This window comes from Flectobacillus rivi (assembly GCF_030056655.1).
Lineage (GTDB): Bacteria > Bacteroidota > Bacteroidia > Cytophagales > Spirosomataceae > Flectobacillus > Flectobacillus rivi.
Genome location: NZ_JASHIE010000005.1, coordinates 1 through 413,513, shown reverse-complemented (window position 1 = coordinate 413,513; position 413,513 = coordinate 1). Strand labels below are relative to the sequence as shown.

335 protein-coding genes, 10 tRNA genes and 1 riboswitch are annotated in these 413,513 nt (G+C 37.5%); of the genes, 125 read left to right on the top strand and 220 right to left on the bottom strand.

Annotated features, from left to right (window positions below; all coding sequences use genetic code 11):
- Positions 1-432 precede the first annotated feature (432 nt).
- Entirely contained in the window at positions 433-1,317 is an 885-nt protein-coding gene (locus QM481_RS09605) for a fructosamine kinase family protein (RefSeq protein WP_283381572.1), read from the bottom strand.
- Positions 1,318-1,464: 147 nt separating this feature from the next.
- On the opposite strand from QM481_RS09605, the gene QM481_RS09600 reads away from it, so the two are divergent.
- Together QM481_RS09600 and QM481_RS09595 are read left to right on the top strand one after the other, a co-directional pair.
- Positions 1,465-1,767 (top strand): (2Fe-2S) ferredoxin domain-containing protein, encoded by a 303-nt coding sequence (locus QM481_RS09600; RefSeq protein ID WP_095161160.1) that lies wholly within the window; start codon positions 1,465-1,467, stop codon positions 1,765-1,767.
- A 164-nt stretch (positions 1,768-1,931) separates the two neighbouring features.
- Positions 1,932-2,510: a hypothetical protein gene (locus QM481_RS09595; RefSeq protein ID WP_166551544.1), complete on the top strand. Its 579-nt coding sequence runs from the start codon at positions 1,932-1,934 to the stop codon at positions 2,508-2,510.
- Positions 2,511-2,596: 86 nt separating this feature from the next.
- Here QM481_RS09595 and QM481_RS09590 read toward each other — a convergent pair whose 3' ends face one another.
- The 7 genes from QM481_RS09590 to QM481_RS09560 all read right to left on the bottom strand — a co-directional run bounded on the left by QM481_RS09590 (position 2,597) and on the right by QM481_RS09560 (position 9,168).
- A complete protein-coding gene (locus QM481_RS09590; protein WP_283381571.1) occupies positions 2,597-3,286 on the bottom strand; it encodes a YjjG family noncanonical pyrimidine nucleotidase in 690 nt (229 codons plus the stop codon).
- 229 nt (positions 3,287-3,515) lie between these two features.
- Complete coding sequence (locus QM481_RS09585) at positions 3,516-4,682, bottom strand: AIR synthase related protein (RefSeq protein ID WP_166551546.1); 1,167 nt, start codon at positions 4,680-4,682, stop codon at positions 3,516-3,518.
- Between the two features lie 161 nt (positions 4,683-4,843).
- A complete protein-coding gene (locus tag QM481_RS09580; protein WP_283381570.1) occupies positions 4,844-5,038 on the bottom strand; it encodes a hypothetical protein in 195 nt (64 codons plus the stop codon).
- 6 nt (positions 5,039-5,044) lie between these two features.
- The gene (locus QM481_RS09575) at positions 5,045-5,557 is read right to left on the bottom strand and encodes a helix-hairpin-helix domain-containing protein (protein WP_283381569.1); all 513 of its coding nucleotides are present in this window, start codon (positions 5,555-5,557) and stop codon (positions 5,045-5,047) included.
- A gap of 18 nt (positions 5,558-5,575) precedes the next feature.
- Positions 5,576-6,448, bottom strand: a complete 873-nt coding sequence (locus QM481_RS09570) for an OmpA family protein (protein WP_283381568.1) — start codon at positions 6,446-6,448, stop codon at positions 5,576-5,578.
- Between the two features lie 171 nt (positions 6,449-6,619).
- The gene (locus QM481_RS09565; protein WP_283381567.1) at positions 6,620-7,891 is read right to left on the bottom strand and encodes a metallophosphoesterase; all 1,272 of its coding nucleotides are present in this window, start codon (positions 7,889-7,891) and stop codon (positions 6,620-6,622) included.
- Positions 7,892-8,025: 134 nt separating this feature from the next.
- Positions 8,026-9,168 carry an FAD-dependent monooxygenase gene (locus tag QM481_RS09560; protein ID WP_283381566.1) on the bottom strand — a complete coding sequence of 381 codons (1,143 nt, stop codon included), beginning with the start codon at positions 9,166-9,168 and terminating at the stop codon, positions 8,026-8,028.
- Between the two features lie 120 nt (positions 9,169-9,288).
- Here QM481_RS09560 and QM481_RS09555 point away from each other — a divergent pair, with 120 nt between their 5' ends.
- Both QM481_RS09555 and QM481_RS09550 read left to right on the top strand, forming a co-directional pair.
- Positions 9,289-9,885 carry a TetR/AcrR family transcriptional regulator gene (locus QM481_RS09555; RefSeq protein ID WP_283381565.1) on the top strand — a complete coding sequence of 199 codons (597 nt, stop codon included), beginning with the start codon at positions 9,289-9,291 and terminating at the stop codon, positions 9,883-9,885.
- A gap of 282 nt (positions 9,886-10,167) precedes the next feature.
- Positions 10,168-15,693: an alpha-2-macroglobulin family protein gene (locus QM481_RS09550; protein ID WP_283381564.1), complete on the top strand. Its 5,526-nt coding sequence runs from the start codon at positions 10,168-10,170 to the stop codon at positions 15,691-15,693.
- 166 nt (positions 15,694-15,859) lie between these two features.
- Here QM481_RS09550 and QM481_RS09545 read toward each other — a convergent pair whose 3' ends face one another.
- From QM481_RS09545 to QM481_RS09455, 19 genes are all read right to left on the bottom strand, one after another.
- A complete protein-coding gene (locus QM481_RS09545) occupies positions 15,860-17,899 on the bottom strand; it encodes a protein-disulfide reductase DsbD family protein (protein ID WP_283381563.1) in 2,040 nt (679 codons plus the stop codon).
- A gap of 21 nt (positions 17,900-17,920) precedes the next feature.
- Positions 17,921-18,997 (bottom strand): alpha/beta hydrolase family protein, encoded by a 1,077-nt coding sequence (locus QM481_RS09540; protein WP_283381562.1) that lies wholly within the window; start codon positions 18,995-18,997, stop codon positions 17,921-17,923.
- 2 nt (positions 18,998-18,999) lie between these two features.
- Positions 19,000-20,976 carry a TlpA family protein disulfide reductase gene (locus QM481_RS09535; RefSeq protein ID WP_283381561.1) on the bottom strand — a complete coding sequence of 659 codons (1,977 nt, stop codon included), beginning with the start codon at positions 20,974-20,976 and terminating at the stop codon, positions 19,000-19,002.
- Positions 20,977-20,991: 15 nt separating this feature from the next.
- Positions 20,992-22,191 carry an aspartyl protease family protein gene (locus QM481_RS09530; protein WP_283381560.1) on the bottom strand — a complete coding sequence of 400 codons (1,200 nt, stop codon included), beginning with the start codon at positions 22,189-22,191 and terminating at the stop codon, positions 20,992-20,994.
- A 48-nt stretch (positions 22,192-22,239) separates the two neighbouring features.
- On the bottom strand, positions 22,240-23,628 hold the full coding sequence (locus QM481_RS09525) for a RagB/SusD family nutrient uptake outer membrane protein (protein WP_283381559.1): 1,389 nt from the start codon (positions 23,626-23,628) through the stop codon (positions 22,240-22,242).
- An 11-nt stretch (positions 23,629-23,639) separates the two neighbouring features.
- Complete coding sequence (locus QM481_RS09520; RefSeq protein ID WP_283381558.1) at positions 23,640-27,242, bottom strand: SusC/RagA family TonB-linked outer membrane protein; 3,603 nt, start codon at positions 27,240-27,242, stop codon at positions 23,640-23,642.
- Between the two features lie 6 nt (positions 27,243-27,248).
- Positions 27,249-28,259, bottom strand: a complete 1,011-nt coding sequence (locus QM481_RS09515; protein ID WP_283381557.1) for a FecR family protein — start codon at positions 28,257-28,259, stop codon at positions 27,249-27,251.
- A 359-nt stretch (positions 28,260-28,618) separates the two neighbouring features.
- Positions 28,619-29,218, bottom strand: coding sequence for an RNA polymerase sigma factor (locus QM481_RS09510; protein WP_283371401.1), 600 nt, complete (start codon positions 29,216-29,218; stop codon positions 28,619-28,621).
- Positions 29,219-29,393: 175 nt separating this feature from the next.
- On the bottom strand, positions 29,394-30,227 hold the full coding sequence (locus QM481_RS09505; RefSeq protein ID WP_283381556.1) for a mechanosensitive ion channel family protein: 834 nt from the start codon (positions 30,225-30,227) through the stop codon (positions 29,394-29,396).
- A 62-nt stretch (positions 30,228-30,289) separates the two neighbouring features.
- Complete coding sequence (nusG, locus tag QM481_RS09500) at positions 30,290-30,841, bottom strand: transcription termination/antitermination protein NusG (RefSeq protein ID WP_095161148.1); 552 nt, start codon at positions 30,839-30,841, stop codon at positions 30,290-30,292.
- Between the two features lie 67 nt (positions 30,842-30,908).
- Positions 30,909-31,100 carry a preprotein translocase subunit SecE gene (gene secE / locus QM481_RS09495; protein WP_283381555.1) on the bottom strand — a complete coding sequence of 64 codons (192 nt, stop codon included), beginning with the start codon at positions 31,098-31,100 and terminating at the stop codon, positions 30,909-30,911.
- 166 nt (positions 31,101-31,266) lie between these two features.
- Positions 31,267-31,337: transfer RNA gene (locus QM481_RS09490), tRNA-Trp, on the bottom strand.
- A 284-nt stretch (positions 31,338-31,621) separates the two neighbouring features.
- Positions 31,622-32,809, bottom strand: coding sequence for an elongation factor Tu (gene tuf, locus QM481_RS09485; RefSeq protein WP_166551561.1), 1,188 nt, complete (start codon positions 32,807-32,809; stop codon positions 31,622-31,624).
- Between the two features lie 119 nt (positions 32,810-32,928).
- Positions 32,929-33,003, bottom strand: a tRNA-Thr gene (locus QM481_RS09480).
- A 127-nt stretch (positions 33,004-33,130) separates the two neighbouring features.
- Positions 33,131-33,203: transfer RNA gene (locus QM481_RS09475), tRNA-Gly, on the bottom strand.
- A 55-nt stretch (positions 33,204-33,258) separates the two neighbouring features.
- Positions 33,259-33,341 (bottom strand) — tRNA-Tyr (locus tag QM481_RS09470).
- A gap of 244 nt (positions 33,342-33,585) precedes the next feature.
- Positions 33,586-34,767 (bottom strand): outer membrane beta-barrel protein, encoded by a 1,182-nt coding sequence (locus QM481_RS09465; RefSeq protein ID WP_283381554.1) that lies wholly within the window; start codon positions 34,765-34,767, stop codon positions 33,586-33,588.
- 91 nt (positions 34,768-34,858) lie between these two features.
- Positions 34,859-35,686 carry a hypothetical protein gene (locus QM481_RS09460; protein ID WP_283381553.1) on the bottom strand — a complete coding sequence of 276 codons (828 nt, stop codon included), beginning with the start codon at positions 35,684-35,686 and terminating at the stop codon, positions 34,859-34,861.
- 8 nt (positions 35,687-35,694) lie between these two features.
- Positions 35,695-36,270, bottom strand: coding sequence for an RNA polymerase sigma factor (locus tag QM481_RS09455; RefSeq protein WP_166551620.1), 576 nt, complete (start codon positions 36,268-36,270; stop codon positions 35,695-35,697).
- Positions 36,271-36,414: 144 nt separating this feature from the next.
- Between QM481_RS09455 and murI the strand changes: the two genes are divergently transcribed.
- Positions 36,415-37,221 (top strand): glutamate racemase, encoded by an 807-nt coding sequence (gene murI, locus QM481_RS09450; protein ID WP_166551564.1) that lies wholly within the window; start codon positions 36,415-36,417, stop codon positions 37,219-37,221.
- 59 nt (positions 37,222-37,280) lie between these two features.
- Here murI and QM481_RS09445 read toward each other — a convergent pair whose 3' ends face one another.
- From QM481_RS09445 to QM481_RS09340, 22 genes are all read right to left on the bottom strand, one after another.
- On the bottom strand, positions 37,281-37,550 hold the full coding sequence (locus tag QM481_RS09445; protein WP_283371397.1) for a CAMCR motif-containing small membrane protein: 270 nt from the start codon (positions 37,548-37,550) through the stop codon (positions 37,281-37,283).
- A gap of 10 nt (positions 37,551-37,560) precedes the next feature.
- Entirely contained in the window at positions 37,561-38,100 is a 540-nt protein-coding gene (locus tag QM481_RS09440; RefSeq protein WP_166551566.1) for a DUF420 domain-containing protein, read from the bottom strand.
- 50 nt (positions 38,101-38,150) lie between these two features.
- Positions 38,151-38,876 carry an SCO family protein gene (locus QM481_RS09435; protein WP_283381552.1) on the bottom strand — a complete coding sequence of 242 codons (726 nt, stop codon included), beginning with the start codon at positions 38,874-38,876 and terminating at the stop codon, positions 38,151-38,153.
- A 69-nt stretch (positions 38,877-38,945) separates the two neighbouring features.
- A complete protein-coding gene (locus QM481_RS09430; RefSeq protein WP_283381581.1) occupies positions 38,946-39,263 on the bottom strand; it encodes a cytochrome C oxidase subunit IV family protein in 318 nt (105 codons plus the stop codon).
- Between the two features lie 71 nt (positions 39,264-39,334).
- Positions 39,335-40,090 carry a cytochrome c oxidase subunit 3 gene (locus tag QM481_RS09425; RefSeq protein WP_166551568.1) on the bottom strand — a complete coding sequence of 252 codons (756 nt, stop codon included), beginning with the start codon at positions 40,088-40,090 and terminating at the stop codon, positions 39,335-39,337.
- Between the two features lie 56 nt (positions 40,091-40,146).
- Entirely contained in the window at positions 40,147-40,743 is a 597-nt protein-coding gene (locus tag QM481_RS09420) for a cytochrome c oxidase subunit 3 (RefSeq protein ID WP_283381551.1), read from the bottom strand.
- 45 nt (positions 40,744-40,788) lie between these two features.
- A complete protein-coding gene (gene cyoE / locus QM481_RS09415) occupies positions 40,789-41,676 on the bottom strand; it encodes a heme o synthase (protein WP_166551569.1) in 888 nt (295 codons plus the stop codon).
- A gap of 18 nt (positions 41,677-41,694) precedes the next feature.
- Positions 41,695-42,657 carry a COX15/CtaA family protein gene (locus QM481_RS09410; protein ID WP_283381550.1) on the bottom strand — a complete coding sequence of 321 codons (963 nt, stop codon included), beginning with the start codon at positions 42,655-42,657 and terminating at the stop codon, positions 41,695-41,697.
- 140 nt (positions 42,658-42,797) lie between these two features.
- Positions 42,798-44,687 (bottom strand): cytochrome c oxidase subunit I, encoded by a 1,890-nt coding sequence (locus tag QM481_RS09405; RefSeq protein WP_283381549.1) that lies wholly within the window; start codon positions 44,685-44,687, stop codon positions 42,798-42,800.
- 55 nt (positions 44,688-44,742) lie between these two features.
- The gene (locus QM481_RS09400) at positions 44,743-45,858 is read right to left on the bottom strand and encodes a cytochrome c oxidase subunit II (protein ID WP_283381548.1); all 1,116 of its coding nucleotides are present in this window, start codon (positions 45,856-45,858) and stop codon (positions 44,743-44,745) included.
- A 120-nt stretch (positions 45,859-45,978) separates the two neighbouring features.
- A complete protein-coding gene (locus QM481_RS09395; RefSeq protein WP_283381547.1) occupies positions 45,979-47,313 on the bottom strand; it encodes a quinol:cytochrome C oxidoreductase in 1,335 nt (444 codons plus the stop codon).
- 92 nt (positions 47,314-47,405) lie between these two features.
- A complete protein-coding gene (locus QM481_RS09390; protein ID WP_095161135.1) occupies positions 47,406-48,023 on the bottom strand; it encodes a c-type cytochrome in 618 nt (205 codons plus the stop codon).
- A 59-nt stretch (positions 48,024-48,082) separates the two neighbouring features.
- Positions 48,083-48,607, bottom strand: coding sequence for a DUF3341 domain-containing protein (locus QM481_RS09385; RefSeq protein ID WP_166551574.1), 525 nt, complete (start codon positions 48,605-48,607; stop codon positions 48,083-48,085).
- 84 nt (positions 48,608-48,691) lie between these two features.
- On the bottom strand, positions 48,692-50,098 hold the full coding sequence (nrfD, locus tag QM481_RS09380; protein WP_166551575.1) for an NrfD/PsrC family molybdoenzyme membrane anchor subunit: 1,407 nt from the start codon (positions 50,096-50,098) through the stop codon (positions 48,692-48,694).
- A gap of 73 nt (positions 50,099-50,171) precedes the next feature.
- Positions 50,172-53,225: a TAT-variant-translocated molybdopterin oxidoreductase gene (locus QM481_RS09375; RefSeq protein ID WP_283381546.1), complete on the bottom strand. Its 3,054-nt coding sequence runs from the start codon at positions 53,223-53,225 to the stop codon at positions 50,172-50,174.
- Between the two features lie 103 nt (positions 53,226-53,328).
- On the bottom strand, positions 53,329-54,531 hold the full coding sequence (locus QM481_RS09370; RefSeq protein ID WP_283381545.1) for a c-type cytochrome: 1,203 nt from the start codon (positions 54,529-54,531) through the stop codon (positions 53,329-53,331).
- Positions 54,532-55,396: 865 nt separating this feature from the next.
- Positions 55,397-55,467, bottom strand: a tRNA-Cys gene (locus QM481_RS09365).
- A gap of 223 nt (positions 55,468-55,690) precedes the next feature.
- Positions 55,691-56,158, bottom strand: coding sequence for a 30S ribosomal protein S7 (rpsG, locus tag QM481_RS09360; protein WP_095161130.1), 468 nt, complete (start codon positions 56,156-56,158; stop codon positions 55,691-55,693).
- Positions 56,159-56,307: 149 nt separating this feature from the next.
- Complete coding sequence (gene rpsL, locus QM481_RS09355; RefSeq protein WP_095161129.1) at positions 56,308-56,730, bottom strand: 30S ribosomal protein S12; 423 nt, start codon at positions 56,728-56,730, stop codon at positions 56,308-56,310.
- Positions 56,731-57,012: 282 nt separating this feature from the next.
- Positions 57,013-57,951: a purple acid phosphatase family protein gene (locus QM481_RS09350; RefSeq protein ID WP_283381544.1), complete on the bottom strand. Its 939-nt coding sequence runs from the start codon at positions 57,949-57,951 to the stop codon at positions 57,013-57,015.
- Between the two features lie 265 nt (positions 57,952-58,216).
- Positions 58,217-59,404 (bottom strand): mannonate dehydratase, encoded by a 1,188-nt coding sequence (gene uxuA, locus QM481_RS09345; protein ID WP_283381543.1) that lies wholly within the window; start codon positions 59,402-59,404, stop codon positions 58,217-58,219.
- A gap of 140 nt (positions 59,405-59,544) precedes the next feature.
- A complete protein-coding gene (locus tag QM481_RS09340; protein ID WP_283381542.1) occupies positions 59,545-60,189 on the bottom strand; it encodes a pyridoxamine 5'-phosphate oxidase family protein in 645 nt (214 codons plus the stop codon).
- A 111-nt stretch (positions 60,190-60,300) separates the two neighbouring features.
- On the opposite strand from QM481_RS09340, the gene QM481_RS09335 reads away from it, so the two are divergent.
- A complete protein-coding gene (locus tag QM481_RS09335; protein ID WP_283381541.1) occupies positions 60,301-61,752 on the top strand; it encodes an aminotransferase-like domain-containing protein in 1,452 nt (483 codons plus the stop codon).
- On the opposite strand, the gene QM481_RS09330 is transcribed toward QM481_RS09335, so the two are convergent.
- From QM481_RS09330 to rpoB, 6 genes are all read right to left on the bottom strand, one after another.
- On the bottom strand, positions 61,749-62,756 hold the full coding sequence (locus QM481_RS09330; protein ID WP_310589662.1) for a PfkB family carbohydrate kinase: 1,008 nt from the start codon (positions 62,754-62,756) through the stop codon (positions 61,749-61,751). The two genes, QM481_RS09335 and QM481_RS09330, sit on opposite strands and share 4 nt — an antisense overlap.
- Before the next feature lie 153 nt (positions 62,757-62,909).
- Positions 62,910-64,361, bottom strand: coding sequence for a tagaturonate reductase (locus QM481_RS09325; protein ID WP_283381540.1), 1,452 nt, complete (start codon positions 64,359-64,361; stop codon positions 62,910-62,912).
- 284 nt (positions 64,362-64,645) lie between these two features.
- Positions 64,646-64,966: a DUF3467 domain-containing protein gene (locus QM481_RS09320; RefSeq protein WP_283381539.1), complete on the bottom strand. Its 321-nt coding sequence runs from the start codon at positions 64,964-64,966 to the stop codon at positions 64,646-64,648.
- A 344-nt stretch (positions 64,967-65,310) separates the two neighbouring features.
- On the bottom strand, positions 65,311-69,639 hold the full coding sequence (gene rpoC / locus QM481_RS09315) for a DNA-directed RNA polymerase subunit beta' (RefSeq protein ID WP_166551583.1): 4,329 nt from the start codon (positions 69,637-69,639) through the stop codon (positions 65,311-65,313).
- A gap of 144 nt (positions 69,640-69,783) precedes the next feature.
- Positions 69,784-71,430, bottom strand: coding sequence for a hypothetical protein (locus tag QM481_RS09310; RefSeq protein ID WP_283381538.1), 1,647 nt, complete (start codon positions 71,428-71,430; stop codon positions 69,784-69,786).
- A gap of 3 nt (positions 71,431-71,433) precedes the next feature.
- Entirely contained in the window at positions 71,434-75,294 is a 3,861-nt protein-coding gene (rpoB, locus tag QM481_RS09305) for a DNA-directed RNA polymerase subunit beta (RefSeq protein WP_166551624.1), read from the bottom strand.
- A 456-nt stretch (positions 75,295-75,750) separates the two neighbouring features.
- On the opposite strand from rpoB, the gene QM481_RS09300 reads away from it, so the two are divergent.
- Positions 75,751-76,194, top strand: a complete 444-nt coding sequence (locus tag QM481_RS09300; protein WP_283381537.1) for a DoxX family protein — start codon at positions 75,751-75,753, stop codon at positions 76,192-76,194.
- Between the two features lie 222 nt (positions 76,195-76,416).
- On the opposite strand, the gene rplL is transcribed toward QM481_RS09300, so the two are convergent.
- The 5 genes from rplL to pbpC form a co-directional block, all read right to left on the bottom strand.
- Positions 76,417-76,797, bottom strand: a complete 381-nt coding sequence (rplL, locus tag QM481_RS09295; protein ID WP_026997920.1) for a 50S ribosomal protein L7/L12 — start codon at positions 76,795-76,797, stop codon at positions 76,417-76,419.
- A gap of 114 nt (positions 76,798-76,911) precedes the next feature.
- A complete protein-coding gene (rplJ, locus tag QM481_RS09290; protein ID WP_095161118.1) occupies positions 76,912-77,445 on the bottom strand; it encodes a 50S ribosomal protein L10 in 534 nt (177 codons plus the stop codon).
- A gap of 2 nt (positions 77,446-77,447) precedes the next feature.
- Positions 77,448-78,146, bottom strand: a complete 699-nt coding sequence (gene rplA / locus QM481_RS09285; protein ID WP_095161117.1) for a 50S ribosomal protein L1 — start codon at positions 78,144-78,146, stop codon at positions 77,448-77,450.
- A gap of 108 nt (positions 78,147-78,254) precedes the next feature.
- On the bottom strand, positions 78,255-78,692 hold the full coding sequence (gene rplK / locus QM481_RS09280; RefSeq protein ID WP_166551587.1) for a 50S ribosomal protein L11: 438 nt from the start codon (positions 78,690-78,692) through the stop codon (positions 78,255-78,257).
- A 538-nt stretch (positions 78,693-79,230) separates the two neighbouring features.
- Positions 79,231-81,555 carry a penicillin-binding protein 1C gene (gene pbpC, locus QM481_RS09275; RefSeq protein WP_283381536.1) on the bottom strand — a complete coding sequence of 775 codons (2,325 nt, stop codon included), beginning with the start codon at positions 81,553-81,555 and terminating at the stop codon, positions 79,231-79,233.
- 83 nt (positions 81,556-81,638) lie between these two features.
- Here pbpC and QM481_RS09270 point away from each other — a divergent pair, with 83 nt between their 5' ends.
- Positions 81,639-83,039, top strand: a complete 1,401-nt coding sequence (locus tag QM481_RS09270; protein ID WP_283381535.1) for an MBL fold metallo-hydrolase RNA specificity domain-containing protein — start codon at positions 81,639-81,641, stop codon at positions 83,037-83,039.
- A 112-nt stretch (positions 83,040-83,151) separates the two neighbouring features.
- Here QM481_RS09270 and QM481_RS09265 read toward each other — a convergent pair whose 3' ends face one another.
- Positions 83,152-84,270: a trans-sulfuration enzyme family protein gene (locus QM481_RS09265; RefSeq protein WP_283381534.1), complete on the bottom strand. Its 1,119-nt coding sequence runs from the start codon at positions 84,268-84,270 to the stop codon at positions 83,152-83,154.
- Positions 84,271-84,505: 235 nt separating this feature from the next.
- Between QM481_RS09265 and QM481_RS09260 the strand changes: the two genes are divergently transcribed.
- Positions 84,506-85,981 (top strand): Gfo/Idh/MocA family protein, encoded by a 1,476-nt coding sequence (locus QM481_RS09260; protein WP_283381533.1) that lies wholly within the window; start codon positions 84,506-84,508, stop codon positions 85,979-85,981.
- Between the two features lie 150 nt (positions 85,982-86,131).
- Here the strand turns inward: QM481_RS09260 and QM481_RS09255 are convergent, their stop codons facing one another.
- Positions 86,132-86,431, bottom strand: a complete 300-nt coding sequence (locus tag QM481_RS09255; protein WP_166551592.1) for a LytTR family DNA-binding domain-containing protein — start codon at positions 86,429-86,431, stop codon at positions 86,132-86,134.
- A gap of 307 nt (positions 86,432-86,738) precedes the next feature.
- Here QM481_RS09255 and QM481_RS09250 point away from each other — a divergent pair, with 307 nt between their 5' ends.
- From QM481_RS09250 to QM481_RS09230, 5 genes are all read left to right on the top strand, one after another.
- Positions 86,739-87,260, top strand: coding sequence for a cupin domain-containing protein (locus tag QM481_RS09250; protein WP_166551593.1), 522 nt, complete (start codon positions 86,739-86,741; stop codon positions 87,258-87,260).
- 609 nt (positions 87,261-87,869) lie between these two features.
- Positions 87,870-88,472: a TetR/AcrR family transcriptional regulator gene (locus QM481_RS09245; RefSeq protein WP_166551594.1), complete on the top strand. Its 603-nt coding sequence runs from the start codon at positions 87,870-87,872 to the stop codon at positions 88,470-88,472.
- Between the two features lie 104 nt (positions 88,473-88,576).
- A complete protein-coding gene (locus QM481_RS09240) occupies positions 88,577-89,926 on the top strand; it encodes a TolC family protein (RefSeq protein WP_205690895.1) in 1,350 nt (449 codons plus the stop codon).
- 32 nt (positions 89,927-89,958) lie between these two features.
- On the top strand, positions 89,959-91,074 hold the full coding sequence (locus QM481_RS09235; RefSeq protein WP_283381532.1) for an efflux RND transporter periplasmic adaptor subunit: 1,116 nt from the start codon (positions 89,959-89,961) through the stop codon (positions 91,072-91,074).
- A gap of 207 nt (positions 91,075-91,281) precedes the next feature.
- Positions 91,282-94,638, top strand: a complete 3,357-nt coding sequence (locus tag QM481_RS09230) for an efflux RND transporter permease subunit (protein ID WP_283381579.1) — start codon at positions 91,282-91,284, stop codon at positions 94,636-94,638.
- Between the two features lie 54 nt (positions 94,639-94,692).
- Here the strand turns inward: QM481_RS09230 and QM481_RS09225 are convergent, their stop codons facing one another.
- The 3 genes from QM481_RS09225 to QM481_RS09215 all read right to left on the bottom strand — a co-directional run bounded on the left by QM481_RS09225 (position 94,693) and on the right by QM481_RS09215 (position 99,240).
- Positions 94,693-95,796, bottom strand: coding sequence for a Fic family protein (locus tag QM481_RS09225; protein ID WP_283381531.1), 1,104 nt, complete (start codon positions 95,794-95,796; stop codon positions 94,693-94,695).
- Positions 95,797-96,012: 216 nt separating this feature from the next.
- Positions 96,013-97,815 carry a MutS-related protein gene (locus QM481_RS09220; protein WP_283381530.1) on the bottom strand — a complete coding sequence of 601 codons (1,803 nt, stop codon included), beginning with the start codon at positions 97,813-97,815 and terminating at the stop codon, positions 96,013-96,015.
- Between the two features lie 282 nt (positions 97,816-98,097).
- The gene (locus QM481_RS09215; RefSeq protein ID WP_283381529.1) at positions 98,098-99,240 is read right to left on the bottom strand and encodes an acyl-CoA dehydrogenase family protein; all 1,143 of its coding nucleotides are present in this window, start codon (positions 99,238-99,240) and stop codon (positions 98,098-98,100) included.
- 172 nt (positions 99,241-99,412) lie between these two features.
- Between QM481_RS09215 and QM481_RS09210 the strand changes: the two genes are divergently transcribed.
- The 3 genes from QM481_RS09210 to QM481_RS09200 all read left to right on the top strand — a co-directional run bounded on the left by QM481_RS09210 (position 99,413) and on the right by QM481_RS09200 (position 103,352).
- Positions 99,413-100,174, top strand: coding sequence for an enoyl-CoA hydratase/isomerase family protein (locus QM481_RS09210; protein WP_283381528.1), 762 nt, complete (start codon positions 99,413-99,415; stop codon positions 100,172-100,174).
- 152 nt (positions 100,175-100,326) lie between these two features.
- A complete protein-coding gene (locus QM481_RS09205; protein WP_166551599.1) occupies positions 100,327-100,758 on the top strand; it encodes a hypothetical protein in 432 nt (143 codons plus the stop codon).
- Between the two features lie 476 nt (positions 100,759-101,234).
- The gene (locus tag QM481_RS09200) at positions 101,235-103,352 is read left to right on the top strand and encodes a tetratricopeptide repeat protein (protein WP_283381527.1); all 2,118 of its coding nucleotides are present in this window, start codon (positions 101,235-101,237) and stop codon (positions 103,350-103,352) included.
- A gap of 83 nt (positions 103,353-103,435) precedes the next feature.
- Here the strand turns inward: QM481_RS09200 and QM481_RS09195 are convergent, their stop codons facing one another.
- The 3 genes from QM481_RS09195 to QM481_RS09185 form a co-directional block, all read right to left on the bottom strand.
- Positions 103,436-103,645, bottom strand: a complete 210-nt coding sequence (locus QM481_RS09195; protein WP_095161076.1) for a hypothetical protein — start codon at positions 103,643-103,645, stop codon at positions 103,436-103,438.
- Between the two features lie 193 nt (positions 103,646-103,838).
- Entirely contained in the window at positions 103,839-104,942 is a 1,104-nt protein-coding gene (gene wecB / locus QM481_RS09190; protein ID WP_310589661.1) for a non-hydrolyzing UDP-N-acetylglucosamine 2-epimerase, read from the bottom strand.
- 106 nt (positions 104,943-105,048) lie between these two features.
- Complete coding sequence (locus tag QM481_RS09185; protein WP_283381526.1) at positions 105,049-106,185, bottom strand: glycosyltransferase family 4 protein; 1,137 nt, start codon at positions 106,183-106,185, stop codon at positions 105,049-105,051.
- A 161-nt stretch (positions 106,186-106,346) separates the two neighbouring features.
- Here QM481_RS09185 and QM481_RS09180 point away from each other — a divergent pair, with 161 nt between their 5' ends.
- Entirely contained in the window at positions 106,347-109,349 is a 3,003-nt protein-coding gene (locus QM481_RS09180) for a sensor histidine kinase (protein WP_283381525.1), read from the top strand.
- A gap of 41 nt (positions 109,350-109,390) precedes the next feature.
- On the opposite strand, the gene asnB (QM481_RS09175) is transcribed toward QM481_RS09180, so the two are convergent.
- From asnB (QM481_RS09175) to QM481_RS09105, 15 genes are all read right to left on the bottom strand, one after another.
- The gene (gene asnB, locus QM481_RS09175; RefSeq protein WP_283381524.1) at positions 109,391-111,256 is read right to left on the bottom strand and encodes an asparagine synthase (glutamine-hydrolyzing); all 1,866 of its coding nucleotides are present in this window, start codon (positions 111,254-111,256) and stop codon (positions 109,391-109,393) included.
- 6 nt (positions 111,257-111,262) lie between these two features.
- Positions 111,263-112,360 (bottom strand): glycosyltransferase, encoded by a 1,098-nt coding sequence (locus QM481_RS09170; protein WP_283381523.1) that lies wholly within the window; start codon positions 112,358-112,360, stop codon positions 111,263-111,265.
- Between the two features lie 63 nt (positions 112,361-112,423).
- Complete coding sequence (locus tag QM481_RS09165) at positions 112,424-113,476, bottom strand: glycosyltransferase (RefSeq protein ID WP_283381522.1); 1,053 nt, start codon at positions 113,474-113,476, stop codon at positions 112,424-112,426.
- Positions 113,467-115,314 (bottom strand): asparagine synthase (glutamine-hydrolyzing), encoded by a 1,848-nt coding sequence (gene asnB / locus QM481_RS09160; RefSeq protein WP_283381521.1) that lies wholly within the window; start codon positions 115,312-115,314, stop codon positions 113,467-113,469. The genes QM481_RS09165 and asnB (QM481_RS09160) overlap by 10 nt, the downstream gene beginning before the upstream one ends.
- Before the next feature lie 3 nt (positions 115,315-115,317).
- Positions 115,318-116,589, bottom strand: coding sequence for a hypothetical protein (locus tag QM481_RS09155; protein WP_283381520.1), 1,272 nt, complete (start codon positions 116,587-116,589; stop codon positions 115,318-115,320).
- Positions 116,562-117,848: an MATE family efflux transporter gene (locus tag QM481_RS09150; RefSeq protein WP_283381519.1), complete on the bottom strand. Its 1,287-nt coding sequence runs from the start codon at positions 117,846-117,848 to the stop codon at positions 116,562-116,564. Before QM481_RS09150 ends, QM481_RS09155 begins: the two co-directional genes overlap by 28 nt.
- On the bottom strand, positions 117,841-118,830 hold the full coding sequence (locus QM481_RS09145; RefSeq protein WP_283381518.1) for an NAD-dependent epimerase/dehydratase family protein: 990 nt from the start codon (positions 118,828-118,830) through the stop codon (positions 117,841-117,843). Before QM481_RS09145 ends, QM481_RS09150 begins: the two co-directional genes overlap by 8 nt.
- Before the next feature lie 24 nt (positions 118,831-118,854).
- Complete coding sequence (locus QM481_RS09140) at positions 118,855-119,799, bottom strand: glycosyltransferase (RefSeq protein ID WP_283381517.1); 945 nt, start codon at positions 119,797-119,799, stop codon at positions 118,855-118,857.
- A gap of 272 nt (positions 119,800-120,071) precedes the next feature.
- Complete coding sequence (locus tag QM481_RS09135; RefSeq protein WP_283381516.1) at positions 120,072-121,124, bottom strand: Wzz/FepE/Etk N-terminal domain-containing protein; 1,053 nt, start codon at positions 121,122-121,124, stop codon at positions 120,072-120,074.
- A 130-nt stretch (positions 121,125-121,254) separates the two neighbouring features.
- Positions 121,255-123,540, bottom strand: coding sequence for an SLBB domain-containing protein (locus QM481_RS09130; protein ID WP_283381515.1), 2,286 nt, complete (start codon positions 123,538-123,540; stop codon positions 121,255-121,257).
- 400 nt (positions 123,541-123,940) lie between these two features.
- Positions 123,941-125,227 carry a sensor histidine kinase gene (locus tag QM481_RS09125; RefSeq protein WP_283381514.1) on the bottom strand — a complete coding sequence of 429 codons (1,287 nt, stop codon included), beginning with the start codon at positions 125,225-125,227 and terminating at the stop codon, positions 123,941-123,943.
- Between the two features lie 96 nt (positions 125,228-125,323).
- Positions 125,324-126,427, bottom strand: a complete 1,104-nt coding sequence (locus tag QM481_RS09120) for an AAA family ATPase (RefSeq protein WP_283381513.1) — start codon at positions 126,425-126,427, stop codon at positions 125,324-125,326.
- Positions 126,411-127,100: an RNA ligase family protein gene (locus QM481_RS09115; RefSeq protein WP_283381512.1), complete on the bottom strand. Its 690-nt coding sequence runs from the start codon at positions 127,098-127,100 to the stop codon at positions 126,411-126,413. The genes QM481_RS09120 and QM481_RS09115 overlap by 17 nt, the downstream gene beginning before the upstream one ends.
- Positions 127,101-127,431: 331 nt before the next feature.
- Positions 127,432-129,243 carry an alkaline phosphatase gene (locus QM481_RS09110; protein ID WP_283381511.1) on the bottom strand — a complete coding sequence of 604 codons (1,812 nt, stop codon included), beginning with the start codon at positions 129,241-129,243 and terminating at the stop codon, positions 127,432-127,434.
- 22 nt (positions 129,244-129,265) lie between these two features.
- Positions 129,266-130,162 carry a glycerophosphodiester phosphodiesterase family protein gene (locus QM481_RS09105; protein WP_283381510.1) on the bottom strand — a complete coding sequence of 299 codons (897 nt, stop codon included), beginning with the start codon at positions 130,160-130,162 and terminating at the stop codon, positions 129,266-129,268.
- Positions 130,163-130,740: 578 nt separating this feature from the next.
- Between QM481_RS09105 and QM481_RS09100 the strand changes: the two genes are divergently transcribed.
- Positions 130,741-131,250, top strand: a complete 510-nt coding sequence (locus tag QM481_RS09100) for an HPP family protein (RefSeq protein WP_166551618.1) — start codon at positions 130,741-130,743, stop codon at positions 131,248-131,250.
- A 192-nt stretch (positions 131,251-131,442) separates the two neighbouring features.
- On the opposite strand, the gene QM481_RS09095 is transcribed toward QM481_RS09100, so the two are convergent.
- The 8 genes from QM481_RS09095 to QM481_RS09060 all read right to left on the bottom strand — a co-directional run bounded on the left by QM481_RS09095 (position 131,443) and on the right by QM481_RS09060 (position 138,635).
- The gene (locus QM481_RS09095; protein WP_283381509.1) at positions 131,443-132,522 is read right to left on the bottom strand and encodes a CobW family GTP-binding protein; all 1,080 of its coding nucleotides are present in this window, start codon (positions 132,520-132,522) and stop codon (positions 131,443-131,445) included.
- A gap of 175 nt (positions 132,523-132,697) precedes the next feature.
- The gene (gene yidD / locus QM481_RS09090) at positions 132,698-132,937 is read right to left on the bottom strand and encodes a membrane protein insertion efficiency factor YidD (RefSeq protein WP_283381508.1); all 240 of its coding nucleotides are present in this window, start codon (positions 132,935-132,937) and stop codon (positions 132,698-132,700) included.
- A 64-nt stretch (positions 132,938-133,001) separates the two neighbouring features.
- Positions 133,002-134,573 (bottom strand): Na+/H+ antiporter, encoded by a 1,572-nt coding sequence (locus QM481_RS09085; protein WP_283381507.1) that lies wholly within the window; start codon positions 134,571-134,573, stop codon positions 133,002-133,004.
- A 148-nt stretch (positions 134,574-134,721) separates the two neighbouring features.
- Positions 134,722-135,504 (bottom strand): LytR/AlgR family response regulator transcription factor, encoded by a 783-nt coding sequence (locus QM481_RS09080; protein WP_283381506.1) that lies wholly within the window; start codon positions 135,502-135,504, stop codon positions 134,722-134,724.
- A gap of 2 nt (positions 135,505-135,506) precedes the next feature.
- The gene (locus QM481_RS09075; RefSeq protein ID WP_283381505.1) at positions 135,507-136,496 is read right to left on the bottom strand and encodes a sensor histidine kinase; all 990 of its coding nucleotides are present in this window, start codon (positions 136,494-136,496) and stop codon (positions 135,507-135,509) included.
- Between the two features lie 101 nt (positions 136,497-136,597).
- Positions 136,598-137,530 (bottom strand): SGNH/GDSL hydrolase family protein, encoded by a 933-nt coding sequence (locus QM481_RS09070; RefSeq protein ID WP_283381504.1) that lies wholly within the window; start codon positions 137,528-137,530, stop codon positions 136,598-136,600.
- A 119-nt stretch (positions 137,531-137,649) separates the two neighbouring features.
- Complete coding sequence (locus tag QM481_RS09065; RefSeq protein ID WP_283381503.1) at positions 137,650-138,180, bottom strand: NUDIX hydrolase; 531 nt, start codon at positions 138,178-138,180, stop codon at positions 137,650-137,652.
- Between the two features lie 8 nt (positions 138,181-138,188).
- Positions 138,189-138,635, bottom strand: coding sequence for a DMT family transporter (locus tag QM481_RS09060; protein ID WP_283381502.1), 447 nt, complete (start codon positions 138,633-138,635; stop codon positions 138,189-138,191).
- Between the two features lie 97 nt (positions 138,636-138,732).
- On the opposite strand from QM481_RS09060, the gene QM481_RS09055 reads away from it, so the two are divergent.
- Positions 138,733-139,659: a serine hydrolase gene (locus QM481_RS09055; protein WP_283381501.1), complete on the top strand. Its 927-nt coding sequence runs from the start codon at positions 138,733-138,735 to the stop codon at positions 139,657-139,659.
- 43 nt (positions 139,660-139,702) lie between these two features.
- Here QM481_RS09055 and QM481_RS09050 read toward each other — a convergent pair.
- From QM481_RS09050 to QM481_RS09030, 5 genes are all read right to left on the bottom strand, one after another.
- A tRNA-His gene (locus QM481_RS09050) sits at positions 139,703-139,776 on the bottom strand.
- Positions 139,777-139,881: 105 nt separating this feature from the next.
- Positions 139,882-140,493 carry a superoxide dismutase gene (locus QM481_RS09045; protein WP_166552624.1) on the bottom strand — a complete coding sequence of 204 codons (612 nt, stop codon included), beginning with the start codon at positions 140,491-140,493 and terminating at the stop codon, positions 139,882-139,884.
- 231 nt (positions 140,494-140,724) lie between these two features.
- Complete coding sequence (locus QM481_RS09040; protein WP_283381500.1) at positions 140,725-141,177, bottom strand: nucleoside deaminase; 453 nt, start codon at positions 141,175-141,177, stop codon at positions 140,725-140,727.
- The gene (gene aroC / locus QM481_RS09035; RefSeq protein WP_166552622.1) at positions 141,177-142,286 is read right to left on the bottom strand and encodes a chorismate synthase; all 1,110 of its coding nucleotides are present in this window, start codon (positions 142,284-142,286) and stop codon (positions 141,177-141,179) included. Before aroC ends, QM481_RS09040 begins: the two co-directional genes overlap by 1 nt.
- A 56-nt stretch (positions 142,287-142,342) precedes the next feature.
- Positions 142,343-143,791 carry a BatD family protein gene (locus QM481_RS09030; RefSeq protein ID WP_283381499.1) on the bottom strand — a complete coding sequence of 483 codons (1,449 nt, stop codon included), beginning with the start codon at positions 143,789-143,791 and terminating at the stop codon, positions 142,343-142,345.
- Between the two features lie 250 nt (positions 143,792-144,041).
- Here QM481_RS09030 and QM481_RS09025 point away from each other — a divergent pair, with 250 nt between their 5' ends.
- Complete coding sequence (locus QM481_RS09025) at positions 144,042-144,260, top strand: hypothetical protein (protein ID WP_166552620.1); 219 nt, start codon at positions 144,042-144,044, stop codon at positions 144,258-144,260.
- Between the two features lie 434 nt (positions 144,261-144,694).
- On the top strand, positions 144,695-145,210 hold the full coding sequence (locus tag QM481_RS09020; protein ID WP_095161099.1) for an HNH endonuclease: 516 nt from the start codon (positions 144,695-144,697) through the stop codon (positions 145,208-145,210).
- A 191-nt stretch (positions 145,211-145,401) separates the two neighbouring features.
- Here QM481_RS09020 and QM481_RS09015 read toward each other — a convergent pair whose 3' ends face one another.
- The 5 genes from QM481_RS09015 to rpmH all read right to left on the bottom strand — a co-directional run bounded on the left by QM481_RS09015 (position 145,402) and on the right by rpmH (position 149,237).
- On the bottom strand, positions 145,402-145,914 hold the full coding sequence (locus tag QM481_RS09015; protein WP_283381498.1) for a DUF2480 family protein: 513 nt from the start codon (positions 145,912-145,914) through the stop codon (positions 145,402-145,404).
- A 34-nt stretch (positions 145,915-145,948) separates the two neighbouring features.
- Entirely contained in the window at positions 145,949-146,644 is a 696-nt protein-coding gene (gene tsaB, locus QM481_RS09010; RefSeq protein WP_283381497.1) for a tRNA (adenosine(37)-N6)-threonylcarbamoyltransferase complex dimerization subunit type 1 TsaB, read from the bottom strand.
- Between the two features lie 138 nt (positions 146,645-146,782).
- Positions 146,783-148,447 carry a S41 family peptidase gene (locus QM481_RS09005; RefSeq protein ID WP_283381496.1) on the bottom strand — a complete coding sequence of 555 codons (1,665 nt, stop codon included), beginning with the start codon at positions 148,445-148,447 and terminating at the stop codon, positions 146,783-146,785.
- 163 nt (positions 148,448-148,610) lie between these two features.
- Positions 148,611-148,997 carry a ribonuclease P protein component gene (gene rnpA, locus QM481_RS09000; protein WP_166552615.1) on the bottom strand — a complete coding sequence of 129 codons (387 nt, stop codon included), beginning with the start codon at positions 148,995-148,997 and terminating at the stop codon, positions 148,611-148,613.
- A gap of 84 nt (positions 148,998-149,081) precedes the next feature.
- Positions 149,082-149,237 (bottom strand): 50S ribosomal protein L34, encoded by a 156-nt coding sequence (gene rpmH / locus QM481_RS08995; protein ID WP_095161102.1) that lies wholly within the window; start codon positions 149,235-149,237, stop codon positions 149,082-149,084.
- 272 nt (positions 149,238-149,509) lie between these two features.
- Between rpmH and QM481_RS08990 the strand changes: the two genes are divergently transcribed.
- The 6 genes from QM481_RS08990 (at position 149,510) to QM481_RS08965 (ending at position 161,231) form a co-directional block, all read left to right on the top strand.
- Complete coding sequence (locus QM481_RS08990; RefSeq protein ID WP_283381495.1) at positions 149,510-150,961, top strand: M61 family metallopeptidase; 1,452 nt, start codon at positions 149,510-149,512, stop codon at positions 150,959-150,961.
- A 75-nt stretch (positions 150,962-151,036) separates the two neighbouring features.
- A complete protein-coding gene (locus tag QM481_RS08985) occupies positions 151,037-152,221 on the top strand; it encodes a M20 metallopeptidase family protein (RefSeq protein ID WP_283381494.1) in 1,185 nt (394 codons plus the stop codon).
- Between the two features lie 271 nt (positions 152,222-152,492).
- Entirely contained in the window at positions 152,493-152,894 is a 402-nt protein-coding gene (locus tag QM481_RS08980) for a hypothetical protein (RefSeq protein WP_283381493.1), read from the top strand.
- A 43-nt stretch (positions 152,895-152,937) separates the two neighbouring features.
- Positions 152,938-153,690 (top strand): class I SAM-dependent methyltransferase, encoded by a 753-nt coding sequence (locus QM481_RS08975; RefSeq protein ID WP_283381492.1) that lies wholly within the window; start codon positions 152,938-152,940, stop codon positions 153,688-153,690.
- Between the two features lie 485 nt (positions 153,691-154,175).
- Positions 154,176-157,784, top strand: coding sequence for a M4 family metallopeptidase (locus QM481_RS08970; protein ID WP_283381491.1), 3,609 nt, complete (start codon positions 154,176-154,178; stop codon positions 157,782-157,784).
- A 243-nt stretch (positions 157,785-158,027) separates the two neighbouring features.
- The gene (locus QM481_RS08965; RefSeq protein WP_283381490.1) at positions 158,028-161,231 is read left to right on the top strand and encodes a S41 family peptidase; all 3,204 of its coding nucleotides are present in this window, start codon (positions 158,028-158,030) and stop codon (positions 161,229-161,231) included.
- 308 nt (positions 161,232-161,539) lie between these two features.
- Here the strand turns inward: QM481_RS08965 and tgt are convergent, their stop codons facing one another.
- Positions 161,540-162,673: a tRNA guanosine(34) transglycosylase Tgt gene (tgt, locus tag QM481_RS08960; protein WP_283381489.1), complete on the bottom strand. Its 1,134-nt coding sequence runs from the start codon at positions 162,671-162,673 to the stop codon at positions 161,540-161,542.
- Between the two features lie 115 nt (positions 162,674-162,788).
- Between tgt and QM481_RS08955 the strand changes: the two genes are divergently transcribed.
- From QM481_RS08955 to QM481_RS08935, 5 genes are all read left to right on the top strand, one after another.
- The gene (locus tag QM481_RS08955) at positions 162,789-163,961 is read left to right on the top strand and encodes a glycosyltransferase (protein WP_510186019.1); all 1,173 of its coding nucleotides are present in this window, start codon (positions 162,789-162,791) and stop codon (positions 163,959-163,961) included.
- Between the two features lie 37 nt (positions 163,962-163,998).
- Positions 163,999-164,631, top strand: coding sequence for a 16S rRNA (guanine(527)-N(7))-methyltransferase RsmG (rsmG, locus tag QM481_RS08950; protein WP_166552606.1), 633 nt, complete (start codon positions 163,999-164,001; stop codon positions 164,629-164,631).
- Positions 164,632-164,797: 166 nt separating this feature from the next.
- Positions 164,798-164,871: transfer RNA gene (locus tag QM481_RS08945), tRNA-Asn, on the top strand.
- Between the two features lie 172 nt (positions 164,872-165,043).
- Positions 165,044-166,195, top strand: coding sequence for a tyrosine-type recombinase/integrase (locus QM481_RS08940; RefSeq protein ID WP_283381487.1), 1,152 nt, complete (start codon positions 165,044-165,046; stop codon positions 166,193-166,195).
- Positions 166,195-166,656 carry a hypothetical protein gene (locus QM481_RS08935; RefSeq protein WP_283381486.1) on the top strand — a complete coding sequence of 154 codons (462 nt, stop codon included), beginning with the start codon at positions 166,195-166,197 and terminating at the stop codon, positions 166,654-166,656. Before QM481_RS08940 ends, QM481_RS08935 begins: the two co-directional genes overlap by 1 nt.
- A 72-nt stretch (positions 166,657-166,728) precedes the next feature.
- Here QM481_RS08935 and QM481_RS08930 read toward each other — a convergent pair whose 3' ends face one another.
- From QM481_RS08930 to QM481_RS08855, 16 genes are all read right to left on the bottom strand, one after another.
- The gene (locus QM481_RS08930; protein WP_283381485.1) at positions 166,729-167,034 is read right to left on the bottom strand and encodes a hypothetical protein; all 306 of its coding nucleotides are present in this window, start codon (positions 167,032-167,034) and stop codon (positions 166,729-166,731) included.
- Positions 167,035-167,046: 12 nt separating this feature from the next.
- On the bottom strand, positions 167,047-167,304 hold the full coding sequence (locus tag QM481_RS08925; RefSeq protein WP_283381484.1) for a hypothetical protein: 258 nt from the start codon (positions 167,302-167,304) through the stop codon (positions 167,047-167,049).
- Between the two features lie 283 nt (positions 167,305-167,587).
- Positions 167,588-168,079, bottom strand: coding sequence for a hypothetical protein (locus QM481_RS08920; RefSeq protein ID WP_283381483.1), 492 nt, complete (start codon positions 168,077-168,079; stop codon positions 167,588-167,590).
- Between the two features lie 7 nt (positions 168,080-168,086).
- A complete protein-coding gene (locus QM481_RS08915) occupies positions 168,087-168,467 on the bottom strand; it encodes a DUF1353 domain-containing protein (protein WP_283381482.1) in 381 nt (126 codons plus the stop codon).
- Between the two features lie 2 nt (positions 168,468-168,469).
- On the bottom strand, positions 168,470-168,856 hold the full coding sequence (locus QM481_RS08910; protein WP_283381481.1) for a hypothetical protein: 387 nt from the start codon (positions 168,854-168,856) through the stop codon (positions 168,470-168,472).
- A 20-nt stretch (positions 168,857-168,876) separates the two neighbouring features.
- A complete protein-coding gene (locus QM481_RS08905; protein ID WP_283381480.1) occupies positions 168,877-170,526 on the bottom strand; it encodes a phage head spike fiber domain-containing protein in 1,650 nt (549 codons plus the stop codon).
- Positions 170,523-170,849: a hypothetical protein gene (locus QM481_RS08900; RefSeq protein WP_283381479.1), complete on the bottom strand. Its 327-nt coding sequence runs from the start codon at positions 170,847-170,849 to the stop codon at positions 170,523-170,525. Before QM481_RS08900 ends, QM481_RS08905 begins: the two co-directional genes overlap by 4 nt.
- Before the next feature lie 2 nt (positions 170,850-170,851).
- Positions 170,852-171,502 carry a hypothetical protein gene (locus tag QM481_RS08895; protein WP_283381478.1) on the bottom strand — a complete coding sequence of 217 codons (651 nt, stop codon included), beginning with the start codon at positions 171,500-171,502 and terminating at the stop codon, positions 170,852-170,854.
- Positions 171,495-171,785 (bottom strand): hypothetical protein, encoded by a 291-nt coding sequence (locus QM481_RS08890; protein WP_283381477.1) that lies wholly within the window; start codon positions 171,783-171,785, stop codon positions 171,495-171,497. Before QM481_RS08890 ends, QM481_RS08895 begins: the two co-directional genes overlap by 8 nt.
- 35 nt (positions 171,786-171,820) lie before the next feature.
- Complete coding sequence (locus QM481_RS08885; RefSeq protein ID WP_283381476.1) at positions 171,821-172,336, bottom strand: hypothetical protein; 516 nt, start codon at positions 172,334-172,336, stop codon at positions 171,821-171,823.
- A gap of 53 nt (positions 172,337-172,389) precedes the next feature.
- The gene (locus tag QM481_RS08880) at positions 172,390-172,533 is read right to left on the bottom strand and encodes a hypothetical protein (RefSeq protein WP_283381475.1); all 144 of its coding nucleotides are present in this window, start codon (positions 172,531-172,533) and stop codon (positions 172,390-172,392) included.
- A 65-nt stretch (positions 172,534-172,598) separates the two neighbouring features.
- Entirely contained in the window at positions 172,599-173,195 is a 597-nt protein-coding gene (locus tag QM481_RS08875; RefSeq protein WP_283381474.1) for a hypothetical protein, read from the bottom strand.
- 45 nt (positions 173,196-173,240) lie between these two features.
- Positions 173,241-173,873 (bottom strand): hypothetical protein, encoded by a 633-nt coding sequence (locus tag QM481_RS08870; RefSeq protein ID WP_283381473.1) that lies wholly within the window; start codon positions 173,871-173,873, stop codon positions 173,241-173,243.
- A gap of 1 nt (position 173,874) precedes the next feature.
- Complete coding sequence (locus QM481_RS08865) at positions 173,875-174,252, bottom strand: LEA/WHy family protein (RefSeq protein WP_283381472.1); 378 nt, start codon at positions 174,250-174,252, stop codon at positions 173,875-173,877.
- Positions 174,253-174,349: 97 nt separating this feature from the next.
- On the bottom strand, positions 174,350-175,117 hold the full coding sequence (locus tag QM481_RS08860; RefSeq protein WP_283381471.1) for a hypothetical protein: 768 nt from the start codon (positions 175,115-175,117) through the stop codon (positions 174,350-174,352).
- The gene (locus QM481_RS08855) at positions 175,117-175,890 is read right to left on the bottom strand and encodes a hypothetical protein (RefSeq protein ID WP_283381470.1); all 774 of its coding nucleotides are present in this window, start codon (positions 175,888-175,890) and stop codon (positions 175,117-175,119) included. Before QM481_RS08855 ends, QM481_RS08860 begins: the two co-directional genes overlap by 1 nt.
- A gap of 113 nt (positions 175,891-176,003) precedes the next feature.
- On the opposite strand from QM481_RS08855, the gene QM481_RS08850 reads away from it, so the two are divergent.
- The gene (locus QM481_RS08850) at positions 176,004-176,246 is read left to right on the top strand and encodes a hypothetical protein (RefSeq protein WP_283381469.1); all 243 of its coding nucleotides are present in this window, start codon (positions 176,004-176,006) and stop codon (positions 176,244-176,246) included.
- A 361-nt stretch (positions 176,247-176,607) separates the two neighbouring features.
- On the opposite strand, the gene QM481_RS08845 is transcribed toward QM481_RS08850, so the two are convergent.
- From QM481_RS08845 to QM481_RS08830, 4 genes are read right to left on the bottom strand one after another with little or no spacing between them, the layout of a single operon-like run.
- On the bottom strand, positions 176,608-177,402 hold the full coding sequence (locus QM481_RS08845; protein ID WP_283381468.1) for a DNA cytosine methyltransferase: 795 nt from the start codon (positions 177,400-177,402) through the stop codon (positions 176,608-176,610).
- A 22-nt stretch (positions 177,403-177,424) separates the two neighbouring features.
- Positions 177,425-178,597, bottom strand: coding sequence for a P-loop NTPase family protein (locus QM481_RS08840; protein ID WP_283381467.1), 1,173 nt, complete (start codon positions 178,595-178,597; stop codon positions 177,425-177,427).
- Positions 178,557-178,898, bottom strand: coding sequence for a hypothetical protein (locus QM481_RS08835; RefSeq protein WP_283381466.1), 342 nt, complete (start codon positions 178,896-178,898; stop codon positions 178,557-178,559). Before QM481_RS08835 ends, QM481_RS08840 begins: the two co-directional genes overlap by 41 nt.
- A 43-nt stretch (positions 178,899-178,941) precedes the next feature.
- On the bottom strand, positions 178,942-179,292 hold the full coding sequence (locus QM481_RS08830) for a hypothetical protein (protein ID WP_283381465.1): 351 nt from the start codon (positions 179,290-179,292) through the stop codon (positions 178,942-178,944).
- 139 nt (positions 179,293-179,431) lie between these two features.
- Here QM481_RS08830 and QM481_RS08825 point away from each other — a divergent pair, with 139 nt between their 5' ends.
- Positions 179,432-179,770 (top strand): hypothetical protein, encoded by a 339-nt coding sequence (locus QM481_RS08825; protein WP_283381464.1) that lies wholly within the window; start codon positions 179,432-179,434, stop codon positions 179,768-179,770.
- Between the two features lie 258 nt (positions 179,771-180,028).
- Positions 180,029-180,223 (top strand): helix-turn-helix domain-containing protein, encoded by a 195-nt coding sequence (locus QM481_RS24890; RefSeq protein WP_374760891.1) that lies wholly within the window; start codon positions 180,029-180,031, stop codon positions 180,221-180,223.
- 363 nt (positions 180,224-180,586) lie between these two features.
- Here the strand turns inward: QM481_RS24890 and pnuC are convergent, their stop codons facing one another.
- The 5 genes from pnuC to QM481_RS08800 all read right to left on the bottom strand — a co-directional run bounded on the left by pnuC (position 180,587) and on the right by QM481_RS08800 (position 184,094).
- Complete coding sequence (gene pnuC, locus QM481_RS08820) at positions 180,587-181,165, bottom strand: nicotinamide riboside transporter PnuC (protein ID WP_283381463.1); 579 nt, start codon at positions 181,163-181,165, stop codon at positions 180,587-180,589.
- A 172-nt stretch (positions 181,166-181,337) separates the two neighbouring features.
- The gene (gene nth / locus QM481_RS08815; RefSeq protein ID WP_166552603.1) at positions 181,338-182,006 is read right to left on the bottom strand and encodes an endonuclease III; all 669 of its coding nucleotides are present in this window, start codon (positions 182,004-182,006) and stop codon (positions 181,338-181,340) included.
- Positions 182,007-182,221: 215 nt separating this feature from the next.
- Positions 182,222-182,464 carry a hypothetical protein gene (locus QM481_RS08810; RefSeq protein WP_283381462.1) on the bottom strand — a complete coding sequence of 81 codons (243 nt, stop codon included), beginning with the start codon at positions 182,462-182,464 and terminating at the stop codon, positions 182,222-182,224.
- Complete coding sequence (locus QM481_RS08805) at positions 182,439-183,041, bottom strand: RNA polymerase sigma factor (RefSeq protein ID WP_283371075.1); 603 nt, start codon at positions 183,039-183,041, stop codon at positions 182,439-182,441. Before QM481_RS08805 ends, QM481_RS08810 begins: the two co-directional genes overlap by 26 nt.
- Positions 183,042-183,680: 639 nt before the next feature.
- Positions 183,681-184,094: a hypothetical protein gene (locus tag QM481_RS08800; protein ID WP_166552601.1), complete on the bottom strand. Its 414-nt coding sequence runs from the start codon at positions 184,092-184,094 to the stop codon at positions 183,681-183,683.
- Between the two features lie 335 nt (positions 184,095-184,429).
- Between QM481_RS08800 and QM481_RS08795 the strand changes: the two genes are divergently transcribed.
- Positions 184,430-186,532, top strand: a complete 2,103-nt coding sequence (locus tag QM481_RS08795; protein WP_283381461.1) for a ferredoxin-like domain-containing protein — start codon at positions 184,430-184,432, stop codon at positions 186,530-186,532.
- A 205-nt stretch (positions 186,533-186,737) separates the two neighbouring features.
- Positions 186,738-187,526 carry a uroporphyrinogen-III C-methyltransferase gene (gene cobA, locus QM481_RS08790; RefSeq protein ID WP_166552599.1) on the top strand — a complete coding sequence of 263 codons (789 nt, stop codon included), beginning with the start codon at positions 186,738-186,740 and terminating at the stop codon, positions 187,524-187,526.
- Between the two features lie 103 nt (positions 187,527-187,629).
- On the opposite strand, the gene QM481_RS08785 is transcribed toward cobA, so the two are convergent.
- Both QM481_RS08785 and QM481_RS08780 read right to left on the bottom strand, forming a co-directional pair.
- Positions 187,630-188,481 carry a 5'-methylthioadenosine/adenosylhomocysteine nucleosidase gene (locus tag QM481_RS08785; protein ID WP_283381460.1) on the bottom strand — a complete coding sequence of 284 codons (852 nt, stop codon included), beginning with the start codon at positions 188,479-188,481 and terminating at the stop codon, positions 187,630-187,632.
- Between the two features lie 143 nt (positions 188,482-188,624).
- A complete protein-coding gene (locus QM481_RS08780) occupies positions 188,625-189,935 on the bottom strand; it encodes an NCS2 family permease (protein WP_283381459.1) in 1,311 nt (436 codons plus the stop codon).
- 533 nt (positions 189,936-190,468) lie between these two features.
- Here QM481_RS08780 and lon point away from each other — a divergent pair.
- Positions 190,469-192,955, top strand: coding sequence for an endopeptidase La (gene lon, locus QM481_RS08775; protein ID WP_166552596.1), 2,487 nt, complete (start codon positions 190,469-190,471; stop codon positions 192,953-192,955).
- Between the two features lie 107 nt (positions 192,956-193,062).
- Positions 193,063-193,944, top strand: coding sequence for a phosphatase domain-containing protein (locus tag QM481_RS08770; protein ID WP_283381458.1), 882 nt, complete (start codon positions 193,063-193,065; stop codon positions 193,942-193,944).
- An 89-nt stretch (positions 193,945-194,033) separates the two neighbouring features.
- Here the strand turns inward: QM481_RS08770 and QM481_RS08765 are convergent, their stop codons facing one another.
- The 3 genes from QM481_RS08765 to QM481_RS08755 form a co-directional block, all read right to left on the bottom strand.
- Positions 194,034-195,506, bottom strand: coding sequence for a DUF4301 family protein (locus QM481_RS08765; RefSeq protein ID WP_283381457.1), 1,473 nt, complete (start codon positions 195,504-195,506; stop codon positions 194,034-194,036).
- Between the two features lie 479 nt (positions 195,507-195,985).
- Positions 195,986-197,239, bottom strand: coding sequence for a metal-dependent hydrolase family protein (locus QM481_RS08760; protein ID WP_374760888.1), 1,254 nt, complete (start codon positions 197,237-197,239; stop codon positions 195,986-195,988).
- 198 nt (positions 197,240-197,437) lie between these two features.
- A complete protein-coding gene (locus QM481_RS08755) occupies positions 197,438-202,150 on the bottom strand; it encodes a hypothetical protein (RefSeq protein WP_283381456.1) in 4,713 nt (1,570 codons plus the stop codon).
- Between the two features lie 348 nt (positions 202,151-202,498).
- On the opposite strand from QM481_RS08755, the gene QM481_RS08750 reads away from it, so the two are divergent.
- Both QM481_RS08750 and QM481_RS08745 read left to right on the top strand, forming a co-directional pair.
- Positions 202,499-203,734: an alkaline phosphatase family protein gene (locus QM481_RS08750; protein ID WP_283381455.1), complete on the top strand. Its 1,236-nt coding sequence runs from the start codon at positions 202,499-202,501 to the stop codon at positions 203,732-203,734.
- A 187-nt stretch (positions 203,735-203,921) separates the two neighbouring features.
- Entirely contained in the window at positions 203,922-204,764 is an 843-nt protein-coding gene (locus QM481_RS08745) for a patatin-like phospholipase family protein (protein WP_283381454.1), read from the top strand.
- Between the two features lie 497 nt (positions 204,765-205,261).
- On the opposite strand, the gene prmA is transcribed toward QM481_RS08745, so the two are convergent.
- Positions 205,262-206,098: a 50S ribosomal protein L11 methyltransferase gene (prmA, locus tag QM481_RS08740; protein ID WP_166552589.1), complete on the bottom strand. Its 837-nt coding sequence runs from the start codon at positions 206,096-206,098 to the stop codon at positions 205,262-205,264.
- A 142-nt stretch (positions 206,099-206,240) separates the two neighbouring features.
- The gene (locus tag QM481_RS08735) at positions 206,241-206,804 is read right to left on the bottom strand and encodes an RNA polymerase sigma factor (RefSeq protein WP_166552588.1); all 564 of its coding nucleotides are present in this window, start codon (positions 206,802-206,804) and stop codon (positions 206,241-206,243) included.
- A 286-nt stretch (positions 206,805-207,090) separates the two neighbouring features.
- Here QM481_RS08735 and QM481_RS08730 point away from each other — a divergent pair, with 286 nt between their 5' ends.
- A complete protein-coding gene (locus QM481_RS08730) occupies positions 207,091-207,957 on the top strand; it encodes an AraC family transcriptional regulator (protein WP_166552587.1) in 867 nt (288 codons plus the stop codon).
- 175 nt (positions 207,958-208,132) lie between these two features.
- Here the strand turns inward: QM481_RS08730 and QM481_RS08725 are convergent, their stop codons facing one another.
- The 3 genes from QM481_RS08725 to QM481_RS08715 form a co-directional block, all read right to left on the bottom strand.
- Entirely contained in the window at positions 208,133-209,671 is a 1,539-nt protein-coding gene (locus QM481_RS08725) for a YifB family Mg chelatase-like AAA ATPase (RefSeq protein WP_166552586.1), read from the bottom strand.
- Between the two features lie 362 nt (positions 209,672-210,033).
- Positions 210,034-210,945 carry a S66 peptidase family protein gene (locus tag QM481_RS08720; protein ID WP_283381453.1) on the bottom strand — a complete coding sequence of 304 codons (912 nt, stop codon included), beginning with the start codon at positions 210,943-210,945 and terminating at the stop codon, positions 210,034-210,036.
- Between the two features lie 72 nt (positions 210,946-211,017).
- Positions 211,018-212,010, bottom strand: a complete 993-nt coding sequence (locus QM481_RS08715; RefSeq protein WP_283344983.1) for an ion channel — start codon at positions 212,008-212,010, stop codon at positions 211,018-211,020.
- A gap of 203 nt (positions 212,011-212,213) precedes the next feature.
- On the opposite strand from QM481_RS08715, the gene QM481_RS08710 reads away from it, so the two are divergent.
- The 4 genes from QM481_RS08710 (at position 212,214) to ftsZ (ending at position 217,544) form a co-directional block, all read left to right on the top strand.
- On the top strand, positions 212,214-213,170 hold the full coding sequence (locus QM481_RS08710; RefSeq protein WP_283381452.1) for a TIM barrel protein: 957 nt from the start codon (positions 212,214-212,216) through the stop codon (positions 213,168-213,170).
- Positions 213,171-213,242: 72 nt separating this feature from the next.
- On the top strand, positions 213,243-213,779 hold the full coding sequence (locus QM481_RS08705) for a thioredoxin family protein (RefSeq protein ID WP_166552582.1): 537 nt from the start codon (positions 213,243-213,245) through the stop codon (positions 213,777-213,779).
- Between the two features lie 473 nt (positions 213,780-214,252).
- A complete protein-coding gene (locus tag QM481_RS08700; RefSeq protein ID WP_166550996.1) occupies positions 214,253-215,746 on the top strand; it encodes a M20/M25/M40 family metallo-hydrolase in 1,494 nt (497 codons plus the stop codon).
- A 385-nt stretch (positions 215,747-216,131) separates the two neighbouring features.
- Positions 216,132-217,544, top strand: coding sequence for a cell division protein FtsZ (gene ftsZ, locus QM481_RS08695; protein WP_283381451.1), 1,413 nt, complete (start codon positions 216,132-216,134; stop codon positions 217,542-217,544).
- Positions 217,545-217,712: 168 nt separating this feature from the next.
- Here the strand turns inward: ftsZ and QM481_RS08690 are convergent, their stop codons facing one another.
- Positions 217,713-218,426 (bottom strand): SIMPL domain-containing protein, encoded by a 714-nt coding sequence (locus QM481_RS08690; protein WP_283381450.1) that lies wholly within the window; start codon positions 218,424-218,426, stop codon positions 217,713-217,715.
- Between the two features lie 121 nt (positions 218,427-218,547).
- The gene (locus tag QM481_RS08685) at positions 218,548-219,897 is read right to left on the bottom strand and encodes a flavin monoamine oxidase family protein (protein ID WP_283381449.1); all 1,350 of its coding nucleotides are present in this window, start codon (positions 219,895-219,897) and stop codon (positions 218,548-218,550) included.
- Positions 219,898-220,270: 373 nt separating this feature from the next.
- On the opposite strand from QM481_RS08685, the gene QM481_RS08680 reads away from it, so the two are divergent.
- Positions 220,271-220,681 carry an RrF2 family transcriptional regulator gene (locus QM481_RS08680; RefSeq protein WP_095161028.1) on the top strand — a complete coding sequence of 137 codons (411 nt, stop codon included), beginning with the start codon at positions 220,271-220,273 and terminating at the stop codon, positions 220,679-220,681.
- Between the two features lie 196 nt (positions 220,682-220,877).
- Here the strand turns inward: QM481_RS08680 and msrC are convergent, their stop codons facing one another.
- The 5 genes from msrC to QM481_RS08655 form a co-directional block, all read right to left on the bottom strand.
- Complete coding sequence (msrC, locus tag QM481_RS08675; RefSeq protein ID WP_283381448.1) at positions 220,878-221,363, bottom strand: free L-methionine (R)-S-oxide reductase MsrC; 486 nt, start codon at positions 221,361-221,363, stop codon at positions 220,878-220,880.
- A 108-nt stretch (positions 221,364-221,471) separates the two neighbouring features.
- Positions 221,472-221,963: a hypothetical protein gene (locus tag QM481_RS08670; RefSeq protein ID WP_283381447.1), complete on the bottom strand. Its 492-nt coding sequence runs from the start codon at positions 221,961-221,963 to the stop codon at positions 221,472-221,474.
- Between the two features lie 74 nt (positions 221,964-222,037).
- Positions 222,038-222,832, bottom strand: a complete 795-nt coding sequence (locus QM481_RS08665; RefSeq protein ID WP_283326255.1) for a (Fe-S)-binding protein — start codon at positions 222,830-222,832, stop codon at positions 222,038-222,040.
- A gap of 12 nt (positions 222,833-222,844) precedes the next feature.
- Entirely contained in the window at positions 222,845-223,843 is a 999-nt protein-coding gene (locus QM481_RS08660; protein WP_283381446.1) for an alpha/beta hydrolase, read from the bottom strand.
- A 133-nt stretch (positions 223,844-223,976) separates the two neighbouring features.
- Positions 223,977-225,305 carry a 4Fe-4S dicluster domain-containing protein gene (locus QM481_RS08655; RefSeq protein ID WP_283381445.1) on the bottom strand — a complete coding sequence of 443 codons (1,329 nt, stop codon included), beginning with the start codon at positions 225,303-225,305 and terminating at the stop codon, positions 223,977-223,979.
- 367 nt (positions 225,306-225,672) lie between these two features.
- Here QM481_RS08655 and QM481_RS08650 point away from each other — a divergent pair.
- Positions 225,673-225,745: transfer RNA gene (locus tag QM481_RS08650), tRNA-Phe, on the top strand.
- 138 nt (positions 225,746-225,883) lie between these two features.
- Complete coding sequence (locus QM481_RS08645; RefSeq protein ID WP_283381444.1) at positions 225,884-226,846, top strand: HNH endonuclease; 963 nt, start codon at positions 225,884-225,886, stop codon at positions 226,844-226,846.
- On the opposite strand, the gene QM481_RS08640 is transcribed toward QM481_RS08645, so the two are convergent.
- Positions 226,836-227,360, bottom strand: coding sequence for a helix-turn-helix domain-containing protein (locus QM481_RS08640; protein ID WP_283381443.1), 525 nt, complete (start codon positions 227,358-227,360; stop codon positions 226,836-226,838). The two genes, QM481_RS08645 and QM481_RS08640, sit on opposite strands and share 11 nt — an antisense overlap.
- 374 nt (positions 227,361-227,734) lie before the next feature.
- Between QM481_RS08640 and QM481_RS08635 the strand changes: the two genes are divergently transcribed.
- The 3 genes from QM481_RS08635 (at position 227,735) to QM481_RS08625 (ending at position 233,218) form a co-directional block, all read left to right on the top strand.
- Positions 227,735-229,456, top strand: coding sequence for a DUF885 family protein (locus QM481_RS08635; RefSeq protein WP_283381442.1), 1,722 nt, complete (start codon positions 227,735-227,737; stop codon positions 229,454-229,456).
- An 86-nt stretch (positions 229,457-229,542) separates the two neighbouring features.
- Positions 229,543-230,793, top strand: a complete 1,251-nt coding sequence (locus QM481_RS08630; RefSeq protein ID WP_283381441.1) for an NAD(P)/FAD-dependent oxidoreductase — start codon at positions 229,543-229,545, stop codon at positions 230,791-230,793.
- Between the two features lie 64 nt (positions 230,794-230,857).
- On the top strand, positions 230,858-233,218 hold the full coding sequence (locus QM481_RS08625; protein WP_283381440.1) for a glycoside hydrolase family 127 protein: 2,361 nt from the start codon (positions 230,858-230,860) through the stop codon (positions 233,216-233,218).
- A gap of 87 nt (positions 233,219-233,305) precedes the next feature.
- Here the strand turns inward: QM481_RS08625 and QM481_RS08620 are convergent, their stop codons facing one another.
- The 6 genes from QM481_RS08620 to QM481_RS08595 form a co-directional block, all read right to left on the bottom strand.
- Positions 233,306-234,484, bottom strand: coding sequence for a HupE/UreJ family protein (locus QM481_RS08620; protein ID WP_283381439.1), 1,179 nt, complete (start codon positions 234,482-234,484; stop codon positions 233,306-233,308).
- A 193-nt stretch (positions 234,485-234,677) separates the two neighbouring features.
- Positions 234,678-236,084, bottom strand: a complete 1,407-nt coding sequence (locus QM481_RS08615; protein ID WP_283381438.1) for a DUF3500 domain-containing protein — start codon at positions 236,082-236,084, stop codon at positions 234,678-234,680.
- A 237-nt stretch (positions 236,085-236,321) separates the two neighbouring features.
- A complete protein-coding gene (locus QM481_RS08610; protein ID WP_283381437.1) occupies positions 236,322-237,389 on the bottom strand; it encodes a fatty acid desaturase family protein in 1,068 nt (355 codons plus the stop codon).
- A 144-nt stretch (positions 237,390-237,533) separates the two neighbouring features.
- Positions 237,534-238,595, bottom strand: coding sequence for a dual-specificity RNA methyltransferase RlmN (gene rlmN, locus QM481_RS08605; protein ID WP_283381576.1), 1,062 nt, complete (start codon positions 238,593-238,595; stop codon positions 237,534-237,536).
- 331 nt (positions 238,596-238,926) lie between these two features.
- On the bottom strand, positions 238,927-239,451 hold the full coding sequence (locus QM481_RS08600; RefSeq protein WP_166550875.1) for a CvpA family protein: 525 nt from the start codon (positions 239,449-239,451) through the stop codon (positions 238,927-238,929).
- A gap of 72 nt (positions 239,452-239,523) precedes the next feature.
- Positions 239,524-239,973 (bottom strand): GatB/YqeY domain-containing protein, encoded by a 450-nt coding sequence (locus QM481_RS08595; RefSeq protein ID WP_166550876.1) that lies wholly within the window; start codon positions 239,971-239,973, stop codon positions 239,524-239,526.
- Between the two features lie 296 nt (positions 239,974-240,269).
- On the opposite strand from QM481_RS08595, the gene QM481_RS08590 reads away from it, so the two are divergent.
- Complete coding sequence (locus tag QM481_RS08590) at positions 240,270-240,995, top strand: pyridoxine 5'-phosphate synthase (RefSeq protein WP_166550877.1); 726 nt, start codon at positions 240,270-240,272, stop codon at positions 240,993-240,995.
- A gap of 284 nt (positions 240,996-241,279) precedes the next feature.
- Here the strand turns inward: QM481_RS08590 and QM481_RS08585 are convergent, their stop codons facing one another.
- Positions 241,280-241,642 carry a hypothetical protein gene (locus QM481_RS08585; RefSeq protein WP_166550878.1) on the bottom strand — a complete coding sequence of 121 codons (363 nt, stop codon included), beginning with the start codon at positions 241,640-241,642 and terminating at the stop codon, positions 241,280-241,282.
- A 344-nt stretch (positions 241,643-241,986) separates the two neighbouring features.
- Here QM481_RS08585 and QM481_RS08580 point away from each other — a divergent pair, with 344 nt between their 5' ends.
- The 4 genes from QM481_RS08580 (at position 241,987) to QM481_RS08565 (ending at position 247,392) form a co-directional block, all read left to right on the top strand.
- Entirely contained in the window at positions 241,987-243,192 is a 1,206-nt protein-coding gene (locus QM481_RS08580) for an acetyl-CoA C-acetyltransferase (RefSeq protein WP_283381436.1), read from the top strand.
- A 43-nt stretch (positions 243,193-243,235) separates the two neighbouring features.
- Positions 243,236-245,407: a 3-hydroxyacyl-CoA dehydrogenase NAD-binding domain-containing protein gene (locus QM481_RS08575; RefSeq protein WP_374760886.1), complete on the top strand. Its 2,172-nt coding sequence runs from the start codon at positions 243,236-243,238 to the stop codon at positions 245,405-245,407.
- 338 nt (positions 245,408-245,745) lie between these two features.
- Positions 245,746-246,363 (top strand): carotenoid biosynthesis protein, encoded by a 618-nt coding sequence (locus tag QM481_RS08570; RefSeq protein WP_283381574.1) that lies wholly within the window; start codon positions 245,746-245,748, stop codon positions 246,361-246,363.
- 150 nt (positions 246,364-246,513) lie between these two features.
- The gene (locus QM481_RS08565) at positions 246,514-247,392 is read left to right on the top strand and encodes a MerR family transcriptional regulator (protein WP_283381435.1); all 879 of its coding nucleotides are present in this window, start codon (positions 246,514-246,516) and stop codon (positions 247,390-247,392) included.
- A gap of 399 nt (positions 247,393-247,791) precedes the next feature.
- Here the strand turns inward: QM481_RS08565 and QM481_RS08560 are convergent, their stop codons facing one another.
- Entirely contained in the window at positions 247,792-248,817 is a 1,026-nt protein-coding gene (locus tag QM481_RS08560; protein WP_283381434.1) for a DUF3089 domain-containing protein, read from the bottom strand.
- 223 nt (positions 248,818-249,040) lie between these two features.
- Between QM481_RS08560 and QM481_RS08555 the strand changes: the two genes are divergently transcribed.
- Together QM481_RS08555 and QM481_RS08550 are read left to right on the top strand one after the other, a co-directional pair.
- On the top strand, positions 249,041-252,136 hold the full coding sequence (locus tag QM481_RS08555) for a TonB-dependent receptor domain-containing protein (protein WP_283381433.1): 3,096 nt from the start codon (positions 249,041-249,043) through the stop codon (positions 252,134-252,136).
- A gap of 431 nt (positions 252,137-252,567) precedes the next feature.
- Positions 252,568-252,762 (top strand): hypothetical protein, encoded by a 195-nt coding sequence (locus QM481_RS08550; protein WP_283381432.1) that lies wholly within the window; start codon positions 252,568-252,570, stop codon positions 252,760-252,762.
- Positions 252,763-253,143: 381 nt separating this feature from the next.
- On the opposite strand, the gene QM481_RS08545 is transcribed toward QM481_RS08550, so the two are convergent.
- Positions 253,144-253,929: a phytanoyl-CoA dioxygenase family protein gene (locus tag QM481_RS08545; protein WP_283381431.1), complete on the bottom strand. Its 786-nt coding sequence runs from the start codon at positions 253,927-253,929 to the stop codon at positions 253,144-253,146.
- Between the two features lie 207 nt (positions 253,930-254,136).
- Here QM481_RS08545 and QM481_RS08540 point away from each other — a divergent pair, with 207 nt between their 5' ends.
- A complete protein-coding gene (locus tag QM481_RS08540; RefSeq protein WP_283381430.1) occupies positions 254,137-254,997 on the top strand; it encodes an AraC family transcriptional regulator in 861 nt (286 codons plus the stop codon).
- On the opposite strand, the gene QM481_RS08535 is transcribed toward QM481_RS08540, so the two are convergent.
- Entirely contained in the window at positions 254,998-255,732 is a 735-nt protein-coding gene (locus QM481_RS08535) for an RDD family protein (RefSeq protein WP_283381429.1), read from the bottom strand. It abuts the gene before it with no gap.
- A 70-nt stretch (positions 255,733-255,802) separates the two neighbouring features.
- Between QM481_RS08535 and QM481_RS08530 the strand changes: the two genes are divergently transcribed.
- From QM481_RS08530 to QM481_RS08500, 7 genes are all read left to right on the top strand, one after another.
- Positions 255,803-256,753: a stage II sporulation protein M gene (locus QM481_RS08530; protein WP_166550887.1), complete on the top strand. Its 951-nt coding sequence runs from the start codon at positions 255,803-255,805 to the stop codon at positions 256,751-256,753.
- Positions 256,754-256,914: 161 nt separating this feature from the next.
- Entirely contained in the window at positions 256,915-257,880 is a 966-nt protein-coding gene (locus QM481_RS08525; RefSeq protein ID WP_283381428.1) for a DUF7847 domain-containing protein, read from the top strand.
- A 182-nt stretch (positions 257,881-258,062) separates the two neighbouring features.
- Complete coding sequence (locus tag QM481_RS08520; protein ID WP_283381427.1) at positions 258,063-258,809, top strand: DUF4129 domain-containing protein; 747 nt, start codon at positions 258,063-258,065, stop codon at positions 258,807-258,809.
- 22 nt (positions 258,810-258,831) lie between these two features.
- Entirely contained in the window at positions 258,832-259,392 is a 561-nt protein-coding gene (locus tag QM481_RS08515; RefSeq protein WP_166550890.1) for a hypothetical protein, read from the top strand.
- A 126-nt stretch (positions 259,393-259,518) separates the two neighbouring features.
- On the top strand, positions 259,519-260,763 hold the full coding sequence (locus tag QM481_RS08510) for a DUF4350 family protein (protein WP_283381426.1): 1,245 nt from the start codon (positions 259,519-259,521) through the stop codon (positions 260,761-260,763).
- Between the two features lie 319 nt (positions 260,764-261,082).
- Positions 261,083-262,060 (top strand): AAA family ATPase, encoded by a 978-nt coding sequence (locus QM481_RS08505; RefSeq protein ID WP_283381425.1) that lies wholly within the window; start codon positions 261,083-261,085, stop codon positions 262,058-262,060.
- Between the two features lie 61 nt (positions 262,061-262,121).
- Positions 262,122-262,218: riboswitch (TPP riboswitch) on the top strand.
- Between the two features lie 175 nt (positions 262,219-262,393).
- Complete coding sequence (locus tag QM481_RS08500) at positions 262,394-264,748, top strand: TonB-dependent receptor (RefSeq protein WP_283381573.1); 2,355 nt, start codon at positions 262,394-262,396, stop codon at positions 264,746-264,748.
- A 238-nt stretch (positions 264,749-264,986) separates the two neighbouring features.
- Here the strand turns inward: QM481_RS08500 and QM481_RS08495 are convergent, their stop codons facing one another.
- The 8 genes from QM481_RS08495 to QM481_RS08460 all read right to left on the bottom strand — a co-directional run bounded on the left by QM481_RS08495 (position 264,987) and on the right by QM481_RS08460 (position 276,363).
- Positions 264,987-265,592, bottom strand: coding sequence for a porin family protein (locus QM481_RS08495; RefSeq protein WP_283381424.1), 606 nt, complete (start codon positions 265,590-265,592; stop codon positions 264,987-264,989).
- A gap of 126 nt (positions 265,593-265,718) precedes the next feature.
- Complete coding sequence (locus tag QM481_RS08490) at positions 265,719-266,915, bottom strand: acyl-CoA dehydrogenase family protein (RefSeq protein ID WP_283381423.1); 1,197 nt, start codon at positions 266,913-266,915, stop codon at positions 265,719-265,721.
- A gap of 32 nt (positions 266,916-266,947) precedes the next feature.
- A complete protein-coding gene (locus QM481_RS08485) occupies positions 266,948-267,784 on the bottom strand; it encodes a hydroxymethylglutaryl-CoA lyase (protein WP_283381422.1) in 837 nt (278 codons plus the stop codon).
- Between the two features lie 293 nt (positions 267,785-268,077).
- Positions 268,078-270,465 (bottom strand): glycoside hydrolase family 127 protein, encoded by a 2,388-nt coding sequence (locus QM481_RS08480; RefSeq protein WP_283381421.1) that lies wholly within the window; start codon positions 270,463-270,465, stop codon positions 268,078-268,080.
- Between the two features lie 220 nt (positions 270,466-270,685).
- Complete coding sequence (locus tag QM481_RS08475; protein ID WP_283381420.1) at positions 270,686-272,095, bottom strand: APC family permease; 1,410 nt, start codon at positions 272,093-272,095, stop codon at positions 270,686-270,688.
- 306 nt (positions 272,096-272,401) lie between these two features.
- Positions 272,402-273,403, bottom strand: coding sequence for a 4-hydroxyproline epimerase (locus QM481_RS08470; RefSeq protein WP_166550898.1), 1,002 nt, complete (start codon positions 273,401-273,403; stop codon positions 272,402-272,404).
- Positions 273,404-273,723: 320 nt separating this feature from the next.
- Positions 273,724-275,190 carry an aldehyde dehydrogenase (NADP(+)) gene (locus tag QM481_RS08465; protein ID WP_283381419.1) on the bottom strand — a complete coding sequence of 489 codons (1,467 nt, stop codon included), beginning with the start codon at positions 275,188-275,190 and terminating at the stop codon, positions 273,724-273,726.
- 258 nt (positions 275,191-275,448) lie between these two features.
- On the bottom strand, positions 275,449-276,363 hold the full coding sequence (locus tag QM481_RS08460; RefSeq protein WP_166550999.1) for a dihydrodipicolinate synthase family protein: 915 nt from the start codon (positions 276,361-276,363) through the stop codon (positions 275,449-275,451).
- A gap of 310 nt (positions 276,364-276,673) precedes the next feature.
- Here QM481_RS08460 and QM481_RS08455 point away from each other — a divergent pair, with 310 nt between their 5' ends.
- Entirely contained in the window at positions 276,674-277,543 is an 870-nt protein-coding gene (locus QM481_RS08455; protein WP_166550900.1) for an AraC family transcriptional regulator, read from the top strand.
- A gap of 42 nt (positions 277,544-277,585) precedes the next feature.
- On the opposite strand, the gene QM481_RS08450 is transcribed toward QM481_RS08455, so the two are convergent.
- From QM481_RS08450 to QM481_RS08430, 5 genes are all read right to left on the bottom strand, one after another.
- Positions 277,586-278,605 (bottom strand): CobW family GTP-binding protein, encoded by a 1,020-nt coding sequence (locus tag QM481_RS08450; protein WP_283381418.1) that lies wholly within the window; start codon positions 278,603-278,605, stop codon positions 277,586-277,588.
- Between the two features lie 121 nt (positions 278,606-278,726).
- Positions 278,727-279,182: an SsrA-binding protein SmpB gene (gene smpB / locus QM481_RS08445; protein WP_095160986.1), complete on the bottom strand. Its 456-nt coding sequence runs from the start codon at positions 279,180-279,182 to the stop codon at positions 278,727-278,729.
- A 331-nt stretch (positions 279,183-279,513) separates the two neighbouring features.
- Positions 279,514-280,116 carry an OmpH/Skp family outer membrane protein gene (locus QM481_RS08440; protein ID WP_166550902.1) on the bottom strand — a complete coding sequence of 201 codons (603 nt, stop codon included), beginning with the start codon at positions 280,114-280,116 and terminating at the stop codon, positions 279,514-279,516.
- A 237-nt stretch (positions 280,117-280,353) separates the two neighbouring features.
- Positions 280,354-280,725: a hypothetical protein gene (locus tag QM481_RS08435; protein ID WP_283381417.1), complete on the bottom strand. Its 372-nt coding sequence runs from the start codon at positions 280,723-280,725 to the stop codon at positions 280,354-280,356.
- A 56-nt stretch (positions 280,726-280,781) separates the two neighbouring features.
- Positions 280,782-283,223: a penicillin acylase family protein gene (locus QM481_RS08430; RefSeq protein ID WP_283381416.1), complete on the bottom strand. Its 2,442-nt coding sequence runs from the start codon at positions 283,221-283,223 to the stop codon at positions 280,782-280,784.
- A 264-nt stretch (positions 283,224-283,487) separates the two neighbouring features.
- On the opposite strand from QM481_RS08430, the gene QM481_RS08425 reads away from it, so the two are divergent.
- The 3 genes from QM481_RS08425 (at position 283,488) to QM481_RS08415 (ending at position 285,851) form a co-directional block, all read left to right on the top strand.
- Entirely contained in the window at positions 283,488-284,321 is an 834-nt protein-coding gene (locus tag QM481_RS08425) for a glycerophosphodiester phosphodiesterase family protein (RefSeq protein ID WP_283381415.1), read from the top strand.
- A gap of 110 nt (positions 284,322-284,431) precedes the next feature.
- Complete coding sequence (gene ispE, locus QM481_RS08420; RefSeq protein WP_283381414.1) at positions 284,432-285,244, top strand: 4-(cytidine 5'-diphospho)-2-C-methyl-D-erythritol kinase; 813 nt, start codon at positions 284,432-284,434, stop codon at positions 285,242-285,244.
- 34 nt (positions 285,245-285,278) lie between these two features.
- Positions 285,279-285,851, top strand: coding sequence for a cytochrome c oxidase subunit 3 (locus QM481_RS08415; protein ID WP_166550907.1), 573 nt, complete (start codon positions 285,279-285,281; stop codon positions 285,849-285,851).
- A 177-nt stretch (positions 285,852-286,028) separates the two neighbouring features.
- Here the strand turns inward: QM481_RS08415 and QM481_RS08410 are convergent, their stop codons facing one another.
- The 5 genes from QM481_RS08410 to QM481_RS08390 form a co-directional block, all read right to left on the bottom strand.
- Complete coding sequence (locus QM481_RS08410) at positions 286,029-286,802, bottom strand: hypothetical protein (protein ID WP_283381413.1); 774 nt, start codon at positions 286,800-286,802, stop codon at positions 286,029-286,031.
- Positions 286,803-287,111: 309 nt separating this feature from the next.
- The gene (locus tag QM481_RS08405; RefSeq protein WP_283381412.1) at positions 287,112-288,266 is read right to left on the bottom strand and encodes an efflux RND transporter periplasmic adaptor subunit; all 1,155 of its coding nucleotides are present in this window, start codon (positions 288,264-288,266) and stop codon (positions 287,112-287,114) included.
- Positions 288,259-292,587 carry a CusA/CzcA family heavy metal efflux RND transporter gene (locus QM481_RS08400; protein WP_283381411.1) on the bottom strand — a complete coding sequence of 1,443 codons (4,329 nt, stop codon included), beginning with the start codon at positions 292,585-292,587 and terminating at the stop codon, positions 288,259-288,261. Before QM481_RS08400 ends, QM481_RS08405 begins: the two co-directional genes overlap by 8 nt.
- Before the next feature lie 326 nt (positions 292,588-292,913).
- Positions 292,914-293,306, bottom strand: a complete 393-nt coding sequence (locus QM481_RS08395; RefSeq protein WP_283381410.1) for a hypothetical protein — start codon at positions 293,304-293,306, stop codon at positions 292,914-292,916.
- A gap of 419 nt (positions 293,307-293,725) precedes the next feature.
- Positions 293,726-296,359: a valine--tRNA ligase gene (locus tag QM481_RS08390; RefSeq protein WP_283381409.1), complete on the bottom strand. Its 2,634-nt coding sequence runs from the start codon at positions 296,357-296,359 to the stop codon at positions 293,726-293,728.
- Positions 296,360-296,622: 263 nt separating this feature from the next.
- Here QM481_RS08390 and QM481_RS08385 point away from each other — a divergent pair, with 263 nt between their 5' ends.
- Positions 296,623-297,078 (top strand): sterol desaturase family protein, encoded by a 456-nt coding sequence (locus tag QM481_RS08385; protein ID WP_166550915.1) that lies wholly within the window; start codon positions 296,623-296,625, stop codon positions 297,076-297,078.
- Positions 297,079-297,527: 449 nt separating this feature from the next.
- Here the strand turns inward: QM481_RS08385 and QM481_RS08380 are convergent, their stop codons facing one another.
- The 4 genes from QM481_RS08380 to lipB form a co-directional block, all read right to left on the bottom strand.
- On the bottom strand, positions 297,528-298,706 hold the full coding sequence (locus QM481_RS08380) for a hypothetical protein (RefSeq protein WP_283381408.1): 1,179 nt from the start codon (positions 298,704-298,706) through the stop codon (positions 297,528-297,530).
- 266 nt (positions 298,707-298,972) lie between these two features.
- A complete protein-coding gene (locus tag QM481_RS08375; RefSeq protein ID WP_283381407.1) occupies positions 298,973-299,701 on the bottom strand; it encodes a 3'-5' exonuclease in 729 nt (242 codons plus the stop codon).
- A 59-nt stretch (positions 299,702-299,760) separates the two neighbouring features.
- Complete coding sequence (locus tag QM481_RS08370) at positions 299,761-300,168, bottom strand: hypothetical protein (protein ID WP_283381406.1); 408 nt, start codon at positions 300,166-300,168, stop codon at positions 299,761-299,763.
- Positions 300,169-300,219: 51 nt separating this feature from the next.
- A complete protein-coding gene (lipB, locus tag QM481_RS08365) occupies positions 300,220-300,933 on the bottom strand; it encodes a lipoyl(octanoyl) transferase LipB (RefSeq protein WP_283381405.1) in 714 nt (237 codons plus the stop codon).
- A gap of 23 nt (positions 300,934-300,956) precedes the next feature.
- Here lipB and QM481_RS08360 point away from each other — a divergent pair, with 23 nt between their 5' ends.
- Entirely contained in the window at positions 300,957-301,379 is a 423-nt protein-coding gene (locus QM481_RS08360; RefSeq protein WP_205690846.1) for a YraN family protein, read from the top strand.
- A gap of 65 nt (positions 301,380-301,444) precedes the next feature.
- On the opposite strand, the gene QM481_RS08355 is transcribed toward QM481_RS08360, so the two are convergent.
- Complete coding sequence (locus QM481_RS08355; protein ID WP_283381404.1) at positions 301,445-302,176, bottom strand: SAM-dependent methyltransferase; 732 nt, start codon at positions 302,174-302,176, stop codon at positions 301,445-301,447.
- A gap of 120 nt (positions 302,177-302,296) precedes the next feature.
- Positions 302,297-303,238, bottom strand: a complete 942-nt coding sequence (fcl, locus tag QM481_RS08350) for a GDP-L-fucose synthase (protein WP_283381403.1) — start codon at positions 303,236-303,238, stop codon at positions 302,297-302,299.
- A gap of 238 nt (positions 303,239-303,476) precedes the next feature.
- Between fcl and QM481_RS08345 the strand changes: the two genes are divergently transcribed.
- The 3 genes from QM481_RS08345 to QM481_RS08335 all read left to right on the top strand — a co-directional run bounded on the left by QM481_RS08345 (position 303,477) and on the right by QM481_RS08335 (position 307,444).
- Entirely contained in the window at positions 303,477-304,499 is a 1,023-nt protein-coding gene (locus QM481_RS08345) for a toxin-antitoxin system YwqK family antitoxin (protein ID WP_283381402.1), read from the top strand.
- A gap of 267 nt (positions 304,500-304,766) precedes the next feature.
- Complete coding sequence (locus tag QM481_RS08340; protein WP_283381401.1) at positions 304,767-306,239, top strand: aldehyde dehydrogenase (NADP(+)); 1,473 nt, start codon at positions 304,767-304,769, stop codon at positions 306,237-306,239.
- A gap of 332 nt (positions 306,240-306,571) precedes the next feature.
- On the top strand, positions 306,572-307,444 hold the full coding sequence (locus QM481_RS08335) for a 3-keto-disaccharide hydrolase (RefSeq protein WP_166550925.1): 873 nt from the start codon (positions 306,572-306,574) through the stop codon (positions 307,442-307,444).
- A gap of 93 nt (positions 307,445-307,537) precedes the next feature.
- Here the strand turns inward: QM481_RS08335 and QM481_RS08330 are convergent, their stop codons facing one another.
- From QM481_RS08330 to QM481_RS08320, 3 genes are all read right to left on the bottom strand, one after another.
- Positions 307,538-308,083 (bottom strand): CopD family protein, encoded by a 546-nt coding sequence (locus QM481_RS08330; protein WP_166550926.1) that lies wholly within the window; start codon positions 308,081-308,083, stop codon positions 307,538-307,540.
- A gap of 6 nt (positions 308,084-308,089) precedes the next feature.
- Complete coding sequence (locus QM481_RS08325; protein WP_283381400.1) at positions 308,090-308,821, bottom strand: polyprenol monophosphomannose synthase; 732 nt, start codon at positions 308,819-308,821, stop codon at positions 308,090-308,092.
- A gap of 217 nt (positions 308,822-309,038) precedes the next feature.
- Positions 309,039-309,416: a DUF4296 domain-containing protein gene (locus QM481_RS08320; protein WP_283381399.1), complete on the bottom strand. Its 378-nt coding sequence runs from the start codon at positions 309,414-309,416 to the stop codon at positions 309,039-309,041.
- 170 nt (positions 309,417-309,586) lie between these two features.
- Here QM481_RS08320 and QM481_RS08315 point away from each other — a divergent pair, with 170 nt between their 5' ends.
- The 3 genes from QM481_RS08315 to QM481_RS08305 are packed head-to-tail and all read left to right on the top strand — an operon-like array spanning position 309,587 to position 312,442.
- Positions 309,587-310,456: a DUF58 domain-containing protein gene (locus QM481_RS08315; protein ID WP_283381398.1), complete on the top strand. Its 870-nt coding sequence runs from the start codon at positions 309,587-309,589 to the stop codon at positions 310,454-310,456.
- 15 nt (positions 310,457-310,471) lie between these two features.
- Entirely contained in the window at positions 310,472-311,401 is a 930-nt protein-coding gene (locus QM481_RS08310; RefSeq protein ID WP_283381397.1) for a hypothetical protein, read from the top strand.
- Positions 311,402-311,449: 48 nt separating this feature from the next.
- The gene (locus tag QM481_RS08305) at positions 311,450-312,442 is read left to right on the top strand and encodes a VWA domain-containing protein (protein ID WP_166550931.1); all 993 of its coding nucleotides are present in this window, start codon (positions 311,450-311,452) and stop codon (positions 312,440-312,442) included.
- A gap of 10 nt (positions 312,443-312,452) precedes the next feature.
- On the opposite strand, the gene QM481_RS08300 is transcribed toward QM481_RS08305, so the two are convergent.
- Positions 312,453-315,407: a DEAD/DEAH box helicase gene (locus QM481_RS08300; protein WP_283381396.1), complete on the bottom strand. Its 2,955-nt coding sequence runs from the start codon at positions 315,405-315,407 to the stop codon at positions 312,453-312,455.
- Positions 315,408-315,886: 479 nt separating this feature from the next.
- On the bottom strand, positions 315,887-317,098 hold the full coding sequence (locus QM481_RS08295) for a tetratricopeptide repeat protein (RefSeq protein ID WP_166550933.1): 1,212 nt from the start codon (positions 317,096-317,098) through the stop codon (positions 315,887-315,889).
- A 289-nt stretch (positions 317,099-317,387) separates the two neighbouring features.
- Here QM481_RS08295 and hpt point away from each other — a divergent pair, with 289 nt between their 5' ends.
- Positions 317,388-317,930 carry a hypoxanthine phosphoribosyltransferase gene (gene hpt / locus QM481_RS08290; protein WP_205690847.1) on the top strand — a complete coding sequence of 181 codons (543 nt, stop codon included), beginning with the start codon at positions 317,388-317,390 and terminating at the stop codon, positions 317,928-317,930.
- A gap of 166 nt (positions 317,931-318,096) precedes the next feature.
- Here hpt and serS read toward each other — a convergent pair whose 3' ends face one another.
- The 10 genes from serS to QM481_RS08240 form a co-directional block, all read right to left on the bottom strand.
- A complete protein-coding gene (gene serS, locus QM481_RS08285; RefSeq protein WP_283381395.1) occupies positions 318,097-319,368 on the bottom strand; it encodes a serine--tRNA ligase in 1,272 nt (423 codons plus the stop codon).
- 209 nt (positions 319,369-319,577) lie between these two features.
- Positions 319,578-320,936, bottom strand: coding sequence for an aspartate kinase (locus QM481_RS08280; protein ID WP_166550937.1), 1,359 nt, complete (start codon positions 320,934-320,936; stop codon positions 319,578-319,580).
- 89 nt (positions 320,937-321,025) lie between these two features.
- Positions 321,026-321,502, bottom strand: coding sequence for a 6,7-dimethyl-8-ribityllumazine synthase (ribH, locus tag QM481_RS08275; RefSeq protein WP_283381394.1), 477 nt, complete (start codon positions 321,500-321,502; stop codon positions 321,026-321,028).
- Between the two features lie 91 nt (positions 321,503-321,593).
- Positions 321,594-322,283, bottom strand: a complete 690-nt coding sequence (locus tag QM481_RS08270; protein WP_166550939.1) for a tetratricopeptide repeat protein — start codon at positions 322,281-322,283, stop codon at positions 321,594-321,596.
- Between the two features lie 321 nt (positions 322,284-322,604).
- Positions 322,605-323,882, bottom strand: coding sequence for a murein hydrolase activator EnvC family protein (locus tag QM481_RS08265; protein WP_283381393.1), 1,278 nt, complete (start codon positions 323,880-323,882; stop codon positions 322,605-322,607).
- Positions 323,883-324,247: 365 nt separating this feature from the next.
- Complete coding sequence (gene lolB1, locus QM481_RS08260) at positions 324,248-325,117, bottom strand: lipoprotein insertase outer membrane protein LolB1 (RefSeq protein ID WP_283381392.1); 870 nt, start codon at positions 325,115-325,117, stop codon at positions 324,248-324,250.
- Between the two features lie 58 nt (positions 325,118-325,175).
- Positions 325,176-326,909, bottom strand: a complete 1,734-nt coding sequence (locus QM481_RS08255; protein WP_283381391.1) for a tetratricopeptide repeat protein — start codon at positions 326,907-326,909, stop codon at positions 325,176-325,178.
- A 294-nt stretch (positions 326,910-327,203) separates the two neighbouring features.
- On the bottom strand, positions 327,204-327,836 hold the full coding sequence (locus tag QM481_RS08250; protein ID WP_283381390.1) for an acetyltransferase: 633 nt from the start codon (positions 327,834-327,836) through the stop codon (positions 327,204-327,206).
- Between the two features lie 39 nt (positions 327,837-327,875).
- On the bottom strand, positions 327,876-329,096 hold the full coding sequence (locus tag QM481_RS08245) for a M14 family zinc carboxypeptidase (protein WP_283381389.1): 1,221 nt from the start codon (positions 329,094-329,096) through the stop codon (positions 327,876-327,878).
- Between the two features lie 124 nt (positions 329,097-329,220).
- Positions 329,221-330,492, bottom strand: a complete 1,272-nt coding sequence (locus QM481_RS08240; protein WP_283381388.1) for a voltage-gated chloride channel family protein — start codon at positions 330,490-330,492, stop codon at positions 329,221-329,223.
- 148 nt (positions 330,493-330,640) lie between these two features.
- On the opposite strand from QM481_RS08240, the gene QM481_RS08235 reads away from it, so the two are divergent.
- The 3 genes from QM481_RS08235 (at position 330,641) to QM481_RS08225 (ending at position 333,053) form a co-directional block, all read left to right on the top strand.
- Entirely contained in the window at positions 330,641-331,522 is an 882-nt protein-coding gene (locus QM481_RS08235) for a helix-turn-helix domain-containing protein (protein WP_283381387.1), read from the top strand.
- A gap of 121 nt (positions 331,523-331,643) precedes the next feature.
- Positions 331,644-332,171 carry a YceI family protein gene (locus tag QM481_RS08230; RefSeq protein WP_095160946.1) on the top strand — a complete coding sequence of 176 codons (528 nt, stop codon included), beginning with the start codon at positions 331,644-331,646 and terminating at the stop codon, positions 332,169-332,171.
- A 159-nt stretch (positions 332,172-332,330) separates the two neighbouring features.
- Positions 332,331-333,053, top strand: coding sequence for a pirin family protein (locus QM481_RS08225; RefSeq protein WP_283381386.1), 723 nt, complete (start codon positions 332,331-332,333; stop codon positions 333,051-333,053).
- 121 nt (positions 333,054-333,174) lie between these two features.
- Here the strand turns inward: QM481_RS08225 and QM481_RS08220 are convergent, their stop codons facing one another.
- Both QM481_RS08220 and QM481_RS08215 read right to left on the bottom strand, forming a co-directional pair.
- Positions 333,175-333,687, bottom strand: a complete 513-nt coding sequence (locus QM481_RS08220; protein ID WP_283381385.1) for a KdsC family phosphatase — start codon at positions 333,685-333,687, stop codon at positions 333,175-333,177.
- Positions 333,684-334,481: a Rossmann-like and DUF2520 domain-containing protein gene (locus tag QM481_RS08215; protein WP_283381384.1), complete on the bottom strand. Its 798-nt coding sequence runs from the start codon at positions 334,479-334,481 to the stop codon at positions 333,684-333,686. The genes QM481_RS08220 and QM481_RS08215 overlap by 4 nt, the downstream gene beginning before the upstream one ends.
- Before the next feature lie 471 nt (positions 334,482-334,952).
- Between QM481_RS08215 and QM481_RS08210 the strand changes: the two genes are divergently transcribed.
- The 9 genes from QM481_RS08210 to QM481_RS08170 all read left to right on the top strand — a co-directional run bounded on the left by QM481_RS08210 (position 334,953) and on the right by QM481_RS08170 (position 342,306).
- Positions 334,953-336,044: a site-specific integrase gene (locus QM481_RS08210; protein ID WP_283381383.1), complete on the top strand. Its 1,092-nt coding sequence runs from the start codon at positions 334,953-334,955 to the stop codon at positions 336,042-336,044.
- 4 nt (positions 336,045-336,048) lie between these two features.
- Entirely contained in the window at positions 336,049-336,918 is an 870-nt protein-coding gene (locus QM481_RS08205) for a hypothetical protein (RefSeq protein ID WP_283381382.1), read from the top strand.
- Between the two features lie 36 nt (positions 336,919-336,954).
- Complete coding sequence (locus tag QM481_RS08200) at positions 336,955-337,215, top strand: hypothetical protein (RefSeq protein ID WP_283381381.1); 261 nt, start codon at positions 336,955-336,957, stop codon at positions 337,213-337,215.
- A gap of 134 nt (positions 337,216-337,349) precedes the next feature.
- Positions 337,350-337,553, top strand: coding sequence for a hypothetical protein (locus QM481_RS08195; protein WP_283381380.1), 204 nt, complete (start codon positions 337,350-337,352; stop codon positions 337,551-337,553).
- A 253-nt stretch (positions 337,554-337,806) separates the two neighbouring features.
- Complete coding sequence (locus QM481_RS08190; RefSeq protein WP_283381379.1) at positions 337,807-338,088, top strand: helix-turn-helix domain-containing protein; 282 nt, start codon at positions 337,807-337,809, stop codon at positions 338,086-338,088.
- Positions 338,089-338,246: 158 nt separating this feature from the next.
- A complete protein-coding gene (locus QM481_RS08185) occupies positions 338,247-338,762 on the top strand; it encodes a hypothetical protein (protein ID WP_283381378.1) in 516 nt (171 codons plus the stop codon).
- 7 nt (positions 338,763-338,769) lie between these two features.
- Entirely contained in the window at positions 338,770-339,477 is a 708-nt protein-coding gene (locus QM481_RS08180; protein WP_283381377.1) for a hypothetical protein, read from the top strand.
- Positions 339,478-340,578: 1,101 nt separating this feature from the next.
- Entirely contained in the window at positions 340,579-340,866 is a 288-nt protein-coding gene (locus tag QM481_RS08175) for a hypothetical protein (RefSeq protein WP_283381376.1), read from the top strand.
- Positions 340,867-341,073: 207 nt separating this feature from the next.
- Entirely contained in the window at positions 341,074-342,306 is a 1,233-nt protein-coding gene (locus tag QM481_RS08170; RefSeq protein ID WP_283381375.1) for a tyrosine-type recombinase/integrase, read from the top strand.
- A 245-nt stretch (positions 342,307-342,551) separates the two neighbouring features.
- Here QM481_RS08170 and QM481_RS08165 read toward each other — a convergent pair.
- The 4 genes from QM481_RS08165 to QM481_RS08150 all read right to left on the bottom strand — a co-directional run bounded on the left by QM481_RS08165 (position 342,552) and on the right by QM481_RS08150 (position 347,993).
- A tRNA-Leu gene (locus QM481_RS08165) sits at positions 342,552-342,637 on the bottom strand.
- A 58-nt stretch (positions 342,638-342,695) separates the two neighbouring features.
- Positions 342,696-342,771, bottom strand: a tRNA-Gly gene (locus QM481_RS08160).
- Positions 342,772-342,942: 171 nt separating this feature from the next.
- Complete coding sequence (locus tag QM481_RS08155) at positions 342,943-343,815, bottom strand: UbiA family prenyltransferase (protein WP_283381374.1); 873 nt, start codon at positions 343,813-343,815, stop codon at positions 342,943-342,945.
- Between the two features lie 86 nt (positions 343,816-343,901).
- Positions 343,902-347,993 carry an AAA domain-containing protein gene (locus QM481_RS08150; RefSeq protein WP_283381373.1) on the bottom strand — a complete coding sequence of 1,364 codons (4,092 nt, stop codon included), beginning with the start codon at positions 347,991-347,993 and terminating at the stop codon, positions 343,902-343,904.
- 422 nt (positions 347,994-348,415) lie between these two features.
- Between QM481_RS08150 and QM481_RS08145 the strand changes: the two genes are divergently transcribed.
- Both QM481_RS08145 and QM481_RS08140 read left to right on the top strand, forming a co-directional pair.
- Positions 348,416-349,153 (top strand): glycosyltransferase family 2 protein, encoded by a 738-nt coding sequence (locus QM481_RS08145; RefSeq protein WP_283381372.1) that lies wholly within the window; start codon positions 348,416-348,418, stop codon positions 349,151-349,153.
- Entirely contained in the window at positions 349,153-349,800 is a 648-nt protein-coding gene (locus QM481_RS08140) for an NAD(P)H-binding protein (protein WP_283381371.1), read from the top strand. The genes QM481_RS08145 and QM481_RS08140 overlap by 1 nt, the downstream gene beginning before the upstream one ends.
- Before the next feature lie 53 nt (positions 349,801-349,853).
- On the opposite strand, the gene rpmA is transcribed toward QM481_RS08140, so the two are convergent.
- Entirely contained in the window at positions 349,854-350,114 is a 261-nt protein-coding gene (gene rpmA / locus QM481_RS08135) for a 50S ribosomal protein L27 (protein WP_095160939.1), read from the bottom strand.
- Positions 350,115-350,194: 80 nt separating this feature from the next.
- The gene (gene rplU, locus QM481_RS08130; RefSeq protein ID WP_095160938.1) at positions 350,195-350,506 is read right to left on the bottom strand and encodes a 50S ribosomal protein L21; all 312 of its coding nucleotides are present in this window, start codon (positions 350,504-350,506) and stop codon (positions 350,195-350,197) included.
- A gap of 521 nt (positions 350,507-351,027) precedes the next feature.
- Here rplU and QM481_RS08125 point away from each other — a divergent pair.
- On the top strand, positions 351,028-351,675 hold the full coding sequence (locus QM481_RS08125) for a thioredoxin family protein (protein ID WP_283381370.1): 648 nt from the start codon (positions 351,028-351,030) through the stop codon (positions 351,673-351,675).
- Positions 351,676-351,869: 194 nt separating this feature from the next.
- Complete coding sequence (mazG, locus tag QM481_RS08120; protein ID WP_166550954.1) at positions 351,870-352,676, top strand: nucleoside triphosphate pyrophosphohydrolase; 807 nt, start codon at positions 351,870-351,872, stop codon at positions 352,674-352,676.
- Between the two features lie 93 nt (positions 352,677-352,769).
- Here mazG and QM481_RS08115 read toward each other — a convergent pair whose 3' ends face one another.
- Positions 352,770-354,173, bottom strand: a complete 1,404-nt coding sequence (locus QM481_RS08115; RefSeq protein WP_283381369.1) for an alpha-L-fucosidase — start codon at positions 354,171-354,173, stop codon at positions 352,770-352,772.
- A 369-nt stretch (positions 354,174-354,542) separates the two neighbouring features.
- Between QM481_RS08115 and uvrB the strand changes: the two genes are divergently transcribed.
- A complete protein-coding gene (uvrB, locus tag QM481_RS08110; RefSeq protein WP_283381368.1) occupies positions 354,543-356,570 on the top strand; it encodes an excinuclease ABC subunit UvrB in 2,028 nt (675 codons plus the stop codon).
- 100 nt (positions 356,571-356,670) lie between these two features.
- Positions 356,671-357,015 (top strand): arsenate reductase, encoded by a 345-nt coding sequence (locus QM481_RS08105; protein ID WP_283381367.1) that lies wholly within the window; start codon positions 356,671-356,673, stop codon positions 357,013-357,015.
- A gap of 82 nt (positions 357,016-357,097) precedes the next feature.
- Here the strand turns inward: QM481_RS08105 and pdhA are convergent, their stop codons facing one another.
- Entirely contained in the window at positions 357,098-358,105 is a 1,008-nt protein-coding gene (gene pdhA / locus QM481_RS08100) for a pyruvate dehydrogenase (acetyl-transferring) E1 component subunit alpha (RefSeq protein ID WP_283381366.1), read from the bottom strand.
- A gap of 409 nt (positions 358,106-358,514) precedes the next feature.
- Between pdhA and recF the strand changes: the two genes are divergently transcribed.
- Complete coding sequence (gene recF, locus QM481_RS08095; protein ID WP_283381365.1) at positions 358,515-359,609, top strand: DNA replication/repair protein RecF; 1,095 nt, start codon at positions 358,515-358,517, stop codon at positions 359,607-359,609.
- A 98-nt stretch (positions 359,610-359,707) separates the two neighbouring features.
- Here recF and QM481_RS08090 read toward each other — a convergent pair whose 3' ends face one another.
- The 3 genes from QM481_RS08090 to QM481_RS08080 are packed head-to-tail and all read right to left on the bottom strand — an operon-like array spanning position 359,708 to position 362,104.
- Complete coding sequence (locus QM481_RS08090; protein ID WP_283381364.1) at positions 359,708-360,940, bottom strand: hypothetical protein; 1,233 nt, start codon at positions 360,938-360,940, stop codon at positions 359,708-359,710.
- Positions 360,915-361,514, bottom strand: a complete 600-nt coding sequence (locus QM481_RS08085) for a hypothetical protein (RefSeq protein ID WP_166550961.1) — start codon at positions 361,512-361,514, stop codon at positions 360,915-360,917. Before QM481_RS08085 ends, QM481_RS08090 begins: the two co-directional genes overlap by 26 nt.
- Before the next feature lie 44 nt (positions 361,515-361,558).
- Complete coding sequence (locus QM481_RS08080) at positions 361,559-362,104, bottom strand: RNA polymerase sigma factor (RefSeq protein WP_095160929.1); 546 nt, start codon at positions 362,102-362,104, stop codon at positions 361,559-361,561.
- Between the two features lie 341 nt (positions 362,105-362,445).
- Between QM481_RS08080 and QM481_RS08075 the strand changes: the two genes are divergently transcribed.
- Positions 362,446-362,958, top strand: a complete 513-nt coding sequence (locus QM481_RS08075) for a cupin domain-containing protein (protein ID WP_283381363.1) — start codon at positions 362,446-362,448, stop codon at positions 362,956-362,958.
- A 283-nt stretch (positions 362,959-363,241) separates the two neighbouring features.
- Here the strand turns inward: QM481_RS08075 and QM481_RS08070 are convergent, their stop codons facing one another.
- Positions 363,242-363,784, bottom strand: coding sequence for a DUF4136 domain-containing protein (locus QM481_RS08070; RefSeq protein WP_283381362.1), 543 nt, complete (start codon positions 363,782-363,784; stop codon positions 363,242-363,244).
- 331 nt (positions 363,785-364,115) lie between these two features.
- Positions 364,116-364,703, bottom strand: a complete 588-nt coding sequence (locus QM481_RS08065) for a DUF4136 domain-containing protein (protein WP_283381361.1) — start codon at positions 364,701-364,703, stop codon at positions 364,116-364,118.
- A gap of 183 nt (positions 364,704-364,886) precedes the next feature.
- Here QM481_RS08065 and QM481_RS08060 point away from each other — a divergent pair, with 183 nt between their 5' ends.
- The 3 genes from QM481_RS08060 to QM481_RS08050 all read left to right on the top strand — a co-directional run bounded on the left by QM481_RS08060 (position 364,887) and on the right by QM481_RS08050 (position 367,639).
- Positions 364,887-365,588 (top strand): DsbA family oxidoreductase, encoded by a 702-nt coding sequence (locus QM481_RS08060; protein ID WP_166550964.1) that lies wholly within the window; start codon positions 364,887-364,889, stop codon positions 365,586-365,588.
- Positions 365,589-365,851: 263 nt separating this feature from the next.
- Positions 365,852-366,625 carry a hypothetical protein gene (locus QM481_RS08055; RefSeq protein WP_166550965.1) on the top strand — a complete coding sequence of 258 codons (774 nt, stop codon included), beginning with the start codon at positions 365,852-365,854 and terminating at the stop codon, positions 366,623-366,625.
- A 6-nt stretch (positions 366,626-366,631) separates the two neighbouring features.
- Positions 366,632-367,639 carry a S41 family peptidase gene (locus tag QM481_RS08050; RefSeq protein WP_283381360.1) on the top strand — a complete coding sequence of 336 codons (1,008 nt, stop codon included), beginning with the start codon at positions 366,632-366,634 and terminating at the stop codon, positions 367,637-367,639.
- A gap of 167 nt (positions 367,640-367,806) precedes the next feature.
- On the opposite strand, the gene QM481_RS08045 is transcribed toward QM481_RS08050, so the two are convergent.
- The 4 genes from QM481_RS08045 to mutL all read right to left on the bottom strand — a co-directional run bounded on the left by QM481_RS08045 (position 367,807) and on the right by mutL (position 372,894).
- Positions 367,807-368,511, bottom strand: coding sequence for a 2-phosphosulfolactate phosphatase (locus QM481_RS08045; protein WP_283372015.1), 705 nt, complete (start codon positions 368,509-368,511; stop codon positions 367,807-367,809).
- A gap of 138 nt (positions 368,512-368,649) precedes the next feature.
- Positions 368,650-369,747, bottom strand: a complete 1,098-nt coding sequence (gcvT, locus tag QM481_RS08040) for a glycine cleavage system aminomethyltransferase GcvT (RefSeq protein WP_283381359.1) — start codon at positions 369,745-369,747, stop codon at positions 368,650-368,652.
- 150 nt (positions 369,748-369,897) lie between these two features.
- Positions 369,898-370,929 carry a M28 family peptidase gene (locus QM481_RS08035; protein WP_283381358.1) on the bottom strand — a complete coding sequence of 344 codons (1,032 nt, stop codon included), beginning with the start codon at positions 370,927-370,929 and terminating at the stop codon, positions 369,898-369,900.
- Between the two features lie 45 nt (positions 370,930-370,974).
- Complete coding sequence (gene mutL, locus QM481_RS08030; RefSeq protein ID WP_166550970.1) at positions 370,975-372,894, bottom strand: DNA mismatch repair endonuclease MutL; 1,920 nt, start codon at positions 372,892-372,894, stop codon at positions 370,975-370,977.
- A 487-nt stretch (positions 372,895-373,381) separates the two neighbouring features.
- On the opposite strand from mutL, the gene QM481_RS08025 reads away from it, so the two are divergent.
- Positions 373,382-373,975, top strand: coding sequence for a NifU family protein (locus QM481_RS08025; protein ID WP_095163552.1), 594 nt, complete (start codon positions 373,382-373,384; stop codon positions 373,973-373,975).
- Positions 373,976-374,332: 357 nt separating this feature from the next.
- Here QM481_RS08025 and QM481_RS08020 read toward each other — a convergent pair whose 3' ends face one another.
- A complete protein-coding gene (locus tag QM481_RS08020) occupies positions 374,333-375,664 on the bottom strand; it encodes an alpha-L-fucosidase (RefSeq protein WP_283381357.1) in 1,332 nt (443 codons plus the stop codon).
- A gap of 168 nt (positions 375,665-375,832) precedes the next feature.
- Here QM481_RS08020 and recJ point away from each other — a divergent pair, with 168 nt between their 5' ends.
- Together recJ and lptB are read left to right on the top strand one after the other, a co-directional pair.
- Positions 375,833-377,542, top strand: coding sequence for a single-stranded-DNA-specific exonuclease RecJ (recJ, locus tag QM481_RS08015; protein ID WP_283381356.1), 1,710 nt, complete (start codon positions 375,833-375,835; stop codon positions 377,540-377,542).
- 105 nt (positions 377,543-377,647) lie between these two features.
- Positions 377,648-378,379: an LPS export ABC transporter ATP-binding protein gene (gene lptB / locus QM481_RS08010; RefSeq protein ID WP_095163549.1), complete on the top strand. Its 732-nt coding sequence runs from the start codon at positions 377,648-377,650 to the stop codon at positions 378,377-378,379.
- On the opposite strand, the gene recO is transcribed toward lptB, so the two are convergent.
- Both recO and QM481_RS08000 read right to left on the bottom strand, forming a co-directional pair.
- Complete coding sequence (gene recO / locus QM481_RS08005) at positions 378,376-379,059, bottom strand: DNA repair protein RecO (protein WP_166550974.1); 684 nt, start codon at positions 379,057-379,059, stop codon at positions 378,376-378,378. The two genes, lptB and recO, sit on opposite strands and share 4 nt — an antisense overlap.
- A gap of 4 nt (positions 379,060-379,063) precedes the next feature.
- Positions 379,064-379,867, bottom strand: a complete 804-nt coding sequence (locus tag QM481_RS08000; RefSeq protein ID WP_166550975.1) for a lysophospholipid acyltransferase family protein — start codon at positions 379,865-379,867, stop codon at positions 379,064-379,066.
- A gap of 562 nt (positions 379,868-380,429) precedes the next feature.
- Here QM481_RS08000 and QM481_RS07995 point away from each other — a divergent pair.
- From QM481_RS07995 to gldJ, 5 genes are all read left to right on the top strand, one after another.
- Entirely contained in the window at positions 380,430-381,338 is a 909-nt protein-coding gene (locus QM481_RS07995; protein WP_283381355.1) for a TIGR01777 family oxidoreductase, read from the top strand.
- Between the two features lie 75 nt (positions 381,339-381,413).
- Positions 381,414-381,995, top strand: a complete 582-nt coding sequence (locus tag QM481_RS07990) for an LOG family protein (protein WP_283381354.1) — start codon at positions 381,414-381,416, stop codon at positions 381,993-381,995.
- Between the two features lie 61 nt (positions 381,996-382,056).
- Complete coding sequence (locus tag QM481_RS07985; RefSeq protein ID WP_283381353.1) at positions 382,057-383,700, top strand: OmpA family protein; 1,644 nt, start codon at positions 382,057-382,059, stop codon at positions 383,698-383,700.
- A gap of 150 nt (positions 383,701-383,850) precedes the next feature.
- Positions 383,851-387,216 carry a transcription-repair coupling factor gene (gene mfd, locus QM481_RS07980; RefSeq protein WP_166550979.1) on the top strand — a complete coding sequence of 1,122 codons (3,366 nt, stop codon included), beginning with the start codon at positions 383,851-383,853 and terminating at the stop codon, positions 387,214-387,216.
- Between the two features lie 154 nt (positions 387,217-387,370).
- Complete coding sequence (gldJ, locus tag QM481_RS07975; protein ID WP_166550980.1) at positions 387,371-388,615, top strand: gliding motility lipoprotein GldJ; 1,245 nt, start codon at positions 387,371-387,373, stop codon at positions 388,613-388,615.
- A gap of 50 nt (positions 388,616-388,665) precedes the next feature.
- Here gldJ and QM481_RS07970 read toward each other — a convergent pair whose 3' ends face one another.
- On the bottom strand, positions 388,666-389,349 hold the full coding sequence (locus QM481_RS07970) for a ComF family protein (protein ID WP_283381352.1): 684 nt from the start codon (positions 389,347-389,349) through the stop codon (positions 388,666-388,668).
- A gap of 114 nt (positions 389,350-389,463) precedes the next feature.
- On the opposite strand from QM481_RS07970, the gene QM481_RS07965 reads away from it, so the two are divergent.
- Together QM481_RS07965 and QM481_RS07960 are read left to right on the top strand one after the other, a co-directional pair.
- On the top strand, positions 389,464-389,808 hold the full coding sequence (locus QM481_RS07965; RefSeq protein WP_095163540.1) for a carboxymuconolactone decarboxylase family protein: 345 nt from the start codon (positions 389,464-389,466) through the stop codon (positions 389,806-389,808).
- Positions 389,809-389,855: 47 nt separating this feature from the next.
- Complete coding sequence (locus QM481_RS07960) at positions 389,856-390,212, top strand: hypothetical protein (protein ID WP_095163539.1); 357 nt, start codon at positions 389,856-389,858, stop codon at positions 390,210-390,212.
- A gap of 75 nt (positions 390,213-390,287) precedes the next feature.
- On the opposite strand, the gene QM481_RS07955 is transcribed toward QM481_RS07960, so the two are convergent.
- Positions 390,288-391,583: an SGNH/GDSL hydrolase family protein gene (locus QM481_RS07955; RefSeq protein WP_283381351.1), complete on the bottom strand. Its 1,296-nt coding sequence runs from the start codon at positions 391,581-391,583 to the stop codon at positions 390,288-390,290.
- Between the two features lie 528 nt (positions 391,584-392,111).
- Between QM481_RS07955 and QM481_RS07950 the strand changes: the two genes are divergently transcribed.
- Positions 392,112-392,873: an exodeoxyribonuclease III gene (locus QM481_RS07950; RefSeq protein ID WP_283381350.1), complete on the top strand. Its 762-nt coding sequence runs from the start codon at positions 392,112-392,114 to the stop codon at positions 392,871-392,873.
- A 133-nt stretch (positions 392,874-393,006) separates the two neighbouring features.
- Positions 393,007-396,351, top strand: a complete 3,345-nt coding sequence (locus QM481_RS07945; RefSeq protein ID WP_283381349.1) for a coiled-coil domain-containing protein — start codon at positions 393,007-393,009, stop codon at positions 396,349-396,351.
- Positions 396,352-396,379: 28 nt separating this feature from the next.
- Here QM481_RS07945 and QM481_RS07940 read toward each other — a convergent pair whose 3' ends face one another.
- The gene (locus tag QM481_RS07940) at positions 396,380-397,630 is read right to left on the bottom strand and encodes an OmpA family protein (RefSeq protein WP_283381348.1); all 1,251 of its coding nucleotides are present in this window, start codon (positions 397,628-397,630) and stop codon (positions 396,380-396,382) included.
- Positions 397,631-397,820: 190 nt separating this feature from the next.
- On the opposite strand from QM481_RS07940, the gene ybeY reads away from it, so the two are divergent.
- The 7 genes from ybeY (at position 397,821) to QM481_RS07905 (ending at position 408,834) form a co-directional block, all read left to right on the top strand.
- On the top strand, positions 397,821-398,252 hold the full coding sequence (gene ybeY, locus QM481_RS07935; RefSeq protein WP_283381347.1) for an rRNA maturation RNase YbeY: 432 nt from the start codon (positions 397,821-397,823) through the stop codon (positions 398,250-398,252).
- A 185-nt stretch (positions 398,253-398,437) separates the two neighbouring features.
- Positions 398,438-400,300, top strand: a complete 1,863-nt coding sequence (mnmG, locus tag QM481_RS07930; RefSeq protein ID WP_283381346.1) for a tRNA uridine-5-carboxymethylaminomethyl(34) synthesis enzyme MnmG — start codon at positions 398,438-398,440, stop codon at positions 400,298-400,300.
- 277 nt (positions 400,301-400,577) lie between these two features.
- Entirely contained in the window at positions 400,578-401,468 is an 891-nt protein-coding gene (locus tag QM481_RS07925) for a methyltransferase domain-containing protein (RefSeq protein ID WP_283381345.1), read from the top strand.
- Between the two features lie 207 nt (positions 401,469-401,675).
- Entirely contained in the window at positions 401,676-403,325 is a 1,650-nt protein-coding gene (locus QM481_RS07920) for an Ig-like domain-containing domain (protein WP_283381344.1), read from the top strand.
- A gap of 486 nt (positions 403,326-403,811) precedes the next feature.
- Complete coding sequence (locus QM481_RS07915) at positions 403,812-405,647, top strand: tetratricopeptide repeat protein (RefSeq protein WP_283381343.1); 1,836 nt, start codon at positions 403,812-403,814, stop codon at positions 405,645-405,647.
- 95 nt (positions 405,648-405,742) lie between these two features.
- Positions 405,743-406,843 (top strand): hypothetical protein, encoded by a 1,101-nt coding sequence (locus QM481_RS07910; protein WP_166550991.1) that lies wholly within the window; start codon positions 405,743-405,745, stop codon positions 406,841-406,843.
- 218 nt (positions 406,844-407,061) lie between these two features.
- Complete coding sequence (locus QM481_RS07905; protein ID WP_166550992.1) at positions 407,062-408,834, top strand: AMP-dependent synthetase/ligase; 1,773 nt, start codon at positions 407,062-407,064, stop codon at positions 408,832-408,834.
- A 32-nt stretch (positions 408,835-408,866) separates the two neighbouring features.
- On the opposite strand, the gene thrC is transcribed toward QM481_RS07905, so the two are convergent.
- Positions 408,867-410,174: a threonine synthase gene (thrC, locus tag QM481_RS07900; RefSeq protein WP_283381342.1), complete on the bottom strand. Its 1,308-nt coding sequence runs from the start codon at positions 410,172-410,174 to the stop codon at positions 408,867-408,869.
- A 219-nt stretch (positions 410,175-410,393) separates the two neighbouring features.
- Here thrC and QM481_RS07895 point away from each other — a divergent pair, with 219 nt between their 5' ends.
- Both QM481_RS07895 and pruA read left to right on the top strand, forming a co-directional pair.
- Positions 410,394-411,323 carry a ComEA family DNA-binding protein gene (locus QM481_RS07895; RefSeq protein WP_283381341.1) on the top strand — a complete coding sequence of 310 codons (930 nt, stop codon included), beginning with the start codon at positions 410,394-410,396 and terminating at the stop codon, positions 411,321-411,323.
- Between the two features lie 93 nt (positions 411,324-411,416).
- A complete protein-coding gene (gene pruA / locus QM481_RS07890; protein WP_283381340.1) occupies positions 411,417-413,045 on the top strand; it encodes an L-glutamate gamma-semialdehyde dehydrogenase in 1,629 nt (542 codons plus the stop codon).
- Positions 413,046-413,513: the final 468 nt, after the last annotated feature.

Genomic DNA, 413,513 nt, shown 5'->3' with positions numbered 1-413,513 from the left:
AAAGAACTCTTTATCTCAAAACAATTAACCAACTTATCGTCAGTCCATTATCTCAAAATTTGTCGTCAAATCTCTTTCGATTTAACCGCTTCCCGTTGTTTGGGAGTGCAAAATTAGTAACTTTATTTTTAACCTCCAAATGTTTTTGAAAATATTTTTAAAATTTATTTTCGCAACTCTCAACTTTCTTTCTTCGCTACAACTCCTTTCCCGTCGTTTGGGAGTGCAAAATTCCCACTTTATTCCCATCCTTCCAAATCTTTTTAACACTATTTTTTAAAGTTTTTTGTAAGTCGTTGATAACAAAAGCCTTAATTGTTAAATTTTTAATACAAATTTCATGATAAAGTAACATAGCAACCTAGTGAGGCTGCTATGTTGGTAAATTACAACTTGATATAATACAATTTTTAGTCAAAATCTTTTTCTCCTCTATTCAAACTTTTTGATAATTTTTTCCACAGCATCCAAATATCCCCCTCCAAATAGATTCACATGAACCATTAATGGATATAGATTATATATAGGAATACGATCGCCGAAGCCATTTTCGATAGGATATACTTCATGGTATGCTTCGTAAAAGCTTGTATCGAAACCTCCGAACATCGTTGTGAAAGCTAATTCAGCTTCGCGAAGACCATAATAACAGGCTGGGTCGACTAAGGCTACTTGTCCATTGGCATCGGTCATTACATTTCCAGACCATAAGTCGCCATGAATTAGTGAAGGCTTCTCATTAGGAATAAGTGAAGACAGTTTCTGAACAAAGCCCATTAGGCGTTCATACAATTCGGTAGTGATTCGTCTTTCATATAAGGCTAATCCTGCTTGAACACGCAATCTTTTTTCTACAAAGAACTCTACCCCATTATTCATCCACTCATTACTCTGATGAAGGGCTCCTATATAATTGTTATAGTCGAGTCCATAATTGGGAGCAGTGTTTAAATGTAGCTTTGCTAATTTGCGTCCGAAGTCCTGCCAAAAGTCATTTTGACGATGGGCTGTTGAAAGGAATTCTAACATGAGATAGTCTTTATCCACAATTTTGCCGAAGTTGACAACTTTAGGAATTGACAACGCTCCAGTACTTCCTAATAACTCCAAGCTACGAGCTTCGGTTTCGAACATACCAGTGTGATCTCCTTGATTCCATTTTATAAAGAAATCACCTTCTTTGACTTTTACACGAACTGCCAAATTAAAATTTCCTCCATAAAAGAATTGGAAGTCCAAAATCTCAGGATTGTATCCTAAATTTTCGAAAAGTATAGATTCAATAAATTGGTATTGTTCCTGCGTTTGAAATGTCATGTGCGTAAATATCCTTATCTTTTTTGCTTTATCTCTAATGTCTTAACTTTCGTTAATGCCAAATTTACAATAAAAGACCTAAATTGCAGATAAAAGAATTATTGATTTAGCATAAGCTCAATCGTCTATTTAAACTCATTGTTATTTATGAAATACAAAAAACACGTGTTTGTTTGTACAAACGTAAAGCCTGCTCCTAAAAAATGTTGTGGAGAAGAAAGAGGCATGGCATTGGTAAACGCTCTTAAAGATGAGCTAAAAGAAAAAGGTCTTAATCTAGAAATCCGTGCACAGAAAGCTGGTTGCTTAGATGTGTGTGCATTTGGACCTTCGATGGTGGTATATCCTGAAGGTGTATTTTATGGTAATGTAGAATTATCAGATATTCCTGAAATAGTAGAAAGCCATCTAGTAAATGATAAAGTAGTAGAGCGTTTGGTAATTGCATAGTATTGATGCATTGTCGACAGGTATAAAGTGATTTGAGAAAGTGGTCTTGAATCACTTTATACTTTTCATCAATTTTATAGAGTATCTAAAGTTTTCCATTTTTAAAGTCTTTTGACGCTTTTATTATGATTCGCGTTTATCCGACCCTTTTAAATACATTTTCTTTGTTTTTACATGAAAAAACTAACTCAGAAGGAAATCTGATGGTCGACCTTCAGGAAATGTTAGATAGGATTAATCGTGTGCCTCGCCCAACAACCGAAGCGCAACAAAAAGGAATTGATTTTGAAAAGGCTATTACGACGGGCGCCAACGAAGAAATGTTTTCAGAATATGTGATTGAAAAAACAAGAGCGCTTCTACCTCCTCGATATAAAACGCAAGTTTATACCGAAACTCGTTATAAAGACTGTATTATATATGGATATGTAGATATTGTTGGAAATAATAAGGCTATAGACTTAAAAAGTACACGAGTATATACAGGACCAAAGTTTGAGTACAATCACCAGAACTTGTATTTATTGGGTTTACAAAATTATGGTATCAAAACGCTGGATTATGTGATAACGGACTTTTCGGAGGTATATGTCGAAACTTACAATATTGATAGCTATAATTTTTCGGAGCTTTATAAAGAAATAGATGCTTTTAGTGATTTTGTGAATAGTCATCGAAAGCAAATTAGAGATAAAAAGCTTTTTGTGGCTGAAGATGATCACACTCAGTTGTCTTTATTTTAGCTTATTATGAGTTCAAGGGAATAAAAGCCTACTTTCTTACACAGTATCTCATTCGTTTTTATTCCCTATTATTCCTTGAGACTCTTCTACAGTATCGCTTTCAATTCACTCAAATGCTTGATTTCGTAAGTTGGGCGTTCGACATGACGTTGATCGTTAGGGTTAAAGAACACCGCATCAATTCCTACCTGCATTGCTCCCAATACATCTGTATAGAAAGTATCCCCAATCATCAAACACTCGCGGGGTTTGGCCCCTACTTGCTCGAGTGCATAATGGAATATCTCAGGATCAGGTTTTTTATGACCAGAATTTTGAGAGGTAATAATATGTTTGAAATAATGTTTGATTCCTCCACTATTCATTTTCACATCTTGGATTTCGTTAAAGCCATTCGTGATAATATGTAATGGGTACTTTGGGCTGAGATAATCAAGAATCTCTTTGGTATAAGGTAACAGGTGAGGCTTTTTAGGAGAAATATCCAGATAGGTATCCGAAACTAGGTCGCATGAATCATGATTGTTGACACCTAGTTGAGAAAAAACCTGACGAAAACGGATATGACGAAGTTCGGCCTGTGAAATTTTACTTCTTTCGTAATCTAACCAAAGTTTGTGATTGACTTCGTTAAATTTATGATAAAACTGCTCCATTGAAGGAATACCGATTTCTTGAAGCTGAAATAACTCAAAAACTTCGCCTAATGCGATTTTCGAGTTACGATGGTGATCCCACAATGTATGATCTAAATCAAAAAAGATATGTTTGTACATGTTGTGATGGTTGGATTTAGTCTTCGGGTTTGAGGATTCTACCTTTATTTTGTCCGAATTACCTTTTCATTACATTTCTCAAGGTTAGATACCATATAACATAATAGGGAGTAAAAGCTTTAACCTTTACTCCCTATTATGTTATTGTAGAGATGGGAGCTTCAATAATTAAGTCTTTTTGAAAAGCTTATCATTTTTCACTCTTGACTCCTAGCAAATATTCTTTTTACTAATAAACAAATTCACCGTAAGGAGACTGAATTGTTACTTGCTTTTGTTCAGCACCCTCTACACGACCAATAATTTGAGCATTGATTCCAAATGATTTCGAAATGTCAATGATTGTTTGGGCATATTGAGGTTGTACATATACTTCAAGACGGTGTCCCATGTTGAAAACTTTGTACATTTCTTTGTAATCAGTGCCACTCTCTTCCTGAATCAATTTGAATAAAGGAGGTAATTCGAAAAGGTTATCTTTGATAATATGAAGATTATCGATAAAGTGTAACACTTTTGTTTGGGCTCCACCCGAGCAGTGTACCATGCCGTGAATGGCAGTGCGAAGCTCTTTCAACATCGCTTTTACTACAGGTGCGTAAGTACGAGTTGGGGACAAAATCAACTGTCCAACATTGAGAGGCGTACCTTCAACAGCTTCGGTTAATGATTTTGAACCACTGTACACTAAAGATTCAGGAACAGCAGGGTCAAAACTTTCGGTATATTTATCAGCTAAATAATGTCCTAAAACATCGTGACGTGCAGATGTAAGACCATTACTTCCCATACCGCCATTATAGCTATTTTCGTAAGTAGCTTGACCAAAAGATTCAAGTCCTACGATAACATCTCCTGCTTGAATTGTATGATTTGAGATAACATCATCACGTTTCATACGAGCCACTACCGTAGAGTCAACGATAATAGTACGAACTAAATCACCCACATCGGCAGTTTCGCCACCTGTACTCCAGATACCGATACCATTGTCACGAAGCATTTGAAGAACTTCTTCGGTTCCGTTGATGATTTCAGCGATTACTTCACCAGGAATAAGGTTTTTATTACGACCAATTGTACTAGACAACAACATATTGTCTGTTGCTCCCACACAAATTAAGTCATCGGTATTCATTACCACAGCGTCTTGTGCAATACCTCTCCATACAGAAATATCGCCCGTCTCTTTCCAATACAAATAAGCCAACGATGATTTTGTACCTGCTCCATCAGCATGCATAATATTGCAGTAAGCCTCATCGCCTCCCAACATATCAGGCGAAATTTTACAGAAAGCTTTTGGAAAAAGTCCCTTGTCTAATTTTTCGATTGCTTTGTGTACGTCTTCTTTTGAGGCAGAAACACCTCTTTGTGCGTAGCGTTCTTGGTTCACAGTAGTAATGAGTTAAACTAATTGGTATTGAGTCAACAGTGCTCAATGTCTAATTTTTTGCAAAAGTACGAATTTATGACCAAAAGACTTGAACAACACCACTATAAAGCACAAAAAAGCGCTTGGAGTTGTTACCAAAGCGCTTTTGAGGTGATTAAGTATTAGGAGTTTCTTTGCTTTTGGCAGTCGTTCAATTCATCTGCTGTATCGGCGAGTTGTTTTTTTAGAGAAGCCGTTTGTGAGTTGATAACCCATCTACCCAATAAAAAACCCATGAATGCGATTGCCAGCAAAAGGATAAGCATTTCAAAAATAGCTACACCTTTTGAGAGTGGATTTAATGCTAATAGTATCATATCTTTTTATTCTTTTCCTTTATTTAAAATATCTTGCCAATCTTTTAATTCTTGCCATTTTCCTGCCGAGGCTAATTCGGCTTGACGAGGCCAAGTGCTTGGGTCGTGCATTTGAAAACGAGGTCCAGCTTCTTGTAATATCTGTTTCAACAAATAGGTAGATGCTTGACTCAATTGCATAAAAGTTAAAATACCATTTTGATTCAACAACTCCTCAATCTTTGGTCCGATGCCCTCGATTTTCTTTAAATCGTCGGGTTTTTCAACCGTTGTATTATAGGTATTAGTATTAACAATAGTAGGTATTGAGATTGTAGAAGTATTAATAGGGGTAGATTTTACTAGACTTGCTTTACATGATTCTAATTGCGACTGAAGATTACTTAGTTGTTCTTGGAGAAAGGTCTTAGATTCTCCACTTCGATAACCGATGATATATCCTAATATGCCAGCGCCAACAAACATTGTTAAATGTTGCCACCAAGCATTTTCGTGTAAAAGAGGATTTAGCTCAAACATATTAATAATGATTTAGGGTTAAAAAGATAAAACAACACGACGATTTTCTTGACGTCCTTTTTCCGTATCGTTATTGCCTTGAGGATTTGCCTTACCTTGAGAAACGATTTTAAACTGCTCTGGAGAAAGTCCTTTTCGAACAAAAAAGTCTTGTACATTTTGGGCTCTTCGTGCCGAGAGTTTTAAGTTTAGTTCGTCGGAGCCTTTATTGTCGGTATATCCTGTTAGCGTAACTTGCTGATTGGGATGCGCCTTGAGATAGGTAATTGCGTTATCGATTTTCTTATCTATTTCTTCAGAATGGCTAAAATCTGTTTTAGCATAAGGGAAATATAAAGTGAGATCAGGAGAAGATTCAACGTTTGAAGAAGTTTCACTTTGTGGTGCTACTCGCTTAAATATCACATCTATTCCACCAATAAGCGTATCTGCTTGAAAATACAGCGAATCACTCAAAACTCCATCTGTAATAATGGACTGTGGATTACCTTTTTGTCCTAAAAGAATACCCTTCAATGCCTCCGCTCTAGCAATACCCAGATTCGCAAAAGAGGTATTATTCTTCTCATGGGAAGCATATCTCCCAATTAAAAGCATTTGAAGCGATGGATTTTTGGCGAGATAGTCCTTGAGTTGTTCTAGCTGAGGTTGTATCTCCGACACATTGGGCGTTTCGCCAGACTGAGGAAATTTGATGTTACCTGAAGCTCTAAGTGAAAGACCGTCAGAATTATGAATATCAAAGGAGGGTTTAGCCAAGGTATTTGCAGATGAAACTGATTTTGTAAGGGGTTCATCACAAACTTCCTTGATTTTGCAGACATGCCAGTAAGTCGAACCTGTAATCCATGCCGTTAGGGCAATCAGCCAAGGTAAAGTGTTTTTTTGCATAGCCAAAGAATTTATTTCTTATAAGACAATGGCTAAAGCTCTAGGTCACAATGGATTACCTCCAAACTCACAAAAAACTAGTTAGATAGGGGTTTTCAGGGAAAGAAAAGTGTTTTTTAACAAAAAAACGATGCCAAGAAAATCTCAGCATCGTTCTATATATCCATACTATTAAGCTTTCTTCAATTCAAAAACGGTAATTTCTGGTGGCATTCCTACACGCCCAGGGTATCCCAAATATCCATAACCTCGGTTTACATAGAGCTTTTGGTTGTCTTGCTCATACAAACCTGCCCATTGTTTGTACACATATTGCGCTGGCGACCAAGTGACATCTCCTACTGTAATACCAAACTGGGTACCGTGTGTATGTCCCGAAAACATCACATCAATGTCTTTATATTTGGTATTTACTTCTTTATCCCAGTGCGTTGGGTCATGCGATAGTAATAATTTTACAGCAGCTTCGTCGGTACCTTTTACCGCTTTTGCCAAGTCACCATACGAATGGAATCGATTTTGCCCACTGATATTTTGCACGCCAATAATCGCTAGTTTTTCGCCATTTTGCTCAATAAAGCGATTTTCATCATTAAGGATATCCCATCCCATTACTTTATGAGCATGAATCAAATTATTAAGATTTTTTTGTTTGGCAGCAGGAGAAGCCCATTGCACATAGTCACCATAATCATGGTTTCCTAATGTTGAAAATACTCCTAGAGGGGCTTTTACTTTCCCAAACAAATCAATATATTCTTGTACCTCCACGGCTTGATTATTCACTAAGTCTCCTGTAAAGAATACCATATCAGGCTTGGCATTGAGAATCATTTCGATGCCTCCTTTTACGGCTACTTTGTTGAAAAAGCTTCCTGAGTGAATATCCGAGATTTGAGCAATTGTCAATCCTTCAAATTCTTTTGGCAAATTGGGCAAAGCCAACTTTACTTTACGAATACGATAATCGTGTGCTCCTGACAAAATCCCCCATGTCATAGCTACAGCAGGAACTGTACCTGCAATAACAGCAGTTTTCATCAAAAACTCTGAGCGAGTAATGGGTTCAGCTTGAGACGTAGCTGTGATAGTGGCAGGAGTTGAATTAGTGAGCATTTGTACTTTCTGTACCACCCAACGAATCAATCTTCCTATGTCATCAATTAATAAGAAAAGTACGACGAAGATTTTTGAAAGGTAATTCATAAAAATACCTACCATAATCCATGTTCTTATATTCTTGCCTAGCAAATCAGGATTTATAAAATTATATAACCAAAGTCCTACAAGAGAAAGGGTTGTTAAACCCCAAAAGATATATCGAGCAGACTGTTGTATCGACTGAGAAAAATTTTGTACAGATACCTTAACGGCTTGCCAAACGTAATAATCTATTACCAGAAAGATAGCAGTCACCACAGGTATTATTATCAGCTTATTCATCGGAGAGTTGGGATAGTTGAATTTTTATTTCGCTATGTGGAAAGAACAAGCGAAGCTTTCTGAAGGTTTCTTTTGGTCTTTTTTTCTGGATAAAAGGTAATTTTTCTATTTCTTCGGAAAATTTTATCTCTTCTCTAAAAATCTACCTCATACAAAAATTCATATTGCTTATCTCGTAGCCTGTCGGGCGTACGTTTCATTACCCAGTTACGAATCTTAATCAAAAAGGGATTTTCGAGCTGCGCAAGCTTGCCTACATTCCAGCTATTATTCACTACTTTGATAACCCTAGCCATACGCTTTTGTTCAAAATCTTTAGTAATCTTCTGCCAATCAGGCTCCTGCTTCATGATATTGTATAATACCAAGGCATCTTCTATGGCCTGACAAGCCCCTTGTCCCATATTGGGTGTAGTAGCATGCGCTGCATCACCTAACAACAATACTCTATCAAAAGCCCATTGGTGAATGGGTTCTATATCATACAAATCATGTTGCATAAAATTGTTGATAGCAGTAGCTGACAAAATTTGAGGTATAGGAAATTGATAATGGGCAAAATGTTTTGCCAAATCGATAGGAGTATATTGTCGATAGTGAGGGTCATTTACAGGAGCATTGATACACACAAAGTAATACACATGGGTATCTGAAATAGGTACAAATCCAAAACGACCTTTAGCGCCCCAAGCCTCAAAAGCTTTATTGATGTCACAAGGAATATCGCTAATATCGACCAGCGCACGCCAGCAGGTATATCCCGAATATCGCAAGCGACTGTTGTGAAGTAACTTTTTGCGCACAATTGAATGTATTCCATCGCCTGCTATCATCACATCCGCTTCGCCTTGGGTCTCATCTTCGAAGGTGACAGATACCGATTGAGCATTTTGGGTAAAATCTTTGAGCTTTTTTCCAAGTTGAATAGTTCCTTCTTGTAATTCAGAAGCTAAAATATGGTGTAAATCATAACGAGCTATTGTAAAATTTCCAATACCATATTTTTCAAAAAACCGATGGGCATATACCTCCGAAAGCACATTTCCTTGATCGTCGACGACCTCAAAAGAACTAACAATTCGTCCTGCTTGGATGATTTTTTGTTCAATCCCTAGTTTTCGTAGCGCCGTCATTGCATTGGCAGCTAATACAATCCCAGCGCCCAGAGCTTTGATTTCACTACTTTGTTCATAGACAACCACTTCGTGTCCTAACTGTTGTAAAGCAATAGCAGTGGTAAGTCCGCCAATACCTGCTCCGATAATGATTACTTTCATGACTGAAAAGGCTTTTTAGAATTTAGAACAAATGTACTAAAAGTATTCATCTATAGAACATTTGTTCTAAAAATATTATCTTTAACCAAAAATCATTTAAAATTTTACCTGTAATACATCATGGTATTATCAACAAAAGACAAGATTTTGGCAAAAGCCCTTATTCTTTTCAATGAACAAGGTTCCGACTTTGTGACCGTACGACACATAGCGAGTGAATTGGGAATAAGTCATGGGAATTTATGCTATCATTTTGCGAATACCGATGTAATTATTGAAGCACTTTATCAACAGCTTGTGGATAAACTCAATGAGTTGACAAAAGAAATGACTGGTTTATCCGAAAATCAGCTAACAATCCTGTATCAATTAAGCTATCGAAGTTTTGAGATTTTGTATCAATATCGATTCTTGATGTTGGATTTTGTCAGAATCATGCGTCGAATTCCAGCTATCAAGTTACATTTCAAGGCACTAATGCAAATTCGACAAGAGCAGTTCACGTATATCATTGCCTCGATGCAATCCAATGGCTTCATTGATATTCCCCAAAAAAATATTGCACCTTTAATCGAGCAGGCTTTGCTGTTCGGAGATTTCTGGATTTCACGTGCAGAGATTTTATTTGATGGAAATGAACAAGAAAAAATAGCCTACTACCACAAGACCTTTTACGCCCTATTTGAACCCTATTTGTGTGGTAATGCGGATTGGTGATTTCTGATTTCGGAAATAGTTATTTCATCACTAATTCAAGTCGTTGTATTGGACTTATTTTTTACGACAGTTTATAAACTAGTTTAATAAACCTAGTACCCAAACCTCCTCCGCCATTTACTATATTTTTTACATTTTTGTTGTGAATACTTCAAAGATTTAGGAACTTCTTGCGTTAATTCAAAAGTTTGACAATTTCGTTCACAACTGCCTGATTTTAACCTTGTATAAACCCGCAAGTAACCCTAAATTTCTCGATTGTCTCAATCGTCTATTTTAACAATGAAAGCATTTCGTCCTTCCTATCTTTTAGTACAATTGTCTTTCTTTTTCTTGCTAATACTTAGTTCTTGTTCTCATTTTGGTGATGTAACAATTAGCGGTACTAACTTTGAAGAAGAAATTAACCAAACTCAAAATCTAGTTTTCACTTTCAACAAAGACCTCGTTCCTGTTTCTGAACTCAATACGTGGTATTCTACGGACTATATTGAGTTTTCGCCTAAAGTCGAAGGACGTTTTAAATGGACTGCCCCCAACGAATTAGTATTCTCCCCTGCTGTAGGGTTTGATCCTGCTACAGAATATACCGCCGAGGTAAACAAGTTGGTTTTGCACAAAGCTTCCGAAAAATATGACCTTGATACTGAAACGCTCAAGTTTCATACGCCCTACTTAGCACTTGAAAAAACTGAAAGTTACTGGTCAAAATCCAACGGCTCGCCTCAGGGAACTGCTATTTTGAAATTACATTTCAACTATGCTGTTAATCCACAGGAAGTTGCCAAATTATTGAAAATCACAGGCGAGAAAGAACAAGAAGTAAAAACTCAGATTGTACAAACCGATGCCTCCTCGCTAGTTCTTGTACGCATACAAGATGACATTGCATCGCAGGGTGGTTCGCTCAAAGTGAGTATTGACAAAGGTCTTTCATTACCTTCTTCTCGCTACACTACTTCAGAGGCGATAGAATCTGATATTCAATTGTCTGACCCAAGTAGTTTGGAGGTTCAAGAGGTTGAAAACGGCTTTAGCAATAATAAAGGCTATATCAAAGTCTTATTCAACCAAGCTATTTCACCTGAAAGTATTTCGAATGCCTACCAAGTATCTATCAATGGTTCTTCTTCACAAAATGAAGAAACAGTAGAAGCGGTCATTGAATATGATTCCTTGGGCAATCCGATACAAAAAGTGAAAGAAGCTCCTAAAAAGGCTGACAATCCTAAAGTAGATACCAAATACGAGGTAATCGAAAATGGATTTGTTATTTCTGGCGATTTTAATGAATCAGATACCTACTTACTCGAACTCAAAACACAGCTTAAAAGTGTGTTAGGTGTCAATTTGTCTGACAGCTATACCAAAGATGTATATTTTGGACAAATGCCTGCTTCTTTGGCTTTTGTGAATAAAAAGGCAACCTATTTGAGTTCAAAAGGGCACAAAAATATTGCGTTAAATATTGTCAACATTCCTCGAGTGAATGTAAAAATTGCGAAGATTTATGAAAACAATATTCTGAATTTTTTACGTCAAAATCGTTATCAAGACTATGACTACGAAAATGAGAATGGTGGAAACAATAAGTCTTTTGTCTACTATGAAGACGAGTCAGGTTTGTATTCTGATATTTTGGTCAACAAAATGGTAGAAACTACCAATCTTCCAAAGTCTAAAGGCGTTCATGCCCTTAATTTATCTTTGCCTGACCAAAATAATTTGAAAGGAATCTATTTGGTAAGTGTCAACTCTACGGATGAGTATTATCAAAATGCTACCAAATTGGTGAGTATTTCAGATATTGGACTAATTACCAAACAAGCCGATGATGAATTGTTTGTATTTGCCAATTCTATCAAAACAACCGAACCTATTAGCAATGTTGAAATAGCATTGATTTCTACCAATAACCAAACAATCCAAAAACTTACTACCGATAGCAAAGGCGTTGCAGTATTTAAAGATTTCAAAAAAAGTGGGTTTAAGGTTGCGATGCTTACCGCACATACAAGTGACGATTTCAACTATTTGTTTTTGGAAGATACTCAAGTCGAAACTTCTCGATTTGAGGTAGAAGGCAAACGTAGTAACGTTTCAGGTTTTGAAGCCTTCATGTACGGTGACCGAGATATTTATCGCCCAGGCGAAACCATTCAGCTCAATACGATTATTCGTACTAATCAATGGAAATCTGTTGGTAAAATCCCTGTCAAATTACGAGTTCTTATGCCTAATGGTAAAGAATGGAAAAGTTTCCATCTCGAAACCAATGACCAAGGAGCTGTTGCCTTGTCTATCCCAACTGAGCGTTCCAATGTGACAGGAACCTATGTTTTGGAAGTTCTGAATGGTAACGATATTATTCTGGCATCTCGAAATATTTCGATTGAGGAGTTTATGCCCGACCGTATCAAAGTGGATTTAAATACTAATAAACCATTTTATCGAACTGGCGAAGTTTTGCAGGTAAATGCCACAGCCACCAATTTGTTTGGTCCTCCTGCCTCCAATCGAAACTATGAAATGGAGATGAAGTTGTCGCGTAAAGTTTTCCAACCAAAAGGATTTGAAAACTTTGTTTTTGATGTGCAAGACAATACAGCATTTGAAGGTATCATGCGCCAAGGTGTTACCAATGAAAATGGTATTGCTTCCGAAAACTTCCAATTACCCGCAACCATGGCAGACATGGGCGTGATAGAAGCAAAAACATACGTAACTGTTTTTGATGAAACAGGACGCCCAGTAAATCGCTTGAAAAAGTCGGATATTTTTACCCAAAATGTATTTTATGGAATTGGGTTAAATGATACCTATCTCAGTACTAACTCACCCGTACAGATTCCTTTGGTAGCACTCAACAAAGATGCTCAGGGTGTGAGTACGCAGGGAAAAGTCGAAGTTGTTCGTTTCGATTATCAAACCGTTATTGAAAAGAATTCAGATAATTCTCTGAAATACACTTCCAAAAAGCAGACTAAGGTTGTATATGGTCGTATGGTAGATTTTAGTCAAGGAAAAGCTTCTATCAACTTTGTGCCAACGATTTCGGGTGAATACGAAATTCGGGTGCATCGTAATGGGGCTAAAACTTGGACAGCACAAACATTCTATGCTTATAGTTGGGGCAGTACTGAAAACTCTTCGTTTGAAGTCAATACTGAAGGGCAGGTTACTATGACTTTTGACAAAGAAAAATACCAAACTGGCGATAAGGTAAAAGTATTATTCAAAACTCCATTTGCAGGAAAACTACTTGTGACCATCGAGCGCAACAAAGTATTGGAATACCATTATTTAGACACTGATAAAAAATCAGCTGAGTTGAGTTTCAAAGTAGATGACGAACATTTACCAAATGTGTATGTATCAGCTACGCTCATTCGTCCACTCGATGATTCGAATATGCCTCTTACTGTAGCGCATGGTTATGCACCTGTCATGGTCGAAGAAGAAGATAGTCGTTTGCCTATCGAAATTGCAGCAGTAGAAAGGTCAAGGTCAAAAACTTCACAAATCATTAAGGTAAAAACCAAAGCTAATACCGCCGTTACTATTGCAGTGGTTGATGAAGGGATTTTGCAGTTAAAAAATTTCAAAACACCAGACCCACATGCTTATTTCTATCAAAAACAAGCTTTGGAGGTCAATAGCTATGATTTATATCCTTTCTTATTGCCAGAAATCGCCATTCGTCAATCGTCGAGTATGGGAGGTGATGGTTATGATTTAGAAAAACGTGTTAATCCATTGACAAATGGACGTGTTAATCTCGTAGCAATTTGGTCAGGTGAAATTACAACGAATTCGAGTGGAGAAGCTAGTATCAAAGTTGATATTCCACAGTTTTCGGGAGATTTACGAATTATGGCGATTGGTTATAAAGATGAAGCCTTTGGTTCGGCGACCAAAAACATGAAAGTGGCAGACCCACTGGTAATCAGTACGGCGCTTCCACGATTTGCTAGTCCGAACGATGAAATTCAAGTTCCTGTAAACATTACCAATACCACCAAACAAAATGCAGTGGTATTAGCCAATATTGCCACTTCTGGAGGATTAGCCATTACGACCACACGTCAACAAAAGGTTGTGGTTCCTGCCGAAAAAGAAGCGAGAGTATATTTTAGTATAAAAGCCGCACCAGTGATTGGCTTGGGCAAAGTAGTCATTAGTGTCAATGGTTTGAAAGAGAAATTTACCGAAAGTACCGAACTCAGTATTCGTCCGAGTACCTCATTACTAAAAACTAGCTCTTCGGGTGTAATCGCTGCTAATCAGAGTAAATCAATTGCCTCGGGAACAGAAAGTTTTATCCCAAGCTCAGTTTCTTCGCAACTGATTTTGAGTAAATCGCCAATGGTGCAGTTTATCGATAAATTTGAGCATTTGCTGGGATACCCTTACGGTTGTATCGAGCAGGTAACGTCCAAAGCTTTCCCTCAACTGTATTTCAAAGATTTTGTAGGATTGATTCAAAAAGGGAAAAAACCGCAAATGAAGTCAGGAGAAAATGAGCTAAACCCAAGCACCAATGTCACTGCTGCGATTCGTAAAATAGAAACCCAACAATTACCTAATGGCGGGTTAGCTTATTGGACAGGCTCAGACAAGGAATCGTGGTGGGGCTCTATTTACGCTTGTCATTTCTTGATAGAAGCTCAAAAAGCTGATTACGAAATTAATATCAATACCCTTGGCAGACTATTAGAATACATTAACAATCGAGCCAACAAGAAAGAAACAGAATCGGCATCGTTGTACGACCCAGCTACTGGTTCAAGTACTCAAAGCACCATTGCGAGTCGTGAAAACATTTATGGTTTGTATGTTTTGGCATTATCTGGCAAACCTAATCGTGCGGTAATGAATTATTACAAAGCCAATCAACAGCTTTTAAGTTTGGATGAGCGCTATTTATTAGCAGGAGCTTTTGCTCAAATTGGTGATCCAAAAAGTCAGGGAAGTATCATGCCTAATCAATTTGTGATGAACAATGATTCGCGCCAAAGTGGTGGAAACTTCAACTCGCCAATTAGAGAACTTGCTCTTACCCTCAATACCTTGGTGGATGTAGACCCTCAAAACTTGCAAATTCCAGTTTTAGCTAGATTATTATCACAGAGTATCGCAACCCAAAAATGGCTTTCTACACAAGAAGAAGCCTTTAGTTTCTTGGCATTGGGTAAAATAGCTCGTAAAGCACAAGCCAATCAAATTATGGCTTCTGTTCGTTCAGGGAAACAAGTAGGTAATTTTAGTGGTGCCGATTTATTGATGAAAAACTTAGCTCCAACCACCAGTGTAAGTACTAAAGGAAAAGGTGCATTGTATTATTTCTTATCAAGTGAGGGATTATCGGCCAATAGCCAGTTTGTGCAGGAAGATAATTTCTTACAAGTACGAAGAACCTATTATACTCGTTCGGGGCAAGTAATTGGTCAAAATCGATTTAAACAAAATCAATTGATTGTTGTAAAAGTTACGTTGTCGAGTCAAGTACCAACCGACAACATTGTAATTACAGATATGCTTCCAGCAGGTTTTGAAATCGAAAACCCACGTCTCAACGCCGACCGAGAACTTACGTGGTTAAAAGACCAAGCCTCACCTGAGCATTTCGATATTCGTGATGATCGTATCAATTTCTTTACAGGCATCAATGGTACCAGTAAGAGCTTTTACTATTTGGTAAGAGCAGTATCTAAAGGGAAATTCACCCAAGGTCCCGTAAGTGCTGATGCCATGTACAATGCTGACTTGAGAAGCTACCACGGTGCAGGAAGTGTAACAGTGGAATAGTTTTAGAATTCGGAATTGTGAGTGCTGAATTGTGAATGTTTTTTTTAGTTATCAGTACATCATAAATTTTAATATGAAAAAGGCGGTCGAAAAACAATTTTCAACCGCCTTTTTCATGAATATTCAATAAATTTCTATTGCCTGCGCAAATTCACCGCTTCCATGATCAATACTTCTCTACGCCACTTTTCAAATATTGAGCAAAAGCAGCAATGTCAAAATTAGCCCCTTGTGGCTTTTGAAGTACCTGCTCGTTACGAGGGTCGATTAGTACATAGTATGGTTGCGAATTGGCTTTGAAACGAGTCGTTTGCAAAACACTCCATTTTTTCCCTAATGTTTTAACAAGCTTTCCATCTATTTCTTTTTGTTCTGCTGTGGGTAACTCGGTGCGGTCGTCTACATAAAGTTGAATCAACACATAATCATTTTTGATTTGATTCAATACCGATGCGTCGGGCCACACACTTGCTTCCATTTTACGACAATTGACACAAGCATGACCTGTAAAATCTATAAGTACAGGTTTTCCTACTTTTTTGGCATAAGCCATTCCTTCATCATAATCAAAGAATGCATCCAAACCGAGTGGGGCGTGAAAGATTTCTCCGTACTTATGAGTATTGGTAGTAGAAATACTAGGTTGCCCCATCGAACGTGAATACAAATCAAAATCTTGTGTTTGTTGTGGTGGTAAAAAAGCTGAAATCGCTTTTAAAGGCGCACCCCAAAGTCCAGGCAACATATAGAGAGAGAAACTCAAAGAGATTACAGCCAAAAAGAAGCGAGGAACGCCAATTGTTTCGAGTGGTGTATCATGCGCAAAACGGATTTTACCTAATAAATAAAAGCCCAACAAGGCAAAAAGGATAATCCATAATACTAAAAACACCTCTCGATCAAACCACTCCCAGTGATAAGCCAAGTCTACATTTGATAAAAACTTTAAGGATAAAGCAAGTTCCAAAAACCCTAATACCACTTTGATAGAATTCAACCACCCTCCTGATTTTGGCAAAGTTTTGAGCCAAGATGGGAACATGGCAAAAAGTGTGAATGGTAAAGCCAAGGAAATAGCAAAACCTAACATTCCAACGGCTGGACCTAAAATAGCACCTGTAGTGGCAGCTTGTACAAGCAAAGTTCCAATGATGGGTCCCGTACAAGAAAACGACACTAGCGACAAGGTAGATGCCATAAAGAATATGCCGAGATAGCCTCCTTTATCCACTTTTTGGTCTAACTTATTCGCCCAGCTACTTGGTAAAACTAGCTCGAATGCCCCTAAAAATGACGCTGCAAAGACAACTAGCATCAAGAAAAAGATAAAGTTGAATACGCCATTTGAAGAAAGGTTATTCAGTGCATCAGCTCCAAATACGATGGTTATGATTAAACCTAAGGCTACATATATGACCACAATCGACAATCCATAGACCAAGGAATCACGAATCCCTGCCGAACGACTTTCTGCTTGTTTGGTAAAAAAGCTTACGGTCATGGGAAGCAAAGGAAATATACATGGCATAAACACTGCTGCTAAGCCTCCAAGTAGTCCAGCAATAAAAGTCATCCACAGCGAATCAGCATTAGTTTCGGTAGGTGGTGCCGTGACTGTTGCCTCGACAGATTTAACTACTGTATCACTTTTACTTTGTGGCAAGGTATCATCTTTGGCAACTTTTTTGGTAACAGAATCCTCTGTCTGTAATGGAATGATTGTTGGTTCTGCTACTGCTATTTCCTCCTCCACTCCTATGGCTTTAACAGGAATTTTAAAATCGACTTCCTCTGGTGGCAAACATCTTTCATCATCACAAACCATATATTCCAACGAACCCTTGACGACAGAATTAGGCTTTTTGAGTTTGAATTTCTGGGCAAAAACCGCCTGATTTTCAAACCAGCTAATATTCATATTGAAAGTTTTCTCAAAACCTTCCATCAACTTGGTACGTTCCTCTACCTTTCCAATGGGTTCGTATTCTTTAGATGATTTAAAAGAAAAGGTCGTCGGCAAAGGTCCTCCAGACTTTACATGTTGAGAATAGATATGCCATCCTGCATCTATTTGTGCAGTCAAAATCACTTCAACCTCTCCTTTTGCTAACGTTTTAGCACTAAACTTCCACGAAACAGGAGTAAATATCTGAGCCTGTCCCCAAAGAGACAGGCTACAGAAAAGCACGAAAAAGAGCTTTTTCATGAAAATGGATAATTTAAAATCTTATTTTGTATGATTTACAATCCAATCGCCAATAGTTGTGAGCACTTGAGGTGGAAATGCCTTTTTGAGCTTACTATATTCGGCAGGAGTACATTCTTGGCAAGTTAAAAACAGATGATTGACATCGGGAACCTCAACAGTAGTAACGTCCTTATTGCCTCCTTCTTTTGCTAACTTTTCGATGTTTGATAAATTATCTTGACAAGCAACAAACAAATCTTTATCACCATTCAAAGCCAAAATAGGAGCCTTGATTTTGGGAATAAATTTGGCTGGATCAAATGTTATATGATAACGATACCAAGCGCCAGTCGCTTGCATGGTATAAGAGTAAATGGGGAAACGGAAATGGTCAAACTTAATATCTAAAGATTTCACATATTCATCATCCTTCTTTTTCCATGTATCATAGGTTTCTTGCATCACCTTTGCCAACCCCAGTGAATCTTTTTCCACGTTGTCATACACCGTCTGGAACATCAATTCATTGATTTCGTTATAACGCTTTTTGTCATGGTCAGGAATTTTGGCAGTAGCTACCAAGGCAGCGTTTTGCTTTCGCAATGCATCTATTCCTTTGGTAGCCAAACCCGCCATACTAACTAAAAACGCAATATCCTTATGTCTTGAGCTAACAATAAAACTCACAGCACCACCTTCACTATGCCCCAATAATCCAATCTTTTTTGTATCTACCTGAGGCTGTTTTTTCAAAAAATCAATTCCTGCTTCTATATCTTGGGCAAAATCTTCAGTGGTTGCTTGTTGATAAATACCTGTTGTTTTGCCAACGCCTCGGTCGTCTATGCGCAAAACTGCAATACCTCTACTGTTGAGATAGCTAGCTAGTTCAGCAAAAAACTTAAATCCAGCCATTGAGCCATCACGATCTTGTGGACCTGTACCCGAGATAAAAATCACCGCAGGAACTTTCTTTGAATTGTCAGGTAAAGAAAACGTCGCCCCGTAGGTGATTTTACCTCTTGTATAAGTCACACTATCACTTTTTACTCCTTTTGCCTGAATCGTATAATTTACTACCAAGGCTAAAAGCACTCCTACTACTCCACTTTTCATTGCTATTCTGCTTTTTTGGTTAATTCAATCATTGCCGAAATTTCATCTGCCAAACCCGTTGCACTTCCTTTGAAACCTACCGTGATAAAACGTAGTTTTCCGTTTTTATCAATAATCAGTTTTTGTGGAATACCAGAAATACTAAACGCTTTACAAATTCTATTGAAAACTTCATCATTAGCCTTTTCGGTTGGAAGTTTGTTATCAAAAAGCACAGTAAAAGGATAATTATTCTCTTTGATATATTGCATGATTTCCTGTTTGTAGTTAGGAGAGCGTTCCTCGGTATCAACAAAGAAAAATACTACATTCGGGTCATTTTTGTATTTTTCTACCGCCAGTTTCATACCTGGAAAAGACGCTTTACAAGGCACACACCAAGTAGCCCAAAAATCCATCACGATTGTTTTTCCTCTCAAATCTTTAAACTTCACTATCTTGCCTGTACCATCCTTCATGGTCCAATCAGGCATAGATTTATTAATCATAATAGACTTTAGCTCGTCTAATTCTTTGCTTGCCAATTCAGGATTTTTAAGTCCAGACACATAGGTATCAAAGCCATTTTCAGAACCTCTCGCACGGATATAATCTTTTTTCAATAAATCTAACATTTCAGGAGAACTCTGATTTTCGTGCATACTTTTCACTAAAACCTCCTGTAACAAATCATATTTTTTGAAATGGTCTAACAACAAAGCCTGTTCGTTATTGAGCATAGCTGATTTGAACATAAAGTATTTCTGAGCACGATTGGCTAAGTCCATTGCCTCCTCAAAGTTGCCTGTATTGCGTAAAATCCCGATTTGAGTAAGTGCAAGATTCTGGTTAAAAATCTTTTCATACTCTACAGCCCATTCATTCGGTGACAAAAACCAATATTCTACAGGTCGCTGATTTTTGAATAATTCCATTCGTTTGACCATTGCTCTAGCAGGAGCCAACAGCTGTGAATCATCAACATCCTTTCTTTTATGCGCAATATCAATACACTTATAATAAATCGTAGGAATACTTATTGCTGGGAGCTCTGCACTCATCTTCTCTAGACTAGCATAACCTTTTTGCATCATAGCTTGAATAGCCATCGACAAATACACATTGGTATAGTTTACCATTCGTTTTTCATTGAATGTATAGTCTGCATCACGATAAGGGAACTGCTTCAAAAATGCCTTACACAGTTCGATTTTCTTTCCAAAATCACGTTCAAAATTAAGTTGTTGATAGGCTTTCAATCGTGCCAAATCACCCGATGGATAAGTACTTAAAATAACTTTTTCCAAAGAGTCTGAAGTTGTTTTATTATTTAATGGATGCTGATAAAGAGACAATAATCTCATCAAATTCTGTTCAGTAGGGCTTTTCTTCAAAAAAGCTACCACACGATTCACTCTTACCAAAGATGGTTCACCTTGCATTTTGAATAATGCTTGACAGAAAGGCACTGAAAGTGCCTCGCTTGCCTCTTTGGGATGAAAACTAATTTCCTGATTTAGCCAGAAATACACCGCAGAGTCACTAATATTCTGTTTTTCTAAGTAATTCTTTACTCCGTAACCAAAGTTTGAGGCACGCATAAGTCCCCAACCTGCATATCCTCCCGGAGCAAATCTCCCTGTATCATCAATCAACATTTGAGAAAATGAAAACTCATTATTGGTATCCTCTAATTCTCCACTTTTAAATTTTACACTCAACATTCCACAAGTATTTGATAGCTTAAGATTAGCTTTCCAGATACCATTTTCTTCCTTAAAAGCTAAATCATTTACCTGCCAAACATAATTTTCGTAGGTATAAACAACAGCCTTAATATCTTTTTTTCCTGCCAAAGGCGAACCTTCAGGATTATAAGTAATCGTAATTTCTTGACCAGGTTTTGCACGAAATGGATCAAACTTTACCCTAGAGTTAGGGTCTTGAGCAAACAACACTTGAGCAAATAGTAGGATAAATCCTAGGAGCATCTTTTTCATGGAGAGCGTAATTTTTTAATTGTTGTAAAAAGCGATGGTTTTTGCAGGAAAGTTGATGACTGTCTTATAAAGTTGTAGAAATGGCGTTCCCAACAATCCTTGGATAGGCAGTTGATGAGAAGCGTCCACATTAATTTTGTTTTCGGTCATAGCCATAAACATATCTTTAAAAAGTAAGGATTCTAATTTGGACTCGGGTAAATAGCCAGTAATACTCTTTTGAGTGCTACCCTCTGCTCCACCTACATTTTCGGTCATAACCTCTTCCAATAGCGGACTAATTGCCGAGCTATAGGGCTGATATATCACATTGGCATTAGCACCACAATCTATACCCAACTGGTATGTTTTTCCATGAATCGTTAGAGGTACAATTGGAATATGTCTTTCTTGAGAAAAAGGAATACTCAACAAAGCTTTGGTAAGTTTGGGTGATTTTTCTAAAGTCAGTAGTTGATTTTTGTAGTCAAAAGTTACGACATAGTCTTTCATCCATTCATAACCTAGTAAGCCCAAAAAGGGAAATTCTGACTTCTCCATAGGAGACGAAACCAGTGTTTTGTTGGAAATTTCGATCGTTCCTATTTTTAGATTATCCACATTTGACAAACGAACATCTTTCATCGAACCATTCAGTCCAGAAAAAGAAGTAAAGGGATTTCCTTGTATTTTGGAAGCATATTGACGATTGAGTATTACCACAGGACATCCACTATCGAGCTGAAAATAACCTTTTTGACCATTGAGTTCTGCCTCGATAAATATCAATCCATTACGCATATTAAAAGGTAATGTAACCTTTTCAGGAAAAATGCCAGCTAAGATTGGCATTTCTGGTTCGGGTATCCTTGCTGATTTGATAATCCCGAGTTCTTTCACTTTTTCCTTTCCAAAAACAAAATAAGGATGCCCCTCTTTATTGTCCTGATATTTTACGTCAAGTTGTACTTTTGTCAATACACCATTCGCCTCTTGGCTTACGATTTTATAACTAGCAATAGCGACGTATTTTTCTAAAATAGCTGGCAGAATAATGGCATTTTGCCCTTTGGGTAAATTGGCGATGGTACAACTATCGTCTACCATTGTGAGTAATAGAGGAACATTCTTTTGATTAATTGCCGTAATCAAGGCATCCACTCTTTCGGGAATTGTTTGAGCGTACAAGGGACTAAAAGCCGAAATTCCCAAGATGCCAATAAGTTTGCGTAACATAATTTGGGGTAGTCAGAGTGCCACGAAGACACTCTGACTGATTCATTATTAAGGATTAGAAACGAGTTCTGGATTCATTTTAGTAAGATATTGTGCAATTGGTAACACATATCGTTTACTATCTGGGGCCAAAGTGTAAGTTACGCCATTGAATGTGCGAGTGATTGTTTTTTGGAACAATGGTTCACTTTTCAAACGACGCATATCCCACCAACGAAGCATACGGAAACAAAACTCACGACGGCGCTCATTGATTACTTTTACCAAAGCATCGTCATTCGAAGTAGCTGTCAAAGGCGTGTAGGCTGTTGACAAAACACGATTTTTACGAAGATTATTAACCCATGTCATCGCTTGAGCAGCCTGTCCAGCTCTTGCCAAAGATTCTGCTTTGATGAGCATCATTTCGGGTACAGACGGACCAAGATTTCGGTTTTCACCTGTGATAATTTCACGGTAAAAATAACGACCTGTATAAGTTGATGACACACGAGAAGCAGGTACCGTAAATAGATTGTAACGTTGGTCGTTGGCATCAAAAAGCGACAATAAATCGTCACTTAAGCGCATAGCTGTTGGCGTGTAAGCGCTCGTTCCATAAGAAGCGATTTTTGACAACAAAATTTCAGGGTCATTAATACGCTTAGGAAAAGTACTTGTTGCTGTCATGGTAGCCATATTATTGAGAGTACTTCTCAATGCCAAAGCACTATCAGCATACACTTCCGCCATTTTGTAGTTGCTCATGTACAAATAGGTACGAGCCAACAGTCCATACGCCGACGGTTTAGATGGCAAGGTATTATATTGTTGTGTTGCTAGCAGATTAGGCAACGCTTGCTTCAAATCTGTGAGAATTTGTTGGTAAACTGTTTCAACACTAGCACGATTTAGACTTTGAGAAAACGTTTGGGTCAATAAAAGCGGTACTCCCAAGTCACTCGATGCTGTAGTTGCATTATATGGTTTGCCATATTGGTTTACCAATGTCAAGTATGCATCTGCACGATGTACCAAGGCTTCCGCCATTAATTTTGCCTTATCCATTTCTGGACCATTACTTGTAGGCAGTTCGCTAATAATAGTATTCGTTCTGAAAATACGAGCATACATGGTATTCCAGTCGGTGTCATTTTCATAACTTGTACTAAGTGGGAAAATGTCATCTTGCCATGTATAGGTATTTTTGTAATAGCTATACGAAATGTTTAACAAACTCGTCTGTTGAGCGGCATCCACGATGGCTATATCATCACTAGCCAAATCCCCGAGGATAATTCCTGTTTCGTAAGCCGAAGTATTATTCAATAAGTAACGATAATTGGTTACATCTTTTGGTACTAAACTTCCTTGTGTTTTTATATCCACAAAGCTTTCACATCCACCTGTAAACAATCCTAGGTTCACAAGGCTAAAAAGTATTGCTATCTTTTTCACGACTTTATTTATTAGAAGTTTACGTTAAGTGAAGCTGTAAATGATCTTGATGGTGGTAATCCTAATGTTGTACTCGACAGCGGACTAGCAAATACAGGATCAAAACCTTCTTTATTTTTTGTCCAAATCAATCCAAGGTTACGTGCAGCCACTCCCAGAGAAGCAGACTTGATACCAAGTTTCCCTAAGATTTTGGGTTCTATTTGATAAGTCAATGAGATTTCACGCAAACGCACATAATCACCAGGCAATACATTAATATCAGAATACTGATAGCGGAAAAGACTCAATGAAGCATAAATTCCTGCCATTCCTGGTACATTGGTGGTTAGTTCATCTCCTGCTTGTCTCCAACGTTTGGCAATATCTGCACTCAAATCATATTTCAAACCAGTGTTTCGAGCTGTCCCTGGGTATGCTGATACCGAAGGTTTTACGAAGACATTTCCAAAACTATAATTGACAATGGTATATAACGAAAATGCTTTATAACGCAACGTAGCATTGAACGACCCAAAATAAGGTGCTGTTAGTCGACCTACATACTTGAGGGCATCGATAGAAGTGATTGACTGACTGGCAGCTACTTTTTCACCTTTTTCGTTAAAAATTTGCGTCATACCCGTCGCATCCAAGCCTGCAAATTGATATACCATTAACTTATCTGTTGTATATCCTTTAATCCATGTTTGGCTAATTGGATTAGATAAGAATGAAGAAGATGGTACAAAACGTGTATCGGTTACGACATTGGTGTTATAAGAAAACGTTACCCCAGCTTGGATTCCCCAATTATCTTGACGAACGGCATCTCCTCTAAGTGCTACCTCGACACCATGACCTGAAAGTGAGGTGGTATTACGCTTCAAAGTATTGACACCGTAAGTAGGGTTTACAGGAAACTCATATATGATATTTCGACCTTCTTTATTATAAATATCGATACTACCACTCAGACGTCTGTTGAATAAGCCAAAGTCTAACCCGAAGTTGGTTACATAAGTATTTTCCCAACGCAATGTTGGATTGGCAGGATTCAAAATATCGCCGTAAGGATTGGTCGTTGTGAAATCAGAGCCCGCTATGTACATACTTGTAAATGGATACATATCTGTAGCGATGTTACCATTCACTCCGTATGTTGTTCTTAAGCCCAACGTATTTATCCAAGAAATCCCTTTAAAAAACTCCTCTTGATCGGCATTCCACTTCAAACCTGTTGACCAAAGCGGGGTAGCACGAAACTCCTGAGCAAGTCCAAAATTGTTATAGTCATCATAACGAGCACTTCCCGAAAGTACATAGCGATTTCTGAAAGTATAAGAGCCATTAGAGTAGTAAGACAAATAACGGCGTGTTTTATCACCTTGCGTTGGTGAACCTCCTAATGAGGAGATTCCTCCTATTGCTGTTGTATAGGTCGAAGCATAATTAACATTCTGAACAATACCTGTTTGCATATTATACCCATAAAGCGTAGCTCCTCCCTGACTAGCATTAGTCTCACGTATCTCGGCCCCAGCAATAACATTTACTTGGTGGTCTTGTCCAAAATTTTCGTTGTATGCCAACTGACCTCTCAAACTGTAATTATTGAGTTGGGTATTGGTTTGTTGCAAAACGCCTCCGTTTGGTACAGCATTTACCAATTGCCCAGCAGCATTTGCTACTGTCGACATATTGATTAAATCTCTTGTATAATAAGTATCTGGCGAATTATATACTTTACTCAATGAGAATGTTCTTTCATTGCTATAAAAACCAATCGCTGATAATCCTTTAAAAATGGGTACTGTTACATTTACGGTAGCTAAATAGTTGTTATCATAAGCTGTATTATTTACAAAATCTTGTTCGTCAAGGTAATTATATCGCCAAGGCATATATCCTTTGGCTTCTAGTCCACTTAGATAGCTACTGTAATAGTTTCTTGAATATGATACTCGATTGCCATTATCATCTATCAATTGATTATAAGGCATAAATGTAGTTAAGCTAGGTGAAAACAAGGTTGATAACCCCACTGCTCCTTGTTGGTAATTGAACAATGACGCTTTTAAATTGGTAGCAATCGTTACTTTGTTAAAAACTTTGAAAGTATTATTCATCGTCAAAGTCATACGCTCGCCTTTTGTTCCTACAGTCGAAGGTTGTTCTTTACTATAAGACAAACCATAATAGTAGTTCGAAACATTGCCTCCTCCCATAATCGAGAAGTTGTATTGCTGATTGGTAGCAGGCGTCAGAATATACTTTGATACCTGATCTAATCCATTAGTTTTTGTACGCAAGTCACCGATAGCAGCATCGTATGCCGTTTGCGAAAGTCTTCCCGCCTTCAACTGTAATGTCAAATCTGTTGCACGACTTACGGTTTGAGGAAACAACGTTGTCGTAAGAGGATTTATCAGCAATCCTTTATTCACGATTTCTTGTTCGTAGTCAATGGTTTGATCAACAGTCATCAATTTGAGGTAATTCAAACGAGGACGTTCACTTGACATAAAATCAGCCGAAAAGCTAACTTTAGGCGCTTGATTATTAGATCCCCTTTTGGTAGTGATTACAATTACACCATTGGCAGCTCTTGTTCCCCAAATAGAGGCTGCGGCGGCATCTTTAAGAATGGTGATATTGTCGATGTCTCTTGGATTAAAGGTTTTCAAATCCAAATCTGTAATAGAGCCATCTACGACAATCAAAGGCATTTTTTCTCCAGAGTTGGTTGTCACACCACGAATCAACATATTATAATCAGATGCGCCAATGGTACGAGTTCCACCATTAATTGAATAGCGTGTGTTGTTATAAGTAAATGTGTTATCTCCCGAATAGGTCTGTACATCCAAACCTGGTACTAGTCCTTCTAATCTTTGGATAACATTCGGCACAGGGATTTTTTCTAAATCTTTAGCACTCACACTACTAAAAGCACCTGTTGCACGCTCTTTAGGTAATGACTGATAACCTGTACTAACTACAGCTACCTCGTTCATCATCTTGCTTGCTTCGGCTTCCATCTGGATATTTAACATTCCGATACCACTGATGGTCAGCTCTTTTTCCTTATATCCTACATAAGTTACCACCAGCTTATCTCCAGCTTTCATGCCCGAAAGATTGTATTCGCCACGTTCATTGGCAGTAGTACCTTTACGAGTGCCTTTTACCCAAACGTTGGCCCATGGTAATGAAACACCATCAATGCCTGTGATTGCTCCTCTAAGAATCAAATCTTCGTCTTCCATTTCCTTATAAGCCACCACCGTTGCTGTAGATTTTGGTGGTTCTGCGGGCGTTTCGGGATTTTTGAAAAACCGAGCATCACGGGCTACAATACTGTACGAATTGCCACTTACGTACAAGAAAAGTAGGTTATTAGGATATAAAATATCCTTCAATATCTCTTCAACAGAGGAGTTATTCAATGCCGACGCTTGGGTCGTTTTGCCATTTAGTAAATTGTGTTCATAAGCAAATTTGGTTTTAAATTTTTTCTCTATTTGAGAGATAGCATCCTTCAAAGGAATCGTTTTTTGCTGACTAAAAGCAATAAAGTTCAGGAGTACCAACAATACGCTGGTGCCCAGTATTTTCGAAATCGAATGTTTCATACGATGTTACCGTGATCTTAAATAAATGATTCTTCCTTCTTTATAGATATTTACGTTTAAGATATTGGATAGGGTGTAAAGGATAGTCTCCTCGCTATTGAAGGCTATAGTTCCATCAATTTGCTTGGACGCTAGGGTTGAGTCTTCTAGAACGACTTTGTACCCGTAGGTATCTTCGAAGTTGTCAATAATCTGTCGTGCAGTCAGACCACTTACAACCATATTTCCTTCGAGCCAAGCCTCGGGCACGTTCCGAGTTTGTTCTAGGGTTTGTTTTTGCAAAATGCCATTGTAACGGACAATCTCTCCTGGCTTCATGATAATAGCCTGAGACTGATTTTCAGCTTGCACTCTAATCTTACCCCTCAACAACGCAATCTGAACTTGTTGGCGACGCTGTTTTACATTAAATTCTGTACCTAAGACATCCACCAATATTTTGCCTGCATGCAGGCGAAACTCTTCCTTGTCTTGGATATGAGTGGGGTCGGCATTCAAATGTTTTACATTCAAATACACTTCCCCACTTACCCACACTTCACGTTTGTTTTGCCAAGCCCAAGCTCGATGGTAACTAATCGAGGAGTTCGCATTTAAGGTCACTATACTATTATCGGGCAAGATGATTCTTTTTTGCTGTGCATATTCGGTCGAAATAGTAATCATTGATTGCGCATACCAACCGATTCCCACCGCTATTGTCAACATAGCTGCTGCGGCAACCGAAGCAACTCTAACCCATTTGATAATTTTATTTCGTTTTTCTTGTTGTCCAATACTCGTCTGAATATCGGCAAATAGGCTTGCGCCAAAATCTTTCGCTGGCTTAATGCGTTCAGCGGTCAATACAGTTCTTAATATCAACAATGCTTGTTGATACGCTTTCAAATTTTCGGGCTGGCTTTTTTGCCATTCTTCCCACTGTTGACGTTCTTCTTCTGCACCTTCTTTGACCCAACGGATAAAACCCGCATCACTCAAAAAATCTTCCGTAGAATATGTATTGTACTTTTCCATCTATTGCCAGATTTATTTGGCTTCTATATATACAAACCGAATAATTTTTGCCATTACCCCATAGAAGCCAATTTTTTTTCACTTTTTTTTAATATTTCTATAACTATTTATTTAAAAACAATATAATTGACTGATAAACAGAAAGTTAACGACTTATTTATTCTCTCATCTATCTAAAATAAAAATATCTTATGAAGCACTGTTACAGAATGTTACATAGCTATGTGCATAAACAGAGTAGAGATAGCTTCATCATTTACTCAAAAATATGAGACAAGCACTGATAACAGAGATATGATTAATTGAAAATGACTTTTAATTAGTAGAAAATAGATGAGCATATCGTCTCAAAAGCGTTCTTAGAGAATTCCTTTGAGACGAAGAAGTAGAATAAGACTGATAATACTTGAGTTTGGCATATCCAAAATGCCACGTAGGGTTTCTAATGCACGACTATTGAGCTTGTACACCCCTTTTACCGAGATGTCCATCATGGCTGCAATCTCGTTGTATTCCAATTCTTCGAAATAACGCAAATAAAGCACCTCCTTCTGTCGAGGGCTAAGTTGATTTAAAGCCTGAAGTACCTTTTGAGCTTGTTCATCGGTTTGTTCAAGCTTGGTAATTTCTATTTCTGCATTAAAAGTGATATGAAAAGATTCGGCTTCTTCCATATCCACATAATACAGGTTGCTTTTCTTTGTAGTTTGATTGAGGATAAAGTTGCGGAGTGATGCCAGCAAATAATAGCGAATATTATCTGTCGTACCTGTTGTAGTACGATTCATCCAGAGTTTTACAAACAAATCATGTACATAATCGCGAACGAGTTCTTCATTTTGCAACTTACGCATCCCATACTCGTAGAGGGCTTTATAATGTTGGTTATAAATAGCCTCAAAAGCCTCTCGCTCCCCTGTCAAAAAGGTTTCCCATAAGTATGTATCCTTGGTTTGCATCAAAGCTTCTTGGTGATTAGTTATCGTAGTATTACAAATTTATAAAAAAACTAAGTCTATCCTCTATGCTACATTTTACCAAAATATAACTTACCCTATTAAAATAAGTATTTATACCGATAAAAAACAAAAGCCCCTTCGTGCTTTTGAGTACACAAAGGGGCTTCTGTTATAATTAGCCAATACTTTTTACCGTAATTACAGGGTCAGGGAATTGAATTCCGACACTATCAAATTGTTTTTTGATATGTTCATTCATAAAATACTGTGTTTTATCTAAATCGGTGGCATTTACCCACAATTTCACCTCCCAGACAATAGCGCTGTCGGTAAGTCTACCCACCAGCACATCATTATTTTTATCTTTTTGGACAAAAGAGCATTCGCTTATTACATCCTTAATTGCCTTACGGGTAACATCTATGTCATTGGACATCGCCACCTGAAATTGCATATCCAATCGAATAACCCCTTTTCTTGAAATATTCACTACTGGCGAAGTGGATAAGCTACCATTGGGTAATATGATAGTTCGATGACTTGTGGTACTTATTACGGTGTTAAAAATCTGAATGGACTCTACGTAACCAGTATAGCCATGCACTGTTATCAATTCCCCTACTCGGAATGGTTTAAAAACTAAAATAAGTACTCCTCCAGCAAAATTTGACAAGCTTCCTTGCAAAGCCAAGCCTATGGCTAAACCTGCGGCACCCAATGCGGCAATAAAAGAAGAGGTTTCTATTCCCAAAATTCCAGCGCAACTCAGTACCAACATAATATTCAATGCTGCACGAACTAAAGAAGCTAAAAATGGCTGAACATCGGGATCAATACTTTCTAATTTCATTTTAGAATGCATCAGCCCTATTACTTTTTTAATAAGCAAACGCCCAATGAAAAACATCAATAGGGACATCAATACTTTTGTACCGTATTGTAACAATAACGGCAAAACCTTGTCCTCGAAATTGGTCAAATAATTATGGGCTAAATACATAAAGTTCATAGCTGTAAACAAATAAAGCGCCCTTGCAACAAGGACGCTTTACGTATAAATGTCAAATATAATTATTTCTCTACTTGAGAGTAATTTAGTTCAACTGGAGTATTACGGCCAAAGATTTTAACCATAACATTCAATTTCTTCTTATCGTCGAAGATTTCTTCTACAGTACCTTCAAAAGAAGAGAATGGACCATCAATAACTCTGATAGTTTCTCCTTTTGTAAATGACAATGTTGCTACTTCTTCAATTGGAGCAACCTCATCAATTTTCCCTAAGATACGCTTGATTTCGCTTTGGCGTAAAGGGATTGGTGTTTTAGACGTTTTACCATCATTCCAGCTCAAGAAACCAATTACACCTGGCATTGAAGTAATAATGTGTGAAACCTCACCATATTTAATATCAGCTTCTACGAAAACATAACCTGGAAATAAAGTCTTTTCACGAACAATTTTCTTACCGTTACGAATTTCGTAAGTCTTTTCAGTAGGTAACATCACTTGAGGAACGTACTCTGTAAGACCTTGTCTTTGCACCTCGTTCTCAAGATATGTTTTTATCTTTTTCTCCTGTCCTGAAACTGCTCTCAAGACATACCAATTAGTTTCTGCCATCTTTAATAATGATTTCTTTGAGATTGAGAACAAAATCTGTTTGTAAAAGAACAGTTCGTCAGCTCAATTAGAATGACTGATAGAACAACTCTAGACCAGACTTGAACAAAAAGTCGATAAGACCAACCACAAGAGCAAAAATCAAAGAAGCAACCAATACTAGCGTAGAGCTTGCTTGCAATTCACTAAACTTTGGCCATGTTACGTTTTGTGTAACTTCAGTCCAAGAATCTTTAAATAATTGTGTTAACTTATTCATGTTCTTTGTAATGTTATGAAGCTACGAGCTTTCTTTGGTTTGCTTTTCGCTTGTAAAAAGTGATGCTATCCTTTATAAACTTTAAAGTTCCGAATTCTAGCTTAAAATTCCGACTAATTTAAATAATTAATCTGAAACTCGAAACTAAAAATCGGAACTTACTTTGCACGGGCACCAGGACTCGAACCCAGACCGAAGGTTTTGGAGACCTCTGTACTACCTTTATACTATGCCCGTATTGTTTGGAATGCAAAGGTAGCAGTTCGATTCTGCATTTCCAAGCACTCAGTATAGGTTTATTTAATATTTTTTCTCTTTATTTTCAAAAATAATTTTAATAGCTTGTTTTTCAAAAGCTTAAGCTCCTACTGCTGCTTTCTAAAATAGAATTGTAGAACCCTAAATCATTCAATATGTACGAACCATTTCTATAATTCCTGAAAATATCTCCTCCAAAATGCCTATAAAAACAAAAAGCACTGTCTTTCGACAGTGCTTTTCTAATATGGTTAATCTTAGGATTAGTCTAAGATTTCAGTTACCTGACCAGCACCTACAGTACGTCCACCTTCACGGATAGCGAAACGAAGACCTTTGTCCATAGCTACTTTGTTCAACAATGTAACGTCGATAGTCAAGTTATCACCTGGCATACACATTTCGATACCTTCTGGCAACATGATTTCACCTGTTACGTCAGTTGTACGGAAGTAGAACTGAGGACGGTATTTGTTAAAGAATGGAGTGTGACGACCACCTTCTTCTTTAGACAAGATATAAACCTCTGCTTTGAATTTAGAGTGAGGCTTAACTGAACCTGGCTTACAAATAACCATACCACGACGGATAGATTCTTTGTCAATACCACGCAACAACAAACCTACGTTGTCACCAGCTTCACCACGGTCAAGGATTTTACGGAACATTTCAACCCCTGTTACAGTAGATTTCAAGTTCTCAGCACCCATACCTAAGATTTCAACTGGATCACCAGAGTTGATAACACCAGTTTCGATACGACCTGTTGCTACAGTACCACGACCTGTGATCGAGAATACGTCTTCAACTGGCATCAAGAATGATTTATCGATATCGCGTTTTGGAAGTGGAATCCAGTTATCAACAGCATCCATCAAAGCTTCGATAGTAGCAACCCATTTCGGCTCACCGTTCAAACCACCTAAAGCAGAACCTTGGATTACTGGAATGTTATCGCCATCAAATTCATAGAATGACAACAATTCACGGATTTCCATTTCAACAAGTTCCAACAATTCTGGGTCATCAACCATGTCCACTTTGTTCATGAACACTACCAATTGAGGTACACCTACTTGACGAGACAAAAGGATGTGCTCGCGAGTTTGTGGCATTGGACCGTCAGTTGCAGCAACTACGATGATAGCACCGTCCATTTGAGCAGCACCAGTTACCATGTTTTTCACGTAATCGGCGTGACCTGGACAGTCAACGTGTGCATAGTGACGGTTTTCTGTTTGGTACTCTACGTGAGCAGTGTTGATTGTGATACCACGCTCTTTTTCTTCAGGAGCTGAGTCAATTGATGAGAAATCTTTCTTTTCAGCAAGTCCTTTTTCTGACAACACCTTAGTGATGGCAGCAGTCAAAGTAGTTTTACCGTGGTCAACGTGACCGATAGTACCAATGTTTACGTGAGGTTTACTACGGTCAAAATTCTCTTTTGCCATGATTATTTAGTTCTTAATTAGTTTTATAAAAAGAATGAAAAAATTGATACCTTTCAACTTCCAACAACCAAAGATAAAAGATACTTGATAGCTCCTATTTAACTATTTGTTGTTTTGAATGGAGCCTTTGAGCAGGATTGAACTGCCGACCTCTTCCTTACCAAGGAAGTGCTCTACCACTGAGCTACAAAGGCAGACGTTGAATGCTTTCTCGTGAGTCCAAACTGAAGTAGACCACAAACAAAAATGGTTAATCGTTAATCGCTAATTCGCTAAACTATTAACTATTAACTATTAACAACCAACCATCTTAATTTCTTGAGCGGGAGACGGGGCTCGAACCCGCCACCTATAGCTTGGAAGGCTATCGCTCTACCAAATGAGCTACTCCCGCTTTTCTATAACTGGTTTAAAAGTTTCGAAAAAGTTTCCCTAAAACTCTAAACTTGTGGGGACAGATGGATTCGAACCACCGAAGACATAAGTCAGCAGATTTACAGTCTGCCCCATTTGGCCACTCTGGTATATCCCCTTATCTTTCTCTTTTTGTTTCCGTTTCTTGTAACGTTCCCGTGAAAGAGTGTGCAAAACTAGGTAGATTTTTGATTAAGTCAAAACTTTATTGAAAAAAAATTTTCACTTTTTTTTCAATAAAACTCAAAAAACATAGCTAACTATTCCGTAATTAACATTGTAATATTTTAAAAATCAGGGCTTAATATACTACTTACATAGTGCATTAAGCCCTGAAAAAAATTTACTTTTTTTTTGAAATTTTAGAAGCGAATACCAAAACTTAAGCCACTAATTTTGGGACCATAGCCTGTTTGGTACAATTGTGACAAATCATAATTCACGAATAAATCTGGAAAATCTTTCAAACCAAGCTCAAAAGCAAGTCCATATCTAAGATTATTCAAGTAAAAACTGCTATGATTCCAAAGTTTTCTGCCACTGTCAGATTCTTTTGTCTTTGTATAGCTATCTAATCTGTAGCCAACATATCCTCCAAATCCGATATATGTTACTGTACTACTCTTTTTGAATGCTACATAAGGCATTACTGGAAGATTAATATAGGCTACGGTTAATTTATTTCTAGACAAGTCTACAGGTTGCCCTTTGTCGTCAACATAATCTTTAAATTCTATATTATTATTTCCTTTTACTTCATATCTATTGTTTTCATACATGAAGTTGTACCAAGAAAACTCTAAACCGTAGCTTATTTTCAAAGCTGCACTGCTTCCTTTACTAATAGCCGCGCTACGGGTCCATCCAAAACCGAAGTAACGAGAGCCAAATGGGCTTAATTCAAAGTCTTTTGTATTATAAATACCGCTTATCGAGCCTGTATTGGTAAAGCTATTTAAACCAAAATAGATATTAAATCCTGAACGAGAAGCAAATTCTCCGTTGCGACGAGCCACTTTTGCTGTATCTCTCCACATCACTCTGGTTTCTTCGCTACCATCTTTTACCACTACGCCATTAACACTTACGTGGACTTCATCTCTTCCATCTTGAATATGTACTCCTCCAAGACCTACACTTACTCCTCCTTTAGATCCCTTATTTCCTGAAGAACCGCTATTGATTGTAGCATTAGAAGGAGCATTGGCTTTGATAGCCACATTAATTGTTTTATTATTTTGAGATATAACCAAAACTGTATCTTTTGTTATATCGCTATTAACAACTCTTCTGATTCCAATCCAAGTAGCATCGTCTAAGGTCATTCCGCTCTTTTGAAAAAGAGCTTGAATATCTTCTTTCAAACTTACATTGGGCTTGCCACCTTCCAATACGGTTTGGTTTCTCTTGTCGATCTTGATAACTGTCGAATCAGTCTCTGTATTTCTTGCAATTGTTGGCTGAATTGCTAATACCATAAAAAATGCGATGATGTACAATTTTACCCAGTTTACTGTTACATCTAATTGGCTTATAGATTTCATGACTTTTATGATTTATACTCGATTTAGAAAGTTCTAATTTGTTTTATATCTCCTAGATGCAAGTCGTTTGCCTTAGGTTGCGTGATATTTTTTATTTTTCGTTATTTTTTATTTCTTTCACTGACTCCACGATTGACTCTTTTGTATTTTCTAGCTTCGCATCAGCACGTGCAAGTACTTTTTGAGGTTTAACACCAAGCTCGTTCCAATCCACTCCTTCTCCATTTTTAGCTCTTTTGAGTTGTTGCCAGAGTTTACCTAGTTTACTTGTTTTTCTATTACTTGCTTCTTCAACCCAACCTGGTCTTTCTGTACCTGGACCTTCGGGAGCTTCTACCATGCTTAGTACAATCGTCTCAGCACTCTTAGGAGTAGTTTGCTCTGGAGTAGGTTCCATAACCAGCACGATAGTATTGTTAGTAGCTTTGGGCAATGGCAGAGGTGTTTCTTTCTGAGCTAATACTGGTTCTTGAGTATTTTTAGCCACTTCCATTAACTTATCAAAATGCTCTTTGACTGAGCTCTTGTGAGTGGTTTGTTTATTTATTTTATTCAAACGTGGCTTTGCTTGTGCTAAAGACTCTTCGATTTTATTTTCACCATTACCCGTTTTCTCCAACACTATTGATCTATTAGGCTGAGCTAGCTTGTCTTCTTTTGTTTTTGGAAGGCTATTTGCCGCTGCAACATTCGAACCTTCAACCTCTGGGTTTGTAGTAGTTTCCCACACTAAATACCCTGCTGTTCCTAAGAGTAACACCACTGATGCGGCTCTTGCTACCTTCCACCACAGAGGTACTATTTTAGTTTCGTTTTGTTGTAATTTAGCTTGCAACTTATCCCATGCTTCTGGTCTAGGTTTGCGCTCATAATTTTGCAAACGTTCGTCAAATAGTTTATCTATATTATGCTTTTCCATTTTGTCTGCTAATTAACTGTTGATTTTTGTTGAGCTATTGCATTTTGCAATATAACTCTAGCTCTTGATAATTGTGATTTAGAAGTACTCTCTGTTATTCCTAAAGATGCAGCTATTTCTGCGTGAGAATAACCTTCGATGGCATACAAATTAAAAACAGTGCGATAACCTATAGGTAATGTTTCAATTAACTTCATCAAGTCATCGACTTCTAATTGTGTACTAAATTGTTCTGGTTCTGGTTCATAAAGGATGTTATCGTAGCTCATTTCAAGTTTTGCATTTTTCGTACGTCTCAAGTACATTAATGCTTCGTTCACCATGACTCTTCTAATCCATCCTTCAAAACTTCCTTCTAATTTGAAAGTATCTATTTTCTCAAAAACCTTTACAAAGCCCTCAATCATTATTTCTTCTGCTTCAAAATCATCGTGCACGTATCTAAAACATACTCCAAGCATTCTGGAGGAGTATTTTTCATACACTCTTCGCTGAGCTTTGGGATCGCCTTTCTGACAGGCTTTGACCAGAGCTTCCTCGCTTTGAAAGAGTGATAAACCGCCGAGTTGTAAAATTTTCACGATAATTGTCTTGGTTTAGTTTTGTAATAGGTAGATGAAAAAGGTGCTAGAAAGGTTGCATGAGTTGTAATGAATTTTCAACTTTACGAAATTTTTTCTGAAAAACAGATTATATTTTCGGCAATTCCTTTTTACTCAACATTATTTATGCATACATCCGCTCCAATTGGAATTTTTGATAGTGGTATTGGGGGACTCACCGTAGCGCATGCCGTTACGAGATTACTCCCAAACGAAAATATCATATACTTTGGTGATACTGCACATTTGCCTTATGGCGACAAGTCTGCGACAGCCATTCAGGCATATTCTATCAAAATTTGTAATGTTTTATTACAACAAAAATGTAAGGTAATTTTAATTGCTTGTAATTCAGCCTCGGCAGCGGCGTACGAATTAGTCAAGGAATATGTGGGTAGCAAGGCGAAAGTCATGAATGTAATTGACCCTGTGGTGGCTTTTCTTGGAGAAAATTATGCCAACAAAACCATTGGATTGATCGGTACCAAACAAACTGTAAACTCCAATATTTACAGAAAAAAGATAGACTTTCTTGAAAAAGGAATTACGCTAAAGTCTTTGGCGACGCCACTTTTAGCACCTATGATTGAAGAAGGCTTTTTTAATCATAACATATCTGAAAGTATTATTAACGAATACCTCCAAAATGCTACCTTAGACGATATTGAAGCATTGATTTTGGGTTGTACTCATTATCCTCTTATCAAAAAACAGATTAATCAATACTATAACGGAAAAGTAACAGTATTGGACACTTCTGAAATTGTAGCAAAATCACTCTATGACTATTTAGAAAGTAGTCATTTGCTCAATGAAATGAATGCTCATATTCGTCACTTCTATGTTTCTGATTATACCCAATCATTTGAAACTTCTACAAAAATATTTTTTGGAGAACAGATTAGACTTCAACACTACCCTCTTTGGGAATAGGGCTATGTTTAACATTCAAATAACAAAAAATCCTGTCTCAAACGAGACAGGATTTTTTGTTATTTGAATGCTTGCTTCAATTTTTGACGCATAATATCTTTCGGACTTAAGCCTTGGTTGGAAGTTCGCCACCAAAGAAACCCAATGACCATTGCCAACACGTAAGGTACAGATAAAAGATATAGAATCCCTGTATTTAGATTCGATGCAATTTGGCTTCTTCCATTCGATACGGTACTTTCCACTACCGAACGGCACATAGCACATTGAGCAAAACTCATGGTAGTCGAAACTACACTTAGCAATAAAACGAATAATACCTTTTTCATAAAACTTGAATTATTGGTAATATGGAGAAATCATCAAGTAAACTATAACTCCTGTTACTGAAACATAAAGCCATAGTGGGAATGCCCATTTGACAACTTTTTTATGCTCAGCAATTTGATTGCTCAATGCAAAATATACTGCTTTGAGAACAAACCAAACTACCCCTACAGATAATAAAATATGGGTAAGTAGGAAAAAATAGTAAATGGGACGTAACAAACCTTCGCCTCCATAAGGAGTTGAATCATTTGAAATATGATATAAGATATAAAGTACCAAAAACAAGGCTCCTTGTACAAAAGAAAGCATCATCATTTTGCGATGCCCTTCAAGGTTTTGTTTTTTAATATACGAATACCCTAATATGAGTGTAATAGAAGTTGTGGTATTCAAGATGCCTATTACATGAGGCAATATTTTTGTCCAACTTCCTAAATCAATTTTTTGACGAATACCTATTAAAAGTGCAACCGCAACTGGAATGGCGATAGCAAGGACATTGACGATTTTGTCGTTCTTCTTATCCTTCTGAATCGAGAAAGATGCCATGTTTTAGTGGATTATCTATTAAGTTTTGTTTATTGATATAACTTCAATTATTACTTTTCTGTTTCGTAAATTTTTTGAAGTACTTTAATTTCCAACATCAACCGATCTACGTCTTTTTTATCTGTTCCGTCATAAAATCCTCGGATATACCCTTCTTTATCAACAAGAATCAACTTTTCGGAATGAATAAAAGTCTCATCAGGTGTTTTCACAGCTTTATCATACTCCGAAGCATCTGCCACAGGAATATAATATCCTTTTACTGCCAATGGGTATAATTGTTGACGCGTACCTGTCAAAAAGTGCCATTTCCCCGGAATAGCATCATATTGCTTGGCATATTCTCGCAACATTTCGGGTGTATCGTGAGAAGGATCCACTGTGAACGAGGCAAACTCTACATCTTTATCTTGTCCAAAAGTATCTTGAACCCTTGTCAACTGAGTAGACATTTTGGGGCAAATAGAAGTACATCTTGTAAAGAAGAAATCGGCTACATAAATCTTTCCTGCCAGTTGTTTATTTGTAAATGGTTTACCTTCCTCATTAGTCAATGTCCAATCGGGAATGGTATGAAAAACTGTATCCATTTCGGGTTCATCCCATTTTGGATTAGGGTTTTTCTTCATTTTAATATAACCTGTGGTTGAATCTATCACAGGAATCAACTTGGGGAGTTTGTAGTGGTTTTCACCAAAACCTCTCAAGAATAAAAAAATTAAAGCTGGAACCGCTAATGCTACGATTAGAATTCCAGCTTTGATACCTTTTTGCATATTTATCATGCTTTATACTTGAATAAAATACAGGCTGGCATTTTGCCAGCCTACCTTTATTGCTAATGATCAATACAAGTGACCGCCTTCGTAAAGTAATGCAGTCAACAACCATACAACGAAAACAACTGGAAGTAAAATCATCCAAATCAAAGTTTTTACTTCGTGTTTTAAGTGCATGAATTCGCCAATGATATAAAATGCTTTAACAATCGTCATACCAGCAAAGATTGCTACACGAAGACTACTTGCATGCATTGTAAATGCGATAATAAATTCAATCGCAGTCAAAATCAAAAGAATCCAGAATGTTTTCCAGATAGCGCCAGTCTGAGCTGGTGGAATTACTTTTTCCTCAGTTGCGTGAGAGTGTGAATGTGATGCCATAATTTCAGAGATATTTTCAAAAATATATGATGTCATGGATAAAATTTATCCATGACATTTTCTCATTAAGACTAAACCAGATAGAAGAATGTAAATACGAATACCCATACAAGGTCTACAAAGTGCCAGTAAAGACCTACTTTCTCTACCATTTCGTAGTGACCACGACGATCATATAAACCTGTAGCAGTGTTGAAGAACACCATGATAATCAAAATTACACCTGAAAACACGTGAGTTCCGTGGAAACCTGTGATAAAGAAGAACAAGTCAGCAAATGCTGGAGGTCCGTAAGGATTTTCGGTAAGATTAGCCCCAACGATTGGATTACCCAAAGCATCTTTTGCTGCTTTTGCTAAGTCATGAGGACCAGCAATGAAGTGAGACCATTCCCAAGCTTGAGAACCTAAGAAAGTAAAACCACCGATAATTGTCCACAACAACCATTTTTCAACAGCAGCACGGTCGCCTCTGTGACCAGCTTCTACTGCCAATACCATTGTTACAGAACTAAAAATCAAGATGAATGTCATAATACCAACAAACACCAATGGAGCTTCGCCGTGGAAGAATGGCATCGCCTCGAATACTTTCTCAGGGATAGGCCAGTGAGTCGTAGCGAAGTAGAACTTTTCGTGAGCGCCTGTCCAAGCAGGTTGACTAAAACGGATCATTCCGTAAGAGACCAACAACGCTGAGAATGTAAAAGTATCTGAAAGCAAGAAGAACCACATCATTAGTTTTCCATAGCTCGCTTTCAAAGGTTCTGAACCACCCGCCCATGTCAGTTTCTCAGGAACAGCAGGTGCTGCGTGAATTGAAGACATCTTTTTTACTTTTTTGGTTAAATATTAATTACTAGATTATCAATTACCGTTAAAAATTAACGATTAAAATACAAGAAAAAGAACAAATACAACCATAGTCCATCAAGGAAGTGCCAATAGGTAGCACAAAGTTGTATGCGTGTTAGGTTGTTAGAGTTGATACTTAATCTGAAAGATGACACTAACGAGAATAACAGTACAACCAAACCTGAGATAATATGCAACCCGTGGATACCAACAAAAACGTAAATCCAAGAAGATGCAACATCACTTCCAGAGAAGTGCAATTGTTTTTTTACAAGGTCTGAAAAGCCATACCATTGCATAAACAAAAAGGCCATCCCAAATGCAAAAGTAATAGAAATTGCTATTTTGAGTGTATTGAAGTTATCTTTTTTTGCTGCCTTTACTGCCAAATGCATAAACGCACTACTTACTACTAACACACCTGTAGAATACAGGAAAATATTTGGTAAGTTAAATTCATGCCAATTCCCTTCTGCTTTTCTTACTAAATATCCCGAAGTCCAACCAGCAAACATCATCGTAATTGATGCAATTGCAAGCCATAGCATAAACTTCTTAGGGTTCATCGACATAGTTTTTACGGGTTCTTCACCCATGTCTATATCTTTCAAGTGTTCTTGTGTCATTATATTAAGTTTTTGCTTGTTGTTTCTCTCTAAATATTTTACAGGCTATACCTTATCCATCAAAAAGGCAATTTGAACGATAGGGAGATAAATAAACGAGCCGAACATCATCATCAATGCAGATTTATCTGTTGGCTTCATCATTAAGTAAAAGGTTTGAGATAAAAACAATACTCCACAAAGTACCGCAATCATAGCGGAATTAACACCAGCCATACCAAGCATATAAGGAACAAAGCCACATGGTACCAAAAAGATGGTATAGATCATAATGGTGATTGCTGTTCGCAGATCTTTGTGTCCATTGTTCGGAAGCATTTTAAATCCTGCTTTTTGATAATCTTCATCAGCGACCCATGCAATTGCCCAAAAGTGAGGAAATTGCCAGAAAAACTGGATGGCAAACAAAATGCCAGGCTCCAAGCCAAAGTGGTTTGTAGCTGCAATCCAGCCAATCATCGGAGGAAATGCCCCTGGAATTGCTCCTACAAATACAGAAATGGGACCAACTCTTTTGAGAGGAGTATATACAAATCCATATAAAATAAATGAAAGAACGCCAATGACCCCTGCTTTGAAGTTGAACTCAAAAAACAATATATAGCTTGATAGCAATAGCAAAATCAAACAATATATTGAAGCTTCTTTGACAGATAATCGCCCTGTTGGAAGTGGTCGACCTGCTGTACGTTTCATGAGTTTATCTAACTCTATTTCTTTAACTTGATTGACAATATTTGCAGCTCCTGTAATAAGAAAACCTGCTAAACTTATCAAAATTAATCGTTCCCAATCGATTCTTTCTACTGCAAGTGAATAACCAAATGCTCCAGAGAATGCTACTAAGAATGATAATCTAAACTTTAATAACTCATAATATGCTTTTACCTTACCAGCAGTACCTATTGAGATGTTTTCGTTTGTGGTAACCATTTGTTACTTGACGTTCGTTTACGCCGTTTCCTTTTGAAATACTTTTTCAGAATTGAGCAACAATAAGATTACAAATTGTAATCCAAGTGCTACAATCGCTAGTGTTAAGTGTACAGGTTGAATATAAGCTGGTACACTGAAGTACGCCATTACGGCGCCTGATACAATTTCAACAATCACCAATAGTACTAATGCTTTGAAAAACTTATAAAGAATTCCTTCTGCTTGAATATTCTTTTTTAACTGAATAATCAAATACACATGCAAGCCTAGCAATACTAATGAGAAAGAGCGATGTATGTAAAAAGACAAACCTAATTGTTCTATCCAAGTAGAGCGGTCGTAACCAAAAATAGGGTTTGCAATAATTTTATCGATAGCTTCTCTAACCTGTGTTCCAATCAATACCTGAGCGGTTGACAATATCAAAAGAAGTAATAATATCTTATTTAAAGTGGGCTTATTTGTAACTTTTTCAGTTTCGATAACTTCAGACCACGCTCTTGCAATAGAGTAAAGTAGCACAAATACTACTAAAATTGCCAATAACATGTGTGCTGTAACAACACCAGGTTTTAAAAACGAGTCAACTACAAATTTACCTAATGCAGCATTTGCACCAATCAAGATTACCGATAAGAATGATAAGAAAATCAATTTTTTATCTCTTTTACGATAACTAAACGAAGCTACAAATACGCCAAAAACTACAATACCTGTAAACGCACCTACCAATCTGTTCACATATTCAATCCATGTTTTTACAGAATTAAACTCCACCTCTCCGTGAAGTTTCTCAGCATAAATTTCCTGATAATTAGGAGGTAACTGACTTACCTCTGTGGGAGGAACCCACATGCCAAAACACTTTGGCCAGTCCGGACAACCCATTCCCGACCCCGTGCTTCTTACAATACCTCCTGCTAATACTAATAAGTAAATCGAGACGATTGTAACAAGACCAAGCTTACGGAACCACATAGATTTAAAATTGGATTTTAGATTGAATCAAAAGAATCAAATCTTGAAAAAGTATAATTGGGTAATTCCCAAAAATGAATTTGAGAATGTAGAGTGTAGATTTTCCACACTCTACATTCTCAAATCAATATATGCAGTTATTAATGATTGTAAACATCATTTTGTACTGCCAACAAACCTTCGATTTCTTTTTCATTAGCAATTTCTTCATTCTCCTCTGGTAAGTTCGACTCAGGAGTTGCCGAGAACGGAACATTTTGAGGAATAAAGTCAGATGCTGAACCTGGCTTGCTATAGTCGTATGGCCAACGATATACTGCTGGAATTTCTCCCTCCCAGTTTCCGTGACCTACGATGATTGGAGTAGTCCACTCCAAAGTATTCGAGTTCCAAGGGTTTTGAGTAGCTTTCTTACCTTTGAAAATTGAATAGAAGAAGTTGAATGCAAAGATTGCTTGAGCAGCAAATGTCAAAATCGCAGCGATTGAGATAAATGCGTTCAAATCAGCAAATGTATCTTGTGCATTGTTTGCCAAAGCAGTGAATGAGTAGTAACGACGAGGGAAACCTGCGATACCAATATAGTGCATTGGGAAGAATACACAGTAAACACCTGCAAATGTCAACCAGAAGTGGATATAACCTAAAGTGTTGTTCATCATACGACCAAACAATTTAGGGAACCAGTGATACACACCTGCCAACAATCCGAAGAAAGAAGCAGCACCCATTACCAAGTGGAAGTGAGCTACTACGAAATATGTATCGTGCAAGTTGATATCCAATGCAGAGTTACCTAAGATAATACCAGTAACACCACCAGAAATAAACAACGATACAAGACCGATAGAGAACAACATACCTGGTGTAAAGATGATATTACCTTTCCAAAGCGTTGTAATGTAGTTAAACGCCTTAACTGCTGAAGGAACAGCAATAATCAACGTCAAGAACATAAACACTGAACCTAGGAATGGGTTCATACCAGTTACGAACATGTGGTGAGCCCATACGATAAACGCAAGAACTGTAATACCCATCATAGATCCAATCATGGCACGGTAACCGAAGATAGGTTTACGAGCGTTAGTTGCAATAACTTCAGAAGTAATACCTAAAGCAGGCAACAATACAATATATACCTCAGGGTGACCTAAGAACCAGAACAAGTGTTGGTACAAAATAGCTGAACCACCTACGTTTGGAAGCGCTTCACCACCGATATAGATTTCAGACAAATAGAATGATGTACCGAAACTACGGTCAAAAATCAACAATAAAGCAGCAGACAACAATACTGGGAAAGACAACAAACCTAATACCGCAGTAAAGAAAAACGCCCAAATAGTCAAAGGCATTTTAGTAAATGACATACCTCTTGTACGCAAGTTGATCACTGTAGTGATATAGTTAACACCACCTAACAACTGTGAAACGATGAAGAATGTCATACTTGTCAACCACATAGTCATACCTAAGCCTGAACCTGGCATAGCTTGTGGAAGTGCTGACAATGGAGGATAAATTACCCAACCGCCTGAAGCAGGACCTGTCTCAATGAAAAGAGACGTAAACATAATTACAGATGATAAGAAGAAGAACCAATATGACAACATGTTCAAGAAACCTGAAGCCATATCTCTTGCACCAATCTGTAATGGAATCAAGAAGTTTGAGAACGTACCCGACAAACCAGCAGTCAATACAAAGAATACCATGATGGTACCGTGCATAGTTACTAGCGCTAGATAAAATTCTTTTTCCAGTTTACCTTCCACGATCCACTCACCCAATACTGGTTTTAACCAGTCAAGGTTCATATCAGGGAAACCAAGTTGTAAACGGAAGATAATTGACAAAGCACCACCGAAGAAAGCCCAGATGATACCTGTAATCAAATATTGCTTAGCAATTGTTTTGTGGTCTTCAGAGAAAATATACTTTCTGATGAAGCCAGGCTCATGATGCTCGTGCTCGTGGTCATGACCGTGTGCGTGAGCGTCGTTTGCGTGTAGTGTCGCAGTTGCCATAGATTACAATGATTATTCTAATAGTAATTGTTCAAAACTCTATTTCAAAAATTGATTATCTTCTTCTCAAAGAAGCAGTTGCAGGAGCTGCACCAGCAGCAGCTTGAGTACTATCTGATTCAGCTGCAGGAGCTTCAGCAGGAGCATACTTTTGGGCTTTTCCTTTTAACTTTTCTGGAACTTTTGCTAAATAATCAGGATTTTGAGTCAAGAAAGGTTTTTGTTGTGCAACCCAAGCTTTATAATCTTCTGGTTCATCAACAAATACTGTGATAGCCATACCGAAGTGACCACGACCACAGATTTCTGTACAGTTCAACTTATAGTTGAAATCAGATTTACCTAACTCTGCGCGCATCTCATCTGTAGATTTGTTTGCTACAAACCAAAATTTAGTAGGCATACCAGGAACGGCATCCATTTTAACTCTTTGGTATGGCAAATAAACAGAGTGAAGTACGTCTTGTGCTTTAATTTTTAACAATACAGGTACACCTTTTGGTAAGTGCAATTCATTCGCTGTAAAGTCGTCAAAAGAACTTTCGTCAGTGAAGTCGATACCAATCTGGTTTGTATCGTCAATCAATTTATAGTTTTGGTTACCCAACTTATTGTCATCGTTACCAGCGTAACGTACATACCAACCAAATTGGTGACCAGTTACTTCAATTACAACTGCATTTTCTGGAGCTTGTTTTGTAATATCTCTCCAAATTCTCCAACCTGTAAATACCAATACGGCCATTACAATAGCTGGAATAATTGTCCAAATGATTTCTAACTTGTGGTTTACTGGATAGAAAGTAGCTACATTGTTTTTCTTGTAACGGTACAAGAAAGCAAAAACAAACAACAATGTGTTAGTTAAGAAGAAAGCAGCTGTAACAACACCCATTGAAATCCAGAACATTTGGTCTGTTTTCAAACCGTGTTCTGAACCAGCAACTGGAAGGAAGTCTGGCTGTGAGTGAAGGAAAGACCAAGCAGCGGCAATAGAACCTAATACAAGGAATACTAGAAAACCAAAGGCATTACCATTATTGGCCCCATCTACGCGAGCATCAGAGTCATCAGCACCCTGAATACCTTTCGAAAGAGCAATACTCTTAGAGACAATCATAATTGCCAAACCCAAGAATACTACTGACAAAAGACCTATTAGATATGTCATGTCTGAATTAATTTATTGTTTTGAATCTAATTCTTAAAATGAAATGTTCAGCAAAAATGTTTTACCGAATTCGAAAATTCTGAGAAAATAATTGGATGCCCGTAGGCATCCAATTATTCACTAAATATCGTGGTGAAGCGACTCTTCCAACAAAGGGTGGTTTTTAGCAACCAAAGACGCTTTTGTTAATTCTGTAGATACAACATAAATAAATGCTGAAGCAAACAAAATAACAGTACCAAACTCAACTAATCCGAATCCACCGTGAGGACCAACCGTACCCGGCATAATCATTTGGTAGAAATCCAAATAGTGACCTACAATCACAAAGAAACAACAGATTTTCAAGAAAATCGGAGTACGTTTTGCATCACGAGTCATCATGATCAAGAATGGGAAGAAGAAGTTCATGAACACGTTCAAGATTTCAACTGCTTTGTACACTTTGTTGTGTCCTTCCCAACGCTCTAAGAAGTAGATTGTTTCTTCTGGCATGTTAGCATAGTAAATCAACAAGAATTGAGCAAACCATACATAAGTCCAGAAAATAGAGAACGCAAACATGAACTTACCTAAGTCATGCAAGTGGCTATCGCTAACATACTGCATATATCCTTTGTCTTTCAAGAACAATACAGTCAATGTAATTGTAGCTAAACCAGTTACATGCCAGCTAGAGAACATATACCATCCAAACATTGTTGAGAACCAGTGAGTATCGATAGACATAACCCAGTCCCAAGCAGACAATGAAGAAGAAATACCCATTGCTACAACGAAACCAGTACCGATACGTACCATGTCAAAGAAGTTTTGTGTTCCACCGTTCAAATCCTCTTCGATTGATTTTTTACGCATCATGTTCCAAAGAACAATCCATACAGTAAAAATAGCAACCAAACGAACCAAGAAGAAAGTGAAGTTCAAATATCCTTTTTTACCTGCAATAATTTTATCGTAGTGTTCACTTGCAGGGTCAGTGATTCCATGGTGCATCCAGTGGAAAATCACATCACCTTTGAAAATAAACAACAAAAGCAATACAGGGAATGTAAAATACAAGAATTTAGGAAAAGCTTCAGGAATTCTTTTTACTACAGATGACCAACCTGCTTTAGCAAGGTACTGTACTGCAACAAAGAACATACCGATTACGGCAATACCTGAGAAGAAAACACCATTCATCCAAAGGTTAACCCAAAGACGATTTAATGGATTCCAAGGTGATTCATGGTGAGAAACTGCACCGCCAGAAAGGTGCTCTCCGCCATGTTCAGCAGCATGACCTGCCACTGCGTGAGCAGCTTCGTGCTCACCACTTCCTAAGAAGAAAACGCCAATACCCAAAAGCACAGCACCAATGATCATCGCAGTGATCACTCTCTTGCGTGCCTCCGGAGTAAATTCATAAAACTCCTCGACGTTTGCTGGGGAAAAATGTGAATGTCCCGCCATTATACTTAAAAGTTTGTAAGTTTAATAGTATGAAAGATTGCATCTAAATTGATGCTTTTTTTGACTAAGCTTAATAACTACAAAACTGTAGATTATTGCTTTTGCAATTCGTGTACATAAAGTACAATTTTCCAACGGTCTGCCGATGAAATTTGAGAAGCGTGTGACCACATACGTCCTTTACCATGCGTAATAGTATGGTAAATATGTCCGTCGTTTACACTTTTCAAGGCATCCGATGAATAAACTGGCACCCCTTTGTACATTTTTGCTACTAAGCCATCGCCTTTACCAGCTTCACCGTGGCAGTGTTGGCAATATCTTTCATATTGAGTCTTACCTGCTTCAATGTTTTCAGGGGTTGCTGGATATGGATTCGACAACAATGCTTCTGAAGAAGCCATATCGTCTTTACCGATATTACGAGCAATCATATCCATTTTCATTAATTTGCTATTTACAGTGTCTCCATCCGCAGCAGCAAATTTTTCGCGTGGTACAGTTCCTTTAACAGGAGTACGCATGTTCATACCATAAGGGTTGATTGTATTCAACTCACCCTCAGTTTGAGTCATTGGTTCGTATGCAACCGAGTGGTACATGTTTGGAGCAAATTCTGTTCCAGTGTCATTATGGCTATCTTTACAAGAAGTTGCAGATAAAGCAACAACTCCCGATAAAAACAGACCTATGTATTTATTAGTTAACATATTTTTGATTTTAATTAGTCGTTGGACATTGCTTTAGGGGAATTCCTAAGGTTCAATGCTTAGAATTGCTTTACATTCACTTCGATTGCACCAGAAGCTTTCAAAATTTCTTCAATCTCAGCTTCAGATTTCTTATTAGTTCCCATGTTGATTGTCATGATGAACTTATCGTCAGTACTTCTTAAATCAAACGTTTTTGGCGTTTTACCTGGCCACAAGCTATTTGATACAAAGAAGGTAAATACCATACCAAATGCAGTGAACAATACTGTACCTTCGAAAGTAACTGGAATCCAGTCAGGTAATGCAAAGAAATCCTTACCACCAATAATCATTGGCCAGTCAAAAACCATTGTATAATTGATCAAGAACTGAGCACAAGTCAAACCTGTTAAACCAAACAAGAATGCAGCGATAGGAATTCTTGTACGCGGGTGACCGATAGCAGTATCAAGTCCGTGGATTGGGAAAGGAGTATATACTTCCTCAATTTTCACGCCTTTTCCTTTTACTTCAGTTACTGCGTGTAATACCTCGTCCTCATCGTCGTAAACTCCAACCAAGTATTTTTCTGTTGTATTCATTTTAATATTCGTTATGTCTTGATATTAATTTCAAAAGTTAGAAGTGGTGCAGAAGCTTTCTGCACCTTCCCTTTTGAATGATTATTAATGAGTAACGGATTCTTTTCCTCCTTCAGATTTCTTCTTATAAGGATAGTTTGAAGAAACTCCTTTCATTACTGCTTTCACCTCTGCCATGTTGATTACTGGCAAAAACTTAGCAAACAAGAAGAATAATGTGAAGAATAAACCGAATGAGAAAATATAGTCACCAATATCGTACATCGTTGGAGAGAACATTGCCCAAGAAGATGGAATATAGTCACGGTGCAATGAAGAAACGATGATTACAAAACGTTCGAACCACATACCCACGTTCACAACAACCGAAAGGATGAATGAAATAAGGATGTTTGTACGAATACTCTTGAACCAGAACAACTGTGGAGAGATTACGTTACATGTCATCATCATCCAGTAAGCCCACCAGTAAGGACCAAATGCACGGTTGATGAAACAGTAGCTTTCGTATTCTACACCTGAGTACCAAGCAATGAAGAACTCAGTTAAGTAAGCAATACCAACAATAGAACCTGTTACTGTAATGATGATGTTCATCATTTCGATGTGTTCCATGGTGATATAATCTTCCAATTTAAACGCAACACGAGTAATCAACAACAAAGTTTGCACCATAGCAAAACCTGAGAAGATAGCACCCGCAACGAAGTATGGAGGGAAGATTGTAGTGTGCCATCCCGGAATTACCGAAGTAGCAAAGTCCATTGATACAATTGTGTGTACAGAAAGTACAAGAGGAGTAGAGATACCCGCCAAAATCAAAGACACATATTCATAACGAGCCCAAGTTTTAGCAGAACCAGTCCAACCCACAGAGAACAAACCATACCAGAATTTAGATGCCTTAGTCTGAGCACGGTCACGGATTGTAGCCAAATCAGGAATAAGACCTAAATACCAGAATACCAATGAAACAGAAAGGTAAGTTGAGATAGCAAATACGTCCCAAACCAATGGTGAGTTGAAGTTAACCCAGATAGAACCAAATGTGTTTGGAAGTGGCAATGCCCAGTGAGCCAACCAAGGACGACCCATGTGAGCCAAGATAAATGAAGCAGCACATAATACTGCGAAGATTGTCATTGCTTCTGCTGCACGGTTAATTGAAGTTCTCCATTTTTGACGGAACAACAACAATACAGCAGAGATAAGCGTACCAGCGTGACCGATACCTACCCACCATACGAAGTTTGTAATGTCCCAAGCCCAACCTACGGTCTTGTTCAAACCCCAAACTCCAATTCCTTGCCACCATGTGTAACCTAAACAATAGGCACCATAGGCGAAAATCACACAAGACACAGAAAAGGCAATTTTCCACTCTTTCGTTGGTTCACCTTCAACTTGCTTGCAGATGTCTTGTGTTACATCGTGATAAGATCTACCACCTCCTACGAGGGTTTCTCTTATTGGTGATACTACGTGCGACATATTTTAAGATTTAATAGTTTTAAATTCGTTATGTTCTTATATGAGAGGGATTTCTCCCTCTCTAATTTCTTACTTATGCGTGTTCTTTTGCCTCGCCCTCAGCCTTTTTTGCTTCTCTTTCTTTGTTACGTACTTTTACTAAGTAAGAGATATTTGGCTTAACGTTGATTTCTTCAATCACACCGAACGAACGGCCAACTTTTTCAGCTTCTAATACTTTTGAAATTTCTGATTCTGGATCATTCATATCTCCGAAAGTAATAGCGCTTGTTGGACAAGATTGAGCACAAGCCACTTGGATTTCTCCATCTTTTGGTCTTCTCTTCTCTTTCTTAGCTTCCAACTTACCAGCTTGGATACGTTGAACACACATCGAACATTTTTCCATTACCCCACGTGAACGAACAGTAACGTCTGGGTTCAATACCATACGACCTAAGTCATTGTTCAAATGGAAATCGAAGTCATCAGTTTGGAAATAACGGAACCAGTTGAAACGACGTACTTTGTATGGACAGTTGTTAGCACAGTAACGTGTACCGATACAACGGTTGTAAGTCATTTGGTTCAAGCCCTCTGTCGAGTGAGTAGTAGCCAATACTGGACATACTGTTTCACAAGGAGCGTTGTTACAGTGTTGACACAACATTGGTTGGAATACAACTTCTGGGTTTTCAGAAGCTACTTCCAATCCTTTTAAATCTTCAATATCCGCATCAGAAGAGTAATAACGGTCGATACGCATCCAGTGCATTTCACGACGGTTGATAACTTCTTGACGACCTACAACTGGAACGTTGTTTTCAGCAGAACATGACACCACACATGCACTACATCCAGTACAAGTATTTAAGTCAATCACCATACCCCAAGCGTGGTTGTTGTATTTGTGACCATTCCACAATGAAATATCAGTTGCAGTTTTCTTACCTTCAGCTGTTAAGATTTCTGGTTTGAAACGTCCTGCTTCTACATTCTTTTTGTATTCAGACAATACTGTTTCTTGCACAACAGCCTCACGAGCCATTACAGTATTGTGTGTTTGTGTTTGAGCAATTTTAACCTCTTCTCCAGTTGATTTGATAGCTACATCTCCAGTATTGAAGAATGCTAACGTACCATTAACAGTTGAGATGAAAGGATAAGCATTAGCACCTACTCCATCAGCTGATTTACCAGCTTTTGTACGTCCGTAACCGATAGCTACAGCGATAGTACCATTTGCTTGACCTGGTTGAACCAACACTGGCAATTTGATAGACTTGCCACCAATAGTCAACTCAGCTTCTTTGTCTTGCTCTAATTTCAATTCAGCAGCTGTCTTTTGAGAAACTGCCAAATAGTTTGTCCAACAAGCTTTAGACACTGGCTCAGGCAACTCTTGTAACCAAGGGTTGTTTGCTTGAGAACCAGTACCCATACTTACTTTCTCATACACTGCTAATTCTAATTTATCAGAAGAAGCTTTGTAGTTCTTAGAGATAGCAGCAGCGGCATCAGCCAAGTTCACAGCAGGAGCAGCAGCGCTAGGTGTTGAACCAAACTCATACACACCATCATGCAATACTTGTGACCACTGAACTTTACCAGCCTTTAAAATATTGCTAGTCCAGTTAGACTCCAAGTAAGAAGCATAATCAGCATTCAAACCAGCCCATGTTAATAAGCTAGACTGAATTTGACGAGTTTTGAAAATTGTTGAAATCGTAGGCTGAGTCAATGAGAAGAAACCTTTTTTAGGCTCAGCATCATTCCAAGACTCCAAGAAGTGAGAGTCAGGAGTGTTATATTTTACCAATGAAGCTGTTTCGTCAGCTCTATCGTTTGTCGCAATTGTTAAAGCAATTTTTGGAAGAGCTTCAGCCAATTCAGCACCACGTGGGTGGTTATAAACTGGGTTTGCGTTGTAGAAGATAACCGCAGCAATTGCACCAGATTTAGCTTCGTTAATGAACTGATTCATTTCAGCATCAGAACCTTGACGGTAGTTAGCTGGAGTTCCTAAATCAATTGTTGTACCATAAGCACCAACTAATCCGTTGATTGCAGCTACAACAGCTTGAACAGAAGCGTCATTTGAACCAGATACTACAATAGAAGCACCTTTTGAAGCAACTAAGTCAGCAGCAGCTTTCTCCAAATACTCAACTTTTACAGCAGATGTTGATAAAGCAGGAGCACCTACTTTTGCCGCTACGGCATTATAAAGAGCTGTTGCAACTAAACCTTCTTGAGATGGCTTATATGTTGCACGGTAGTCAGCGTTAGCACCAGTGTTAGACATAATAGTCTCAAACTGATAGTGACGAGACATTTCTTTGTTTCCACCTTTTGCAGAAGATACACGACGAGTTTTAGCCCACTGTGCAGCAAATTCAGATGGAGAAATCCAAGTACCTAAGAAGTCAGCACCCAAAGAAACGATTGTCTTTGCCTTGCTAAAATCGAAGCTTGGTAATACACCGTTAGCTGCTACTAAACCTGACAACGAGTTTGCGTCATAAGTAACAACTTTAGTAGTTGGGTATTTAGCAATAAAATCACCGATAACTTTCTTAGTTGTAGGAGACAAGATAGAATTTGTTACAATTCTGATCTGTCCACCTTTAGCTAATCCAGAGATGATTTCTTTATCTACAGAAGCCCAATCAGCAGCCTTACCTGCAATTTGAGGCCCTTTTAGTTTTTCGTTATCATAAAGACTCAAAACAGACGCTTGAGCACGTCCAGAAAGAGCACCTTTAGATACAGAAGAAGCTTTGTTACCTTCAATTTTGATAGGACGACCTTCACGTGTCTTTACCAAGATAGAAGCGTATTCACCGCCATCTACAAAAGTTGAAGCATACCAGTTAGCAATAGTAGGCTCAACATCTTCTGGCTTATTTAAGTACGGAATCGTATTCTTAACTGGAGCTTCACAAGCTGCCAACGCTACCGCCGACATACCGAAACCTAACACTTTTAAGAAATCACGACGATGAGATCCTGTACCATCGAAGATAGCACCTTCTTTCTCGTCTGCTGATGGGGCATCACCGAACTCACGGTCTGCATATTTAACGAACTCAGCATCGTTAGTTAACTCCTCAATCCCTCTCCAATACCTTTTTGTAGTATTTTCCATATATATTATAACAGTATAAACAGAAACTATTGAATATTAAAATGAAGTAACAAGTCAGAAGCAAGAAAAACGTTTTTGTTTTTTGCTTCTGACATTTGACTTCTTAGTAGTGACATTTTGAACACTCCAAACCTCCGATGTTAGCAACTTTCAAAGGTTCTTTGTTTTCTTTATTATGAATTTCAACAAGCTTATCATAGTATGCGTTGCCTTTTGTATTTACGTCAGTTTTTCTGTGACAGTCAATACACCAACCCATAGTCAATGTTGAGCGTTGTTCAACTACTTCCATTTTCTGAATTTCACCGTGACAGTTTTGACACTCTAAGCCAGCTACATTAGTGTGCTGAGAGTGGTTGAAGTATGCTAAATCAGGCAAGTTGTGAACACGAATCCATTGGATTGGCTCATCCTTCTCGATAGCACGGTAAATTTTTTGAATTTCTGGAGACTCACGCTTGATTGTATTGTGACAGTTCATACAGATGTTTGGAGAAGGAACGTTAGCACCTTTACCTTTGTAAACACCTGTGTGGCAATAACCACAATTGATTTGATAGTCACCAGCGTGAAGTTTGTGAGAGAAATGGATTGGCTGTTCTGGAGCGTAGCCTTGGTGAATACCTACACCGTAAGCAGCATCAATCGTAGCTTTACCAATCAATAAGGTAATCAAAAGAGCGGCACCTGTCTTGAAAGCATTATTTGCTGCTAATTTTTTACCATTTTCAGCAATTCTTTGCAATAAAGGAATACTTTCAGCTTCTTCAGCAGACACCGATGCCAATTTAGAAAGCGTAGTAACAATTGACAACAATGCAACCAATACCAATACCATCACGCCAAGAAGTGCGATTAGGATATACTGTAGCATTCCACCGTTAGACTCAGCTGCTGGAGCTGCTGCACCTGCCGCTGGAGCTGCACCTGCTGCCGGAGCCGCTGGAGCTGCATTTTGTGCTTCGATGTAAGCAAGTACACTCTTGATTTGAGCTTCCGAGTAACCCGGATATGCTGTCATCTGAGCCTTACCAAATTTGTTGTAAAGATCATTAGCATATTTATCACCACTGGCGATAACTGCCTGAGGGTTGTGAACCCACTTTACAATCCAATCCAACGGTCTTCTTTGACCTACACCTTGAAGGCCTGGCCCCACTAAAGGTTCTGCACTTGTATTGTGACAAGCCGCACAGTTGTTTTTGAAAATTTGCTCTCCTTCTGCTACATCCTGAGCATTTACTCTTACAACCGAGGCAAACATTCCCAGTAGCATTGTCAAAGCAACAATTTTCAAGCGTTTCATGGTTATCATAAGAATCTATAAACTAATTTTAATAATTAAGTACTACGCTAAACTATTCACCTAATAATCTGATACTTCCATTTATTTTTAGAGTTTTCAATCTAAAAACTAAGGCAAAAAACTAGAAGAAACACACTATTTCGGGTCACAAAAGTACAATCGGAATAATTACGAACCAATTTATTTATTATTGATTTTCAGCAAAATTGGTATAGTTGTAAACTATTTAGAATAATTCTAAGTTATTTGCAATTTTGTTGAATATACGGCTTAAAAATCTCCTATATAATTTCCACAAAATCAGCTAGTTCATTTTAATTCACTCAGCCTTACCTATTCAGCATTTACAAGACCCTTTGTCCACCAAATTAAAGCTTCGAATTTAGTTCATTTTTTTGAATTCACCATCCTTGTCACTGTCCAATTTGCATACATCAGTATGATTTTTGTCATTTTTTTTCTCAGTTTTTATACAGCCAAAATAGCATAGTAATATGATAGAATTGGTAATCTTTATAAAATACTAAATCTTGGAAAAATACTAAAATTGCTTATTTACTGAGATAGAAGAATTTATCTTTATCTGTGAGAAAATAATGTTAATAAATAAAGATAAAACTAGGTGATTTTTACTTTCTATACCCTCAATTTTTGGATGAGGAGAAACATTCAAACAGAAGGTAAATGCTAGGTATGTAGTACAATTGTCTGATATTAAGTGACTGTTAGTTGAGAATACAAATGAAGGCGAGTATTCTAAAATGTAATAAGGAGTGGCATTGAAAAATTATTCGTCATTTATTACTTACTTCAGTAAGATTGGAGCAAAAAAAAGCGCAATTAGCTTTCACTAATTACGCTTTTGAGGTCTCGAGCGGATTCGAACCGCTGTACAAGCTTTTGCAGAGCTCTGCCTAGCCACTCGGCCACAAGACCCTTTTGTTTGGAATGCAAAATTAGGCATTCATGAGGCATTTACCAAACTTTTTGAGCAAAAAAACATAAATACTTTATAAGACACTGATTTTCAAATAGTAATTATACCTAATACAATACTATGTTTTTATAAATAGCGCTTTGCCATAAAAGCAAAGGCAAACCCATTGCTGAGTTTGCCTTTCTTTGTGTGTATCTCTGAGTGTTGTTAACTTGATTAGAATTAGAAACGGAAGTGTGAGAACGCTTTGTTCGCTTCCGCCATGCGGTGTGTATCGTCTTTTTTCTTAACAGCAGCACCTTCACCTTTAGCAGCAGCGATGATTTCACCAGCTAAACGATCTACCATTGTTTTTTCTCCACGCTTACGAGCATAAAGAATCAACCACTTCATACCTACTGACAATTTACGATCTGCACGTACTTCTGTTGGTACTTGGAATGTAGCACCACCTACACGACGGCTTTTTACTTCTACAGCTGGCATTACGTTGTTCAAAGCTTTTTTGAACGTTTCCAAACCGTTTTCTTTTGTTCTATCTTCAACTTTGTCTAATGCACCGTAAAAAATGTTGAATGCCGTTGATTTTTTACCATCGTACATCAAATTGTTAACAAACTTAGTTACCATTACATCTCTAAATTTAGGATCAGGTAACACGTATCTTTTCTTTGGTTTTGCCTTTCTCATTGGATTTGTTAAGTTTTTTAATGATAGCCCAAGCTTCTGCTCTTAACTTAGCATACTGGACTGGTTGTTGAATTTGGAAATATGATAATCTGAAGATTTGAAAATGAATACTTTACACTTTCAAATTAACGAATTTTCAAATTTTCAAATTACTTTTTCTTACCGCCTTTTCCGCCTTTTACTGGAGCTTGAACTTGACCTGGCTTAGGACGTTTAGCACCGTATTTAGAACGACGCTGACGACGACCGTTAACACCTGCAGTATCCAATGCACCACGGATAATGTGGTAACGAACCCCTGGTAAGTCTTTCACACGACCACCACGAATCAATACGATTGAGTGCTCTTGCAAGTTGTGACCTTCACCTGGAATGTATGCGTTTACTTCTTTACCATTTGTCAAACGTACACGGGCTACTTTACGCATCGCAGAGTTTGGTTTCTTTGGCGTTGTAGTATATACCCTTGTACAAACGCCACGACGTTGTGGACAAGAATCTAAGGCTGGAGATTTTGACTTCCAAGTCATTTGCTCTCTACCTTTACGTACTAACTGTTGTATAGTTGGCATTTTGTCTTGTTGTTATTGAGAGATACACTTTCCTAATTTGAATGATTTCAACTGCACTTTTCTAAGAAATTCATTTGATAGTCGCTCAAATCAGGGGTGCAAAATTACGTAAAGTCTCTGATAAACAAAAGGTTTGATACAATTATTTTATCAATACGTTTAATAATTATCTCAGAATTAGGGCTTTGTAACAATTACTGTATTTTGCATATAAAAAAGCAAGGGGATTTTGTGACAGCCATAGCACAAAATCCCCTTGCTTTTAATTAAATCTTTTAAATCTTATTTGGTAAGTTCTGTTGTGTAAATGACTTTACCGTCTTGATTTACCACTTGAACATTGAGTTTGTTGCTCGTTACAGAAAACACCATAAAGCCATATTCGTTGCTAGCTAACTTACTGATGGGTAATGTTCCAATAGCTGTACTTTCAGAAGCAGACCCTGACACAAAATAGTGTGTTTTACCTGGAGGAAGTAAATGTTGCAAGTCATGGTCATGACCACAGATATAGGCATCTACTTGGTGCTTATCCAAAACACTTTTTAAGGATGCTCTCACCGCTTTGGTATCGTAACTTTCTCTGCGTTTTTCGGTAGCCGTAAACAATGGATGATGCCCTACTACCAATTTCCATTTTACTTTTGGAGAATTTGTCGACAGTACCTTGTCTAACCATTTTTTCTGAGCTGTGCTATCTTGACTGATCACATTGGGACCATAATCTTTATTTTTATAAAAATCAGGAATCAATGGGTTGGTATCAATAAACGCTACTAACACTTCATTACCTCCATCTATTTGGAAGGTTTTAGTGTAATAACGAGCTGGCATTCGCCAACGACGACTAATTTTTGAATAGGCAACCTGTGCATCGGGGTTGCCACCATAATCGTGATTCCCTAAAACAGGATACCAATCCCACTGCAAAGAGAAAGCTGTGTAGATATCCTCAAAAGAATATTTCCATAATGGGTCAAATTCACTTTGAACACCTCTTGGATAGAAATTATCTCCTGTAGAAATGACAAACTCACTACCAATTTGTTTGGCTACTTTTCCCATTTGGTCTGCTACAGGCTTTTGGTGGTCTTCGCCAACACGCCCCCAATCGCCCATTACCAAAAATTTCAAAGCCCCTTCGTGTTTTTGAACTTCCTGAGCTTCAGCTTTTGCAGCCAACAAACATATACTGGCTAGTAGGTAAAATACTTTTTTCATAATTTTTCAGAAAATTAAGTTTATGTACCTCGACAATCTCCTTGAGAAAACACTGATATTCAAGTATTCTGATTGTCAATTGTCGATAGTACACAGATAATCTTAAAGTTGTACTCAATAGTATGTCAAAATTAGACTTCTATTGAGGATATTCTATGACTATCTGCAAGGATTTAACAATACAATATTATTAAAGTAATACAACTCGACTTTTTCCCTAAATTAAAAATAAAAAAGCCTATGCTTTTGACATAGGCTTAAGATTTTACAAACTTCTGGCGATTCCTAATTCTAATCCACGAAGCTCGGCTAAGCCACGCAAACGACCAATAGCGGTGTAACCCGGATTGGTACGCTTTTCAGGATTTAAGTCATCTAACATACGATGCCCATGGTCTGGACGGAAAGGCAAACGATAATCTTTTCTACCTTCTGCGATACGCTTACGTTGTTCCAAGACAAGACCTTTCATAACACCATACATATCTACATCACCATCGAGATGGTCAGCTTCATAGAAATTGCCTTCTGCGTCTCGTTTGGTTGCACGTAAATGAATAAAGTTGATGCGACTTCCCAAGCGTTCGACCATACCTGCTAGGTCATTGTCTTCACGCACACCATAACTGCCTGTACAGAAACAAAGACCGTTATTAGAACTTTCGTAAGCGGCTAATAGTTGCTTTGCATCACTTTCGGTACTTACAACTCGTGGTAAGCCCAAAATTGGATATGGAGGATCATCAGGGTGAATGGCTAGATTGATGCCTGCTTCTTCTGCTGCTGGAGTAATAGCTCGGATGAATTCATAAAGATTGGCACGCAATTCTGCATCTCCAACTTCATGATAAGTCCCTAATACAGCAGCAAATTCTTCTACTGTAAAGCTTTCTTCACTCCCAGGCAAACCTGCAATAATATTACGAATCAACTTGGTTTTGGCAGCTTCACTCGCTTGATTATACCAAGTATGTGCTTTTTGCAATTGACTTTCAGTATAGCTTTCTTCTGCACCTTTTCTTTTTAGAATAAATACTTCAAAAGCTGCAAATTCAGTCGCATCAAAGCGTAGGGCTGTTGAACCATCAGCTAATGGGTAATCTAAATCGGTACGAGTCCAGTCCAATACAGGCATAAAATTGTAGCACACCGTGTCAATCCCTGCTTTACCAAGGTTTAACAAACTTTGCTTATAGTTTTCGATGTATTGCAAATAATTGCCAGAACGCTTTTTAATGTCTTCGTGTACAGGAACGCTTTCTACTACAGAAAAATTAAGTCCTGCTTTTTCTATCTCGGCTTTACGAGTCAAAATTTCTTCTAACGACCAAACTACGCCATTGGGCAGATGGTGAAGTGCTGTTACGATACCTGTAGCTCCTGCCTGACGAATATGCGCCAATGATACAGGGTCTTTTGGACCAAACCAACGAAATGTTTGTTCTAAGGGCATTTTAAGATTGATTAGGATGAAAAGATGCGATTAATTTATAAAGGCATTCTTTGTTTTTTTTTACCCAATCATTCCTAAGAAAGATTTGAAGAATAGCGAAGAGGGCAACAAGTTACCCTCTTTGATTTAGAGATTAAAGCTTATTTTCCGCGAGAATAATTTGCTACATAATCAGGAATTGGCGTTTCATGACGCATGAGTGGGTCAGTAATTGGGGCTTGAGCAACTTGTTTTAAAGGTAATACTCCTGCCCAAACTGGTAACTCATAATCTTCTTCATCATCGCTTGGATTACCCACTTGTACTTTAGCCGAAGCTTTTTCCAATGAAAACGCTAAAACCATTGTTTTCTTCATTTCGGATGCATCTGGCTCACGAACTTCTGCCCAGCGACCTTTGATAACGTGTTCAGTAAAAGCTTCTAAAGCATCCCATGCCTCTTGCTCATCGGTGATAAGTTCAGCTTGTGCAAATACTACCACAGAACGATAATTGACCGAATGATGAAAAGCCGAGCGAGCTAATACCAAACCATCCAACAATGAAACAGATAGGCAAACCTCTCGACCATCGGCGAGACTGCGCATAAAATGACTCCCAACCGAGCCATGGATATAGAGCTTATTCCCTATTCGACAATATCCTGTTGGTATCATCATTGGTCTACCATTTTCTACATAGGCTACTTGACAAACCAATCCTTCGTCGAGGATACTGTAAATTTGTTCGGAGTCATAGCTAGCTCTTTTTGCTAATCGACTTGGTTTTAAATTAACCTCTTCCATAAGTGCTTGTAAATGTGAATTGTTAACAGATATGTTGAAAAATCATGTTACAAACTTCTATCTTTACTGGTATAGTTTATTAGTCCAGTTACAAATAGCGAAATAGTCCAGATGCAAATTCCCTATAAGTCGATTTTAGTATTGGAGCGTGGTTCGGCGGTGCCTTTGTACGTACAGCTTGCCAATGCTTTTATTCAACATATTCAAAGTGGGATTATTCCAAAAGGTTGTAAACTTTTGGGTTCTCGTCCATTGGCTGATTTATTAGAAATAAATCGTCAGACCGTAATTCAGGCTTATGAAGAGATTCAATCGCAAGGATGGATTGAAATTTTACCGAAAAGAGGTGTTTTCGTGAGTAATCAACTTCCAATTGTTCAAGCAAAAGGATTTATTTCTACTCAAATAAGTGAAGCGAGCGAAAAAGATAGTATCCTTAACAACCGAGCTTCGGGTTTGTTTTTACCTAAATTAATTCAACACCATCTTGCCTTCAACGATGGCTTGCCTGACCCACGCTTAGCTCCAAGGGAAGCATTAGCCAAACGTTATGCACATTACATAAACTACGCAGAGCCAGCTTTATTGAATTATACGGAGGTTTATGGATTACGTCGTTTCCGAGAAAATTTGGCAACATTACTCAATCAAACTAGAGGACTTTCCATTGATGCCGAACATATCCTTAGCACACGAGGAAGCCAAATGGGGATTTATTTAGTAGCTCATGCTTTCATCCGTTCGGGCGACTTGGTTGTGGTTGGTGAGTTGAGTTATCAAGCGACAAATTTAACTTTTGAGCATTTTGGAGCTACAACCATGACAATTCCTGTGGATGAGGATGGCTTGGATACTATTGCATTAGAAAAGCTATGTCAAAAACATCCTATTCGGATGGTGTATGTTACCTCACACCATTATCATCCGACTACGGTCACGCTAAAACCAGAGCGTCGTTTACATTTATTGCAGCTTGCTGAAACTTATCATTTTTGGATTGTCGAAGATGACTATGATTATGATTTTCACTATGCTAATCGTCCAGTGTTACCATTGGCAAGTGCTAATACGCAAGGAAGAGTTATCTATATTGGTTCATTTACTAAATTGATAGCACCAACTTTTAGAGTAGGATATGTAGTAGCGAGTCCTGAAATCATTGAAGAACTTGCTAAAATAAGAAGAATTATTGACCGCCAAGGAGATACCATACTTGAGGCTTGTTTGGCTGATTTATTAGAAGACGGAACACTCAGACGACATGTAACTAAAGCGCTTAAAGAATATCGTCAGCGTCGGGATTTTACCTGTGAATTATTTGAAAAAGAGCTAGGAGAAAAAGTATCTTTCGAAAAACCGCAAGGCGGTATGGCCATCTGGGTGAAGTTTTCTGAAAAATATCCCCTAGAAAGCTTGTCTGAAAATGCCCATAAAAAGGGCTTATACTTGCCAAACGGAAGCGCATATAAGCCTTTAAATGCTTGTAGGATTGGTTTTGCTTCGATGACTCTTTCAGAAATTGAAGAATCTATGTCAATTCTAAAAAAAATAATGATTGATTAGCGCTTAAGTTTACCGCTTACATCGCCTTTTACCACCATTTCAATTTCCTGTAAAGTAGCCAAATTAAAATCGCCTTCCACAGTGTGCTTCAAGGCTGAAGCAGCTACACCGTATTCTAATGCTTTTTGAATATCTTGGAAAGTAATATATGCATAAATAAAGCCAGCCATAAAGGCATCGCCCCCACCAATTCGATCTATAATATTTGGTATATCTATTGTTTTCGTTTTAATCATTTCGGTACCATTCCAGCATTGCCCTGAAAGGGTATTATGTGACGCTGAAATTTGACCTCTTTTGGTATTCAATACAAATCTTGCTTGGGGAAATTGAGTTAAAATCTGCTGACAAATAGATTTAAAACTACCCTTTTCATCATTTGGTGTAATTCCAAACATATCATTTGCATCTCCTTTGCTACAGATAATAATATCGCAATACGAAATTAGCTCAGGCATCACTTCGCTAGGTTTTTTGCCCCACTGCCAAAGATTTTTGCGGTAGCCCACATCTGCGGAGATAGTTAACCCCATTCTACGAGCCACTTTTACTGCCTGTAAGCAAGCTTCAGCAGCCGATGCCGATATAGCAGGAGATATTCCAGTAAAATGAAACCATTGCGCATCAGCAAAGATAGATTCCCAATCAAAATCAGCTGGGTTCAATAAAGCAAAAGCAGAATCAAAACGATCATAGATTACCTTTGAAGGGCGCATAGCGGCACCATTTTCTACAAAATAGATACCCAAGCGATTTCCTTTCATTTGCATAAACTCCGTACCAACACCGTATTTGAGATATGTAGTGCGAGCAGCATAACCAAGGTCATTATCAGGAAAAACTGTAACATGGCTTGCAGGAATACCCATAATTGCAAGAGAAGATGACACATTGGCCTCGCCACCACCAAAGTTGATGTTGAAAGCATCTGACTGTGAAAATCTTGCAAAATTAGGCGTAGTTAATCTCATCAAAACTTCGCCAAAGGTGATTACTTTTTTCATGATTTCAGATTCCTTAATGGTTATAAGACATAGCTTTCCGAAAGATAACAAATACGTTTCAGAAATCTTATTTTAGGAATGCAAAAAGGCGTTCTAAACTCTTGATGAGATAGAACGCCTCTTTTATTTTAATATATGATAAACAAACAGTGCTTACAAGTATTTAGATACTGATTCTTCAAAGCCTGCTAGTTGAGTCAAATCTTCGCCCCAAAGACTACGATTAGACAATACTTTATGCAAATCAAAATTATCCCAAGCTTCGTAAAAATAGGATGCGTAGTTACAGTTAATTTGATAATGCTCGCCGTTACATTCTCCATAATAGTTGCCATTTACCTCCTTTACAGCATGCATAAACTGCAAATAAGCGGCAAAACCCATGGCAAATAATTCTGGAGCACGACCAAACTCACGGTAGTATTCCATCAAGATGGGAATATTACGCATACGCATTTTAGCTGAATATTGTACCGTAATATCCAACAACTTATGATTGATATATGGATTACGGAAACGATCCAAAACCATACGACCGAAGCGATCTGCTGTTTTTGAATCCACTTTATATGGAATAGCCAACGACAATTCGCCCAACATGAGATTGGTAATAATACGACTCATATAGCCATTTGCCATAACGTCTTTTACGTATTTAAAACCTAGTAAATACGCCATACCACACATCAGCGTATGTGTTCCATTCAACAGACGGAGTTTTAATTCACGATAAATTTCGATGTCTTTATCGATAATAACACCTTCATCAACTTGTGCAAAACTCAATACCTTACGAACGTGCTCGTCGCCTTGAATAGCCCACAAGCGATACACTTCCGACATAATTACTAGGTCGTCTTGATAACCTAATTTTTGTAGGATTTCGGTTGCATTTTCTGGTTTCCCTGGTACAATCCTATCTACCAATGAATTACAGAAGCGATTATGTGTATCTATCCACTCGATAAACTCAGGCTCAAGTGCGTTACGGTGAGCTTGTTCTAAAACAATTTCTTGTAATTTATCACCATTGCCAACAATCAGCTCAGTTGGAACAATCACCATTCCGCTTTCAGCAGAACCGCCAAAGTGTTTCCATCTTTCATACAAGAATGCCAATAATTTTACAGGAAAAGATTGCGGTGGTGTCGAAGTTACCTTGTCTGATTCGAGTAATGCAATACCAACCTCTGTTGTATTCGAAATTATAATCTGCATTTCAGGGTTGCGTGCGCATTCCAAAATAGCACTCCATTCGTTACGGGCAGATAAGGTACGAGAAATAGCACTATTAATGATTGTTTCTTCAATCAACTTACCATTTTCTAAGCCTTTTATACAGTGAGTATATAAGCCATCTTGCTCATTAAAGGCATCGGCATCGCCTTTATCTGTGGATTTTACCACAACGACTCTTCCGTTAAAAACACCTTGTTTGTTAGCTTTATCGATAAAATAATCGCATAAGCCTCTTAATAATACGCCTGTACCAAACTGTAATACTTTTTCAGGTAAAGAGAATAGCGTTTCATCAGGCACTTGTACTTGTCCTTTAAATTGGGCAGTAGCTGTCGACAAAAATGACTTAGTTAGTTTAAGATCCATCACACAACGAATATAATTTGTAAATACATACTTGACTAGAAAGTAAAATAAGGGGTTTATTCTACTCTATTTTAGAGATATTATTTCTTAAGGATGTTGATGTGTCCCAAACCATTAGGTTGGAAAATGCGTGTACTACAGGTAGAGGCTTGGTATTCTCGGGTATGAGTTAACTATTCCAGAAGATAGACTCTTTTATTTAGGAGTCTATCAATTGACTCAAACCCGATAGGTTAACCAAGCAGATAGGATTAAATTTTCATAGTAAATAGTCAAATCGAAAGTTATGCTTCTCCGACTGGACCACTATAATTTGTTGGGAATTGGAAGCCTATGGCGCCTTTCTCATCAGAAATACTACCGTATACATCCTCATATTTTGCAATGTTATCTTTCAAAGCATTCAATAATCTGTAAGCATGATCAGGTGTCATTATTACACGTGATTTCACACGTGCTTTAGGCAATCCTGGCATCATTTTAATAAAATCAATTACAAATTCACTTTGTGAATGTGCTATCATTGCAAGGTTTACGTACTCGCCTTCAGCCATTTCCTCTGTAAGCTCTACATTAATTTGTGTCTCGTCTTGTTGATTTGCCATAGTTTAAAACATAAAAGTTTGATTTTCAAATTTAATCAAAAACATCACCTATTCAATTATTCCAGCTTTTAATTAAGTTTTTTTCTTTTGAAAAGATACTGCTTAGGAAGGTGTACTGAGGTTATTAAAAAGCCTTTAAAATAGACAAATGGACATTTTTTTGAAAAATATCATTAAAAATCACCATGGATATTTAAACCTCAAATAACTGTATTACAAATAATTACAACCCATAAAGCAAGATTTATCCCTTTTGAGAATTTGATATTTTCTATCAAAAAAGCCAAAGGCCCTTAGAACTAAATCTAAGAGCCTTTGAAAATATGTTCAAAATGAAGTTTAGACTAAACAATCCAACGAGCTTTACGATAGCCACCCACTTTTTGTTGAGCTTGCTGTTCTTTAGCCGTTTCGATTTGTTGTAACTCTTCTTTTGAAGTAATGATATAATCTTGGTATTTGCGAACACCAGTACCTGCTGGAATCAAGTGACCTACGATTACGTTTTCTTTCAAGCCATCTAAGCCATCTGATTTCGCTCTGATTGAAGCTTCAGACAATACTTTCGTTGTCTCTTGGAATGACGCAGCCGAGATGAATGATTCAGTACCCAATGACGCCTGAGTAATACCTTGCAAGTTTGGTTGAGAAACTGCTGGTTGAGCGTCACGAACCTCTACTTTACGTAAGTCACGACGTTTCAATGAAGAGTTTTCATCACGCAACGCACGAGTCGTTACAATCATACCAACTTTCATTTTATCAGAGTCCCCTGCATCTACAACAACTTTCTTGTCAAGAATATCGTCATTTGCCAAACGTACAGCAAAACGGTCTACATTCTGATTGTTCAAGAACATGGTATCACCAGAATCAACGATTTCTACTTTTTGCATCATCTGACGAACGATACATTCGATGTGCTTATCGTTGATTTTTACACCTTGCAAACGGTAAACGTCCTGAATCTCATTTACTAAGTATTCTTGTACCGCTGTTGGTCCTTTGATAGCCAAGATATCTGATGGCGTAATTGCTCCATCTGAAAGAGGCACACCTGCACGAACAAAGTCATTGTTTTGTACAAGAATGTGTTTCGAAAGTGGAACTAAGTATTTACGTTCAGCACCATCTTTAGCTTTCACATAGATTTCACGGTTACCACGTTTGATACCACCTAATGTAATTACACCGTCGATTTCAGAAACTACGGCAGGGTTAGATGGGTTACGAGCTTCGAACAACTCGGTTACACGTGGAAGACCACCCGTAATGTCACGAGTTTTACCAGCTGCACGAGGAATCTTAGCAAGAATTTGACCTGGTTTGATTACAGCACCATTCTCAACAGAAAGGCGAGCAGCCACAGGTACGTTGAAAGAAGTTTCTTCACCGTTTTTGTTAACAATTACGATTGAAGGGTTCTTTGTTTTATCCTTAGATTCGATGATAACTTTTTCTCTCAAACCAGTTTGCTCATCGGCTTCCTCCTTGTAAGTGATATTTTCTTCGATTGAGTCGAATCTTGCAATACCATCTGCTTCAGAAAGGATTACGGCGTTGTATGGATCCCAAGCACAAATTTCTGCACCTTTAGTAATAGTTTGTCCATCTTTCACACGCAAGTAAGCACCATACGGAACGTTGTTCGTGATATATACTTGGTTGGTAGCTGGATTCACAATTTGAACCTCACCCGAACGACCCATTACGATTTCTACTGGATTACCTTCAGGATCTACAGAGGCTACAGTACGCATCTCTTCGAAACGAATGATACCATCAAATTTCGCTTTGATTGTTGCATCTAGGGTTACGTTTTGTGCAGTACCCCCAACGTGGAATGTACGAAGTGTCAACTGTGTACCTGGCTCACCGATTGACTGAGATGCAATTACACCTACAGCTTCACCAATACTTACCATTCTACCTGTTGAAAGGTTACGTCCATAACACTTAGCACAAACACCATTACGAGTTTCACAAGTTAATACCGAACGAATCTCGATAGAATCAATAGCAGTATCATCTACACTTGTTGCCATTTCCTCAGTGATTTCTTCACCAGCAGGAATCAACAATTCACCAGTAACTGGATCATGAACATCATGGATAGACACACGACCTAAGATACGCTCTGAAAGTGGTTCGATGATCTCTTCGTTATCTTTCAACGCAGCAATTTGGATACCACGTAAAGTACCACAATCCTCTTCGTTTACGATAACATCTTGAGCAACGTCATGCAAACGACGAGTCAAGTAACCCGCATCGGCAGTTTTCAAGGCTGTATCGGCAAGACCTTTACGAGCACCGTGCGTTGAGATAAAGTACTCAAGTACGTCTAGACCTTCTTTAAAGTTAGAAAGGATTGGGTTTTCGATGATTTCACCTACCGAACCTTGTAAGTTCTTTTGAGGTTTTGCCATCAAACCACGCATACCACCTAACTGACGAATCTGTTCACGAGAACCACGAGCACCTGAGTGCATCATCATAAAGATCGCGTTGAAGCCTTGCTGGTCATTTTCCATTTGCTTCATCAACGTATCCGTGATTTTCGAGTTTACTTTCGTCCAAATATCAATAACAGCATTGTAACGCTCATTATCGGTAATAAGACCCATCAAGTAGTTGTCTGTTACAGAAGCCACATCTTCAGTAGCTTTAGTAATTAACTCAGCCTTTTCTTCTGGTACGATAATATCACCGATACCCATTGAAAGACCACCTTTGAAGGCCATTTGGTAACCCAATTCTTTAATATCATCCAAGAATTTAGCTGTACGAGCTACTCCTGAGATTTTAAATACTTGAGAAATGATTTGTTGCAATTTTTTCTTTGTCAACAATTCATTGATATATCCTACTTCTTCAGGAACACAAAGGTTGAACAATACACGACCCGCAACAGTTTTCACCATTTCGTCTACCAATGTACCGTCTTCTTTACGAACCTTAGCTTTTACTTCGATATTAGCATGTTTCGAAACTCTACCTTCGTTCATACCAATTACTACTTCTTCAAAGCCGTAGAATTTCATTCCTTCACCTACAATTGGGTACTCTGGTGTATGTCTACGTCCTTTTGTTACGTAGTACAAACCAAGAACCATGTCTTGAGAAGGTACTGTAATAGGAGCACCGTTGGCAGGGTTCAAGATGTTGTGCGAAGCCAACATCAATAAAGATGCCTCAAGGATAGCCTCTTGACCTAGTGGTACGTGTACCGCCATCTGGTCACCATCAAAGTCGGCGTTGAAGGCCGTACAAGTCAACGGGTGCAATTGGATAGCTTTACCTTCGATCAACTTAGGTTGGAAAGCTTGGATACCCAAACGGTGGAGAGTTGGGGCACGGTTAAGAAGAACAGGGTGTCCTTTCATTACGTTTTCCAAAATATCCCAAACCACAGGGTCTTTTCTATCAACGATTTTCTTAGCAGATTTTACCGTTTTAACGATACCACGCTCAATCAATTTGCGAATAACAAATGGTTTGAATAGCTCGGCAGCCATATCTTTTGGCAAACCACACTCGTGCATCTTCAATTCAGGACCTACTACAATTACCGAACGACCAGAGTAGTCAACACGTTTACCTAACAAGTTTTGACGGAAACGACCTTGCTTACCTTTCAGCATATCAGAAAGGGATTTCAAAGCACGGTTACCTTCAGAACGAACAGCGTTAACTTTACGTGAGTTGTCAAACAATGAGTCAACAGCTTCTTGAAGCATACGTTTTTCGTTACGTAAAATTACTTCAGGAGCTTTAATTTCGATCAAACGCTTCAAACGATTGTTACGAATAATTACACGACGGTAAAGATCGTTCAAATCGGACGTTGCAAAACGACCACCATCTAGCGGTACTAATGGACGTAATTCTGGTGGAATTACAGGAACCATTTTAATTACCATCCATTCTGGTTTGTTCTCGATACGAGTACCCGCTTCACGGAAAGCTTCAACTACTTTCAAACGTTTTAAAGCTTCAGCTTTACGTTGTTGAGAAGTATCATTAGCAGCCGAGTGACGAAGGCTATAAGAAAGGTCATCTAACGCAGTACGTTTCAACAACATTTCAAGTGCCTCTGCACCCATCTTAGCGATGAATTTTTGAGGATCTTCGTCAGGAAGCAATTGGTTTTCGCGAGGTAATTTGTCGATAATGTCCAAATATTCGTCTTCTGTTAAGAAGTCCATTTTGTTAACACCATCTTCCTCTTTGATACCAGGTTGAACTACCACATATCTTTCGTAGTAGATAACTTGATCCAATTTTTTAGTAGAAAGACCTAGCAAATAACCAATTTTGTTAGGTAAGCTACGGAAGTACCAGATGTGTGCTACAGGAACCACCAATTCGATGTGTCCCATACGCTCACGACGTACTTTTTTCTCAGTAACCTCTACACCACAACGGTCACAGATGATACCTTTATAGCGAATACGCTTATATTTTCCACAGTGACATTCCCAGTCTTTCGTTGGACCGAAGATACGCTCGCAGAACAAACCACCCATCTCTGGTTTGTAAGTCCTATAGTTGATGGTTTCAGGTTGAGTAACCTCACCATGCGAACCTTCAAGAATTGACTCTGGCGATGCCAACGAGATTGTTACTCTCTGGAAGTCGCTATTTAATTTTCTATTTTTTTTGAATGACATTTTTAAATCTGTTTTTAATTTAAAATATCTAAGGGTTTGGAGAAATTAACACATGGTCTTACTTCTCCTTGGTAATTGACTTTCAGAAAAACAACTTTACGATTAAGCGTGAGTACTCATTCACTTATGAAAAGCGTTATTCATTTATAAAACATCCCAAGTAAGATTTGTCTTATAATATTTTGCTTTTGACTCCTGATAATCACACAAGATTAACTCGTAAGATCCTTTGTACAGTTCGCTTTTTGATATAATCGTATTGTATTCTGAGCTTTGTAAATATGGTTTTTTGGATGCCAACTGAACTCTACTTGGGTTATACACAAATAAATGTTCTTTCGACTTCAACAAGTAATAAGTTCCATTAAGTCCAGATTGCTCCAGATTATTACCGTCTAATATCAAAGTGGAATCTGTTACCACAGATTGCAAAGTCAAAGTTTCCTTCTCAAAAGTCGGTTTTTCAGCAAATGATTTCCATTCTTTATGCAAGGGTGTTGCTGGAAAAACATAAGCCTTATAATGATTCATTAACGAATCGTTCGTCTTTTTGATAAAGTAGAATGGGTTATAATGCGGATGAGTAGGAGGAACACCATCATAATAATGATTAAATGTTACTGCTACTAAAAGTTTGGCACGCGAGGACATTAATCCCCAAAATTTTGCATATCCTAAAAAGAAAACTGCCATAGAAAACCCTAGAGCAATTTTAGCAAAATGTGCATACCTTACATTCATCACAAAATATCCATACACTAATGCCAGTGCCATGAAAGCATAATAACGATGATTGGAAACTAACATCGTAAATTCTGGATCACTTCCTGTTCGACCAAATGCGATTACACTGGTTGTAAAAAGTAGATATCCAAGCGCATAAAATGTAAATGATGCTACAAAACGTGTCGTTTGATCTTTTGCTCTCATATTGAGAAAAGATTTCCACAAAACAAAAAATACCAAAAGGAGAGTTAAAAACCCTGCTACACCTGGTACTGTAGCCTTCCAAAAACTTAATGACGACAAGGATAAATCAGCCCATCCACCCCAAATGTACAAAAACCCTAAAGGAATATAAGTTGGATGCTCTTGAAACGTCTTTAGTCCTAATTCAATAAATGGTTGCTTTTGGTAACCATGAAAATAAAATCCGACTATTATCGCTGCATAAGTCAACCATGCCAATAGCAACTTATATTTCTTTTCTACTAATAAGATGACAGCTCCCAATGGTAGGGCAAAAATGCCACTACCAAAGGAAAAAATGCCCATTAGTACAGTTCCAAATGCAAGGTAATTCCACTTAGAATTTTTCTGTAACAATAGATATACTGTCCAAATACTATAAAACAAAGCCCATAAGTACTGACATGAAGAGTTTGCCCAGGTAATAATGATATAAATATGTAAAGGAAACATAAGATATACCATTGGCAACAGCTTACTACTACTTTCAACTCTTCTGAAGGTACTATATACTACTAAATATAATCCTAGCAATGAGAAGTCTCCAATGTAAGGGTAATAGTTGAAATGAATCTGACCAAACACTTTATATTGAAACATACTCATCAGCGTCAAAATAGGAAAACGATACTCATTGTGCTGTGCAAACAACGCAGTAAGTTTTTCGCTAATAGTTGATGCTTTTAGTTCTCCTAAAAATGCTCCTGCTACCATCGTGTAATCATCATAGATCACAAGGTTTTGTGTATGATAAAAACAGAAATAGGCAAACATTAAAGGAGGTATTATACCTAGTAACCAAACACCTAGCTTCTTTGTCATTTATTACTCTAACGTAATTTCTAGAGCTAAACCTCTTAGTTCGTGGATCAATACGTTGAATGATTCTGGAATACCTGGTTTTGGCATGTTTTCACCTTTAACGATAGCTTCGTATGCTTTTGCACGACCTACTACGTCATCGGATTTAACTGTCAAAATTTCTTGAAGGATATTAGCAGCACCAAACGCTTCGAGTGCCCAAACCTCCATTTCACCAAAACGCTGACCACCAAATTGTGCTTTACCACCAAGAGGTTGTTGCGTAATCAATGAGTATGGTCCGATTGAACGTGCGTGCATTTTGTCATCTACTAAGTGACCCAATTTCAGCATGTAAATAATACCTACTGTTACTGGTTGGTCAAAACGCTCGCCGCTAAGACCATTGTACAAGTATGTACGACCCCAAGATGGTAATCCCGCTAATGTCAATTCGTGAGCAACTTCAGCTTCTGTAGCACCGTCAAAGATCGGAGTAGCGTATTTCTTGTTCAATTTTTCACCTGCCCAAGCCAATACTGTTTCATAAATCTGACCGATGTTCATACGTGAAGGTACCCCTAGTGGGTTCAACACGATGTCTACTGGAGTTCCATCTTCTAAGAATGGCATATCTTCGTCACGTACAATACGAGCTACAACCCCTTTGTTACCGTGGCGACCCGCCATTTTGTCACCCACTTTCAACTTACGTTTCTTAGCGATATATACTTTCGCCAATTTCACGATACCCGCTGGCAATTCGTCACCTACTTCTAATACGAATCTTTCACGTTTGAAGCGACCTACTAGTTCGTTACGACGAACGTTGTAGTTTTTCACTAACTGTAACAACAATTTGTTAGCTGCATCATCTTCACTAGCTTCTTCCAAAATCAAGTCAGCCAACAAGTTAGCCTCTTCAGGAACGCTATATGAGCTATCGTCACGGTACAAGTTTTTAGCTGGGAACAAAGCTTCTTCAATGTTACGAGCTGTAAACTTGATTCCTTTTTCAAGGATAACCGAACCGAATTTATGTTTGATACCGTTACAAGTTTTACCTTCTAACAATTCAACCATTTTGCCTATCATCGTAGCACGAATAGAAGTAAGGTCTCTTGACAATTGTTTAGACAAAATTGCCAATTCTTTCTTCGCTTTCTCACGCTCGTCTTTATCTTTCTTAGGACGGCTGAACAATTTGGTATCGATAACAACACCTTTCAATGATGGTGGTGCTTTCTTAGAAGCATCCTTCACATCACCAGCTTTATCACCGAAGATAGCACGAAGTAGTTTTTCTTCTGGAGTTGGATCAGACTCTCCTTTTGGTGTGATTTTACCAATAAGGATATCTCCTTCTTTTACTTCAGAACCTACGCGTACAACACCATTTTCATCTAAGTTCTTCACAGTTTCTTCAGAAACGTTAGGAATCTCAGCTGTTAATTCTTCTTCACCACGTTTTGTATCACGAACTTCTAGTTCAAATTCTTCAATGTGGATTGAAGTAAAGATATCATCACGAACAACTTTCTCAGAAATTACAATCGCATCCTCGAAGTTGTAACCTTGCCAAGGCATGAAGGCTACTTTCATGTTACGTCCAAGTGCCAATTCACCTTGTTGTGTTGCATAACCCTCACAAAGTGCTTCTCCTTTTTTCACACGTTGTCCTTTACGAACAATTGGCTTCAAGTTGATTGTAGTATCCTGGTTAGTTCTACGGAACTTAATCAATTTGTATTCTTTTGTATCACCTTCAAAGCTTACTAAGTACTCATTAGGAGACATATCGTATTTTACAACGATTTTGATACTGTCTACATAAGCAATAACACCATCTGCTTCTGCAACAACTAGTGTGCGAGAGTCAAGTGCTACACGAGCTTCAAGACCTGTACCTACAATAGGAGCTTCAGGACGCAACAATGGCACGGCCTGACGTTGCATGTTTGAACCCATCAAGGCACGGTTGGCATCATCGTGTTCCAAGAATGGAATCAAGGATGCTGCAACTGATACAATTTGGTTCGGAGCAACGTCCATGAATTGAGCCTCTTGTGGGTCAACTCTTGGGAAGTCACCTTCAAAACGAGCTTTTACACGATCGCTTTCAAACAAACCATCATCACCATAAGAAGCATTTGCCTGAATGATGTTTTTACCATCTTCTTCTTCTGCTGTCAAATAATGAACTTGATCTACCTGTACTTTACCTCCTTCAACAACACGGTAAGGTGTTTCAATAAAGCCCATCGAGTTGATTTTTGCGTGAACGCAAAGTGATGAAATCAAACCGATGTTTGGACCTTCAGGAGTTTCAATCGTACAAAGACGACCATAGTGCGTATAGTGAACGTCACGAACCTCAAAACCTGCACGTTCGCGAGAAAGACCACCAGGTCCAAGGGCCGACAAACGACGCTTGTGAGTAATCTCAGCCAATGGGTTTGTTTGGTCCATGAACTGAGAAAGCTGGTTAGTTCCGAAGAACGAGTTGATTACTGATGAAAGCGTACGAGCGTTGATCAAATCAACTGGCTTGAAGTCTTCGTTATCACGAACGTTCATACGTTCTTTGATTGTACGAGCCATACGAGCCAAACCTACACCAAATTGAGCATATAATTGCTCACCTACTGTACGAACACGACGGTTTGACAAGTGGTCAATATCATCGACTACAGCTTTTGAGTTGATCAAACCGATTAAGTATTTAACAATAGAGATGATATCATCTTTTGTTAAAACTTTTGTTTCCATCGGAATATCATGTCCCAATTTCTTGTTAATTCTGTAGCGACCTACCTCACCTAAATCGTAACGTTTGTCAGAGAAGAACAAGTTTTGGATAATATCACGAGCTGTTTGCTCATCAGGTGCTTCTGTGTTACGCAACTGACGGTAAATTTGCTCAACCGCTTCTTTTTCAGAGTTTGAAGAGTCTTTTTGTAACGTATTATAAATGATATTATAATCGTTTACGTTCATATCTTCTTTGTGAAGAATGATTGTATCAAGACCTGCATCTAAAATAGTTTCGATGTCATTGGCAGAAATAACAGAGTCACGCTCCAACAATACTTCGTTACGGTCGATAGATACTACTTCACCAGTATCTTCATCTACGAAGTCTTCTTGCCAAGTTCTCAATACCCTTGCAGCCAAGCGACGACCTACTGCTTTTTTCAAAGTCGCTTGATCAGCTCTAACTTCTTCAGAAAGACCAAACAAGTCTAAGATTTCTTTATCTGAACCGAAACCAATCGCACGTAAAAGAGTTGTTACAGGGAACTTTTTCTTACGGTCGATGTAAGCATACATTACGTTGTTTACGTCAGTTGCAAATTCAATCCAAGAACCTTTGAAAGGAATAATACGAGCTGAGTACAACTTTGTACCATTTGTGTGACGGCTTTGAGAGAAGAATACCCCTGGAGAACGGTGCAATTGAGATACAATTACACGCTCAGCTCCGTTGATTACGAATGAGCCACGCTCAGTCATGTAAGGAATATTTCCTAAGAATACTTCTTGCTCGATAGTTTCGAAATCTTCGTTGTCGTCATCATTACAAATCAAACGAAGTTTCGCTTTTAAAGGTACTGAGTAAGTAAGACCACGGTCGATACACTCATCTACCGAATATTTTGGAGGGTCAACCGAATAGTCAATAAATTCGAGAACAAAGTTTTCACGAGAATCCGCGATAGGGAAGTTCTCTGCAAAAACCTTAAATAGACCCTCGTCATTACGATTTTCAGCAGGAGTTTCCAATTGGAAAAACTCCTGAAATGACTTCACCTGAATATCCAAGAAATCTGGGTACTCAAGCAAATTCTTAACTTTGGCGAACGCGAGTCTGCCAGTGTTTGTCATGTGTGCCAAGGCTGTTACTGTTTTGAAGTTTACTGTAAAAGTTTACTGTTACCAGTTGGTATCAATGAGCAAAGAATGGTAAGTAAGGTTCTTCTTTGCAAAACTGATAGGTTTGGCTTTTGTGCCAAATGGAGCCTCGTAGATGTGAGTATCATTGTTTCCCTTTGCTAATCTTCCTACGAAAAAAGAAAAGTGTTTCGGAACCAAGTACTTATCAAATGGGATACAAAATCCGTAAAATCTTTGATAGCCTGCAAAATTACCAAATTAATCTTTGATTATCAAGTTTTTAGCAAGAAAATTTGGAGTTGTAAAGAAAATGCACTATACAGGGCATTTTTAACAAAAAAAGCCTCTGAAGACCATTAAAACTTATTTAAAATATTCATCTTCAAATATACTTGACATTGTCACTTAAAACATTTAACTTCCTCTAAATCAAACCTTTTTACGACTATGACAACCCTCGAACAAATTGAGCGTTGGGGCGATACACATCACCCAGCTTGGCTCGACATCGTACGTATTTTTTTGGGCGTTTTGCTTTTCATGAAAGGGGTTAGCTTTATTGGCGATACCACTTATCTTGCAACTTTGATTCAGGGATTACACTTTAATGCGTGGACAGTGGTGGCAGTGCATTATGTAGCATTTGCACACTTAGTAGGAGGACTCATGATTCTGCTGGGCTGTCTTACTCGTACAGCGTCGATTGCGCAGCTTCCTATCATGATTGTAGCGGTTTTCTTTACCAACCTCAGAAATGGTTTTAGTTATTTAAACTCTGAGCTATGGTTATCGGTGTTTGTGTTAATTATGCTTATGGTATTTTCGGTAATAGGATCTGGAGGATTTTCTTTTGATGAGTTTGTAAAAAGGAATACACCCAAAAGGAATTAAAGATAAACACAAACATGAGAGATACCCGAATATTGGGGATATCGGATGTTTGACTTTGGATTAATCAGTTTTAGAGTACCAATCCAACATAATAGCAAACCTTCCTGCACGACTAATTCTTGTACAAATGAAAGATTAAAATCATTAGTAAAAGTTGATATAAAGCAAAAAGAGCCATAACCTTTGGTTATGACTCTTTTTTTATACTGTATATTGTGTTAATTACTTAACTTCAACTTCAGCACCAGCTTCTTCTAAAGATTTTTTCAAACCTTCAGCTTCTTCTTTAGAAACGCCTTCTTTGATAGCTTTTGGAGCGCCGTCAACTACTTCTTTAGCTTCTTTCAAGCCAAGACCAGTCAAGTCTTTCACCAATTTAACTACTGCTAATTTGTTAGCACCAGCAGCTTTCAAGATTACGTCGAAAGAAGTTTTCTCAGCAGGAGCTTCAGCAGCATCACCAGCACCACCACCAGCTACAACAACTGCAGCAGCAGCAGCAGGTTCGATACCATACTCATCTTTCAAGATAGCTGCTAATTCGTTAACTTCTTTAACTGTTAAATTTACTAATTGTTCAGCGAATGCTTTTAAATCTGCCATTGTATTAATAGATTTTAATTGTTTACGATTTTGATTTACTATATGCGTTATATTGTGCTTGGAAGCCTCTTTCAAAGAGTATGCCTTCAAGGAAGAATGACCAATGGTAGGTTATTATCCTTCTCTTTCTGACAAAGTTTTCAAGATACCTGCCAATTTGCCTCCACTGCTTTGAAGAGCAGAAACAACGTTTTTCGCAGGAGATTGCAACAATCCAATGATGTCGCCAATCATCTCTTGTTTTGACTTCACATTTTCAAGAGCTACTAATTGATCTTCTCCGATGAACAAACCACCTTCGATAGATGCTCCTTTGAAACGGATTTTATCTTTACCAGCTTCTTTTTTGAAGTCTTTGATTAATTTAGCTGGAGTTTTAGGGTTTTCTGGTGAGAAAATTACACCTGACAAACCTTTCAAAACTGTTCCATTGAAAGCACTGTAATCAACACCAGTTGTTTCAAGTGCTTTAGCAATCAAAGTATTTTTAACAACACGGTATTCTAAACCACGTTGAAAACAAAGTCTTCTGAATGCGTTTACTTCTGCAACGGTCAACCCGCCGGTATCAGTGATGTAGAAGTATGGAGTAGCAGCGAACTTTTCGCTCAACTCACCAATAATGACTGCTTTTTCTTCTCTCGTCATGATTACAAACCGTTAACTGTTGCTTTGTCAATTTGAACACCTGGAGACATCGTTGAAGACAAATTGATTGACTGAACGTATGTACCTTTAGCTGAAGATGGCTTCAATTTCAACAAAGTGTTGATCAATTCTTGAGCGTTTTCAGCCAATTTAGAAGGTTCGAATGAAACCTTACCAATAGAAGTGTGGATGATACCAGTTTTGTCAACTTTGAAGTCGATTTTACCAGCTTTCACTTCTTTCACAGCTTGACCTACTTCCAAAGTCACAGTACCTGACTTAGGGTTTGGCATCAAACCGCGTGGACCTAAAACACGACCTAAACGACCGATTTTAGCCATTACAGTTGGCATAGTAATGATTACATCAATGTCTGTCCAACCTTTTTCGATTTTTTGGATATATTCATCCAAACCAACGAAATCAGCACCAGCAGCTTTAGCTTCCTCTTCTTTGTCAGGAGTACAAAGTACTAATACACGTACATCTTTACCTGTACCGTGAGGCAATGCTACTACGCCACGTACCATTTGGTCGGCTTTACGAGGGTCAACCCCCAAACGAACGTCGATGTCTACAGAACTATCGAATTTCGTATATGAAATCTCTTTCAAAATCTGAGCCGCTTGCGTAAGTGAGTACGCTTGCGTCTTGTCGTATTTCGAAAGAGCCTCTTTTTGTTTCTTTGTTAACTTAGCCATTATTTCTTTTCAATTTGAAAATTTGAAAATGTGCTAATTTGAAAAAGTTTAGATTTTGAAATGACGTATTTTTCAATCTTCTCATTTCCAAATCATCAAACCTTCAAATTAGAAAGGTTTTTCTCCTGTAACTGTGATACCCATAGAACGAGCTGTACCTGCAACCATGCTCATTGCTGCTTCTACTGTAAAGCAGTTCAAGTCTGGCATTTTAGTTTCAGCAATTGTACGTACTTGGTCCCAAGTTACAGAACCAACTTTTTTCAAGTTTGGCTGAGCTGAACCAATTTTCACCTTAGCAGCTTCCAAAATCAAGATTGGAGCAGGAGGAGTTTTTACTACGAAATCGAATGATTTGTCTTTGTAGTAAGTAATTAATACAGGTAGGATAACACCTGGTTTATCTTGTGTTCTGGCATTGAACTGCTTACAGAACTCCATGATATTCAAACCCTTAGAACCCAAAGCAGGACCGATTGGAGGTGAAGGGTTTGCTGCACCACCCTTGCACTGCAACTTAACGTAGCCAGCTATTTCTTTTGCCATTTCTTTGTAATGTCTTTAAATGTTGGATTGTGACGCTAAACTTTTTCGCAATACTGCGAAATTTAATGCCAAGATTGACTCCTCTCTGCCAGTTGGGGTGGAAGCTTTCCCTACCTGATTGAAGTCGGGCGTTTGGGTAAGAAAATTTGTAACTGAACTTTCTGATTTACAGCATCTTGCTCTATCTCACAACAGGCAAACGTTGTGCTGCTACCGAAACGGACTGCAAAATTACGGCTTTCTTCTTAATATACAAATAGTTATAAAAAAAAATTAGAGGATTTGACGTTTTTTCTTATTTCTACACCCTTTTTACTCAAATGATGTCTATTTAAACAGACCAAGTAAAATTGTAAGTAGGAGTTAGGATTTAGTTGTTGAGCTTTAATGCGAGGAATGTCATTAATCTCGCTATTGGGGCATATTCACACATAAACTAACTTTTAAAGGGTATATCATCCTGTATCAGGAAGGTTGATTTATGGCTTTAGGTAACCGAGAGAACTCTTTAAAAAGCATATTGATTTTGAATAAATCGCTAATTTCTTTTTACCTGAATATAAATATGAGATGTTCGGCCTTTGTCGTCGGTACATGAAATTTTTATATTTCCTGCCTCTGGATAAAAAAATGTTTCTTGTTGAGGTGCACTTTTCTGATAAAGCTTATCATTAATGTACCAATATATCATTTTCACATCATTGCCGACTTGACAGCTCAGTTGTAGTTTTACCGCTTCATTGGGTTCTATCCAATATTCTGCGCCATCATTAGGCGACGAAATAATAGGGGCGTTGTTATTGAAAACTCTGGTACATTGTGGATTATGAGGTGGTATTTGTTCATACTGAATATGTCGTGTTTGGTACCATGCTATTAGCTCTGGCGCAAAAACAGGATATTGCTTTTGTACCATACCGCTATCTGGCATACAAACGGCACAATAACTTATCGTAGCTGAGGGGTTTACCCAAACAGCTTTGGTATGCGTACAACTTTGCGTATTAGATACCCCCATAATGTAGTAGTCTGTGATTTGGTGATTACAATGTTCGCTTGGAATAGCACCTGTTTCAGCACAAACTTTTCGCATGGCCAAATTAGCGCTTGGACTAAACCATTTGGCAGAAGAATTATAATCAATCGTATTAAAAATATCTAGCAAAAGTGGGGTAGCAATATTGGCGCCTGAAAGCTCTGGCACGCCCTCGCCAGAGAAATTTCCAATCCATATTCCTAAAGTATATTTGGCGTTGTAACCAATACTCCAAGCATCTTTTTTACCAAAAGAAGTCCCTGTTTTCCAAGCAATTTTGGGCATTCGATAGGTATATTCATAATTGTTGGGTAAATCAGGACGGGTTATCTGACTGAGAATTTGGTTTATTAAAAACGTAGCATCTTCCGAAAGGATTTCTGTAGGTTTATTGGGATTTTCTTCTGCTAGTAAAGTAGCCTTGGTAAATGTTCCCTGATGGGCAAAACTGCTGAAAAGATTGGTTAATTCCTCCAAAGTAACACCACAACCTCCCAACGCTAGCGATAATCCTAGTTTTGAAGCACTTTTCTTAATCGTTTGAAATTCTGCCTTCTTTAGTTTTTCAATCATACTAGCTGTAGAAATATCTTTCAACAATTTTACCGCAGGAATATTAAGAGAATTTGCCAGAGCAAACTCAGCTGTAACTTTTCCATGAAATTGTTTGTCAAAGTTTTCAGGTTCAAAGCCTCCAAAATTGCTCGGCACATCGTTTATGGCTGATTTTGGTGTAATAATGCCCTTGTCAAAAGCAATTCCATATAATAAAGGTTTGAGCGTACTCCCAGGTGAACGAATCGCTCGGATACCATCTACTTGCCCACCATCTATAGGATTATTAAAATCCGCTGAACCCACGTAAGCTTCTACTTGTTTGGTTTGGTTATTGATCAGTAGAACCGCCGCATTGTGGATATTGATACCATACAATCTATTAACATAGTTTTGAACGATTTTTTCTAAGGTCAATTGTAGATTTCTATGCAAACTCGAATGTATCGTTGGCTCATTAGGATAAGTAGTTTTGAGTCGATAGGCAAGATGGGGAGCCAGCTTAGGAGCTTCGTGTCGTCGTACTTGTAAAGGCTCTGCCAGGGCATCTTCTATATCTTGGGACGCAAATAAATCAGCCTCAGCAAATCGCTGTAACCATTTATTTCTTTCCTGTAAAATGTAAGTATTGTTTTTTCCCAATCTCAAACTCGAAGGTCGATTAGGAATAATGGTTAAGGCCGTCACTTCTGCCAAACTCAAAACATCTGGCGACTTTTGAAAATACAAAACTGACGCAGACTTTAGACCCTCGATATTAGAGCCATAAGGAACAAGGCTCAAATACATTTGGAGAATTTCATCTTTAGAATAATGTAATTCAAGTTGTATGGCTCGAATCATTTCGGTGATTTTATGCCAATAGGTTCGCTCTTGTGGATAGAGTAACCTTACTACTTGCATGGTGATGGTACTAGCGCCAGAGGTGCGTCGTCTTTTGATAATATTATTGAAAAAAGCACGCCCAACGGCAATAGGATTAATGCCAAAATGATAACGAAACCAACGATCTTCTTTAAAGATTATAGCCTTTTCAAGGGTAGGGGTTATTTCTTTGAGTTCCGTTTGCATTCGCCATTTATCGTGAGGATTTAGAAAGGCATGCAATATTTTGCCATCAGAATCAGTAATTACTGTAGAATATTGAGGGTTAACTTTCACTGGAAAAGCAATATCTAAAACCATCAATAGCAATATTGCCGTAAAGAATATTCGCCAATTGCGTGATTGATAAAGGCGTTTTGCCCAATATTCTAGCTTTGATAGAGGCATTGAAAAAATGTTTTGATAAATTGTAAAAATAAGGCTTGTTTTATGAACAGCTAAGTAACTTAAAATTTCCTAGACTTGATAATATGAAAATTCAATTTCACGGAGCCGCACAACGAGTGACGGGCTCGAAGCACTTGCTAATTACTGAAAAAGGCACTAAAATTCTACTAGATTGTGGGTTATTTCAGGGTTTGAATACACAGGATATGAACCAAAAATTTGGGTTTGAACCATCCGAAATAGATTATGTCATTTTATCGCATGCTCATATCGACCATACAGGCTTGTTGCCTCGATTGGTTGCCAAAGGTTTTCAAGGACCGATTTTTTGTACCTCTGCTACCAAAGATTTAGCTACGTTATTGCTTGGAGATTCGGCAAGGATTCAAGAAAACGACTTGGCAAGAATCAATAAGCGTCGTGAAAAAAGGGGCGAAACTTTACTCGAAAATCTATATACTGAAGACGATGTAGCACAAACCATAGCGCAAATGCAAGCCGTCAATTTTCGTGAAGAGGTTTCAATCTGTGAAGAAGTATCAGCCTATTTTACCGATACGGGGCATATTCTTGGTTCGGCGGCCATTTCTTTAACAATCAAAGAAGGTGAAAAATCGATTCATGTTTTCTTTTCAGGAGATATTGGTCGACCACACGACAAAATTCTCAAAAGTCCAGAACCTTTTCCACAAGCTGACTATATCATTTGTGAGTCTACGTATGGTTCACGTTTGCATGAGCCCGAAGCCGATGTAAAGTCAAGTTTGCTCAAAATTGTAAAAAGAGTTTGTGTAGAACAAAAAGGCAAACTCATTATTCCTGCTTTTTCAATAGACCGTACTCAAGAGCTAGTTTATGCACTAGATCAGCTTGAAACCGAAGGGCATTTACCCAAAATTAAAGTATATGTAGACTCGCCGCTTTCGGTAAGCGCTACAATGGTCATGAAAAATCACCCCGAATGTTTTAACCCTGAAATATTAGCTTATCTCGAAAAAGGCGATGGTGATGCCTTTGGCTTCCCGAATCTACACTACATAAGTTCAGTGGAAGAATCCAAAAAATTGAACGATAGCCCAGAGCCTTGTATCATTATATCGGCATCAGGTATGGCAGAAGCTGGACGAATCAAACACCATATTGCTAATCATATCAACGATGTTCGCTGTTGTATTCTTTTGGTAGGATATACTTCTCCAGATAGTTTGGGAGGACAGTTAAAATCAGGGGCGAAACAGGTACATATTTTTGGAGAAAATCATGATGTCAGAGCAGAAGTGTTAGTGATGGACTCTTTCTCAGCTCATGCTGATTATCAAGAAATTATTTCTTATTTATCATGTCAAAATAAAGAAGAAGTCAAAACTATCTTCTTGGTTCATGGAGAACTAGATACACAAGAAATATTCAAAGGAAAATTAGAGAAAGAGGGATACCAACACATCGAAATCCCGCAAATGCACCAAGAAGTAGAACTTGATTAAAAGTATATTTCAAGAACAAGCTTTGAGCTATCAGCAATCGAACAAAATCGGGAAAATGCTTTTTTTGTATTTACCCAAAAGCCGAATCCTGAAAGCTCAAAGCTCTAATTGATTACTGAAGCGCCTGAGCCCAGTCAGCTATTAGATCTTCTATATTTTCTAAACCTACTGAAACTCGTAGCAAGTTATCTGGCGTTGGACTTGTTGGTCCTTCAACCGATTTGCGATGCTCTATTAAACTTTCTACTCCTCCCAAACTCGTTGCGGTAGTAAACAATTGTAGTTTTCCAGTAACATTCATTGCATTGATAGCATCTCCCTTTACTTGTACCGACAACATGGCTCCTGCCTGTGACATTTGTTTTTGAGCAATAGCATATTGCGGGTGTGATGGCAAGCCAGGGTAATGCACGGCTTCGATAGCTGGATGCTGTTCTAGATATTCTGCTAATTGTTGCGCATTGGACGTTTGCGCTTTTACACGTAAAGACAATGTTTTGATTCCTCTTGCTACCAACCAACATTCGAATGGAGAAGGAACCCCACCAGTCAATTTTTGGATTGTTCTAATTTTATTGGCTAATTCTCCATCTTCTTTTAAAATCAAGGCTCCACCCAATACGTCGCCATGTCCACCAAAATATTTTGTAGTTGAATGCATGACAATATCGGCTCCTAACAACAAAGGTCGTTGTAGCACAGGCGTCGCCCAAGTATTATCTACAGCGCATAAAGCTCCATGTTGATGTGCCAAATCTGCGATAGCTGCAATATCCGAAACCTTCAGCTGGGGGTTAGAGGGAGTTTCAAGCCAAATCAATCTAGTATTAGGCTGAATTGCATTCTTGACTGCCTCCAAATCGGTCGTATCTACTTTGGTCAGCGTAAGTCCCCAGTGCGAAAAAATTTCTTCAATCAATACATTTGTAGCAAAATAAGCATCGTCGGGTGTAATGATATGGTCACCAGACTTGAAAGACTGAAACAAGGCAGTTGTAGCGGCCATTCCCGAAGCAAAGGCAAATCCTACTTCTCCAGCTTCAAGAACAGCTAAACTTTTTTCTAGCAATTGGCGGTTTGGATTATCATTTCGCGCATAGATATACCCATGTGCGTACGAGCCGTCAGTTTCTCTTTCAAAAGTAGTCGAGAGATATATAGGCGAAGCAACAGCACCTGCATTGGCATCGGTCATTTGGGTGCTTTTTATAGCTAATGTTTCAAAATTCATCGGAAATAGTCTTTGGTTAAAAGTTTGAGCTGAAGCAAATACCAGAATAAGCCTTTTAGGCTTTACAAATTTAATCTAGTATTTTGAATTTTGTAACAATTTACCGATACCGACATATAAGGACAACAAGTAATTCCTTTCATAATAGCTTTGAGTAAAGCACTTTTTAAGTATATTTATAAGTCCTTCAAAACGACCTATTGCGTCTTCTTTTTCAACCTAATTTTCTATTAAAATGACTGATTCAACAAAATTGCCATCAGGTAATGCTGGCAGTTCATCAAGAAGAGACTTCCTCAAAGCCGCTTCTTTGACACTCGGAAGTTTTTACATTGTTCCTCGTCATGTGCTCGGCAAGGGCTACACGGCACCTTCTGACAAACTTAACATCGCAGCTATTGGTTGTGGTGGCAAAGGTTGGACAGACTTGAACGGCGCTTGGGATAATGGTCGTAACAATATCGCTACCTTATGCGATGTTGATGACCGTCAGGCGGCTAATGCCATCAAAAAATTCCCTAATGCTAAGTATTACAAAGACTTCAGAAAACTTTTAGAAGCCGAAAAAAATAACATTGACGCCGTAACTGTGTCTACACCAGACCATACACACTATGTGATTGCTATGGCGGCTATGCAAATGGGAAAACATGTTTACGTACAAAAGCCTTTAGCTCATAACATTGCAGAGGTTCGTAAAATGACCATTGCTGCTCGTGAAAATAAGGTGGTAACGCAAATGGGTAATCAAGGTTCATCGGGCGATGGAGTTCGTCGTATGATGGAATGGTACAAAGCTGGCCTGATTGGAGAAGTAAATCGAGTGCATGCTTGGACAAACCGCCCTGTGTGGCCACAAGGCTTAGCCAAACCTCAAGGCAAATTTGATGTACCAAGCGAACTGGATTGGGATTTGTGGTTAGGACCAGCAGCCTATGAAGAGTATAACCCTGGGTATCACCCATTCAACTGGCGTGGTTGGGTTAACTTCGGAACGGGCTCATTAGGCGATATGGCTTGTCACATGATGGACCCTCCTTATCGTGTACTAGGACTCGGGTATCCTTCAGAAGTAGAATGTAGCATTAGCGACGTATGGACAGGTCCTTTTAAACAAGGTTATTTTCCAGAAAGCTTCCCAGCGTCATCTATGATTCACCTCAAATTTCCAAGAAAAGGAAAAGAGCCTGTAAAAATGACTTGGTATGACGGGGGACTTATGCCTGAACGTCCAGAAGAAATTCCTGCCGATGTAAAACTAGGTGACTGGAGCGGCGGAGTGTTACTAATAGGGACTAAAGGTGTAATGATGTGTGGCGTATATGGTGCAAATCCATCGCTTTGGCCAGAAGCCAAACTCAAGGAAAAGGGTGATAAACTTCCTATTTCTATTCCAAGAGTTGTGGGTGCCGACAACGAAGGGCATTATCAGCAATGGCTACAAGCTTGTCGTGATGGATATGGCAAACATCAACCGTTAAGTTCATCATTTGACTATGCAGGCCCTATGTCCGAAACAGTATTGATGGGTAATTTGGCCATTCGTAGTTATTTCTATCGTACTCCGAAAAAGGATAAACAATGGCTACAAGAATATGATTATCCAGGACGTAAAAAACTATTATGGGATGGTGAAAATATGCGTATTACCAATTTTGATGAAGCTAATCAATTTGTAAAAAGAGAATATCGTCAAGGTTGGAGTATGTAAGTATTATTTTGGATTTGAGATTTTCATAAAGTTCTAATTTTTCAAAATTTTACCTAATAAAAGAGGAGTGACTCACACGAGTCACTCCTTTTTTATTAGGTAAAATAGTATAAATTTTCACATTAGTATCTCGTTATTTCCAATCAGTTTCTAAAGATTACCTCGTCTACGACGGGCAATTGGTAAAATACTCTTATCGAGCAATTCAACATAGTCGCGATGTACAACGCGAATGTACTGGCGATTGACGAGGTGCTTACGGCTAATTCGTACAAAGCCTTCGTCGGTTTTGGTAGCAACACGTCCTATGGTCTGAGCCATAACGTCTTTTCTACCTGTCTGTAAATGCACGAAGGTATAATTAATAGAGCCTTCGAAATACATAATGTCTTGGGAAAAATAGAAATATTTCCTCCCAATAGTCAAGTGGGTTGGGCAATTGTTGTTCATAAGAGGGATGTTGAGCTATTAATTTTTGACATACAAGGTTTATGCAAATATCAAATTAGAGGATATGGCATCAAATACTTAGCATTCAGTATTTTAACAAACGGCACTAAAAATGAATTGTACAAAATGGAGATATTCTTTAAGGAAAAACGAAATTATTTTAAGGTGCTTTATCTGTAAGCAAAGGGTTGTAACTTTGTGTGTATAATCACGCTATGTTGTATTGCATAGCGCCTCAACAGGGTATAAATTTCACAAGATGATCTCTTTGTGATGATTACATATCCATTCAATTAACAATTATCTTATGAACCTAAACATCTCTCCCAACTCAAGTAAAGAAGAAATTTTCGAACAAATCGCTGCGGAATTAAATACGCTTGGTTTTAATGTAGTTAAACAAGACCAAACCCGTCCTTGGGGTGGTTTTTTTGTTATTGACGAAACTCAAGCTCCTGCTTTTGCTAGTACGTATTTTCCTCATTTGGAAATGTCTGACATTCAGATTACTAATAAATTAAGCCCGAAAATTTTGGTTGTTGCACCAGAAAAACGCCTTTCTTGGCAATACCATTTCCGTCGTGCTGAGATTTGGAAAGTCATTGCAGGAACGACTGTAGGAGTAAAAATCAGCCCAACTGACGAAGAAGGCGATGAAGTAAAAAGATTAGAATCTGGTAGCTTTATTCAAATGGATAAAGGCGAACGCCATAGATTAATCGGTTTGGAGTCGTGGGGAGTTGTTGCAGAAATTTGGCAACACACTGACCCAGAAACACCATCTGACGAGGAAGACATCGTTCGTTTACAAGATGACTTTGGTAGATAAGAATGAATGTAACGCTTTATGCAGTAAGCCGTAGGCATTAGGCAAAAAAGCTTTCATTATTTTAAGAGAAACTATTTTCAACATTTAGCCTACGGCATAAAGCTTAATGCCTATTGCGGGTATTTGCCCACTAACTTAATTCTAGTATCATCATTGATTGACTGTAAGCTTTTAGAAAAAATTGTTTATCTCAAGAGTACATAAGACTTCATATCTTTGATTTTGAGTACCTTCTGATTATATCACAAACTTTTTGAAAGCTTATAGTTTTTCTTATAGTAATTCATTAACATCTTGATGTTTATCCATTCTCCTTTTCTTCTCCTTCTTCAAGTAAGCCTAAATAAAATACAATTTGTTATAAAATTTCATAACATAATCATATTTTCCAAAATCTTCTTTATCAACATTTTACCACTTATCCATACCAATTTCCATTCATCATACTGGTAGAACATTTCTACAAAAAATCACAGAAAACTTTGAACCTTTTTAAAGTTTCCATAGTTTTGCCTTCAGAAACTATTTAAATCACGAAAGTTTCCAACCTCTGATAAACTTGCAAAACCTACCATGTAATCAGGTCATTAGCAATTTTACATATTAGAAATGAAGGAAAGAATTATTGAAACTAGCGGTCGTTTGTTTATGCGTTATGGAGTAAAATCTATAACGATGGACGACATTGCCAAAGAGTTGGGGATTTCTAAGAAAACCATTTATCAACATTTTTCGGATAAAGACGAGATAGTTTTTCAGGTTGCAGTACATCAATTAGAAGAAGATAAGTGTGAGTACCAAACCATGAATGACAGTTCGAAGAATGTGGTCGAAAAAATGGTTAAAACTATTGAAATGCTCAAAAAGTCGTTTTGCGAAATCAATCCAACGATGCTTTACGACATCAAGAAATATCACCCTCGTGCATGGAATTTATTCATGGAGCACAAACAGAATTTTATTCTGACTCAGATGATTAAAGACCTTGAAAAAGGTATTGCTGACGGGTTGTTTAGACCAGAAATTAAAGTAGAAATTATAGCCAAACTACACTTAGAATCAATTTTTATTGCATTTGACATGCAAGTTTTTCCACCTGATAGATTTTCGTTTATTGAAGTTCAAATCGCCTTGATTGACCATTTCATCAGAGGTGTATTGTCGGACGAAGGTCTCAAACTCTATAATAACTATCTCAATCTATTGAGTTAATGAGTAATTGCCTTTCTATTACTTAAGGCACTTGAGTAATCCTCTTTTAACAGATACTCGTAGCATATATGTTCTTTAAAAATTTACTAATTATCTAGTCAAAAATGAAAACTAAACTTAAAAGTAGCTTACTGACTTTCAGTATATTGCTTACTTCGGTAGTAGCTCGTGCCCAACAAAGCTACACCCTTAAGGAGGCGATAGATTATGCAGTAAAGAACCATTCGAATGTAAAAACCGCACAACTTGATGTATTGAATGCCAGTGCTAAGGTAAATGAAATCAAAGCAATGGGCTTGCCACAAGTAAATGCAAATATTGGTTACACCAACAACCTTATCATCCAAAGGGTATTTATTCCAGCCAAAACATTTGACCCAAATGCCAAAGAAGGCGATGTAGTAGCAGCTGAATTTGGTGTACGTAATAGTGGTAATGCCGTTGCAAGCTTGAGCCAGTTATTATTTGATGGTTCGTATACCTTAGGCTTAAAAGCCGCAGATGTTTACAAAGAACTATCGGCTAAGTCTCTTACGCAAACCAAACAGCAAATTGCTGAAAATGTTACGAAGGCCTATTATGGTATTCTTGTCAATGAAGAGCGTTTGGAAATTCTTAAGCTCAATATGGGTCGCCTTGACTCTCTTTTCAACCAGACTAAAGCCTTGAATCTACAAGGATTTGTTGAAAAGCTTGACGTACAACGTTTAGAGGTACAAAAGAATAATCTTTCTATTGAGTACAAAAATGTAGAACGTTTACAAGAATTAAGTTACAACTTGCTCAAATTTCAGATGGGTTTACCCCTAACTGAACCAGTGGTAGTTACCGACAAATTGAGCAGTGTCAACTTAAATGAGTTTTTACCAGAAAACGAAACTCCTTTCCAATATGGTGACCGTATAGAATATTCGATGTTGCAAACACAAGATCGTTTGGCTCAACTAGATTTGAAAAACCAAAAAGCAGGTTATTTGCCAAAAGTATTCCTTACAAGTACGTATGGCTATTCGACGGGTCGTCCACAATTCGGCGACTTAATTACGAAACCTTGGTTTAACGCCGCTACACTTGGCTTCTCTATTCAAGTTCCAATCTTTGATGGTTTCGCCAAAAAATACAAAATTATCCAATCTGCCAATGCTGTACAGAAGATTAAAGAAAACTTTACCTTCTTACAAAATAGTATTGACTTACAGGTAAAACAAGGTCAAATTACCTTGAAAAATGCCTACGAAACGCTTCAAGAACAAAAGCATAACATGGATTTGGCAAAAGAGGTTGTTCGTGTAACCAAAATCAAATATGAACAAGGTGTTGGCACAAACTTAGAATTAGTCAATGCTGAATCATCATACAAAGAAGCTCAAAACAATTATTTTGCTACTTTATATAACGTCCTTATTGCTAAAGTTGATCTTGACAAAGCCAAAGGCAAGTTATTTGTAGAATAATCCCTAATACTAAAAATCGCAAAAAAGAAATAATGAAAAAGCAATACTTAGCAATAGCCTCTGCCTTATTCTTATTGGCAGCCTGCAATAAATCAACTGATAAAAAAGCGGAATTAGAAGCCCTAAAATCGCAGAAGCAAGAAATTGAAGCTAAAATTAAAGGCTTAGAAAAAGAGTTAGGTAAAACAGAGAAAAAAGAAGAACAGAAAATCGTAGCAGTATCTGTAAGCCCAATTCAAGCACAAAGCTTCAAACATTTCGTAGAAGTTCAAGGTTTGGTAAGCTCTGAAAACATTGTACAGGTTACCCCACAAATGAGTGGACAATTGACTAGCGTTTTAGTAACGGTAGGTCAAGCTTTGAAAAAAGGACAATTAGTCGCTACCATCGACAATACTGTTTTGAAGCAGTCAATGGCCGAAATCAAGCAACAATTAGACTTAGCCGTTACGCTTTTCAACAAGCAAAAAGCACTTTGGGATCAACAAATTGGTACTGAAGTACAATACCTTCAAGCAAAAGCTAATAAAGAAGCACTCGAAAAACGTATTGTAACGATGGAAGCTCAATTGGCGATGACTAAAGTATATGCGCCAATCGCTGGAACGGTTGAGGTTGTTCGCCAGAAAGTAGGTGAAATGGGTATGCCAGGACAACCTATTTTCCAACTAGTAAATGTGGGTAATTTGAAAGTTGTAGGTAAAGTAGCAGATACCTATTTGGGTTCTGTAAAACGTGGTGATGCCCTAAATGTGAAATTCCCAGATATTAACAAGGAATTGAATACAAAAGTAGGCGTAGTTGACGCCTTAGTTGATCCAGTTTCAAGAACTTTTGGCGTAGAAGCTAAAGTACCAAACTTGGGCGGTCAATTAAAGCCTAACCAAGTAGCTATCATGACGATCAATGACTTGTCAAAAGCAAACTCAATCGTGATTCTTCAAAACTTAATTCAGAATACAGAATTAGGCAATATCGTTTATGTAGCTGTTACCGAAAATGGCAAAAAAGTAGCACGTGGTCGTAAAGTAAAAACTGGTTTGAGCTATAATGGCAATATCGAAATCCTTGAAGGACTTTCAGCAGGTGAACTTTTGATTACGCAAGGATACCAAGACTTAGTAGATGGTACGCCTTTGAGTTACTAATCCACACGAGCCTTAAGAATGTGGATAACTTTTATTTATCCACATTCCAATCTCAACAATAGCATTTCTAAAGATAAATAGGCAAGCCATTGGCTTGTCGGCAGACCATAGCGCCAAGCCAATGGCTGTATAACTATCTCTATTAAAATGGAAAATCAAGAAAAAGATATACAAGAATTACCTCATGGTAGTGGTGGAATCTATAAGATGATTGGATGGCTTGCTTCCAACCAAACCACTGTTTACCTTTTCACCTTTATGGTGTTTTTAGCGGGTTTAGGTATCTACGGAAGCCTTCCCAAAGAGCAATTCCCAGACATTAAAGTACCACAGATTTATGTACAGACTGTCTACTTTGGTACAACACCTGCGGATATTGAAAACGTAATCAACAAACCCATTGAGAAACAATTAAAAACGATTCAAGGGGTAAAACGTATCAAATCAAATGCCTTGCAAGATGTCTCGGTTATTTTGATTGAATTTAACCCCAATGTAAAGGTTGAGGATGCGTTACAGCGTGTGCGTGATGCGGTAGATAAATCGAAGAAAGATTTACCTCAAAAGCTAGATTCAGGACCAACGGCACAAGATGTGAACTTCTCGGAATTCCCGATTATGAACATCAACTTGGCGGGTAATTACCCTTTAGGAAAGCTAAAAGATTATGCAGAAGAATTACAAGATTTGATTGAAGGCTTACCTGAAATTACCCGTGTCGATATCGTCGGTGCATTGAATCGTGAAATTCAAATCAACCTAGACTTATACAAAGCGCAGGCTTCAGGATTATCTTTTACAGATATTCAAATGGCTGTTCAAGGTGAAAACATCAACATTTCGGGTGGTGACCTCAATGTCGATGGCGTACGCCGTACACTTCGTGTAAAAGGAGAATTCAAAACGGTTGACCAAATCGCTAACATCATGTTGCGTTCGTCATCAGGTGCAATGATTCGCCTAGGTGACGTTGCAGAGGTAATAGATAGCCACGAAGAGCGTCAGGATTTTGCCCGCTTAGATAACCGTTCGGTTATTACCCTTAACGTTATTAAGCGTAGTGGAGCCAACTTGATTTCGGCTTCAGAGCAGATTGAAAAGATTTTGGACAAATACGAGGAGACTCGTTTACCACAAGGTGTAAAAGTACAAATCACTGCCGATTCATCAGAACGTACAAAATCCGATATTGATGACTTAGTGAATACCGTAATTCTAGGCTTTCTATTTGTAGTATTCGTCCTAATGTTCTTTATGGGTGTTCGCGATGCCATCTTTGTAGGTCTGTCGGTACCATTATCAGCGTTGATTGCCTTTATTCCTTTGTATTTCTCAGGGTTCACGCTCAATACGATTGTATTGTTTGCTTTCTTACTAGGTTTGGGTATTGTGGTAGATGATGCCATTGTAGTAATAGAAAACTCACACCGTATTTTCAACCAATTCCGTAAGTTAAGCATTGTTGAAGCCGTAAAATTAGCGGCATCAGAAGTATTCTTACCAGTATTATCAGGTACGCTTACTACGATTGCACCATTTGTACCTTTATTGTTTTGGCCAGGTATTGTAGGTGAGTTTATGAAATTCTTACCTATTACCTTGATTTATACGTTGTTTGCTTCCTTATTGGTGGCTTATGTAATGAACCCTGTGTTTGCGGTATCGTTTATGAAACGCCACGACGAAGAAACCCACCATGTAGAAGGTATTAAGTCTTTGCAAAAGCCTCTGATTGTTATGGGATTGTTGGCAGTAGTGGGTTATTTCATCAACTTTGGACTTGGTAACTTGTTTGTGTTTATCCTTGCATTATACCTTTTCAACCACTTTATCTTATCGCCAAAAATTATCGTGCCTTTCCAAGAAACAGCACTTCCTGCATTCAAAAATCGCTATCGTGCGGTTGTTGCTTGGGTAATTCATGGCAAACGTCCGATTGGTGTTGTAATTGCCACTTTTGGTTTATTGATATTTACTTTCATCATGATGGGAATTGTGCAACCAAAAGTAATTTTCTTCCCTAGTGGCGACCCTGACTATGTGTATATCTACAACGTAATGCCTGTAGGTACCGATGCACGCAAAACTGACTCGGTCACGAAGATTATTGAGAAAAGAGTATTCAATATTATCAAGAAAAACAAAGCCGAAATAGCTGTTAACTCAGTAATCTCGAACGTAGGTAAAAACGCAGGTGATCCAACGAACCCAGATCGTTCGGCTACTCCACAAAAATCAAAAGTGACGGTAGCATTTGTGAAAAAGACAGAACGTGGAGAAATTTCGTCGGAAAGTATTTTGCAAGAAATTCGTGATGAGCTTAAAAAATCTCCTATTCCTGGCAGTGAGATTTCAGTAGAAAGAGAGCGTAATGGTCCTCCAACTGGTAAGCCAATTGCCATTGAAATCGCTGGGGATGACTTTACGGTTTTACAAACACTTGAAAAAGACGTTAAAGAAAGAATTGAAAAGTCAGGGATCAAAGGTATTGATGAACTAAAAAGTGATTTGATTACCAACAAGCCTGAAATCATCGTTGACGTTGATAAGCAAAAAGCTCAAAGAGAAGGGATTTCTTCTTCACAAGTAGCCTTGGCGATTCGTACAGCGTTATTTGGTTCGGAGATTTCAAAATTCCGTGATGATAAAGATGAATATCCAATCCAGTTGCGTATCAAACAAAGCGACCGTAATCAAATCGAAAAACTGTTGAGTTTGAATATCACTTATCGTGATATGACCATGGGAGGTGTTTTACGCCAAGTACCATTGAACTCCATTGCAACGATTAGTTACTCAACCACCTTTAGTCAAATCAACCGTAAGAATCAGCAACGTGTTGTAACGCTAGGTTCGGATGTAGTAGCAGGTTATAACGCTAACCAAATTGTAGCACAAATCAATGATTTGATTAAGGATATAGAAATTCCGAGTGGATATACTGTGAAAATGGGTGGGGAGCAAGAAGAACAAGCCGAAACTGCCAACTTCTTAGGAACGGCTTTTGGTGGTGCTATTTTGTTAATTTTCTTGATTTTGACCATTCAGTTTAACTCTATTTCAAAACCAATCATCATTTTCGGTACCATCTTGTTATCATTGATTGGTGTATTGTTAGGCTTTATGGTATTCGGAATGACATTCTCTGTAATCATGTCGGGCGTAGGTATTATTGCCTTAGCGGGTATTGTAGTGAAAAACGGTATCCTCCTCATAGAATTTACCGACGAGCTGAGAGGCCGTGGATATGAATTAAAAGAAGCTATTATCGAAGCTGGTAGTGTGCGTTTGACTCCAGTATTGTTGACAGCCTCTGCCGCTATCTTGGGTCTTGTACCATTAGCAGTAGGTTTGAGTATCGACTTCGTAACGATGTTTACCGAATTCAATCCACATATTGCTTTTGGTGGTGACAGTGCAGTATTCTGGGGTATTTTGGCTTGGACTATTATCTTCGGTTTGAGCTTCTCGACAGTACTTACACTTGTAATCGTACCTTGTATGTATTACATCAACGAACGAGTTCGTACCAAGTACTTCCGTAAGAAACCAGCAATAGAGTAATAGAAAAAGGGTCTCAGAAACACATCTGAGACCCTTTTTATTTGTTATATTTTTCTAAATATCCAATTGCTTATTCAACCAATAACGAGTACTTTTCAGTTCTCCAGTCTTTATTAGAATACCCAAATTTACCAGCTCTTGCAAATCACGAGTAACAGTTGCCGCCGATGTTTGAGAAATACTTTGGTAGTTTTTAGCACTCAAACCTCCTTTAAAGCCTTCTATTCCTGCTTCAAATACTCTCAATAATACTTTTATTTGGCGATCGTTTAGCTGAGTTTGAAATTGATTAAACAGTTTTACTTTTAATAATATAAAATGGATTAATTGAATCGTATATTCTTGTGATTCTAGAACAGTCTGTGCAAAATAGGCAAGATACTTATCTATCTGTAGTTGATGATTACAATTCTGGATAGCCTCATAATAAGCTTTTTTCCTATTTTCAATAGCCTTTGCCATCGACATAAATATAGGTTTTTTCAAGCGTTGAGATATTGCTTTTTCGATTAAAGCTCGTCCTATACGTCCGTTTCCATCTTCGAATGGGTGTATCATTTCAAAGTATAAGTGTGTAATACCAGCAAAAGCTAAAGTTGAAATATTCGTCGCCAGTTGGGTTTTATACCAATGGATAAATTTATCCATTTCTGATAAAACTAAGTGCGAAGGCGGAGCTTCATAAAAAACTCTTGGATTGGAAAGGTTACCAGAAATAATTTGCATCGGTTCACTATGTGAACGATAGCCTCCAATATTGTCAACGTCACGTCTCCCATTCATGAGCATTTTATGCCATTCAAAAAGCATTTCGTGAGTGAGTTCTGTGTCATAGTTTTGAAATAAATCAACCATCATTTCTGCTATGCCAGCAACGTTTGGTTCGACACGACGAAAGTCGGTTTGAAGTCCTAAATGTTTTTTAATGGAACTTTGAACAGAATCTCTATCCAAGATTTCCCCTTCAATACTTGAAGTAGAAAGGGCTTCCTGTGAAAGAATTTCTACTTTTAAAGTATTGAGCCCCTCTTGCTCCACTACTTGTATCAACCCTAAAATTCTACCTGCATTTAGTAAAAAATCAGATTCATATTGGTGTAATTTAGAGCTATCATATTCAAAATTCGCCCAATCCTTATGTTGCCAAACCCATGCCATGATGAATAACTTTAAGATTTATCAATCAAAAATACGCAATATTATGATTGATAAAAGTTATTTTATTCCTCATTTCCCTAAAAAGATACCTTTTAGGCTGTAAGGCATTAGGCAAAAAAAGCTTAAATTCTTTCATAAAAAACTATTTAACTTTTAGCTTAGAGCGTATAGCTTAATGCCTATTGCGGGTAAAGTCAATTTAATTTTACCCTTTCCTTACATCTTTATCCCGATCTGAGCCATCAACTGACTTGCGTTGAAACTTCTACAAATTCCTTGTTTGAGTGTGTAATCAAAAACTAATTTGCCATCTCTTACTTCTGATGAAAAACTATAGTTTTTGACAAAACCTTTTTCACTAAACTCGTCTCCCAAATCAACATCATGGGTCGAAATAAAACCTGAGGCTTGAGCTTGATGCAATTGGAGCATCAGGGCCTTTGCGCCATCGTGACGGTCTTTTGAATTGGTACCTTTTAAGATTTCGTCTAGGAAATAGAAAGTTGGTAAGCTTTGCTTTTCGTTTACCCAATCGATTAATTGTTTTAAGCGCTTGAGTTCTGCATAGAATGATGATGTATCTTCTTCCAAAGAATCTTGAGTACGCATACTAGTAAATACTTGCATCACTGAGCATTCAAACTCTTGGGCACACACCACACTTCCAGTCAATGCCAAAATAGTATTGAGAGCTACTGTACGTTGGAAGGTACTTTTTCCAGACATATTTGAGCCAGTAATAATCACGCATTGGCCTAGACCAGCAATCTGAATATCATTACAAACACGCTTCTCTGCCTTAATTAAAGGGTGACCTAATTGTGTAGCATGAATGATAAAATCTTTATCAGAAATTTGGGGTAAAATATGAGAGGGATTAGCAAAGCTATGTCCTGCCAAGCTACTGAGAGCTTCAAATTCGCTCACGACGGTAATCCAGTATGCCAAGTGGGTTTGATGTTTGGCTCGCCAATTTTCCAAATGAATGAAATAGCGTAAATCCCAAAGCGTCAACATACCCACAGAGAGCGCAAAAATAGGGTTTTGTCGATTGCCAATTCTTTCCAATAATACGCTCAATTCTTGAATATGTGCAGTAGCCTGATTGACTTCAGCTTGTAGCTTTTGTAAATGAGGATGTTTAAATGCGGGTACTGCAATACTTTTACACAAATTCGCATAGGCTTTTAGCACATTTGCCACCGAAGAAGTTTTATCGAGATATTGACTAAGTAATCCACTAACTTTTCTAAGAATAAATCCATGAATAATAAACACTGCCAATATCCATTGTAATGGCAAAATATCCATAATACAGGCTAATACAACAGGAATACTGAGGTATGGCAAGTAGAGTAAATATCGTAAATATTTTTGTTTCAAAACTTCAAATGAAGGTAGTTGAAGCCACTCAAGAATAGGGGTAATAGGTTGATGTACGTCTTCAATTTGCCAAGCGTCTACCTCTAGATCTTGTCGCCAATCAATCAGCTCTTTCAATTCTGATGAGGTTTCTTGGCGAGTTAAGATAGTTGCTTGCTCAGCTGGGGTTTGTAGCCAATCAGCCAATACCTCCGCGCCTTTGTAGGTACGTGTACGATTGAGCAATTTGAATATGGAATGCTTTCCAAAAATATCTAAATCTGAAGCATAAAAATGTTGTACTTGTGCATAAAGCTCCCCTGTTTCTTGCCGCACAAATTTCCCTTGCAAACGGAGCGCTTCATCTTCATTAAGATTGGCTAATAGCTGATAGCGCAGCTTTTGTGCCTTGATGGCCAAATGCTTATTGATCATCCAAAGAAATATCCCAAAACCAAGGAACAAAATCCCTAAAAATACCCAAGGAGATAATGCTTCGAATGCCCAATAAGATAGTCCCAACCAAGCAATAAAATAAACAGCTCGGACAATCGCCCATTGATTATATTGAGCTTGTGTTTGCGCTTGAAGTGATTCAAAATGTTGTTGTCTTTTTTGAAAAAAGTCAATTTGTGTAGTGATGGGATTTGATGACATACTGGAAAACCGAACTCTTTTAATCAGGATTTTTTGAAAATATTTGTATTAAAATCTGAATGCAAGTTAAGCCATGAAATATTACCTATAATCACAATAAGAAAAATAAACATGAATCGTCCCAAATTTTAGCACTGGAATTATTCTCCAAATTTTCATCAAAAAGCGGTCGAAAATTACTTTCGACCGCTTTTTGATACTAATATGCTCGATGAATCATTTTTAGACGCAATGTTTTGCATCTCTTTTGCTAGAATATAGATTTTTAAAATAATCACTAAATCACAAAGGATAGTCCTTCAAAAACTCTCGTGTGATAACGATTTTTTGGATTTCAGAGGTACCTTCTCCGATGGTACAAAGTTTGGAATCACGATAGAATTTTTCTACTGGAAAATCTTTTGTATAGCCATATCCTCCGAAGATTTGAACCGCATCTGTAGATACCTCTACTGCAATTTCAGAAGCATAGTATTTAGCCATAGCGGCTTCTTTGGTCATACTTGTTCCTTCCATTTTGAGTTCGGCTGCATGGCGAGTCATCAGCTCGGCAGCGTGAACTTTAGTAGCCATATCGGCCAATTTGAAACTGATTCCTTGAAACTGTACAATCGCCTGTCCAAACTGTTGACGTTCTTGTGCATATTTTGCGGCTGCGGCCAAAGCACCTTTGGCAATCCCTAGTGACAAAGCTGCAATGGAGATGCGCCCACCGTCCAAAATTTTCATAGCTTGTTTAAAACCATCGCCTTCTTCGCCCAAACGAGCAGATACAGGAATTCGGCAGTCTTCCAAAATCACTTCGGCAGTTTCGGAGGCACGCATGCCTAGTTTGTTTTCTTTTTTACCAAACTTTAAGCCTGGGTTTCCTCTTTCTACGATAAAGGCTGTTGCATTATTTTTGGCACCTAATTCGCCTGTACGAGCCATAATTACTACAACATTGCCAGATTTTCCATGCGTAATCCAGCATTTGGAGCCATTGAGCACATATTCGTCACCCTCGCGACGTGCCACGCAGGTCATACGTGCAGAATCAGAACCCGTATTAGGTTCGGTCAAACCCCAAGCACCAATCCATTCACCAGAAGCTAATTTGGGAAGATACATTTGTTTTTGTTCTTCGTTACCAAACTGTAGAATATGATTGGTACAAAGAGAATTATGGGCAGCTACCGAAAGACCAATTGAACCACACACTTGGGCGATTTCTTCAATGATGCTCACATACTCTTGATAGCCCAAACCAGAGCCACCGTATTGTTCAGGTACTAGAACACCCAAAAATCCTTGTTGCCCTAATTGGTGCATCAAGTCGATAGGAAAGTGTTGTGCCTCGTCCCATTCCATCACGTGTGGAAGTATATGGCGCTCGGCAAATTCTTTGGCCGCAAGGCGGACTAAATCATTTTTTGAATTGTACATTTTATAGTTAAAGGTTTGTTGATAAAGTATAATTTTCAAGTAAATAGTCGATAAAAAGTATTTAAAGACTATTAGGTTTATCGATTTTTTATCATCTTTATATTAACAAGATAACGAACTAAAGACGATATTTTGATGAAAAAGTCCTGAAATTTCTAAAAATATTTTAATTATGCAAAATTCTTCATCAGCAAACCTTGATATCTCTATTGCCTCTTCGGGTGTTGCAACGCTCACTTTTTCGCATCCACCAACCAATGCAATGCCAATTGTACTTTTGGAAGATTTAGCAAATGCCATAGAAAAATTGGCAGAAGATTCTAAAGTGCAAATCATTATTTTGCAAAGTGGCGGAGAGAGAACTTTTTGTTCGGGGGCAGATTTTAATCAGTTACTCGCCATTGATAATTTGGAAGATGGTAAAATATTTTTTAGCGGTTTTGCTAAAGTGATTAATGCTTGCCGAAAATCTTCGAAAATTATTATCGGTCGCGTACAAGGTAAAGCGGTTGGCGGTGGCGTTGGTTTGGCTGCTGCTACCGATTATTGCTTTGCTACTCAGGCAGCAAGTGTCAAACTGAGCGAACTCCATATCGGAATTATTCCTGCTGTTATTGAACCAGCCGTGAGCCGTAAAATTGGACTTTCCTCATTTTCAAAAATGTCCCTAAAACCTACCGAATTTTATTCGGCACAATGGGCTTTGGAGCAAGGATTATTTTATGAAGTATTTGAAACCATAGCCGAAATGGACGAGGCAATTATAAGTCTAAGCGAAAAATTGGCGACCTACAATCCCGAAGCTTTGAGAGAACTAAAAAAAATCTTGTGGCAGAATACAAATCATTGGGATACCTTACTGTATGAAAGAGCAGAAATAAGTGGAAAATTGGTTTTGAGCGAGTTTACCAAACAGGCCTTACGCAAGATTTAGTTTACACTTTCTCAAAGTGTAAATTTTAAGCAATCTGAACGAATTACTTCTTCGTATATATGGTAAATAAGTAGTTGATTAACAATTAGTAATAAAGGTATTATACTTCATAAAGCCTTTTTATTACATCACCCCTTTAACCCATTATCAATATGAAGAAGTTTTTCGCTTTTGTAATTTTGCTAACAGGCGTATCTGTTGGTCTAAAGGCACAAGTTTTACCACTTTCGCCCAATATTACAGCTTTGGCAACACCTGTTGTTTCGCAGTCTGGTCTCAATGCACCCGTTAATCTTTCAACAGTAAGTTACTCTCCATCACTTGGCGTAGCCAATAACCTTAGAAATTTAGTGAGTCTGAATAACAATGGTAATAATACCATCATTGTACAGTCTATCACAAATGGGATTACGACTCAAGGTGCAGCTATTGCCAATCAGGTAACGACTGCAACTGTACAAACTACCCCAAACTCAGCAACTGCAATTATTGCAGCTCCGACAGCGGTAACCACAACACTTTTGAACAATACAGGTGTATCCGCAACACCAACGGTAGTTATTCATTTACAAAAAAGCAACTAGATATACTACTTTCAAGAAGCACGCTTCAAAAAGTAGTAATGATTGGAATTATTTCGAGCGAAGTACGGAAAAGCACTGGTTTTATACACCAGTGCTTTTTTTATGGTCAAAATGAGGTAAAGTTCAACGTCATTTACTGTTCTTGAAATAAATAATGGCAATTTCTCGCACAATTTTTGATGAGTAGTTAATTTTACTAACAACATGTTTAAATTTTATAAGCCATTACAAATGAAAAAGTATCTATTTGCATTTATGAAATCCTGCTGTTTGAGCCGAAGGCGAGTTTAGAATTTCTTGACTTTCTTTTGCGGCCGCCGCTGCGGTTACTTTTCTTGTGTTAGACGGGCACGCCTAGTGAAGAAAAGTAAGGTGTGGTGAATGGGAATTTTGTTTTTTCAACAAATGCCAAATAAAATTTTTAAACAAACACCAATACGCAATTAGCTAGTAGCAATCCAATTAATCAATTATTCATGGCAAAGAGTAAACCCTCAAGTCCTGCAAAATCTCAGAGCGCCAAATCTGTAGAGTCGCAGTCAACAAAAACCGCCTCAACCGTCAACTTTATCGCCCCACCTATCGAAAATACGCCCCGTAATTTCAAAATCCTTTTGGGTATTATCGTAGGTGCCACTTTAATCGCATACCTTCCTGGCTTTCAGAATGGATTTGTCTGGGATGATATGTTTTATATCGTAAATGATGAAGACCTTCGCAAGGTTTCGTTTGATAACTTTTATAAACTTATTAGTGACTTTTATTTAGGTAACTGGCATCCATTGACCATGCTTACCTATTATTTGGAATATACGCTAGTAAAAGATACTGCTTGGGTGTATCACCTCAACAATACCATTATCCATATACTAAATAGCATTTTGGTATTTAAGGTTATTGAAAAACTGAGTAAAAACTTTTTAGTCGGGGCAGTGACGGCAGTTCTTTTTGCGATTCACCCATTACACGTTGAGTCGGTAGTTTGGGCAGCAGAGCGAAAAGACGTCCTTTATACCTTATTCTTATTGCTTTCTTTTAGACAGTATCTTAAATATCGTGATGCCCTTGAAGAATCAGGAAAAACCCAATGGAATAACAAGCATCTTTGGTTTGCCTTAGTCTTGTTCATACTTTCATGTTTCTCGAAAGGTATGGCTGTAATTTTACCAGTTGTATTTTTGTTGACTGACTATTTCTTATTAAATCGTCGTAACCTGATTCAGATTGGTATCGAAAAAGCGCCTTTTTTCCTAATATCACTCATTTTTGGTTTGATTTCCATCAAAGCACAAAGTGAGGCTGGTGCTAATGCCACTAAGGTAATCAGCTCGTCTTATTCATTAGGAGAGCGTTTCTTTATGATAAATTATGGAATGCTCACTTACTGGCTCAAAATGCTTGTGCCTGCCAATATGTTAGCGTTTTATCCATATCCACAAAAGCCAACAGGCGTGATTCCAAGTTCTTATTATTCTTCGTTTGCAGGTATTATTGTCATTGCTCTTTTGGTATATTTCTTTGGTCGTCGCAACAAATTGGTGTGGTGGGGAGGATTATATTTCTTAATCGTGATATTTCCTGTTTCGCAAGTATTGCCTGTAGGTAGTGCGTTGATGGCCGACCGTTATTTCTATGTGTCATCTATTGGACCATTGATGTTGATAGGTCTATTTGCGAATTACCTCTATCAAAAAGCTTCGACCAACAAAGCATTTCCGAGTATCGCCACCATTGTGTTGTTGGCATTTACCTTTTTGTCATTCCGCCAGTCTACCAAATGGAAAGATACGCTCACGCTATTTACACCAGTTTTTGAGAAATACCCTAACGACCCTATGGTCACAAGCAATTTAGGTTGGTATTGGTTTTTGAAAAAAGATAATGAAAAAGCAAAATTCTATTTTGAAGAAACCCACAAAACCAATTTCAAAACGGCAGATGTACACACTGCTTTGGGGCAGATTTATTTCGACGAAAAGAAATATAAACTCACCGTAGAAAACTTTGAAGCTGCATTGAAGCTAAAACCTGAAGAAATGAAAAACCTTCATTGGATGCTTGGAGGAGCATATTTTTATACAGGAGAATATGACAAAGCTATTACCGAAAGTCAGATTGCGTTAGACAAATCGGATAATAAAAACCAGTTTGCCAACAATATCATGGGTTTGGCTTTGTGTAAAAAAGGTGATGAGGTAGAAGGTAGAAAATACTATGAAAAGGCCTTGTCGCTAGACCCAAAATTTGCAGACCCTTATGTCAATATCTCTACCATATACAATCATCAAGGGAATCATGAAAAAGAAATAGAGGTACTCCAAAAAGCCTTAAAAGTGGATAAAAAAGCCATGACCGCTTACAAAAATCTAGGCGTAGCGTATAAAACGCAAGGTAAATGGCAAGATGCAATTAAGGTGTGGGAACAAGGAGCCCAAATGGATGCCAAAGATGGAAGTTTTTACTATAACATTGGGCTAGAATATGGTCAACACGGTGATATTCCGAATGGAGTAAAAGCAATGCAAAAAGCGGTGGCGAGAGGCGACTCTAATGCAATTTCCTTTTTGACGGTAAGAGGTATTCCATTAAAATAGAAAATAAGCATCGAGAAAATTTGATGTTAATAATCAAAAAGGGCGATTGAGTAGTCTAAAACTATGCAATCGCCCTTTTTTAATTAGTTGTTTGGTCTTGGAGTTCTTTTTCCTTCTTTACGAATCAAAGAATCACGCTTAGGACGTCCTTGTCCATCGCCACGAGGACCTCTCTGACGACCAGTTGAGTCGGCTTTCCATTCTCTTTTTCCTTTTTTAGTAGGAACATCTTGAGCCAAGGTTGTACCCAAAGTAAAGCTAAAAATAGCGGCAATCATCAATAATTTTTTCATGACTAAAAGTGTTCGAGTTTAAATGGTTGGATAATTGAAAATGGTAATTTCGGTTCTTGGATTATTCTTAAAAGATAAGGTTTAACCATGATGCCCAAGATTCTAAACTCATATCAGAGATAGCTTAAAAACAAAACCCTCGAATATGAGATATTCGAAGGTTTTGACCTTTTTATATTTAGTAAGTCACGATTTATTGACCAAGTTTTTCTACTAAAATAGCTGCAATTCTTTCAGAGGTATGACCGTCCCAAAGCGGAGGAATTGCTCCTTGCTTGGCTTTTCCTTCCAAAATTTCTACAAATTTTTCATGTACTGTAATAGGATTCAAGTCTGCCAATAATTGATTCGTGCCTAATTCTACAGTAACAGGACGTTCGGTTGTATCTCTGAATGTCAAGCATGGTACTTTCAAATAAGTAGTTTCTTCCTGAATACCTCCTGAATCAGTAATAATCAGACTAGCATTTTGCATCAATTGCAAAAACTCTAAATAGCCTTGTGGGTCAGTCAAAACTAAGCCTTCGATAGCTTGAAGTCTATCCCAAAGTCCTAAGTTTTTGAGATTGTTTGCCGTGCGTGGGTGAATCGGAAATACTACCTTTTTGAATGGAACAGTATTTTCAATAATGGTCAAAATCGAAGAGAGACCTTCAGCTGTGTCTACATTGGCAGGGCGGTGCATGGTCATTACTACAAATTCATCCTTTACCAACCCTAATTCGTCAAGTACAGGAGTTTGCTGTGCTTTTTCAAGATAGTGTACCAATGAGTCAATCATGACATTCCCTACAAAGAAAACTTTTTCGTCAGGCACACCCTCATTTTTAAGGTTGTCGATACCTGATTGTTCTGTGATAAATAGGTAATCCGATACGCTATCTGTCAAAATACGGTTAAGTTCTTCTGGCATTTTGCGGTCGCCACTACGAAGACCAGCTTCTACGTGTGCCACAGGAATATGCAGTTTGATAGCCACCAAAGTACAAGCCAAAGTTGCATTTACATCTCCTACCACTAATACCAAATCTGGTTTCTCTTGAAGAATAACCTTTTCAAATTCCAACATTGTACGTGCTGTCACCTCTGTATGTGAGCCTCCTCCTACACCTAAGAAGTAATGTGGTTTGGGCATTTGAAGCTGCTCGAAAAATACATCACTCATCTTGGCATCAAAATGTTGTCCTGTATGAACAATCTTTGATTCGATGGCTGGGTGGTTTTCAAAAGCACGATGTAATGGCGCTACTTTCATAAAGTTGGGACGAGCGCCAACGATGTTAAGAATTTTCAACATAAAATATGTACAAAAAATGTTTGATGCTACTAATGAACATAGTTACCCACAATTGATTGTGGATAACTATGTGGGTAAATCCACTGCAAAGTTGGTTAAAATTGTCTTATTTACCACACAGTAAACGATGATATAGTGTAATAAAAGCTTGATTGAGCTGTTGCTCTGTGTAGTTATCCACAACGACTTGTCTAGCATTGTATCCTAAACAATGTCTAACTTGTGGGTTTTCTAGCAGATAATCAATTTGTTGTGCTAGAGCTTCAATATGCCCAATCGGGGTAATTAAGCCATTTTTCTGGTGTTCAATCAAGGCTTTACAACCCTCACAATCACTAGCAATAATGGCTCTGCCAACTGCCGAAGCCTCCAAAAGTATGCGTGGAAAGCCCTCATGGTAGGATGGCAATACAATGATATGAGCAGTTTGCAAAAATGGTAGTATTGGAGATTGTGCTCCTTTCCACACAGTGTGAAAGTTATCCACATTGGCTTTGAGTTCTTGTTGGGTTAATGCACTGGGGTTGGCATCGTCGATAGGACCAATAAGTTCAAAAGTAACTTTCCCTTCCCACTTACTCCGAAGAAGCTCCGCAGCTTTAATAAAATCCCATACACCTTTATCTTTCAACATTCTTGCGATAAGGCGAACCTTTAAGGACGCTTGAGTTACTTCTGGCGTATATGCGAAATAATTGGTATCTATACCAGTGCCTTTGATAAAATTGATTTGTTGGCTTTTTAGATGGAGTAATTTCTGGAAAAACAGAGCATTTTGTTCATTCTGAAAAAGAAAATATTGATAACTTTTTCTAAACATGAAACCCATAAAAAAGAATATCCTTTTTAAAATACTTTCCTTGTTTTGAGATAACGCCGAACCTAAACCTGCAACAGCATTAAGAACAAGACTATTGTTTAATCCCAAACGAGCAATACATCCGAGCAAGATGAGCTTGATACCAACGTGATGAATGAGGTCGGGGTTGATTTGACGGTATAATTTTCGAAGAAACCATACTTCTTTCAAATTCTGCAAAGGAGACTTACTTCCACGATTTAGTTGAAAGTCATAAAAATCAATACCGAGCGATTCGATATAGGTGCGATGACCTGTGTCTTTAGTAATGATACTTACCTTAAACCCCTGTTCAATACAAGCCAAAGCCATTGATAGACGATGAGATACAAAGAAAGAATCTACATTAACGACAAAAAGTAGGTGCGAAGTAGGTCTTTTCATATAGGAGTGACGTAAATGATGTAGAAGCGTTAAATAGAGAAATTAAAATATATTTTATAGTAATCCTATAAAAATGGATTGTTATTTGATAGAGTTTACTAGAAGACTTACCCTAAATTACTAAAATAACTACCCACTGATATAAGCTATTATTTGAAATTATGAAAAAGGAATCTACTGTTTTAAGGTATAGTAATACTTTAAGATTTGCTCTTTGGTGTATAAAGTATCTTACGATTTTCTTGTTGTTAGAAAATGGAGCTACTTATGCTCAACCCCTTCCAAGATTAGATAATCACTACAATATAGAGACGTTTGACGAATCAAAAGGTCTCTATAATAAAGATGTATATGGTTTTGTCTTTGATCGAAATGGATTAGGATGGATAGGCAATACAGATGGCTTACATATTTTTGATGGTAAACGTGTGTACAAAGTCAAAGACTATATTCATATAGATAACCCATTACTTCAGGAACAAGTAAAGGCATTAATTTATGACAAAGAAAAGCATAAATTAATAGTTTTTAGCTTTGCTAAGGATAAAACTAATATCTATGTTCTGCACTTGGATAGACTCAACCAGAAGACATCACAGCCACCTCTAACGCTAATGCTATCAAGATTTGGGCCTTTGGTAAAGTGGCCTATTTATGACGGACATCGTATTAGTTGTATTATAAATAGCATTCCAACATTTTTGGATATTAAAAACTTCTGCGTCGTAAAAACTCAATTAGCGAATCTAATAGGAATGGTGTTTTTTAAAAATCGTCAAAACCAATTACTATTATGTGCTCGTGATGGATATACTTATTTAGTTAGCAATGTTAATGGAAAAGTACACTTGAAATACGTCTTTAAATATACCGTAGATGGAGCTAGAGTTATGGCTCATGGAGTCATGTTTTCACACCCTTATAGCCCACTTAATATCACTTTGTCTAATAAAAAATGGATTGATGATATAGTTCAACTAAATAGTAATAAAAAATATTCAATAGGTTCGTTTCAAGGACTTGTAGAAGATTCATTTGGAAATTTCTATCTGTGCAGTCGCGATTGGGGAATTCAAAAATTGTCGGTAGATAGGCCTCTCGCTAAAAAAATTAAATGCTCAATAGAAACTAGAGCTATCTACTACAACAAAAAGAAAGATCAAGGGTGGGTTGGCACACCTAGAGGAGTGCAAGCTTTTTCACTAAAAATAGATACAATCCTCCTAGCTAATTGGTTTAAAAATGAAAGTGAAAGAGTTTTTTATTATCAGTGTTCCGTTGCTATTAACGATAGTTTGACTATCTTTTTTCCATTGTATCCTCAAAATGATCCTCTGCACCGAGCAACATTATTGAATAAGAATACGAATAAAATAAAACTAGTTAGGCTTCAATACCCCAATGCCATTCATAATAGTGATTTTTATTTACAGTTTACAATATCTACTTGTAAAAAAATGGCAGATGGCACTATTTATCTGGGGACAAATCATGGCTTATGTTCAGCTCAATACGATGGGCAAACTATAATTATCAAGCCCATAAATATTCGGAATAATGACAATATCAATGGCGTTTTGGAATCACCGAAGCCTCATCATCTATTGCTAGCAACAGAATTAGGACTTTATGAGGTTGACTTAATTACCAAAACAGAAGTACAACTTCAACAAGGGAGTTTTGTTAGTCTTTTGCGACACCCTGATGGTTGGATAGCTGGTAGTCGACAAGCTGGGGCCTATTTTTTTGACAATCATAATCAAGTTATTAGACAATTAAATACTGACAATGGACTCAACTCTAATACTGTCTATAGTATTATGTATGATCCTAAGTTCTATACCATCTGGTTTGGAACAGGAAATGGTTTAACCATGTATCATCTTAAAAATAATTTACTTAAAACATACTTCGAAAAAGATGGGCTAGTGCATAATGAATTTAATCGTGAAAGTACCTACATGGTGCAAGGTGATACACTCATGCTTATGGGAGGAATTGCTGGTATATCTGCTATTTATAATCGTAATTATTTCTTCTCTGATGCAGATAAAATAAAACCTCTAGTTTGGGGAATAGATGCTACCTACGATAGCAACCAACATCTTTTTTCTTATCTATCTTCTGGTGAGAAAGCTTTAACATTTTCGCATAAACTTCGTAAACTCATATTTCATGTGGCTAATTTTGCCTCTAAGCAACAACTTTTTGGGGTACTTTATAGAGTAGATGATGGCAAATGGCTAAATCTAAAACAAGGAGAAGATATCGAATTGTTAGACGTAGATGCCGGAAAGCATATCTTAGAGATAAGAGCCATGACAGCAGATGGCAAAGTAAGCCCTGTTAGGTTAATAGAATATGAAGTGTCTCAAATATGGTATAAGTCATGGTGGGGTATTTCGCTGTTCACCCTACTAGGAGCCTTATCGATGGTTCCTGTGTTTTTGATTCGAAATAGAATAGTTCAAGTGAAAGCAAAAGAGGAGCTATATAAAAATCGTGAAAAGCTTTTTGGGATGATAGCGCATGATTTACGAAGTCCGCTAAGTGCTTACCAGGGTTTAGCAGATGTAATTAAGTACCTCATTGAAAAACAAGATTGGGAAAGATTACAAATTATTGGAAAAGAAATTGATGATACAGGTCGACATTTGGACTTAATGCTCAATAATTTGCTCAATTGGAGTTTAATTCAGCAAAAAGAGTTGAAAAGTTATTTTGTTTCAACAGATTTAAGAAAAATTTTACAAGATTTATTACCTGTTTATCAAACTTTGGCAAAAGCTAAAGATATAAATCTTTTGGTAGATGTAGAGCAACATACAACCTTAGTAATTGACCGTAATTTATCGTCTCTTGTAATTAGAAATTTACTAGATAATGCTGTCAAAAATGCACCAGAGGGAAGTTTCATAAAAATGAAAATCAACAAAGAAGCACAGAATATGGTAATTCTTATTGAAAATGATTTTTTAGCAAACAGTCTACCTATAATTAATGAAATAGTGAATAACATTAATACCCCCAATTGGGAGTTACAACGAGGGGTAGGGCTAAAATTTGTTATACAAGCATTAAATCTCATGCAAGCAACTACAGAAGTTACTATTGTAGGTAATTTTAATCGACTTAGATGGTATATTAAGATTCCTTGTTTATAATGTGTAAAGTAAGCTTTCTGTTAAAGTTTGTTAGTATTTTTTTAGTTTATAGCTTGCTCATACCATTTTTGAAAACAGTAAATGCTCCAAAGTTGAAACTTATACCTGTTAGGTTTTTGAAGAAAAAAGCGAACTTGCTCTGTCATTTTTATAGCATCAAAAATGCCCTGTTTTTGAAGAAAATCGCTACTTGTTAGCATCAAAAGCTCTTTTTTAAGACTTGTGCTCAGCCAAGTGGCGATTGGAACTTCAAACCCTTGCTTTTTTCTTTGCTGAAAACCTTCTGGAAAAAGTGTCGAATGATAGGCTTTCAATAAATATTTGGTAACACCCTTCTGGATAAGTAACGTATCAGAGATTTTTTGTGAAAATTCCCAAAGATTTTTCGACAAAAAAGGAGTTCTATATTCGATGGAAGCACGCATACTCATACGATCAGTTTTGACAAGCATATCTCCTTCCAGCGCAATTTGTTTGTCCCAAAGCCTTGCCAATGTCAACGGACTCTCTAATGGCAAGATTTCAAACAACTCTTGAAGTGTATGGGGTTGATATTGCCAATGAGGTAGTAATATTGTCTTTAGTATAGATTCAGACATTCCCATTTGACTAATATTCAATATATCTTCTGAGGGGCTTGTACCTATTTTCCCCAAAAACTTAACCCAAGTATTTACTCGATTATTATCTGGTAATTGATGTAAAGGCAAACGATTTATACTTCTTAAAAAAGGAGCATAGCTTCGTATTTTTTCTGCCCAAAATGGCATCAAATAACGCTGATATCCTCCAAATACTTCGTCAGCACCATCGCCACCATACATGAGCTTTATATCATTTTTGACCCACTGATGGACGGTATCGCTAGCAATCGCTGAAGAGTCGGCATAAGGCTCGTCAAAATAGCAAAGTGTTTCGCTAAGTTGTTTTTGTACTTGTGCAAAATCTAGTGGAATAATCTCATGTTTTAACCCTAAATATTGAGCTATTTTTTGCGCTGCAAAACTTTCATCATTCCTATCTGAATGCGTTTGTAAAGAAAAACAACAAACATTTGGGTTCATCTCTTTAAACCAATACGCCAGAATACTCGAATCGATTCCTCCGCTAAGTAATAATCCCGACCGATGGTTGATACATATTTGTTGTTGCATACTATCTTGAATCAATCGATCCAAAGTGAATAAGGCATCGTGATAATTGAAATGTGGAGCATAATCAGGCATTTTCCAAAAATCAAATGTACTAACCTGAAGCGTTGACAAGTCTATGCTTAAACACTGCGCTGGCTTGACTTTCAAAATAGATTGGTAAATACTTAATGGCGCAGGGATAAAGCCTAGTCTAAAATACCAATTAAGTGCTTCGGGGTTAATTAATGCCTTTTCTTTTCTGAGTACTTCATAGCTAGTCAAAAGCCCTTTTAGCTCACTCGACCAAATCACAAACTCATGGTTGATAAAATAATACAATGGCTTTTCTCCATTAATATCTCTTGCTAAGAAAAGTTTGTTGAGCTTGAAATCCATAATCGCAATGGCAAACATTCCTTCGAGGTGCTCAAAACAGGATGTTCCCCAATGAAGATAAGCTTTTGCCAGTACTTCGGTATCTGACTCGGTATTGAAGTGATACCCCAAACCAACGAGCGTCTGTCTGAGAACTCGATGGTTGTAAATTTCGCCATTAAAACACAAACAAATATCTTTCTCTTGCCAAGGTTGCTTGGCAAAACTCGCATCAACAATTGCCAATCTACGCATTCCCATGCCCATCGTCAAGTCGTTGCTAGTCCAAATGCTATCATCATCAGGACCACGTTGTTGTAGTTTCTGATTCATATTTTTTAATAATCTAGGCATAGCTTCTACAGGTCGTAGCGCTATAATTCCATTAATTCCACACATATTTTGTTAGGGATAAAGTAAAGACCAATGCCATTCATCGTATTGTTGGGCAATTTTGGAAATATGAAAATGCTCCAACACTCTTTTTCGTAAGTCTAATCCAAGTTCAACACGCTTTTCTAAAGGCATAGATAATACCGAAAGCCAAGCCTCCGCAAGCGCCTTGGGGTTTTGTATTGGGACAATCAATTCAGATTTCCCCACAAGTATTTGTGCATCACCAGCATCAGTACATACACAAGGAATACCCTTCATCATAGCTTCTCCTATTACATTTGGAAAACCCTCAGAATAGGAACTAAGTGTAAAAATATCCAAGGTATTCAGAAGCTTATCCAGCGATATTTGTGCTTCGTGTAGTTCGACATACTCGCTTATTTCAAGCTGCACAAGCCATTTTTGAAGTTGTGGATTTTCAGAATTACAGCCTTTCCCAACTAATACAAATCGACAATTGGTATTTTTTTGTAAGAAAAGATATGCAGCTTTTAGAAAAGTGTAATGGTCTTTTTCAGGTGTAAATCGTGCTATCATTCCAATGCGCATGACAGTACGATTCTCGAGTACAATAGGATTGTTATCCACAAATCCGTTGTGGACAACTTTGATTTTTTGCAAAAAACCAGCCTTATGGTGTTCCTCTGCACCCTTTTGTGAACAACTCGCAATATAATCGGGGATAAAACGAGAGGTTATTTTTATGAGTAGAAAGAAAGCCCTTTGAGACCAAGACGTTACTCCACTCAAAGTATTCCTAATATTCCATACAATGATGGGACGATGAGGCAAAAAATAAGTGGCTATTCCCCCCAGTAGATTGGCATGGTACAGCCAAGTATGAACAATGTCAGGGCGAAGTTTGTAAAGTACACGATGGCATTCAAATGTGATGAAGGGAAGATTATACCAACGACTTTGAAAGGGCAAAACAAATACCTCTATTCCTAAAGATTGAATAGATGCAAACAAATCTGCCTCCGAAGTCAGGCAAATTACCGATGGTACGAACTCTTTTCGGTCGGTATATTTTAACAATTTATAAAGCATATTTTCGGCACCGCCTATGCCTAAACTTGTAATGATATAGGTGATTTTGATGGGCATACGATTCTAGTAAATCATTGTTGATCAGATGTAGTTTTTGAGTACTCAATCGAATCTATATTCTTAAAGCAATCTGTTATAAATAGGCATAATATTCTTTAAATCAAACAGATGGATTGTTTCTGTTAGTTTATTTGATAAAAAAGGTTTCTCTAATACATGATTAATGGAGCTTGCAAAATCGTTGGTTTCCTTTGCCAGAAAACCATTTTCACCAGAACGAATAATCTCGGAAGTTCCTCCAGAGATAGCAAAGGCGATAGGAGTTATCCCCAAACATAGTGCTTCTAAAATGACATTCGGAAAAGCCTCCGAGTATGAGCCTTGCAGATATACATGAGCGTTTTTGAGTAAAGGAAAGGGATTTTTTAGTTCACCCGTCAAAACAACTTTCGATTCAAGTTGATGCTGTTTAATATACGCTTCAATGGTCTCTCTCTCTTGTCCTTCCCCCACAATAAAGTAACAAAAAGGGAAATCGAGCAAGGTTAATGCCTCCAAAATTCGTAGATGTCCTTTGATGGTATCTAACCTTGCAATAGTAATAAAAACAGGGCAATTAGGAAGCTTATACTCCAATGGCATCTGAGCAAGTTTTCTGACCAAAGCGGTATCAATGGGATTGGGAATAACTAAAGTTCTCGGGGCAATTTCGGGTAAATATTGGATAATATGTTGCTCCATCAAAGCCGATTGCACAACCAATAAATCGATATTGCTGTACAAATATTGAGATAGCATCTTCTGTGGAGTATTTAACCATTCGAACAGGTAATTTGACTCACGAGCGATAAGCTTACACGATGTTGGAATAAATGGTTTTAACAAAATCATTAATCTTGTAAAATCCAAGACGCTAAAAATATAGTCTGGGCGCTCTTTCCAAATGAGTTTCAAAAGCTTTATCCAAGTGTATCTAACTCTACTTTTACCAAAAATAGAAATAGATACAGCGGTATTGGTTATGGAATAAAATGGTATCTCTTTTGAATTGACTCCTAACAGAATATCAAACCGCTCACCATCCCAATGATTAATGAGTGTACTGATAACTTTTTCGGTGCCCCCGCATGCCAGACTGGGAATCAGAAACAGTATTTTAGGTTTTATAGCCATCGATTATACCAAAGTTGAAATTGCAATAGGTGCCAAAGTGTAGTAGTATAGCTATCTGAGCCTCCATAAAAATGCTTGAGATAACGATTCACAGTCGCTGTATTGAGTAATCCATGTTGCTCCAGTGCAGAGGTTGTCAATGTATCCAATACCAGCTCTTTCAAAGAACCTCTCAGCCATTTACTTAATGGGACACCAAAACCCTTTTTAGGTCTGTCCAAAAGTGTGTGTGGGATTTTTTGATGTGCTAATTTTTTCAATAAATACTTTTGCTCCAAGCCTTTGATTTTGTACTGACTCGGTAAACTCGATACCCATTCTACCCATGGATGATGTAACATAGGCTCTCGAATTTCGAGACCAACGGCCATTCCTGTACGGTCAGCTTTGACCATCAAATCATCGACTAGATATTGAGAATAGTCCCAATACAGCATCGCATGAATGGGGTCATTGGGAAAAGCCTTTCTAAAAGTATATTCTGAATTTGGGATAAAATCTTGTACTAATGACGTCACCAAATTGCTACTAAGTGTCTGACTCACGGCATCGAGTACCCAAACTGGATTTTGAGGATGTGCTAAAATATGCCTCAATTTGGCATATTTGCGATGTTTAAATGGTTTTAGCAACCACCTGACCACTGAATTTGGAGCAAACGTTAATCCCTGAAGAAGTCTTAAACTTTGTACATAGCGTGGGTATCCAGCCCAAAGTTCGTCGCCACCTTCAGCAGATACCACTGCTTTGACAGATGACCTCACTCGCTGACTTAGCGCCAAACAAGCTACTGCCGAACTATCGCCAAAGGGTTCGTCAAATACTTCAGGCAATTGCCTTGTAAGGTATATAGACTCTTGATTTTCTAGGATAAACCCTTCAAAGGGGATTTCTAAATGTTGAGCTATTTGTTGGGCAAAAGGAATCTCGCTGTATTCATTTTCCTCAAAACCTAAACAATAAGCTTTGTGAAAATTGCTATGCTTACGAGCATAATACGCTACCAACGAACTGTCGTAACCTCCACTCAAATACAAACCTATAAGATGGTCGGCTGTCATGCGTGTTTGGCAAGCAGTATCGAGTCTTTGGTCCAGTTCGTGCAATAAAAATGATTCAGCATGATATTGCCTTGCGATTGGTTGGCTGAAAGAATCTAAAATCGACCAATAGGTTTGATAACGTGTGGTATGTTGTTGCAAGTCTATCACTAAAATCTGCCCTGCTCGTACCTTGTGAGTTTGTTCAAAAATGCAATGTGAGCTAGGAACATAGCCATACTGAAAATATAGTCCTACCGATTGATTTTGTATTTTTCTTGGAAAATCAGGATGAGCCATCAAGGCTTTTAGTTCAGAGCCAAATAAGATTACGTTTTTTGATTGGTACATATATAGGGGCTTTGTACCCGCCCTATCTCTTACCAAAATCAATTGCTGGCTTTCCTGATTATACAATCCAAAAGCAAACATACCCGTCAATTGCTGAACAGCAGTTTCGCCCCAATAATCAAATGCTTTAACTAATACCTCTGTATCCGACTCACTTTCAAAATAGTAGCCTTTTCGCTGAAGAGTATGTCTGATTTCTCTAAAATTGTATATTTCTCCATTGAATACCAATACCCAATGTTTCCATCGGTAGGGTTGCGAGGCTAGAGCACTATCGTCTAAAAGCGACAAACGAGTGTGGCCTAATCCTATTTGGTACAATGGCATAGATTTCCAGTATTCTCCAGAGGCATCTGGACCACGATGGCTCAAAGATGAATACATTTGACGTAGTATTTGACGAGAGCTTTTATAACGAAAATCAACAAGTCCAGTTATTCCACACATAGGTTAGCTTGATTTAGCATGAGAACTATTCCATCGAATATTGATCAGCGAAAAAAGCCAAGGCACTATCGCAAAAATCAAAACTCGTTTTTGTAAGTATAGTTGAAACAAAAGATTATTTCGATGAATATAAAAAGCCCATATCGAGAAAAATAAAGCGATAATGACCAAAGAATATCCCGTTGAACGCTTAATGAGGAGGTTGCCAAGTACCAAAACAATATGGTAAAAAAAGATAAAAGCAATTAAGGCAATCCAACCGCCACTTGCCCAAATATCTCCCCAAATATTATAGGCCAAGCCATATTCAAGTTGTGGAAATAAATCCTTTTGGCTCAAATAGTGACTATTAGACTGCATTCCAAGCCAATCGCCACCAATAATCAATTGACCAACAATATCCACAGGATGATACCAATCTACCTCTATTCCTTTACGCAAGGTTTCTGACAAATTTGCTTGAATAGCGGCTGGCTCGCTTACCACAAAAGCATGAAACAATACATCTTGCCAAGAAGGATAAATCTCCTCAAACAAGTCCATACGATTGGCTTGTAATAAAGGCAATATGAGTTTTGAGATAAAGAAAATACATCCCAGACTTGCGAGTAATAGGGTTTTCCCTAAATTTTTCCAATGACTCAAATAGCTTACTAATCGTTTGGGTTCATGCTGAGTTGCTAACACTAATAATGCCAAAACTACAAATGCTGAGGAGGAGCGATTTCCTCCCCAAAACAAATCCAAACCTAAGAGTACAACTGCTAGTATTTGGTAAAATCGATACCCAGCCTTGAACGCTATCATGGCCAGTAAACTTGCACCCATCGCCCAGAGCACACTCCAACGGTCTGCTCGATTGCTAAGGATTTCTTGAAGCTCTCCCTTACTTACTTCCGCACGATTCAAATACAAATCAGGAAATTGAATCAGTGACCCAGCTAGTCCTAGCACGCCCATCATAAGTGCTCCTAGAGCTAGGCTAGGCTTAAACTCTCCTTTTATACTGATGGATTTGTCTTGTAAAAAACTATCATTTATCAACACTGTAAATAAGTTAATCCCCAAGACCAAATCATAAACCCAATAACAAGGGGGATAAATAGCGGTAGTTTCATCGGTATCGTATGGATTAATAATCAAACCTGAAAAGCCTGGAATAAAATAAACCAATGAACTAAAGAAGGACAAACTCAAAAAATCAAATAGGCGTTTCGTAAAAATGTAATAACAAACTCCTGTAAAACTTAAGCCATAAAATAAGGTTTCGAACATAACAGGGAAGGTATAAAACGTGTTTCTCGAAAAATATAATTGCTCAACCAGCATTGCCATATACCTGTAATCCAAGCGCTCATGATTGCACCATAAATGCCCCAAATAGGTATTAATAGATAACTAAAAACAACTCCCAATAAGCATGAAATCACCTGAATTGGTATCATCAAATGGGTCAAGTTATTCGTAAATAGCAAACTTGAACGAGCCATGTCCAACATATAAAACAGTAGGTTTAACGATAATCCTCCAATAAGCCAACTCAACTGTCGCACGCCTAAAATTCTTTCAAACAAAGGGGCACTCACCCACATCATTACGACAAACACAACACTCGTCCCTACACTTACCTGAAGATACTGGCGCATTTTTTTGAAGAATAGCATTTCCGACAATCGTTTTGCCTCCACCAAACGAGGATATTGATGGGTAAATAACAATACTGGGACAAAATAGCTAGCTTCAACCAAGCGTAAAGCAGAACTATACCTGCCTGTATCACTCAGATTCAACAAGCTTGCTAGCAACAACACATCCATTTTGGATTGGGCTAAACCAATGATTTTACTCACAAAAACAGACCATGCTCCTTTACTCATTTCTAGCACTAATGACCATTGAATCTGCCATTTTCGAAATCCCAGCCCTTCGCTCTTAATAAGCCCATAATAGACCATTGATAACCCCAAGCTACAACCTAATTGAAACCATAAAAAAGTGGAAAATGAAAATGGCTTTATCTCGACACAAATTACCTTACAAATTCCTGCACAGATAGCATAATAAGCATTCACTTGGTTGATTAGTTGAGGCTTTTTGATAGCATCAAAATAAAAGTACACAACATGAAAGGGCGTGGTCAGCAAATTTCCTGCTTGTATCCACATGAGGTTTTTCAAAAATGAATATTGTGGAAAAAATAACATAAAACTTACTCCACAAACAACAAATCCAAAGACTGATAATAACACCGCTATAAATGCCACACTACCCAAAAGCGTTTCGATTTTTCTGCCTTCTACAATAGCTTTGATTACCCAATCTTTTAACCAAATCCCTGAAAAAACACTGAACATTCCATGATAAGATACCAGCAAACTTATGCTTCCCCAATGTGAGTTATCTAAGTGTCGTATTAGCCAAATGCTACCGATAAATGTCGCTCCTAATTGTACAATATACCATCCTAGCTGACTCGAAAGCCCTTTTAATTGCAGGTTAAATAGGCTTTGTAGTTTTGGAAAAAGGCTAAGCATGGACTTTCTGTGCTTGATACCAAGAAACTGTTCGACGAATACCTTCATTGAAATACACCAAAGGCTGATAATCCAAGCATTGTTTGGCTCGACTTATATCGGCTTTACTATGCAAAATATCTCCTTGTCGAGGATGCTGGTATAATATTGGGAGTTCTGAATCACAACAAATATTAATGGCATTCCATACTTGGTTCAAAGAAATGGACTGACCACAAGCAATATTAAAGAAGCGATGCTCTTGAGAGTTGGTGAATAGGGCCAAAATATTAGCATATACCACATTGTCGATATAAGTAAAGTCACGGCTTTGCTCACCATCGCCAAAAATAATCCCTGCTTTATCTTCCAAAACCGCCTGAATAAACCTAGGAATCACCGCAGCATAAGGTCCATTGGGATTTTGTCGTGGACCAAATACATTGAAATAGCGCAAACCAATCAAATCCTGTTGGTATGTTTGAGCAAAAATATCCGCATAAATTTCATTAATACGCTTGGTAGCCGCATAAGGAGAAAGTGGTTCACCAACGGTAACTTCTTGTTTGACATCAGCAAGTAAACTGCCATATACAGAGGAAGAAGAGGCAAAAACCATTTTCTTGACTTGCGCTTTTTGCATAGCTACTAATAAATTCACAAAGCTATTGACATTAGCCTGATGCGTACTAATAGGGTCATGGATAGAGCGTGGTACCGATCCAAGAGCTGCCTGATGAAAGACAAAATCAATTCCTTCACAGGCTTTTTCGCAAATAAGACGATTTTGTAAATCTCCTTCAATTAATTGGCAATTAGCAAACCTCAAGGCAGATTGAATATTGTCGAACGAACCTGTTGAAAAATTATCCACAATGACAACTTTTTGTGCATGGTGTTTTAGTAAAAAATCCACCAAATGTGACCCGATAAATCCAGCGCCGCCTGTAACTAAAAAGCTACTTTGCTGAATCAGTGTAGAAAGGGGTTGTGATATAGTCATAGAATGATTTTGTTAAGTAGTAGACTAGTTTAGGTATTTGAAAAGGTGATAAAGTATCGTTAAAGCTCTGAGAGCTATTTTCCGCTTGATTAAATAGGTGATAATCTTTTTCCAAATTGGGCTTGATAATAGATGAGCGAAACGTAGTGCCATCTCAAATTGCTGAGAAGTATAGGCTCTTAGACAATAGTTTAAAATTCGTTTGTCCAAAGCTTTGTGCTCTTTACGAGAATCAAGCTTAAACTGTGTAAGCAAACAAACTCGATATGCCGAATCCAACAAGCCTTTTTCTGCATCATTAAAACCTGAAGTAGCTGAATTAGGTACTTTTCGTACTTGCATGAGTACTTGTGGTAAATACGCATAATGACATATTCGAGATGACCTTAGCCAGAAGTCCAAATCTTCATAAGCTAGTTGCTCGTTATATCCGCCCATTTGCAAAAGCAAACTTCTACGCATCATCATCGCAGGTGCAGGAATAAATGATTTTGCCAGAAGTTTTAGCCAGACATTCCCACTCGGAGGAGGCAAGTTTCCAAAGGCTTTACCTTTGCTTTTTCCCTGTGCATTAATCCATTCAATGTTCGAATATATGACGCCAACTTCGTCTGGTTGTTTTTCAAAAAACTGCACTTGTTGACTTACACAATGCGGTAGCAAAATATCGTCAGCCGAAAGGTCTATGATATACTTCCCAGTAACTTTAGCGAATGATTGATTAAAGGCTTTACAAATTCCTACGTTTTCAAGATGGTAGGAAACTTGAAAATCGTGGATATTTTTTTGACAAAAGTCTTGTATGCAACGAGCACTATCATCAGTACTTCCATTGTCGGACACAAAAACTTCGAGATGAGGATAGTCTTGAGACAATATAGAGTTTAGCGTTTGTTCAACAAACGTAGCTTGATTGTAACAGGTACAAATGATAGATACAAGGGGTAATTTATTAGGTATAGTATTCATGCGGTTCTCCAATTTTCAAATAAATAGCAATGGAGTTTTCGCAGTAGAGCAGGTCTGATAAGATAGTTATAGGTGTGTTATCTAATTATTGGGCTTTTGGCTTTCAGCCATGAGCATTCGGTAAAAAGTTTCTGAGGAAGATTGAAATAGTACTATAATCATGACCTTTGGTAGTACTATTCTGATTATGAGCATATTCTAATAACTAATCTACTATTAACCGATAGCCTCAATATTAAAAAATTATTCTGAAAAAGCCAAATATGAAATGTCTAAGAAAACAAATTTGACACTTTAAAATGTCTGAAAATCAATACTAAACAAGCGATCATTCCTCCCAAAATCATAAAGGCAAGTACCATAATCGTGCGTTTAGGTTCACTTTTTTTAAGAGGCACTTGTGCTGGTTCGAGTACCTGAAAAACAGGTGTGTCATGTTGAACTTTTACTCTTGATTCTTCGAGTTTTTTACTTAATTCTGAAAATAAAGAAAAGGCTAGTTCTGACTCTTGTTGTAGCTTCTGTTCTTGCTGTCTGGCCGTATTCAGAAACAACCCTCTGTGGCTATCCTGATAAGCAGAATAACGTTGCAGAGCAAGTTGGTATCGTTTCTGAGCTTCTTCAACTCTTTTTTCCAAGAAATCTACTTCTTTTTGTGTCTTTTCTAAACGATACTTTTTTACATATTGATTCAAATAGTCTTGAGCATATTTTACCACGATAGTAGCTACCAAAGGGTCTGGCATTTTGGCACTAATGCTTATTACACCTGATTTTTTATCTAAAGAAGCAATAATATTTTCTCTTAAATCTTTCAAAATAGACACTTCTTGCTTGTTCAATAATAGCGAACTTTCGGGTGTCTGTGAAGATGACACGCCCATAGTTTCTGAGGAGCTTTCTCCAAAAATCCGATAAGATAACTTCTGTTTACGAAGACCATTGAGATACTCAAACAACGTCGTTTTTTCTTGCGTTTTTGCCACTAATACGGGCGTTTTGAATGTACTCAGTAAAAAAGGAGTGCTTTGCAAAATAGGAGGATATAAATCGGGTCGAATAGCTTCGGTGCTGTTCAAATTATCCAAATCAATTCCTGCTAGTCCTGCCAAGGACTTAAACTTATCAAGGCTCTCGATATTTTTGGTATCAATTTCTGGTAAAATTTTGACTTCAGAAGTATATAGATTGGGCAACGAAATCGCATATAGTGCCCCCAAGATTCCAAACGAAAGGCTCATCAACAAGATAAAACGCTTACCCTGAACCAAACCCGAAATGAGGTCCTTAATTGATATGGTTATATGGTTTTTATTCGTGTCCAAATGAAGAAAAGAATGAATTCTATGCCTAAAGCTTTTGGCTTTAGGCCGTAAGCTAGAAATATAGAAGTGTTTTTGAATGAAATAATACAAACATTTAGCCTACTGCTTATTGCCTAAAGCCTATCAGTTACTACTTAATCGCATTGGTGATACTAATAATCACATAAACTAAGGAGCTAATGCCGCTCATAATGGCGATACGTTCGCCCACACTAAGTTTAGATTGTGTTTCTTTATCTTGTTCGGGTACAATTACTTCCGACCCTGGCAATACTCTAGGGTATTTTCTGAAAAAGAGAAAATGATTGGTTTTGTCAGACATCCCGTTGGCATATTTTACATAAATACGATTTCGTTGTGCCAAAGGACTGAGTCCCCCAGCTTGCGACAAATACGTCTGTAAACTTTGCCCTTCTCGGTAAGCTACCGCAACTGGATTGAGCAAACCGCCCGTCAATTTGACAGTTTCTACTAGCCTTGGAATGGTAATTTTATCACCAGCCAACAAAAGCAAATTTTCAGACTGCTGTGGATTTTCCAAAATTAAAGATAAATCAATCGCCACTACTGAAGAATCTCGCTGAAAAACGGCGCCTTGTGGATAAGCACCTTTTTTGAGTCCTCCTGCCAATTGAACCAAATCGCTAATACGTTGCGCTTTATCCTTAATGGTATAAGAACCTGGATAGGCTATTTCTCCATCGATATAAACTGACTTTTGTGCTTCGTAATTGGGAGCAGTTCGAATATAAACTTTATCAAAAGGCATCAAAGGCATAGAGGCTTCTTTGGATTCAAGACTTAAGTTTTTATCTAGGTCAAAAAATAGAATTTCTACACTATGGTCGTTGTCTGATGAATATAGCTCTGTTTTGATTCTTCTCGATAACTCTACTTTCGAAGCACTTGCCCCTTCGGTAAATCCTTTGGCTTGTAAAATCAAATCGCCCAAAGTCATGCCGTCGATATATTCATAAGTGCCCGCCTGATTGACTTCTCCTTCGATTTTTACCACACGTTTTTCTTGTAAATCATGCGTAGAATAAACGGTCAGAAAATCTTCACGCTTCAAAGGAATATCTGGATTTTGTCCACTCAAAATTTTCCCTAAATCAATATTGACTAATTCATATTGGTCATTACTTTTCAAACGACGCAGACTTGCACGATTCATAAATGCCTCAGGTTTGAGTCCTTCGGCTATTTGGATCAATTCTTTTACGGTAGAAGTACCTTTTTCGATGGCATATTCACCCGGACGAAAGATAGCGCCTGCTATTTTTACTCGATTTTCAAAACGCTCTAAAATCGTTCCGATGGTATATTTGTCGCCACTTTTAGGAATAAAGCTTGCCACTTCCTCCTGTGCAACATTGATAAGCTTTAATTCTTTTGCGGTATTACGTTTCAACTGAATCGAATATGTATAAGCTTTGTCTGTAAAACCTCCCGCAAAGCGTAAAACATCTTGAAGTGTTTCTGTTTTTTCTACTTCAAAAATCATCGGACGCTTCACTTCTCCTTGTAGCTCAACTCTTGCCGTATAATCTCCTATTCGGATAATATCTTGATCTTGTAAACGCACATTATCTTTTTGGTCGGCACGAAGCAAGAAGTCATATAAGTCTAATATTCGATAAACCTTGTTGTTACGAATCAAACGGATATTTCGAAAAGAACCATTTTCTGATGGTCCACCCGCCGCATACAAAGCATTGAATATCGTTGCCAATGACGAAACCGTGTAAGTGCCTGGTCGGCTAACTTCACCCGTAAGTGTTACCTTAATACTTCGTACATTGCCCAAAGTCACTTGTGCTGATACGCCACTTCCTGCCACATTGAGCCCTTGGTATAACTGTCGCAAGCGAGATACAATACGTTGAGAGGCATTTTCTACACTGAGTCCATTGACATAAATCGGGCTAAGATTCAATATTTTGACAGTTCCTTCTGGACTTACTTTCACATGAAAGTTATCTAGCGCAGCACCATAAATATCTACAATCAGCTCGTCATCGGGACCTAATTGATAGTTTTGAGGCGTGGCAATACGTAGATTAGGTTCAAAACTTAATCCTTCTTTTGTAAAAAGAGATTTGCCAAAAATAGTAGAAGTAATATTGGATGACTGAGGCTCAGAAAGTTGCCCTAATTGAGTTCTGGAAGTGTTTTCAGGAGGAGTAACATTGGTCAAAACCTTATTTTGTTCGGTTCTTACTTTTTCTACTCGTTCTTTAATCCTAGCAATTTCGGCAGGGCTATATCCCTGTTGTTGCGCTACTTTTTCGATTTGACTAATAGACAAACCACTAGTTTGCGCTTTTTGGATAAAGAGCTGAATTTGTTCGTCTGAGACCGTTTCTACAGATTTTTTTTGAGAAAAACCATTGATAGAAATTGAAAAGCAGATCAAGATTATAGGTGTACAAAGCAACAAACTTCGGCGACTGATGGAAAAATAACCTCGCCAAAAAGCCGTAGCTATTGGTAGAAAAACTTGTAAGGTTCGCATTTACTACAAAATAACGGATATGAGGTTAACATATAGTTCTATCCTTACAAATGTAAAAATATCCCTTGAAATTCATAAAGTTTATGCCTGATTTTTATAGGATAATTTGGTAATTTGAAAATTTGAAGATAGCATTAATACCCATATAGGAAGACGATTTACGGGCTTTAATAGTAAAAAGGCGGTCGAAAAACTAATTTCGACCGCCTTTTATATACTATATTTCAGAATTATACCTCTTTAGACGCAATACATTGTGCCTCTACCTCAGAAATATATGATTAAAATAATCACTCAATTACTAAATATTCTTTACCTGCGGAAAGAACAAGCGAAACTCGCTGCCTTCTCCTAATTTACTTTTGAGTTCAACTTTTCCTTTGTGTCCTTCAACCATTTCTTTGACATAATACAATCCTAAGCCAAAGCCTTTCACATTGTGGACATCGCCTGTGTGTACTCTAAAGAACTTGTTGAAGATGTATTTTTGATCACGCTCCGAAATACCTATTCCATTATCTCGAATACTAATAACTACATCACTTCCTTGATTATAAGTACTAATTTTCACTTTAGGAATAATCTCACAATACTTTAGCCCATTATCAATCAAGTTGTGGATAACATTGCTGATATGTAGTTTATCTGCTTTGATTAATGTTGAACTTGCTCGTAAATCAAGCAATAACTCGCCTTTTCTTTCTTTAAAAATCGGCTCACAGTTAATACTCAAATCTTCTAATAGCTCATGTACATCTATTTCTTCCAAATTGAGCTTATCTATTTTTTGGTCGATATTGGCTGTTTGAAGAACTGTATCTACATTCTTTTTAAGTCGTGAGGCTTCTTTTCTGATAATTGAAGCATAGCTGAGTAAGCGCTCGGGCGTATTCACAATTTCGGGCTTCATCAATACCTCAGACGAAATAGAAATAGTAGAAATAGGCGTTTTGAACTCATGGGTCATGTTATTGATAAAATCATTCTGAATTTCAGAAAGGCGTTTTTGTTTAAAAATCACCATAAGGGCATACACAAAGAAAGCCATTACCACCAAGAGAATGGTCGATGAAATAAACCAGTTATCTAAATCGCCTAATAAGAAGAATTTTTTATCAGGAAAATATACGCCAAAATAATAATTATGAATGTTGAGGTCAGGAAAACGATAGTGCGCTGTAGAGTCACTTCTATCACAATTTTCGGAATGACAAACAAATGATTTGTAATTGATTCTGTCGCTCAAACAATCATATATCCCATATTCAAAATTGAGACGAATATCGCTTCTGGCAAACTCCTGCTTCAAGAATTCTTCCAATACTTTTGCATTGATAGTATCATTGGTCTGTACGGTGTAATAGTTCGAGGTTACACGCTCGACGGGCTGCAAAAGCTTATTATTGGGATTATGGTTAAAGTCAAGGATACGACGACTTACCACTCTTAAAGCGGAAGTCACACGCTGGTCAAAATCTCGGTCTTGGATATTATAAGCCTGTTTAAACCAAAAATATTGGATTACAATAACGCCAGCCATTAGCAAGATTGACAGCGCAACAAATATGCGTAAGGTCTTTGAATTCATAGTTCAAAATTAACGTTTATCGCCTACAAGTTCGTATCCTTTAACATTTCATTAACAGCAGTGAACTTTTGCTAAAGGCTGAACAATATTGTTTGTCTATTTACAGACGTATTTTACTTCGTGTGCTTCCCAAAGATTAGGCACTTCCCACTTTTCAATCATACGGTGTATAATTTTTTCTGGAACGACTGCCTCACGTTTAGAATTCTGTTGTAATAAGACTTTGTACGGAACTTCTAGATAGACTATTTCTACAAAAGCACGGTAGCTAACAAATAATGATATTAGCTGTTCGCGCATTTGCATAGTAATGTTTGTAGCGTTCCAAACAAAACTTTGTTGGCTTCTAAGATACTCCTTCGCCTGTTCTTTGGCAAGTTGAATCACCTTTCCATTTCCCTTCGTATCTGTTGGCGAAATTTTAAGTTTTCGTCGTAAATCATCCAAGCTTATTACGGGTAAATCTCCACAGTTTTTTTGAATCCAGTAATCTTTACCTGTACCAGCTACGCCTGACAAAAGAATCACTTTTACTTTTGATTCATCAAACAACAAGGTATCGGGATAAAGAGATTCTTGACGAAAAAATTCGAATCTGCTATAATTTGAAGGAAATATTCGCTTAGTTCCCCAACATTGTTGTTCTTGACAGAGGAGTTTAAATAACTCTACTTTTTCCAAAAGTAGTTTTTGATCTTCACAAATACGACCCAACACATCAGCCTTTGCCAGAATCGCTAGTAGTTTGGTATTAACTTCCAAGCTGACCTTGATGAGAGTTTGTTCGGGTGAAGTTTTTTCAAAAATCCATAGTGGTAAACCGTGATAGCGAACTAGTTTGGCTATTTGTTCTCGGTACTCGAATGGCATCGCAAAGTCTTGATAGAGAATTTGTCTTGCTGTTCGCTCACCTTTTTTAGCATGCCCAGGCGATGATATTCTCCCATACTCATCAATGACAGTGGTCGAACGTTTTTCGATATCATGCATCAATGCAGCATACCATAAAATGCTCTGTTCAGTTTGTGTCAATTCTTTGTATTCTGGCAATGAAGTTAATGCCTCTAATACCATTTGGGTATGTATTGCCACATTGCCCTCTGCATGATGAATAGGGTCTTGTGGCACATTGTGCATCTGGAGCACCCAATCGTATCGAGTACTCCAATATTCCCATGTTTGATTATCTATAGTTAACATTTGCTTTTTTCCAATTTTTAGTCCAGTGCTCATCTGTTTTTACGTGACCTTTACGCACGTATTTGAACACATGATGTTGAAAGTTATCTACTTCAAAAGCCTCTATATTTCGAGTAACAATACCCTCACAAGTACATAAAAGCTGCGTTAGGGTATCTACAGAACCGAATTGACTTGGTTGTGCAGTCAAGGTCAATATTTCTTGCTCATAAAGCTGTTGTGTATAATTATTGAGCGATACCCTTGCCAATACAGGTACGGTGGGTAAGTCCAAAACTCCTGCATAAAAGCATACCTCTTCCCAAGAGAGCCACTGATTATTTTCACGGATAGCAAACACAAAAAATGTGTCCTCCAAACGCTGATACTCTATCGAATGTATGGCATAAAGATTTTCTCCAAAAATCTCTAAATCTCCTAAATCATGCTTCATTGACGCCCAACGGAGACGCAATTGTGCTGTCCAAGGCGATTGAGTTGGAGTAGTGTGAGATCGTGCGAATACGCCATGACGAGAAATACAGTTATTCTCACCATCGAGTTTTTCGGTATGGATAACTTTAGAAATTCGTGATAAATCCTCCCAGTAGTTCTTGTTAATACGGTCATCAGAACTGGTACCAGGGGAAAAGGGGTAATGATAGGTACGGTTGTACTTACGTGAGATAGTCATGATATAAAAACTTTACATAAAACATAATACCAATAGCCCCTGCCCAATAAAGCAGAGAAAGCATTGAATGTGTTTTATAAAAGCATTACATGACCGTAGGAGTTATAGAAGTGAATAATTTGTAAATCAGCTATTTAAAGCTTGCGCAAAAGTAATACTTATTTTTAATATTTCTAAATCCCGTTTCTGAGGTAATACTTTATTATCCCGCAATATGAAATAGCTGGGTTTCACTTTAATGCTAAACGCCGTAGTTGCGACAGAAAACTAGTTAAATGCTGTTGCAACTACGGCGTTGATAAAATGATTAGGTTAATTATACTCAATGAGGTTACTTTCCTTTACCAAAGCACTGCAAGATCTTATTGAAAATGGTATTGTTTTCGTAAAAACCTTGGAATAAGGTAGAGTTTGGTCCATACGAAAATACCATTACGGGAATGCCTGTATGGTCAGGTGTGGCAAAATTACCTTCTAATTGACCTGTATTAAAATTACCATCGTGAAGTGTCAAGCCACCTGTTTCGTGATCGGCGGTAACGATAATCGTTGTCTCACCATTTTTATCAGCAAAAGCCATGGCTTTACCAATTACTTTATCGAAATCAATCATTTCGTCTACCACAAATGGCAATTGATTGGCATGACCACCATGGTCGATTTGAGAACCCTCTACCATCAAGAAAAAGCCGTCTTTTGAGGTCGAAAGTTGTGCAATAGCTTTATCAAAAGCCTGTGACAAATACTCTCCACGTCCTTTCTGCTTAGGTTTTACCAATGAATCCTGAACCAACACAATGGCTTTGCTAGGATTTGTGGGATTCAATTGAGATAAATCATTTAAGAACAAAGTCGTTGGATTTGCTTTTTTCTGTGCCTCGCTAATTAAAGTATTTCCACCGCCAATAGCCAATTTGATAGGACTTTTCAACAAATCCTTGATGATCTCACTGCTCCAACTGCGCTCAGGTTGATGCGCATAAAATCCTGCTGGAGTAGCACCTGTAATTTCTTCCACAACGACTACGCCCGATGGAATCTTATAACGATTCAGCACCTCTGGTAAGGTTGCAATGCTATCACCTTTGGTATCAACCGACAAATAGCGATTGTTAGTTTTTTGTCCTGTTGCCATCGCTGTAGCACCAGCAGCCGAGTCAGTATGGAAATTATCAACAGAGTTAGTTTTTGACAAACCCACTTGTTTCATTCTAAAAACATTCAAATCACCTTTATTTCCTGTAAAACCTGCATACATCTGAGCAATACCCATCCCGTCACCAATCAACAAAATCACATTTTTTGATTTTTTCTGAATACCATCAGATTTGAAAGTAGGATAATATGCTTCATGAGTTGTTTTTACAAGCGAAAGATTGTTTGGTAGTTTTTGAAGATATTCACTCAATTGTTCCAGATGGTCGGTTCCTAGCCAATCCATTCCTAGTTTGATAAATGTGGTATAGGCAGTACGATTGTCTGGTGCTCCCCAAAAACGAACCGTTTTATGAGCTGAATGCCATTTAGTTACAAATGTTTCCAAACGCTTATATTCATTGGCAGGCAAGCGTCCTAGACCATTCCATTTAGAAAAATCTCTAAATGAGGCACTAATCATTGGAACACGCCACTGCAAATCGGTAGGATAGGTTTCTTTATCTCTGCCATCAAAGTAAAAAATCTCATCAAATTGTGCCCATGTACTAGGAGCAGGACGCTCGCCACTTACCACGATTTGAATCGCATTGGGGTTGTTTTTTCTATCAAAATACTGACGATAAGGCTGCAACTGTTTTTGCAAAGCAGTCAATGTTGACAAGCCCTCTGTTTTTAAATCTATCAGCAATTGAAATGGTCTAACACCGTTGGGATTGATAGACGCTTCTCTTAAAATAGGTTCTAAATAGAGTTTTCGGAAAGTATGAGTAGGAAGAATATCTTTTGCTTCATGCGAAACAAAAATTTCGTCTTTTTGTAAATAAACATCAGCTTCAATCGAGCCAAATCCTAAACCAAAAGCTTGATAAAAAGGCTGTTGATGTTCATAATCATTATGCGAATGAGCATTTTTGAGCGTATAGGTTTGGGCAAAAACAACATTGCCTAAACAACATAAAATGCTAAAAAGAAGGAATTTTTTCATTGATTTTTATGAGAAATTGGGGTTATTGAATACTTTTTACACGGTCAGGATAATCCGTAATGAGTCCGTCGGTACCGAGTTCTTTCATTTTTTTCATATCCGAAATTTCATTGACTGTCCACGGCATCAATTTTACATTTTTATCATGGCAGGCTTTTACTCTTTCTGGGGTAACTAGCTTAAAATAAGGGCTATAATAAACTGGCAAAAAACCTAAAGCGTCGAATGTTGCCTCTGGACCTAGTTCACCCGTAAGAGCTGATAATTGCACTGGTATATATTTGCCCGCATCAATTTGTTTTTTCCAGTGCTTCAAAATGGCAAAGTCAAAACTTTGAAGGATAATACGGTCGGCAGGAAGAAGTTTTTTTAAGTCTTTATGAACCAAATCGGAAAACTCTTCAACTGTTGAAGGCTGATAAATGCCATATTCTTTTTCGCCCGATTTAATTTCGACATTATACTTAACAGGTGGCAAACCATTCTTCTTGATATATGCCTCACAAGCTTTAATCATGTCAACCAAAAGTGGCTTGTAAGTAGAAACCTTTTGCTGCTCAGGAAAGCCCGCATTACCACGAATCCCAGAATCATATTGCTTGATTTCTTTGTAAGTCATTTGATACAAATTCAGTGATTTTTCCTCTTGCTTACTCACAGGAGTCCCATCGGGTTTTGACATATATTGAGCCAGCATATAAGGCTCATGCGAAACCACTACTTTGTTATCTTTGGTGATACAAACATCCAGTTCAAGTGTATTGACACCCAAATCGATTGCTTTCTTAAATGCTTCAATGGTATTTTCAGGCATCAATCCTCGTGCACCTCGATGACCTTCTATTTCAAAAGTTTGTGCCAACAAAGAGCTATTAAAAGAGGCAGACGCCAGTAATGCTGATAAAATAAGCTTTTTCATAAAATTGGATGTTTTGTTTTTGGACAAATCGCTGATTATCAAACTACACAGAGTTGTTCAAAAGATACAAGCTTTTTTAACAATTCATATCCCTAACTTATGGCTTTTCGTTTATAAGAACCATTTGTTATCGATAAAAGAACCACAAAAGTAGGTTCTACTTTTTGCTTGAGTATTAATCCTATTTTATGGTTATGTTAAAGTAATTTGTAGGGCAAGATAAATTTTACCCGCAATAGGCATTAAGCTATATGCCATAAGCAAAAAGTTGTGCTTGCCTAATGCCTACGGCTTATAGCCTAGAGCGTATTAAGGCAATTTTATTTTGCATTAATACTTATTCTGGCATTTTTTCTAGATTTTTTTATCAAGAAAATAAAGTATCTCATCTTAAAATTCTACCATTAAAATCCTTTCAAAATAATTTGAATTTGTATTTTTTCCATCATCACTCTTTTAGGTTGATTACTAGGTAGTTAAATGCTTGTATTTTTCCGATTGCAAATGAAACCTTCTTGTGTAATTTTGTCTTAATATTATATGACTTAACCTATAGGCTAAGCATCTGAAACAAAACCATGAAACATTATTTATCGAAGTTTAAAACAAACGAGCGAAGCCCCGCTCGTCCTAAATGGACGCATGCCTTTAGTTCGGCCATTGGTGGCTTGATTGGTATTGCGAGTATTGGTCTAATAGCCGAGTGGACACAAACCCCTATGTTAATTGCTCCTTTTGGAGCTACTTGTATCTTGGCATTTGGTGTTCCTGATAGTCCTTTGGCTCAGCCAAGGAATATTATTGGAGGACATTTGATTGCTGGGATTGTGGGCTTATGTTGTCTGTATTGGGTAGGTGACAGTATTTTTTCTATGTCATTGGGCGTAGGAATTTCATTAGCTATCATGCAACTCACCAAAACGGTGCATCCTCCAGCAGGAGCTGACGTAATGGTCATTATTTTGACACATGCCTCATGGAGCTTCTTGTTTACTCCCTTGCTGACAGGCGCAATCGTATTGGTTTTGGTTGCATTGATGTTTAATAATGCTCACAAAACTCGAAAGTATCCAAAGTATTGGCGATAGAGGCTAATTTGAAAGTTTGGGAATTTGAAGATTTGAAAATGGAGTTATAAACATGAGTCTTCTCTAATTTAGTGATTTAGCAATTGAATGAATGAGTGATTAATTTAAAATTTGTATTCTGGCAGTAGAGACGGAATACAGATTTTTTTAAAATAATCGCTAAATCACTCAATTTAGAGTGACTCATGTTTATCATTTTAGATTGAAAGGCATTTTAAAACTTGGAATATCGACTTGATTTGGGTCACTTTTACGACAATCCAACAACTGTTTTTCTATTAATGACCAAGTAGCTGGTTTTAAGGAAATTATCTCAATTCTACTGTCTTTACGATAAGCTATCGAGCATTCATTCGCTGGTTCATCGGTCGTTTTATTGATAAAAATCCAGTTTTTTTCTCCTATTCTAAATACACCTTTTATTCTTTCGAAGCCTTTTAATGAGTCAATCCAAGCTAATAATTGATTTTTTGAGAAAATTTCATCTGGATGAAACACCCAACCGCATCCAAAAGTGCCTAAAGCACGTCCTTCTCGTTTGATTGGCTTATTAGGTAGAGGTTGTAGATTTTCTTCCTGATTTTCAGGAATTTGAATGTCTTCTAGCTGATTTGAATGAGCATTCATATACACCGCTTTACGATGTGGATAAGGCTCTATGTCAAGCCAATCAAGGTCAATTTCTCCCTTTTCAACCGCTGCAATCATGACCTTGGGAGGGAAAAGCGCTTGTGCCCATTTAGCAAATTTTTGAAGCAGTTCATCGCCCGCTAAATCTGCCTTATTAGCGACCAAAACGTCTGCCAGCGTAATTTGATCTTGATACACTTCATCGTCAAAGTACTTATCATTCATTAATTGAATAGGGTTGACCAAACAAATAGTCGCACGTAAGTCAATTACTTTTGATAAGAACTCCCCTTGCAATAAATCAATAATAGCTTCGGGATGCGCTATTCCTGTGGGTTCTATTAGAATACGATGCGGTTTTACCTGACGAATACTTTGCGTAAGGGTAGTCTGTAAAGGTAAGTTGGCGGTACAACAGATACATCCGCCAGCGACATAGCGAACTGCCATTTCTTGACCTTGGCTTTGTCCTTCCATGGGGATATGATCGATAGAGACATCCCCAAATTCGTTGACAATCACGAGCCAGCGTTCATCGGCAGGTTTGTGTTTGAGGATATGTAGAATAGTAGTGGTTTTACCAACACCTAAAAAACCTGTAATGATATTGGTAGGGATTTTATGAAGAATCTTTTTTTCCATAACATAAAAAGGGGTTAGGCAAGAAACACCTAAAGGATTGTGGATTTCGGCATCCAACTAAGTAATAGGAAAGATTAAATTAAGAATATATCTGTGGAGGATATTGATTGAATTCTTTTGATGAAGGGTTCATTATAATAACTGATATATTGTTCTTCTTTTTACTTACCTATATTTAGTGCTGCTCACCTTTACGTGGTACAGGATCATGCCCACTGCCTCCCCAAGGATGACAAGAAGCAATACGTTTTAGTCCCAGACGGGTTCCTTTCCAAATTCCCCATTCTTGAATTGCCTCAATCATGTATTGTGAACACGTTGGGTTGTAACGACAAGCATTGGGAAAATACGGAGAGATAATCGCTTGATAAACACGTACCAATGCAATCAAAAACTGAGCAAACAATTTATACATGAGATTTTTCTGCTGTAAGCAGATGTAAGTAGTTAATCAAGTAAAAAGTTATAAAAAACTTAACTTACCTATACTTCAATTTCTCTTCTTCTAGATCCAAACGATATAAATGACGACGAACGATACCTTCGTCTACTTCGTGGTCTTTGTTCCACTCACGAAGCCATTCTCGTTGATGGTTAATCATATCTACATATACTAGTTTACATTCTTGGTCGAGACGAATATTATCAAATTCTTTGCCTTCTTCTTCCCATTTTTCCACAATCTTTTTCAGAATAGGTTGTCTTGTAATTTGTTCTTCATAATTAGCATGCAAATAATCAAGACTTTGGTTGGTTAATCTACGATACATATCCTGATAATGAGATTCGCCAGGCAAAACCTCGTTGTCTCGCAAAAGATTGATTTTCTTTATCAAAATAGGTAAGGTCAATCCTTGAAGCAATAACGTTAGCAAAATCACGATAAAAGTGATAAACAAAATCAAATTGCGTTGTGGAAAAGGTGCTCCATTTTCTAGCGTTTCAGGAATTGAAAGTGCCGCAGCCAAAGATACTACACCACGCATCCCTGCCCAACCAATTACCAATGGAGCCTTATAACCTGGGTTCCTTTTTTCGGCTACAGTAATAAAATTTCGAGCTATTAAGGTAGTCACTACGGCACCATACGCCGATAAAATCCTGCTTATCATCAGTACCACCGTAATCATCACACCGTAACCTATCGCTTCACTTATACTTACGTTTCCAAGTCCTTTCGTAATGGTAGGAAGGGCAAGACCAATAATCATAAATACTAATCCATTGAGCACAAAACAAAGACTTTCCCATACCGAAAAACCTTTGATACGTCCACTACTATTTAAGAAAAGGTGCTTTCGCTGTGCCAAAAACAAGCCTCCGCTTACTACAGCCATAACTCCTGAACTATGTACCGTTTCGGCGGCGATATACATCATATAGGGAGCCACGAGCGTCAAAACAATATCCATATTGACATCGGTCGGTAATAAACGATGTGCCTTGAAGAAGCCATAAGCTACAGCCAAACCAATACCCACACCTCCAAAGACCATCCAACCAAAACTTAAAATAGCATCGTGCCAAATAAACTGCCCTGTACCCACAGCAATAAGGGCAAAACGAAATACAATCAAACTTGAGGCATCGTTTAATAAACTTTCACCCTCAATAATTGATTGATAACGACTTGGAACGTGTACAAACTTCATAATAGCACCTGCGCTTACAGCGTCGGGTGGCGACACAATACCTCCTAACAAGAAACCCAATGCCAAAGAAAAACCTGGGATATAGCTATTGGCAACAAGCGCCACGACAAAGGCTGTAAGAAATACAATCAGAAAGGCAAAACTGGTAATAATCCGCCTCCATTTCCAGAGTTCTTTCCACGAAATAGACCATGCGGCTTCGGATAATAACGGTGGTAAAAAGATGATAAAGATTAATTCAGGATCAATTTCGATGTCAGGAACACTTGGAATAAAACTTAAACCAAGTCCACCCAATACCAACAAAATAGGATATGCCACACTGATTCGGTCGGCGACAATAATCAGAATGATGATGAGTAAAATTAAGGATAAATAAAAAGGAAAATGATGTAACATGCTTTTAGGGCTTGATTTACTTTTAGGTTTGGAATTAGGTTATTCGGGCAAATATCAAAGTATTGATATGTAAATCTTTTTCCAATCTACAAAAAACTCATGAGAATGCTTATAGAGACAACAATAAAGGCGTAAGGAAATGTTCTCCTTACGCCTTTATTGTTACTTGATTCGCCAACCATTTCTTAAACCATGTTACTTTTTCTTTGCTAATAACAATATCTGAGGGTGCTTGTGGCTGGGTTTGGATATTCACGCGACTATGTGGGTAACTCTCGATGGTAACGACACAGTCTCTGCTAAGTATAAACTGCCTGTTGGCTCTCACAAAATAGGCTGGGTCGAGCTGTTGCTCTAAATCTTCTAATTTGTACTCTAAACTGTACTTTTTCCCATCCAATAATTGACCATAAACGATACCTTGGTCAATATAGAAAAAGGCAAAATCTTCAGTTTTAATAGGAAGAAGCTTGTCTCTAAATTTGACTAAAAAACTTTGTCGATAACTTTTTGCAATAAAAGCCTGTTGTGCAAGAAGCGATTGCAACTGAGAATAATGATAAAGCTGCTGGTTCTTAAACTTTTGAATCGCAGCCGTAAGCGCTTCTTGATCGATAGGTTTTAATAGATAGTCAATGCTATTAAGCTTGAAAGCCCGAATAGCATATTCGTCGAAAGCAGTAGTAAAAATAATGGGTGTTTCTAAAGTGATTTGTTCATATATTTCAAAAGATACCCCATCTGATAATTGTATATCCGATAAAATCAAATCGGGCATTGTATTCTCCTGAAACCTAGCCAAACCTTCTTCAACGCCTTCAATGATGTGAATAATTTCTACAGGAGTATCTATCTGTCCCAACAAAAATTGCAATTGGCTTGCGGCTGCGGGCTCGTCTTCTACAATGACTATTTTTAGTGGATGATTCATTTTTATAACTGCTTAATCAAGGGTAATCTAACGGTAAATAATGTACCTTTTTGAATCGAAATACTTTTGCCTGTCATAAGTTTATATCGATTGTCTAAGTTGGCTAATCCAATACCTGTGCCTTCAGCGTGAAGTTTAGGTGAAATTTTATTCGAAACGACAATATGTTCTTCCTCAAATGAAATATCAATTTGTAATGGCTTACTCGATGACACCACATTGTGTTTGATAGCATTTTCTATCAATAACTGAATCGAAAGAGGTAAAATCTGATAAGGTGTGGGCTCTATTGGACTAATATTAATGTGTAAATTATTGCCAAAACGCATTTGTAACAAAAAAACATAGTTTTCTACCAATATCAATTCATCTTTTAAACTCACTAACTGTTGTTCCTGCATACTCAACGAATAGCGCAATACCTGCGAAAGTTTTTGTAAATACTCCTGACTTTTGGCGGTATCTTGGTTAATTAACCAACTGAGGGTATTGAGTGAATTGAATAAAAAATGAGGATTTAGCTGATTTTTGAGGGCATTTAATTGAAAAAGTACGTTGTCATGTTTCAATTGCTGGTTTTCGAGTAAAAGTGCATTTTTTCTTTCAGCTTCTATGAGATTTTTACTCCATAGATACATCATTGCTATTACTACTGCCCCTCGCATGATAATCGATGAAATCATGCCCATTCGCACAGGAAGAAATAGGCTGTTGAGTCCTGCCAACATAAAGCAATAACCAACCAATAAACCAAAAATCACAAGCATTTTGAAGCGATTTATCCAGATATAGGGCGTTTTCTCCATCAAAACACCTACCACACTTATCCCAAGCACAAAACAACAAAATACCTGTACTGTTACATCAATTAATGCAATTTGCCAATTGTGTAAATGTTCTAAGTTGAGAATAATAATCGGTAAATTGACCAGAAGAGCAGCTAATAGCGCCATCCCTCCTATCACCCGCTTGTATATGAAGTTGTTGAGCATGAAAATTTGAGCGTAAACCAATCAAATCTACAAAAAAAATGACTTGACGAATGAGCTTTCTCGGTGAATAGGAAAAGCTTGTCGGTGAAAAGGGTTTTTGTTTATTTCAAAAGACTATCTATTTCAATTTGAAGGGCTTTTGCCTTTGTGAGTGCTTCATCCATTGGCAAACCCTCAGGCATTTCTGGGCGTGTGTGTTGGGTAGCTCGAAGCCAGGCGTTTTTGAGGATATTATGTCTTGCTTGGATTTTCTGGAAAAGTAATAACAGATTACTTACCGAGCGATTAGGATATAATTCTGTCCAAACCTCTGCATTTTTGGCTTTTTTCAAGCCAAAATAGGTCAACATATTTCTACAGATTACCCAGTGTCCCTGTGAGTTGGGATGCACTCCATCAGAGGCGAGTGTAGCATCTGGGTTTTTCTTTTTCGCTTCTTCCAAAGCCTTTTTCATAGGAAAATGGGTATCAATAACCTCCCATTTTTTTTGAGCAATAAGCCATTGTGCATAGCGATCCATGACCTCAGCGTAGTTGAATGTCGCGTCGTTTTTCTTTTCTTCATAAACCGAAGGTGTCACATGGATAATTTTTGCCCCCATGGCTTCTACTTGCTGATGAAGTTTTTGGATACCTTCCTGAAACTTTAAAAAATGTTCTTCTGAAAAAGGCTGATAAATACCATCGTTGATGCCATAAGTAGCAATAACAACATCTGGATGAATCATTTTCAAAACCCTATCAAGACGCTCAAATAATACTGGGCGAGGGAATCGACCATTGGCGTGCCCTTCTTCAGAAAGCCCCGAAACTGTCTCGCTCGGAAGTCCACAATTATAAAACTCTACCTTACTTTCTGGATTTTGTAAACGATAAATCGTTTCGAATAGCTGGATATATTCGCCCGAATAGGTAATACTATTTCCGAGAAATAATACTTTTTTGACCGAAGGATCAAAAAACTTTTGGCTAAAGCTATGTTGACATAGAAGCATTAGTGCAACCCCAAGAAAGCAAAGAGAGATCTTTTTCATAGTTGTGCGAGGAGAATACATATAATTGAAGCTGTTTAAGCTTTATTTTTTGAAGAGATTAGTGTTAAAGTTAACAATATGTCTCGTCTTTGGCTAGCGATTCTACTTAGCAGTTGAGTTTATTCATCTGTAGCTGATGAGCTTTTTGTAAAATCAAACATTTCGTTGAAAATACCTCTTTTAGCTTGCCAATCTTGTACAGCTCGTCCAGTACCTGCTGGCCAAGGCTTGATTTCTTCAGGTTTTAGACGTTTGTAATCCACCAATTCTTCCGAAAGTTGGATACTGCCCGTAGCTTTAATGTGATAGGCAATAATCAACTGGTTCATTCGATGAAACTCATATAAACCTACCAGTTCTACAATTTCGCCGTCGAGGTTTAGCTCTTCTTTTACTTCACGAATAATTCCCTCTTCGGGCGTCTCTCCTGACTCTAGAAATCCTGTAATGAGGGCATACCATGTGGCTGGCCAAGCGGCATTGCGTGCCAAAATAATTTCTCCTTCATGTTCTACTATGGCGGCTACAACAGGAATAGGATTGTTCCAGTGGACATATCCACATTCACTTTCGTCGGGACAAAAATGTCTATCTCTGCCATCTTTGATTTTATACACGAGTTCTTTTCCACATTGTGGACAAAATTTCATCTTTGTCATTAGAATTTACGAATAAGTACAACACCTGCTAATAATAAAAATGCCCCCAAGAGGCGTCCTGCTGATATTTCACGTACAGGAAGATTAAATAAACCAAAATGGTCCATTAGTATCGAAATGGTCATTTGCCCAGCTATCACCAAACCAAAAGTTAAGGCTACTCCTAATCGAGGCATTAATACCACAATCGTGCTTACATAAAAAGCGCCTAAGATACCCGCCAACCAAACATACCAAGGCGCTGTTCGGAATGCCGTAAATTGTTGCATAGGGATCTGGGTGACAACTGCATAAACAATCAAAGCAATGAGTCCTGTGATAAATGAGAGGATAGCCGCCAAAATCGGATGACCTACAATTGCGGCCATTTTGCCATTAAATGCGGCCTGCGTAGGAAATACAGCCCCACAAAGAAAAGCTAAGAAAATAAAAATGAATTGTTGCATTTTATAGGTATAAGAGAGATTGTAATTGCTCGATAAATAGTAAATTGGTTGAAAGGCGTTTGCCTTTTGTAAACTTTTAACAATTTCATCAAAAACTATGAGAAAAACATTTTACCTCAAGATTCTGTTCATTTTATTTTCTTCTCAACTCTTTGCTCAAGCTCCCACGAATTCTTTCAAAACGGATAAAGCACTGGAGAAAAAGCTTCAAGTTCTCGTAAAAGACTTTCAGGGTGTAGCAGGTATTTATGTGAAACATCTGAAAAAAAATACGGGCGTTGCTATTCAAGCAGATACCGTTTTTCCAACGGCAAGTATGATTAAGGTGCCTATAACCATTGGGTTGTTCAACAAAATCGAGAAAGGCGAATTGGATTATCACGCGATTCTTACCTACAAAGACTCCCTTTTGTATGCGGGAGAAGATATTTTAGGATCGTTTAAGGATGGTGAAAAAATCGCTTTGAGTAAAGTTGCTATGCTGATGATTACTACTTCTGACAACACCGCCAGTCTTTGGTGTCAGGCTATGGCTACAGGTACTGCCATCAATGAATGGCTAGCTGCTAATGGTTTTGAAAATACAAGAGTCAACTCGCGTACTGCTGGTCGTGAAGCGTATCGAAAAATCTATGGATGGGGACAAACTACCCCTAGAGAAATGGCTGAATTATTAGTGAAAATTAGAAAAGGAGAAGTAATTAATCCTGCTGCTAGCGAGCGTATTTACCGCAATATGGTGAGGATTTATTGGGATGGCGAAGCACTAAGTCAAATTCCTCCAACGATTCAGGTGGCCTCTAAACAAGGTGCTGTAAATCAGTCAAGATCTGAGGTCTTTTTAGTAAATGCTCCTTCTGGCGACTATGTAGTTTGTGTTACCACTAAAAATCAAAAGGACGAATCATGGACGAGAAATAATGAAGGATATCAATTATTAAGAAACGTTTCAAAAATAGTTTGGGAGCATTATGAGCCTAAATTCCAATGGACAGCACCAGCAGGAATAGAAAAATGGTACTGATTGGGGTAAAATAAAAAAGGTTATCTTTTCAGATAACCTTTTGGGAGAATGATGGGGCTCGAACCCACGACCCTCGGTACCACAAACCGATGCTCTAACCAACTGAGCTACACTCTCCGTGTTTTTTAGTGATGCAAAATTAGGTATTTTATCACTATTAGGCAATACTTTGAGGCTTTTTTTTACAAAAAAAATCAAAGTATTGCCTAAGTTTTTGATTATCTAGGCTTTAGCTGATTGGTATCTAGCTTCAGCGATATTCCAGTCAATTACATTCCAGAATGCGTCGATATAATCTGGGCGTTTGTTTTGGAACTTCAAGTAGTAAGCGTGTTCCCAAACGTCTAAGCCGATTACAGGAAAACCTTTAACATCAGCTACGTCCATCAATGGGTTGTCTTGGTTTGGCGTAGAAGAGATAGCGATAGAACCATCTTTTTGAGCTACTAACCAAGCCCAACCTGAACCAAAACGACTAATAGCTGCTTTTTTGAATTCAGCTTTGAATTCGTCGAAAGAACCAAATTTAGCATTGATAGCTTCAGCCAATGCACCTACTGGAGCACCACCACCGTTTGGAGAAAGAATGTTCCAGAACAAGTTGTGGTTGAAGTGACCACCGCCGTTGTTACGAACTGCTGGTGAAAGCGTGCTGATAGAAGCCAAAAGCTCTTCCAAAGACTTACCTTCTAATTCTGTACCTGCTACAGCAGCGTTCAAGTTTGTTACGTAAGCATTGTGGTGACGGTCATGGTGGATTTCCATTGTCAATGCATCAAAATGCGGCTCCAACGCGTCGTTAGCGTATGGTAGTGGGTCTAATACGAATGCCATTTTTTTAAGTTAATTAAGTTAATTGAGTTTAAAATATATCTGTCGAGTACTTTAGAAATAGACTGTCCAATGAATCATTTAGATTGATACAACAATCTATAACTAAGTCGTCTTTGTTTTTGACTATGAGTCTTTGTCTAAAAAACTGCCTTCAGTGGCTATAAGTTCCTCTAGGGGGTGTTTATTAAGGAAAATCTAAGAACTGAATGAGCCAATGGTATGAAGAATATGCTAACGTAGTTTTTTGAAAAAGCTTTTAAGCATAGCTTCACATACCTCTTGCAATACGCCAGTGATGATTTGTGTTTTGGGATGATAAATTTTCGGACTCACTTTGGAGCAACCTCTTTTATCGTCCATGGCACCAATGACAATTTTGCCTATTTGAGACCAATACAAAGCCCCGCCACACATAATACAAGGCTCGAGAGTCACATACAAAGTACAATCTCGAAGGTATTTTGCTCCTAGTGTATTGGCCGCTGCCGTTAGTGCCAACATTTCGGCATGAGCGGTTACATCCTGTAAGAGTTCTGTCTGATTATGTGCTTTGGCAATGATGGTGTTTTGACAAACGACCACTGCTCCTACTGGAATTTCCCCTTTTTCCATGGCTATTTCTGCTTGGTAAAGCGCCAATTGCATAAAATACTCATCCGAAAAAAGGGAATTATTCTTTTGCATTAAAACTCTAATTTTTCTTCTTGTTCATACGCCAATCCTTGTGTGGCACGGTTACGAAGGTAAAAGTCTACCAAAACCAAAGCAGCCATTGCTTCTACAATAGGTACTGCACGTGGTACTACACATGGGTCGTGGCGTCCTTTGCCAGAAACCGTAACGGTATTTCCTTCTTGGTCAACGCTCGCTTGGTCCTGCATAATGGTTGCGACTGGCTTGAAGGCTGTTCTGAAGTAAATATCAGCACCATTTGAAATACCACCTTGGATACCTCCAGAATGATTGGATTTGGTTTTTACTTGTTCATCTTCGATAAAAAACTCGTCGTTGTGCTCAGAGCCGTACATTTCTACGCCAGCAAAACCACTGCCATATTCAAAACCTTTTACAGCATTGATACTTAACATGGCTTTACCAAGTTCGGCATGAAGTTTATCGAAAACTGGTTCGCCTAATCCAACTGGTGTTCCTGTTACCACGCAGTCCACAATTCCTCCAATTGAATCTCCTTTTTTACGAGTTTCATCAATATAGTCGAACATTTCTTGCGCCAAGGCTGGGTCTGGACAACGAACAGCATTTTCTTCTGCCAATGCCAAGTTGAGCTCCTGATAAGATTTTTCTAATTTTAACTTACCAACTTGCGAAACGTAAGCTTTGATATCTATACCAATATTTTTTAATACCAACTTTGCCAAAGCACCTGCTGCAACACGGGCAACCGTTTCACGAGCTGAGCTACGACCACCACCACGATAATCACGGACGCCATATTTGGCTTGATAGGTAAAGTCAGCGTGCGAAGGTCTGAATTGTTGAGCAATATGTGAATAGTCTTTCGAACGTTGGTCGCCATTCCAAACCAACATAGCGATTGGCGTACCTGTGGTTTTTCCTTCAAATACACCTGAAACTACCTGAAACTCATCGGCCTCGCGACGTTGCGTTGTAATACGTGACTGCCCTGGCTTACGGCGGTCTAACTCACTTTGAATAAATTCAGCATCAAAAGGAATTCCTGCTGGACACCCATCTACCACTACCCCAACTGCTTGTCCGTGCGATTCACCAAAAGTGCTAATTTTAAATAATTTACCGTATGTACTGCTCATTTTTTGAATGATTTGACTCTTGACAAGGGGTACTTCTAATTGCCCATGAGTCGATGTTATTGTCTGGTTCTCTTGCCTGGTAAAAACAGATAAATCAATCCTGCAAGCATTATGATAATGATGATATTTGCTTCGTTTTTGAGAAGTCTAACCAAGTTGCTCGTGCCTTCGGGTGTCGAGATATTCTCTAGTCCATCATAAATCGTCGAATTTTCAGCATTAGGAGTATCTACTGTACTAATAGTTCGACCCTTCGTATGGATTACCACCTTGGGCTTTAGCGTATCATATTGAGCTGTAGTTGGATTGAAAAATATCCAGTTGAAATACTTTGACATTGCAAAGTTACCAGCCTGTTTGGGAATAATATGAAAAGTAAAAGATTTTGTGCCAATAATTTTACTGCCTTGTGGCGATACAATCGAGTTAATATCAGGTTGGAAAAAGTCAAAGGTGCTATCATTTTTAACTTCAGGCAAACGAATTACAGAGATGTTTCCATCACCAATAATTTGAATTTGATAGTCGATAGATTGCCCTGTTTGAGCTTTATTATTACTGATATTTTCTTTTAAAGAAAAGTTACCAACTGATACTTGCTGTTTGAGTGGATGAGAAGGTAAATCTTTAGGTTGTATAGTAAAAGCCTTACTCGAAAAAGTAACATAATTACGTTTTTTAGATTCTTTTTCGTCAAAGTCTTTTAACAAACGAAGGCTTGCAGAAGGGATACTAATTTTCTTGTTATTAAGCGGATAAAAAGTTGCCTGATAAAACTTGTACTGTGTGTAGGTTTTACCATTCAATTTTACAGTTGAAGTCTGCGTTTCCGTAAGTCCAAAGCTCTCTTCCCAACAACTTTCAGGTTTTATTTTTTTTATAATTTCAGGAATCTGAATATCATTTTGGTCAAACTGAATATCGGCAGTATTGTTCTCAGCAACGTAAAAGGCCAGTGTTAAAGTGAAGTTTTCTCCTACATAAGGCGCTAATTTATTGGTACTTATTGCCAAAAAAGCATTTTCTTTTACATTCACCAAGTCTTTTTGATTGCCTTCAGCTACAGATGTCAAGGCTTCCTCATTCTCCGTTTCAGGATTAGGATTGGCCACAGCTTTATTGACAATCACAACCACTCCCTCATTTTTGATTTCGGTGCCATTAACCAGTACTTTAAATGGTTTGATTTTTAACGTACCTTCTTTTTTAGGCTGGTAGTTTTGGGTAATATTATAAGTTACAGTAGGTTGTCCATTAATGACCGAACGGGCAATAGACTTAGAATATCCTCGTTTGGTAAATTCTACCAATTCAGGAAATTTACATTCAGGAAAAGGCTGGTCAGGATTTGTTTTTACCACAGCTGTTATGGTAAAAAAACCATCCATTGTGATAGTCTTTTCACCCAAAACAAGCGTAGGCGTGTTTTCCTGAGCTATTAGAGAATAGCTGAATAAAAAACAAAATAATATTGGAATATTGATATATTTATTTGTAAATTTCACCGTTTTTCGTCAATAGATACTATTTTATGGGTTTTGAATGATTTACTGTTTTCAATTCTAGATTTATTCGTTGGCGAATATGACACACTAAAATGAAAACTTTGAGTTTGGGATGAAGAAATGCCTATGTGTCTGAAGTGCTAATTGTTAAGCAATTTACGACTTTTAGCTCAAGAAGACACTATTCAATCCTAAATAACCGTTTAACCTAATAACTTAAAAACCAAGATTATTAAATCTAATTTAAACTATGACAGCTTTAGACTATGTCAAAATGATACTTGAGAAAGTAAGTTTTGATGCAAAGTTATTTGAAAAAGAGCTAAGAAAGGCAATTAAAAACTTAGCCATCGATGAAATTAAGTTCTTGCATGAATGGTGTTTTGAAAGATATGGCAAGACTTACGAGAAGTTAATCACTAAATGCTTTAATCGTTTGAAAAGGAGGATACCTCTGAGGCTAACGTAGTTTCTATACAATCTTATGACACAATAAAAAGGTCTGTATCCAAGTGTAACAACTTCGATACAGATCTTTTTATTTGAAGCTATAGGCTTTTAATAAATTTAGGATAGCACTTTTGTTACGTATATAATCAATTCATTAGCAAATGATTACGGTAAAACTATTTTTTGAATATACGAGTTGTATTATTGAGATTTATCATTAATTTGCAAATATCTGGAAAACTCAATGGTTTAAGAAAACTACTATTTCTGAATAGCTACTTCCGTTTTGTTTTCATCCTTCTGTTAGCCTTGTGCGATTGAATTTTACTAAAATAAGCATGTTTCATAACAACTATATATTCCAACATCTCAAGCGTTGAGGTCATTAGTAGAGGTAACTGACAAAATACCTTCGGCTGATGACCATATTGTTCACTAAAAATTGAATTAGTTATGGGTCGGAAAGTCTTAGTATTGAATCAAGATTACACTGCATTAGCCGTTTGTTCTATTCCCAAAGCATTTTTGTTAGTGTACCTAAATAAGGCCGATTTGGTGGCTGAATCCGAAAACGAGCAATTACATAGTATTTCTCAGGCGTTTCCTATGCCTTCGGTTATTCGCCTTCACAAGTATATCTATATGCCTTATAAAGGTGTCATTTTGTCTCGTCAAAATATCTTCCGTCGTGACCACAATGTATGTCAGTACTGTGGCTCCAAAGATGATCTTACTCTCGACCATGTTATGCCAAAGTCACGTGGTGGACGTACTACATGGGATAATCTCACTACAGCCTGTCGAAGATGTAATTCAAAAAAAGGAGATTTAACACCAGAAGAGGCTAATATGCCACTTAGAAGTAAGCCATTTAAGCCCTCATTTATTATGTTTCTTCGAGATTTGGGCGGAAGCTTAGAATCAAGTTGGATTCCGTTTTTGGGAAAAAGAGAAAAGGCGATATTTTAATGATTTGAAGATTTGGAAATGTGATGATTTGAAGATGTGGGGATTTGGAAAATAGTATTTGTATTTGAATACACGAACAAAAATATCATAAATAAGTAGCAATCGCAGAAAGCGCTGTCTTATAAAATCATTTTCAAATCTTCAAATTCCCGTATTTTCAAATCCTCACATCCTCAATTTTCAAATCAGATTTATTTTTTCTTGTAAAGAGGCACAGTACTACATGGCTCGCCAAACATGAGGCTTTTGACGTGAGGCATGAGCTTTTGAGTGATTTCTACATACGCTGATGTAGGAACAGGTACTTTTGAACAGCCTTTTACCACTACTCTTGTATCTGCATAATCCAAAGGATTGATTTTGGCAATAGCGTCATAGTATAATTTATCTTCTAGTTGCTCCAAGTTGCCATATACTACAGCATTGGCAAACGGACTTAGTTTAAGTGCCAAAAGCATATAAGCCCATGTCGGAATAATGGCGTCTTCTGAACAAATAACAGCTACGTTTTTGCCTTCATAGATCGACCAATCATGATTTTTGAGAAACTCACGAAAATCTTTTTCTTTCAAAATCATTCCCATGAATAGATTGTCTTTCAGGTCATAAATCACTCGTTCGCCTTGATGATAATAATCCTCAAGGTCAAGTGTAACCAATCCACTGCTGGCTACTTTATTGATAATTGGGTCGTCTAGTTCCATGATAATAAAACTTAAGATTCATGCCTAACAAATGTTAGGCTTTGTTTTGGGCAGCTTTGGGAGTTGTTCCAACAAAGTCTTTTAAATAGAAAGGCTCAAAACTCACCACATTTTCAAATGCTTGTTCTTGAAAAGCCTTGTGAGCTAATACACCTACTGTGCGAGCTGACGGATATAACTCTGTATTTGGGAAATGGGCATTAGGATGAGCAATTTGGCTTTTGCACTTGGCAGCACCATCTCCAAAAAATACAATAGGCTGTTTTTCTAACAATGAGATAAAAGCTGTTTCGTCAATAATTTTGGCCTCAATTTCACTAATTGTTCCCATTTCGGTATTCCAAACACCACAGTAAACTTCCATGCGACGCGCATCAATCATCGGGCAAAGTAGCGTATCAGCACCGTACATATCTTTGAGCTGTGCGGCCATGGCTTCGAGGGTATTTACTGATAATAAAGGCTTGTCTAAAGCAAATGAAAGCCCTTTTGCCGTAGATACGCCAATGCGCAAGCCTGTATAAGAACCTGGTCCTTTGGCAACAGCAATGGCATCGAGTTGTGAAAGCTCATAGCCAGCTTGTTTAACTACATTTTCAACCAATGTAGTCAACATACCTGAATGCGATTTTTCAGTAAATAATTCAGAAAGACCTAATAGTTTGCCTTCTTTGTGTAATGCTACAGAACAAACTTTGGTCGAAGTATCGATACTAACTATCAGAGACATAATGATTTGAGATTTCGCTTTGCGAATGTTTTTATTGGTGAGTGGGTTAAAATCAATATCTCACTCTATCTAAACAAAAATGTGCTTGAGAATTGCTCCCCAAGCACACAAATTTACAAAATATTTATAGCCAGAATACTATTTCTTTCCTTTCAAGATATTGTTATAGCGATTCATATCGCCAAATAACTTAAGGGCTGCTTGTATTTCTGGGTCTTTAGCAAATGACTGCTCACGAGTACCTTTCTGCAAATAATAATGTACCACAATTTCTTGCTCCAAAGCTGTTTTGATTTCATCCTTAAACTTCATCATATCAGCTTCTTTGTTGTGTGAAAGTTTTGTACGCAAAGCTTTCAACTGGTCGGCTACAGCGTCATAATATCTTTCTTTTTTAGCAGAAGCCTCAAGTTCATTCAAGTCTTTTTCAGCTTGAGTTGTATAATCAAAAGTTTGTGTAGCGGCCCATTTGACAAAATCTTGATATTCGGCATCACTCAAAGAAAATTCTTTGGCAGGCTTAATGGTTGGATGCTCAAAATGGTATTTGATAGCATAATCAAACAAAATCAATCTTCCTGATAATGATTGGGTTACTACCGCAGGAGTTGGTTTTTCGACTTCAACATCAGGTAAAATTCCACCACCATCATAAACAGTACGACCGCTACGAACGGTTTTGAAAGCCGTCATGAGCGAATCTGGCACTTTACCAACACTACCATCGGGGTTGCGGTGACTGTAGTCAATTGCTTGAATACAACGACCACTTGGAGTATAGTATTTGGCAGTAGTTACTTTGAGTTTGGTATTGTAAGGTAAATCACGAGTGATTTGCACCAGACCTTTTCCATAACTTCTTTGTCCAACCAACACTCCACGATCGTAGTCTTGAATTACACCAGCGACAATTTCGGCAGCCGAAGCACTTCTCGAGTTGGTCAACACCGATATAGGCATATCTACATCTACAGCAGCTTTTACCCCCGAATAGGTTTTGTTCCACTCTTCGACTTTTCCTTTGGTTGAAACAATTTCTGAATCTTTTGGTAAGAAAATATTACAAATATCTACCGCCATATTTAAGAGACCTCCAGGGTTTTCTCTCAAGTCAAGGATGAGTTTTTTCATGCCTTTTTCCTTCAATTCAGCAAATGCCTGACGAACTTCCTTGGCAGCGGTGGTATTAAAATCCTTAAGGTCGATATATCCTACTTCGTCGTTAATCATACCGTAGTAGGTAACATTTTTCATTTTAACGACATCGCGCGTGACACTAATTTCTTCTAGCTTATTGCTACCATAGCGTTTTACGGTAAGTTTTACGACAGTTCCCGTTTGTCCTTTGATGAGCTTGCCAGGGTCAATACCTTTTTTACTAAGTTCAATACCGTCTACTTTTATAATTTCGTCGCCAATACGCAAGCCTGATTTTTCAGCAGGCGTTCCTTCGTCGATAGCCATTACGGTAATGCGTCCCGAACGATTGCCCGTTACAATGCCAATGCCATTATACTTGCCAGTGGTCATAGTCATGTAGTCCTCAATATCGTCTTCGGCATAGAATACGGTATATGGGTCAAATGACTTCAACATGGCGTCGATAGACATTTTGATAGTACGATTTGGATTTATTTCGTCGACATAATAGCGATTTAGCTCCTTGAAAAGCGTAGCATAGATATCAAGGTTTTTGGCAATTTCAAAAAAACGCTCTCCTTGGTCGGTAAATGAAGCAAGAGATAAACTTCCAACAAGAGCAGAAGTCGCCAAAAGGGCTCGGTAAGGTCGTTTTAATTTCATAATAGGATTAATTCAGCTTTCTTTCTACACCAATAAGAATATAACGAAGCCAAAGCGATTGTGTTATTTTGTAGGACAAAAAACTTTAGGCTGTAAGCTTAGTCATTAGGGAAGTACAGCTTTTAGCTTAAGGCATATTGCTTAAAGCATATTGCGGGTAAAATTACATTTTATGCAAAATACTCTTCATCGACTTTTCGATTTTAGCAAAATCTTCGATTTTTTTACCAATATACACAAAAGCGATGGATGCTGGTAGAGGGTTGTCCTTTTTTTGAAGCAGGATAGATTTGTTGAGACGATAAGCTTCTCTGGTGCGACGTTTGACTAGATTACGGTCAACGGCGTGTTTGAAATAACGCTTAGATACAGAGATAAGCATCTGAGGAAGTGCGGGTTCTGTATTTTCGTTGGGTAATTCTTGTAGAAAATAAGAAACACGAAAAGGGTAGAGAAAAACCGATTTGGTGTTTTCACTACCCTTGTCAAAGAGGGAACCAATTACCTTCTTACTGGAAAGTCGTTCAGATTTCTTTAAAGTTGCTTTCATGCAAAGTCTCATGTAAGTGTCTCTGGAATCGCGTTGAGCAACTGTTCACACGATACTTGAAACACGAAACGCAGAAACTTTGTATTATTTACCTCTCTTCTCGTCTGAAACTGTCAATTTGTGTCTTCCTCTTGCACGGCGAGCTGCCAATACACGGCGACCATTTGCAGTTGACATTCTTTCACGGAATCCGTGCTTGTTTTTTCTCTTTCTTACCGATGGTTGAAACGTTCTTTTCATTGCTATTGAAAATTGAAATGCCTTTTACAATATGAACTGACTGATTTTCAGAGATATTTTGGAAAATTATCAAAGGATGTCTGAAGTATCAGTGAAAATTTTCAAAATACAAAAATCTTTTGCCCCGAAATTAGGACTGCAAAGGTACTCAATTATTTTTTAATTGCAAACTACTTTTACAAAAGATTCTAAATGCTTGGAGGTTGATTATGAGTTACTTTGGATTCTTTGTGAATAATAGTACCTTGCGGCTTTAGCTATATCAATAAAATATGAGATACAAAATTTATGCAGAAAATCCACAAAACCATTTCTTGACTGTAGAATTGGCGGTGGAGAACATTACATCTGACCGTATAAAAATTCAATTACCTGCTTGGCGTCCGGGACGTTATGAGCTACAGAATTTTGCTAAAAATATTCAAAAGTTCGAAATTTTTGACGAACAGCAAAACCCCGTGGAGTTTCATAAAGTAAACAAAGATCGCTGGAAAGTCTATACCAAAAATATCTCAAAATTAACTATCAGACTTCGTTATTACGCTTATATTCAGCATCCTAATGGCGTTTTTGCCAATGCGGGCAGCTCATACGTAGATGAAAATACGATGTATGTCAACTTCGTAAACTGTTTGCCTTATGTAAGTGGGCGCATGCACGAGCCCTGTACCGTTGAGCTTGGTGTAACCGATGAGTATAAAATCGCTTGTGGGATGCCAATAGAAGGAAAAACTTTGTTAGCACAAGATTACTATCAGTTGGTAGATTCTCCAGTATTGGCAAGTCCATATTTACAGTGTCAAACGTATAAGGCAGCAGGTATTCAATTTTATGTTTGGTTTTTGGGAAATTATCAGCCAAACTGGGAGAAAATTCTTTCAGATTTTACTCGTTTTTCTGAAAAACAAATTGATATCATGGGAGATTTCCCTGAAAAAGACTACCATTTTATCAACTGGATATTGCCTGTAGCCTTCTATCATGGCGTCGAGCATCGTAATTCAACCATGATTGTACTGGGTCCAGATACTGAGGGAGATGGTTTATATACAGATTTATTAGGAGTAAGTTCACATGAGCTATATCATGCTTGGAATATTTGTAAGATTCGTCCTGTGGAGATGATGCCTTACGATTTTACTAAAGAAAATTATTTTCCTACTGGTTTTGTAGCAGAAGGTGTTACGACGTATTTGGGGGATGTTTTCTTAAAACAGTCAGGTGTATTTTCGTTGGATGCCTATTTGAATGAGTTTACTACGACCATTCGTCGCCATTTTGAGCAAGATGGACGCTCGCCAATGTCTTTGGTTGAGGCTTCGATGGACTTGTGGCTTGATGGGTATGTAGCTTCTATCCCTAATCGTCGTGTATCAATTTATAACAAGGGAGCGGTTGTTGCCTTGTTATTAGATGGTTTGATTCGTGAAGCAACTCAGCATCAAAAATCTATCCATGATGTAATGCGGTTGATGTGGGAAAAATTTGGAGATTCTGGACTTGGGTATTCTTTATTCGATTATAAACAATTAGCTGAGCAAGTATTTGGAGGTAGTTTGGATACCTATTTTGCAGAATGTATTACTGGAAATATTCCTTTGCAAGAACAAGTACAAGCACGCTTGGCATGGTATGGAATTGAGGCTAGTTTCGACGAAAATCTTCGCCTCACGGTAGGACAAGTAGATAATGATAATGAGAATTTACGTAATTGGTTGGGCTAAAGGCTAGTTGTGATGTAACTTTGCTATCTAGTTTGGTCGAATAAAGACCCATTGCTACTCGAAATATTTAGAAAAATGAAAGATAAAATTAAACAATTAGCTGCATCCATGGCGGGTGAGTTTGTGGCCAATCGTCGTTATTTGCACACAAACCCAGAGCTTTCGTTCCAAGAATTTAATACACAAAAATACGTAGCCGAACAGCTAAAATCGATGGGGATTACTCCTACCGAAATTGCTAACACAGGCTTAGTTGCAACCATCGAAGGTCGTAATCCTAGTAAAAAAGTGGTGGCTTTGCGTGCAGATATGGATGCTTTACCGATTGTTGAAGCCAATGATGTACCTTATAAATCACAAAATCCTGGTGTAATGCACGCTTGTGGGCACGATGTGCATACGGCTTCTTTATTGGGTACTTCAAGAATTTTGAGTCAACTCAAAAATGATTTTGAAGGAACAGTAAAATTGGTATTTCAACCCGCTGAAGAAAAAGCCCCAGGTGGTGCCAGTATTATGATTGAGCAAGGAGCATTACAAAACCCTGCCCCTCACAAAATGTTGGGGCAGCACGTGGCTCCTAATATTCCTGTTGGAAAAATCGGTTTCCGCGAAGGAATGTATATGGCTTCAGCAGATGAGTTATACTTAACTGTAAAAGGAAAAGGTGGACACGGAGCAATGCCTGAAAACTGTATCGACCCTGTATTGATAGCTTCGCATATCATTGTGTCGATGCAACAAATTATTTCTCGTAACCGTAACCCTCGCTATCCTTCAGTATTGACTTTCGGAAAAGTAATTGCCAACGGAGCAACCAATGTTATTCCAAATGAGGTATATATCGAAGGTACTTTTAGAGCGATGGACGAGCAATGGCGTGCTGAAGGCTTGGAAAAAATCAGAAAAATTGCCGAACTAACTGCCGAAGCTATGGGTGGAACATGTGAGGTATTTATCCAAAAAGGGTACCCTTTCTTGCAAAACGAACCAGAATTAACACGCCGTATGAAAGGTGCAGCGATTGATTATATGGGACAGGAAAATGTAATTGATTTGGATATTTGGTTGGCTGCTGAGGATTTTGCCTTCTATACACATCATGTAGATGCTTGTTTCTACCGTTTAGGAACTCGCAACGAAGAAAGAGGCATTATTTCGGGAGTACATACGCCAACATTTGATATTGATGAAAATGCGCTAGAAATTGGTGCTGGTTTAATGAGCTGGTTGACCGTTCAAGAGTTACAGACGCTATAAACTTTATTTTTCTCAAATACAACTATATGAATATCGGGTAGAGTGCATAACTTTACCCGATATTTTTTTAGATACCCGATTCCTAAATAAGAATGTACGAAGGATTTCAAACTATTTCAGATTTGGGATTTCTGATTTCGGAAATATAAGAGGTATGTCTTTATTTTTTTCAAAATATAGGAACTTACACTTCCGAAATCCAATATCCCATATCCGAAATAAACAGTTTTTATAATCCTTTGTACAGTACTAAGTCCTAAACATGGATTCTATGAAAAAACTTATACTCTTTAGCTTCATTTTTGGCGTGTTTGCCTGCAAAAGTATTCCGAAAGAACAAGAAATTACCGTTGGTTCGGGTGGTGGATTTGCTAATTTATGGCAATCTTACACCATTAAACCTTCTGGAGAAATTCTTTATCGAACCAATAAAAGCGACTCGGTAAAGGTTATTCAGAAGCTCACAAAATCCCAAACCAAAAAAATATTTAAGGCTGTTCAAGGGCTCCATCTTGATAGCTTGTCACAGAATGAAACAGGTAATATGAACCATTATCTCGTTTTTTCGGAGGGTAAAAAATTCTCTTACAAAACCCAATGGACCAATCCTAAGAATGTGAATGATTCTATCAAAACATTTTATCAGTCACTGATGGATAAAATCAAAAACTAGGATTGAAAATAGATAAAAACATTTAAGCAATCTCAATGTATTTATGCTTCCCAAAGACAGATTTTCAACACAAGCCAATTTATACGCCCAGTTTCGCCCGACTTATCCACAGGAACTTTATGATTTTATCTTTCAATATGTGGATAAGTTTGAAAATGCTTGGGATTGTGCCACGGGTAATGGTCAAGTAGCAAGAATTTTAGCCCAAAAGTTTCAACAAGTCGAGGCTACTGATATTAGTCAAAAGCAGTTAGATAATGCTTTTCAGGCGAGCAATATCCATTATCAAATCTCGCAGGCTGAAAAAACGCCTTTTGCAGATGCTACATTTGATTTAATCACAGTCGGACAGGCTATTCACTGGTTTAATTTTGAAGCTTTTTACCAAGAAATCAAACGAATTGCAAAGCCTAATGCGCTACTAGCTTTCTGGGGATATGGCACTTTATTGATTGAAGAATATCCAACTTTGAATCAAGATTTTCAACATTTTTATCAAGAACAAATTGGTTCATATTGGGATGGCGAACGTGGTCATATCGACCAAAAATATACTACAATTCCTTTCCCTTTTGAGTCTATTCCAACACCTGAGTTTTCGATGCAATATTTTTGGAATTTTGACCAGTTGGAAGGGTATCTAAACACATGGTCGAGCGTCCAAAGATACATACAGCAAAATGGCAGTAATCCTGTTACGGAGTTTATACAGCGATGTAGAGAGAAATACACGGAGAATTTGAAGTTTCAAGTAAGCTTTCCGATATTCTTGAAAGCAGGAAAAATTGAGCAATAATATAAAAAGCGCTTGCTTTTCATGTTTATCTGTGTTTCTATAAAATCCTTAGACGGCAAACAGTAAGCCTATTGCGTATTGAAGCTGTTTAAACTTTCGTAAAATTGCTTGCGTAAGCAATGAATTTATACTGTTTGAGCGCAGCGAGTTTATAAATTCTTGATTTTTTTGTTACTTTTTGTATTAAGACAAAAAGTAAGACGAAGAATTAATCAATAAAATATATTTTTTGAAAAGTTTAAACAGCTTCATTAATAATTTTTGTATTCACAATTCATAACTAGTAGTGTACGAAGGATTTCAAACAATTTCAAATTTGGGATTTTTGATTTCGGAGATAAAGTAAAATACCTTTATTTCTTACAAAATATAGAAGATTATACTTCCGAAATCCAACATCTGCTATCCGAAATAAACAGTTTTTATAACCCTAATTCATAACTCAATTCTGCACTATAAATTAGGTCCGTTAATTCTTTTGTCTTATGAAAAAAACTTTACTTTTTATGGCCTTGCTAGGATGCATATCTACAGCACAGGCGCAAAAAACTTTCAAGCAAAAATCTAAATCAGGGCAAGGCACAAGTCCAAGTTTGCCCATGGTTGATTTTTCTAAAAGTGTAGAACCTTCTTCTTTTTCTCGCTATAATTTTCAGTATTCGAATAGTGTTTTTCGAGAAAATTTGATGGCTAAAAAAGATGGTTTGAGTATTTCGAGAGATGAAAATGGTATGCCATCGTTTATCGTGGGTAAGCCCAAAAATCTTTCTTCTAATACTACAACCAAAGCAGGTCGATCTTCTGAAGCTTCGGCGGCTTACAGCTATTTGTCGGCTGTTCAGAAGTATTTACATTTCAAAAATGTAGAAGAGGAATTTGATGTGAATCAGATTGAGAATGATAACCTTAATCAAACTCATATCCGTGTACAACAGATGTATAAGGGCATTCCTGTGTATGGGGCTCAAATTATGTTGCATACCAAGGACGATGCCGTAGAGGTTCTGAATGGTAAGCTTTACCCAACACCGAGTTTAGCTTTAACCGAACCTAGTATGGGAACTGAGCAGATTGCTTCGGTGGCTCTTCAGGATGTTCAGCAACAAACCAAATTTCGTACTTTGAGTTTTGCCGAAAAAGCTATGCTGAAATATGAAAAGCCTCAGTCAAAGCTTTTTGTTTATCATAAAAATGAATCAGTAAACGATCAACACTTGGCTTACGAAGTAGTGGTTCGTCCTAACTTTTTGGAAAGATGGATTTATATGATAGATGCCAATTCGGGCGAAATTTTAGATAAGTATAGCTATACCTGTACGCTCGATGGACCACAAAAAGCAAATGCTGTAGATTTGAATGGTAAAACTCGCTCTATCAATACCTATTTGGTTGGTTCAAGCTACTACATGATTGATGCCTCAAAAAGTATGTACAAAGGCGGAACAATCAATGTCGAAAATCCGCAAGGTGTTTTATGGACGCTCAATGCCGCAGGTTCATCTGTAAATGATGTAACAGTACGTCAGGTATCTTCTACCAACAATACTTGGACAAATACAGAGTCCGTTTCTGCACATTATAATGCCAGTTTGGCGTATGATTATTATGAAAAAACCTTTGGTAGAAAATCGTTGAATGGTAAAGGAGGTAGTATAATCTCTCTAATCAACTTGACTGATGAAGATGGCAAAGCGATGGACAATGCGTTTTGGAATGGCGAATTTATGGGCTATGGTAGAGGAGCAACCATGTTTAAACCCTTAGCAGGAGGACTTGACGTAGCTGGACATGAAATGACTCACGGGGTAGTCGAAAATACAGCCAACTTGGTATATCGTGGACAATCAGGTGCGATTAATGAATCGATGGCAGATATTTTCGGAGCCATGATTGACCGTGATGATTGGTTTATGGGCGAAGATGTAGTAAAAGGTTCTAAACCATTAAGAGATTTATCAAATCCAAACCAAGGTGGTTCGAGCCTTCGAGATGATGGTTTTCAGCCTGCCAGCATGAATCAATATTATACAGGTTCGGAAGATAATTATGGAGTGCATATCAACTCTGGTATTGTCAATTATGCATATTATCGCTTTGCAACATCTATTAATTCAAAGGAAAAAGCAGAAGCTGTATATTATCGTACCTTGACGAAATACTTGACCAGTAGCTCAAAGTTTCTTGATTTGCGTCGTGCTGTGATTCAGTCGGCCACAGATTTATATGGAACCAATAGTACCGAAGTAAATGCTGCCAAAAGTGCTTTCGATGCAGTTGGTATTACCGACTCAAACCCACCAAATACAACGCCAAATACAGGAACTACCACGCCAGTTCCAGCGCCATCCAATGATGTTCCAACTAAAAAAGGGTCTTCTTTTATCTTAAGTTACGATCCTAAAGACAAATCATTGTATGTGTTGGATACGGTTGTAAATACTAGCACGTATGTTTTGATTGCTAAAAATATTGTGCTGAAAAACAAACCAAGTGTTACCGATGATGGCAAATATGCCTATTTCGTAAAACAAGATAATGGTATCTATCGCATTGATTTAAGTACTGTAAAGACTTTCTCTCCTAACGACCAAAGCTCAACCATCAAGCAAGAGCTTATTTCTGCCGCTGGTTGGGATAATGTGGCGGTTTCGAAAGATGGTAAGCGCTTAGCCGCTATCACGACCAAAGTCGATACTAGTATTTATGTTTATGACCTAAGTGCTTCAGGAAGTTCTATTCCTGGGCGTAAGTTTAGATTGTATAATCCAACCTACTCAGGTGTAAAAACAGGTCAAGTACTTTATGCAGATTCGTTTGAATGGGATTATGACGGTGAAAACTTAGTTTACGATGCCTTTAATCAGTACAAAACTGCTACTAATTCTAAAATTGAATATTGGGATGTAGGTTTTATTAATGTTTGGAGTAATCAAAAAAATACCTTCGGAACAGGTGTTGTCAATAAACTCATTAATGATTTGGTCGAGGGAGAAAACGTTGGTAGTCCTGCTTTTTCTAAAAACTCCACCAATATGTTGGCCTTTGATTATTTCTATTCAGATAGTCAAGGTGATGATTATGCTGTTTTGGGTGTCAACTTATCTCGTCCTTCCGACTTACAAATTACAGCCATCAACAATACCATTGGTTATCCAGAATTCTCAAGAAGCGATGATTATGTGATTTTTAATGCCCTAGATGCTAAAACTGGACAAGAGAATACGGATATTATTCAACTAGACAAAAACGACAAACGTGTGGGTATTGCTTCTACGCAAAAGACATTAACGCAAGAATCCTCTTTTGCTGTTTGGTACACAAACGTAGCTCGTACTTTGCCGCAAAAGAAATCTCAAGCTCTAACTATTACCAAAGTTCCAGATAAAACGGTTGGCGACGCAGCCTTTACTATTACAGCAAGCTCCAATTCAGGATTAAGTGTGATAACGTCTGTACTGGGAGGACCTGCTTCTATTTCTAGTAATAAAATTACGTTAAACGGAACAGCAGGACGAGTGCGCTATGGGGCTTATCAGGATGGGAATACGCAGTATTATGCCGTTTCTCAGATAGATTCATTCTGTGTCAATCCTGCGAAACCCTCCATTTCAGTGGTGAAAAAGACTGATGCCAACGGTGATTATTGGGAATATACTTCAAGTGCTACCACTGGAAACGTATGGTACAGAAATGGTACAGTTTTGAGTGACCAAATAGGTCTCCGCTCAATTGCAGTGACTTCGGGTTCTAGTTTTACGGTACAGGTCGTAACAACTGATGGTTGTAAAAGCGTGATGTCGGATGCTCGTCAAGACGCTCCAATTGGCAAAGTTTTAGGTTTTGAACCACTGGATAGCAAAGGCGTTATAGTTTCTCCGAATCCAATACAGGATATGACAAAAGTGCAAGTTGGTACTCAAAACAGAATCGAGTCTATCCATGTCATTAATACCGAAGGAAATATTTTACAAATGATAGAAGGTAACCGACAAAACGAGCAACTGATTAATCTTCAATCGCTTCCAGCTGGTAATTATATCTTAGATGTAAAAACTAAAGAGGGTGATGGAAGACAAAAAGTAATCAAATTGTAGGCTCATAACCCCTCTATTTTGCGAAATAGTATTGCCGTACAAAGGCGTTAGGATACATTCATCCTAACGCCTTTTGTTTTTTAGAAAGACTAGGTTAGTTTTACGTAAGAACTAAAAAAATAGGCACAAAGTATACAGGCACAAAGGCACAAAGTTTTTAGTGAACCCTTTGTCCCTCTGTGCCTGTACACTTTGTGCCTTAATGTAAAACTCATTTCATCATCTTATTTCAAACCTGAAATTATGTTAAAAACTACTTTATTCTCGCTTGCGGCGGGATTAGTATCTCAGACGATTGTAGCACAAAATAGTGAAACCTATTTTGCTTCTTTCCCTTCAATCAGCCCTGATGCGCAAACCCTTGTGTATTGTTTTGAAGGAGATATTTGGAAAACAGACCTCAATACCAAAGTCTCAACTCGCCTCACAGCTATGCGAGGTACAGAAAGTCGTCCGAAAATCTCTCCTGATGGTAAATGGCTGGCCTTTACAGGTTCTCAATACGGTAATCCAGATGTGTATGTGATGCCTCTCGAAGGCGGTGCCATTCGTCAATTAACATTCCATGATACCCAAGATTACGTGGAATCTTGGTCATGGGATTCAAAAAGTATATATCTGAGTTCTGGTGCACAAAATGATGGAACTGCCTATAAGCTCGATCTTAGTGGAGGTACTCCTGTTCGCTTATTCTCACATTTTTTCAATCGTATTCACAACGTAGCTGAACACCCAACTACGGGTGAAATATTCTTCAATGATACTTGGGAAAGTGATAACCAAAGTACCCGTAAAGGCTATAAAGGGGCGTTTAACCCAGACATTCAATCTTACAATCCTAAAACCAAAGCCTACAAGCGTTATACCAATTACATCGGTAAAGACCTTTGGGCAAGCATCGACCGTAGTGGCAATGTCTATTTCGCCTCAGACGAAGCCAATGGTCAATACAATTTGTACACTTTCCAGAATGGACAAAAGGTCGCTTTGACGCAATTCCCAGAGGCAATCAAACGTCCGCAAGTGAGTGCTAACGGACAGAAGGTCGTTTTTGAAAAAGAATACCAATTATATGTGTATGACGTTGCAAGTAAGACTTCTCAAAAAATTAACCCAAATCCACTACGCAACTATGTTTTACCACACGAACAAGACTTTAAGGTAAGTGGTAATATCGCTGGGTTTGATGTGTCGACAGATGGCAAAAAGTTGGCTTATTCCTCAAGAGGAGCCTTATTTGTTTCTGATGTAGAAGGTAAATACATTGCTCAAATTCCAATAGATGCTCATGGTCGTGTGGTAGAAGTAAAATGGCTTTCAGACAATAAAACTCTACTTTTTACACAAACTACCGAAAAAGGTTACTATAACCTTTTCACGATTGGAGCAGATGGAAAAGGTAAGGCTAAACAGCTTACTTCTGACGAGCAAAATAACCGTAATATCACCTTCAATAAGGAGAAAACTCAGGCGGTATATATCAGTGGTAAAAATGAAATTCGTGTACTAGACCTCAAAACACTTGTCTCGAATACAGTCGTAAAAGAAGAGCTTTGGGCGCTATATAATCCTAAACCCTACTTTTCGCCTAATGGTGAATATGTCATGTTTTCGGCCTATCGCAATTTTGAACAAGACATTTTCTTGTATCATTTGGCCGATAAAAAGCTCATTAATTTAACCAATACAGGTATTACCGAAACCAATCCATATTGGTCGCCCGATAGCAAGTATATCTATTTCGAGTCTGACCGTACTAAAGCCAGCTACCCTTTTGGCTTGACCAACGGGCGTATTTACCGTATTGCCTTGAGCAAAATAGATACTCCTTTCAAATCTGATAAGTTCAATGACTTATTTAAAGAAGAAAAGAAAGAAGAGAAAAAGGACGAGAAAAAAGAAGAGCCTAAAGACGCAAAGGCTAAAGGCAAAAAAGAACCAGAGAAAAAACCAGAACCAGCTCCAGCGCCTAAAATTGTACCGATTGTCATCAATATGGAAGGTTTGATGCAGCGATTCGAGCAAATTAGTCCTGATTTTGGCTCAGCAGATAGCCCTGTTGTGTTCCAGAAAGAAGATAAAACTTCGGTACTTTTTGTTTCAAATCATGAAGGAGGAAATGGCGCATTATACAAAACAACCATAGCTCCTTTTGCTAAAAACAAAACTGAAAAAGTAGAAGGTGCTAGTGTGTACGATTATGAAGTTGCTGTTGCAGATGGCAAATACTTTGCACTGGTTGGCGGAAACATCTATAAACTCAACCTCGATGGAAACAAGCTTGACAAAATTGACTTGAATTTTACTTTCCGTAAAAATTTAGCCAATGAATTCCAACAAATGTTCTATGAAGCTTGGGCGGGTGTACAAGAGAATTTTTATGATGAAAAATTCAATGGTTTAGATTGGGTAAAAACACGAGAGAAATATGCAAAGTTTTTACCTGCTATCAACAATAGAGCAGATTTGCGTACTTTATTGATGGATATGCTAGGCGAGCTGAATGCCTCACACCTAGGCTTTTCGACTGATGGTGAGGAAGATGCCACTTTCTACAAAGCTGTTTCTCAAAACGTAGGGATTGTATTTGAAAACGAAAATCCTTATGTGGTAAAATACGTAATCAAAAACTCCATTTCGGACAAAGCAGATAAAGATATTCGTCCAGGAGATAAATTAGTGAAAGTAAATACTGATAGCGTTGTCGCCAATATCAACCGTGATTTCTATTTCTCAAAACCATCGTTGGATGACGAAATTAGTTTGACATTTGAGCGTGGTGGCAAAACATTTACGACCAAAGTTCATCCACAACGCAGTTATGCACAAATCCGTGGTTTGTATGACGAATGGATTGATCAAAATCAAGAATATGTAGACACCAAGTCTAATAAGCGCATTGCTTATGTACACATGAGCGATATGGGGCGTGGAGAGTTTGAGAAGTTTATGATTGATGTTACCTCAGAAGCCTATAACCGTGAAGGTTTGATTTTCGATATTCGTAACAACAGAGGAGGAAATGTACACGATTTGGTCTTGAATTTCCTATCACAACGTGCCTATTTGAAGTGGAAATATCGTGAAGGCCAGTTTACTATTCAGCCCAACTTTAATCCTGCAGATAAACCAATTGTGTTATTAATCAACGAACAATCTCTGAGTGATGCCGAGATGACAGCACAGGGCTTCAAACAATTAAAACTGGGTAAGATTATCGGTACAGAAACCTATCGTTGGATTATCTTTACTTCGGGCAAAGGTCTGGTGGATGGTTCGTTTTATCGTTTACCATCTTGGGGATGCTATACTTTAGATGGTAAAGACTTGGAAAAAGAAGGCGTAAGTCCAGATATTTCGATTCCTCAAACGTTCACTGATCGTCTTGAAAACAAAGATCCACAATTAGATAAAGCGATTGAAGAGATTTTGAAATCTTTGAAATAGAGGAGTAGTAGAAGTTTTATGAAAATAATCACTCATTCACTCAATCCCAATTTAGTGAATGGAGATTGAGTGAATGAGTGGGTTGTGAATACATTACTTATAGTTTTTAAAATATTCACAACTCGCTAAATCTTTATTTAGAAAGTAGAGACGTAATACTCACGCCTCTCTATAAAATTAGATACCTGAAACAATATTCCTATTGTAATACGCAAAGCATTGCGTCTCTACTAATAAAATTTCTATTAAAAATAATCACTAAATCGCTCAACCACAATTCACTCAATAGAACTCAAAGCTCTACACTCCTAAAGTCTTTGCATCAATTTTACGACCATTTGGTCTTTCCATGCACGGAAAGTTCCTGCCAAAATATGCTCACGCGCCTGACCTACTAACCATAGATAGAACGTAAGGTTATGAACACTGGCAATCATTGCACCTAAAATCTCTTCTGCTTTTACCAAGTGACGCAAATACGCTTTTGTATAAAAGTTACTCACATAGCTATCCAAACCAGCATCAATCGGTGAATAATCATCTTTCCACTTCTCGTTTTTGATATTGATAATACCTTCTGTCGTAAATAGCATTCCGTTACGAGCATTGCGAGTAGGCATAACGCAGTCGAACATATCAATACCTAATCCAATACCTTCCAAGATATTGGCAGGCGTACCCACACCCATCAGATAACGAGGTTTATCTTTTGGTAAAATATCAGTTACGATGTCGGTCGTTTCGTACATCATTTCGGCAGGTTCTCCTACAGACAAGCCTCCAATTGCATTACCTTCACGATCAAAACTAGCGATTACCTCGGCAGATTTTACACGTAAATCTTTGTACACACTACCTTGAACAATAGGAAAGAGCGTTTGGCTGTAACCGTACTTTGGTTCGGTGGCATCAAAATGATCACAACAGCGTTTGAGCCAACGATGGGTCATTTCCATCGACTCACGTGCATACTTGTAATCACATGGATACGGTGTACACTCGTCAAATGCCATAATAATATCAGCACCAATGCTTCGCTGAATATCCATCACTCGCTCAGGCGTAAAATGATGTATCGAACCATCGATATGTGATTTGAAAGTAACACCCTCTTCCTTGATTTTGCGACCTGTACCCGCCAATGAATATACCTGATATCCACCCGAATCGGTCAAAATGGGTCTATCCCAACCATTGAATTTATGTAAACCACCTGCACGCTCCAACACGTCTAGTCCTGGGCGTAGGTATAAATGGTAGGTATTTCCCAAAATAATTTGGGCTTTGATATCTTCTTTTAATTCACGTTGATGAACCGCCTTTACCGAGCCTGCTGTACCCACAGGCATAAAGATAGGCGTTTGAATATCTCCGTGGTCGGTATGAATCACCCCTGCTCTAGCCTTGCTGTTGGGGTCGGTGCTATGTATGTCAAAAGTCATATTTTCGTACTAAAATAAAATGAACTCTATCTTACAAGTAGGTCATAATTAAGCAACTCTACTTTTTCGAAAAGCCTGCAAAGTTACCAAAATCTACGCACTTATCAGCATTGCAGTGATAAGGATTCACTATCTTTGCGTTTTAAAACTTAATAGTCAGTTCGCTTTGGTTCCTTTTTTACTCATTTTGTTCCTATTATCCCTTGGGATTCAATTGTATTTTATATTGAATGTTTTCAATAAAATCAATCAATATGAAGCACCTGTCAGCGATTTGGTGGCATTGCCTCCTGTATCGGTGATAGTATGTAGTTGGAACGAAATACGTAATCTCGAAGAGCTACTGCCCATGCTCGATGCCCAAGAGTATCCAAAATTTGAGATTATCGTGGTAGACGACCGCTCGTATGATGGCACTTATGATTTTTTATTGACCGAAGCTCACAATTTCAAGCATCTCCGTTTTATTCGAATCGAAGAAACACCAGAGCATTTATCTCCTAAAAAATATGCTTTGACACTAGGCATCAAATCTGCTAAATATGATGTAATTCTATTAACGGACGCTGATTGTCGCCCACAGTCGAACACTTGGATTCAATCGATGGCTTCATGCTTGACTAAAGGCAAAGAAATTGTTTTAGGATTTTCGCCCTATTTTCCAGAAAAGACTACGCTGAATAAGTTTATTCGCTACGAAACCCTTCTGACAGCGGTTCAGTATTTTGGTTTGGCACTTTATGGCATGCCTTACATGGGCGTAGGTCGCAATTTGATGTATCGTAAGTCCTTATTCTTCAAAAATAGAGGGTTTGCTAAACATACCAATATTTTGGGTGGCGACGACGATCTATTCATGAATGACGTAGCCAATGAACAGAATACGGCTATTTGCTTGGACGAAGCCTCATTTGTGTATTCTATTCCAAAACACAGTTGGCAAGATTGGTATCGTCAAAAAACTCGACATATTTCGGTCAGTAAATACTATAAAGCAAATCATAAACTTACGCTTGGTATAATAGCGAGCTCTCAGATATTATTTTGGTTAAGTTTTATCATATTAATACCTTTGGTAGTGTTTAGTCAGTTAGTATATTGTGTATTAGGACTTTGGCTGCTTCGATTGATTGTTCAATGGGTAGTTTTAGGCAAAATCAATACACGTCTCGACCGAACTATATCATCTTACAGTATTCCCTATTGGGATTTTTTAATGACAGTTTACTATGTAGTGATGGGCGTGGTCAATACCCTGCCTAAGCGCAAGAAAATGCGTTGGCGTTAGTTTATCCTACAAATTTATTTATCCATTTTTTTCGATTATGAACGATTCAAAACTGATAGAAAAATACTTTCCACAGCTCACCGAAAAGCAGAAAGCACAATTTGCTCAATTGGGCGAATTATATCGTGAGTGGAACGAGCGCATCAATGTAGTATCTCGCCAAGACATCGAGAATATCTACGAAAAGCACATTCTTCATTCATTGGGTATTGCCAAGGTGGTCAACTTCAAAGATTTCTCTGAAATTCTGGACGTAGGTACAGGCGGTGGATTCCCGGGTATTCCTTTGGCTATTATGTTTCCACATTGCCAGTTTCATTTAATTGATAGCATTGGTAAAAAGATTAAGGTCGTAACAGAGGTAGCAAACGCCTTAGGTTTAGAAAACGTACGTGCCGAACAAATTCGCGCTGAGCAAGTAGATGGCGAATACGATTTTATCGTGAGTCGTGCTGTAACACGTATCACTCCATTTTACGGATGGGTAAAAGGCAAAGTGAACATCAACTGCTACAATAAGCTCAAAAACGGGATTTTGTATTTGAAAGGAGGCGATTTGGGTGAAGAATTAAAAGAATTAGGAAAAAAGACAAGAACATTCGAACTACACGAATACTTCACAGAAGAGTTTTTTGAGACTAAAAAGGTCATTCACGTTCCGATGGTATAAAAATTTCAAAAAAAGTTTACAAGATAAGTTTTTGAAAATCAGGGAATAATACAAAATAGTGCGTTTTTTTGTAATTTTTTTGCTTAAAATACTTGCATAGTAACAAAAAAGCGCATAATTTTGCATCACAATTCAGGAACAAAGAAACACAAAATTGTAAAGAGATTCCTTCTTAGCTCAGTCGGTTAGAGCACATGACTGTTAATCATGGGGTCCCTGGTTCGAGCCCAGGAGAGGGAGCACAGCACTGTAAAGCCACTTTCGAGTGGCTTTTTTTATGCCCATACTTTAAGGTTTCTAGTATAAAATACTTAATATTAGGGCTTTTTGGTTTTTGCACTAATATGGGTACTGTATAGTTATTTGGGTACTCTATTAATCACATAATAAAAAAGTTCTATATGAAAAAAGAATGTTGTATTCTATCAAGTTCCGTTTACGTTCACAAAACCACAATCCACACACCAAGCTAACCCCTATCTATGTTCGTTTGACAGTCAATGGTGTGACCGCTTCAGATTTCTTTTCTGGTGTCAGGTGTAATCCTGAAAATTGGCTTCAGAAAGCACAAACTATCATTGGAAGTAGTGAAGAACTACACGAAGATAGAAAAGCCCTAGAAAATGTAAGAACCACACTAAAATCTATTATCAATAACCTTGATATTCCAGACGCTTTTACCGTTCGAAAAATGTATCTTGAAAAGGACGTTCCACCTCCTACACTTGTACAAGCTTTTGAAAAATACATTAAGGACGAAAAAGAGAGCTACAAGGGCACTGATAAGGAGTTATCAGAAAAGACCATTCAAAAGTGGTATTATTCCCGTGACCATCTGAAAAGTTTTGTAGGAGAAAATTACCAAATACACGAAGTAAAAAAAGGCTTTGAGAAAAAGTATTACAAGCACCTTCTTTCAGGTGGGAAAATGTCCAATAATCATGCAATTAGGAATATAAGCTATCTTAACACGGTTTTAGATTACTGTATTGATGAGGGATTTTGTGAGGAGAATAAATTGAGCTTGAAATCCTTCAGCCGTGACCCATCAAAGCCAATTTTATATCTGAGTGAGGAACAGGTAGAAGCTATTGAGAAATTAAAGTTTTCAGATAAGCAGTTTCAAAGCTGTGTAGATTTATTCCTATTTTCAACCTATACCAGTTTGGATAATAACGAGCTTTTGAAATTAGGTAAAGATAACTTCGAGTCTGATTGTATTAAGATTACAAGAGGCAAGACTAGGAATAAGAGTTTACAAATTATTCCAATTCTTCCCAGGGCACGAAAAATGTTAGAAAAGTATGATTATCAGTTACCTACACAACCCACATATAGAATAAATAGGGCTTTGGATGTATTGGAAAAGATGCTGTCTTTACCTTTTAATCTCACCACCAAAATAGGAAGAAAAACTGCGGGTATGTTCTTTTTGACTAATAAGGTTCCGATTGAAGTAGTTAGTAGGATATTGGGGCACAAAAGCATAGTTACCACCCAAAAACACTATGCTGACATCATGAATAAAATTTTGATAATTAATAGTACCAAACACTTAATGTAATGAAAAAAGTATTATTCTGCCTTTTATTTGCTTCCTGTACGGTTCAAAAGCAAGTGCCTGTTTATAACTCTGAAGCAAAAATTATATTTTTCTGCAAAGAATCAGAAGATTCAAATGAAATTAATGTTCGTAAATCAAAATCATGGGTTGAGCGTTTACAAGTAAGATTTCCAGATTTATACTTTGTAAGTCGTTCGTTTAATGTTGAAAGTTCACGGGATTTTAAAGAGCAATTACAAAGAACAATATCTGAAGAAAAGCCAAAGGCTGTACTTTCCTATGAGTTTATACCTCACTCAAAGACAACCTTTAGAAATAAATTCATACTTATTCTAAGTGATTCTACGAATAACATGATTAAAGATAAGGTTTATCATAATTATGCTTGGTTAGCTATGCCAGATATATTGCCAGACTTTGCAAAAGAATTGGAAAGTTTAGAATTAAAATATAAGAAGTAATCAATAGAAAAACCCCTCCGACATAGTCAGAGGGGTTTTTAATTATATGGAGCTAAAAGGATTAGGAATCTGCTACACTTTGAGAACTTTCCGTATAAATTTTGCTACGATGCTGATCCACGATTTTTCTTTTTTATCTACTTCTACAACTGTACATTCTTTGTCAGTGTAGTAGTACCGTTTGCCTTTGTTTTTCAGCTTGGTTCTTTCACCTAGTCGGATAGTGTCAAAAGTGCAGTCGGGAACGTGAATAACCTTTGCGGTATCAGATAAATAGATTGTCGTTTGGGTTTTGGTTTTTGCTTGACTTTCTGAAGCCATAAATAAGAGTCCCACACAAGAGAGTAGAACCAATAAGAAAGATTTTAACCATTTCATTTGATTAGGGGTTTATTGAGGGTTTTTTTCATTAGTTAGTAATCCATTTGACACAATACCAAGCCCTAAAGAAATCAGAGTTGTATCATTTTGGATAATGCCTTTGTAAACTACAGGACTGGCAAATAATACTGAGACAATAGAGGTAAGAGGGCTTTTGAAAGTATTTTGAGCACCTTCAGCAAGTCCAGAAAACAGCCCTTTTCTTTGCTTTAAGAGTTCTATTTCTTTTCTCAGTTCTTCGAGTTCCTTACTATTGTCATTTCTCATCTTGTTAATTATTACTGTGATTTAGCTGCCTACATAAAGACCAGGAGATTCACGTTTTTATCTGCTTAACAATCGTTGCAACTTCAGTTACAATGTGCTGTATGTCATCAACCTTTTTTTTGAGGTCATCATCATACTTATCTTTACGGTTTAAGCGGGATTCTAACTCGCTTAGTTTTGCCTCTGCTTTGATAATTCTATTGTTTTGGGCTATGTATAAGCCAATAACAGAACACAATGAAACGGCTATGTTTAGAAGTGGAGAGAAAGAGGTTATATCCATTTATGAGAGCATATTCCAAGCGGTGTCGTACTGTTCTTTTGAAATCTTGTATTTACTTTCCCAGATTCCCATATAGTACACTACTTTTCGCATGGTTTCTTTGTCAAAGGTTAGAACTGCATTTTTATCTATTTTGGAATTGCTAGATACATAGTTGGCATAGTTGCCTGTATTAGCTTGTGCCCAAACACTTACAATTTTATTGATAGTGTTTACCCCTCTGTTTATCTTGCCAGAAAGGTCTTTTAGTGAAGCTCTGATTCCATATTCGATACTGGAAAAAATGGCGTGCCCCTGTTCGTCGTATCCGACTGTTCCTTGCCAGTCGGTTGAGCCTCCCTTTTTGATGTTCAGAGGGTTTTTGTTCCGTTGCCCTCTTACTGTTGTGTCGATAGGTTGCATAGTGGTTGGTAGGTCGTTTGCGTTGCTTTTAAAAACTGTGTAGTACAGGATTAAGAGTACTAGCACAATCACAATGATTTTTTGATTCATAACAAGGTTATTTAATCCACCTGAAGCCACCAAAGAGTCTTAAAGCTAGATACATGATATAGTGCTTGATTTTAGCTTTAGGGTCTGTCTGATTGGCTATTAATAGAAAAGTGTCATCGGCTATTTTTCGGGCTTCCCTGTTTGAGTAATTAAACCCTAGTATTCTGTTTTCATAAAGGAAGTCATGCAAAAGTGTTGCTCGGTTGTACTTTCCAATAGGCGGAACAAACCACCAAAGTATTTGCGGTGAACTTGCAAAATCTGTGATATAACCTTGTGGTATAATGATTGTTCCGTATTGCGATACCTTGAAACGTACAGGTTTTTCGAGCTTCCAAAGGTCTGATTTCTCTACGTTTTCAAGGTATCGTACAACAATGTCATTCATGACTAGGCAATATCTGATACCTGAAGGGAGAAACCAGACAAAGAGCCTTCGAACTGGAATGAACCCAGAGCAGTATTGATTTGCTGAAGTAGTTCGGGTTCATTACTAATTCTGTATTGCTCAATAAGCAGATACATTGAATAAGGAATGATTTTGCGGTCTGAATGATACAAAACAGGTGTTGCAAAATCTAATTCAATTTCTTCAGTACGGTTTCCTACTTCGTCGGGCACTTCGACTGTTTTTAGGTACTTATCTGCTAAAATTTCGTATGAGATTTCACAAAGTTTTTGTCCTTCCAATTCGAACATATCACGGGTTAAACCAAAACGCATTTGTGTAGGAATAACCGTTACAGGGTATTTAGTGGTAATTAAAGCCTTCTTCATTGTTTTGTTGGCGGTTAGGGTTAATACTCAAATTTTGGAGTCACTGCATAGGTTAGGCTTTTAACCAGTGGCGCACTAAAAACTAAAGCGTTATCAGTGTTTGCCAAACACGATGCAGACGGTTGGGAGGTAATAGCGCAACCACTGGAATCTACAATTTCAAAATCAAAATCGAAATTGAAACGAATGTTTCTGGTGATGCTTGCACCTGTTCCGTCTATTGTGAAGTGTTGACGGGAGTTTGAACGCAATATGGATTCTGGTCTAATAAAGGCATTACCTCCTAAATCACTCACAGATGGAATTTGATTACCATCTTTTCCAGATAGTCCAACTGTTGTTAATGCTGTCATTTCTGCATCGCTCAAGACTTCGTTCCAGAATGCTATTTGTTTGATTGTTGTACACGGACTTGTATCAGAACCAATACGAAATTCAGTAAGATTTGGAATTACTGCATTATTTGACACAGTTTTTCCAGTTCCATTTACAAAACTTCTAGCAAACCCTGTATCGAAAGCAAGGGTCAATCTTACTTCTGTATTAGGAGCAATAGTAGTTGGATATTCATATATAGTTGTACCATCTTTTACTATATACCCTTGTGTACGATTATCTGTGGTATATAGTACTCCAATACGATTATTACCATTCGTAGTAAGTGGTCCTTGGAATAGACAGTATTTACCATTAATACCATAGGCTGGATTAGGCTCTCCTGTCTTTGCACATACGAATATGGTACCACGTTGAATTTTACCGAAAACCTGTTGAAATGTAGTGCCATTGACAAGTATATAATCTTGCTCTCTAGTAAGAATAGTAGCCTGATTCTCGAAATAGGAACTAGCTTTAATATCTTTTTCAAGTTGAGCGCCCCAAATGTGGCAGTATGAACCATTACCAGTGTGAATTCCACTTTTTAGGAATATTCCATGGCTGACACTTGTTTGAGTAGTAGAATAGGTAAGAGAGCATCGATACCATCCATTTTTATACTTTTTGATTTTCGAATCTACATGAGTAAATGTTGTTCCGAACGTATTTCCATACGTTTTTGTACCTGTAAATAAGTCAAAAACTGCCTGTGCACCAGAACCATTACTACTTACACCTATTTTGAACTCTGCACCTGTTGTATCTGCTTTCGCAAAAATAGAGACTGTGTAATTGGTGTTTGCTAAAATTGTTACACTCTTCTTTAATACACCTTCCGTATTATTAGAATTATCAATCAGTTTTGTTGCGAAATTTGTTCCATCTGGGCTAACCTCTGTTGAAACGTCAATATCATGGTCAGCTTTTGTCCAGCTTACATCTGCGAAATTATTTGAATAGGTAAAAAGGTTCTGCACTAATGGTTCGTATAATATTCCTAAACTTTCCCCTGTTATTGGGTCATGCTCAAAACGAGGCTTATTAATTTGAGCAGTTTTGATACTCCCAAAACGGTCTACATAAGTACCTACGGAGTTCCTTAGAAAAGTGAAACGAGGGTCTAAAAATCTGCTATTAGCAAAATCAACTAAAAAAATTGGTCTACCTTTTGGTCTAGTTGTTGTTTGTCCTTGAGATACAGAAACGGCACTTTGTGCAGATTGTAGTGCTTGTGCAGCCGCTTGATTAACTGCATCAATTTGTGTTTGAATATTGATTCGTTTTCTAATCATGGGAATGATAATACTTTTGGAGTTGCATAACCTTTTGTAACCTGTACTTTACTTTGTCCTGCACCTACTTGGAAGGTGATAACAAAAGTATCTTCTACACGCAAAACTGGATTGGTAGAACCGTTGGGAGGGAAAGAAACGGCATCACCTTTGGCAAGGGTATATTTTACATTCTCATCCCCGCCTTTGATTGCGATATATGCCGTATTATCCCCTGTATTTTCGAAATCAATAGCCATACAGTGGCTAGATACTTCCTGTGGGTTTTTGGTCACTAACTCGGTAGTGTGTTTTAGCCCAAAGCCTAAAAAATCGTTTGTCATGATTAATATGTGATTAGGTCGTTTTTAACTACAAGTGCCTTTTTGGTAAGTACTACATACCATGGGATTTCGATAACAGCATACGTTATGCCCTTGATTTGCTTATTGAAGTCTCCAAGATATTTACCTACTTCTTTACCTGCTGAATAAGTCCTAAGTACAATCCTTGAATCTTCAAGGTCAAAGGCTGTAGTTGGGTTTATTGAGGTCGTTTGTGCCCCCAATTTCAGGTTTCCACCTTTAGGGATTAATGGATTAGTATTCTTTGTTCCTGATACCTTTGAGTAGAATAGATTCAACTTTTGAGGGGAGTCTTTGAATACTTTTCCAAGCCTTGAAATTAGGGTTTCAGAGTACAGTTTGTAATAGGCTTGTTGTACCCCTTGCCAGTCTGTAATTTTACCTGCTACGTCAAAAATCATATCTTCGTCATAGGTGGTAATCCAATCAGAAATAAGTGAAATATTGAACGCTGAACGAAGTTGAGAGGCTAGATTATAATTAGGGTCTTCAATGATTTTATTCTCATTGTTAATCTGTGCGCTCTGTGCCAGTTCGTCTTTGATTAATAAGTATAAGAGAAGAAGCCCAAGCACGATAATTACCGTATAGTTGGGCTTTGTGGTTAGGTATTGGTTTTCGTTATCAAGCATCTTCAAACACTTTTTTGAGTCTAGTGCCGATTGGGATTAAATCAAACATTCCCAGTTCGCCACGTTGGAATTTTGGCACTAAATCAGCGATTTCAGACATAAACTTATCTGAAAACACTTTACGGATAAATGCAGGGTTTTTGTGCCCTAATTCGGTCATGTGCATTAGTACTACACAAGCTTTTTCAATGTTGGGTTCTTCGTTTGTGCCTAATGCTTTTGATAGCATATCAGCAAATTCAAATACAATATCTTTAGGGTTTTTAGTGTTTGCAGTTTCCATGTTATTTTACAGTTTTAAGATTCCTTGTTTAGCTTTTATAAGTCTTTGAATGACTTAACAGTATTGGCAATTTTGGGTACTTTATCGGCTATTTCTGAGAGCCTATCTAAAGCAGATTTGTCATTTTCGGGGTCGTCGTCGGTTAGGTCATCATAAATGGCTTTTACCTCCTGTTTGAGTTGGTCTAACTCTTTTCTCATGTACTGCATTTCAACCTTCATTTCTGCCTGTTGTTGTACAATTTGCAGTAAGGTTTGTAGAGAGTCTCCCATGTTGTTTGATGATTGATAGTTACTAGATTCTTTACCGCTACGAGGAACAACAAAGTTTTCAGAATCCTGTCCCTTTTCGTTTGTTGAGGCTTTACGATATTTGAGTACGTAATTACCTGCTGAAAGGTCATTGTAACGGTCTCTAAGTGCTTGAATAGCGTCTTCCGTTGTTTCTCCTTCGTAGCTACCTTTTTTTACGCCTGAGTTGTTTTCTATACGCCAAATAGTAGCCTTTGAACTCCTCAACAATCTCTCTAATCTTTCAAAGTCTTTTTCCATGATTTTAGAGCTTTATGGTTTAGGGCTTAGATTTAAGTCTAAGCCCTGAAACCTTATTTTTTCATGCGTTCGACTTTCTCCTTTTTAGCGTATGCCTTGTTAACAAGTGATACTCTTTTTTCTTCGTCATCGAGTCGCTTGATTGCCTTTTCTGCTTGTTTAGCAGTCATTTTCTTAGTGATTTTGATACGTGCCATTTGTCAGCTTTTTATAAGTGATTGTTTGAAAAGTAGGGGACTTTTACCCCTACTAAAGTTTTTTACTAGCCACGACGTTTCTTTTTCTTCTTACCCCCTTCATCCATATTGTTATAGAGCCAAACACCGCCAATAATGATACCTGCAGCAATAGCCAAAGAGGTTAACGGGTTTTGTGTGAAAAACTCCGAAATACTGGCAAGGATGCCTGACGCTGTAGCTTTTACAGGAGGTGTGTAAATGCTGTCAGTAGTACCATTTGCAAATGGGTTTGTCGTGATACCATCACCGAACAATGAGAATACAGGTGTGTTTCCTGATGGGTTGGTCAATGCCTTTAAGCGTCCCCCTGCATCATTAGTGATATTTACGTCTGGGATTAATCCATCGGCATTGCTCACAAAGTCAGGTTGTGCCACATCCAAAAAGCCCGAATAATCTACTTTAGGGTCAATTTTGGTATCACCTGTAGAAGTATGAAGTGAAGCCCAAGAACGAGTTTTGTACATCCAAACACGATTTTCACCACTTTTTTCTACTTGTAAGAAAAATCTGTTGCCTGCGTCATCTTGACCAACAAACAAATTACTGTATCCGTTTTGCCCGTTTTGAGCACCAGTATTGATTAAGATTTTGACTTTTTTATCTGAAGAATAAGCCATTTTATTAGTGGGTTGTTAAAAAGTTTGAAAAGTTTTGAAAGAGGTTTATTTTTTGCCTTTAGTGGTCTTTTCGGACGGTTTAAAGTATAAGTACACGATTATCAGAAATAGGACGATTAAGACCAATGTTTCTACCGATAAGCCAAACGGTAAACTGGATACGTTGACTTTTGGCGGTGTAACGTCAACGCCTGTACCTTCTAAAATTTTACCCGTTGCTGTATCAATCTTGTAATTAGTATATCCGTCCGTTGACACTGCTTTATAGTCAGAAAGGTTAGGGATATTGATTTGACTATTTAGCGAATTACCACCAATCCCGAATATTTTTGCCAGACTTTCAGCAATTGGTAAAACCGCACCCGATACCTTTTGAATGTCATCGACTGTTTTATAAAGTTTCGACTGTCCTGTTTGCCCGTTGGTATCTTTTACGGTTCGGGTATTTAGGTAGTTTTCAATGCTTGCAAGCTGTGTGGCATTATAGCCTTGCTTTTTGTAGTAGTCTAAGATTTGGGTTGTTGAATACCCTTTATCTTTCATCGTGTCAGCCTTTGCAATTTCAAGTACATAGACACGGTTATTTTTGTCAAGTCCTTGAATATCGGTATAGGATAAGCCGTATTCCTTTTGCAAAGTGGCATAATACACGGGTAATCGTTGTTCGATATAAGCCATCTTATTTTAAGAATGATAGATTTGGAATGGTTAGGTTTGCGGAACTCTCGACACCAATTGTAAAACCTTCAGCGTTGATATTTCCTTTTAAGTCGAATGTTACTGTACGCTTTGAAAATTGGTCAATGAAATCGGGAATAGCCGTTAAAATGTCAAGCACTCCAATTGTGCAGGGCACTTTTAAGATGGTTTTGTTTAGAGATTGTATCACTACACTTTCATTCAGAAACCCTGAACCAATTGTTGAGCCTTTTAACAATACATCAAACTGGATTAGCCGTAACCAAATACCCGTATTTGTCGGATTAGTAATTTCAACTGGTTGCAACCATGTCAGTTTAAAGTTGCTGAAATTGAAACGAATACTTTCAGGGGTCATGATTTTATACGTTAGCTTAGTAGCTGTACTAATCTTGGAGTATAAGAAAATACCAACTGTTACAAAGACCCCGAGCACTAGCCAAATGAAACCCCTTCTACTTTTGTTTTCTTCCATACCAGTAGTAAATAATTAGGATAATGATAAAAATTAGAATAGTGGTTGTACCCTTGTTGTTGCTTGCCAAATCAGTAACATTCTTGGTTACTATTTGTCCCCTAACTTTCCACATCTGAAACCAGACATCTAACCTGTCTAAATACTGAAAACTGAAATAGCCGTTTTCCAATAGTTCCAGAGGTTTAGATATTTGCCCCGTCCATGAATATCTAGTATTAGGTGTCCAAACTAAATCGTAATAGTTTGGGGTCGTAAAGTCAGAAACCAATACACCATTTACCAGATAGCCAAAATCCTTAAATTGTGCAGGGTCGGACGGCTCAACAACAAGCCTTACTTTTTTACCTCCAATTTCAGCATATCTAAAGTTTTGTAGGTATGGATTAATTAAAAGCTCTGTGACCTCATGACTAAGTATTAGAGTCCAAATCTTGTCGTATTTAAGTCGTGCGTATGGTGTACCCTTAGGGGCGAATGACTCATTTTTCTCTAATACGTAGTGATAGCCGTAAGAATTAGTGTCTATTTCTTCATCGATTGTAACCAACCAACTCCCATAAGGCACAGAGCTAATATTTTCATAGGCTTTAATTTCAGCCGTCAAACCATAGTAAACATTTTTATCCCAGTGTTGGGTGACGTGGTTTCTGATTTGATAGATTATTGCTTCAGTAGCTTTAAATAGCTCACTGTAGTTAATTCGTTTGGTAGTTGCGACAATGGCAACATGGGGTACATTTGCCATTATCTGTTAAAGAGTTTGTATATGATTAGCACAATAGCAACAAATACCGCAATAAGGAAAATATCGCTGTATTGATTTGATGCAGTTGTACTCTTAGGAACTTTAGTTTCAAATCTGTTTAGAGCGTTATAAAGAGCATCTGACTTGTAAGCTTCAATTAGGTTTTGAACTTTTTCAGCTTGCTTTAAAATGGCTTGTTCTCGTTTTGGCTTTTCACTTTGTAGAACTACAGTAGAAATCATTTCTAATCCTCCTATAATTGCCCCTACAATCGTTAATGAACTTATTATTGTTGATAATGTAGCAACGATTTTAACCATTGATGGAAATAATATAAGTAGGTTCTTAACTTCTATTGCAACAACCTGAACTTGTGCTATTTTAGAGCTTATTTCTGGAGTAATGCTACCATAGTCAGCATTAAACCTTTCAACCATCATTTCAAGTACTCTAAACTCATAATTAAGCTCATTCCCGACTGTTTCTTTAAACTTATCGTACCATCTATCAAAATCCTCTTTGCTAGTTGCCTTAGAGATATTCCCTAAATAAGACATTGCATTTAGAGTATTTTGATAATGCAAATCAAAACCACCTGCCGAACCATCCCCGAAACCCTGAGGCATTGATATAGGATTATCAAAACCTGTATTCCAGTCTATAAAGCGAATATTTGACAAATCAAGCGAATCCAGATTTATACTATTTAATACCGCTGAATCATCCAACTCATAGGTATAGGTTTTGCCATCTACTACATAACTAACAGTCATTTATTTTGAAAATATCTTAGTGATTAAGTTGTACAAACTTAGTTCAAAGTTTAGTGATACGTAAACGTTAAGTTTGCGTAACTTTACGAAAGGTTAAGTAAATGCAGGCAACTATGAAAAACAGTATCACAAAAAAAGATTTTCTAAGGCTATACAATATCAATAGAACTATTTTTTCGATTTGGTGCGAAGACTTACCGCATGAAATTGGAATAAAAAAAACAAAACAAACTTTTACGCCACGTCAAATTATTGCAATTATTAAGGCATTTGGAATACCTCCATATTGCACTATTGAAGAAAGAAAATATATAGAACTTATATGCAGTACAAACGGTGGGCAAATTGATAGCTAAATGAAAGCTAAAATACTGCAAAATGAAGAAAAAAAAGTGGACGGACGGATGGACGGACGGACGCGGGGGCATATATAGTAAAACGTCCGTCCGTCCACCCCTGAAGGAAGGATTCAAAACCCTAAAAAATAGGCTTGAATCCTTCCTATTTTTTTGCCCTAATTTTTACTCAAAACTGGACAAAATAGGGTGGACGGACGGACGCTTACCCTAGATATATATCCGTCCGTCCGTCCATCCATATAGGGATGGGCGTAAAGGGGTCTATAAATCATTCTAAAATCACTCCTAAAAACTTAGTTTTAATGAAAAATGAAAAACCCCATGCCACACGGCACGGGGTTTCTGTGAATGATCTGCATTATACAACCCTGGTAAGTTCACGTTTCTTTTGCATTCTTTTTCTACACGTTGCGTTAAAATGCTTTGCTTTACCTTTCACTATTTGACCGCATCCACATTTACAAATATTTACATCTGTGATTCTCCTGGCATTAGATGGCTCAGTTGATTCACGAATTGAACTAGCTATAAACTTTGCCACTCCAAGATGAACCGAATTGCCTATCAATCTGTACTTATGAGCGATTGTGAAACCTTCTAAAGTAAAAGAATGATTTAGCCCTTGCAATTTTAAGAAGTCTTCAAAAGTTCTCCTATCTTTTTTATTGCCTTCTGTAGCAGTTATACAAGGTTTCTTTTCTCCATTGAAAGGCTTTTTTACAATGTCTAATACAAATCCTTCTTTACTACCAAATTGAAAATGTCTAGGTCTGTTTTGCTCAAAACCAATATCAGTGGGACTGAGTGAAAACCGTTGTATTTTATATCCTGAAATGTGAATGTCCGGTACTTGTGGTACATTTTCTAATAGAAACCAAAGTGGTTGAGATTCTTCGACAACTCTAGTAAATTCTAATAGCATTTCTAAACCGTATCCAGTTGGTTTAACCCTGCGAGCCTTTGAGAAATCTTGACATGGAGAGCCTCCTATAACTCCTTCAAATTTGTTTGGTATGCTTTTAAACTCCCTTATATCTTGACCAAACATAATATCCCCTGCGGAAACAACTATAAAACCTTCCTCTCTAAAACCTTTTCCTAAAATATCTATTCCTGTAAAGGTTGATAAAACTAAATGTGATTTGGCGCCCATGTTCATATATCGATCGTTCACATTATTCATTATTAAATAATTCCTGCTGTCCAGTTCGGTCGTAGTACCAAAGGTTGTCTTTTTCAGTAATCAACTCTAGTTTTTTCATCGTATCAATGTACCTGCCTGCTCTTTTTCTGCAAGCGTCTGCCGATTCCCCTTTTTTACTTGGTTGGTAGGTCTTCACGTATTTCAAAAGCTCTGCACTGTTTAAGCCTGTATCCTTTGCTTTGATATACACTTGGTTTAAAATCTCCTCACACTCGATTTTGCGTTTGTCTTCTGTGGCTTGTTCTGACTTTAACTTTTCGATTAATTCAGCCGAACAGCTTCGAGGGATACCGCTCTCACTCTCCCAATATATTTCTTCAAACATTTTGCCCCTACGAAGAAACAATGGTTTAATTACTCTTACCTTCTTTGCTTCATCATATCTTACCGAAATAGTGCCCTGACATTTTCGGGCGGCTTCTGCTCCTATATGCCCTCTCATTTTGCCAGAATCACCGTTTTCGTGAATACAAGCAATTATACAGGTGTTCCGAACAGTACTTTCTTTCATTAGATACCGTATTAACATTACGGAACTTGTTTCGTCGTTGCTTGATGGTATCAAGTCGGTAATACCATCGAGAACAATCATGTATATGTCTTTTATTTGCTCAAATATTGCCACTAAGTGTTCAAGGCACTGTTGATAATCGAAATCTCTCCAGTTCAAAACAATGAAGTTTTCAGGGGCTTTTTTTAGTCCTGTAATCTTTACTACTTCGTTGTAAAACTCAAATGTGTCAGCGGGGTTTTGCTCTGTATCAATGTAGATTACATTTTGTCCTTTGCAGTAGTTTGAACGAATGCCCAAAGAGTCAAAATCTTTTGGGACTTCTTCCATAAGTGCAGTAGCAAGAATCATTTTGGTAATGGTTGATTTACCAGCTTTGGGTTTGCCAGAAATCATACTAATGTCACCTTTTACTGCAAATCGTGAATCTGCAATGTACACAGTTGGGATAATAGGCTTTATTTCTATGGTAGAATCAATTCTTTTTGATAGAATGTCACTGATACCAACATTTACAACCGAAGGGATTGAGAAGTTTTTAGGCGTTGGCTTTATATCTGTAAGCGGAATAATAGGAGCTTTTACCTCTGTATTATTCTGTAATTGTTCCTTCTTTTGTTTTGCTGTTAGCATAGTTGGTAAGTCTTATATTGTCTTGTACAATTTCCTGCATCTTAGAGAGTAAAAGGGTGTGCATTTCATGCAGTTTGGTATTTTCTTCAATCAGCTCTCTATTACTTATAATTAACTGAGCATTTTCATTCTCATATTTTTTTCTAAGTATTACATTCTGATTAGCGTGTCTCTCTGCTATTTGCAAAAGGTCTTCTACTAATTCATAGTAATCTAGGTCAAAGGTTGAGTTTGTTCGGCTAACTCTCTTTTTGTGCCAATCCCAAAACTTTCTGATTAGTGCCTTGTCATCTTGTGTCATAGCTTAATGAAAATAACCGCCTTTGATTGGGCGGTGGTTATGGCTAGTTACGGAATAGAGGTAATGTTTCCTGCTTATTTTGGATAATTGCGCTGTACTTCATTTTTAACTTCTCTAGGTCTGTTAGCTCAAACTTTACCTTTATTTCATTCTCGCAAAATATTTGAACCATAACTCCAATTATTTCAGCATTAAAGTTGTCTTCCTTACCTTCTATAGTTTGAACTCGGTTGAATGATTGCCAAAGAGTCTGCTCATTACCTCCAGACATATCAATTAATCTTTGTTTAAATTCAAGTTGCTTGTATCTCAAAGCATTTGAATATACTGTCCACAAAAAATTACCGTTTACTCTTCTAGTTGCGATAGTGTTAGGGGTTGTTGCCTTTGTCATTTGTCTTTTACGTAGTTTTTTAAGTGTAATTGATAACCTATTGTTGTATATGTTATATTTGTATAAACATTCTGTTGTTTTTAACAGTACAAACGTAGTTAAAGTGAAGTATTAACGCAAGCTTAAACGGATATATTTTATGGAGCTAACAAGAGAAATGATAAAGGAGACCCTAAGAAAAAGAAATATGACAGAATTAGAGTTCTGTGAATCAGTGGGTTATTCTCAGCCGTCACTACATAGATTCTATAATAGTGGCAATATTAGAGCGAAAAATGCAAGAAAGATTATTCAGTTCTTAGAGTTGAATGATAATGAAAAAGAAGAAACGCAGTTTAAAAGCAGTAGCAATGTTGACGATTCAGGAGTTCTTGAGAGGCTATTGAGAAGAATTGAAGAACTTACTATTGAAAATTATACTCTGAAGAAAGAACTGGGAAAGTGTGAAAGTACCTTTTTACCAGCACTCAGTGCCTAATTTTTTTTGAATTTGGGTACTGAAAGAGGTACTTTTGAAAGCATGGCTTTACAATGTGCTAATTTACAAATATTTAAAGGCTCTAGTTCAAGTACAGGAGAGGGAGCAAAAATAAAAAGCCATCAGAAATGATGGCTTTTTTTATGTATTAGCGAATTAGAGTAGTTGCATCTTTAGATAAACACCAACATCCAGCTTCTGTTTTAATCTCCTGTTTATATTATTGCTCAATGAGAGGCAAAACTTCGACCAAATGACATCTATTGGTCAACTATTTATTCATTTGCCCATATCATATCTAGTAATAGATTAAATGAGCTTAGAACACGATTGAACTGTTCTCAAAAAGAACTTTCTGAAAAACTGGGATTAATGCTCAGGACAATTCAAAGAATTGAGAATAATGAGCTGAAACCAAGCTTTTATTCATTAAAAGTGATTGGGATGACTTAACAATCGATGTTTTTGAATTAACCAAACCTCATAAATTTTATTTTTCAATTAAAATTACAGATATGAATCGCTTCTTAAATGACTTAAAAGTCTTGATAAAAAACCATTGGAAAACGATATCTTTTATTGTTTTAGTTATTTGGCTTATCACAAATTACACTGATATTAAATCAGGAGTAATTGATGGGTGGAACAATAACTAAAACTTTTGAGTTTTCGGATTGTCACAAACTCAATCATCACATTATGACTACATTTTGCGTTGAAAAGAGGAATCTAAAGCCTTAATTATTTCGATTCAAGGCTTTTTAATATTCTTTGAAAAATTCTTTATTCATTCTCGCAAATATAAATCTCTTCCCCCTACATCCCCTTCCTCCAATCAAAATACCCTTTTATAGCCATGACGAGTAATAGCGCATACAAAATACTCGTTCCGTGTAAGTCTTTGACGTAGTACATGCCTATATACACTAAGTTGGCTACAATCCATAAAATCCAATTTTCCAGATATTTTTTTGCAATCATCCATGAGGCTATCAAACTAATAGCTGTCAGACTCGAATCTAAATAGGGTAAACTAGCATCGGTTTGGGCGTGTAAATATCCCGATAAACCTGTAAAAGCCATACCTGCTGCCAGACAAATAGGAATGTATTTTTTAGGCATTTTGCTTACAGGTAGCTCGGTTTTATTAGCGCCACCATAAAGCCATTGATACCACCCATAAACTCCCAGAATAATAAACACTATTTGCAATTCCATATCAGAGTAGAGCTTGCTCTGAAAATAGACTACTCCATATACAGATGAACTTACAATAGCCCAAAACCAACTCCAAATATTTTGTCGGATATTCAACCAGACATAAATTAAGGAGGTCACAATACCAAAAACTTCTATCCAATTGGTTTGGACATAATCAACAAAAAAATCAAACATAAGGTATCGATTGTGGATTTGGGTTTATAAAACTGTTTATTTCGGATATCGGATGTTGGATTTCGGAAGTATAATCTTCTAATTTTTGTAAAAAATAAAGGTATTTCACTTTACTTCCGAAATCAGAAATCCCAAATCTGAAATTGTTGAAAATCAATTCACAACTCATCCTTTACAGTTTTGGGCTGTCTTTGCGTAAATGAGGAGGTTTGCTGAAATATTTACACAGATGTGTTAGCTTGCACTCTCCACATTTGGGCGAACGCGCAATACAAACATAACGTCCATGTAAAATCAACCAATGATGTGCTTTAGGGACTAATTCTTCTGGAATATGTTTGATGAGTTCTTTTTCTACAGCCAAAGGCGTTGTAGCAGTTTTAGCTACCAACCCTAAGCGATGTGATACCCTAAAAACGTGGGTATCGACTGCCATTGCAGGCTGATTATAAATCACCGAAACAATCACATTAGCTGTCTTACGCCCAACGCCTGGAAGCGTTTGGAGCTCTTCGATGGTAGAGGGTACTTCTGAGTTGAAGTTATCAACAAGCTTTTGTCCTAAACCAATCAAATGCTTAGCCTTATTGTTTGGGTATGAAATAGAACGAATATAAAAGAATACCTCTTCGAAGGATGCACTAGCCAGAGACTCGGGTGTTGGAAAACGCTCGAATAAAGCAGGGGTCACCATATTAACTCTTTTGTCGGTACATTGTGCCGATAACACCACTGCCACCAATAATTCATAAGGAGTTGTATAATGCAATTCGGTTTCGGCTACTGGAAAATTGTGCAGGAAGTAGTCTATCAGTAAACGATAGCGTTCTTTTTTGAGCATGATAAAATCTGGATTAACAAGATTATACAGAATACCTATGATATGAGTTCTGAAAATCAAAAATAAGGATTAATGGTCAGATTTTAGTTGAGGAGATGCAATAAGATAAACCTAGAAGTCGAGAGGGCACTTCTATTAGAAAGAGAAAATAAAAATTCACTCAAGCCCTCTTGAGACTTGAGTAAAACAAAAAAACATCAAACCTGAGCCTAAAACTAGGCGGAGGTTTGATGTTTTGAGTCAAAATTACGAGAATACGCTAGTATATTGTCGACCGTTCTAGAGGATGGTTCACGATAACTTGTATCTAAACCAATTTTAAGATCTACTAAATCCAAATAAAATTCGAGCATTTCGGTATCATGTACCAATGCATCTTGGATTAATAGGTTTTCTTCTTCTGAAGTTTCCTCATAAACGTAACGAATTACGTCATTCTGCGTAAAGGTTTGTATCATAGCTCGGAGAATTTTTACTCATCATTTTGCGTAGATTTATCAACGCATAACGCATTCTCCCTAATGCCGTATTGATACTAACGCCAGTGGCGTCGGCAATTTCTTGAAAACTCATATCTTCATAATGACGCATAACGAGCACTTCGCGTTGCGAATCAGGAAGACGTTTAATCAAATCTCTTAGATGATTGTGTGTTTCATTTCTGATTTGCATTTCCTCAATAGAATCTTCTGCAAAATCAAGGGTGTTGAATACACTACTACCATCTTCGAATACGATATTGGGATAGCGTTTTTCTCGACGGAAATTGTCTATAGCCATGTTATGGGCAATTCTAAGCACCCACGGCAAAAATTTACCTTCATCGTTGTACTTTCCAGAACGAAGTACATCCACTGCTTTTACAAAAGTATCTTGTAATAAGTCTTCTGCAACGTAAGTGTCTTTTACGATTAAATAAATCGTTGTATAAACTTTTGATTTGTATCGGCGAACAAGTGTTTCGAAGGCATGTTCGTCACCATTTTGAATATAGCGTGATACTAGCTCACTGTCGTTAACATGGATTCTTTCCATCTTGATAAATCTATTTGGTTAACGTAAAGCTTTATATCATATTGCTTCTCCTATATTGTTTTTTTAGTGACTACTCTAGTAAAAAATGAAGTATGCTTGATTGGTTGATTCAAAGATAGTAGTTGTTATATTAATTCCAAAAAAATTACAAGCAATTTTAACTTTCGTTAACAAATATTAACAGCGTTTTCTTCGTTATAAGAGAATGTACCTACTCGAAATGGCTGTTTATACCTAATAAATACCTAGTGTTTTCCTGAAATCACCAAATATATTGTTAATCTTCTTTATATACGGATAACAATACGATTTGGACTTTTACTGTCTTTGGTTTCAAAAATACTCAAAACTCAGGCAAATGCAAGAAATATGTACACAGAATTGATTAAATGGTCTCAAAATGAGAAAATATATAGCAACAAATGCAATAAATAGACCAAACTTGAAAAGTGCGATTGATTATATGGTAAATAGATGCAGTTGCTTTCAAAAAACAACTTTAGGTGTTATATAAATATTTTTTGCAGGATAGGTTTTAATCAAATAAAATTGATTGCAGAGTCAACGAATAAGAATTGTACAGTAAAAAAAAGAACTGCCTTTTACAAAGCAGTTCCTTCAAAAGTACTATTAGGAAAATTATCTACGACGTCTTTTCACTTTGCCTGTTTTGCTATTGCGAACACGCTCTTCTAACTCGGCAATCACTTTAGATGAATTTTCTTTATTTAATTCGTAAGTTTCGTTCAATGACTTGTAAGAAGCTTGAATCTTATTATAGTCGTCTAACAAACGATTATATTTAATAGTAAGGGTTTCGAAGGTATCCTTACTATCTTCTTGACATTTCATGTAGTCTTCATTCTTTTTCTTGAACTGACTTTCAAGGCTAAAACGGAAGCTACTTAACTCAGCGTTTTCTTGACGCTCTTTCAAAATTTGACTTTCAAGTCTTCTTACTTGGTCTTGATACTCAGCAATTTTCTTGCTATCTGTACAACTTGACAATAATAATGCTAATAAAGCAACAAATAAAGATAGATTTCTCTTCATGGGTATAATGGGATTAATTGGTCGATTTGATTGACTAAACAATTGTTGTAATGTTCGACTTTTAATAACTACTTGTAGGACGAATGAATATAATTGATTATTACTCAGCCACTAGACCATCTGGGCAAACTTACTTGGATTTTTTGAATGTTTAAAATATATATCAAACTTTTTTTAGAAAAAGCCTTGATAGATAGAATTTCTTCCTTAGTTTTGCATAAAAATCTACTTATTTTATAGAGTAAATAATGTAGGTGGATTACTCATTACACAAGAACCTTGTGCTACTTTGACCAGCTTAGGGTGTTTTGTTTGATTTTTTAAACAGAAAAGCAATGCAAAGTTTCAGAACTGAACTCGAAAATCCACTTGTTGAAAAAGACATATTAGATTTAGCTCGTAAAATTGAATTATTTAGAGATGGTAAAATCCACGAAGAAAAATTCCGTAGTTTACGTTTAGCGCGTGGTGTGTATGGACAACGTCAGCAAGGGGTACAAATGGTACGTATCAAATTGCCTTATGGTAAAATGACCTTTAAGCAGTGGAAACGTATCGCTGATATTTCGGATGAGTATTCGATAGGAAATTTACACTTGACTACGCGCCAAGATGTTCAAATTCACTTTGTTTCTTTGGACCGCACTCCTGAATTGTGGGCACAATTGGAACAAGATGATATTACACTTCGTGAGGCTTGTGGTAACACTGTTCGTAACGTTACGGCTTCTATCACTTCGGGTATCGATACTCAAGAGCCTTTTGACGTAACTCCCTATGCTGATGCTATTTTCCGTTATTTCTTGAGAAACCCTATTTGTCAAGAAATGGGTCGTAAAATCAAAATTGCCATTTCTAACTCTGATGCCGATACAGCATTGACTTATATACACGATTTTGGTTTGATTCCAAAAGTATTGGATGGCAAACGTGGCTTTAAAGTAGTTGTTGGTGGAGGTTTGGGCGCTCAACCTATGTTGGCTTACACAGCATTTGAGTTTTTGGAAGAAAATCAAGTAATTCCATATATGGAGGCAGCTTTGCGAGTGTTCGACCGTCATGGCGAGCGTAATTCTCGTCACAAAGCTCGTTTGAAGTTTTTGATTCAAAAAATCGGTTTCGATAAGTTTGTAGAATTGGTAAATGCAGAAACAATTGCCATCAAAAACAAAACATTTGAGATTCCAACTACTGGGTTCAGCGAAACGGAAATCGAAGGATATTTGCCTACTCAAACAGCATCAACAATTGCCCCTGAGACTGAAGAGTATAAAACTTGGTTGCAATCTAACGTTTTTGCTCAAAAGCAGGAAGGATATTTTGGCGTATATGTACGTATCTTAAATGGTAATATTTCTTCTAACACGTCTCGTTCTTTAATTGAACAGTTGGATGGATATGTGGCAAATGATGTACGTGTGAGTATCAACCAAGGTTTGATGTTGCGTTTCGTGCCTGAAGCCAATATTCCATATATCTACGAGGTGTTAAAAGCACATGATTTGGCATCTCCTGGTGCAAATTCAATTGCCAATATCACAGCTTGTCCGGGTACAGATACTTGTAACTTGGCGATTTCGGATAGTACGAATATTACTTCCAAATTAGAAGCCGTTATTTCTGAAGACTTCCCTGATTTGATTTATAATAACGATATTAAAATCAAAATTTCAGGTTGTATGAACTCTTGTGGTCAGCATGGTATGGCAAATATCGGTTTCCACGGTTCGTCTTTGAAGTCTGCTGATAAACGTGTATTACCTGCGCTTCAAGTACTATTGGGCGGTGGAACAGTTGGTAATGGTGTGGGTCGTGTAGCAGATAAAGTAATAAAAGTACCTTCAAAACGTGGACCTGAAGTATTGAGAGTATTGTTGAATAATTATGAAGAAAACGCTACAGAAGGTGAATACTTCAATGATTATTATGACCGTCAGGGCGAAAAATATTTCTATAGCTTATTGAAGCCTGTAGCTGATCTTACTACTTTGAAAGATGATGATTTCATTGACTGGGGCGCTTCAGAGCAATTTGCTACAGAAATTGGTGTAGGTGAATGTGCTGGTGTAATGATTGACTTAGTTGCAACTTTGTTGTTCGAGTCAGAAGAAAAATTAGAGTGGACTTTGAATGCCTTTAACGAAAACCGCGTAGCTGATTCAATTTATCATGCTTACAGTGTTTTTGTAAGTGCAGCTAAAGCCTTGCTTTTGGATAAGAGTGTTAACGTTTCTACTCAAAATGCTGTTATCGAGAAATTTGATGAACATTTTGTTGCAAAAGGCGAAATCACAATTGCTCAAAGCTCTTTCAAAGAATTAGTACTTCAAATCAACCAAAATGAGCCTAGCGTTGACTTCGCTACTTCATATATCGCCGAAGCAAAAGCTTTCTTAGCATTGGCCAAAGCATATCGTGAGCAAACAGTAGAGGCGTAAGCGTTCCGAGTTTTGTTTGATTATTTAGTATAGTCGCATACAACATTTGAAGGGGTGTAATTCAAAAGGCTTGTCCAATTGGGTACACCTCTTTTCATTTTATTGAGTGATTTATTAGTGAGCGACTTTTATAGTATTCTTGTAAAAATTGACTTGGTTAGTCAGATTCGCTTACCATTACTCAATGACCAACTACTTTTTAGTTATGAACAATTTAGAAGCTTTTCATACAATGGAACCTAAACCACGCCTGACAGTAGTCGGTGCTGGACCCGGTGACCCAGATTTAATTACCGTAAAGGCCACTAAAGCATTAGCTTCGGCAGATGTGGTGCTTTATGATGCCCTAATTGCTCCTGAATTGTTGGATTATTGTAAACCCGAAGCCGAAAAAATTTACGTAGGCAAACGCCCAGGAGAAAGCCATTCTCAAGATGCTATTAATTTTTTGATAGTCGAAAAAGCCTATATGTATGGTCATGTGGTGAGATTGAAGGGTGGCGATCCATTTATTTTTGGTCGTGGTATGGAAGAAATCGAGTACGCTCAGCAATTTGGTTTAGAAACAGCCTATATCCCTGGTATATCTTCGTCGGTAGCTGCTGCTGGCTATGCTGGTATTCCGTTGACAACGAGAGGAGTTAGCGAAAGTTTTTGGGTAATTACTGGTACTAAATCAGATGGTTCTTTATCCAAAGATTTGGCACTAGCTTTACAATCATCAGCAACTATTGTTGTTTTGATGGGAATGAGCAAAATAGAACAAATCGCAGAGCTATGTATTCAACAAGGTAAAGCAGATTTGCCTATTGCCGTTGTACAGCAAGGAACAACCGTTCATCAAAAAGTTGGAATTGGCACTGCTAAAAATATTAAATTCGTCGTTGAGCACAATAAGCTATCTAATCCTGCCGTTATAGTGCTTGGAGAAGTGGTAAAGTTTGCTTCGACAACGACATTACAGTCTATTGTACAAAAGAAGTTTAGTGTCTAGTACACATTCGACATATTAACAAGCCCCCAAGGCATGTTTAAAGATTATTAGTGGTTAGGTATTTAGAAAAGCTCAATAGTTATTACTATGAGCTTTTTTTGTTTTATAGCACTTTCAATAAACCTAAGACCAAACTAGCAGAATTGTAAGCAGCAATTTTTTCAAAATTGGGCATATCTTGATGAGCATCGCCATTGGCATTGTCGCTAATACTTCTAAGTACCAAACATGGTAATTGCATTTGGTAGCACACCTGCGCTACAGCAGCTCCTTCCATTTCTATGGCATCAGCTTTGAGTTTTTTTCTTAATTCTTCTACTTTTGATTGAGAATTAACAAAAACGTCTCCTGTAGCTATGATTCCTGTCAAAATTTGAGGCATTCTATTATTTTTCCCAACAGCTTGATAAGGACATTTTGGTGCTATCTTTTGAGCTATACTTATCAAAATACTATCTGAAGGAATATAAATCGGATTCAACTGTAAGGTAGCAGGGTTTCTGGTGGGACGCAATGTGATACCTTCGTTTTGAAGTCTACCAAAATCATGATGTACGCAAGATTTGGCTATTACAATATCTCCAGGGGCAATGCCATTGGCAATTCCCCCTGCAATACCTGTGAAGATCAGTCTTTCGGGTTGCCAATTCATCAACAACAAAGTGGTAGTCATAGCGGCATTGACTTTGCCTACGCCAGTCAGTGCGATTACTACCGATTTGCCTGAGAGTTCTCCTGTCAAAAAACGAACTCCTTTTACTCGATGTTCTTCTTTGTTTTTGAGAGAATCCTCCAATAACTGGATTTCCGCATTGAATGCCCCTACGATTGCTGTAATCGTTTTAGTTTTTTGAGAAAAAACCTTTGGACCAAAGAGGCAAAGCAATATGAGTGTATTGATGAAAATCGTGCGAATAGATGCACGAAAAGATGACTTTAAGCTAAAATTGAACATGTTTGTTGAGATAGATAGTAATGTAACATTCAGCAATACAAAGCTGATAACTAAAACATTACTCAGCATTTGAATTAATGAATAGTCTAATTTGAAATCGTAAAAATTAATAAATAGCACTGAAAGCCGATAGATACGTTTATCTAATGTCCCCAGAAAAGAGCCACCAGTGCGAAAGCGTCAATAATCCACAACGCAAGAGATACTTCTTTTGATTTTCCAACGGCTACTTTGATAATAGTCCAGCTCAGAAACCCCCAAATAATACCTTGCGTAATCGAATAAGAAAATGGAATTAGCACAAGGGCTAAAAAAGCAGGAACGGCATCGTCAAGTTCAGACCAATTGATTTTGGCAATAGGTTTCATCATAAAAACGCCTACAATAATCAAAGCAGGAGCTGTAGCAATAGCAGGGACAATACTCAACAAAGGAGACAAAAACATAAATGGCAAGAATAAAAGACCTGCCGTAATGGCAGTGAGCCCTCTTCGACCTCCTTGCTCAATTCCAACTGCCGATTCAATATAGGCAGTACCTGGACTTGTGCCTAAAATCCCCCCTAAAAGTGTGGCTACAGCATCAGTCATGAGTGATTTTTTGACGTTTTGCGGCTCGCCATTTTCGTCATATAAATCTGCAGCTTCGGCTATTCCAACGAAGGTTGAAATACTGTCGAACATATCTGTAAAAACAAAAGCAAAAATCACTGGGAATAGTGAAACTTTCAGCGAGTTTACCAAGTCTAATTGAAACAATAAGCTAAAATCAGGAGAGGAAAAAATACCTTGCCAAGTAACTAGTTGGGCGTTTCCAAAGTTGACAGCCGAAGCATCGCCCCACCAGCGCCCAATCGGAATGGCCAAGAGGGTTGTCAATACAATTCCTATAATAATTCCCCCTGTAGTTTGGCGAACGATTAAAATTGCCGTTACAAATAAACCTATCAGAAAAGTGATAACGATTGGGTCTTTAAACGAAGCAATACCAACCAATGTCGCTGGGTTATCTACAATAAATTTGGCGTTTTCAAAACCTATTAAGCTAATAAAAAGGCCGATTCCAGCCGAAATAGCAAACCTAAGCTGTGTAGGAATCGCTTTTACGATATAAGTTCTAACATTGAATGCTGAAAGAATGACAAATAAAACACCTGCCCAAAACACAGCGCCTAATGCTACCTGATAGCTAATACCCATGCCTTTAACAGCTGTAAAAGTAAAAAAGGCGTTCATGCCCATACCGGGCGCTACCACAATGGGATTTTTGGCATAAAGCCCCATCATTAGACTACAAAAAAAGCTCAAAATAACCGTCGCCGTCAATACAGCATTGAAGGGCATACCCGCCTGACTCAAGATAGAAGGGTTGACGACGATGATGTACATAGTAGCCAAAAAGGAACTTACACCAGCGAGAATTTCTGTGCGATTGGAGGTAATTTTAGTTGTCATGAATAAGGGATTTTTCTAAAAATACAGTCCAAATTAGACAATCCCAAATAAGGGGCAGATTCTCATGACTTTAATCCAATTTCTTATTAATTTAGTTTCAATACTAATATGACACTTTTTTTTGCATGAAACCGTTATACAAATTTAAACCTATCGATTATGAAAGCTATTTTGAGTCAGTCACTTACAAGAATACTGACAACTTGTTCATTGGCACAGCTTTTGACCATTTAATAATTCACTTAAAAAGTATTCAGATTTTACTATAACTTTATTATCATTCTGACACTTTGTCAGTTGAGCTACTTACTAATTTGGAATTAAGCGCAGAATAAAATCTATTTTAAAACCATTAATTTTTTCTACAACTTCTTCAAATTATGAGTAAAATTCATCAACAGCAGCTTGCTTACGGAAATATTGTTAAACTATTGCTTCTAATTTGCTTATAAGCTCATAGCCAAAAGCACCATGCTGAATGTTACTTAATTATAATACCTTACCGCTTATCCAAATTTTTTTAGAGGGAGATTATGAGCTACAATAAAAAATTTTTTGATACACTCAGACTTGCCGAAATTTCGGATTTCGATGGGATTGAGTTGATACCTTTAGGTACAGAACAAGTTGATGACGAGAAGTTGGGCAAACTCTCAGATGAATTACCAATACTTCCAATTCGCAACATCATATTATTCCCAGGAATGGTGATTCCTATTACAGTAGGAAGACAAAAATCTGTGCGCCTTGTCAAAAAAGCATACAAAGGTGACCGTACCATTGGTGTTATTGCACAGGCCAATCCTAGCAAAGAAGAGCCTGTAGGTGACGACTTGTACAAAGTGGGAACAGTAGCACATATCCTCAAAATGATTGTGTTGCCAGGAGGAAATATTACGATTATCGTTCAAGGACGTAAGCGTTTTGAAGTAACAGAATATGTTAAAACTGAGCCTCATTTACTGGCTAAAGTAAGCTATATCGAGGATACTTTTCCAACGAAGCTGAATCGTGAAAACAAAGCTTTGGTTCAGTCGTTGCGTGAGGCAGCTGGAAAAATCTTGTTACTAAATCCTGATATTCCACGTGAGGCGCAAATAGCACTTGATAATATCGAGTCTCCAAACTTCTTGGTGCACTTCCTTTCGGCTAATATCAATGCAGAATTAGCTGAAAAACAGCAATTGCTCGAAACTTTGAGTGGTATTGAGCAAGCCCAAAACTTGTTGGAGTACATGATGAAGGATATTGATTTACTTGAACTCAAGCGAGAGATTCAAAGTAAAGCCAGTAGCGACATCGACCAACAACAAAGAGATTATTATCTACGTCAACAAATTAAGGTTCTTCAAGAAGAATTAGGCGTAGATAGTCCTGAGGCTGAAATTGATAAATTACGTGCCAAAGGTGCCAATAAGAAATGGTCAAAAGAAATCTCAGACCATTTCCAAAAAGAGTTAGGAAAGTTACAGCGTACCAACTCTATGTCGGCAGAGTACCCAATGCTCATGAATTACGTAGAGTTATTAGCTGACTTGCCTTGGAATGAGTACTCGAAGGATAATTTTGACCTAAAAAAGGCACAAAAAGTTTTAGATGCAGATCATTTTGGGCTTGAAAAAGTAAAAGAGCGTATCATCGAATATTTGGCCGTTCTGAAAATGAAAGGCAATATGAAAGCGCCAATTCTTTGTCTCTATGGACCTCCAGGAGTAGGAAAAACTTCTTTGGGGCGCTCGATTGCCAAAGCATTAGGTCGTAAGTATGTACGTATGGCTTTGGGTGGCTTGCATGATGAATCAGAAATTCGTGGGCACCGCAAAACTTATATTGGTGCAATGCCAGGCAAATTGATGCAAAATATCAAAAAGGCTGGTTCTTCAAACCCTGTATTTATTCTTGACGAAATCGATAAAGTTGGTTCTGACCACCGTGGCGATCCTTCTTCTGCTTTGTTGGAAGTACTTGATCCAGAACAAAATAGTGCTTTCTTAGATAATTACTTAGAAGTAGAATTCGATTTGTCGAAAGTTCTTTTTATCGCTACCGCCAACTCGCTAGACACGATTCACCCTGCGTTACGCGACCGTATGGAGATTATTGATATTAGTGGCTATACAATGGAAGAAAAGGTGCAAATCGGTAAAAAACACTTACTTCCAAAACAAAAAGAAGAACACGGTCTCGAAAACAAAACGATTAATGTAACCGATGGTGCACTCCAAAAAATAGTTGAAGGATATACTCGTGAGTCGGGTGTACGTAAATTGGAGCAAGAAATTGGCAAGTTGATTCGTAAAATTACCAAGGCAATTGCAATGGGCGATGATTACCCTAAAGTAATTAAGCCTGATGATGTAGTGAAATTGTTGGGAACTGAGATTTTTGATAAAGATTTATACGAAACCAACGATTTGGCAGGTGTAGTTACGGGCTTAGCTTGGACTCCTGTAGGTGGCGATATTCTCTTTATCGAATCACTATTAAGCCGTGGAAAAGGTGGAGTAACCTTGTCGGGGCAATTGGGTGATGTAATGAAAGAGTCCGCTTTGACAGCACTATCATATTTGCGTGCTCATTCGGATGAATACGGTATTGATTATCGCATTTTTGATAACTACCATTTGCATATTCACGTACCAGCTGGAGCTGTGCCAAAAGATGGACCTTCGGCAGGTATTACGATGACCACTTCCATTGCTTCGGTATTGACTCAACGTAAAGTAAAACCACACTTGGCTATGACTGGTGAAGTAACTTTACGTGGTAAAGTGTTACCAGTAGGTGGTATCAAAGAAAAGATTTTGGCAGCCAAGCGTGCAGGAATTAAAGAGATTATTCTTTGTAATAAAAATAAAAAAGACATCGAAGAAATCACGCCAGCTTATATTGCAGACCTTACCTTCCACTATGTAGATCATGTGGATGAGGTGCTGAAAATAGCTTTATTACCTGAAAAAGTTAGTAAGCCAATTGATTTTGTTTTTCCAGAAGAGAAAAAAGAAAATGTATTAGCGTAAGTAATTGAGAATCATTTTTGGGTTCAATTGCTTAACGTTTACAAAATTAAAAGTTTCCAACTTAGGCACAGAGCTCTTGACTCTGTGCCTTTTTTATTTTTGAACTAATGTCTCAAAAAGTACTTATTCTACAAGGAATTCCTGCCAGTGGGAAATCTACATTTGCCAAGGGCTTGGTCGCTAATAGCCGAGGTTTGTGGAAGCGCCTTAATAAGGATGATATGCGTGCTATGCTTGATAACAGTGAGCATTCCAAAGAGAATGAAAGCTTTGTCGAGCAACTTCGTGATATGATGTTGTTTGAAGCACTCAAGTCTGGAAAGAATGTAGTTATCGATGATACCAATCTTTGGGAAAGACCTATCGAGCGAGTGAAAAAGGTCGTGGAGCAATTTCAGAAAACACATCGTACCAAGGTAGAAATAGAAATCAAACCTTTCGACGTAGAATTAGGTACCTGTATAGAGCGTGATAGTCAGCGAGACAGTAGTGTAGGTGCTACGGTAGTTTCGAAGCTGTTTCGCCAGCATATTGTATCCAAGGAGAAACTATATACCTATTCAAATGTCGATGAGTCATTACCTTCAGCTCTTGTTTGTGAATTGGATAATGTATTGACAATAGCTCACCAGCGAAATCTACAAGACCTTTTTTTATGTGAAAATGATTTGGTACATCAACCCATCAAAGAGTTATTGGATATTTACCGAGCTAAGGATTACAAAATCATTTTGCTAACTCAACGTCCAGAAACCTACCGCCGACAAACACAAAACTGGCTTTATTATAATCGAGTCGAGTTTGATGAGTTATTAATGTATTCTTCAGGTATTAAAGGAGTTAGGTGTAAAAAAGAGTTTTATGAAGAAGAAATAGCTCTTAAGTATCAAGTAAAATTAGCTTTGGAAACACAACAAGAGGCTGTGGATTTATGGAGGCTAGAACTTCAAATTCCGTGTTTGCAGGTGGGATATGGAGATTTGTACTAAGTATTTATTTTTCATTAATACTAGATAATAAAAAAACCCTCAAACAAGTCATACTTATTTGAGGGTTTTTAAACTTATAATATACACTATTATTGATGTTCGTCTCTTAAAAGGTCGTTCACCGTTTTTACTGGGTTGAATGTAATCAATGGAACTTCTACGAAAACGGTATTCCAATCAGACATTGCACCATTCCACAAACCTGGAAGTTCTTGGGCTTTTACGTCTTTTCCGTCACGAGATTTCACGGTTACAAAACCAGTTTTGGGATCTCTAAATTGCAACAAATTGAATTTTTCGCCTTTACTATTTTTCAAACCACAAATCAAATCAACAGGGTTGAAGTGAGTTGAGTTATTGAAAATTGCTTTTTGCTCAGCACTATCCACATCGATTTGTGCAGACTCTACAATTTGCAATGAAGCTGTTCCATCTGAATTTTTACACCAGAAAGGACCACCGCCAGGTTCGCCCGTATTTTTCACCACACCACACACACGAATTGGACGATTCAATTTTGTTTTGAAATAAGCTACTTTTTGTTCATCAGAGTAGGTATCAAAGCCTACTGGAGGTAATACGCAAATTTCTTTTTCGTAAAACTCAGCCAATTCAGCCAACAACTCTGGTGTTGCACCAGCTTCAAGAGCGGCTTCAAAAGCAAAGATTTTTGATTGATAATTCAACAAAATACCAGCAAGCGCTTTCTTATAATCATAAGTAGTGCCTTTCAAACGATCAGGAACAACGTTGTCGATATTCTTGATAAATACGATGTCAGCATCAATATCATTCAAGTTTTCAATCAAGGCGCCATGACCTGCAGGACGGAACAACAGAGTATCATCTTTTTCACGGAATGGAGAATTGTCCATATTTACCGCGATGGTATCTGTTGAGCCTTTTTGTTCAGAGAAAGAAACGTTAAACTTCGTATTTAATGCTCTTTGATAGTATGGCAAGATACTTTTCGTTAAGCCTTGGAAACCAGCATTGTATTCTGGTGATACCGTAAAATGCAAGTTGGCAACACCTTCCGAAGCACCGTAATTAGCCGCCTCAATGATATGCTCCTCAAGTGGAGTACGACAGCCCTCTGGATAGGTATGGAATTTCAATAAGCCTTTTGGTAAATAACCGTAGTTTAGACCTTTTTCTGTCAAGAAATACTCTGCGATAGTTTGCTTATCTGCATCTTCTGGAATTAATTCCAATAAGTCTTTGTAGAAGGCAAATAAAGGGAGTTTTTCAAAAAACTGATCTACCGATTTATCTGCTTTGTTTTCTGTCAAGAAAGTAAAAAGGGACTTAAACATACGAGTAGCGGCTCCTGATGCAGGCACAAACTTTAATAAGTTGAGACCCGCTGAATTTTGAGCGTAGCTATCGGCATACTGCTTCACTTCTTCATCCGATAAGCGAATCACACCGTCGTTGACAGTTGCTGCTTTTTCTAGACTCATGAATGGGAATCCCGTTCTAAAGTCTTCAATTTGCTGCTCTACCGTCTCTATCGCAATGTTTTTGGATTGAATTTGTAAAAGGTCTTTTTCTGAAAACATAGTCGCTTTGGAGTAAGAGTATTTTTTAATGGGATAAAATCTATATTACTTATTTAATTGGTACTGAATTGCTGAGTTGTGGTTGGTGCAAAGCTCCAAAACAGGCATTTTTAGGGTTTTTAAACCTTTACTTCTATGGTAAAAAACTCTTCTTTCCATCAACAAATATACTTTTTTCTAGTAGAATTTAGCATAAAAGTTAGTGAGCGGTAGTTATTATCATAACTCTAAATTTATCCTGACCAAATGCTTTTTATTCTTGTAAAAGTAGAGATTCATATTCTTTTCATAGTCATAACTAGGTCAAAGATGTAGTGTACCTACTTTGATTTATTCACCAAGCTTTTGAGCAACTTTGGGTTTAGAAATGGAGACCAAACAAGCATTAATGTCATGCTTAGAAGGCCAATAGATTTTAAATATACTCATTTGTTTGGGAAGCCTACATCTACTTTTACTTTTTTTTCCTCAATAATTTATTAATCGACTTTAATTCCACCTTTGAGTACCATTTTCACCTTTCTAATGGCTTTAATATCTTGCAAAGGATTGCCTTCTACCACGACAATATCAGCCAAATTTCCTGCTTTGATTCTGCCTAGTTCTTTCAATTTAAAAACATCAGCATTGATAGAGGTACTCGAACGTAATACCTCCAGAGGTTTCATTCCATACTCCACCATCAATTCTAATTCTCGTGCATTATCGCCATGGTTAAATACGCCAACATCGCCACCCATACAAATTTTCACCCCTGATTCTAACGCTTGTTTGAAGGCTTTACGTTTAGTCACTATACGCTCAGGTTCGGGCTCTTGTCCTTTTTTCCAACCTCTATATTGTGAAATAGCATCGCCAGCAGCTAGCGTTGGGCAAAAGCAAACATCATACTGTTTCATCAAAGCAAAAACTTCTGGCGTAGCATTATCGCCATGCTCAATGGTCTTTACACCTGCCATTACGGCTCTTCGAATACCTTCCGCTGTGGAAGCATGAGCCACGACGTCTCGTCCTGAACTGCGTGCTATATCTACCACCATTTTGAGTTCTGACTCCAAAAAAGTAGGCTGAGCATCTTTGAATAAACCCCATCGATAATCCGCATATACCTTCACCACATCAGCTCCTTTGCCAATTTGGGTACGCACAGCTTTTGCCAAATTATCTACACCATCTGCCTCCTCAGCACCTTGTATGACTGATACATCCGACTGAAATCCTTTGGGACCGTAGCTTCCTGTAGTTACAAGTGCTCGACCCGCAACAAGCATACGAGGACCTTGGATTACACCTTTTTCGATAGATTGTTTCAATCCTACGTCATCATAATCTGCTCCTTCTGAACCTAAATCTCTTACCGTAGTAAAGCCAGCCAACAACGTTTTGCGAGCATGATTACCTGCTCTTAAAATACGCTCAGCACGAGATTCACGTAAGACTTGGTCATCCCATGTAACCTCGTTGTAAGGGTGTAGCAGCAAATGAGAATGCCCCTCTATGAGTCCTGGGAGCAAGGTACAGTTAGGCAGATCAATGATTTCAGTATTAGCTGGTATTTTTAAAGCTACTCCAACTGCCTCTATTCGTTGGTTATGTACCAATACTTGCCAATTAGATTGTAAGTTTTCGCCATCAAAAACTTGCTGTGGCTTCAATAAGAGCCATTTTTCTTGAGCTGATGCTTGTAGGCCTGCAACAAGCATGAATCCAGAGAGTAAAACCTTTTTTAACATTTCTTGAAATAGAGCTCTAATAGCACAAAAAGTCTTGTCAATCAGCGCTTTTAGTTTGATGAATGAGTTAGGAGTGTTTTGTAAAACACCATAATCGTAAATGTAAAAATTCTTCCTTAAAACTTCATCCTTCTACAGGCATCTTTCTGGAAAGATCTACAACAAAAAAGCCACCTCTTGCGAAGTGGCTTTCATTTGCTAGAAGCCGTCTTTGGCTTCCTCTTTTTTCTTCTCTACTTTTTTGGTCTTGTCGTCACCTTGTGCAACTTTTTTCTGCTTAGTATCCTTGACTCTGTAAGCTTCCATAAATCGCTCCACGAATGCAAGTTTTTCTTCGGCTCCAACACCTAAGAAAATATAGGAGTTTTTACCACTTCCTTTCTTCACACCTTTGGCTTTGGCGGCTACTGCATTATTGAATTCTGCATCGGATGAAATTACGCCCATTTCGCCTTTGATATAACCCAAAAAGTACCATGTGTCTTCGTTTGGAGCTAAATACAAATAGAACTCATCTCCTTCATTGGTTTTGCGCATTTCTAAATACCCATCAACTTCCGAGTTAATATCCGTTCCACCAATACTTGCCAAGCTCAGTTTCCCTGTTGAATAGAAAGCCGATTGTTGGTCAGAATAGCGTAGATTAACCTTAGAAAATACCAACGAAGTATTCAATTTGGAGTTGATAGTATGTACAGGCACGTGTTCATTTTTCAAGCGACGTTCGATGGACTCTACAGCTTTGTGACCTACCAAATTCGCCAATTTTGACATCAAGCGCTCTTTATCTTCAGGTTCATCGGCGCTGCCATTATCTCTCGAATCTAGATTGATTTTGACAATTTTATCTGATAATGCTTTTAATACTTCCGAAGGCATAGGGAAGTTGATTAATAGCATTTGGTCAAATTTGTATTTACTACTATCTATTCGAATATCAGCAAAACCTGCTCCTTGAATATAATTATTTGGCGTAAAGAAATTGAACGCTCCTTCTAGGTTTAAGGTCTTTTTCGTATCGTCATAAATATATCGGGTAGCTTCATAAGACTTTTCGGTTTCTTCAGGACCAATCTCAAATCTCGATGATTTTGAAATGTCCCTAAACTTACCATTTACTACAAAAATATTTTCGTCTTTCGCATCCGTTTTCTCTGATAAAAAGGTCGTGTATAGCCCTGTAGAAGCTGTACGGAAGTGCAAACCTGCTAGCAATTGTGTATTTATATCGCTTTTTAGTTCAGGTTGTACGTCTAGTGTTAGATTGTTGGTGCTATTGCCCTTGTATGGAATCCAACTAATTACATCTGAACGACCTTTGGTTTCGGGTTTGATAAAACCTTCCATTTTCAGGTTCTTTTCAGAAGCTGTTAAAATTACGTCGCCTTTATAAAGAATTTTTGACGAAAGATGGAATTTGTCTTTCTCATCTACTGTCGCTTTAGCCGTAGTCGTAATAGCTTTTACTTTTTTATTTTTACGGTCATCAGCACCAATTTCTTTAAAAGTAAAGTTTCCTATCTTAAGATTAAGAGTATCGCCAACCAAGTTCGGGAAACGATAGATAGCGTCGCCTTCGAAAGCATTTCTTGACAAAATTCGAATATTACCTCCAACGAGTTTATGATAACTTGTAAGCGTATCGATTTCGAGTTTGGCATTATAGAAAGTCTTCATTTCGGCATCTCGACGAATCGATACTTGTCCTTGATCAGGAATAATTTTGGCATCAGCAGACTTAATAAATGGCACTCCGCTGATATTGAGTGATTGTTTTTCTATCTCATAAAGAGCTCCCGAAGCGTTGAATGTCAAACCTTCTTGCGATGGCTCGATTGAAGTAAAGGTAGATGTTTTTATATCACCTTTCATCGTAATATTTTTCTTATTAATATCCCATTCTGCACTATTGATAGACGTGCGGTAGGCCGTATAAGGGAAATACATACTGGTAGAATCCTCGAGCTTGAGTACGGCAGGAGTTTTGATATTTACTTTACCCGTAGTCAAATTAAAATACACATTCATGTGCTTTCCAAACAAAGCTGGTTTAGCCGCCTTTAGATTACTACCTACCATTAAATTAGCTGGCTCTGCGGAGAACCCATCTTTTCCAAATTTGAAATTATCAGACTCTGTCTCTGAATCTTGGCGGTGTACTTTACCAAAACCAAACATACCCGACTGACGAACCAATAGTTTCCCTTCTAGTTTTGAAGAAGCTGCATAAAATTCAAATGAATTACCTTTGGTTTCAATCAACATGCTATCCACTTTAGGCTGCCATTTTAAAGAGTAGTTTTTAATATCTACTTTGGTAAAATAGGCTTGACCTACAGCACCCTCATTGATTTTACCGATAGTACCTGTAGCGTTGACAGAATCTTGTGTAAATACAGCTTCTTTAGCTTGAATCTGCGCCGTCAGGTGGTTGATTTCACCAGCGGTATGCAAGCCTCGTTTGTCCATTATCAATGGTTCTTCAAACTTGATAAAGCTTTTGCTATTGTAAAGCACGTATTTACCCTCCGCTACTTTGTGGCTAAACCCAAGGGTATTGTCTGGCATCGAAATCAAGGTTTCTTTAAAAGGAGGGAAGATTCCATCCGAGTAGAAGGTTCCAACAAAGTCGATATCCTTGATATTCAAACTGTCAAAATCGATACTTGGGACTTTAAAATATACCTTTTTGTTGTATGCCATTTGTCCACGATAAACATGGTCGAAATAGGCCGTAACGCCAGTAGGAACCACCAAGCGAGGGTATTCAACCAATCGCTGACGACCCGATTTGTTGTCAGGTTTGTTGATATAAATCGTCCCTGATTCGTATTTCAAATCACCACCAATTTCGGTTCTGCCACGTTTAGCAAGTTCTTTTTGAGGAATAAAGGTAATAGAGTCGATTTTATTCAATTTGACGCTAAATTCCCCATAATTAAAGGATAAGTCTTTTCCTCTAAATCTAAAATTACCAGTCTTCAACTCTCCACTAATCCCGAAGTTTCGGTCTTTGTTTACCTTAATGAGATTATCGTAAGGTGCCATGAATACATTGAGCGAATCAGACAAATAAAACTGCTTTACACCTCTAATAATCAATTGATTATCTTTTAAACTCAAGGTAGCATTTGCAGTAGTATCTTTACTACTTGTCGCATAAAGCGAAGGGATTAGTAAGTTATCATAATCTCGCTTGGTAGTTTGAACAGACAAATAATGGCTTCCTTTTCTTGAAAGTTTAATCGTTTCCACCTCTGGGTCATATTCAAAGTATCCCTTTTGCATCATGGCCAAAAACACAGGTTTTAGCGTAACTAGGTCTTTGTTGTATGCTTTTGCCAATTCAGAAAGCTTGACAGTAGTTAGATTATTCTTTTTGGCATAATTATTTACTACCACTAATGGATTAAAACTAAACGTTTCTGAAATTTTGTTGAAGCGCTCAGGATTAAAATAATCAAATGACTCAAATAGAGCAGGAACTACATTTTTAGCCACCAAAATATAAAAATCTACTTTGTGGTCACGCAAGCTCCAGCGCATAGCATCGGCAGTAATTTCTAATTTATGATAACTATCAACATAACTCGCTTCTTTAAAGCCTCCTTCGTCTACTTTACTCAATCTCAGATTTTGTTGCAGACGGTCATATACTAATTTTCCTAAAGGATGATAAATAGAGTCATTTTCGGCAAAATATCCTGTAAAAGTTGCTGCGGGGGAAGTTATCAAAGAGTCTCCTACAACAAATCTTCTTCCTGATATTTTGAAGGCTATTTTGCCATCTTTTTTCACAACAATGGTTGTATATTTATCTTGTAAAGAAGAACTCAAAATAGTACTTCCTGATAAAGCAAAACCTCCTTTGTACTCAAAATCAGCAGATTTTTTTAGAGTTGCCTCATTTTTGAAAGACATAAAACGAGGAAAGGTCGATACTACATTTTTAGGACGTTTTTTGCTCTGAAACTCAAAGACACCCTTGATAGGATTGATTAATTTATCGGCATAAGTCAAAGTCGACGACTCTGCTTTGAGCCTTGGATTACGAATATCCATACTGAAATTGTCCAGCACGGCAAAAGCCTGTGGCAAACCAACTGTCTCCCAAGTAAATTTTCCACCAGTACCAAGCAATACTCCATCTTTGATACCCAATGTAGCATTAGTCCCTATCAAAGTTGCCGAATCGCTGGCTGTAACAATAGAAAGATTGATTGTCTTGAAAACAATCGCTGGACCAGGGTTGATAAACAATGGAGCTGTTTCTTCAACCGGCGCAGGGGTTGTGCCATTGTTGCTTGGTGTGGGAGGGGCATCGTCCCAGCCATCGTTATTTGAAGGAGCAACAGAAGCAGTATTATTGTTGGTTGGCGTGGTAGTTGTATTTGAAAGCTCTACTTTTTGGTCATTAAACTGAAAACTAATACTACCATCCAACACATACAAGCGATTGTAATTGGTATAATACACAGCCTTATTACCAAACAACAATTTCGTAATTTCTATCAAGCGAAGTGTTGTTTTAGTATCGTTGCTCTCTACAGATTTGCGTAGCGTTTCGAGAAAAGCATCTAGCGTAGTGCCTGAGAGTTGACTAGTATTTGAGCCTGTCACAAAAACATCAAATAGGTTCGAAAAATGGGGAGGTTTATATCCTTTTTTGAACATAAAATTAGAAAGGCTCGCTATCTTGGTCTTTTGTGGGCTACCCAGTTTTTCGGAGTTCCATAGTTTTTCAAAGCCCTTGGCTATATTTTCGGCTTGTGGATTACCCGATACACTCAGCACATTTTGGGCATCAGCCAAAAATTCCTCTGGCTTATCTGATAGTTTTAGACCTTGACCATAGGATTTTATGGTAAAAAGTAAGCCCAGAACTAACAAAAAGTAAATTTTGAGTTTCATGGATAGTATTTTTTAGTGTTAGAGTGATTTGGAGGAATTTCTCCGAAACCATAGGTTGTTCTGGTAAAAATAACGACTTTTTCGCAAAGGTATTGCCAAGTCCGAGGATTACACAGCTTTTCGCTAAAGGACTTTGTCTTGTGATGAAAAAGGGACTTTTCGTCGAATTTTAATTACCTTCTCTTCTGAAAAAGCTAATTTTGGTAAAGTTTTTTAGCTCAAACTGAGGTAGCTCAGCTTGTGAGTTGCGAAACCTTCTTTTATCAAAGACAAAAAACAGATACTTTCGGTTGTATCGAAAGCCCGAAACCAAAACATAATTTATCATTCATTTTAATATTACACTTCATGAAAAAATTAGTAAGCCTTGTGTGCTTTCTTTGCTGGGCATTGGTGAGCCTTGGTCAAAACAGCGATAAACCCTATGTGGTTATGGTTTCATTTGACGGATTCCGTCATGACTATGTTCAGAAATACCCTGTAAAACACATCAAAAGTTTTATCAAAAAAGGTGCTGCCGCCGAAGTGATGCTTCCTTCGTATCCGAGCAAAACCTTTCCCAATCATTATACTTTAGTGACGGGCTTGTATCCAGACCATCACGGTTTGATTGATAATACTTTTTATGATGCGGGTCGCGATACCTTTTATTCAATTCGTCAGCGTGATAAAGTAGAAGACCCTTATTACTACGGAGGTTTGCCTATTTGGCAATTAGTTCAACAAAATGGGATGAAGGCAGCCTCATATTTCTGGGTAGGTTCCGAAGCTCCAATTGGTGGTCAATACCCAAGCTATTATCATCGTTTCGACGACAAAGTACCGCACCCTAAGCGTGTTCAGGCGGTGTTTGATTGGTTGAATCTACCCGAAGCTGAGCGTCCACACCTGATTACAATTTATTTTTCAATGGTCGATACGCAAGGACATGAATATGGTCCTAATGCACCTGAAACCGAAGCTGCTGTAATGGAAGCAGACAGCTTGGTAGGCATGTTGATGAATGGTTTGAAACAAATCAAATTACCAGTAAATGTTATCCTTACAGCCGACCACGGTATGTACGAAATGCAAAATCGTCCAGAGACGTTTATCATTGCCGATGATTTCTTGGAAGGATTAAATAAACAAGATTTCCTTTTTGTAAATAATAGCACACACGGCAATATTTTCTTGAAAAATAAAGACAAAGCTGACGAAATATTCAATGCAATAGCAGCAAAAGAGAAGCATTTCAAGATTTATAAAAAAGCAGATATTCCAGAAAAACTACATTTCAATACCAACGCTCGTATTGGTGATATGCTATTGGTAGTAGAGCCTGGTTATGGTTTTTACAACAAAGAATCTCTCGCTAAAAAACCAGAAAAACGTAAAGTTTGGGGCGTACACGGATTCGACCCAACAGCTTGTCCAGAAATGGGAGCGATTTTCTATGCTAACGGTCCAAATATCAAGAAAGGAGTAAAAATTCCTACCTTCCAAAATATTCATGTATATCCATTTATTGCACAGCTTTTAGGCATTAGTACCCCTCCAATCGACGGAGATCCTAAAGTTTTACAAGGGATAATTAAGAAATAAGTGTTGCGATTTTTGTAGAGAGACGATGGTGTCTTTCTCTTTATTAAGGTTCTGTATTGGTAGATTCAGTTTTCTACTAATGCAGAGCCTTTTTATTTTCAGACCACTAATATTCTTTGATAATAAAAGGCGCTAACGTTCGTTCGAATTCAAATCATTGTATTCTATACATTCACAAAAATAGTTTATGAAAACACTTATTGTTGAAGGAGGAGGCATGAGAGGCGTGTACTCTGCGGGCGTTCTTCAAGCATTTCAAGAGCAGGGTTATAATCCATATAGTCTGTACATCGGCATTTCTGCGGGCTCCTGTAATATTTCTTCCTTTCTGGCTCAACAACAACATCGAGATTATAGGTCATACTCTTGGCTGATGAGTAGCAAAAATTTCATTTCTTTCAAAAATGTATTACAAGGCAAAAGCTTTATGAATCTGGACTGGTTATGGGAGGTTAATCAGAAATACAATCCAATTGATGTTGAAGGCGCATTTTCTTATTTGAGTCAAAATAGTAAGAAGTTTCTTGCGGTAGTTTCTAATTTAGAAATTGGTTTACCAGACTATGTTCAACCAACATTAGGCAATTGGATGGAAGTGCTGAAGGCCTCTTGTGCCATTCCTGTCTTTTATAAAAATAAGATTTTGATAGATGGAATCCAATATGTAGATGGAGGACTTACAGACCCACTTCCGATTAAAAAAGCTATTGAAATGGGCTCAACCGAAATTTTGGTCATACGTAGTCAAGAGTTTTCTTATGTAAAAAAACAAAGTTTTAAAACCATTATTGGCAGTAAGTTCTTTGCAAAGCATAAAGCCCTCAAGGAATTAATGTTAAGTCACCCTACTGTTTACAATGCGCAAGTTGAAGCATTAAGAGCCAACTATCAGAATATTAAAATACATGAAATTTGTCCGAAAGACTTAAAAATGGGCGGGCTGACAAAAGATAAATCTTTAATTGAATATACTTATCAACAAGGTATCAACGACGGAATGAAGTATTTACTAGAGCAAAAAGCTATATAATTATCATACGTTGTATTATAAAATCATATTTTTATTTGGGTAACCGACTTGGAGACGTAAAGCATTGCATTTCTACCATTTTATATACCGAAACATAAGTCATTCCGACTTTAGTGATTGAGCGCATGAGTGATTATTTTAAAATTTGTATTCTAGCTGTAGAGACGCAATGATTGCGTCTTAAGCCAAGTCATATCTAGCAAAGTTTTATCAAAAAAGGCGTTCGAAAAACTAATTTCGAACGCCTTTTTGATATATAATATATTTCAAAATGACACCTTTTAGACGCAAAGCATTGCGTCTCTACTAGCTAAAAATAGTCACTCAATTACTAAACCCATATTCATTGCAAACCTACTGATTATCAGTACTTAACTAGCAACAAATAAAAGATATTGAACTTGGAATAACGGATTACGGAAATATAGAAAAACCTTCTCTTGGAAAAAATAAAATAGTACTTCCGAAATCCAACATCTGCAATCTGAAATAACCAATTACTCTCTTTCAAAAACAACTGATGCCCAGTTATTCTTGGTATCAAAAAAGGTCTTTTTCAAACCCGCTTCGTTAGCTACTTGCTCAATATCTGCGATGTCATGCTCATAAAAACCACTTACTACCAAATAAGCTTTTGGCAACATAAACGTCACATATTTCGGAATATCACGCATTAAAATATTACGATTGATATTTGCCAACACGATGTCATACAAATCCGCAGGTTCGTCGTCGATTGTTCCTTGTCTTACCACTACACCTTCACAATGGTTCAACTCCACATTCTCACGTGAATTTTCGGCAGCCCATTCTTCAATATCAAAAGCTGACACATAGCTAGCACCTAGTTTGGCTGCCATAATTGCCAAAATACCCGTTCCACAACCCACATCAAGTACTTTTTTGCCTTGGTGCTCATCTGCCAATTGTGAGCCTTGAATACCCAAAACCATCGAAGTAGTTTCGTGGTGACCCGTACCAAATGACATTTTAGGATTAATGACAATATCAAAACGATGTTGGTCGTCTGGTTCGTGGAAACTCGCACGCACACGCACCAAACCATTTACACTGATAGGTTCGTAGCTTTTTTCCCACTCCTCATTCCAGTTTTTCTTTTCGAGCGTGCTGTAGCTATAACTAATAGGAGTCATGGCTAAGTATCTTTCCATGATTTCGTCTACAGCTTCTTCCGAAAACAAATCTTCAGTAACATAGGCATTCAAGCCATAGCTTTCTTCGGTAAAAGTTTCGAAACCGATTTCGCCAAGCTCGGCCATAAAAATATCTGCAAATTCTGGATTTACAGTGAGTTTCAGTTCTATATAGTTCATTACGATATGATGAAAATACGTCTGATTTGACGTTTCAATTTTTTACAAAGGTAGTGGTTTTTAGAAAATCGCAGATGCTCCAAAGCCTATTACAACAAAAAAGCCTCCCGAAGGAGGCTATTCTCAAATTTCATGCTCGTTATTACGCTACTTGGTCAAGCTTGAGGCGAAGAGTTTCAACACCACGGTGAATATTGTTATTCACCGATTGATAGTTAATACCCATCTTTTCGGCAATTTCCTGGTTCCCCATTTTATCGAAGTAACGCATTTTGAGTGTTTCCCAAACACGTGGTGACAAGTCTTGTACAGCTTTTTCCAAACGTTGGAAAGTTGCTTCACGCTCATCGCTATCGTGCTGATAGTAAAAGGCATCCTTTTCGAATTCATACGTCAGCTCTGGTGAATCATCGAAAGAATAACTATTGCGTGATTCGGCCACACGACGTACTAGCTCATGCCTAAGAGAGGTTTTAAGGTAAGGTTCTATATTGTCAGTGTCCGAAAGGAACGTCCTACGATTCCAAAGGTTAAGGAATAAATCATGAACTGCATCCATTACCTGCTCGGTATCCATCGAGATTTTGTTGCCATAGCGAATCAAAACCTTGTAGTACTTCAAATACACCAACTGAAACGCATGGGCATCACCAGACTTAAACTGTTGCCATAAGGTAAGGTTTTCGTGAGCAGTTAATTTTTTCATAGGACAATAATTTTACACAAGGGACACAACAAGTTCTAGTTTAGTAATATATCACATATAAAAATTTTCGATTATACTATTTTGTCGTATATACCCAAAACCAGTATTATAATTTCGACTTTTTACTAAATAATTTTAAATAGAATAAAACGAAGATATTTTGGTAAGATTTCTTTACAAAATGACTAAAAAAAAATGAATAAAACTTTTCGTTAATTAGTAGTTTCTGATACTATATTGGCATATATATAGTATTTTTATAAAATATATCAATAATTTACTCACAATGAAGCCTCTTTTTCGTAAAGTTCAGGTAGGGCCAGAGCAATCTTTTAGCATACGCCAAGATGCAGTGCCTTATTTCTATAGTCACTGGCATTATCACCCCGAAATCGAAATTGTACATATCCTAAATGGTACAGGAATGTTATTGGTTGGCGATGGTGTGAGTAATTATCGTGAAGATGATTTGATTATTGTTGGCGCTAATGCACCGCATTTTTTTAGAAGCGACCCGCAATATTTTGAGCAAAGTATGGATTTACTTTCCAAATCGAATGTGATTCACTTTGATCCCAATTTTTTGGGCGAAACTTTCATGAAATTACCTGAGGCGGTAAGTTTGAGCGATTTATTTTCGAGAATTCGAAAAGGAATGATGATTCGGGGCGAAGCTCGTGACCAAGCAGGTGTACTGATTGACCAAATGCGACAGTCGTCGGGTATCGACCGTGTGATTTTACTGCTAAAAGTCCTTAAAATATTTGCTGGAGCTACTGATTACACTTACGTTTCTCAAACTGAAGGCACGGCCAGTTTGGACGAACAGAATACCAAACGTATTGACCAGATTTTTTCTTTTTCTCTCAATAATTTTACGAGAGATATTACTTTGCAGGAAGTGGCAGAAGTAGCCAATATTAGTGTCAATTCTTTTTGTAGATATTTCAAAACGCATACTCGCAAAACTTATTTCCAGTTTTTGCTAGAACTGCGTATTGGTCATGCCTGTAAACTATTGGCAGAAGAAAAACTAAGTATATCCCAAATCGCCTATGAAAGTGGGTTCAATAATCTATCGCACTTCAATCGTACTTTCAAAAGTATCATGAAAATGCGCCCTAATGAATATCAGCAGTTGTATAAGGTGTAGGAGGAATGACGAATTGAGAATGAGTGAATTGTGAATTTATTAGTATTTCTCAGTTTACTTTATACACTTTGATAGTTAAAATATAAACTTGTATATCTGTCAAAAATTTAACTTTAGCCTCGTATTCAAATTTCTGACATTCACAATTCACTCATTCAAAATTCACAATTAATAGTTATCCCGCCCAATTTTCTCTATCTAGGCTTCGGTATTGGATAGCTTCGGCGATGTGTTCGGTTTGGATGTTTTCGGTACCTGCCAAATCGGCAATCGTACGTGCTACACGCAAAATACGGTCGTAGGCACGCGCAGAAAGTTGGAGTTTTTCCATAGCTCGCTTGAGCAACAAAACGCCTACAGGTTCAAGCACACAAACTTCCTTTACCATTTGCGATGGCATCATCGCATTTGAATGTATTGCAGGATAATCTTTAAAACGCTCGGTTTGTATCGTTCTGGCCTTGATTACTCTTGCTCTTATCTCTTCGCTAGTTTCAGTTTTGCGAGTAGACGATAGTTGGTCAAAATTGACAGGCGTTACCTCCACGTGTAAATCGATACGGTCGAGGAGTGGACCTGAGATTTTATTCAAATATTTTTGTACTGTTCCCGGAGGACAACTACATTCTTTTTCGGGATGATTATAGTAGCCACAGGGACAAGGATTCATACTTGCTATCAACATAAAATTAGACGGAAACTCGACCGCCCATCTTGCTCTCGAAATACTTACTTTTCTTTCTTCCAAAGGTTGACGCATTACCTCTAATGCAGACTTTTTGAATTCGGGTAATTCATCCAAAAACAAAACGCCATTATGTGCTAGCGATATTTCACCGGGCTGGGGATTTGAGCCTCCACCCACCAAAGCGGCATCCGAAATGGTATGATGAGGCGAACGATACGGTCGAGTAGAAATCAGGGTAGCTTTTGTACCTAGCTTACCAGCCACCGAATGAATCTTGGTCGTTTCGAGAGCTTCTTGTAAAGTGAGTGGAGGCAAAATCGTTGGCAGACGTTTGGCTAGCATAGTTTTCCCTGCTCCAGGAGGTCCAATCATAATGGCATTATGACCACCAGCAGCGGCTATCTCAAGCGCACGTTTGATATTTTCTTGCCCTTGTACATGCGAGAAATCGACATCGTAATCATTTTGAGAATGAAAAAATATGTCTCTCGTATCTGTTATAGTAGGTTTTATTTCAAGGCTTCCTTTCAAAAAACCGATAGCTTCACCGATATTTTTAACCCCTATAATATCCAGATTATTCACAATCGAGGCTTCTGAGGCATTTTCGACAGGTAAAATAAAACCTTTATATCCTTGCTTACGTGCTTCAATAGCAATTGGCAAAACACCTTTAATCGGTCGTAAAGCGCCATCCAATGCCAATTCACCCATAATGACATAATCTTCCAAGACAGGTAAATGTGCTTGTTCGGAGGCATGAATTACGCCCAAAGCAATCGGTAAATCGTACGCAGAGCCTTCTTTTCGAATATCAGCAGGTGCCAAATTTACCACCACCTTGGTCCGTGGAAAAAAATAGCCTGTTTGTTTAATAGCAGATTCGACTCGGTGAGCAGATTCTTTCACGGCTCCATCAGGTAGACCCACGATAAAAAATCCTTGTCCTTGACCTTCACTTACCTCAACGGTAATAATAGTAGCATCTACGCCATGAACGGCGCTTCCATAAGTTTTAGCAAGCATGATTAAAATGTTAGGTAAAGTGATAGATGTATATATGAGTGTTGAGTTCTGAGTATAAATTTATGATAAGTATTAATTCTTAATACGCTTTAGGCGTTAGGCAAAAAAACTTTACTTATTCTGAAAAATACTTTTTAACTTTTAGCCTATGGCATAAAGCCTGTAGCTTAATGCGGGTAAAACTAAGTTAATTTTGCCCACTAAATTTCATATCATTAATTCATCAAACTTAATTTCACACGATTACTTGTTCATTTAGTTATTGAGTGGATTGTGATTGAGTGATTATTTCTAAAAGACCACAATACAGAGGAAACTATATCTTTTTACAGATAAAAATTAATAAAAAATCACTCATTCAATCACTCAATTATTCTTTCGACCAATGTACAATGATTTTCGAGTACGGTTAATTCTATTTCTCGGCCTACAGGCATAGCCCAGTTTTCGGGTTCGTGCCCGACTGGAAAACCATAGGAGCGAGGATATTCATATTCAGTAACGGCTTCTTCGACGATTTCATAAGCTGTTTTTCCATAGATAGAAGGGTCGTCAGATAGATTAGAAAAATGTCCTACTATCAAACCTGCTAGTTCGGCCAACTGCCCAGTACGCTTAAGCTGAATCATCATGCGGTCGAGTGCGTAATGATATTCTCCAACATCTTCTAGAAATAGAATTTTACCGCTTAAGTTCACCTCCGACCTAGAACCTATCAAATGCACCATCAACGCCAAATTACCCCCAACTAACTGCCCTTGTGCTTTTCCTTTATGATTCATAGGATGGCTTGGTACCTGATAAGATACAGGTTTCCCAAATAACACGTCTTTGAGTGATTCCAAACTTTGTGCTCCACCTTCTTGCAAAAACAATTTAGGCATTACACCATGGATACTTTCGACACCCAAACAAAAAGCATGACAAAGCACCGCCGTAATATCAGAAAAACCAATCAACCATTTTGGGTTTTCTAAAAAATCATCAAAATTGATTTGGTCTAAAATTCTAGCACTTCCATAACCTCCTCTTGCCGAAAAAATCGCTTTGATGGATGGATTATCTAACATTTGTTGAAAATCTCTCGCACGAACTTCATCGGTTGCTGCATATTGATTATAGCTTGTTTTCAATGACTCCCCCAAAACAACCTTGAGTTCCCATTCTGTTTCCATATAAGCAATTGCTGCTTCTAAATCTTCAAAAGCGACTTTCCACGCCAATGCCAATACTCCTACGGTATCGCCTTTTTTCAAAAATGGAGGTTTTTGCATCTAATTATTCAATCTAAATTTTACCGTTTACACAAGATGTAAATTTACAAAATTCTAAAGAGATACAAATATTTACTCTTCAGGAAACAATTCGCTGGCCAATGGCACTGGATTTGTCTCTGATAATTTACTCAAATCCAAGACTACGTGACCACTACTATCTATTTCACCAAACATTGAAACAAACTTTTGTCCAAATATTACCTCCTCGGCATGATATGAGCTACGAGAATGAACTGTCTGATTGAAGGTATCTTCGGTTCCTTTTATCAAAATCAAAAACTCTGCATGTTTTTCAAGAAGCTCTTCTTGACTCATACCAAACAACGGGCTTTCATCGGTAATAGGATGAACGATTGTCCAACTGCCAGGAAAGAAATTTACTTGACTACGCTCCAAATGCAAGCGATTATAAGAGCGTGTTTTTCTGCCATGTTCATCTTTTTGAAGCATCGATAAATTAACTTCTACCGACAAATCAATTATTTGGTTATCTCGAGCGTTTACGATACGAAACATCAAACCTGTCATATCCAAATAGGGTGCTACAACAGCTTTATCAGAGTATAAAATATGAGCAATAGGACGAGAAAAACGTCCATACAATAACCCCGTAGCAATCGCAAAGCCCATTAGTCCCAACAGCGACTCTAACGATGCGACGGTACTCATCAATAAGCCTGTTGGGGCAATACGTCCGTAACCAACCGTGGTAAGAGTTTGGGCTGAAAAGAAAAAAGCATCCATAAATCGCATAGTAGGCGTGCTCATGTCAGCTCCTTGAAGGTGCTCCATTCCGATGACATTATACAGTCCTGCGAATAGCAGATTGACCACCATAAAATACACAACCACTATCATAAAAAATTGAGGCCATGTACATGTAATCAGTTCATGATATATATTGATACGGTCGAGAATAGAAGAGCCAACCCTTTTGACATTAAAACTTCCGTCTCGATTGACCAATCGTTGGGCTTCGCCTACTTGTTTGCCAAAACCAAGTTCTTGTCTACTTTCTTCCTGTTTGAGGTATTTATCGTTTTTATAGCGTAATAAAGCCATATATGTGTATGTTGGAAAGGGATTTTTATAGCTAACATATTTTGAAGTCCAAATCGTTTCGTAATTTTAGAGAAGACCCTTGTAACCTTCAAAACCCTATAATACTTTTTTTTTCTTCAACGAATTTCAATAACTTCCGAATAGGTTCCTACCTCAGAGCATCATAAATATTTACCAATAAACAATTTAACAAATATTATCCAATGAACTCACGTCGTGACTTTCTCAAAACGTTTGCTGCTGCCAGCGGTGTAATGGCTCTTGCGCCAGATATGTTAGCTGCTTCTGAAGCTAGCAAAAAACTTTTCTTCGAAATTTCTTTGGCCGAGTGGTCTTTGCACAAAGCGATTTTTGGTGGACAAATGACCAACCTCGATTTTCCTGTAAAAGCTCGTAAAGATTTTGGTATCGGTATTGTAGAATACGTAAATACTTGCTTTAAGTCATCTACCAAAGATTTTAAAGAAAATGGGAAAGATAGCGCTTACTTGAAAGAATTGTTGATGCGTTGCAACGATAACGGAGTCAAAAATCACCTAATCATGTGCGATGCCGAAGGCGACATGGGGGATTCGGATGAAAAGAAAAGATTACAAACGGTAGATAATCATAAAAAATGGGTAGAAGCTGCTAAATTTTTGGGCTGTAAAACCATTCGTGTAAATGCAGGAGGTAAAGGCTCTGCCGAAGAAGTAGCAAAAAATGCAGCCGACGGCTTGGCTAAACTTAGTGAGTTTGCAGCTACGATGAAGATTAATGTTATTGTAGAAAACCACGGAGGATATTCGTCAAATGGTGAATGGCTTACTGGCGTTATGAAGGCCGTAAACATGAAAAACTGCGGTACATTGCCAGACTTTGGTAATTTCTGTATCAAGCGTGATGCTGCCAACTGGAGAACTTGCATAGAAGAATACGACCGTTATAAAGGTGTAAAAGAATTGATGCCTTTTGCCAAAGGAGTAAGCGCCAAAAGTAATGTTTTTGATGCCGATGGCAATGAACGCAATATGGATTACGTTCGTTTGATGAAAATTGTCAAAGAAGCTGGCTTTAAAGGTATCGTAGGTATCGAATTTGAAGGTGAAGAGCTGAGCGAAGACGAAGGAATTAAGGCTACATTAAAATTACTCCAAAAAGTGGGAGGAATCTTGAGTTAAGCCTGTAACTTTGTAGTTAGCAAACTGGATACCAGCAGTTTTATCAAATATAAACTACATTTTACTTAGGATATGAAAAAGTTCTTGTTAGCAATACTTTGCTTACTCTTTGTCCAATATACCAATGCTCAAGATACGGCTACAAAGCCCAAAATCAAGTGGATGACCCTTGAGCAAGCTTTTCAGGCTATTCAGAAAGAGCCTCGCAAAATCGTTGTCGATGTGTACACAGGCTGGTGTGGATGGTGTAAAGTAATGGATCAAAAAACCTTTACTGACCCCAAAGTTATTGAGTATATCAATCAAAAATATTACGCCGTAAAACTCGACGCCGAGCAGAAAGACGATATTACGATTGGAACGCAAAAGTATATTTGGCAAAACGGTTATAACCAAGCAGGCGTGCAATTGTTACAAGGAAAAATGTCGTTTCCTACGATTGTGTATCTGGACGAGAAATTCAATATGATTCAGCCAGTGCCAGGCTATCAGGATGCAAAACAGTTTCACCAAATTATTACCTACTTTGGTGACGACCACTACAAAAAAGGTGAATGGGATAAATTTCAAAAAGATGTTTACCCTAAGCAATACGGTAGCACAAAATAAATCAGCATAATCATTTAATTGGGCAAAAAGCTTCAGTAGATTTTTGAAGTTTTTTGCCTTTTTAAATAAGAATCTAGCTTTAATTGTCCATAAAAATTACCTTTACCTAATGTTATAAGGTAAATAATAACCAAACCATACACATACTAAATTTTGATTGCTAAGCATTTACTACACAAGGTTTTTTTTGTAAATTTCGATAAATACATATTCCAATAAACGGAGTAAGAGTAGCTTCACATAGCCTTAAATTGCTTTTCTTTGGGAATCAATTATTTGTACGATAAATTAGGAGAGTATAGTCATTTGTATAAAATTGTAGTCAACATTCTAAAAACTACCATCGCCCTTTCGTAGCCAATTTTGAATTCTTACTTTAGATTGCATGCTATTCTTGTGTGAACTATTGCCATTTCGTTTTAATTGATTCTATTGGGTGTCCACTCTTAGCAAATTTTGTTTAACATAACATGATGAAAAAAAGTTTTTTGAGTCTGCTTGCCGTAGTATTACTCATTGGTACCGCTGCCTATAACCCTATCAAAGACGAAACCGACGAATTAGAAGAAATCTTTCGCCAAATCAATACCGAAGTTTTGTCAAATGGGAAAGCTTACGAAACGCTAGGACAAGCTTGCAAAACCATTGGTCATCGCCTTACTGGCAGTAGCAATGGTAAAAAAGCGGAAGAATATGCACACGCATTACTAAAATCCTACGGTTTTAGCGATGTCAAATACCAACCATTTCAGGTAGAAGCATGGTCACGCGATACCGTTACGTTAGCGATTGCGCCACGTAAAAGCGATAATTTCCGTGATGTCGAAGTCGTTTCGTTAGCCATGACTCCTGTGGAGGCAAAAGTTACGTCTGAAATAGTTGACGTTGGTAATGGTTTAGAAGGTGATTTTCAAGCAGTGAAAGATAAGCTATCTGGCAAAATTGCCCTTGTCAACATTGGTTTGTTAGCACCTATCAAAGGTCCACGTAATTTGCACCGTTCCGAGAAAACTGCCCTAGCTATGCAATATGGTGCTGTTGGGGTCATTTTTGTGAATACGGTAAAAGGGAATGTCCTATTGACAGGTACTGCCTCTGTAACAGGAAGTTTGATTGAAATCCCAGCCGTTTGTGTATCGCTCGAAAGTGGTATGGAACTTCGTGCGTGGTTGAGTCAAGAACCAAATTTGGTAGCGATGATTGACATGAAAAACTTTAGTCGCATGATTAAAGCTCGCAATGTGATTGCAACGCTCAAAGGTAGTAGCAAACGCCATCAAGATGAAAAAATTGTCATTGGTGGTCACCTCGACTCATGGGATTTGGCACATGGTGCATTAGATAATGGCATCGGGTCTTTCTCAATTTTGGATATTGCTCGTACCTTCCAAGCACTGAAACTTAAACCTAAAAGAACGATCGAGTTTGTGATGTTTATGGGTGAAGAAGAAGGTCTACTAGGCTCAAAAGCCATGATTGAAAAGCTCAACAAAAGCAATGCAATCAACAAAGTGGCTTTTATGTTCAACCTTGATATGGCAAACAACGCCAATGGATTCAATACATCGGGGCGTGACGAAATGGTACCTCTATTTACAAGATTTGGGCAGGTCATTCAGAAAGTTGAACCTTCTTACAAAAATACAGTCATCAATCAAGCAGGCTTGCACTCCGACCACCAAACATTTATGCTTGAAGGTATTCCTACGGCGTCGCCAATTGGTAGTATTGCACCAGAAGCTATTGGTTGCTATCATGCCAATTGTGACAAATTTGATTTGATTAAAAAGGATGAAATCAATAATACCGTTCGTTACACAGCTATGATGTTATATGCGATGGCAAATGCAGAAGAAATTCCTGCCAAAAAGATGGATTATTACTCAACACGAGATTTTTTCATTAAGCAAAATCTTCGCAAAGAACTAGAACTTGGTCGTGAATGGAAATGGGGCGCTAGCGAATAACAATATTTCATAAAAGTTGGGGCTAGGTTAGCAAAACCTCCTTCGCCGAACTCCAACTTTTATGGTTTCAAATCATACGAATAAAAAGGATTTTTAAGTTTATAAATTGACCACTCACTAAAATATGCTGATTATCAAAAGCATAATGTATCAATCTGGCAACTTTTATGTAATTTTATAGTATATGTCATATTGATAGGTACTTACAATACCTGAGTAATTTAAAATTATTTGTAATTTTGGGAGCTTAAATTTGCGGTTGGCACACCAAAGTAAACTGACCGAGGTAGCGACCATCTATTACTTGATTATCCTGTCTTTGCGACTAGCATAATCCCTAACTTATCCTTACTGAATATTATTAATCCTTAACCCGTTTAAGCGTATGGCATTTTTTGATCATAATATCGAACTAAAGGATGATAAGCCTTCTAATATTATCAAAGTCATAGGCGTTGGTGGTGGCGGTAGCAATGCTGTTCGTCACATGTATGAAATGAAAATTCAGGATGTTGATTTCGTGGTTTGTAATACCGATTTACAAGCCTTGAATGATAATTCTGTGCCTACAAAACTTCAGTTAGGAGCCATTCTTACCGAAGGTCTTGGAGCGGGTACCGAACCAGAACAAGGTAGATTAGCCGCCGAAGAAAGTGCAGCTCAGATTACAGCGTTGTTGGAAGGTGGCACCAAGATGGTATTTATCACCGCAGGTATGGGTGGTGGTACAGGTACTGGGGCAGCACCTGTTATTGCTAAGGTTGCCAAAAGTCTTGATATTCTTACGGTTGCTATTGTTACTGCTCCTTACTCGTGGGAAGGAACAGAAAAAATCGATGCTGCTATGCGTGGTATTGAGGAACTACAACGTACTTGTGATACAGTTTTGGTAGTACTTAACGATAAATTACTTGAGATTTATGAAGATCTAAATATACTCGAAGCATTTGAACACGCTGATGATGTATTGGCCAATGCCGCCAAATCAGTAGCTGAAGTAATTACCAAGTCTGGTAAAATCAACGCCGACTTTAAGGATGTTAAAAAAGTACTTAGCAACGCTGGTCAAGCGGTAATGAGTACAGCTTCAGCTAAAGGACAAAATCGTGCATCAGAAGTAATCAAAAGTGCCCTCGATTCGCCGTTGCTTAACAACAAAGACATCAAAGGTGCAAAACGTATCCTTGTAACTGTAGCTACTAGTAAAGCAAAAGTTATGGGCGTGAAAGAACAACAAATTATCACAGACTATATCATGCGAGAAATCGGCGAAGCTCCTGCTGGTTTCAAACTTGGTTTTATCCTAGATGATGATTTGGACGAAGAAATGCGTGTAACGGTTATCGCCGCAGGATTTGACTTGGGCGACGATGCTCCACTACCTGTCAATGGTAAAAATGGTGAAGAAAAAGAGCATATTGTGGCTCCTAAACCTAAGCCTACTACCATTAAAGACCTTGTTGATAGACCGTTATCGCCAAAACCTGTAGGTAATTTCAACAACCCACAAAGAGTGCCTGTTCCTCAACCCCAGCCTCAACCTCAACCACCTGTAGTGGTTTATGAAGAAGAGGATGTTTATGAAGAAGAGGAAGAAAGAACGGAACATAAACCAACGTTTTATTACAAGCATGAAGATGACACGCTTCGTATTAGACGTATGATAGATAGTTTTTGTCAAAAAATACCTAATGAAACAGACCTTGAGACTCCTGCTTATTTAAGACACAAAGTGCCTTTGATAGATATAAGTCAAGTTCCTGAAGTTGAGTTATTTGACCAGCCATTGTACGAATAAAAAAAAGGGTATCGGAATCGATACCCTTTTTTGATATAATCACCTGAATAATTGTAATTTAACTTGCAATAGGCTGTACGCTATATACCGTAAGCTAAAAGTTTAAAAGCGTTTCTATTTTGCCTAATGCCTATAGCCTAAAGTGTATTTACACTAATACTCAACACCCTATTTGATTTTGAACACAGCTTTCATATCAAATCTTACCTTGATTTTTTGTACATCTACTGTACTCTCTTGCATTGGAGCCGCATCTGCTGCCATTGCCATTTCACGTTTCATCGCAGCATATACAGGTTGTGGATAATAGCCATTATCGATTTCGTAAATCTCCAAAGCTTCACCCAACTGCTCGCCAATACCCGCTAATAAATAGTTAGCTTTTTCTTTAGCATTTTGAAGAGCCTTGATTTTTACTTGTTTTTTTAGCTCCTCTATTTTCGAATACTCAAAGCGCTCGATATTCGTAGAGAAAATCCCTTTTTCATCAACACGATTCAGAATAGCATCAATTTTTGAAAGATTTGCTAACGCCAAAGTATAAGTTTTACTTTCTAAAAAATTGGTAGGCTTTTTCTTACCCCACCATTCACGATAACCGTTGATACCTCCAACCGTTAAGGCTTCTTTAGATAAACCTGCCTCAGCCACAGCTTTTTGTAATTGCTGTTCTAATACCAAAATATCTACTCGGTTCTTGTTGTCTTTATCTTTGAAATATTCTCTCAAAGTAACCGAAACAAAGATTTTATCTGGCAATACCTCTTCTTCGGCTGTACCAGTCACTTCAATTTTTTTCACAGGGGCTTTATCATTATTTTGTGCTTGCGTAGAAAATAAAACTCCACCAAACATTGCCAAGGCCATCATTAACTTTTTCATAATAGTACAAAGATTTGTTTTTGAAACATCAATTTATGTCTTTACAACGGGCTTTGGATAACTCAAGTATATATTAACAAAAGTTTAACAAATAGCCGAAAAATCAATCGTGAGGCTATTTTTATATTTTTCCTAAGATTTCATCAGCGACTCTTTCACCCGAACGAATGGCGCCATCGATATATCCATTCCAAATTTCGGCAGTTTCTGTACCTGCCCAATGGATATTTTTTATAGGTTCACGAAGGTGTTTTCCCAAGCTTGTCCACGCTCCTGTAGGCATCAGTCCAGCATAGCATCCACCCGAAAATTCTTCTTCTGCCCAAGATTTATCCACATAGAATAGGGGAGTTTGAGCTTCTTTGCCAAAAAATTGGGTAAACTGTTTTAGCACTACTTCCTTACGTTGCTGTTCTGACAAAAGAGAAAAAGCCTTTGCTTGATTTGCTAATACAAATCCCATTATAATTCCTTTTGAGCCATCTTTGGGAGAATTATCAAAAGTTACACTCACGTATCCTTCATCACTTGCAGCTAACCCATTGAGTTCTTTTGATCGCCAAAATGGTTTTTCATATACCGCATAACATTTCCAAACACTCCCCATCGGAATCCGCTGAACCAATTGCTGTCTGTTGGCTGGCAATGCTGGAGAAAACTGTATCTTATGCGTAAGGGTAGGCGGAATTGCCACAACAACCTTGGAAGCATGATAATGAAAATCCTTCCCAATGACTTCAACTCCTTGTTCATCTTGCACGATTGAGTCTACACGATGATTTAAGAGAATCGTATTTTCGGGTAAGTCATCCGCTATTTTGAGGGCTAAAGTTTGTGCTCCACCCAAAATTCGTTCTTCTTGAGCTCCATTTTTTACATTCATCAAGGTATCAAAATCTCTTCCTGATTTAGTATAAAATAAAGCATGAAGCATAGAAACTTCGTTTGGATGCGCTGCCCAAATAGCCTCAGAAGCTATTCCAAAAAGTTTTCGAGCAGTTTTAAAACGCATCTGTTGATTCATCCATGTTTGTAAAGTCATACTATCCCAATGCTGCGCATTCGGCGTATTCCAAGGACTTGAAAGATCCACTGTTTTAGATAACTCATTGATTTTCTTTATCGCAAAATCTAAACTCAGCAACGCAGGAATAGGCAAGGGGGGTATTAATCCTTTATAGTTTTTACGTTTCCCATTCATCATTAAGGTACTTTTTCCTTCATCATAAGTTGGAAATGTGGCTAGTTGATATTCTTTCAACATGGCATAAACTCTATCTTGCGAGGGACCAACCCAAGTTCCACCCATATCCAAATAGAAGTCGTCAAAATGCTCGGTATGTACGCGTCCGCCTACACGAGAGCGGGCTTCGAGAATCTGCACTGTTTTTCCAGCTTGTAGCAAAGCTTTGGCGGCAGTAAGTCCCGCAAAACCTGCTCCAACAATTATGACATCTGTGGAGTTATTCATGAAAAGAAAGTTTTTATCACAATTGAAATGATATATGGAGACAACAGGTTATGAGGATATATTCATTGTTGTCTTACTCTTTGCTAGTCGATGACAGATGAAACAGTTTTATGATAAAAATCATTTTCCATTCACCTTATAACTATAATTATTTTACGAAAAAATTAGCATTTTCACTGAAATATAGTCATTTTTTGGGCATATTCAAATTTTAGAAAAATTATCAAATCCCATAAATTTTATGTAGCTTTGTCTATAAAGCAAATAGAACTACTCTGGATACTGGATTTGTTATGGAGGAGAAAGGCTTCCATTGATTCGAGCCCAAAAATCCCTTAGTAAAAGATTCAAGCATCAAGAAACTAAACAGAATATGATTTCCAAGAAAGCCAAATACGCTTTAAAAGCTTTAAAAGTACTAGCTCGTGAATATGAGAAAGGTCCTTTGTTGATTGCCAATATTGCTGAATCAGAGCACATTCCAAAGAAATTCTTAGAGGCTATTCTATTGGAACTCAGAAACCATGGCATTTTGCAAAGTCAAAAAGGAAAAGGAGGCGGATACTATCTTAGAATGTCTCCCGATCAAGTAACTTTTGCTAAAATTATCCGCATTATAGATGGTCCAATTTCTCCAACACTTTGTGTCTCTTTGCATTTCTATGGCAAGTGTGACGACTGTGTGAGTGAAGAAGCATGTTCACTTCGTAGTGTGATGGAAAAATGGCGTGATGCAAACCTTACGGTATTGGAAGACACTACCTTGGCTGATTTGATCAAATAAATCAACCAGCATCAGTCATTTCTTATTGAGTGATTTTAGGATTACTCTCCAACTTTTACCAAAAAAGCGGTCGAAAAATAATTTTCGACCGCTTTTTTGGTAATATAACTCGGATTTAGACGCAATCATTGCGTCTCTACTGACGCAAAATAATCAGTCACTCAATAAATTAGAGACGATTCAGCATTACAGAAATTTAGAGCGTTTTTTCCAAGGCTTTTATGATTTTTCCTAAACCTTCTGCATCTACTTCCGAAAAGTCATTGAGCAAATCAGAATCTACGTCCAATACCATTGCCACATTTCCTTCTTGATCAAAAACTGGTAGTACAATCTCCGATTTTGACGCCGAAGAGCAAGCAATATGCCCTGGAAAAGCTTCAACATCAGGTACGATTACCGTTTCTTTTGTGGTATAGCAATGTCCACAAACGCCCTTATTAAAGTTGATGCGCGTACATGCCAAAGGACCTTGGAATGGTCCTAAAACGAGTTGATTTCCTTTGGTTAAATAAAAACCTACCCAGAAAAAACCGAATGCTTCTTTCAGTACTGCTGCAATATTTGCCAAATTGGCTATTAAATCACTTTCGGTACTGATTAGCGCTTCAATCTGTGGGATAACAGCCTCGTATATTTCTTTTCTATCTTTTGTTTCTGGAATAAATAAATTCTCAGCCATTTTGATTTTAATTGTTTGTTGATGTGCCTGATTGGCTTTTGGCTTTGAGCTGTCAGCTTTCAGAACAATGTATTTATTGCCTCCTTGTCCAACCCCTTAGCCCTAAAACTAAACTAATTGCTTAAAATATCTCGCCATCCATGAATCGCCTGCTGGAAGTGTCCATTTCTGTTGGAACTCGGCAACTGTAGCGACAAGCGTATTAACGATAGGAGTTTCAGGCGTAATCTCGCCAGAAGTTACCAATTCTCTGATTTTCAACATCTCAACAGTTTCGATGGTATCTCCTTTAAAATAGGCAATTGAGCGGTCGAAGAAATTGACATTGAGGTGTTGTGTCAACTCCTTAAACCAACGCCCAGAGGCATCAATAGAGCATCCCGAAGCAGCGTTTTGCTGTTCGTCGGCGGCTACAATAATAAATCGATTTTGAATAATCTGAAAAGCTCCCAATAGCGGTGCACCATGTGCTGCCCATTGTTCAATTTGTTGCTGAAGATATTGACCAACAAAAGCTGTTTCGTCAGATGAAAGAAGGCGTTCTGTTTGATAAACCCAAACACGTGCCGAAGGAGATATATTTTCGAATGCTACGTACATAATTGTAATGGCTTTTAGTAAGCTTTGACAAAGATAAAAATAGGGAATCTCTTTGCCAAAGCCTACACCAACAACTACATACTTGCGTCAATGAGTTCCGCTAGGTCATAAACTTTTACGGAGTCTTCTTTTTCTTTATTTTTCACCCCATCCGACATCATGACCATACAAAATGGACAAGCTACAGCAATGGTTTGTGCACCAGTTTCTAGGGCGTCTTCGATGCGTTCTACGTTAATATCCTTATTACCTTTTTCAGGCTCTTTAAACATTTGTGCACCACCCGCACCACAACACAAACCTTTGGTGCGACAACGCTTCATTTCTACCAATTCGGCATCGAGGGCTTCTAATACAGCTCTTGGCGCCTCATAAACCTCATTGGCACGACCCAAATAGCAAGAATCATGATAGGTAATCTTTTTGCCCTTAAAACTACCGCCTTCAGCCATTTTGACTTTACCGTCGTTAATCAATTGTTGCAAATACTCCGAATGATGTAATACCTCATAATTTCCTCCCAGAGCTGGATATTCATTTTTGAGGGTATTGAAGCAATGTGGGCAAGCCGTAACGATTTTCTTGATACCATACCCATCTAGTACTTGGATATTCATCGTCGCTTGCATTTGGAACAAAAATTCATTACCTGCACGCCGTGCTGGGTCGCCAGTACATGATTCTTCAGTACCTAAAACCGCAAATTTGATTCCTACACGATGGAGAATTTTGGCAAAAGCAATCGTAACTTTTTTATATCGGTCATCAAATGACCCTGCACAACCTACCCAAAACAAAATTTCTGGGGTTTCACCTTGCATGGCCATATCAGCCATGGTTGGTACTTTGAATTCTAGCGCTTGTGACATCTGTTGAATATTTTATGGTCGGAAAACCTTTTCGTCTAAAAACTTTTCTGTGCCTTTTTGCACTCCTTCATAATCTTTCGAAAGCACATACGAGGCTATTACGTGGTTGCCTGCATTTGGGAATACTTGTTTCTCCTTTTTCGAAGCATCAACGCCCAATTCATCATACATTTTAAGCATAGCAGGCACTGATACTACTTTATCCTGTTCTTGCTCATTTTTATAATAATAGGCCAAATAAGTTGGGCATTTTACTTTCGCAAAAGTCTCTGGTGTCATCACATGAGTCAAGAAATTTTGTAAAGCAATTAAGCCATCCACATGATAGTGCGTTGACCAATATTTGGCATGAAGCGGATTATAGGGTTTAAAATCTCGTATTTCTGAACCTAAAATAGCGGTAGCTAATTTTTTACCCCAAGGATTATCAAGCGCTGCCGCATTTTTGTCAAATATCTCAATACAAGGCGAATACAATACTATTGCTTTGATTTCTGGATGTCTCGAAGCAAGATATAAGGTTAGCGCTCCACCAAACGACGTTCCTACAACAATAACTTCCTTGCCTAGTTTTTTAGTAATAGCCAAAGCCTTTTCTACCGACTCTAATACTTGGTCTGTTGTAAGGTTTTTCATGGTGCTATCACCCAAATTAATCCCATGCCCAGCGAGACGTGCTAGGTACAAGTTGGCATGGTACTTTTTTGCCAAATTGGTATGAACTGGGTCACCTTCTTCTTGACTTGCCGAAAAACCATGAACATATAAAAGCGCAACATCTGTCGGCTTTTTTTGTAAAGAATCAGCCCAAATAATTCTTGCCTGATTGTCTTCTCTAATACCCTTCACGGCTTTTTCTTCGGCATTTATTTGAGCTTCGAGGGCATTCAAAGAATCGGGAAGACTAAAGCTATAGTCTGTCAAAGTTGGAGCATCAGGTTTGGGTCCCAACAAGTAGAGAATACCACCAAACCCGATGACCCCAAAAAGTATGCTGATGAAGCGACGCATATTATGTTTTGTTTTTTGAGTTAAAAGTTTTTTTGTGAGGCACAAAGTGGCAGAGGCGCATAGGCACAAAGTGAAAGTTAATTTTACAGCTCAAATTTTTTCGAATGAAACAAACACTTTGTGCCTTTGAACCTTATCCCTCTTTCTGCGCCCAATTGAATCGATCTGCTGGCGAGAATTTCCAAGGAGCCTGATTGTTTTCTAAGTTCGAAAACATCGCATTCCATGAGCCTGGAGCATCAGATTCTTCCATGATTTGGTATCGACGCAATTGGAGAATAATCTCTAATGGAGAAATATTAATAGGACATTCTTGTACACAGGCATTACACGTAGTACAAGCGCGTAATTCTTCGGCTGAGATATAATCGCCGTACAACGACTTTCCATCATCCACGAATTGCCCTTTATTTTGCGTCATATTGCGTCCAACCTCTTCTAGACGGTCGCGAGTATCCATCATGATTTTTCGTGGCGACAACGCCTTTCCTGTGAGATTGGCAGGACATTGCGAAGTACAACGACCACATTCAGTGCAAGAATAAGCATCCATCAAGTTTTTCCAAGTCAAATCCTTGATGTCTTTCGCTCCAAAACGACCAATTTCAGCAGGTGCGTCCGAGTCAGGTTGTTCAAGCCCCAGCATGATTTTTACTTCTTGCGTCACCGAGGGCATATTAGCCATTTGTCCTTTAGCTTCCAAGTTTGAAAAATAGGTATTGGGAAACGCCAAGAAAATATGCAAATGTTTTGAATAAGTCACATATACGGCAAAAGCCAAAATCCCCAGAATATGCAACCACCAAGCCAAACGCTCATACGCAATCAAAGCGGTTGTATTCCATCCCTCAAAAATCGGTTTGAGAAATCCACTAAACGCAAAAGTTCCTACAGGATGATAATGCTCAACGCCTCTCGATTGCAAAACACTATCGGCAGCGTTCATGCTCAAAAGAAAAAACATTAAGATAATTTCAGAAAACAAAATCGTATTGGCATCAATTTCTGGAAAACCACTCAACTCGCGGTGACGAGTAGACTGAAGGCGTTCTACTTTGGTGATATTTCTACGAACCAAGAAAATTACACATACGACCAATACCCCAAATGCCATTGTTTCGAAGAAATTAATCAAAAGGGGATAGGTATCACCCAAAATTGGAGCGAATAGACGGTGAGTACCCAAGAGACCGTCTAAGACAATTTCGAGCACCTCGACATTGATTAACAAAAAACCTGCATATACCACAAAGTGCATTAAACCAATCAACGGACGATCAAACATCTTTTGCTGTCCAAAAGCAATTCGTAGCATCATGGCACGACGTTCTTCGGGGCGATCGCTACGGTCTTCGTCACGACCTAGTAAAATCGTGTTGCGAATAGTTTTGATACGTTGTCCGATAAAATACCCTGCCGCAGCTAATGCTAACAGAAATAGAATTTGTTGTACGACTTGCATAGTAAGTTGAGATTATTGTTGATTACTTTTGATAGGGACAAAATCTTGAGAAAACCACTTGATTTTGCCTTAAAAAGCTACCAAATATATTCAATTAATATTTTTTCATGAAAAAACTGCATATTGCAAAGATGGGTAAAATTAAAATAGTATGCAAGCATACTATTTTAATTTTTTTCTATTTTTTTGTAAAAATTTTTATCGATGTAACTTTCTGAAAATCAAACAAAAAGCCCCTAATTTTAAAAATTTCGCAATTTTTTTTCATTTTTTTTGCGAAAACATTTTGGTTTTTAATTTCTGTCTACTAATTTTGCAGTCCCGAAACACACGAACAAAACACGAAAATGTGACGGGAAATCAGAACGGTGAAGTAGCTCAGTTGGTAGAGCATCGGACTGAAAATCCGTGTGTCGGCGGTTCGAGTCCGCCCTTTACCACAAAAACCCTCTCAGATTTATTTCTGAGGGGGTTTTGTGATTTTAGGGGAAAAATGAACGTTTTCTTTCTCTCTACAATAATTGTTACTATATTTTATTTCTAAATCTTATTTATCTCACATCTTAACTCATTTTTAAATGATTGATGTTCGAAGTTCTATTCAAAAACTCAAATCAATTCGACAAGGCACTTCCAAATATGGAAATGCTCCACATAAGCTTATCCTGATCCTGACTATTATCGAGTTAATTGAAAACGGGCACTTTCTAAAGAATGAATTTTACATTGACCCTGACTTTGTAGCACATTTTAGAGAAAACTGGACTCTTTTGGTTGATACAGCACATAGTCCAGACTTCACTCAGCCTTTTTATTATCTTCAAAACGAAAAGCTAGTGGGAGAGCCTTTTTGGAAACTTCATCTCAATTTTGGTTTCACCCTCACAAATCATATCAGAAGCATTAATGTTTTAAAGGAAGTAGTTAAATACGCTTCATTTCAGGAAGACTTTTATCAGTTATTACTAAATTCAGAATTTAGACTTTTAGCTCAACATACTATTCTTGACACCTATTTTACAAAAACGAAGGAACAATTCGTCATCGCCAAACAATTTGGAAAAGGATATATCAACGATTTAGAAGGCTTTTTGTTGAACGAAAAAGAGGCTCCAACTTATGACATTGGCTTCAACTCAATCGATGAAGAAGAAGTTTTTGTAAGAAGTGGTTTATTTCCACGCCTAATCAGAAAGGTTTACTCCTCCACTTGTTGTATGTCAGGAATGAAACTTATCACTGATTTTGGTGGAGATTTAATTGAAGCTGCCCACATCATCCCGTTTAGTATTTCAAAAGATGATAAAGTCACGAATGGATTAGCCCTTTGTCCAAACCTACATACAGCGTTTGATAAAGGTCTTGTAAGTATTGATGACCATTTTAGGATTTTGGTTTCTTCACAAATTAGCGAAAATACAGAACACCCTTACAGTCTGGCACAATTACGTCAAAAAAAGATCATGATGCCATTTGGATCAAAACACTACCCTAATATTGAGAATATTCGTTGGCATCGAGAGCATATCTTTAAAGATTAGAATCTACCACCTCCACCTTCAATTCCTTTCCCAAGCCTAGTGCTACAATTTTGTGAAGGGTTTCTAATTGAATATCGCTTTTACCGTTTTCAATTCTTGAAATATAGTTTCTGGTTGTACCTGCGCTCAAGGCTACTTCTGCTTGGCTAAGACCTGCTTTTTCTCGGGCTTCTTTCAACATAACACCTACAGGTATTGTATCTATGTTCTTGATGAAAAGACTTTGTTCATAAAGCACGTCTGGGTCGAGGCTAGTGGGAACTTCAATACGCTTATTTCTAAAATTTAAGACAGAGGCATGATTCGACCATTCTAATGTTTTTGATTCACTCACTGCCACATGCTTGAATACCTCCCAATCTTTCAGTGCTAGAAGATGTGCGTTAGCGTTTTTATTCCATTGTTGAAAAAATGGCTCGAAATCTATCACTCGTATCTCAGCCGTAGTCCAAACTACAGTGATTTTATAAGGCTCAACTGATACTATCTTAGTAATACGAGGTAATTTATTCATGATGTCGAAATCTATTATTTGATATAGTCCTTCAATAATATTTTTATCCAATCGCAAAATGTTGCCTAATTAGGTAACATCACTCACAATACTAATGAATTTATAAAAACTCTCAACATTAACCCTCTGATTATTTTTGACTTACGCTATTCTGCTATCATGAATCAGAATAATATTTTCACCATAATTCTCATTATCTAAATTTCCCAATACCTATTTATTACCACCATTTTCAACAATTCCTTATATTCTTGGTTAATATTTGATTATATCTTGATAAAATGTACATAGCGCTTCCTTCTTGAATAAAGTAATTTTACATTATACCCATTTATCTTGGGAAACCGTCTTAGGCATCTTAACTATCATTATGTATGAAACACTTCGTCAAATTATACTTTATTACTTTGGGGATGCTTTTGCTGTGTGCGGGTCCTAGCTGGGCACAGAAAATAGCTGCTAATGATGCTTTGAGACAACTTATCGAGATGTATCATGCCGATCGTGGCAACTTACAGCGTTTTTACACGATCGACCATTCTCCTGAGCGTAGAGAACGATTCAAAACCCTAGCTCAGTCTTATCTTACGCAACTACAGCCAATAGACTATAATGCCCTCGATGCTGGCGGGCGTGTGGACTACTTATTGATCAAAAGGGATTGGGAAGATGTCATTTATCAAAGTCAAGAAGAAGCTACCGCCTTTCAGCAGTTGGCAAACTGGTTTCCGTTTGCACAAGTAATTTACGATGCCGAAAAAGCTCGCCGCAGAGGTCTAATGCCAGATTCGCCTAAATTGGCATCGGAACTTAATCAATGTGTGAAACAAATTGTTGGTCTACAAGCCAAATTAAAGGAAACAAAAACCCTTACCAAAGATTTATCTAACCGAGGTAGTCGTATTGCTTTGGGGTTAAAATCTGCCTTAAACTCTGTTTATAGTTTTTATAATGGCTATGACCCGATGTTTACTTGGTGGATGGCAAAACCTTATGCCGAGTTAGATAGCGTCTTAAAGGGCTATTCTTCGGCTTTTCTGAAAGCTACCACCGTAAGTTCTCAAGTCAAAAATGATGCTTCGGGAATTGTAGGTAATCCTATTGGCAAAGAAGAGCTCACGCGTAAACTGAAATTAGAAATGATTCCTTACTCGCCAGAAGAACTGGTGGAGATAGCCAACAAGGAATTTGCTTGGTGCGATGCCGAAATGCTCAAGGCTAGTCGTGAGATGGGTTTTGGCGATAATTGGAAGGCTGCTTTAGAAAAAGTAAAGCAAACGGCCGTTCCGCCTGGACAACAGCCCTCTGCAATGGTCAAATTATATGAGGAATCTATCGCTTTCTTGAAAGACAACCATTTGATTACGATTCCGCCTTTGGCAGAAGAAACTTGGCGATTGTCGATGATGAGTCCTGAACGTCAATTGGTCAATCCTTTCTTCTTAGGCGGTGAAGAGTTTATTGTTTCGTATCCTACCAACACGATGACGCATGACCAAAAAATGATGAGTATGCGTGGTAACAACCCTCATTTTTCGAGAGCTACCGTACATCATGAACTCATTGCTGGACACGGTTTACAATCGTTTATGACACGTAGATACAAAACCTATCGTCATTTCGAAACACCATTTTGGGTAGAAGGCTGGTCATTGTATTGGGAAATGCTGTTATATGATTTGAAATTCCCTCGTTCGGCAGAAGACCGAGTTGGGATGCTATTTTGGCGTATGCACCGCTGTGCTCGTATTATTTTCTCGCTCAATTATCATATTGGCAAATGGTCGCCGCAAGAGTGTATCGACTTTTTGGTAGACCGTGTAGGTCACGAATATGCCAATGCTGAGGGCGAAGTACGCCGTTCGTTTGTAGGAGGTTATGACCCATTATACCAAATCGCCTATATGATTGGAGGCTTACAAATCAGAGCATTGAAAGATGAATTGGTAGGTACGAAAAAAATGACTTATCAACAATTTCATGATCAATTTATGCAGGAGAACAAGCTCCCCATCGAAATGATACGCGCTATCCTTTCTCGCAAACTTTTACCGAAAGATTATCAAACCAACTGGAGATTTTATTCACTTAAATAATAGGAGAATTTGAAGATTTGGAAATTTGAAAATGTGATTACTCATCTTCAAATTTTCAAATCTTCAAATTTTCAAATCAACATACCATGAATCACATTTCAATTATTGGCGGGGGGATTGTAGGATTAAGTTCTGCTTATTATTTGCATGAAGCGGGCTACAAGGTGACGGTATTTGATAAAGGAGATTTATCGGATAACTGTTCTTATGGTAATGCAGGCTATGTATGTCCAAGTCATTTTGTGCCTTTGGCAGCACCTGGGATTATTTGGCAAGGAATCAAATGGATGTTTAATCCTTTGAGTCCTTTTTACGTAAAACCTTCTTTGAATAAAGCATTAATCAATTGGGGTTTCAAATTTATGCAAAGTGCTAATCCTCAACATGTAGAGAATTCGGCAGTGCCTTTGAGAGATATTTCTTTATTGAGTCAAAAACTGTTTGAAGAATGGGAAGCTAGCGCTGCTTTTGACTTTGGCTACGAGCGTAAAGGTATGCTTGAGATTTTCCAAACAGAAGCCGTGGCTGCCCACGCACATCATACCGTCGAAAAAGCACATGAATTAGGTCTTGATGTAAAATATCTTGATAAAGCACAGTTACAGGCATTAGAACCGCAAACGCCCCTCAATGCCATTGGGGGACTTCAGTTTAATTGTGATACTCACGTTTATCCGAACCTTTTAATGAAAAATCTTATCGCAGATTTACAGCAAAAAGGTATCGAAATCAAAACGAATGAAAGTATTACGGGTTTTGAAAAAAAGAATGGAAAAGTCACTCATATCCGTTCCAACAAACAGCAATATGCTACCGATGGAGTAGTGGTAGCGGCTGGTTCTTGGAGCCGTGAACTAGCTGAGTTGGTCGGTATTACCCTTCCACTGATGGCAGGTAGAGGATATTCTTTGACTTTGGAAAATAGTCCTCATCAAATCAACCATCCTATTATTTTGGCAGAAGGTCGTGTGGCATTAACGCCTATGGATGGCAACAAGATTCGTATGGGAGGCACGATGGAAGTGGTTTCGACAAACACTCCTCCGAATTTCCAACGTGTAAAAGGAATTTTACAATCAGTCAAAAGCTTTTTACCAACTTTTGATATAGCATTTCCTGCCGAAAAAGACATCTGGCATGGTTTCCGACCTTGCTCGGCAGACGGTTTGCCTTATATCGGTCGTACTAGTACTTATGACAACGTCGTAATTGCTACAGGGCACTCGATGATGGGACTTAGTTTAGGGCCAGGTACAGGAAAATTGGTCGAAGAAATTATCAGCGAAAAACCGACCAGTATCGATATTCAAGCATTCAATCCACAACGATTTGACTAAAAAGTAAAGGCTTTTATCTCATGACATCATTCTTAGATAAAAGCCTTTCTTTATCTTCTCCTCTATGAAAAAACTCACCCTTCTCTCTATTTTTTGTTTATTGTTTTTGGGAAAAATAAATGCCCAAAATTATACCCCTCTCAAAGTTGACAAACGCTTTAAAGTACAATCTAAAGTTACCTTACAAGCTTATCCATTCGACTTGGACGAAGTAACTTTACTAGAAGGTTCGCCATTCAAAAATGCGATGGACAAAGATGCAGCGTATTTGTTGAGTATCGAGCCACAACGCTTGTTACATCGTTTTTATCTCAATGCGGGCTTACCTACCAAAGGCGCAGTGTATGGCGGATGGGAAAGTGAAGGTCTTTCGGGGCATACGCTTGGGCACTATCTTTCGGCATGTGCGATGATGTATGCTTCGTCGCAACAAAAAGTGTTTAAAGACCGTGTCAACGAAATGGTAACAGCTTTGGCAGAATGCCAAAAAGCGCGCAAAACGGGTTATGTAGGTGCTATTCCAAAAGAAGATTCGATTTTCACGAAAGTATCGCGTGGCGAAATTAAGTCAGGAGGTTTTGACCTCAACGGCGGTTGGAGCCCTTGGTACACAGTTCATAAAGTCATGGCGGGTTTGTTAGATGCGTACTTGTATTGTGGCAACCAACAAGCTTTAGCCGTAGTGACAGGTATGGCCGATTGGACAGGAAAAACAGTTAACCCACTTTCGCCAGAGTTATTACAAAAAATGCTTAAATGTGAATACGGCGGAATGGCTGAGGTTTTGGCTAACTTATATGCGATTACGGGCAAAAAAGAGTACCTCGATTTGTCTTATAAATTCTATGACGACTTTGTGATGGTGCCTTTGTCGAAACGTATTAATCCGATGGCTGGCAAACATTCGAATACCAATGTACCCAAAGCCATAGGTAGTGCCCGACAATACGAACTAACAGGACTGGAGTCTGATAAAACTATCGCAAGCTTTTTCTGGGATATTATGGTACACCATCATACTTATGTGATTGGCGGAAATAGTAATTACGAATACTGCGGCGAGCCTGACAAACTGAGCGAACATTTAAGCGACAACACTTGCGAAACCTGTAATACCTACAATATGCTTAAGCTTACTCGCCATTTGTTTACTTGGCAACCCAATAGCGAGTTGACGAACTATTATGAAAGAGCGCTTTACAACCATATTTTGGCATCACAAAATCCCGAAAGCGGTATGATGTGCTATTTTGTGCCCTTGAGAATGGGTACTAAAAAAGATTTCAGCGACCAGTTCAATACCTTTACTTGTTGTGTTGGCAGTGGTATGGAAAATCATGTGAAGTACAACGAAAGTATTTATTTTCAAGGTGCTGATGGCAGTCTGTTTGTGAACTTATTTATTCCTTCTCGTCTGAATTGGAAAGACAAAGGCTTGGTATTGACACAACAAACACAATATCCAACTCAGGGCAATTCACAACTCACTTTAGAACTTCGCAAGTCTCAAAAATTTGCTCTTAAAATTCGTAAACCTTGGTGGGCGACCAACGGCGTTCAAGTAAAAGTTAATGGACAGTCGGTTGCTTCGGAGCCAGATGCCAATGGCTATATTGTCGTAGAAAGAACATGGAATAATCGTGACCAAGTGACACTCGATATGCCTATGCAGGTTTACAGCGAAAGTATGCCTGACAACAAAGACCGTATCGCTTTATTGTACGGCCCTTTGGTTTTGGCAGGACAATTAGGCAAAGAAAATCCCGATCCAGTATATGGCATTCCTGTTTTGTTGACAGACAATAAAAATGTAAATCAGTGGGTAAAAAGTGTAGAAAACTCTCCCTTAACTTTCAAAACCCAACAAGTGGCTGTTCCTTTTGAAGTAACCCTAATTCCTTTCTATCAAAGTTATCAACAACATTACAGCGTGTATTGGGATTATTTTACCAAAGCTGGTTGGGAGGAGAAAAAGGCAGCTTATGAAGCAGAGAAAAAACGTCAGAAAGAGATAGAAGATAAAACAGTAGACAATTTCAGAATTGGCGAAATGCAACCCGAGCGTGACCACAACCTTACCATCGATGGTGAATCTTATGTGAGCGACGCGCTAGGACGTACAGGTCGCGAAGTCAGAAAAGGAGGTTCTTTTTCATTTGACCTAAAAATCAAAGCTAATTCAACCCAAGCATCGATTTTGATGACTTATATTGGTGATGACAAAGGTCGTTTCTTCGATATTTTAGTAGACGGTCAAGTATTGGCAACACAAGAGTTGAAAGGTGGAGCAACTGGCAAGTTTTATGATATATCTTACCCGCTTAATACTTCTTTTACTGCTAATAAAAATAAAATCAGAGTAACCATCAAAGCACACACAGGCAAAACCGCAGGAAGAGTTTTTGGAGTACGGAGCCTTGATTAATGGTAAGTGATAAACTACTTTTGTCTAAAAGATATTTCTAGTAGCGAGGTAAAGTCCCCTGCTACTAGAAAATACTTTACTCATCGCCTACTCAATTATTCTTTCAACCATCCAGCCTATTGCCATGACAATCATTATCACTGCCCCAATTTGACGAAAAATGGTATAGTATCGAGTTTGAGAAAGTAAGAGTAATAGAGGAAATATTACTAAAATAATACATAACTGCATCAGTTCGATTCCTATATTAAAACCCAAAATACTTAATACCATTTGTTTGACTGAAAGCTCCAAATTAGTCAAAGTTTCGGCAAAAGCCATTCCATGAATTAATCCAAAACTCCCTGCAATTAAGACTTCTCTTTTAGGATAAAGAGGTCTGAACGCATGTATTGCAGAAATCAAAATCGTAATAGCAATACAGACTTCAATAGGTTTTACCGGTAAATTTAACCATTGCGAAGCACCCAATAGCAGGGTTAATGAATGTCCAATGGTAAAGGCTGTGACTATTTTAAGTAATGTCAATGTGCTTGGTTTGAACCCTTTATAAGCGCCCCATTTTTTATCTTCAACCATAAGCATCGCTGGCAATAACAAGGTCAAAATAAACAAAATATGATCTGTGCCCTCTGCAATATGGTCAATACCCAGCACTACCATATTCTTGAAGCCTTGCCAAGTACTACCTTGTTGTAAGCTTACTTGAAAAACAGGTATTTTACCACTTGGAACATCCAGAGCTATTATGCCAATTTGTTGTAAAGTTGAATCTTCCGAAACCAAACCTTGTTGCCAATCCTCTTTAATATTTACTAAAATCTGGTGACTCGCTACTTGATGTAAAATCACATCATAGTCAAAATAAAAATTTCGTAAATCATAATGCTCAGGAGGCACCATCGAAAACATCACAATCAACTCTCTATAATCGCCCGTTGCTCGGTTTGTTTTCTCCTCAGTCACCCACATTTTTCCTAAGGTTACTGTCCAAGCTTTTCCATCAAAGCTTCTTGGACGAATATGTGCCATCAAATAATGACGAAGTGTATCACCAAGGCGTTCTACCAAGTGCTCCGAATGGTCGTCAACTCCCATGCCAATAGCAGATTGAAGCTCGCCTAAGGGTAATTGTATTTCTCCTGAAATACTTTTTTCATGCACCTTGAGTACCACCATCGAGCTTGGCATAGGATGTCCAAAAAGCTGAATACTCGTAAGAAATGCTATGAAAAGGTATATATATTTAAGATTAACGGACGACATAAGTAAAAGTGGCGAGTTTAGGAATATTGAGTTTAAGTATGTGGGTAATTTGATCTGCAGTAGGCATTAAGCCATTTGCCGTAGGCTAAAAGTATGAAAGTGTTTCTAATAAAATCATGAATACATTTTTACTTAGTGCCTACGGCTTATTGCTTAAAGCGTATTAATGCAATTTTACATTCAGCATTCATACTTAGTTGCTACCATAATCAGCTTTTCTATCTCTCCAAACTGAGTGAGGGTGATTCGCTGTTTTGACGATTATACCGCCTTGCATCGAAAACTCAATCCATACATTCGGACCATCAATCAATACATAATCGCCTTTGGAGGTCAAGTCAGTTGTACCATAATACGAAATATAGGTATCTGCAATATCCGCTTTGTATTTAGCATAAATGGCAGCTGCGGCTTTATCATCCAAATCATCTGTATAGGTTTTGATAGCAGCCAATACCAAGTCTTGTTGTGCCGAAGTCAAGTTACCAGCTTTTACACCTGTCTTCGTCGTTGGAAATTTATCATCCTGCGCTGGGCCTAAAATCAAATCATTTTGTGCCGCAGAACGTTTTGCTGTAGTCAATTCACTCGAACTTAAGCCTTTTAACATATTTGATAAAGCCGTCAGTTCTTGTTGAATTGGGTTGTAAGTCACTGTTTTCCAAGTATAGGTAGGAAATGGCTCGGTAGAGCGGAAAGAAGGTGTACCTCCCGTCATTTTTCCTCCATTGTAAGTATAAATGATGGTACCGTGGTGACCGCCTATCTGCAAGCACCAAAGTCCAGTTGTACTTGGAGTTCCTATAAAAGCAATATAATAATTGCCTGATCCATAGTCAGAGCCTCCTCCAATAGAATTCAAGTAATCATCTGCTGCCAAAATACCTAAATACTCAGCATTGCCTTCACTGGTTACAGAACTGGTTGCCACTTTAAGAAGGTTGTAAAAAGCTGTCCATTGAGCAGTACTAAATGTACTTGATTGCAAACCTGAACGACCTCGATACAATCCTTCAGGTAGATTTGACCATTTTTGTGCATGAGCTTTGTTGTAGGTATCTTGTAATGAGGTGATTTGCGTAGACGTAAGCGTTGCTTTGAATGCTTCTGCCATAGCTACAATATTAGTAATATCGGTGTCTACAGACCATGTTGTTCCAGTACCATTTGACCCAGAAGAAGACCCAGAACCAGCGGTATTGACTGTTAAAGAAAATGTACATGATTGACCTGCCACTGTAATAGCAAAAGTAGCAGTACCACTTGAAGCTGGCGTTCCTGTAATGGCAAAGGTGACAGAGCCTGCTCCCGATGCCAATGTTCCTGCAGCAAGCGTAGCTGTCAAACCTGTTACGCCCGATGAAGCTACAGCAGTACCAGTAGCATAAGCACCTCCATTGCCACCCGTATAAGGCACAGTGGCAGTTCCTGTAAAGGCAGTTCCAGATACAGGAGTAGCCGAAAAGGTGGTAGATGAGCAGTTTAAGGCAGAGATAGAAGCTGTAGCTGAAGTCGAGACTACGGATTCGTCCTGCTTGCAGCTTATGGCTATCAATGTGGTAAATAAAATTGCGCTTGCAATCGTGATTTTGAATTTCATATCCTTGATGGGTTTTGATTGATTACAATACTTGTGACTTGTGGATATGAGGATTCGTTATTGAAAAATAGGTGATTAAAAGTGAAAAGGAAAAATCAGTAGGTGAATCGCCCAAAAGAAGATTTTGCACGACAAACTATCTATTTTAATAGACCATTTTAAAAGTAAAAGTCCATTGCATCAAAAATGACACAATGGACTTTTTAAAATCAAATAGAGTTAATAACTCGCTATTACTTATGCTACTCCAACTTGTTTCAAATACATCACATGTGAACGTAAAGCACTCAAAACACTTGGATATTCAAGATATTCAATGCCAAATTGTTGACAAGTTTCTCTTACTAATTCGTTGATTTTTGGATAGTGAATATGGCTAATTTTAGGAAAAAGGTGGTGTTCTACCTGAAAATTAAGACCTCCGGTAAACCATGAAACAATTTTACTACGAGTGGCAAAATTAGCAGTAGTCTGGATTTGGTGAATAGCCCATTCTACATTAATCTTGGAAGTTTCCTCATCTGGCATTGGAAAGCTTGTATGCTCTACAACGTGTGCCAACTGAAATACAACTGCACTTACGAAACCACAAACAAAGGCAATAACAAAATAGCCAATCATTGCATCTACAATTCCCAAACGGTAAATTGGTAATACCACAAAAACTGCCACATAAGCAATCTTTGTACCCCAGAAAATAAGATGCTCTTTGGTATCCATCTTTCTGAATTTTGTTTCACCTACTTTTCCTGTAAAATATTTTTGAAAATCTTGCCAGTAAATCCATAACAAGTATGTCCAACCATACAAAAACACCCAATAAATGTACTGAAAACGGTGAAACCAATATTTTTCCTGAGTTGAGCTTACGCGAATCCAAGGTTTAATATCAATATCATCGTCCATCCCATCGATATTAGTAAATGAGTGGTGATTGAAATTATGTTTAAATTTCCACAGATACACACTTCCGCCAATCATATTCAATGAATACCCCATCAATTCATTTACCCATTTACGCTCCGAAAAGCTTCCATGAGCACCATCGTGCATGATGTTAAATCCAATCGCAGCCATATTAAAACCTAATAAAGCTGAAAGTAAAATAGACAACCAAGCTGTTGGTGTAAAAAACACCAAAATCAAATATAATGCTACCGCACTCGCAAGCAGGGTCGTTGATTTGAAATACAGCTTAAAATTACCTGTTGGCTTAATTTGGTTTGTTTGAAAATAATCGTTTACTTTTTTGCGTAATGCATTAAAAAAAACACTGTTCTTGTTGTTGAAACTTACTTTTTCCATTGAGATGGTTTTCTTGTATAATCAATTTTAAATCCCTTTACAGAGCTTTATTTTCAAAGATTATAGGGTTAGTTTTGAGTATTAACTAGTTGTTGATTTTTTTGTTTAAAAAATGTACCATAAATATGTGGCACTACAAATGTATTAATTTTCAGTCTTTTTTTTACCTGCAAGTTGCCCACAAGCTGCATCAATATCTTTTCCTCGCGAGCGACGCACATTTACGACCATTCCTTTTTCTTCCAAAAACTTTGCAAATTTTTCCAATGTCAATGGGTCTGTGTTAGTATAGTTTGCCTCCGCAATAGGATTGTATTCAATAATATTGATTTTACATGGAAATTGCTTAGCAAATTGCCAAAGCTCTTTAGCATCTTCCAAAGTATCGTTAAAGCGGTAAAACACAATATATTCGAGTGTAATTCTACTTCCTGTTTTCTTATAAAAATACTGCAATGCTTCTTTGAGTGCTTCTAAGGTATTACTCTCATTGATAGGCATGATTTGATTTCGCTTCACATCATTAGCAGCATGTAAAGACAAAGCCAAGTTGAATTTTACTTCATCTTCGCCCAATTTCTTAATCATTTTGGCAATCCCTGCTGTAGAAACTGTGATACGTTTGGGAGACATTCCCAAACCTTCAGGCGATGTAATATGCTCGATTGACTGCAATACATTGGCATAATTCAACAACGGCTCGCCCATACCCATGTACACGATGTTGGTCAATGGCGTTTGATAATGCCCTTCTGCTTGATCACGAATACGCACCACTTGGTCATAAATCTCAGCAGGATCAAGATTACGCTTGCGATCCATATAACCTGTAGCGCAAAACTTACAAGTTAAAGAACAACCAACTTGTGAAGATACACAAGCTGTCATACGGTCATCTGCTGGAATAAGTACGCCTTCTACCAAATTTTGGTCAAATAACTGAAACGAAGATTTAATCGTTTTGTCCGATGACACTTGTTTTTCAGCTACTGTAACCGCACGAATTTCAAAATTTTCGTCCAATACCTCTCTCATCTTTTTAGAGAGGTTTGTCATTTCGTCAAAACTTTGTACAGATTTCTTCCAAAGCCACTCATATACTTGCTTGGCTCTAAATCCTTGCTCGCCTTTTTCTACCAAAAACTCTTTAATTTGGCTAAGACTCAGCTTTCTAATATCTTTTTTGTTAGCTACTGCAACTTCCATAATAAACTTTATACTTAAATCGATATGAGTAAATATTAGCGCTATCATTTTGTGCCCACTTTCGACGGCACTCCACATTTCTAATTCAATGCGCTACTCATGTCTTTTGTGGCTACAACTACCCTAGGATAGTCTAGTTTTAATAAACAAGTGATTGATTTTGCAAAGGTACGACTAATTTTTATGGGATTGATATTCAGAGAGGTAGTTAAATATAATGATTTATCGCATTTTATGGATTCATTGTATTTTTTTAAAAACTTATAAACAATTGCTATACAGTTTTTTACAATTTAATAACATTCTATTAGTTTGTTGTGGGAAAACAATCTTAGGATTTATGTGGCTCACTAAACCTCTTGATTTGTGTAGGGACTTTATCCACTGCTTTTTCTATAATTGAAGGAGCAAATGGTTTTACAATGGGTAATAAATAGTAAGGACCTTTCTCATTTTTGGGAGGAATCTGCATACCTATTGCTGAGCCAAGCCATAGGATAATACTAATACCAAAAGCCCAAGTCATGCCACCAACCAACGCACCTACCAAGGAATCAAACTGCCCCAATACCGTTGCTTTGATTGATTTGCGAAGTACCCAACCTAATTTATTGATAAGATACACAATCGGGAAAAATACAGCTCCAAAACCCACATAAGGCAATACCCTATCCGTTACCTTGCTTGTCATATAGGGCGATAACCAGTCCGAAGCTACACCTAGCGTTTTGAAGCCAATAATGACAGAAATAATAAAAGCCAAAATAGAAATTACTTCAATAATAATACCTCGTTGGTAGCCAATAAAAGCTCCCCAAAGGATTGGAAGAAGTATAAAAATATCAATGACTTTCACGAAATAGAAGGTTGAAAAACTGTTGATTTTGAATAAATGTATCAAAATCAACAGTCAAAAATTTAAGAAAAATTATCCTAAAAGCGCTTTTACTGTAGCAGAAATAACTTTTCCATCTGCCAAACCTGCCAATTCTTTGGTAGCAACGCCCATTACTTTACCCATGTCTGAAGGAGCAGAAGCACCTACACGAGCAATGATTTCAGACAATTTTGCTTTTAATTCTTCTTCTGTTAATTGTTTTGGCAAAAATTCTTCAATTACAGTCAACTCTGCTTGTTCTTTTTCAGCCAAATCGTTGCGACCTTGCGCCACGAATACTTCCATTGAATCTTTACGTTGTTTGGCTGCTTTTGTCAAAATTTTCATTTCAGCATCTGTAGTCAATTCGCCTGTACTGTTGCCTGATGTTTCTTCTAATAAAATCAAAGATTTGATGGCACGAAGCGCTCTCAAACGATCTTGATCTTTGGCACGCATGGCATCTTTGATACCACTTTCGATATTTGTTTTTAGTGACATGGTTCTATTTGATAAATAATTGTTTTAAAATTAAGGGGTATTAGCTGTAAGCATTAGGTAAAAGTATATCATCAACTCTCTCTTATTGACCCGAAAACCGATAGCTGAAACCCAATACCCAAAATACTGTTTCTTACTTTTGAACAAAAATCATCCGCAAAACATTTCCATAACAGGAGCTATGCTATAACTTCACAGAAATTTTGTACAGTTTTTACAAAAATACAAAACTATTCAATCATTCACCATTACTCTCGACATTCAAGCACTTTTGTCGAGCATTGCTTTTGAATACTATGACTAAACTTAGTGTAAATATCAACAAGATAGCTACTATTCGCAACTCCAGAGGTGGCAACAATCCTAATGTAGTTAAAGTAGCTATGGACTGCGAACGATTTGGTGCAGAAGGCATTACCGTACACCCTCGTCCCGATGAGCGCCATATTCGTTATCAGGATGTGTATGATTTAAAAGAAATCGTCACTACAGAATTCAATATCGAAGGTAACCCTACCGAAGGTAAGTTTGTAGAGTTAGTGTTGGCAACCAAACCTACTCAAGTAACGCTCGTACCTGATGCACTTGGTGCTATTACTTCCAATGCAGGATGGGATACAATTGCGCACAAAAGTCGCTTACAAGATTTAATTGCGATGTTTAAAGAAGCAGGTATTCGTACATCAATTTTCGTGGATGCTGACGAGCGCATGGTTGAAGGAGCTAAAGAAACAGGCACTGACCGTATTGAGCTTTATACTGAGCCTTATGCTGAGCATTATATACAAAACCGTGAAGCAGCTATTAAAGATTTTGTAAGTGCTGCCCAAGTTGCCAATCAACTAGGTTTGGGTATCAATGCTGGACATGATTTGAGTTTGGAAAATCTTCGTTACTTCCAACAAAATATTCCTAACCTGTTAGAGGTATCTATTGGTCACGCTTTAGTGTGCGATGCACTCTATTATGGACTCGAAAATACAGTGCAATTGTATCTAAGAGAGACAAAGGCAATAGATTAAAGAAAAGGTGTCGAGGCTTTACTTGACACCTTTTCCATTTAACATCAATTTTCAGCAACTATAAAATAAATTAATAATTCAACCATTGACTTTTGTCAATATATGTTGCGACAAATAAATTTGTATTTACTAAATAACTAATCACAAAATTGTTGAACCAACTTGCTTAGTGGCGGCTGAGTAAAGGGTTAATTAAAATTGATACAACTTCTGACAAACTAAACAAACTTATTGTACAAAGTGGCGGCTTTGGATAATCATGTTCTGTCTTGTCAGAAGTTTTTTTATATCTCCTTATCGCCAAGCATTTCTTGTCCTTGTACGACTACTTTAATGCCAACCACATTTCCATCTTTTCTGATAAAAAATACAGCAGCGCCGTAATTAGCTTCTTCAAATTCATCATCTTGTTTTTTACTCAATTTGGTTTCAGGATAATCCCCTGCTAAAGCCACCAATGAGCCATTTTTATAATAAATCTTAATTTTAGGAATCTGGTCGTTGGCTTGCATTTTATAACTCCCAAAATAGTCTTTGAAACTCAATGAATCAGCTTGTACTGAAATAGTCTGAGAAATCGTCATGTCAGACAACTGAGCTGTAGGCTGTCCTACCGAAAGCAGTGAAGCGATAAGTAAATGATGCATGGTTAAAATGTTTGAGTTGATTAAGAAATTTGGGAAAGAAATCCTAGACTATCAATTCATTTTCAAAGATTTAACAAGAACATAAATTTTACTTTTTTCAACAGAATGATTCTTGATATAAGAAGCAAGAATCATTTATCCACAAAAATTATACTCCTTGCTAAGCTCTTCTATACATAAATATCTAAAGAAGATTTTTCACCAACAAGATACCAAATTCTCTACAAAACTAAATTTATTATTAAAAAAATTACATAAAATTATTATGCAAGCATACCTATTTACTTTAACTTAGCATTGTTATTCTTCTCTGGTATTCAAATCATCAAAAACTAGCTTTAACTATGAACGAAGCTTATATCTATGATGCCGTTCGCACACCTCGTGGTAGAGGTAAGTCTGATGGCTCACTTCACGATATTCAACCTGTACAATTAGCGCAACAAGTATTAGAACAACTCCGCGACCGCAACCAACTTGATACTTCCTTGGTCGATGATGTGATTATGGGCTGTGTAACGCCTATTGGCGAACAAGGTGCTGATATAGCTCGGACAGCTGTTTTGGCTGCGGGTTATCCACAATCAGTCGCAGGGGTACAAATCAATCGTTTTTGTTCGTCGGGTTTGGAGGCTGTCAACATGGCTGCTGCTTATATCATGTCGGGTCAGCAAGAATTGATGATTGCAGGAGGTATCGAGTCAATGTCACGTGTGGCGATGGGAGCCGATGGTGGTGCAATGATGATGAATCCACAACTTATCGCAACCCACAAATTTGTTCCTCAAGGTATCTCAGCAGATTTGATTGCCACCAAATATGGTTATTCACGTCAAGCCGTTGACCAATTTGCGGTTATATCACAACAACGTGCAGCAATAGCTCATGCAGATGGACGCTTCAACCATTCAATGTTTGGGGTAAAAGATGAAATAGGAATTGAGGTGCTCAACTATGATGAAGGTATGCGACCCGATACCACAGTAGATGGTTTGGCAAAACTTCGCCCTTCTTTTGAAATGATGGGACAAATGGGACTCGACCAGTTGGCGCTGATGAAATATCCAGAACTTAATGAAATCAATCACGTACATCACGCAGGAAATTCCTCACAAATTGTAGATGGTTCAGCTGGAATATTGATAGGAAATAAAGCTATTGGCGAAAAATTGGGGTTGAAACCAAGAGCTAAAATTTCTGCCTTTGGGGTTTGTGGTTCTGAGCCTACTATAATGCTAACAGGTCCGATTCCTGCTACACAAAAAGTGCTCAAACGCAACGGGATGAATATTCAGGATATAGACTTATTTGAGATTAATGAGGCATTTGCTGCTATTCCGATGTTATTTATGGACGTTTTGGGAGTTGATCACAATAAAGTTAACGTAAACGGAGGGGCTATTGCTTTGGGACATCCACTTGGTGCTACGGGGGCAATCATTTTGATGACATTACTTGATGAATTGGAGCGTACAGGCAAAGGCACTGGACTAGCCAGTTTATGTATTGGAGGGGGTATGGGAATCGCCACCGTTATTGAGCGTATTTAGAGTTTGCTCTACAATACTTAAATGATGATTCAATTTCTATTTAATGAAGACACAAATGATTACTATCAATATCCAAAACAATATAGCTGTCCTAGGCATTAATATTGCCAATCAGCCTATGAATGTGCTCAACAATGAATCTATTCCTGCATTGTCCGAAGCACTTGAAAAAGTGTATACCAATCCTGATGTTAAAGGAATTATTCTGACCTCAGAACGACCTGAGTTTATTGCAGGGGCAGATTTGAAAATGATTCTTCAAAATAATGGACGAGCGCCAGAAGAACTTTTCAAACTTTCGATGAGTCTGAATACCATTTTCCGAAAAATGGAAACCAACGGCAAACCTATCGTGGCAGCCATGAATGGTACGGCCTTGGGCGGAGGATACGAGGTTTGTCTTGCTTGCCATCATCGGGTTGCACTCAATAATCCAAAATCCATTATTGGTTTACCAGAAGTAACCATTGGCTTGCTGCCAGGTGGAGGCGGCACACAACGGCTACCCCGTATGATTGGAATGGAGGCGGCCGCGCCGCTATTGCTCGAAGGAAAAAGGGTTTCTCCCAAAGATGCTTTGGCACTAGGTATGGTCGACCAATTGGCCGACTCACCCGAAGAAATGTTACAAAAAGCCATAGTGTGGATAGAAGCCAATCCTTTGGCTGTACAGCCTTGGGACGAAGTGGATAGAAAAACGGGTAAAATTAAAGCAAGAGAAAATTTTAAAGTACCAGGAGGAAATGTCTTAACGCCTAAAGGTGTTCAGTTGATGATGGGCGGTACTGCCATGACCCTTGCCAAGACCCAAGGGAATTATCCTGCACCTATCGAAATTATGTCATGTGTGTACGAGGGCTTACTCGTCAATATTGACCGAGGCATTGTCATCGAAGCTCGTCATTTCGTAAAAGTAGCCAACTCGACAGTTGCTAAAAATCTTATCAGAACGACCTTTTTTGGACTCAACGAAGTCAATAAAGGAGCAGGAAGACCCAAAAATGTCCCACCAACGCAAATCAGCAGTATCGGAATTTTAGGTGCTGGCATGATGGGCGCTGGTATTGCGTATGTATCGGCGTTGGCAGGTTTGAAAGTGGTATTAAAAGATACTTCACTTGAAAATGCGGAAAAGGGTAAAGATTACTCTCGCAAATTATTACAAAAAGGTATTGAGCGTGGTAAAATGACTGCCGAAAAAGCAGAGCAAATTTTAATGCTTATTCATACGACCGATATTTACGAACCACTTCAGGGCGTAGATTTGATTATTGAGGCGGTGTTTGAAAATCCCAAACTTAAGGCTAGTGTTACACAAGAGGCAGAAAAATTCTTACGAGAAGATGGCGTATTTGCTTCAAATACTTCCACTCTTCCTATTACAGAACTGGCAAAAGCTACCCAAAAGCAAGAGAACTTTATAGGTATTCACTTCTTTTCACCTGTAGATAAAATGCAATTGGTGGAGATTATCGTTGGTAAACAAACCAGTGAATATGCTCTCGCCATGGCAATGGATTATGTCAAGAAAATCCGCAAGACGCCAATTGTCGTAAATGACTCGAGAGGTTTTTATACTTCGAGGGTATTTAGCACCTATACTTCTGAAGGATTAGAGTTGTTAAAAGATGGCGTAAATCCTGTGGTAATTGAAAATGTGGCTAAGCAAATGGGCTTTCCTGTTGGGCCGTTGGCAGTTTCAGATGAGGTTGCGTTAGATTTGGCTTACAAAATTTCGCACGAGTCTGTACAAGCTGGCGTACTATCGCCAGACGATACGGCGTATCAAATCAGTAAGCAGTTTACAGAAATGGGACGTTTAGGTAAAAAAGCCAAAGCAGGCTTTTATGAATACCCTGACCCATCTACAGGAAAGAAAAAGTATCTTTGGGAAGGGTTATCTCAATTATTTCCCTTAAATTCAGTACAACCTTCAGCAGACGAAATCAAACAGCGACTTTTTTATCGTCAAGTACTCGAAACGGTAAAGTGTTTTGAAGAGGGAGTTCTTAGAACCCCACTCGATGCCGATTTGGGGTCTATTTTTGCTTGGGGATTTCCTGCTTATTTGGGAGGAACACTTTCTTTTGTGAATACAGTGGGAATTGTGAATTTTGTAAAAGAATGTGATAGATTGGCAGATACCTACGGGGAGCGTTTTAGACCAACAACCCAACTTCGTGAAATGGCTAAAGCGAACAAAGGATTTTATTGATTTCTGACTAGAGATTATTGACTACGACATTTTTAAAGAACCGACTTTTCATATCTCAATATTTGATAAACTTTTTTTACCTTGACTAAATTTAAAATGCTAGGCTTTGAGATTTTCTCGAAGCCTACTTTTTTATATACTCCCTCCATTTTAAACCTTTCGGTCTTAGATATGTTAATCTAATAAAGGCATACATTTCTTATGTGTGTAACTTTCACTCAACAAACATACAAATCTCAACTAGACTTTTTTGATTAAAAATATTTATGACCATACACTCGATACGGCAATTACTCACCGAAAAGTATACAAAAACAACCCAGTTCATTCTAACCTTGATGTATATTGTAGGGTTAATTGGGTTGCAGGTTCCTATGTTAAAGCCTATTTTTCAAGAATTATCGGCTTTTAATTTATGGGTGTCTGCTGGTTTACTGTTGATTTTCCATCAAGATTTTCATAAGAACTTTATCATTCTAGGTGTCATTTGCTATTTAGTGGGCTATTGGATTGAAGTAATTGGAGTACACACGGGTGTTATTTTTGGGGTGTATCAATATGGTGCAGGTTTAGGCACAAAGCTATTTAAAGTACCGCTGGTAATTGGTACAAATTGGTTCATATTGGTGTATTGTAGCGGTATTTTTTGGGAAAAAATCAAAGAGTATTTCAAGCTTTCATGGCATCCCATTATCCAAGGAATTTTTATTGGAACTATAATGACTAGCTTGGATTACCTCATAGAGCCTGTAGCGATAGCTTTAGATTTTTGGCAATGGGAAAATAATATTATCCCTATTCGCAATTATGTCGCTTGGTGGATTATTGCTTCCATCTTAGGCTATTACTTTAGCATAAGCCAGTTTCATAAGCGTAATCCATTGGCTATCTTATTACTTTTCCTACAATGCTTTTTCTTCGCAGGGCATACAATTTTATTTATGTTGAATAATTGAATTAATTTTGTTGAAAAATAAAACCTTTTTATTGAACAAAGGTTTTACCTCTTACTATTTGGATAAATATCTCAAGCAAAAAGAAATTAAGACTAGAATTCCTCTTTTTCTAGTTCGGGTGCAAGGGCAACAAGACTAACAATACCAACCATGAGCAATTATTCTATCAAAGACCTCGAACAATTATCGGGTATAAAAGCACATACTCTCAGAATTTGGGAGCAACGATATGATATTCTCAAACCTACACGTACCGATACCAATATCAGGACTTATGATGATGTGGATTTGAAGCTGGTATTGAATATTGCGTTGCTAAAAGAACATGGGTATAAAATTTCGGAAATCGCTCAAATGAGTAGTGACTCTATGGCGCGTGAAGTGATGGTTATTTCGGATAAGCAAATGAATTATCCTGATCAAATTCATGCTCTAACGATTTCGATGCTAGATTTGGACGAAGATCGTTTTGAAAAAATTATTAGTACTAATACCCTACAGTTTGGCTTTGAAAATATGATGGTAAATATCATTTACCCTTTCTTGAGCCGTATAGGTACGTTATGGATGACAGGCTCGATTGGCCCAGCACAGGAGCATTTTATCTCAAATTTGATTCGTCAGAAGATTATTGTAGCGATAGATGGCCAATTACCATCATTAAAAATTGGAGCGAAAAAATATCTTTTATTTTTACCTGAAGGCGAATTACATGAAACAAGTTTACTATTTGCTAACTATTTAGTCCGTGCACGACAAAACAAAGTGGTGTATTTAGGACAAAGTCTTCCTTTCGAAGAACTCGTATTTGCCTACAATGTACACAAACCCGATTATTTGTTTACTGTAATTACAAGCGTACCTGCCCAAGACGAAATTCAAAAGTATATTTATAAATTAGCTCATACTTTTCCTAATACCAAAATCTTGATTACTGGTTATCAAGTTATCGGTCAAGACTTAGATTGCCCCGACAATGTTGAGATTCTGACACAGGTAAAACATCTTATTTCTTTTGCAGAAGAGTAGAATTTGGTTAGCCGTTGGGAATTTAGCTTGCGGTTTTAAAATCATCAATGAACAAAGGCACAAAGTGATTAGTTACTTTGTGCCTTTGTTGATTCATACCTAAGTAATCGTGCAAAATTAAATTTAATAAATTTTAAATGTAAGATATTGATAATTAAAGTTTTATATTCACAATTCACAACTCATAATTCTGCACTATTACTTAAGTTAGTAGGCAAGATAAAATTTAAGATTGTTCTTTGGGCTTTCAGGTATCAGCTTTCAGCCTTCGGCGGAGGGCTTTGTAAAAAGCATGACTGTGGTTATTAAAAAACATTTTACACTCTTTGCCTTGTGCCTGTTGCCTAGTGCCTAAACACATAACTTAAATGTTATGCTGCACGATTACTTACCTATCAATTACTTTTCTCGCCAATAGTTTTCCACTCTATTTTTTACATTTTCTCTAATATTTCCATAGAATAAATTATAGTCAGCACGATGCCAAATTTTGGTATTTAATAAAAATCTACCTTTTACATAAGGCTTATTAATCCAGAGCATTCCTGCATGGTTTTGAGCATCTACAGCTTCAGGCACATAAGTAAATTTGAGCCCCACACCTCCTTTACTCAAAGAACGAGGAGCAAACTCCTCATCAAGTTTCCATGTCAAGGGGTTGGTACTAATCGAAGTATTAAGCCCTTCGTTGTACCATGATGGATAATAATCTCTAGCATAGGTATTCCACGAGACAAAACAGCCTGTTTGGTCTCCATTTTCACAAGCTTTGATTGACCCAAAAGTATTAGGTTGTGTGGCAATACCCACCAAATAAGCCGCTACAAATTGCTTCTGTAAAGGTTTTTGATCAAAAAACTCTTTTATCAATCTTTTAGCATGTACAGTTCCTTGGCTATGCGAAGCAATCACAATAGGGCGACCTTGATTGTAATGTTGAAGGTAATATTCAAAAGACGCCTTTACGTCCGAATAGGCCAAATCCAAAGATTGCACTTTATCAGTCAAGTTCTTAGTAACAAAAGCCTGATAATGCGCCTGACGATAGCGAGGCGCATAGACACGACATGAGCCATTAAATACCGACGCCTGATTGAGGATGGTAGATTCATCTACTTTTTGATTCATATCAGCATCATTTACATCGGCATTCCATTCAGAAGGTCCTTGAGGTTTTTGCGTGTAAATAGTAGGGTGAATAAAAAAAACGTCTACCTTAGCTTGTGCCTGATTGTCAGTAAAATCTGACTTCAGTGGCACTCGGTCGGCAGGATCATTTTTGTCAGGTAACGATGCCCAATGCTCCTTCAAAGCATAATTTGGCTTGGGAGGATTCGTATTTTCATTATAATGGCTCTGTATTTGATAAGGAACTCTTTGACAAGAAAGAATAAGCCATGCAAAAATCAGGAGGTAAAAACGCATAAGTTATCTTATTGTATGATTTTTTGAAAAATTTGTAAAAAAACCATTTTTATATTAACTAAATTCTCTAAACATTAGTTAGATTTACGAATCAAACAACTGTTTAGTTGAGAAGAGTTTAAAATCGTTTTGAAACACAAACGGTATAGTTTTCAAACAATTGTAAATCTACTATTCTTTTTGAAGTAAACAGTTTTCGTAATCTTAATTCACTAAAAAACGTATGAACAAACTATCTACTACAATAAGACTACTTACCAGTATCTTATTTCTATTCTGTGCATTCACAAGCTTTTCGCAGACCGTCATTACGGGTAAGGTTTATGATTCTGCAACCAAAGAAAAGCTCATCGGGGTCAGTATTGCGGTAAAAGGAAAAGTGATTGGTACAATTACAGATGCCAAGGGAAATTTCTCTTTAAAAACAAACACTCCTGTTCCTTTCACAATTGCGGTATCAAGTGTGGGTTATGCTACTCAGGAACTTAAGGTGACAGATAAAACTTCGGATTTCTCTATTGCTTTAGAAGAACAAACTGTAATGGGACAAGAAGTAGTAGTTGCTGCTTCCAGAGTAGAAGAAAGCGTAATGAAATCGCCTGTTTCTGTGGAAAAAATGGATTTGAAAGCTATCCAACAAACAGCTTCAAATAACTTTTACGATGGCTTAGCCAACTTGAAAGGCGTTGATATGGCTACACAAGGGTTGTTATTCAAATCTATCAATATGCGTGGATTTGGCTCGACAGGTAACCCTCGTATTGTTCAGATGATTGATGGAATGGACAACTCTGCTCCAGGTTTGAATTTTGCGGTAGATAACATCATTGGTATGCCAGAACTAGACGTTGAAAATGTGGAGGTATTGCCTGGTGCAGCATCGGCACTTTATGGTCCTAATGCTATCAACGGTTTGATTTTGATGAATAGCAAAAGCCCATTCTTATATCAAGGTTTGAGCGCAAACGTAAAATCGGGCGTTATGCACGCTAGCAACCGTAGCACAGCAACGACTCCGTTTACAGATATGTCGGTACGTTTTGCGAAAGCATTTAATAACAAAATTGCCTTCAAATTAAATTTCTCGTACATCCGTGCGCAAGACTGGGAAGCTACCAACTATGCCAATCTTAACTTAGGAGGTAATGCAGATCCTAGCCGTGGAGCAGGTACAAAAACTGATTATGATGGTATGAACGTATATGGTGATGAAATTCAAACGAACTTAAATTCGTTGAATGCAGCGTTGCCAAATGCAAACGTGAGCCGTACAGGTTATATGGAAAAAGACTTGGTAGATAACAATACGAAATCTTTGAAATTTAATGGTGCTGTACATTATCGTTTAACAGAAAAAGTAGAAGCAATTGCTCAATTAAACTACGGTGAAGGTACTACGCTTTATACTGGTACTGGTCGTTATTCATTGCGTGACTTCAATATTACTCAAGCGAAATTAGAATTACGTGGTGATAACTTCAACTTGCGTGCGTATACAACTCAGGAACGCTCTGGTGGATCATTCACTGCTGGTTTAGCAGCGGTAGGTATGCTCAACGAAATCAAATCGAATACTGCTTGGTATACCGAATATGCAGGTGCATTCATGCAAGCTCGTCAGGCAGGTGCGGCAGAAGATGCAGCCCATCTAGCAGCTCGCCAATTTGCAGATCGCAATATGCCAGCACCAGGCTCAGCAGCGTTTAATACATTGTTAGAAAAATATCGCAACCTTCCTATTACACAAGGTGGTGGTGCTTTTGCTGATAGAAGTAATATGTACCATGTGGAAGGTTTTTACAACTTCAAAAATGAAATTAAGTTTTTGGATTTGACAGTAGGCGCTAACTTCCGTAATTATGAATTGCGCTCGGCAGGTACTTTGTTTTCGGATATGAAAGATGGAAGAAATGGCTCGATTTCTATTAATGAATACGGTGGTTTCATCCAAGCATCAAAAAATCTATTAAACGACCACTTAAAACTAACAGGGTCGTTGAGATATGATAAAAACCAGAACTTCGAGGGACAATACACACCACGTTTCTCTGCGGTATTATCACCTAACCAAGACCATAACTTCCGTTTGTCATACCAAACAGGTTTCCGTATTCCTACTACCCAAAACCAATATATTGACCTAGCAACTCCAGCAGGAACATTGATTGGTGGATTACCAGAATTTGATGCTCGTTACAAATTAGCAACAGGTGTAACTCGTGAGACATTGACAGCTTTTGCTACAGACCTTGCTAAGAATGGTGCCAATTCAAAATACCTTACAGATGCAGTAAAAGCTGCCGCTGTACAATATGCAACAGCAGCAGTAACAGCGCAATTAGCAACTATTCAACAAGCAGTAATTGCAGCAGTACAAGCTCAAGTAACAGCAGCGGTAACAGCACAAGTACAAGCAGCAGTAGCAGCAGGTCAACTTCCAGCTGCCAATGCACCAGCGGCAATCCAAGCAGGTGTAACGCAACAAATGTCTTCTGCTCCAGTACAAACTTTAATCCAGACAAACGTTCAAAATACGGTTAAACAAAAAGTAACGGAAGTAGCTACTCAAGTAACTCCAGCTTACGCTTTGGCTGCATTGCCTAAATACAAAGCAAAACCTTTGACTACTGAAAAAATTCAGTCTTACGAAATTGGTTACAAAGGCTTAATTGCAAAACGCTTGTTTGTTGATGCATCATATTACTACAGTGTTTACAAAAACTTTATCGGTGGTGCAACTATCGTAGTTCCTACAGCAGCGGCTGGTCCTGGCTTACCAATCGAATCAGGTTTGGGTAGTGGTAGTACTCGTGCTGGTTATTCAAGAGTAGCCAACTCTGATGAAGATATTACTATTTCAGGATGGTCAGCGGGTTTGAACTACTCATTGGATAAAGGTTACTCTGTAGGTGCGAATATCTCACACAACCAAATGAATAATTTCGTTGCCTCTACAGAAGTACCTTATGCTGGTTTTAACACACCATCATACAGCATGAAGTTTAACTTTGGTAAGCGTATCACAAGTGGTAGCAAATGGGGTTATAATGTTTCATTCCGTCACCAAGATGCGTTTACTTGGGAATCGAGCTTCCCGTTGCCTACAACAACTGATGTGCCTATTTTCACAAATACAGTTGTGCCTGCTATCAATAACTTGGATGCACAATTCAGCTATAAAGTAGCGCCAATTAAGTCGATTATCAAAGTGGGTGCAACTAACCTATTTGGTAATCCATATTTCCAAGCGTATGGTAGTGCTTCGGTAGGTTCAACGTACTACATTGGTATTACTTTCGATGAATTATTGAACAAATAATATTTTGGTGAATATGAGTCATCTCATATTTAGTGATTGAGTAATTGAGCGAATGAGTGATTATTTTTAATGTGAATTTTACTTGTAGAGGCGCAATGTTTTGCGACTAAAGAGTTATCATTCTGAAATATAGTATCAAAAAGGGCGGTCGAAATTAGTTTTTCGACCGCCTTTTTGATATTACTATGCTATGTTTTACTCGGCATAGGACGCAATGCTTTGCGTCTCTACAGCTAAAATACAAATTTTAGAATAATCACTCATTCACTCAATTGTAAATCACTAAATTAGGAATGCCTCCCTTTTTTTATACTTAAATCTCAAAGCTTTCGTTATCTAAGAACTACTAATTCAGCAATATCTATTTACTTTGCTTTTAATTTTGTCCGTTATCACTCAGTCATTTTCCTATATAACAACGCCAAGCACTTATGAAAAAGGTAATTTTATTGGGTTTTGCTATATGTTGCTTACAACTAGAATCGGAAGCTAATACGATAGAATATAAGTCTGCCGAAACACATATCTCAGCATCAACTACCAAAAGCACATATAAAAGAAGACGTAAAAAAGGATTTTTATGGGGTTTGTTCCGTAAAAAAGACTGCGGCTGTCCGAAACATTAGGCTTAGGGTAATGGACCTGCTGTAGGCTTTTAGCAATAGGCTTTAAGAGAAAACAATACAAGAATTTCTTATGGAAGAATCAGTACATTTTTGCCTTAAAGCCTAATAAAATAATATTTGTTAAGCAAATCAATAACTGATATAGAAGTAAGAGTATGTTTAAAAATTTTATTTGGCATTTGTAGAAGAAACAAAATTTCCCTTCGCCACACCTTACTTTTCTTGTCTTGACACAAGAAAAGTAACAAAAGAAAGTCAAGAAATCCTAAACTCGCCTGCGGCTCAAACAACAGGATTTCAGGAAAACAAATACATGCTTTTAATTTCTAATGACTTATAAAATTTAGACAAACGCTAACTAATAACGTATTATCTCTACGTTTAGCCATTCAAAACAGGATTTAACTCAGATGCTACTAAGCTACCAACAGGTAAACCTTTTGTCCATCGCTGACGGTCAGCTTCTTGATGAGAGTTTTTAGGCTCAGAAACTTTTGCTCCATCGGCTACAAAAATAATCGTCATCACTTCCCTTGTCTTTGAAGAGTTATTTCCTGGAGCATTGTGCAAAGTCCAGCCAGCATGAAAAGTAGCATCGCCTGCTTTCATGGAGGAGGCTCTTACAATAGGATAGCCTTTTTCTTCTACAATATTCTTTAGCACATCGTCCGACTTATCAGAAATGGCGAGGTTACCTAAAAAGCCTAATTCATGTGAGCCTGAGGCAAAGGTAAGCATACCCATTTCTTCCGAAATATCTATCAAAGGCATCCACATTGTAATCGTATTGCTGGTATCGATAGGCCAATAATACTGGTCTTGATGCCATGGGGTATGGCCGCCGCCTGCTTCTTTAAAAAGCGCTTGATCATGGTACAAACGTACTTTTTCGACCCCCATCAAATCAGCAGCGATTTGAGCAAATCGTTTGGCAAAAGTAAATTTCTTGATGTCTTCATCTACTTCCCAAAGATTCATCACTTGCAGAAACGCTTTGCCATAAGTGTCTCGCTCTGACATGTCACGAAATTCAGTATTGAACCTTTCTACACCATTATAAATTAGGTGTCGGTAAAGCTCAATATCTTCCGAACCCACTACATTTTGCAGCAAAATATGTCCATTTTGCTGATATTCAAGTTGTTGTTGAACACTAATCTGGTACATAGAGGATAAGTCGGGAAAGGATAAACTAACCATACATTTAATTCTAGAATAATAACAAGTTTTAGACGGACTGCCGTATTTTTGATTCTTGGCGAAGACAAAATAACATAAATTTTTTCGGGCGGGTTTTGTCGTTTTTTACCAATATTTGTGCATTTTTACCTATTTCCTGTCAGAATTCTTATACTAAGTATAATTTTTACCAAAATGAAAGCCTCCTTAGAGCAATTAGATAATGGTTTGAATCAATCCTTAAGGTTCAGACATTTTAGTTTGCCATATTTCGATGCTCCCTATCATTTTCATCCCGAATATGAGTTAACTCTCATTGTAAAGAGTGAAGGCAAAAGATATATAGGTAATCATGTAGCAGATTTTAGTGCGGGAGATTTGGTTTTGATGGGTCCCAACTTGCCTCATTGCTGGAAAAATGAAACGATAGGTATGGAAGATTCGTCACAGGCTGTAGTGGTACAATTTAAAGCAGACTTTTTAGGAGAAAAATTTTTCTCCATACCCGAAATGCAAGCGATCGGTCATTTGTTAGAAAAATCAGCTTCAGGCTTAGTTATTACGGGCAATACCAAAAAACGAATTGCAAAAGAATTAATTTTCTTACTAAATGTTCCCCCTGTTCAAAAAGTATTAGGATTGTTGGATTTATTAAATACAATTGCGCAAGCTCCACAAGATTATCAGCTTCTAGAAAATCAAAATCAAGCATACCAATTAGCAAAAGTCGATTTAGAGCGAATCAATAAGGTTTATGCGTATGTGATTGAAAACTATACGCAGGAAGTTCACTTGGAAACAGCCGCGTATTTAGCCAATATGACCGAAACAGCTTTTTGTAGATATTTCAAAAAAGTTACGAAGAAAACCTTTCTCGACGTAGTTACTGAATATCGTATCAAACACGCTTGTAATTTGTTGATTGGTACCGACAAACAAGTAGCGGAAGTATGTTTTGAAAGTGGTTTTGGCAATGTATCACATTTCAACAAGCAATTCAAAACCTTTACAGGACAAAGTCCGCTTGGATATCGTAAACTTTTTCAAACAATGTGATTATTCGTCACCATAAGCCATCAAGAAAGTATGGTCATTTATAACTTGTGTCAAAAAGGCATTATCGTCAAGACTTGACTCTATTTGCATGATTTCTTTCAGCTTTTGGGCTGTTTGACTCTGTAAGCGCTCATCTTGTGTTTCTTCGACTCTTTGAATTACTTGACGGATAATTTCAATATCGGCATCTGACAATAAGCTTACTTCTGGAATCATAACCTCATAAGCTTCGTCGAGTACTGGCTGTCGGAGCGCATCGAGTGAAACCTTAGGCTCTATACGCACAACAGTAGTACCAGCCACCATATCTCCCAAACGTTGTCCTTTACCACCTGCGGCAATAGCTACCACACCTACCCATTGACCCAAAATACTAAAATCAATAATTCTAAAAATCCATCGTAAAATATAGGCACCGATAGTAGGTGCACTACCATCCAACTTAATCACTTTGATATTTCGAGCTCTTTTCCCAATGCTTTGTCCATTGAGCCAAATTTCGCAAATTAAATCATAAAAAAAGAGGGGCAAAATACCAAATCCAAAGAAAAGAATAGTTCTGATTCTGTTATTGAATAGACTGTCATCCAACCATGTAGCAATCAAAGAAAAAACAAGAATCCAAGCGAAATAGACTACCAAATCAATCAAATATGCGATAATTCTATCTCCGATACTAGCTGGTGTAAAAGCTACTTCGACATTTTGAGCTGTCCGTATTTTTATTTTACTCATTATCTATCACAGTGGTAAAGTTATTTTGATATATTGCTTAAAATTAAACTACCTTAAGCAAAAATCCACCATGAGAGAGGCATTATTTAAGAAACAAAATCTTGATAAATGGCAATCTTTTGAAGAAGATGTACAAAGTATTCATTCTGATACACTAGCCGAAAGATTTATAGAATTAACCGACGATTTGGCCTATGCTCAGACGTTTTATCCTAGTTCAACGACTACTCGTTATTTGAATGAATTAACGGCTCAATTTTATCGAAAAATTTACGCCAATAAGAAAGAATCCTCCAATCGTTTTGTTGAGTTTTGGAAATTTGAAGTGCCTTATCTCTTGTTTCGTTTTCGAAAAGAGCTTTGGGTAGCTTTCTGTATTACATTTATTTCGGCAGTAATTGGGGCTATATCGGTGGCACACGACGATACTTTTGCTCGACTGATTTTAGGCGATGATTATATCGATATGACGCTTGAAAACATTCGAAAAGGAGACCCATTGGCAGTGTACGGAGGTAGCGATCCGCTAATGATGTTTTTGGAGATTACCTCAAATAATATCAAAGTATCTTTTGTTTGTTTTGTAATGGGATGTTTTTTCTCGGCAGGCACTGCGTATATGCTTATCACCAATGGAATTATGCTAGGAGTATTTCAATATTTTTGTTATCAGCAAGGTTTTCTAAAAGTATCTTTATTGACAATTTGGTTGCATGGCGTTTTAGAAATCTCTTCGATAATTGTGGCAGGGTGTGCGGGATTAGTGATGGGGAATAGCCTTTTATTTCCTCGGACCTATTCGCGTATGGAATCTTTCAAGATTGGCGCAAAAAATGGCATTAAAATCGTTATTGCTTTAGTACCTTTGTTTATTATGGCTGGCTTTATCGAAAGTTTTATTACTCGCCAGCATCTAAATATCTTTTATAGTTTGCTCATAATTGTACCATCTTTCCTATTTATTGTGTGGTATTTTATCGTATATCCTCAAAAAGTATTTCAAAAAAGTCAGTTGTCTTAAAATACAACACTAATAGGAATGAATTTTGAGTTTAAAATTTGAAAAATCTCCACTTGCCATTTTACACAATATTTACGAAAAGACCATTGAGCAAAAGCTTATTCTATTTTCAGAAACCTTATTTTTAGCTTATTTCCCCGATTACTACCAATACAACTATTATGGAAAAACAGTACCTACCTCTTGAAAGAGAGCGTGATTTTAGTCAAAAAATTAACGATACTTTCTCTTTTGTTCGTCTCAATTTCAAAGATTTATTTCTTGCTTTATTGTTTATCGTGGGTCCCGTTTTGCTTATTGCAGGCATTGCTGGTGGATTCCATCAAATCAATGTATTAAATAGCACAGCCTCTGACACACCCATGGATGCCAACGCTGGTGTCGAAGAAATATTAAGAAGATTTAGTAAAAGTGGTATAGATATCATCGGACCCGCCTATTTTATCTTATTGTTTGCTACCGTGATTTCAATGGTGCTCTTAGTCGTAACGGTTTATAGCTATATGCAATGCTATTTGGAGGATTCTGTATCACGAATTACAGTAGAAAGAGTAACAGAAAAAGTGAAAATACATTTCCTTCCTGTTTTTAGAGGCTTTTTCTTGGTATTGCTAGTCTTTTTTGGCATCATTATTTTGGCATCCCTTGCTATTGGAGCCTTGGGTGTAGCTGTGGGTGGTGTAGCAGGTCCAATGATTATTGGTATTTTTGGCTTAGTGATTTTTGCAGTCATGATCTATTTTATGATTATGTTTTTGCTGAGTCCAGCCATAATCGTTTTTGAAGATGCTAGCCCTGGTTTTTCGCTTCGTAGAGCCAAATATCTTATCGAAGGTAAATGGTGGTCTACTTTCGGACTAGTCATGATTGTATCAATCATTGTTTACTTTATTGGACTTGTATTCAGCCTTCCTGCGGGTATCTTATCAGTGTTAAAAATACTTGGTATCCAATCTAGCATGACTAGCGACTGGGTGGTTGTGGTATCAACCGTAATTTCGATGGTGGGCTCGTCTATTTTATCGGCTATTACCTATATCGCTTTAGGATTCCAATATTTTAATCTTGTCGAGAAAAAAGACGGTAATAGTCTATTCAAACAAATCAATAACTTGGGTAATCACTAATGGCTTTGAACTTCCAATGCTAAGCTTGTAATATAGTCGTTTGCAAAAGCTTTTATAAAGCATCAGTTTCGGATACAGGATTGCGCTTTATGTAAAATGAAGGTATGGTTTAAGAGTCCCGAAATCAGAAGTGCCAAATCCTCAATGACTTGAAACTGGATCATTATTTTTCTAACTCAAAAATGAGTGTCAAAAAAAGACATATTCCTATTATTTTAAAATACGTCATACTATGTTTTTGGGTGACTCTACTGCCTATTTGCCGTCTTCAAGGGCAAATAAGCCGTGTAGATTCGCTCACACAACTGAGTCCGCCCAAGCAACCAGACAAAACGTTGACGAGTCTTCGAAAGCAAAAAAAGTATCAGTATCAAACCGTTCCTGTTGAGCAAATGTCGTGGAGTGGTAGGCTTTGGATGATGTTTTTACGTTGGATTGCGCAGTTTTTCGAAAAAAGCACTACAGGCAAATCGTTGAAGATAGGTATGTATGTTTTTTTAGCAATTGTGATAATCTTTGTCATTATGAAGCTAATTGGTATTGAATTTGCAAATATCTTCGGACGCAAAGACCAATCTATTTCTATTGATTATCAAGTACTAGAACAAGATATTCATGCGTTAGATTTTGAAAAAGCAATTGAGAGCGCTTTGTCTACTCAACAGTTTAGGTTGGCCACTCGCTTGTACTATTTACAAGTATTAAAATCCTTGAGTAATCAAGACCTAATTGAGTGGAGATTGAACAAAACCAATCGGAGTTATATTTACGAATTACAATCAACCGAATTACGTCAAGAATTTGAATCTCTTACTACTCTTTTTGAATACATCTGGTACGGAGATTTTTTGATTAGTGCCATCGAATTTGAATCTATACAAAATCAATTTTCCAACTTTAATCGCAGTATAACACGAAGTAGGCGATAGCCTCAAAACGCGTGATAATAACATGAAAAAGATAAGCTTAATTATTTTGTTGGGAGTTTCAACAGCCCTAACATTCAGCTCTTTTAAAACCACTATTGTAGAAACAAGCCAATATAGACGCATTGAGGAAGTTGAATATGATACCATCAATTTTGAATCAACAATCATTTCTGGTGTGAAATTAGGAGGTCCTTACGGCGCTTTATTAGAAAAATTAGGATCTCCAGATTCTGTTAGAAAAGAAGAAACTCCTGATGCACAAAATAGTGACCATTTTGAAATCTATCTTTATGGAAAAGATTCTTTCTATGTAATGGACGAAATGGTGAGCGGTTTTGAGTTAAAATCGACAAAATTCCAACTTGATAACCTTGGAGGATTGAAAGTAGGAGACCCTATTGCAAAGGTGAAAAAGATGTTTCCTAAATCTTACAAAATCCGTGATATAGACGAGTTTAATCCTTCTTGGATTACTATTAGTGTACAGTTTGGTAGCTCGGATTCGTTCCTAGAAATTTATTGCGAAAACTCAAAGGTCAAAAGTATCACTACGGTGACTGATGACGAAGAAGAGGAAGAATAAAATAAAAAAGCATTTGAGTTAGCTCAAATGCTTTTTTATTTGACATAGATTCATAGATTTGTGGAAAAAGTGTGGAAGGAATGTAAGACCATCTTTTATCAACACAAAACCACATCGCACCGCTGAATGACGCAGAAAACTAAATATCTTATTGTATTGGGTATTACACTATTGGGTTTTATATTAGTCGAAATATATAAGCCCAAGCCAGTCATTTGGACATCTACCTATTCAAACCAAGACGATATACCATTTGGAGGTGAAATATTATACAAAATTCTCCCTGAGCTTTTTCCTTCGCAGGAAATTCATGACGAAAAATTCCCTGTTTTAGCCCGACACACAGAGCAAAGTGTTGATTTACAACACACTTCTTATATTAACATTTGTAATACTTTTACGCTAGATTCTATTTCATTGATAAAGCTGTTAAGGTTTGTGTCAATGGGAAATACGGCCTTTATTTCAGCCGAAGATTTTGGCTCGCTTGGCGATACACTGCATCTTTCGACAGATTATATCAGTATCCTGAAGAAGGGCACAGCAACATCGCTTAATTTTACCCACTCAGAACTCCGTCAAAAAAAGCCCTTTAACTTTAGAATGGAAGATGCAGAAGCTTTTTTTGTTGATACTACTAAATCTACAGTACCATGGACCGTTCTTGCTTACAATCATCTCAAAAAGCCTACTTTTATTCAGGTAAAATGGGGTAAAGGTTCTTTATTACTCAATTCCATCCCTAGAGCCTTTAGTAACTATTATCTCATCAAGCCTCAAAATTGTTATTTTGCGATAAATGCCTTGCGCTATCTTCCACAGCAAACTATTTATTGGGATGAATATTATCAGGCGCCTTCTATTGGTTCTCGTTTTAGGGTAATGAACAAGTCTATTCGTAAAGCCAGCGAGGCTTCTTACGACGAATCACCTTTTAGGTTTATCGTAAGTCAACCAGCCCTGCGATGGGCTTATTATCTGACGCTTTTGGCTCTTGTCCTTTTTATGGTTTTTGAGGCCAAACGTCGTCAACGAATTATTCCTATTATTGATGTTCCTCAAAATACCTCAGTCATATTTGTCAAGACCATAGGTCAGTTATATTTTAATAAAAAAGAACATTTGACTATTGCACAAAAGAAAGTAACTCATTTGTTACACTTTATCAGAGATAAATTTTATCTCAATACCTATCAAATAGATGAAGATTTTTTGACAGAATTAAGTAATAAATCTGGGTTAGAATTAGGTAAACTACAAGCTCTTTTTCATGCAATTCAGCATTTGAATACGGTAAATAGCATCTCCGAAAAAGAACTTATTGAACTCAATAAAGCCATTGAAGAGTTTTATCAAACGGTCAAAGCATAAAAGATAGGCTTTCGGCGGTCAGCTTTGAGCAATCGGATTTTGGCAGTATTATAAAAATGAATAATTCAGCCTATAACATATCGCTTAAAGCTGATGATTAATATGTCTGTTTATTAGGATTTTTTCAGCGATAAGTCTTTTCAAAAGCTCCTACAGAGCTTTTGAAACTGATTAATACATTACTCAGGTGATGGTGAAACCCCTTTGTGCCTTTGTGCCTCTGCCACTTATGCCTACTAATACATTACTCAAGTGGTGGTGAAACTTCACCTTGTAACTTATACTTATTGATACCATTTCACGCTCTTTTACCAAAATTATGAATTTTGAATCACGCATAGATTTAAGCGAATTACATCAGGCGGTTACAGAAATACGCGAACAAATAGGCAAAATTGTTGTTGGTCAGCCACAAACGATTGATTTGTTGCTTACAGCACTTTTAGCCGATGGACATATTCTTTTGGAAGGGGTGCCTGGCGTTGCCAAAACCTTGATGGCAAAATTGTTGTCACGCACAATTTCGGTAGACTTTAGCCGTATTCAATTTACGCCCGATATGATGCCTTCAGATGTAATAGGCACAGCCGTTTTTAATCCCAAAGTCAGTGACTTTGAGTTTAGAAAAGGTCCCATTTTTTCCAATATTGTACTAATCGATGAAATCAATCGTTCACCTGCCAAAACGCAATCGGCTTTGTTTGAGGTGATGGAAGAACGTCAGATTACTAATGCGGGTACTACATATCCAATGTCATTTCCGTTTTTGGTGATTGCTACTCAAAACCCTATTGAGCAAGAAGGAACATATCGCCTCCCAGAAGCACAACTTGACCGTTTTATGTTCAAGATTTTGGTAGGATACCCCAATCTCAGTGAAGAAATTGATATTTTGAAAGGTCATCAAAGTCGTGCTAAAGAAGATGCAGGCAAAGTAGAAGAAAGTATTTCGTCCGTTTTGTCCTCTGAACAATTGTATAGCTTGAGAGCCAAAGTAAAACAAGTCATTGTAGAAGAAAACATTTTGGAATACATTGCCAAGTTGATTCACGAAACCCGTCGTTCAAAATTCCTCTATTTAGGCGCCTCTCCACGTGCTTCGGTAGCCATGTTGCAAGCATCTAAAGCCTTTGCGGCCATTCGTGGACGAGATTTTGTTACGCCCGAAGATATTCAAGAATTATTACCTGCTATTCTTCGTCATCGTGTGGCACTTACACCCGAAAAAGAAATGGAAGGAGCTAATGTAGAAGATGTTCTCAAAGGAATTGTACAAAAAATAGAAGTACCACGATAATTCAAACTTTTCTAGCTTCAAAATCGATTGTATCACTTTTCATCATACCTTTGTTGTCACAATCACAAAAAAGGGGTGCCTCATAACAACGGGCTGAGATTATACCCATTGAACCTGATACAGGTAATGCTGTCGAAGGGATTTTGATGATAGATCGTGATACAATCTTTCTATCATTCAATCAATCAATTTTTTACGGGTTATTATTATTGTTAAATCGGACAGGATTTGGCTCCTTTACCTGTCGTTATGTTTTCAAAAATGATGAAAAATTTAACGACTGAGCGCTTTTTCGCAAAAACTCTTCTAAGCGAGTTGGCGCAAAAAGCTTTTATGGTTATGTTATTGTGCAGCCTGACCATATCGGCTTATGCACAATTGAGTATTTCGGGTAAAGTAACAGACAGCGAAACCAAAAAAGGATTGGCTGGCGCAACCCTTACCATCGACAATACGATGCGTGGAACGATTACTGATGCACAAGGTAATTTTGTTATCAAAAACCTCAAAAAAGGCACTTATACCATCAAAGTAAGCTTCGTAGGTTTTGAAAAGCAAAGTAATGCTATCGAGCTTCAGCAAAATACTAACATTTCTTTTTCGCTTCAAAAAAGCTCTTTTATGGCCGACGAAGTAGTGGTAAGTGCTACTCGTGCTAATGAAAAATCTGCTGTAGCTTACACCAATGTGAGCAAAGAAGACCTTCAAAAACAAAATCTGGGTCAGGATATTCCACAATTGCTCAACTTTACGCCTTCGTTGGTAACTACCTCGGATGCAGGGGCTGGGATTGGTTACACGGGTATTCGTATTCGTGGTACAGACGCTACCCGTATCAATGTTACCATCAATGGTATTCCGCTCAACGATGCCGAATCACAAGGAGTTTATTGGGTAAACATGCCAGACTTTGCCAGTTCGACCAACTCGATTCAGATTCAGCGTGGCGTGGGTACGTCTACCAACGGAGCTGGAGCATTTGGGGCAAGTGTCAATATGTCTACAAACGAATTTAGAAAAGACGCTTACGCAGAATCAAACAACTCGTTTGGATCATTTAATACTTTCAAAAATACCGTTTTAGTAGGTTCAGGCCTTTTGAATAATCGTTTTACAGTAGATGCACGTTTGTCGAGACTTAAATCTGATGGTTATATCGATCGTGCTTCTTCCGACCTTCGTTCGTTTTATTTATCAGGTGCATATTTTACCAAAAAATCTTTTTATCGTTTGAATGTATTTTCTGGTAAGGAAAAAACTTACCAAGCATGGGAAGGTGTTCCTGAGTATTTGTTGAGCACTAACCGTACTTACAATCCTTATACCTATCCAAACCAAACCGATAATTATCAGCAAGACCATTACCAATTATTATCATCGCATAGCCTTTCGTCGAACTGGACATTCAACTTCAACTTGCATTATACTTACGGACGTGGCTACTATGAGCAATTTAAGGAGCAAGACAAGTTCTCAAAATACGGTTTACCCAATGTAGTTATTGGCAATACGACTATCACAAAAACGGATTTAGTTCGTCAAAAATGGTTGGATAATGATTTTTATGGAAGTACATTTTCATTCGATTATAAAGGTAATAATCGCTTGAGTGCCAACATTGGTGGTGCTTGGAACCAATATGATGGTCGCCATTACGGACAAATTATTTGGGCACAATATGCTTCAACAGCTAAGCTAGGTGATAAATACTACAGTGGCACAGCTCTAAAAACAGACTTTAATATTTACGGAAAAGTATATTATCAATTGAGCGAGCAGTTAAATGCATTTGCTGATTTGCAATATCGTACTGTTGGCTATAGCATTAAAGGAATTGACGATAATTTGGTAGATATTTCACAAAGTAAAAACTACAATTTCTTTAATCCAAAAATGGGCTTAACCTATCAGGTTTCGGCAGGAACATCTGCATTTTTGTCATATAGTATTGGTAACAAAGAGCCGAACCGTTCAGACTTTGTAGATAACCCAGGAAAAGCACCACAAGCAGAAACCTTGCGTGATTTAGAAGCAGGCTTTAAAACACAAAAAGGAAAAGTAGCTTTTGAGGCAAATGCTTATTGGATGGATTACAAAAACCAATTGGTTTTGACAGGAAAATTAAACGATGTAGGTACTCCAATCCGTGTCAATGTACCAAGTAGCTACAGAATGGGACTTGAGTTGCAAGCAGGAGTTCAATTAACAAAAGCATTGAAATGGAATGTAAATGCTACTCTTTCAAGCAACAAAATCAATAATTTTACAGAGGTAGTCCCAAATTATGATGAACCTTATATTGATGTGGAAAATAAGTTTGCTAAAACAGACATAGCCTTTTCACCCAATGTAATCGGTGGTTCGCAATTGTTGTATACACCAACAAAAGGACTTGAATTAGGATTGTTGTCAAAATACGTAGGAAAGCAATATATGGACAACACAAGCAATGAAAACCGTAAGTTGAATGCTTATTTCACCAACGATTTACGAATTCTTTATACATTCAAACCTTCGTTCTGTAAAGAGTTAGGATTGAGTTTATTGGGCAACAACATTTTCAATACGCTTTACGAATCAAATGGATATACCTATAGCTATATCTACGAGGGCAAAACTGTTACTGAAAACTTTTATTACCCACAAGCAGGATTTAACTTTTTGCTAGGTGTGAACATTAAGTTTTAAAACCTGACAGCTTGCAAAATAAAAGCCCCGAAATACTGATTATTTCGGGGCTTTTGCATAAAGTGCGACCGTTTAATAAGATTCGCTACCACTACCTAATGAATATTTGCTATTTTTCGGAAGTATACAAAACGTGTACACATTCGTCTTTTCCTTAAAGCAAATTAATACTTCTATAATCTATAAAGTTATTCCTAGTAAGTGGTTCTCTGGCTCGTAAGTAATCTTACGAGCCTTTTTATTTGTATGTACCAAGAGGAAAACTTAGTCCTACGTTAACACTAAACACACGATTGGATACTTCTAAAGTTGGACTTTTGGCAATATCTGTAAGTCCTAGTGCATAACGAGCATCCAAATTCAACCACATTTTTTGGCTTAGTGCATAATTTACACCCGCACCCAAAACAGCACTTACATCTGTTGAACTATAGCTACCAGCATAGTCATATCCACTCTTATTGGCTACACTTGTTAAAAAGCCTATTTGAGGACCAGCAAATACTTTTGGTCTCCAAGAACCTGTTGTCTTTTGTGAACCAAAGTAATACGTTGCAAGCAAAGGCACCTGTACATAATCTAATTTGAGATAATCATCGCTTCTCTCATAATTAGCGCCTTGTTGGCTATACAATACCTGCATTCCAAAACCCCAGTGAGAAGTAGAGCTATAATTCAGGAAAAGCCCTGTAGAAAGCCCCGTTCTTGATTTTGTATCAGTCAGTCCCGAAAGACTTGAAGAGTTTACCCCAATTGTAGGGCCAAAAGATAAATTTTGTGCTTTTAAAAGTGGCGAACATACACACAATAAAGCAAGGATGGCGAATTTTTTAATGTTAAGCATAAGATTAAGGATTTTAATGAAAAATAAAACAATCACGACATACCCAGCTGAGTCGCTGTTTGACTATAAAACCCAAAATCATCCCAAATTATTGAGCACCTTTTGCTTGATTGAGTAAGCGGTTTATCATTTGAATGCCGAAATCCCCGTTATTTCAGCACCTAAAATCAATAAATGAATATCGTGTGTACCCTCATAAGTAACCACTGATTCGAGGTTCATGAGGTGTCTCATAATGGGGTACTCGCCTGTAATGCCCATACCTCCATGTAGTTGGCGTGCCTCACGAGCTATTTTCAAGGCCATGTCAACATTGTTTCGCTTCGCCAATGAAATCTGTGCTGTCGTGGCTTTACCAGCATTTTTGAGCATCCCCAATCGCCAGCAAATCAATTGAGCTTTGGTAATCTCAGTAAGCATCTCTGCCAACTTTTTTTGCACCAATTGAAAAGAAGCGATAGGTTTATCAAACTGAATTCTTTCCAAAGCATACTTTTTGGCAGAATCATAACAATCCATCGCAGCCCCCAAAGCACCCCATGCTATGCCATAACGCGCCGAATCCAAACAACCCAAAGGACCACGCAAGCCATCGGCATTAGGTAATAGATTTTCTTTAGGAACTCTGACATTATCGAATACCAATTCGCCCGTACAACTTGCTCGAAGAGACCATTTTTGATGTATTTCAGGCGTTGAAAAGCCTTCCATTCCACGTTCTACGATAAGTCCTTTGATACGACCTTGTTCGTTTTTTGCCCATACTACGGCAATATCTGCCATTGGCGCATTGGATATCCACATCTTTGAGCCATTAAGCAAATAGTAATCTCCTTTATCTTCGATTCGAGTTTTCATGCCCGCAGGATTTGAGCCAAAATCTGGTTCGGTCAAACCAAAACAACCTAGATATTCACCTGAGGCTAATTTGGGTAAATACTTTTGCTTTTGCGACTCTGAGCCATATTCATAGATAGGATACATCACCAACGAGCCTTGGACAGAAGCCATTGAGCGCAAACCTGAATCGCCTCTTTCAACTTCCTGCATCATCAAACCATAAGCGATATAATCCAATCCTCCAGCCCCATATTTTTCGGGAATTGTTGGACCAAAAAGCCCCATCTCTCCAAACTTTTTAACCAAGTAAGCAGGAAAGACAGCTTTTTGAGCAGCATCTTCAATAATAGGAGACACTTCTTTTTTAATAAAATCTCTTACGGATTGGCGTATTAAGAGGTGTTCTTCGGTCAATAAATCATCTATTTGATAAAAATCAGGAGACTCGAAGTTATCCACTTTGTTTGATTGATAAAATTCCATGGTTTTGTTTGTTTTAAGATAAGCTGTCAAAGCTAAATAAATATTTTCTTACTCAATTCCACCGCTTTCTGCCAAGCTTGATGATTGATAGGATATATGTCTCTGAATTTTTCAATAAGATTTATCGTATTAATATTTCCTACAAGTTCATCGTTAGCCATAGGACAACCACCAAAGCCTCCAAGAGCTCCATCAAAACGACGACAACCTGCCTGATAGGCTGCTTGAATTTTGTCTTCCCAATTAAAAGGGCTCGCATGAAAATGGGCTCCAAATTCGATTTGAGGATAAAGCGGAATCAAATGACTAAATAATTGCTCAATTAATGGAGATTCTGCAACGCCAACGGTATCTGATAAAGCAATAATTTCAACACCCAATAAAGCCATTTTTTCAGCCCATTCTCCAACAATATCAGGGCTATATGGGTCGCTGTAGGGATTGCCAAAACCCATAGAGAAATAAACTACTAGTTTTTTATCATGTTTGAGACATAATGCTTGTATTGCCTTAACTGTTTCGAAAGCTTGAGTAATTGAGCTATTGGTATTGCGTTGTTGGAAAGTTTCGGAAATAGAAAAGGGAAATCCTAGATAGGTAATATGCTCAAACAAAACTGCTTGTTCGGCTCCTTTTAGGTTGGCAATGATTGCTAATAATTTAGTTGAAATACCTTCCAATTGCAGCTGATGATATACCTCCGCTGTGTCGGCCATTTGAGGAATCGCTTTGGGGGAGACAAAACTGCCAAAATCCAATGTGTCAAATCCTACTTGTAGTAGTGTGTTGAGATATTCTACCTTCAATGCAGTAGCAACAGGTGATTTCCAGCCTTGAATGGCATCTCTTGGACATTCGATAATTTTCATAGGTTTTTGTTTATTGATGATTGTTTCAGTACTCAATATGATTGATTCTTGTGAAAAAACAAAAAATCCCAATCAGAAGATTTCTGACTGGGATTCATGCAATTACAATGGTTAGGTAATTAGAAAATGTCTTTTTTTGAGAGTGAAAGTATTTGTTATTAAAACGTCTAACACAAAGCTCTTAGTATAATATCGGATTGAGGATTTATGATTTGGGATATACAAGGTAATATGATTACTTGATACAGCAAGCAAAAGAGCATTATCTATTTTGCTTGCTGTATCGCTTAAATCTACTTCACAGCCCACTCTATAACCCCAGCAGCATTATCAACAGGTAGTTGCACTTCCATTTTGATTGCCTTGGTTGTTACGGACTCAAATTGTATAGTATTGAGCTGATCTTTGGCAATAGGGCTTTGATTAATGACTTTTACAGGAATCCATTCACCATCTTTTTGGTAGTAAATCTTGTAAGAAGCAGGAATACGACAGCCTCCCCAAGGACTATCATCCAACCAATAAATACTTGACGAGGATACCGTGTAAGTTTGGTCGAAGTCATATTGAAGATATTCTGTAGTATTCTTTTTAGGCCACCAGTGCAAGAAATTGGCACTTTTGTCATTCGAGTTTTCTACTTCATATTGGTCATTTAGTGCTTTGAGCATCAATGGATTGCTCACAGAACCTGACACCTTACTTTTACTGGCAATAGTTGGCGCAGGCGTTGGGCGTGCTGCCGTTTCTTCATACGGAATCCAAACTGTCATTTCGGTAGCTCCACGATTGGCCCAAGAATAGTAGGGAATCGCTTTGATGTCTGTTGTTTTCTTTACCAATTCTTCAGAACCTACTTGTCTTTGTGTGGTGAAACCTTTCATGTTCAAAGTCATTACTCCGTTCAACAAATCTTGTTGATAAGAGGCTGTAACAGGAGCACTTTTATCCACAACCAAACTCATGACTGATGCAGAGGTATTATCATTTCCTTCCAAACAATATACCATTGGACCTCTTTGTAAGGCGAATTTTGATTTGTCAGCTTTTACATTACTGTTAGCCAAAATTTTTCTTACATCCATAGGAAGTATGAAGCTCACTTTATCGCCTTTTTTCCAAATTCTATCCACTACAGCATAGCCTTTTTCTATGGTATAAGAAAATACTTTACCATTTACCAAAAGCTGGATTGGGCTTTCTGGTGTTTCATCTTTGTACAAATCACCTGATGATGGTCTACTTAATGCCCAACCCGGAATACGAATGCGTAAAGCAAATTGCGCTGTTTTTGCAGGAGCAATCGTGATGTCATTTTTCCCTTCCCAAGGATATGCCGTTTGTTGGGTAATCGTCACAGCTGTATTGGGTAATTGAATAGTGGCAGTCCCTCCTACAAAAAGGTTTACGTAAAGATTTTTTTGATTTTGAGCATACGTATATCCCGGTACTGAAGGTAGGAAGCGAGTCATATTTGAAACACAGCAAGCACAATCCCACCACGCACGACGCTGATGTTGCCCCATAGATGCCAGTGGATTAGGATAAAAAAACTTATCCCCACTCAATGAAATACCTGAAAGCAAACCATTGTAAAGTGTTCTTTCAAGAACATCAACATATTGAGCATCACCGTGTAATAAAAACATACGTTGATTCCAATAGACATTTGCAATAGCAGCACAGGTTTCTGCGTAAGCACTCATGTTTGGCAAATCATAATCGTCGCCAAAAGCCTCGCCATTGCCTGTAGCACCGATTCCTCCTGTGATGTAAAGTTTTTTATCAACTACGTCATGCCAAATATCATCAATCGCAGACAAGTAAGCTTTGTCGCCAGTAAGCGCTGCCACGTCGGCCATTCCTGTGTACATATAGGTGGCACGTACCGCATGACCAACAGCAGTATGTTGATCTACGACTTTTTTGTGCGATTGGCTATACTCTTGATTGAGGTGTCCTTCTTTGCCTCTTAAATCTAAAAAGAACTTAGCTAAATCAAGATAGGCTTTTTTGCCAGTGACTCTATACAATTTTGTCAAACCTGTTTCTACGATTTGGTGTCCAGGAAAGCGTTCTTCTTTTCCCCAGCCAAAGGTTTTTACCAATAAATCAGCGTTTCTGATGGCAATATTCAAAAGGTTCTTTTTGCCTGTTGCCTGATAATGTGCAACTGCTGACTCGAACAAGTGACCAGCATTATAGAGTTCATGACTCAAATCTTCTTCTTTTTCCCAACGTTTAGCGCCAAGCCATTCATGAGGTTTTTGGATAGGCATGGTTCTAAAAGTATATAAATAGCCATCTGCCTCTTGCGCTGAGCCAATAATCGTAATCAAGGAATCAAGATAGGCTTCTAGTTGAGGGTTTTTCTGTGTTTGTAGACTGTAAGAAGCCCCTTCAATGACTTTATAAAGGTCGGTATCATCAAACGTAAAAGAAGTGCTTTTATCGGCAGGGATTTGCTTTGCTGCTTTACGGAAATTGTCAATACGCCCTGTGATTTTACACTGATTAAGCGTGTAAGGAATAGTCACATTGGCGTTTACCTGCATTTTGGGCGTCCAAAAATTATCTTTAAAATGAACTTGTGTAAATGCCACAGGCTGAATAGGATAATCGCCTTTTTGGGCAAAAACTCCTAAACAAAAAAAGCAGAAAAGTATCGTTTTGTGTATCATAGTTATTTATTGAATTAGTGAGTTTGTGAATTGTGAATTAGTGAATAAAATGAGTCAAACAACTAAATTCTTTTAAATTTCAATGAGGAAGTTTGTAGTTATTTTCTTTACCCTGCTGTTTTAGTAGCAGGCGAGTGGAAATTTTGTTTTTTCGATACATGCCAAATATATTTTTTTAACATACTCTCATTCACAACTCACTAATTCACTCATTCATAATTCACAACTCACTATTATTTTTTTTCAATATATAAAAAACAGGTATCCCTAATAATACTAAACCTAAGCCTGGCCAAGTATAATTGGGTTTATAAATAAGTAATAAAATACAAATACAAGTTGCTGTAAAAATATACAGTAATGGCACAAATGGATATCCAAATGCTTTGTAAGGTCTTTCAAGTTTTGGTTTTTTGATTCGTAAACGAATAATTCCTAGAATAGTAAGTGCATAAAAAATGAGTACTGCAAAAATCACATAGTCGAGGAGTTCGCCGTACTTACCACTCAAACATAAAACCGAAGCCCAAGCACATTGAATCCATAGTGCTTTTTCTGGAACACCATTTTTGTTCAGTTCTCCTACTTTTTTGAAGAATAGACCGTCATTTGCCATCGTGTAATACACACGGGCGCCAGCCAAGATAAGTCCATTATCACAACCGAAAGTCGAAATCATTAAGAAAATGGCAACAATCATAGTGCCCTCTTCTCCAAAAATATGTTGAGAAGCTACCACACCTACTCGATCATTTTCTGCAAAAGCAATCGACGGTAAATCTAATACCGAAACATACATGATGTTGGCGAGCAAATAAATGCTTGTTACAATGAGTGTTCCTAGGAAAAGACTTAGACCAATATTGCGTTGTGGATTTTGGATTTCACCAGCGATAAATGTCACATTATTCCAAGAATCACTACTAAACAAACTTCCCACCATACTAGCGGCGATTGCTCCGAAGGCAGCCCAACCCGTATATGGTAAAAATCCTGAAGAGGTAAGTTGTTGAATAGAAAAGCCTGTTTCCCTGTTATGATGCCAAGTTTCGGCATTAGCCGTAAGAATAAACCCAAAAATAACTAATCCAAATAAGGCAAGCAGTTTGGTCACAGTAAAAATTGACTGGACATATTTGCCGTATTGAACACCACGCGTGTTGATAAACGAAAGAAAAATGATAAGGGCTATAGAGGTAAGTTGTGCTGCTGAAATATTGAGTCCTAGGACTGAAAATAGAATATTTTTTTCGCTTAAAACAGGAAAAAGATAGGCCGAAAATTTGCTAAAGGCAACCCCAACGGCTGCGATAGAGCCTGTTTGGATTACGGTAAAAAAGCTCCAACCATACAAGAACCCAATCAGAGGATTGAAGGCCTCTTTGAGGTAAATATACTGCCCTCCTGCTTTGGGAAACATACCACTCAGCTCGCCATAACTAACGGCCGCCGCTACAGTGAGTAATCCAGTAAGAACCCATACTAAAAGTAACCCTCCAGCAGAACCTACATTTCGGACAATATCAGAACTTACAATAAAAATCCCTGACCCGATCATGGAGCCCGCCACAATCATAGTGGCATCGAAGAGGCGAAAGGAGCGTTTGAAGGACGGTTGTTCTTGAGACATAGTTGAGTGATTTAGTGATTGATGAATGAGTGATTGAATAAGTGCAAATCTTCATACTCACTCAACCGCTCCACCACTCAATCACTCAATAAAGTCAGGTATTAATGCAAAATAGAATCATATTGCTTTAGGCTGTAAGCCTTAGGCATTAGGTAAAATATTCTCAAAGAAGCTCAGATATATCTTGCATACTTATGAGGGTAATCCTACAAATTAAAATTTTGAGTGATTGTGGGTGCAAGGTATTGATAATTAAAATCTTACATTTTGAATTCGCAACTCACAATTCACCACTCAACATTAATGCTAAAGTACTTGAAACCCATAAGCATAAGGATCATCCTCTGGGTCGATATTGATGGTATTGTAGCCATAGATTCTTGCCCAGCCTTCTATACTTGGTTTCATGGCGGGCTTTCCTCCTACGGTCGTTTCTTCTTCTATTCTTCCAATGAATTTTGAACCGATGATACTTTCATGAATAAACTCATCCCCTTTCTTCAATTTACCTTTGGCATACCATTGTGCCATACGTGCCGAAGTACCCGTACCACATGGCGAGCGGTCAATGGCTTTGTCTCCGTAAAATACCGCATTACGAGCTGTAGAGGTTGGGTCTAATACGTCGCCAGTCCACAAGATATGCGAGCAACCTTTGATGGTATCATTTTCGGGATGCACAAAAGAATATTGCTCATTGATACGATTGCGTAAGGTTCTACTCCAACTAATAAGCTGGTCAGCGCTGTAATGTTGCAAGCCTTTAAAATTCTCTTGAACATCAACAATGGCATAAAAGTTACCACCATACGAAACATCTACCTTGATAGGACCTAAATCAGGACATTCTACACTCAAATCGGTAGCTGCTAAGAAAGAAGATACATTGGTGAGTTTTACGCTTTTAACCTTTTTTCCTTCTTGTTTATAGTCAATTAACACCAAACCAGCAGGAGCCTCCATACGGATTTTTCCTTCTACTTTTGGTGTGATTAATCCTTCTTCTACGGCAATAGTGATTGTTCCGATAGTACCATGTCCACACATGGGCAGACAGCCACTTGTTTCGATAAACAATACCGCTACGTCATTTTCTGGGTCATGAGGAGGATACAAAATACTTCCGCTCATCATATCATGACCACGAGGCTCGAACATAAGCCCTTTTCGAATCCAATCGTAATTTTGAAGGAAATACTGGCGTTTTTCGCTCATATTACTTCCTTCAAGCACAGGCCCACCTCCTGCCACTAGTCTCACGGGATTACCACAAGTATGGGCGTCTACACAAAAAAATGTTTTTTTCATAGTTTTATCAGGGGTAAGAATGAGTGCTGAATTGGGAGTTGTGAATTAGTACTGTACGAAAGATTTCCAACTATTTCAGATTTGGGATTTCTGATTTCGGAAAAAAGTAAAATACCTTTAATTTTTACAAAATATAAAAGACTCCACTTCCAATGTTTAAAATTACGGCAAAGGCACCGAAAGGATTATATTGAACAGTGAGTAGTCGACAGTAAAAGGTTTTCCACATACATACACCTAATAGTCAAAAGCTCATAGTCGCTAATTTCGAGTGCCTAAGCAGTAATAACTAATCACGTAATCATTCATTAACTTACTAACTAAATTGTTTCGTTGGTAAATGTATCATTGACCAAACGCCAAATTTTTAATGGATTACCATCTTTTAATTCTTCTGGTAACATCCAATCTTTGAATCCTTGTAAACAAATTGGTCTAACCCAACGCTTAATGGCGCTTGTACCTACCGAAGTATAGCGAGCGTCGAAAGTGGAAGGGTACGCTCCTCCATGAACCATGCTACCTGCAACCTCCACACCTGTTGGGGCGGCGTTTAAAAGCACACGACCAGCTAGAGAGCATTGTAGCGTCAATATTTCAGGATAGTTTTCAACATCCTGTTCTGTCGCCATCAATGTTGTGGTTAGTTGTCCACCAAGTGCTTTGAGGGCTTGTGAAAGTTCTTGTACATCTTGACAAATCACAAGTAAAGCAAAAGGCCCAAATGCTTCCTCATGTAAAAGTGGATTTTCGATGAAATCCTTTGCTGAAACCTTCGCAAGACTAGGAGTAGGTTTTTCTAAATCCTCAACCACAGCCAGAGAAGCTTCAGAAGCTACTCCTGCTTGCGATGTAATAGTGTAGCGTGCTTTATCAAAGGCTTTTGCAATACCAGAGTGCAACATAGGATGCAAGGCAACCTGTGTAAGCTCTTGTTCTAAGGTATCTGAAAAAGTACTTAATGCAGGACTATCGATCGCCAAAAGCAAGCCCGGTTTGGTACAAAACTGTCCCATCCCTAGCGAAATAGAACCTGCAAGGGTTTTTGCTAACGTTGTATTAGTTTGGTTTAATGATTCAGGGAATAAAACTACAGGATTGATACTACTCATTTCGGCAAAGACAGGAATAGGAACCTCTCTTTGGTCGGCGTAAGCTTTGAGCGCTTTACCACCAGCTTGCGAGCCTGTAAAACCAACCGCCGTAGTAAGTGGGTGCATCACCAACGCTTTACCTGTTTCGTTACTAGCATCGTTGAGATGTTGTATCGTAAAAGGGTGCATTTGGCAACGTGAAATGGCTTTTTCCATCGCTGAGAACATCAATGCTGAAGTTTCAGGATGGGCAGGATGCGCTTTAATTACTACCGAAACACCAGCAGCCAATGCACTTGCGGTATCACCGCCTGCGGTAGAAAAAGCAAAAGGGAAATTGCTAGCGCCAAAAATAGCCACAGGGCCAATCGGAACAAGCATTTTGCGAGTATCTGGCTTAGGAGGCACTCGGTCAGGATTGGCTGTATCAATACAGGCTTCTACCCAAGAGCCTTCGGCAACAAGACGAGCAAACATGCGTAATTGACCTGTTGTTCGTCCAATTTCTCCTTGAAGCCTTGGCAATGGAAGATTAGTTTCTTGATGTGCAATGGCCACCAACGAATCTTTCAACGCTTCTATTTCTTCTGCAATGGTTTCTAGAAATATAGCACGGTTTTTACCCGATACTTGGCGATAATGCTCAAATGCCTCTTGTGCTTGTTGCATTACCGTTGAAATGATTTGAGACATTTTTTTAAATTTGAAAATGCGTTAATCTTCAAGATTTGAAGATGAGTTAATTTGAAGATTTGAAAATAATTAAACGACACATTTTTAAAATTTCAAATCCTCAAACGATAATAGACAAAAGACTATCCTCTTCATCACCTCTAATCTAATAGCCAAAGGTCGAGTACAGCCTTTTTAAGTTTGAAAATGAGTTAATTTGAAGATTTGAAAATAACTAAACGATACATTTTCAAATCTTCAAATCTTCAAATCCCCAAATTATAATACAATCGCCTTATAATCTGGCAAAGTTGGTCTGATAGCAATAGCGCCATCAATAAGTGCTAAAATGCGTTCTCTTTCAGCACCGCTAAGTACCAAACGTGGTGGGCGCACCGCTTCACTACCCAAATCAACTCTTGATTCAGCCAACTTGATGTATTGTACTAATTTTGGATGAATATCTAGTTCCAACAATGGCATAAACCAACGGTAAATGCTAAGAGCTTCTTCGTAGCGACCAGCTTTTACTAATTTATAAATGGCCACTGTTTCCTCAGGGAAGGCACATACCAAACCTGCAACCCATCCATCAGCACCCATCACCAATTGTTCCATAGCAATGGTATCTACACCACACATGATTTTGAATCTGTCGCCAAAACGGTTACGCATTCTGGTTACGTTGGTCAAATCACGTGTAGATTCTTTTACTGCCTGAATGTTTTCGCACTCAGCCAAGGCAGCAAACATATCCAATGTTACTTCAATTTTATAATCTACAGGGTTATTGTAAATCATAATAGGAAGTGTAGTTGAATTGGCTACCGCTTTGAAATATTCTACTGTTTCGAAGTCATCAGCTTTGTAGCGCATAGGAGGAAGCATCATCAAACCAGCTGCGCCCCATTCTTCGGCTAGTTTAGCCAATTGGATTGCATCTCTGGTAGCTCCTTCAGCAATATTTAAAACTACTGGAACACGTCCAGCTACCTTTTCAACGGTAAACTTTACCAACGCTCCTTTTTCTTCTAGACTCAGTACACTTGCCTCACCTAAGGTTCCGCCAAGAATGATACCGTCGACACCTGCCTCAAGTTGGAATTGCAAGTTTTTGTCAAATAATTCAAAATCAAGTTGGTCATCTGCACCAAACTTTGTCGTCACAGCGGGAAATACGCCTTGCCAATTGATTGCCATAGTTCTGTTGTTGTTTTTTATCAAAATTACCCAAAACATAAGCGGGTCAAAGGTTGATTTTTAATCAATTGTAGCCAGATATTAACCTATTTATGTGTGATATGTCTATAAAGTTGTTTATATTTAGCTAATTAGTAGAAAAGAGTGTTCGGGTAGCATGAAGGCAAACTAATTTTAGCTTTTGGGTATTGGATTTGGGTAGCGGAGGTTAAATGTTATTTTGTGATAGACTCATCGATTGAGTACCTGAAGATTCAAAACCAAGACAGACGTTGAATCCTTTTAAATAGTATTTAATGAGCAAATGAAAGTATTACAATTTACTATTCCCGTACCACACGATCATACGATTATCGTTCAGCAGGACATCATGCCGTATTTCTATCCGCATTTGCATAGACATGAGGAGATACAGATTACATGGGTGCAACAAGGTGAAGGAACTTTGATTGCGGATAATAATATGCACACCTTCAAATCGAATGATATTTTTTGGTTGGGTGCCAATCAACCGCACATGTTTAAGAGTGATCCGAGCTATTTTTTACCTAAAAGCGAATTAGAGATTCAAGCCTTGGTACTATTTTTTAATCCTCATGGACCATTAGCGGCTTTGTTTAATTTACCCGAAATGCTCAATGTAAAACGCTTTTTACAACAAAATCCCAACGGATTTAAGATACCAGCAGAAAAAGCGGAGGAGATTTCGACAAAAATGATGCTCATTCACGAACATATCGGTATCGAGCAAATGATTCATTTTATGGATTTACTGAGGCTAATTTCTAGCATAGAACCACTGGATGCACTTTCGGAAGGCTCAAGACCAAAACTTTACAGTGAAAACGAGGGCTTGAGAATGAGTAATATCTATAATTTTATCATTCAAGAATTTGAAAAGCCTATTACACTCGAAGATGCAGCCAATAAAGCGCACATGACTCCGCATGCTTTTTGTAGATATTTCAAAAAGCACACAGGTCATACCTTTTTATCGTTCCTAAATGAAGTCCGTATTAATGAAGCCTGTAAAAAACTCACCAACGAATCTCCCATTGGTATTGCGCAAGTAGCTTACAGTTGTGGTTTTAATAGTATTACCAACTTCAACCGCATCTTCAAACGCATCAAGGGCAAATCCCCAAGTGAGTATTTGGAGGAGTTTTTTAAGTGAGGAATTGGGAATGTTAAGTTTTGAATATGCTATAGTTATCTATCATACAATACACTCCTGAATTTGTACTTGTAATGCTTTCCAATCGAGTGGCTCTGACGAAATAAGCTCTAGACGGCTATCTCTTCTGTAGGCTAAATAATGGCTCGTTGGCATACCTTCTACGCAATTGTACAAATACCAATCTTCGCCTGTTCGTAAGATTCCTTTTGCTCGATGAATTTTATTGTCAAAATACCAGCGTACTATCAACATATTAAGTTTGTTGAGGTTGAATACCTCTTTATGCGAAAAAATCCAGCCACATGAATAACTTCCCAAGCCTTTGTTGGGTTTCATGAGGGGTTTTCCTACTCTTGGTACTTGTTGAAATAAAACGGATTGAGTCGTATGATTTTCTACAGGCGACTCGTGCTCTAAATGCTCATTTGGGAATTGAGGTAAACGATTTTCATCAATTCCTAAACTTAGCCATTCTGGCTTTAGACGTCCTTGCTCAATTCTATCGACCACTAATTTGGGTGGATATATCTCATCGGCATATTCCCAAAAAAATTCAAGTTCCTCCTCGGTGCACAAATCAGTTTTATTAGCAACCAACACATCTGCCAGAGAAATCTGGTCGAGATAAGTGCCATCGGTTTGATAACGCTCACGACTCAATTGTGCTGGATTCAAGATACAAATTGTGGTGTCAACATAGATATCGTTGGAAAAGGCACGGCTTCGTAGCAAATCCAAAATACTCGCTGGATGCCCCATCCCTGTTGGTTCAATCAAAATGCGATTAGGACGCAAACGTGTGAGCATCATTTGAAGCGAAAAGTGCATATTTTGTGCTGCTGAGCAACAAATACAGCCTCCTTCGACTTCCACGACTTGCAATTCCTTGTCGCCTTCGGATGCTAACGTAAGATGATCAATTGATACTTCTCCAAAGTCATTGACTAATACTGCCCATTTTTCGTCTTCTGGCTTCTGCTTGAGCAGATTGACAATAGCGGTGGTTTTTCCAACTCCCAAATAGCCAGTAATCAAATTGACTGGTATTCTTTCCAACATAATTTTATCTTTTACGGAAACGTGCATTTTGATGATGAATTACGAATGGGTGAATTGTGAGTTTAAGCTTTTTAGGCAAGGACAAAGGACAACTCAAAACTCAGCACTCACAATTCAACACTTATTCTCGTTCCATATTACGTTTTACATCTTTTTCCTTAATGGTTTCACGTTTATCGTAAAGCTTTTTACCTTTCGCTAGTGCGATTTCTACTTTTGCAAAACCTCTATCCGAAATATACATACGTGTGGGAACCATGGTTAAACCTTGATCTTTTAGTTTGTTTTGTAGCTTTCCTAACTCACGTTTGGTTAACAACAGCTTTCTATCACGAAGAGGTTCGTGATTGTAGTGAGTTCCTTCGCTATATTTCGAAATATTCATCTGACGGATAAAAAGCTCTTCATTCAAAAACACGCAATAGGCATCTGTAAGATTTACTTTTCCTTGACGAATAGATTTGATTTCGGTTCCCATGAGCATAATTCCTGCTGTATAGGTTTCTAGGAAAAAGTATTCAAAAGAGGCTCTTTTGTTTTTGATGTTAATACTTTTTTCAATTTTTTCTTTTCCCATTTTTTTAATTGTGATTGTGTGAATGATGAATGAGAGGTTGATACTCGAAGGATTATAAAAACTGTTTATTTCGGATATCGGATGTTGGATTTCGGAAGTATAATCTTCTATATTTTGCAAAAAACAAAGGTATTTTACTTTATTTCCGAAATCAGAAATCCCAAATCTGCAATAGTTTGAAATCATTCGTACAGCCCTAATAAGAGATTTATCTCATTCATTTCAATTTCATAAATAGTTTTTTGCTCTAGGTATGACAAAAAAAGCCATACAGTTTATGGCTGTATGGCTTTATGAGCAAAAGACTTATAGCTAAGTCGGGCAAATAAGATTATTTCTTAGCAGCACCTTTTTTCTCAGCGTATTCTTTGTTAAGACCGTCGATAATTTGCTGTGTTACATCTACTGCGTTGTCAGCATATAGAATACCACCACCATTTGAACTATAACCTAAAACAAACTCGTATTTGTTCTCAGCATTGTGCTTTTTGATATACTCACGAATGTTTGTATAAAGTTCTTCTTGTTTTTTAGCTTGCTCTTGAGCCAAAGCAGCTTGCTTTTGTTGGCTGTATTGTTGCAATTCACCAGCTTTCTTTCTCAACATCATGTCTGCTGCTTGCAATTCTGCTTGAGTCATTGCTTGAGCACGTTGTTGGATAGCAGAACCTTCAGTTTGAAGTGCACGCTCACGTTGACCTAAATCAACTTGCAAACGGTAACCTTTGTTTTCAAATTCTTTTTGAGCGTCTTTGTAAAATTGATAGTTCGTCAACAAAGAATCTGTATTTACAAAAACTACTTTTTTTCCGTCAACTGAGATTGCAGCAGAAGATGAAGAAGCTGTACTTGCTTTTTCTTCGCCTTTGTTACAAGAGAATAAAGTTGTTGCAATTGCCAAACCTCCACACAAAATTAGGGATAATTTTTTCATTTTTAAATTGTTAATAGTATTGATAAATCAGATGATACTTGTTAAAAAATGTTCGCAAAGATAGTTTTTTTTAGGAATTATCCATCGTTTTCTCACTGTTACTCAGCATGGTATTGGTGTGGGTGACTGCCTATCTATCTGATGCTAATCTTTGACAAGATAATCATTCTTGACCCAAAAATGCAAATTGAGGTTTGGTAATAGCTACTTTTAGAAGTAGAAGGGGGAATTCTACCCTTATTTCTTTATTAATTGCCTTACCTGAAAACCACTTAATGCTCCTAAACCGCCGATTAATCCTCCTACTACAAGAGTCACTACAAATAGGGCAATAGCACTGCCACCCAAAGGTAAAACTCCTGCAATTTTGGTCGTCAAAATACCTTCACTTCGCCAATGGCTCCAGAAAGCTATAGCTAACCAAACGAGTATGTTAAAGAATGCACCAATGCGGAAAGCACCTCCTGCCGAACCTGCCAATAAAAACGCCGCAATAGCGCTTGCCAAAGCCATAGACCACCATGGTAATAAATATTGAAATAAGATGACCAAAGCCAACAATAGCCCTGCAAAAGGACTGAATATTTTGTTATTTGAAAATGCGCTCATTTGCTTTCTACTATTTTGAATAAAACATCGTAAAATGACATGAATGGAGATTCTTACTATTTCTTTTTCAAGACTAAGGTTTGTTTGATTCGTTCACTTTTTTCTTCTTTGTTTTGTAAGAAAAGTAAAGAATTTAATTCTCCCTTACGCCAAGTTTCGATCATATCGTCATAATGTGGGCTTCCTGGGTTTCCTGACTGTCCACCAGGAAATACGCCATATCCTTTTACCGATTTGTCTTTGCCTAACTGTACAATCATACGCCAAGATGGTCCCGTACGACCCGTTGTAGCATTGACTATTCCACTTCCACCGCCGATTTTAACATCCATTTTACTCAAAGCATCTAAGCCCGGAATCAAGTGTTTTATGTCTGTTGATTTATATTTTTCCCAAGCCCAAGCGGTTCCCATTGGTGCATTTTGCCATTTTGTCAAGCTATCGATTGTAGCATTAAGTGTCACGTTGGCCAATTCTGTCAAGGTCTCTTTCTTATCTTTAGTTCTTACATCATCAAACCATTTAGCATCTGGTTGCTTTAAGATTAACTGAAGTGTACGTGCATGCGATGGCGATTTCATTGGAATGTTTTTGTCATAGCCAAAGTCGTCTTCCCAAATAGCGTTGTTCAGTAATTCTACCCAAACCGTAAATATCGTTGGTCCTATTTCATCTGGATTATTGAATTTGTTCCAGAGTTGTAATACACGTACCGCAGCCATTTGTTTTTGGGAAGGCTTTTGTACAAAACTCAACATCGTTGGCAACCAATCTTCTGCCTTAAGGTTATAATTGTCGTTTTGCAATTCTCTCAAACTATCAACCGTTGCTTTGTTCATGGTTTGTAGACGAGTATTGATACGGCGTCCACGCTCGGCAGGGGCAAACTCCCAGTTGATATAGTACGGATATTTAGGGTCTGTTGAAGACTGATTGGCAGAGCTCACAAAACCACGTTTAGGATTTTTCACATGTGGATTATGCAACTGAGGGATAAAACCTTGCCAATCAGCTGCAGGGTTGGTTCCATCCAAAATGTATTTGCCTTGCTCACGAGCTTTTAGTGGGAATTTCCCATTGACCCACAAGGCAATATCGTTTTGATTACTGGCAAAAATAAAGTTTTGGGCAGGTGCCGAATAATACCCTAAAGCCTTCACATATTCATCATAGTTTTTGGCACGGTTCAGATGATAAAAAGCACTCAATTCCTGTGATTTTTCATGAGCAATCCAACGCAAGGCGTGACCAGTCGGGATATTGTCACGGATAGGCTTTTCGTTATCCAAATACACTACAGGACCATGGTGTGTATAAAGAACGGTATCCACTACTGTTTTTCCACCTTTTACGGTATAGGTTTCTATTCGTTTTTGGATTTTTTTCCATTGGTTGTCGTGCCAATATTCTTCTTTCTTAGCATCCTTAAATTTTACTTGATACCAGTCTACAACATCGGCACCAACATTGGTTACACCCCACGCAATATCGTTATTGAAACCGATGATTACATTGGGGGTTCCTGGCATAGTGGAGCCATAAACATTTACCCCTGGCGCAGTCAACTGAACTTGATACCAAATAGATGGTAAACTCAAGGTAAGGTGAGGGTCGTTTGATAAAATAGGTAAGCCTGTCACAGACTTTTCGCCACCTACAGCCCAGTTGTTGGAGCCTATTCCTTTGTCACGTTCTTCGGCTACTTTGTTACTTCCCATTCCAACAAAATCTACAGGAGCTTTGGGTAATGGAATTGGTTTAAAATCTAAAGGCGTTCCTTCTGGAATAATGGGGCTTTCTTTGAAAGGATAGTTAGGGAAAAGCTCTTCGGCTATGGCTTTACCATATTTCCCTAAAATATTCGTCATGCGCAAATCGTCTGTTCCAGACGCAAGGACAAATGACATATTTTTGAGAAACAAAGCACTTTTAATGGGAGTCCAAGGTTCGGGAGCATAGCCTAACAATTTATATTCTACGGGATAATCTCTTGGTTTTAGTTGAGAAATATAGGCATTGATCCCGTCAGAATAAGCTTCAAGTGCTACTTTGCCTTTGGGATCTTCCATCATTCCTTCGAATGATTTTTCTGCACCAAAAACCGACCCCATTCTTCGTTGATAGCGATCCTGCTCAAGGGCTTTTTCACCCACGATTTCAGTTAAGCGACCTGCGGCAAAATGAGTCTGAAATTCCATTTGCCAGAGGCGGTCTTTGGCTGTAACATATCCTTGAGCCAAATACAAGTCGTGGTCGTTTTGAGCAAAAATATGCGGCACACCAGTTTCGTCATACTCTACCGTAACTTCGTCTTGCAAGCCTGGGATATTTAATATTTGAGGCTCAGATTTGGGAGCAATAGCCTCGGCATTGGTCCAGAAGCCTGTAAATGGACTTAGAAAATTTCCCATCGGAGGAATATTTCCCCAGCCACGGTTTAGGGCATAGCAAAGACCTACAGTAATTCCAACAGTGACAAGAGTTTTAACAACTTTCATTGGGTGTTTGCGTTTTAGTTTGGTGAATCGGTAAGTTTACAGCGTTCAATAATTGAACAATTGCAATATTTTTTATAAATATAAACATTAGAAACAGAAGAACAATTAGTAGATTGATTACATTGAGTAATTAGCAATGCTTTTTCAGTAAGATAGGCTTTAATTCTTAACAAGCTATTCTTGAAATAAAGCTTCTATTGGGTAGCACTTTAGCTTAAATATATTGTCTTTTTTGCAAAAACATATAAAATCCCATGTTATATCATGATACAATCCATTATTTTTCAAGGACATAGAGGTTGTAGAGGACTTTTACCAGAAAATACTATTCCAGCCTTCTTGGAGGCTTTGAAGTATCCTATTGACTATCTGGAATTAGATGTTTGTCTGAGTAAGGATCTCGATGTAGTAGTTTCACACGAGCCGTATATCAACTCACTTTTTTCTTCTTATCCAACAGGTAAAGCGGTGCGTAAAAGCGAAGAGAAAAACCTTAATTTGTTTCAACTTTCCTATGAACAAATTCGCAGTTTTGATGTTGGTCAAAGAGGGAATAAGTTATTTCCAGAACAAAAGCCAATGGCAGCTCACAAACCTTTACTTGCCGAAATGTTAAAGGCTTGTGAAACTCAACGCAAAAAATATCCTGATTTTGGGTATAATATTGAGATAAAATCTGAAGAGAGAGAATATGGGATTAGCCAGCCTCAAGAGGTAAATGTATTTTGTGACAAAGTATTTGAAATCTTGAAAAATATTAATCCTGAGCATATTATTGTTCAGAGTTTTGACTTTAATATTTTGAAATACTGCAAACAACAAATGGATTTGGGAGTTTATCCTAAAGTACAACTTTCGGCTTTGGTGACTAATGAAGGAGTTCGTCCATCTTTAGAAAAGTTGGGATTTTTACCTGATTTTTTCAGTCCGTATTATAAAAGTTTGACAGAGGGTAAAATAGAGATTTGTCACCAAAAAGGAATTCGTGTGGTGCCTTGGACGATTAATAAAATTGAAGATATGCGTCGTTTGATTATAATGGGTGTCGATGGAATTATCACTGATTATCCGAATAGGATAGATGATATTTTAAGTTGATAAACTTTACAAAAAATTAGTCTGAGACTTGAATTAGAGCGTATAGACTTAACCTACACCTCTAGTATATTTGTGACTATTAAACATTAAACTTATTAGAATTACTCAAAATGCTGACTTTTCCCAACGCTAAGATTAATATAGGGCTTTATATCACCGAGAAACGTGCTGATGGATTCCATAATTTAAGTTCATGTTTTTATCCTGTGGGTTGGAGCGATGCGCTAGAGATATTGCCAGCAGAAACTTTGAGTTTTGAGAGTACAGGTATTGATATTCCTGGAGATGCCAGTCAAAATCTCTGTTTGAAAGCCTATCATTTACTCAAAAAGGATTTTCCAGAAATGCCTCCTGTACGTATTCATTTACACAAGGTTGTACCAATTGGAGCAGGTTTGGGAGGAGGGTCGGCAGACTGTGCATTTACCATTAAATCACTCAACTCATTGTTTAGTTTAGGTCTTGACGATAAAGCCATGCAGGCGTATGCGAGTCAGTTGGGGAGTGATTGTGCCTTTTTTATCGAAAATAAACCAAAATATTGTTTCGGAAAAGGAGACCAATTTGATGAAATAGCTGTTTCACTAAAAGGGAAATATATTGTATTGGTCAATCCCAATATTCATATTTCAACAGCCGAAGCATACGGTTCTATTAAGCCTAAACCGGCCAATGTTGATTTACAAATAGCTTTATCTCAGCCATTAGATACTTGGAAAGACGCTATTTTAAATGATTTTGAGACGAGTCTTACGCCCAAATATCCTGTACTTCAAGAAATCAAAGATACACTTTATAGCCTTGGAGCTGAATATGCCTGTATGACAGGGTCAGGTTCAACGGTATTTGGTATTTTTGAAAATACCCCAGCAATAAAACAAGCATTTAAAGAATATATGGTTTGGCAAGGTCCTTTGGAATAAGTACAGAGGTATTGCCTTCCTTCAAGTTAAAATTATGCAACGCAAAGAACCGTTTAAGTTTATGCTACAGTTGGCCATGTTTGGAAGTGGCTTATTGTTTTTGGGCTTATTGGTATTCTATACCATTTTGAGCAGACCCGAAGCTGGTTTTGGTAAACTGATTTTGCCTGAAATTTTTTGGGCAAGTACTTTATTAATGCTCATCAGCAGTCTTACGTTATATCTTGCCGAATGGAGTTTTGATAAGCACAATTTTAAAAGCTATCGATTCTATATGGGTAGCACGCTCGCCCTTGGTATTTGCTTTATTGTCATGCAGCTATTAGGTTGGAAGGAGTTGTTTGAACTCAATGCCAACTCAGCGATTCGAACCTCCCGAGGATTTATTGTCATGATTTCGGGACTACATATTCTTCATATCGTTGTGGGATTGATTTTTTTGGTGAAAATCTTTATTGAATCACTCAAAAGGCTCTCTTATGTAGAATCTTTTGTGTATTCGGTCAATCCTCCCAATCAGCTCAAAGTCAACTTAATCGTGTTCTATTGGCATTTTGTAGATATTCTCTGGGTAATCCTATTTTTGTATCTATGGTGGCAGAATTAGATATAAATGCTGAATTGTGAGCGATAATTTTAATTTTACTCGCAATAGGCATTAAGCGCTATCCCTATTGCTGAAGGTATAAAAGTGTTTCTAATAAAATCATGAATACATTTATTGCCTAATGCCTACGGCTTACCGCTTAAAGCTTACTAATGCGATTTTATGTTGCGGTAATACTTATTTCTTGTAATACAGCATTTTTTTACCCGTGTTATAATCCGTCAACAGTAAAGCACCTTTTTCGATGTAGTATTTCGAGTTGGGCACATCTGTGACTTTGCCATTAATGGTAATACGCCAGTACAACATATTCCCTTTGGTAAACCAACGTGCTCCCGCTGCTTTGATTTGAGCAATTACAGAGTTATCTCCGCCAGAGGAATTTCCAGAGCTATTAGGTCCACTTACGTAAGCGCTCGAGCCACCATTGTCTATCGTCCCATCGGCATTGAGAACGATGGAAGTACTACTCCCACCATAGAACCCACCGTTTGACGAGTAATTTTCGTGGTGCGTCCATGTACCGACAAGGTTAGGGTCACGAAATAATCCATCAGGTTTTGTAGATGTGGCAGCAGGCTTTGTAGCCTCTGTTTTCTTAGAAAAGCTTCCTTGTAGAATAACCTGATTATTATAACTAATTTGTTGCTGGATCGTGTTGTTTTGCCAAATCATTTCGAGACCAAATACGGTTCCATCTTTGTATGAAAGCGTACCAGATGCATTATAGGTATTGACAGTACATTTTAATTCATAGCTTTCAAGATTTGCACCTGAGTGTACATGTAGTTGGCCAACAATTTGGTTATTCCCAGCACTTGAAATGGACATTTCGGCTTGTAAAGCACCTCCACTGCCCTGAACTTGTCCTTGCCAGTTACCAATAAAATTTTGAGCGATCGTTTCAGATAAAGACATAAAGAAAAAAGATAGATATATGAGCGTTTTCATACTGAGAGTTTAGGATTAATACAAAACTAAAATAGCTCATTATGAAGCGTTCTACAAAAAAACAGGAGGTTTCTGAGTAAGTGGAAAGATATATTCACATTTGATTTTCAGCAACTTACTCTTGTGAGGTATTTAGTAAATTAAGATTGAGTAGATGAATGATTACTTGTAGAGACGCAATGCTTGCGTCTAAAGCTCAATCGTATCTAAATCAAAAAAAGGGGTCGAAAATTATTTTTTCGACCCCTTTTTAGACGCAAAGCATCGCGTCTCTACTGCTAAAGATTCATGTTTCAATAAAACGCCCTACTATTCTCCTTCGCCTCCTGCTAGCATAGCCTGTAAAATAGAAGCATTTGCTTTAACGATTTCTTTTGATGGAAGCGTTTTTTCAAGGATGATTTCTACCATACCATTTTCTGTAATTCCTAATTTTACAGGTACTTGTTGATAGCTATTTGTTTTGAGTCTTACAAAGATAAAACCGCCTTCTCCACGACGCACAACAGCATCTTCAGGTAAGGTTTGTACGGCTTTTTTACCCGTCAAAATTTTGGTATTGACATACTGACCCACCACTAGTTTCTGCTCTAGTACTTCATTATCCAAGTGTCCATGAACCAGAATAGCTTTGGTTGGGCCTTCGATGGTTTGTCCTACCAAAATCACTTTTCCTGTTAAAGGCTTATCTGCTAATCTCGGATTTTCGAGTAATAATGTTTGACCTACTTGCACTTTATTAGCATCTTTTTCAAAAACATTCAATTCTAAGTGCATGTGCTCACGGCTCACTAATTCCATCATGACATCGGTAGGAGCGATGTTTTTTCCAATATTGACATAAACCATTTTGGTTACACCATTAATAGGAGAAATCACATTGATAGAGGGCGTAATATTCCCAGCTTTGAGCTTAACGATATTACATCCTATCAGCTTTAGTTTTTCTTCCAAGCCTTTTATCATTGCTTTACCTGTCTGATACTCAGAATCAATCTGTTGCAATTTCTTTTTTGAACCTACATTTTCTTGGTTCAGGGTTTCTTGGCGACTCAAATCCTGTTCTTGGAATTTTTGTTTGCTCAAGGCTTGCAAATATTCTTGTTGTAGCTGAACATATTCCATACTCTGTACTACTGCTAGCACTTGTCCTTTACGAACGGGCGTACCTGGCAATAGGCTAAAGCTTTTGACAAAACCTGCAATCGGAACACTCACCGAAATCATTTGTTGTGGCGGCACTTCTACCTTGCCATTAGCAGTAACCTCTTCGCCTACAATGGTTTGTTCAAAACCACCTACTGGTAATTGAATATTTTTGGCTTGTGCCTCGCTCACATGAACGATATCGACTACTTTTTCGGCTGTCGATTCAGCATTTGCTTCAGATTTGGGGTCTTTTGAACAGTTCCATAAAAGTAAACTCGACAAAAGTGCAATATATATAGGGGCTTTCTTATTCATGGCCTACAAGAGTTTCGATATTGATAATTACTTGATTTAAATTATGGACTTCGCTCAAATACATTTCTTTGATTTGCCAAGCCTGCGTAATGCTTTGGACAAACTCCACGTATTCTATTTCTCCAGCTTGATAGCTTTTATGCGCAGTGCTAATCATCAAATTAGCCTGTGGAATAGCAGAACTTTGATAATACTGTACTGATTTCCTTAGCTTTTCTAGCTGAATCTTTAGCGATTGTAATTGCTTGGCAGTTTGCTGTTCGGCTAGATACAAACTTTCTTTAGCAATTTGCTCGTTGATACCTGCTGCATTAATACGTGCCTTTTGTGCCTTCGCAAAAAGGGGAAAATTGAGTCCTGCCTGAACAAAGTTTTGGTTATAGTTTCGCTCAATACTCTGGTTGGTAATCCCAACTTTAAAATCAGGTTTCAAACGCTCTTTTTCGAGTTTTGTTTGTAATTGACTTACTTCAATTTGCTGTCTAAGCAATTCCAGATATGGATTATTGCTCAATTCTGTTATTTGAAGTTGCAAAGGTTTTTGCATATTGTTCTGCGTATCAATCACAAAATCAGCAGGAATATTTAACAAAAATGAAAGACTCTGATATAGACTCTTTTCATCAGACAAAATACTTTGAATTCTATTTTGGATTTCATGCAAACGAGTTTCGGTCGAAACCTTTTCGAGTAAATTGGTTTCACCCGTTTGATAGCGTAAAGACGCCGCCTTGAAAGCACTTTGGTACAAACTATCTTGTTGCTGAACCACCTTGAGTATTTGGGTATTGAGTAAAATTTGATAATACAAACTTTTTACCTCTGCTACTACTTGATTCTTTGTCATATTCAAACGCTTTTCGGACGAAGCTGTATGACTTTTCAACAAATTCTCTTGTGCTTTATACAAAGATGGAAAGGCAAATGATTGTCCCAAACTAAAAGTCACATCATTGTTTGTATACGTCTGTGTACGACCAAATTGGGTATCAAAACTGGTTTTGGGTAAGTCCTTTGCTGTTTTTTCCAAAGCCCTATTTCCTGAAATCTCTAGTTTTCCTACTTGTAAACTCTGATTTTGTTGAATCGCTTTTTCAATACAATGATCAAGCGTTAGCACTGGAGAATTTTGAGCATTTGTAGTATTTCCTACCCCAAAGCCTAACAGTGCAATAATGATTACTACCGAAGGTTTTACTTTTATTCTAGAGGCTGCTAGACTATAAATAGCAGGCAATACGACTAAGGTCAATAACGTTGCAGAAATCAACCCTCCGATAACTACCGTTGCCAAAGGACGTTGTACCTCAGCACCTGGCGAATGTGAAAGTGCCATTGGCAAAAAGCCTAAAGAGGCTACTGCGGCTGTCATTACCACAGGACGAAAACGAGTTTTAGTTCCTTCAATAATTCGCTCATAAATATCAGTAATGCCTTGCTTTTCGAGACTATTGAAATAGGCTATCAATACAATCCCGTTGAGTACAGCTACACCAAACAAAGCTATAAAACCAATACCTGCCGACACCGAAAACGGCATTCCACGAAGCCATAGCGCCATTACACCGCCAATAGCAGATAGCGGAATAGCAGCAAAAATAATAAGCGCTTCTTTGAGAGAATTAAAAGTAAAAAACAGTAAAGCAAAAATGAGAAATAGCGCAACTGGAACCGCTATTGCCAAACGACTTTTGGCGGCATTGAGGTTCTCAAAAGCTCCTCCATATACAAAGTTATAGCCTGCAGGAAGTTCCACTTTTTTGTCTAATACTTGTTGAATTTCATGTACTAGACTTTCGACATCACGATTACGAACATTAATCCCAATTGTAATACGACGGCGTGCATTATCACGAGCAATTTCGGTAGGAGCATCTTGGTATGAAATATTGGCTACTTGCGACAAAGGAATTTTGCCACCATTGGGTAAATCAACATACAAATCGCTGATATTTTGTAAATCTTTGCGATACGCAGAATCAAGGCGAACTACTAACCCAAAACGTTTTTCTCCTTCATATACAACACCTGCTTCTTCGCCAGCAAAAGCAGTCTTAACAAGAGCGTTGAGCTCTTTTATTTTAAGACCATACTGAGCTATTTTCTCACGATTGTAATCAACTACCATTTGCGGAACGCCTTCAATTTGTTGTACTTTCAAATCTCCAACACCTTCGATTTTGGCAATATGCTTGGCACTTTCTTGTGCTTTTTGGTATAAAATATCCAAGTCCTCTCCAAAAATCTTAATCGCAACATCAGATTTCGTTCCTGCTATTAGCTCATTAAAACGCATTTGAATAGGTTGTGTAAATTCAAAATTTACCCCAGGTAATTCTGACAAGGCATCATCCATTTTGGCAGAAAGCTCTTCCATCGTTTCTGCTTTTTTCCAGTGCTTCATGTCTTTTAATTCAATAATTAAATCACATGAATTGATTCCCATAGGATCAGTAGGAATTTCGGATGCTCCAATACGAGATACCACTTGACTTACCTCATCTGGAAACTCACGAAGTATAATTTGTTGAGCTTGGTTATTCATTTTGATACTTTGCGATAAAGAAGCATTGCTATGCAAAAGCGTCTCAACCGCAAAATCGCCTTCGTTTAACTCTGGAATAAACTCACCACCCAATGAATTAAATAACAATAAACTACCCGCAAACATCGCCACTGCTCCACCAACTACCACCGCCTTATGATGCAATACCCAGCGAATAATAGGGGCGTAGAATTTGTATAAAAAGTTGATGATTTTATCAGAAATTGTCTCTTTCAAATTGACTTTTTTACTCAATAACAAAGACGACATCATTGGGACATAAGTCAATGATAAAATCAAGGCTCCGATTATGGCAAAACCAACCGTTTGCGCCATGGGCTTAAACATTTTTCCTTCAATACCCGTCAAGGCTAATATCGGGAAATACACAATCAAAATGATAATTTCTCCAAAAGCTGCTGACTTACGAATTGTTACGGCAGAATGATATACTTCGTCATTCATTTCTTGTTGCGTCAACGTTAGGGTATGTGTTCCTGACTTCTGAGCTCTTTCGTGTAAATGATGAATGATAGCTTCGACAATAATCACGGCGCCATCCACAATCAACCCAAAGTCAATAGCTCCCAATGACATCAAGTTGGCCGATACGCCAAAGAGGTTCATCATACTAAATGAAAACAACAAGCATAGAGGAATCACAGAGGCTACCACAAGCCCAGCACGAAGATTTCCTAAGAGTAAAACCAAGACAAAAATCACAATCAAACCACCTTCTACAAGGTTTTTCTCTACGGTACCTATTGCCTTGTCAATCAATTTACTACGATCTAAGAAAGGTTGAATTGTAATACCTTCTGGAAGTGATTTTTGAATTTCTTTGATTCTAGCTTTTACGTCTTGAGTTACGACCTGAGCCGAAGCGCCTTTGAGTAACAATACCACCGCTCCAACAGCCTCTCCTTCGCCATTACGCGTCATTGCTCCATAACGAACCGCGTGTCCAAACTGTACGGTAGCCACATCTTTAACTAATACAGGAAGCCCTCCGCGATTAGCCACTACGATATTGCCAATGTCCTCGACATTTTTTACCATCCCTTCCGAGCGGATAAAATAGGCATCTGTACCTTTCTCGATATAGCTTCCACCCGAGTTCGAGTTATTATCTTGTAACGCCGTAAACAGTTCGTTTAGGGTAATATTGGCCGCACTAAGGCGTTCGGGATTAATGGCAACTTCGTATTGTTTTAGATTTCCGCCAAAAGAACTAACCTCTACAACTCCCTTGATACCAAGCAATTGTCGTTTCACAATCCAATCTTGAATCGTACGAAGCTCGGTGAGAGAATAGTTATTTTTAAATTTTGGATCAACTGCCAGCGTATATTGATAAAATTCGCCAAGCCCTGTCGTAATAGGTGCTAATTCGGGACGCCCAGCTCCTGCAATTAGATTAGGTTCGGCTTCCTTAAGCTTTTCAGTTACTTGCTGACGAGCTTTTTCTATAGGTACGTCGTCTTCAAAGACTACCGTAATAATTGACAAGCCCATTCTCGAAAAAGAGCGAATTTCCTTCGTATTTGGAACAGTTCTTAATGAGATTTCTAGTGGAATAGTGATAAATTTTTCAACCTCAGTAGCAGGTAAAGCGGGAGATTGAGTGATTACCTGCACTTGGTTAGATGTAATATCTGGCAGGGCATCTACGGTAAGCTGAGTCAAGGAAATTCCACCCCAAGCAATTAAGCTCAAGACAAATAATCCAATAATCAGCTTTTGATTTATGCTGAATCGAATTAATGAATCTATCATTAGTTTTTAAAATAAAGGTAGTGAGGCTGGTTATTGAGTGAATTGGTGATGGAGCGACTGAGTGATTATAATCGTTTATGAATCTCTCAAAACATCAATACAAGTAGGAGGGCTGTGTAGTGATTTGAATCGTTTAAACTCATTACTACACTCAAACTTATAGTCATGCTGATTATTGAGAAAAGGGTAAATACATGAAGTTTGGATGAGATTATTAAAATTCATCTACGTATTTAGCCACAAAATGCTCAATAGCAAATCGCTCATTCACTTTCTCTCAATAAAGAGCCGAGAATGTTAATTTGAAATAAAAGGAAGATATTCGATTAGAATCGGGGTGGATTGAGTAGCGACGAGGCTAATAGGAAGTCGTAAAGGTTTTGCCAAGCAAAGTTGGGACCAACAAAACCCTTAATAATGGGCTTAAATTTCAACGAAATTTGCTGAAAAAAGGATGGCAAAAAGGCATGAACCGCCTGAGAGTCCAGACTAGGCAAGTGTGAATGCGAGTGCTTGGCAGTTTTGGTATGATTTGAGGCTGCCGAATAGTGCATTGCTAAAAAGCTCAAAAAACTCATATTGTTCTTCTCAGTTTTGCAATGCCACTGGTAATGCTTCACTAACTCGCCTATTTTTGCCAACTGCAAAGTATCTACCTTTGGAAAAAGACTTCCCAAAAGGATTGTGACACTTAGAAATATGGCAATAATTTGTTTCATGAAACAAAGGTAGTTGTTAAATCCAATCCAAAAGTATTTCGCCATAAAAACTTTTCTAGATTGGATTATTTTTATTTTTTGGTTGGAGCCAAATAAGATGAAAAAGTTTAATCTTATTGCTTCTTTTTACAAAAATGTTGAAAAACAGACAGTTTTATAACCGTATCTATCCGTTTTTAATGAAAAAACAGCAATTTTCCACAAAAGTTATCCACATTGCAAACTTGTCCACTGTGGAAAAGCCCCTAATTGTGGATAAGTCTTTTTTAGCCGATTTTATGTCAAACGTCCTAAATCTGGCTAATTATTTATAACGATTCTAAGGAAGCTCTAAAATAGCTGTTTTGAAATTATGATAAAAATAAGCCCCTTGTAAGGCAAAATACCTTACAAGGGGCTTTTATATGAGATGCATAATCTTACATTGCTTTCAAACGAGCGATAGTCTCTTCCAATGCCTTAATCTTCGACTCGGCATCAGCTAACTTTTGGCGTTCTTTTTCTACTACATCAGGTTTGGCGTTGTTGACAAATCTTTCGTTTGACAATTTTGCTTCTACTGATTTTTTGAATCCTAAGTTATATTCTAACTCTTTGGTAGCATTTGCTAATTCTGCTTCTACGTCTAGTTCTCCTTCAAGACTAATAAAGAATTCATCAGCTTTTAATACAAAAGAAATAGCATTTTCAACATTGCTAGAAACGTACTCAATCGCAAAGGTGTTAGCAAGCTTCACGATGATAGATTCTAATTGTTTGTAACGGGCTACATCTTCGGTTTTAATCGCCAATGGCAACTCTGTCTTTGGTGAAATTTGCTTAGTATTACGAGTATCACGCACTTTTGAAACGATTCCGAACAAGATTTCAAAATCAGCCAAGACTTGTGTATCGATTTCGCCAGCTACTGGATAAGCCGTGCGACAAATACTTTCACCTTCTTGACGCTCTGCAATTGCTTGCCAGATTTCTTCGGTAATAAATGGCATATATGGGTGAGCCAAAGCCATTAATTTTTCAAAAATCTCGATAGTAGCATCATACGTAGCGCGGTCGATTGGTGAACCAAAAGCAGGTTTGATAATTTCGAGGTATTGTCCACAGAAATCATCCCAAATCAAGTTATAAATCGATAACAAGGCATCCGAAATACGGAATTTGCTAAAATGGTCTTGAACTTCAATTACAACCTGACTGATTTTTGAGTTAAACCATTTAATCGCTAATGTATTACCTGTTGGTTGTTCTGCATCAGCAATTTCCCAGCCTTTTACCAAACGGAATGCATTCCAAACTTTGTTACAGAAGTTACGTCCTTGTTCACACAGTTTTTCATCAAAAAGTAAGTCATTACCCGCAGGTGCTGAAACCAACAAGCCCGTACGAACGCCATCGGCACCGTACTGCGCAATCAAATCTAATGGGTCTGGAGAGTTACCCAATGATTTGGACATTTTGCGACCTTGCTTGTCACGTACAATACCTGTCAGGTACACATTACGGAATGGCAATTCGTCACGCCATTCGTAACCTGCGATAATCATACGAGCTACCCAGAAGAATAAAATATCTGGTCCAGTTACCAAATCATTGGTAGGGTAGTAGTATTTAATATCTTCGTTTTCAGGATTTTCAATACCATCAAATACCGATATTGGCCACAACCAAGACGAGAACCAAGTATCCAATACGTCTGGGTCTTGTGTCAAATCCTCCTCGGTCAAGGCAAACAATTGCAATTCGTGTTGAGCTTTACGCAATGCTTCACGTTTGTTCTTTGCCACGATTACAGTACCATCTTGCAAATAGAAGGCTGGGATTTGTTGTCCCCACCAAAGCTGACGGCTAATACACCAGTCATGTACGTTTTCCATCCATGAGCGGTAAGTATTTTTGAATTTTGAAGGATACAACTTAACGTTATCATTCATTACGTTTTCGAGTGCTGGTTTTGAAATGTCTTCCATTTTCAAGAACCATTGCAACGACAATTTTGGCTCGATTACAGCGCCAGTACGTTCTGAAGTTTTAACGATTGATTTGTATTCTTCAACTTTTACTAAGAATCCTGCCTCTTCTAAATCTTTTACGATATTGCGACGAGCCGCAAAACGATCTTGACCAACATATAGGACAGCTTTTTCATTCAAGAAACCAGCGTCATCCAAAATATCGATAACAGGTAATTTATGCTTTAAGCCTAATTCGTAGTCATTCAAATCGTGGGCAGGTGTTACTTTCAAACAACCTGTACCAAAATCCATGGCTACGTATTCGTCTGTAATTACAGGAATAGCACGACCCAACAATGGAATCTCTACTGATTTACCATGATATGCTACGTAACGTTCATCGTTTGGATTCACACAGATAGCAGTATCGGCCATGATGGTTTCAGGACGTGTAGTAGCAATCGTCAAAAACTCACCTTCAGCACCAACTACTGGATATTGGATATGGAAAAGTTTTGCCTGAACATCCTTTTCAATTACCTCTTCGTCTGAAAGAGCTGTTTTACCTTGTGGGTCCCAGTTAACCATACGAACGCCACGATAAATTTGTCCTTTTCCGTACAAACGAACGAACGTATCAATTACAGCTTCGTACAAAGATGGCTCCATGGTAAAGCGAGTTCTATCCCAGTCACAAGAAGCACCTAATTTCTTCAACTGTTCAAGGATAATACCGCCGTATTTATCTTTCCATTCGTGAGCATATTCCAAAAACTCCTCACGAGTAATATCTTTTTTCTCGATACCTCTCTCTTTCAACATCGCCACGACTTTAGCTTCTGTTGCGATTGAAGCGTGGTCAGTACCTGGCACCCAACAAGCCTCTTTACCTTCCATACGAGCCTTACGAATAAGGACGTCTTGGATGGTGTTATTCAACATGTGTCCCATGTGCAAAACGCCCGTGACGTTTGGTGGTGGAATGACTATTGAATAAGGTTCTTTATCAGGATTAGGCTTGGATGCAAATAGCTTGTTGTCAAGCCAATATTGATACCATTTGGCTTCAATTTCTTGTGGAGTGTACGTTTTTGAAATCATATTTGTATGAATCTATTGCATTGGGCAAAATAGTTCAGCCTTCAATAACATGGTTTTAGGATAAAAATTATGAATACCAAAAGCTTAGATTATCTTGCCTAACAAATTTTAGTTTGCAAAGATAGGGATTTTGACGCAATGGCAGGCTAATAAAGTGATTTTCAAGAGTACGCTTTTTATAAATCTGCGTGTATCTTCACCAAACAATTATATTTCTTTATTGGTTAATCCTTTAGATTTTAACCAGACATCTACTCAAAATTATGTTACTCAAACTTGGATTGTTTTTCGGCACGTTTTTCTTCATGGAAGGATTTGCGTGGTTTACTCATAAATACATTATGCACGGAATCATGTGGAATTGGCATGAATCTCATCATGTGCATCACAATGAAGTACTTGAAAAAAATGATTTGTTTTCGGTGGTATTTGGTCTTGTTTCTACTGTTACAATTATAGTAGGGGATTTGGTGCCAGAGTTATGGTTTTTGTTCTGGATAGGGCTAGGTGTGGCGCTTTACGGCACATTTTACTTTATTTTCCATGATATTATTGTTCATCGTCGTCTCAAAATTAAATACGTCGCCAAAAGCAAATATATGAAAAGGATTATGCGTGCCCACTTTATTCACCACAAAGTACATACACGCGATGGAGCAGAAGCATTTGGTTTTTTGTATGCTCCAAAAAAATACGAAGGAGGAAAGGAAAGAATCTAGTCTAGTGCGGAATGCGGAGCTAGGAGTGCGGAGTTTAATAGAATTTTCTCAAACATGAATCATTCCAAATCTAATGACAGGTGCTCAGAACTCCTATTTGAATTTTACTTGTAGAGACGCAATACTTTGCGTCTAAATCGGTAGAATTTTGATTGATAATATCAACAAAAGTCATTAAAAATTTCATTAAAAAAGCGGTTGAAAATTATTTATTTCGACCGCTTTTTTAATATCATTATGCTAGAGTTGACTTGGATTGGTACGTAAGGATTACGTATCTACAGTTAGCACAAAATTTTACCATAATCATTCATGAACTCAATTTAGAGATAACATACCATGAAATAGATTAGATTACACTTCCGAAATCCTACATCAGAAATCCGAAATAGATAATTTCATCATCCACTTTGTGACTTTGCTACTTGACACTTTGTCCTTACAATATTCTACTCCAACAAAAGCAACAACATTTCAGCAGCCTGCCAAGCATTGGTTGGGGCAATACGTAAATCAACCAAAGTTTGGTCAATAACTCCCAATGATTCGTATTTCAAATCTGTTACTTCTGCCTCCCAAGTCAAAGGGTATTCTCGTGCTGAGATTGGACCTTTATTTTGTTTGAAAAAATGATCTTCGGCCCATACATATTGTGGAGAGTTTAAGGCTAAGTTATCATCGACTTGATCTCCTTTCACATAGTCTTTTTGAAAATCCCACCAAATCAGAGAAGAGAACGAATCATATTGTGTAGGAATTTTGTATTTATCGGGTAACTGCATCTCTTTCAAGCCAAATTTCAACCATTTTGTCTGATAAACAGGATGCGGAAGCATATCAGCAGTACGACCTTCAATGAAACCTCCTTTGTCAAAATTATCGGCTTCATCCAAAATTTTACTCACCAAAGGGTGCTTTTTATCAGCAACAGTCGAAAGCATATATAATACCTGCCCTAGGTTGTCAGCCTCTGCATAGCCAGCATTATTATTACGGTCGAAAGGCGTATTCAAGCCTTTAATCCAAGCTTCTACTAACGGTAAATTATTCGTCTTTTTTAGCGCCATTGTGATGATTGCGGCACTTTTAAACCAAGGTTTGGTATAAACTGTGGTATTTACTAGCGGTTTCCCATCTTGAATATTTATCAACAGTTCATGATGTAGCGTTCTTAATACCGTAGGGAATTTTTTATCACTAAAGGTTGGTAAGGTAATAGGACTTTCGGCAAGAATAATCTGAAGGCTATTTTCATACACATAAATGCCTGTTTCATCTTCTTGAATATCGACAGCACGCCCGTCTTGCAACTCCAAATGAACCAAATATTCCGAAGGTACAATCAGGGCAGATTTTACTTTCCAACGGCGAATTACACGTTTATCGCTTAGTGAAATAATACGTCCGTCCTTATAAAACATTTTAGGACGGTTACCCATTCCGAAAAAGAAAAACTTTGCATCGGGAAGGTTACGCTTTTTAGGATGTTCTTTTCTAAAGCCTAATAATTCCTCACGATAGGTCTGAAGAGCTTTTTCAGCTTTGGATTGTGTATATAACTGCGCGTGGCTGTAATTAATACCAAGCAGATATAGGAGGCTAGTGATTAAGAGTATATAATGTTTCATGGCTTATTGATAGCATTAAAACATCAAATTTAGAGAATTTAAGGATATGAACTCTATATTCCTGATTTTTCCCTGTAGGTACATCGGTTGAATAAGTACTAATACTTATTGCTATTGAGTGAGTTATGATTTAGTGAATGTGTTATTTCGGATTTGAGATTTTTGATTTCGGAAATATGAAAACCCACCTTTATTACTTCCCCAAAGTAGGTTATACTGCCAAAATCCAATAACTGATCTACTATTAACTTGTAACTTATTTTCACTTAAATTCTTTCGATATTGTCTTCAGGAACTAAAGGGAGATTATGAAATTTGAGATAGAGCTGCGCTAATACGACCACATCTTCTTGGCAATATCTGGCAATTTTAGGAAGGTCTTTTTCCACATAATAGGTGTGATTTACCAAATCGCCACTCAACTCAACCTTACTGCTTGGTATATTGAAAATAGCTGCCAGTAAATCTAGAGAGGTATAATTTTTCTTATCACCAAACTTCCACAACTCTAAAGTATCCAAATGAGGTATTTCCCATGGTTTCTTACCTGCTAATTGTAAGGATTTTGGAATATTAACGCCATTTACCAACATTCGTCTACATAGATATGGGTAATCAAACTCCTTGCCGTTGTGTGCACAAAGCATGAGACTATTACCTTTATATTTGGATTCAATGAGTGATGAGAATTGCGATAGAAGTTCTGTTTCCGAATCAGCAGTGAGCGTTTTTACCTTAAAACAAAGTTGATTGTCGTCGTCCCAATGAAAAAAGCCTAAGCCAATCGCTACGACTTTACCAAACTCAGCATAAATCCCCGCTCGTTCAAAATACAATTTTCCCTCATCGTATTGGTGAGGGTTTTGCATATAACTTGCTTTTTTTGACCAAAATTCTTGCATACGTGTAGGCACTTCGTCCCAACTTCCGTGAGCAGAAACAGTTTCGATATCAATAAATAAGAGATTTTTTGCGATTTTAGCTAAGTCAAGCATAGAAGGTAATGGTTAAAGTGTAGTAAAACTGGCTGATAGTAATCTATCAGCCAAAATGATTATTCATGAAGTACCCCTTCAAGCTCCAATTGAGCTATTGGAATTAGGTTTTCTTCACGAATACTTTCTGGAACAAAGATAAACTTTTTATCAAAAATCTGATTTCCAATATAATAACTCACCCAATATTCATTATTAATATGAAAAACATCAGGGGAGATAGGCTCTATTCTGACGATTTCTTCAGCAGGAATTTCTTTAAAAAAATGACGTAAAGAAGCCGTTTTGATTTTATTTCCTTCCAAATCAATTCCATAACCACTTGATGTTACAAATACGGTATCAATAGGATTTTTCAAGCGATTAATTAAATATACATCCCAAAGGACATTTCCAAGGTCATCCTGACGACGTGCAACCGCTACTTTTACACCATCGACGGTAGGATGGATTATATCTTTTTTCATAAATGCTTTGTTGTGTGGTTAGCTGTTTTCAACAGCTTTTTAAACCTAATTTTACGCTACTTCAAATTCAAATATATCTTTCAAATGCGCTAGCATACGGCTTTCTACTTCAGCCATTTCTATCTCTCGACCAACTTCCAACGAAATTGAAGTCACAGCTTTATCGTCGATTCCACAGGGTACAATATGAGAAAAATAACTCATGTCGGTATTTACATTCAAGGCAAAGCCGTGCATAGTGACCCAACGACTAGCTTTTACGCCCATTGCACAGATTTTACGGGGATTTTTTTGTTCAACAAAATCAATCCATACACCTGTGAGCCCATCGATACGACCTGCTTCGATACCGTAATCTGCGCAAGTACGAATCACGGCTTCCTCCATAAAACGCATATATCGATGAATATCGGTAAAGAAATTTTCTAAATCAAAAATCGGATAACCCACCAATTGACCGTAACCATGATAGGTAATGTCGCCTCCTCGGTTGATTTTAAAATACTGAGCATGATACTTCTCCAAACCTTCGTCGTCCAACAATAAATGCTCTGGTTTACCACTTTTTCCTAGCGTATATACATGTGGATGCTGACAAAACAAAAGATAGTTAGGCGTTGCCCTTGGGGTTTCCTCAGGACTAACTTTACGGTTTTGTAGTTTAATCTCTACTATTTCAGCATGGAGTTTTTCTTGATAATCCCAAGCTTCTTGGTAATCTATTACTCCTAAACTCTGAAACTTTACCTTTTTATGCTGTTCCATTTTTCACAACACTGTTCTTTCTAGTGCCAAAGAAATTTAAAGTAAAAAATATTTATTTTCTTATCAAACAACAAACCCTAGTAGATAATTCAATGGCCGAACACCTAGACACTGGTCGCGAAGCAGAAGACTTGGCAGCGTCCTATTTAATCGACAAAGGCTACGAAATTGTAGCCCGAAATTACCGTTATGGTCATGCCGAAGTGGATTTAATTATCCGAAAAGGCATTTTTTTAGTCTTTGTTGAGGTAAAATCCCGCAAGAATATCAAATTTGGAATGCCCGAAGCCGCAGTTAGCAAACTCAAAGTTTCCTTGGTAAAACGTGCCGCTGATTTTTATGTTTACAAAACCAATTGGCACAAACAAATACGATTTGATGTCATTTCGATTGTTTTTCGCTCAGATGGTTTCGAAATCAAGCACTTTGAAGATGCCTTTTATTAGATGTTAGCAAAAGGGGCAAAGCCTATTCACAAAGCTTTGCTTTGTCCCTTTTGGCTAAGTTTACGCTATTTTTCTAAAATAAAAATCATTCTTGGCGATGTTTCAATATCAAAAGCATTGAGATGATAATCCCCAAAAATTTGCTTGAGTTTTAAACCCGCCGCTGAGAAATAATGCTGAAAATCAGTCAATGAAATAGCCTGTACTTTTTCATGAAAGTGATACTCATGACCCTCATCCATAAAATCTATATCTTTGATGATAAAGCCATCTTGTAAGGTTTTAGTAATCTCAAAACGAATACCGTCAATTTCTTTTACCTGAAAAGGTAATAATTGTTTTTTCACGTATTCTGTATTGAAAAAATCCATCACAAAAATACCTCCTTTGCGCAGGTTGCGAGCTGCCGCCTGAAATGCCTTGATATTTTCGTCGTGATTTTCGAGATAGCCAAAACTAGTGAACATGTTTAGGATAAAATCGAAATATCTTTCTTCAAAAACTTCACGCATATCGTGCACAAAAAAATGAAGATGTGCATTTTCGTAAATTTTAGCAAAAGCTATACTCTGTGGCGATAAGTCAACGCCGGTTACCTCAAACCCTTTTTGATTGAGATAAATAGCGTGACGCCCCTTACCACAGGCCAAATCCATAATATGATGTTCTGGCTGAATTTGTAAATACGATGATAGTTGGTCCATAAAAAGCTGAGCCTCCTTGTCATCACGTTCTTTGTAAAGAATGTGATAATAAGGCGAGTCAAACCACGAGCTAAACCATTCTTTCGTCATCATTGTAAATGTTTGTTACTGGTGAATAGTGATATGTTATCAGGAAGGTTTGTAAGCTTTTGATGATAACTCTATTACTATTTTACTTCAGGTTATTGGTTGTGATTAACCTTAAGCTATTTTTTACAATCTTAAAGCGTCATGATTGGTCAAGAAATCTTGATAAGCCAAACCAATTCCATCTTCTAATTCAATTTTATGTTTCCAACCATAACTGTGTAGTTTTGAAACATCCATCAATTTGCGTGGTGTACCATCTGGTTTAGAGGTATCCCATACGAGTTCACCTTCAAAACCTACTACATTTTTTACGGTATTCGCTAATTCTTTGATAGTTACATCGGTACCTGTCCCTATGTTTACCAACTCACGTTCGTTGTAATTTTCCATCAAATATAAGCATGCTTCTGCCAAATCGTCAGCGTGTAAGAACTCACGCATAGGAGAGCCTGTACCCCACAGTGTTACGTTAGGAGCACCGTTGATTTTTGCCTCATGAAATTTACGAATCATTGCTGGCAATACGTGCGAGTTTTGTAAGTCATAATTATCATTAGGACCATACAAATTGGTAGGCATTGCCGAAATAAAATTACAGCCATACTGATTGCGATATTCTTCGCACATTTTGATACCTGCAATTTTGGCAATAGCATAAGGCTCATTAGTATATTCTAAATAGCCACTCAACAAGTATTCTTCTTTTAAAGGCTGTGGCGCTAATTTTGGATAAATACAAGAAGAACCCAAAAACATCAATTTCGTCACCTTATTCACATAAGCACTATGAATGACATTGTTCTGTATCGAAAGGTTTTCGTACAAGAAATCGGCACGATAAGTGTTATTAGCTACAATACCACCCACTTTAGCAGCAGCAAGGAATACATAGTCAGGTTTTTCGGCAGCAAAGAAATCGGCTACTGCCTGTTGGTTGCGTAAGTCTAATTCCTTAGATGTGCGAAGCAGAAAATTGGTATATCCTACTTTTTGTAATGCTCGTAAAATGGCAGAACCCACCATTCCACGATGTCCTGCTACATAGATTTTTGCGTCTTTTTCCACGGGTTAATTGATTATTGATGTTCTGGAAAACAGAATCATTTCCAGCGATTTATATCTTAAATAACATTTTTTTGCAAAACAAAAGTTTACAAATATCACCTAAATTCAAGAGTTTTGCCAGAAGGCTTTTTGTTGAAATTTGGATAACAAGATTTCTCTTCCTTCTTTTGTTTAAAAATAAATAAGCAAATTTTTCGTTTGCAAAAGTAATAGATTAGCCTTTGACTACGTGCTACCCATGAGAAGTTTATCCTTTCCCACTACTTTTATCTCGTTGATTTCCATCTTACTACTTCATAGTACTGTAACTTGTATTGCCCAACAAAAAGACGAATTTAAGTCGAGTAGTAAGCCCAAAACCGATACTACCGCTCGCAAAAAAGGGATTTTGGGAGGACTTATCCAGACTGATGTGCTCGATAATATCAAAAATGCAAAGAAGACTATTGCGGACGTAAAAGACGATATAAAAAATAATAAAGAAAAAGCCGAAGAGTTTTCAGCTGACTTAAGCGGTGACCTTGGTTTGAAAGTAAAAAAAGATACCAAGAAAGGTAAAAAAGTAAAAAAAGCACCTAAAGACGAATATTCGGGAATCAAGTTTGAACGCCGTATCGGTGAATATGGTACGGGAAACCGCTTCACTGTGGAAGAAATCAATGTTCTGAGAAACCCTGACGAGGCAACTCCAAGTACTTATGCCAAAGAAATCTGGTGGTATGATCCCAAACTACGTCGTATTACTAATACTCCTCGTAAAGACTTAGATTATGGTGAAGTCTGTCATGGTCCTTACAAGAAATACGTCAACGATGAATTGGTTGAAGAAGGTTTTTTTTATGTTGGTGTCAAAGATGGTCGTTGGGAAACTTACAATCAAGAGTATATTCTTTTGACTAAAGACAAATACAAAAATGGCTTTCCAGCTGAATCTCATTTTTCGTATTATGACAAAGAACAAAAGAAATTAAAAGAAGTAATACCTGTAAAATTTGGGAAAGTAACGGGTGAATATCGTTCATTTTACGATGGTGGACAACTCAAAGAAGAAGGGAAATTTGAAGATAGTATCAAGGTAGGTCGTTGGAGAGAATATCATCAATTTGGTGCTATGGGTCGTCTGAAAAAAGAAACGATGTATCCCAAAGATAAATTCGAAAAAGGCGAAGCGGTTGTTCTTCAAGAGAGAGATAATACAGGAAAATTGATTTATGAAGCACCTAAGCAACAAAAGCGTAAGGCAGAGGATGACGACAATTAGGGTTTAGCCTTTGAGTTCTGCCTAAAGCGTTAAAAATATTTTTTAAGCCTGAGGGGTATCCCTTAGGCTTTTTGTATTTTATCATGATTGTATGCAGTTGAAATATGAGAGGAACCTCCATTTATAAAAGATAACCTTCAGTCAAGAATACTAAATTACAGATAGGCTGTTAAATTGCTCATGAAATGATTTTAGGGTACCAAAATGTAGGAAATAGTTTTTTCCATGTCTTAGTCTTCTCTATAGTTCTTTACAAAAAACAAACTCATGGAAAATCTTCAGCAACATATTGATTCAGTCATGCAAAAAGCCTCTGAGGCTTTTAAGATATATCGTAAAGTTTCAGGAAAAGATAAAGCTGTTTTTCTCAGAACAATTGCACAAAATATCTTGGATTTAGGTGATAGTTTAATTCAAACAGCACATCAAGAAACTAATATTCCAGAGGCTCGACTCATAGGCGAGCACACACGTACCTGCTTTCAGCTCGAAACCAATGCCCGTTTGCTAGAGGAAGGCTCGTGGGTTGAGGCTCGTATTGATACCGCATTGCCTGAACGAGCACCGATGCCTCGCCCAGATATTCGCAAAATGTTGATTCCAATTGGTCCAGTTGTAGTTTTTGGTGCTAGTAATTTTCCTTTTGCTTATTCTACGGCAGGAGGTGATACCGCCTCGGCTTTGGCTGCTGGTTGTCCAGTTGTGGTAAAAGGTCACCCCGCTCATGCCAAAACCTCCGAAATGGTCGCAGAAGCTGTTTTAAAAGCTGTATCAACTTGTGGTTTACCAGATGGTACATTTGCACACGTGGCTGGACACAGCTTTGAAGTTGGTCGAGCATTGGTATTGCATCCTATAGCCAAAGCCGTTGGTTTTACGGGGTCGCTCAATGGAGGAAAGGCACTTTTTGATTTGGCCAACCAGCGTCCTGAGCCAATTCCTGTATTTTCAGAAATGGGAAGTATCAATCCTGTAGTGCTAATGCCTGAAAAACTCAAAGCAGAGGCATCACAAGTGGCTCTTACTTATGCCAATTCAATTACTTTGGGTATGGGGCAGTTTTGCACTAATCCTGGGCTAATTCTGGCAATAGATAATCCAGATTTAGATACTTTCATCGAAACGCTCAGTAAAGCCGTTGAACAGGTAGCACCAGCAGCTATGCTCAATGCAGGCATTTATCAGAATTTTGAAGGAAAAAGAACAGTAGCGCTGTCACAAGAAGGTGTCAAAACAGAGGTAGAATCATTAGTCGAAAAAACTGGTATTATTCAGGCTATTCCAACCATAGCCTCGGTATCGAGTAGTATATTTTTAGAAAATCCTACTTTACATCAAGAAGTATTTGGTCCTTATTCCTTGATTGTGAAATGTACGGATCTAGACAACTTATTGCAGGTTATCCAACATTTAGAAGGTCAACTGACCTCCACCTTGATGGCAACAGAAGAAGAGCTACAAGACAATCCTGAAATTGTTGAAACACTGAGAAATATCTGTGGTCGATTGATTTTCAATGGTGTGCCTACTGGTGTGGAAGTATGTTATGCCATGCAACACGGTGGGCCATTTCCAGCAACTACTGATGCTCGTTTTGGTGCAGTAGGACCTGACGCCATCAAACGTTGGGTACGACCAGCCAGTTTTCAAAATTTTCCAGAAAAACTATTACCAGCCGAACTACAAAGTCAAAATCCGCTGAATATTTGGAGGATTGTCAACGATGAATGGACTAGATAGATATTAGTGCTGAATTGTGAATTTTGAGTGTACTAAGAATTATAAAAACCATTTATTTCGGATATCGGATGTTGGATTTCGGAAGTGTAGGCTTCTATATTTTGTAAAAATAAAGGTATTTTACTTTATATCCGAAATCAGAAATCCCAAATCTGCAATAGTTGTGAATTTTGAGTGCAAAATATGCCGTAGTCATTTTTTAAAATGTATTAAGATTTTTATAGAAACACTTTGAAACTTTTAGCTTACAGCATAACGCTTAAAGCCTATTGCCGATAAAATTTATTTTACCTACAGAATTTACTGAAATTAATTACCAACTATCAATAACAATGAAAAAACGTCTGATTACCTCTCTGCTTTTAGGACTTTCGTGTATGACTTTTGGACAAAAAAAGAGTGATACAAAAGAATGGGAGCAACTATTTAATGGAAAAAACTTAGATGGCTGGGACATCAAAATCCGCCATTATGATTTGAATGACAACTTTGCCAACACGTTTCGTGTAAAAGACGGAAAATTGGTTGTGTCGTATGATGGTTACGATAAGTTTGATGAAAAATTTGGTCATATTTTCTACAAAAAGAAATTCTCCAACTACATCATCGCTACTGAATATCGTTTTGTAGGCGAGCAAGCGCCTGAAGGACCAGGATGGGCATATCGTAACAGCGGTATCATGCTTCACTGTCAGCCAGCAGCGTCAATGGGGAAAGACCAAGATTTTCCAATTTCGATTGAAGTACAGCTTTTAGGTGGCTCAGGCAAGGGCGAGCGTACTACTTGTAATCTTTGTACCCCAGGAACAAATGTAGAAATGAATGGCAAGTTATTTACGCCACACTGTATCAACTCCAAATCAAAAACATACGACGGTGACCAATGGGTAAGAGCCGAAGTAATGGTCTTGGGTGATTCATTGGTAAGACATTATGTAAATGGAGAAATGGTATTGGAATATCAAAAGCCTCAAGTAGGAGGGGGTAATGTTGATGCCTATAACCCTGCATTTAAGCCTGATGGAAAGCTATTGAATGAGGGATATATTTCACTCCAAAGCGAAAGCCATCCTGTTGAATTCCGCAAAGTTGAAGTGTTACAACTAGAAGGTTGTACAGATCCTAAAGCTTTGAACTATAAGTCTTATTTTATCAAATCTCTACCTAATACCTGCAAATACGCTAAGAAAAAGGGTAAAAAGTAAGTATTAGGAAAGTGGCAAAGGCATAAAGTAACAAAGGCACAAAGTGTAGAGTTTGTTTTCACTTTGTGCCTTAATACCTTTGTCACTCTCAAGCTATTTTCTCTTCTCTCTAAGTGATTTGGCAATTTTTACGGCTGTCATAATCAATACTGCAAAAACCAATAAACCAACTACACCCCAAATCCAGTCAATAGTATTTTTTAGGATTACTAGAAAAACAATTGCAAAAAGGAATATAGTCGCGACTTCATTATAAAGTCTTAATTGAAAACTGGTAAAGCGAAATTTACCTTCACGAAGCTCAAAAATGATTTTTCGGCAAAGAAAATGGTAAATCAAAAGTCCTACTACAAAGCTTAATTTAAGATGTAACCAGCCATGTTGTGCGAAACTATCCCACCAAGACCAATATACCAACGTTGCACCCGAAATAAGGGTTAACCACATAGCGGGAACCATGATGGCATTGAACAAAACCTTTTCCATCTTCTTGAACTGCTCTTGTATAATATCTCGTTCGAGTTCAGGCTTGGTGTTGGCTTCGGTATGATAAACAAATAAGCGTGGCAAATAGAATAATCCAGCGAACCAGCTCACCACAAAAATAATATGTATGGCCTTGATATGGTTATAATCCATTTCTGACTAGCGTTTGTATGATTTGAATAAACTCAACCATTTCATCTGAATAACCCCAAATACAGCTTCCTTAAAGATATTAGCTGACATTTTGGATTCTCCTTTGGTACGGTCGGTAAAGATTATTGGAACTTCTTCAATTTTGAAGCCGTATTTCCAAGTGGTAAATTTCATTTCTACCTGAAAGGCGTATCCTACAAATCGAATTTTATCCAAATCAATCGTTTTTAAAACGGTATCACGGTAGCACTTAAAACCTGCTGTGACATCCATAATAGTCATCTGAGTGATAAATCGCACATAATATCCAGCAAAATAAGACATCAAAACACGTCCCATTGGCCAGTTTACAACATTAACACCCTTGATATAACGTGAACCTATGGCCAAATCCGCGCCTCCTACGGCACAAGCGTTGTAAAGACGAACTAAGTCATCAGGATTGTGAGAAAAGTCAGCATCCATTTCAAAGATATACTCAAAACCACGAGCCAACGCATATTTGAACCCATGGATATAGGCAGTTCCTAGTCCTAACTTTCCTTTTCGTTCTTGCAAATGAAGTCTCTCACCATATTGCACTTGCAATTCTTTTACCTTGAGTGCAGTCCCATCTGGAGAGCCATCATCCACAATTAACAAGTCAAATCTTGGTTCTAGACTCATTACTTTATGAATAATAGCTTCAATATTTTCAATTTCGTTGTACGTTGGGATAATGACGATACGATTGTTCATTGATAAAACGATTTTAATAGCTCTTTCTCAAAAAACTATAGAGCTCTTTGCTCTTGTATTAGTAGAATGATAGAATAATGATTCAAAATTTGAATAACTTCCTAAAATAAGCCCCAATACACTGAATTCTGTCAGATAATAGAAAAACTTATTTTAAGTGCATTCTTACAGGTGTTTGAAAGTATTGGGCTCTGATACAATTTTATCATGCCATTTGTTAGATTGGCTTTTTGGTAGTATCAGGTTTTGACGTACGTTGCTTTTTTAGATAACGTTCATTTTTGGCTTCGAGATCTTTCACAACTTTTTCGTACATAGCTTTAAATTGCTCTGGTCGAGCCACATAATATTTAAAGCTTGCATGATAAATAGCCGTGTCGATACTGTATTTCTTAAAAATTTCTTTTTCTAGACCTTTATAGACAACCAATGACGAATCTGCGCTGCCCATGTGTAAATTATTCACTTGGTTTTCAGCGACATGCACCTCTTCCAGAAGGGTAATCATTTTGTCCTCTGGAATCAAATTTTCGGGTTTGTCAGATGTGCTACATGCCGACAAAAGCCCTATTAGTAGAAGAATTCTTGCTCTCACATTTCAAAATTACAGGGATTTTAGGTAGTTTTAAAGCAATTCTTGGATAATTAGGAATTATTAACACTTTTATCTACAAGTACTTGGTTCACTTTATAAAAGTGTGAACTCCTTTCAGCGTTTCGAGTTATTTCTCTTAATCAGAAATAATTCCATCTACTCAGAAGGCTATGAACCCACAGGCTTTTTTAGCGAAATTACATAAATTTGAAATTCGTATTCGCAAAGCGGTTACTTCCCAAATGCGAGGTAACTTCAATTCTGTATTTAAAGGTTCTGGTCTAGAATTCAGCGACTTACGCTTATATCAATATGGCGATGACGTCCGCCTAATCGACTGGAATACCACCGCTAAAGGTCATGGTACTTTTGTCAAAATCTTTAAGGAAGAAAAAGAACAAACCGTATTTTTTATGGTCGATGTGAGTGCTTCGCAAGATGTAGGACGCTCTGATCGCTCAAAATTAGATACTGCTAAAGAAATTTGTGGCGTTCTAACTCTATCTGCCATCAAAGAAGCCAGTCACGTAGGATTGTTGTGTTTTTCGGACCAAAAAGAAAAATACATCAAACCCGCCAACACCCTCAAACATGGCTATAGAACGATTTTGGAGCTTTTCAAACTCAAACCTGAATCAGCAGGAACCAACCTCAAAAAGATGATTTTGTTTGGCTTGGAGGTGCTCAAGCGTCGTAGCCTTATTTTTATCGTTTCTGATTTTATTGATACTGGCTACGAAGACAACCTAAAAGCGCTAGCTAGAAAACATGATTTGGTGGTGATTCACCTGTACGACCAGCGTGAAACCAACTTACCTCGTTTGGGCATTATTCCTGTATTTGATACCGAAAGTAAAAAAACCATTTGGGTCAACGCTTCATCTAGTTGGTTTAGAAATCGTATGAAAAATCTTTTTGAAGATAACTCCAAAACACTCGAACAACTTTGTAAGCAAAATAAAGCCAATTATTTATCCATCGATGCCTCCGAAGATTACGTTAATAAGCTCATTAAATTATTTAAAGTTCGCAAAAAATAAGTAGGCAAAATTTTTATGAAGCTATTATCCTCTCACAATATCTATCGTTATATCAAGGTCTTTGGTCTGGTATGGGCTTTATTATTGGCTCATACATCAGCTTGGGCACAGGTAAAGGGTAAGTTTATGGAAGATAGTATTGGTATTGGCATTCCTGTTAAATATATTCTAAGTTTTAAGCATCCAGAAAAATTTGATGCTTTTTTCCCAGATTCTACCTATAATTTTGCGCCATTCGAACTAGTTAAAAGGGAATATACTCCCACTTCAACACAAAAAGGTATTAGTCTTGATAGTGTTATTTATACCTTGATTTCATTTGAAGTAAAACCGATTCAAAAACTTCAGTTGCCTGTTTATATCCGTACCAAAAGTGACTGTACCAAGGTGATGCCCCTCGAAGACTCGATTTACTTTCAGTCGATGATTCCTGCCAAAGCTCAAATAGACACTTTGCAGCTCAAAATGGATACCCAGCCTATTCATTTGACGCAACAAGCCAATTATCCTTTGACGATTATGGTTTTTATGGGCTTAGGAGCATTTGGTATGATTATTTTTTGGTTATTCGGAAAGCCCATTAAACGACAAATCAAACTTTTCCAATTTCGTAGAAGATTTGACGAGTATCAGCGTGTATTTCAGCGCCTTAGCAAGGACACAAATGAGCTAAACAGAAGGTTAGAAAATGTAGAAAAAGCCCTTGTGCTTTGGAAAAAATATATTGAACGTCTTGAGGAAAAACCCTTTACCACATTTACCACCAAAGAAATTCTCGACAATATCAAAGATGCTCGTTTGCCAGAAGCTCTTCGAGAAATCGACGCAACTATTTATGGAGGTAACTTTTCCAAAAAAACGGTTTCATCTTTAGCAATTTTACAAGAACTAGCCGAAGGTCTTTACCGCGAACATCGCCAAGACCTTATCGACAGTCCAGTTTAATGTTGATTTGTATCAATTCAACATTCATTTCTCAGCAATTAATAGCACATGGAGGCTTGGTATTCAAAATATTGGTTTAGTATTCAAACTCTTTCATCATTTGAATGGGCGCAACCGTTTTATCTGTATTGTATCCCTGCCATACCTTTTTTATTTATCATACGTAACTGGATCGTTGGCAACAATGTACAAAAACTCAACGTTGCATTTCCTGCGCAGCAATTTCGCTCTAGCTGGATAAGTGCTCTTCGATTTGTTCCTGGACTATTACTTGTTTTGAGTATTATGCTAATTCTAGTAGCCTTAGCTCGTCCTCAAAGAGCTATTTCTACACAGGAAGAAGTTTCGGAAGGTATTGACATTATGTTGGCATTGGATATTTCGGCGTCAATGGAAGCTACAGATATTCCTCCAAGTAGATTAGGCGTTGCTAGAAAGGTAGCCAAAAAATTTATCGAAGGTCGTTTTCAGGATAGAATCGGCATGGTCATTTTTGCGGGAGAACCATTTTCTCTTTGTCCCCTCACCAATGATTATGATATGCTCAAAGATTATATCGATGAGATACATCCTTCGTTGATAGCAACCTCGGGTACTGCGCTGGGCAATGCATTGGGTATGTGTATCAACCGAATGCGAGAAATTACCTCTAAATCAAAAGTGATTATTTTGCTTTCGGATGGAGACAATACTGCGGGAAATCTCGACCCTGCACTTTCGGCACAAATGGCTCGTGCTTTTGGGATGAAATTATACACGATTGCAGTTGGTTCTAATAAACTCAATACCGAAAAAGTTGATGAAAGTGCTCTTCGGAATATTGCTACTATTGGTAACGGTAAATTTTTCCGAGCAACGGATGCACGTTCTTTGGAGAATATTTTTAAAGAAATTAACCGTTTAGAAAAAGTAGAAATCAAGCAAAATCGTTATAAGAATCTACGTGATTTCTACCATAATTATCTTCGTTGGGCAATTATGCTATTATTACTCTCTTTTGCTTGCAAAAACACATTTATGGGTAATATTTTGGAAGATTAATGCCATACTTTTATTCCAATAAAGCTATTACGTCATCTTTACTCAACGATTTTACGAAATGTTCTTCCGTTGTAATAAGCTCTGAAGCTAGCTTTTGTTTGTTTTGTTGTAGTGACAAAATCTTTTCTTCCACAGAATTTTTGGTAATAAACTTATAGGTAAATACCGTTTTTACTTGCCCAATACGGTGAGCCCTATCTACCGCTTGCGCTTCAATAGCTGGATTCCACCAAGGGTCCAAAATAAACACATAATCCGCTGCGGTAAGATTGAGACCTAAACCTCCTGCTTTTAAAGAAATCAAGAAGATTTTTACATCATCATTTTCTTGAAATAACTGTACCTGAGCTTGTCGATCATAGGTGCTCCCATCCAAATAGGCATAACGGCGTTTTTCTTGGTCGAGGCGCTCTCTAAACAAATCCAAGTGTTTTACAAATTGGCTAAATATCAACACTTTGTGTCCCTCTTCCAAGACCGTTTCGAGTTTTTCTAATACATCATCTAATTTGCCCGAATCGCCATCGTACTCATGATCCGTAAGGCGTGGATGGTTGGCTATTTGACGAAGTTTGGTCAAACCTTGCAAAACTACCATTTGTGATTTTGCCATTCCTTCGGTATCGATATGCTCCAAGATGAGATTACGATAATAGGATTTTGCCTCTTCGTATTCTTTTTCCTGTAATTCGGTCATTTTTGCATAATGGATACTTTCAATTTTGGGTGGTAATTCGGTTGCCACTTGCGATTTGTGCCTTCTCAGCATAAAGGGCTTGATAATCGAATAAAGGCGCTGTATTTTGAGCTCATCACTTTTCTTTTCAATCGGAATTTGAAATTCGTTTTTGAAAAAATGTTGTGTACCCAACAATCCAGGATTTACAAAGGTCATTTGTGACCACAAATCCATGGTACTATTTTCGAGCGGAGTACCAGTCAACACCAACCTATGTCGAGTATTCAATTGCATAACAGCTTTGGTAATAAACGACGAAGGGTTTTTGATAGACTGAGATTCATCTAAAATGGCGTAATGAAAACGATAATTTTTGAGAATATCTATATCAATTCGTACGATGCCATACGAAGTCAAAACTACATCATAATTGTCAAATTGCTCGATATTTTTATCACGATAGGTACCTGTGTAGGTCAAAACCTTAAGTTCTGGAGCAAATTTACGTGCTTCGGCCTCCCAGTTATAAATTAGGGAAGTAGGCATGACCAATAACGATGGACTGGCAACACCACTTTCTTTTTGAGATTGCAAAAGTGCCAAAGTTTGAACCGTTTTTCCCAAGCCCATATCATCCGCCAAGCAACCACCGAAGTTGTAATCATTCAAAAAGCGCATCCAATCATAGCCTGCTTTTTGGTAGGGGCGAAGGTTCCCTGCAAAGCCTTTGGGAACGGAATACTCTTGAATTTCTTCAAAATCACGGAGCTTTTGCAGTTTTCGGCTCATGATTGTTGTTGCTAACGAATCACGTTCCATATCTTGTACCAAAGACAAATGATGTTTTTTTAGAATAAAACCATCATTGTGATGATGCTCAACAAAGGCAAATAGCTCTGAGTATTGCGTAAACCATACCTCTGGAATAACCGCAATTTCGCCATTGGGTAAAGCAAATTCTTTCTTTCGCTGAAGAATCAAATTGCGGAGTTTTAGGAATGGTATTTCAAAATCTCCAAATTTTACCAATGTATGAATGTCAAACCAGTCATTACCTTCAGTGATGGTAACCTCGATTTTAGAGTATCCTAAAAAGTATTTCTTTCCATCAGATTCTACCTGTTGAGAAATCTCAAAACCTGCTTCGATTAGCTGTGGGTAACTAGCTTGTAGCCAAGAAAAAGCTTCAGTCTTAGGTAAAAGCATTTTACCGTTTTGGAGACTCATTCCCAAACTTTGCAACACTTTTAACTTCTCTTTTTCTAATGGTAAATCTCTTTTTACTTTATGAAAAATATAATCATCGCCCTTCTTTTCCATACTTACATTGGACGATGCCGAGAAACTATCGAATCGAAAAGTATATTTTCCATACTGAAAAGCTAGACTCAACACAACTTGTGTTTCGCTTGTATCTTCTTCTGGCGCACCCGAATCGCTATCTACAAGTACCAGTTGGTTTTTCGTTTTTTGTTCAGAAATACTCAAAACTGGTACACAACGATAGTTTTCAGAATGAATATCAAATCCTTTAGCATATACATCAAACATCGTAATGATTGATGTGACGAATTTGCGGTAATAGTCTTCCTCAATACTTTTCGGAATAACTATGAATTTTTTATTGAGAAAAGGACGAAGTTTTTTACCATCTACATCTTTTTCAAAATGGTACAATTTATTTTCCAAAATCATCCAAGCAGGCTCTTCACAAACAATAAAGGCGTTTTTGTACTGAAAATCTACTTTCTGTCCAGCATATTTAATCGTCGGAAAGTAATGTGTATTATCAGCGTTTCGCATAAAATGGAAAAGAACCGTTGCACTTTCAGACAATACATCTACTTTTTGCCACACAGGATTACCGTCACTTCCCATAATGAAAAGCTGCTTATTGAGCAACAAAGGCATGATTTCGGCTTTTACACGCTCGATATAATCTGTAATTAACTCTTGAAGCGCTTTATCTCCTTTCTGAACGTCATACGTTTTTAGGAAAAAATCTACAATAGTCCGTTTTTTGGTTCCTCCAAATTTTTTAAAGATAGCATCTTGCTGAATCGAGTCGATTAGTTTGACCAACTTAAAGTCATTTTCATCGGGCTGGTATTCGCTAAGTCCTTCGCAAAATTCACGGATATTTTTAGTAGAAATATTTTGGTTCAGTAAAGTAAGTTCGCCTTTGGCGTCCAATTGTACTACAAAAGCCTCAAATAAATATCCAAGATACTCATGACTCAGTATCGTATAGATAATTTGAAAAGGCTGTGTTGTAGAAACTTTCATACGATTTACAAGTTGTTTAAGTCTTTGAGGACTCTCAAAGACATCTGTTAATGTTATAACCTCTAAGCTGATTGGTTCTCAGTAAGGAAAATGAAACCTATCAAACTCATTTTAGTAGATTCGGAGGCGAATAGCTACAATCAATCTTTAAAATTTGGGCAGTTGATGAAAATTTGGCTATTAGGTTTATTGGTATTGCAAAATGGCAGTTGACAGCCATACAATCGTTTTTTCAACATTTAGAAAGCTTTCAAAAGCAGTGTATTAAACTCAAAACGATTAAATTCTGAATTTGTCTGAATAGTAAATATAAATAAAATCAATTAAATAGCACGATTTATAGCACTAATTTGAGTTTATGGAAATAGTTTTTTTGTATTTCTAAAAATCAGTCATCATTGCCACAAAAAGCAAATTCCTGTAAAAGAAATTCTTTTACAGGAATTTGAGCACTCACCTTCTTAAGTTATACGCAATGATTATCTACTCTTACGACGTAATTTTTTGGTTTCTGACAACAACTTTTTAGCCTCGTCGTGCTGGCTAGATTTACGTTCGGAGTCGTCCAATACTTCCTTGAAATAATCAATCGCCTTATCATAATCTTTTTCCATAGAGGCAATTTTGCCTAAAGTCAGTTTTGACGAAAGATAATACCCTGATTTTGTAGAATTGGTTAAAGTAGCAAAATCGATGGTTTTTTGGTAATATTTCTTTGCTTCTGCATAATCGCGGTTATAATTGAAGGCATAATACCCCAAAATATAGCTTGCATAGCGTCCGCTTACACCTTCGTAGCCGGGATAGTGCTCTTCAATTTTTTGTAAAATCCCTTTTGCTTCTTTTTCAGCTTCTGCTACACGTCCTGCCACAAATGCTGAACGAGCATGGAATCGATGAAAAAATGGATTATCGGGATAGGTCTCATGTGTGTATTTCGACAACTCATAAGCCTTCTCGTTCATGTTTTCCATGCCATAAATCTGAAGCAAGAAATAACGTGCTTCGGTACGCGTATAAAAGGCATTATAGCTTACTTTTTCGAGCTGACCAATACCTTTTGGTTTATCGCCTTTTGGAAATAGCCAAAGCACAGGACGGAGCAATGGGTAATTATCTTTTACATACTGGAAGTAATAATTGTACAAACCATCGCCAAACATCAGCTCTGGACTAAAATCTGAGAAACTTCTTGATTTATCTAAGTATTTTAAGGCATTTTTGGCTGCTAAGGTCGCTTTTGTCCAATGTTTACGTTCTGAATGCAAACGTCCTTTAAAAGCATACGCTGCTGCCATAAAGAAGGCTGCTTCGGGGTTTTCGGTATCATCCCAAATCACCTCTGCTTTTCTGATACTTTCGTCCATATATTCCAAACACTTTTCGTCGTAAAGTACGTTGTCGGTGTTAGGTACAATTTTCCACCATTCCATCAATCCCAACAAAAAATCAGGTAGGGGATGATTAGGGTGTTTGATTTTCAAATAATTAAATTCTCTTTCTGCTTCGTAAAATTTAAAATTATACATGTGATTGATGGCCGTGGTAGCCTCAATCTGCACCTCTGTAGTCAGCAAAAGCATTCCTTTCGAACGCTCTTGTTCGGCTTTTTCGGTATCTTTCCACCATTGAGCTTGGCTCGTATTGATGACCAATAATACACTACACAAAAAAGCAATTAGGGACTTCATCGTATTCACTTGGCTTGGTTGATTGAGTTGGTTTATTTTTCGGATTCAAAATTATCACTCTTTTGAAGATATATCGTCCTGTTATCCACAATTAGTCGGTGAATATTGGAATTAACCTTCCTTAGGCATACAACAATCAGTGGGAGGCTTGCAAGCTACTCAAGTAGTTAACGTAAATCTTATTTGAAATATTAAAAACTAATTAAAAAAATTCCTCAAAATCTTGAATATTGCCTGATAGACAGTAATTTCACTTTTTGATTTATTCTATTATAACGAGACCAATCCGATGAAACCAATCATCCAACTTCACGACAAGCAGTTCGAAATTTTTATTAAGCAAGAAATCATTGAGGATAAAATACGCCAAATGGCACAAGAAATCAGTAAAGATTATGAAGGCAAATGTCCGATTTTCTTAGCGATTTTGAATGGATCTTTTCTATTTGCTGCCGAGCTCATGAAGTCTGTATCTATCGATTGTGAAATCACGTTCTTGCGTGTTTCATCTTATCACTCGACTACTTCGACAGGGAAAATAACAGAAGTATTAGGTTTAAAAGAGGACATCACCGATCGTGATGTAATTATTCTTGAAGATATTATCGATACAGGGCTTACTATGGCGAAAATACAGGAACAACTATTAGGTAAAAATCCGAAATCTCTAAAAGTTGCTTCTTTATTCCAAAAACCAGAAGCTCTCAAAACTCCAATTGACATAGCCTATTTAGGTTTTGAGCTTGAAAATCGTTTTGTATTAGGTTATGGACTAGACTATGATGGTTTAGGTAGAAATTTACCAGATTTATACGTTTTACATGAAGCCTAATAAGCTTATCAGGTAATTCTCCACAGATATTTAGTGGGTTGTGAATTGTGAATTAGTGATTTTATAAAATTTGTGTTTTAGCATGAGAGACACAAATCATTAGTCTCTATGTGTAAAATTCAAATAAAAATATTCACTAATTCACAATTCACTCATTCACCATTATCTACGCAATCATATCAAATCCACAGTATGGTACCAATGCTTTTGGAATACGAATACCTTCTGGTGTTTGGTTATTTTCGAGAATAGCTGCCAAAATACGTGGTAAAGCCAATGCCGAACCATTAAGCGTATGCAACAACTGAGACTTTCCTTCAGTTTTCATACGAAGTTTCAAACGGTTAGCTTGATATGTTTCGAAGTTAGATACAGAACTTACCTCCAACCAACGTTTTTGTGCACCAGAGAATACTTCCATATCGTACGTCAAAGCAGATGTGAAGCTCATATCGCCACCACAAAGACGAAGCACACGGTATGGTAATTCTAACTTTTGCAACAAACCTTGTACGTGCAATGACATTTCTTCCAAAGCCGCATAAGAATTTTCAGGCTTTTCGATACGTACAATTTCTACTTTATCGAATTGGTGCAAACGGTTTAGTCCACGAACGTGAGCGCCCCAAGAGCCCGCCTCACGACGGAAACATGGTGTATAACCTGCGTTTTTAACAGGTAATTCTGCTTCTTGCAAAATCACATCACGATACAAGTTGGTGATAGGCACCTCAGCCGTTGGAATCAAATACAAATCATCTACAGTTGCATGATACATTTGTCCATCCTTATCAGGTAATTGACCCGTACCAAAGCCAGAATCCTTGTTAATCAAGATAGGAGGTTGTACTTCGGCGTAACCCGCAGCAATAGCTTCGTCCAAGAAAAAATTAATCAACGCACGTTGGATACGAGCACCTTTTCCTTTATACACTGGGAAACCAGCACCTGTGATTTTATTTCCTAATTCGAAATCAATAATATCGTATTTCTTAATCAAGTCCCAGTGAGCCAAAGCGTCTTCAGCAAGAGTTGGGATAGTACCATTTTCAAGAATTACCTCATTTTCTTCTGGCGTTTTACCTTCAGGAACACTGCTATGTGGTAAGTTTGGCAAAGTTACCAATACCTCATAAAGCTCAGATTCGATAGATTTTAGCGTCTCATCCAATTCTTTAGAGCGAGTTTTCAAGGTAGAAGTTTCAGCTTTGGCAGCTTCCGCTTCCTCTTTTTTACCAGCTTTCATCAAACCGCCAATCTCTTTAGCTAAAGCGTTTGATTTAGCAAGAGTGGAGTCTAACTCATTTTGGGTTTCGCGACGCTTATCATCCAACGCGATGATTTGCTCAACAGCTTCTTCAGCATTTTTAAAATGCTTTTTTTTCAAGCCAGCAATAGTGGCTTCTTTGTTTTCCTTGATTTGTTGAATTTGTAACATGGATTCTATTTATCTATCGAGCTTTGCCATAAATCGCTCTATATCGTGTTTAATTTTTTGAGTCTCAGCAAGGTATTATTATCCATTCGGTAATGTTAAATCCACAAGGGTAATTGCTGATTTAATAAGTTCTTTTGCAAAGATAAAAAAAATAGCCGTGGCGTAAGCTTCTGACGACACGGCTATTAGTATTTATTGCTTTTTATCACTTAAGGCGCTGAGAAAATGCTTTTCATAGCATCTTCATATAAAAAACAACGCTCGTTAAGTGCATTTAGCGCTTCTGCCTTGTGCTTGCCGTGAATCAACAAGGAGATATTGTGCTCGGATGCACCATAGGATATCATACGAATAGGGATGTTTTTCATGGCATCCAATACTTTCAAGGCAATACCTTCTTTGTCGGCCGAGAAATTACCCACAATACAAACGATAGTTTGATCTTTGTCGCATTCTTCTAGGTCAGCAAATTGTCTTAATTCTGCCATGATTTCTTCTAAGTGCTCATCGCTGTCGATTGTTACCGATACCGATACTTCAGAAGTAGTAATCATATCCACTGGAGTTTTGTATTTCTCGAATACTTCAAATACTCTACGCAAAAAGCCGTAAGCATTTAACATACGAGTAGAGTGGATATAAATAGCCGTAAGGTTATCCTTCGCTGCAATAGCTTTGATTTCACGGTCAGATGTTTTGTCCGCAATCAAAGTACCATAAGCTGAAGGTTCCATCGTATTTTTCAAACGAACAGGAACACCTTTCAATTTAGCAGGAGTAATCGTGCTTGGGTGCAAAATTTTAGCCCCAAAATAAGCTAATTCAGCAGCTTCTTCGAATGTCAACTCACGAATTGGGAAGGTTTTTTTCACAATACGTGGGTCATTGTTGTGCATACCGTCGATGTCTGTCCAGATTTGAACTTCTTCAGCTACGATAGCACCACCAATCAATGAAGCGGTATAGTCAGAACCACCACGTTTAAGGTTATCAACTTCGCCACGTGGGTTACGGCAGATAAATCCTTGTGTGATGAAGACTTGTTTATCCTCTAATTGCGAAAGGATAGAGCTCAATTTTTCTTCTGTAAACTTCAATACAGGCTCATTATCTGCATCGATTAGCATAAAGTCTAATGCTGGCAACAATACCGCATTGATACCTTCTTCACGCAAGTATGCTTCGAACATTTGAGTTGAAAGCAATTCACCTTCAGCAACGATTTCTTTTTCTTGCTTGACGCTAAAAGGTTTGATGCTTACCAACGAGCGAATGAATGAAAATTCTTTATCAATGATTGCTTTACCTTCTGCGTATCCAGCAGGAGTTTTGTAAAGTTCTTTGATAAATGTTTCATAATGTGCGTACAACTCTTCGATTTTTTGAGTTGCTTCTGCATCATTATTCGCCTTTAATGATTCTCCAATCGAAATCAAGGCGTTTGTGGTTCCCGAAAGAGCTGACAATACCACGATTTTACGTGTGCTATCTTCGGTAATCAAATTTCTAATCGAGTGCATTCGCTCGGGCTTCCCTACGGAAGTTCCCCCAAATTTCCAAACTTGCATTGTTATTGTGAATTATTGATTTTCTGGTTATTATATGCTTGAGATTGTCGTGGTAATGGGTAAAACCTTTTCCCATTTATTTTTTACGCTTAAAACTTCAACATTTTAACTGCTGTAATGGCAGCTTCGTCACCTTTATTGCCATGGATACCACCCGCACGATCAAGGGCTTGTTGCTCGGTATTGGGCGTTAACACACCAAATACAACGGGTTTGTCGTATTTCAAACTTACATTGGTAAGTCCTTGTGCAACCGCATGATTGATGTAATCATTGTGTTTGGTTTCGCCTTGAATTACACAACCAATACAAATAACCGCATCGATATCCTCTCGTTGAGCCATTTTTTGCGCACCATAGCTTAATTCATAACTTCCTGGTACAGTAACGCGTAAGATGTTATCTTCTTGCGCACCATAAGTTAAAAGCGTTTTGTGAGCACCATCTGCCAATGCGTTGGTAACTTCCTCGTTCCATTCTGCTACAACGATAGCAAATCTTTTTTCTGTAATATCTGGTAAATTATCTGTTGAAAAAATGCTGAGATTTTTGTGGGCCGATGACATTCTATGATTGTTTTATAAAAGTTATAACAAAAAAGGGACAAGAACTTAAGCTCTTATCCCTTCTGATGTAATCAATATTTTGATTTATTCCTTATTCAGAGACAGAGCCTTCTAACACCGCCTTGTATTTCTTGGCGTTGATATATTCAGCTGACTCTGCGTACTTCTCTACGATTTCGTTGTAAACATCCAAAGCTTCTTTGTTTTGCTTGTTTGCCTCGTAAGCAGCAGCCAACTTCATCAAATATGATGGAGTAAAGAATTTGTTTGATTTGTATTCAGAAGCTTTTTTGTAATAGTCGATAGCATCGCCGAAAGATTTTTTCTCAGCGTAAGCATCTCCAATTAAAGAGTATGCACGAGCTTGAACCAATAAATCTGAGCTACTGAATGACTTTAAGTGGTCGATAGCAGCATCATATTTACCTTCTTTCAACTCTGCAACACCTGCATAAAAATTAGCCAAGTTACCAGCATGTCCGCCGAACTCATTCGCTAATTTAGAAAACTCTTGTGCCGCTACTTTGTTTGAATCAGCTTCAAATTTGTAAACAGCATTGAACATTTTCGCTTGTGCTGCTTCATCTTGAGTAGCAACATAATATTTATAACCGAAATAGCCAATCACTGCTACGATAATCGCACCAGCTACACCAGAAACTAAACCTTTATTTTTTTCTACGGCTTGTTGTACTTTTTCGATGTCGTGTCCTAATTCTTGCTTCAATCCTTCTGGACTCTCCAAAAATTCAAGGTTTTTGTGTTCTTCTTTTTTTGCCATTGGGGTTTTGTAATTATTCGTTTAGGGTTGTTTACCAAATTGGATGAAATGTATTAATAAACAACTTTCTATGTAATTTTGTATTTAGTTGGTAAATGAACCTTTTCCTCTTCAAAGTACTTCTTTTTATCTACCAATTTGACCTTTGTAGGCTAGTAAAAATTTGGACTGCAAAATTATGAATTCTATTGGAATTTTAAAGGTTTTTCTGTAATCTTTTGGAGCATAGACCAAAAACTGCTTTTTTTTCGCCTTTTTAAACCCTTTTTTTTATAGAAAACACCTAAAACTCCTTCTCTATGAATGCCTTATAAAACAGCTTTAGCGATTTCTTAACCAAGATTCTGGATTCTGTTTTGCATTGTTTTTCCAAACCTGAAATTTGATTTCTGAGGTTCCATCTCCATCGGTTGCGACTTGTCCAATTTTTTGGCTCGAAGATACACTTTGTCCTTCGCGTACTGTAACATTAGATAATTTGCCATAAACCGTAAAGTAGTCTCCATGCTGAATCGCTACAATGGTATTAACGCCTTGAATATTTACGACCGAACGTACAATGCCATCGTAAACAGCGTAAACAGAATTACCCGAATTGGTCTGAATATCTACGCCATCATTGTTGAGCTTGACGCCTCTTAAAACAGGGTGATTATGTACTCCAAAACGGTCAGAAATAAAGCCACTTTGTACTGGCCACGGCATTCTTCCTTTGAGTTGAGAAAATGACGTTGCTACTTTGCGTTCTTCTGGACTTAGCTCGATGGTTTTAGAACTAACTTTACTTTCAGAACTTGCACTATTGGTATCTTTTTCTCTATTCTTGATTCGTTGCTGAGAACGCTTTATTTCTCTCTCTACCATCTGAGCTATCATGTTTTCTAACTTTTCGACAGCTCTCTTATTAGCATCAAGTTGTTCTTTTAACTGTTGTTCTTTTTGGTTCAGCTCTGCCACTACGCCAGTTTGCTTGACCTTCAAATCTTCAAGATTTTGAGTTTCTTGAATTTTTTCTTTCAAAACATTAGCCTGTTCTTGCTTTTTCTGAAGAATCTTTAGCTGTTCTAATCTTAGCTGTTCTCTTACACTTTCAATCAAAGTAGCTTGTCTTATTCTTGATTCAGAGTATTGACGAAGGTATTTATATCGCTTGACAAGCTTATTGAATGAGGGAGCCGAAAACAAAAAGCTCAACTGATTATACTTGTTGCTCACTTTGGCTGCATTAAAAACCATTTTGGCATACTCTTGCTTGAGTTTCTCCAAATTGCCAGAAAGCTGACCACTTTCACGGGTTAACTCACTTACTTCGATATCCAAAAGCTCTTGGTTTTCGGTCAGTAAGTTAATCTGTTTACTTTGTTTATTGATACGCTCACCCAAGGCATTGAGTTTGCCAACACTCACTTCCTTTTTTTGCTCGGTTTTGGCAATAATTGCATTAAGCTCGTTGATCTTACGAATGTTAGCCTGCTTTTCTGCTTCTAGTTTAGCTCGATTTATTTTCTTACGCTTGGTTTGTTGCGCATAAGTAGGAGTGAGGTATAACCCCAAGAAAACAACAAACAGTCCTGTGAATACTCTCAGGGCTGCCTTCATTCGGTAGATATGTTGCACTTGTGCTATAATGGCTTTAGGTATTTATGAAATTTTGAAAACCAAACTCACCACGTCCATTTCACACTATTAGGAAGTATATCAGTTAATTGTATATCCGTTATTCGAATAAAAATCTGTTACAGATATGCCTTTAAATGAATTTTTCTTTTGCTAAAATAAGTAAAAATGAGTTTATCAGTAATAAACTAACCTCAACTCTATAGTTTCATTTACTTACCTGAGGGTTTGATTCAATAGTGTTAGTAATATGGGTAAATGAGGATTACCAGTAATATGTTGAAATCTTTTAAAAATGCAAGATAAGCTTTAAAGACAATATTGCTTAAAGCTTATCTTATTAAGTTTTAGTTTTTCTTCAAAAGCTTTTCTGGTACTTTAAAAGGAAACTGTAATGGCTCGTCTAACAACTCAACTTTGGTATGCTTGATATTGATTACTGTCTGATAAATTTTCTGGTCTTTCTCTGATTTATACTCAACCGTAATCAAGTTTGAAAGCGGAAAAAGCGTATTATTCAGTGCTGTAAAATCAGCAAAATCCATTTCGAGTTTGGTATTGGTTACATCTTGTGTTACTAAAAGCTTTTTTAGCTTTTTATCCTGACCGATGTAATTATCAATCTGTACTTTGCCTTCGTGTTGTTTGAGCAAAAAGTATTCATTTTCACGAATAACTCTTGATTTATTTTTCTTGAAAGGGCGATTTCCTACAATCAAAGCTTGAAGAATATCAAAGGTCAAATTGAATTTGAATTTTTCTGAAAAATGGTCATATCTGTACACATTGTACGAGCCTTCATACTTGTTATGAATTTTTACAGAATCTTTCGTAAAAACGGCTGTTGCAATTGACACAGGAAGTCCTGGAACAGACAAGTTCAACCAAATCACGCTATCCTTTTTAGCGCGAATATCCATATTGACTGTCTGGTTTACATCTGTACTTTTGATTCCTACTTTAGCTTTTCCTTTAAGATATTTAAAATCTACTTCGTCAACGCTTACCTTTTCTATTTCAGCATCTTCTGTTTTGGGAGCATTATCCACACTTACTTTCGAGGAGTCTGTGGTGGGAGCCACTACAACATTCGAAGTTCCATTTTTTAACGAGTCTGTGGTTGTTGAAACAAGTTCAGGAGACTTATTAATTGCTGGTTTTTTACAAGAAGCAATACCCAACATTAATGCGACACCTCCAATGATTAGTTTATTCATTTGTCTGTTATCAATAAAGCAATTAAACCTGTGGTTTTTAATTTATGCTTGCTGTGAATTATTCTATTAGCTTTTGTTGCGAAATTTTTTGATCGAGATTATGGCTTGTTCCTCCAATAGCTTTTGCTTTTTTCCATTGCTCTACGGCTTTGGCAACTTCGCCTAATTGAAAAAGTACATCTCCATAATGCTCAACGACTGTTCCGCTTTTATTGACGTTATTTTCTACGGCTTTTTCTAGATAAATTTTCGCTTTGGCAAAGTCTTTCATTTCATACAATACCCAAGCGTAAGTATCCAAATATGTTCCATTATTGGGGTGACGTTCAACCAATCTATTAGCCATCTGTGCTGCCTTTTCGAGTTTTACTTTTCTCAAAGACAAGAAATAGCTATAATTATTAAGCACATGGTCATTGTCAGGATCTTCTTTCAAGGCAGCTTCATAAGCCTCATCAGACTTTTCATGTTTGCCGATACTATTGTAAGTATCACCTAATTGAGCAAAAATATGTTGTGCCAACTCATATCCCTCTGGAGCCAATCGCTTAGCTTCTTCAAGCGCTTCAATAGCTTTTTCGTTGTTACGTTTACGATAATGTGCTGAGCCATTCAGATACCAAAAAATAGACTGATTGGGAAACACTTCGATAGCCTCCTCCGAGTGCACGATGGCACTATCAATTTGATTCAAATCAAAGTCTAACTGAATGATTCGTCCCCATACTTCATTAACAGAAGGGTCTAAGTGAGCAGCTTTTACATATTCATTGCGTGCTTCGGCAACTTCACCTTTTTGAAACAACAAATCTCCATAAATTGCATGAGATTTGGGATCTTTGGGATTAGCTACAATCAAAGATTTAACCAAGTTAAATGCCATTTGTTTCGATTTCTCATCCTTCATCATCGACACGTAGCTCATAAGAATACGAGCTTTGGCATTGACATCTAAGTTGGGGTCAGCAAAAGCCAGCTCTAACTCCTTGTTGCACTTATCCATATCGCCTTTCTCTTGGTACAATTGCGCCAACATTACGTGTGCCTGCGCATTGCCAGAATTCATTTTCAGAATCTTTTCAAGATAGGGGATAGCTTGGTCATTTCTTTTGTTGGCAATCAATAACTCGGCTTGGTCTATGATATAATCTATTTCTTCGGGGTCGGAGGCAATCAGTTTTTCTCCTTCCTTGATAGCATCATCTACTTTTCCTATTTTTAACAATACCGCTTGTTTTTGGCGAGAAAGCTCTTCGCTAATACCTAATACTTTTTCGGCTCTATCAAATGCTTTTACGGCATCATCCAAACGATTATCGAAGATATACAAGGCCCCTTGTTGCAGATAGTATTCAGGATTGTTTGGAAACAAATTTACCAATTTTTGATACACGGCTTGTGCTTCAGAAAATTGTTTGTTTTTGACATACAAATCTGCTAAAAGCTCGTTATAACTAGCATTGTTTGGATCTAGCTCTATCGCTTTTTGCACATATCCTATCGCTTTATCTTCGGCTTCCAACTTACGATATACTTTCCCTAAAGCATAAAGAATACCACTATTTTGGGGAGTTATCGACAATGCTTTTTCCAAAGGAGCAATCGCTTTGTCATAATCTTCCATCATGAAGTACTTCATCCCATCAGTAAAATGCCCCTCTGCTTCTAATTGTTGTGCAGGGGTAATTTCAATCTTTTTGGTAGAGGCATCTTTCTTTTGAGCAAATCCTATTTGATGGCTCATGACAAACACAGCCCCCACAAGGATAGTATTTCTTAATGTAATATGCATATTGTTTGGGTAGTACATTCGGTGGTTCTGTGGTGGCAAATGAAGCACTACAGGGAATCTTTTTCAAAGTTACTAAAATAATTTTCAAGTCCTTGAAATCAAAGCAATTCGCTAAATCATTCGGTATTTTATGGCTTTAGACTTGTTAGCTATTGGCTGCTCTTTTGCTATAAAATTATCTGAGTATAGTTTAGGGCAATAACGTAGAATTATAAATATCTGGTATAAAAATGCTTGGCTTTGAGCAATCGGTTCTCAATTTTGAAGACCCGTGAACTCAAAGCCAATTTTTTCTTATACTTTTTTCGCAGGGTTACCAAATACTGTTTCTTTGGCTTTTACATCTTCAATTACGACAGAACCAGCGCCAATTCTAGCGCTTTTGCCAACTTTTACGCCACCTACAATTGTTACACCTGTTCCAATAAAGGCATTGTCTTCGATTACTGCTCCTGCACCAATGACTGTTCCTGCTCCGATTTGAACAAAATCGCCCACCTTCGCATCTACATCTATCAATACTCTACTGTGTAAAATATTGTGATTACCAATTTCAGCTCTTGGGTTGATAATTGCACCTGCTGCAATCAAGTTTCCATGACCGATTGATGCCGTTGAAGCAATGATAGACTGGTCATGAATAGCATTGACAGGCTGTACTTTGCGCACATCATGAAGCATTTCTACAATGTTTTTACGCACCTTTGTTTCGTCGATTGCGACGAATGCTTCACATTTTTTACCAATCAATTTGGTATATCCCTCATCGTCAGGCGAGCCTAGTACAGTAATATCATCTATTTCGGTATTGTGTAGCTTTTCGTTATCGTCCAAAAAAGCATATACTACGACATTGTTTCTCTTAAAAATATCAAGTGCCACTGCGCCCAAACCGCTTGCACCAATAATAATCACTGGATTTTCCATTTGTTTGATTGAATTAGACTGTCTTTAGACTTTTGGAGCTTATTGAATCACTCCATTTTTTATCACATATTTTACTTCGTCATTTTTCAACAAAGTAAAATCGGCTTTCATTCCTAAACTAATTTCTTTTTTTGCTTGTATTGTCAATCCTTTCCCATCGATTTCATCTGTTCCAAAAAAGACAGACATATCTCCGATTTCTTCGACTGTACTTGTATTGACAAAATCATCATCTCCACTAACGGGTTCTTCGCCACGATTGATGGCAATATCTGCGACATAACTTACTTTACCTTTTTGGATAGTTACATTTCTGATAATTAAATCAAAAATTGCCTTCTCATTTACGGGCAAAGCATCATAAGTCTCAGTAGTTTCGTTGACGTAGGACTTTGTAGCAACCGCATTTAAAGCAGATAAAATAGAAATATAATTTAGCTTACGAATATACTGTTTCTCGGGGTCGTTTTTAAATCCTCCAGATTCGATCAGGATAAGCGAAGTTCCCCATTTTTGGATATTATCACCAAAAGCTCTTGGTTCAAAATCTGATGGCCACTTGCCTACACAATTCGGTAAATATTGTTGCAAACCACGGTTCATCTGTACAATTACTTGCATAGCCTTTTTGCGCACATCGTTTACTTCCTGAGCCTCGTTATAAGCTGTTGCCAAAAATGACATCGTTGCTAGATTACCCGTTTGCCCAGCCGAATATCTGCGGTCTTTATCGTGCAGGTTAAAACCAAAATCAGGTTTTAAGGTTTTGACTAATTTTTTCAACAAACGCCCTTCAGGGGTTTGTAAAGCCAAAGCATCACGGTTCATATCTATGCCCAAAGCGGTGTATCGCGACCATGCCTCTGCACCGTCAGGATTGAGCATTGGTACAACATAAAAAGTACATCTTTCGAGCAATGTCTTTTTAAAATCCGAATATGCAGGCGTATCTTTTCCCAAAAAATTGAAAATATCCATCAAAGCCATTGTAGCAGTGGCCTCATTGCCATGCATCTGCGACCATAAAAGTACTTTGATTGGCCCGTTTCCTACTTTGACTTGATAAATAGCTCGTCCTTCAGTCGATTTTTCTGCAATTTGGACATCAAACAAAGGATTAGACTTTAGTTTTTCTAGTAAATTTACCAAAGTAGCATGCCCAAAACGACGTTTGGTAATCGCTTTTTCTTGAAACTGCTCATAAGAATCAAACAGATTTTTCTGCAATTCTTGTGCATTTATCTGGGTAAGTTGTGTCATTAAAATAATTACCAGTATTAAAAATTTTCGCATAAGACGATAGAGGAATAAAAGGGGGTATCCTAAATTTACCCATTTATTCTCTGAACAAAAACATCTCTGATAAAATCACTTTAGTATTTCTCTAAAAAAATTCATTGATTTCTTTCATGGGAGCCTTATTTCCTCCAACAATCTGAGCAGCATAAATACCAATATGCCCAGAAAATAAATACGCTGTTATACATGAGATAGCAATAAATACGGCCGATTCGGCTCCAAAAAGTTCGATACCCATGAGTGTACACGCCAACGGCGTATTAGAAGCACCCGAAAATACCCCTACAAAACCCATCGCAGCTAATAAACTCAAAGGTAAAGGAATTATCGTAGAAAGCGTATTTCCTAAAGTAGCTCCTATATAAAACAAAGGTGTTACTTCTCCACCTTTAAATCCTGAACCGAGCGTAAGAGAAGTAAAAAAAGTTTTCCCCAGAAAATCATACCAATTAACCGACTTTTGAAAAGCTTCTACAATTACTGGCACGCCCAATCCGCTATATCGTTCGGCATTGAAACCAATCAAAAGAATTGCCACAAGTACGCCCCCAATTACGGCACGAAGGGGGGGATAGGATACTTTTTGCTTGAAAAAATTGCCCCAAGCATGTGTCATTTTGGCAAACATCAAACCCATCAGTCCAAAGATAGCTCCAGCCAGCATTGCCCATACGAGTGACGTCGGTATCAATGGCGTTTGTTCGCTCACTACATAATGTGTGTGCCCTACATGCCAAACCGACTGACAAACATAATCTGCAATAATTGCACCCAGTAAACTTGGTAAAATAGCCTCGTAGCGCATTTTGCCAATAATGGCCACTTCCAAGGCAAAGACTGTTCCCGCCAAGGGTGTTCCAAATACCGAAGCAAAACCTGCACTGATGCCCACAATGAGTATGATTTTTCTATCAAAATGAGTGGTATCTTTTTTAAAACCTAGTTTTCCAGTAAGTTTGGAACCCCAGAGATAAAAGTTATCCGCCAATGCTCCACCCATTTGGACAGCGGTACCTTCACGACCAGCGGAGCCACCAAATAAATGGGTTATGACAGTTGTCACAAGGATCATAGGCATCATTAGCAAAGGAATCGTTTGAGTAGATTTTTGTAATTCCTCTATTAGCTGATTATTTCCTTTGGCAACAGATGCCCCCCAATAATGATAAATACCACCTACCACCAAGCCTGCCAAAGGCAATAGCCAGATTAGCCATGTATGGCTTTCACGATAATTCGTAGCCCAATCTAATGCAACTAGAAAAAAAGCTGACGCACTTCCTACCACAAACCCGACTACAATACATATCAATAGCCACTTGATGACAAACTGAAGTGAAACAAGTTGTAAATTCATATTGCAAAGTTAAGTTGTTGATTTAAAACAGCCAATTTTCCCTAAATCGCCTTATCCCTTTCAAAGATTTAGTATATTTGAATATCTATGCCATTCAACCACCGATCGTAGAAACAAAGCTCGTCTGATTTTTAATTTTTTAATTTCTATGAAAACACTTCGACTTGAAGAGGTGACGCCTTCTAAACTTCATTTTGAACTCAATACTATGCAGTGGCTAGAAGAACACCGTTCTGAGCAGTCCAACGAAATGCACAAGCATGATTACTATGTGATTATTTGGGTAAAAGAAGGCACAGGTACACATACGGTTGATTTTCAACAGTTCGAATTACATCCTCAAACTTTTTGGTTTCTTTCACCAGGTCAAGCGCACGCTTTTCATTTTCAATCGCCTCCTAGTGGGTATGTTATTTCGTTCGATAGTGATTTTTTCTTTACTTATGAAAATAATAGAGAACTCCTGATTGACACTGGACTTTTCCACAATACTTTTCAGTTTAAGCCTTTTATATTAGATAACTCGCTTACTTTTGGTTTAGAGAATATCCTTCAAAACATTCAAGCCGAATATCAAAATCGTGATGGTATTTACCAAGAAGATATGTTGAGAAGTTTAATCAAAATGTTTTTGATACAATGCGCACGATTATTTTCGAGCCAATTAGCTTCGACACATGATGAATCTTCTAAGTCTGTTTGTTTGGTTAGACGATTTCAGGATTTGGTAGAACTTCGTTTTAGTCAAAAAAACAAAGTTGCTGATTACGCCGACCAACTGAGTGTTACACCAAGCCATTTGAACGATACTGTCAAAAAAGTAACAGGACAGCCTGCCTCCGAACACATCAAGCAACGTGTTATTCTTGAAATTAAACGAAAAGCCAATTTTGGAATGGTATCAGCTAAAGAAATTGCCTTCGATTTGGGCTTCGAAGATGAAGCACACTTTTCTAAATACTTCAAAAATTATACAGGACAAACCTTTTCTGAGTATAAAAAACAGCTTGCCAGCCACTCAAAACGCTAATTTTTTTGATAATCCGTAAAATCGACAAGTTTATCCGTAAATTATATATCACAACATTTAATGTATATACATAGATTTGCATTATCAAATTAAAACAAACAACATTTAAACATACAAAGTCATGGCAACTAACACTTGGGCAATTGACCCTTCACACTCAGAAATCCAGTTCAAAGTAAAACACTTAGTAATCACTACCGTAACAGGTCATTTCGAAGAGTTTTCGGGTGCAGTAGAAGCAGAAGAAGGATTTGAAAATGCAAGTATTTCATTCGAAGCTAACACGGCATCTATCAATACAAAAAGCGAACAACGTGACGGTCACTTGAAAAGTGCTGACTTTTTCGACGTTGAACAATTTCCTACCTTATCATTCAAATCTACATCATTTGTAAAAGACGGTAGCGATTTTGAATTGAAAGGTGATTTGACTATCAAAGGAGTAACACTTCCAGTTACATTAGACGTTGACTTCGAAGGTGTTGCTACTGACCCTTGGGGTAATGTAAAAGCTGGTTTTGAAGTAACAGGTAAAATCAACCGTAAAGATTTCGGTTTGACTTGGAACGCCATCACAGAAGCTGGTAGTGCATTGGTAAGTGAAGAAGTTAAACTAGTAGCTAACATTCAGTTGGTAAAACAAGCTTAATATAATAGACAAGGAGGGAACTGGCTACAAAGCACAAAGTTTATAGCCTGCTTATTTTGTCACTCTCAAATTAAATTTTATTTATTAGGCTTTCAGTAAAGCATTTGTGGTATTTAACATACTAAATGTTGAGGGCCTATTCCCAGAAAGGAGTTTCTTATGAAACCGCTTAAAAAAACACTCCATCTTGCAGATACAAGAGGAAAAGCCGATCATGGTTGGCTCAAAGCAAAACATACCTTTTCGTTCTCAAACTATCATGACCCTTCTCGCATCCATTTTGGTGCCTTGCGAGTGCTAAACGATGACTATATCGCAGGAGGAATGGGCTTTGGAATGCACCCACACGATAATATGGAAATCATTACGATTCCGACTAGTGGGGTAGTGGCACACAAAGATAGCTTTGGTAATTATGGAACTATAACGGCGGGCGAAATTCAAGTAATGAGTGCCGGAACAGGTATTTATCATTCAGAGTTCAACCATAAACAAAACGAGCCTTTGACTTTATTTCAAATTTGGTTATTTCCAAACGAAGAAAATGTCAAACCTCGATATGCTCAGCAATCTTTTGATGTAGCGGCTCGTCACAATCGTTTCCAAACGGTAGTTACACCAGCCGACGACCAACAGGAAGATGCTCTTTGGATTTACCAAGATGCTTATTTTAGCATTGGTAATTTTGAAGCAGGGCAGGATTTTTCCTATCAAATTAAGCGCCCAGGCAATGGCTTATATGTATTTGTGATAGAAGGAGAAGTGCAAGTTGCCGAGGAAAATTTGAAGTCAAGAGATGGATTGGGATTGGAAAATCTCCAAGAAGCACATTTCAAAACCACTAGCGGTGTAGAACTGTTGTTGATGGAAGTACCACAATAGCTTACGGCTCTGAGCTGTTAGCTTTTAGTTAAATTTTTTATCCATTCATGGATTTGTGATAAAGTAAAAAGCCTTAGTATTTTGATATACTAAGGCTTTTTTGTTTTACTATTGTTTTATCTTAAAATACTAACCATTTTTCTTGTGCTCTCATCACCTGTTCTATGATATCTCTCACTGCTCCACGACCTCCATTATGAGGTGAAGCATATTGAGAAACACCTAGAATTTCTTCACAAGCGTCTGCTGGGCAGGTAGCATATAGATTTTCCCTTGACATTACCTGATAATCGGGAATATCATCGCCCATATATAAAATTTCATCCTCCGAAATACCAGAATCTTCCAGCCATTGTGTGTAAATTTCTAACTTACTTTTTCCTCCCGAACCCATGAATACATCTTGGATTTTGAGATTTTGTAATCTTTTACGCACACCCTCGTGTTTTCCACCTGTAATCACACAGATATGATATCCTGCCTGAATGGCTCTTTCCAAAGCATAGCCATCACGGATATAAAAAGTACGGTAATGTTCTCCTGTTTCTAGCACATGAACAGACCCATCGGTCATCACACCATCTATGTCGAATACGAATGTGGTTATTTTTTGTAATTTTTGAGCGTCAATCATATCGTATTTTTATCAATAATATCTTCAGTAATACTTTCGTAAATTTTTTTATAACCAGTATGGTCTTTTAAAGCCCCTATTTGTCGCTGTATAATTTTCTGGTCATTTCGTCTTGCAGGACCTGTTTGCACGGCAAAGATATCTTCCGATTCTAAAGCTTTTCTCAAGGTTTCTTTGATAAGAGGTTCTAATAATTTAAACTCCAAATCATTCTTTTTCATCAAATCCTGCGCAATTCCCCAGAGGTGATTCGTAAAATTACAAGCGTAAACGGCAGCTAAATGTATCCTCTTTCTTTCCTCTGAATTTACAGCATAAGTAACGTCAGAAATGGACTGTGCGAGAGTTATCAACAAGTTTTCCACATCTAAATTGCTGGATTCCAGACATATAGGAATTTCAGAAAAATTCACGTGGAACATTTTTGTAAAAGTTTGTAAAGGATAGAACACTCCTGTACGTATAGTCTCATCCAAATATACGTCTACCAACTCTTGCAATTCGTTGAGTGTTTTTGAGCCAGAAGTATGTACCAAAATAGCACCAGATGGAAGTGATAAATTACGAATAACTTCCTCCATTGCATCATCTGATACACAAAGGAAGAATATCTCAGAATTAGAATCCAAAAAATCTAAACCTCGATGTACTTGCGCATTGTACAATTGTTGCGTAAGTGCACGAGCGTTAGAAGGATTTCGACTATAAACCGTCTCAATATCGTAATTAGCGGTTTCGAGTGCTTGAGAAAGATGCCAAGCAACATTGCCAGCTCCAATGAATGATATTTTCACCTGCTTGTAAAGAATAAATGATTAACTGTATCTAACAAAGATAAGGCTATTCAATAGAATTTTATGATAAATAAGTTATGGAACGGTACTTTATCGATTTAAATACTATTCAGTGGTCACTGCGAAAGGATCAACTGAAAAATTAAAGAAGTTGCTGCATCGGTATTTTGGCCTCAGTATAAATTACATTTTCAGAAAATACTTTAGCAAAGTGCTTGAAAGGAATATTTTGGCAAAACTCAAAGCAGATAGAAAAGCTTATAAAAGAGAAAAGAGAGTAACCATTGCTGATTACTCTCTTTAGAAGTGGTACCGGGGACGAGTATCAAACACAAATATACAAACACCTCAATATCAATTAATTATAAATTTTATTTTATCAAAAATCAAAAAAAAGGGACGAAAAAGGGACGTTTTTGTCAAAAAAACATACTTTTGTTAGTGCAAATAACAACCTAATAAAAGTATAAAATGGGAAGGAATGATAAATTTTTTAATGTCAAGATTAGAGAGAAACTTTTAAAGAATGGGAGGGTTAGTTTGTTTCTTGATTGGCACGACGGGAAGGGAAAACGAAAAAAAGAGTACACTGGTCTTTACAAATTTGTAGAACCTTCAAACCGATTTGAAAAGGAGCATAATAAAGAGATTGCTGTCCAGATTGAAGTATTAAGAGCCGAAAGGACTAGACAGTTTTTTAGTGGAGATATTGACGCTGCCTTGGAAAAGAGAAAATTGAAGAATCAAGATTTTGTTGAATACTTCTCGAACTATGTCGATAACTACAAACAGAAAGATATTAAAGTGATGCGAGCAGCCTTGAATCACTTTATCAAGTTCTGTCCTCCTCCTCTGAGCGCCAAAGATGTTGATGAAAAACTATGCAGGGATTTCAAGGACTATCTAAAAGAGCAACTCAACAGGGAGAGCCAAAGCAGCTACTTTGCAAGATTCAAGAAAGTATTGGCTGAAGCCGTTCGGGAAAAAGTATTTACAGTTAGTCCGGCGATAAATATCAAGAATACGCAGAAGTCCCAAAGTATCCCCAAAGATATTCTTACGATTGAAGACATTCAAAAGCTGGCCAGTGCGGAGTGCGGCAATTTGGAAGTAAAGAGAGCGTTTCTTTTTGCTTGTTACACTGGTTTACGTTTCTGTGATGTGGAGGCTTTAAAATGGAAAAATATAAAGGGATCAACAATGATAGTTAGTCAACTGAAGACTGAACGACAGGTTTCAGTAAATCTAAATCAAGTGGCACAACAATTACTTGGGGAATCAAATAAAGCGGAGGAAAATGTATTTCGTTTACCATCATCCACGGGAACAAATAAAGTAATCGGGAATTGGGTTAAAAGAGCTGGAATAGACAAGCATATCACTTTTCATTGTGCAAGGCACTCATTTGGGACTAACTTAATGATGTACGACGGCAATATAAGCACCGTTGCCAGCCTTTTAGGGCATACATCATGGAAGCATACCCAAAAGTATGTAAGAGCCGTAGAGTCACTCAAAGAGGAGGCGGTAAACAAGCTTCCAAGTCTAAACCTAGATATTTAAAAAGATGGAGGATTTCGATATAAATGATTTAATAAGAAAGGTATTAAACGAAGAAGTGGTAAGAGAAAACCTTAAAAAGGTTTACCTAGAACTCGGTAGAGATGATAAACTATTTGATAAATATATGGATGAATGGTTTTATAAAGAATCAGAGATTGCCATTGATGATATTTTTCGGGGGTTGGCAGGTATGACATACGACTATATTCCGGGTGCAAGATTTAAGATCATTCAAGATGATGAAAGTTTACTAACGTATAAAGTCGCCTCGCTTATTTTGAAATGGATGAATCGAATATCTAGGGAGCTTGGGATGGAAAATTCAATAGAGTACGCTTATAGGATGGCGTATCGGCGTAATTGTAGATTGTTGAACTTTGAGCCAGAATTTAGATTTTCACCAATAAAAGATTTATTGGTGAAAAAACAGCAAGAACCCGAGTTTGTAGGAAAGGAACGACGAGCGCAAATACAATCCGTATCAAATTGTTCTATTGAGTGGCTAGGGAATGAGGAGGAAATAGAGGAGCTTTTCAATGAGATGAAAGCTAAAGGGTTTATTCACAGTCTAACACCATTTGAAGACTTTTGCACTGTTTTTGGAGGGATTCCCCTAGATTCTGTGCACCCTATACGCTGGGGGAGTGATACAATTACAGAACTATTGTATTTTATTCAATGCTTCAGCAATGCTAATTTAATCAATGCAAAGAGGGGGAATAGGTATAATTACGAGCTGATAAAATTCTGTTTTAAAAGATTTGACGGAGCGGAGTTTGTTGGTAGCTACAAGAATTTAATGCAAAGTGCTGAAACCAGCTTGGGCATTGAAAGAGTGAATAGGATAAATGAATTAGCAGAAATGTTTAAATGACCAGGAGTGAAAGCCTCCACTAAACTAATGGTAGAAATGTCTAGTACAAAAACTGACGACATTCTCAATCAGGCTAAGGAGCTAATTGAGAATGCAAAAAACTTCCTTATTTCGGAGGGCAGAGTAGTTGAGCTGAGTGACTGGCTAACGATAAAAAACTATTGTAAAAAATACGGAATCGCTGACGAATCTCTCGTTACAAATTGGATTCGTCGAGGAGTCATTAAAGAGGAAGACATTAGGGTATTCCCTGAGTTTAACAATATTAGACTTGTCAGGGATAAAAAATATAAATAGACTGTAAAGTTTATTTGTTTGTGTAGTGCAAAAACACTTCGTTGCGTTCGTTCAATGAAGTGTTTTTTAGAAAAAATTGAAAAGTAAATCTCATTTTGTTCACAAACCTAAAAGGCAACGACGCCCCAACTACCATGATACAAAAGATTATTTCAGATTTCTTGACAGTAGATAACTTAGACACCGAGGCAGTTGATAGGGCCACGAAAGCGATCGTGGACTACATGGATGGTGCCAGCGATTCAGAAAAAGAACTATTACAAGATGCCATCAAAACAAAGGTAAAAACGATAACTACGCAAGCAAGAACATTGATTCAAGAAAGTAAAAGTTATTAAAGCTGTTCATACGCTTTATGTTGTTTGTTAACAAAGTCCGTTAGGTCTCCTTTCGGGCTTTTTTTGTTTCACTCTCCCTAGTGGAGAATGACATGATAAGGGTAATTATACTTCACTCGTACCCAACTAAGAGTGAAATGATAATTATACTTCACTTTACATTCACCTATACTAATCTCGAAAGGTAAACTTTCTGTTTGAGAATAAGAGCACACCTTTGTATCATTAAGTTAAACATTAAAACCTTGATACAATGGACAACACAGTAATTGAACAAAGATTGGAGCGAATAGAAAGGGCTCTATTAGGTCAAAAGGATGTACTCACATTTGAGGAGTTTTGTGAGTACGTTGGTATATCAAAATCCTACGGGTACAAACTTACAGCGAGAAGGGTCGTGCCATACTACAATCCAAACGGCAAGATTATTTACTTTAAGAAAGAGGAGGTTGATAAATGGTTGCTATCAAACAAGAAAAAGGCAACTTACGAACTCTCAGAGGGATTAAGAAAGAAAGTGGGAGCGCTAAAATAATATAGCTAATAATCTCCCAACAAATCAGGCAAAATCAAATCAAATTTAGGGCTTTTACTATTCGTAACTAAAACTTAGTTGCATGGATTAGTATTGCTTAAAAAGTAATTCCTCCTTGTAATTGGTGGTTGAGGAGGCTTTAAAAGAACATTCATATTATGAATAAAGGTAAAGAGAATCAGCGTTTTGATTGTGATATATTCACTGACAAAGAAGCTATAAAATTACTAAAAAAGGCTATTAAAGCTAAGAATCAGAGTAATTACCCTAATATTCCGGAGTACGCTGTACCAGAGCCTAGATACGAGGATAAAACGGCAAATGGACTTACAAAATGTATAGTTGATTTCCTTAACAATACTGAAGGCTGTCAAGCAGAGCGTATAAGTAGTGAGGGTAGAGTAATTGATACCCGGAAGACTGTTACAAATACCGTTGGGGTAATTAAAACTATAGGCAGCATAAAAAGGGTTAAATCCTCCTCGCAGGTCGGTACGGCTGATATTTCTGCTACAATGTGGGGGCAATCGGTCAAGATTGAGGTCAAAATAGGAGCAGATAGGCAAAGCGAAGCGCAAAAGTTATATCAAGCTAGCATTGAGAAGGCAGGGGGTATCTATCTGTTAATCAAGAGCTTTGGGGAATTTTTCAACTGGTACATACATTTTAAATGATAGTGCTATGAAAAAAAAAGATGTGTACATCACGTTTCCTATTGAGTATGTTAAAGGGGTGGTGGCTGGAGAGGTTAGGGTTGATATTATGGCTAGTAATGCTATAAAGTTCGGCGCTCAAAAGTTCGTTAAGGATAGATTTCAAGCATCTTTTCAACATGCTATCAATGAGTTAGGGATAAACTATGATAACGTTCCACGTGCGGCACGAGAAGCTGAGAAATTATACGATGATTGGTTGTTGTCAGGTGATAGCGTACTGTGTAGTTGTAAAGTGGGTATGCTCAAAGAGTATATTTTTTCAGAAAAAGGAGATTTTGATACTATAGTCTTTTGCGCATTCTTAGCAATTAAAAGCATGTTGGGCACAAACCCATACGGAAAGTACACCGATGATTATCTAATTGCTAGGCTATTCGGATATTCGACATGCTCGAAGTACCTAGATAGTAATGCTTCAGAGGCAGAGAAAGAAGCCCGCAAAAAGCTATCAGGGCGTTATCAATTAACTAAGATAAAAAACGAGCTGAGGGTAAATTGGGGACTTGTCTATTACGCAAAAAAAACTCGAGGATTCTATATTTCTTTTAGCATGAAGTATGAAGCATTGATTTTTATAGCTGAGAAGCAAAGGCAGTCCTATAAAGCCAAAGAATTGAAAAGAATTGAAGAGGAGGCACGAAGTAGAGCCGCTTATAAATTGAGCCGAAAATAAGCGTGCACAGCGTATGCACCTATAATAAGAGCGTATGCACAAAGTATGCACCTATAATAAGTGAGTGTGCACAGAATATGCACCTATAGTAAGGATATTTAGCAGAGTTTCAACAATGATTGTGCAATGATTCAGCACAAAGTATGCACCTATAGAAATATCTTTTAGAAATATCTCTTAATAATATCTTTAAATAATATCTATTAGAGCTGAATTTTTGATTTTTTTTTGATTTTGGTAAAAATCCCAATGCCTTAAAACTCAAATGCCTTTTTGGCTCCGCAAACTAGGGGGGGCGGACGCTGGTCGGCTTGTTGTTGATAAGTGGACAATCTTGTTTTTGGCTTAATTCCTTGTGATTCTAGGGCTTTTGTATGTCTTTCGGTACGATTGTGTGTTTGGGTTGTTTTTCGTGTCTTAAATGTGCATTTATAAGGCTTCAGATATTTGGACTAAACTAGCAACAAAAAAGCAGTGTGTGGAAATCGCACAGTGGTCGAATCACAAGAAGGACAAAAAGGTGTCCATATTCATCTAAAAATCAACAACTTAACAAAATTGTTGCACTGTAAAATGATAAATATTCAAGTATGTAGATGAATTTAAGAATGACGCTCTATGATTTTGTTTACAATGTCATCGTAAATAAAATCCCTGATTTCTTCCTGAGTTTTCAAGCCTAAAACTCGATAGATAAATTTTCTTATCGTTTTCATGAGATAAATGTTTTGATAGTTAAAAAATCACCTGTCCCAATTCCCTTAAGACAGTTAAAATAGACACCCCTCGGTGAGGGTATTCAATCAAATGAAAGGGGAAAACTAAAGCCTCCTCGAATTTTAGTTTTGCATTTTGGAAAACTATTATTAGGTTTGTTACGCATAATTATTCTCAACGGGCGGATAAAACCGTTCAATATTTGTCGGTTTTTTTTTATGTCTAATCTAATCTGATTTGACTGTGAGCGGCTATGCTTATCAATAAGGGTCAGTGCTGTTGATTCCGATAAATGTTTAAAGACATTTGCCCGTGAGAAGGTTATGCAGTCGGAATCGCAGCACTGACTTTTATTATGTTGCGAAGTCATAAATTCTCACAAAAATGAAAAATTCACAACAAATTGTCCTCATGTTGGACGAAACTCCACTCCAAGTAGAATTACCTCCATTTTTTGCTGATTACACTATCAGGCTGAAAGACTACGTAGAACTAAAACGTAGCTTTGGCGATATGTTCGATGCCTACGTCCGTTCTGATTCGTACAAAAGCCGGGATTGGAACGGCGAACATGCACCTGACCTTTTCATGTACTTCAACGAGCTACTCGATAATCTTTTCATTGCTCAGCAATCACGCCCGAATACTAGCATAACTATTGGCAATAATTAAAGAGGTTCGCCATTATGACGATCGGTGTGCCACTTAAAACCGCTTAGAATTTCATCATACTTTTGATATACTTTTTTGTATCAAATTTGTATCAAAATGATACTTTTCTGGGACTTTTTTGTGCCATTTGCACCAATAAATAGATAAAAATCTACATAAATTATAAATTTCAGTATTTATAACTGAAAAAGCAACAGTATAAAGAAAATGAAAATAGTAGCAAATACCGTAGTAAGATACTATAGATTTAGAAAACAGAGAGGCAAAAAGCAGTCAGACAAGGAAAGTATTTACATCCGAGCGTACTGCAATGGTGAACTTGTAGAACTTGGAACTACAGGAATCAAAATAGACACAAAAACAGAGTGGAATTATCAGAAAAATTGTATTGAAAACATAGACAATAACCCTGACTTGCGGGCTTATTCTGAGAAGCTTGAAGCGATTAAGATAATGTTGAATGAGATAGTTGAGTACCACAATAAGGAGGGGATTTATTTAGATGGTCGAACTTTGAAATATGCGTATGATAGAGCTTTGAGGAATGGGGTAAATTTCACAAACAAGTACAATTGCTCTATTATTAGGCTGTATAGTGAGTTTATAGAGGAGGAGGCATTGAAGCCCGAAAAGGATAAAAGTAGATTGGCATATAACACACTGAGAGACTACAAGTACAAATTATTAAGGCTTCAGAGGTATGTAGAAGAAACAAAAGTACCCGTAACTATCAATCACATAGATAGGGCTTGGATTAAGCAGTATAAAAATTGGTTAATGAAATTGCCAGATAGTTCGGTGTCATCCGTAAATAAACATATCATGAGGTTAAAGGTTGTGCTTAGAAAAGCCGTGGAGGATGGCGAAATAATAGAAAGCCCAATAGAAAATATCAGAACCCCTAAATATTATGAGTTCGATTTGACTCATTTAACAATGGATCAGGTTAAACATATTTATCGTTTCGAATATAGCAGCCTAAGTTTTAGAAAAGTAATTGATATGTACGCTTTTTCGTGTGCCACTGGTATTTCCTACACTGATATTCTAAACTTGCGAGATTCCAGCATAGATTATGATGCAAGATGTATAAAGGGTGTAAGGCAAAAGACTAAAACTAAGTTTACGGCACCGCTCACAGATATTGCCGCTGAGATAATAGTAAAATATGGTGGAAGTATCGAGAATATTCCCCGGGTATCTAACCAAAAGTGTAACAAATATCTCAAAGGAGCGCTCTTAGAGGCTGGAATACCTGAGCCAAAGAGATACACATTCCATTCGGGACGGAAAACATTTGTAACATATTGCTTGAATAGACCGAAAAACCCGGTGCCTCCTCATGATTTGATTAAGATGGTAGGACATTCTAAAATAGACGAGCTGAGGCAGTACGGCACAATAGAAGAATCACTGGCAATACAGAGGTTTTTCGCTTAGTCATAGAACGCTATAAACGAAACACTTACACTATAGGTTTATCTTATACAAAATCAACCCAAATAGACAAAAACTATAAGACATATCTAAACGTAGATTTCAGAGGGACGATTGAGGGACGAAATAAAGGCAAAAAAGGGACAATCAAAAGTTAGTAAAAACAAAAAAAGAAGCGTAAAAACCATCAAATTAGGTCTTTACGCTTCTTTTTATTTGCCCTTTTTAGCAAATTTCAGGGTATCTAGTACCGGGGACGGGAATCGAACCCGTACGAGCGTTGCGGCTCACAGGATTTTAAGTCCTGCGTGTCTACCAGTTCCACCACCCTGGCTTCAGTCAATTTACACTGACCTACTAAACTTAAAAAGCACCAGATTGGTGCTTTAAAGTGGAGCGAAAGACGGGGTTCGAACCCGCGACCTCAACCTTGGCAAGGTTGCGCTCTACCAGCTGAGCTACTTTCGCATTTTCTTTTTGTTATCAGCGTTACTTTGTCGCTGAATTGTGATGCAAAATTAGGGGGTATAATTTTACTATGCAAGTGTTTGATGAAAAAAAATTTAACTTTTTTTTAAATTATTTGGTAATGTTTCCGTAATTTACTGATTATCATTTTCTTGTAAAATCACTAATTTGTTAACTTTTTTTCAAAAAAATCAAGATAAAAAAGGCATTTAAGCAATTTCCACCCAAAAAATTCAAAATCATGGTATTTTTGAAGTTTGCAAATGCTTCATTTTTCAAAACTTTCATGAACCAGAAGTTGAAAAAAAGTAAAACTGGAGACAAAATCAGTAAATAAATAAGAAAAATAGGAAGTCCAAAAATCATTTTTCCCACAAAAAAGAAATAAAAGCCAATCGTAACTAAGGAAAAAATCCCTGCCGTAAATAAAAATGTTCCTCTAATTCCTAAAAGTCTGCTTATCGTCAAATCTCCGCGTTTTGCGTCTTCTTCATGCTGATACACTTGTGTCATCGGATAAAACCCTAAAAGATTACAAGTACTCAATACTGCTGGCAAAAGGTTATCTGAAGAAAATAATTCTGACCAAGTCAATTGCCCGACGGATTGCAATACTAATAAATAAGTAAATCCTCCTTGAAAGACACCGACTGTCAACCAACTAATTATTGGATATTTTTTCAAACGAACTTTATCATAAGAATAAGCTTTGGAGACTGTGCTGTACAACAACAAGCCCAGTGCTAAAATCCAAGAATCGAAAACCCAAGCTAAAATAATGGCTGCAATATCAAGGCTCCAAGCGGTATAATACAAGCCCTTGGTTACTGGCGGGGGATTTTCTAATCCACCAATAGAGGACTCGTCTTTATCATAAAAACTATTGTAAGCGTTGGAGGCAGGGTATATCAATAAATGTAAGAGAATAAAGACTAAAACAGCTTTATCAGTATGTAGAGTAGATGATTGGCTAAGGGCAAACCAATACACTGGCATCAAAAAAAACGAGAAAGGAATCCTCAAATGTAGTAAAGTACTTTTCATGAGTTTGAAGGTTAAATAATTGTATATTGAACCTGTCTCGTTGAGACAGATTCAATCTTAGAGATTCAAAACCTTCATACTCAAAATCAAGGAATGACCTTTTTCCAAAGCTGACGGCTATAGTAACGAGTAAAACTCCAACCTTTACGCTGTAATTCCATAGGCAAATACGCAAAGGATTCCTTCACAGAGCGAGAATCATAAAACAAATCATCGTCGGTCAGTACAACACCTTGGTATTGCTGCGAAGATTTAATTGTCAAATCCGCAAAAGGAAGTTCTTTTACAAACGAAACAACTTTCTTGCTTAATTGTTCTTTTAACAGCCATTCTGCCCAATAGTTTTTTGAAATATGAGGCTGAGGTGAATATATTCCTTCCGAAACTCGACGAGCATATTCTAAATACTGTTTTAATAATTTTGGACCTTCGTGTGTGGCGTCCTCTACTTTGAGTTGCTCAGGGGCAATACTCGTGATTACATATACACGCTCTCTGGCGCGTGTTACGGCAACGTTTAAGCGATTTTCCCCTCCAGCCATATTCAACGCACCAAAGTTCATCGTAAAACGCCCTGAAGCATCGGGAGCATAGCCTACCGAGAAAATAATAATATCTCTTTCGTCTCCTTGAACATTTTCTATGTTCTTGACAAAAATAGGCTCTTGTCCATTTTTAGTTGATTTCTCCTGAGCATGTAAATGCTGTTCCAACAAATCCTGAATATAAACCTGCTGACGATAGTTGAAAGTTACGATTCCGATGGATTTATCAGGTGTATTTGCCCGTAATTCTTTTACCAAGGTCAAAATAACATCACCTTCAACGGCATTGCAATGATTATTCCAAATACCATCTGAAACTTGAATATACTCAATAGAGGCATCTCCATCGTTCATATCCTCAAATCGCGGTAAAAGCTGAAGAGAATTGTTATAAAAATGTTGATTAGAGAAATCGATCAAATCTAGCGAACGGCTTCGATAATGCCCACGTAACTGCATTTGAGGCAAAAATTGACATCCTAAATCTAGGAACGAATCTACTTCTAAAGCAGGAATGTCTTCGAGGTCGTCTTCAAAACGAATGCGATACAAATCGGAGGGTTGTAATTGCTTAGAATCTCCAGCAATGACTGTTTGTTTTCCTCTAAAAATTGAAGGGATTCCTTGCTCAGCGTAACATTGGGAAGCTTCATCAAAAATGACTAAATCAAAGATAACAGGGTGAAATCCTGTAGAATTTTTCTCCGAAATAGCCAAATTATGAGTCGTCAAAGGAAATATTGCCGAAACAGTCTCAGGTGAAGCCAGCCAACAAGGAATCAGATTGAATACTTCATCTGAAAGTTCTGCAATAAGTTTTCGGATAGACCAAATCTTACGTTTTTTCGAAACCTGATGCTTTAAATCACGATACGTAGTAACATTTTGAAGCCTATTGACTTCTAGAGATTGATAGGTTTTCTCACGAAGTTTGAGTTGCAAAATCTCTTTACTAAGCTGTTGCTTCTGTTCGATAGCTTTTTGCAAATCTTCTTCTAGCTGTTGTAATTTGAGAGTACTAGCACCACGCAGAATAGGATAACGCTGCTCTATGGCTTCAATCCAAGCTAGTTTTAAATTATTAGTGAATAGTTCGATAGGCGAATCTTCAAGATCAGCTTCTCTTTCTAGCAATCTAATTAAATCCATTTCTCTGGTAGAAAAGGAGCGATGGATTTCATCTGCTTCGAGCATCAAATCAAAGTGTTCATCAAGATAAGTAATAATATCCCTTGCCTCTGAAGCTTTGATATTTGCCAACATTTCTAACTGAGAATCCGCAAGATAAGGTTGTGAATAGACATACGCCTCTGAGTAACCCTCAAGTGCTGCGTGTATGTCTTCTAAAAGGTTTTTTACTGAATCATAATCGAATGACGAAATATCTAATAACAAACTTAAGTGCGTTTCTTGCCAAATCATATCTGCTTGAATCGCCTTGTGCATCATCTCAAAATGGCGTTCAAACCACCGAAAGCCTTTTCCTAACCAGATAGGACGTTCTGTAGAAGCATTTCCCTGAGATTTTACCCAAAATAAATGACCAAACTCTGTCCACCATTGCTCAAGTTGAATACGGTTTTGAATGCGCATTTGTAAGCGTCTCAAATCATCGGCAGACATCGTCAGCCCATTGGCTATGACCACGTCTTGTATATCCTTTTTTTGTTTAGAAAAGAGCGACCAAACCATTCCTCCGATAGCATTTGATTTGGCATCGAGTGCCTCAATTAGCTTATGTAAAAATGGTTTTAATGCTGAGGAATCCAACGTAATTTCAATACCTTCTGCACCAAATATTGCTTTAATTTGCTCAAAAAGTTGTGAAAACTCTAAGGCTCTAAGTGAGTATTTTTGTTGTTTTCGATACTTTAGTGCATCAAAATAGCTACCTGAGGTCAAAATAGCGCTAATACTTTTCAGTTCATCCTTTTCTTGAATAAGATTGAGCAAATCATCATATTGAATTTTTGACTCTAATAGGCTTTCTAATTCTTGAAAGGCGCTTTGTGTAGCTTTATAGGTCTTGGAAAAAAGTTCTTGCCAGTGTTTTACATCCGAAAATGTCAGACTATTGAATCGCTTTCTTTTATTCCAAAAATTTTTCCCAATCGAATCGTGGCGAAATAAACGGGTATATTGACAATATTTTTGAAAACGTGTCAAAAAATCGTCCAACTGATCAAAACGGTAGTCTTGGTAGAAATTGCTCAAATCGATATAAGAAACATCAGTCGAACTAGTGAGATATAATTCTTTGACCGAAACTCCACATAACGAGGTATCAAACAATGCCATTTTGAAAGAATCCAATTCTTCGACAATTTTGTCAATCCGACGAGATTCTTGATCAAAACTGCGCTCCAAAAAGATACTATCTAAACTATAATTATGCTTTTTATAGGCGTCTATTTGCTCTACTTGGTACAAAATTTGACTGTACAGTGCTTTTCTATCATTCTTAAAATCGTGAACACTTCCTACAAATTGTTCCATCCCAATTTGGCGCAAACGTTCATAAACTACATCGAGGGCTGCTCGTTTCTGCGACACAACCAAAACCGATTTGCCACGTGCGGTAAAGTCAGCAACCAAGTTGCATATCAACTGTGACTTGCCTGTGCCTGGAGGACCTTGCACCACAAGCGATTTCCCAATCTTTACTTCCCGAATAATTTCTTCCTGTGAAGCATCAATCGCCAATGGTGTTAATAGCTTCTCTTCTCGGATTTTAGTGGGCTGAATCATGCTTAAGCTTGGGTGTAGCCACTGTGCCTCACCTTCACGGAATAATCCAGTAATATTGTTTTGGGATTCTTCTATCAAAAAATCATAATCAGGCACTAAAAACGAACCTGCTTGAGGGAATATTCCAAGTACTGCTTGAGGATATAATTTTAGTTCTCCATTCTTTTCAATTTGCTCTAAATCAGCCTTTGTACTTTTTTCAAAATACTGTAATTGGTTAGTAAAAAGCTCTTGATTAAAATTCACATTTAAAGGCGAAACTTTCAGTAATTCATAGAGTTGTGTTCTAAACTCAAGCGATGTTTTTGAAAAATCTTCAAAGGTATATTCTAAAAAATTATCAAAAATTTTAATCTCGTTAAAGTGAGAATATGCCAACAAAAAACTACGGTTAAAAGTCACAGGCTCTTCTCGGCGCTGTAAGTGCCACTTAATCCCAGAACCAGTATCGGTACTCGAATTGAGCGACAAACGCTGGGCTTTTTGTGTAAGTGTAACTGGGAAAAATAATAATGGACAGCGTACCACAGTACCGTCCATCAGCTTACCTTTTATCATCGGATAGCCGACGTATAAATCTTTAGCTCCTCGCTCTTCTTCAATAAATTTTTCGGTACGGGAAATCTTCTTCAGTCTTTTACTTACCTCATTAACTTTTACATTTCGAGGGTCGAGCGTATCACAAAGAGAAATAGCATTTTTCTGAGCTATAAGTTGCTCAATCAACATAAACGAGGGTTGATTATGTAAAAAATCAAGTTCGTGTAAGTCTATAAACTGCTCAGTGGGGAGATTTAATAATAGCAAAGACTTATTCTTGGCGCTTAGGTTGGTCAAGCGTTTTGCATAAGCTTTGAGTATGGTTTGTAAGGAATAATCTATCACGTACAAAATATTTTTAAAGAGTCGTACGACTCCGAAAATTCAAATGAATAATTAACAGGAAAAGATAGGCAATGGTAAACTTTGCAAAGTACTATTTTTGTCAATAATCTAAGCTACAAGTTGTTACAAATATTTACTCGTTATACTGATAGCTTTTAAAGATTCGTAAAAGGGCAAAAAAACACAAAGATAAAGGAATTGACAACAAGCGAAGGATAAATATAAGTTTGGCCTTGATTTTGTTTAAAATTTAGTAAAATCTTAAATTGCCAAACATTTAGTCATACCAATATATACCACTTGTAATCTTCGAGCATATTAATAGCTCTATTTCTTTTCACTGTATTGATTTTCAGGTATTTTTGCGACTATTTTTACTTTAAATTTGACTCAATTATTGATTCATAGAAAATTGATTTAAAATGTATAACAACAAAAAAGTTATCGTTGTAATGCCAGCCTATAAGGCTTCGTTGACACTTGAACGAACATATCGTGAAATACCCTTCGACCTTGTCGATGAGGTAATTTTAGTAGATGACCACAGCCCTGACAATACCGTAGATGTAGCCAAATCACTGGGAATCAAACATGTGATTCGCCATGACAAAAACAAAGGTTACGGCGGAAATCAAAAAACATGTTATAACAAAGCTTTGGAATTGGGCGGTGACATTGTCATTATGTTACACCCTGACTATCAATATACGCCAATGTTGCTTACTGCTATGATTTCTATCATCGGTAATGAGCTATATCCAGTAGTATTTGGTTCACGTATCTTGGGCATGGGTGCACTCAAAGGAGGTATGCCTATGTACAAATACATTGCCAATAGATTTCTAACGTTTTTCCAAAACGTTTTGTTAGGTCAAAAGCTTTCTGAATATCATACAGGCTACCGTGCGTTCTCAAAAGAGGTTCTTGAAAAAGTACCATTTGAACGTTGCGACGACGATTTTGTATTTGATAACGAAATGATTGCGCAAATCTTTTGGCATGGGTTTGAGATTGCAGAAGTAACTTGTCCAACCAAATATTTTGAAGAGGCTTCTTCTATCAATTTTATGAGAAGCTCTAAATATGGACTTGGCGTGCTTCGTGTTTCTATATTGTACCGCTTAGCCAAGTGGGGTATCAAATGGAATATTTTAGGATAATGAAACATGCTATCATTATTGGTGCTACTGGCCTAGTCGGTAGCACACTTACTCAACAACTTCTCAAGGATGATTACTTCTCCAAAGTAACCCTACTAGTCCGCAAGCCTCTGACAATATCGCATCCTAAATTAGAACAAGTCATTTTTAATTTTGAGCATCCAGATACTAACAAAGTAAAAGGAGATGTGTTATTCTGTGCGATGGGGACAACTCTCAAGAAAGCAGGAAGCAAAGAAGCTCAATATCTGATTGATTGCGAATATCCTTATAGAGTTGGTCAAATAGCCAAATCAAATGAAATCGAAAGTTATATACTTGTATCGTCGATAGGAGCAGATGCCAATTCTTCTGGTTTTTATTTGAGAACCAAAGGTGAGTTAGAACAAAAACTTAGTGCATTAGGATTTGCCAAGCTCGTTTGTGTTCGCCCGTCATTGATTTTAGGAAATCGTGAAGAATTTCGTTTGGGTGAGAAATTGGGAGTAGTTTTAGATACGATTTTAAGTCCTCTCATGATTGGTCCATTAAAGAAATACCGAGGAGTTCATGTAGACAAAATAGTAAGGATGTTGATAAAAGCTTCTAAAGAAAGCTTTCCAAAGAAAACAACATTTATCGAATCTGATGCAATATATGGCTTATAAAGCAAAAAGGATGCTTGTTAAACAAGCATCCTTTTTTATGGGTAAAATCGTTATTAAGCTTCAGCAGGAATAACTTCTACGAAAGAACGACCTTTGAAACCTTTTTTGAATTGTACAGTACCACTAACCAAAGCAAACAAAGTATGGTCTTTACCGATACCTACGTTTTTGCCAGGATTGTGAGCAGTACCTCTCTGACGGATGATGATATTACCAGCAATAGCAGGTTGACCACCGTAGATTTTAACGCCTAAGCGTTTGCTATGTGACTCACGGCCGTTCTTCGAACTACCCGCACCTTTCTTGTGTGCCATTTTTTTGTAATGTTTTTACGTTAAGTTATGAATAATACGACCTAAACCAGAAGTCTTTCAACTAATAACTTAAGACTAAATTAGAATGTAATACCTTCGATTAAAACTTTAGTCAAGTCTTGACGGTGACCGTTTTGTTTTTGATAGCCTTTACGACGTTTCTTTTTGAAAACGATAACTTTTTCGCCACGAACGTGAGCCAAAATTTTACCTGATACAGTTGCACCTTCAACGATTGGAGCACCTACTTTAATATCTCCATCATTGTCAACAAGAAGAACCTTGTCGAAAACTAGTGCAGCGCCTTCCTCACCCGCCAAACGATGCGTGTAAAGGTAACGGTCTTTCTCAACTTTAAATTGCTGACCAGCGATTTCTACGATTGCGTACATTGTATTGTATTTTTAAACTAACTAGCTATAATTCAAGCAAATGGATTTAATGAAGCTAATTAGAGGGTTTGACAAATGCCATTTGCCCCTAAAAGGGATGCAAATTTAACAAGAGATTTTGAATTTTCGAAATCTTGTAACGACTTTTTTAGAAATATAATCAACTAACAATCAAAACTTTAGACTCTCAGGCATAAGTACTTGGCTTTTGTAGGTTATTTTACTTACGCATTCATTCAAAAATAGACCGTTTAGTAAATATTTTTTCAAGAATAGTACCTTTTTAAAAAGTCTTACGTTTAATAATAAAATCCTCAATCAAAAATGAACTAAGTCTTTTATTATTACGTATTTGCATTGTAATTAAAGCACAATTTACCTACTCTTTTTCACACATGTAGCACTTCTCATATCCATTCACAACCAGTCAGATTTTTCAATTCTGGTAATTATCTTGTAGTAATTATTTATTTGTCTGGCATTTTGTACTATTTTGTGCGCTCTTTAATACACTATCTAAAATGAAATCAGTCATTCATCATATCATCAAAAAAGCCTTTTTCGCCAAATCTTTATTCATTATCATTACTCTGTTGGCTACTATTGGCTCTATTAATGCTCAATCTGGATATAACATTGGGCAAACCGTTAGCGATTTTCAACTAAAAAATATTGATGGTCGCATGTTATCCTTGAGCGACAATCGCAATGTAAAAGGATATATCGTGGTATTTACTTGTAATCACTGTCCATTTTCGAAGGCTTACGATTCAAGAATTGTGGATTTGCATAGCAAGTTCGCTTCAAAAGGATATCCAGTCATTGCTATTAATCCAAATGACCCAAATGCTTACGAAGAAGATTCATTTGCTAACATGCGTCTGACAGCTCCAAGTAAAGGTTTTACGTTTCCGTATTTACAAGATGAAACCCAAGAAGTAGCCAAGGCTTTTGGTGCAACCAGAACACCTTCGTGCTTCGTACTCAAAAAAGAAGGAGATCGATTTACGGTACAATATATTGGAGCGATAGACGACAATATGCAAGACGCAAGTGCTGTGAACAAAAAGTTTGTAGAAGATGCCGTCAACAATCTATTGAGTGGACGCCCAGTAATGGTAAATAATACTAAAGCTGTTGGTTGTGCTATTAAATGGAAAGGGTTCTAATACAGCAATTTAGATATAAAAAAGAGGGCATGGCTTAGCGATGCCCTCTTTTTTGTATCTAACCAACGAGAAAATGTATATTTTTTTGAGTTTTATTCCCACAAAACCCAAAAAGTCCTATTATACATTGGGGATTTTATAAATAACTTTCACTAACTTTGTAAGCACAACAAACGTATTGGGAACAGGAAAGGATGGAATTTGAAGCTTTACCCGAAAGAAGAAAAGAACAGTTGATGGCGTTTAACCGCCTCTTAACAATTATGGATGAGTTAAGAGAGCAATGTCCTTGGGACAAAAAACAAACCATCGATTCATTGCGTCACTTGACGATTGAAGAAACCTACGAACTTTCGGATGCCATTATAGAAGGAGATTTGCCAGAAATCAAAAAAGAAATCGGCGATATTATGCTTCACATGGTGTTTTATTCAAAAATTGCTTCCGAAACCAACACTTTTGATATTGCTGACGTATTGAATGGTCTTTGTGAAAAACTGATTTTCCGTCATCCACATATTTATGGTGATGTAAAAGCTGAAACCGAGGAGCAAGTCAAGCAAAATTGGGAAGCACTCAAGATGAAAGAAGGTAACAAGTCTGTATTGGCTGGCGTACCAAAATCGCTTCCAGCCTTAGTAAAGGCTATGCGTATTCAAGAAAAGGCTCGTGGAGCTGGCTTCGATTGGGAAGAAAAAGAGCAGGTTTGGGAGAAAGTCGAAGAAGAAATGCAGGAATTCAAAGCTGAGTTTAATGTAGTTGAAAAATCAGCCATCGATACCGAAAAGGCCGAAGCTGAATTTGGAGATTTATTGTTTTCTCTAGTCAATTACGCAAGATTTGTCAATATCAATGTTGAATCAGCTTTAGAAAGAACTAATAAAAAGTTCATCAAACGATTCCAGCATATTGAATCAAGAGCAAAAGAACAAGGTAAAACCTTACAAGATATGACCCTAGCCGAGATGGATGTGTATTGGGAAGAGGCGAAAAGGCTGTAATTGAACGAACAACGTTCAAGTCAAAGATTCAAAATTTAATTTTGAGAGTGAAACCAGAAACCCGTTAGCTTGTAGCCTTCGGGTTTTTATTTTTTACAACGCACCAGAAATCTTAAAGACCCAAGCATATTCACTTGGATTGACATCAGGCGTAAGCGCAGGAGGCGTTATTGTCAAAGCATTTCCTTTTTTCTGAACTTTGATAGCTCCGTTGTATCCTAACATACTTACTGTCCCACCCGAAATGCCTTCAATAGTAACAGGCGTATTTTTCCATTGAGTCAATAGTACATATAAATCTTTATTTTTCTTGGTAAAGAAAACCTTAGTTTCTGGAGTAACCTTCGGTGATTTTTCCCATTTACGAGTACCATAAATAGCATCTCCGTTAATTTTCAACCATTTTCCCATATCTGCCAAACGTTGTTGCATAATCACAGGAATTCGTCCATCGGCTGTTGGACCAACATTTAGTAACAAGTTTCCTCCACGAGCTACTTTGTCAATAAGAATATCTATTAACTGCTTTGACGAGGAATAATCTTCTAAATTTTCATTTCTATTATAGCCAAAAGAAGAGCCAATACCTCTACACTCTTCCCAAGGATGGGCTATTTCCATACTGCTTGAATTAGCATCATGTACCAAGTCATATTCGGTAGTATAAATTCCTCCGTGTTTGCTACGGGTTTCTTTTCCCCAACGGTCATTTACTACCACCTCTGCTTTTGAAGGAGAGTCGTTATAGAGCCATGCCAAAAACTCCGTACTTTTCCACTTTTCGGAAGGATGATCCCATTCGCCATCAGTCCACAGAATATCTGGCGTATATCGCGTCACCAAATCTTTCATTTGCGGAATCATGTGCGAAGTCACATAAGTATCTACGTCTTTTTTGTACAAAGGATTAAACCATTCGTACAAAGAATAATAAAAACCCATGCGCAAGCCTTTGCCTTTCACAGCCTTTGTCAGATCACCAGCAATATCACGATGGGGATTCAAATCAACAGCATTCCAATTCCAAGCCTGCGCACTAGGCCAAAGCGTATATCCTTCATGATGCTTTGAAGTCAGCACGACATATTTGGCTCCAGCATTCTCAAAAATATTTGCCCAGTCGCTAGGGTCGTACATTTCACAAGTAAACCCTTTGGCAAAATCTTGATACTTAAAGTCTTTTCCAAATGCTTTTTCATGAAAGGCTAGGGTAGAGGGATATCCAGGTCTTTTAGCATTAGTCAAGGTTTGCCAATACCATTCTGAATATCGGTCGTAGATACCTACATTATTTTTGGCGGTTGGTCCCCAAGCGGGTACAGAGAAGAGTCCCCAATGGATAAATATTCCGAATTTGGCATCTTCAAACCAGTTAGGAATAGGACGAGAGTCTATGGACGCCCAATTGGCTTGGTATTGTTGGGCATTGGTTGTGAATAAACCTAATAGTCCACCACAAAGTGCTGTCAAACAAGTTTTTAAAAATTTTCTTTTCATAGAATGAGGAAATTGGTTTTATTCAGAAAAGTACAAAACACCTATTAATACTCTGTTAGGGTTTGAGAGATAGGTGTATTAAATATTTGGGTTTACAAGTCCGAAACCAAAGTGTTTTCTTTGTCGTTATTACTAGATGGGATTTTACCTATTTAGGGTATGCTCTAGATTTTATAAGAAAGGATTATTTAAGTAATAGGAACATTTATCCGTGGCACACTTGTATCATATTCCTCTGATTATGAGCACACCCCAGTAACTGATATTCTATTAACTAATAACTTCCTTTTACTTACCAATATAAACTTATCTATTCGATTGGCTCATTATTAGATTACACTTAATTTTATAAACAAAAAATCAAGCGGAATGGAATTTCAACTTTGTTCAGAATATCAGCCTACTGGCGACCAGCCAAAAGCCATCGCACAGTTGGTAGAAGGAATCCAAAATGGAGAGCAAGCACAAACGCTATTAGGGGTGACGGGGTCTGGTAAAACGTTTACCGTAGCCAATACTATTGCTCAAATCAATAGACCTACGCTGATATTGAGTCATAACAAAACTTTAGCGGCTCAACTTTATGGCGAGTTTAAACAGTTTTTCCCAAATAATGCAGTTGAATATTTCATTTCTTACTACGACTATTATCAGCCCGAAGCCTATATCGCTACCACCAATACCTATATAGAAAAAGACCTTGCCATCAACGAAGAAATTGATAAGTTACGACTTTCTACAACTTCGTCCTTAATGTCGGGGCGACGAGACATTATCGTAATTGCCTCGGTATCTTGTATATATGGTATGGGAAACCCAGAAGAATACCGAAAAAGTATTTTACGAATTGGGGTAGGAGAAATTATTTCTCGAAATCAATTTTTATTTAGACTTGTAGAAATTCTTTACTCCAGAACCGAAGCCGAATTTCAAAGAGGCAATTTTCGAGTAAAAGGAGACACTGTGGATATCTATGTCCCTTATGCTGATTTTGGCTATCGTATTATTTTCTTCGGCGATGAAATTGAAGCTATTCAACGCATAGACCCAATTTCTGGAAAAAAATTATCTGAAGAAAAAATGGTGGCAATCTTCCCCGCCAATTTGTTTGTCACAGGCAGAGATGTATTGATGAGAGCCATCAATGAAATACAGGATGACCTTGTTGGGCAGATTAAGTATTTTGAAGCAGAGGGTAGAACATCAGAAGCCGAGCGCATCAAACAGCGAACGGAGTTTGATATGGAAATGATGCGAGAATTGGGCTACTGTTCGGGTATCGAAAATTACTCAAGATATTTTGACAGAAGACAAGCGGGACAAAGACCATTCTGTTTGTTAGACTTTTTCCCAGACGATTTTTTATTGGTAGTAGATGAAAGCCACGTAACTATTCCTCAAATCAGAGCGATGTGGGGTGGCGACCGCTCAAGAAAAGAATCTCTAGTAGACTATGGCTTCCGTTTACCAAGTGCGATGGACAATCGTCCTTTGACTTTTCAAGAGTTTGAAGACATTAGTGGACAAAGTATTTTCGTAAGTGCTACACCAGCCGACTACGAGCTACGTCGTTCGGAGGGAGTCGTCGTAGAACAAATCATTAGACCTACGGGCTTGCTCGACCCTGAAATAGAAGTACGACCAAGTCTGAATCAAATAGATGATTTATTAGAAGAAGTACATATAAGAATAGAAAGAGAAGAAAGAGTACTGATTACGACACTTACCAAGCGTATGGCCGAAGAGCTGTCGAAATATATGGAACGTGTGGGAGTCAAATGTCGCTATATTCACTCGGAGGTAAAAACCTTAGAGCGTGTAGAAATTTTAAGAGAATTACGACTTGGCGTATTTGATGTTTTGGTTGGGGTAAACCTTTTGCGTGAAGGTTTGGATTTGCCAGAGGTTTCGTTGGTTGCCATTATGGACGCCGACAAAGAAGGTTTCTTGCGGGATATTCGCTCATTAATCCAAACCATTGGACGTGCGGCTAGAAATGACCAAGGGAAAGTACTCATGTATGCCGACCGCATTACGGGTTCTATGCAAAAAGCTATCGAAGAGACCAATCGACGTAGAGCTATCCAAATGGAGTACAACATCGAGCATGGTATCACGCCAAAAACAATCCTTCGCTCGAAACAAGCCATTATTGAACAAACATCCATTGCCGATGTAATGGGCAAGACAACGAAGACCAATTACTACGTTGAACCGCAGGATGTGCAGATGGCTGCCGATCCAGTATTGGCTTATATGTCTAAACCAGAAATTGAAGCACAAATCAAGAAAGTGCAAAATGAAATGGATAAGGCCGCCAAAGAACTTGACTTTGTCGCAGCAGCACGCCTAAGAGACGAAATGTTTGGATTAAAGAAATTATTGGAAGGAAAATAAATCGAGTGCGGAGTGGAGAGTTTTCTTTTGTCCTTGCCTAAAAAACTCTATTGACGGACTATATCATCTGGAAGTAAATTTTCATATAAAAAAACACCCCATGTACAAAGTTTACGGAATACCGAATTGTGATACGGTAAAAAAAGCCCTTACTTGGCTCAAGGAACACGATATTCCTTTTGAATTTCATAACTTCAAAAAAGAAGGAATCTCGCAAGAAAAATTGGAAGCTTGGTTAGAAAAATATCCTTGGGAAACCCTTGTGAATAAAGCAGGAACAACTTGGAAAAAACTAGACGAAAGGCAAAAGGCAACTGATACGGCATCGGCTATTCAATTGATGATGGAACAAACTTCGGTAATCAAGCGTCCTGTTTTGGAAAAAGAGGAGATTATTTCGGTAGGTTTTAAGCCTGAATTATATGAAGGTATCTTTCAATCATAAAATGGTTTATTGAGAAGAAAATAAAAAAGCCCCAATAGCTTTACTCACGTAAAACTATTGGGGCTTTTATCATGTAAGATGATTATTCCACTGGGAATGGATATTCGTCTACATATACATCTTTGTATGCTTCAGAAGCATCTGGCCAAGGAGACTCTTCTGCAAATTTAACTGAAGCTTCTACTCTTACTTTAATTTTAGCATCGATAGCTGCTAAATCTTCTTCTGTAGCAAATTCGTTTTCCAAGATTGCTTGTCTAACTTGCTCGATTGGGTCACGCATTTTGTATGCCTCAACTTCCTCTTTAGTACGGTACTTCTGAGGGTCAGACATAGAGTGACCTCTATAACGGTAAGTTTTGAATTCTAAGAATGTTGGACCTTCGCCTGCACGAGCACGCTCAGCTGCACGAGAAACTGCCTCATGAACTGCCTCTACGCTCATCGCATCAACTGGCTCAGATGGCATATCATACGCCTCACCAATTGTGTAAAGATCTGTAACGTTTGATGTACGAGTTACCGAAGTACCCATAGCGTATCCGTTGTTTTCAACAACAAAGATTGCAGGCAACTTCCAAGTCATAGCCATGTTGAAGGCTTCGTGCAATGCACCCTGACGAACCGCACCATCACCGAAGTAACAGATACAAACGTTTCCAGTTTTGTTATATTTTTCAGCAAATGCCAAACCCGCTCCAAGAGGAATTTGAGCACCTACGATACCATGACCACCTACAAAACCCACCGATTTATCGAAAATGTGCATTGATCCACCTTTACCTTTCGAAATACCAGTAGCTTTTCCGAACATTTCCGCCATGATAGTGTTAGGGTCTGAACCTAAAGCCAATGGAATACCATGGTCACGGTAAGCTGTAATATATTTGTCGCCTTTACGAAGTGCCGACGCTGCTCCAGAAGAACAAGCCTCTTGTCCGATGTAAAGGTGGCAAAAACCACGAATCTTTTGTTGACCATACAATTGACCAGTACGTTCTTCAAATTTACGTTGAAGCATCATTGACTCGTACCATTCCATGTAGGTCTCTTTCGAGTATTTTACTTTGTTTTCAGCTTTCTTTGCCATTTTTCAAAATGAGTGAATGAGTGATTAACTTGCGTTGAATCTTACGATTAAGTAAATGAGGGAATAAAATAAACGTCTTATTCGCTCTTGCTCACCTGGAACTGCTATCCCATTGTGGGCCACATAGGATTTTGTAATCCCCCGAAACAGGCGTTAATTTGCAATGCGAAATTAGTACAAAACCAAGAACCGACCAAAAAAATATCACAATAGACTCTTGATTATTAGTTATAAACAAGTTTCTTAACTATTTATCTGACAGGCATCAGAACTAAATAGCTTATCTTAATCGCTTTGGGATATAGATTATCGGCTATCTGTTAGATATTATTTCGCCTCAAGCACTATGCCTTTGGCATTTTGCTCATTTAATAAAGTCAATTACCTAAGCTTTCTTACTCATCCAAATATGTATTTACAACGCATCAGTTTAACAAACTTTAAAAGCTATGACTTTGGCGATTTTAAGTTTACTAATCGTGTAAACTGTATTGTGGGTGAAAATGGCAGTGGCAAAACCAACCTGCTAGATGCCATTTACTTTTTGGCTTTAACCAAAAGCTCCATTAGCTCGCAAGATGCCCTGTGTGTTACTCATGAGGCTGACTTTATGATGATTGATGGCACTTTTGTAGAGGGACCCAAAGGGGATGCTCAAATTACCTGTTCTTTTCAAAAAGGACAAAAAAAGGCTGTACTACATGATAAAAAGCCTTATGAAAAAATTTCAGAGCATATCGGGCTTTATCCTGTGGTATTGATTTCACCCAATGATACCGATATCGTAAGAGATGGGAGCGAAGAGCGTAGAAAGTTTTTTGATGGTGTGATTTCACAAATTGACCGTGATTATCTCGAAACCTTAATTCAATACAATAAGGTATTACTTCAACGAAATGCTCTTTTAAAGCAATTTGCTGAAAAAAATTATTTTGACGCTGATTTACTAGATATTTATTCTGACCCAATTATTGAATACGGGATAATTTTACAGAAAAAAAGAACGGAGTTTTTGTCAAAATTTACCCCAATCTTCCAAAAACACTATGCAAATCTGTCAGAAAGTAGAGAAGAGGTAAAGCTTATTTATGAAACAGAAGTGAATGCCGATACTTTTAGATATGATTTCACCAAAAATCGACCTAGGGATTTAGCTGCACAGCGTACAACTTTTGGGATTCATAAAGATGATTTTACCTTTGAGATAAGTGCCTTTCCTCTCAAAAAATACGGTTCGCAAGGACAGCAAAAATCCTATGTAATTGCGCTAAAATTAGCCCAATTTGAGATTTTAGCACTTGAAAAGGGTTTTCAGCCGATATTATTACTCGATGATATTTTTGATAAACTTGATGACAGGCGTATTCAACAGTTAATAAACATGATGGTAGATGGTACCTTCCAACAGGTTTTTTTGACAGATGCGCGCCCCGAAAGAACGCAACAGTTATTGAGTCATTTGACTGTAGAAGTGTGTTATTTTGATGTGACTCAAGGAAAATAAAAAAGCTGTATGCTTCGAGTAAGATATACCTCCGAGCTTATATCTTGTCTCCTGTCGCATACAGCTTTTATATTAGTAAAATATATTTTGAGCGTTTACTATTTCTCCAAAAACTTTACGCCACCATAATTTGAGTGAATGACGATTTTGGTTCCTGTACCTTTACCGATTTTACCTTTATAATTCTTTTGAGGGATGAATCCCATTCGTTTTTGGGCATTTTCTTCGTCAGGATTCACAGTAAGTGTACACTTATCTGATGGATATTTGAAGTTGGCATAATTCACCGTAACATCAAAGTCTGCATTACAGTCTGAAGTCACAGGTAATTTTACAGTCGTATAATTACATTTCAAATCTAGGGACTTCAACGAATTTGGTAATTCACGAAGCTCTAATCCATCTGAATAGCTAATGTAAATTTTGCCATTTTCTTTAATCGTACCGATTTTTCCGTTAGAATACTGAAGATTTCCCTCAATGGTATTGACTTGATCAAGCATTACAGAACCAAACATATTGGCGAGTTTGATAATGTTAGCTTTATCAATATTCAATTTTGAATAAGATATTTTCAATTCTGCTTCGTCTAATTGCTTAATATTAGCTTTACCATACTGGACATTGATACTTTTTTCATTGCCAGAAAGGCGGTCACTTACAAAGTTTCCATAAGAAGTAACGATTGACAAAGGAGCTGAAAACTCAGGAACGTTTGTATTGCCGTATCTATTCGACACCATAAGAGGATTACTCTTTGGCATATATACCTGATAGTTGACTTCTACGCCTTGTTTCTCGTTGTCAGAATCTTTGCTACTACTCTTAAATGATAACTTATCCCACCAGTCACCACCATTTTCAGAGCTGATATTTGTACGCAAGGTTATTTTGTTTCTTACTCGAGCCTCTGCAATATCTACTCCATCTACATACGCTTGTGCTTTTTCTTCAGTACTGCCGTGTCCTACGATATTGATTTCTATTTTTATTTCATTACGATTCCATAGCTCAACATTTACGTGACCGTGCTGATTATTAATTTGTAATAAATCCTTCGGTTCAACGGAATATACCTTGGTAATCAACTTCTTTTTTTCGACCAAAGCTACAGATTCTCCTTTTTCGACTGAGGCTGCCTCCTGGCAACTAACTGTTGTATTGTTATTAGAATTAACAGTTACGGTAATAGTTCTACTATTTTTATTGCTGGCATATACATTGCCATTAGCAGAGGCCGTAACTCGCATTTGCTGTGCCATACTCGGGGATATAATCAACACCCCGTACATAACAACCACTACCTTAAATAGTTTGCATACTTTTTCCATGGCCTTGTTTTGCTTCTTTTACACGTTGAATGATTGATAATTGTTGATTCAAAATATCTAATTGTAATTGTAAATTTTGAATCATAGCTTTTACTAACTCTTCTTGATTGGGCGTTTGGGGCAGTTCCGCCTTCAAGCTTTGATAGTCTTTGTTGAGACGTTCGATTTCTGATGAAAATTCTTGATACAAAGCAGGTTCATTATCGGCAATTTGTCGGATTTCATCCCTCTTTGTTTCTATTAAGCTAGCGTAATGTACCATTTGTTGTTTGTACTGATCGCCAACTTGACTCACGATTATGTCCGAATTGCTCGAAGGTTGATTGGCATACCATAACCCTAATGCTCCGATAATTACAGCCACACTAGCAGCAACGCGCCAATAACGCTGAATCTTAGGAAAAAATGGAATAATGGTATTTTTCTCTACTGGTTGAACCAATGTGGTATCGTTAGGTAATTTAGCTTCTAATTTTTCCCACAAATCCAATGATGGCTCAAGATTTTCAAATTCATCTCGATGGTCTCTAACAAACCTTTCTAAACGATTTGATGCTTTTTTTGACTGATTCATAAGACTATGACATATCTTTTGTTGAAAATAAAATCGACAATCAATTATGCCTTTTTAAGTATTTCTAATAAACGTTTTTTGGCTCTTATATACTGAGTTCTTGAAGTGGATTCTGCTACTTGCAAAATTTCCGCAATTTCTTCATGGTCGTATCCTTCAAAAAGATACAAGCTTAGGACTGTTCTAAAGCCATCGGGAAGTTGATGCATCGCGCGCTGCACCTTAGTTACTTCCCATTCTATTTCCTCGTCATCAAATTGCTCGTCCTCAAAATCATCAGGCACACCATCGATGTCCTGAAAAGCAACTTTACGCTGCCTGAGCTGATTGAGAGCCCGATTGATTACAATTTGTTTGAGCCAAGCGCCAAAGGTACTTGTTTGACGAAACTCATGAATTTTGATAAATGCGTCCAAAAATGCCTCTTGCAGTACATCTTCGGCCTCGCCGACATGATTCAGTATTCGGACAGCCACATTGAACATAGACTTTGAGTAGAGACGATAAATCTCATACTGAGCCTTGCGTTCGCCCCTGCGACAAGCCTCAACCAAATGAACATTTCTGTCTATGTATAGCGTTTGTTCCAGTGTATTAAATTGTTATTCGTGAATAAACTTAGTTGGTTGGTTAATCGTCAATCTTCGATAGTCTTTAGAGGCTTATTTGCGAATAACAATTAACTGAATTTCATGCTAATGAAACATTTGGCTATGCTAATGTTGCATGAGAATTAAAAAAATATGATTTTTTTTGTAGCAAGGAATTTTCATTTTCCAGAAATGTTAGCCTAGAAGCTGTTTTTGAGAGTTAGTAATTTATCATTTCTGATAAAAGTATTTTTAGGAATCAACCATTTGATTGCTAACCGAATACAAATAAAAGCTTTCTTATTAAATTATGCCTTCTTTTATCCAAAATATCATTGTCAATGAGTCTAATTATAAAAAATGCCCAGTATTGGGTTGAGAAGTTTGAGATGCTAGAACATCCTGAAGGCGGATATTTTGCCGAAACTTATCGTTCAACAGAAAGTATTCCTCAGGAAGCTTTACCAGAAAGATTTAAAGGAAAAAGAGTTTTCTCGACAGGTATTTATTTTTTACTAGAAAATCATCATTTCTCTGCTTTCCATAGGATAGAAGCTGACGAGATGTGGCATTTTTATGCAGGTGGTGCTCTTGATGTATTTATGATTAGTCCAGATGGTCAACTCGACATTATTCATTTGGGTAATAATCCCGACGAAGGACAAGTATTTCAGGCGGTAGTTCCAGCAGGATATTGGTTTGCATCAAAGCCACAGAAAGACTCGGCTTATTCATTGGTTGGTTGTACGGTAGCGCCAGGTTTTGATTTTGAAGGATTCGAACTAGCCGAGCGTGCTAGTTTGCAAGCAATTTTTCCTCAGCATCATCATTTGATTGAAAGCTTGACGAGGTAAAGAGATATTTCGGTTTAGCCAAACATGAGTCGTTCCTAATTTAGTGATTTAGCGATTGAATGAATGAGTGATTAATTTAAAATTTATATTCCATCAGTAGAGACGCAATGATTGCGTCTCTACTGATGGAATGATTGCGTCTTAAGCCAAGTCATATCTAGCATAGTAGCATCAAAAAAGGTGTCGAAAAATATTTTTCGACACCTTTTTTGATAAAAACTTGGAGAATAATCCCAATCCTAAAAATTCGGGATGACTCATGTTTTACTTTATAGTTTAAAAACTAACGAGTAGCTGTCATTTCTTGCTTAGGCATATATCCATAAGCTACTAATTTGTATTCATCAAATATACTGCGAGTAATTGCTTTTAATTCACGTTCCTCTATCGACTTATTGGGTTTGATAAAACCAGATGCCATACCCAGCCAAACGGATTTATTCAAGTTTTCGTCAATCATTTGAATCATTAAAGTTCCGCCGTTGAGTGTTATTCTACGAGTGGTATACTCCGATTTATCTTCCTCTAACTTACGACTGTCTTTAATTTTTAATTTGGTTTCGAAAACTGAGCATACAACTACGATATCAGGAGATTTGCTTGTACGGACAAAACCTCGAGCCTCCATTTGATTTTCGACTTCATCCTGAATAGCACGTTCGGTTTCTTCTGACAATTTTGCTTCACTTTGCCCAATAACAATCTGATAAGTCTGATTGAGAGTATTTACCATCAAATGATCATTATTAGCACGAACAGCAAATTTCTGATTGCTACATGACATGATTACTGTCGCAAGTAGTAATAAATAGAATAATTGTTTCATTTTGCTATTGGGTTAATGGTCCAACATTTCATTACTGTCATATACCAAAGGAGGTATCGGCTTCAGTGCTTAAAACACCTTTTTACCACCATGACTTAATGATAATATTACAAAAATTTAACAATTATTTAATATTAAATTTTTAGAAGTATGAATTCCTAAAAGCTATTACTCTATAATTTATCTATTATCGTATTGTGGACAATATAAAAAGGCGTCGTAGTCTGTGCAAAACGATTTTTTGCCAAAACCAAGACGCCAATATTCTTATACTTAAAACGATATATAAATCACCAGTGAAGACTAAAATCCATTTGCTGAAGCTTGACCATTATTTGCTAGGTGCCAGTACCATTGCAGTAACAGGCTGATTGGTCAAATAGTTTTTTGCGAAAATCTTATAGTTATCAAAAATTTGTCTTGTTGCCGAACGAAGCGATTTTTCATCTATATCATTGGTTTTCTCTTCTGCAATACCCGCAGCATAGCCCATCCAAATTGGGCGATTGGAATCATTTTCGACAAATTGCAATAATAAGGTTCCTTTTCTAAGTTTAATTCGCTTGAGTTCTTCGCTCATATTTTCTTTTCCCAAACCCCTAAACGAACGCTGAAGAACTGACAAATTGACTTCTGTTGGAAAAAGTGCGTAAAATACAATCAAGTTAGGACGCTCTTTAGTGTCTTGATACCCTCTGAGTCGCATTTGAGTATCAATCTCATCAATTACAGCATCAAACCGATAGGTGGTATCGACAATGGTGAGCTGTTTTTCGATACAGGTAAAAGATTCATAGTTTGGTTTGAAAACCTCATCCTCAATTTCTCGATGACAAGCCGTACCAATTTGAAAGTTGTGGCGATTGCACGCACTCAAAATAAACATAGCAGTGATAGCGATGAAATAAACTTTCCTCATAATTCTCAAAATTTAGAGTGATTACGGAGTGCATAATCACATTTGAAATATAACAAACAGACTAAACAATTTTTATAACTATTTGACTATTAGATTGTTTCAAAAAAGAATTATTAGCAAAAAACAGGAATAGGAATTTAATGAGAGCGATAGGTGTTTTGATAATAAATAAAATTCAAGAAAATGAATCAAGAAAAATCGAAAATCCGTATAGATGTAGTATCAGATGTAGCTTGCCCATGGTGTTACATCGGAAAACGTAGAATTGAACAGGCTATTGAAAATACACAAATTTCTGATAATGTGCAAATTATCTATCACCCTTTTCAGTTAGATCCCTCTATTCCGAACGAAGGGGTTGACTTCAATACATACGCAGAAAATCGCTTTGGGGATGGCTATTTACAAAAATTTACACAAGTCGAAAATGCAGGTAAATCCGTAGGACTAGATTTTGAGTTTGAAGCTTTGCCAAAAGCGATCAATACATTCCATTTGCATCGCTTCCTGACAATTGCTGCTATGGAAGGCAAGCAAGCCGAGCTAAAAGAACTTTTTCTGAAAGCTTATTTTATCGACCGTGTCGACTTGAGTAAAAAGGAAGAGTTAATCAAGATACTAGGGCAAATAGGTTGGTCAGAAGATAAAACGTTAGCGCTTTTTAACTCTGATGAAGCTACCGATAGTGTAAAAGAAGAAATGCACTATTTCAGACAACATGGTGTAGGAGGCGTTCCTTTTTACATTTTTAATAAAAAGTATGCGCTATCAGGAGCTCAGCCAAGTGATGTGTTTGAACAAGTATTCCAACAAATCATGCAAGAAGAAGGAATTACAGTTCAAGCGGAGAGTAATAGCTGCGATATAGAAACAGGTGAATGCTAATTAATCCCACCTTAATAATATCCAATTTGACATAAGCGTTTAATAATCTTTATAAAAGGAATATTTTTGATTTGCTATACAAAGTTTGACATCATCAGGTCAGATTATTAGCAAATCCGAAGTATTCCTTTTTTATTTGTAAAACAAACCTATCTTAATTGCTTTCCTAAATACTCTAATCACCCGATTTAACAATTCTTTCTTATTACTTACAATATTGGATGAGACCATTTACCTTTTATTGTTTATTAGCAGTATCATCAATGAGTTATGCACAATCAAAAGTTGATAGTGCGTTATCAACAACCTATCGGACTTTTACTGGAAAAATAGGTTCAACGTCATTTAGAGATGACTTTATTAGCCCACTAAGGTATGATTTGTATGCTATTGGGCTAGAATTTCAACAACAACATCAAAAAAACCAAAAGTTATCCACATTGTTATCCACAATGTCTTTAGGAGTTCCTTCTCGACCAAATACCCTAAAAGTCGCAACAGGAGAACTCAATATTTACTTTGCCAAGCAGTATGATATGCTTCATTCACCTAATACTCATTTGTATTTAGGAGGGTTTACTGGGCTCAATATTGCTGCAAGATTTTCGGATATTTATAACCTTGGATATGGAAATAATGAGGTATCGGTAGATGCTGGCTTGAGAGCTGGAGTAGCCTTAAGTTATTGGAAATCAATGCGTATCTTTCATAGAAAAGTACAATTCCGAAACTTTTTTATGATGCCTTTAATCAGTGTACTGGGGCGTTCGGGATACGCACACGACGCTTACTTCAAGGAAGAGTTATGGAAGTACTTGGGCGACTACATATACGTTGGGGGTATCCACAAATATTTCTTTTATACTAATCGAGCTACCTTGTATTTTGGAGAAAAGGAATGTGCTAATGCCAAGCATCCTAAACGAAAATCTTCTTGGCGTGTTGGCATTGAATGGAGTTTTAGGCATTATACAGCTCCTTCAGAATTATCACTTGGAAATACGTCTTTGACAGTTGGTAAAGTAATTACATTTTAATTTTCTATGAAAAAATTCATTCTATTAATACTATTGGGATTCACATTTTTGAGTTGTGAAAAGCTCTTTATTTCTCCTAACCCACCCAATACCCCTACCGAAAACTTTGATTTGCTCTGGAAAACAGTCAGAGATAAGTACTGTTACTTTGAACTGAAAGGAATTAATTGGCAAAGTATTTATGACAAATACAGACCAAAAGTAAATGATCAACTAACTCAGGATGCCTTTTTTACCATTGTGAGTCAAATGATGAATGAGCTTCATGATGGTCATGTCAATTTGCAAATCCCCAATACTCGATATAGTTACACATATTATTCGTCTTTAGGCTTGCTGAGAGGCTATGCCCATAATTTTAATGATAGTATTTTAACCAATCAGTACCTCCAATTTGGTTATGGTCAAAAAGTAAGAAGTACTATTTTGAATGAAAATATAGGCTATATCTATTATGGTAGTTTTTCGACTACTTTAGATGAAGATGAGTGGAACAGTATTATTAATAAAATGGTAATTACCAAAGGATTAATTATTGACATTAGGGATAACAACGGTGGCTCGGTAGAAAATATCAAGCGCCTTATGCAGCACTTTATTTTGGAAAAAAAGCTAATAGGTTATACCAGAAGCAAAAATAGCGCAACTCTCAACGATTTTAAAGACTATACTCCTGTATATGTAGAACCCAGTGGTTCGTTTTATGGGAAAAAAATCATTGTACTAACCAACCGACGAGTGTTTAGTGCAGCCAATATGTTTGCTTCGGCTATGGCAGAGCAAAGTCAAGTGACTTTAGTTGGCGATATTACAGGAGGAGGAGGAGCTGGACCTATTGGCGGAGAATTACCCAACGGTTGGCTATATCGATTTTCGGCTGTAGCATTTTCCAACACTAAAAAAGAAGACATTGAGAATGGAGTTATGCCCGATTATCGAGTAAACATTACCACAAAGGATGAGACAGCTAAAATTGATACAATTTTAGAAAAAGCAATGGCGCTCTTGAATTGAGTGAATTGAGAATGAGTGATTGTTATTTATCACACTTGCCTGGATGCAAAAGATTGCGTTTGGACAGGTGATATTTATTTTAAAAACAATCACTCATTCGCTCAAGTACTGAATATATTTCATCAATATTATCAACAATATATCCTGACACACTGTTAACAAATACCTTACATATTTACCAAAGCATTACCTCTTAGCACAGGTAAAACGTCATATAAGTCATGTTGTAAACAGTAAGCAATATCTTTTTGGATACCTAATCTTTGTAAACGACGAACGTGTGATGAAGATGCCACATAAGATAGCAAATCATCCTTTGCATTCTGGTATTGACGTAGTGCCATCAAAGCAGAATCTTCCTCAATCATAAATTCCTCTTTCAAACGCTCCACTAATGCTCCTGCAAAAAGAGTATCTTCCAAATTAGGTTTGCCTTTCCAACCAGCACACAAAATCAATACATCATATTGTTGGTCTTTCAAGTAAGTTGCCAATGCGCCTAGGTTTAGGAATGACCCAACCATTACTTTTACCGCAGATTTTGATTTTGTAATAGCCAAAGTACCATTGGTAGTTGTCACACAAATTGTTGCATCTTTCACTTTATCGACCATATAACTAAATGGCGAATTATCGAAATCGAAGCCTTCTGGCGTTTTTCCGTCGCGCTCAGCAGCAGCTAAATAGCCCTGTTGTTGATAGGCAACACATTCGTCAATGGTAGCAACTGGGATAATAGACCCCACTCCATTGGCAAATGCCGTTGTCATACAAGAGGTAGCTCTGAAAATATCCACAACCACTACGATTGAGTTTTCGATATTATGAAGATGTAATAATTCTGGCGTTAAACAAACATCAATGGTTTTCATGATTGGACAAAATGTTTCGAGCAAAAAGCCCTAAGACTTCTTGCTCGAAAAGGTTAAGTTTTTGACTTGGTATTATTATGCTTTAGTCTTTAAGCAATAAGCATTAGGCTTGTAGCTAATGACCTAGTGCAGAAAGACTTATTTAAGAAATGGTAATTTTACCACTTGAGCTTTCAAATATTTGTTACGGATATTGATATAAACTTCTGTACCTAATTTACTGAATTCCTTAGCTACATAGCCTAATCCGATACCTTTATTCAACGAAGGCGACTGTGTTCCAGAAGTAACTTCTCCAATGATATTACCAGTTGCATCCATTATTTCGTAATGCTGACGAGGAATACCACGATCTACCATTTCAAATGCTACCAATTTCTTAGTTGGACCATTTTCTTTGATTTGTTTGTGGAAAGCTGAGTTCACAAATTCTTTATTGAATTTTGTAATCCAGCCCAAACCAGCTTCGATAGGAGAGGTTGTATCATCAATATCGTTGCCATACAAGCAATATCCCATTTCTGTACGCAAAGTATCACGAGCACCTAAGCCTACTGGCACAATACCAAATTCAGCTCCTGCTGCAAAAATAGCGTCCCACATGGTTTTTGCATCTTCATTTTTTACATATACTTCCATACCACCAGCACCAGTATAACCCGTTGTGGCAATGAGTACGTTTTCGATACCTGCTACTGTACCTTCTTTGAAAGTATAGTACTCCATAGAACCGAGGTCAAGGTCAGTCAATTTTTGCATGGTAGCTACCCCTTTAGGTCCTTGCACAGCAAATAGACTGATTCCATCACTAATATTTTGCATCTCAACACCAAAAGTATTGTGGCTCTGCATCCAGTTCCAGTCCTTTTCGATGTTAGAAGCATTTACTACCACAAAGTATTCGTTTTCCGAACGGCGGTAAATCAACAAATCGTCTACGATACCACCTTTATCGTTTGGCAAGCAAGAGTATTGCACTTTGCCATCGTACAAAGCAGCTACGTCATTTGAGGTAACATACTGTAAAAATTCAGTCGCACGCTCACCCTTTACCACAAATTCCCCCATGTGAGATACATCAAATACCCCAACTGAATTACGAACAGCAAGGTGTTCCTGAATCAAGTTGGTATATAAAACTGGCATTGAATATCCTGCAAAAGGTACCATTTTAGCTCCTAATGCGACATGTACATCGTTGAGAAATACGAGTTTTAATTGTTCTGTTTGTTCCATTTGGTAGTTGGTTGAAAAAGATGCACAAAGGTACGGAAAGTATCTATATCCATCGAGTGTCCAAAGCAAGGCTTTTGCATTTATCCACAAAAAAATCCCAAAAAATACGAATCTGCATTTTTTGGGATCATCAAAATACTTCGAAAAGCACTATTCTTGATACAAAGCTGTCAAAACTGTTTGACCAACAGCTTTTAAAGTATTTTTATCAATTACATTCATATTGTCATTATGAGTATGATGATATGAGCCAAAAGTTTTAGGATCGTTTGGTCGAAGCTCCACAATATCAATCATTTGAATTTTACCAATATCGTTCACAAAAGCATGGTCATCGGTTAAGGCACCACCATCGGCATCAATAAATAAATTGCCATAACCAAGTCTTGAGGCAATATCCCAAATACTTCTTGTTAAGATAGGAGCATATTGCATCGATAATCCTTCATGTGGAAAAACAGCACCCTTTGCACCAACCATATCCAACAAGATACCATAATATGCTTGATAATTCGGCACGTGTTTGTTAGCAGCCCAATACTGTGAACCTAAGCACCACCATACCTGATTGCCCGAATCGCCACGGTACTCATTTGGCTCACCATTGTCCTCGGCATCAAATAAGATAAAGTCAATACCAACGTTAGGTTTGTTTTGGGCATCTTTAATAGCTCTTGCAATTTCTAACAAAACGCCTACGCCACTTGCACCATCATTGGCTCCATCGATGGGCTTATCTTTATCTTTAGTGTCTTTATCTGCAATAGGTCTTGTATCCCAGTGTGCTGCCAACAATATTCTTTTGGCTGCTCCAGGGTTATAAGTTCCAATGATATTTACAGCATTAAGCTTTTTACCATCGTAAGTAGTGGCTACAAAGTCTTGATTGATAACCTGACATCCGTAAGCTTTTAATTGGTCGGCTAACCATGCCGCACAAGCTTTGTGTGACTTGGTATTAGGAACTCTGGGACCAAATTCAACTTGCTTTGCTACAAACTTATAAGCAGAATCTGCATTGAAGGTAGCAGCTGGCAATAGCCCTTGATCGGCTGCTGGGGTTTGGGTACTTGCTTGTTCGGTTGTTGAACTAGATTTTTCTTGACAAGATTTGAGATAAACTCCTACGCCAGAAAAAACAAATATGCCTAGCAAAACAAGAGCGATTTTAGACGTTTTCATATACATATAAATAAGGCACCTTTTGAAGATGCCTTGGAGGAAATTTTATTTTTGAAATATATTGGCTATTTCTGCTAATCCCAAAATCTTCATGGTAAGCTCACCGCTTGGCGAATAGCTTGGATTAGATGAGGCAAAAAGTTGCTCGACTAAAGTATTCATTTCTTGGTTTGACAAACGTGACATGCCAAATCTTCCTGCTGAACGTTTTGCCATAGACCTAGCTAAGTTTTCAACTCTGTCGAGATGTAACTCCGATTCGTTGCGTTTGAATTGCTCTAATAAACCTTCAATCAAAGCTTGTTCATTTTCATCGGGCGAATCTGCTGGAATGCCATTAACAATAAATGAATCATGTCCAATGACACTTAAATCAAAACCTAGATTACGAACTTCGTCTTGAATTTCGACTAATAAATGGAAATCCGCTGGAGTTAACTTAATCGTTGATGGAAAAAGCAATTGCTGGGACGTTCCATTATTTTTTTGAAGATATTGTACAAATTTCTCATACAAAATACGCTCGTAAGCCGCACGCTGGTCAATCAACAACATGCCTGATTTTACCTGAGAAATAATATATCGGTTGTGAATCTGGAAAGTTGTTGCGTCTGAATCCTGAGAACTGCGTAGTGGACGAGACTCCAACAAATCATTGGCTTTGCTTTTGAGCGTGAAAGGTTGAGTCTCTGGATAATCTTCTTCGTTTCTAAAATTGAAAGACGATTGTTCCACTCTTTTTTGCTCAAAACTTTCAACGGTATTATCTAATCCTTCGTACAATTTGTTCCAATTTGAAAGATTGCTTTTTTCACGAGGCGACATTTCTGGCTTCGCAAAAGGTCTTTCACTGTCAAAATCAGCTTGGTTCATTTTGCTCGGAACAGCCGTAGACGTTGGAGTAGGGGCATTATTAAAGCTAAAAAACTGATTGGAGTAATTGATATTGGTATCAAAGTCGAGTGATGGCGCCAAATTATGCTGGCTCATCGATTTACGCACAGCAGCTTGCACAATGGCATAAACGGTACGCTCGTCATCAAATTTGATTTCTGTTTTAGTAGGGTGTACGTTAATATCAATATGAACGGGGTCTATCTCAATAAATAAAACATAGAAAGGATGTGAGCCTTCGGGCATCAATCCTTCAAACGCCGACATCACCGCATGATTGAGATAACTATTTTTGATAAAACGATTATTGGCAAAGAAAAACTGCTCGCCACGAGTTTTCTTGGCAAACTGAGGTTTTCCCACAAATCCACGAACTGTGACAAACGATGTTTCCTCCTCGCAAGGTGCTAATTGCTCACGATAGCTTTTGCCAAACAAATCCACAATACGGCGACTTAATTTGCCAGAAGGCAGATTATAAATTTCGGCATCGTTGTGGTACAATGAAAAAGCAATATCAGGATTAGCCAAAGCCACACGTTGAAACTCGTCGATAATATGACGCATCTCTACAGGGTTTGACTTTAAGAAATTACGACGAGCAGGAACATTGTAAAAAAGGTTCTTGACCAAAAGATTAGTGCCCTCAGGTGTCGAAATAGCCTCTTGCGCTTTTAGTTCTGAAGCTTCAATTCTTACCATTGTACCTAGTTCTTCGGTATTGCGTCGGGTTTTTAGCTCTACCTGAGATACCGCTGCAATTGAGGCCATAGCTTCGCCTCTAAATCCCATGGTACGGATTTTAAACAAATCGTCGGAAGTACGGATTTTGGAAGTAGCGTGGCGCTCAAAGCACATTCGAGCATCGGTTTCGGACATACCTTTACCGTTGTCGATAACCTGAATGAGGGTTTTGCCTGCCTCTCTCACAATCAATTGAACCTGAGTGGCTTCGGCATCTATAGAATTCTCTAACAACTCCTTCACCACAGAAGAAGGTCTTTGAACTACCTCCCCAGCAGCAATCTGGTTCGCAATCGAATCAGGAAGCAGTTGAATTATATCTAACATTTGTATCAGCTAAATTTTTAGGGTTTGAAAACTCATGTCTTTAAAACATTCATTTTCTACAATCACTCTACTAAGTTCGGCATTAATGAAGGGATTCCCAACAAAAAAACGACATTTGAACTCAGAGTGCTTGTAAATCAGGTATCTTTTTTCAGGAAAAAAACTTTACAAAAATACGATAAAATATCATCTTTTGATAGAAAAGATTCTCATTAACAATACATTAACTTGTCTGAGCACTCTGTATAAAAGCACTTAGAAAACCTTTGGCAGGTATAAATTTTAGTTGATCATTCAATAAATGATCTGCTCAGTAATCGTTCTACCCGTAATTAGTCTATAGTCTCATTATCAGATTATTCCATAGGATTTGTACCAAAAATCAAATTTTTGAAAGAAAGCATTCGCAATTATCAAACTTTCCAAACTAATTTTGGACATCCTTTGTTATAACAACCATAATAGCTAATCAAACTAAACAGGCATCATGTTAAAATCTCAGATATTTATTTATACAGAATCAACTCCCAATCCTAATTCAATGAAGTTTGTGTTGAACTTTGAATTGGCGCCAGAAGGTGCTTCTTTCGACTACGCAACACCTTCAGAAGCAATTTCGGAAGAAAAAAACTCTCCTTTAGCAGTTGAGTTATTTGGTTTTGATTTTGTAAAAAGAGTATTCATTTCTTCCAACTTTGTGACTGTAACGAAAGATGAAGAAACTAAATGGGAAGATGAATTATTCAACTTGAAGCAGTTTTTGAAAAAATTCTTCGAGGATAAAAAAGAAGTTTTTGCTCAATCAACCATAAAAGCTCACGAAACTAATCCTTCGGGCGAGCCAGATTCAGATACTGTTATCAAAATCAAAGCTGTTCTTGACCAATACGTGCGTCCTGCCGTTGAGTCAGATGGTGGGGCTATTAGTTTCCACTCATTCAACGAAGGCACAGTAAAGGTATTACTCCAAGGCTCATGCTCAGGATGCCCTTCTTCAACGATGACTTTGAAGGCTGGTATCGAAAACCTTTTGACAAGAATGGTTCCTGACGTAAAAGAAGTAGTAGCTGAAGGAGTCTAGTAAGTGTAGAGTTTTGAATGCAGAGTTTTGAATGATCAAGGCTCGTAGAGACGTAATACTTTACGTCTATTACTGAGTCAGACATAAGTCATCTCGAATTTCGGAATTGAGATTATTCGCCAAGCTTTCATCAAAAAAGGCGTTCGAAATAAGTTTTTCGAACGCCTTTTTTATACCTCCATGCTAGATCTCACTTGGATTGAGACGCAATCATTACGTCTCAACTGTTAGGAAACAAACTTTAACATACATTAAATCAATTAATTAGGAATGACTCATACCTATTTTGATAATCGTCTCAAAGTGAAAATTAACACATTTTCAAATCTTCAAATTGACACATCTTCAAATTAGCCCCTATTTCTCTCCATCACTTTTATAAATACTAATTGGTTTTTCGAGTTCTAGCGCTAATACAGTCATATAAGTATCATTTACTTTTGCAGGAACATCAATGAATACAATGCCTGGCACATTACCCCAAGTCATTTTGCTTTGTACTTGATGAGTTAGTTCGTAATTTGTTCCTACGACCCTTATTTTATTGATTTTATTGTTCAATCCTTTCAACATGACTTGCCCCGAGGATTGTGGTTGTAGAAACAAATATAAAGTAGTAGAATCTTTAGACAACGTAGTTGGTCCATAAAAATGCCCTGCTTCGATACCTGCAATGGTTCCAAAAACAGCCTCCTCGTGTTTCTTATTCCATTTCCCTAGTTCTTTCAAAATATGAACTTGTTCGGCAGGAATTGTACCGTCCTCTTTAGGACCAATATCAAATAGGTAAACTCCGCCATTACTAATCACATCCGCAAAGATTGAGATAACCTGAAATGGGGTTTTGTAATTGGTATCGTCAGGGTGATATCCCCAATTGAGATTAGACGTCATACAAGCCTCCCAGTAAGGAAACTTCTTTGGTCGGGTAGGAGGGATTGTTTGTTCGTAAGTTTCATAATGCCCAAAATCCAAGAGGCGGTCGTTGGCAATAGCCCAAGGTTGAGCTTTCAAGATTTTATCTTTGATTTTTTCTGACTCCCATTCCTTCGAACTATGTTCCCACTCACCGTCAAACCACCAAAGGTCAGGGTTATAATTAGCCAACAATTCATCTATTTGGTTATGAGCAAAAGTTTTGAAACGCCCCCAGCGAGCCAAATCATCTTGCATTTTATAACGATTACTATCTCTCAAAATAGCTGGATAATCAGGATGACTCCAATCAATTAAAGAAAAATAGGCACCTTTTTTAATCCCCTGTTTTTCAAGAGCATTAAAAAAGGGCTTTATCAAGTCTCTTTTGGCAGGAGTGTTTTTTACAGTACTAAAATGTTTTTCTTTAGTTGGCCAAAGTGCTACACCATCATGATGCTTGGTGGTAATAACAGCATATCTTGCGCCACTCTCTTTAATTAAGGCAGCCCATTCTTCGGGATTATACTTACTTGCCGTAAATCCATTGAGCTGCGCCATATAGTCTTTGTAGGATATTTTATGGTTGTGAAAGCTCCAACTTTCATCGACTCCCTTTACAGAATAAATACCCCAGTGGATAAAGACACCTAACTTTCCGTCCTGAAACCACTGCATCCGTTCTTGCAAGGAGCTAGGTGATGTTTTGTTCTGAGCTTGTAGGTTAAAGCTCAAACAACAGAGTGTTGATAAAAATGTTAATAATCTTTTCATAGAAAATAAACTTGTTAATGTTTGAAAATTGAGTGTTCAAATACAAAGAATGAAGGGTGAATTTCTTAAAAAATCTTATAGTCACAGTCCTTCTTTGCAAGTCTCCTATATTTAAGTATAACTTTGCTATTTAATAATCAACATCTTATTATCCACAGTCAACAATCCATGGTCGAAAAACGTTGGAATTATAAAAAATTACCCTCTTCAGAAATAGTAGATACCCTATCAAAAGAATTAGGTGTTAGTTATGAAATCGCTACCTTACTGGGTCAGCGAGGCGTTGGTACATTTGATGAAGCCAAGCATTTTTTTCGTCCTAGCTTATCAGATTTATACGACCCATTTTTGATGGCAGATATGACCATTGCGGTTGAACGATTGAGTAAAGCTGTTGAGCAAAATGAGAAAATACTAATATATGGTGATTATGATGTAGATGGTACTACTTCGGTTGCTATGTTTTATGGATTTTTACAAAAGTATATTCATCAGAACATTGAATTTTATATTCCCGATCGTTATGCCGAAGGATATGGTGTTTCGCAAAAAGGAATTGAATATGCCGCCGAAAATGGTTTTGCCCTCATCGTAAGCCTCGACTGCGGAATCAAATCTATTGATAAGGTAGCTTGGGCAAAAGAACATGGTGTAGACTTTATTATATGCGACCACCACCGCCCTGGTGACGAGTTACCAGATGCAGTAGCGGTATTAGACCCCAAACGTGAGGACTGTCTATATCCATTTAAGGAATTGACAGGTTGTGGCGTGGGATTCAAGTTATTACAAGCTTATTGTCAAGTTAAAGATATTGATGTCAATTTGTTGTTACCCTATTTGGATTTGGTTGTGACGAGTATTAGTTGTGATATTGTTCCGATTGTAGGCGAAAACCGAGTTTTGGCATTTTATGGTTTACAACAGCTCAATACCAATCCAAGAACTGGACTAAAAGCGTTGATTAAATCCGCTTCGCTCGAAGGCAAAATGGATATTACCAAAGTGGTATTTGGATTAGGTCCACGAATCAATGCAGCAGGAAGAATTCGCCATGCTTATGATGCTGTTGACTTAATGTTATCTGAAGACGAACAAAAAGCTGAAGAATTTGCCCGCGTGATTGGTCAACATAATACCGACCGCAAAGGACTTGATTCATCGATTACAGCCGAAGCACTTGAAATGATTGCTCAAAATAGCGATTTGGTTGCCGCCAAAAGTACAGTGTTATTCAATGAAGCTTGGCATAAAGGAGTTATTGGTATTGTAGCGAGTAGATGCATCGAAAAGTATCATCGTCCTACCATTATCTTGACAGAGTCTCATGGCAATGCCGCTGGTTCGGCACGTTCAGTACCAGGATTTGATGTGTATGATGCCATTGAAGAATGCTCAGAGCATTTGATTCAATTTGGTGGACACACTTTCGCTGCTGGTCTTACGTTAGAGCTTAACCAAATTGAAAACTTTAAAAGAAAGTTTGAAGAAGTTGTTTCTCGTAAAATTTTACAAGAACAACTGTCTCCACTAATAGAAATAGACTTGGCATTGCCACTATCAGCTATTACCGACAAGTTTCATCGTATTATGAGTCAAATGTCGCCATTTGGTCCTCAAAATATGACGCCTGTATTTGTCAGTCATAAAGTACAACTGTATGGTGCGCCAATCAAAATGAAGGAGAAACATCTGAAGTTTCAGGCATTTCAAGAGGGCTCAGCCGCATTTACCTGCGTAGGCTTTGGTATGGTTGAAGACTTTTTTGATAAATTATTGGAAGTTCAAACTTGCTCTATTTGTTATACCATCGAAATCAATGAGTGGCAAGGGAAAAAAAGTTTTCAACTAATGTTGAAAGATATTAAGTTTGAATAAAAGCACAGATATTTTCAATTTGTGTTTGCTCTTGAACATCGTATTCTATTTTAATTCATAGATAAAAAAGGCAAGTTTATTATAAAGAATTTTGCCACAGCAATTATGCTACTAAGAACAGAAAATCTTGTAAAGAAATATGGTCAGCGCTTGGTCAACAACAATGTAAGCTACCAAGTAGAACAAGGCGAAATTGTAGGTTTATTAGGACCCAATGGTGCTGGTAAAACGACTTCGTTTTACATGGCAACAGGTTTGGTAAAGCCTAATTCTGGAAAAGTATATCTCGATGATTTGGATGTGACTAACTTGCCTATGTACAAACGAGCACGTTTAGGGATTGGCTATTTAGCACAGGAAGCTTCTGTTTTCAGAACGCTATCTGTTGAAGAAAATATCTTAGCGGTGTTGGAATTAACAAGTCTTTCTAAAAAAGAACAAAAAGAAAAAACTGAGCAATTACTGGAAGAGTTTTCATTGACTCATGTTCGTAAAAACCTTGGTCAAGTATTATCTGGAGGTGAGCGTCGTCGTACCGAAATTGCCCGTGCCTTGGCGGTTGATCCTAAATTTATTTTGTTAGATGAGCCTTTCGCAGGGGTTGACCCTATTGCTGTAGAGGAAATCCAAGGGATTGTTGCAAAGCTCAAATATCGCAATATTGGTATCCTTATTACCGACCACAACGTAGACGAAACATTATCGATTACTGACCGTGCATATTTGTTATTTGAAGGAAAAATTTTAAAATCAGGTACACCAGAAGACCTTGCTTCGGACGAACAAGTACGTCGTTTGTATTTGGGTAAACACTTTGAATTGAAGCGTAAAATCTAGTGCAGAATCTCTTTGAGAACAGCCAAAGATTTTATTTCTCCAAAGGTCTCCAAATGTATTTTGTACCAGTGTAATAGGATCTCTACCATTTCATTTCTTGAATGACGATCGATTCTTGGTGCATCTCCATACTCCAATCCCCAAAGGAGTTGAAGCCCAGCTTTTGCTCCTTTGGTCAGAGGATACCCGTACAAGCTCAATTCCTCCTCCATCTCTTCGACTGTCTCGGGCAAAAATCCTAAATAAGCTGTCATTGCTAATAAAAACTGAATATGAAAGCATTCAAAATGCTTATTAGCGCCATCTAGCCACAATATAGACTCCTCGACAAAATCGAACAGTTGTTCATTCGGGGTTTCTTCTCGTAAAGTTTTGGTTAAAATCTCTGTGACAAAAATCGCTACCGACGATTTGGCAATCTCATAAGGAATTGTCTCGAAAGGATGATTACATTTGATTTCTGCAATACGATGGATATCCTTTCCTTTTTTATGATATATCACAAGGTCGAGTAAAGTGAGCGGTTGGAAAAGCGCTATTTTATTTTTAGCTCTTGCACTTCTCACGCCATTTTCAATATACGACTGTATGCCAAACTCCTTGGTGTAGATTTTGGCAATAATCGAGCTTTCTTTATACTTTACGTAGTTGATGACGATCCCTTGAGTTTTACTTAGCATGACATTATTCTTCTCTTCTCCACTTCAATTTTTCGACAGGTATTTTTTGTTCTATCTGCTCACGCAAAATATCCATCATGTCATCGACTGAAATATCTGGATCAAATTGAATTGGCTCCTTAAATGTAACAGAAAGCGTTGTGTTTCGTTTTTTAAACAAAAGCCCTTTCTTATCAAAAGCTCTTCTAAAACCGTTGATTACGACAGGCACTACAATGGGATTATGTGCTTTTATCAAGTGCGCTGTTCCTTTACGAAGAGGAGCATAAGGCGTGGTTGTTCCTTGCGGAAAACTTACTACCCAGCCGTATTTTAAACCTAATCCAACCTTATCATTCGCGGCAGTATCCAATTCTCGTTTTACGTCATGCCCTTTAGCTCTCCAAGAGCGATTTACCAAAATAGCGCCCGCTTGAGAAAAAATCTTTGGGAGTAATCCACCTTCCTTCATTGTCTCAGATGCTGCTACATAAAACAGTCGTGACCTCGGAGCCAATAGATAAATGGGAAAGTTTATCGAATTTTTGAATCCCCATTTGATACTAAAGAAAACATGATACAAGCAAATCACATCCATGAAATAGGTCTGGTGATTTGAGAGAAAAAGAACGCCTGTCTGTGGCAAATTTTCGAGATGCTCTGTTCCTCTGATTTTAGTTTTATTATAAACTCTCAATCTTCCATAAGTTATCCATCCTAAGGTAAACATGATGATTCTTTTCAGAAACATCGAATTACCAAAAGGGTCTCTCTCCACAATTCCAAAGACATCAAACATGGATAAAAAATTTCGGATATGTAATTTCATTGCTTGCAGTTTTAGTGTCTTAGACCATATTTATGACTAAGAAATAGTTTGGTTTTTGAGTCGTTCCAGACATTACTTAATTGGTCGAAGATATACATTTTTTTACAAATAATCTCAATCCCTATTTTGGCTCTCGCCATGCCTAACTTATGTTTATAAATAGCTTAGCATATTTCATTTTATGAGGGAATTACTAGAAGTATTACTATTCGAACGTTCAATCAATACTTTTAATACTTTGTTTTTCTTTCAAATAACAGCTATGACATGCGACTATTTATAGTCTACATTGACAGATTTTTTATTCCTTCTTATTCACTAGATATTGAATTTGCTTTAAAAGATAATAAAATAACCAAATGGATAATATAAGTTTTATTTAACCTTCATGTTTAATAACCGAACGTTCAGTCAAAACATAAAAACCTAATAATCAACACATTTCACTTTAGTTAACTTCACCATAACCATTCTATTCTTTTTCTTGTTTATTTTATTGAGGTTTCTTAAATCTTCATTTTATTCATAGAACTGTCTATTTTTATTATAAAAACCTAAACTAATGAACATACTAATCACTGGGGGAACTGGGCTTGTAGGCACACGACTTACTGAACTACTTATAGAACAAGGTCATTCGGTTTGGCACTTGAGCCGCAAGGCTCAACAGAGAGGAAACGTGAAAACTTTTGTTTGGGATATAGACAAAGGATTCATTGATGAGGAGGCTCTACTTGGGGCAGACTACATCATTCATCTTGCAGGTGCAGGGATTGCTGATGAGCGTTGGACGCCAGAACGTAAAAAAGAAATCATTGATTCTCGTACAAAATCCCTCGGTTTGATCTCCCAAAAACTCAAAACTCTTCCACACAAAATTCAAGGGTTCGTTTCGGCATCGGGTATTGGGTTTTATGGTACAGATACTGGAAGTACGATCATTACAGAAGAGTCTCCAGCGGGCAATGACTTCGTGGCTGAGTGTTGTATTTTATGGGAAAAAGCTTCCGAGCCCATATCTGAACTTGGGATTAGAACCACTAAACTTCGTATTGGAATAGTACTTACCGACAAAGGCGGTGCTCTTCCTAAAATGGCTACACCAACCAAGTTTGGCTTTGGCGCTCCACTCGGTACGGGCGAACCATTTCTTTCGTGGATACATATTGATGACCTTTGTAGACTCTTTATTCATGCACTATTTACCCCTTCTATTCAAGGTGTTTTTAATGCAGTTGCAAATAACCCTGTCAACAACCGAACGTTCAATCAAGTTTTAGCAAGAGTGCTAAATCGACCTTTATGGCTACCCAATGTACCTTCATTTGTCCTCAAAGCTGTTTTCGGAGAAATGGCTTCTATTGTACTTGGTGGCAATTATGTGTCGAACAAGAAACTCAAAAATGAAACATCATTTCATTTTCAATTCAATGATTTGGAAACAGCCCTACGTGATATTTTCAAAAAATAGCTGTAAAGAGAGTTTAAAAACTGTTATTTTGTGAGACTTTATTCAACAATAAACATTTTTTTGAACACTCTGAACATGAAAAATATCTTGGTGTATTGCGGAGCTTCTGTCGGCTTCGATGAGATTTATAAAAATACAGCTATCGCTGCAGGCAAGCTTTTGGTAGAAAAAAACAAAACACTTGTCTATGGTGCAGGGAGTGTTGGTATCATGGGTATAATAGCCGATGCAGTACTCGAAAATGGGGGAGAGGTGATTGGTGTAATTCCCTCTTTTATGGAAAAGTTTGAGGTACAACACAAAGGGCTTACTCAAATTCACGTAGTGGATACTATGCACCAACGTAAGCAACTCATGGCTGAAATTTCAGATGCAGTTGTTGCTTTGCCTGGCGGCTGGGGAACCCTCGACGAGCTTTTCGAAATTCTTACTTGGAAACAATTAGGATTACACCAAATGCCTGTAGGCTTACTCAATGTCAATGGCTTTTATGACCCATTGATCGAAATGATTCATAAAATGGTCAAAGAGGGGTTCCTAAAACAGACCAATTTGGATATGTTGATGATTGACGACAATCTTGAAAGCCTCCTCAATCGTATGGAACAAGCTGAGTATCCAGACTTTCCTGTTGGGAAATGGGTGAATAAAGCCTAACAATACAATTACAGCTTTGTTCGTTTGCCTATGATATAAACCCTTAATATTGGCTATTTTCATGAAAATCTATACTCCGTTTGCTATCGTTTTGTTGTGCATGCCATCTGCATTCTTGATGGCACAAAACAAACCTGAAAACCTTGGAACTGCTATTAATACTGAGTACTCTGAACTTGGTCCAGTTATGTCTCCAGATGGTAAAACGCTCTATTTTGGACGAAAAAATCACCCTCAAAACAAATACGGAGTCAATGGTTCTGAACAGATAGCAGGCTCTCAAGATATTTGGTTTTCAGAAAATACAATGGGAGCTTGGACACCCGCCAGACGTATGTCCGAAAACCTCAATAGAGATCAATACAACAGTATTTTGAGCATATCTCCCGATGGACAAACTATTCTCATGAAAGGTGCTTATCTCAATGGGCAATACGAAACCCGAGGTTTTTCTATCGCTAAAAAGCTAGAGGGGGGCTGGGGACTTCCTCGCAAATTAGATATTCCTAAATACGAAAAACTAAGTCGAGGTAAAAACGAACATGGCTTTTTGTCTGCCGATGGAAAGGTTTTATTAATGGCCTTTTCAGAAAAGAAAAACTCTGATGAAGACGATATCTACGCTTCTTTTTTGGAAGATGATGGTACTTGGTCAGAACCTATGAACTTAGGCGATGATATCAATACCAACTTCACAGAAACGACACCTTTTTTGGCAGCCGATGGTAAAACTTTGTATTTCTCCAGTAACAGAGAAGGAGGGAAAGGTAGCAACGACATTTATGTTTGTAAACGTAAAGACGATACTTGGATCAACTGGACGGAGCCTCAAAATATCGGCGAACCTATCAATACCGATGAATATGATGCCTATTACACGATCCCAGCCTCTGGTGATTATGCTTATTTTATTTCTGGTAAAAGCTCTCTTGGCAAAAAAGATATTTTCCGCTTGAAGCTTGATGCTGGTACAACGTCTCCTATTCAGGCAGGTAACGAACCAGTGGTGGCAACAAACAAACCCAATACTAAAAATACCAAAAATCAGCCCACACCCGATGCTACGAAATCAGAACCCGTTGTATTAGTTGCGGGTAAAGTGATTGATAATAAAACAGGCAAAGTACCTAAAAATGCCAAGGTCATTTACGAAGATTTGACTACTGGAAAAGAATTAGGTCAAGCCAGTCCAGACCCAATAACAGGTATCTACAAAATTGTATTGCCTTATGGCAAAAATTACGGTATTACGACCAAAATAGATGGTTTTGTAGGAACTTCTCAGAATATTGACTTGAGTAAAATTTCAGGAAAATACCTTGAAATAGATGGAAAAGATATTACCATTGCCCCAATCGAGGCTGGCACAAAGATAACGATGAACAATATTTTTTTTGAATTTGGTAAAGCAGCCTTACAACCTGAATCCACTCCTGAGTTGAAGCGTATTGCTGAGTTTATCAAAAAGAATAAAATCAATGTCGAAATCAGTGGGCACACCGACAACGTGGGTAGCGACGAAGTCAATAACCGACTTTCACAAGAACGTGCAGATGTAGTTCGTAATCAACTTATCACATTTGGTGTAACCCCTGAGCGAATTGTAGCTAAGGGATATGGCAAAAATCGCCCTAAGGTAGCCAACGATACGCCCGAAAATCAGGCAACCAATAGACGTGTAGAGTTTGAGATTTTGAAGAATTAAAACTATTTACTCTTTTTTACAGTTATTTTTGTGAAATGATTGCCACAAAGGCTCAAATATTAGGTATTTGAGCCTTTGTGGCTAATTGTGTTTTTCAGAACTGAAAAAACACTACCTTACAGCAAATACATACCCTAGCTTTTTTCAACCATGCTTGTTAAAGATTTCCTGAAGCTCTACCGTGAAGATGGCGTTGTGCAGACTATTTCGGAGCAAACTAAAAACCGAGAAAAGTACCCTCATATTCAATTAAAAGGGCTTTCTGGTAGTCTTGATGCCGTTATTGCTTCGGCAATACACCAACTGAACCCTAAACAAGACCATTTATTTATTCTTGAAGACCGTGAAGAAGCGGCGTATTTTCTCAACGACCTCCAAAGTCTGTTGGGAGAAGAAGTTCCTATGCTTTTTCCAATGTCCTACAAAAAGGCCTATCAATACCAAGATATTGACAATGCCAACGTGTTGATGAGAGCAGAAGTATTGAGTAAAATCAACAATAATACCAATACAGGGCAAATCATTGTTTCGTATCCTGAAGCACTTTTCGAGAAAGTTATCAACAAGCGTTCCTTGATGAAAAATACGCTTACAGTGTCTTTGAACGAACAGTTGGATACAAACTTTTTGGCAGAAATTTTACTAAGCTATGACTTCGAAAAAACTGATTTTGTGTACGAAGCAGGGCAGTTTTCTATTCGTGGAGGTATTGTAGATGTTTTTAGTTTTTCAAACGAACTCCCTTATCGTATTGACTTATTTGGCAACGAAGTTGAAAGCATTCGTACGTTCGACCCAGATTCACAACTTTCGATTGAATCCGTTTCTAAAATCAATATTATTCCTGATGTTCAAACCAAACTCATTCAGGAAACTCGCGAACCATTTTTTCAGTTTTTATCGCCCGATACACGCCTTTGGTTTAAGGATGTTGAACATGCCTTAGAAATTGTGGAAAAATGCTTTGAAAAAGTGGAGCAAAGTCTTCAAGAAATCTTAGCAAAAAGTGGAGGAATTCAAGTTGTATCCGACCCTAATCAACTGTTTGAAAGTCGCCGTAGTTTTTTACAGTTAGTCAAAGGATTTGGCTCTATTGAATTTGGAAGAAGGTTTTATTTTAAAGAAAAAACCGAAAAACTGACCTATCAAGCCAAATCTCAACCTTCGTTCAACAAAGACTTCAAACGACTAGCTGATAATCTTCGTGAATATCAGAGTTTTTATTTTACCAATATCATCACATCCGAATCGCAACGTCAATTAGAGCGCCTGACCACGATTTTTGAAGAAATCGACTCCAATGTGCGTTTTCAACCTATAACCATTGGACTTCGAGAAGGATTTATTGATGAACAAAACAAAATTGTTTGTTACACCGACCATCAGATATTTGATAGGTTTCATCGTTTCAAAGAAAAAAGCAAGTATTCAAAATCCAAAGCCCTTACGCTCAAAGAGCTTCGTACCTTACAAGTGGGCGATTATGTAACCCATGTCGATTACGGAATAGGGCGTTTTGCTGGTCTTGACAAAGTAACAGTGGGTGAGTCTGAACAAGAAGCCATTCGTTTGATTTTTAGAGACAATGACGTATTGATGGTATCTATCCACTCTTTGCACAAAATTTCAAAATTTTCGGGTAAAGAAGGTGGACCTCCAACGATGTCAAAATTAGGTTCGCCTGAATGGGAAAATAAGAAATCCCGTATCAAAAAACAGGTTCAGGATATTGCCAAGGAGCTTATTGCCCTTTACGCCCAACGTCGTTTGGCTCAAGGATATGCTTTTTCGAGAGATAGCTTCCTTCAAGCCGAATTGGAATCTTCGTTTATCTATGAAGATACCCCAGATCAAGCAAAAGCTACGGCCGATGTAAAAGCTGATATGGAAAAACCAAACCCTATGGATAGGCTAGTTTGTGGTGATGTGGGTTTTGGAAAAACCGAAGTGGCTATTCGCGCGGCATTCAAAGCTGTTGCAGACTCCAAACAAGTGGCTATTTTGGTACCAACTACTGTTTTGGCCATGCAACATTTCCGTACCTTCCGCGACCGTCTAGAGAATTTCCCTTGTCGTGTTGAATATATCAACCGTTTTAAGTCAACACAACAAATCAAAGAAACCCTAAAACGTGTAGCCAATGGCGAAACTGATATTTTGATTGGTACTCACCGAATTGTGAATAAAGATGTTTCTTTCAAAAATTTAGGCTTAATGATTATTGATGAGGAGCAAAAATTTGGGGTAAAAGTCAAAGACCGCCTCAAAGAAATGCGTGTCAATATCGACGTCCTAACACTTACTGCAACGCCTATTCCACGTACGCTACACTTCTCGTTGATGGGCGCAAGGGATTTATCGGTAATTGCAACTCCTCCACCAAATCGTCAACCCGTAACTACTGAATTACACGTACTAAGTGATCAGTTGATTCGTGATGCTGTGAGTTATGAGTTAAAACGTGGTGGACAAGTATATTTTGTTCATAATCGTGTTGCGGAACTTGAAAGTATTGGAAACTCAATTCTCAGAATGGTTCCTGATGCCAAAATTGGTATCGCACACGGACAAATGGATGGTGACAAACTCGAAAAAGTAATGATGAACTTTATCGAAGGGCATTATGATGTGTTAGTTTCTACGAATATTATCGAGTCAGGTATTGATATTCCAAATGCCAACACGATTATCATCAATCACGCCAACCATTTTGGGCTTTCTGATTTGCACCAAATGCGAGGTAGGGTAGGGCGTTCGAACAAAAAAGCATTTTGTTATTTGCTAACACCAGCACTTTCTCTCTTAACTACAGATGCTCGTAAGCGCTTAAGTTCTTTAGAAGAATTCTCTGATTTGGGTGATGGATTCAAAGTAGCTATGCGAGATTTGGATATTCGTGGCGCAGGTAATTTACTCGGTGCTGAACAAAGTGGCTTTATCAATGATTTGGGATACGAAATGTATCATAAAATTCTCGATGAAGCGGTTCAAGAACTGAAAGAAAATGAATTTAGAGCCTTATTTGAAAATGATTTAGCTGAATCTGCCAACAAATTAAAAGTAGATTGTCAAATTGAGACCGATATGCACGTGCTCATTCCAGAAAATTACGTAACCTCTATTTCTGAAAGATTATCGCTTTATACCCAACTAGATGATATGAAATCGGAAGAAGATTTAGTGAATTTTCAAAGGGCTATCAATGATCGTTTTGGACCAATTCCTCCAGAAGTGAAAGATATGATAGAAATCGTACGAGTTAGATGGAAAGCAGAAGTTTTAGGAATTGAAAAAATTATGCTAAAAAATAATAACCTGCGCTGTTTCTTCGTTTCCTCACAGAACGAAAGGTATTATAAATCAAGTGTTTTTGGCAAGATTCTTGATTATGTGAAAGTCAACCCGAAAAAATGTTCGCTCAAAGAAGCGAAAGGGCGATTAATCCTTAGCTTTGATAAAGTCACTTCTATTGACGAACTTCAAACAATTCTGACCGACATATACTCTCGAGGATAGCTTTTAGGAGGTATTTTCCTAAACATCGTTCAAAAGCGCAAACAAATTGGGTCGCTTCAGCGCTTTTTATACCAAAAACACTAATTTTGTGTTTAATCAATAACTCGATTTTAGTATTAAATATTTATACAACGACAATCCAAGTATTTAAGAAATGAAGTTGTCTATCAAATCAGTAGCTGTTTTATTCATGGGTTTAGCCCTTGTGAGCAGTTGCAAAAGCAAAAAGCCGAATAGTGTTAAGTTAGGTAAAAACAGTACTGCTACTGGTATTACCTACAACAAAAAAGGAGGATTCCAAGTTGATAAAAAATTCAAAGGTCAGCCTACTGGTCCTAACCTCGTGTTTATCGAAGGTGGACGCTTTACGATGGGAGCTCTTGAAGAAGATGTTATCAACACACGTGACAACTTGGAAAGAACCGTTTCTGTTCAATCATTCTACATGGATGAAACAGAAATTGCCAACGTTCACTACCTCGAATATCTCAACGCTATTCAAAAAGACTCTTCACAAGAGTTTTATGAGTCTGCTCTTCCAGATACATTGGTTTGGAAAGACGAGTTAGCGTTCAACGACTCTTATGTTGAGCAATATCTTCGTTACCCAGGTTTCCGTATGTATCCTTTGGTGGGTGTTTCTTGGACTCAAGCAACAGACTACTGTACTTGGCGTACTGCGGCGGTTAATAATGACTTAGCCATGAAAAACCAAAAAGGTAAGAAGTCAACCACAAAGAGAAAAGGAAAAGCTGCTGGAGCTGAAGTGAAAGCTGCACCTGCATTCTCTGCTGGTCAACGCCTTCCAATCGAATCAGGAATTGTATTGCCTGCTTACCGTCTTCCAACAGAAGCGGAGTGGGAATACGCTGCTAAAGCCATGATTGGAACTCAATATGAAGATGAAAACCAAGTAAATCAACGTATTTATCCTTGGGATGGCCCTTCAATGCGTTTATCAAGAGGTAAACACAAAGGTGATATGTTGGCAAACTTCAAACGTGGTCGTGGTGACTATGCTGGTATTGCTGGTAAGAGTAACGATAAAGCGATTATTACAACTGAAGTTTATGAATATCCTGCAAATGACTTTGGTTTGTACCAAATGGCAGGTAACGTAAACGAATGGGTGTATGACTTATATCGTCCACTTTCTTACGAAGATATGAACGACTTGAACCCTATTCGTAGAAATGATTTCATGGATAATGCGAAAAACTACGATAGAAAAAATAACAACTCGTTAATCGATAACCGTTCTCGTGTGTACAAAGGTGGTTCTTGGGCTGACGTAGCTTACTGGTTAGCACCAGGTACTCGTAGATACCTAGACCAAGACTCTTCGACATCGACTATCGGATTTAGATGTGCCATGATTCGCGCTGGTACCAACAAATAAGATTTTCTATTTTTGAAAAGGGCTTAAAATTTCGATTTTAAGCCCTTTTTTTATTGTTCAGCACATGCAAGTACCATAATGGAGATTTCTTTCGGATTTACCGCCTTTATGGCCTCAAAACAAGATTCTATTGTTGCCCCAGTAGTCAGTGTATCGTCAACAATCACAATTCTTTTATTTTCAAGCATTTCTGGTACTATTACTTCAAATAACCTCTCAACATTTTCGAATCGTTCCATACGTTTTTTTCTTACTTGTGATTCTGTGGCTCGTACGCGTTGAACAGCATTTTCCAAAACAATACCACCCAAACTTTCTGCCAAACCATCCGCAATGCAAGTCGCTTGATTGTAACCACGCTCCAATTGTCGTTTTTGATGTAGTGGAATTGGAATATATACATCAAAAGTATTTTCTAAACCTGTTTCTTTAAGTTCAGCTCCAAACCATCTTCCAAGCATTTGCCCTAACTCTTGATTTCCTCCATATTTTATGGCATGCATGATATGTTGAACGTTACTTGCTTTTTTGAATTTAAGGTACGCAAATTGATATTGAGGCATGATTCTACCTGCAAAACGATTTTCCAAAACATGATAAAGTCCTTTATGTGAGTCTGTTTTGGGTAAATCAAACAAGCAGTCGGTACAAAGATGTTTTTCTTGGGATACTAGTGGCTCGTTACAAGCAACACATACGTCTGGGAAGAGCAATTGTAGAAATGCTTTGAACATGTTAGGTGTCATCGGTGTTGAGTATTAGGTGTAATAGACTTTGCGCTTTTTATTAGTAAATTAGCGTTCTTTTAAATGAATTAACGATTTTTTTCAGAAACAAACAATAGCATTATGAGCTTAGTCACAGAATTTAACGACTACAGAGCTAAAATGAACGAAAAAATTTTAGCTGGTGATAATAAAGTAATCAAACGTATTTTCAATTTAGATACCAATACTTACGCTGAGGGCGCTTTATCAGAAAAAACCAAAGAGATGATGGGCTTGGCTTGCTCTATGGTTTTGCGTTGCGATGATTGTGTCAAATATCATTTGGGCAAATGCTTCGAATTGGGTGTAACTGATGCCGAAGTACAAGAAATTTTCTCAGTGGCTACCCTAATTGGCGGTACAATCGTTGTACCTCACTTACGCCGTGCTGTTGAGTATTGGGAAGCTTTACAACAAGAACAATAACAAGAAATACGGTTTTGACTTCAATAAAGCCGTATTTTCTCAAAATCATGGATATAGAATTAGAAAATCTGTCTCAGGAATGGGATATTCTTTTAGATAAACTCGAAAGAATGATGGAAAAACGTCCTTCTGATCTTAATTCAGTGCTTTTTTTAATCGGAGTACAAGAGCTAGGAAAAGGACATCGTTTTTTTACCAAAGAAGAAAAACAAGACTTGATGCATATTGCTATTTGCAAGGTGCTTAGTTTTTCTGGGATATACGAACTAGAAGGTACCGACCAAGATGGCTGGCCACATTGGAAACTGGTTCAACCTTTGCCTTTTGTGAATCTATTGGAACAAGAAAAGCTTTTAAAAGCTCATGTAATTGAGTATTTCGAAAAAGAAGTTTTTAATAGTTAAATCAGCGTAAACTTAAAATGGCACAAAACGATAAGATTTTACCGTTTTGTGCCATTTTAAGTTTTTATTGAATACCTATTCTTTGCCGACAAACTTACTATATGCTTGCAGATTAATCTGAGGAATAGAGGCATTGTAGGTTTGATTTATCGCTTTTATTACCTCATTGGCGATGACTGCCTGACCAATAGCTGTAGGATAAATACCATCTGCTGAAAAGAAGTTTCCTCGTGTTCCACCGTCGATTTTAAAACCATCCGCTGAAACATATTGGTTGATGTGGATTTGATGATAAATTTTCTCCAAATCTACTAATGCCAATCCTTTTTCTTTTGCCAATGTCTTAATTCTATCATTGTATAGTTTTATAAACTGGGTATTGTTGTTCAATATTTGTGTATTCAAGAAGGTAGAAGTAGGCAAAATAGTAAACACATCATCTACCTTTTTAAGATTTCTAAACAAATTATCTACCGTTTGACTTGGGATAAACAACATATCTGTTGAATTACCATTGATAGAAATACTTTTTGCTTTAGTTTTTAAATCTTCCAAGGTGTACCAATTAAAATATGCTAAATCGGTGATAATTGGCCATGTAAAGACTACCCCTTTCTCTGCGTTTGCCTTTTCATACAACAGTTCAATTGTTTTTTCTAATATTTTAGGACCATTCGTGTACCTTTCATACCCATAAGAACTGAGAGCATTTCCATTATTTTTGATGAGCGAAATCAACATATCACTATCATCTTCCAAAAGAAAAAAGTTAATGGGTTGCTTTAATATTTGTTCTCTTAATGATACTGATTTATCGTCAATCCCATCGGGTAAGATGCGACTAGCAAAAACACCACCAATACTCCATCTGTTTCCTAGTAAATCAAGTGTTTCGGTATTGACCACTCTGCCTGCGATGGTAAGTCCACCATTCTCGGGTAAACCGTAGTTTTGAGCCAAATTTCCTTGATATTTTGTAAATGCTGGAGGCCTACCAGCTTTTACCGTTGCTATATTATTTTTTACTTCCTTCCAAGTAGGATAGGAGGAACCATCATTGATAAGCTCTAAATACCCTGTTCCATTTACTTCCGTACCAGAAAATAAAGGGCTTTGAAAATTACTCATTCCCATTTGCCATGCTACGAGATTTGGAAACGCTGTCATTTGTCCAACTCGATACAATCCACCATTGCGGACGCCAGCCGTCAATCCGCCACCCATCGCCATCATATTTAGCTTTTCTCCATTATTGATAATAGAGCCCAGGTTAGGAGTATTATTTCCTTGAAAAAAGGCAGAAATATCTACATTAGAAGTAACAGAACTTTCGCCTTTGATAAAATAGGATTGATCTGTAAAAGGATACAATGGAGGTAATAAAGTCTCATTACCTGTCGTACTAGGAGGATAGACTACAGGAGGTGTCGTTGGCTGAACCTCGACTTGCGGCAGTAATACTTCGGATGAACAACTTACTAATAGAACTGTAGTACATAATTGTAGGAACTTAACTATCTATTTCATAATCATTAGTTTAAGATGTAAATACTTATTTTGTGACTACCTCAATAGTCACTCTTTATTGCATTCAATTTGAAAGACAGGAAAGATTGGTCATGTAATTGGGAAGAAAAGCACTTTCTACATTGGGTAATTATCTAGGATGTAGCCAAGAGTCGTTAGAAAAGCATCTCACATACAAATGTATACAAAATAGCAATCCTCAGTTTATTTATTTCATCCTTCTAATGTAATTAAATTTCAGTCTTCTTTTTCCTCCCAAAAACTATCATCTTTCCTGTATAGAATATTGAGGCTTTGCCATGATTTAAGGTTATCTTTGAGATAAAATGTTTGTTAAAACAGCATATTCAACAACAATATCCTTTTTGTTTTATGAAAATCATTACCTACAATGTCAACGGTATTCGTTCGGCTATTTCCAAAGGCTTTATTGAGTGGCTTCAGGCTGCCAATCCAGATATGATTTGCTTGCAAGAATTAAAAGCAGAAGAGCATCAAATAGAAAAGCAACTTTTAACAGATTTGGGGTATCATTTGTATTGGTATTCTGCACAAAAAAAAGGCTATTCGGGTGTAGCAATCTTCACTAAAGTCTTACCAAAGCATGTAGAATATGGTTGTGGAATAGAAGCCTACGACAACGAGGGACGTGTACTTCGTACTGATTTTGAGGATTTTTCGTTAATGTCAGTATATATGCCATCAGGTTCGAGTGGCGACGAGCGTCAAGGATTCAAGTTTCAATGGATGAATGATTTCCAAGGGTATATCAATGATTTGAAGGTACAAATTCCTAATCTTATTGTTTCGGGAGATTATAATATTTGTCATCAACCTATAGATATCCACAATCCTAAATCCAATGCCAATAGTTCAGGTTTTTTACCTGAGGAGCGTGAGTGGATGGGACAATTTTTGGAAAGTGGGTTTATTGATACATTCCGTCATTTCAATCCTGAGCCTCATCATTACACTTGGTGGAGCTTTAGGGCAGGAGCGAGGGCCAAGAACTTGGGCTGGCGTATCGATTATAATTGCGCTACTTTACCCTTAAAAGACCGACTAACACGTGCCTATATATTACCCGAAGCCAAACATTCAGACCACTGTCCGTCTGTTGTGGAATTAGATTAATAATTCTCCACAGGAAGTTATCCACATTGTATAAATTTGTGGATAACTTCCTGTGAAATTCGCGACTATTTCCATTTCAGCATGATTATTGGACTCGTAATGGTCATATAATCCGCAAAATGATTTTATTACTATGACAAATTCTCCTATTGCCGCACTTTCGTCACGCATTGAAGAATATAAACGAAAGTTTTATCTAAACCGATTAGTCAAAGGATCTATCTTCTCTTTGGCTGTTATTTTGTCTGCCTATCTGGTATTCAACACATTAGAATATTTTGGACACTTTGGCTCATTTTTCCGTGGAATACTTTTCTTCGGATTTATTCTAGCTTTTGGATTATCCACATTCTTTTGGGTTATGAAGCCTTTATTGTTTCTCTATGGAAACAGAAAACCTCTAAGTGACGAAATAGCCGCTGACCAAATTGGCAAATTCTTTCCAGAAGTTTCAGATAAATTGCTCAATACACTCCAACTTTCAAAAGCGTTGAGCCATGAGCAAAATGAATTGTTAATGGCATCCATTGCTCAGAAATCACAGCAATTGGCTATTATTCGCTTTGCCGATGCCATCAAAATTGACCACAACAAAAGATACCTCAAATATATGGCAGTACCAGCTGTGGTAATTTTTGGGTTATTATTGATTTATCCTGCCTTCTTTTCAAAAAGTACTGAACGTATTGTCAACTTCAAAAACGAATATCAAGAAGAAGCTCCTTTTAGCTTTGAATTAGGAAACAAAAATCTAAAAGCTTTTAAAAACGAAGACTTTACGGTTAATCTTGCTCTTCGTGGCAATACGATTCCTGATGCGGTTTATGTATTAGTCAATGATAGAAAAATGAAAATGGAGGCTATAGATAGTCGTCACTACTCATTTACGTTTTCTAAGTTGCAAGACAATACAGATTTTACGTTCGAAGCGGCTGGCTTTAAATCAGGTAACTATGAGATAGAAGTTGTTAATAAACCAACCCTTGGCTTCTTCGATGTAACACTCCATTATCCTGCTTATTTGAACAAACCTGATGAGCAACTACAAAATATGGGTAATATCACAGTACCTGAAGGTACGCTTATCGACTGGAACTTTACTGTGACTGATACAGACTCTATCGTATTTTCTTTTGACGGAGATAAAAAGCGATATTTTGCGGAGAAGAAAATGCTCGGTGGGGGATATGACTTCAGATTGAAAGCAACTCGTTCGAGCGCTTATCAGGTATCGCTCAAAAACCAATATTCTAGTTCAAACCAAGGAATTGATTTTAACCTGAATGTTATTCCTGACAAATATCCACAAATCAGTCTTGAACAATACAAAGATTCCACGCTTTACAACTACATGGTTTTAGGTGGAAGTATAGCTGATGATTATGGATTAAGCCGTTTAGCTGTATTTTATAAAATTTTGCGCGATGGGAAGCCTAATAATGGCAATTATCGCAATTTCAATATTCCTGTAAACAAAATGCAATCAATCCAAGGATTTTATCAACAATGGGCTATGGATAGCCTTAAATTGAATCCTTCGGACAAAGTTGAATATTATGTTCAAGTTTGGGATAATGATGCCGTAAATGGGCCAAAATCAACGCGTTCGCAATTATTGAACTATATCATTCCAAGCAAAAATGACATTAATAAAGAAATTGATAACTCTATCGATAAAACTGAGGCTCAATTAGATAAAACGCTCGAAAAAGCTCAAAAGCTTCGCAAAGAATTAGCAGCGCTAGAAAATCGCTTGAAAAATAAGAAAGACCTAGATTTTCAAGATAAAAAACTCATTGAAGAGATTGCTAAGAAAAAAGAAGATTTGATGAATGAAATCAAAAAGCTTCAAGAGCAAAATCAAAATCTTACGGATAAACAACAAAGATTCAATGAGCAAAAACCTGAAATGCAACAAAAAATGGAAGCATTACAGAAAATGATGAATCAATTGATGGATCCTGAGACGCAAAAGCTTTACGAAGAATTGAAAAAAATGTTAGAGAAAAATCCAGAAGATAATCATATCAATGATCAGATGGATAAACTTCGAAACAAAGAGCGTAATACTGAAAAGGAGCTAGAGCGTATGCAAAACCTTTTCAAGAAACTTCAAGTAGAGCAGAAACTCGACAAAGCTATCAAGGAACTTGAAAAGCAAGCTGAGAAACAGGAAAATCTAGCGGAGAAAAACGAGGAGCTTAGCAAAAAGCCTCAAAGTCAAGATAAGTCGCAGCAAACAGAAGATTTGAAAAAAGAGCAAGAAAAGCTTAGTAAAGAGTTTGACGATGTAAAAAAAGACTTGAAAGATGCTGATAAGCTTAACAATGAAGTTAAAAATTCAGATCCGCTTGAATTAGATAAACAGCAGCAAGAGGATATTTCGGATGACCAGAAAGATGCTCAGCAGAAAATGGATAAGGGCGATAATAAGTCTGCCGCTGGTAAACAAAAGAAAGCAGCGAAGAACATGAAGAATATGGCTCAAAAGCTTGCACAGATGAAACAACAAGCTGAAATGAAAGAGAATGAGGAAAACATAGAAACATTACGTGAAATCTTAGAAAACCTCGTAAAACTCTCTTTTGACCAAGAACAGCTCATGAAAGACTTTAGAGGCATTATGCCTTCTGACCCTCGATTTGTGAAATTATCGCAAGAACAAATCAAGCTTCAGGATGACGCTAAAGTTATCGAAGACAGCTTATACACCCTTTCTAAACGAGTATTACAAATTGAAACATTTGTAACAAGAGAAATGGGCAATATGAAAACTTATATGGGCGATGCCGTTAAACTCATTAAGGATCGTAAAATGGCAATGACTGCCTCGAAGCAACAGTTTGCCATGACATCGATGAACAACTTAGCTCTTTTGTTATCTGATGTTCAAAAACAAATGCAACAAAACCAGCAAATGATGATGGCTGGTTCTGGAAGTGGGAAAGGTAAAAACAAAGGAAATCAAAAAGGAATGGGGCAGAGTCAGAAAGATTTGAATCAGAAAATGCAACAAACCCTGCAAAAAGGTTCTCAAAGCAAAGGTGGTATGTCTGAGGATTTAGCTAAACTAGCCCGCGAGCAAGCTCAAATCAGAAAGATGTTGCAGGATATGATGGATAATCAAAAAGGCACTGAAATTGGTAAGAAACTAGGCGATGAAGTAAAAGACCTTTTGAAGAAAATGGAAGAAACTGAAACTGATCTAGTCAATAAACGTCTAAATCCTGATTTAATAAAACGTCAACAAGAACTTCTAACTCGTTTGCTCGAATCTGAAAAAGCTTTGAAAGAACAAGAGGAAGACCAAAAACGTAAAGCAGAAACAGCTAAAAACTACGAAAGAAAGGTTCCTCCACAATTTCAACAATATGTAAAGGATAAGCAAAAACAAACGGAATTGCTCAAAACAGTTCCTCCAAACCTGAATCCTTATTACAAGCAACAAGTAGATTACTACTTCAAAAAGATTCAATAAAAAAAGGCCAGCGAATGCTGGCCTTTTTTTATTCTACAAACTTTATTTCAACTCTTCGATTCACGGCTCGCTCACTTTCACTTCCTACCTTCACCAATGGCTTGGTACCTCCATATCCTTTTGTGTTGATTCTTGTAGGACTTACGCCGTATTTTATCAAATAATCTCTACAAGTATTTACACGCTCAATGGATAGTTTGAAATTATCATCCGCATCTCCAGATATGTCAGTGTGTCCTTCTAATAAGATTTTTAGCTGTTTATTTTTCAAAAGAATCATCACCAATTCATCCAATTCTTGATATGAGGTAGTTTGTAACTCTGAGAGTCCTAACTTAAATAAGATTTTTTCTAGTCTTATACTTTCCTTTTTAGTGGCAGCTTCAAGTATTTCTTTCTCTCTTTTTTCATTAATGATAATCCTAGGCTTTTTATTTTCCTTGGCGTCACAGCCTGCAATATCTGTTACAATCCCAAATCTGAGCGTATCTACCTTTACTACTTTGGGTCTATACTCACCATCCTTGAATACCGTAATTCCATCTCTCATGACAAACATTGAGGTATTTTGCTGCTTATCATTGGTAAACTCATACCAGTCATTTACAGTAATTGTATTGAAAAAGCCTTCCATCGTTTTAGTTTCATACAAATACGGGCTTTCATTCGCCACTACCTTGTAGCTAATGTTTTTCTTATTCTCTTTGATAAGGATTTCAGATTTTTCATTCACATAAAAATTACATCCTTCTGTACAGGTTATCTTATTCCCTCCATATATTTTCTCTTTTGAACTCCAAATCACTTCCACATCATTCAATCTTAAATCTATTCTGACCAAATATTTCATGGTAGTCGTGGCAAAATAGATGCGTCCAAGCCCGTCTGTTCCTCCCGAAATCCATCCTCCATCATTGTGTGAGGGTAATTTCCATTTTGTGTATTTACCCGTTTTAGAGGAAGGACTAAATTCATACACTGGTAAGGACACATTTTTGTCGGCTTCTACTGCCAGAATTTTATTGTTAAATGTTTTAGCGATAGCATTACAACGAAAGGGTAGGAGGGCTGTCATTTCTACTCGATCTTGATTTTGGTCTTGCGTACCCAAAGACAAAATCACGCCAGGAAGCGTAACTGCATAAATAATCTTATCACAGTTATTAGGTAATGGTGTGCCTATTACTTGCTCATCTCTCCTGAGATTATCTTTCTGTGCTTCAGAAACACATACCTGAGTAAATAGCAATAAAATGACTAGCGATAGATGGCGTTTCATAAAATTTAAAACTACTTTTTCTAAAAAACTAAGATACATAGTATCGTTCTAATTGTTTGATTTTCACTACGTCGAATTTATGTAGTATCTTTGTAGGCTTTTGCATCAAAGCTCATACCAAACCGCTTTTACAAACAGCAAATCTTTTGCCTCTCAATTATTAAGATATCCAAGGTAAATATTTATCGATATGATTACATTCTTTAATGAGGACATCTCATTCAATTTGAAATATAAAGTAAAGACCAAATCGTGGTTGAAAAAAGTAGCTGAATTAGAGGGATTTAGGATGGGTAATCTCAACTATATCTTTTGCTCAGACAACTATCTTCACCAAATAAATGTTGAGTACTTAGACCACGACACCTTAACTGACATTATCACCTTCGATAATTCAGAAGAAGAGGAAACCATCGAAGGGGACATCTTTGTAAGTGTGGAACGAGTTGAAGACAACGCCAAAGATTTGAACGTGCGGTTCGACGATGAGATACTTAGAGTACTGGCGCATGGGCTTCTTCACCTTTGTGGATATGATGACCATACTGATGAAGAAGAGGCAGAAATGAGAGTAATTGAATCAAAGTATATTCAACTATTCCGAACAGACTTTGCCAAATAAGTAGTTTTGAAAAAAGTCTCCACGTGGAACATTTACAAAAAATCACTATTCGAATTTTCACGTTCCACACAATTATAAGATTCCACGTTTTGATTTTATTTTAACAAATCATGTTCAAATAAAATACTGATAGGAAAATTTATACCAATCAAAAAGAAAACCAATTAGTAAACAACATAAATAAGATGCACAGTAACTATGACATAATAGTAGTTGGAGCTGGACACGCAGGATGCGAAGCTGCACACGCTGCCGCAACTATGGGTTCTAAAGTGCTACTAATTACCATGAATATGAATACGATTGCTCAAATGTCATGTAACCCTGCAATGGGTGGCGTGGCAAAAGGACAAATCGTAAGAGAGGTAGATGCACTTGGTGGTATGTCAGGAATTATTTCTGATAAAACCATGATTCAGTTTAGAATGCTGAATCGCTCAAAAGGTCCTGCTATGTGGTCGCCACGTTGCCAGTCAGACCGTATGCGATTCGCTGAAGAATGGAGATTAGCTCTTGAAAGAAACCTAAATATAGATTTTTGGCAAGAGATGGTTTCAGGATTAATAGTGGAAAATAACCAAGTAGTTGGTGTAAAGACTCAACTTGGGATAGAATTCCGAGCAAAATCTGTCGTACTAACTAATGGAACATTCTTGAATGGATTAATTCATATTGGTGAAAAAAACTTTGGAGGTGGTAGAACAGCTGAAGGAAAAGCAACAGGAATCACCGAGCAATTGGTGGAACTTGGCTTTGAAGCTGGTAGAATGAAAACAGGAACTCCTCCAAGAGTAGATGCACGTAGTTTGGATTTTTCTAAAATGGAAGAACAAAAAGGAGACGAAAATCCTGCTAAATTTTCCTATTTAGACACAGAACCATTAAAAGAGCAAAGAAGCTGTTGGATTACCTATACGAATCAAGAAGTTCATGATGTCTTAAAAACAGGTTTTGAAAAATCTCCTATGTTTGCCGGACGTATCAAAGGACTTGGTCCAAGATATTGTCCATCAGTAGAAGATAAGATTAACCGCTTTGCAGAAAAAGAACGTCATCAAATTTTTGTGGAACCAGAAGGTTGGAATACAGTGGAGGTTTATGTGAATGGTTTCTCAACTTCATTGCCAGAAGACGTACAATATGCAGCCTTGAAAAAAATTCCAGGTTTTGAGAATGTAAGAATGTTCCGTCCAGGCTATGCGATTGAGTATGATTATTTCCCACCAACACAGCTAAAACAAACTTTAGAGACAAAATTGATTAGTAATTTATTCTTTGCTGGTCAAATCAATGGAACTACTGGTTATGAAGAAGCGGCGTGTCAAGGCTTGATGGCAGGTATCAATGCTCACCAAAGAGCACATGATAAAGAGGATTTTGTATTATCACGCTCAGAAGCATACATTGGTGTACTTATCGATGACCTTATCAACAAAGGTACCGAAGAGCCGTACCGCATGTTTACGTCAAGAGCAGAATACAGAACTTTACTTCGTCAAGATAATGCAGATATTCGATTAACAGAAAGAGGATATAATATTGGATTAGCTTCAGATGAACGTTTACAAAAAGTTAAAGCAAAAAAAGAAACAACTGCTCAACTCGTAAATGAATTAAAACATAAGAAAGTAAAACCTGCTGAAGTTAACGAAAAACTAGAAGCCATCGGAACAGCTCCGCTCAAAGAGGGTACTTCTTTGCTGAATCTCCTGAGACGTCCAAATGTAACACTTGCAGAAATTAAAAACTTAAGTGAGGAGATTTCTGAATATTTAGATCAATATACAGAAGAGACATTGGAACAAGCTGAAATCAATATCAAATACGAAAGCTATATTGAGAAGGAACAGCAGATGGTTGATAAAATGCAAAAACTAGAAGATTTGGCAATCCCATCAGATTTTGATTATGGCAGACTTTCAGCTATTTCGATTGAAGGTAGACAAAAACTTAGTAAAATCAGACCAGCAACTATCGGTCAAGCATCCAGAATTAGTGGTGTTTCTGCTTCAGATATTTCTGTACTCATGGTATTCATGGGAAGATAAGTTGTAGATGCTAGCGTAACGCTTGTACTGGTTGATATAATTTGAATAATGCAATTAACAAAAGCCACTGTTTCCACAGTGGCTTTTGTATTTAAAACAGACTTAGATTTTGAACTAAGAATGTAAACGAAAATAAGAACCACTATCAGATTACACTCATTCATCTATAAAGATGAAATAATTATAGTTCTATACATTTTAGTGTCATCAATTATTCCACCCCAAAGTATAAATAGACTTTTAGTATATTTGTTGTATCAACATAATCCAGAATACGATGCAAGAATTACTAGAGAAGTGTCCAGTTTGTCAGCATACCCAAACCCAAAAATATATTACCTGCGATGACTTCACTGTAAGTCATGAAAAATTTGATATTGTATCTTGTCAAAAATGCGGCTTCAAATTTACCAATCCAAGACCAACAGCCAACACTATCGGGAAATACTATCAGTCCGAAAACTACATTTCGCATAGTAACACCTCGAAAGGTATCATTTCAAAAATCTACCACCAAGTAAGAAAAATAACGCTTCAGCAAAAAGTAGATTTAATCAATAAACTCAACGGAGGAAAACAAGGTAGCCTACTCGATATTGGTTGTGGAACAGGAATGTTTTTGAACGCTGCCAAAACAAATGGATGGAAAGTCTCAGGGGTAGAGCCAAGCGATGGCGCTCGAACAATGGCCGAAGAAATTAATCAGATTTCTATTCCTTCAGAAATTCTTGGCTCATATCAAGACCAACAATTTGATATTATTACGATGTGGCACGTACTTGAGCATGTTCACTTACTAAACGAAACAGTAGAGTTCTTAAAGGACAAATCCACCCAAAAAGGAAAGGTAATTATTGCAGTTCCGAACCATGAATCTAAGGACGCTCAAATTTATCAAGAGCACTGGGCTGCCTACGATGTACCAAGACACTTGTATCATTTTTCGAGAAATAGCATTCAGCAACTTTTCGAAAATCACGGATTCAGATTGAAAGAGCACTTACCCATGAAGTTTGATTCTTTCTATGTAAGTATGCTCTCCACAAAATACCAACAAGGAAATACTAACTATGTGGAATCGTTTTTAAGCGGACTCAAATCAAATAGGGTAGGAGCGAAGCAGAACAATAATTACTCAAGCATCATCTATATCTTCGAGAAAAAGTAGTTTTCCACGACATATTCTCTGATTTTCCCACAGATTTAATACTTATTAACATATTTATCAACATCCCTCGGTGATTATATATTGCCGAGGGATTATTTTTGTTGATAATTATAAGTACTAAATACCTTATAAATAAACAATTTCAATATAATAGCAAAAGTTATACACATACGATTCTATTATCAACAAAGTTTTCAACATATTCACATGAAAGTAATTAACATAGTCTTGATAACTTTTCTAGGATTTCTATTCATAGAGGCGTTATTTAGTTGTGCGCAGGTTGTAGCACCCACAGGAGGTAAAAAAGACACCCTCGCACCAAAATTAGTAATGAGTATCCCTGCTAATCAGTCCAAAAACTATAAAGGAAAAAGTATCGAGATTCAGTTTGATGAGTATATCAATGTGGATAACCTTCAACAACAGCTATTAATAACGCCAAGTACGGAGCCTTTTTTTACTACTAAAACAATGCCCAGAGGTGTTCGTATTACTTTTGAAGATGCCTTTCAGCCAAATACAACCTATAGTTTCAATTTTAGAGAGGCCATTAAGGACATAACTGAAAGAAACCCAGCCAAAAACGTAAGAATTGTATTTAGTACTGGCGGGGTGATTGACTCACTATCTATAGAAGGAAATGTCGAAGATATTATCGAGAATAAAGGGCTGTTAGACGCTACCGTCGGAGTGTACAGATATTCGGATACACTAAAAATCAATAAGATGAAGCCTTACTATTTTACAAAAACAGATAGTACAGGAAATTTCAGAATTGAGAACGTAGCGGCAGGGAAGTACAGAATCTATGCTATTACCGATGTTAACAGTAACCTTCTATATGATGAAATGAAGGAAAAAATTGGCTTTATAACTGATACACTGCAACTTAATAAAAGTGTCAGTGGACTAAAAATTAAGGTGGCCAAGGCAGATAACTCTCCCGTAAAGGTGAGTAAAACACGCACAACTACCAATTATTACTATGTGGAGTTGAATAAGGGTGTCAAAAAAGTCGACATCAAATTCGAAAATCCTCAAGATAGTATTCCTTATCAACTTGTGGAAAAGAATATGATACGTGTGTATAACTTGAAGAAAGTAAGTCAAGATACTATCAAGATCGCTATGACCGTTGTGGATTCACTAGATAGGAAGTTTGATTTTAAGCAGAAAATCAAGTTCAAGGCAAAAGGTAAAAAAGAAGATTCATTTGTAGAGGAGTTCAGATATGAGGTAAGCCCACAGAATAATCAACAAGTTGATTTAAAAGAAGTTGGTTATACCATCAAATTCAGTAAACCAATAGGAACCTTCGATTGGAAAAAGATTAAAATACTGAATGATACCCTCAAAAAGGTAGATATTCTTGAAAAGCATTTTTCATGGAATGTGGATAAAACAGAAGTATTGTTGAAAATCCCTGAAGCGCCAAAACCAAAGGAGTTTTTGTCCCTTGAGATTCCCGTAAATACATTTCAGTCGATAGAAGGTGATACCAACAAGATTGTCAAGCAGCTTAATCCGCTCCGAGATCCAGAAAATTATGGTTTAATAGAAGGACAAATCAACAATCCACAAGGAAAACAGTGTATTGTACAGGTGTTAAACGATAAAAAAGAAGTTGTAAAAGAACTTATCCACACTAAAACGGGGAAATACACATTCGATTTCTTGACACCAGGGGTATATCGGGTACGATTAATTGTAGATACAAACAAAAATGGACGCTGGGATGCCGCAATTGTGGATAAAAACACCCCCGCGGAAGAAATTTTGCACATCAAAGACAAGATTAAGCTCAAACAGAACTTCGAACTATCAGGTTTTGACTTCAAAATTGAGGATAAATAGGCTAATTGTGGATAAGTGCCATTTTTCGGTGTAAGACTGTATAAATCTTGTGGATAAACACCCCTATTTTGGGTACAAAAATTGTGGAAAGAATTGAAGCGTTTGTGGAAAGAAAATGAGCCCAAATATCGAAGTGTATAACTTGATAAGTTATACCACAGAAAAACACCATTTATCCCCCAACAAACACACCGTTGAAAAAGTCCTATTTATCCACACAAGTAACCTGTGGATAAGTGCCATTTTTTGTTAATTAGCTGATAAACAATATTTTAATTGTATATAAATTAAATATTAAGTGTGTATAAAATTAAAGTTATTCACATCACAACGTGAAAATATTTTTTCACAAAAGTATTCCACAAATCCACAGTATAATAAGCATAATAGATATTCTTTCTTTTTAAAAAATTAAAAAAATAAATACTATATATATTATGTTGTGTTGAAAACTGAAATGAATGTCAAATCTTTAACGCCTAAAATATGAAAAGTGAAGTGTGTGTGTTAAATCGTCCTTTTTTCAAATTTATGTGCTTTGCCTTTTTTCTAATCACGGGAATATATCAGGCAAGTGGACAAGATGTGGAATTGGGGATTGAATATGTGAAAGCTGGAGAATATGAAAAAGCAAAAAGCATTTTTCAGAAATTGGCTAAAAATAAAGACATCGCTGGGAGTATTCATAAACCCTATCTTCAGACATTGTACAAATTGAAAGAAGTGGATGAAGCTGAAAAGTTTTTGAAAAAGCAAATCAAGTGGTCTGATGGAAATCCGTTTTATATACTCGATTATGCACATTTGTTGGAGGAACAGAAGAAAAAAGAGGAAGCAGATAAACTTTATAATCAAATACTCGAAAAATGTAAAGTTACAGATGAGTTAACACTCAAAATGGTAAATGAATTGAGTACTTATCAACAGTATGATTGGGCTATTAACTTGATTGAGAAAAACAGGCTTTATTTTAAGGATATCAGCAAGTTTCCTCTTCAGGTAGGTAGATTATACAAACTGGCTGGAAAACCTCAAGAAATGCTTGAGGAATACCTAAATTTTGGACGTGATATAGAAAACCGAGAAATCCTTCAAGGAATGCTCCAAGATGAGCTGAGAGACGAAAACGATCAAGCACTTTTAGAAAAGGTTTTGTATGCCAAAGTTCAGAAATTTCCAGAAGATCCCTATTTCAGCGAAATGTTGATTTGGCATCTCACTCAAAAGAAGGAATTCTTCAAAGCATTCGTCCAAGCGCGGGCCTTAGACAAGCGATATAAGCGTGAAGGTGCCCAAGTAGCCGACTTAGGTTTTGTAGCGTATCAGAACAAAGATTTCAGTAGCGCAGGTAAGGTATTTGAATATTTGGTCAAAGAGTATCCCAAGCAACAAAATTATCCACTTTGGAGAAGAGTGTTGATAAACTCAAAAGAAGAGGTCATCAAAAACACTTACCCCGTGAATCAAAGTGATATTAGAATCTTGATTCAGGAATATACCAAACTTTTAAACGAATTGGGAATAAACCAAAGAACTCTTGAGGCGTTGCGAAGTAAAGGTCTTTTATATGGTTTTTACCTAAACGAAAAAGATACTGCCATAGCTGTGTTGGAAAGTGCTATAAAGTTATCCACAGGCAATAGGGAGTTTGTGGATAAGTGTAAATTAGACCTTGGTGATATTTATGTACTGAAGTCCGAACCATGGGAAGCTACCCTACTTTATTCACAAGTAGAAAAATCTGAAAAAGATAGCCCAATGGGATACGAAGCCAAACTTCGAAATGCTAAATTGTCCTATTACAAAGGCGATTTTGAACTGGCAAAGGATGTGTTGGATATTCTCAAACAGGCTACCACTCGTGAAATTGCCAACGATGCCATGAATTTAAGCCTTCTTATTCAAGATAATACGGGTATTGATACTACCGACCAAGCTTTAAAAGACTATGCCAATGTAGAATTAATGCTTTTTCAACATAGAAATGAAGAAGCTATGGCTGAAATGAAAAGTATGGTGACCAAGCACAAAGGACATCCACTCGAAGACGAATTTATGTACTTAATGGCAACCACTTATTTAAAGGAAGGAAAGGTAGATGAAGCCATAGAACAATTAGAAAAAATTGTGGAAAAGTTCCCCACAGATATACTCGGAGATGATGCTTTGTATATTTTAGCGAAGACGTATCAAGAAAAGAAAAACCAGCCTTCAAAGGCAATGAAGCTATATCAAGAACTACTCACGAAATACCCAGGAAGTATTTACGGTGCTGATGCTCGCAAGAGATTCAGAAATTTGAGAGGCGATACAATAAATTAAATAAAAATCACGTAATTAGGAGGTTCGTATACACATACGAGCCTCTTTTTTTTCCTCAAAAAACTTCTTAGAACCTAGTTAATATCTTATCCACAATGAAAACATTTTATACACAATGTTGTGTATTCCTACTCGGAATAACAGTATCCACTGGTGTTTGTGGACAAAACCGAACCACATCAACACCCCTTTTTATTTGTCACTATTATGGCAAAAAAATCAATGAAAGCGATTTATGCAACTCAGTAATGGGATATGGAAGTAGCCGAGCAGAAAGAGAAGTTAAAAAGATTACAGAACTGATGCACCTTTCTAGAAATCCATTTCAAATGATGGAATGCCCCAATACTGACAACTGTTACGCTACGCTTGTAGAAGGAGTACCTTATATTATATATGATAGAAGTTTTTTGCAAAGAGTTCATACTGTAACACAAAAGGATTGGGCTGCTATATCTATTTTGGCTCATGAGGTTGGACATTTGGTTTATTATCATCCAACAAGTCAAAAGGGAAGCCAACATCAAAAAGAACTAGAAGCCGATGAATTTTCGGGTGCTACGCTCTACAAGATGGGCGCAACCCTTGAGGAAGCACAACTTGCCATGCAGTATTTCCAAGAAGAAGTGTGGACAACTACGCACCCACCACGCTCGCAACGTATGAAGGCAATCGCAAAAGGATGGCTAGAAGAAAAACGGAAAGAAGAAAAAAATGTCGTAGCATATCAAAACAACGAAGTTATTATTCCTGATAAAACTGCTTCAGATGATGATAATATAGTCTCTTCTGAGAACTTGAACACTTATCCACAGCCAGAGGCAAAAAAAATAGATTCAAATATAGAAGTTGGAAAGTATGGCTGTGTGGAAGGCGATTGCATCAATGGATATGGATACTATATCCACAAATCTCAAGGAAGTTATAAAGGAATGTGGAAAAATGGAATAAGAGAAGGGATTGGTGTACAATTTAAAGCAGATGGAAATAAACTATTTGAAGGTATGTACGAAAGTGGTAAGCGAAGTGGAAATGGGATATATTACTTTTCTAATAACATTTATTTGGAAGCGGTATTCGAAAATGACTTTCCAACAAAAGAGGGTCGCCTCATCAATCAGTCTGGAGCTCAACCACGTGAACTAAATTATGTGCAATCAAATGGTGAGGTAAGCTCTATGAAAATACCAAAATAACGCATATAAAAAGGATAGGGCTTTTTTACCTATCCTTTTTATTTTTTATAAGCTTTTGTAAATAATAAGATTAAGTGAAAAAATATTAAAAAAATTATGCATGCATACTATTTTTAATTTCTACAACCTATTATCTTTGAGAAAATGAATTGTGCTTAATCTTGTTTAAATTGTATTAAAAAAAGATTGGTGTCTCATCAATAAGCAAGCTATCGAATATGAACAATCACCAAACCGCAACACGAGTTTTTGACCTATTAGAAACAAGTGTTAAACCACTGAATAAAGAGGACGTTTTTGCTTGTAAAATCCAAGGCAATTGGAGAAAATATAGTGCGCAAGAAGTTATAGATACCGTTAATAAGATAAGTCTTGGTCTATTAAAACTAGGAGTAAAGCGTGATGACAAAATTGCTTTAATTTCCAACAACCGACCTGAGTGGAATTTTGTTGAGCTTGGAATCCAACAAATAGGCGCTGTATCTGTTCCTATGTACCCAACTATCACGATAGAAGACTATCATTATATTTTCTCAGATGCAGATATTAAATTGATTTTTGTTTCTGATGAGAATTTGTTGAAAAAGTCGACAGAAGCTAGTAAAGGAATCGATTCGGTCGAAGCTATATATACTTTTGATAAAATTGCAGGGGCAAAACATTGGACAGAGGTACTCGAAATAGCTCAGAATGATGACGTGGCATCTCTTGAAGCCCATAAGTCGGCGGTCCTTCCTGATGATTTATTGACATTAATCTATACTTCTGGAACTACTGGAAAACCCAAAGGTGTGATGCTAACTCACAACAACATCATTGCCAATGTTGAAGGACTGATCAAAGGAAAACATTTAGAGCTAGAAGCAGGAGATAAAGCATTGAGCTTTTTACCATTATGCCATATCTACGAGCGCACAGATATTTATGTCTTTTTGCGTTATGGTGTTTCGGTATACTATGCCGAAAGCATGGATACTATCGCTGATAATCTCAAAGAAGTAAAGCCACACGTTTTTGCAACCGTTCCAAGATTATTGGAAAAAGTATATGATAAGATTGTCGCAAAAGGATATGAGTTAACTGGAGTCAAAAAATCACTGTTTTTCTGGGCATTAAACCTCGGATTAAAATACGACCCAATGAAAGAAATGGGTTTAGTATATGATATCCAGCTTAAAATAGCCAGAAAATTGATTTTCAGTAAGTGGCAAGAAGCGCTGGGGGGAAATATCAAATTTATTGCTTCTGGTTCTGCAGCCTTACAACCTCGTCTTTCAAGAGTATTTTGGGCAGCAGGCGTACCAATAGTCGAAGGTTATGGACTTACCGAAACTTCTCCCGTAATTTCATCAAGTATTATTACCGATTTTAGAATCGGTTGTGTAGGTACTGTTTTGCCAAATGTTCAAGTAAAAATAGCAGAAGATGGTGAGATTTTGGTAAAAGGACCAAGTATCATGAAAGGCTATTATAACAAACCTGAATTAACGAATGAGGTAATTGATTCGGAGGGCTGGTTTCATACAGGCGATATTGGAGAGTTTGCCGAAGGAAGATATTTGAAAATTACAGATAGAAAGAAAGAAATCTTCAAAACGTCTGGAGGAAAATATGTAGCACCACAGTTATTAGAGAATAAATTAAAGGAATCAATCTTCGTAGAACAGGCAATTGTAGTTGGTGAGGGCGAAAAGTTTCCATCAGCTTTGCTCGTTCCTGAATTTAATGCTTTGAAAGAATGGTGTGTACGTCATGAGATTCCTTGTGGTTCAAACGACGAAATGGTGAAACAACCAAAAGTTTTAGAGAAGTTTGATGAAGAGGTAAAGCATTTGATGAATAATGTAGCAAAATATGAACAAGTCAAAAAGGTCGTATTATTAACTAAATTATTCTCTATCGATAGCGGGGAACTTACTCCAACCCTAAAATTGAGACGAAAGGTTATTCATTCGAAATATCAACAAGAAATATTATCCATGTACGAATAAAAAAAGGATGCCCAATTGGGCATCCTTTTTAATTATAATTGCAATAAATAGTTTTTAAAATCACTAAACTTCGTACTCATTGGAATCGCTACTTTCTCTTTAGATAATAAAGCCGAAAGACGTTCTGGAATTGGTACAGTTGTTCCTAAGGTTCCCTCAACTACATCCAAAAACTTCGCATAATGAGCCGTAGATAATAAAACTCCTGTTACATCTTCGCCTAATTCTGTCATATAAGAGCTCAATCCACGATAAGCAACAGCCGTATGAGGACACATGATGTAACCTGTTTTGTCATATACCTCTTTCATCGTTACTCTAGTATCATCATCATTGCTAAAATCACCAGCAATATGTTTAACTACCTCTTCATAAGCATCACCAGCCAATAATTGCATACGGATAAAATTAGAAGGGTTGCCCACATCCATAGCATTCGAAATCGTTTCTTGTGATGGACGAGGCTCATAAACGCCACTCGCTAAGTAATTTGGAACAATGTTATTGATATTCGTAGCCGCAACAAACATTTTTACGGGTAATCCCATTCGCTGTGCAATAAGCCCAGCCGAAAGATTACCAAAGTTTCCACTTGGCACACAGAATACCACTGGTTTATCCACACCCGCTTTTTTCAATTGTGCATAAGCATTGAAATAATAGAACGATTGAGGTATCAATCGACTAATATTAATCGAGTTTGCTGATGCCAAATTGTATTTAGACGAAAGCTCTTGGTCCAAGAATGCTTGCTTTACCAAGCTTTGACAGTCATCAAAGGTACCATCTACTTCCAAAGCAGTAACATTTCCTCCAAGAGTGGTCAATTGCTTTTCCTGAATATCAGATACTTTTCCTGTAGGGTACAAAATTGTAACCTTGATGTCAGGCGTATTATAAAATCCTTGTGCTACAGCTCCTCCTGTGTCGCCTGAAGTTGCCACAAGAATGTGAATATCCTGATGAGATTTTTGTAAGAAATAAGACATCAATGCTGCCATAAATCTTGCACCAAAATCCTTGAATGCCATAGACGGTCCATGGAACAATTCAAGCACATATTTGTTAGGCTCAATGCCAACCAATGGAGCTTCAAAATTGATTGAACGTTCGATAATGCCTTTTAAATCACTTTCAGGCACATCGTTACCCAACAAAGCTTTTGCTACTTCAAATGCTATTTCCGAAATACTTAAATCACCAATGGTATCAAAGAAGCTTTGTGGTAATGTAGGTATTTCATAAGGCATATACAATCCATTATCGGGGGGAAGTCCTCTAAATACCGCCTCTTCCAACGATACATCTGGGCTTGCATGCTTGGTACTATAAAGTATCATATTCTCGTTTTTTGGTTAAATCGTTGCTAACTTCTTTGCAGACAGAGTGCTCCTTGATATGTTAGCAATTGAAATTGATGGACAATTTGTGGTACAAAATTATTTTAAACATTATATAATTCAGCATGTTGACACTAGAAAGTCTCGAATAAACTTCAAAATGTCTCTTCAATTGTATAACTTTCAGTTAAATCTTCACCTAAAAACAAGTTCTGCCTTATGAAAAAACAATGGATGCAGTGGATTCAGTATGCCTTTGGCTACAATCGTACCGAAGCAAAAGGTTTTATATTACTATTGATGTTATTATTTACCTATTTTTCTATTTACTTATATATATGGTTGTCCCCAAGTAAATCATCTCTAGCTTTCACACAAAATCAACTCAATCAAAATTCAGAATTAGTGTCATTGATTGAAACTGCCGAAAATCCTCCTAGTCGCTTTAAAAGTTTTGAGAAAAAAGAAGAGGAGGCTCATTCAAGTATTCCAATTCGACTTCATTCATTTGACCCTAATGTAGCAAGTGTTGAAGAATTGGAAGAATTAGGTATGCCACCGTGGCTTGCTAAGAGAATAGACCGTTTCAAAAGCAAGGGAGGAAAGTTTTTCAAGAAAGAAGATTTACTCAAGGTTTATGATTTTCCAGAAACACTTTATCAGAAATTGATACCATACATCACTATATCCGTTCCTCAAAACGATAAGTTTGCCAAACGTTCATTCATTCTGCAAGAAAAAACGCCCAAAACACCTGCAAAATTTGATTTGAATACGGTAGATACCACAAGATTAATCCAACTAAAAGGAATAGGAAGTAAATTGGCCGCTCGAATTGTCAAGTACCGAGATGTACTCGGCAGCTTCGTTAGCACTTCACAGATACGAGAAGTATATGGACTTGATTCATTAGTAGTAGAAGAAATCCTCAGATATGGATACATAAATAACCCTCAAGTTCGAAAAATTAATGTTAATGAATCTTCATTCGAACAAATGAAACATCCTTACCTAAAACCATACATAGCTAAGGCCATTGTTAACTTCCGAAATCAGCACGGAAAGTTTCAGTCTATTCAAGATTTAAAAGCCATTAAACTTCTAACACCAGATATAATCCAAAAGCTAGAACCATATTTATCGTTCTAGCATTATTCCTTTATAAATACTTAGTTATCGTAGGGTTGGAGGAACCAAAACAACTGCGTAACTTTGAATTGTGTAATTTAAATACTTCATCAAATGTCCATAGGATTTTTTAATGTACCAACTCCCAAGAACGAACCTATCTTAGGATATGCTCCTAATAGCAAAGAAAGAGTTTCATTGAAAGCAAAGCTTGCTGAAATGAAATCTCAAGTAATCGAGGTTCCTATGTTTATCGGTTCTGAAGAACTTAAAGAAGGAAAGAAACTTCCTTTAACAAGTCCACATGACCACCAACATGTTTTGGGATATTACTATGAGGGTGATGCGTCTCATGTCAACAAAGCAATTGACTCATCCTTGGCTGCACGTGAAAAATGGGCTAATATGTCTTGGGAACATCGTGTATCAATTTTCTTGAAAGCGGCCGACTTGTCTGCTTCAAAATATCGTATGGAGCTAAATGCTGCTACGATGTTAGGACAATCAAAAAATGCTTTCCAAGCAGAAATTGACTCAGCATGTGAGTGGATCGACTTCTTAAGATTTAACGCTCATTTTGCTACTCAAATTTATGCACAACAGCCAGAATCTTCTGAGTACGTTTGGAACAGATCTGAATACAGACCTCTTGAGGGTTTTGTTTTTGCCGTAACTCCATTCAACTTTACTGCTATTGCAGGAAACCTTCCAGCTTCAGCAGCCTTGATGGGTAACGTTGTAGTATGGAAGCCTTCTCCAACTCAGATTTATTCAGCTTATGTTTTGATGAAAATCTTGAAAGAAGCAGGTCTTCCAGATGGCGTTATTAACCTTATATATACAGATGGTCCTTTAACAGGGGATATCGCTTTCCGTCATCCTGAATTTGCGGGTGTTCACTTTACGGGTTCAACTAAAGTATTCCAACATATTTGGAAAACAATCGGAGAGAATATCCATATATATAAATCATATCCAAGAATTGTTGGTGAAACAGGTGGAAAGGATTTTGTTGTTGCTCATACTTCAGCAGATACAAAAGCACTAGCGGTTGGTTTGCTAAGAGGAGCTTTCGAATTCCAAGGACAAAAATGTTCTGCGGCATCTCGTGCCTATATTCCAAAATCACTGTGGGAATCTACTTGGGAGTATTTCTCAAAAGATCTTGCAGAATTGAAAATGGGTAGCGTAGAGGATTTCTCCAACTTTGTAACAGCTGTCATAGATGAGAAAGCTTTTGATAAAATAGCTTCTTATATAGATTGGGCAAAAAATAGTGATACAGCTAAAGTAATTGCTGGTGGAAGCTATGATAAGTCAAAGGGATATTTTATTCAACCAACAGTTATCTTAACTGAAGATCCTAAGTTCACCACAATGACAGAGGAAATCTTCGGCCCTGTTCTCACGATTTACTTATATGAAGACGATCAGTTTGAGGAAACATTACATTTGGTAGATACAACATCCCCTTATGCCTTAACTGGTGCTATCTTCTCTCAAGATCGTTATGCAATAGAATTAGCTACCAAAAAGCTGACAAATGCTGCTGGTAACTTCTATATTAATGATAAGCCAACAGGTGCAGTGGTAGGGCAACAACCATTTGGTGGTGGCCGTGCTTCTGGTACAAACGATAAAGCAGGTTCATCATTAAACCTTTTACGTTGGGTTTCTCCAAGAACAATCAAAGAAAACTTTGTATCACCGACAGATTATAAGTATCCATTCTTAGCTGAATAAGGATATTGAGAAATATTTCAATCGAAATCCTCATCTTTTCATTAAGGTGAGGATTTTTTATTTTGTATTATTGGGGGTTCTTTTTGTACCTAAAAAAGGCATATTCAAATGTAATCATTTGAGTGTTTTATACTAGGCAAAAAACTTTCAATAGTATGATTCTACTAATCAACGACTTACAGAAAACTTTAAAAATAGTATCAAAAAGATTTGGATGATTGGGAATAAAGTGGGAATTTTGCACTCCCAAACGACGGGAAAGGAGTTGTAGCGAAGAGATAGAGTTGAGAGTTTCGAAAATAAATTTTAAAAAATATTTTCAAAAACATTTGGAAGTTAAAAATAAAGCTACTAATTTTGCACTCCCAAACAACGGGAAGCGGTTAAATCGAAAGAGATTTGACGACAAATTTTGAGATAATGGACTGACGATAAGTTGGTTAATTGTTTTGAGATAAAGAGTTCTTT

Bases quoted from the DNA above. Each gene is read 5' to 3' on its own strand.
- QM481_RS09605 (WP_283381572.1), bottom strand. From the start codon at position 1,317: ATGACATTTCAAACGCAGGAACAATACCAATTTATTGAATCTATACTT.
- QM481_RS09600 (WP_095161160.1), top strand. From the start codon at position 1,465: ATGAAATACAAAAAACACGTGTTTGTTTGTACAAACGTAAAGCCTGCT.
- QM481_RS09590 (WP_283381571.1), bottom strand. From the start codon at position 3,286: ATGTACAAACATATCTTTTTTGATTTAGATCATACATTGTGGGATCAC.
- QM481_RS09580 (WP_283381570.1), bottom strand. From the start codon at position 5,038: ATGATACTATTAGCATTAAATCCACTCTCAAAAGGTGTAGCTATTTTT.
- QM481_RS09575 (WP_283381569.1), bottom strand. From the start codon at position 5,557: ATGTTTGAGCTAAATCCTCTTTTACACGAAAATGCTTGGTGGCAACAT.
- QM481_RS09570 (WP_283381568.1), bottom strand. From the start codon at position 6,448: ATGCAAAAAAACACTTTACCTTGGCTGATTGCCCTAACGGCATGGATT.
- QM481_RS09565 (WP_283381567.1), bottom strand. From the start codon at position 7,891: ATGAATAAGCTGATAATAATACCTGTGGTGACTGCTATCTTTCTGGTA.
- QM481_RS09560 (WP_283381566.1), bottom strand. From the start codon at position 9,168: ATGAAAGTAATCATTATCGGAGCAGGTATTGGCGGACTTACCACTGCT.
- QM481_RS09555 (WP_283381565.1), top strand. From the start codon at position 9,289: ATGGTATTATCAACAAAAGACAAGATTTTGGCAAAAGCCCTTATTCTT.
- QM481_RS09550 (WP_283381564.1), top strand. From the start codon at position 10,168: ATGAAAGCATTTCGTCCTTCCTATCTTTTAGTACAATTGTCTTTCTTT.
- QM481_RS09545 (WP_283381563.1), bottom strand. From the start codon at position 17,899: ATGAAAAAGCTCTTTTTCGTGCTTTTCTGTAGCCTGTCTCTTTGGGGA.
- QM481_RS09540 (WP_283381562.1), bottom strand. From the start codon at position 18,997: ATGAAAAGTGGAGTAGTAGGAGTGCTTTTAGCCTTGGTAGTAAATTAT.
- QM481_RS09535 (WP_283381561.1), bottom strand. From the start codon at position 20,976: ATGAAAAAGATGCTCCTAGGATTTATCCTACTATTTGCTCAAGTGTTG.
- QM481_RS09530 (WP_283381560.1), bottom strand. From the start codon at position 22,191: ATGTTACGCAAACTTATTGGCATCTTGGGAATTTCGGCTTTTAGTCCC.
- QM481_RS09520 (WP_283381558.1), bottom strand. From the start codon at position 27,242: ATGAAACATTCGATTTCGAAAATACTGGGCACCAGCGTATTGTTGGTA.
- QM481_RS09515 (WP_283381557.1), bottom strand. From the start codon at position 28,259: ATGGAAAAGTACAATACATATTCTACGGAAGATTTTTTGAGTGATGCG.
- QM481_RS09510 (WP_283371401.1), bottom strand. From the start codon at position 29,218: ATGCAAACCAAGGATACATACTTATGGGAAACCTTTTTGACAGGGGAG.
- QM481_RS09505 (WP_283381556.1), bottom strand. From the start codon at position 30,227: ATGAACTTTATGTATTTAGCCCATAATTATTTGACCAATTTCGAGGAC.
- nusG (WP_095161148.1), bottom strand. From the start codon at position 30,841: ATGGCAGAAACTAATTGGTATGTCTTGAGAGCAGTTTCAGGACAGGAG.
- secE (WP_283381555.1), bottom strand. From the start codon at position 31,100: ATGAATAAGTTAACACAATTATTTAAAGATTCTTGGACTGAAGTTACA.
- tuf (WP_166551561.1), bottom strand. From the start codon at position 32,809: ATGGCAAAAGAGAATTTTGACCGTAGTAAACCTCACGTAAACATTGGT.
- QM481_RS09465 (WP_283381554.1), bottom strand. From the start codon at position 34,767: ATGAAATCTATAAGCCAATTAGATGTAACAGTAAACTGGGTAAAATTG.
- QM481_RS09460 (WP_283381553.1), bottom strand. From the start codon at position 35,686: ATGGAAAAGCATAATATAGATAAACTATTTGACGAACGTTTGCAAAAT.
- murI (WP_166551564.1), top strand. From the start codon at position 36,415: ATGCATACATCCGCTCCAATTGGAATTTTTGATAGTGGTATTGGGGGA.
- QM481_RS09445 (WP_283371397.1), bottom strand. From the start codon at position 37,550: ATGAAAAAGGTATTATTCGTTTTATTGCTAAGTGTAGTTTCGACTACC.
- QM481_RS09440 (WP_166551566.1), bottom strand. From the start codon at position 38,100: ATGGCATCTTTCTCGATTCAGAAGGATAAGAAGAACGACAAAATCGTC.
- QM481_RS09435 (WP_283381552.1), bottom strand. From the start codon at position 38,876: ATGCAAAAAGGTATCAAAGCTGGAATTCTAATCGTAGCATTAGCGGTT.
- QM481_RS09430 (WP_283381581.1), bottom strand. From the start codon at position 39,263: ATGGCATCACATTCACACTCTCACGCAACTGAGGAAAAAGTAATTCCA.
- QM481_RS09425 (WP_166551568.1), bottom strand. From the start codon at position 40,090: ATGTCTTCAATTCACGCAGCACCTGCTGTTCCTGAGAAACTGACATGG.
- QM481_RS09420 (WP_283381551.1), bottom strand. From the start codon at position 40,743: ATGACACAAGAACACTTGAAAGATATAGACATGGGTGAAGAACCCGTA.
- cyoE (WP_166551569.1), bottom strand. From the start codon at position 41,676: ATGGTTACCACAAACGAAAACATCTCAATAGGTACTGCTGGTAAGGTA.
- QM481_RS09410 (WP_283381550.1), bottom strand. From the start codon at position 42,657: ATGTGGTTCCGTAAGCTTGGTCTTGTTACAATCGTCTCGATTTACTTA.
- QM481_RS09405 (WP_283381549.1), bottom strand. From the start codon at position 44,687: ATGGCAACTGCGACACTACACGCAAACGACGCTCACGCACACGGTCAT.
- QM481_RS09400 (WP_283381548.1), bottom strand. From the start codon at position 45,858: ATGACATATCTAATAGGTCTTTTGTCAGTAGTATTCTTGGGTTTGGCA.
- QM481_RS09395 (WP_283381547.1), bottom strand. From the start codon at position 47,313: ATGGCGGGACATTCACATTTTTCCCCAGCAAACGTCGAGGAGTTTTAT.
- QM481_RS09390 (WP_095161135.1), bottom strand. From the start codon at position 48,023: ATGTTAACTAATAAATACATAGGTCTGTTTTTATCGGGAGTTGTTGCT.
- QM481_RS09385 (WP_166551574.1), bottom strand. From the start codon at position 48,607: ATGAATACAACAGAAAAATACTTGGTTGGAGTTTACGACGATGAGGAC.
- nrfD (WP_166551575.1), bottom strand. From the start codon at position 50,098: ATGTCGCACGTAGTATCACCAATAAGAGAAACCCTCGTAGGAGGTGGT.
- QM481_RS09375 (WP_283381546.1), bottom strand. From the start codon at position 53,225: ATGGAAAATACTACAAAAAGGTATTGGAGAGGGATTGAGGAGTTAACT.
- QM481_RS09370 (WP_283381545.1), bottom strand. From the start codon at position 54,531: ATGAAACGCTTGAAAATTGTTGCTTTGACAATGCTACTGGGAATGTTT.
- rpsG (WP_095161130.1), bottom strand. From the start codon at position 56,158: ATGAGAAAGGCAAAACCAAAGAAAAGATACGTGTTACCTGATCCTAAA.
- rpsL (WP_095161129.1), bottom strand. From the start codon at position 56,730: ATGCCAACTATACAACAGTTAGTACGTAAAGGTAGAGAGCAAATGACT.
- QM481_RS09350 (WP_283381544.1), bottom strand. From the start codon at position 57,951: ATGAAAAAAGTATTTTACCTACTAGCCAGTATATGTTTGTTGGCTGCA.
- uxuA (WP_283381543.1), bottom strand. From the start codon at position 59,404: ATGCCCTTAGAACAAACATTTCGTTGGTTTGGTCCAAAAGACCCTGTA.
- QM481_RS09340 (WP_283381542.1), bottom strand. From the start codon at position 60,189: ATGGAAGAGGTTAATTTAAAACCAAGTCGATTAGCAAAAAGAGCTAGC.
- QM481_RS09335 (WP_283381541.1), top strand. From the start codon at position 60,301: ATGCAAATTCCCTATAAGTCGATTTTAGTATTGGAGCGTGGTTCGGCG.
- QM481_RS09330 (WP_310589662.1), bottom strand. From the start codon at position 62,756: ATGAAAAAAGTAATCACCTTTGGCGAAGTTTTGATGAGATTAACTACG.
- QM481_RS09325 (WP_283381540.1), bottom strand. From the start codon at position 64,361: ATGGATCTTAAACTAACTAAGTCATTTTTGTCGACAGCTACTGCCCAA.
- QM481_RS09320 (WP_283381539.1), bottom strand. From the start codon at position 64,966: ATGGCAAATCAACAAGACGAGACACAAATTAATGTAGAGCTTACAGAG.
- rpoC (WP_166551583.1), bottom strand. From the start codon at position 69,639: ATGTCATTCAAAAAAAATAGAAAATTAAATAGCGACTTCCAGAGAGTA.
- QM481_RS09310 (WP_283381538.1), bottom strand. From the start codon at position 71,430: ATGACAAAGAAGCTAGGTGTTTGGTTACTAGGTATAATACCTCCTTTA.
- rpoB (WP_166551624.1), bottom strand. From the start codon at position 75,294: ATGACAAACACTGGCAGACTCGCGTTCGCCAAAGTTAAGAATTTGCTT.
- QM481_RS09300 (WP_283381537.1), top strand. From the start codon at position 75,751: ATGACAACCCTCGAACAAATTGAGCGTTGGGGCGATACACATCACCCA.
- rplL (WP_026997920.1), bottom strand. From the start codon at position 76,797: ATGGCAGATTTAAAAGCATTCGCTGAACAATTAGTAAATTTAACAGTT.
- rplJ (WP_095161118.1), bottom strand. From the start codon at position 77,445: ATGACGAGAGAAGAAAAAGCAGTCATTATTGGTGAGTTGAGCGAAAAG.
- rplA (WP_095161117.1), bottom strand. From the start codon at position 78,146: ATGGCTAAGTTAACAAAGAAACAAAAAGAGGCTCTTTCGAAATACGAC.
- rplK (WP_166551587.1), bottom strand. From the start codon at position 78,692: ATGGCAAAAGAAATAGCTGGCTACGTTAAGTTGCAGTGCAAGGGTGGT.
- pbpC (WP_283381536.1), bottom strand. From the start codon at position 81,555: ATGCCTCTATCAAAGCTAGAATATTGGGCAAAACGCCTTTATCAATCA.
- QM481_RS09270 (WP_283381535.1), top strand. From the start codon at position 81,639: ATGAAAATTCAATTTCACGGAGCCGCACAACGAGTGACGGGCTCGAAG.
- QM481_RS09265 (WP_283381534.1), bottom strand. From the start codon at position 84,270: ATGAATTTTGAAACATTAGCTATAAAAAGCACCCAAATGACCGATGCC.
- QM481_RS09260 (WP_283381533.1), top strand. From the start codon at position 84,506: ATGACTGATTCAACAAAATTGCCATCAGGTAATGCTGGCAGTTCATCA.
- QM481_RS09255 (WP_166551592.1), bottom strand. From the start codon at position 86,431: ATGAACAACAATTGCCCAACCCACTTGACTATTGGGAGGAAATATTTC.
- QM481_RS09250 (WP_166551593.1), top strand. From the start codon at position 86,739: ATGAACCTAAACATCTCTCCCAACTCAAGTAAAGAAGAAATTTTCGAA.
- QM481_RS09245 (WP_166551594.1), top strand. From the start codon at position 87,870: ATGAAGGAAAGAATTATTGAAACTAGCGGTCGTTTGTTTATGCGTTAT.
- QM481_RS09240 (WP_205690895.1), top strand. From the start codon at position 88,577: ATGAAAACTAAACTTAAAAGTAGCTTACTGACTTTCAGTATATTGCTT.
- QM481_RS09235 (WP_283381532.1), top strand. From the start codon at position 89,959: ATGAAAAAGCAATACTTAGCAATAGCCTCTGCCTTATTCTTATTGGCA.
- QM481_RS09230 (WP_283381579.1), top strand. From the start codon at position 91,282: ATGATTGGATGGCTTGCTTCCAACCAAACCACTGTTTACCTTTTCACC.
- QM481_RS09225 (WP_283381531.1), bottom strand. From the start codon at position 95,796: ATGGCATGGGTTTGGCAACATAAGGATTGGGCGAATTTTGAATATGAT.
- QM481_RS09220 (WP_283381530.1), bottom strand. From the start codon at position 97,815: ATGTCATCAAATCCCATCACTACACAAATTGACTTTTTTCAAAAAAGA.
- QM481_RS09215 (WP_283381529.1), bottom strand. From the start codon at position 99,240: ATGTACAATTCAAAAAATGATTTAGTCCGCCTTGCGGCCAAAGAATTT.
- QM481_RS09210 (WP_283381528.1), top strand. From the start codon at position 99,413: ATGCAAAATTCTTCATCAGCAAACCTTGATATCTCTATTGCCTCTTCG.
- QM481_RS09205 (WP_166551599.1), top strand. From the start codon at position 100,327: ATGAAGAAGTTTTTCGCTTTTGTAATTTTGCTAACAGGCGTATCTGTT.
- QM481_RS09200 (WP_283381527.1), top strand. From the start codon at position 101,235: ATGGCAAAGAGTAAACCCTCAAGTCCTGCAAAATCTCAGAGCGCCAAA.
- QM481_RS09195 (WP_095161076.1), bottom strand. From the start codon at position 103,645: ATGAAAAAATTATTGATGATTGCCGCTATTTTTAGCTTTACTTTGGGT.
- wecB (WP_310589661.1), bottom strand. From the start codon at position 104,942: ATGTTGAAAATTCTTAACATCGTTGGCGCTCGTCCCAACTTTATGAAA.
- QM481_RS09185 (WP_283381526.1), bottom strand. From the start codon at position 106,185: ATGAAAAGACCTACTTCGCACCTACTTTTTGTCGTTAATGTAGATTCT.
- QM481_RS09180 (WP_283381525.1), top strand. From the start codon at position 106,347: ATGAAAAAGGAATCTACTGTTTTAAGGTATAGTAATACTTTAAGATTT.
- asnB (WP_283381524.1), bottom strand. From the start codon at position 111,256: ATGTGTGGAATTAATGGAATTATAGCGCTACGACCTGTAGAAGCTATG.
- QM481_RS09170 (WP_283381523.1), bottom strand. From the start codon at position 112,360: ATGCCCATCAAAATCACCTATATCATTACAAGTTTAGGCATAGGCGGT.
- QM481_RS09165 (WP_283381522.1), bottom strand. From the start codon at position 113,476: ATGGCTATAAAACCTAAAATACTGTTTCTGATTCCCAGTCTGGCATGC.
- asnB (WP_283381521.1), bottom strand. From the start codon at position 115,314: ATGTGTGGAATAACTGGACTTGTTGATTTTCGTTATAAAAGCTCTCGT.
- QM481_RS09155 (WP_283381520.1), bottom strand. From the start codon at position 116,589: ATGTTCGAAACCTTATTTTATGGCTTAAGTTTTACAGGAGTTTGTTAT.
- QM481_RS09150 (WP_283381519.1), bottom strand. From the start codon at position 117,848: ATGCTTAGCCTTTTTCCAAAACTACAAAGCCTATTTAACCTGCAATTA.
- QM481_RS09145 (WP_283381518.1), bottom strand. From the start codon at position 118,830: ATGACTATATCACAACCCCTTTCTACACTGATTCAGCAAAGTAGCTTT.
- QM481_RS09140 (WP_283381517.1), bottom strand. From the start codon at position 119,799: ATGAATACTATACCTAATAAATTACCCCTTGTATCTATCATTTGTACC.
- QM481_RS09125 (WP_283381514.1), bottom strand. From the start codon at position 125,227: ATGAATTCAAAGACCTTACGCATATTTGTTGCGCTGTCAATCTTGCTA.
- QM481_RS09120 (WP_283381513.1), bottom strand. From the start codon at position 126,427: ATGTTAACTATAGATAATCAAACATGGGAATATTGGAGTACTCGATAC.
- QM481_RS09115 (WP_283381512.1), bottom strand. From the start codon at position 127,100: ATGACTATCTCACGTAAGTACAACCGTACCTATCATTACCCCTTTTCC.
- QM481_RS09110 (WP_283381511.1), bottom strand. From the start codon at position 129,243: ATGAAAAAATTCCTTCTTTTTAGCATTTTATGTTGTTTAGGCAATGTT.
- QM481_RS09105 (WP_283381510.1), bottom strand. From the start codon at position 130,162: ATGAAAAAGCTTATTTTATCAGCATTACTGGCGTCTGCCTCTTTTAAT.
- QM481_RS09100 (WP_166551618.1), top strand. From the start codon at position 130,741: ATGAAACATTATTTATCGAAGTTTAAAACAAACGAGCGAAGCCCCGCT.
- QM481_RS09095 (WP_283381509.1), bottom strand. From the start codon at position 132,522: ATGGAAAAAAAGATTCTTCATAAAATCCCTACCAATATCATTACAGGT.
- yidD (WP_283381508.1), bottom strand. From the start codon at position 132,937: ATGTATAAATTGTTTGCTCAGTTTTTGATTGCATTGGTACGTGTTTAT.
- QM481_RS09085 (WP_283381507.1), bottom strand. From the start codon at position 134,573: ATGTTACATCATTTTCCTTTTTATTTATCCTTAATTTTACTCATCATC.
- QM481_RS09080 (WP_283381506.1), bottom strand. From the start codon at position 135,504: ATGAATCATCCACTAAAAATAGTCATTGTAGAAGACGAGCCCGCAGCC.
- QM481_RS09075 (WP_283381505.1), bottom strand. From the start codon at position 136,496: ATGCTCAACAACTTCATATACAAGCGGGTGATAGGAGGGATGGCGCTA.
- QM481_RS09070 (WP_283381504.1), bottom strand. From the start codon at position 137,530: ATGAAAAAGATCTCTCTTTGCTTTCTTGGGGTTGCACTAATGCTTCTA.
- QM481_RS09065 (WP_283381503.1), bottom strand. From the start codon at position 138,180: ATGAAATTTTGTCCACAATGTGGAAAAGAACTCGTGTATAAAATCAAA.
- QM481_RS09060 (WP_283381502.1), bottom strand. From the start codon at position 138,635: ATGCAACAATTCATTTTTATTTTCTTAGCTTTTCTTTGTGGGGCTGTA.
- QM481_RS09055 (WP_283381501.1), top strand. From the start codon at position 138,733: ATGAGAAAAACATTTTACCTCAAGATTCTGTTCATTTTATTTTCTTCT.
- QM481_RS09045 (WP_166552624.1), bottom strand. From the start codon at position 140,493: ATGGCATTCGTATTAGACCCACTACCATACGCTAACGACGCGTTGGAG.
- QM481_RS09040 (WP_283381500.1), bottom strand. From the start codon at position 141,177: ATGCAAAAGAATAATTCCCTTTTTTCGGATGAGTATTTTATGCAATTG.
- aroC (WP_166552622.1), bottom strand. From the start codon at position 142,286: ATGAGCAGTACATACGGTAAATTATTTAAAATTAGCACTTTTGGTGAA.
- QM481_RS09025 (WP_166552620.1), top strand. From the start codon at position 144,042: ATGACAGCTTTAGACTATGTCAAAATGATACTTGAGAAAGTAAGTTTT.
- QM481_RS09020 (WP_095161099.1), top strand. From the start codon at position 144,695: ATGGGTCGGAAAGTCTTAGTATTGAATCAAGATTACACTGCATTAGCC.
- QM481_RS09015 (WP_283381498.1), bottom strand. From the start codon at position 145,914: ATGGAACTAGACGACCCAATTATCAATAAAGTAGCCAGCAGTGGATTG.
- tsaB (WP_283381497.1), bottom strand. From the start codon at position 146,644: ATGTCTCTGATAGTTAGTATCGATACTTCGACCAAAGTTTGTTCTGTA.
- QM481_RS09005 (WP_283381496.1), bottom strand. From the start codon at position 148,447: ATGAAATTAAAACGACCTTACCGAGCCCTTTTGGCGACTTCTGCTCTT.
- rnpA (WP_166552615.1), bottom strand. From the start codon at position 148,997: ATGAAAGCAACTTTAAAGAAATCTGAACGACTTTCCAGTAAGAAGGTA.
- rpmH (WP_095161102.1), bottom strand. From the start codon at position 149,237: ATGAAAAGAACGTTTCAACCATCGGTAAGAAAGAGAAAAAACAAGCAC.
- QM481_RS08990 (WP_283381495.1), top strand. From the start codon at position 149,510: ATGAGATACAAAATTTATGCAGAAAATCCACAAAACCATTTCTTGACT.
- QM481_RS08985 (WP_283381494.1), top strand. From the start codon at position 151,037: ATGAAAGATAAAATTAAACAATTAGCTGCATCCATGGCGGGTGAGTTT.
- QM481_RS08980 (WP_283381493.1), top strand. From the start codon at position 152,493: ATGAAAAAACTTATACTCTTTAGCTTCATTTTTGGCGTGTTTGCCTGC.
- QM481_RS08975 (WP_283381492.1), top strand. From the start codon at position 152,938: ATGCTTCCCAAAGACAGATTTTCAACACAAGCCAATTTATACGCCCAG.
- QM481_RS08970 (WP_283381491.1), top strand. From the start codon at position 154,176: ATGAAAAAAACTTTACTTTTTATGGCCTTGCTAGGATGCATATCTACA.
- QM481_RS08965 (WP_283381490.1), top strand. From the start codon at position 158,028: ATGTTAAAAACTACTTTATTCTCGCTTGCGGCGGGATTAGTATCTCAG.
- tgt (WP_283381489.1), bottom strand. From the start codon at position 162,673: ATGACTTTTGACATACATAGCACCGACCCCAACAGCAAGGCTAGAGCA.
- rsmG (WP_166552606.1), top strand. From the start codon at position 163,999: ATGAACGATTCAAAACTGATAGAAAAATACTTTCCACAGCTCACCGAA.
- QM481_RS08940 (WP_283381487.1), top strand. From the start codon at position 165,044: ATGTTGTATTCTATCAAGTTCCGTTTACGTTCACAAAACCACAATCCA.
- QM481_RS08935 (WP_283381486.1), top strand. From the start codon at position 166,195: ATGAAAAAAGTATTATTCTGCCTTTTATTTGCTTCCTGTACGGTTCAA.
- QM481_RS08930 (WP_283381485.1), bottom strand. From the start codon at position 167,034: ATGAAATGGTTAAAATCTTTCTTATTGGTTCTACTCTCTTGTGTGGGA.
- QM481_RS08925 (WP_283381484.1), bottom strand. From the start codon at position 167,304: ATGAGAAATGACAATAGTAAGGAACTCGAAGAACTGAGAAAAGAAATA.
- QM481_RS08920 (WP_283381483.1), bottom strand. From the start codon at position 168,079: ATGAATCAAAAAATCATTGTGATTGTGCTAGTACTCTTAATCCTGTAC.
- QM481_RS08915 (WP_283381482.1), bottom strand. From the start codon at position 168,467: ATGAATGACATTGTTGTACGATACCTTGAAAACGTAGAGAAATCAGAC.
- QM481_RS08910 (WP_283381481.1), bottom strand. From the start codon at position 168,856: ATGAAGAAGGCTTTAATTACCACTAAATACCCTGTAACGGTTATTCCT.
- QM481_RS08905 (WP_283381480.1), bottom strand. From the start codon at position 170,526: ATGATTAGAAAACGAATCAATATTCAAACACAAATTGATGCAGTTAAT.
- QM481_RS08900 (WP_283381479.1), bottom strand. From the start codon at position 170,849: ATGACAAACGATTTTTTAGGCTTTGGGCTAAAACACACTACCGAGTTA.
- QM481_RS08895 (WP_283381478.1), bottom strand. From the start codon at position 171,502: ATGCTTGATAACGAAAACCAATACCTAACCACAAAGCCCAACTATACG.
- QM481_RS08890 (WP_283381477.1), bottom strand. From the start codon at position 171,785: ATGGAAACTGCAAACACTAAAAACCCTAAAGATATTGTATTTGAATTT.
- QM481_RS08885 (WP_283381476.1), bottom strand. From the start codon at position 172,336: ATGGAAAAAGACTTTGAAAGATTAGAGAGATTGTTGAGGAGTTCAAAG.
- QM481_RS08880 (WP_283381475.1), bottom strand. From the start codon at position 172,533: ATGGCACGTATCAAAATCACTAAGAAAATGACTGCTAAACAAGCAGAA.
- QM481_RS08875 (WP_283381474.1), bottom strand. From the start codon at position 173,195: ATGGCTTATTCTTCAGATAAAAAAGTCAAAATCTTAATCAATACTGGT.
- QM481_RS08870 (WP_283381473.1), bottom strand. From the start codon at position 173,873: ATGGCTTATATCGAACAACGATTACCCGTGTATTATGCCACTTTGCAA.
- QM481_RS08865 (WP_283381472.1), bottom strand. From the start codon at position 174,252: ATGACCCCTGAAAGTATTCGTTTCAATTTCAGCAACTTTAAACTGACA.
- QM481_RS08860 (WP_283381471.1), bottom strand. From the start codon at position 175,117: ATGGCAAATGTACCCCATGTTGCCATTGTCGCAACTACCAAACGAATT.
- QM481_RS08855 (WP_283381470.1), bottom strand. From the start codon at position 175,890: ATGACTGTTAGTTATGTAGTAGATGGCAAAACCTATACCTATGAGTTG.
- QM481_RS08850 (WP_283381469.1), top strand. From the start codon at position 176,004: ATGAAAAACAGTATCACAAAAAAAGATTTTCTAAGGCTATACAATATC.
- QM481_RS08845 (WP_283381468.1), bottom strand. From the start codon at position 177,402: ATGGGCGCCAAATCACATTTAGTTTTATCAACCTTTACAGGAATAGAT.
- QM481_RS08840 (WP_283381467.1), bottom strand. From the start codon at position 178,597: ATGCTAACAGCAAAACAAAAGAAGGAACAATTACAGAATAATACAGAG.
- QM481_RS08835 (WP_283381466.1), bottom strand. From the start codon at position 178,898: ATGACACAAGATGACAAGGCACTAATCAGAAAGTTTTGGGATTGGCAC.
- QM481_RS08830 (WP_283381465.1), bottom strand. From the start codon at position 179,292: ATGACAAAGGCAACAACCCCTAACACTATCGCAACTAGAAGAGTAAAC.
- QM481_RS08825 (WP_283381464.1), top strand. From the start codon at position 179,432: ATGGAGCTAACAAGAGAAATGATAAAGGAGACCCTAAGAAAAAGAAAT.
- pnuC (WP_283381463.1), bottom strand. From the start codon at position 181,165: ATGTTTGATTTTTTTGTTGATTATGTCCAAACCAATTGGATAGAAGTT.
- nth (WP_166552603.1), bottom strand. From the start codon at position 182,006: ATGCTCAAAAAAGAACGCTATCGTTTACTGATAGACTACTTCCTGCAC.
- QM481_RS08810 (WP_283381462.1), bottom strand. From the start codon at position 182,464: ATGATACAAACCTTTACGCAGAATGACGTAATTCGTTACGTTTATGAG.
- QM481_RS08805 (WP_283371075.1), bottom strand. From the start codon at position 183,041: ATGGAAAGAATCCATGTTAACGACAGTGAGCTAGTATCACGCTATATT.
- QM481_RS08800 (WP_166552601.1), bottom strand. From the start codon at position 184,094: ATGAAGAGAAATCTATCTTTATTTGTTGCTTTATTAGCATTATTATTG.
- QM481_RS08795 (WP_283381461.1), top strand. From the start codon at position 184,430: ATGCAAAGTTTCAGAACTGAACTCGAAAATCCACTTGTTGAAAAAGAC.
- cobA (WP_166552599.1), top strand. From the start codon at position 186,738: ATGAACAATTTAGAAGCTTTTCATACAATGGAACCTAAACCACGCCTG.
- QM481_RS08785 (WP_283381460.1), bottom strand. From the start codon at position 188,481: ATGTTCAATTTTAGCTTAAAGTCATCTTTTCGTGCATCTATTCGCACG.
- QM481_RS08780 (WP_283381459.1), bottom strand. From the start codon at position 189,935: ATGACAACTAAAATTACCTCCAATCGCACAGAAATTCTCGCTGGTGTA.
- lon (WP_166552596.1), top strand. From the start codon at position 190,469: ATGAGCTACAATAAAAAATTTTTTGATACACTCAGACTTGCCGAAATT.
- QM481_RS08770 (WP_283381458.1), top strand. From the start codon at position 193,063: ATGTCTCAAAAAGTACTTATTCTACAAGGAATTCCTGCCAGTGGGAAA.
- QM481_RS08765 (WP_283381457.1), bottom strand. From the start codon at position 195,506: ATGTTTTCAGAAAAAGACCTTTTACAAATTCAATCCAAAAACATTGCG.
- QM481_RS08760 (WP_374760888.1), bottom strand. From the start codon at position 197,239: ATGTTAAAAAAGGTTTTACTCTCTGGATTCATGCTTGTTGCAGGCCTA.
- QM481_RS08755 (WP_283381456.1), bottom strand. From the start codon at position 202,150: ATGAAACTCAAAATTTACTTTTTGTTAGTTCTGGGCTTACTTTTTACC.
- QM481_RS08750 (WP_283381455.1), top strand. From the start codon at position 202,499: ATGAAAAAATTAGTAAGCCTTGTGTGCTTTCTTTGCTGGGCATTGGTG.
- QM481_RS08745 (WP_283381454.1), top strand. From the start codon at position 203,922: ATGAAAACACTTATTGTTGAAGGAGGAGGCATGAGAGGCGTGTACTCT.
- prmA (WP_166552589.1), bottom strand. From the start codon at position 206,098: ATGAACTATATAGAACTGAAACTCACTGTAAATCCAGAATTTGCAGAT.
- QM481_RS08735 (WP_166552588.1), bottom strand. From the start codon at position 206,804: ATGAAAAAATTAACTGCTCACGAAAACCTTACCTTATGGCAACAGTTT.
- QM481_RS08730 (WP_166552587.1), top strand. From the start codon at position 207,091: ATGAAGCCTCTTTTTCGTAAAGTTCAGGTAGGGCCAGAGCAATCTTTT.
- QM481_RS08725 (WP_166552586.1), bottom strand. From the start codon at position 209,671: ATGCTTGCTAAAACTTATGGAAGCGCCGTTCATGGCGTAGATGCTACT.
- QM481_RS08720 (WP_283381453.1), bottom strand. From the start codon at position 210,945: ATGCAAAAACCTCCATTTTTGAAAAAAGGCGATACCGTAGGAGTATTG.
- QM481_RS08715 (WP_283344983.1), bottom strand. From the start codon at position 212,010: ATGGCTTTATTACGCTATAAAAACGATAAATACCTCAAACAGGAAGAA.
- QM481_RS08710 (WP_283381452.1), top strand. From the start codon at position 212,214: ATGAACTCACGTCGTGACTTTCTCAAAACGTTTGCTGCTGCCAGCGGT.
- QM481_RS08705 (WP_166552582.1), top strand. From the start codon at position 213,243: ATGAAAAAGTTCTTGTTAGCAATACTTTGCTTACTCTTTGTCCAATAT.
- QM481_RS08700 (WP_166550996.1), top strand. From the start codon at position 214,253: ATGAAAAAAAGTTTTTTGAGTCTGCTTGCCGTAGTATTACTCATTGGT.
- ftsZ (WP_283381451.1), top strand. From the start codon at position 216,132: ATGGCATTTTTTGATCATAATATCGAACTAAAGGATGATAAGCCTTCT.
- QM481_RS08690 (WP_283381450.1), bottom strand. From the start codon at position 218,426: ATGAAAAAGTTAATGATGGCCTTGGCAATGTTTGGTGGAGTTTTATTT.
- QM481_RS08685 (WP_283381449.1), bottom strand. From the start codon at position 219,897: ATGAATAACTCCACAGATGTCATAATTGTTGGAGCAGGTTTTGCGGGA.
- QM481_RS08680 (WP_095161028.1), top strand. From the start codon at position 220,271: ATGATTTCCAAGAAAGCCAAATACGCTTTAAAAGCTTTAAAAGTACTA.
- msrC (WP_283381448.1), bottom strand. From the start codon at position 221,363: ATGGCTGAGAATTTATTTATTCCAGAAACAAAAGATAGAAAAGAAATA.
- QM481_RS08670 (WP_283381447.1), bottom strand. From the start codon at position 221,963: ATGTACGTAGCATTCGAAAATATATCTCCTTCGGCACGTGTTTGGGTT.
- QM481_RS08665 (WP_283326255.1), bottom strand. From the start codon at position 222,832: ATGTCACAAGCGCTAGAATTCAAAGTACCAACCATGGCTGATATGGCC.
- QM481_RS08660 (WP_283381446.1), bottom strand. From the start codon at position 223,843: ATGCGTCGCTTCATCAGCATACTTTTTGGGGTCATCGGGTTTGGTGGT.
- QM481_RS08655 (WP_283381445.1), bottom strand. From the start codon at position 225,305: ATGCAAGTCGTACAACAAATTCTATTTCTGTTAGCATTAGCTGCGGCA.
- QM481_RS08645 (WP_283381444.1), top strand. From the start codon at position 225,884: ATGATTGATGTTCGAAGTTCTATTCAAAAACTCAAATCAATTCGACAA.
- QM481_RS08640 (WP_283381443.1), bottom strand. From the start codon at position 227,360: ATGAATAAATTACCTCGTATTACTAAGATAGTATCAGTTGAGCCTTAT.
- QM481_RS08635 (WP_283381442.1), top strand. From the start codon at position 227,735: ATGAAACACTTCGTCAAATTATACTTTATTACTTTGGGGATGCTTTTG.
- QM481_RS08630 (WP_283381441.1), top strand. From the start codon at position 229,543: ATGAATCACATTTCAATTATTGGCGGGGGGATTGTAGGATTAAGTTCT.
- QM481_RS08625 (WP_283381440.1), top strand. From the start codon at position 230,858: ATGAAAAAACTCACCCTTCTCTCTATTTTTTGTTTATTGTTTTTGGGA.
- QM481_RS08620 (WP_283381439.1), bottom strand. From the start codon at position 234,484: ATGTCGTCCGTTAATCTTAAATATATATACCTTTTCATAGCATTTCTT.
- QM481_RS08615 (WP_283381438.1), bottom strand. From the start codon at position 236,084: ATGAAATTCAAAATCACGATTGCAAGCGCAATTTTATTTACCACATTG.
- QM481_RS08610 (WP_283381437.1), bottom strand. From the start codon at position 237,389: ATGGAAAAAGTAAGTTTCAACAACAAGAACAGTGTTTTTTTTAATGCA.
- rlmN (WP_283381576.1), bottom strand. From the start codon at position 238,595: ATGGAAGTTGCAGTAGCTAACAAAAAAGATATTAGAAAGCTGAGTCTT.
- QM481_RS08595 (WP_166550876.1), bottom strand. From the start codon at position 239,973: ATGTCACTAAAAACAAATATCGAAAGTGGTATCAAAGATGCCATGCGT.
- QM481_RS08590 (WP_166550877.1), top strand. From the start codon at position 240,270: ATGACTAAACTTAGTGTAAATATCAACAAGATAGCTACTATTCGCAAC.
- QM481_RS08585 (WP_166550878.1), bottom strand. From the start codon at position 241,642: ATGCATCATTTACTTATCGCTTCACTGCTTTCGGTAGGACAGCCTACA.
- QM481_RS08580 (WP_283381436.1), top strand. From the start codon at position 241,987: ATGAACGAAGCTTATATCTATGATGCCGTTCGCACACCTCGTGGTAGA.
- QM481_RS08575 (WP_374760886.1), top strand. From the start codon at position 243,236: ATGAAGACACAAATGATTACTATCAATATCCAAAACAATATAGCTGTC.
- QM481_RS08570 (WP_283381574.1), top strand. From the start codon at position 245,746: ATGTATATTGTAGGGTTAATTGGGTTGCAGGTTCCTATGTTAAAGCCT.
- QM481_RS08565 (WP_283381435.1), top strand. From the start codon at position 246,514: ATGAGCAATTATTCTATCAAAGACCTCGAACAATTATCGGGTATAAAA.
- QM481_RS08560 (WP_283381434.1), bottom strand. From the start codon at position 248,817: ATGCGTTTTTACCTCCTGATTTTTGCATGGCTTATTCTTTCTTGTCAA.
- QM481_RS08555 (WP_283381433.1), top strand. From the start codon at position 249,041: ATGAACAAACTATCTACTACAATAAGACTACTTACCAGTATCTTATTT.
- QM481_RS08550 (WP_283381432.1), top strand. From the start codon at position 252,568: ATGAAAAAGGTAATTTTATTGGGTTTTGCTATATGTTGCTTACAACTA.
- QM481_RS08545 (WP_283381431.1), bottom strand. From the start codon at position 253,929: ATGTACCAGATTAGTGTTCAACAACAACTTGAATATCAGCAAAATGGA.
- QM481_RS08540 (WP_283381430.1), top strand. From the start codon at position 254,137: ATGAAAGCCTCCTTAGAGCAATTAGATAATGGTTTGAATCAATCCTTA.
- QM481_RS08535 (WP_283381429.1), bottom strand. From the start codon at position 255,732: ATGAGTAAAATAAAAATACGGACAGCTCAAAATGTCGAAGTAGCTTTT.
- QM481_RS08530 (WP_166550887.1), top strand. From the start codon at position 255,803: ATGAGAGAGGCATTATTTAAGAAACAAAATCTTGATAAATGGCAATCT.
- QM481_RS08525 (WP_283381428.1), top strand. From the start codon at position 256,915: ATGGAAAAACAGTACCTACCTCTTGAAAGAGAGCGTGATTTTAGTCAA.
- QM481_RS08520 (WP_283381427.1), top strand. From the start codon at position 258,063: ATGAGTGTCAAAAAAAGACATATTCCTATTATTTTAAAATACGTCATA.
- QM481_RS08515 (WP_166550890.1), top strand. From the start codon at position 258,832: ATGAAAAAGATAAGCTTAATTATTTTGTTGGGAGTTTCAACAGCCCTA.
- QM481_RS08510 (WP_283381426.1), top strand. From the start codon at position 259,519: ATGACGCAGAAAACTAAATATCTTATTGTATTGGGTATTACACTATTG.
- QM481_RS08505 (WP_283381425.1), top strand. From the start codon at position 261,083: ATGAATTTTGAATCACGCATAGATTTAAGCGAATTACATCAGGCGGTT.
- QM481_RS08500 (WP_283381573.1), top strand. From the start codon at position 262,394: ATGGTTATGTTATTGTGCAGCCTGACCATATCGGCTTATGCACAATTG.
- QM481_RS08495 (WP_283381424.1), bottom strand. From the start codon at position 265,592: ATGCTTAACATTAAAAAATTCGCCATCCTTGCTTTATTGTGTGTATGT.
- QM481_RS08490 (WP_283381423.1), bottom strand. From the start codon at position 266,915: ATGGAATTTTATCAATCAAACAAAGTGGATAACTTCGAGTCTCCTGAT.
- QM481_RS08485 (WP_283381422.1), bottom strand. From the start codon at position 267,784: ATGAAAATTATCGAATGTCCAAGAGATGCCATTCAAGGCTGGAAATCA.
- QM481_RS08480 (WP_283381421.1), bottom strand. From the start codon at position 270,465: ATGATACACAAAACGATACTTTTCTGCTTTTTTTGTTTAGGAGTTTTT.
- QM481_RS08475 (WP_283381420.1), bottom strand. From the start codon at position 272,095: ATGTCTCAAGAACAACCGTCCTTCAAACGCTCCTTTCGCCTCTTCGAT.
- QM481_RS08470 (WP_166550898.1), bottom strand. From the start codon at position 273,403: ATGAAAAAAACATTTTTTTGTGTAGACGCCCATACTTGTGGTAATCCC.
- QM481_RS08465 (WP_283381419.1), bottom strand. From the start codon at position 275,190: ATGTCTCAAATCATTTCAACGGTAATGCAACAAGCACAAGAGGCATTT.
- QM481_RS08455 (WP_166550900.1), top strand. From the start codon at position 276,674: ATGAAAGTATTACAATTTACTATTCCCGTACCACACGATCATACGATT.
- QM481_RS08450 (WP_283381418.1), bottom strand. From the start codon at position 278,605: ATGTTGGAAAGAATACCAGTCAATTTGATTACTGGCTATTTGGGAGTT.
- smpB (WP_095160986.1), bottom strand. From the start codon at position 279,182: ATGGGAAAAGAAAAAATTGAAAAAAGTATTAACATCAAAAACAAAAGA.
- QM481_RS08440 (WP_166550902.1), bottom strand. From the start codon at position 280,116: ATGAAAAAATTATCCCTAATTTTGTGTGGAGGTTTGGCAATTGCAACA.
- QM481_RS08435 (WP_283381417.1), bottom strand. From the start codon at position 280,725: ATGAGCGCATTTTCAAATAACAAAATATTCAGTCCTTTTGCAGGGCTA.
- QM481_RS08430 (WP_283381416.1), bottom strand. From the start codon at position 283,223: ATGAAAGTTGTTAAAACTCTTGTCACTGTTGGAATTACTGTAGGTCTT.
- QM481_RS08425 (WP_283381415.1), top strand. From the start codon at position 283,488: ATGATACAATCCATTATTTTTCAAGGACATAGAGGTTGTAGAGGACTT.
- ispE (WP_283381414.1), top strand. From the start codon at position 284,432: ATGCTGACTTTTCCCAACGCTAAGATTAATATAGGGCTTTATATCACC.
- QM481_RS08415 (WP_166550907.1), top strand. From the start codon at position 285,279: ATGCAACGCAAAGAACCGTTTAAGTTTATGCTACAGTTGGCCATGTTT.
- QM481_RS08410 (WP_283381413.1), bottom strand. From the start codon at position 286,802: ATGAAAACGCTCATATATCTATCTTTTTTCTTTATGTCTTTATCTGAA.
- QM481_RS08405 (WP_283381412.1), bottom strand. From the start codon at position 288,266: ATGAATAAGAAAGCCCCTATATATATTGCACTTTTGTCGAGTTTACTT.
- QM481_RS08400 (WP_283381411.1), bottom strand. From the start codon at position 292,587: ATGATAGATTCATTAATTCGATTCAGCATAAATCAAAAGCTGATTATT.
- QM481_RS08395 (WP_283381410.1), bottom strand. From the start codon at position 293,306: ATGAAACAAATTATTGCCATATTTCTAAGTGTCACAATCCTTTTGGGA.
- QM481_RS08390 (WP_283381409.1), bottom strand. From the start codon at position 296,359: ATGATTTCAAAAACGTACACTCCACAAGAAATTGAAGCCAAATGGTAT.
- QM481_RS08385 (WP_166550915.1), top strand. From the start codon at position 296,623: ATGTTACTCAAACTTGGATTGTTTTTCGGCACGTTTTTCTTCATGGAA.
- QM481_RS08380 (WP_283381408.1), bottom strand. From the start codon at position 298,706: ATGAAACATTATATACTCTTAATCACTAGCCTCCTATATCTGCTTGGT.
- QM481_RS08375 (WP_283381407.1), bottom strand. From the start codon at position 299,701: ATGCTTGACTTAGCTAAAATCGCAAAAAATCTCTTATTTATTGATATC.
- QM481_RS08370 (WP_283381406.1), bottom strand. From the start codon at position 300,168: ATGAAAAAAGATATAATCCATCCTACCGTCGATGGTGTAAAAGTAGCG.
- lipB (WP_283381405.1), bottom strand. From the start codon at position 300,933: ATGGAACAGCATAAAAAGGTAAAGTTTCAGAGTTTAGGAGTAATAGAT.
- QM481_RS08355 (WP_283381404.1), bottom strand. From the start codon at position 302,176: ATGATGACGAAAGAATGGTTTAGCTCGTGGTTTGACTCGCCTTATTAT.
- QM481_RS08345 (WP_283381402.1), top strand. From the start codon at position 303,477: ATGAGAAGTTTATCCTTTCCCACTACTTTTATCTCGTTGATTTCCATC.
- QM481_RS08340 (WP_283381401.1), top strand. From the start codon at position 304,767: ATGGAAAATCTTCAGCAACATATTGATTCAGTCATGCAAAAAGCCTCT.
- QM481_RS08335 (WP_166550925.1), top strand. From the start codon at position 306,572: ATGAAAAAACGTCTGATTACCTCTCTGCTTTTAGGACTTTCGTGTATG.
- QM481_RS08330 (WP_166550926.1), bottom strand. From the start codon at position 308,083: ATGGATTATAACCATATCAAGGCCATACATATTATTTTTGTGGTGAGC.
- QM481_RS08325 (WP_283381400.1), bottom strand. From the start codon at position 308,821: ATGAACAATCGTATCGTCATTATCCCAACGTACAACGAAATTGAAAAT.
- QM481_RS08315 (WP_283381398.1), top strand. From the start codon at position 309,587: ATGAACCCACAGGCTTTTTTAGCGAAATTACATAAATTTGAAATTCGT.
- QM481_RS08310 (WP_283381397.1), top strand. From the start codon at position 310,472: ATGAAGCTATTATCCTCTCACAATATCTATCGTTATATCAAGGTCTTT.
- QM481_RS08305 (WP_166550931.1), top strand. From the start codon at position 311,450: ATGGAGGCTTGGTATTCAAAATATTGGTTTAGTATTCAAACTCTTTCA.
- QM481_RS08300 (WP_283381396.1), bottom strand. From the start codon at position 315,407: ATGAAAGTTTCTACAACACAGCCTTTTCAAATTATCTATACGATACTG.
- QM481_RS08295 (WP_166550933.1), bottom strand. From the start codon at position 317,098: ATGAAGTCCCTAATTGCTTTTTTGTGTAGTGTATTATTGGTCATCAAT.
- hpt (WP_205690847.1), top strand. From the start codon at position 317,388: ATGAAACCAATCATCCAACTTCACGACAAGCAGTTCGAAATTTTTATT.
- serS (WP_283381395.1), bottom strand. From the start codon at position 319,368: ATGTTACAAATTCAACAAATCAAGGAAAACAAAGAAGCCACTATTGCT.
- QM481_RS08280 (WP_166550937.1), bottom strand. From the start codon at position 320,936: ATGCAAGTTTGGAAATTTGGGGGAACTTCCGTAGGGAAGCCCGAGCGA.
- ribH (WP_283381394.1), bottom strand. From the start codon at position 321,502: ATGTCATCGGCCCACAAAAATCTCAGCATTTTTTCAACAGATAATTTA.
- QM481_RS08270 (WP_166550939.1), bottom strand. From the start codon at position 322,283: ATGGCAAAAAAAGAAGAACACAAAAACCTTGAATTTTTGGAGAGTCCA.
- QM481_RS08265 (WP_283381393.1), bottom strand. From the start codon at position 323,882: ATGAAGGCAGCCCTGAGAGTATTCACAGGACTGTTTGTTGTTTTCTTG.
- lolB1 (WP_283381392.1), bottom strand. From the start codon at position 325,117: ATGAATAAACTAATCATTGGAGGTGTCGCATTAATGTTGGGTATTGCT.
- QM481_RS08255 (WP_283381391.1), bottom strand. From the start codon at position 326,909: ATGCATATTACATTAAGAAATACTATCCTTGTGGGGGCTGTGTTTGTC.
- QM481_RS08250 (WP_283381390.1), bottom strand. From the start codon at position 327,836: ATGGAAAATCCAGTGATTATTATTGGTGCAAGCGGTTTGGGCGCAGTG.
- QM481_RS08245 (WP_283381389.1), bottom strand. From the start codon at position 329,096: ATGACACAACTTACCCAGATAAATGCACAAGAATTGCAGAAAAATCTG.
- QM481_RS08240 (WP_283381388.1), bottom strand. From the start codon at position 330,492: ATGAATTTACAACTTGTTTCACTTCAGTTTGTCATCAAGTGGCTATTG.
- QM481_RS08235 (WP_283381387.1), top strand. From the start codon at position 330,641: ATGAAAACACTTCGACTTGAAGAGGTGACGCCTTCTAAACTTCATTTT.
- QM481_RS08230 (WP_095160946.1), top strand. From the start codon at position 331,644: ATGGCAACTAACACTTGGGCAATTGACCCTTCACACTCAGAAATCCAG.
- QM481_RS08225 (WP_283381386.1), top strand. From the start codon at position 332,331: ATGAAACCGCTTAAAAAAACACTCCATCTTGCAGATACAAGAGGAAAA.
- QM481_RS08220 (WP_283381385.1), bottom strand. From the start codon at position 333,687: ATGATTGACGCTCAAAAATTACAAAAAATAACCACATTCGTATTCGAC.
- QM481_RS08210 (WP_283381383.1), top strand. From the start codon at position 334,953: ATGGGAAGGAATGATAAATTTTTTAATGTCAAGATTAGAGAGAAACTT.
- QM481_RS08205 (WP_283381382.1), top strand. From the start codon at position 336,049: ATGGAGGATTTCGATATAAATGATTTAATAAGAAAGGTATTAAACGAA.
- QM481_RS08200 (WP_283381381.1), top strand. From the start codon at position 336,955: ATGTCTAGTACAAAAACTGACGACATTCTCAATCAGGCTAAGGAGCTA.
- QM481_RS08195 (WP_283381380.1), top strand. From the start codon at position 337,350: ATGATACAAAAGATTATTTCAGATTTCTTGACAGTAGATAACTTAGAC.
- QM481_RS08190 (WP_283381379.1), top strand. From the start codon at position 337,807: ATGGACAACACAGTAATTGAACAAAGATTGGAGCGAATAGAAAGGGCT.
- QM481_RS08185 (WP_283381378.1), top strand. From the start codon at position 338,247: ATGAATAAAGGTAAAGAGAATCAGCGTTTTGATTGTGATATATTCACT.
- QM481_RS08180 (WP_283381377.1), top strand. From the start codon at position 338,770: ATGAAAAAAAAAGATGTGTACATCACGTTTCCTATTGAGTATGTTAAA.
- QM481_RS08175 (WP_283381376.1), top strand. From the start codon at position 340,579: ATGAAAAATTCACAACAAATTGTCCTCATGTTGGACGAAACTCCACTC.
- QM481_RS08170 (WP_283381375.1), top strand. From the start codon at position 341,074: ATGAAAATAGTAGCAAATACCGTAGTAAGATACTATAGATTTAGAAAA.
- QM481_RS08155 (WP_283381374.1), bottom strand. From the start codon at position 343,815: ATGAAAAGTACTTTACTACATTTGAGGATTCCTTTCTCGTTTTTTTTG.
- QM481_RS08145 (WP_283381372.1), top strand. From the start codon at position 348,416: ATGTATAACAACAAAAAAGTTATCGTTGTAATGCCAGCCTATAAGGCT.
- QM481_RS08140 (WP_283381371.1), top strand. From the start codon at position 349,153: ATGAAACATGCTATCATTATTGGTGCTACTGGCCTAGTCGGTAGCACA.
- rpmA (WP_095160939.1), bottom strand. From the start codon at position 350,114: ATGGCACACAAGAAAGGTGCGGGTAGTTCGAAGAACGGCCGTGAGTCA.
- rplU (WP_095160938.1), bottom strand. From the start codon at position 350,506: ATGTACGCAATCGTAGAAATCGCTGGTCAGCAATTTAAAGTTGAGAAA.
- QM481_RS08125 (WP_283381370.1), top strand. From the start codon at position 351,028: ATGAAATCAGTCATTCATCATATCATCAAAAAAGCCTTTTTCGCCAAA.
- mazG (WP_166550954.1), top strand. From the start codon at position 351,870: ATGGAATTTGAAGCTTTACCCGAAAGAAGAAAAGAACAGTTGATGGCG.
- QM481_RS08115 (WP_283381369.1), bottom strand. From the start codon at position 354,173: ATGAAAAGAAAATTTTTAAAAACTTGTTTGACAGCACTTTGTGGTGGA.
- uvrB (WP_283381368.1), top strand. From the start codon at position 354,543: ATGGAATTTCAACTTTGTTCAGAATATCAGCCTACTGGCGACCAGCCA.
- QM481_RS08105 (WP_283381367.1), top strand. From the start codon at position 356,671: ATGTACAAAGTTTACGGAATACCGAATTGTGATACGGTAAAAAAAGCC.
- pdhA (WP_283381366.1), bottom strand. From the start codon at position 358,105: ATGGCAAAGAAAGCTGAAAACAAAGTAAAATACTCGAAAGAGACCTAC.
- recF (WP_283381365.1), top strand. From the start codon at position 358,515: ATGTATTTACAACGCATCAGTTTAACAAACTTTAAAAGCTATGACTTT.
- QM481_RS08090 (WP_283381364.1), bottom strand. From the start codon at position 360,940: ATGGAAAAAGTATGCAAACTATTTAAGGTAGTGGTTGTTATGTACGGG.
- QM481_RS08085 (WP_166550961.1), bottom strand. From the start codon at position 361,514: ATGAATCAGTCAAAAAAAGCATCAAATCGTTTAGAAAGGTTTGTTAGA.
- QM481_RS08075 (WP_283381363.1), top strand. From the start codon at position 362,446: ATGAGTCTAATTATAAAAAATGCCCAGTATTGGGTTGAGAAGTTTGAG.
- QM481_RS08070 (WP_283381362.1), bottom strand. From the start codon at position 363,784: ATGAAACAATTATTCTATTTATTACTACTTGCGACAGTAATCATGTCA.
- QM481_RS08065 (WP_283381361.1), bottom strand. From the start codon at position 364,703: ATGAGGAAAGTTTATTTCATCGCTATCACTGCTATGTTTATTTTGAGT.
- QM481_RS08060 (WP_166550964.1), top strand. From the start codon at position 364,887: ATGAATCAAGAAAAATCGAAAATCCGTATAGATGTAGTATCAGATGTA.
- QM481_RS08055 (WP_166550965.1), top strand. From the start codon at position 365,852: ATGAGTTATGCACAATCAAAAGTTGATAGTGCGTTATCAACAACCTAT.
- QM481_RS08050 (WP_283381360.1), top strand. From the start codon at position 366,632: ATGAAAAAATTCATTCTATTAATACTATTGGGATTCACATTTTTGAGT.
- QM481_RS08045 (WP_283372015.1), bottom strand. From the start codon at position 368,511: ATGAAAACCATTGATGTTTGTTTAACGCCAGAATTATTACATCTTCAT.
- gcvT (WP_283381359.1), bottom strand. From the start codon at position 369,747: ATGGAACAAACAGAACAATTAAAACTCGTATTTCTCAACGATGTACAT.
- QM481_RS08035 (WP_283381358.1), bottom strand. From the start codon at position 370,929: ATGAAAACGTCTAAAATCGCTCTTGTTTTGCTAGGCATATTTGTTTTT.
- mutL (WP_166550970.1), bottom strand. From the start codon at position 372,894: ATGTTAGATATAATTCAACTGCTTCCTGATTCGATTGCGAACCAGATT.
- QM481_RS08025 (WP_095163552.1), top strand. From the start codon at position 373,382: ATGTTAAAATCTCAGATATTTATTTATACAGAATCAACTCCCAATCCT.
- QM481_RS08020 (WP_283381357.1), bottom strand. From the start codon at position 375,664: ATGAAAAGATTATTAACATTTTTATCAACACTCTGTTGTTTGAGCTTT.
- recJ (WP_283381356.1), top strand. From the start codon at position 375,833: ATGGTCGAAAAACGTTGGAATTATAAAAAATTACCCTCTTCAGAAATA.
- lptB (WP_095163549.1), top strand. From the start codon at position 377,648: ATGCTACTAAGAACAGAAAATCTTGTAAAGAAATATGGTCAGCGCTTG.
- recO (WP_166550974.1), bottom strand. From the start codon at position 379,059: ATGCTAAGTAAAACTCAAGGGATCGTCATCAACTACGTAAAGTATAAA.
- QM481_RS08000 (WP_166550975.1), bottom strand. From the start codon at position 379,867: ATGAAATTACATATCCGAAATTTTTTATCCATGTTTGATGTCTTTGGA.
- QM481_RS07995 (WP_283381355.1), top strand. From the start codon at position 380,430: ATGAACATACTAATCACTGGGGGAACTGGGCTTGTAGGCACACGACTT.
- QM481_RS07990 (WP_283381354.1), top strand. From the start codon at position 381,414: ATGAAAAATATCTTGGTGTATTGCGGAGCTTCTGTCGGCTTCGATGAG.
- QM481_RS07985 (WP_283381353.1), top strand. From the start codon at position 382,057: ATGAAAATCTATACTCCGTTTGCTATCGTTTTGTTGTGCATGCCATCT.
- mfd (WP_166550979.1), top strand. From the start codon at position 383,851: ATGCTTGTTAAAGATTTCCTGAAGCTCTACCGTGAAGATGGCGTTGTG.
- gldJ (WP_166550980.1), top strand. From the start codon at position 387,371: ATGAAGTTGTCTATCAAATCAGTAGCTGTTTTATTCATGGGTTTAGCC.
- QM481_RS07970 (WP_283381352.1), bottom strand. From the start codon at position 389,349: ATGTTCAAAGCATTTCTACAATTGCTCTTCCCAGACGTATGTGTTGCT.
- QM481_RS07965 (WP_095163540.1), top strand. From the start codon at position 389,464: ATGAGCTTAGTCACAGAATTTAACGACTACAGAGCTAAAATGAACGAA.
- QM481_RS07960 (WP_095163539.1), top strand. From the start codon at position 389,856: ATGGATATAGAATTAGAAAATCTGTCTCAGGAATGGGATATTCTTTTA.
- QM481_RS07950 (WP_283381350.1), top strand. From the start codon at position 392,112: ATGAAAATCATTACCTACAATGTCAACGGTATTCGTTCGGCTATTTCC.
- QM481_RS07945 (WP_283381349.1), top strand. From the start codon at position 393,007: ATGACAAATTCTCCTATTGCCGCACTTTCGTCACGCATTGAAGAATAT.
- QM481_RS07940 (WP_283381348.1), bottom strand. From the start codon at position 397,630: ATGAAACGCCATCTATCGCTAGTCATTTTATTGCTATTTACTCAGGTA.
- ybeY (WP_283381347.1), top strand. From the start codon at position 397,821: ATGATTACATTCTTTAATGAGGACATCTCATTCAATTTGAAATATAAA.
- mnmG (WP_283381346.1), top strand. From the start codon at position 398,438: ATGCACAGTAACTATGACATAATAGTAGTTGGAGCTGGACACGCAGGA.
- QM481_RS07925 (WP_283381345.1), top strand. From the start codon at position 400,578: ATGCAAGAATTACTAGAGAAGTGTCCAGTTTGTCAGCATACCCAAACC.
- QM481_RS07920 (WP_283381344.1), top strand. From the start codon at position 401,676: ATGAAAGTAATTAACATAGTCTTGATAACTTTTCTAGGATTTCTATTC.
- QM481_RS07915 (WP_283381343.1), top strand. From the start codon at position 403,812: ATGAAAAGTGAAGTGTGTGTGTTAAATCGTCCTTTTTTCAAATTTATG.
- QM481_RS07910 (WP_166550991.1), top strand. From the start codon at position 405,743: ATGAAAACATTTTATACACAATGTTGTGTATTCCTACTCGGAATAACA.
- QM481_RS07905 (WP_166550992.1), top strand. From the start codon at position 407,062: ATGAACAATCACCAAACCGCAACACGAGTTTTTGACCTATTAGAAACA.
- thrC (WP_283381342.1), bottom strand. From the start codon at position 410,174: ATGATACTTTATAGTACCAAGCATGCAAGCCCAGATGTATCGTTGGAA.
- QM481_RS07895 (WP_283381341.1), top strand. From the start codon at position 410,394: ATGAAAAAACAATGGATGCAGTGGATTCAGTATGCCTTTGGCTACAAT.
- pruA (WP_283381340.1), top strand. From the start codon at position 411,417: ATGTCCATAGGATTTTTTAATGTACCAACTCCCAAGAACGAACCTATC.